Below are 363,392 nucleotides of genomic sequence, written 5' to 3'. Positions count from 1 at the left end.
CGAGCGGCGCCAGGTAGAGCAGCGCGACCAGGGTCCACAGCACGCCGCGCGACAGCGGCGCGCCGGCGCCGCCCGGCGGCGACAGCGCGAGCTCGACCCCGACCAGCGCCAGCTCGTCGGGCTCGGCCCCGCCGCCGTCCCCGCCGCCCGCGGCGCGGCTCGTGCTCGACGGCCTGCCGCCCACGACCTGGGCCGCGCCCACGACGGCGCCGCCCTTGACCGAGAGCGCGATCGGCTCGCTGTGGATGGTCTGGTAGGTCGAGCGCACCGGATCGAAGTACGAGAACGCGAGCGCCGGCACCGCCGTGGCGTCGGCGCCCACCACCTGCACCGCCACCCGGAAGATCTTGGTCAGGCCGTCCTCGGCCAGCTCGCCCACCGGCGCGTCGGCCGGCACCACGAACTGGCTGCGCGGCAGCATGCCCGGCGCGTCGAGCGGAGGCAGGCCGACGCCGTCGAGACGCTGGTCGCTCCGGATCGCGATCTCGAGCTCCACCGGCTCGCCGAGCTGGACCACCGAGCGGCTGGCGCGCACCCCGATCGAGAACGACGCGCCGACCGCGCCGCCGAAGCTCGCCGGCTTGCCGGTCTCGGGCAGGGGCCGCACCTCCAGGGTGCGGGCCTGGTCGCTGGCGCGGAAGAGCTCGGTGCGCGCCGCCGGGAAGCCGAACGCGTCCCGCCCCATGCCGGTCTGCAGCCGGGCGACCACGGTCGCGGGCGGGATGGCGACGGTCCCGGGCCGCAGCGGGGTGGCCAGGACGCGGAAGGTGAACCGCTCGTAGGACACGCCGTCGCGCTCGACCTGATCCTGGGTGTAGCCCAGGGTGAGGTCGCGGCCGCCGGCGGGGAAGGCCAGGACCTGGCGCGGGTTGACCGGCGGTGGCACCGAGATCGCGAAGACGTCCTCGAGAGACAGGAGCGGCACCGAGAGGGTCTGGTCCTGCGGGTCGCGGCGGAGGAGCCACGCGATGTCGACCGGGACCGTCTCGCCAACGTAGATCGGGCGCCCGGGGAAGAGCACCTCGAGCGCCATGTCCTTGGTCGCCGGCAGATCGGCGACCCGCAGGCGCGCGCTGGCCACCACCACCTGCGACCCGGCCTGCGCCACCTTGACCTCGGGCAGCGTGTAGGTGCCGCCCCGGGCGACGTCCATGCGGTAGCGCAGCACCCAGGTGCCGCTGCCCTGATCGATGCGCTGGCCGTTGATGATGACCGTGGGAGCGGCGCGCAGCTCGACGCCCATGGGCGTGATCGTCGCGCCGGGTACGGTGATGGCGGGCGCGGTCGGCTGCGGCTGCTCGGCCAGGCCCTCGACGACGATCGCGAGCAGGAAGGGCTGACCGGCGTAGGCCTCGCCGCCGAGCTGGTAGCGTGCCTGCGGCGGCGCCGCCTGGGCCGCCGCCGGGCGCCACGCCGCGGGCGCGCTCGTGAGGACGACGGCAGCGAGGGCGGTGGCGGCAGCGAACGCGAGGGCGCGCATGGTCACCAGTCCCGGTCGACGGGCTCGGACGGCAGGCGCTGCCGCTCGCGCCGCTCGCGCTCGCGCTGGGCCTCGCGCTCGCGCACCTGCTGGAGCCGGCGCTGGGCCTCGTCCTTGCTCTGCTGCTGCTGTTGCTGTTGCTGTTGTTGCTGCTGGTCCTGCTGCTGCTGGTCCTGCTGCTGCGGCGGCGGTTGTTGCTGCTGGTCCCGTTGCTGCTGCGGCGGCTGGAGCAGTCGCAGCGCGTTCTCCAGGTGCTCGAGCGCCTTGCCCTGGGCGTCGAGCGCCGGCGACAGGTCGAAGCTCATGGTGGCGGTGGGGTCGGCGGCGCGCGACAAGGTGTCGCTCGCATCATGCATCGTCCCGAGCGCGTTGCGCACCTCGCCGGCCGCCTCGCGCAGCGCCTTGGGGTCCGGACCGCCGGCCCCCGCGGCCGGACCGGGCTCGGCCTGCGCCGCGGCGTCGGCCTGGGCGGCGAGGGCCTGGGCGATGGCGTCGGCCGCGCGCGCGTGCTCGCCCTCGCGCTCGACCAGCCCCGGCAGGAGCGGCTTGCGGGCGAGGTCGTCCTGGCCGACCGCGACCGCGGTCCGATCCCAGGTCTCGCCCTGATCGCGGACCAGCCGCTTCAGGTGCTCGATCACCGAGAAGAAGAGCTGCTGGAGCTCCTCGAGCTTCCGGTGCGCGGTGGTCGCCGACTCGAGCGCGGGCGCGCCCTTGCCTCCGCCGGCCACGGCCCGGAGCGCCTCGAGCGCGACCAGGGCCTCGGCGCGCAGCACCTCCGCGCGCGCGTACAGCGCCGCGGCCTGCTCGGCCTCGGCCTGGGCCGCCTGGGCCTGAGGATCCGCGGGATCCGGCGCCGCGCCGCCCGCGCCGCCCGCGCCCGCCTGCGCCGACGCGGCCAGGGTCGCGATCATCTCCTGCATGCGCTCGACGCGGGCGTGGTTGCGGGTCACGCCATCGCCGACGACGCGGGCGCGATCGGCCGGCGACAGCGCGGCGTCGCCCTCGGCCGGCGGCGTCAACGCCGCCACCACCTGGCCCTGCTCGGCGAGGGCGAGGTCGACGAGGCCGCGGAGGTCGAGGAAGACCTCGATCGCCCGCGCCATCGCCGCCAGCGCCTCGCGCTGGGCGACGAGCCCGCCCTTCACGTCGCCGCCGCGCAGCGCCTCGGTGGCGCGCATCATCGCGCCGCTCGCCTCCTCGACCGCGGGCAGGGCCTGGACGATGAGCGCGCGCAGCCGCGCCCGCTCGGCCGCCTGTGGATCGTCGCCCGCGCCGCCCGCGGCGCTCGCCCCGGGCCCCCCCGCGGCGTCGTCGGCCTGGGCGCCCGCGGCGAGCCGGGCCTTGACCTCCTCGAGGCGCGCCCGCAGGTCGAGCTGACGGCCGCCGAGGCGCACCGGCTCCATCCACGCCGGCAAGGACGGCGGCGCCGCGCCGAGCCGGACGCCGCCCCGCGCCTCGTCGACCGCGGCGGCGTGACCGGCCAGCTCGAGCTGATCGGCGGCGACCCCGCGCAGCACCGTGACCGGATCGAGGAGCTGCTCGCGCGCACGCTTGAGCGCCTCCAGCGCGCCCTCGGTCCGCCGGTAGGCCAGCTCGCCCTGCAGCTCGGCCAGGTTGCGACGGGCGTCGGTCATCTCCTTGCGCGCGTCCTGCACGTAGAGGTCGAGGTTCTTGAGCTGGACCAGCCGCGCCTGCTCCTCGTCGCTGCGCTGGGCCTCGGCCTTGCCGCCGATGGCGGTGATCTCGTCACCGGCCAGGTCGGCGACCACGCCGGCGTCGGCCGCCACCACGCGCTGCCGGGTGGCGGCGGCCTCGAACGCGTCCCGGTCGGCCAGCGGATCGGCGCCGGCGCCGCGCGCGTCCTGGGCCTGCCACAACCCGCGCACCTGGTCGCGCAGCGCGCGCTCGCCGGCGATGAGCTGCTCCAGGCGGCGCTCGAGCCCGCGCTCGCCGCGGTTGAGCTCGTCGACCATGGCCAGGACCCGGGCCTGCACCCGCTCGAGGTTGGCGCGGGCCTCGGCGTCGTCGGGCGCGAGGCGCAGGGCGTCGGAGAACCAGGTCGCCGCGTCCTGGTAGGCGTCGATCGCGGCCTCGAGATCGCGCTCGGGCCCGTCGGCGGCGGCGGCCTCGCCGCGGCGGGCGTGGGCGAGGCCGAGGTTGTAGGCCGCGCGCAGCCGGAGCTCGGGGTCGCCGCTGGCGTCGCCGCGGGCCTCGAGGAAGGCGGCGACCGCGTCGTCGACCTTGCCCTCGGCCAGGGCGGTCAGGCCCTGGTTGTAGCGAACCCGCGCCGGCCGCTCGGGGCCCTCGGCGCACCCGCCGAGCAGCGCCAGCGCCAGCGCCAGCGCCACGGCCGTCCACGTCCGCAGGACGCGCCGCGCCGCCCGCGACCGACGAGCGCTCACGACTCCCTCCCGGTGTAGGCGCCGACCGCGAGCGCGCCGAGCAGCGCGGCCAGGGCCAGCGCCACCATCCACGGGTAGCGCTCGGCCGGCACCACCCGCAGGGTGCGATCGGCCTCGGCGCGCAGGATCGGCTTGATGTGCTCGCGCACGATCGACTCCAGGTCGAGGGCCGAGGTGCCAGCGGGGACGTAGGCGCCGCCGGTCAGGAGCGCCATCCGCCGCAGGGTGTCGCCGTCGAGGCGCGAGATCACCGGCCGGTCGTCGTGCATGACCTGGGTGCGGGCGCCGGTGCGCGGGTCGGTGACGGTGATCGGCGAGCCCTCCTCCGAGCCGAGCCCGACCGCGATGATGCGCACGTCCTCGGCCTTGGCCAGACCGGCGGCGGCCAGCGGATCGCTCTCGTGATCCTCGCCGTCGGTGATGAGCACGATCAGCTTGGCGCCGCGGCCGGTGGGGAACGAGCGCACCGCGAGGCGCACCGCGTCGCCGATGCGGGTGCCGCCGCGCGACACGGTGCGGGTGTCGACGCCGCGCAGCGCCAGGTTGAAGAACGCGTGATCGGGCGTGAGCGGGCACAGGGTGACGGCGCGACCGGCGAACGCGACCAGGCCCAGGCGCTGGCCGCCGAGCTGCTTGACCATGCCGGCGATCTCCGCCCGCGCCCGCGCCAGGCGGTTGGGCGCCACGTCCTCGGCCAGCATGCTCTTCGACACGTCGAGGACGATGACGACGTCGGCGGCCACCCGCGAGCTCAGGACGGTCTCGCCGCTGGCCTCCGAGCGCGGCCGCATCAGCGCCAGCACGCACGCGAACAGCGCCACCGTGACCAGGGCCAGCCGCACCGCCGTCCGCGTCGCCGACGGCCGGGTCACCAGCCGGCGCTGCATGAGCGGGGACAGGAAGCGGCCGAGCGCGTCGCGCCGCTGCCACTCGAGCACCGCCAGGCCGGCGACCAGCGCCAGCACGCCCCACAGCAGGTGCACGCGGTCGCGGTGCAGCCAGTCCCAGTCGGGCCAGGGCACGAGGTCCATCACGGCAGCCTCCGCAGCACGGTCCCGCGCAGGAGCAGCGCGGCCGCCACCGCCGCCATCGCCAGGGCCACGAACCAGCCGTAGTGCTGGTCGTACTCGAAGAACTTCACCTCGTCGATCGCGCTGCGCTCGAGCCGGTCGATCTCCTGGTAGACCCGGCGCAGGCCGTCGCCGTCGGTGGCGCGGAAGTAGGCGCCGCCGGCGCGCTCGGCGATCGCGCGCAGGGTCTCCTCGTCGATCTCGACCCGCACCGAGCGCAGCCGCTCGCCGCCGGTGAAGGGATCGGCGACGCGGATCGGGGCCATGCCGTTGGTCCCGGCGCCCACGGTGTAGACCCGGACCCCGGCGTCGCGGGCCAGCTCGGCGGCGGCCAGCGGGGTGATCTCGCCGGCGTTGGACACGCCGTCGGTGAGGACGATGGCCACCTTGCTGCGCGTCGGCGCCTCGGCCAGGCGCTCGACCGCCAGCGCCAGGCCCTCGCCGACCGCGGTGCCGTCCTCTCGCTCCTCGGTGACGAGCTCGAGCGCGCGCGCCGCCGCCACCAGGTTGGCGTGATCGATCGTCAGCGGGCTCCGGGTGTCGGCGTAGCGCGCGAACGAGACCAGGCCGATCGCGTCGTCGGGGCGGCCGCGCAGGCCGCCGCCGCCGAGCACGAACTGCTCGAAGACCTCCTTGACGACGTCGAGGCGGGTGCGCTCGCGATCGCGCTCGGACAGGTCGAGGGCGCCCATCGTGCTCGAGAGGTCGATGACCATCGCGATCGCGATGCCCTCGGTGCGGACCCGGCTGTCGCGCTGCCCCTCGCGCGGCCCGGCCAGGGCCACCGCCAGGGCGAGGATCGCGATCGCGATCAGGAGCTCGGGCAGCCAGGCCAGGCGCGTGCGCCAGGTCGCGGCCCGCGGCAGGGCGCCGACCGACGAGTACACGACGCGGCCGGCGGCGCGGTGCGCCCACCACACCGCCGGGATCACGGCGAGCGCGGCCAGCAGGTACCACGGGTGCTGGAGCTCGACGCCGAGCACGGTCATGGTCGTCGGCCTCCGTGGCCGCCACCGGCGACCTCGGCCTGGGGCCGGGTGTCGGTGACGAAGGTGCGGGCGACGGCCAGGGTCTCCAGCGACTCGCCGGCGTCGGGCCGGTAGCCGGCGAACTTGACGCGGTCACAGCGGGCCAGGAACCCGGTCAGGTGATCGCGGTGCGCGGTCGCCAGGCCCGCGGCGCGCCGCGCCTCCTGCAGGAACTCCTCGGTGGTGAGCTCGGGAGCGCGCACGCCGAAGCGGCCCTCGACGTAGGCGCGGACGATCCCCGACAGCTCGACGAACCAGGCGTCGGCGGCGCCGGCGTCGGGCGCGCCGCGGGCGGCCAGGGCCTCGAGCCGGCGCATGGCCTCGTCGAAGGCCGACACCCGGACCTGGCGCGCGCGGCGACGGCGCCAGGTCATCAGGCCGAGCCCGCCGAGCGCGAGCGCGCCGGCCGCCAGCAGCGGCGCGATCAGGTGGAGCGGCACGGCGCGGACCGTGGCGCGGGCGGACAGCGCCGGGCGCGGACCGGCCAGGGCCTCGCCGGCCCGCGCCGGATCGACCGGGGCCACCGTGATCGGCACCTCCTCGGTGAGGACCTCGTCGTCGCCGACCCTCACCCGCAGCGGCGGCACCCGGAACTTGCCGCTGCCCGGCGCCTCCAGGGTGTAGGTCTGCTCCTCGACCACGGTCCCGTCGTCGCGGCGCTGCCGGGACGGGGTCCAGCCGACGACCCGCAGCCGGCCCAGCGCCTCGTCGGAGAACGGCGCCGTCACCTCGGGCGCGCCCGGCGACCGCTCGAGGGTCAGCCGCAGGTAGATCGGATCGCCCAGCCGCGGCTCGCCCGGCCACACCCGCACCGAGGCCCGCACCTGGCCGTGCTCGGTGACCCGCGCCTCGACGTCGGCCGGCGGCTCCAGGCGCGGCACCCGCGGCGCCCCGTCACCGCCGTCGCCGCACCCGCCGGCGCCGCCCGCGGCGACCACACCGGCGGCGACGGTGGCGACGATCAGGCGGCCGCGCGCGCTCATCGCCGCGCCCTCCGCTGGCGCTCGCGAAAGAAGCGCAGGAGCGGGTCCACCACCGAGCCCTGGGCGTCGAGGCGCACCAGGTCGACGCCGCTCGCCGACAGCTCGTCCTCGAGGCGATCGAGGCGGGCCCGGGCGTCGGCCGCGACCCGCTCGCGGTAATCCGGCGAGCGGGTGTCGACCAGCCGCGTGTCGCCGGTCTCGGCGTCCTCGAGCGTGACCAGCCCCGCCGGCACCAGCTCGAGCTCGCGCGGGTCGGTGACCGCCACCGCCACCACGTCGTGCTTGCGGTTGGCGTGGCGCAGCACGTCGAGGTAGCCCTCGTCGAGGAAGTCGCTGATCAGGAAGACCACCGCCCGCCGCGGCAGCACCTGGCGGCAGACCTCGAGGGCGGCGGCGATGCTGGTCGACCGCCGCGCCTCGCGCCGGCTGGTCTCGTCGAGTCGCCGGAACCACGCCCACAGCCGGCGCGGGATCTCGGCCGGGTTCCAGCGCGCCCGCGCCCGCGGCGGCTCGTGGCCGCGGGCGAAGACCTCGCGGATGATGCGCAGCGCGTGCTTGTCGCCCTTGCGCGGCGGGATGAAGGTGTCGGCGCCGCCGTGGAACAGCAACAGGCCGACCTTGTCGCCGTTGCCGACCGCCGACAGCGCGAGCAGCGCGCACAGCTCGACCGCGGCCTCGAGCTTGCTGCGCCGGCCCGAGCCGAAATCCTGCGACTGGCTGATGTCGCACAGCAGCATGACCGTCAGCTCGCGCTCCTCGACGTAGCGCTTGACGTGGGGCTCGCCGGTGCGGGCGGTGACGTTCCAGTCGATCGAGCGCACGTCGTCGCCGGGCACGTAGGGGCGGACCTCGTCGAACTCCATGCCGCGTCCCTTGAAGACCGACAGGTACGCGCCGGCCATCACGCTGGCGACCTGGCGACCGGTCACGAACTGGATGCGCTTGACCTCGCGCGCGAGCTCGGCGGGCAACACGGCTTGTCTCGTCGGCGCGGTCGGCTCAGGGCACCGGGACGTTCTCGAGCACCTGGGCGATCAGGTGATCGGACGTCTTGCCCTGGGCCTCGGCCTCGTAGCTGGGCAGGATGCGGTGGCGGAGCACGTCGACGGCGATGCTCTTGACGTCGTGGGGGCTGACGTAGGTGCGGCCGCCCAGCACCGCCGCCGCCTTGGCCACCTTGATCAGCGCGATCGAGCCTCGCACCGAGGCGCCGTTGTCGATGAGGGTGGCCAGGTTGCCGAGGCCGGCGGCCCGGGGATCGCGGGTGGCGGCCACCAGGTCGACGGCGTAGCGCTTGACCTTGTCGTCGACGAAGACATGGCGGACGACGTCGCGGGCCGCCAGGAGCTCGTCGCAGGTCATGACCTGCTCGGCCCGCGGCTCGCCGCCGGCGCCGGCCATGCGGTCGAGGATCTTGACCTCGTCCTCGCGGCCGGGGTAGCCGACCTTGACCTTGAGCATGAAGCGATCGAGCTGGGCCTCGGGCAGCGGGTAGGTGCCCTCCTGCTCGATCGGGTTCTGGGTGGCCAGGACCAGGAACGGCTCGGCGAGCTTGAAGGTGTGCTCGCCGATCGTGACCTGGCGCTCCTGCATGGCCTCGAGCAGCGCCGACTGGACCTTGGCCGGGGCCCGGTTGATCTCGTCGGCGAGGATGAAGTTGCCGAACACCGGCCCCTTCTTGACCGAGTACGTGCCCTCGCGCGGGTTGAAGACCTGGGTGCCGATGACGTCGCCCGGCAGCATGTCGGGCGTGAACTGGATGCGCGAGAAGGTCCCGTCCAGGGCCTCGGCCAGGGTGCGGATGACCAGGGTCTTGGCCAGGCCGGGCACGCCCTCGAGCAGGACGTGGCCGCCGGCCAGGAGGCCGAGCAGGAGGCGCTGGACCATGTCGTCCTGGCCCACCAGCACCTTGCCGATCTCGGCCTTGAGCGCGGCGAAGCGACCCTGATAACGAGCGACGTCCTCGGACTGACGATCAGACATACGGCCTCGAAAGCACGGTGGATTCTGCGGCTGTGTAAGGCGGCTCGGCCGCCGTGTCAACCGGGCCGGCGCCGGCGCTATTCCCGGGGCGCGGACGGGGTGCGAGCGGGGGCCGAACCCGAACCCGAGCCCGGATCCGAATCCGAACCCGGATCCGAATCCGAACCCGAACCCGAACCCGAACCCGAACCCGAATCCGTATCCCGAACCCGAACCCGAACCCGAATCCGTATCCCGAACCCGAGCCCGGACCCGAATCCGAACCCGAACCCGAACCCGAACCCGAGCCCGAACCCGAACCCGAACCCGAGCCCGAACCCGAACCCGAATCCGAACCCGAATCCGTATCCAACCCCGCGTCAGAAGTCGCGGGCGAGGCCGACCCCGGTCTGGACCACCGCGCCGTCCACCGGCACGTCGCCGTGGATCGTCCGGTGGACGGACAGCTCGGGCACCAGGTGCCAGCAGCCACCGAACGACCAGCTCAGGTTGACGAAGGCGCCCGCCAGGAGGCCGGTGGCGTGACCGCCGGCCGCCGGCAGGTAGAGCGAGGCCGTGACCACCGGCCCGAACGACCACGCGCGGCGCGGCGAGGTGCGACGGGTGATGGCGGCGGTGGCGCGCGCGTGTCCGGACAGTGCGTCGGGCAGCGAGCCGCGCCCGGTCGTGCGCACGCCGCCGAGCGCCCCCAGCGCCGCCACCGACCAACCGGCGGCGGTGGCGTGGAGACGATGGCGCACGCTGGCCTCGACGCCGAGGGCGTAGAGCTTGAGCCCGACGTCGGTGCCGGCGCCGACGCCGCGGCGGGCCGCGACCTCGACGTGGAGGCTCGGGGTGCGCGTGTCGCCGGGGTGGTCGGCGAAGGCGCCGGCGCCCAGCGCGGCCGCGCCCTGCCAGCGCCCGCGTGGCAGCGGCTCGGCGGACTGGTAGGTGGTGTACGAGCCGCAGCCGGCGAGCGCGAGCGCGAGCGCGGCGGCGGTGAGCCTCGCCGGGGCTTCAGGGCCGGGGGTGGGCATCGAAGAAGTCCAGGATGACCTCGTTGCCGAAGTCGCGGGTGACGCGGCCGATGCGATCGGTGCCGAGGTAGCTCCAGCCCGACGGCCAGGTGTGGCCGCCCAGCACCATGACGATGTCCTCGGTGGCCGCGGCGCAGCCGGCGCGGACGCGGCGGAAGGCGGTGACGCCATCGCCGGGATCGGCGTCGGGGAGGGACTGCTCGCTGGTCGGCCCCGCACAGCCGTTGCGCGCCGCCCAGCCCGCCATCGTCTCGTCGACCGAGGTCTTGCGGCCCTCCTGCTCGAGGCAGCCGCCGGTGCCGCCCGCGAACGGCCAGCACGGATCGTCGGTGCCATGGATGTGGAGCACCGGCATCGCGCCGCATGCCCCGCCGCCGTCGGCGTGCTGGTTGGCGCCCCCCACCGGCGCGATCGCCGCGATCACCTGGGGCCGCTCGCAGCCGAGGCGATGGGCCATGGCGCCGCCGTTGGACAGGCCGGTGGCGTGGACGCGCCGCGGATCGACCGGGATGGCGCGCCCGACCTCGATCAGGAGGTCGTCGGTGTAGCCGAGGTCGTCGATGCCCTGGGCGCAGGCGGCGCCGCTGGCGCAGTACGCCCCCGGCCCGCCGCCACCGCCGTTCCAGGTGCGGACGTCGCGCAGCGGCCGCCCGCCGGTGCCGTCGGGGGAGACCACGGCGTAGCCGCGGGCGGTGGCCATGGTGTCGAGGCAGCCAGGGCCGCCCAGCTCGCCGCCGGCGCAGGTGACCCGCTGCGCGCCCTCGCGATTGCCGCCGCCGCCGTGGTACGCGATGACGAGCGGCAGCGGCGTGACGCCGTCCCACGCCGCCGGCACGGCGAGATCGAAGCCGCGATCGACGTGCCCGGGCACCTGGCAGCTCACGCGCGCCCCGGGCCCGACGAGGATCGCGCCGCAGTCATCGAGGAAGTCGGGGCGACAGCCGACCGCGCCGGCGACGAGGGCGGCGACGCCGGTGAGCCCGAGCGAGCCGAGGCGCGGCACCCGTCCAGTACACACCAGGTGGCGGAGCGCGCCTAGCCCGAACACCGCGGTCCCGTCGTGGGCGCGGCGGCGCGGCCGGCGGGGCCGCGAGCGGCGGCGGGGCACTGATGGGCGGGGCGTCGCTCAGCAGCGCGTCGACCTCGTCGAGACCTGGTGCGGACGCTGGCGGCGGCACGTTCACCGGCGCCGCCGCCGGAGCGACGTGACCGACTACTGCGGCGAGCGTGACCTCGTCGGGGCTCCACGCGCGCGTGTCGGGCTCGAACAGCTTGTCGGCGTCCGCGGTCGGAGCGGGCTCGGCGGGTGCCGGAGTCTCGGCGATCGGCGCCGGCGCGCTCGGGCGCGGCTCGTCCGACAAGAGCGAGTCGAGCAATGCGTCCGGCTCGAAATCGAGATCACCCAGCTCTTCGCCGATGCTGCGCGCGCTCGCGCTCCGGCCCGCGCCGGTCACACCCGGCGCCGGCGGTTTGCCCTTCGCCTTGGGGTCTTCAGGGTTGCTCATCGGACTCCCATTCCGAGCTGCTCGCGCAACGTCAGGTAGGTGGGCGACAGCACGAACGAGAGGAGCCGCGCCGTGCGCTCTTGGGCCTCCATCGAAGCTCCCAAGTGACCGCGCGGCTGTCCGGCGGAAGAGAGCACCCACGACACGTCACCCGCGGCGATCGCGGCGAGGCGATCGAGGCTCGAAGTGGCTGCTCGAACCCAGCCGATCGGGTCTTGCCCGCTGCCGGCTGCTCTTAGGCAGAGCTCCGGCAGGATCTTCTTCACCTTGCGCGAGACCTCCTTGCCGAGCACTCGCGAGAACTCGCCGAGCATCGCGTACTGCGGCGACGGCATCTCGTAGCCGCCGATGCGGCACGTCGCGACGATGAGGGCGGCGACGTCGGTCGCGTCGCGATGGCGGAGGATGGTCGTACCGCGCCCGACAGCGAACAGCTCGCGCGCCAGCGCCTGCCGGTGCAGTGGCGAGAGCGGCGCTTGGACGCCGCGCCCGACGACGACCGCGGGCACCTCGCTCCCCACGCCGAAGATGCCCTGATCGTCGGGGCCGCCGACGTAGAGCTCGAAGTCTCCTATGCCGAGCGCGCCGGCCCACGCCGCGACCTCGTTGCGGACCGGCAGGCCGGCGCGCGGATCGACGCGGTCCCTCTTGCCCACGCCGAAGGTCGCCAGGTTCGGTCCGATGGCCTCGGCGAAAGTGGTCGCCATGGCTGCCACCAACTCGGGGATGGGGCCGCCGTCCTCCGGGTCGCACAGATCGGGCAGCGCCCGTGGATCGATGGCGATCTGCGGCACCCGAGCGACCCGCTGGTCGAGCACGGAGAGCTCGCGATCGATCTCCGGCGACCCCTCGCCCAGCGCCACCAACGCGCCGAGAGCCGCCTGCCGGAGCGGCGCGTTGTTGGCGCGGGCCGCGATGCGTGCCAGGCGATCGACGCGTTCGGCGTCCAGGGGCTCGCGAGTGAGCGTGGCGACCAGCGCGCGTTGTCCCTGCGCGAGAAGCGGACCCTCGGCGTCGGGAGAGAGCGCTCCGGAGAGCACCAGGTCGAGCGCCTCGCCGTCACCCGGCGACTCGCTGAGCAGGCGGGTCACGGCGTTGCCCGCCCCACTGGGGTCTCCCAGGCGGTCCCGGTGGATCACCATCGCCAGGCGCGCCGCCTCGACACGGCCCTCTGGCTTGTCGCGCTCGGTCATCAGCTGCTCGAGCACTTCGGTGGCCTTCTGCCAGGCCTGGGCCTTGGCCGCCGCGCGCGCGAGCCGCTCGCGCACCGGGAGCGTCGACAAGCCCGAGCGGTAGAGCCCGTCCAGGACCGCCAGAGCCTTCTCGATCTCTCCCAGCTTGTTCTCGTAGATGTCGACCGCGGCCACGCCGCTCATCAAGCGTTGCTTCACCGGCGCTTCGCTCAGCGTCGACAGGCGCGCCAGCTTCTCTGCTGCCTCCGCCAGCTTGCCGCTGGTGAGGTAGATCTCTCCGGAGAGGGCCAGTGCCCCGACGTGGTCCGGCTCGAGCAGCGTGACGTTCTCGAGCGCCGCGAGCGCGCCATCCCGGTCGCCAGCTTCTCGCAGCACGCGTGCGCGTTCCCAATACAGCTTGGCGATCTCGTCTGGATCCTCGGCCACATCGAGGCGCAGCGTGATGAGCTCGAGGAGCCGCGCTGCGTCCTTGCGCGCGCGCACCAGCCGGAACAGCTTGTCGAAGGCCTTGAAGCGACCGATGTCGCGCGCGATGGCCCGGGACAGCGCGAACTCCCCGCGCGCCGTGTCGTTCAGCTCGTCGATCAGGATGAACGCCGACTCCTCCCAGAGCTCGGCGCCGCGTGCGTCGTCGCTGACGGCGTCTCCCAGCGCCGCCGACGCCTCCGCGACCGTGGTTCGCTCGCCCATGAGCTCGGCGGTGACGCGCAGCCCTTCCCAGCCGATCAGCTCTTCCGGATGAGCCTCCACGACGGCGCGGAAGGCCTCGAGGGCAGCATCGGCCTCGCCGGCGACGAGCAGGTTCCAGCCCGCGAGCGCGCGGACGAGAGCCGTGCTCTCCTCGCCGAAGGCGCCTTCGACGCCCGCCAGCGCCCGCGCGCGTCGCCGCGGGTCCGAGCCTGGGGGAGCCAGCTCGACGTTCGCCAGGCGGGCACTCTCGGCCTCGTCCTCGAGCAACGGATCGCCTTCGGTGCCGCTGAGCAGCGAGACGATGGCGGCGCTCGCGCGCAAGGCCGCGGCAGGGCCCGGCGGCAGGCGATCGGCGAGCGCGCGACGAGCTTCGACCTCCGCCTTGGTGTCCCCGGCCGCGACCGCGGCGGCCAGCCACTCGAGCGCCGGCGCGACGTTCGGATCGGCGTCGGCCCAGCGCGTGGCCGTCTCGAGCCGGCGCGCTGTGTCCACCGGCCCGCGCTCCAGCTCCGCCACGTGGGCCGCGGCAGCGGCGACCGCGCCCGCCGCGCCCCCGAAGGTCGCGACGCCGTCGAGCGCGTCCTGCCGCTGGTCGGGCGGCGCGACCAGCGCGCGAGCCAAGAGCCCTGCGTCTCGGATCTCCTGCTCCTCTGCGGCCGCGACCAGGTCGAGCGCCTCGAGCGCGGCGCGCTCGTCACCCGAAGCGCCTACCTCCAGGCCGAAGCGCTCGAGCGCCTCCGCCCCGCTGATCGAGTCTTCGTCGCTGCCGAGCGCGCGGCGTCGCGCCTCGATGGAGTCGGGCTCCGCGGCGCGCAGCGCCCAGCCCAGAATGGGCCCTCCCGCCGCGGGAGCACGCTCGGCGCCTCGCGCGAATGCTTCGACCGCCTGCTTCCGCTCGCCGCCCTGCCAGAACAAGATCCCGGCCTCGAGGTCCATGCTCGCCGCGAGCTCGGCGTCGGTCACGGCCGCGGCGCTGGCGCGCAAGGCTTCTGCCGCGAGCACCGGTTTCTCGCGCTTGCGCGCCAGGGCTGCCAGCGCCGCCGCCGCCGCCGCGTTGCTCGGGTCGTCGGCGTGCAGCGCGCCGAGTTGCTCCACGGCGTCTGCCTCGCGAGCGCCGAGCAACGCGCGCATCGCCATGGCCGTCCTGAGCGCGCCGCCGGTGCGCGGGTCCGGCGCGAGCGTGGCCAGCGTCGCCAGAGCCGCTTCGGCGTCGCCGTCCGAGGCGCCGGTGGCCAGGGGGAGCGCGAAGGCGCGAAGCACGGCGCCCAACCAGCGGCCCTGGTCGAGCTCGCACAGTGAACCGAACGCGGCGCGGGCGTGCTCCAGATCACCCCGCAAGAGGCGCAGCCGTCCGAGCTCGAACCACAGGCCGGTGAGCTCGTTCTCACTGGCGTGAGCCGCGATCAGGCGACGCGTGGCCTCCTCGTACCAAGCCCCGTCACCCGAGAGCGCCGCCAGCAGGCGTGCGACCCGCGCGACGGTCAGCGGCGGCGCGCCGTACATGCCGGCCTGGGAGAGCGCCGCCTTCGCGCCCGAGACGTCTTTGCCGAGCCTCGTCCAGGTGTCGGCTGCGAGCAAGAAGTAGCGCGCCTTCGCGGCGTCGCTGCCCATCAGCTCCGCGGTGGCTTCGAGGGACGACGCCAGGCCCTGCGCGTCGGTGCCCGGGTCGAGCAGGTCGAGCTCGAGCACGCGGGCGGGGATGCTCGCAGGGTCTTCGCCGAGCGCCTTCCGGACGGCATCGAGCGCCGCGCCGAGGTCACCCTGGCTCGCCGCAGACTCCGCGATGCGCAGCCAGAGCGCGGCGGCGATGCCGCCTTTCGCGCCGCCGTCGAGGGCGCGCCTGGCGAGCTCCGCGGCCTTCTGCGTGTCACCGGTGGCTTCGGCGGCGACAAGGCGAGCGTGGGCGAGCGCAGGCTCGTTCTCGACCCGCGTCAGCGCCTGATCCAAGAGCGCCGCCGCGTCTCCGAGCTCGCCGCGCCGTCGGTGCGCGTCGGCGGCGCGCAACCAGGCGTCCACGGCATGCGCGCTGGTGCGCGCGTAGTGCGGAACCCCCAGCGAGTCGGCCGTCGCGGGGTCGGTGGCGCTCCGCTGCAAGAGGGCCGCTTGCGCTTCGAGAGCGCGCGCGGCGACGTCGAAGCGCTCGGTGCGTTTGCCGATGAGCTCGAGCGCGCGGAGCGCCGGGTAGGTCGCTTCGCCCTTCTGCTCGATGGCGCGCTCGACGCGCTCGATGGCGGTGCTGCTGTCGCCGTCGGCGAGGGCCAGCTCGGCCGCGTCGATGAGCAGTAGTGAGCGCCATGTCGGGTGCTGGCACAGATCGGCTCGTGAGCCGAGGGCACGTGCGCGCAGCTCGACGTCACCGAGCTTGCCCGCGAGCGCTTCGAGCGCGAGGTACACGGCGGAGTCGTCCGGTTTCTCTTCCGCTGCCTCCTCCAGCACTGCTCTGGCAGCGTCCGGGTCCACCTCGACATCCGCGAGGTGGGCGGCTCGCTCCATCAACGCGCGCACGCGCTCCTCGGCGCCTTCGGCGACCTGAGCCGAGCGCTCGAGGAGCTTGCCCAAGTTCTTGCTCGAACCGCTCCTCTGGATGATCTGAATCAGGCGCTCGAGCGGCTCGTGGAACTCCGGCTCCGAGTTGACCGCGTCGAGTTGGTCGCGCGCAGCGGCGCTGCTGTCGCCGCTCCGCTCTTCGAGCACGGCGATCTCGTGCATGAGGATGGCGCGAGTGACGTCGCTCTCCGCGCTCTCGTGCTCGGCACGCAACCGGCTGAGCTCGCTCTGGAGCCGCTCTTCCGAATCGAGTTGTAGCTGGCTGGACATCGACGAGGGCGGACGGAGTTACTCTTACCTTACGAGGGGTTGTCGCTGAAAGCGCGCAATCTTCACTCGATACGGCGCAGGACCCAGTAGCCGCGTGGCGTGTCGACGGGCTCCGGGTGTACCGCGCCCTTGTCCAGGGTGAACAGGACCGCCTCGATTTCGGGCTCCAGCACGCCCCGGGGGATCCTCCCCGCGTCCGCCGTCGAGCCGCGATCCCCCTTCTTCACCGCCTCCGGGAAATCCCTCTTCGCGTCCTCCACGACCGCTTTGGCCTTTTCCAGGGCTTCTTGCTTGGTGCGCGCGCCGGTCGGGGCGAACTGCACGCCTTGGTAGGTGAAAAGCACCACCCCGAAAGACACCGTGCCGGGCGCGTTCGCCGGCAGCGGCTTGCCGCCGTCGCCGACCTCTTCGGCGGCCGGCAATAGGCTCGGCCCGGCGAGGTCTTCTTCTCCCGCGCTCCCGCTCGGCGCCGGGGCCGCGGAAGCCGAGGGCGGGGCGGACGCCGAAGCGCTCGGCGCCGGCAGCGTCCCGCGCGAGGCGGGGGCGCCAGCCTGATACATGGCGGCAACGAGTGCCGCCGAGGAGAGCACGCCCACCACCACGGACGTCCAGCGTTGCATTTCGGGGAGAGCGAGTAGCACGGCTGGGCCCGTGGCGGCCTCAGAAAGCGCGACAACTCCGCCCGCATCCTGCTAAGACAGGCGTCAGGGAACCCGTGTTCAAGGTCGAGTGCCCGGGGTGCAAGGCGCCCTACCAGGTCGACGAGCGCCGCGTGCCTTCGACGGGGCTCAAGATGCGTTGCCCGAAGTGCGGCAACTCGTTCCAGGTCGATCCTCCTCCGGACCCGCGCGCGACCGGCCCGAGCCCACTTTTGGCAGGAGCTCTCTCGGCAGCGGCGTCTCCAGCGGCCCCGGCCGCCACCAAGCCGGGGCTGCCCCCGATCCGCAAGCAGACGATGCTCGGGGTGGCGGGCCCAGGCGGCGTACCCGCAGCGCCTGCCAAACCCGCGTCGCCGAAGCAGACACTGCTGGGCACGGCCCCACCAACAGTGGGCGGTGCGCCCGCCCCGCCGCGGCCAGCGGGCGCAAAGCCTGCCCCGCCCCGTCCCGGCCTGACCAAGCCCCAGGCGCCCGTGCCGGAAGAAGCCGACCTTCCCGCTCTGGCTGGGGCGCCGTCTCCCTCCGAGTTCGCAGACTTCGGCGACATCGGCATCGACCTCGACCTGCCGGCGCCCGCCGCGGCGAAGCCGCCGGCGCCGCAGGCAGCCCCGAAACCACCTCTGCCGCCGCCGCGCGCCCCAGTGCCGGTCCCGGTCCCCATGGACGTGGACCTACCTGCCACAGTCGCTCCAAAGGGCGGCGGTTCGACCGGTGGGTTTGGCGAGATCGACCTGCCGTCACCGGTCGGTGCCGCACCAGACTTCCCCGCCGAGGCCCAGGAGTTCGATCTGCCGGTGGTGGGAGGCCACCGCCCAGCGGCGGCCGAACTGGACCTCCCCGCTGCCGCGCAGCGCGGTGGGGGCTTCGGCGAGGTGGACTTGCCGCTGCCGGCGGCCGACCTGCCCGCTGCTCGGGCCGGCGGAGGCGGCTTCGGCGAGCTCGACCTGCCCGCGCTGAGCGCGGAGCTACCGACCATTGGCGGTGACCTGCCATCCATCCAGGCAGGGCTTCCGGCGATTCAGGCCGGTCTGCCGGTGCCCGCCGCCGGTCTGCCGGTGCCCGCCGCCGGTCTGCCGGCGCCCGCGGCGGGATTGCCGATGAACGCGGCGGGATTGCCGATGAACGCGGCGACCCTGCCGATGAATGCTGCCGGGCTCCCGGTGCACGGCGGCACGCTGCCCATGGGCGAAGCTCCGAGCGCGTTCGGCGAGGTCGATCTGGGCGCTGGGGGCCGTCCGCCTTCGGCTCCCCCGTGGGGTGCTCCGCCGGCGGCGGCCGGCTCGACCGACGCCGGGGTGGTGCGCCAGTCGGGTGGCGGCACCGCATTCGGCGAGGTGAACCTCGACGCCGGCGGGGGCGGGGGCCCCATCGACGCGGTTCGCGACGACATGGAGTTCGGCGGCCTGCCGCAGGAGGGCGGTGCCGCAGCCGCGGAGGGCGCGCCGCTCCAGGTTCGGGCCCCGGTGCCGCGCATCGCCCGCGAGGAAGAGCTGGCGCCGCCGCCCAAGCGCAAGAGCCTCCGGGCCATCGCCGCCGTGGTGGTGGTGATGGTGCTCGCGGGGGGTGCCCTGGCGCTGGTCCCGAACGTCGGTCCGTTCGGCGTGCTCTGGATCTACGACAAGCTCAAGAGCGGCGACTACCAGAAGCTCCTGGCCGACACGCAGAAGACGGCCCGCGACGCGCTGGCCAAGGACAGCCACCCGGAAGCCAAGAAGGCTTACCAGGCGGCGGACGAGGCGCGCTCGAAGAACAAGCGCCAGAAAGGGCTCGCGGCTTACGCGGTCTACGTCGCCTATGGGCGGGAGCTGCGCTTCGGCGCCGACCCCGAGGTCAGCGCCCGCGCTTCGGTGCTGCTCGACGAGCTCAAGCAGGAGAGCTTCAAGGAAGTCCCCAACCTCGACCTGGCACGCGCGGCTCACGCGGCGGCGTCCGGCGGCGGTGGGGCGCGCGTCACGCTCGAAGCTCTGGTCAAGGCACGTCCGAACGACATCGACGTGCTCACGCTCCTGGGCGAGGTGACGCTCCGCGAACGCGACGCTCAGGCTGCCACCGAGGTGTGGGAGAAGGCGGAGGGCGTGGAGAAGAGCGCGCGCACCGCCTACGGGCTGGCGCGTGCCCGCTTCCTGGCCGCTGACCGCAAGAAGGCCGAGGAGCTGGCGAAGCTCACGCTCTCGCGCAACCCGAATCACACCGGAGCGCGCATCCTGACCGCGCGCGCGACCTGGAACTTCGGGCAAGAGCAGGCTGCGACGAAGCTCCTGGAAGCGGTCACTCAGGACACGGCCAGCTCGAGCTCTGGCGAGCTGGTCGAGGCGTTCACGCTGCTCGGCGAGGTCCACCTGGCCCGGTCGCGGGTGACCCACGCCGAGAAGGCTTTCTCCGAGGCGCTCAAGATCGAGCCCAAGTCGGCCCGTGCGCTGGTCGGGCTCGGCGACGCCCTCTACCGCGCCGGTCGTTACGCCGAGGCGCTGGCGCGCTTCGAGGCTGCCGTTCAGGCCGACGACAAGGAGGTCACCGCGAAGGTCGGCGTGGCCAAGACCACCCTCGCGCTCGAGCGCCTCCAGGACGCCATGGCCGCCATCCAGAATCTGCGCACGGCGTTCCCCAAGAGCGTGCTGGTAGCGTACTGGTACTGCCGCATCTCCGAGGCGTCCGGCGCTCGCAAGGAAGCCGAAGCGACGTATCGCGAGGTGCTGAAGTCCGGGGTCGTGGATCCGGACATCGGCCTCGTCTACATCGGTCTCGCGCAGCTGTTGAACGCTCAGGGCAAGAACGACGAGGCCCAGGCCGTGCTGGCCGACGCCCGGAAGATGCTGCCGGATTCTGCCTCGGTTCACGTCGCGATGGGCGACATCGCGCTCGGTCAAGGCAAGAGCGACGACGGCATCCGCGAGTACCAAGCCGCGCTCGTGCTCGATCCCGGCGACGTCGGAGCGAAGTTCAAGCTCGGCATTGCGCTCAGGCGCGACAAGAAGTTCGACCAGGCGGCCAAGACCTTCGACGAGGTGGCGGCGATCGACAAGGAGTACCCGGGCTTGGCCCTGGAGCGTGGCCTCCTGTTCGAGGCGTCCGGCCGCGGCGCCGAGGCGCTCAAGGCCTACGAGGACGCGCTGGCCAAGGCCCCGAACGATCCCGACCTGATGCTGCGAGTCGCCTGCGGGAAGGCCACCACGCAGGCCGCGAAAGAGGCCTCCGAGATGATCAGCAAGGTGCTCGAGAAGCGCCCCTCTTCGGCTGAGGCCCACCACTGCAAGGGCAAGGCCCTGCTCACGCTGGGCTCGAACACTCTGGCCGAAGCGCTCAAGACCCTGGAAAAGGCGGTGGACCTGGACCCCAACCGCGCCGAGTACCACCTCTACGTCGCCTGGGCGGCCAACGAGGTGGGCCGCCCCCAGCGCGCCGAGACGGCCGTGCAGAAGGCGCTCGAGCTGGACGCGGGCATGGGCGACGCCTACTGGCAGCGCGGTGTCCTGCGCTTCAAGCAGGGCGCGGTGCGCGACGCGGTCAAGGACCTACAGAAGGCCTTGGAGCTGAAGCCGGGCCGGCTGGAAGCACACGCCGCCCTCGCCGACAGCTACTACGATCTGGGCAAGGAAGCCGAGGCGCTGTCCGAGTACAAGATCGCGGTCGAAGGGCAGCCGGACAACCCCACCTGGCGCTTCCGCTACGGCAAGCTCCTGGTGGCCAACAACCGTCACGCGGAGGCCGAGACCCAGCTCACGCGCGCCCTCGAGATCGTCGGCAAGGCCGACTCGAAGCCGCGCTGGGAGTGGGAAGCGCACCACATGCTCGCGCGGGCCATGGGCGGGAAGAAGGAATCCATCCCGCACTGGGAGGCGTTCCTGCGGCTCGCCCCGGCGGACAACCCCTACCGCGCCGAAGCGAAGAAGATCCTGGCCGGGCTGGGCAAGCCTTGGGACGGCAATTGAGCGCGGGAGCTCCTCCCGGCGCCGTGCTTCCGTCCAAGCTCGACACCGAGCGGGTCGTCTTCGACGGCGATCGAGAGCTCCACCAGGAGCTCATGCGGGACAAACGCTTCGTGCGCTTGCTGGTGGCGAAGGAAGGCGACGCCGAGAGTGTCTCCGCTCGGCGCCAGCTGCTCCTGTCCGCGCTGCGGCTGACGCGGGACATGGCGCCGGAGCCGTTCGGTGCGCTGACCGACGTGGTGGGGGGGCTGGGGATCCAGGCGGAGGTCGAGCTCTTCTGCGTGTCCGACACGCGCATCAACGCCTTCGTGGTGCCGCCCCAGGGCGAAGGGGGCGTGGTGCTGGTCGGCTTCACCAGCGAGGCGCTGGAGCGCCTCGATCCGGGCGAGCTCCGCTTCGTCCTGGGTCACGAGATCGGGCACGTCCTCTTGGGGCACTTCAACCTCTCGGTCAGCGACCTGGTCGGCGACGAGAACGTGTCGCCCCTGCAGATGGTCAGGCTCTGCGCGTGGATGCGCTACGCCGAGCTCTCCGCGGACCGCGTCGGCCTTCTGTGCTGCGACGACTTCGACACGGCTGTGCGTGCGTTCTTCAAGCTCACCAGCGGGCTCACCAAGCAGAGCTACCTGGGTCACGCGCGGTCTCACGCGGAACAGCTGGCCGCGGTCAAGCGGGACGAGCTCCCGAGCAGCGAAGCAGACTGGTTCTCGACCCACCCCTACAGTCCGCTGCGCGTGAAGGCGCTGGATCTGTTCTCTCGCTCAGAGACCTTTCATGCACTGATGGGGCGCAGCGCCGCCGACGCGCGCTTCCACCGCTTCCTGGGCAAGAGCGGCGCGCTGCTCTCGGAGGCGGAGCTCGAGCGCGAGGTCGGCGCGCTGATGAAGATCATGAACCCCAGCTTCCTCTCGGACGATCTGGACGTGGTGGTGACCACGCGGGAGCTCTTGGCGCTCGGGGGCATGGCGGTCGCGCTCGCCGACGGGCAGATCAGCCGAGGCGAGCGCGAGGCGCTGGGCAAGCTGGTGGGCAAGCGCGGCATCGTCGACAAGGCCGCCGAGCTCCTCGATCTATCGCCGGCCGACCACGAGACCCGCATGCGCGCCCTCGCCGAGCGCCTCGGCCGACACCTGCCGCCGCTCGGTTGTCGCAAGGTGGTCGAAGACCTGATCGTCGTGGCTCTGGCAGATCGCCAGCTGATGCGCTCCGAGCTCGAGGTCGTGGTCAAGGTGGCCGGCTGGCTCGGCGTGCCCGCGGAGGACGTCGAGCGGACCCTGGTGCGGGTCCTCGGCCACCTGGACTGAGCCCGCGATGGCCCACGCCCCGGTGCCGGTGACGCTGATCGCGGGCTTCCTGGGCTCCGGCAAGACCACGTTCCTGAACCACGTCCTGGCCGGTGAGCACGGGCGCCGGGTCGCGGTCCTGGTCAACGACTTCGGAGACGTCAGCATCGACGCCGAGCTGATCGCCTCGGCTGACGACACCAGCGTCACGCTGACCAACGGCTGCATCTGCTGCACCATCCGCGACGACCTGGTCAAGGCGGTGCGCGACGTGCTCCGGCGCGAGCCGCCGCCGGAGCACCTGGTGGTCGAGCTCTCGGGGATCGCCGATCCGGGCAGCGTCCTCCGCAGCTTCGCGCTGATGGAGAAGACCTGGCCTCTCTTCGTGGACGGCGTGATCGCGCTGGTCGATGTCGAACACTTTCCCGAGGAGGGCGAGCCCCACCACACGCTGGCGCGTGAGCAGCTGGTGCTGGCGGACGTCGTCCTGCTCAACAAGACGGACCTGGTGCCGCCCGAACGCGTGGCAGAGCTCCGGCGCCGCATCACGGGTTGGGTGCCCACCGCGCGGGTCGTCGAGACCGTGCGGGGCGAGATCCCGCTGGAGCTCTGCCTGGGGTTCGGCGCGGAGCCGGACCACCCGCGTGACCTGGGCCACGCGGCGGAGGTCGCGACGGCCGACAGCCACGGCTTCTCCACCTTCACCTACCGGACGCCGTCGATGCTGGCGCTGGGAGCGCTGCGTGCGACCTGCACCGAGCTGCCGGCCGGGGTGTTCCGCGCCAAGGGCTTCGTCCACCTCGACGCGCGACCGGACCACCGCACCGTCTTGCAGATCGTCGGACGCCGCGCGCGCATCGAGCTCGGCGAGCCGTGGGGGCAGCGCACCCCGGAGACCGTGATCGTGTTCATCGGCGCACGCGAGGGCTTCGATCGCGACGCACTCCGCGCGGTGTTCGACGCCTGCATCGCGCGCCCCGGCGGCCCTGGCCGCGCCGGATTTCCCGGCGCAATCAGCTGGATTCGCGAGCGCTTTCGCGCGCGCTGAGCGCGCATGTAAAGATGGCGCGCGTGGAGAGCGACGCCCAGCCGCCCGGCAGCGAAGCGCTGCAGCAAGCAGAGCTCCTGGCGACGGTCCTGGCTCATTCCACCGATGTGATCAGCATCCTCGATCTCGACGGGAAGCTGCTCTACATGAACCGCGGTGGGGCGGGGCGCCCGGTCCGAGATCTGCTCGGGCTCAGGCCCCTGGACTTCCTCGACGCGGGCAGCCGCGCGCCGTGGCAGGCTGCCATCGACCGTGCCGTCTCGACCGGCCTGCCCCAGGAGCTCGAGTTGGTCTCGGTGACCGGTCTGGCGTGGCGCACGCGGGTCGTTCCCGTTCTCAGGGAGGGCAAGGTGGCGGCGTTGATCTCGATCGCCACCGACGTCACCACCGAGAAGGACACCGAGCGGGCGCTCCGGGCCAGGGAACAGCAGCTCCGGCTCGCGCTGGAGGCGTCCGGCATGGGTCAGTGGTGCTGGAACGTCGCCCGGGACGAGGTGACTTGGGACGCGGCGGCCAAGCGCATCTTCGGCTTCGACCAAGGGCGGGAGGACATCACCTACGCGACCTTCCTCGACCGCGTGCACCCCGAAGACGTCGAACGCGTCAAGGAACACGTGGCGGCGGCACTCCAGACCGGCCTCTACCCGGACCTCGAGAGCCGCATCGTGCTCCCGGGCGGCATCGAACGCTGGGCGCTGATGATCGGCCGGGTGTTGCACGACGCCGACGGCAAGCCGACGGACCTGATCGGTGGCATCGTGGACATCACGCAGTCGAAGGCGAACGAGGCCCAGCTGCGGCGCACCGAGAAGCTGGAGGCCATCGGCCAGCTCGCCGGCGGAGTCGCCCACGACTTCAACAATCTCCTCGTGGCGATCATGGGCAACGTCGAGCTGGCGCGTCGGATCGACGATCCTTCGCTGCGCGACGCCCACCTGTCGGAGTCGCTCTTGGCGTGCTCGCGCGCGGCCGATCTGACGCGGCAGCTCCTGGCGTTCGGGCGCAAGCAGCAGCTGCTCGAGACCGAGCTCGACGTGAACGAGGTGATCGCCGACACCATGAAGCTCTTGCGGCGCCTGTTGCCGTCGAGCATCGCGGACATCGAGTCCGCGAGCGAAGGGGGGACCGTGCTCGGCGACCGCGGTCAGCTCGAGCAGGTGCTGGTCAACCTGTGCGTGAACGCACGCGACGCCATGCCGGACGGCGGGCGGCTGATGATCCACGTCGCGGAGCGGGAGCTCGAGCCACGACACCGCGAGAGCCACCCCTGGGCGCGGCCCGGCCGCCACGTCGTCGTCAGCGTTCGCGACAGCGGAACTGGCATTTCCCCAGAGGTAATCGACCGTGTCTTCGAGCCCTTCTTCACGACGAAACCCCATGGAACCGGGCTCGGGCTCGCCAGCGCCTACGGCATCGTCAAGCAGCACGGCGGCGTGCTCCGCGTTTAGAGCGAGCTCGGGGCGGGGGCGCGCTTCGACGTCTACCTGCCGCGGGCCGAAGCGGCGGAGCCAGCGCCGGCCAAGGACGTGCCGGTGGAGGTCCGCGGCGGAACGGAGACGATCCTGGTCGCCGAGGACGAGCCCGCCGTGAGCTACGTGGTGGGACGCATCCTGGAGGGAGCTGGCTACCGCGTGTTGACGGCCGAAGACGGCGCGAGCGCAGTCGATCTCTTCCGGCGCGAGCGCGCGTCGGTCTCGCTGTTGGTGCTCGACTCGGTGATGCCCCACAAGAGCGGAGCGGAGGTGGCGGTCGAGGTGCGCGCGCTGGCTCCGAACGTCGGCATCATCCTGAGCTCGGGGTACTCCGACGCGCTGACCGAAGGGCCCGCCGCTTCCGAGTTCGACGAGGTCCTGCCCAAGCCGTACGAGCCGGATCAGCTGCTACGCGCGATCCGAGCGGTGCTGGACGCCCGCGCGCGCGTCGGCTCTCGGTGACGAACCGTCACTTGTGGAGGATGTCGGCCTTCAGGGAGAAAGCGATCGCGAGCACATCCTTCTGACTCTGCTCGTCCACCCCCCGCTTCTTCAGCGCGAACAGGATGTCGTCGATGACGGCCATGTACTCTGCCTCGCCGATGTTCATGCCCCGGTGGGCATCCGGCATGCTGCGTCCCTGGTACTGCTCGGGACCCCCGCTGCCTGCGCCGAGGAAGTTGCAGGTGTGCCGCTTCACCTGCGCCAGGTGGGCCGGATCGTCCTTGCTGGGCAGGAAGCGGGCGTTCACGGCCGGGTTCTGCATGTGCGCTTCGACGATGTCGTCGACCAGGGCGCTGATCCCCTGGGCGCCTCCCAGGCGTTCGTAGAGCGAAGCGGACTTGGTCTCGGCGTCGGTCGGCATGGTGCGGCCCTCCTCGTGGCTTGCCCGGCAGGAATAGACCGGTCGGTCTAGTTTGTAAAGCAAAAAAACCCGTGGGTTAGCGCGGAGCCGCCGCGTTGAAGTAGAAGTCGAGCATGGCCCGGAGGGGCGCTGGATCGCGCGTCAGCCGGCAGCGCAGCGCGGCGCCCTCCCAGCAGTCCACGAGCACCTCCGCCATCGCCTCCGGATTCGTCCCCCGCGCAAGGTCGCCGCGGGCTCGCGCCTCCTCCAGTGACTCCGCGATGCGCCCGGCGATGAAGCGGAGGCACTCCTCGACCTTGGCGCGGAAGGTCTCGCTCACACCCGAAAGCTCTTGTCCGAGCCCTCCGAGGAGACAGCCGAGGTAGCCCTCGCCGCGGTACTTCTCTTCGACCGCGCCGAAGAAGCTCCTCACGCGCTCGAGCGGCGGCTTGCTGCGATCACCCAGGAACGCGTCGAGCGCGCCGTGCACCTCCAGCATGTAGAGGTCGATGCACGCGAGGCCGAACTCCTCCTTGGTCCTGAAGTGGTGATAGAAGGAGCCCTTCGGGATCTTGGTCGCCTCGAGCAGCGCTTGGACGCCGAGGTCGTGGTAGCCGCGCTCGAGGAGCATGGCCATGCCCGCCTCGAGCAGGCGATCTCTGGTCGGTTTGGCAGGCACGCGAGCTCGATTGGACCGAACGGTCTAGACAGACTCTACGCTGGGGTCGCGCAGAGTCAATCGTCTCGCCTGCTCCTCAGTTCTTTCAGTTCTCGATGAAGCTCTTCAGCTGCTTGCTGCGGCTCGGGTTGTTTGTGCCCCCACTCGCCTCGCTGCGCTCGGCGGTCGCCCCCAAACGCGGCAGCACGCGCCGGTGTCAGCGCTGTGCCAACGACCTTTGGCGCTCTTGCGCCGGCGCGCGCTGCGCGCGCGGGGGCGACGCGTCGCTCCGCGTCCGGCGGCGCCGTCACTTCGACGGCGGCGACGTGAGGTTCCTCCGGCTCCCCGCATCAAGCCTCGGCGGTCGCCCCCAAACGCTGCTTCTGCGGCGGCAGGCGCGGCGGAGGAGCAAAGCGACGAGCCATCCGAATCCAGCGACGCCGGAACCGCTTCCTCTGCGGGTGCGGCAGCCGCAGCCCCCGTCAACTTGGCTGGTCGGACTTGCCCCGTCGCCGGCGTCCTTGCCCGTGCCCGCATCTGTGCTCGTTCCGGCGCCGCCTGCCGAACCAGCGGTTCCGCCACCCATTCCACCCGCCCCGGCTGCACCCACGCCGCCGCTGGCCGTACCGGCCGCGCCCGCTAGACCCCCACCGCCATCCGATCCGCCGGTGCCTCCGTTGGCCGTACACGCGCCGTCGATGCAGGTGCCCGCCGCGCAAGGCGTGCCGTTCGCGACCGCGGCTTGCTGGCAGCCGGCGACGGAATTGCACGTGTCGTTGGTGCACGGATTGTTGTCGTTGCAGTCGAGCGGGGTCGTACCGGGGGTGCAAACACCGTTTTGGCAGCTGTCGCCGACGATGCAGGCGTTGCCGTCGGCGCAGCTCGTCGCGGTCAGTTGGGTACAGGTGCCGTCGGCGCTGGCGCCGAGCGCGACGGTGCAGGCTTGGCAGTCATCCGGAACGCTCGCACCACAGGCTGCGCTGCAGCAGACGCCGTCGGCGCAGAAGCCGCTCACGCACTCGCTGGCCGCGCCGCACTTGGCCCCGTTCGTTTTCTTCGGCCCAAAGACGTACACGCTGCCGGCGTAGATGCCGCCCGCGTGGCCGTCGTCGGGCGCCCCGACGAGGGCAGTTTCGCCCGAGACGGCTACGCTGCGGCCGAAGTAGTCGCCTGCCGCTCCGTCGCTGGCGGTCAACGTCGACTGCTGGCTCCAGACCGAGCCCGACCGCACGAATACATACGCGCTGCCGGTGGGGTAATGGTACGGCGCCGAAACGAGAGCCGTGTCGCCAGAGAGGGCCACCGACCAGCCGAAGCGGTCGTTCGCCGCCGCGTCGCTGGCAGTCAGCTTCTGCTGCTGGCTCCAGAGCGAGCCTGAGCGCACGAACACGTACGCGCTGCCGGCGTAGGCGCCGCCCGCGTGGCTGGCGTGGAGCGCCCCCACGACGGTCGTGTCGCCGAAGTGGGCCACGGAGCTGCCGAAGGCGTCGCCTCCCGCCGCGTCGCTGGCGGTCAGCTTCTGCTGCTGGCTCCAGAGCGAGCCCGAGCGCACGAACACGTACGCGCTGCCGGCGTCGGTGCCTCCCGCATGGTCGTCCGAAGGGGCTCCCACGACGGTCGTGTCGCCGGAGACCGCCACGGACCGGCCGAAGGCGTCGTTCGGCGCCGCGTCGCTGGCGGTGAGCTTCTGCTGCTGGCTCCAGGTCGAGCCCGAGCGCACGAACACGTACGCGCTGCCGGCGCCCGTGCCGCCCGCATCCTTGACTGCCCCAACGACGGCCGTGTCGCCAGATAGGGCCACCGACCCGCCGAAGGCGTGTTCTGACGCCCACGTCGAGTTAGCGGCGTCGCTGGCGGTGAGCTTCTGCTGCTGGCTCCAGGTCGAGCCCGAGCGCACGAACACGTACGCGCTGCCGGCGTTGATGCCGCCCACGTAGCTGTCGAACGGGGCCCCGACGAGGGCAGCGTCGCCCGAGACGGCCACGGAGGCACCGAAGGCGTCGCTTGCCGCCGCGTCGTTGGCGGTGAGCTTCTGCTGCTGGCTCCAGACGGAGCCCGAGCGCACGAACACGTACGCGCTGCCGGCCGCCTGGTCATCGCCTCGGGCCCCGAGGAGGGCCGTGTCGCCAGAGAGGGCCACGGACCAGCCGAAACCCGATACCATGAGACACGGCGGTGCCTTGCCGATCGTGAAGCCTTGCTCGAGGCCGAGCGGCCCTGTGAGGTACCACTCGTCGACCGACCCGGAACCTGCGCGCCTTCGGTAGTCGACGCGGTTTTCGTGCGCGAACTGCGCGGCCGTCTCGACCGGCTCGCGCGCGTCGGGACAACCCACGTTCGCGAGCGAAAGGCTGCCGTCGTCTTCGCTCTGGCCCTCGCGTCGCAGCGCTACGCCGCCCGACTCGAAGCGCGCCTCGAAGCCTTGCGCGGTCGCCCACGGCGCTCCGGGCGGGCACGTCCCGCTGTCGTCGAGGCGCACGTGATGCAGCTCGCCCGCTTCGCGCTGTGTCGAATGGATCACTGCCGCCCGCAACGCGGCGGGCGCCGTGTCGAGGCCGTTCGCGCGATCTCTCCGCTCGGCTGGTGGCGGGGCCTCATTCGCGCTTTCGATCTTCCCGGAGCCGCGTCCGCCAACGCGCCCTGCGCCGTCGCCGCCGCAGCCGAGAGCGCCCAGTGCGAGTGCCGTCGAGAGCACACCGCAACGAGCTCTCGACGTGAAGTGGGTCTTCATGGGGGAGTGTCCTTTCGCGCGCGAGGGACGTGCCAACAGATCAGGGTGCAGCACCCCGACGACGACGAAGCGGACCTGATGCCGCCCGAGGACCTCAATCAGTCGAAGGAACCGGTTCTCCACGGCGCTTCACCCGTTCCGCGAGCTGGACCAAGTCCTCGAGCACCTGAAGGCACTCGAGCGGCGTCAGGCGCAGGTTCGCGCGGATCAGCGTCCGATCGACGCCGTTGTCGTCGTAGTCGGGCGCCGGGGCGCGAACTGGTCATCCTCACCCAGTAACATCCACAAACCGCATTTCCAGGTCGTGTCAGGTCACCCGCGCCGCAACGCGGCGCCGCCGCGAAGCGGCTCCGGAACGACTCGGTGGATCTTGGCACGATCAGATCACGATCGGCAAACGAGACCGAGACGCACGAGAATACTGGCGAGCCCAGCGCATGGCATGCGGCTGGTTGGAGCAGTCGCCAGACGCTTCCCGTCGCTACACGAGATTGAGACCCGAGCCTCAGTTCTCGATGAAGCTCTTCAGCTGCTTGCTGCGGCTCGGGTGGCGGAGCTTCCGGAGCGCCTTAGCCTCGATCTGGCGGATGCGCTCGCGGGTGACCTCGAAGTCCTGACCGACCTCTTCCAGGGTGTGGTCGCTCTTCTCGCCGATGCCGAAGCGCATGCGCAGGACCTTCTCCTCGCGCGGCGTCAGGGTCTTCAGGACCTTCCGCGTCTGTTCCGACAAGTTCATGTTGATCACTGCATCCGCAGGGCTGATCACGCTCTTGTCCTCGATGAAGTCGCCAAGATGGCTGTCTTCCTCTTCGCCGATGGGGGTCTCGAGGCTGATGGGCTCCTTCGCGATCTTCAGGACCTTGCGCACCTTGTCGAGCGGCAGCTCCATCTTCTCCGCGATCTCCTCCGGGGTCGGCTCGCGGCCATACTCCTGGACCAGGTAGCGGCTGGTGCGGATCAGCTTGTTGATCGTCTCGATCATGTGCACCGGGATGCGGATGGTGCGGGCCTGATCGGCGATGGCGCGGGTGATGGCCTGGCGGATCCACCAGGTGGCGTAGGTGGAGAACTTGTAGCCGCGCTTGTACTCGAACTTGTCGACGGCCTTCATCAGGCCGATGTTGCCCTCCTGGATCAGGTCCAGGAACTGCAGGCCGCGGTTCGTGTACTTCTTCGCGATGCTGACCACGAGGCGGAGGTTGGCCTCGACCAGCTCGGCCTTGGCCTTCTCGGCCTTGCGCTCGCCCGACATGATGGCGTCGTAAGTGCGCATCAACTCGTTGACGTCGACCTTGAGCTCCTCTTCGACCTTCTTGACGCCCTTCTGGGCGCTCTTCAGCGCTTCGCTGACGTCCTCGAGCTCCTCGGTCTCGACGCCGAGCTTCTCGGCCAGGGTGCGCTCCGCCTCGGGATCGTCCTTGGCCTCGCGCAGCATCTTCTTGAGCTCGTTCTTGCTGGCTCCGGACTGCTTCTCGAGCTCGGTGGCCCTGGACTGGGCGTTCTGCACCTTCTCGATCATGCTCTTGAGCTTGCCGACGATCTTGTCGATGGTCTTCTTGTTGAGACGCATCTCCTGCAGCGTCTCGACCAGCTCCTGCTTGTTGTCGGAGAGCTCCTTGTCGATGAGCTTCCTGCGCACGTCGTTGGCCGTCTTGCGCTCCTCGGCCAGGTCGTAGTGCTTCTTGTCCAGGCGCTTCACGCGCTCGATCAAACGGATGATGCGGCGGTCCGCCTCCTCCTCGTCGAACTCGTGCTCCTCGTCCTCGGCGTCGCGCACGATGTCCTTGACGCGGATCTTGTGGGCCTTCAGGCGCTCGCCGATGTCGATGATCTCGCGCACGGCCACGGGGCTCATCAGGATCGAGCCGAGCACCTCGTTCTCGCCCTCCTCGATGCGCTTGGCGATCTCGACCTCGCCCTCGCGTGTGAGCAGGGCCACGCTTCCCATCTTGCGCAGGTACATGCGCACCGGGTCGTTGGACTTGTAATAGTCCTCCTCGCCGGCCTTGGCCGCGGGCTGCGGCGTCTCCGCCTCTTCTTCGCCCTTGGGGGCGGTCTTGCCGGGCGCGAGCTCCTCGTCCGCCATGTGGCGGGCCTGGATCTTCAGGTTGGTCGCGTCGTCGACGACCTCGATGTCCTCGTCGTCGAGCGTCGAGAGCACGTCGTCGATCTGGTCCGGCTGCACGGCGTCGGGCGGCAGCGCCTCGTTCACGTCGTCGTAGGTGAGGAAGCCCTTCTTCTTCCCCAGGCTGATCAGATCCGCGACGCCCTGCTTGCTCTTGCCGTTGCCCTTGGTCTTGGCGGCCGGCGGCGGAAAGCTGGAGGTGCTCCGGCTCGAGTCCGGCCCGTCGTCGTCCTCGTCCGCGCGAGGCTTGCCCTTGCCCTTGGCGGCGGCGCCGTTCTGCTTCTGCGCGGCGGCCTTGGCCTTGTCGCGCGCGAGCTTCTCCTTCTCGCGTTCCTTGTCCTTGCTGTCCTTCGAGGCCTTCGCCGTGGCTTTCGCCGGGGCCGCCTTCTGAGGCGCAGGCTTCGCCGCGGCCTTCGCCGCGGGCTTGGCCTTCGCCTTCACAGGGGCCGCCTTCGCCTTCGCGGGGGCCGCCTTCTTGGGCAGGCTGGTCTTCTTCGCCGGCTTGGTTTTCTTTGCTCCCACAGCTACCTCGATTTCAAAGCCCGTGACGCTCGCGCCCACGGCGCATGTGCTCACGCAGCAGAGCCATTTCCTGATCGACGTCCCCAACGCTCGCTGCGCGCTGAAGCTCCTCAACAACTTCGCTTCTTCGTCGCTTGTGCTCGAGCCGCTTCAACTTCTCAATGTTCTGCAAAAGCTCGACGCGAGCGTCCTCGACACGTTCGTGTCGAGGGGCGGCCAGCCGAGCGGAGGCGAATGGATGGATCGAAGGCCCGAGCTTCGCAAGGACAACTTCCGGGTTCTGCAAGACTCCGTCCTGACACGCTTGACGCAATGCGGCAATGGCCCCGGCGACGTCCCCCTCGACTAGGTCCACCCCGGCGATGACCTCCTCATCGCCGAGAAGCTCCGGATAGTCCAACAAAGCGCCGAAAATGACCTGCTCGATCTCGGGCCGCCCCGAGGTCGAGCGGGCGCGCTCCGGCGGGGCCGCCCGCGCGAAGGGGGCCGGTCGGCCCCCCGCCAGCCCCGAGAGCACCGCCCCGCGCAGCGCCCGAAAAGTGCGCGCGTCGCCCATGCCGAGCCGAGAAGCGATGCGGTCGGCGTGCTGCTCCGCCAGCGCCCGTACCGCCGGGTCGTCCTCGGAGCCGATGAGATCGGTCACCTCTTTGAGCTTGTCCGCCCGGGCCTGGGCGTCGGTGGCACCGAACGAATCCAGCGCGCTGTCGATCAGGTACTCGAGCATGCCGCGGCCGGCGCCGACCACGCGCCGGATGGCTTCGGCGCCGTGCTCGCGGCACAGCTGGTCGGGGTCGGTGCCCTGGGGCAACGTCCCCACCTTGGCGCTGAGCCCGGCTTGTTTGCACGGCTCGCGGGAGGCCACGACGGCTCGCCGACCGGCGGAGTCGCCGTCGAACAAGAGGGTGACGTTCGGCGCGAAGCGCTTCACCAGGCGCGCCTGCTCGGCGGTGAACGCCGTGCCCAACGGAGCCACGACGTTCTTGATGCCGTGCGCGTGTAAGCTGACCACGTCGAAGTTGCCCTCGACCAGGATGGCGAGACCCGAGTCGCGGATGGCGCTCCTGGCCTGGTAGAGCCCGAACACCGCCTCGCGCTTGCGGTAGATCGGCGACTCCGGCGAGTTCACGTACTTCGCCGGCGGCTCCGCGGGCGCCGAGCCGCCGAAGCGCTCGATGCCCAGCGCGGAAAGCTCCGAGTCGTCCGGGTCGTCGAGCGCCCGACCGCTGAAGGCGATGACTCTGCCCTGAAGGTCGAGCACCGCGAACATCAGGCGGTGGCGAAAGCGATCGTAGTGGCCGCTGCCGCTCTTGCGCGGGACCAGGAGCCCCACCTGCTCGGCGGCGCGATGACTGAGCCCGGCGTCGCGCAGGTGATTGGTGAGCGCGTCCCAGGCATAGGGTGCGTAGCCGATGCGGAAGGCCTGGAGCGCGTCCGCGATCGGGCCCGTGGGGTCGTCCGCGCGAAGGCCCCGCTTCTCGAGCTCTCGCTCGGCGTGGCGCCCGAGGGAGTGCTCGCGCAGCATGCGCTCGAAGAACTCCGCGGCCGCGCTGCCCACCGCGTAGAGCTCGTCCTGCTTGCGGCGCGCCTCCAGCTCTTGCTTCTTCTGCTGCTCGTCGTGGTGCTCGACGATGGTGATGCCCGCGCGCTCGGCCAGGCGCCGGATCGCCTCGACGAAGGAGAGCCCCTCGAGCTCCATCAAGAAGCGAAAGGCGTCGCCGTGCGCGCCGCAGCCGAAGCAGTGGTAGAAGCCGCGCTCCTCGTTGACGTGGAAGCTGGGCGTCTTCTCCTTGTGGAACGGGCACAGCCCCTGGTGCGAGCGCCCTCGCTTCTGGAGCTTCACCGACTCGCCGACGAGCGCGACGATGGCCGTGTGCGCGCGCACACGGTCGATGGTCTCCTGCCCGATCACGGCGGGAGGCATACTCCAATTCCGGCGCGATCCAAGGTTCGCTCAGCGGTTTTCTCCCCTTGCAAGAGCGGTGCCTTGCAGAGGGCGGTGCGGGCCAGGTAACAAGCGCTGTGGCGAAAATCCGCGGAATGGCCTTCCTGGGGGCGGCTCGGCACGTGAAGCAAAAGCTCGGGCTCGATGGCCTCGCGGAGGTCATTCGCGACGCCGGTCCGGAGGCGCTGACCACGTTCTCCCGGCGCATCAACGGTCTCGGGCTCGAGCCGTACGCCGCGTTCATCGGCCTGCTCACCAGCGTGGACCGTCACTTGGGCACCGGCGATCTCGAGTACTGCCGGGTGATCGGCGATCTGTCGGCGCGCCACGACCTGGAGTCCATCTTCAAGGTGTATGCGGTGCGCCCGAGCCCGGAGAACATGATCCGCGCCTGCACGCCGATCTGGGGCATGTACACCGAGGACGCGGGGCTGATGGAAGCCGTGGACGTGCGGCCGGAGAACACCGCGCTCGAGATCGCAGGTTTCCCCGACATGCACCCCGCCCACTGCCGGCTGATGGAGGGCTGGATGATCGCGGCAATGGACGTGATCGGCGTCGAGGTCCTGCCGGGAGCGCGCGAGCGAGAGTGCACCAGCCGGGGCGGCGCCCGCCACGAGTTCTGGTGTCAGTGGCGCGCGAAGGCCTAGATGACGGCGGCCGGCCTGCCCGTCGTCCGCGAGCGCTGGCTGTTCGGCCTGGCCGCGCTCGGGAGTTTCGCGGTGTCCTTGCCGCGGGTGTGCCGCGAGCTCGCGCTGATGGGGGACTCCGCCGAGCTAGTGGCGGCCGCTCACGTCTGGGGCGTGCCGCGTGCGCCCGGCTACGCGCTGTGGACGCTGATCGGCCACGCCGCGACCAAGCTGCCGTTCGGTAGCGAGGCGTTCTGCGTGAACCTGACCAGCGCGCTCTTCCACGCCGTGGCGGTCGGCGCGGTGGCGGTGCTCGGTCAGCGGCTCGCGCGGGCAGCCGCGGGGGGCGTCGCAGCGGCGCTCTGCCTGACGCTCGCGAAGAGCTTCTTGCTCGGCTCGCTCTACGCCGAGGTCTTTCCGCTGAACGACGCGCTGTTCGCGCTCTGCCTCTGGTGCGCGGTACGCGCCAGCGAGAGCGAGGCGGCGCGCGGTTGGTTCTTGTCGCTGTGCGCGCTCGCGGGCCTGGGGCTCGCACACCACGAGCTCTACCTGCTCGGCCTGCCCGCGTTGTTGGTCCTGGTCGCTCGACCGCTCCGCTCCGCGCTCCGCGCCAGGCGCGTCCGCGCGCTCGAGCTCGGGCTGGCGCTGGTGGTGCCCTTCGCGTGCTGTCAGCTCCTGCTCTGGATCGCCGCTGCGCGTGCCCCGATCGTCTCGATGAACGAGCTCGCCGGCGCCGCGGGCCTGTGGCAGGTGCTCACGCGCGCGGACTATGGCGGCCTGTTCGGCGCTGCGCGCGCGGCCTCCGTCGAGCCGGCCGGCGAGCGCGTTGGAGCGCTGGCCCTGCTGCTCCTCGAGAGCTTCGGGCCGCTCGCGTTGGCGCTGGCGCTCGTGGGCACGTTTCGGCTTCTGCGGGAGCGGCGCTCGGCCTGTGTCGGGCTGCTGCTCGCCGTCGCGGTTCCAGGGCCGTGCTTCGCCGCCGCCTTCCGCGTCGCCGTGGAGGGCGAGATCCCCCTCGCCGGCTTCGAGCGCTGGACGACGATGGTCCACCCACCGCTCGCCGTGCTGGCGGGTGTCGGCATGGTGGCGCTCTACTCTCTCGTCCCCAAGCAGCTGCCGCGGCGTCGGGTGCTCTCGCTGTTCGCGGCGCTCCTCCCCGCGCTGCCGCTGGTCGGTAGGGCTGCCGCCGTGGATCTCTCGGGTGATCGCGCCGGGGGCTATCTCGCGCGGGACTTCATGCGGGGCCTCCCCGAAGGCTCGCTGGTCCTGGTCTCCGGCGACTTCTACAGCGGCGTGGCGCTCTACGCCTGCGCGGTGGAGCGGCGCTGCTCGGCGGTCCGGGTGGTGGCGCCAGGGCTCCTGGCAAAGCCTTGGCGGCGGGCACAGCACGAGCGTCGCTACCCCGACGTGCCGCTGCCGGAGGGTCGGATGGTGCTCGCGCGGAGTCACGAGCTGGTCGCGAGCCAGCTGCCGCTGCGACCGGTGTACGTCGTGCCCAACCTGTTCGCGCGCGATGCCGAGCTCGAGAAGCGCTTTCGCTTCCGTCCCGAGGGGCTCCTGGCGCGGGTGTACCCGGACGAGGACGCGGCCAAGGCCGACACGGCGCGCCACCTGGCGCTCGCCTCGGAGATGGCGGCGGGGCGCGGGTGCGAAGGCTGCACGCTCGATCCGGCCAGCGTCTACCGCCCGTCGCCGCACGTGCAGGTCCTGATGGCGTACTCGGCGATGCTGGAGAACGTCTCGCGATTGGCGCTCCGCGCCGGCGCCCTGGAGCCTGGCAACCAGCTCCGCACGAGGTTCCGGGCGCTCGACGCGGCGGTCGGCGCGCAGATCACGTTCTCGAGCGCGGGAAATCCCTGACGGACGCTCAGCAAGGCCCGAACACCCAGCCGCCCGGGACTCAGGTCCCCGACGCGCCGCCGCACCTCAGTTGCAGCCGCAACCGCTCGCCACCACGAGCGAGCCCCCGATGGCGCCCTCTTGCACCGCCAGCATGTGCGCGCGTCCCGGGCTCTCGCTCGCCTCGGTCATGCTGGGGTGGGCGAGCCTGGCGCGCTGCCAGGGGGCGACGTCCGCGCAGCCAGCGAGCACGAGGGCGAAGGCGAGGAGCGCGCGCATCCCCGGCAGCTTAGCCGAGGCCCAGCTCGCGCGCGAGCGCGACCACGTTCGCGTGGACCTCGACGCGCTCGAGGAACGCGCGCGCCCCCGCGGCGTCGCCTGCGAAGCGGGAGCGCGCCTCGAGCTCCGTCAAGAGCGCTCCGAGCTCCTCGCGGCCCCGAGCCGCGTCTCCGAGGGAGAGCGCTACGCGCACCGAAACCCAACGTGCGAGGACGTCGAACATCTCGGCGCGGCCTGGCGCGATGGCAGCGACGGCCCGGGCGGCGGACGCCTCCGCTTCCTTCAGCTGGCCGGCTTCGAGCTGCGCTTCGGCCAAGGTCGCCAGCGCGCCGACCCGGAGCGGCGGCGCCACCTCGAGGAGGGCGGCGGCCGCCTGCGCCTCCGCCTCGGCCACCAGCGCGTCGCCGCGCCGGAGCGCGACGCGCGCGAGGTGCACCCGCGCCGCGCCGCTCACCCGCGGGCTGCGCTCGCGCATGCCGATCTCGAGCGCGACACCTTGGCTCCGTTCGGCCTGGGCGAGCTCGCCCCGCCCGAGCGCGAGCCGCCCGCGGTTCAGCTCGGCCACCGCCCGCACCGTCTCCAAGCCCAGGACCTCGGCGGTGAACAGCGCCTGCCCGAGGGCGGCGTCGGCGGCCTCGAACGCGCCAGCCTCGAGGGCGGCGTGCGCGAAGTTCACCTGCTCGACGGCGGAGTGCCGCGCGCTGCCGAGAGCCGAGAAGGCCTCGCGCGCCTGGGCGTAGCAGCCCATCGCGCGCCACGGATCGCCGGCGCCGAGTGAGTAGAAGCCTCGCAGCTGCTCGAGCCGCGCTTGGGCCGCGACGTCGAGCAGCCCGCGCCCGGCCAGGGCCTCGATGGCGACGACGAGGCGATCGGCCGCGTGGGTCCGGCCCGCCTGCAGGAGCTGAGAGGTACCCGGGCACAGCGCGCCGATCTGCGCGCTTCGCTCCGCAGCCGGCGTCCGCTCGGCGGCGACCTCCGAGAGCACGGCCTCGAGGCGGTCGTATTCGCCGATGCGCCCGAGCACGGCAGCGAGCTCCGCCATCGCCGAAAACCAGCTGCTCCCGCCGCGCCCGAGCAAACCACGCGCTGCTTCCGCGTGGCCGAGCGCGCCGCGAGCGTCGCCGCTCCAGCGTTTGGCTTCGGCCAACGTCAGCTCGAGCGAACCGAGCGTTCCCGGCGCGTGCGGCGCACCGCCCGCCGCCCGGTCGAGCGCGATATTGGCGAGGGCGCGCTCCGCCCGGCTGATCGCCGCGGGGAAATCGTTGCCGGCCAGGGCCTGCCGGGCGGCGCGCTGGTAGTGCACCGCCGCGCGTCCGGGCTCGCCGCCGCGATCCCATTGTTCCCCGAGCACGACCGGGTCGGTCTCGCCCATGCGCTCGAGCCAGGCCGCGGCCAGCCGATGGCCGAGCGTGCGGTCGTGCTCGGTGAGCTCGGCGTAGGCAGCCTCGCGGATCAGCGACTGCCTGAACGCGAGCTCGGGCTCCGATGCGAAGCGCGACGTCGGCGCGTGCGAGAGCAGATCGTGGCGCAAGAGCTCCTCGATGGCGCCCTCGACGTCGACGTCTTGCTCCAGCTCTTCGATCGCGCCCGGCCAGGCTCGCATCCCGAACACGCTGGCCGCGCGCAGCACGGCCCGGCTGTCCTGACCGAGCCGAGAGAGCCGACTCTCCGACAGAGCCAGCACCGACTCGGGCAGGGGCGCGTCCGGTCGGTCCGCGCGTACCCGCGCCAGCTCTTCGAGGGCGAAGGGGTTGCCGTCGGAGGCGTCCGCCAGGCGCACGAGCTCGAGTCGAGGGAGCTCCTGGGGCAGGAGCTCGGTGAGCAGCTCGAGGCGGCTCTTGCGTGACAGCGGCTGAAGCTCGAGCGCGAGCGGCGCGAGCTCGTGCCAGAGCCCCGGGAACGCCTGCGAGAGCTCGGGGCGTCCGGCGCACACGAGGACGACCGGCGCGCGGCCGAGCCGCGCGGCACGCGCGGCGAGGTTCAGGCTGGGCAGGTCGCCCCACTGCGCGTCGTCGAACACGATGAGCAGCGGAGAGGTACCCACCTCGAGCTGCACCCAGCCGAGCCACGCGCTCAGCAAGCGCTCGGCGCTCACGCTGGGATCGAAGGCGGGCGCGTCCGCCTCCGCGCCCTGGAACAGCTCGATCAGGCGCTCCGACCGGCGCAGGGTGTCGGCGTCCGCGCCGCGGGCGGCGAGGCGCGCGCGGAGCTTTTCACGGATGCGCGCGGTGGACTCGCCGGGGTGTACGCCGAGCGCCCGAGACAGCACGTCTCCGAGCAGCGCGTAGGGCGAGCGGGGGCGCGCTGGATCGGCGCGCGCGACCCAGAGCACGTGTCTCATCCCGGCCCGAGTCGAGCGTCGGACCAGCTCCATCCAGAGCCGGGTCTTGCCGATGCCGGCGGGGCCGGTGAGGATGGCTGCTCGCGGGGCGTTCGCGGCCAGGCTGTCACGAAGCAGAGCGTCGAGCGCTTCGAGCTCGCGCTTGCGACCCACGTGGGGCGCGACGCGGCCCCTCTCCACTTCCACACCCCGCTCTCCGATCAACGCGAGCTCGGTCCCGAGCGAGGCGACGTCGAAGCGCCCGCCGAGGAGCGCTGCGCTGACCCGATCGAGGCAGACGGCCGGGAGGTGCTGGCCTGCGCGCGGCTCGCGCAGGCGGGCCAGCATCTTGGCGGCTCGGTCGACGACCTCGGCGGGCACGTCGCCGCCGCCGGACTGTCCGCGGCCCGTACACAGCACGCTGCGCGCCCGAGGGCTCGAGGCCGAGAGCGCCAGCGCCGCGCGGGCCAGACGCAGGACGGCGTCGAGCGCGGTGGTCTCCTTGCCCAACGAAGCGACGATGCTGCCATCCGCCAACGGGTCGAGGCGCACGCCGTGGGCGCGCGCAGCCGCCGACCAGCGGCCCCACGCCGGGCTGCTCGACGCGACCACGCTCGTCGCCGTCTCGGAGCGCGGCGCGCTCGCCGCCGGGGAGACCACGAGCACGCTCGCGAGCCGGCGCTCCGTTCGCGTGAGCATCGGGTACGCTCCGCTGTCCGGGGCGCGACGCTCGTCGTCCACCGGACCGATGGCGTCGAGCGCCAGCGCCACCGCGTGCCCGTCGCTGGGTCGCGCCCGCGGGTCCTTCTCCAACATGCGGGCCACGAGCTCGTCCAGGGCCGGAGGCACCTCTGCGATCAGCGCGCGGGCGCGGGGCGGCTCGCTGAACACGGTCTTGGCGAGCACCGCCATCGGATCGGCGCCGCGGAAGGCACGCCGCCCGGTCAGGCACTTGTAGAGGACCGCGCCGAGCGCGAACACGTCCGCGCGAGCGTCCACCCACTCGGCGCCGCGCGCCTGCTCCGGGGCCATGTAACCCACCGTGCCGACGGCGAAGCCAGTGGCCGTGAGCGAGGTCTCGACGAGCGGGCGCCGCGCGATGCCGAAGTCGATGAGCATGGCCTGGGCGGGATCGCGGTGCGGCAGGAAGACGTTGCTGGGCTTGACGTCTCGGTGAACGACGCCGTGCTCGTGCACCAAGGCCAGGGCCGCTGACACGCGCCGCGCGAGCGCGAGCGTCTCGGCGCTGGTCAAGCCCGCCCGGTCGAGGCGCTCCGCCAGCGTCTCGCCCTCGAGCCAGTCCATCGCCAAAAACGCTCGCGTACCGAGCCGTCCGTGCGCCACGTAGCCCACGATGGCGGGGTGGGAGAGCTGCGCGAGCACCGCGGCCTCGCGCTGAAAGCGCTGGTAGTGCTCGTCGTCGAGGCTGCCGAGCAGCTTCACCGCGACCGGGATCTGGCGTTCCTGGTCGAACGCGCGGAACACCTCGCCCATGCCGCCGACACCCACCCGACCCTCGAGGAGGAAGCGCGCGCTCGCGGCGGGACCTTCCAGCGACGACACGGCAGCGCTCTCGGGCGCTTCGAGGTCGCGCAGCCGCTCCAACAGGTCGTCGGGGATCCGGCTCACACTCGGATCCCCAGCACCGCTTGGGCCTCGGCGCGGAGCTCCTCGTCGCTGGCCGTGATCTCGCGCAGCTGATCGATCACCAGGCGCCGGAGCTCGCGGCGCGCGAACGAGAGGCGGTTGGTCACGTCGCTGACCGAGACGCCCAGCGCTTCTGCCACCTCGGCGTAGCTCGGTCGCGCGCTCGGGTCGGGGCACAGGTCGATGCGCTCGAACACGGCGAAATGCTGCGTGCGCTTCTTCTCCGAACACTCCCGGCGCAGCGCCTCGACGCTGCTCGACAAGAGGTAACGCGCCCACTCCGTCTCGAAGAAACGCTCCGGATCGACGGCCTCGCTCGGAACGGTGCGCTCGATCTCGCGCTCCAGGTCGTCGAAGGCGAGTGAGAGCGCCGGCAGCCCGCCGCCGCGCTTCTCCGCTCGTGCGCTGCGGTGGCGCTTGCCGATGAAGCGATCCAGGCACAGGCGCAGGAAGCTGCGGAAGCGGGCCTTGTCCGGCTCGTATCGAGCGAACGTTCCAGACTCGAAGGCGTAGACGAAGAAGTCGTGGGTGATCTCCCTGGCGTCGTCCTCCGGCTTCCTCCAGTGCAGGCGCGTGTACTTGTAGACGGGCCGGTAGTAGGCCAGGGTCAAGACCTGGTACGAACGCGCTCGCTCCGCGGAGTCGTCGCTCCGCGCCGCCAAGACCTGCGAGTGCCGCGTGGTGGGGAAGCCTCCCGGGCTCATGCCGTGTCGAGCATATCCTGGAGTGCTATGCTCGCCCGCATGACGAAGACGGTGGCGGTCGTCGCGGCGGCGTTCTGGCTCGCGGGCTGCGGTGGGGAGTCGAGCACGGACGGTGGCGGCGCGACGGGCGGCGGTGGTTCCGGCGGCTCCGGAGCGAGCGGCGGCAGCTCGGGTAGCGGCGGCGCCGTGGGTGGCAGCGGCGGCGCGCTCGGCGGCAGCGGTGGCAGCGGCGGCGCGACGGGCGGCAGCGCCGGCGCCACGGGCGGAAGCGGTGGTAGCGGTGGCGCTACGGGGGGGAGCGGTGGCAGCACCGGCGGCACGGGCGGCGGCGGTCCGGCGAAGCCCGAGTGCACCAGCGACAGCGAGTGCAAGGTGTTCACGGATTGCTGCAGCTGCATCGGCGTGCCCACGAGCGAGAACCCACCGTCGTGCCCGGCGCTCTGCGTGCAGGACAAGTGCGGAGAGCTCGGGGCGCCGAAGGCGGCCGCCTGCATCGCCGGCCGCTGCGTCATGGGTTTCCCCTGCGACGACTCGAAGGTCACCTGCAAGATGGCGACGCCGAATTGCGACCCGGGTCAGGTGCCGCAGGTCACCGCCGACGGCACCTGCTGGACCGGCCAGTGCGTGCCGGCGGACGAGTGCAAGACGGTCAAGGACTGCGCGGACTGCACCGGCGCGCTCTTCTGCGCGAGCTACGTCACCCAGCTCGGTCCCCAGAACCATTGCGTGGACGTCCCGGCGAGCTGCGGCTCGGACTTCACCTGCGCCTGTTCGGGTCCCAGCGTGTGCGTCGCGCCGTACGGCACTTGCAGCGACTTCTCGGGCCTGAAGGGCGTGAGCTGCAGCTGTCCGAACTGCTGAGTCAGCGCTCGGAGAGCACCTGGCCCAGGAGCGCCGGATCGTCCGTCATGATGCCGTGGACGCCGATGTCGAGCAGCGCCTCCATCTCCGGGCGGTCGTTCACGGTCCAGACGTGGATGCGAAGGCCCAGGCGCTCGGCCCGGGCCATCAGCTCTGCGTTCACCGCGCTCGCCGGCGGCTGCACGATGCGCGTGGGCGGCTCGTAGTCCTGCTCGGTCTCGTCGCTCAGAGCATTCAGCGCGAGCATCTCGCCGACGCCCATGCCGGTGAGGATGTCCGGGCGCTTCTCTCGGATCTCTTGCACCACGTCGTCGGAGAACGAGACCAGCACCGTGCGCGTGGTGGCACCCTTCTGGTCGAGCAGCGCGATCACCGGATCGACGATGCTGGGGCTGAGCTGCTTCAGCTCGATGGTCCACCAGGCGTCCGGGTGTGCGTCGAGCACCTCGCCCAGGGTCGGGATCGTGACGCCCTTGTTCCGCCAGGGAAAGCTCGCGCCGCCGTCGGGCGAGAAATGGTAGCCGGCGTCGAGCTGCTTCAGCTCGGCCAGGGTCTTTTCGTGGATGGCGCCGCTGCCGTTCGTCGTGCGGTCCACGGTGGCGTCGTGCATACACACGACCTCGCCGTCGGCGCTGGTGTGGACGTCGGCCTCGAGCACGTGGGCGCCGACGGCCGCCGCGTTCTCGTAGGCCGGCAGCGTCTCCTCCGGTCGCAGCTTGCCGCCGCCGCGGTGGGCGAAGGACAGCGGCGCCTCGCACAAGAAGCGGTGGTCGCAGCTGGCCGCTTTGCTGGCGCCTTCGTCCTCACCGCAAGCAAAGAGCACGAGCGAGAGCAATGCAGGCAGAGCCGAGCGCACGCCGGGGACGCTAGCACTCGGCTCACGCCGCGAGCGCCAGGCTCGCCCGCACCCGGGGGTAGAGGCCGGCCGCCAGCGCGAGGCCGGGCAGGGTCAGGCGCAGCCGCTCGCCGTCCACCCAGCCGGCGGCAGCGAGGCGCCCGAGACCGGCGAGCGCAGCCTCCCGGCTGAGCTGCGCGTGGCTCGCGAGCCGGATCAGGGTGGCGGCCCGGTCGGCCTGGGCGAGCTGGAACAGGGCGGAGAGCAGCAGGATTTCCGTGGTTTCGAGGGTCATGAGCTGGTCATACAACCAGCACTGAAAGACTGTCCAGTTTTCGACGTTCAGTCCTCGCTCGCCCATTCCAGGAAGAGGGCGGGACCGCCGCCCAGCCGGCTGCCCGCCACCAGCGCCGCGCCGGCCTTGGTGTGGGGCGTGTTTACCCAGAGCTGCCCCAGCTCGAGCTCGGCGCTGCTCTGTCCCAGCGTCGGCGGTCGCGCCGCGGCGCGCACGCGGGTCTTGCCGCTCTTCGAGTAGCGATCGGCCTCCAGGTGCTTCACGCGTCCGTAGGCGGCGCGGTCGTCGTGCGGATCGGCCCAGGCGTTGACGCGGCTCAGGAACAAGTTGTGGGGGAGGTTCGCCGCGATGTACGAGAGCAGCACCACGTCGTACTCGCGGGGAACCTGCACGGCCTGCGTCGCCGGCAGGTCGGGCTGCGAGGTGAACTTCACGCGACCGGCGTTGTGCGCCGGCAAGAGGTCCCAGAGGTCGGCGTTGCCGACGCCGGTCACCGTGGAGAAGGGCTTCGAGATCGGCCCGGTGAGGTGCAGTCGCACGTCGTCGCCGCCGCTCGACACCAGCGACACGTCCTGCAAGACGACGGGGTGGGGCGCGCGCCGCACCCAGAGATCGAGCTCGCCGCTCGGGTGCGCGGCGTCGAAGTAGATGCGGCTCTTGTGGCGCCGGTCGATGCCGTGGTTCCTGCCGCCCAGGGACATGTAGCCGTCGAGCACCGCCAGCTCGCCGCTCACCGCGGGCTTCTTGCCCGGGCGCAGCCTTACCGCGAGCTCGCCCTTCGCCACGAGCTCGAAGGGCATCTTCTGGACCTTGATCGGCTTCGAGATGTGGACGAAGAGATCGGTGCCGGTGGCGCCCGGGGAGTCGGGGGCGGGCGCTGCTGCCGGCGGCGGGGCAGGGGCGGGGCGCTCGGGCACCGGCAGCTTTCCGCGCTTCACGCCCGCTTCGCCCAGATACAGCACGTCGCCCAGGTGCGGCTTCTCCGGCCAGTGTGCCTTGTCGAGGCGATCTGGCATCACGAGGTCGAGCGCGTGCACCGTCGCGTCCACGCGCCGCCGCGGCCCAGACAGGTCGCCGCTGACGTCGATCTTCGCGGTGAGCGCGCCGCGCGGCGCGTCGGGCATTCCCAGCGTGTCGGAGCCGAACAGCAGGAAGTCCTTGGCGTCGATGGCGAGCTCGATGCGCTCGGGGCGGAGCTTGCTCCAGGGCAGGCGGCCGGAGATGGCGATGCGCCGATCGGGCTTTTCGCGATCGGACTCGTGGAGCTCGAGCTCGTCGATGCGGAGGGCCTCGCGGGTGGCGGAGATGCGGAGCTCGACGTCTCGGTAGCGGCGCTGACTTTTGGGGATCGGGACGCTGCCCTTGGAGAGCGAGAGCTCGCCGAGCAGGGTTGCGTCGGCGAGCCGGCGCGCGCCGTCCCTGGACGCGAGCGCGACGTCTCCGGTCATGTTCCAGTCGAGGGTTCCTTGCGCTCCCGTCTCGGGGAAGTCGCGGGTGAGCTTCGGCACCAGCGAGCCCAAGGGCTGCCGCTCGGCGCGCGCCTCGACTCGCACGGCGACGGTGGCTTCGCCCTCCTTCTTGCGCAGGAACTCCACGAGCTCGGGACGACTCGCGCTCACCCGGAGCGCCAGCGGGTCCTTGTCGGCGCTCGGCCCCAGCGCGATGCCGAGCAAGACCTGACTCGGCCCGGCGTCGAGGCTCAGGGCCGCGCGCCCCGGCTCGCCGGAGGCGGTGGTGAACTCGTCGAGCGCGATCTCCCCCTTGGCCGTCGGCTCCTTCAGCGTCCCGCCCAGGCGGATCGCGCCGCCCACCGCGCCCAGGAAGCGCTCGAGCTTCGGGCGCAGCGCGGCCCACTCGGCCAACCGGTGCTTGGGCAGCTCGACGTTTACGTCCAGGCTGGAGTCACCGGCCTTCTTCTCGCGCAGTGTCCGGAACAGGTCTCTGCCGCCGAGCCCCACGGCGCCGCGCGTGCGCAAGGCGTGGAGCCCCGCGGCCTTCACGTCCAGGGCGAGCTTCGTGCGCTCGGGCTCGAGACCCAGCGCGAGCTCGGCGTCGATGGGTCCGGTCTCCCCCTTCTTCACGCCGCTCAGCTGGAGCTCGACGCGCCCGCCGGCGTCCTGGCGCGTTCCGCGGAGAGCGAAGGCCAAGGACGCGGTGCCCGAGAGGCCCTGCTTGCGGTCTTCGGGAAGCGGCAGCGCGCCGAGCTCCTGCCGAGCGAGTCGGCCAGCGAGCTTCCACTCGACCTCGCTCACGCCGCGCGGCAGGAGGGGAGAGCCTGCGAAGCGCGCGTCGGCGTCGAGCGTCAGCGCCGGCGGCGCCCGCTCGTCGAGGAAGGCGCGCACGCTCGCGCTGGCGTGGTTCCCCGCGAGCGTGGCGTCCAAGCTCATGCGCTGGCGCGCCTCGGAGAGCGGGAGCTTCGTGGACACATCGAGCTTCACCTGTCCGCTCGGCGCGCTGGTGGTGCCGCCGAGGCTCGCGTGGGCCTCGAGCTCGGTGTCCCGCGGCGCCTTGACCTTGGCGGCGATCTCCGGCGGCAAGAGCGCGAGCAGATCGCCCAGCGTCCGGCGCGGCAGGTCGAGCTTCACGGCCATGGGCCGCCCCGCGTCGAGCCCGCGCCGGCCCGAGAGCGTGATGGGCAGCCGAGCGTCGAGCTTGGCGATGGTGTCGTCGCTGCCGCGGTCGCGCTTCACGATGTCAATCGTGGCGTCGAGCTCGCGCTTGCCGCCCTTCGCGCGCACCCGGACCACGACCTCCGGGGCCTCGCGGGTGTCGCTGCGCCGGGCGCGGATGGTGAGATCGACGTCGGCCTTTGGGGCTTGCTTGGTGCCTTGCAGGCTGATCTCCCCGCTCACCGTACCGTCGAGGCCGGGCAGCTTCTTGCCGCGGAGCGCCGCCAGCGACGACAGGCGCACGCTCCTGAGCTGGACGTCGGTGTTCAGCGTGTCGAGGCCCAGCGGGCGCTTGCCCTCGGCGTCGGGCTCGCCGCGGGTCAGCGTCACGTCGCCGTCGAGCGTCACGCTGCCGCCGGCGACGCGCAGCTTCGCGGCCGGTAGGCTCACCGTGAGCCCTTCGTCCAGTTTGCCCTTCACGCGCAGCGTGAACTCGCCCTTGCCCAGCGCGACGGCGCCGCCTGGCAGGTTGGACTTCACCGCCACTCCGGCGCGGCGCGCGGCGGCGAGCGCCACGCCGACGTCGCCGGAGAGCTCGACCTCGAGGTCCAGCGACTTTTCCGCGAGCGCGAAGGTGCCGCTCGCCTTCACGGTCTGATCGAGCGCGTGGATCACGAGCTCGCGGATGCGCACCACACCCCGGTCGAGCTTGCCGCGCAGGGTGACGTCGTCGATGCGGATCTTGCCGACTCTCAGCGGCCCGACGTCGAGGCTCACGTCCGCCTCGATCTCGTCGCGCTTCGCGCCGCTGCCTCGGAGGCCCAACGTCAGCTTCTCGACCTCGACGTCCGGCGCTTTCGAATCGAGCAGGAGCTTCTTGGTGGCGATGCTGGTGCCGACCAGGGTCAAGTCGTAGCCGGGGCGCTCGAGCTTCGAGGCGTCCAGCTTGCCCGTCAGCGCGAGCTTGCCGCCGTCGGTCGCGACCGACGCCTCCAAGGCCAGGGCCGCGGGCAGGCCGGCGAGCGCCACGCCCACCTTCACGTCGCTCGCGAGCAGCTCCTTGCCGAGCAGCGCGTTGAGCCGCTTCGCGTCGAGCGCGAGACCCGCGACGAGCCCCCGCTGAGGTCCCGAGAGCCCGCGCTCGTCCTTGGCGCCGTCGAGCTCGAGGCTCTCGAGCAGAGCCAGGCCCGCCTCCAACTTCTTCAACGCGGCGCCGAGCCCACCCGGCCTCACGTCGAGCTCGAGGGCCGAGAGCGCGAGCGGCGTGGCGAACGCGGGCACGTTGGGCCGTTCCAGCGAGAGCTTGGCGGAGACGGGGCCGAGCAGGACCTTGCCCTTGCCCTCGATCAGCGCGACCTCGAGCTTGGTCTCGAGCTCGGACAGGGCGAGCTTCGGGCCGTTCGGCGCGGAGCGCGTGAGCCCGAGGCCGAGGCGCGACACCGACAGGGTCACGCTCTTGTCCAAGGGCGTCGCGTCGAGGCGCGCGTCGAGCCCCAGATCCGTCACCGCCAGCACGCTGCCGTCGGCCTTGGTCAGCGAGAACGCGAGCCCGGACAGAGCGAGCTCGCGCACCTCGATGCGCCGCCGCTTGGGGCTCGGATCCGGCGGGCTCGGCGGGCTCGGCTTGAACAGACGCTTCAGGTTCGAGAGCCCGTCCGCGTCTTGGGTCATGCCCACGCGCACACCGGAGAGCGCGACGCGCTGGATCACGATGTGGCCGCTGGACAGCTCGCGCCACGACGGTGTGACGCTCAGGGCGTCGAGCTCGATCACGGGTTTGCCGCTCGCGTCCGCGAGCACCACGCCGTGAAGCTCGATGCTGCCGAACAAGCGCAGCCCCAAGCGGCCGATCCGGACGCTGCCGTTCACGCGCTCGGCGAGCCGGGCCTCGACGCGCTCGCGCAGGAGCTCCTGGCCGCTCTGGCTGTGCAGGTAGCCAATCAGCGCGAGCACCAGAACGACGAGGCCAGCCAGCACGACGGCGAGCGCCCGTCCGAGGCGCGCGAGCAGGCGGCGCCGAGGCCGCTTGGGCGGAGCGTTGCTCGTCACGACGAGGCGCGAAAATGCGCCGCGTCCTGCCAGGGCGCAAGTGAGGATCAGAGATAAGGCGAAAGCAACTTGGCCACGCCGTCGCGGACCTTGATCGGGAACCCGCGCCCGTCCATGTCGGCCAGCGTGACGCGCCGGGCGGCCGCGATCCGGGTGTCCACGAGCTTCGCGACCTCCGCCGCCAGGGCCGGGTCGTAGCACTCGACGTTCAGCTCGAAATTCAGGCGCAGGCTGCGGGCGTCCCAGTTCGCGGAGCCGAGCAGCACCCAGGCCTCGTCCACCACGAAGAGCTTGGTGTGGTCGAAGGGCGCCGGGGACAGGTGTACCGAGCAGCCGCCCTGCAAGACCTGCCAGAGCAGCGCCATCGATGCCCACTCTGCCAGCCGGATGTTGCCGTGCTCGGGGAGCACGATGTCCACCGTCACGCCACGCAGCGCCGCGACCACCAGGCCGTCGATGAGCGAGGTGTCTGGCACGAAATAGGGAGTCACCACCCGCACGCTCCGCCGGGCGCTGGCCAACGCGACCAGGAGCACCTGGCGCAGCACCTCGAAGTCTTCGTCGGGACCGTCGGGCACCGCGCGCGCCAGCGTCGTCCCGGCGGGCTCGAGCGGCGGAAACCAGGTGCCACCGGACAGGACCTCCGCCGTGCAGAACGCCCAGTCCTCGGCGAAACACCCCATCAGCTGAGCCACCACGGGACCATCGACCCGGAACTGGAGGTCGCGGACGGGACTCTCGGGAGCTTCGCCGAGCACGTGCCCCGCGCGGATGTTCATCCCGCCGGTGAACGCGCGCTGGCCGTCCACCACCAAGATCTTGCGGTGGTTGCGCAGGTTCGTGAAGCTCGCTCCGAGCGGGGACCAGCCGGGCAGGAAGGTGGCGACGGGGACGGCGGCCTTCCTCAAGCGTCCGACGATGGATGGCCAGGAGTAGCGCGCGCCGACCGCGTCGATCAGCACCCGGACCTGGACGCCACGCTTCACCGCTCGAGCGAGCGCGCTGGCGAAGCGCTCCCCGGCGCGGTCGTCGTCGAAGATGTAGGTGGCGAGCGCGATGGACCGCTCGGCCGACTCGATGGCGGCGAGCATGGCCGGGTAGGCCGCGTCTCCGTTCTCCAAGGGTTCGAAGCGATTGCCGGCCGTGAGCTCGTGCCGCACGATGCGATCGGTGGCGCGGGCGAGCCCGGCCAGGTGCTCGTCCGCGGGTGCTGCCCCTGGCTGGCCGTTGAGCTCGAGCGCGGGCTTCTTGCCCCGCATGAGCAGCGCCGCCCGCCGCCGGATGCGGTTGATGCCGAGCGCCCAGTACAGGAACGCGCCGAGCCCGGGCACGAGCCAGATCAGGCCGACCCAGAGCACCGCGGCTCGGGAGTCGCGCTTCCTCAGGATGACGTGGCCGGACGCGGCGACCGAGACGACGAACGCGACGGCCGTCGCGAGCGTGGGCCAGTGCGCGGTGAGCCAGCTCGGCATCGCTGCCTCATGCGCCTGCTCGGCCCTGGGCAGCGAACCACCTCGCCGTCTCGCCGAGACCCTCCGTCAGCCCGACCAGCGCGCCCATCCACGGGGCGGGCTCCAGCACGGAGCGCTCTAGGTCCCCGGGGCGCTGGGGGCCGTATTCGATCTGCGGGGTCACACCGAGGGCGCTGGCGAGCCCGTTTGCGATCTCGAGCGTGGTGGTGCCGACTCCGGTGGCGACGTTGGTGATGCTCTCCAACACGTCGCCTTCGATCGCCGCGACGTTGGCGCGCACCACGTCCCCGACGTACACGTAGTCGCGCACGCAGCCGGGATCTCCTGCCGCCGTTCGGGCGAAGACGCTCAGCGGCTTCGCCGCGAGCAAGCGGGCCGCGAAGATGGCCACGACGCCTGCCTCGCCGTGCGGGTCCTGGCGCGGGCCGTACACGTTGGCGTAGCGCAAGATGCGGTAGTCGAGCTGGAACTGGCAGCGGTACACCTCGAGGTACGCCTCGACCGAGAGCTTCGCGGCGGCGTAGGGGCTGATCGCGTGGGGGACGCGCGTCGGGGCCGCCCGCTCGGGCTCGGGCACCTCGCCGTAGATCGCGCCCCCGGTCGAGGCGAAGACCACGCGCTCGACACCCGCGGCCCGCGCCGCCTCGAGGACATTCAGCGTTCCGATCACGTTGGTCGCGGCGTCGAGCACGGGCTCGCGCACGCTGACGGCGACGCTGACCTGGGCCGCCTGGTGGCAGACCACCTCGGGCCGGAATTCGTCGCACACCCTGCGGACGGCGGCGGCGTCCCGAATGTCCTGCTGGTGGAAGCGCGCGGCCGCCGGCACCTGAGCCCGCTTGCCGCTCGACAGGTCGTCTACGACCGCGACCTCGTGGCCCCGCTCGAGCAGGGCGTCCGTGATGTGGCTGCCGATGAAACCCGCTCCGCCGGTGACCAAGACTCTCATGGGGCCTCGGCCGGAAGTAGGCCGCAGCAGCCCGGGGTTGGCAACGCCGATGTCCGACATTCGCCCACCCGCGAGCGGAACACGAGAGTGTACGCGATGACGACAGCTCGGCCCCGGCGCAAAGATTTTCTCGTCGAGCGAGTTGACCGAAGGCGTTCGGCTGCCAGACTGCTCGCTCGGATGCACGGCGCAGCGCTCCGCTTGTCGATTGGTCTGTGCGCGCTCTCCGCCGTGGCCTGCGGCGAGCGCCCGCTCGAGCCGCGGGACCCCACGCCGGGAGTGCCGCACTTCCGCGTCCAGTCCTACAACGTCGAGTCGAGCGACCACGACGACCCGGACACCATCGGCGCGGTCGGCAAGAACGACGCCGACGTGGTGTGTTTGCAGGAGACGACGCCCGACTTCGAGGCAGTCTTGCAGGAGCGCTACGCCGACCAGTACCCGTATCAGCTGTACCGCCATCACTGGCCGGGGCCGGCGGGGCTCGCCGTGCTGTCGAAGTTCCCGGTCGAGGACAGCGGGTGGCACGCCGGGCCGAACGGCTGGCACCCCGCGTGGCACGTCATCGTCGACACGCCCGACGGAAAGTTCCAGATCTTGAACGTGCACCTGCGCTCGAAGAGCGAAGGCAACGGCAACATCGTCAGCTCCTACCTGAGCTCGAACGACGACCACCTGTACGAGATCGACCTGTTCATGCAGCAGTGCAACAACGGCCTGCCCAGCATCGTGCTCGGCGACTTCAACGAGGGGCTGGGCGGTGTGGCGCTCCAGTACCTGGAGGATCGCGGCTACCGGAACATCCTGCCGCTGTATCGGCCGGGCCAGCACACCTGGCGCCACAGCTCGGTGGCCAACCAGTTCACTCAGACCCTCGATCACATCCTGTTCGACACCGCGTTCGAGCCGCTGAACGCCTGGGTCAGCAACGTCGGCGGCTCCGATCACCTGCCCGTCGTCGCGCACGTCGAGGCCGCGTACGACTGGACGCCCGAGGTGAAGAGCCTGCGCGGCGAGGCGACCCGGCGCGAAGCGCCTTGAGGGCGTGAGCTCAGACTCGACTTTCGCTGTCTTGGCACGAGCAGATCGCGATCCGCCACTGAGACCAAGACCCACAACAATACCGGCGAGGCCGGCGCACTCCCCCCGTCGAGTGGGAATTTTCGCCGGGCGCTCCCCGAGTGCGTCTCGACAACAACCTCGACCGAGGCAGGGCGCGGCAGCAAACACGGGGGCGAAAAGAGCGAAAGCCGAGTCAGAACCCGAGCCCCAGGTTGACGGAGATGCGTCGATCCCAGCGTGTCTCCTGGATGGGGGTCATCTTGCTCGTGCGGTAGACCTGCTCTCCGGTGACGCGGAGGTGGATCGGCGCCCCCGGCGTGGTGTGGCCGAGCCAGGCGGCGCCCTCGAGGATCTGGTCGGCGTCGTGCACGTCGCGGTACACGGTCTCCTGCTCCCGATCCAGGCCTTCGATGGACTCGTAGTGGCCGAAGAATCCGCGCAGCCCGAGCTCGGTGGTCCCGTGAGACAGCACGACCTGGGCGTTCGCGGAGCTGCCGTGAGCGTAGTAGTACGACTCCTTCTGAAGGACCGTCTTCACGCCGTCGCTGCCGTACAGGCCGACCCAGCGGTCCCACGGCAGCGCGCGGATGGCGGCGAAGTCGAGGTGTGCCGTCGCGGACAGCCGGAGCAGCATCGGGCCGTGGGCGATCCAGCCCTTGAGCGCCGGTCCTGGCAGGTGGGCGACCGCGTAACCATCGCGCCGGCCCAGCAACCAGCGGTCCACGAAGCGTCCCTGCGAATTCACCGCGCCGGACCAGGCTTGACCGCTGATGCCGCCGGGGGCGCGCTCGAAGCGCTGGTGGTAGTAGCCGGCGATGTCGGCGGAAAAGAAGATGTCGAGGTCGGCGAAGCCCGTGCCGTCGAAGCTCATCCGCGTCCGCATGTCGACGAAGTTGCCCTCGCCGAACGCGCGCTCGAACTGCCCGGGTCGGAGGTGCCCCGGCATGCGGATCAGCTCGCCTTCCAAGAGCACGTCGTGGACGACGCCGCTCTTGCCGTGGTCGTTGTCGACGCCAGACAAGCCGTACGTCACGCCGAAGCGATGCCAGAAGGCCGTGGACAAACCCAGGTTGTCGAGCGGCAGCGGGCGCGGCGGTGGCGCGCCGTCCCAGGCGTCGTGCAGGTAGCGCGGCGAGCCGAGCGTGTACGTCGCCAGGCGATTGCCCCAGGGCCCGTCGCGCGGCCCGCTGTTCAGGTAGTCGCCGAGCTGGAAGAACCACTCGCCCGACGCCCAGGCGCCGAGCGGCGTGTAGATCAGATCGTTGATGCTGACCTTCTCCAGGACCTCCAGTCCGAACTCGAACGCCGCGGAGGTCGCGAACGAGTAGCCGATGGACGCGAACGGGCTGAGGCCGTTCACCCGCGAGAAGCCGTAGTAGGCCGAGCCCGCGGCCGGGTGCAGGATGTGATTCGTCACGAACAGGTTGTTGTCGAAGCGCACCGCGTCGAAGGTCAAGATTCGATCCTCGAGCGACGGGTAGTCCCAGTCCACGATGTTCTGATCCTTCTTGACCCAGTACCAGGCGGTGCCGAGGCCCAAGAGCACGAGCATCTCGGCGGCCGCGCGCCAGGGACGCGCTTCGTAGCGTTCGGGCGACCAGTCCGCGTAGCTCTGCTCGAAAGGACGCACCTGGCCGAGACGGTCCTCCCACCAGCCTTCGTCGGGCTCCGGGGGCAACTCCGCTCGCACTGCCGGGGGCTGGGCGAAGGCCGTGGTCGCGAGCGTCACGGCCAACCCGAAGGCGGCGAGCGACCTCTTGCGGTGGAGCGTTGCCATTTCGCGCTCACTCGGTTCGCCCTCTCACGCTGCATTCGACGTGCCAGCGCCGGCTCCCCGAAGCCCCTCGGTCCGCCCGGCAACTCCTGCGTTGAGCGCGGCGTTTTGCGCACGTTTGTCGCTGGGGGAACGCGCGCGAATGCACACTGTGGCGGGGCTGCGTCAGGCCCCGCGCGGGACCGAAAATGATAAGCATGCGTCGGCATGGCGACGAGCGTGGGTGAAGCAGCGGGGAGCGCTCCGCCGAGCGCGCTCCTCCTGGCCTTCCCTGGCCCGGGCTTCGCGCCGTTCGACGAGCTCGCCGGGCTCTCGCTGGTCACGCGCGCCGTGCTCACGCTCCAGAAGGCCGGCCTCGAGCGCATCCGTGTGATCGGCCCACGCGAGGTGCAAGAGCCGTTCGCCCGCGCGCGGGACGACGCGCGCATCCATGCAGAGCTCGACTTCGTCGCGTGCGCGTCCCGTAACGAAGCCCTCGGCGCGCTGGACGCCGGACCCGACCAGCTCCTGCTCGTCAGCTCGGTGGAGGACGTGGTCGACCCTGCCATCTACCGCGCGCTCCGGGAGGCGAAGCTCGGTGACGCGGTCGCCGTGGCTGCCCGCGACGGCGAGCACTGGGTCGGCCCGTTTCTCACCTCCGGCGCCGGGCTCGCGGCGCTCTCCGGCGACGAAACGAGAGCGCGCATCGCAGAGCTCGCCGCCGACGGCAAGGTCGCGCCACTCGACGTCGGGAAGGCCTGGCATGCCCGCGCTGATGGACCCGCCGGGCGAACGCGGGCGGTCTACCTGCTGTTCGAGGCCTGCCGGAAGCCGGTGGACGGCCTAGTGTCGCGCCACCTGAACCGGCACGTGTCGATCTTCATCTCCAAGCGGCTGGTCTCGACCCCGGTCACGCCGAACCAGATGAGCCTGGTGACGTTCGTGCTGGGCGTGGCTGGGGCCTTCGCCGTGTCTCGCGGGGGCTACCTGTGGTCGCTGCTCGGCGCCGTGCTCTTCCAGTGGAACTCGATCCTGGACGGCGTGGACGGGGAGCTGGCGCGCGTTCGTTTCCAGCACAGCAAGCTGGGGCAATGGGTGGACACCGTTTGTGACGACGTCTCGAACGTGATCTTCTACATCGGGCTCGCGTTCGGGGCTTCTGGGCTCGCGCACGGCCAGCTCCTCGCCAGCGCGGGCTGGATCGCGGCCGGAGCCACGCTCTTGACCATGGCGCAGTATTACGTCGAGCTCGTGCGCATCGGCTCCGGGGACTTCTACGCCTTGAGCGTGGGCGTGCCCAAGAGCCCGGGGGGCTTCGTGGGCGCGGTCGTCGGCCTGTTCGAGCGGGTGCTCAAGAAGGACTTCTTCATCTTCTTGTTCCTCTGCATGGCGGTCGCCGGCGTGCTGCCGTACGCGACCGTGCTCGCCGCCTTCGGCGCCAGCATCGCCTTGGGTTCGGCGACGGTGCGGAACGTGAGGCGCTTGGCCGCCTGAATCAAATGGCGACGGCGAGCTGCTGTCGATCCCGCACGCCCCAGAGCTCGCGGACGCCTAGGCTCTTGAGCCGGGCGAGCGACGCGTCGAAGTGCCGCGCGACCTGCGCCGGTCGATGGGCATCGGACGAGATCGAGATGCGCACTCCCAGGTCCAGACACACCTTCACTGCCCGGTCGCTCAAGTAAGGCCTGCCGAGCGGCGCGTCCACGCCGCCGGTGTTGTACTCGACGAGCATCCCCGCGTCGGCGGCCGCGCGGAGCGTCGCGTCCACCTCTTCGTCGTAGGCGTCCTCCACCCGACCGAACAGCGTGCTCACGCCATGCTCGTCGCGGCGGTCGAACTTCCTGATCAGCTCCAGGTGCCCCACCGTGTCGTAGATGCGGCGGCCGATCATGCGCCGGAGCGAGCCGAAGTACTCGCGCACGGTGCGCTCGGCGCCGTGCTCCCGGACGTGCGCCACCATCACCGACTCGAGGTAGTCGTACAGGATGTGCGGGACGCCCCGCTTGTCCACGTCGGGGCCCAGATCCGCCACCCGGCCCGGGATCAGGTGCACCGAGCCGGTGAAGCCACCGAGCTTCATGCCGAGCTTCCGCGCGCGCGCCTTGAAGCCTTCCAACAGATCCAGCGTCTCCGACTCCTGGCCGTCGATGTGATCCATCTCCAGGCCGAACGGGACCTGCTTCTCGAGCAGCAGCTCGAAGAAGCGATCCACCTCGCCGGCCAGCATGCAGAACACGTAGTCGCCGTAGGGGCCGAGGCGGTAGCGCTCGGGCAAGAGGGCGTGCTCGCGGATGCCGGGGTGGACCCCGCGCTCGGCGCAGGCGTCGAGCAGCGGGCCGAGATCGTGCGGCGTGGGCGGCGTCGTGTGGGGACGCAGGTGCATGTGCTCGTCGTAGAGGAGGGTCACTCTGGAGTTCCTTTCATCAACGAGAGGGCGCTCGTCGAGGTGAGCAGATCGACGAGCCTGCGATAGCGGTCCCGCGCCTCGGCGCGGCGCTCGGGCGAGAGCGTGGGCTCCACGGTCAGCGCCGGCGCGGCGCGGACGGCCTGCGCGGCGGACTCGACCAGCCCGGCCCGCGCGGCAGCGATGGCGGCGACGCCCCGAGTGGTCGCCTCGCGGTGGGCGGCGCGCCGGAGCGTGCGTCCGGATAGATCCGCTTGCATGGAGAGGAAGGCGTCGGACGCCGCCATGCCGCCGTCGGCCCAGAGCGGCGGCGCCTCGCGCCCGGTGGCCGCCGCGGCCGCGTCGAGCACGTCGGCGATCTGGTGCGCCACGCCCTCGAGCGCGGCGCGGATCAGGTGCTCCCGGCGCGTCCCGCGGTGCAGCCCGAGCATCAGCCCGCGTGCCTCTCCCACCCAGCGCGGCGCGCCCAGGCCGGTCAGCGCCGGCACGAACAGCACTCCGCCCGAGTCCGACGTGCGGCGCAAGGTCTCCTCGACCTCCGCGGGATTGGTCAAGAGGCCCAGGTTCTCCGAGAGCCAGGTGAGCACGTCACCCGCGGCCAGCACGCTGCCCTCGAGGAGGTAGCTCCGCACCCCGCCGAGCTCCCAAGCGATGGAGCGCAACAGGCCGTCGTCCTTCGCCTGCGGGACCGCCGTGCCCAGGTTCGCCTGCACGAACGCGCCGGTTCCGTAGGTGCACTTCGCATCCCCCGGGCTCAGGCAGCCGGTGCCGAAGAGCGCGGAGGGCTGGTCGCACAAGATCGCGCAGAGCGGCAAGGGCTTCCCGGCGAACGAGAGGTCCCCGAGCTCCGCGTCGCTCGGGACGACGCTCCCGAGCACCTCGCGCGGGACGCGGAACAGGGCGCAGAGCTCGTCGCTGAACTGGCCGTCGGAGAGCCGCGCGAGGAGCGTCCGGCATGACGTCGACGGATCGGTCACGAACAGGCGCCCCGCGGAGAGCTTGAACAGCGTGAACGAGTCGAGGGTGCCCGCCGCGAGCGCGCCCGACTCCGCCTTCTGCCGCGCGCCGGGGGTCTCGTCCAAGAGCCAGGCGAGCTTGGTGGCGGAGAAGTAGGCGTCGATGGGCAGCCCGGTCGTCTCGCGCACCAGCGCCGCGGTCGCGGTGTCCTCGCGCATCTTCGCGCACGCCGCTTCGGTGCGCCGGCACTGCCAGCCGATGGCCGGCGCGATGGGGCGCCCCGTCGCGCGGTCCCAGACCACGACGGTCTCGCCTTGGTTCGCGAACCCGACGCCTGCCACGTCGGCGTGGCCGAGGCCCGCCGCTTCCAGCGCCCCGAGCGCCACGCGCTCCGTCGCCGCGACGACCTCCTCGGCGTCGGTCTCGACCCAGCCCGGGCGGGGAAAGCTCCGCGGCACGCTCTCGGCCGCGGACGCCAGCACCGAGAGCGAGGCGTCGAGCACCAGCGCGCGCACGCTGGTGGTTCCCTGATCGATCGCCAGCACGACACGGGGGGGCACACGGGGGGGCACGCGGGGAACCTAGCGCAGCCCGGTCGCGGTGCGCGAGCCGAGCTGTGCTCGCAGTCGCGCGCTCGCGGAAGCTCAATGGAATCGACCGGCTACGGCGGGCGGCTGCCGCGAAGCGTCCGGTCGAGTATCTTGCCCTCGATCGTGATCGCCATCGCGCGTGCCCTCGTCGTCGTCTCGACGGCCTGCGTCCTGACGCTGGCCAGCGCCCCCGTGTCGGCCGCCCCAGACGAGGAGGCCCTGCGGCTGATGAGGCTCCGGGACGCCGAGCGCTACGAGGTCGAGACCGAGAACAGCAACACCAAGGCGGGCGCCGCTCGCGTACACGTGGCGACGCCCCCCGCCGAGGTGAAGAAGTTCGTCCGGGACTTCAAGAACTACTCGAAGCTCATCAGCCAGTTCGAGCGAGCCAAGGTGGTCGGGCGCAAGGGCGACGACACGGACGTGTACCTCCAAGTCCCGATCTTGAAGGGCGCGGCCAAGGTCTGGGCGGTCGTGCGCTTCTCACCCATCAAGACCGTGAACGGCGAGGAGCGGCTCGAGGGCCGCATGGTGAAGGGCAACGTGAAGCGCCTGGACGCCGTCTGGCGCATCAAGAAGATCGACGACGAGAACACCCAGCTCAACCTGGAGCTCTTGATCGTGCCGACGCTCCCGGTGCCTCCGTCGGTCGTGACGCGGCAGGCCCGCTACGCCGCCGACGAGGCGGTGATGGGAATGCGCAACCGCGCCGAGAAGGAGTGGGACAAGAAGCAGCGGAAGAAGAAGTGAGGGAGCGCGGGGCGATGCTCGCCGCAAGCAGCTCCCAGTAGCGGTTTCCTTGTCGATTCGCCAAACTTGAGTGGTCGCATGGCAGTCGCGATTCCCCCATTTCCGATCGCCCGCTTCTCGGTGGAGCAGTACCACAGGATGGTCGAGTCCGGCGCGTTCACCGAGGATGATCGACTGGAGCTCATCGAGGGGTGGGTGGTGCAGAAGATGGCGAAAGGTCCCGGTCACGAGTACACGACTGGACAGCTTGCCGCGTTGCTCGGGGAACGCATCCCGCCGGACGCGCACGTTCGGAACCAGCCGCCGATCACGCTCCGGGGTAGCGAACCGGAGCCGGATTTGGCGATCGTCCGCGAGAGCCGCGCCGACTTTCGCGCCCATCATCCTGGGGCTCGGGACGTCATCCTGCTCGTCTAGGTCTCGGACACCACGCTGGCGACAGACCGACTGAAGGCGCACACCTACGCCGCTGCGGGGATCCCGGAGTATTGGATCGTGAACCTCCCGGAGCGGTCGGTGGAGGTCTACCGACAGCCACGGGACGACGGCGCCTACGGCGAGATCGCGACGCTGAGGGCGGGCCAGGTCATCCGCGCGAGCGTCGGCGCGGACGTCGCGGTGGGGATCGCCGTGGACGACATTCTGCCTTGAAGCACCGCGGGAATTGAGGCGCTCTGCCTGTTCGGCTGGAGTCGAGATGGTGCGCTTCGATTGCTGCGCCATGCGCAACCGGCTATACGACTGGCATGACCTTTGCGAGGTTCGGTTCGGTTCGGTTCGGTTCGGTTCGGTTCGGTTCGGTTCGGTTCGGTTCGGTTCGGTTCGGTTCGGTTCGGTTCGGTTCGGTTCGGTTCGGTTTTTAATACGAGCCTGCTCATCCCGTCCGTCTTACTCTTCGCGACGGCGTGCGGAAGCAGCGGCACCGAATCCTTTGGGGTGACCAACGCGGAATTGGCCACGGCCTGCGAGAAGGGCGTTGCCCTCAAGGACCACTACCACTTCGAACACATCGGTGTATCGGTAACCCGTACGGTCTGCCTGCCGGAAGGCGACGGTGTTCCCGACGTCGTGACCACCGACGACGCGACTGGCAAGCTCGTTGACTTTGCCGTACTTGGAGTGGCTGATCGCGAGTCGTTTCACGGCTGGCATGCTTCGATGCATCCAGACTTGCGACAGATGCTCGCTGCGAAGACAGGAGAGGCCCAAGATGTGTACGTTTGGTTCCACGTGGACGGGAGTGACGCCCCCAACAAGGAGTGGCTCGTCGCAGAAGGAGCCGCGAACGCCGACGCCGTCGCATCGCGAGAGCTCCGAACGCGGGCAGCCGCGCAATCACTCGCTTCAAAGCTCTCCACCGTAGGCAACTTCGACATCACCGGCAACCTGACGCCGCCGGTCGAGTACGGCATACCAGTAATCCGCGTCCGGGCGGCGCTCGCCGACCTGGAAACTGTGGGCACTTGGCCCGAGGTCTGGCGGATCGACCGCGTTCCGACGGAGCACAAGCTGCAAGACGAAACCTACTACTTCACGACCATGGAGTTCGTCATCGATTACTATCTTGGCCACGACGGCACTGGAGTGACCGTCGCGACCTACGAAGGGAACAGGCCGGACTCCTGGGCGAACCTGCCCGGCGCTCCAAGCGGGTCATGTGGTGGCGTTCCGGGCGGGTCTCGCAAGTGCCATTGTGCTGCCGGCCCTACTCACGAACACTCTCGCGGGATGATGGGTATCGTGCGACGTTCCGCGGGAACGCTCGGGATGGCCAATAACGCAACGACGATCATGGCGAACCCTGGCGGAGGCTGTGTCACGCACGGGACCGACGAGTACGCGAGCGCGTTGAACTGGGCCACCAGCAACGGGGCGACCGTCATCAGCCACAGCGCTTGCACAGGAGTGGAAGCCTCTCCGAACGCCCACGACATCTTCTTCGATTTCAAAGCGAGCGTGTACCCGTATCCATTGGTCGCGGCGGCGGCTGGAAACTCCTCGGTGGAGACGGTGTGCAACAAGCTTCGCAACGGCCTGTCCGTCGGCGGATCGCTCGAGTCGCCAGGGAGTCCCGATCGAAGTCAGGCGACCGCGGATGAGAACAAGTCGTACTTGAATGGCTCATCAGGCGCCAACGGCTACGAGGTGCCACACTTGACTGCGATCTCCGAGGGCGTGAACACGGCTGGGTACATGGAGGCTTACCCGACAGCCTACAACTGGGGTGGCACCAGCGTCGCGGCGCCTCAAGTCGCCGGGATCGCCGCCTCGCTTCAAGAAGCCAACCCCGCGTTGAAGGCATGGCCAGAGGCGATGGTGCCAGGTCTCATGGCGAGCGCCAACGAAGACACGGACAACACGGTGCTTTCGCTGCACGACGGCATCGACGACCGCGACGGCGCTGGATTGATCAATGCGACCGAGGCGTTCTTCGTGCTGCAGGCATCGGCGAAAATGAACGGAGGGAACTCTGCCGTTCCTGACGGGCACGACTACGGAACGCTGCTTGCCTCGACAACCCCCGTGTACACGTACTACTCGGAGCAGTACAACGCGCGGGTCGCCGCGGGGTACGAGCTGCGAGTCGCTGCCTTCATGCAAACTCGGCCCACCTGCAGCTCGAGTCAGAACTCCAACTCCTGCTCTGCCAACCCTTACCCTAGCTTCCTTCTCTTGGTGTACGACGGCGGCACGTATGTGAAGGGCTCCAGCAACGCCAACAACAACTACCAGTACGTGGCGTTCGTCAATGGTTCCGGCGTGCAGAAGGACTACACGATCAAGGTGATGATGCTGGACTGGGCGGGCCTTTCCGGGACCACCTTCGGCATCGCGTGGAGCTCGTGACGCGGGGAGGAATGATGAGCAAGAGATTTTCCGTCCAGCGAGCTTTCAGCAGCGCCGCAGCGGCCTGCCTGCTCGGCTGCAGCGGACCCGCGCAGGTCGACAGCGAGAGCAGTTGTCCCGACTACTCGCCTCAGGCCTCCCCCGGAGAAATCTCAAAGTCACCGCGGCCCGACGGCGCGGCCGAGATCCTCGCCATCGAGACGGCGGACGCGTTCGTCGCGCCAGATGCCCTGTATGAGCGGATCGCCGCCGAGCTCCCGGCCATCGCGGCGCTCCAGCCGGCCGTCGCCGGGATGTGGCCGCTGTCCACTAGCCAGCACAACGTGCTGGACGTCGTCTTCGACGCGAGCGGGTGGGAAGCGTGGCAGTCGGCCTCCTACGACGCCTGGGATTGCCCGAACCAGGCATACGGCGTCACGAAGGTCGAGGCGGTCGGCGGGGTGGGAGCGAGGCGAGTCGCGCTGACGTTCGGAGACAAGCGCTTCCACATGGCGAAGCTCGCCGCCGAATACGCGGCGCTACCCCACGTGACGAACGCGCGGCAGGATTTGCCGTGGACGGACGCTCCCGATGTGTGCCTCGAAATCCAGGGGGATGTGCACGTTTACCTGTTCGATCAGGCGAGCGGTGACTGTCCAGCCGGGTGCTACAAGCACAAGGTCTACGGCTTCCGGGTCGCGCCGGGCGTCGTGGTGACCAGTCTCGGGACCTGGGACTCCACCGTCTCCCCGGCGCCTCCCTCGTGGTACACGGAGCTCACCGATTGCCAGAAACGGTTGGCTTCGATCGGCGGCGTGGGACAGTGAGCACGCTCTGGGCCTCCCGCCTCGCGTTGGGCGCCGCCGTCGCGTGCGGCGGCGAAACAACCGTGGACCCTGGAGGTTCTTGCGCTGAGCTGGCCGGGGGCCTGACGGCGCGTCTCGCGAAGTCTCCAAGGCCGAACGCTGCGGCGGAGATCCTCGCCATCGAGACATCGAAGGAGCTCGTCGCTCCTGATGCGCTCTACGAACGCGTCGCCGCCGAGCTCGCTGCGATTGCAGAGATCGAGCCGGTCACCGCGACAATCGCTCCGCTCTCGCCGTGTGGGTACAACGCGCTCCGGGTCGACTTCGACCAGGCCGGATGGGCGAGCGTTGCCCAGGGGACGTACCATGCGTGGGATTGTCACAATCGGGCCTACGGGGTGACCGACATCGTCGCCGCGCCGAGCGCCGGGGCGTCGAGCGTGGTGCTCACCTTCGGGAAACGCATCAACCTGGGCTTGCTGGCCAAGGAGTACGCGTCGCTCCCCCAGGTCACGGACGCCGAGCGAGTGCTGCCGACGACCGACGGCCCGGACGTGTGCCTCGAGGTCCAGGTGGACCAGCACTATTACGTCTTCGACCAAGCAGCGGGCGGCTGTGAGACAGGCTGCCTGGAGAACACGTACTTCGGGTTCCGCGTCGCGCCGGGGGCGGCCGTCACGAAGCTGGGCACGTACGACCCATCGCTCCCCGGTGAGGCCCCGGCTTGGTACGGCCTGCTCTCGGATTGCAGAACGCGCCTGAACGGGATCGGCGGCCCGTGACCCGTTGCCCCGAGCCCTCCCTCGGGCTAGAGGCGAACGCGTGTTCATCCTCGACCGGCTGCTCTACTCGCCGTTCCTCGCCCAGCTCGTGGTCACGCGCCGCTGCAACCTGGCCTGCGGCTACTGCAACGAGTTCGACGCGGTGTCGAAGCCGGTCCCGCTCGAGGTGCTGAAGCAGCGCATCGATCGGCTGCGCGCCCTCGGGACCTTCACCCTGGAGCTGACCGGCGGCGAGCCGATGATGCACCCGGACATCTACGAGCTGATCCGCTACGCGCGCTCCCTCGGGTTCTTCAAGGTGATGATGATCAGCAATGCGTACCTGTTCAACGAAGCGCGGATCCGCAAGCTGAACGAGGCGGGGCTCCAGGGGCTGCAGATCAGCGTGGACGGCGTGCTGCCGAACGACGTCACGGTGAAGGTGCTGAAGCCGATGCGCAACAAGCTGCTCGCCGTGTCGCGCGTCGCGCGCTTCCCGGTGGTGCTGAGCGCGGTGCTGGGCGCGTCGCCGCCCGAAGACGTGCTCGAGGTCGTGCGGTTCGCGAAGGAGCACGGCTTCCGCCCGCGCGTGCTGGTGCTCCACGGGGGCGACGGCCAGAGCAAGATGACGCCGGCCGAGCGCGACGTGTACCGCCAGGTGCAGGCCGCGATCGGGAACCGCTTCAAGGAAGCGCACGACTACCGCTCGCGGATCCTGACCGAGGGGGCGGCCCCGTTCAAGTGTCGCGCCGGGAGCCGCTACCTCTACGTCGACGAGTTCGGCGTGGTGCACTGGTGCTCGCAGACCCGCGAGGCCTTCGGCGTGCCCCTCGCGGACTACGATCTGACCGAGCTCAAGCGGCAGTTTGCCACGCAGAAGGACTGCAACGCCCAGTGCACGCTCGGCTGCGCCCGGACCAACAGCGCCCCCGACGAGTGGCGGCCGCAACGCTTGCGCCTGCCCGTCGTGCCGGCGACCAGCGCGGGCGAAGTGGCGTGAAGCCCGAGCTGCGGTAGGCTCCGCCGTGCTCGCGGCTCGGCTCCTGGTGATCTAGTGGACAAGAAGACCCGTCGTCTCGTGCTCTGGGCGAGCTTCTTGCCGCTGGTGCTGGTGCTGGCCTACCTGCGCATCCACCTCGGAGGCGCCGAGAGCGCGGCGAGCGCCGAGGTGCCCGCCGCCGGGGCCGGCGTGCCGGCCGCCGCGTGCAGCTTTCCCGGCCGCACTGAAGAGCGGCGGCGGCTCGTGATTGGCATCGTGGACAGCCTGAGAGCCGAGACCGCCCTCGACCCCGGGGTGATGCCGTGGCTGGCTCAGCACAAGGACCAGGCGCTCTGGGGGCGCATGCAGCCCTGCCTGTCGCAGCTCTCGCTGCTCTGCTTCCGCACCATCTTCGAGGGCTCCGAGCCCCTGCTCGTGACGGGCTTTCACAACTTCTCCGGCATGCAGGTCCAGGCGCCGAGCCTGGTGCACCGGCTCGCCGCGCGGGGCGTTCGCGTGGCGGCCGTGGCGGATCAGGCCTTCATCAAGCTCTACGCGCCCTCGCTCGCGGTCCACGCGATGTTCGAGGACCGCCCGCGCGGAACCGACCGCGACGCGTTCGGACGGCAGAAGACCTTCGAGTGGCTGAGCGATCCGTCGCTGGACGTGATCGTGTCGCACGTGATCGACACCGACGCGACGGCGCACCGCTACGGCGTCGGAGCGCCGGAGTACGTCGAGAAGTTCAAGGAGGCCGACTCGTTCCTGCAACAGGTGGCCAGCCGCCTGGGCCCGCGCGACTCGATGATTGTCCTCGGTGACCACGGCCACAGCCCGGAGGGCCACCACTCCTCGGGGATCCCCGCCACCACCGTGGTCGTCGCGTCGGGGCCCTGGTTCCCCAAGGGGAGGCGCGTGGACGTGACGATGGCCTCCGCTTATTTCCTCGCCGGCGCCGTCACCTGCGAGACGACGCCGCCTGGGTATACCGGCCAGCAGCCCTTCGAGGCGCTGACCTGGCCCGAGCCCACCCGTGAAGCGTTCCGCGCCGCCTCGCCCCCGCCGTCCAAGCCGAGCGCGAGCTTCGACATCTTCCTCGACGCTCCGGCGCTCGCCGCAGGACTGTTCCTTCTGGTGCTGCTCCTCGGCGCGCTGGGGGGCGCCATCAAGCCGGCGACGCTGCTCGTGGCGACCTTCGGCCTGGTCGTGGCGGCCCTGCTGCCGGGGCGATCGATCTTGGCGGTCGCGACGGTCGCCGTCGGTGCGCTGGGGATCCGTCACCAGAGCGTGGACCGTCGGACGGCGCTGCTCCTGGGCCTTGCCTTGGGCGTGGGGCTCCTGGGCGGCCTGTTTGCGCCCCAGGTCATCGTACCGCTTCAGAACCAGGTCAACCCGACCTGGACGCTCGCGACCTGGTCCGCACTGAGCGTCCTGATCGTGGCGCTCTCGTTCGTCACCCGTCGCTTCCTCGACCTGCCGGGGTCGCTCTCGTTCGGCTTCACGGCCTGGGCCTTCATCCTCTACGCGCTCTTCCTAGGGCCCTACTACTACGGCGCGATCCGCCTCTTGCCCTTCGGCGCCATCGCGCTGATCGCGGCCTTTGCCGCTCGGGCCCCGCGGGGGGAGCGGCGCTCGCTCTTGCCGTGGCTCGCCGTCGCGGTGCTGCCGCTGATCCCGATCCTGTTCCCGATGATGAAGGAGTGGAACCCACGCTGGGTGCTGCTCGGCTTCGTGGAGGGTCGCGGCCCGCTGGTGGTCGGGGGCGCGTCGCTGGGCGCCTTCGTCGCCGCCGCGGCGCTGACGCGGGACGCACGCGCATGGGCGAGGCCCGCGGTCGCGGTCGGGCTCTTGGTGGCCATCGGCATCGGGACCAAGCTCGCCGAGTGGACGCTGCTCGGCGCGGTCCTGGTGATGATCGCGTACGTCGGCTGGATGAAGCTCGCGGAGCGCCTGGCCGGCGCGCACCCGAGCGGGAGCTGGCTCGTCCCGATCGGGCAGGTGAGCTTCGTCCTGAGCCTGCTCTTCGTGTTGCTCGGAGGCTACCGCTTCGCGAACGTGGATTTTCGTTTCGCCCTCGCGCTGAGCCCCGTGGAGGCCGGCGAAGCGCGCGCGCTCGCCCTCGCGGTGCCCCTCTGCGTCGTCAAATACCTGGTGCCGCTCGGGCTACTCCTCTGGCAGGGCCCGCGCGTGGATGCCCGCAGCGCCCCGCTCTTGCTCCTCAAGCTCTTGACTCTGGGCGCCGGGCTCCTGGGCATGCAGCTCTCGGGCGCGCCGAGCCTGGCCCTGTTCCGGCAGCTCCAGAGCCAGGAGCTCGCGATCATGGTCCTGGTCTACGCCATCGTGGGCATCGCCTGCGCGGTCAGGCCCGCGCTGCCGCGAGTCGGCGCGCGCCGTTGAGGGCGCCAGCCTCTTCAGCGTCAAGACCCCCACCGAGACCAGCGCCAGCGCGCCGAGCAGACACGCCGCCTGGACTCCGGCCTCGTAGTAGCGCGACACGGGGTCGAGCGCTGCGCCCGCGACCCAGGCCGAGTGCAGCAGGGCCGCGAGCACGAGCCAGCCGGCCAACTTCGGTCCGTGCCTTCCGCGGGAGAGGGCCGGTGCAGCCGAGAGGACGACCCAGGGCAAGAGCGCGTACTTCAGCGTCGTGAGCAGCGCGCCCACCACGGCGACGCGAGCTTCGTTCCCCGTCTGAGGGATGAACGTGAAGATGAACTCGAAGCGCACCTGCTCGAAGCGCAGGCTGCGCAGGCTGCCCCAATACGCGAGGAAAACCGCGCCGGCGCCGACGAGCGAGAGGGCCGCCGGCGCGACGCGCGCGCCGGCGCGCGTGAAGCACGCCGTGGCGGCGCCGAGGCAGGCGAGGGCGAGCGCGGCCCGAGCCCCGAGGTCCATCACGGCAGAGAGCACGATCAGCACGACCGCCGAGGCGACGGCGGTGCGGACGCGGCGCGCGGGCTCGGCGCACCGAGCGAGCAAGAGGGCTCCGGCGACCCCTGCGCCGAGCGAGGGCAGCCACCCGCTCCCGGTCGGCAGGGGGGCGAGCGTCAGCGCGACCGCGATGGCGCTGCAACCCACCGTCGCGAAGGCCCAGGCCGAGCGGGCGAGGAGCTCCGCGTGGAGCAACAGCACGAGCGCCGGGACGAAGAACCGAGCGAGGGACTTCGGCGAGCCGAAGTAGTCGTCGCCCACCAGCGGCACCAGGAACGGAAACGCCAGGAGCGCGGTGCCGACGCGCGCCGCGCGCCCCAGGGACGAGAGCCGACCGAGCACCAGCGCGCCGATCGCCACGAAGCCGACCACGAGCCCGAGGTGGTGGAGCGCGTTCCGCGCAGGTCCTTGCCAGAGCAGCGGTCGCGCGTGGACGGACCAGACGGAGCCCATGAGCCAAGCCCCGCCGATGGCCGCGCCGCCGATCAGCGCGGCCGGCAAGCGCTTTCTCTCCTCCACCGCGAGCACGACCAGCACGAGCAGCGCGAGCCCGAGGCCCGGCATGAAGCGCCACACTGCCGATCGGGTGCCGGCGCGGCGCTCGGCGCGCTGGGTCTCGACCCGAGCCGCGATCTCGGCACGGCTCTCGGCGCTGCCTCCGAACGGGATGGTGAGGCCCTGGTCGACGACTTCGCCTTCGTAGCCCAGCGGTAGTTGCGTCCCCGCCGCTGCGCTCAGGAACAACGCGGTCGTGGGCAGGCTGAGATCGAGCCGCCCGGGCGCGAACGCGGGGCCGACGGCGAGGTAGCCGGGGTTCGGCGTGTGGTTGCCGAACTCGTCGTGACCGTGATCCCCCACGACGATCAGCGAGTCGAGCGGGGTGAGCAGGGCGGCGATCGCGGCGATCGCTCGGTCCGCGTCGCGCACTTCCCGGCGGTAGAGCTCCGAGCCGACCTTCGAGGCGTGGGAGACCTTGTCCAGATCCACCAGGTGGATCAGGAGCGCGTCGGCGGCGTCCGTTCTCAGCCACTCCGCCGCCCGCTCAACGGCGGCCTCGTCCCAGCCGAACACCGGCACTTGCTCGGCGGCGAACTGCAGCCTTGGACCGCCGAGGCCTTCGCACAAATTGACGAGCGTGTGATCGGACGCCACGGCGATGCGCAGGCCCTCCCGGCTCGCCACGACGGGCCACGCGGCGGGGCCGGCGCGGGTCGCGGAGAAGTTGGAGAGCCCGGCCAGGTAGCCCGCGTTGCTCCCCTCGAGCAGCGTGCGGGTGCACGGGACGGTCGAGGCCGGCAGGCAGCCAGCCATTCGGCCCCAGAGCGCCCGCGGTCTGAGCGCCGCCAAGCTGGGGAACGCGGCGGGGTCCTCCGCGAGGCGGTCGGTCAAGCTGTCCACGAGCAGCAGCACCACGCGCCCCGCGCGCCGCGTGCCCGGCGCGTACCCGGCCTGCTCGTCCGCAGGCCGATCTCCGACCGCGAGCACCGCGGCGAAGAGCGCCAGCAGAAGCGGAGCCAGCAGTCGGAGCACCGGCGGCATCAGCGAACACCCAGCGAGTCGAACACGGCCTGGATGCGCTCGCCGACGTGGTCCCAAGTGTACCCGGCGATCACGGTGTCACGCGCCGCGGCGCCCATCTGTCGCGCGCGCTCGGGGCTCTCGGCGAGCTTCGCCAGCGCCTCTGCCACCGCCCGCGGGTCGTCGCCGACCAGGTAGCCGTTCACGCCGTCGTCCACGACCTCGCAGATCTGCCCCAAGGCGGAGGCCACGACGGGGAGGCCCGCCGCCATGTAGTCGAAGAGCTTGAGTGAGGAGTTGTAGAAGCCCGCCGGCGAGCGCCGCATCGGCCGGTACAGGCAGAGCGCGGCGTCCGCCTCCTGCAACGCCTGGCGCATCTGGGCGTGCGGCAGCGGCGCGAAGTGACGCACCGCCGGCCAGGCCGCGTAGTCCTCGGCCCGGCCGTCCGTGTAGAGCCGCACCTCGGCGTCCGGCACGCGCTCCCGGAGTAGCTTCGACGCCGCGAGGATGGTGTCGAGCGCCTGCCACGGCCAGCGCGCGTAGCCTGCCCAGACCGCGCGGAAGGGTCGCGCGCCGCGCGGCGGGGGCAGCTCCGGCGCCGGGATCCCGCCGTTCGGCACCACGTGGACCCGCTCCGGCGCGATCGGGTGGGTCGCGCGGACGAAGTCCGCCAGCTGCTGGGAGACGCACAGGGCCGCGTCCGACAGCCCGACCATGCGGTGGAACTGGAAGCGCTCCACGGCGACCCGAACGTGGGTCCAGGCGCTCTCGGAGTGCGAGTACTGCTCCTCGGCGATCGCGTTCACCTCGACCACCACCGGCCGCCGGTGGGTCGCGCGGTTCACCAAGAGAAGGAGCTCGTCCCACGCGCGCACGTGGCAGCGCATGTAGACGACGTCGGCCTGCTCGAGCATGCCGCGCATCGCGCGAAGCGTGCGCGGGTGACGCTCCAGCCGGGCGTCATGGGTCTTCTCGGCGGTGATGACCGTGTGGCCGAGGCGCTTCAGCTGTTCGACCACCTGGAAGCCGTGGACGGCGCCGCCGCCGGAGGGCGCGGCGTGGTCGCGGTAGGAGAGCAGCACCCTGGCCAAAGCGCGCGAATCATGGCACCTGGCGCCAGGCCGAGCAACGCGTTCGGGCGCTGTCGACGCTCGACTCGCCGCCGTGCTATCAAGCCCCGCCATCATGCCGCGCGCCTCGGTGATCGTCGCCACCTACAATCAACCGGAGTACCTCCGGCTCGTGCTCGCGTCGCTCAGCGTGCAGACGGCCAGGGACTTCGAGGTCATCGTCTCCGACGACGGCTCGCGACCCGACACGGGCGAGCTCGTCGCCTCGCTCCAGAAGACGTCGCCTTTTCCGCTCAAGTACCACTGGCAAGAAGACACGGGTTATCGCCTCGCGGAGGCCCGAAATGCGGGCATCCGCATCGCCGACTCCGACTGGATGATCTTCATCGACGGCGACATGGTCCTGCACCGGCGCTTCGTGGAAGCGCACCTGGCGCTCGCGGCCGAGAACCGGCTGCTGCTCGGCGGACGCGTCAAGCTCACCCAGGAGTTCTCGCGCTCCCTCACCCCCGAGGACGTGCTCGGCGAGGGCATCACGCGCCGTTACTACCGCGAGTACGCCACCTGCCGCGAGAAGGACTACGCGCCGGTCTACGAGAAAGCCCACCACAAGCTGTCGAGCGCGTGGATCCAACGCCTGGGCGGGACCTACATCGGCGGGCCCCTGTGGATCGGTGACGCGATCGCGCGCGCGGTGCCGCGCCCGGTCTACATGAAGGTGGCGTTCAAGATCGGGGCGAACTTCTCGACCAGCCGCAAGGTGCTGGAGCGCGTCAACGGCTTCGACCGCCAGTTCGACGGTCTGAGCGGTGAGGACGGCGAGTTCTTCTGGCGCTGCTTCAACGCCGGCGTGGTCCCGCGATCGGTGGTGCTCCGGGCGATCGGCTACCACCTCTGGCACCGCGAGCAGTGGCAGCGGGTCGGGGAGCAGCGCGACCGCTCGCTCGGGATCGAGCGCGCGACGCGCGAGGGCAAGCGCACGCGCGCCGTGCACGGGCTCGTGGACGAGCGCTCGGGCAGCCCGAGCGTCGCGTCAGCGCCGTGACCAGTCTGCTCGTTCCGACAGGCGCCCCTCCACGTGTTCCCAGAGCGCCCGGACGCGGTCCGACCAGGTGTTTCGCGCCGCCAGCTCCAGGCGCACGGAGCGGGCGTGCGCGCTGTCGCCAAGCGCGGCCTCACACCGGTCCACGAGCTCGTCCGCCGTGCGCGCAACCAAGACGTGCGGGTAGTACTCCTCCAGCGCCGGTAGGTTCGAGATGACCACCGGGCGCCCCGAGGCCATCAGCTCGAAGAACTTGATGGGGAAGACGCCTCGCGTGTACTCGTTGATGCGATACGGGATCACGGCGACGTCGAACCCCTTCACGTACGCCGGCAGCGCCCTGTAGTCCCGATGGCCGAAGAGGTGCACGTTGGGCAGGGCGGCGAGCCTCGACACGTCCGTTCCGGGGTCGGAGAGGCCCGTCGGGCCGATCAAGACCAAGCTGAAGTCGGGGCGCGCGCGGCCGAGGTGGAGCAGCCAGTCGAGGTCGAGCTTGTAGTCGCTGACGGCGCCGACGAAGCCGATGACGGGCCGCGGCAGGCGGGCGAGCTCTTCCGGTACCTCCAACTCGGGATCGAGCGCCCGGTTGAAATGGGTTGCGTCGCCCACGTTGTGTACCAGGTGAGTGTGCTCGGGATTGTACCGGCGCTTGCTCTCCTGGAGTGACGCGGCGGTGGTGAACACGAGGTCGGCGCGACGGCACAGCGCCGCTTCGCGCTGCGCGATCCAGCGCCTCGCGCGCGCGAGCTCCGGGAACGCCGTGTACTCGTCCACGCAGTCGTAGACCAACAGCTCGTGGGGCAGTCGGGCGACGTCGGCGCCGTAACCGGGGTGGTACACCCAGAGGATCGGGCTCGAGATCCGGTGGCGGCGAAGGTAGCGCCCGAGCAAGCGCAGGCGGAGCTCGAACGCGGCGAAGGTGCGGAGCGGGTGCGCGGGCGGCAGCACCTCGCTGAGCCCCGGAGCGTAGAAGTCGAGCACCGTCACGCCGTCTCTCTTCCGTACGCGCGGGCGCGTGAGCAGCCGGTGGGGGGGCAGGGGAGGGACCTGCCCGCCGAGGGCCTGAAGCAGCACGCGTCCGAGCGGGCGCGGGCCGAAGTCCACGTGGTAGACGTCGTGGTCTTCGCCGAGCCGGCTCATGACGTGCTGCTTGTTGGTCCACATGCCGTCGTCCCAGCGCTGTGACGACAGGCACACGATGCTGTGACGTCGCCGGGTCATGACGCGGGCCTGGCGCGAAACCACAAGTCGCAGGCGCGCGGGCGAGCGTGCTTCGCGAACAGCGCTCGCGCGGCCTTCTCCAGCAGGCCCGGCCGGAACATGTCGAACCTGCCCACTCGGACCACGCTGAAGCCCGCGGTCTCGAGCACGCGACGCACCAGCGCCTCGGAGGCGAAGCTCAGGTGGTCGGGCAGGTTCAGGCGATCCGGGATCTCCGCTCGCTCGAGCTCCGCCCAGTTCCCGGTCTGGAGCAGGAGCTCGCCGTCGGGCGCGAGCTCCGCGCGCAGGCAACCGAGGAGACTCGGCGGATCGGGCAGATGACCGAAGACGTTCAGGAGCGAGATGCCGCAAAACGGGGCTCCGTCTCGGTCTTCATCCAGGCCGCGCACGTCCAGCCCGCGGGCGCGGGCGGACGCTGCCTTCACCCGGTTGGGCTCCGTGCCGGAGAGCTCGAGCGCGCCGTGGCTCGCGGCAGCGAGCGCCTCGAGAAACTCGCCGTACCCGCAGCCGATGTCCAACCAGCGGCCACGGAGCGCCCGAAAGACCCCGGGCTCGTACAGGCTCGCCAGCCGGTCCCGGTAGAACGCGACCTTCTTGGGTCGGTAGCGATCGACGCCGCCCGCGTGCGCTCCGGTCTCCGTCGCGCGCGAGATCGTCTCGAGAGCGGGCCGCGGGTCGACGTAGACGAGCCCGCAGCCGCCGCAGCGGACGGCGGCCCAGCCGTTCTCCCGAGCCCAGAGGCGCGAGTCGCTCGAGCCGCAGACGTAGCAGCTCACGTGTTCGACCTTCATCTCGGGCCGGCGCGATTCTAATCGGGTGCCGGGCTGGGCTACCAGGCTCGACTTGGGCAGTCTTGCCATGATCAGACCACGATCGTCATGAGTGGCGAGAAGCCACGAGAACTTCCGGCGCGGCCGGCGGGTTCCTCCTCTTCCGGTGGGATGCGTCGCGACCGCCTCGCAGGTCGCACTCCGGGAGGTAACCTCGGAGCATGGCTGCTGCTCCGGGTCTTTCGCGGCGTGAACGTGCGCAAGTCGAGACTCGCAGCCTCGCCGTGCCCGAACGCCATCGCCCGCTGCTCTCCTTGGCGCTCGCGTGCTTGCTCGTCGCCGTCGTGCTCGCCGGCGTGGTCGGCAGCGTGGTCCCGGCGCGCGAGCCCGCGTCCTTCACGGCTCCGCCCGCGACCCACGCACGGCTGGCCCGACGCCTGATGCTCGTGATCGTCGACGGCCTTCGCTACGACGTTGCCTCGGATCCAGCGCGAATGCCCCAGCTCTCCCGGGCCCTCGAGCGGGAGAGCAGCGGAGAGCTCTGGGCGGGACGCGTCTCGATGACGACGAGCGCGGTCTTGACCATCGGCACGGGACAGCGCGGGGGGTTCGAGCAGATCCTGCGCAACGCCAATCCGAGACCGCCGCCGTTCGACTCCTGGCTCGGGGCAGCCCGCGCCGCGGGGCTCACGCTGATGAGCGTCGGGGATCCGGCCTGGGCCGAGATGTACGGCAGCGCTCTCAGCGCTCGCCGACTCGATCCCGCCGGGGTCGCCATCGACGTCGACTTCAATCCCATCACGTTCCGCGACGCCCGGGAGCTACGCGCGAGAAACCCGGACGTGCTCATCGTGCACTTCGTCACCCCCGACCACCAGGCGCACGCGTACACGGTGCCGAGCCAGCGCTACGCCGCCCACATGCGCGGCTTCGACCGCGAGCTGTTCCAGTTCCTGAGCGAGAATTCGCCGGACTGGACGCTGATCGTGGCCGGGGATCACGGCGCGGCAGACAGCGGGACTCACGGCGCCGACGTGCCGATCCAGCGCCGCACCGTGCTGCTCGCGAAGGGCCCCGGCATCCAGCCTGGCCAGCGGCTCGGGTCCGTCGATCAGGCGGATCTGGCCGGCACCTGCGCGGCGCTGCTCGGGCTGCCGGCACCGGCGCACTCCCGCGGCCACCTGCTGGTGAGCCTGCTCGACGTGAGCCCGGCGACACGGGTCGCCCTTGCCTGCAACGACGCGGCGCGCGCGCGGGCGTTCGCCCGGGCGTCGGGGCTCGCGCTGCCGGCCGAGCCGGATTGCACCGAGAGCGCCGATCCGCTCGGGAGCGCACGCGCCAGCGTGGCGAGCGTCGATCGCGCGTTCGAGGCAGAGGGTGGGCCTGCCGTGCCCTGGCTCACGCTGGCGAGCGTGCTCTTGGCCCTGGCGGCCGCGTTCGTCGCTGCCGGAGGGCGGAGCTGGCGCGAGATTGTCGTCGCGCTCGCGGTGCTCGGCCTCGGCGTGGCGCTCACTTGGGGCGTGGAGCGCCTGCCGGGCAGCGCGCCGCACACGACCCGCATCGCGCTGTTCGTGCTCGGCAACCTGCCCGCGCTCGGGGTGCTGCTCGCGCCCGGGAAGCTCTCGACCTGGTTCGCGCGAGCGCCCTGGGTTGGCGTCGCGCTCTTGCCCGGGATCTTGGTGGCGACCTACACCACCAACGCGCAGCCCGAGGCGTACGTCGCGCTCGTCGTCGCGTCCCTGCTCTTTCTGGCGCTCGGAGGGCTCGACGCCCGGCGCCCGACGCTTCGCGCGTTCACGCGAGTGCTCCAGCCCGCGCACCTGGTCCTGCTCCTCACCTGCCTGGCGCTCTTGTCCTTCGCCGGGACGCGGCCGAGCGAGCTGTATCCGGCCTGGTTTCGCCAGAACCCGGGGCTCGTGCTCGCGTCGGCCATCCTGGCGATCGGGCTCCTGGCGCTCGTGCTCGGGCTGCGTTCGGGGCACCGCCGCCGCTTCGAGCTCGCGCTCTCGCTGAGCCTCTTGGCCATCGCGGCGCTCGTGGCTCGTCGCTTCGTCCCGGCGCTGCCGGGGCGTGCCCTGCTCGTGGCGTGCGCGATCGCAGCGCTCTTCTTCGCGTTGCGCCGCCAGCGCCTGCCGGCGCTCTTGATGGGGGTGGCCAGCTACTCCTGGGTGTCCCGCGACGCCGAGCTCGTCGCCCTCGTCGCCACGCTGCTCGTCGCCGACGGCGTGGGTGCGGCCTTCGCGCGCCACCGCGTCACGCTCGGCGGCGATCCGGAGCGGCTGGAGCCTGCACAGCTCCTCTTGGTCGTCTGCTTCGTGTTCGGGCTCGCGTTCGTGCAGCGCATCGGCATCCAGGGCGCGCTCGACTTCGGCGCCCTGGACTGGGGCGCGGCCGGCTTCGGCGATCCTCACGTGCCGGCCTGGGTGGTGGGCGGCGCCCTCGGGCTCAAGTACTTGCTCGGCTTGTGGCTCGTCCTGGGCGCCTTCGTGTCGGAGCTCGGTGGGGCGCTCGCGGCGCCGGTCTTGCGAGCGGTCTTCTTGCTGTTCCTCGCGCGAACGGCGGTCCTGTCCGCGATGTTCTTCGTCGCCGGCTCGAGCTACTGGACGGGGCTCCGATTGCTCGGCGATCTGCCGTTCGCGATGCTGTGGCTCGTCGCGGCCGGCATCGCCTGGGCGGCGCTCGGCGGAGCCGCCAAGCTCAGAAGCCCGAGCCCAGCCTGAGCTCTCCCGTGTAGACTGGAGCCGTGGCGACCCGCGGCTTCACGTTCCTGGCGCTCGGCGGGGCGGGCGCGCTCGCGGCGGCCTGCCTCGACATCGCGCCGGCGGAGCCCGCGCCGGACAGCGGAGGCTCGGCGGGCAGTGCAGCGGGAGGCGCCGCGGGGTGGCCCGGCTCGGGAGGCGCCTCAGCGGCCGGCGGGGCGACGGGCGGCGCGTCGGGCGCTGGCGCGGGCGGAACCGCGGGGACCGGCGGCGCCGGCGGAGCGGGCGGCGCGAGCTCGTTCGCGGTGCGCGGCGTGGTGTTCGACGGCTTGAACGACTGGCTCGACAGCGTGACGTCGTTCCAAGGTGCGTTCGACACCAAGACGGTCACCGGCTCGCTCTGGCTCAAGCGCACAGGCCTGAACAAGGTGCAGTGCCTGGGGCCCGAGGCAGCCGGCTCCAACGCGCCGAACCAGCTCGAGTTGACGCAGGCGAACTCGTTCCGCGTGGTGTGGCGCAAGGCCGGCGGCGGGACGGCGTGCGACCTGATGAGCTCGCCCATCACGGACACGACCAGCTGGCACCACGTCGTGTTCAGTGTGGACGTGTCGGATCAGACGAAGCGCCACCTCTATCTCGATGGCACGTCGTCCCTCTTCGTCTCGTTCTACGACAACACCCTGCTCGACAACACCGGCAGCCAGTGGGGGCTCTTCGCCGACAACAACGGCAACCTGAAGTACGACGGCGAGGTCGCCGAATACTGGCTGGCGATGGGCGTGTACCTGGATCTCTCTCAGCCGGCGATCCGCGAGCGCTTCCGGAGCGCCGCCGGCAAGCCGGTGGACCTCGGGACGACGGGCGAGCTCGTCACGGGCGCGCCGCCCACCATCTACCTCTCGCTTCGGCCTGGCCAGACGGCGAGCGCGTTCGCGCAGAATCGCGGCACCGGCGGCGGCTTCCTGCTCCACGGTGCGCTGGTCGCGTCCGCCACGTCGCCCAGCGATTGAGGCTCAGGGCGCGCAGCTCAGCGTGATGACCTTGTCGGCGCACTCCTCCCAGTCGCTGTTCCAGTAGCAGGAGGTGACCTTGAGGGTGTTGCCGCTGCCGACGATGCGCCGGAGGGTGTGGGTGCCCCAGCCGGAGTTGGAGTCGCCCGTGGCGCCGACGCTCTTGCCGCACGCCCCGCAGTTGGTGACCGTGTTCAGGACCGTCTCGCAGCCATCGCCCGGCGAGCCGTTGCAGTTGCCCCAGCCCGCCGCGCAGGTGACGCTGCACCCGCCGCCTCCGCAGGCGGGAGTCGCGTGGTTGGTGCTGCACGCTGCGCCGCAGGCGCCGCAGTGCGCGACGCTGGTCAAGACGTTGGTCTCGCAGCCGTTGGCCAGGTTGCCGTCGCAGTTCGCCCAGCCGGCGTTGCACTTCAGCCCGCAGCTCCCGGCGCTGCACGTGGCGGCGGCATTCGCCCCGCCGGCGCACGACTTCCCGCAAGCGCCGCAGTGCTCGGTGGACGAGGCGAGCGCCGTTTCGCAGCCGTTTGCCACGTTGTCGTCGCAGTTGCCGAAGCCCGTCGCGCACTGGCCGAGCGCGCAGCTCCCAGACTGGCAAGCGGCGCTGGCGTTCGCGTACGCGCAGCCGTTGCCGCAGAAGCCGCAGCTCGCGGTGGACTTCGACAGATCGGTCTCGCAGCTCTGGGAGCTGTCCTTGTCGCAGTCCGCCAGCGGCGCCGCACAGTTCGACACGCCGCAGGTCGCCGCCTCGCACACCGCGCTCTTGCCGGTCGGCGCCGGGCAGGCGTTGGCACACGCACCGCAGTTGGTCGGGTCGGCTCCGAGGTTCACCTCGCAGCCGTCTTTCGGATCCTGGTTGCAGTCTGCGAAGCCCTCGACGCAGCCGCTCGACTGACACTGGCCCTGCACGCAGCTCACCTTGGCGTTGGGCAGCGCGCAGCTCTGGCCGCAGGTCCCGCAGCTCGTCGCGTCGTTCTTGAGATCCGTCTCGCAGCCGTCGCTGCCGTCGGCGTTGCAGTCCTCGAAGCCGTTGGCACACTGCGAGACCTCGCAGGCGCCGCCCACGCAGATGGCGGCGGCGTGCGCCGTGGAGCACGGCGCGCAGCTCGCCTGGGCGCAGCCCGTGGTCGGGTCGTCGATCTTCACGCAGTCGGCCCCGCAGCTCTTCTGCCCGGGCGGGCAGCCCGTCGCCGCGTCCCCGGCGCTGCCCGCGCCGCCATCGACGTTGCCGGTCCCGCCGCCCCCGCTGCCGGTCCCGGCGCCGCCGTCGTGCTTGCTCGCGCCTTCGCCCTTCAGGTCGTCGAGGTTGGCGAGCAAGGAACAGCCGGCGACGAAGAGCCCGCCGCTCACCGTGAGGCTGGTCGCCCAACGCGCCATGGGGTCGAGAATAGCACGTTGGGTGCGAGCGCCCGAACGTGCTCGCTCACGCTCTGCCGGTGCCAAGACCGCGAAGGCAGGCAGCGCGTCAGAACGCCTCGCCGATGCGCACGAACACGAAGTAGGGGTCGAAGGGCTCGCCGTTCTCTAGCTGGCTCTCCCGGAGGATGCGGTAGGAAACGTCGAGGGCGATGGGCAGGTACCAGAGCCGCAGCCGCGGGCCGAAGCCGGCGGCCAGGCTCACGCCGTCCTCGAACGGGTTCAGGTCGGCGCCGGCGGCCCCCGCGTCCACGAAGCCGGCGAAGCCGAAGGTCTTGCGGAAGGGCAAGAAGCGCAGCTCCGCCTGGCTCTCCATCAGCGAGAGCGCGCCGGTCAGCTCGTCGTCGCAGGCGTTCGCCCCCGGATCGCACGGGGCCCGGGGGCTCAGCCGGTCGCGGCCGAAGCCGCGCATGCCGAAGGCGCCGCCGCCGAACAGGCGCATCCCCGGCGAGACGCCCGCGTCGCTCGCGCCCAGCACGAATCCCCAGGATGAACGCAGGCCGAGCGACGTGCTCTCGCTGAGCGGCACGAACCAGCGCGCGTCCGGTTGGAGCAGCAGCGCGCGCTGATCACCGAGGGGGCCACCCGGGGTCCAGGCGCTGGTCAGCCCCAGGAAGTGGCCGCTCTGGGGCTCGACCCGATCGTTGCGCGCGTCCCAGATCAGGGAGAGCTCGAGATCCGCGCCGCGCGACGTGTCGTCGTCCGGGAGATCCCGCGCGTCCCGCGTCGCGGCGGCGAACGGCCCGAACCCGACGTCCTTCTCGAAGCGGTAGAGCGCGTCGAGATCGAGGAACACGTTCTTGCCGAAGCGCGTGTGGAGGCCCGGGCCCGCGGCGAGCTCGCGGACACGAAAGCCAGGGAGTAGGCGATCGCGGAAGCGAGCGCTCAGCCGTCCGTCCACCATCCGCGCGAACAGGCCGGTGTGGACCGAACGCACCAGCGCTTCGCCATAGGCTCCGCTCGACTCGTCGTCGTCCCCGCTCCAGAGCACGCCGTAGCCGATGCGGCCCTCCAGCACCAGGTGCTGGTAGGCGCCGAACAGGTTGCGGAGCCACAGGCTGCCGCCGGTGTAGACGTCGCCGCGGGTCGGATCTGCCTCCGCGCCCGCGCGCAGCCGGAGCTGGCGCGACGGCGCCTCGACCACGACGAGTCGGAAGTCGATGTGGTCCTCGAGCTTGCGCGGGACCAGCTCGCCGTTCTCGTCGATCTGCTCGGGGGTGAGCACTCCGCCCGGGTCGGGGCGCTCGCCAGGGAGCACGCGCTCGATCTGCGCGTTGGTCGGCTTGACCACCACCGAGGCGAAGGCGCCGGTGTCGAGCAGGTCGCGCTCGATGCTCTCCTTGAGCTCCAGGCTGTAGGGGTCGTCCGGGCGCACGTCGGCGCGCCAGAGGATCTTCTCGACGGGGATCTTGTGGTTGCCCTCCACGCTCACCTTGCCGATGCGGGTCCTCGGCCCCCGGTCCACGAAGTAGATCCAGTGCACGACCTTCTTGTCCCTATCGACGTAGGCCCGGCTGAACACACCGGCGTGACCGAAGCCCAGCCGCTGAAGGTGGAAGGCCATGTCGTGGCGGCCCATGCGGAACTTCTCGAGATCGATGCCGTCGCCCACCCGCATCGGCACCAGTCGGACCAGGGCGGCGGCGTGCTCCTCCGGCGCGTGGCGCAGCTCCACCGACGCGACGCGGTAGGGGACGCCCTCCTGCACCTTCCAGCTGACCGCCACCGACCTCTCGTCCTTTGCCCACTCGAGCAGCGGCTCCGCCACCTCGACGTCGAAGTAGCCGTAGCTCTGCCACCACGAGACGATGCGCCGGCGGTCTTCCGCCAGCCGGAACTCGTTGAAGTAGCGGTGGGTGATCAGCAGGCTGCCGGGTCGAAGCCCGAGCAGCATGAACAGCTCACCGTGCGGCAGCTGGAGGTCGCCGCCTGCCTGGGCGGAGAGCTTCACGCTCGACACCGTGACGTCGGTCTCTCCCGGCAAGCGCTCCGGCCGCTCGTGGTGGCAGGCAGCGAGGGGCGCGAGCACGAACAGCGCGAAGCACAGCGCGAGAGCTCGCCCAAAGCGTCCGGTCATCGCGAGGCCGGAGCCTCCTCCCGTCCGCCGGCGCGGACAAGGACGAACAGGTCCGCTAGCATCCCGTCCCCATGTCGCCGGCCTCGCCCGAAGCTCTCCGCTCCCTGGCGTCGGAGCTGCTCTCGGCGGCGAGCTCCGGCGAGCCAGCGGGTCGTGGCGACGTCGGGGCCAAGCTCGAGGAGCTGCGCGCGCTCTACCGACGCAACTCGGCGCTCTTCCCGCCCGATGTGCTGGCCATGCTCCGACGCATTGCGACTGCGCTGACCTCCACCTCACCCGCTCTGACCCCCGAAGAAGTGTTGAACGACGTGTTCGGCTACCCGAGCTTCCGCCCCGGCCAGGCCGAGATCATCCAGACCGTCCTCGCCGGTCGCGACTGCGTCGGCATCATGCCCACCGGTGCGGGCAAGTCGCTGACCTTCCAGATCCCGGCGCGGGTGTTGGGGGGGGTCACGCTGGTGGTCTCGCCGCTCATCGCGCTGATGAAGGATCAGGTGGACGCCCTGAACGAAGTCGGGATCCGCGCCACTTTCCTGAACTCCAGCGTGCCGCAGGAGGAGCGCTCGGCGCGCGTGCGGGCCATCGCCGCCGGCGACTACGAGCTGGTCTACGTCGCGCCGGAGGGGCTGGTGGCCTCGGCGGGCCGCGCGCTCTCGGGGGCGCGCCTCTCGCTGATCGCCGTGGACGAGGCCCACTGCATCAGTCAGTGGGGGCACGACTTCCGCCCGGCGTATCGCGAGCTCCGCGGGCTGAAGCAGCGCTTCGGCAACGTGCCGGTGCTCGCGCTGACCGCCACGGCCACCTCGGAGGTGACCCGCGACATCGTGGAGCAGCTGGCGATGCAGCGTCCGGCGCTGTTCCGCGGCTCGTTCTTCCGCCCGAACCTGCACATCGCCGCCGTCAAGAAGGGCGGCAGCGGCGTGGACGGACGACGTCTGCCCGCCGTCGGCGACGCCATCGTGCGGCTGGTGCAGGCGCGCTCGGACGAGAGCGGCATCGTCTACTGTCTCTCGCGAAAGTCCACGGAGTCGACGGCCGAGCAGCTGATGGCGAACGGCATCAGCGCGCGGGCCTACCACGCCGGCATGGAGCCCGACGAACGCAGCAAGGTCCAGGACGCATTCCAGAACGACGACGTGAACGTGGTCGTCGCCACCATCGCGTTCGGCATGGGCATCGACAAGTCCAACGTGCGCTTCGTGATCCACCGCGACATGCCGCGCTCCATCGAGGGGTACTACCAGGAGATCGGTCGCGCCGGCCGCGACGGGGTGCCGAGCGACTGCGTGCTCTTCTACTCATGGGGCGAGGTCATGACCTACGAGCGCTTCGGCGACGACGCCCCGCCGGAGGTCGCCGCCCGCCAGGCGGAGATGGCCCGACAGATGTACCGGCTGGCGGAGTCCACGGAGTGCCGTCACCAGGACATCGTGGGCTACTTCGGCGAGCACATCGAAGCCTGCGGCTCGTCCTGCGACCGCTGCGGCGGCGTCGACGTGCTCGGCTCCCTCGATCGCGGCCGCCGCTCGAAGAAGCCCGCCCCGAGCGAGCTGCCGAAGACCGGCGATCGCACGCTGCTCGACGCGCTCAAGGCGCTGCGCAAGGAGCTGGCTCGGGAGCGCGGAGTGCCGGCCTACCTGGTGTTCAGCGACGCGACGCTGCTCGAGATGGTGGTGCGCCGGCCGGACAGCGAAGCGCAGCTGATGGCGGTGCCGGGCGTCGGCCCGAAGAAGCTCGCCGTCTACGGCCAGGAGTTCCTGAGCACCATCCGCTGTTTTCGCTGACGGAACGTGCTAGACGCCGCGCCGTGATCGAGCGCGCTCTCTTATTGGTCCTGGCCTTGGCCCTCGCGGGCTGCTCCGACGACGCCGAGGCGCCGGGAAAGAGCGCGAGCGGCGGCGGGACGGGCGGCGCCGGCACGGGCGGTACCTCCAGCGGCGGCAGCGGCGGCAGCGGCGCCAGCGACGCCGGCGCGAACGACGACTGGGCTCTGTTCCAGTCGATCCTCGAAGGCAAGACCGACGCGGCGAGCGGGCTCGCGAAGATCGCGGCGAGCGACGGCTTCCCGGTGCAGGCTCCGGGCGGCTTCCTGTTCGTGCACCTCGACGACGGCAAGGGGCCCTACGGGCTGGCCGGCGATCACAACGCCTGGCAGCCGAGCGCGATGCAGGCGGAGGCGGGCCTGTACTGGATCGTGGCGCCGATCGCCGAGCCGGACGGCAAGAAGTACAAGCTCGAGGATGGAGCGCAGCAGCTCGCCGCCGATCCGCTGGCGCGCCGCTTTGGCTACGACCAATACGGCGAGTACTCGTCGGTCCGCGCCAGCGCCGCGCACCTCGAGCGCTGGCTCGACGTCGCCGGTCTGGGTTTGCCCGCGCGCAGTCTGCGCGTGCGCGTGCCCGCGGTCGTTCCGACCCATCACCTGTACGTGCACGACGGCCAGAACCTCTTCGACCCGAACGGCGCCTTCGGCAGCTGGAAGCTCGACGAGTCGGCCGGACCCGCGACGCTGCTCGTGGGCATCGACAACGCCGGCGCCGCGCGGATGGACGAGTACACCCACGTCGCCGACGTGATCTCGGGCCAGACCACCGGAGGCAAGGGCGACTCCTACGCCGACTTCGTCAAGGACGTGGTGCGCCCGTTGATCGAGGCTCGCTACGGCAAACCGCAGAAGGTCGGCGTGATGGGCTCTTCGCTCGGCGGTCTGATCTCGTTCCACCAGGCGCTGCGCCACCCCGGCGTCTGGGACTACGCCGCCTCGCTCTCCGGCACCTTCGGCTGGGGCTCCATCGAGGCCAAGAACGAGACGTTGATCGCGCGCTTCGCCAAGGCGGGCAAGTTGGGCACCAAACTCTACCTGGACTCCGGCGGCGGCCCGGGCTCCGGCTGCGCGGACTCCGACGGCGACGGCACCAACGACGACACGCCCGACGCCGGCGACAACTATTGCGAGACGGTCCAGCTCCGCGACGTGCTCGCGTCGCAGGGCTACGTCTTCGACCAAGACCTCTGGCACTGGTGGGAGAACGGCGCGCCACACAACGAGGCCGCCTGGGCCGCGCGGGTGTTCCGCCCGCTCCAGGCTTTCGAGGGGATGTGACTAGCGGCACACCCCGCGCTCCGCGTCGCACGCCTCCGGCGAGTCGCACTGCCTCACTCTCGTCCAGCCGTTGGCGTGGCACTGCTCCAGATCCGAGCCGTGGCACTGGTGCTCGCCGAGAATGCAGGGATCGACCAGGCACTGGCCGAGCTTGGCGTTGCAGTGAGCGGCGGTCTGGCAGACGTTGACCTGCACGAAGCCGCCGGCGCTCGCCTCGCAGGCCTCGAGCTTGTCGCCCGCGCAGCGGTGCGTGCCCGGGACGCAGGGCATGCCCGGTGGTGGGGTGCGGGCGGGGCGGGCGCTCGGCGTCGCGGTGCCGAGCACGAGCGGCCTGGCGGCGCCTTCGGTCGGCGCCGGGCGCTCGCGCTCGCAGGCGAGCGCGCCAAGGAGCAGGCCGAGCAGGAGCTCAGAGCCCCAACGCATCCTGCACCGTGCGCGCGCGCTCGGCGACGACGGCGCGGGCGGTGGTGAAGCGCGGCTCTGCCCGCGCGGCCGCGAGCGGCGGGCAGAAGTCCACCCAGGAGAGATCGAACAGCCCCATCTGCACCGCGCGCTCCACGTGGTGGAGCGCGCCCTCGACGTCGTCGTAGTAGCCGAGGAGCTCCGCCATGAGCTGGTGCATCAGCGTCGCGAAGCGCGGGTTGCGATCCGTCGTCTCGACGAACTCACGGAAGCCGGCGAGCTCCGCCGAGTCCTTCCCGCCGCGATAGATGGCGCGCATCATCTGGGCGATCTGCCCCGGGGAGTCCAGCTCGCCGGCGAGCTCCAGCGCCTCTACCGTGGCCATGATCTTGGGGCTCCAGAACGCGAGCCGGAGGCGCAGGATGGCGGCGCTGCCGGCGCGCTCGCTGACCCTGGCCGAGTCGAGCAGCTCGAGCGCGCGCTCGAACTCGCCCAGGAGCGCGTGGGCGCGGATGCTGTCGTGGCGCGCGTTGACCAGGCCGGGCTCGATGCTCAAGGCGTGATCGAACAGCTCGAGCGCCTGCCGCGGACGCCCGGCCTCGAGCACCAGGCGGCCGCGCATTTCGAGGGCGTCCGCGTTTTCCGGCGCCGCCCGGAGAGCGCGCGCGGTGAGCTCGGCGGTGCCTCGGGGATCGGAGTCCATCAGGCAGACCGTGGCCCCGGCCAGGAGCGCCTCGGCGTCGTCGGGGGTCGCCGCGAGCGCGCGGGCGGCGAGCTCCCGAGCCTCCTTGGCCACGGCCGCCGTGTCGCCGATGCCGAAGTACCAGAGCCGCGCGCAGGCGCGGGCGTAGCCGGCCAGGATGCTGGAGTCGTTCGGCGCGCGCTGGTGGGCCTCCTTGAACAGCTCGGCCGCCTTCGTGACGTGCTCCGGCCAGAGGCGCCGGAGCTCGGCGCGCGCCTTGAGGTAGAGATCCACGGCGACCGGATCCGATGGGGCCACGCGCTGCCGGCCGCCCCCGTGTACGGTCAGCGCTTCCGCCACAGCGCGCGCCGTCTCGTCGCTCACCACCAAGAGGTCGTTGGCGGGGCGGTCGAAGCGCTGCGCCCAGAGCTGGAAGCCGTCTGCGACGCTGGTGACGCGCGCGTTCAGGCGCACTCCGCTCGGCGCTCGGCGCACCGAGCCTTCGACCACCACCTCGACGCCGAGCTCGCGCCCCACCTCCCGGGGGTCGAGGCTCTGGCCCGCGTAGCGCGCGACGGCGCCGTGGGGCCGCACGCGCAGGCCCGGGGTCATGCTGAGCGAGTCGATCAGATCCTCGGTCAGGCCTTCGGCCACGTACTCGTCGTCCTTCGGTCCCAGGTTCCGGAACGGCAGCACCGCGACGGCCTTCTCGTGAGGCGCCGCCTGCGTGGGTGGAGTAGGCAGGCTCGGGCTCTGGCCCTCGGCCAGGGTCGGGCTCGAAGCGGCGAGCGCGTTCTGCACCTCGTCCGCGCTCGCGTAACGCTCGGCCGGCTCCCGCGCCATGCAGCGCTCGACCACCGCCGCGAGGGCGGGCGGCACGCCGGGGTTGACGCTCCGCGCGTTGGGCGGGGGCGCGTACAGGCGCGCCGCCGCCACGGCCATCGCGGAGCCGCCCTTCCACGGCACCTCGCCGGTGAAGAGCTCGAACAACATCGCGCCGAGCGCGTAGATGTCGGCCCGCGCGTCGATGTCGGCCCGCGCCTCGACCTGCTCCGGCGCCATGTAGGCCGGGGTGCCGACCACGATCCCCACGGTGGCTCCGCCCTGGGACGCGACCGGATCGCGCGCGATGCCGAAGTCGGTGATCAGCACGCGGCCGTCCCGGCCGAGCATCACGTTGTCGGGCTTCAGATCGCGGTGCACCACGCCGGCCCGGTGCGCCGCCGCGAGCCCGGCGCAGACCGCGCGGGCGAGCTCCAGCACCTTCGGCACCGGCAGCCGCCCGGTGCGCGCCAACAGATCCGCGAGCGACTCGCCCTCGATGAACTCCATGGTGAGGAAGCGCGCTCCCTCGTGCTCGCCGATGTCGAACATGCGGGCGACGTTCTCGTGGGTCACGCGCCGCGCGAGCTTCACCTCCCGCCGGAAGCGGTCGATCAACGCGGGCGATCCGGCGAGCTCGTCCGACAGCATCTTGAGCGCCACGTCCTCGTCGAGCTCCGTGTCGCGCGCGCGGTACACCGAGCCCATGCCGCCTCGGCCCACCAGGCCCAAGATGCGGTAGCGCCCGCTGACGAGCGGAGGCGGCGCGATCGCGCCGGGATCGGACGGCAACGCAGGGTCGCCCGTCCCCGACGCCGGCATGGCCAGCGTCGCGGCGTTCGCGTCGGAGTCGTTCTCGGCCGTCAAGAGGGCCTGGACTATAGCGGGCGATTGGGGAGGTCGCCCAGGGCAGGCGGATCTTTCTGCTGAATGGGGTGTGGGCGCGCCGCGATGTTGGTCGAGAGCTAGACTCCAGTGTGACCCCCGCCCGCGTGCTGGTCTCGGTCATGCTCCTCACGCTCCCCGCCCGCGCCGAGCTCGAGCCCGTCGTGGCGCACCCCGAGCGCGAGCCTCACGTGTTCCCGCGGCGCTGGCTCGAGCTGTCGGCGCACGGCGCTGGCGCCGTGGCGGATTGTGTTTCGCCGTGCGACGACACCAGCGCCTGGGGCTACGCGGCCGGGCTCTCGGCCGCGCTCCGACCGAACCCCGACGTCGCGGTGGTCCTCGCCCTGCACCGGTCTTGGTTCCGCTGGCGGCCCGAGGCGCGCGACTCCCGCATGGCTCACGTCACCTCGGAGCGGATCGGCGTGCGCGTGTACCTGGCGGAGACCCCGCGCTTGGACGCATGGCTCGAGCCATCCTTGCTTCATCTGACCTGGGGAGCGCGCGAGCTGCGCTCGACTCACTCGTGGGGGGTCGGCACCGCCCTCGGGCTCGACGCCTTCGTGGGGGACCACCTGAAGCTCGGCGCTCGGGTGCAGGTCGACTACGTCGGGGCTCCGAGGGGACCGAGCGAAGGCGGCGGCGCGGTCGCCCCGTCCGAAGTCCCGCTCGAGGCCCCGCCCTTGCGCTTGGTTCTCCAGGTCGGCCCCACCGTGACCGTGGTCTTCGGTCCTGCGAATTGAGCCCCTCGGCCCGTGCAAGGCGAGCGCTCCGCAGGTATCTTCTCGCTATGACGGCTTTGGGTGCGTCCTTTCGCTGGCTCGCGATCTCAGTGCTCTTGGCGGCCGCCCTCGGCCTGAGCTGCTCGTCGGACGACGGCGGCGTGGCCGGCGGCACCGGCGCGGTGACCGGCACGGGCGCGACCTCCGGCAGCGGCGGCGCCGGCGGCGGCAGCGGCGGTATCGGCATCGGCGGTGCCGGCGGCGCGCAGGGTCCGTTCCCCGACTTCCCCAAGGAGCCCGAGATTGAGGCCTCGCTGCCCAGCGACATCGGCAGCCAGTTTGGCGCGCCCGGTCAGCCGAGCGGCGGCCCGTGCCTTTCGGAGCCGCCGGTGGACGCGCTGGTGCCGAAGAACTGGACGCCGCTCCGCTTCGAGTGGTCGGCGCCGGCCGAGCAGAACGTGTTCGAGCTGCGCCTGCACGTGGACAACCAGGTGAACGACCTGGTCGTGTACACGACGCAGAAGTCCTACACGATCTCGGCGAGCGTCTGGAAGGCGCTCACGCTGCACAGCGCCGGGCACGACGTGGAGGTCACCGTGCGCGGCGCCAAGCTCGACAGCGGCAAGCTCACCGCAGGGCCGTTCACGGGCGTGCAGGGTCCGGTGCACATCGCGCCGGTCGCCGCGCCCGGCTCGGTGGTCTATTGGACCAGCGGCGCCCCCGGCAGCGGCCAGACCGCCCTGAAGGGCTTCAGCATCGGCGACACCTCGGTGACCACGGTGCTCACGCCGAGCGTCGTCGGCGGCGACACCACCTGCGTGGCCTGTCACGTCTCCGCGCCGGATGGCAAGCACACCTTCTACACGCGGGACGGCGCCAACACCCGCAGCGTGGACGTGCGCAGCGTGGACGGGCTCGGCAGCGCTCCGGCCGCGGCCGCGGTCTCGCCGACGGCGCTCTCGCTGCTCGGGCGGACCAAGCAGAGTGCACCGGCGACCTCCAAGGCCCGCTACTCGGCGACCGACGCCGTCGCCGTCACCGTGTTCCACGACGCCACGGCCACCGCCGGCAAATACGAGCTGATCTGGACCGATCTGCACACCAGCGACCCCAACACCGGCTGGGGCACCTTCGCGCGCACCGGAGATCCGCGGCAGGTGGCCTCGCCGACCTGGTGGCACGACGGATCGACCATCGCGTACGTGTCGGCGCCGATCACCGGCGAGGGCGTGATCGCGCGCATCACCGACGCCGATCCGACCATGGACATCTACACCATCCCGTACAACGAGCGGAAAGGCGGCCCAGCAACGCCGCTCACCGGCGCGAGCGATCCGGCGTACTGGGAGTACTACCCGGTCATCTCGCCGGGCGACGCGCTCTTGGCCTTCAACCGCTGCGCGCCGCGCAAGGAGAGCGACGGCACCTGGGCCGACAGCTACAACGAGCCCACCGGCGAGGTGTACGTGGTCCCGGGCAAGGGCGGCACGGCGGTGCGCTTGGCGGCGAACGATCCGCCGGCTTGCACTCAGAAGACGAGCCCCGGCCTCACCAACTCCTGGCCGCGCTGGGCGCCGACGGCCGAAGAATTCGGCGGCAAGAAGTACTACTGGATCGTGTTCTCCTCGACCCGGCGCGACGCCAGCAACCCGCAGCTCTTCGTCGCTGGGGTGGTCACCAGCGAGAGCGGCGGTCAGGTCAGCATCGACAAGACCTACCCGGCCATCTACGTGACCGCGCAGGTGGTCGAAGAGAACAACCACACGCCGGCCTGGGACGTGTTCCAGGTCAAGCCGCCGCAGTAGACTGAACTGAATGGAGGAGGGCCATGAACCAAGCTCTGAAGAAGACCGCGCTCGGCGGGCTCTGGGTCGGATTCGCCATCTCGGTGGTCGGCTTCGTGCTGAACGCCGTGCTCGGCTCGCTGAGCCCGCGCCTGGCGCAGGGGTTCGCGTTGCTCATCGTGTTCGGCAACGTGATCTTCATCCTGGGGTGCATCAACTTCGCGCGGGCCAAGGGGCAGCCCTGGTACGTGGGCCTCTTGGGCCTGTTCAGCTGCGTCGGGCTGGCGGTGCTCTGGTTCCTGGTGCCCGACAAGGCTTGAGGTCCCGGGCGTCGCTCGTTCGAAGACGAGCGCGCGGACCAAGTGGGGCGGGGTGGTGTATGTTGCCGGCGTGGGCGCGCCGGAGGCTTCGGGGGAGACGCTGCGCGTCGGCGTCGCCCAGAGCGCCGGGGCCACGGTGTCCAACGTCAACGCGGCGGCGGTGACGCTCGCGCGGCTCGAGGAGCTGTGTAGCCGGCTCGCCCGCGCGCTCGGAGTGCGTGTGAGGGCAGTGCAACCCAAGAGTTACGAAGAGCTCGGGCGCGACGTGGCGGACGGTCGGATCGAGCTCGCCTGGCTGCCACCCGTGGTTGCCTCGCGGCTGGCCCAGGCCGGACGCGTGTTGCCGCTGGCGCTGCCGGTGCGCCGTGGCAAGGCCACGTTCTACACCGCGCTCTTCGTGCGAGAGGACTCGCCCATCACCACGCTCGACCAGCTGAAGAGCGCGCGGGCGGCCTGGGTGGATCCGTCCAGCGCCTCGGGTTATGCGGTGATCCGTGCGGCGCTGCGCACGACCGGGCGGCGCGTGAGCCAGGCCATCGGGTCGGAGCGTTTCGAGGGTTCGCACCAAGGCGTGGTGCGAGCGGTGTTAGAAGGCCGGGCGGACGTCGGAGCAACTTATTGCCAGCGCGAGCCCGGCGGCGGAGTCCTGCGCGGGGGCTGGGGTGACGCGAAGGTGAGGGTACTGCTCGACTACGGGCCGATCCCCTCGGACATCTTGGCGGTCGGGATGAAGGTTCCGGGGCCGGTGATCCAACGACTGCGGCAGCTGATCGTCCTGCCGGGGGAGCCGCTGGTGATCGGCGCGCTGCGCGAGCTGTTCGAGGCCGAAGGCTTCGTGCGCGCGGAGCCGGCGCATTTCGCCCCGCTCGCGTCGTTGCTCGCTCACCTCGACGCCGGCCCGGTCGGGCCGAGCGTCGCGCCGGGCTGCTGAACGTCCCTCGAGTCGATACCGGTGAATCCCCCCGCGAAGCTCCCGCGCCGAGCTCAGCTCGGGCTCGGGCTCGGGCTCGCCGCGATCGCGCTCTTGTTGGCGAGCCGCCACGTTCGCTCGCGGGGCCGGGGCGGAGGGTTCGCCGAGGTTGGCGTCCGCTGACGCCCTCGGTCGAACTACACTCGCGCTCCCATGCCCTTGGCGCTCCGCGTCTACATGGCCGTCTGGTGCGCGGCGACGCTGCTCGCGGTGCTCGTTGCGTATCGGGCAAGGCGCCACCTCTCACTCTTCGGCAGGGCGTACCGGCGCAGTCTGTCCAGGCCGTGGAAGCTCGGCAGCTTCGCGCTCGCCGCGGCCTTCTTCGTGGTCATCGCGCCCGTCAGCGGCGACCCGACTTGGGACGTGGTCGACGCGGCGATGATGAGCGTGCTCACCTACCTCGGCGCGCCGTGGGCCGTGGGTACACTGTACCGCGCGCTCCGCCGCCGGTCCTCGGGCACCGAGATCTACGTCGCGCTGGTGGCGTGGATGTTCTCGGCCAGCTGGTGCTACGACGGCTGGCTGGTGATCCGCGACGGCCGTTATCCGCCGACCTGGGCCTCGAACATCCTGGCGTCCAGCATCCTCTACCTGTCGGCCGGGTTGTTCTGGAGCGTGACGCAGGCGCCCGGTCGCGGCGTGGTGTTCTCGTTCATGCTCGACGAGTGGCCATCCCCTGACGAAGCGGCGGGCCCTCGGGTGCTCTGGGTCCTGGCCGTCTTCGCGCTCCTGGTCGCGGCGATGATGGCGCCGTTCATCCTGAACGCGCTCGACAGGTGAGCGCACATGCGCCCATGGTCCCCCCCAACATTCCAAGAGGAGCGGACAAATTTTCTGGTAGTCAGATGTAGGTAAGGGTGGTAAAGATGCCTTCATGGTCGCACCTTCCTTTCGCCTCAGGACCACCCTTCCTTGCCTGCTTGCCCTGGGTTTCTGCGCTGCTTCGGCCTCCGCGGCGCCTCCCAAGCTGCGCCACCAGGCCGATTCCCAGGGCGACGTAGTCGTCTTCGGCTCCACCCTGGCCCTCGACTGCTCGGCCGCCGTGCCGGCGCCGCCGGCGGGGACCACCACCTCCTGCTCGAGCCAGCTCCTGATCGACGACACGGCGCCGGACCTCTACTGGCGCGACACCGTCGCCAACGCGACCATTACCGCCGAGCAGGCGCGTACCAGCGCGACGCTGGTGCTGCCCACCGGCGCCAAGGTCACCTACGCGCGGCTGTACTGGTCGGCGCTGAAGGTCGGCGCCGCCGCGGACAAGAACGTCGTGCTCGACTGGAAGGGCGGACCGACGCAGACCATAACCGCGGACGACAGCTGGACGCTGTCGTACGGCTTCGCGAGCCACCCGGACTGGTACTACTACCAGTCGAGCGCCGAGGTCACCGACTACGTCGCCAAGTGGGGCGCGGGTGATTTCCGCGTCACCGGCGTCGAAGCGCTGCCGCTGGCGGGCGTCGAGGTCGATCGCGCCTTCTCCGCCTGGAGCATGGTGGTGTTCTACGAGAAAGCGGGCGACGAGCTCAGGAACCTGGCGCTCTTCGACGGCTTCACCTCCGTCGATCCCGGCATCCCGGGTCAGGAGAAGGCCGAGGTCACGCTCTCCGGTTTCCTCGTCCCACCGGGATTCTCCGCGAAGATGACGGCCTTCACCTACGAAGGCGACAAGGTCTACACCGGCGACTTCTTCACCTTCAACGGCCAGAAGCTCTCGGACGCCGAGAACCCGCTCGACAACTTCTTCAACAGCTCGCGCAGCTACCTGGGCAGCGCGGTCAGCGGCGCGTCGGACGTGCCGAAGCTCTCGGGCAAGGCCGGCACCATGGCCGGCTTCGACCTCGACACCGCCAACGTCACCAGCCTGGTCAAGGCCGGCGACATCTCGGCGAAGGTCGGCGCGGCCTCGGATCTCGACATCTTCCTCCTCGGTGGCTTCGTCACCTCGCTCACCAACAAGGCGCCCGACTTCCTCGATTTCGAGAAGACGGCCAGCGACGTCAACGGCGGCGCGCTGCTCACCGGCGACGTCGTCGAGTTCGTGCTGACGGCCAAGAACACCGGCAACGACGCCGCGGTGAACAGCGTGCTCACGGACGTGCTCGACGCCGGCTTCGAGTACGTGGCCGGTAGCCTGGAGATCACGAGCGGCCCCAACCCGGGCGCGAAGACCGACGCCAAGGACTCCGATCAGGGTGACTACGACGCCGCGACAAAGACGCTCACCGTGCGCCTCGGCACCGGCGCGAACGGCTCGACCGGCGGCACCGTCGCCGTGGGCACCACGGTGGGCGTGAAGTTCCGCGCCAAGGTCGTCGCGACCAGCGGCAGCATCTCGAACCAGGGCAAGATCGACGCGGCGGGCCAGTCCGGCGGCCCGAAGAAGAGCTGGCTCTCCGACGGCGATCCCGTCACGCCGGGACAGCAGGCGACCACGGTCACCATCCAGGAGTGCGACACCGACAAGGACTGCCCGGCGAACAAGCCCTTCTGCGATCCGACCACCAAGACCTGCCAGCCCTGCAAGACGGACGCGGAGTGCAGCGACCCGACCAAGCCGGCTTGCCTGGACGACGGCAGCTGCGGCGAGTGCTCGAAGACCAACACCACGCTCTGTCCCACCGACAAGCCGGTCTGCAACACCTTCACCGGCAAGTGCGCGGTCTGCTCGCCGGACGACGACTCGCAGTGCACGGGTGATCCCAAGGGTCCGGTCTGCCGCGTCGGTCAGGGCAACGAGACCTTCTGCGGCTGCGAGACCGACAGCGACTGCGGCAGCCCGACCAGCGGCAAGGTGTGCGACACGCTGAAGACGCAGACCTGCATCGACGGTTGCCGCGGACAGGACGGCAACGGCTGCCCGACGGAGCTCGAGTGCACCAGCAAGGACGCGAGCATCGGCAACTGCGTCCCGCCGCAGCAGAGCACCGGTGGCGCCGGCGGCATGGGCGGCATGGGCGGCATGGGCGCGACCGGCGGCGGCAGCGGCGCCGACGACTCGGGTGACGACGGCGGCTGCGGCTGCCGGGTGCCCACCGGCAACGCCTCGCGCGGCGCCTTCTTCGGACTCTTGCTCGGCCTGAGCCTGCTCGCCCTGCGTCGCAGGGCCGGCGCTCGCAAGCGGAGCTGACTTACCCCCTCGAGCAGGGAGGCGACCCGCTCTCAAGGATCTGACCCGAGCGTCACGTCCGAAATCGCGAGCCGGTCGCCTCCCTGCCTCGAACCCCCGCGGGCCGCTGCGCTACACTCTCGCTTCGGTGATCCCCAAGCGAGCCCTCCGGCTCGGCGTGCTCGCGGCGCTGGGCGCGACCGCAGCGTGCAGCCTCGAGCGGCTCGGAGGCGCCCCTGCGGGCGAGCTCGACGCGGGCGTGGACACCGGCAGCGGCGGCAGCCTGGTGGACGACGGGGGTTTTGGCGGCGCCGGTGGCGCGACGGACGCGTCCGAGGATGTGGACGCGCCGACACCGACCCTGCCGTACGCGTTTCGGCGCCGCCTGCGCGTGACCCCGGGGGCGAGCGCGGTCCCCGCCGGCGCATCGGTGACGTTTCGCTTCGACCACCGCGCGCTGGTGCTCGCCGGCAAGGCGCGCGGGGACGGCAAGGACGTGCGCGTGTTCTACAAGGCGAGCGGTCCCAGCCAGGAGCTCGACCGCGTGCTCGATCCGGTGTCCGGGTGGGACCGCACCGACACGGCGCTGTGGTTCCGGGCCCAGACCGAGATCAGCTCGCCGGACGGCAGCTACTACCTCTACTACGGCGACCCGAGCCCGTCGGAGCCGCCGGAGAACCCGAACCAGGTGTATGCGTTCTTCGACGATTTCGACGGCAACGCGCTCGCGTCCGGCTGGGTCGGCGCGCCGATCGGCAACGCCTCCGGGACCTTCACCGTCGGCAATGGCATGGTGCGGATCGAAGGCGCGACCGGCGACGTCTGGAACAGCGGCGATGACTTCTTGTTCTTGCACCGCTCGATGACCGGCAACTTCGTGCTAGACGCGCTGGTCACGGGATCGGGTGGAAGCGCCTCTGGCTGGGCGAAGCTCGGCGGCTTGATGATCCGCGAGGGCCCGAGCAAGGGCGCCAAGAACCGGCTGATCGCCCCCGTCAACGGGAGCGTCGCGATCACCAGCTCGTACCGCTTGGCAGCGGACAGCGCGACGGCGGAAGCGACGAAGCCTGGTGCGAAGCTCGTCCCGCAGTTCGTTCGGCTTGCGCGGCGCTTCGACGGCGTGCGCGCGTGGCACTCCGCCGACGGCATCGACTACGCCGAGCTCGGCGCGGAGACGACGTTCGTCAGCGTGCTGCCGGACTCCCTGCTGGTGGGGATCCCATTCGCCAACATCACCGGCGGCAAGGGTTGGGTCGACGTCGACTGGTTCCGCGTGCGCGTGCTGGTCGAGGCGGAGCCCAGCGTCAGCGAAGATCCGGAAGAGCCCGGGCCGTTCTCACCCTGACTGGAATCTTCCCGCATTGTGGGAAAATATCTGCAATTCAGGAGGGTTAGGCTGGTGTAATCCGAGGTGGGATAGTGTAGATTCAAGTGAGCCATGAGTCACCACGCCGGCTGGATCGCGGACGAGGACGACATGACGCTGACAGTGCCGCTCGTGAGCGTGCCCCAAGCGCGGTCCCGGCGCGAAGAAGAGGCCACCGACATCGTCGTTCACCCGGACTTCGCGGCGGACGTGGTCACCGAAGAGCTGCCGATGACCAGGGTAGTCGAGTACTGGTCCGCAGCCGCCCCGGCTCCTGCCGCGGTGCTCGCCCCCGTCGAGTCGTTTCCGAAGATCGACCCGGTGCCCTTCTCGCCGGCGCCGATCCTGCCGCGATCGCACTCCGAGATCTCGCTGCCCGCGCCGCGTGCGCGGCTCGACTCGGACACCGCCGTCAGCACCTGGAGGAAGACGATCCCCGCGCTGCGTCGCATGGTGGGCCTCCCGGTCGTGCCGGGCTGGGCTCCGCCTCGCGCTCCGATTGCGCCTGCGCTGCCGCGCCCCAACCAGGCCTCGACACCGAAGAGCAGCTGGTCTCCCGTGGTGCTCGGCGCGATGGCCGTCTGCCTGGTCGCCATGGTGGTGATGACCATCGTCGGCTTCGGCTCGCGCGCCGCCGAGGCCTCGCGCTTGGCGCACATCCGCGTCGTCAGCGCGTTCGGCAGCGGCGGGACGGTGGTGACCGACGGCACCGTGTTCGTCGATGGCAGCGCGGAGTGCGAGTCCACGCCCTGCGAGCTGGAGCTCACCACTGGCGTGCACTGGATCACGGTGCGCGCACCGGGCTACGAGACGCCGCCGTCCCGCTCGATCAACGCCGGCACCGACGAGCCGACGGAGGTGGTCTTCCAGCTCGTCCCGGCGAGCCAGCCGGCGCACGTGGCTGTGGCGCCCGCGCCCGCCGCGGAGCTCGCGCCCAGCGTGGTGCTCGGGGCGGCGATGCCCTCGCCCCCGCGAGCGCTGGCGCCCGTGCCCGCGCCCGCCCAGCCCGCGCACCCAGCTCCGGCTGTCGTCCGGTCGGCCGCCGCGCCCGCGCGGCTGAACCTCAACGCCGTCCCGGCGGCCAACGTCGTACTCGATGGGCGCCCAGTAGGACGCACGCCCCTGATGGGGCTCAAGGTCTCGCCCGGCGGCCACACCATCGTGTTCATCGGGCCCGAAGGAGCCCGCGCCGTCCGCAGCACGGTCGTGGGTGCCGGCCGGACCGTGACCGTCGGCGTCAGGCTCTGACTCCCGCGAAACCGCGGGGCAAATCCCGTTGGCAGACGCGGTGCGGCATGGTAGACGCGCGCTCGTCCGACGAGGTCCTGCCCACCCGGGCGAGCGGCCATCTCGGGCCCGAACACGAAAAAGGCGAGCCTATGGAGACCACCCAGGGAGTGAAGGGCAAGATCACGCAGGTCATCGGTCCGGTCGTGGACGTCGAGTTCCCGCCGGGCAAGCTGCCCAAGATCCTGAACGCCCTCACTGTCAGCAACCCCAACATCTCCACCGAGAAGCACAACCTGGTGCTCGAGGTCGCGCAGCACCTCGGCGAGAGCGTGGTGCGCGCCATCGCCATGGACGCCTCCGAGGGCCTGGTGCGTGGCGCCGAGGTCATCGACACCGGCAATCCCATCTTGATGCCCGTGGGCCCCGCCACCCTGGGCCGCATCATGAACGTGGTCGGCAAGCCGGTGGACGAGAAAGGTCCGGTCGAGGCGAAGCTGCGCTGGCCCATCCATCGCCCGGCTCCGGCCTTCGTGGATCAGAGCACCACGGTCGAGGTGTTCGAGACCGGCATCAAGGTCATCGACATGCTGGCCCCGTACCGGAAGGGCGGGAAGATCGGCCTGTTCGGCGGCGCCGGCGTGGGCAAGACGGTGCTCATCCAGGAGCTCATCAACAACGTGGCCAAGGCGCACGGCGGCGTGAGCTGCTTCGCCGGCGTGGGTGAGCGCACCCGCGAGGGCAACGACCTGTTCCTGGAGATGCAGGAGTCGAAGCTCGAGACCGGCGAGCCGGTGCTCTCCAAGACCGCGCTCGTCTTCGGCCAGATGAACGAGCCGCCGGGGGCCCGCGCCCGGGTCGCGCTCTCGGCCCTCACTGCCGCCGAGTATTTCCGCGACGAGGAGGGGCAGGACGTGCTGCTGTTCGTGGACAACATCTTCCGCTTCACGCAGGCGGGCTCGGAGGTCAGCGCGCTGCTCGGCCGCATGCCCAGCGCCGTGGGCTACCAGCCCACGCTCGCCACCGAGATGGGTGCCTTGCAGGAGCGCATCACCTCCACCACCAAGGGATCCATCACCAGTGTGCAGGCCATCTACGTGCCGGCCGACGATCTCACCGATCCGGCGCCAGCCACGGCGTTCGCTCACCTCGACGCCACGACGGTGCTCTCCCGCAGCATCGCGGAGCTCGGCATCTACCCGGCCGTCGATCCCCTCGACTCGACCAGCACCATGCTGGACCCGCAGATCATCGGCGACGAGCACTACCAGGTCGCGCGCGGTGTCCAGGCGACGCTCCAGAAGTACAAGGACCTCCAGGACATCATCGCGATCTTGGGCATGGACGAGCTCAGCGAGGACGACAAGCTGACGGTGGCGCGCGCGCGCCGCATCCAGCGCTTCCTCTCGCAGCCGTTCTTCGTGGCCGCGCAGTTCACCGGCATGGTGGGCAAATACGTCCCGCTCAAGGAGACCATCGCGGCCTTCAAGGAGATCCTCTCCGGCGAGCTCGACGACCTGCCCGAGCAGGCGTTCTACATGGTCGGCAACATCGAGGAAGCCAAGCAGAAGGCGCAGAAGCTCAAGAGCGCTTCCTGACCGAGGCGGGCCCATGGCAGCTCAGAGCATCACCCTGGAAATCGTCACGCCCGAGGGCGTGGCGCTCAGCGAAGAGGTACACGACCTCACGGCGCCGAGCGTCGAGGGGGAGTTCGGCGTGCTCCCCGCGCACCGGCCGCTGCTCGCCGCGCTCAAGACCGGCATCGTGAGCTACCACCGCGAAGGCGAGGAGCACCGGGTCGCGGTGGGCTCCGGGTTCGTGGACGTCGCGGACGACCGCGCCGTGCTGCTCACCGACCGCTTCATCCACAAGGCCGACGTCGATCCGGTGCGAGCCCGGCTCGAGCTCAAGGAAGCCGACGAGGCCCTCGATGCCTACACCGGCGAGCCCGGGACGCCCGAGCACGCGGCGCTGATCGCCAAGGAGCTCTGGGCTGCGGTGCAGCTCGAGCTGTACGGTGATCCGCCGCCACCCACGATTCGCACCTTCCAGGAGTTCCAGCTGGCACCACACACCAGCTTCGTGGAAGAGGGCATGCAGCTGGCCGAGGCCGTGGTCGACGAGGAAGCCAAGGCAGACGACGAGCGCGCGAAGCGCGAGTAGTCGCGGCGGCAATTGCCCCGGGCCGCGAGCCGTGGTTTAGCTCCCGCATGCGTTTGCCTTCGCTCTGGCTGCTGCCCTGGCTCGCGCTCGGGTGCGCGCCGCAGCTGCCGAGCACCACGCCGCTCGGCGAAGGCCCACAGGTGAAGGCCGAGTCCCTGCTGCGGGAAAAGGAGGACAAGGCCCTCGAGGCCAAGGCCAAGAAGGCGCCCACGGCCGGCGCGTCCGAGGCGCCGCCGCCGGAGGCTCCCGCGCCGCCGCCGCCCGAGACTCCCGCCGCTCCGCCGCCCAAGACCGCGGGCGAGTCGCCGAAGCCCGAGCCCGCCGGCAGCAAGGCCCCCGCCGGAAAGAAGCCCGCGACCCCGGTGGTGTACGCCGGCGAATACGTCGGCAGCGACACCTCGACCTACAAGATGGAAGGGATGGAGCGCGACGAGAAGGACGACAAGGCGCGCACCCGGGTGGAGGGCGCTGGCCCGGACATCTCCGTCACCTTCATCGACAGCGGCAGCGGCAAGGACATCTGCACGCTCAAGGCGCAGATGACGGGCAAGACCGGGAGCTTCGCCGCCGGACAGAAGTGCTGGGGCAGCGACGGCCCGGGAATGACCGGGACGCTCACCCGCGGCAGCGCCAGCTTCGACGACAAAAAGCTGGTGATCGATGCCGACTTCGACATCCAGGTGGGCGGCGAAGGCGACTTCAAGATGAGCGGGAAGCTACACTACCACTTCGAGGGGACCCGCAAATAGGGCCCGACTCGAGCACCGGCGTGGCGAACTTCGATCAAGAGACCGTCATCACCGAGATCGGCAAGCGGCCGATGCCGGCCGCGCCCGGCAACGACTCGCTGGTGGTGATCTACGCCAAGGAGGAGAGCCTCCGCGGCAAGCGCTACAAGCTCGAGAAGAGCCCGCTCACCATCGGCCGCGTCCCCGACAACGACGTGGTCCTCGACGACGACGCCGTCTCGCGCCGGCACGCGCAGGTCGAGCGGCGCGGGGAGGAATGGTTCATCGTGGACGTGGGCTCTCGCAACGGCACGCTGCACAACGAAGGCGAGCTCGCGCGCGAGGCCGCGCTGACCCACGGCGACCGAATCAAGGTCGGATCGACCATCTTCAAGTACCTGACCGGCGCGGACGCGGAGAGCGCGTACTTCGAGGAGGTCTTCAAGCTCACCATCACCGACGGCCTCACGCAGGTGAACAACCGGCGCCACCTGGACGAGGCGCTGGAGCGGGAGTTCCTGCGCGCGCGTCGCCATAGCCGGCCGCTCTCTCTACTGGTGCTGGACATCGACTTCTTCAAGCGCATCAACGATCAATACGGGCACCTGGCCGGCGATCACGTGCTGCGCGAGCTGGCGAGCCTGGTGCAGGGGCGCGTGCGTCGAGACGAGACCGTGGCGCGCTACGGCGGGGAGGAGTTCGTGGTGCTCCTGCCGGAGACCGCGGTGGACGGCGCGGTGTCGCTGGCGGAGAACCTGCGGGCGCGCATCGAGGCCCACAGCTTCGTGTTCCAGGGCGTGACCATCCCCGTCACAGTCAGCATCGGTTGCGCCGAGGTCAGCGCGGGCGACGGCACCGGCCCCGACCTGTTCCGGCGCGCGGACGAGAAGCTCTACCAGGCCAAGCAGGGCGGGCGGAACCGCGTCTGCCATTGATGGCCCGCCCCACCCGCCCCAGCCTCAGTCCTTGCGCTTCTGCCTCGAGAGCACCGGGCCCTGCTCGCGGCGGCGCGCCGCGGCGTCGTAAACGCCCAGCGAGCGGTCGATGACGACCTCGCCATCCACGACCACGCGGACGTTCCACGTCCCGAGCGGATCGCCGGGCTTCATCACGATCTCCTGATCGAAGACGGCCTGGCCCACGCGTACCTTCGCGTCGCCCATCTCGACGGCGCGCCCGCGCCCGCGCGGGCCGGGGCGGTCGATCTCCCAGGCGAGCTCGGCGGTCTTTCGCAGCGGCTCGCGGAACGTCAGGCGGAAGCCCCAGGTCTGCTTGGTGCGGTCGAGGCTGAACGGGATCTCCTTGCGCTCCTGCACCTGACCGCCGAAGAACACGCCGAGCTCGGCGCGTTCGACCGGCCCGCGCGGAGGCTCGCGCCGGTCGCAGGCGAGGAGCAGCCCCAGCGCGAGGCAGCTCAGCAAGACGCCGCGTCGCGACGTCATCGGCGGAGCTCCCGCGCCAGGCGCGCGAAGGCGGCGACGTCCAGCGTCTCGCCGCGTAGATCCAGGTCGATGCCGGCTCGGCCGGCCGCCGCCGCGAGCTCCGGGTCACTCAGGCCCAGCACGCCCCGCCAGGCGCTCTTGAGCTTCTTGCGGCGCTGGGCGAAGGCGCCGCCGACCAGCGCGCGAAACTCGGGCGTCTCTTCGCTGATGGGCGCCGCGAGCGGCTCCAGCACCAAGACGGCGGAGTCGACATTGGGCTGCGGGTGGAAGGCGCCGCGCCGTACAATCAGGGCCCGCCGCGGCGAGAACTGCGCTTGCACGAACACGCTGAGCGCGCCGTAGCTCTCGCTGTCCGCGCGCGCCGCCACACGTTCGGCGACCTCGAGCTGAACCAGGAACACCACGCGGTCGAGCTGTCGCGCGCACCGGGTCGCCAGGCTGAGCAGCGGGCCCGTGAGGTTGTAGGGCAGGTTCCCCGCCAGCACGTGGGGCTTCGGATGGCCGGCACACAGCGCCACCGGGTCGACGCCCTTTGCGTCGGTCTCCAAGATGCCGAGGCGCCCGCCGGTGATCGCTTCGGCGAAGCTCCGTTCGAGGATCGGGATCAGATCGCGATCGCGCTCGACCGCGACGACGTAGGCGGCGCGCTCCAGCAGCGGTCCGGTGAGCGCGCCCAGCCCGGCCCCCAGCTCCACCACCGTCCCGCCGGCCGGGGTGGTCGCGAGCTCGGCGATGCGCCGGCCCAGGCTGGCGTCGGCGAGGAAGTTCTGACCGAAGTGCTTCTTGGCCCGGAGCCCGCTCTCCGCCAGCTGGGCCTTCGGGCTCTGTTCCCGCTCGGTCATCACACGTCGGACCTATCGGCGTCGGGGCGCCTTGTCACCTTTGTCGCATCGACAAGCACTTAGCGATGTGGCGCCTCTTCGGGCTCGGGCGCCACCGGGGGCGCGAGGGCCGCGGCGCGGGGCAGGGCACGCTCGACCCGGATGCCCTGGCGCCGGAGCTCGTGCTCGCCCCGCTCCTGCGCGACCAGCGCGCGTACGCGCACCGCGTCCCCGACCGCCTCCATCGTGGCCGAGCCGGTCCTGGGGATGCCGGGCTCGAGGTGCATGGACAGCCAGCGCAGATCGACGCTGCGGCGCGGGAAGCGAGCGAGCGCGCGTCCGAGATCGGGGCGCGCCCCGAGATCCGGCGCGACGGACCACACGTACACGATGCTGGCGCGGGGTTTGTCGCGAATCACTCGCTCCAGGGCGGCGGCGAGCCGAGCGTCGGTGCGCGGCCGCTCGGCCTCGAGCCGCGGCGGTGAGGACATGCCGAACGCCGCCAGGTAGCTGCGCAGCGTCCGGTCCCGGGCTGCCTCCGCCCAGACCTCCGCCGAGGGGAACGGCGCGCGCGCCTTGACCCGCTCCACCCGACGAGCCACTCGGTCCAGATCGCTCGGCCGCACCCGCGACGCGGCGGACGGGTCGAGCGGTCGCATGTGCTCGAGCACGCGCATCGCGACGTCCACCTCGTCCAAGTCGCTGCGGTCCGAGTCGAACGTGCCGGTGGCGTGGGCCAGCGCGACCAAGACTTCGATCCCATGGGCCGGGCCACGCGCCGGGGGCAGCCACGCCAGGCGGCGCGCGCCCAAGATCCCGAGCCCGACGCGGTCTCCCCGACTCAGGTGGCGCATGGCCACCGCGGCGACCTCGTCGATGGCGAGGTCGAGCGGCGCGAGCCCGGGCTCACCGGACCAGAGCTCGACCGAGGCGTCGAGCAAGATCCAGACGACGTCACGCTCCTCGCGCTCGTAGTCGCGCACCATCAGCTGTCCGCGCCGCGCCGACGCCTTCCAGGCCACGCGCTTGAAGGCGTCGCCCGGGCGGTGCTCGCGGAGCTCGCGCAGCTCCAGGCCGTCCCCGGACAGCGGTCCCGGGCGTCCCTCGTCGGCGACCATGCGGCTGCGCCCGCCTCGTGGCGAGCGCATCGAGAGCGCGAACGGTCGCGGCAACACCTCGATGCCGAACGGGTTGGCGAAGGTGAGGGGGACCTCGTACAAGCCCGGACTGCCCCGCACCTCGAGCGACAGGCCGTGAAGACCGTGTCGGCCGACCCTCGGCGTGCGGACGCGCACCACCGCTCGCAGGCGTCCGCCTGCCGGAACCTCACCTTCAGCAGGCTCGATCTCGACGTTCAAACAGGGTGAAGCGACGACGCGCAAGCCGACGTAACGCGCCGCGCGGGTGTCGCGATTGCGCACCTCGGCCTCGAGCTCGAGGGTCTCGCCGCGCGCCACGCGGCGCACGCGCGGCTCGCTGCGCCAGAGCATCTCGAAGCCCGCGGCCCGCACCCGGGCCACGCCCAAGCTGGTCACCGACCGGGCGACGGCCAGGCCCACGAGCAGCGCGCCACCCCAGGCGACGATGGCCGCTTCGCGCGCGATCAGGCCCACCGCCACGCACACCACGCCCGCGACGGCGAGATCGACGGCGCTGCGGGTCGGGTGAAGGTGCACGGAGCGAGGCTACTACGCCGGTTCACTTCGCGCTGAGCTTCTCGCAGAACGACGTGGTCTTCCCCTTGCAGAGCTCGCGGGCCCGCTCGGTCAGGGCGCTGGCGGTCGCCTCGTTCTTCACCACGCCGGCCCCAATCGAGTACAGCTCGGCGAGGTCGGAGCAGGACTCCGGGTCGCGGCTGAGACAGCGTTCGTCGAGCAGCGACACCGCGAGCGAGCGATACAGGCGAGCCTTGGCCGGGTCCGCCGGGACTCCGCGGCCGAGCTCGAACGCGCGGGCGCTCGCCAGGCAACCCCTCGCTTGCCGGAGCGCGCAGCGCTTCTCGAGCTCCGCGATCGGGGGCGCGTCCAGCTCACTCGGTTCGGGCTTCTGCGTCGGCGGCGGCGCCTTGGGCGCGCTTTGGGGGGGGACTGCCACGGTCCGCTCGGGGCGCGCTGGCGCGGGCTGGACGGGCTTCGCCGCTGGCGCGGGCTCGGCCGGCGCAGGCGCTTCGCTCCGCCTGGGCGCGCCGCCCATGAACGCCGCCAGCGCGCCCACGCCCGCGCCGACGATGATGGCCAAGCGCGTCGCTGCGCGTGAGTTCGACATCGAGGCCGCGCGATGATCGCACAATGCGCGGGCGGGCGAGTCTGGTAAAACCGAGCCTCCGCCATGTCTGGCTACCAGGCCGCACTCTGGGCGATCGCCCTCGGGCTCGCCATTTCGGCCTTGCTGTGGCTCCACACCTGGTTCTGGGCGCGGCGCCTCTCGGTGCTCTTGCCCTACGCGCTCGAAGAACGCCTGCGCACGGAAGACGGCGCCCACATCGAGCTCCGCCGGGTGCCACCGGTCGCGCCCGCGCTCGGGCTGCCTCCCATCTTGCTGGTGCACGGCGTCGCGGCGAACCATCGCAACCACGACCTGCTCGCGGATCTCTCGCTGGCCCGCCACCTGTCCGGAAGCGGGCGCGACGTCTGGCTCTTGACGCTGCGAAGCGGGGTGCAGGGCCGCACCTTCGCCGAAACCCGCCGGGTGCGCTTCGAAGCCATGGTCCGGCACGACGTGCCGCTGGCGGTCGCGGAGGTGCTCGAGCGCACCGGCGCGGCGGCGCTCGACTACGTCGGCTTCTCGATGGGCGGGATGTTGCTCTACGCCGCCCTCGGGCACACGCTGCACGTCGATCGGGTGCGTCGCGTGGCCATCGTCGGCTCGCCGGCCGTCGTGCGACCACCGCTGCCCATCCCGGTGCCGGCGTTCGTCGGCCGAATCCCGGGCTACCTGTTCCCGACCCTGCGCCTGCGCCTCGCCGCGCGCGCCGGGGCGTTCGCCGCGGAGTGGCTGCGCACGCCGGCGCACCACTGGGTGTTCAATCCCAGGAATGTCGCGCCCGGCGTGCCGAAGCTCTCGCTGGTCAACGTCATCGAGGACGTGCCCGGACCCCTGAATCGCGACTTCGCGGCCTGGGCCGCCTCGGCCACGGGTGCGCTCACGCTGGGCGACGAGCCCGTGCTCGGACGGCTGGCGCACGTCGCGGCGCCGGCCATCTTCTTCGCCGGCAGCGACGATCGCCTGGCGCCGCCCGAAGCGGTGCGCGCGGCGTTCGATGCCTGGGGCTCGGCGACCGACGTGGAGAAGCGTTGGGTCTTGCTCGGCGTCGAGACCGGCGCCAGCGCGGACTACGGTCACGGCGACCTGGCGGTGGGGGCGAGCGTCACCCAGGAGTTGTTCGAGCCGCTCACCGAGTTCATGGCCCAGGGGGCCGGTGGCGCGACCCGGAGCGCAGCTTGAAGGCGCGTCGGCTCGCGCTCTGGATGGGGGCCGCGCTCGCGCTCCACGCCGCGACCGCAGCCGGCGATCCCGTCAGCCACTCGGCCTACGAGCGCGAGACCATCGACGCGGCGCTCGAACAGACCGGGGGAGCCATCGATCCGAGCCCGGACGGCAAGCAGATCGAGAGCATCGAGATCATCACGCTGGAGGTCATCGAGGAACGCGACCCGGTGCCGGGGTTCTTCAACGTTTTCCACGCCACGACGCTGAAGAGCGTGATCCGCGGCGAGCTCCTGTTCGACGAGGGCGAGAAGTACGACGCGAGGTTGGTCCAGGAGTCCGCGCGCAACCTGCGCAAGCGCCGTCAGCTCTCGCTGGTGCTGCTCGTGCCGCTCCGTGGCAGCTCGCCCGACAAGGTGCGCATGCTGGTGATCACCAAGGACGTCTGGAGCCTGCGCCTCAACACGAACGTGCAAATCTACGAGGGAAAGCTGCTCACGCTGCTCCTCCAGCCCGCCGAAGAGAACATGTTCGGCACCCACAAGATGCTCGGAGGGCTGTTCATCCTGGAGCCCGACACCTATTCCTTCGGCGGGCAGTACATGGACCGCCGCGTGGCCGGCAGTCGCCTCCAGGCAGTCGTCAGCGCGAACCTGATCGTCAACCGAGAGACCGGGTCGCCCGAGGGCTCGTTCGGCACGCTCTTCTACGGACAGCCTCAATACGCAGTGGAGACGAAGTGGTCGTGGAAGGCCATGGTGGTCTGGTACGACGAGATCTTCCGCAGCTACGTCGGCACGGACCTTCGGAGGTACGACTCGCCGGCTACGCCGGGCGACGACCGAATCCCCTACGTGTACGACGCGGCGCGCTGGTTCTCCGCATACTCGGTGACGCGTTCGTTCGGCCGGGAGCTCAAGCACGACGTCTCGACGGGGGTCGAGATCGATCGGCGGCGATTTCGGCTCCGGGACGCGCAGAGCTTCGCGCCGGCCGCGGTTCGGGATTTCACCCGGCAGGAGCTGCCGGTCACCGACACCCGAGTCAGTCCGTTCCTGCAGCTCCGCAGCTATACCTCCCACTACCACCGCGTGCACGACTTCGAGACGCTGGGCCTCGAGGAGGACTTCCGGCTCGGGCACGAAGCGGTCGTGCGTGTCTACCCGGCGAGCAGCGAGGTCGCCTCCACGCGCGACATGCTCGGCACCCACGCCGCGCTCGGCTACACCTTGCCCTTCGGCAGCGGGATCGCGCGGGCCGTGGCCGCCTCGACCATCGAGAAGTCCACCAGGGCGGCCACCGACGCGACGCTGCAGCTCGGTACCCGAGTGGTGACGCCTCGGGTGGGCTTCGGCCGCTTCGTCTACGACGGCCTCTTGATCAGCCACTACGAGAATTACCTGAACGACCAGCTCACGGTCGGCGGCGACGGCCGCTTGCGCGGCTATGCGCCGAAGCAGTTCATCGGCAAGGACGTGCTGGCCAGCAACCTGGAATTTCGCACGCGCCCGGTGCAGGTCTGGAGCGTGCAGGTGGGCGGGGCCGTCTTCTACGACGCGGCCGACGCGTTCGACGGCTTCTCCGACGTGCGCCTGAAGCACGCCACCGGCATCGGCCTGCGCTCGGTGTTCCCGCAAGCGGAGCGCATCGTGTTCCGAGCGGACTACGGCGTGCCGGTGACCGAGAAGGGCTTCACGTTCCCGGGCTCGCTGTTCATCGCCTTCGGGCAGGCCTTCGGCATGCCGACCGTGCCGACGCCGTCCCTGGAGACCGATTACCGCGAGTGATTCGCCGGAATCCCGAAACGCTGGACGTTCGGGCACTAGATGGGTCAGTATTCTGCTCACCCGTACCGAGGTGAGCGATGGAATCAGCACCCATGGATGTCCTGACCGATGTGCTCCAGACCGTGCGGGTCTCGTCGGTCTGCTACGGACGCGTCGAGCTCGGCGCCCCCTGGGGGATCCGCGTGGCCAAAAGCGATGCGGCCTCGTTCCACGTGCTCTTGCGCGGCAACGCCTGGCTCGAGGTGGAAGGTCTGAGCGAGCCGGTCGCGCTCGCGAGCGGGGACCTGTTCGCGCTCCCGCACGGTCACGCGCACACTTTGCGCGACTCCCCGGAGACCGCTGCTCGCCCCCTCGAGGAGATCGTGGGCGGTGAGGGCGCGTGTGCGGGCGGCACGCTCAAGGTCGGCGGCAACGGCGCCGCGGCGACCTTGGTGTGCGGCGCGTTTCAGTTCGAGGACCGCCGCAACAACCCGCTGCTCAGCGTCCTGCCGCCCCTGGTGCTGATCAAGGGTGAGGACGGTCGCGCGGTGCACTGGCTCGAGCCGACGCTGCAGTTCATGGCCTGCGAGGCCGCATCCGCGCGTCCCGGTGCGCAGACCGTGGTGAGCCGGCTCGCGGACATCCTGTTCATCCAGATCGTGCGCGGCTTCCTGTCCTCGACGCCGGAGAGCCAGCGAGGGTGGCTGCGCGCGCTCACCGAGCCGCAGATCGGCGCGGCGCTCAGCTTGATCCACCAAGATCCGCGCCAGCCGTGGACGGTGGCGACGCTGGCGACGAAGGTCGGCATGAGTCGCTCGACATTCGCGGGACGTTTCGCGGAGCTGGTGGGTGAGCCGCCGCTCCACTACGTGACCCGCTGGCGCATGCAGCGGGCGGCCTCGCTCTTGCGCGAAGGAAAGGCGACCCTTGCGGACATCGCGGACCGCGTGGGGTACGAGTCCGAGGCGGCGTTCAGCAAGGCCTTCAAACGCTGGGTCGGCGCGGCGCCGGGGGCATATCGCAAGGCCTCGCGCAGCAACGGCGCCGGCGCCGGCTCCGAGGCCCACGCGACGCACTGACGGAACGGAGAAAGCGCCACGGCGCCACGGGCGCCACCAAGAAGCTTCGGGTCGTGCGCGACGCACGAACCCGAGTTTCTTCTTCTTCCGTGGCGTTGGTGGCGTTCGCGGCGTCGTGGCGCTGAATCTCTGAGCGGAGCCAGGCTCAGGAGGCCGCGGGCTTCTCGCTCGCGGCCTTCTCCTCGGTCTTCTTCTTCAGGTCCTCGAAGGCCTTGTCGTACTCGTCCTTCAGGGCCTGGTTGCGCTTGTCGATCTCCTCCAGGAGCTTCTGCGCCTCCTGCGTCTCCTGCTCGATGCGCCCCTTGGCCTTTTCGGCGGCCTCGAGCCGGGTCTGCGCCTTCTTCTTCTCGTTGTCGGAGCGCTTGGCGTCCGCGGCGGCCTCCTTGGACTCGGTGATGGTGCGCTCGAGCGTGGACTTCACGTCCTCCGCCTCTGCTACCAGCTCGGTCAGCTCGCGCTTGGTCTCCTCGCCCGCGACCTTGACCAGGTAGCTGGTCAGGCTGATCTCGTCGGCCTGTTTCTCGAGCTTCTCCCGGTTCGGCTTGCCGATGGAGTCCTCGTGGTCGTCGATGTAGCGATGCGCCTCGTTGCGCTCGCGCAGGCGCTTCTCGAGCTGCTTCTCCACCGACTTCTCCAGCGCGGTAGTCGTCGTGCCATACAGATCCACCGTGCAACCCTTCTGCTTCGCGGTGTACTGCGCGGCGCCGCCGACCTTCTTGTTGATCTCCTCCTTCTCCTCCGTGAAGAAGTCGGCCACGGCATTGCTCTCGTGGAGGCGCTCGACGTATTCGGCGCTCTTGCCCGCGGCGTCGGCGGCCTCGTAGACCTTCAGCACGTCGGCCCAGGAGGGCTTGTCCAGCTCGCCCGGGAACTGAGCGAAGGTGCCCATGGCGCGGCGGGCCCGGCCCTCCTGCTCGGAGTAGCGACCGCGGACCTTGGCCAGCTGGTCCGGGTAGCGCGCCGCGTACCCCGGCTGGTCGCTCGAGGGCGCGGTGATCGCTGTGTTTTCGTTCTTCTGGCAGCCGGCCGCGAGGGCCAGCGAGAGCAGCGCGACGAAGGTGAGCCGGGTCGACATGGCTCACGAGTAGAGTCCCGCGCGCCCCGCCTGGTCAACCTGGGAGCCCGCGGTAGTACGCGCGCCTACACCGGCCGGACGGCTCGCCGGTGCCCGACTTTTGCCAGTGCTTCCTCGACGATCGAGGCTCGGGCTCGGGTGTCGCCTTCCAGCTCCGGAACCAGAATCAAACGGTGTGCCAGCACCGAGACGGCGACTTGACGCACATCGTCAGGCGTCACGAACGGTCTCCCCGCGAGCACCGCGTTGCTCTTGGCAGCGCGCACCAGCGAGAGCGACGCGCGCGGGGAGGCGCCCAGCACCACGCGCGGGTTGGTGCGCGTGAAGCTGGAGAGCGCCACCGCGTACTCGAAGAGGTCCTCCTCCACGTGCACGCGCGCCGCGATGGACTGCACTTGCAGCACGTCCGTCGGGCTCAGCGTGACGGCGGGCTCCGGCGCCACCACCCCGTGCGTGCGCAGCATCGTCACTTCGTCGCGTTGCGACGGGTAGCCCATCGACACCCGCACCAAGAAGCGGTCGATCTGTGCCTCCGGCAACGGATAGGTGCCCTCGAGATCCACCGGGTTCTGAGTGGCCAGCACGAAGAACGGGTCGGGCAGCTCGAAGCGATCGCCTTCGATGGTGACCTGTCGCTCCTGCATCGCCTCGAGCAGCGCGGACTGGGTCTTGGCGGGGGCACGGTTGATCTCGTCGGCCAGCACCACGTTCGCGAAGACGGGCCCCGGGCGGAGCTGGAACGAGCCCTCCCGGGGGTTCAGCACGTAGGTGCCGGTGATGTCCGCCGGCAACAGGTCCGGGGTGAACTGGATGCGGCGAACGCTACAGCCGAGCGTGGTGGCGAACGCCTTCACCAGCGTCGTCTTGGCGACCCCGGGCACGCCCTCGAGCAGGACGTGCCCGCGCGACAAGAGCGCCACCAAGAGCAGGTCGACCGCCGCCGAATCGCCGATGTACACGCGGGTGACCTGACGCCGCACGTCGGCGAGCCGCTCCCTGACGGACTCGATCTCGCTCACCTGCAACGCGTGACTCACGACTCACTCCTCGGGGCGCTCGCCTCCGACAGGATTGCTAGCACCGCTCGCCGGGTCTTCTCCACGGTTTCGTTCGTGACCCGGAGGGGCTGCGATGCGGCGACGGCCGTCTCGGCCCGGCCCAGCTCGGAGAACAGGCGTCGTAGCTCGGCGAGGCTCCGCGGCGAGAGGGCCCCTCGACGCTCCGCTTCGGCGACGAACGCCGCGGGGCCGGCGGTGGGCGCGAGGCCGAAGCGCTCAGCGAGCCCCTCTTCCAGCGCGCTCTTCAGCTCGAGCAGCGCCAGCGCGCGGTGGGTGGTGGGCGCGCCCAGCACCGCGGCTCTGCCGGCGACACCGCCCTGCGCGACCAGGGGTTGGGTCGCGGCGTAGCGCGGCGGGGAGCGGCGGTAGACCTTCAGCGAGGAGGACAACGTCCAAGCCACGGCGCCCACGCCGGCGACGACCGCGAACAGCACCGCCAGGACGTCCGGAAGCCCATCGTCGTGCATCGAGCCGACCAGGTCTTCGAAGCCTTCCAGTTGCTCCTTCAGCTCCTGGCCCAAGCTCGTCCCGCCGCCGTAGGCGCCGCGCTGCTTGAAATCGTTGGCGACCAGGTAGAGCTTGCCGCCGCGCTGTCCCCAGCTGTCGTCCTCGACCAGGTAGTCGATCATCCCTTCCGCGAAGGCTCGATTGCCCGGATAGCGCAGCATCAGGTTGATGCTCGCCGAGGGGTCCGCCATCGCGAACAGCCGGCCGCGGTTCACGATGATCCCGGTGACCGCCAAGGTCGCGCTGGGCTCGCCGGTGGCGGGGATCTCGAGCACCGGCGTGAGATTGGGGTGCGTGAACGCCGCAGGGTGGTTGGTGACGACGTCGCGCACTTGGGCCACCACGGGGTGGCGCCCCTGCTCCTGGCCGGCCACCTGCTGGACCGCCGGCACGGCGATGGCGAGGTTCGGGTTCTCGCGCAGCGCGCGCGCCGGACGGAGCGGCGCCGCGACGCGTCGGATCTGGAAGCGCCCGAGCAACACGTCGCCCTTGCCGAAGTCGTCGAGCACCGCGATGCGCCCGCCGGCCCGCAAGAAAGCGCTGGCTTCGTCGTAGTCGACCTCGACGGTGGGGTGGACCACGAGCAGCCCGTCCGCCGGGCGCAGGCGCTCCCAGTCCAAGACTGCGACGATTTCGACGCGCGAGCTCCCCAGCCGCGTCCGGGCCAAGGCGAGCAGCTCGCTGGTCCCCTCCCAGGTCGTGTCGTTGAAGTCGAAGGCGCCGGCCCGCGCGACTCCTGGCCACGCGAGCCCCAGAAAAAGCAGGGCGAGCCCGAGCAGCCGGAGGCATTTCGGGGCTGTAGCCGGCATGACCGACCGAACGCTACCATGCCATCCGCGCCATGCGTCCGGCGGATGTGTCGCAAAAGCTTCGCGGTTTCCCGAACTTGACCGCACCGACAGGGGCGCTAGATTGTCGAGCATAGGTCCCCAATACGGGCCCGCGGTTGGGCTGAATCGAGGCCGCCATGCTACCCCCCTTCATCATCGACCAGATCCGTCGGCGCGAAGAGGAGGAGGCGCGGCGTCGTGACGAAGAGCAGCCCCGCCTAGAGTTGCCCGTGGACGCCATCCAGCCCCGGCGCCGTCCGGAGCCCGAGCGCGAGGACGAAGACGACAAGGAACGGGGCGTCATCATCCTCGACCTGGTCTGAGCAGCTGGTTGGCAGCGTGTTTGGAGCTGAAACTGTCGCGCTGGCGGCGCGACTTGACTAGGCTGCGCCAGCCCGAATGTCTCGCCGTTCCTTGCGCTTCCTCGCGCTGTGTGCGCTCGCCTCGTCCGGTTGTTACGACCAGGGCGAGGGTGTCGAGCCGCCGCTCGATCGGATCTACTTCCCAGTGGGCCTCGCCATCTCGCCCGGGGCCAGCCGGCTGTACGTCGTCAACAGCGACTTCGACCTGCAATACAACGGCGGCGCGCTGCAGGCGTTGGACCTCGGTCGCCTGCGCGAGCTCCTCCCCAAGTCGTGCCAGTCGGACTCCGACTGCGGGGACGGCAGGCTCTGCGATCTTTCGCCGACCGAAGAGAATCGCGGCATGCCGAGCCGCTGGTGCGTGGACGCGAGCGGGCCTCACGCCGGCAAACCTTGTGGTCCTTTCGGAGAGAAGGGCCCGGCCGACAAGCTGCTCCACCCCGGCCGCTGCGGCTTCGTCAGCCACGTGAAGCCGCAGGACGGTGGCGCGAGCCTGGTGGTCGGCAAGGTGGGCATCGGCGCCTTCGCCACCGACGTCGTCTACCGCCCGCGCCCCGAAGCTCCGGGCGGCCGCTTGTTCGTGCCCGTGCGCGGCGACGCGACGCTGCACTACATCGACGTGCTCGACGACACTCCGGAGAAGGGCGCAGTGCCGTTCGAGCTGGCGTGCGGCCAAGACGGGAGCTCCGGCGACTGCGACGACGCTCACCGGGTCGGCGACGATCCGGACGAAGAGAACACCCGGGGCCTGCGCCTGGCTCCGGAGCCCTTCGGTATCGACGCCACGCCGGACGCCGAGGCCATCGTGGTGACGCACCAGACCGAAGGCGCGGCGTCTCTGTTCGTGAACGACGCCGCGGCTTGGGGGAACGGCGTGGACGACTTCGGTAGCGGGCCGCGTCTCGAGTTCACCGCGACCGGCATGCCCCAACGCGCCATCGGCGTGGCCGCGCTGCCCACGCCCCTCCTGGCCGTGGAGCAGGGCATCCGCTACGACCCGGGCTTCCTCGTCACCTTCCGCGACGCGGCGCAGGTGACGCTGCTCCGCTACTTCTCCGACGAGGCATCGAAGCCCGCGAGGCCGTTCTTGCAGGTGGCCGGCGCGGCCGGGATCGGCGCCAACTCGCTGGGCACCGATTCCCGCGGCATCGCGCTCGACGGCAGCGAGCGCAAGCAGTGCGAGGCCGGCTGCCCCAGCGACGACACGCGAACCCAGTGCCTGACGGACTGCGCCGCCATCCCGATTCGCGTCTACATCGCCAACCGCGCGCCGTCGTCGCTCCTGGTCGGCGAGACGCGCCCGAACCAGGGCCTGTTTTCCAGCGACGACCTGCCGCGCTTCGAGCAGAGCATCCCGCTCACCTTCGGCCCCTCGCGGGTCGTGCTGGGCCAGGTCATCAGCCCCAAGGGCGAGGCGCAGAAGCGGGTGTTCGTGGTCTGCTTCGACACGCGCAAGGTCGGCATCTACAACCCGCTGACCCGCAGCATGGAAGACTGGATAGACACCGGCCGCGGACCGCACGGCTTCGCGACGGAGCTCGGCCAGGACGAGAGCGGCCAGCCCACCCACGCTTACGCCTACGTCGCCCACTTCACCGATTCGTACATCGGCGTCGTGGACCTCGATCAGAGGAACCCGACCTTTGGCAGCGTGTTGGCGACGATCGGCCGCCCGAGCGCACCGAGGGCCAGCAAATGAGCGAGCTCTTCGGCGCGAAGCTGGGCGTGCTGGCGGCCCTCTGCGCGTTCGGTCTGGGCTGCACCGAGACCCCGGTCTCGCTCCCGCTCCGGTCGCTGGAGCGGAGCGGCGAGGTGTCGTTCGTGTGCGCCACGTCGGACGGCGTGGGGCACGACATCAACGCCTGCCCCGATTTCGACAGCACGGAGAATCGACGCCACCTCTACGCGCTGGTCACCCAGACCCTGCGCGGCGAGGTGGCGGTGGTCGATCTGAGCGCTGGCAAGGTCGTCGATCTCGACAGCTCCACGCCCGGGTTCAGCTTCATCCCGATCGGGGAGAACCCGGTGGACATCGTCTCCACGCCGGGCGGCGTGGCGAGCTTCGTGGGCGTGGCGGAGGTCGGCAAGGAGGGCATCTTCGCCATCCCGACCAGCTGCGCGCGGCCGCCGGCGCACGACCTCACCGCCTGGCCGGCCTGCGCGCTGCCGGCGGCGCCAGGCGAGATGGCCATCGTCATCGACCCGCCCGCCCCGGACGCCGACGGGGATCCGACCACGCCCGCGCCGGTGCGCGCGAGCTGCGACGCGGCACCCAGCGTGGACGCCGCGACACCCGGCACCGCGCTGGCAGCGACGCGCGCGGACTGCGCCGCCGATCTGGCGCTGGAGCAGACACCGGCGGGGCGCCGCAAGCTGATCGTCACCTTGCCGACCATGGGCATGTTCGCGGTGCTCGACGCGCAGAGCGTCCTCGACCGCGAGCCGGGGACCTTCAAGCCCTGCGACGTCGAGCGCTACGTCGTGCTCGAGCCGAAGCTCTCGGACGACGTCAGCCAGAAGGTACCGAGCGACCTCCAAGCGCCAGGCTGTGTGCTCCCCGAGGTCAACTACGGCCCGGTGCCCGACACCTTCACGCCGCACCCAGCGGGCATCGAGGTGAGCGACGGGCGCCTCTTCATCTCCGACCTCGGGGCCCCGGCGGTCCACGTCGTGGACGTGTCGGATCCCTGCTCGCCGCTCCAGGGACCGCCGCTCCGCCCGGTGTCGTTCGAGGAGAGGAACCGCGTCGTCACCAGCAGCCAGGTCGCCATCAGCCCGCCGACCTCCAAGGGTGAGCGCTTCGCCTACGTGGTGGACGACTTCGACGGCAGCGTGATGATCTTCGACGTCACTCCCGGGGCCTCCGACCGCACGCCCATCGTGCGCCCGGGCTCGCCGCGGCTGCCGTTCGAGCCGGCGGACCGCATCACCTACCCCGCGCCGGCCCGGGACGTCGGCTTCGCGCTGCGCGACGTGCCCATTGCCGATCCGGAGACGGGCATCGCCACCATCGGCACCTCTTGCGACCCGGATCCCGGGATCCCCGCCACGTCGCCGGGCGCGAAGTACCGTCCCAACTTCGACTTCACCCGCGGCGCAGCGCCACGGAACCTACGCGGCGTGTTCGGGTTCGTGATGCTCTCGAGCGGGCAGGTCGCGGTGGTGGACGTCGAGGACTACGACGCCCCTTGCCGGCGGCCGGTCAGCACCAACTCCGCGCCGGAGGAGAACTTCCGCGGCTGCGCCGGGGACGCGCCTCAGCCCGAGTTCTTCACCCTCGACAACACCGCCTCCGGCAAGCGCACGGTGAGCGCGGAGCTCTCGTGCCGCGTCGTGGAGCAACACCGAAGCCGCAGCGGTCGCATGCTGATCAACTCGGGGGAGCTGGGCGTGAACGCGCCGTCGCTGCGCGGCGTGCCCAAGCTCAGCGCGCCCGAGGGGGGAACGCTGGCGGCCGACCTGACCGACGAGGGCTTCAAGCACCCGAAGCTCTTGGCGGTGGAGTTCGAGAACCCCGAGGGCGGCACCCAGCCCGTCGAGGTCCACATCGGGACCTCTCTCCACACCTCGGCCGCGAGCCCCGGCTCGACGAACGTCCTCGGCGTGGATCCGGCCAGCGCCGAGCGGCCCTCGGTCGGGCTCGTGCTGACCGAGCCTCGTGCCTTCGGCGGCGACGAGGAGATGAACCTGGTCTACGAGGGCGCGTTCGTGCCGGAGCGGAAGACCGGGTTTCCGGACTGGGCCGCCGGGACGCTGACCGATCACGACGCCGTGTTCTGCAACCGCGGCGTGCAGGACAGCGAGCTCGTCCAGGACGTTGGCGCAGAGCTCGGCGTCGCTGCGGCGGACCTGGCGGCCTTCGCCAGCCGCCACGCGGACGTGGTCACCGTGACGCAGGGCATCCCCGCGGAGAACGACTCGTACTGGAGCGCGGAGAAGCTCCCCGGCGGCTCCTGCGGCGGGGGCACGGGCAAGCTCGCCTACTTCAGGTGCCGGGAGGCCTTCGGTCCCGCCGACGCGCCAACCGCGCTGCGCGATCTGCGCATTCTCGAGGCGCGGCAGAGCCAGCTCACCTTCGAGCCGAAGAGCTACACCGACGCCGCCGACAAGGCGCGCATCAACGAGCTCCTCTTCTGCTGCATGGGCGGGGGCGCGGCGATCTCGTATCAGGTGCGCGCGGGCCAGCAGTGGGTGCTGACCGGCAGCGGCAGCGGCTTCCGGCACCACGTGGTGGCGACGGGCGACGACCTGCGCTGCGTCGCCGACTGCAACCCTCGGCGGGCCAACCAAGACAGTCGCGTGTTCGAGGTCTCCGCGAAGAGCTGCACCGCGCCGCCGGGCGTGAGCGGCGCTTGCGCCATCGGGCCCGCGACGGCCGACGACCTGGCCTGCGTGCTCGACTCCGGCACCGCACTCGGCCCCGGCAAGCCCGGCGCCGCGTGCATCTTCCACAGCTTGACGCATCGGTTCGCGGTCTATCGCGGCAACGAGCCGAGCAAGCGCGACATGGTGTTCTCGTGGATCGTGACCGGTGGCTTCACGCCGCTCACCGCGAACCTGGCGGCGCAGAGCCGCGCCGTCTCTCCGCAGTCGATGGTGTTCGTCCCGCAGATCGGCCAGCTCGCCGTCGCGGACGGGGCTTCCGAAGGGCTCGTGCTGGTGAGCCTGGACTCGGTCAGCGTCTCCAGGTTGTTCTTCTGAGATGGCCGGGCCGAACACGCCCGTGATGCAGCAACACGCCGCGGCGAAGCGGGCGCACCCCGACGCGGTGATCTTCTTCCGGCTCGGCGACTTCTACGAGATGTTCGGCGACGACGCGGTGCTGTGCGCGCGCGCCCTGGACCTGACGCTCACCAGCCGCAATCGTGGCAAGCCGGACGAGGTGCCGATGGCAGGCGTCCCGCACCACGCCGCGCACCAGTACATCGCCCGCTTGCTGGAGCTCGGGCACAAGGTGGCGATCTGCGAGCAGATGGCCGACCCGTCGAAGGTCAAAGGGATCGTGCCGCGGGAGGTGGTGCGGGTGATCACGCCGGGGCTGGTCACCGACCGCGACCAGCTCGACGCGCGGAGCAACAACTGGCTCGGCGCCATCGAGCTCGGGGGCGAGCGGGTCGGCATCGCGCTGTTCGACCTCTCGACGGGGGAGCTCGCGGCGGCCGAGCTCGGCGATCTGGGGCGCTTGCTGGCCGAGCTCTCGGTGGCCGCGCCGCGGGAGATCTTGGTCGGGACCGCGCCGGGGATCTCCGATGCGGCGGCGCTGCCGGCGCTCGGCGCCGCGTTGCCCCGGGCCGCCTTGCGCTCCGACCCCGAGCTGGCCCCGGACGATGCCGCTCGAGAGCTCGGCGCGCTCGCGGCCGACGCCCAGACTCTCGGCGCGCTCGGCCAGCGGGCGGCGGCGCGTGCGCTGCGCTTCGCGCGGGCCTGCACGCCGCTGGCGGAGCTCCCGCTCCGGCGCATCGCGCGCTGGGATCCGCGCGAACACCTGGTGATCGACCCCGTCGCGCAGCGTCACCTGGAGCTGTGCGAGTCGTGGTCGGGGCTCAGGCAAGCGACGCTGCTCGGGGTCATCGACGCCACCGAGACGCCGATGGGCGCGCGGCTCTTGCGACGGCGCTTGCTGGCGCCCCTGGTGGACATCGAGCGAATTCGGCGCCGTCACGATCAGGTCGAGCTGTTCGTCGTGCATTCGCGCCTGCGTGCCGAGCTCCGAACGGCGCTCGGCGACGTGACCGACCTCGAGCGCATCGTGGCGCGGGCGAGCCTGGGCGAGGTGACCCCGCGGGAGCTCGGCTCGCTGCGCGACGGGCTGCTCGCCGCCGCCCGGGCACACGCCGTGCTCGACTCGGTGCCGGACGCGGCGGGGCGGGAGACGCTGGGCGTCGCGGGGGACGTGGACGTCTGTGCGGAGCTCTCGGACGAGCTCGCGCGGGCCCTGGTCGAGCGCCCGCCCGCGCTGGCCAAGGAGGGCGCCGTCTTCCAGCCGGGCTACGACGCCGAGCTCGACGAGCTCGACGCGCTCCAGAAGCACGGCGCCGAGCGCATGGTCGAGCTGGAGGCGAAGCTGCGCGAGAGCACCGGCATCGCGAGCTTGAAGCTGCGCTACACGCGGGTTTTCGGCTGGTACATCGAGGTGACCCGGGCGCAGGCGGGGCGCGCACCCAAGGAGTGGCGCCGCAAGCAGACGGTCGCGAGCGGCGAGCGCTTCACCAACCCCGAGCTGGACGAGCTGGCGGACAAGATCGTCAGCGCCGAAGAGCGCCACCGCGAGCGGGAGCTCGGCCTGCTCAAGCAGCTCACGCGGCTGGTGGCGGAGCGCGGCGACCGCATCGTCTCGCTCGCCGGACGAGTCGCGCGCTGGGACGTCGGCAGCGCTCTGGCGGAGGTGGCTCATCGCCACGACTACGCTCGCCCGAGCGTGGACGACTCGGATCTGCTGGAGCTCGAGGAGAGCCGCCATCCGGTGGTGGAGCGCCTGGCGGCCAAGGGGCGCTTCGTGCCGAACGACGTCCGGCTGGCGCTGGAAGGCGAGCGGCTCTGGCTGATCACGGGGCCGAACATGGCGGGCAAGAGCACGCTCCTGCGCCAGACCGCGCTCTCGGTGGTGCTGGCCCAGCTCGGCAGCTTCGTGCCGGCGCGGCAGGCGCGCATCGGCGTGGTGGACCGCGTGCTCTCTCGCGTCGGCGCCAGCGACGACGTGGCGCGGGGCGAGAGCACGTTCATGGTCGAGATGCGCGAGACGGCGGAGATCTTGAAGAGCGCCACCCGGCGCTCGCTGGTCATCCTGGACGAGATTGGGCGCGGCACCAGCACTTACGACGGCTTGGCCATCGCCTGGGCCGTGGCCGAGCACATCGACGAGGCGGTGCAGTGCCGGGCGCTCTTCGCCACGCACTACCACGAGCTCACCGAGCTCGCGAACGCCAGCGCCCACGTCGCGAACTGGTGTGTCAGCGCGCGCGAAGCGGGGGACGACGTGGTCTTCCTGCACCGGCTCGTGCCCGGCGCCGCGAGCCGCTCGTACGGCATCGCGGTGGCGCGGCTGGCCGGCCTACCGGAGTCGGTGCTGGCGCGGGCGCGGGCCATCCTGGTGGGCCTGGAGGGGGAGGGCGCCAGCGTGCGCCGCCCTGGTCGCACCGAGCCGCAGCTCTCACTGTTCCAGAAGCCGGAGCGCGACGAGCCCGAGAGCCGCGAGGTGCTCGACACGCTCAGGGCGCTCGACGTCGATCGCATGACGCCGCTCGACGCGCTCTCGCTGCTCGCCCGGCTGAAGAACAGACTCACCTGAAGGGGCGTCGTCCCGGCTTCGGCTCCGGCGGCGCGGCGGTCCGGCCGTCTTCCGGCCAGGCGTGCCGGGGGTAGCGCCGCATCAGCTCCTTGCGGATCCCCGGGTAGTGGCGCTGCCAGAAGCCCGCGAGATCCGTCGTCACCTGCACCGCCCGCTGGTTCGGCGCGAGCAGGTGTAGCGTGAGCGGCAGCCGCCCGCGGCACACGCTGGGGCCCACGGCGGAGCCGAAGAAGTCCTGCAGCCTCGACTCGACCCAGGGCGGGCGGCCGGGCTCGTAGTGGACCTCGAGGCCGCGGCCACCCGCGAGCCGGACGCGCTCCGGCAGCTCGCTCGCGAGCAAGCGCTGCTGCTCGGGCGAGAGCGAGCGCGCGATGCTCTGGGCGAGGGGCTCGGCGCCGAGCTCGTCGAAGCTGGTCAGCCCCTCGCACGCCTGCTCGAGCGCGGCGGCGGCCGTCTCCGGGCCGAGCTCCGGGAAGCCAGCCTCCGGCAGCTGCTCGCGGCCCAGCTCGATGCGACGGAGCAAGGTGCCCAGGCCCCCGTCCGTCAGCGAGAAGCGCGGCGAGGCGAGGGCGGCTCTTGCCAAGATACGCGACGCCTCGGGGGACGGACGCGCCTTCGTCCGGGACTCGTCGAGGACCAGGTTGCCGTAGCTCAAGCGCTCGACGCGCTCGACGCGCTGGCTCTCGGCGTTCCAGCCGAGCTCGTCGCTCTGGCTGACGGCATCCGCTCCGAGCTCGAGCAGCCAGTCGGGCTCCACGGCGCTGGCCAGGCGCACGACGTTGCCGCCCTTTTTCGCCCGCTCCTCGACGTCGAGGGCGATCATCAACTGAGCGTCGTGGACCACGCTGTCTTCCGAGAGCTTGGCGCCGCCACCCTGCGCCAGCACCAGCTCGGCGGAGCCCGGGCGAGCGCGGCGCGCGACGCGGTCCGAGAACCCGGCGAGCAGCGCGCGTCGAACGCGTCGCTCCTCCTCGTCCAGGCTCTCGGGCTCGGTGCCGCGGTTCTTCGCGGACCGCGCGAGCTGCGAGCGCGCGCGCTCCACGGCGCGAACGGAGCGCACGTCGAGGCTCATGCGCCCGAGCGCCTGGCCGTCGAAGCGGGCGTCCCGCGCCTCGTCGAAGCGGTCCATGAGCTCGATCACGTCCGAGTCGCCGCGAGCGCCGTCGAGCGCGGCCTTGCGCCCGAACGCCGTGCGCGACGCGCGGCGGATGTCGCGCTCGGACAGGAGCGCGGCTGCCAGCGCGCCCCGCGCGGCCACGGCTCGGTCCTCCGCCTCCACCAGCACCCGCGACAGCCGCGGGTGCAGCGGGAAGGTCAGCATGCGCCGGCCGACCGCGCTGATGCCGCTGCCGTCGAGGGCACCCAAGCCCGAGAGCAGCTTCTCAGCGGCGGAGCGCGCCGCGGCCGGCGGAGGCTCGAGCCAGGCCAGCGCGTCGAAGCCCGGCAGGCCCGCGCCGTGCAGCGTGAGCAGTGCTTCGCTCAGATCGCTGCGGCGGATCTCCGGCGCGTCGTGCTCGGGTCGGCTCTCGAAGTCGCCTCGGGTGTAGAGGCGTAGAACGCGACCCGGTCGGGTCCGCCCCGCTCGCCCCGCGCGCTGGGTCGCCGAAGCGCGGCTCACCTTGGCGATCTCCAGCCGCGGCAGCCCGCTCCAGGGCGAGTGGCGCGCCACGCGCGCCAGGCCCGAGTCCACGACACCGGTGACGCCGTCGATGGTGACGCTGGTCTCCGCCACGTTCGTCGAGAGCACCACCTTGCGCCGCCCTGCGGGCTCGACGGCGCGGCTCTGCTCCTCGACGCTCTGGTCGCCGTGGAGCGGCAGCACCAGCAGGTCTTGGCTCTTTCCCAGCTCGCCGAGCGCCTCCTGCGCTCGGCGGATCTCGGCGGCGCCGGGCAGGAACACCAGGACGTCGCCGTCGGGCTCGTCCCGCAGGAGCTTGCGGACCGCGCTCACCACCTGTTTCTCGAGCGGCCGGTCGTCGGGGCGCTCGAGGTGATCGATGCGGAGCGGGAAGGCCCGCCCCGGGCTCTCGATCACCGGACAGTCCGAGAGGAACCGGGCGAGGGGCCCGGACTCGAGGGTCGCGCTCATCACCACCAGGCACAGGTCGGGGCGCTTCGTGGACTGCAGCGTGGCGAGGAGCGCGAGCGCCAGATCCGTCGAGAGGCTGCGCTCGTGGAACTCGTCGAGCACCACCGCGCCCACGCCGGAGAGCTCGGGATCGGAGAGCAGCCGGCGCAAGAGCACGCCCTCGGTGACGTAGCGCACGCGCGTCTCCGGCCCAGACACGTCCTCGAAGCGGACGCTGTAGCCGACGCGCCCACCCACGCGCTCGCCACGCTCCGCCGCGACGTGGCGGGCGACCAGCCGCGCGGCGAGGCGGCGCGGCTCGCTGACCAGGATCTCACCTTTGCCGGCGAGCCCCGCTTCGAGCAAGGCCATGGGCACGCGGGTGGTCTTGCCGGCGCCGGGCTCCGCAGAGAGCACTAGGCGGCGGCTCTCGCGCGCGCGGGCGGCGAGCTCGGCCAAGAGGGGGTCGATGGGGAGCGGCAGCAAGCGACCGGTGATAGCGTGTGTCCGCACTCCGGACCATGCCTCCCCGCCGCGCCGCGCTCTTCGACATGGATCGCACGCTGATCCGCCGCGACAGCGCCAGCCTGTACGTGCGCTACCAGCGCGATCTGGGCGAGGTCGGGCGCGCCTACTCGCTCCGGGTCGGCTGGTGGCTGCTGAAGTACACCTTCGGGGTCATCGACGCCGAGAAGGTCGCCGAGCGCGCGCTCGAGTCGTACCGCGGCAAGGAAGAGGCTTGGATGGTCGAGCGCTGCCGCGGCTGGTTCCGGGACTACGTGTTGCCCCACGTGTCCCACGCCGGTCGCGATGCGGTGCGCCGCCACCGGGACGCCGGGGACGTGGTGGCCATCGTCACCGGCGCCACGCGTTACGCCGCAGAGCCCTTGGCCGAGGAGCTGGGCATCGATCACGTGGTCTGCACCGAGCTCGAGGTGGACACCGAGGGGCGCTTTACCGGAAGGCTCCGGCAACCGATGTGCTACGGCGCCGGCAAGATCACGCGTACCGAGCGCCTGGCGGAGAGCCTGGGCTTCCGGCTCTCGGAGGCCAGCTTCTACTCCGACAGCATCACCGATCGCCCGCTGCTCGAGGAGGTCGCGGAGCCCGTCGTGGTGAACCCGGACCAGCGGCTCAGGCGGCTGGCCAAGCAGCGCGGATGGCGGGTGGAGCGCTGGTAGCGCGACGTCACTTGCCGTCGTCGATGCGGACGCGCGCGGCGGTGAGCGGCTCGCTCAGGCCCTTGAGCTCCGCGTTGAAGCGCTCGCGCGGCAGCTTCGCGTCGAGCCAGCCCAGGGAAAAGGCGGTCTCCGCCAGGGCGTCGGGCAAGACCAGCTCGCCGCCGTGGGCCGCGCCCTGCAGCCGGGCCGCGACGTTCACCGTCTGGCCGAAGTAGTCCAGCACGCCGTTGGCGGTGACCACGTAGCAGGAGCCGGCGAAGACGCCGATCTTCAGGCTCACGCCGTGCGCGTCCGGCTCGCGCTTACGGAAGGCGCCGAACTCCTGGTGCATGGCTGCGGCGGCGCGCACCGCGTCTTCCTCGCGCACGAAGGCCGCCATCACGGCGTCCCCGATGGTCTTGACCAGGGCGCCGCCGCGGGCGGCGAGCAGCCGGTTGAGCAGCTCGAAGTGCGACTGCACCACGTTGAACGCACGCGCGTCGCCGACCTCGGTGTAGAGCGCGGTCGAGCCCGTCAGATCGGTGAACAGGAGCGCGACCCGCGAGATGCGCAGCGTGAGCCCCGGACGCAGCACCTCGCGGGCGAACTGCCGCCGGAACTCCGGCATCATGCTGACGTGGTGCGCGGTGGCGGCGGTCTGCTTGAAATCCACGCGCTCGATCTTCAGGTGACGCTCGCGGTCGTCGCTCTGACTGACGACGATGCGCGCACCGCTCGAGACGCTGGCCTGCGCGGGCTCCAGGCTCTCGCCCCTGGCGCGGGCCTCGAGGCTCGACGCGCCCTCCGGGCCCACACGCAAGATCGACGCCGGCCCGCCGCGCACGAACAGGCGATAGCGCCCGGGCTTGCTCGGCGCGGCGACCTCGACGCTGCCGGCGGCCGGCAGGATCGCCTGCACCAGCACGTGGGGCGTGCGCGCTGGGCCGCCGATGCAGTAGGGCCCCTCGTCCACGCTGCGAATGCCCTCGGTGGGGCGGAACGTGGCTTCGACGGCCTGATCCAGGTCGAGATCGAAGGAGATGTCGCAGAGCTGACAGTGCGCGTGGGCGCCCAGCTCGGTCATGCTGCGGATGCGCTCGGACGCGGTCCGGCAGCTGGGGCAGACCAGATCCCAGGTGAGCTCGAGCAGTCCGGCGCTCACGGCGTGCATGCACGCGCCGAGCACTGCGCCGCGCTCGAGCCCCCAACCATCGGCCAGCTCGAAGGGGCGAATGCGATCCACGTCGAGGTCGGAGGCGTCCCGCACGAACGCCACCACCTTCTCGCCAGCCGGGCGCTCTGCCTCCGACAGGCCCGACAGATACGGCTCCGCCAGCCGCTCGAGCACGTCGACGGCGACCGCGCCTCGGCCGAGCGCGAAACCCCGACCGTCCTTCTTGCCGAGCTCGTGGTCCACCTGCTCGATCTGCGTGGCGATGCGCGCGAGGAAGCGCGACACTTGCAGCTTGAGCACCGGCGAGATCAAGCCGTACTTGGGCGACGCTGCGACGCGCACCGTGACCAGGGTCCCGCCGCCTTCAGCCGGGGCCAGCTCGAAGGTGTTGACGAGCCGTGTGACCAGTCCGCGGCGCACGTCTCGGCGCACGCTGAAGCGCTTCGGCTCGACCCACTCGTACGGACGCTCTTCGTACTCGAGCGGGAAGCCACCGGAGATGGTGCTGACCAGGTGGCGTGCCGCGCTGGCGTCGTCGTTGGGAGCGAGGGTGATGCGGCCGAGCCCGATGGCGCGGTTCAAGCGCTCGGTGTCCGTGATCAGCGGCCACAAAGCGCTCGCGTCGGCCTTGCACGGCACGACACGCTCGACCACCACCTCCTTCGCCATCCGCGGCGAGAGGTATAGTGCCGCCGCGGCGCGGCGTCAGCCCTTGATCCGGATGGCCCAGGTCAGCTTGACCACGCTCTTCAGCACGTTCGGCACGCGCTTGAACAGGTTGATCGAGGGCGGCCGCTTCTCGATCACCCGGACCGGGATTTCGAGCACGCGCAGCTCGTCCCGATAAGCGCGGATGACCAGCTCGCTGGCGAAGACGTCCTTCTCCACCAGGCACGCCTCGACCAGCGGCAAGAGCGTCGAGCGCCGGAAGGCCTTGAGCCCGTGGGTGTCCGTGCCCCGGAAGCCCAGGAGCACGCGCAAGAGGCCGGTGTAGAACACGCTGGCCGCGTGCCGGAGCAGCGGGCGCTCGTCCGAGGCGCCGCCGATGAGCTTGGAGCCGATGACCATGTCCGCGCGGCCGGACTCGAGCAGCTCCACCGCGCGCTTGTGGAAATCGGTGTCACACAGGTCGATCTCGTCGCACAGCACGAGCTCGCCGCGGGATGCCAAGATGCCAGCGCGCAGCGCCTTGCCGTAGTTGGGCTCGCCGGCGGACAGCCAGCGCACCTCGGGGTATTTCTCCGCGAGCTCCTTCGCGATCTCGACGGTGCCGTCGCGCGAGCCGTTCTCGGCCAGAATGACCTCGTACTTCCAGCCCAGGGGTCCGAGGCGTTCGCGCAGGTCCACCACCGCGGAGTGCAGGATGCCCTCTTCGTTGTAGACCGGGATGACGATCGAGATGTGGGGCGCGTTGCTCATCGGAGCAGCTCCCGCGCGGCCTCGGCGGCGTCGCGTCCGAAGATCAGGGCGTCTTCCATCGAAGAATAGTTCCAGTTTCCGTAGCGGCCGGCGGGGATGATCTGCTTCTGCTCGAGGAAGGTCTTCACCAGCGCGACCGCGTCGAAGTAGTTGTGGTCGAAGATCACGTACGCATAGTCGATCTTTCGCACTCGCGCGAAGGCTATGTCGGCGGCGCTCTCGATCAGGCCCATCTCCGAGAGGCCCGACGCGACCTGGGGCAGGAGCGCGCCCAGATCCGGCTCCCCACGATCGGAGAGCTCGACGTAGAGGCAGGCCTTGCCGGCGGGCGCCATCGCGCTCGAAAAGTGCGAGTAGCAGCCGACCCGGTAGAAGGGGTATTTCTCCTCCGGTACGTAGACCCAGTGGTAGGGCGTGCCCGCGGGCACCGCCAGCGCGACGTCCAGGTAGTAGAGCGGGTTGCAGCGGAGCTTCTGCGCCGCCGCGCGCACCTCGGCGGGCGCGTCGGAGCAGAGCTCGACGAGGCGCGGAAGCGGAGTCGTGCTCACCAAGACGTCGTAGTCGACCGTCTCGCCGTCGGCGAAGCACAGCCGGTGGGCGTGGGCGTCGATTCGCTCCGGCGCGCGCGAGAGCTCGAGCTCCGGCAGCTCGCGAGCCATGGCACGCGGCAGCTCGCCGATGCCAAGGCGCGGGTAGACGAAGCTCTGGTTGTAGCCGAGCTCGCGGTCGCTCCGGCCGACGGCGCCGGCGATCACGTCTTCGAGCTTGGGCAGGGGCACGAAGCGCTGGCACCACGCCGCCGTGATCTCGCTCGGGTGCACGCCCCAGAGCCGAGAGTTGTACGGGATCATGAAGTGACGGCTGATGCCCTCGCCGAAGTGGGTGAGGCAGAACTCCTCGAAGTTCTTCGGCTCGCTCTTGCCTTCGGCGAAGTGCGCCTGGATGAACCCCATCACGCACTCGTAGGCGACCGCCGGCGGCAGGCCGAAGGTGTTGGCCTGGAACGGGTAGCGCGTGTACACGCCGTTCGACCAGATCATGCTCCTGCGCTGCACGGTCTCGTAGTCGTCGCCGATCCAAGCCAGCACCTTCTCGCGCATCGCGGCGTCGCGAAGGTGCAAGAGGTGTCCGGTGCGGTCGAAGCGATAGCCCGAGTCCTCGAGCGTGATGGCGTGCCCGCCAGGGTGCCCGAGGCGCTCGAAGATGCGGAATGCCACGCCCGCCTGCTTCAGGCTGAGGGCCGCGCTCATACCCGTGAGCCCGGCGCCCAGGATGGCGACGGGAGCGTGCGGCGGCTTCCGGGAAGCGGGCATGGCGCGCGGAAGCTAGCCCCTCAGTGCGCGTCTTTCCAGGTCTTTCCGGCGCCGACGTCCACCGCCAGTGGGACGCTGAGCGGGTAGGCGCTCTCCATCGCGGCTTTGACCCGCTGCTTGGCTTCCGGCACCTCCGAGTCCGGGACCTCGAACACCAGCTCGTCGTGCACCGTCAGCACCATCCGCGCTCCGGGCGTGGGCGGTTCGCGGAAGCGTAGCATCGCCAGCTTCAGGATGTCCGCCGCGGTGCCTTGGATCGGCGCGTTCATCGCCACGCGCTCCGCGGCCAGTCGCTTCTGCCGGTTGCCGCTCTTGATGTCGGGGACCATGCGACGTCGTCCCAGCAGAGTGTGTGTCGCCTCGCTGGCTCGGGCGCCGTCCAGGGTGGCGTTCATGAAGCGCCGCACGCCCTCGTAGCGACGAAAGTACGCGGCGATGAAGCTCGACGCTTCGGCCCGCGGGATGCCCAGGCTCTTGGCGAGGCCGCTGTCTCCCTGCCCGTAGATCACGCCGAAGTTCACCGCCTTGGCGCGCCGCCGCATCTCCGGCGTGACGCTCCCGGCGTCCACCTCGAACACCTCCATGGCCGTGCGCGTGTGCACGTCCTGCCCGCGCTCGAAGGCGTCGCACAAGACCGGATCCTTCGACAGGTGCGCCAGCACCCTGAGCTCGATCTGCGAGTAGTCGGCGCTCACGATGGAGCAGCCCGGCGGAGCCACGAAGGCGCTGCGGATCTCCCGGCCCAGCTCGCTGCGGATCGGGATGTTCTGCAGGTTCGGATCGGTGCTCGAGAGCCGGCCCGTGGCGGCCACGGCCTGCTCCCAGGACGTGTGGACCCGCCCGGTCTTCGGGTTCACCAGACCCGGCAGCGCGTCGATGTACGTGCCCATCAGCTTGGCCACTTGCCGGTGCTCCAGGATGACCTTGGGCAGCGGGTGCTCATCGGCCAGCGCCTCCAGCGTGTCGGCGTCCGTGGAGCGCGAGGTCTTGGTGCGGCGCAGCGGCGTCAGGCCGATCTCGTCGAACAGGAGCACCTCGAGCTGGCGCGGAGACGCCAGATTGAAGGCGCGCCCGGCGATGCGGTGCGCCTCTTCTTCCAGACGCGCGAGCTCCTTCTGACACAGGCGCCCGAGCTCGCCGAGGCGAGTGACGTCGATCAGCACGCCGCGGAGCTCCATCTCGGCCAGGATCGGCGAGAGCGGCAGCTCGATCTCGTCCAGCACCTTGCCCAGGCCCTCGTCGGCGACGCGCCGGCTGGTGCGCTGCGAGGCCCGCAACGTGGCTTCGGCTCGGAGCGCCGCGTAGCGCGTCGCCTCGTCCAGCCCGACTTGGTCGAAATCGATGCGCTTGCCGCGAGCCGGCTTGGTGAGAGAGTCGAGGTCGGTGAGCACCACTCCCAGCTCGCGCTGCACGATGGTCTCGAGATCGTGACGGCCTTCGGGATCGAGCAGGTAGCTGTCGAGCTGGACGTCGGCCCGCCCGCCCGCCATCGGCAGCTCGCTCCAGCCCAGCGCGACCGCCTCGCGTTTCAGGCTGTGGGCCACCTTGGCGATGCTGGGGTCGGACAGCAGCGGTCCGAGCACCTCGGCCAGGTCCCCGAGGCCGAGCTGGCGTGGCGTGCCGAGGGCGCGGTGCGCGATCGGCACGTAGAACCCGCTCCCGGGCTCCGGTGACAGCGCGATGCCGATCAGCGACGAGCTCGCGGCTGGCAGCGCGGTCTGCGCGGCCAGCGCGACCTGGCCGCTCTGGCGGATGCGCGCGCCGAGCGCTTCGAGGGCCTCGCGCTCGAGCACGCAGCTCAGCGTGACCTCCCGGGCCGGCGCTTGCGCCGGGGCAGGTGCGCTCGGCCGGGCTGGGCTCCGGGTCGCGTCCGGCTCGGCGTCGAGCGCGTGCAGCTGACGCTGGAAGCCCAGCTCGGTGTAGATGCGGCGCAGCTCGGCGACGTCGCGGCCGCCCCAGCGCAAGGCCGCGAGGTCGAAGTCGATGACGCAGTCGTCCTTGAGCGTCACGAGCTTCTGACTGACGAAGGCCTTGTCTTTGTTCTGCTCCAGGTTCTGGCGCAGCGCCTTCTTGGTGATCTCGTCGAGGTGGGCGTACACCCCCTCCAGCGAGCCGAACTGCACCAGGAGGTCGCGCGCCGTCTTCGGGCCCACGTGGGGCACGCCGGGGATGTTGTCGCTGCTGTCGCCCATCAGGGCGAGCAGGTCGCGCACCTGATCCACGCGAACGCCAAAGCGCTCTTCGACCTCGGGGACGCCGAACACCCGGTCGCGCATCGTGTCCCACATCACCACGTCGTCGCCGACCAGCTGCATCAGGTCCTTGTCCGCACCGACGATGACCACGCGCAGGCCGTGGCGGCGGGCGTCGCGAACGGCCGCGGCGATCAGGTCGTCGGCCTCGACGCCCTTCTGCTTCAGCACCGGGATGGCGAAGGCCTCGATGATCTCCTGGCAGCGCCCGATCTGGACCTTCAGGTCGTCGGGGGCCGGCGGCCGGGTCGCCTTGTACTCCGGGTAGAGCTCGCGGCGGAAGGTGTCGCGGCCGGAGTCCATGGCGATGGCGAGCAGCGATGGGCGGCGCTCGCGCACCAGCCGTTCCAGCATGGTCACGGTGCCGAAGGTGGCGTTGGTCGGTTCTCCGCTCGGGCTCGAGAGCTCCCCGATGGCGTGGTAGGCGCGCAGGAGGTAGCTCGACAGATCGACCACGTAGAGGACCTCTGGGTCGGCCGGCGGAAACAGGTGCGTACCCATGCGCCCCCGCGTCTACCTCAGCGGCGACTCCGCGACGACCCTGGCCCCGCGGCCGGCTCGGCCTTTCGCCGAGGATCCCTCGCGATCTAGGGCAGCATCCTGGCGCCTGGCCGCTCGGCCAGGTACCCTACTCCCTCGGAATGGCCGACCCGACTGACGTCCCACCCGACGAGCTGGTCGGCGGCAAGTACAAGCTGACGCGGCTGCTCGGCCGGGGCGGCATGGGGTCGGTCTGGGAGGGTGTGCACAACAGCCTGGGCACGCACGTCGCGGTCAAGTTCATCGAGACCGAATTCGTGGACAGCCACGAGGCCCGCAGCCGCTTCGAGAACGAGGCGCGTGCCGCGGCCAGGCTGGTCAGCAAGCACGTGGTCAAGGTCTACGACCACGGCGTGATGAACGACGGCCGGCCGTTCATCGTGATGGAGTACCTGGCCGGCGAGCCGCTGGACGCCCGGCTCAGCAAGTTCGGCCGGCTGTCGCTGCAAGAGACGGCAGCGATCGTGCAGCAGGTCGCCCGCGCGCTCACCAAAGCGCACGAGGTCGGCATCGTGCACCGCGATCTCAAGCCCGAGAACGTGTTTCTGGTGCGCGACGACGAAGACGGCACCGAGGTCGCGAAGGTGGTGGACTTCGGCATCGCCAAGTTCACCGACAGCTCGAGCGGGCTGTCGTCCTCGACGCGGACGGGCTCGGTGCTGGGGACCCCTTATTACATGAGCCCCGAGCAGGCGCGCGGCTTGCGCAGCGTCGATCAGCGCTCGGATCTCTGGTCGCTCGTGGTCATCGCGTACCGCTGCGTGGTCGGCGCCCTGCCGTTCGTCGGCGAGGCGGTCGGCGATCTGCTGGTGCAGATCTGCGTCGCCCCAACGCCCATCCCGTCTCAGAAGGTGCCCGGCATCCCGCCGGCCTTCGACGCTTGGATCGCGCGGGGCCTGGCCAAGGAACCGGGGGAGCGCTTCCAGACGGCGCTGGAGGCCGCCGATGCGCTGGCGGTCCTGGCAGGGATCGGTCGCCCGCGCGTGCACTCCATCGAGGGCGCGCTGCCCTCGGCGCCGACCCAGATGGCGCCCATGCAGCACACGACGCCGCAGCGGGTCGAGGGCGTGACCGCTGCGCCGTTCACCACGCAAAACACTTTCCCGCAGCAGAAGAAGAGCCCGCTCGGGTTGTTCATCGGCCTGGGCGCCGGCGTGCTCGTGCTGCTCGGAGTGGGGACGATTTTCGCCGTTCGCGCCGCCAGCGGCGGCGCCGCCAGCGCCGAGAGCCCGATCGTCGCCGTGAGCGCTCCGTCCGAGACTGCCACGGGCCAGGTCGAGGCACCGCCCCCCGAGCCTTCGGTCGCGCCCGCGGTCGAGCCGCCGACCTCCGCCAGCGCCGAGCCGGAGACGCCGCCGGTCGCGGGCAAGACGCCCCGCACCACCAAGCCGACCACGAAGCCCACCACGGGCGGCGCGTCCAAGCCCACCACGGGCGGGACGTCCAAACCGACCACCGGCGGCAAGACCGGCGGCACGGACGTCGGGTACTAGCTGCCCGATCCTTGACCCCTAGCGCGGATCGGCCGTACGGAGGGCTATGCGCTTCTTGCCTCGCATCCTCGGCCGGGCGGTCTTCACGGGGCTGGTCGGCGCGACCGCGCTCGGCGCCAGCTTCACCGGCGCCCCGCCTGCACTGGCGCAGTCTGCGGCCGACAAGGCAACCGCCCGCCAGCTGGCCACCGAGGGAATCGATCTCTTCAAAGCCGGCAAGATCCCCGAGGCCCTCGACAAGCTCCAGCGCGCACAGCAGCTCTACGACGCGCCGGTCCACCTGATCTACATCGCGCGGAGCCACGCCCAGCTCGGCCAGTTCGTCGAGGCGGCTGAGGCTTACCGCCGGCTCGTGCGCACCCAGCTGCCGGACAACGCCCCGGCGGTCTTCAAGGACGCCGTCGCCGATGCGAAGAAGGAGCTGCCGGACGTCGAGCCGAAGATCGCCAGCCTGCGCATCGACGTCGAGCCCAAGGGTGTGCAGGGGCTGGAGCTGAAGATCGACGACGCCGCAGTCTCCAGCGCAGCGCTCGGCGTCGATCGCCCGGTCAACCCGGGCAGCCGCAAGATCACGGCCTCGGCGCCCGGCTACAAGCCGCTCGAGCAGACCCTGGAGCTCAAGCCCGGCGAGAAGAAGAAGCTCGCGCTCAGCCTGGAGGCCGACGGCTCCGGGGAGGGGAGCGGTGCGGGCGCCGGGAGCGGTGAGGGCGCGGGGTCGGGCGAGGGAGGTAAGGGCGAAGGCAGCGGACCCGCAGGCGACGAGGAGGCGAAGGGCAACTTCGGCTTCCTCGTGGGTCTACGGTTGGGGGCGGCGATCCCCGCGGGGCAGCTCGCCGAAGGGTACCCCATGAAGGACTACTTCGGTCCTGGCGCCGGCGTCGAGCTGCGCGCCGGGGTGCGCGTGTTCAAGCGCTACTCGGCGCTCCTGCTCGTGGGGGGCGAGAGCTACCAGCCCGGCGCCGCGCTGGAGAAAGGCCCCGCGAGCTCGGTCATCAAGGTGACCCCCGGCGGCAGCAACGCGGGTCTCGGACTGATGTACGCGGCGCCGCCCGGCAAGCTCGGACCGTTCGTCGAGCTCGACTTCTTGTTCCTGCACCGCTTCGAGGCGAAGCGGGACATCACCTGGCAGAACGACGTCAACGAGGACTGCGAGCAGACGCTGAAGGCGCACAGCACCGCCCTGCGCCTGTCGGGTGGGGTGCAGCTGCCGTTGACACCCTGGTTCCAGCTCTCGCCCTACGCCGGCGTCGCCTTCGGGCAGGTCACGGATTTCAGCGTCGACGACAGCTGCGGCGGTACGGTGCCCCTGGGCCCGAAGGACGCTACCGACACCTCGACGAAGAAGACCCCCTGGTGGGACGGCGGCAAGGCCGAGGACAAGCCCGCCGGGCACTTCGTGGTCACCCTCGGCGTCGGCGGCGACATCGTTTTCGGTGGCGACAAGCCCTCGAAATGACGATGTAAAGTGCGTTGCTACAACGCAGTGCAACAAATTACATCCCAGTGACGATCGCAGGAATTGCGGGTGTTACCTGAACACCGGTAACGCATGGAAACTGCTCTCGTCGTCCTCTACTTCGCGGTCCTGCTCCTGCTCTGTGGCTATGGCGTGCACCGCGCCCACCTGGTGCTGCTCGTTGCCCGCAACCGGCGTCGCCTCGCTCAGGCGGTCCGCACGCCGGAGATCGAGGAGTCCAAGCTGCCCAAGGTCACGGTGCAACTGCCCCTGTACAACGAGGCGACGGTCGTCGCTCGGCTGCTCGAGGCCACTGCCACCATCGACTACCCGCGTGATCGCCTCGAGATCCAGGTGCTGGACGACTCCACGGACGAGACGCGTTCGATTGCGGAGAACAAGGTCGCGGAGCTCCGGAAGAAGGGCATCGACATGGTCTACATCCGGCGCCCGAACCGCGTCGGTTACAAGGCGGGCGCCCTCGACTACGGCCTCGCGCGCGCCAAGGGCGAGCTGATCGCGATCTTCGACGCGGACTTCATCCCGCAACCCCGCTTCTTGCGCGACGTGGTCGGGCACTTCCAGAACGAGAACGTCGGCATGGTGCAGACCCGCTGGGGGCACCTGAACCGAAACCACAGCATGCTGACCAGCATCCAGGCGCTGATGCTCGACGGTCACCACCTGGTGGAGAACCGGGCGCGGTTCGGCGCGGGGCTCATGTTCAACTTCTCGGGCACGGGCGGCATCTGGCGGCGGCTGGCCATCCAGGAAGCCGGCGGCTGGCAGCACGACACGCTCACCGAAGACCTGGACCTCTCGTACCGCGCGCAGATGGCCGGCTGGCGCTTCGTCTACCGGCCCGACGTGATCACCCCGGCGGAGCTGCCGGAGGACATGTCGGCGTTCCGGGCGCAGCAGTTCCGCTGGGCGAAGGGCACGGTGCAGACGGCCCGCAAGCTGATGGGCCGGCTGATCTCCTCGCGCCTCACCTTTTCGCAGCGGCTCGAGGCGTTCTTCCACCTGACGCCTCACTTCGCGTACCCGTTGATGATGCTGCTGTCGGTGCTGCTCTTGCCGGCGTTGATCCTGATGCCGGCCACGGATCCGCGCATGATGCTGGTGGTGGACCTGCCGCTGTGCATCGGTGCGACCGGGTCGCTGGCGGGGTTCTACATCGTGGCGGAGAAGGCCCAGGGGCGCTCGGCCTGGATGGCGGTGCGGCGGCTGCCCATGCTCATCGCGCTGGGCGCGGGACTGGCTCCCCACCTCTCGCGGGCGGTTCACGAGGGCCTGAAGAGCATGTCCGGCGAGTTCGTGCGCACCCCGAAGAAGGGCATCGTTGCCGGGCGCTACCGCCAGCACGCGGAGCTGCCGCTGCTCGAGATCGGCCTGGCGCTGCTGAGCGCCGCCAGCGTGATCGCCTCCATCGAGACGGGGCACTGGTTCGCCGCCCCGTTCGCCTCGCTCTTCATGCTCGGCTACTCCTACGTGGCCTGGCTGGTGGTGGCGGAGCAGGTCGCGGTGCGCCGCGCGGTGCTCGCGCGGGCGTCGAACCCGCCGGCCGAGGCGGTCGAAACCCCCGCCATGCCGCGGGCTGCCTGACGGTGCTCCCGGCGCGAGTCATACCCTCGCGTTTGTCATGGACTTTCCGTCGCGGCCTTGTACTATGACCCTACCCTGACGACCGATTCCCGGGCGGTTTCCGGGCGGTCAGCCCCAGCGGGGCGAGAAGGGGGATGGTGATGACCAAGGCCGACATCGTCCAGGCGGTTTATGCGCGGCTCGGGGGCTTCTCCAAGAAGGAGTCGGCCGATCTCGTGGACTTGGTCTTCGAGACCATGAAAGAGACGCTGGGTCGGGGCGAGAAGATCAAGATCTCCGGCTTCGGCAACTTCGTGTTGCGGGACAAGCGCCAGCGCCAGGGGCGCAATCCCCAGACCGGCGATCCCATCGTGATCACCGAGCGCCGCGTGCTGAACTTCAAGGCGAGCCAGCTGCTCAAGCAGGCGCTCAACGAGGAACGCAGCGCGGCCCTCGGCTCGGCGCCGATGGCGGCGGTTGCCGAGAAGGAGTGAGGCAGTGGGCGACATCCCGGTGAAGCTCTACTACCGCATCGGCGAGGTCGCCGAGATCGTCGGGGTCGAGCCGCACGTGCTGCGCTACTGGGAGACCGAGTTCCGGTCCATCCGGCCTGGCAAGAGCGCGAAGGGCCAGCGCGTCTACTCCCGGCGCGACGTGGAGAAGCTCTTGAAGGTCAAGGATCTGCTCTACTCCCACGGGTTCACCATCGCCGGCGCGCGCAAGCGCCTGCGCGAGGTGCACGAAGAACCGGCCGCTCCGGCAGCGCCGGCGAACCCCCCTCCCGCAGCCTCGGCTGTTCGCCAGAGCCTCCTGGGACTGCGCGCCGAGGTGCTTGGAATGCTGGCCGAGCTGGGGGGCGAACGCTTGAACGAACGCCCGACCGAGGCCGAGGGGCGTTTTCTGTCCGAGCCGCGCTTGACTCCTCCCGGCTGAACGACCACACCGGTCCGACACACTATCCCCGCATTGGCCGGGGACGACGAGGAGTGCCGACGGATGGCTGAAGGTCTGAACCGCGTGTTCTTGCTGGGGAATCTAGGGGCCGATCCCGAGCTCAGGGTCACCAATTCCGGGCAGGCCGTGCTCAAGATGCGGCTCGCGACCAGCGAGACCTATCTGGACAAGAACCGCGTCCGTCAGGAAAAGACGGAGTGGCACAACGTGGTGGTGTGGGGGAAGCGCGCGGAGGCGCTCGGTAAGTTCCTGACCAAGGGCTCGCGCCTGATGGTCGAGGGCAGCCTGCGCACGTCCAGTTACGACGACCGTGAAGGCAACAAGCGCTACAAGACCGAGATCGTCGCCAACAACATCATCTTGTCCGGCGGCGGAGGTGGCGGCGGCGGCGGACGCGGAGGTGGCGGCGGCGCTCGAGACGACTATGGTGCTCCCGATGACCAAGCACCGGCGGCCCAGGGCGGTGGCGGCTACGACGATGCAGACTACGGCGGTGGTGGCGACGACGACATCCCGTTCTGACTCGACTCGCGCCGCGTTGGCTCGGGCAGCGAAGCCGCGCGCGCGGCGCCGGCTCGTGCTCTGGTACGCGAGCGCGCTGATGTGCCTCGGTGCGCCCGCGTGCACCGACAAGACCCAGGGGCCGGCGGACGCGGCCGTGCTGGCCGTCGATCTTCCGCCGGTGCCGAAACCGGCGGACCTCGCGGTGACGTTCGTGATCGGAAAGCCCGGTGAGACGTGGACGAAGCTGCGGGAGACCGGCGGCGGGCCGGCCCGGCTCCTGCCGCAGAGCTTCGGCTTGCTGGTGGCCACGATGCTGGGGCTGCCGGCGGCGGCTGCCGACGCCATCGATCCCGACTTCGCCATGACGGGGGCGGCCACTTCCGACGAGCAGGGCGCCGTCCAGGTCGCGGTGGCCATCCACGTGCGCAGCGGACGCGAGCTCCTGGCACGCCTCACCGCCGGTGCGGACGCTCCCTATGCGGCGCGCGAAGACGCTCCGAGCAGCGTGACGCTGCTCGAGCCAAAGGCGGGCAAGGCGCCGACCGGAGTTGCGCTCGGCTTGTCCGGCAACTTCTTGCTCGCCGCGCGACAGGCCTCCGAGCTGACCAAGGTGGGCCCCTACGCGGCACGGACGCTGCCGAAGGAGCCGATGCCGGCGCGCCCGATCTCGATGAGCTTCGAGAAGCGAGCGCTCGGCGGGCCCATCGCCGAGGCCATCCGCGCCGCGTGGAAGAACAAGAAGGCCGAGCTCGAGAAGCTCGACGACGCGAACCGGCAGAAGCACGGCGGCCGGACGCCAGACTTCGGCGATCCCCGGGCCGCGCTCACCGGGCTGACCTCCGCCGTCGAGGCCTTCCTGGCGGTGCTCGGGAGCTCCGCTTCGGGGCGGCTCGTCGCGGAGCCGTTCGGCGACCGCCTCGAGGTCGTCGCCGAGCTCGACGCGGAGCCGACCGGTGCCGCGGCGGAGACCTTCGCGGCCTTCAGCGTCGGCGACGCGCTGCCCATCGCCGCGCTGCCGTCGCTCACCCCCATCGTCATCCTCACCCGCACCACGGCCGAGACGCGCCAGGCGTCCGCCAAGAACATGGAACAAGGCATCGGCGGGTTGTTCGGCGATCGTCTGGTGGCCTCGGACCGCGACAAGATCAAGGGCGTGCTGGAGAAGCTGGCGCAGGGGCGCGGCGACTGGGAGACGTACGGCGTGTACCTGGACGCGGGCAAGGGTGGCCTGCTCTACCGCGCGCAGACGACCGATCCGAAGGCCTTCGACGCCGGTGCCAAGGATCTGTTCAAGCTGCTCTCGATCAAGGCGCTCGCGGAGCCGCTCCGGCAGTTCGCCGGGGACACCAGCGTGAAGCAGAGCACGGCAGAGGTCCCGGGCGTCCCGGGCACGACGCAGCGAACTCTGATCGGCCTCAAGCCGAGCCCGATGCGCGCGGCCAACGACAAGACCGGGAAGGTGAGCACCGAGGTGCAGAACCTCGAGATCCTGTGGGCGCACCAGGGTGGCAAGGTGCTCGGCGCGGGTTCTCCCGACGCGGTCCCGATCCTGGGCGCGCTGGTCGCGGCGGAGTCCGAGCCGAAGTCGACGCACCAGAGCGACGCGAAGGTCGCGGCGGCCCTCGGGCGCGTGAAAGACGCGTCGTTCGTGGTGCTCGTCCAGCCCCTACGGCTCGGCGGTGGCGCGAGCGCGACGCCGAGCTCGCCGGTCGTTCTGAGCCTGGGGCGCAAGGACCGCACGGGCTTTGTCCGCGCAGAAGCAGACCAAGCCGCCCTCGAGACGGTGCTGAAGAGCGTGGCCCTGGGCAAGTAGTGTAGAATCCGCGCATGGCACGAAGCGCCGTCGTGACCCTCCAGCGCCTCTTCACACTCGGTATCGCGGTCTCGTTGGGGGCGTTGCTCCTGCCCGCCGGCTGCGGGCGCAGCCCCCTCGAATTCGACGAGACCGAGCCGGGGCCGGACGGCGCCGCGGGGACCGGCGCCGGTGGCACCGGAACCGGCGGCTTCGGTGGCGGCTTCGGCGGCCTGCCCGCCGGTGGCGGCTTCGGCGGCACGGGCGGTGGGATCGGCGGCACGAGCGGCTTCGGCGGCACGAGCGGCTTCGGCGGCACCGCCGGCTCCGGCGGCACGAGCGGCTTCGGCGGCACGAGCGGTTTCGGCGGCTTCGGCGGCTCGCCGGGCTGCGGTCCTTGTGCCGGTTGCTGTGACGCCGCGGGCGTGTGCCGCAAGGGCGACGAGACCAACGCCTGCGGTACGACGGGCGTCGCGTGCTTCGACTGCGGCCAGGTGGGCTTCGGCTGCGTCGGTGGCAAGTGCGAGGGGCCGCCGCCGAAGTGCGGGCCGGCCAACTGCAGCGGCTGCTGCGACGCCAAGGGCGCTTGCCGCAACGGCGCCGAGTCCGACGCCTGCGGCAAGAGCGGCGGCGTCTGCGACGACTGCCTCGCGAAGGGGCAGGGCTGCAGTGCCGGCGTCTGTCAGGGCGCGCCGCCGATCTGCGGACCGGGCAACTGCGGCGGATGCTGCGATGCGAACGGCAAGTGCGTCACCGGAGTGACCGACTCCGCCTGCGGTGCCGGAGGCAAGAAGTGCGAAGCCTGCGCGTCGCCGAAGAAGTGCTCGGTCCCTGGCAACTACTGCGCCTACCTGCCGACCTGCGGCGCGCTCACCTGCCCGAGCGGCTGTTGCGACGCGCAGGGTCAGTGCAAGGACGGCAACTCGAACACCGAGTGCGGCGTGAACGGCACCAAGTGTGGCGACTGCACGGCGTCGGGCAAGAACTGCGCGCCCCAGGGGTTCTGCTACAGCGGGCCGCATTGCGGCTCCGACAACTGCGCGGGCTGCTGCGACGGCACCGGGCAGTGTCGCCCCGGCGGGGCCAACCAGTTCTGCGGCCAGTACGGTACGCTCTGCGACAACTGCGGGGCGAAGGGACAGACGTGCACGGGTAACGTGTGCAGCTCCGGCGGCGTCTGCCCAGCGCCCTACGCTGGTTGCGCTCCCGGCACCGTCACGCCGCCCCCGGCTTCATACAAGGCGTGCAGCGCTCCACAGCTCGGCACCATCGCCGCGGCGTGCAAGGGCGAGGGTGGGAATCCCGCCTGTGGCGATGCGTTCCAGAAGCTCTTGTCGAGCGATCCGGGCTGCTACGACTGCCTGATCCAGTTCGCCACCGAGGCAGCGTACGCGCGCTGTCTGGCGCCGTTCCTGACGCCCACCTGCAACAACTCGCTGACGTGTGCGCTCCAGTGCTCGAACACTTCGTGCAACCAGTGCCCCGCGTCGCAGGAAGAGCAGTGTCGCGACGGGCTGTTCGCGCAGGGCGGCGTGTGCCGGCCGTACATCAACGGCTACTACTGCGCGCAGGCCGCGTTGTCCGGGCCCGCGGCGTTCTGCGAGTTCGGCGGCGATGTGGGCCAGTGGATCGGTAAGGTCGGCGCCTACTACTGCGGCGGAGGCTGAGCGCTTGGGACGACGCGGCTACGACGAGGTCACCCTGGTCACGGGGTTCCCGAACTTCCGCGCGCGGAAGATGCTGGAGTACCTGGTGTCGGTCGAGCCTCGTTCGCTCTTCTACCTGGTGGTGCGGAGCAAGTTCGAGAAGGAGGCCAGCGCGGTCCTGGCCCAGCTCCCCAAGGGTCAGCGCGAGCGCGTGGTGCTGATCGAGGGCGATGCGGCCGCGATGGACCTCGGTCTGAGCGGCGCCGAGTACCGCACCCTGGGCGCGGAGATCGATCGTGTGCACCACCTGGCGCAGATCACCTACCCGGGTGTGCCCCGGGAGGTCACCGAGCAGACGAACCTCGGAGCGATGCGCGAGGTCATCGAGCTCACGCGCTGCTGCAACAACGTGCGCGCGATCGTCGTCCACTCGACGGCGATGGTGAGCGGCAACCGCGAGGGCCTGGTGCTCGAAGACGAGCTGAACCGAGGGCAGACCTTCCGCACGCCGGTGGAGGAGACGCTGGCCCGCGCCGAGCGCTTGGCGAAGCGGGCGTCGCCGGCGTTGCCGGTCATCGTGCTCAGGCCGACCTGGATCGTCGGCGACTCGACCAGCGGCGAGATCGAGCGCTTCGACGGCCCCTACCTCTTGATGCTCGTGATCGTCACCTCGCCCCAGGAGCTCCCGGTACCCCTGCCGACGCGCGGCGACGCTCTCTTGCACCTGGTTCCCATCGACTACGTCGTGCGTGCAGCCCACCACATCGGCCGTCAATCCAGCGCCATCGGCCGCACCTTCCACCTGGCCGACCCGCGGCCGCTGACGGTGCGGCGCGTGTTCGAGCTCGTGGCGGCCAGCGGAGGCAAGCGCTTGCCCGGCGGTTTCATCCCGACTCAGGTCACCAAGGCGCTCTTGTCGGCGCCCGGGCTCGGCTTGTTCGCCAAGAGCCCGCGCGCGTTCGTGGACATGCTGGCCACGCCGGTGCGCTACGACACGCGCAACACCGATGAGCTCCTGAAGGGGACGTCGATCCGCTGTCCCCCGTTCGAGAGCTACGTGGACACGTTGGTCTCCTACGTGCGACGCCGGGTGCAGGAGCGACGCATCCAGAGTGAAACGGAACGTCTCGGTGAGATCGAAGACGCCCTCTTCTGAGCTGCCTTCGCTCGCCGTCTCGCTGCTGGCGGCCGTCCTGGCCATCACCTGCTCGGCCGGAACGCTCGGTCCCGCGCGCCCCGTGGCTGCCGTGAGCGCGAGCGGCGCGCAGGCGCCGACCGCGGCTGCCCCGCCTTCGAGCGCGCCGGCTCCGGTTGCGAGCGCGGAGCCGCCGAGCGCGGATGCCGGAGTCGCCAAGCCTACCGGGCTCGCTCTCTCCCGCTTCGCGGCGGCGCTGGGCGCCCTCGCCCGTCGCGAGCGCACGACTCACGTGCGGATTGCCTGGCTCGGCGACTCGCACACGGCGGCCGACTACCTCACCCACGCGGTGCGACGCCCGCTGCAGGAGCGCTTCGGCAACGGCGGACCCGGCTTCGTGCAACTCGGCGTCGAGCCCTACCGCCACGCGCTGCTCAAGGTGGGGCGCGAGGGCAAGTGGCGGCGCGAGCCATCGTCGCCTGCCGGCAGCATGAAGCAGCTCGACGGGATCTTCGGTCTGGGTGGGCAGCGCGCCGTGCCCGAGAGCGCCGATGCGCGTGCCAGCGTCGAGCTCCTGGGCAAGGCCTCCCAAGGCAGGACGCGCTTCTCGCTGATGTACCGCGCGGCGGCGGCCGATCGCCTGCTCATGACGATTCGCGGCACGACCCAACGCGAGACAGCCGGCCCCAAGTCGGGACGCAGCGTGGGAGCGCTGCGCCACCACGACATCGAGGCCGACGCGCCCGCCACGCTGGACCTCGGCGTGAGCGCGGGGGCGGCGGAGGTCTTCGGGGTGCTCATCGAGAGCACCACGCCCGGCGTCGTGCTGGACACCCTGGGTATCAATGGCGCGCGCGCCGCCACGCCGCTCGCCTGGAACGACGCGGAGTGGCGTGCGGCGTTAGCCGACCGGGATCCCGCGTTGGTCGTCGTCGCCTACGGGACCAACGAGGCCGCGTCGACCCTGGAGGGGACGCGCTACCAGAAGTCCCTGGAGGAGCTGGTGGCGCGCATCCGGGGCGCCGCGCCCGGCGCCGACTGCCTGCTCGTGGGCCCACCCGACATGGCGACCCCGAGCGGCGAGAGCGCGCCGCGCGCGATCGAGTTCGACCAGATCGCCAAGGCCACGGCGGCGCGGGTCGGCTGCGCGCACTTCAGCGCGCTCTCCGCGATGGGAGGCGAGGGGAGCTTCGCGCGCTGGGCCAAGGAGAAGCCGCCGCTCGCGGCGCGGGACGGCGTGCACCTCGGGCCCAGCGGCTACGAGCGCTTGGGCGCGGCGCTGGCCGAGCAGCTGCTCGCTACGGCTTCCCCCGCGCCGTGAAGGCGTCGTAGCCCTGCATCAAGGCGCGGTAGATCCAGTTGCCGATCACCTCGGAGCCGACTCCGGTCGGGTGGGTCAAATCCGCCTGGCCGAGCCCGCGCCCGACCCACGCCGCCATGCTGCCCGAGCCGCCCATCGCCCTGTAGGTGTCGAAGAATGCGCAGCCCGCGGCAGCCGACGCCTTCTTCTGCTCCGCCACGATGGCTGGGATGACTGCCATGGTCGAGAGCGTCGTGCCCTTCTTCTCCGCCCGGTCCATCGCGCCGAGCACCAGGCAGCCCATCTCGGGGCGGGCGCGCTTGCCCTGCTCGAGCACGTCCTTCATCGTGCGGAAGTACTCGTCCATCGGGTACGCGAAGCCGTCTCCGCTCTCGTTGGCGCCGAACTGGTAGATCAGGAGATCCGGCTTGCGCCAGCGCAACGTGTCGGCCCAATGTGCGTCGTCTTGTTTGTCCAGGAAGCGCACCCGCGCGCCCTGGATCCCCACCGCGTCGAGGACGATGCCGGGGCCGTCTCGCTCCATCACCACGCCGAACGCGCGCGTGGTTCCGGCGGTGGTGACCAGCTCGAGCTCGTGTTCGCCGTCCGGGACCCTGAGCTCTTCGTACGCGACCTCGACGGCGGCCCCGCTCGTGTCGAGCTCTTTCACGTCGGCGCCGTCGATGCGCAGCTTCGCCTTGCCGCCTCCGGGCTCTCTGACGTAGGCGACGACGAAGCGCGAGACGGCGCGGCCGTAACTGCCCGTCTTGGCGGTGCCGAAACGCGCGCGGGAGCCCGGCGGTGCCCGGAACGACACACCGCCCAGACCGTACAGGCCGTCCGGGGAGAGCGGGCCGACGATGCGGCTGACCAGCCAGCCGCTGGACGAGAAGCGGCTGACGTCGTTGTGGAAGTACGCTGGCCAGGCGTTCGCCATCAGCATGAAGCCGTGGCCGGCGTCGCCGAACTGCTTCTGGAGCTTTCGGCGCAGCGTGCCCGAGACGTAGTCGCTGGTGACGATGGAGTCGCCGAAGTGCACCACGCGCGTGATCGCGCCGGGCTCCTTGGCGACGGTGCGCGCGAGCGCGCGGTAGAAGGGTGCCAGCCCCGTGTCGCCCGGATCTTCCAGAGGCACCGGCGGCTTCTCGGCGTCGATGGCGGGAAGCGCGCTCTCGCCCGCATGCTTCTGCGCGATGGGCCCGTGCGCGGAACGCGGCAGCTCCACGTGCTCCGGCTGCGCCAGCTCGGGTCGCGCGCGCGTCTCCGTCTCGAGCTCGGCCTGGCCCAAGGTGAGCACCGGCGGGGCGACGCCGAGCGGCGCCTCGCTCGAGCTCTGCGTCGCCGGCGCGCCGGAGAGGCGGAGCTTCTCGAACGCGGGGACGAGCTCGGCGATGCCGGCCAGCGCGCCCAGGCAGAGCACCGCGAGCACCGGCCGCGAAGCCAGGGCCGAGCGCGGGCTCTGGGTCACGGGTCCTCGGATGCGGACGTCGCTCATGGCGCGCGCGCTCTCGACTTTCGCGCTCAGTTCACGCAGCTCATGTCGCCCAGCTGGCGACACAGCGCCTTGAGCATGCGCAGCTCGCTGTCGCTGGCCTTACCGGAAGCCGCCTTGGCTTTGAGCGCGTTCTTGGCGGAGGTGAGCTTCGCGCGGTCGCCGCTCTGGGCCAGATCCTTGACGTCGGGGCCGGACTCCGTCGCGCTCGGCTTGGGCTTCGGCGCCGCGATCTCCGGCTTCTTCGGCGTCTTGCCGGTGCCCGCCGGCTTCTCCGCGAAGGGATCGTTGCGCACGATGCCGCCGGAGAGCGCCGGCGCGGTGGTCCCGGTGGGCTCGGCGGTGCCGGTGCCCTCGGGCTTGGGTGCGCTCGGAAGCTCGGAGGGATCGACACCCTGGTCGAGCGCGGCGATCTCGTTGTTGGCGCGCTTGCGGCGCACGGAGTCGACGCTCGTGGCCTTGGCGACACGCTCGAGCAGCGCGCGCTTCTTCGTCAGGTCCGGCTCGCGGCTGGCGAGGTCGAGGAGCATGTCCGCCCAGCGCGCCTCGATGTCCTTGAACTCGGCCGATTGGCGCGCGTTGCTGTTCTCGGGGATCTCCGCGATCACCTTGTTGTGCGCACCCTCGACGTCGCCGTTCTGGACCATCTGCATGGCATCGAGCAAGACCTGGGTGGTCGGATCGTTCGCCTGCGCGCCGGTCTCGCCCGCACCGCCCTGGCGATTGCCGAGGGCGACCATGCCGATCATCACCAGCACCCCGAGGAACGCCAGGCCGGCGACCGCCTTGAGGATGGGCGGGATGCCCGCCGTGGCCGCGGTGCGGCGCTCCATGCCGACGCCCGGCGCCGGGGTGTGGCGCTCGAGCATCGCCGGCCCAATCGGCCCGATCTGAGTCGTGGGGTCCGCGCCCGGGTGGTAGATCTGACCCGCGGGAATGAACTTGAATACGACGTCACCGAGCTCGATGGTGTCGCGTGCGTCGAGCAAGCTGCGCTTGAGATCGACGCCGTTGACCCTGAGGCCATTGGCGCTCTCGCGGTCGACGATCTCGTAGCGCCCGTCGCCCAGCGCCTGAATCTCCGCGTGGACCCGGCTCACCGAGGCGTGGTTGACCGAGACCTCGCACTCCTCGCCTCGACCGATCACGACGCGGGGCCCCGCCAGCGCGAACTCAGCGCCCGGTGTCGGACCTGCGAGCATGACCAGGCGATCGGGCTGGCTCATCAGCGACTGCGCCCGTGGCACCGCCGGCGCGGTCGACTTGTTGTACGCCGCGGTCGAGACTTGCTCGTCCGTGATCTCGAGCCGGTAGTCGCCGACTTGAACCAGATCGCCGTGCTCGAGCTTCTGCGGCTCGCTGACGCGAACCCCGTTGACGTAGCAGCCGTTGTAGCTGGCCAGGTCGTCGAAGATCCAACCGGTGCCGTTGCGGGTGAGCTTCGCGTGCCGACGCGAGATGTTGCGTTCGGTCAGCCGGACGGTGTTCTCCTCACCCCGTCCGATCGAGTACTCGTCGCGCACGAGATTGACGACCGTCTTGTTCGTCTGGTCGTCCTCGATCGAGAGCTTCCACATCGTCTGACTGCCTGGATCCTGCCGCGAAAGCGCCGCCCCGCCAACGGCGGCAGAGGCGTAAGGAAATTTTGCATGTCTTTCCGGATGTTTCCAGGAATTTAGCCAGGGGCCTCGGGAAGCCCGGTGGAAGCGCCGATGCCGGTCAACCCGAACAGGGCGTCCTGCACCCGCGGGCGCGCGCGGCGGATCTCGACGTGCTCGCGGGTGGGGTGAACGCGATTCGTGAGCAGCGCCGTGACGATCTCGGCGTCGGGGTCGCACCACAGGCTCGTACCCGTGAAGCCGAGGTGCCCGAAGGTGCGCGGGCCGAGCTTCGTCCCTGCCGCAGACCCGGGGCCGGACACGCCGTCGAACCCCGCGCGAAGGCTCGAGCCGGGCCGCTCTCGCACCAGAAGGTCCGCGGTGGTCGCTGGGAGGAGGCTCGGCGCGCGCCCCGCCAGCAGGTCGAGCATGGCCGCGCCGAAGCGCGCGACCGCCTCGGCGGTCCCGAAGAGCCCCGCGTGACCCGAGCAGGCGTGCCCGCTCAGGGCCCAAGCGTTCTCGTCGTGGACGACGCCCGAGATCAGCCCGCCGCGCCAGGGGACGATCTCGGTCGGCGCCACGCGGGCGCAGAAATCCGGCACTTGAGCCAGCGCCTGGCGAGCCGAGCCGAGCCAGAGGCCGAGTGGAGCGGCGACCTCGGCCTGGATCAGCGCGTCGAGCGGACGGCCCACGGCACGCTCGACGGCGGCGCCGAGCAGCAAGTAGCCGAGGTCGCTGTAGACGGGCGGGAAGCCAGCGCTGGGCGCCGCGCCCGCGGCCTCCGGGCGTCGGGCCCGGCTCGCTTCGCGAAGCGCGGCCGCGCGCGAGAACGGGGCGCCCGAGAGGAGCGGCGCGAACAGCGGCCGGTGCGCCTCCAGCCCCGCGCGGTGGGCCAGGAACAGCTCCAGCGGAAGCTCGGCGCTCTCGGTCCCCCGGACCTCGGGCAGGTGACGCCCCAGCGGGTCGGCCAGGGACAGGGCGCCCGCGGCGTCCAGGCGCGCCAGGGTGAGTGCCAGCACCGGCTTGGTCACCGACGCGAGGTCGTAGGGTGTCTCGGGACAAACAGCGCGCTTTGTGGCGTGATCGAGGAACCCAGCGCTGCCCAGTCGGATCCGCCAAGCGCCCGAGCGCCGCTCCGCGAGCGCCAAGCTCGCGCCGGGCGCGACACCCGTGGCGACGACTAGGGTCTCTGCGATCTGGGAGAGCGCGGGGTCCGCGATCATGGCCGGCCTTTTGACGCTTCGACGGGGAGGCCGCTATGCTTCTGTCGCCGGCAAAGGCACCCGGTCAAGATCAGCATGGCAGAGTTTGCTTGGGAAGCGCGCGCCCGAACGGGGGAAGTCCGCAAGGGCGTGATGGAGGCGGATAGCGAAGACGCCGTCAATCAGCGCCTCCGACAGCAGCAGCTCAACCCGGTCAAGGTCAAGAAAAAGGCCAAGGACATCTCGATCACGATCGGGTCCGGCGTCACGACCAAGGACCTGGTCACGTTCACCCGCCTGTTCGCCACGATGATCGACGCCGGCCTGCCCTTGGTGCAGTGCCTCGACATCTTGAGCGGCCAGCAGACCAACAAGATCTTCGCCGGCGTGCTCCGGGACGTGAAGAACTCCGTGGAGCAGGGCGCGTCCTTCAGCGACGCTCTGCGCAAGCACCCCAAGGTCTTCGACGAGCTGTTCGTCAACTTGGTTCACGCCGGCGAGGTCGGCGGCATCTTGGACACCATCATGCAGCGCCTCTCCGTCTACCTGGAGAAGCGCCAGAAGCTGGTCCGTCAGGTGCGCGGCGCGATGGTCTACCCGAGCATCGTCATCGTCATCGCCGGCGGTGTCATGACGGTCCTGCTCACCTTCGTGATCCCGGCCTTCGAGCGCATGTTCGCCGACTTCGGCGGCGGCAAGGACGCCCTGCCCAAGCTGACTCAGATCATCGTCGCCATGTCGCACGGCTTCGTCAGCTACCTGCCGTTCATCGTCGTCGCGCTGCTGATCGGCACTGGCTCGTTCATCTACTTCTACCGCACGCCCGGCGGGAAACGCGCCGTGCACTCCGCGCTGCTCAAGGCGCCGATCATGGGGCCGGTGCTGCGCAAGATCGCGGTGGCGCGCTTCACCCGCACCCTCGGAACGCTGCTCCAGTCCGGTGTGCCGATCTTGGACGCGCTGGACATCTGCGCGCGCACCAGCGGCAACGTCGTCATCGAGTCGGGGATTCAGCACGTTCGGACCAAGATCAGCGAAGGCAAGAACATGGCCGAGCCGCTGAGCGAGACCAAGGTCTTCCCCGACATGGTCGTGCAGATGATCGCGGTCGGCGAGCAGACCGGCGCGCTCGACCAGATGCTCAACAAGATTGCCGACTTCTACGAGGAGGAGACGGACATCGCCGTGGCCGCGATGACCAGCGCCATCGAGCCGATCCTGATGGTCGGCGTGGGCGGCATGGTCGGCGTGGTGCTGATCGCGATGTACCTGCCGATCTTCTCGCTGGCCGGTAACATCAAGGCGGACTGACGGCCGGCAGCGCGTGCCCGTCCGACTAGGGATCCCGGAACAGCTCGCGGGCGCGCCGCTGCCCCGGCGTCTGGCCTGGGTCACCGCGGCAAGGCTGCTGTTCCTCACGGCAGCGCTGGGGGTGATCGGCACGTTCTACCTGCGCGGCGCGGGCCCGGAGACCATCAGCGTGCGCATCGGCTGGGCGACCCTGGCCTTCGCGTTCGCGAGCGCCGGCGTGTACGCCGCCGTGTTGCGCAGTGGCCGCGGGCTCGAGCTCATGGCGCTGGCGCAGCTGGTGGTCGATCAGGCCACCTGGACCGTCTTGGTCTACTTGTCCGGCGGCGCGGCCAGCGGGGCGACCTCGTTCTATGGCTTGACCTGCGTGGCCGGCGCAGCGCTGAGCGGGCTCCGGGGCGCGGCGGTGGCGGCGGTCTCCGGGGGGCTCTTCTATATCGGCCTGGTCACCTTGCTGGCGCGGCGTTGGCTGGTTCCGCCTGCCGATCAGCCGCTGGCGATGTACCGACTCTCGCGCGACGAGCTCGTCTACTACGTCCTGGTCACACTGCTCATGCTGGCGGTGGTGACGCTCCTGTCCGGGTACCTGGCCGAGCGCTTGCGCATCGCCAGCGGCCGGCTGGTCCTGGCCGAGGAGCGTGCCGACCGCGCGGAGCGCATGGCGGCGCTCGGTCGCCTCGCCACGGGCCTGGCGCACGAGATCCGCAACCCGCTCGGCTCGATCGCCGGTTCCATCCAGCTCTTGCGCGAGAGCCCCGCGCTGTCGGAGGAGGACAAGGAGCTCTGCGACATCGTGCAGCGCGAAGCGGCACGCTTGGACGACTTGGTCACCGACATGATGGACCTCACCCGACGGCGCGAGCCGGAGTTGGCCGACGTGGACGCGGCGCAGGTCGCCAGGGAGGTGGTGTCGCTGGCATCCAAGTCCGGGCGAGGGGTGTCGGACGTCGGCCTCGTGTACGAGGGCGTGGAGGGGGCGGTGGTGCGGGCCGATGCCGCCCAGCTGAAGCAGCTGATTTGGAACCTGGTGCGGAACGCGGTGCAGGCGTCGAGCGCGGGGGACGTGGTGACCGTCACGCTCGCCGTCGAGGACGACCGCGCCTCGCTGGCGGTCTCGGATCACGGCCCGGGAATCGACGAACAGGCCCGAGATCGGCTGTTCGACGCCTTCTTCACCACCCGCAGCCACGGTACCGGTGTGGGGTTGGCGGTGGTGAAGTCCATTGCCGACGCCCATGGTTTCGCCCTGGACGTGGAGAGCGAACAGGGCCAGGGGGCGACGTTCCGGGTGCAGCTCGGAGCGGTCCAGGCCACCGGGCCGACTGCGGCCCGGCCGGCGCCGGCGTGAACCAGCGTCGGCGTGCGCCTGCTTCACGGATCAGGGGTTTGGCTGGCCCGGGGCGGTCGTCAGCGGCGCCCCTCAGCGACTAAGTGCTCGGATCTTCTACGGTCGAGGCCCCGAAGTGAAGCTTTGGCATCCGAGTTGCGTAATACGGGACAGGAGACCCCAAGAGGAAAGCATGTCACGCCGCCGTTGGTTCCAGCTTCTGGTCGTTCTTTCGTTGCTGCTCGGCTTCTCGTCGCCTGCTCTGGCGGACGACGGTGCCGAAGCCGCGCTCAAGGCCAAGCAGAACGAGCTCGCCGCTCAGCTGAAGAAGGGCAAGGCGGCGGACGGGAAGAAGATGGATCAAATCTTCGACGAGCTGCTCGACTACGACACCCTCGCGAAGGACTCCCTCGGCAGCCACTGGGACGAGCGCAGCGACGCGGAGAAGAAGGAGTTCCAGGACGTCCTCAAGCGCCTGGTCAAGAACGCTTACCGCAAGAACCTGAAGAAGACCCTCAACTACGAGGTCACCTACGAGGGCGTGCTCGAGGCCAAGAAGGGCGTCCTGGTCAAGACGGTGGCGAAGAACAAGACCAACTCCCGGGAGGAGCCCGTCCACATCGACTACGCCATGCACAAGCTCGACGGACGCTGGGTGGTGGGGAACATCGTGACCGAGGGCGCCAGCCTGGTGGGCAACTACCGCAGCCAGTTCGGCCGAGTCATCAAGAAGAACGGCTTCGCCGAGCTGATGCGCCGGATGAAGAAGAAGGCTGACAAGGAAGGCGCCTGAGCAGCCAGGTGGCCGCCGCGCGCGGGCCGAGCTCCGGCCCGCGCAGGCGTTTTGTGGCCCCGTGCTTCGATAAGCGCTCGAGGGAGAGCCCCCGCGCGGGTTGCCCCCAGCCGCGAGCGACCTGATACGATTGTGCCAGAGTGGCGTCGCAGTCCGAGCGGTCTCCCGGCGAAAGCCCGAGCGGGCCTCTGGCCGAGCTCGCGCTCGCGCCCGAGCTCGCCGACCAGCGCGTGCCGCTCCGGCTCACCGCCACCCGCGGCGCGCTCGGTATCGAGCTGTACGAGCCGGTGGAGGTGGGCCCCCTGGAGCTCACTTTGCTGTCGGCGACGCTGCCGGGGCTGCGCTTCCCGGTGGACCTGTCCGGCGGTGTCCCCGTGTTCCGACATCGCCGCGGCGAGCTCGAGCGATTGGAGATCAGCGCGAGCTTCGCGCTCTTGTCCTCGTGGCTGACGCCTCGCCTCCGAGACGTGGTCGGGCCGCTCGAGCGGGCCCCCACGGTGTGGGCGGTGCCTCAGGGCGTCGCGCTGGGGCTGTCGGGCGCCCGCGGGGCGCTGGCGTTCGATCTACTCTGGGCACCTCTCCACGGCGACGCTCGCTTCGTCCTCAGCCACGTGCGAGGTGCGGGGCTGGACGCGCCGGCACTGGGACACGCGCTGCACGCGGTGGACACGCTGTTCGCGGGCTTGGCCGAGCGTCACGGGCGCATCGTCACCGTCAAGGCGGTGGCGCAGCGCCTCACCCGAGCGGTGCTGCCCGCCATCGGCGCCAGAGCGCCAGCGACTACCCGCGTGCGCTTCGGCGAGCTCGAGACGCTCGGCGACGAAGTCCGAGTCGCGCTCGACTCCGCGTTCGAACCGCCGGTGTTGCACGCCAGCGCGGCCCGGGCCCTGGAGCTCGGGGAGCTCACCGCCGAGGCCGACGACGCGCTCGGGACCGGCGACCTCGACCGCGCTCGAGCCGGCTACGTGGCGGCGCTCGAGCGCGCGCCCCGCCACCCGGACATCACCCAGTTGATCGGCGAGATCGACCTCTATGCTGGCGGGCGTGCCGAGGCGGCGCTCGGGCTCATCGTCGAGACGTTGCCGGCGTCGCGCTCCGGCTGGGTAGGGGCCGAGCTCCTGGCGCGTACCGGAGACACGCTCGGGGCAGCCGAAGCCATCGCAGAAATGGTGCAACGCGAGCCGTTCGCGCCCCTCAACGCGCTGCTCTGGCTCCGACTGGCGGAGCTGGGCGGGGACGCGACCGAACGCCTGGGTGCCCTCGACCGGGCGGTCGCTGCGGCGCCCGGCCTGGCTCGGGTGCGCTGGGAGCGCTTGCGCGCGCGGGTCGAGCTGGGCGACGTCGTCGGCGCGCTCTCCGACGCGGAGCACCTGGAGGCGGGTGCGCTGGGCGCCGCGGCGCGGCACGCCGCCTGCGCTCGCGCCGCCCGCGCGCTGCTCGAGCGCGGCTTCGTCAAGGACGCGGGACGCTTGTTCGAGCGCGCCCTGCGCTACGTTCCGGACGACGCGGTCGCGACCGCGGGTCTCGCGCGCTCGCTGATGGAAGCGGGCAAGAGCCAGCGGGCGTTCGCGCTCCTCGCTCGCGCCGTGGCCCTCTCGGAGCGCAGCGGCGGCGCCGACGCCGACGCGCTGATCGACATGGCCAAGCTCTTGGCGACCGACCTCGCCGATCTGCCACAGGCGATCGCGCGCGTGCGTCAGGTCAAGCAGGGCTCGCCCCGGGCGATCGAAGCGGCCGCGCTGGAGGCCGAGTGGCGCGCGGCCCTCGGGGACGTCGCGGGGGCCTCGCTGGCTTGGGCGCGCCTGCGGGACCGCGTCGAGCTCTCGGAGGAGCCGCCGGAGGGCGCCGCGGACTGGCTCCTGCACGCCGCGCGCTTCGAGCGCGAGACCCAGGGTGACGTGCTGGCGGCGGAGCGCTACCTGGCCGTCGCGCTACGGGTCGCGCCCCGCGACAAGCGCGTCGGTGCTGCGTATCGCGAGGTCGCGGCGGTGGTGGCCGCGCGCGCGCGTCGCGAGCGCGAACGCGAGGACTCGGCTGCGCCGCCAGGGCTCGACACGCTGCCCCCGGCTCCGCCGGAGCCGAGCGAGGCGGCGTCGCTGGACACCTTCGCGCCACCGGAAGACGAAGACCCGAGGCCGGCGGCGGACCCGCGGGATCTCGAGCTCGCGGAGCGGCTCGAGAACGCCGTGCGCGCGAACCCTGCGGACGAAGTGCTGGCCTTCGAGCTGGCGGACGTGCTCTGGCGGCTCGGGCGCGATCACGAGCTGTTCGCGCTGCTCTCCGCGCGTCACGAGACCATCGCCGGGCACCGACGGCACGATCTGGAGGCCCGACTGGCCCAGGTGCTCACCCGGCTCTCGACTCGCGCGACGCGCGAGGGCCGAGTCCGCGAGGCGCAGGTCTACCGCGCGCGGTTGGCGGAGCTGAGCGGGGGTTGAGGGGGCGTCCCTACTTGGGTTGCGACCGAACGGCTCGATTCGCGCCGCTCGGCGGTCAGCCGAGCCCCGGAACTACTCGAGCAGTCTGGCCATGATCAGATCTCGATCCGCCAATGAGGCGTGAGTGCGAGCACCGGCCGCGACCGGCGCCGGCCGTTTCGACCGACCGGAAGCGTCGCGTGGCGTTTGCTGCCGCCCGCGGAGCGGGAATCAGGGACACCCCCTTAGGCGATCAAGCGCGCGGCCGTCTCGCCTGCGCCGGGGCCGAGACGCTCGTGCCAGGTGCGCGCTGCGGGTTCGAGCGCGGCGTCGGGCAGCACGCACGACAGCCTGAGCGGATGGCTGAACACGAAGCGCGGCGAGGTCGTGAGGCAGCCGAGGCCCTGCGCGACGACTCCGGCGCGAGTCCCGACCTCGACTCCGACCAGGCTGAGCAAGCCGTACCCCTCTTCGATGACCAGCCCCGGAATTTGCGCGCCCTCGAGCGCGCACTTCACCTCGCCCCAGTTCGGGACGTTCAAGAGCGGGGCCCAGAGGGCGACCTCGCCGGGGCCGACGCCGAGGTCACCCAGCGGTAGCGCGCTGGACTCGGCGATCTGGAGCAGGCGATCGGCGGCGGCGCGCGGCGTCGTCAGGAGCGCCAGGCACTTCTGCACCACGACGGCGCGGCGTGCGGTGTCCGAGCTCGCGGCGGCGGAGACGACGGTCTCGCGGGAGCCCGGCTGGTCGCCGGTCTTGCGCGCCACGATCGCGATCTTGTGCCGCCGCGCCCACTCCACCGCCTGTGCGTTCAGGACCTTGGCGCCGCACTCCGCCATCTCCTGCATCGTCTCGTAGTCGAGGGCGGGCAGGTGACGGGCGTCGGGGATCACCCGCGGGTCGCCAGAATAGACCCCGTCCACGTCGCTGTAGATCTCGCAGCGCTCGGCCTCGAGCGCCGCGGCCAGAGCCACGGCCGTGGTGTCCGACCCGCCGCGGCCCAGCGTGGTGATCTCGCGCTTGTAGCTCATGCCTTGGTAGCCGGCGACGATGACGATGCGGCCGCGGCTGAGCTCGTCCTCGATGCGATGCGGGCGGACCTCGATGATGCGGGCGTCGAAGTGGCGGTCGTTGGTGATGATGCCGGACTGCGAGCCGGTGAAGCTGACTGCGTCGTACCCGCGCGCCTGAATCGCGATCGACAAGAGCGACATGCTGACGCGCTCGCCGGTCGACAGCAGCATGTCGAGCTCGCGCTTGGCGGGCTCCGGCGCGCTCGTGCCGTTCGCCAGCGCCGCGTCCGGCGGCAGCGCGGCTTCCCGCGCCAGGCCGAGCAGGTTGTCGGTGGTCTTGCCCATGGCGCTGACCACGACCACCACGTCGTGGCCTTCGGCACGGGCGCGCGCGACCTGGTCGGCGACCTTGCGTAGCTTGCCGATGTCCGCGACGGACGACCCACCGTACTTCTGGACCACGATCGCCATGCCACGCCGCTACCACGGCGCAGAAAACTTGGCCAAGTCCGGGGCCAATCGGCCGGGGGCCGGCTCAGGCGCTCGAGGCGGGCGAGTCGAGCCGGAAGAGCCCGCTCTGGCCGGCGGCCCAGAGCCAGCCGTGATCGGCGTCCCAAGCGAGAGCGCACACCCGCCCGTCGTCGTCGTCGCTCGGGGCGACGTCGTCCGCCCCGGTGAGCTCGGCGACGATCTCGGCGCTGCGAGTCGCCACGTCCACCTCGATCACCAGGCTGCGCTCCTCGGACTCGACGAACACGGCCAGCCAGACGCGCGGCCGGCCCTCGCGGGTACCCAGCTCGAGCGCCGTCGTGTGCAGGCATCCGGGAACCCTGCTGAACGAGCGACCGGCGTCGCTCGACAGAGCGAGGCCGCGATCTCGGCTGGCGACCGCCACCACCTCGCCCAGCGACCCGAGCAGGGCCAGCTCGCCGCCCGCGGCTTCTTCGGCCTCGGCGTCGAGAAGGGTCCGGCGAAAACCCTGGGCGTCGAGCTCGAGCAACGCAGGGCCCTCCGCCCCCTGCACCACGAGCCGCGTCGGAGCGCCGCGTGACACTGCCACGATGCGACCGCCGACTTCGGCGCCCTCGAAGCTCGCTCCACCGTTTCGGCTCACCGCGATGCGGCTCTCGTCCGCGGCGACGAGCAGCGCGTTGCTCTCGGCTTCTCCGAGACGGCCTATCGTCAGCGGGGCTGGTGCGTCGCTCGCCAGCCCCAGCGCCTCGCGGAAGCCGCCGAGGCGGCGAGCTTCGCTCCCGGGGGTCACGGCCTCGAGCAGCCCCGCCGGGGTCAACGCGACGACGCCTGTGCCGAGCGCAGTGAGGCCGAGCACGTGGACGCCGAGCTCGCTCCGCCGCGCGCTCCCGTCTCGCTCGAACGACCAGAGCTCGTGGCCGCCCACCCACAGGCGACCGCCGCCGAGCGCCAGCGCCTCGAGCTCAGTGAGCGCGGCGTCCACCCGCGCGACTCTCCAAGGGCGCTCACTCGCCTCGGGCAAGTCTTCGTCGCGAAGGGCGTCAGACGACAGCCACGAGGCGTCGTTGTCCAGCCCGCCGGGCTCGTCCGCATCGAGCTCGGGCAGGTCGTCGGAGACCAGATCCTCGAGGGGCTCGTCGGTCCCCTCCTCGAGCGACCCGACGATCGGCTCGTCGACGTCCGAGATGTCCGCCGCCGGGTCGAGCTGTTCCGGTCCGGACCTGTCCGCGTCTTGGTCGTGGTCGTCCTCGTCCGCCAGGGAGAGCAAGCTCTGGATGTCCAGCACCACCTCGTGCCCTTCGTCCCGGTCTGGCGGCTCGTCCGGCACCTCGATTCCGAGATCGACGTCCGGCACAGCGCGCTCTTCGTCGAGATCGACGTCTTCCTCGAGCGGGGTCAGGAGCGGCGTGAGCTCGGAGTCGTCTGGCCCTTCGTGCTCCTCGTCCGAAGACGGATCGAGTGGCGGCAGCTCTTCCAGCTCCTCGGTGTCTTCGTTGGGGTCGACTTCGGCCATGCGGGCCCGGGAAGCTAGCTCGTTTCCGGGGGATGAGACAGCTCGGGTTCGCGGGCGCTGCCCGCAGCCCCGCTCGGTGCAGATTCGCAATTGAGGTCAGTACGGGCCCGGCGCTGGAGCGGAGGGTGTGGCTATTCGGGGGCGCCGGTGAAGCACTGGGCGCCAACGTCATCTTCCACCTGGCAGAGCTCGACCGCCGCAGGCTCTGTTGTTTCCCGTTCTACGCCACATGGCGCTTGCTCCTGTGTGGCCCATGCTCCTCTCTACCGCCCCGTCCCGGGTCACCACTTCCCCGCCGGTGGTGGCGACCCAGATCGACTCGGGGAGAACCGATCGAGACTGCTGCTGCCCGCGGATCATTGGGCTCGGGGCGAAGTCCGCGCTAACTTCCGCCCATGTCCGTGGCTCCCCTCGTGGACGGAGATCTGGTGTGCCGCAACGTGCGCGTACGTGCCCGCGACGTGGTGTTCGTGAAGGGGATCTTCGAGGCGAGCGAGGGGCTCGGTGCGCTGTTCGCCGAGCGAGGCGGTGACTTGGTCATCGCTGCGCACGCGAGCAGAGCTCGCGAGCTCGACGAAGTCCTGGCGGACCTCGTGCACGAGCTCGGCCTGATCATCGAGCCGTGACGAGGCGAAGACGGCGTAGTCGTTCGACGTTTGGCGAAGCTGCGAAGACGGTTGCGAGCCCTTGCTCGATCCTCTAGGGTCGGCCGGCCATGAGCGAGGTGCCGCCAGGTCGGCGGGCGCAGCCGGCGACGACCGGCGCAGTTGGGGAGTCGGCGCTGCCGAGTGCGGTCGCCGCCGGCGTGGACCCTCGCGTGATCGCGGCTTGGTGCGAGTGGCTCGACGCCATGGCGACCGACGCCGAAGCCGCGCTGGCCGCAGCCATGGCCTACAAGTCCCTCGACGCGAACGCTCGGGACCTCTGGCTGAGCGCCCTCGAGCACGACTCGGAACGACTGCGCGTCCCGCGCATCGCCGTCTACGCGCCGCTCTTGGCGGTCGAGTCCGAGCCCGCGCGCCGCGCACGCATCGCCGCCGCCATCGGCTCGCTCGAGGAAGCGGTCACCCCCGGCACGCCGATGCGCGCCCTCTCCGGCGTGTCGAGCGACGGGAGCCGCATCGCCACCATCGTCTCGCCGCTCTACCTCGACTTCGTCCAGGTCCTGGCCTGCGGCTATCGCCCGGGCGTCGGCTTCGACTGGGTCCGCCACGATCCCATCGTCCAGAGCGAGGCCGCGCCGCGGCCGGGCGACGAGCTGTTCGGAGTGCGGCTGGAGGGCGCTGGCTTGAGCCTCCTGGTGGACGAGCTCGCGCTGGTCGTCCTCGCCCACCGCCGCAGCGGACGCGAGTACCCCGAAGCGCTGCTGATGTTCGCGGATCTGTTCGAGCCGGAGTACAGCGTCGGACCCGCCGCCCCGTCGTCCTGATGCCGCGTTTCTCCCGGTTTTCTGCTGGTCTCATCCTGCTCTCGGGGCTCGCGAGCTGCCGGCCGACTCCGGAGCCGCTGGCCGCGGACCGGCCGGACACCAGCCGCGCCCCCGTCGAGTTCGCGTTCGGGACCACCGACGGGACCGAGCTGTCGAGCGCCACCACCCGCGGCCGGGCGACCGCCGTCCTGTTCGTCACCACCTACGATCTGGCCTCTCAGGTGATGGCGCAGCGGCTGGAGAGCGTGCTGCACTCTCACGTTCCCCGCGCCAACGCCGGCGCGGTCGTGCTCGAGGCTCCCAAATACGCCCAGCTGGCCGCCGCGTACCGCTCGACCCTCGCGCTCTCCTACCCGGTGGCCATGGCGGACTCGCTGACCCTGACCGGTGGCGGCCCGTTCGGCACGATCAGCCAGGTGCCGACGCTGGTGGTCCTGGATCGCTCCGGTCGGGAGGTCTGGCGGCGGAGCGGCGTGCCGGACAGCCGCGACATCGAGCAGGCCCTTGCGCTCGGGTCGCGTCGCGGTTCTGCTCCGCCACCGTGAGCTTCCGCCGCCTCGAGAACCTGCCCGCGTGGCGCACCATGGCCGTCCACGCCTGGGGACCCCCGCGGGACCCGACCGTGTACGGGATCATCGACGTGGACGCGACGCGCGCGCTGGCGTTCGTCGAGAAGGTGCGCGACGAGAGCGGCGTCAAGGTCACGCTGACTCACCTGGTGGGCAAGGCAGTGGCGGCGGCCATCGCGTCGCGCCCCGAGGTCAACGCCATCATCCGGCGCGGGCGCATCTACGTGCGCGACACCGTGGACATCTTCTTCCAGGTCGCGTTCGAGGGCGGCGAGAACCTGGCCGGGACCAAGGTCAGCCGCGTGGACGAGAAGTCGCTGGTCGAGCTCGCGTCCGAGCTCTCGACCCGCGCGGAGCGCATCCGGGTGAAGAAGGATCATCCGACGCAGGAGACGGCTCGCCTGATGGCGCGTCTGCCGCCGGCCTTGGTGCGCGTCGCCATGCAGGCGGGCGAGCGCTTGACCTACGACTTCGACCTGAACCTGTCGAAGCTCGGCGTCCCCTATGACGCCTTCGGCTCGGCGATGGTGACCAGCGTCGCCGGCTTCGGGCTGACCGTGGGCCAGGCCCCGCTCTTCCCGCCGTCGCGCACGCCCATCTGCCTCACGGTGGGGGCGGTCCGGGACGCGCCGGCGGCGCTGGAGGGGCGGGTCGTAGTGCGCCCGACGCTGAGCATCGGGGCGTCGTTTGACCACCGGGTCGCAGACGGGTATCAGGCCGGCCTCATGGCGAAGCGCTTCAAGGAAGTGCTGGAGAACCCGGAGAAGGAACTGTCGTGAAACCCATCAAGAAGGTCGTGCTCGCATATTCGGGGGGTCTGGACACGAGCGTCATCCTGCGTTGGCTCATCGAGACCTACCACTGCGAGGTGGTCGCTTGGTGCGCCGACGTCGGTCAGGCCGAGGAGCTGTCCGGGCTCGAGAAGAAGGCGAAGGAGACCGGCGCCGTGAGCTACGTGCTGTCGGACCTGCGCGAGACGTTCGTGAAGGACTTCGTGTTCCCTGCGCTCCGCGCCAACGCCATCTACGAAGGCGAGTACCTGCTCGGTACCTCGCTGGCGCGCCCGTGCATCATCGAGGGCATGATGCGTACCGTCGCGGAGACGGGCGCCGACGCCATCGCGCACGGCGCCACCGGCAAGGGCAACGACCAGGTCCGCTTCGAGCTCGGCGCGATGTACTTCGATCCGGAGGTGCGCGTGGTGGCGCCCTGGCGCGAGTGGTCGCTCAAGAGCCGCACCGACTGCATCGAGTACGCGAAGAAGTACGGCATCCCGATCACGGCTTCGGCCGAGAAGCCGTACTCGATGGATCGCAACCTGCTCCATCTCTCGTTCGAAGGCGGCGTGCTCGAGGACCCGTGGAACGAGCCGAAGAAGGACATGTTCATCCTGACCTCGGACCCGATGGACGCGCCGAACGAGCCCGAGTACCTCGAGATCGGCTTCGAGAAGGGCAACCCCGTCAGCATCAACGGCCAGGCCTACGGCCCTGCGATGCTGCTCGGGCGCATGAACGAGATCGCGGGCCGCCACGGCGTCGGCCGCATCGACATTTGCGAGAGCCGCTACGTGGGCATGAAGAGCCGTGGTGTCTACGAGACCCCCGGCGGCACGGTGCTCCACCGGGCCCACCGCGCCATGGAGTCGATCACGCTCGACCGAGAGCAGATCAGGATCCGGGACTCGTTGATCCCCGAGTACTCTTCGCTGGTCTACCGTGGCTTCTGGTTCGCGCCCGAGCGGCTGATGCTCCAGAACATGATGGACTCGATCCAGGACGTGGTCACCGGCACCGTCCGGCTCAAGCTCTACAAGGGCAACGTGACCATCGTCGGGCGCAAGAGCCCGACGTCCCTCTACCGCGAGGACTTCGTCACCTTCGAGCGCGACGAGGTCTACGACCAGCGCGACGCCGACGGCTTCATCCGCCTGACGGGCTTGCGCCTTCGGCTGGCCGCGCTGCGTGACCGCGCCAACAAACGCTAGGGGGTGTCCCCCGATCTCACTCCGCCGCTGTCGGCGAACGCCGCGCGACGCTTCCACACTGTCGGAACAGCCGCCGCCGGTCCCGGCCGGTATTCGCACTCCGGCCACTGTGTCGGATCGCGATCTGCTCGTGGCAAGACTGCCCACGCAATCCCAGGGCTCGGCCTGCGGCCATCGCCCGCCGAACTAGGGACACCCCCTAGTCCGCGCAGCAGCGCGCACCCAGGCTGTAGTCGTAGTAGTCGGCGGAGTGGATCTCGACCTTCGCGTCGCAGCCCCAGTGGGTGTCGCGGGCGTAGAAGCCGCCCACGAAGGTCCCGGCCGGATCGTCGATCCACTCGTCGAGGTTGCCTTCCATGTCCCAGACGGCGTCGGCCTCCCAGGACCCGGCGCAGCCGAGCAGCGTGCCGGTCGGACGGAGCAAGGTGCGACCGCCGTGCTCGACCAGGTTCAGGCGCGGGTCGCGACCGCCGAGCTCGTGCTTGCCGTGCAGCACGATGGCCGGATGGGTCGGAGCGGCCAGGTTGCAGCGCGCGGGATCGAGCGCCTCGCCGTATGGGTGACGCGTGGCGCGCTCGGAGCGGCAGGCCATCAGCCACTCGCGCTTCTTGCACAAACGCTTGCCGGCGTTGGCGCAGGCGAGCCGCGCGGCCTCCAGATCCAGGTAGGCGCTCGGGACCCGCGCGGGCTCCGAGGTCGCGCGCGGTGTCACGCTCGGCTCGAGCTGCCAGGCGGGCAGCTCCGGCAAGGGGATGGCGCGCGCCGACAGCGGCCCCTTGTCGAGCGCTCGGACTTCCCACTCTCGCCGGTCCCGCTGCGCGAGCACCGGGCTCGGGTGGTAATACGGTGAGAGCCGGCGTCCGCTCGTGGCATCGACCAGGGAGGCCTCGAAGCGGTCGACGCAGAAGCGCCCGCCGACGTCGACCATCTCGGGTGGGCAACGAGGCGCCGGCGCTTTCTGCGGACCGTTCGGGGCCGCAGGCGGCACGGGCCTGGGCTCCGCGGTGCTCGGGGCGAGGCTCTTGGCGAACGCCAGCGCGGCCGCGAGCACACAGGCCGCGACCCGGCCGACGGCGCTCTTCGTCGCGCGCGGCATCGGTTCAGGGTATCACGGGCCTGCCCCACCCGAGATCACTTCATGAAGTTCTTCGTGACCGCACCCATGGGCGTGGAGCGTGCGCTCTCGGACGAGCTCTCGGAGCTCGACGTGGGTCGCGTGCGCGGCGTGGTCGGCGGTGTCGAGCTGTCCGGGCGCTGGGAGGACGCCTACCGGGTCTGCCTGGAGAGCCGCATCGCGCTGCGCGTGCTGTTTCCGCTGGCGGACGCGCCGTGCCGGAGCGAACGCGACCTGTATGACGCGGCGCGGGAGATCGCCTGGGAGAAGCACCTGACTCCCGACACGACGCTGGCAGTGAGCGCCGTGGGCACCGCTCCCGGCCTCGACAACACGATGTTTCTGGCGATGCGCACCAAGGACGCGGTCGCGGATCGGTTGCGCGCGCTCGTCGGCGCGCGACCGTCCGTCGATCGGAGGGATCCGGACGTCAGCATCTTCGTGCGCCTCGCGCGGGGCAGAGTGACGATCGCGCTCGATCTGGTCGGAGAGTCGCTGCACCGGCGCGGCTATCGCGAGCCGGGCTCGACCGCGCCGCTGAAGGAGACCCTCGCCGCGGCGCTCTTGCGCATGAGCGGCTGGGATCGGCGGCGGCCGCTGGTCGACCCCATGTGTGGCTCCGGCACCCTGCCCATCGAGGCGGATCTGTGGGCGCGGGGCGTGGCGCCAGGCCTCTCGCGAGCGCGCTTCGGCTTCGAGCGCTGGGCGAGCTTCGACCCGAGCTTGGAGAAACGTCTGGGCGTGCTCAAAGCTCGCGCGCGGGCGCGGGTCAAAGACAGCGGCCCGCGCGTGTCGGGGTTCGACCGGGATCCGGACGCGGTCGCGCTGGCCCGCCGGAATGCCAAGCGGGCCTCGGCCCACGTCGAGCTCGCGCGCGCCGAGCTCGGGAGCCTGCGCAGCACTTCGCCGCCGGGCCTGGTGATCGTGAACCCGCCGTATGGAGAGCGGCTCGCGGCGGGGCGGTCGCTCTACGCCGAGCTCGGCGAGGTGCTGGGCCGTCTCGGGCCGGGGCATCGGGTCGCGGTCTTGCTCGGGCCGGACACGCCGTTTCGCACGCCGCCCGGCGCCGAGCGCCACCGCCTGAAGAACGGCGACCTGTCGTGCGTGCTCGCGGTCTGGGACGTGCGCTGAGGAACTCGCCCGGGCACGCGCTGTCGAATCCCGGCGATGACCCCCTCGCTGCGCGTTCGGGTGTCGTGGCTCGGCGACGTGATCCACGACGTGATTCTGTCTCCCGCACGGGACTACACCCTCGGTGAAGACGGCGCGGATTTCGTGATGCCGGCGGAGGTGCTGGGCCGCCAGCGGCTGCAGCTGGTGCGGGTCAGGCGCGGTCGCGTCGTCATCGGTGTGGCGCTCGACGACAAGCCGTGCATCGTCCCGACCGAGGCGGATCCGAGCGACGCGAGCGTGGGCTTCTTCGAGATGAAGCTGGGTCAGCGCTTCGCGCAGAGCTTCGGCGACTTCGTCGTGGACGTGGAGGTCGAGCCTCGAACGCGCTCGCCGGTGCGCCGATTCTTCGTGCGCCTGACGGGGCTCGGCTACTTCGGGAGCTCGCTCTCGCTCTCCGCCGGCGTGCTGGGCTCGGCCGCGCACTTCGCGCCGCCGCCGGAGGAGCTCGCCGAAGAGGCAGAGCGCGAGCAGATCGTCCTGATGCAGCACTACCTTCGGGCGAGCGCGGAGCGCGAGGTGCAGCCCGGGGGAGGCAACCGCGGCGGCGGCGGTAAGCTCGCGCTCGGGGAGTCGGACGGTCGTGGCGAACGCGGGCGCCACGGCGCGAAGGGCAAGAGCTCTGGCTCCGGTGAGACGCTGGCGCGAGCGCGAGCGCTGGCGGACGCGCAGGAGTTCGGCGCGCTCGGGCTCGTGTCCGCCTCCCTGGGCAGCGAGCCTGGCAGCGCGCGTGGTGAGCTCTGGGGGCTGGAGGACGGGCGCGACCTCGAAGGCGGCAACAGCGGCGAACGCGAGAGCGGCGACGACTTCGCCGATCACGGCGTGAATCCCGTCGTCGATCCCAAGCAGGACCGCTTCTCGACCTTCGCCGTGGACGTGGACACGGGCTCGTATTTCTTCGTCAAGCGCCGGCTCGAAGAAGGCGCGCTGCCGCCCCTCGCCGCAGTGCGTCCCGAGGAGATGCTGAACGCCTTCGACTACGGCTACCCCGGTCCGGAAGACGCGCCGGGCGACGCGCCGTTCCTGGTGCACCTCGACGCGGCGCCCTCGCCCTTCGAGCCCGGACGCCACTTCCTGCGGGTGGCGGTCCAGGGCCGGCGCGTTCCGCCGAGCGCGCGGCCGCCGCTCCACCTCACCTATTTGGTGGACACCAGCGGCTCGATGCAGGGGCCGGACCGCATCGGTCTGGTGCAGCACAGCCTGCGCTTGCTCACTCGGGAGCTCAGAGCTTCGGACAGCGTCGCGCTGTGCACCTACGCGGGTGGCGTGCGCGAGCTGCTCCCGCCGACGCCGGCCGCGAACCAGGTTGCCATCCTGCGCGCCATCGATCAGCTCGACGCCGGCGGCTCCACCGCCATGGCTAGCGGCATCCAGCTGGCCTACGCGCTGGCCGCCCGCGCACAGCGACCCGGGCACGAGAGCCGCGTGGTGGTGCTCTCGGACGGCGACGCCAACGTGGGGCCGATGCGCCCCGACCAGCTCCTGGCGCTCATCGAGGCCCAGCGTCGCCAGGGCATCACGCTCTCCACGGTGGGCTTCGGGCGCGGGAACTACCGCGACTCGACCATGGAGCGCCTAGCCGACGCCGGTGACGGCAACTACTCGTACGTCGGCAGTGAGCGCGACGCCGAGCGGGTCTTCGGCGCGTCGGTTCAGGGCATGCTGCACGTCATCGCCCGCGACGTGAAGATCCAGGTCGAGATGGACCCGAGCGTCGTCAGGGAGTACCGCCTGATCGGCTACGAGAACCGCGACGTGGCCGACGGCGACTATCGGAAGGACGAGGTCGACGGCGGGGAGATCGGCTCCGGCCACTCGGTCACGGCGCTCTACGACCTCGTCTTTTCCCGCGCCGGCGTGTCGCCGGTCAAGGTCTCGCTCCGGCACAAGCCGGCAGCCGGGGGACCGGGGGCTCGCGCGCTCGAGTCGGAGGTCAGGATGTCACCGGAGCGCGTGTTCCAGAGCTTCGAGCAGATGCCCCCGAGCTTCCGCTTCGGCGTGTCGGTGGCGGCGTTCGCCGAGGTGCTGCGCGGGAGCCCGCGCGCGCTCGGCTGGTCGCTCGAGCGCGTGTCGGAGCTCTCCCGCGCGGCGCACGACGGGCTCCCGGAGCGCCGGGAGCTCAGCGCTCTCGTCGACGTCGCCGACCAACTGCGGCGCAACTGAAGAGCAGCGCGGCCAGCGCGCCGAGCGACGCTCGTCCGCCTTCGCGCGCGGCGCGGCAGGCGCAGCCTCCGGCCTCGTCCTCGCTGGTCATGGAGCCGCCGGCGCCGACGCCGGGTCCGCCGCCGGAGCTCGGCGAGCCGCCCGTGGCGGAGGTGCCGCCGGCGCTCTGACCGCCGCCCGCGGCGACGCCGCCGGCCGCGCCGGCCAAACCGGCCGTGCCCGCCGCGCCGCCGCTCGAAGCTCCGCCGCTGCCGCCGCTGCCGGTGATGCGGGTTAGACGGATCGCGTCGAACACCAGCTGTCGCTTCAGGCTCAGGGCCTCGCCGGTGTTGTCGTCGAGCCGAACGGACTGCGTGGCCCCCTTGGCAAAGGCGTAGGTGCCGAGGGGCTGCCAGCCGTCTTGGGCCGACTGGTCGACGGTCTTCTGCGAGCTCTGCCCGCCGTGCTTGACGGTGTACTTCGCCTGCTTCGACTGCGCGTGGCTCTTGGCGGTGTAGACCTCCACGCTGTAGTTGCCGGCCTCGGCGAAGTCGAGCTCCCACACCGAGTAGTTGTCCGGGTTCGGATCGCTGGTGGCGTGGGTGTAGTAGAGCGAATTGCCGTAGCCCGCGCTCGCGGGGTACCAATACTGGGGCGAGCCCGACTGCTTGAAGCAGAGGGTCTCGCTCTCGTCCACGATGCGCCCTTGCGACGGGATCAGCTCGCACAGCTTGCAGTCGCCGGGGCAGGTGGCCGGCGTCTCGGTTCCGTTGCAGACGGAGTCTCCGCAGACCGGATTGTCGCTGTTGGTGCTGGTGATGATCATGCCTTGCTTGAGGTTCTCCGTGCCGTCCATCGGCTCCGGTACCACCGCGTTGCCACCGTAGGAGCCGCCGGTGCCGCTGCCGCCGACCAGGCTGTTGCGGTGCAGCGCCCAGTGCAGGTGTGGTGTCGAGAACGAGCTGCACGAGAGCGTGCCCATGCAGGATTGCCCGAGGGTCCCGAGCTTCTGTCCCACGCTCACGCTGGCGCCCTCGGCGACGCTCACCGAGTCCAGGTGCGCGTACAGGCTGTGGTACTTGTGCCCGTCGCCCAGGTCGTGCTCCAGGATCACGCGCTGGCCGTAGTTGGCCCAGCCGGAGGTCGCCCAGCCGGCCCTGACCACCTTGCCCGGGAGCGGCGCCACCACCGGCAGACCCTTGCCGAAGTTCGGTTGTCCGTCGAACACCAGGTCGAGCGCGTAGTAGTCGTTCGCCTTGCTGGTCGCGTTGGTGTCGGCGTGCAGGCTGGAGCCGCCGCTCGGGCTGTACCCCGACAGGATCTTGATCTTGTAGCCCGCAGGGAAGGGCAGGTAGAGCTTCGGGCCGGTCGATGGGTACGCGACGGCGCCGCTGATGGGCGAGGTCAGCGCCGCGGCGATGGGTGCCCACGACAAGAGCGCGAGCGCGCCGAAGAGCAGGCAGAGACCGCGAAAGACCGAGACCGAGCCGAGCTTTGCCACCTTCGGAGGATACCAGGGAAGGGACCGGTGCGCAGGACCGTACGATCACCGGCTCGTGAGCGGTGATGGCAAAAAGGTCGGGGTGATCGGCGGGTTGATCGCGGCGCTCGGCGGCGTGCTCGCGCACGGCGCCGACGACTGCGCGCGCGTCGGTGCCCGCGGCGTGGCGGCCGAAGCGGCGGGCGTCAAGGCGGTGGGCAACGTGGGAGACGACCTGGCCCGCGCGGGCGTGCGCGGCGGGTCCCGCGTGGGCGGAGAGCTCGGGCCCGGCGCGCTCGGGCGCGGGCGCCTGCCGGCGGCGCCGCTGATCGTCCCGGGCGCCGCGGACGATCTGGGCCGCGCGGGAGCGCGCGCGGCAGGCTTCGAAGCCGAAGTCGGGCTCGCGGCGGTCGGAGACGAGGTGGCGAGCGGGGCCAAGCCTTGGAAGAGCCTGGCCGAGGAGCTCGGGCAAGAGGTCAGCGTGGACGTGCTCTCGGAGCTGCTCGAGGCGGACGAAGAGACGGCGGAGTCTCCCGTCGCGGCGCCGCCGACGTGGAGCTTCGCGCGCATCGCGCTCATGCCCGGCTTCGACGCGTTCGTCCAGCCGAAGACGTCGCAGGCGTTGTTCGATGCCGTCGCCCGAAGTCCCTCGCGAGTGGCGGTCGTCGTGGGCAACCTCGGTGCCGGCGAGCCGAGCGCGCTCGAGCTGCCCGGGAGTCGAGTCCCGCTCGCCCTCTCGACGCTGCACGCACGAGCCGCCGCCGCAGGGGCCACGGTCTGGGTGCTGGGCTGCGCCGCGAGCGCCGAACCCAGAACGCTGTGCGCGCTCGACGCGCAGAAGGTCGTCGAGGAAGCCTCCGCGGCGCGGCCCGCGAACGCCGCCGAGCTCGGGCGAGAGCTGGTGCGCGCGCGCGACCGAGCTCGGCTGAGCGCCCTCTCGATCCATGGAATCGCTCGTGCCAAGGCCCGACCGAGGCTCGTTCACAGCAGCCTCTGACCGGGGTCGCTCGGTCGCGCCCCGCGTGAGTCGCCGCGCCCTGCCGACCCGGGGTTCTCGTCGAGACGCGAGCACCCGACGCAGGGCGACGAGCCCCATCTGACGGACGGGGTGCGCCGGCCTCGCCGGTATTCTCGTGGGTCTTACCCTCAGTGGTGACTCGCGATCTGCACGGGCCAAGACTGCGGAGCCAGCCCCGTGGCGCGCCCCCGCCCTGTCGCGCTACGATGATGTGGATGTCCCTGCGTCGCGCCGCGTGGCTGTTCGGCTGTCTCGCGCTCGGCTGCGCCATGGCGGAACAGGTGGACGACGAAGGGTTGGCCGGCGCGGCGGGGCAGGGTGGTGACGGTGGCAGCGCCTTCGGCGGTGCAGGTGGCGACGGCGGTGGCTGGCCGACTGGCGGCAGCGGCGGCGCCAGCGGTGGCGCCGGCGGGGCGGCGGGCGGCAGCGGCGGCGCGGGCGCGACCGGCGGTGGCGGAGCGGCGGCGCCAGCGGTGGCACGGGCGGTAGCGGCGCCACCGGCGGTACCAGCGGCAGCGGTGGCACCGGCGGCAGCGGCGGCGGCTCGTGCTCCGGCACCAGCAGCTGCTCGGCGGCTACCGATCTCGGCACGGTCAGCGGCGACAGCGGCGCCGCCACCGTGCAGAGCAAGGGCAGTGGCAGCCAGTTCTTTCGGGTGCGCGTCACCGAGAACAACGACAGCCCACTCGGTCAGGAGCTCAGCGTGAAGGTCACGCTCAGCGTGCCCCCGACCGCCGACTACGACGTCTACGCATACCTGAACACCACCTCCGACGTGATGCCTTGCGGTGGCTCCCCCGCCAAGACCAGCCAATCGGGTGGCATCGGCGCGAACGAGCAGCTCAAGCTCAACTGGGGGGAGGGCACCATCGCCAACGGAGGCGACGACGGGCGCTGGGTCGTGATCGAGGTGCGTCACAAGGCTGGGCCCTGCGACGCCGGGACGCAGTGGCAGCTGATCGTCGCCGGCAACGTCTGAGCGGCGATGAGCACCCTGCTCCTGGTTCGCCACGCCCAGGCGTCCTTTCTGAGCGACGACTACGACCGCCTGAGCGAGCTCGGGATCGAGCAGTCGCGCCAGCTCGGGCGCCAGCTCGCGCTCGGCGGCGCTCGATTCGACGCCGTGTTCGTCGGGCCGCGCCGACGTCACGCGCACACGGCGGAGGTGCTGCTCGCCGAGCTGGAAGCCGCGCCGGAGCCGGAGCTCCTGCCGGAGCTCGACGAGTATCCCGCGGAGGAAGTGCTGGCGGCGCGCATCGGCGAGCTCACCTCCGCCCGGGCGGAGCTGGCCGAGGACATCGGCCACTCCGACAAACGCCGGCGTGGGCGGGCGTTCGATCTCCTGTTGCAGGAGGCGCTGCACGACTGGGTGCGGCGAGACCGCGACGACGCGGCTCACGAGACCTGGCAGAGCTTCGGGGCACGGGTCGGTCGCGCGCTCGAGCGCCTGACGCGGGACGACGGGCGAGGGCGCCGCGTCCTCTGCGTGAGCTCCGCCGGCACCATCGGTGCGCTGGCCGCGCAGGTCCTGGCGGCGCCGGCGGAGACCGCGCTCGAGCTCGGCTTCATGATCAACAACTCGGCCGTGACCGAGATCGCGTTCTCTGCCGGCAAGCGCAGCCTGGCGCGCTTCAACGTCCTCGGGCATCTGGCCGATCCGAGTCACTGGACGCGCCGCTGATTCGGTGTTGAGAGAGCGTCATGTTCGACTTCGAGGTGTCGTCCGAAATGTCGGCGCTGCTCGCGCGCTACCGTGACTTCGTCGGCAAGGAAGTGTTGCCGCTCGAGGCCCGGGCCGCGGGCCGTCCGTTCTCCGAGCTCGAGCCGGAGCTCGCGCGCGTGCGGGACGAGGCGCGCGCGGCTGGGCTCTTCGCCCCGCAGGTTCCCCGCGAGCACGGGGGGCTCGGCCTGTCGTTCCGCGAGCACGCGCTGGTCAGCGAGGTGCTCGGCCGGAGCCCGCTCGGGCACTACGTGATGAACTGCCAGGCCCCGGACGCCGGGAACATGGAGATCCTGCACCTGTTCGGCAGCGACGAGCAGAAGGCCCGCTTCCTGGCGCCGCTCGCGAGAGGCGAGATCCGGAGCTGCTTCTCCATGACCGAGCCGGAGCGCGCCGGCTCGAACCCGACCTGGCTGGACACGCGCGCGGTGCGTGACGGCCAGAGCTACGTGATCGACGGGCACAAGTGGTTCACCACCTCGGCCGACGGCGCGAGCTTCGCGGTGGTGATGGCCGTCACCAACCCGGAGGCGCCGGCCTACGCCCGGGCCAGCATGATCCTGGTGCCGACGGACACCCCCGGCTTCGAGCACGTGCGCCGCATCTCCATCATGGGGCACCAGGGCTCGGGCTGGGCCAGCCACTCGGAGATCCGCTACCGCGGCTGCCGCGTGCCGGTGGAGAACCGGCTCGGGGACGAGGGCGCGGGCTTCATGATCGCGCAGGAGCGGCTGGGCCCTGGGCGCATCCACCACTGCATGCGCTGGATGGGGATCTGCGAGCGCGCCTTCGAGATGATGTGCCGTTACGCTGCCACCCGCGAGATCTCACCCGGCAAGCCGCTGGGAACGCGGCAGATGATCCAGGACTTCATCGCCGAGAGCCGCGCCGAGATCGACGCCGCCAGGCTCTTGATTCACCACGCCGCGTGGAAGATCGACAAGCTCGGACAATACGAGGCGCGTAACGAGATCAGCGCCATCAAATTCTACGCCGCGAACGTCTTGCAGCGCGTCCTCGACCGCGCCATCCAGACTCACGGAGGCCTCGGGGTCACGGACGACACCCCGCTCGCCAGCTGGTGGGTCCACGAGCGAGCGGCGCGCATCTACGACGGGCCGGACGAGGTGCACAAGGCCGCCTTGGCGCGCCGCATCCTCAAGGCGCACGGCCTGGTCGTGAAGGCCGACTGACTAGGAGCCGAGCGCCAGGATGCGCTCGCAGGCCTCGAGGGCCGCGACGTCCACCTCGCCCAGAAGCTCGCGCACCACGCTCTGATAGTCTGCCAAGCGCGTCTGGCTGGTGCTGGGGACGACGCCCACGAAGGGGGTCAGGCGGTCGAGCACGACGTGCGCGAGCGGCGCCCTCGCGACCGAGTGCAGCTCGATCACCGAGTCGAACCAGCTGGGCTCACCGGTGAGCTCCAGGAGCGACAAGCAGTGGAGCGCGGCCGCGTCGAGCACCTCGGGGGAGAGCGCCGCGCCGGCGCGGGCGCTGGCGATGCGCTTGGCCAGGTGGCCGCTCAGCGCTCGCGACGCCGCATCGGTATCGCCGCGCCCCAGCATGCGATCGATGACCGTCAGCGCGGCGAGCAGCGGGTCCTGGCCAGGCAACGAGGGAGAAGAGCTCGGGCGCGACGGCGTGGAGGGGAAAGGGGTCGGTCGCGCCGGACCAACCAGCGGCGGGGCGCTCGGTCGCGGGCGAGACGGCGGACCTGAGCTGGTCATGCGGCCGAGCTGGAGCCTGGGCAACGCGCCGCTCGCGGGCGCCACCGGATCTTTGGCCCGCGGCGTCGGCGGCGGGCTGGTCTCGGTGGCTGGCTTCTGCAACAGCGCGGAGGCCATGCGGGGGCTCGGCGGGCGGCTGCCCTGGACGGTGACGTCTTCGCGGTCGAAGTCCACGGTGTCTTCGGACTCGAAGCGCAGCGCGGTGCGCGTCGACCACTCGTCGGCCACCGCGCCTTCCGGCACCATGTTGCCCTGGTCGTCGAACACGACCCGCGCGCGCGGACTCTCCTCTTCACCCGGGGTGCCCAAGAAATACGTGAGCTGAGTGGTCCCGATGAGCAGCGTGTCGCCGTCTTCGAGCATCGCCGGCGCGACCAGGCGGACGCCGTTGACGAAGACGCCGTTTCGGCTGCCCAGATCCTCGACGGTGACTCTGCCTTCGCTACAGACCAGGCGTGCGTGTCTGCGCGACACCAGGTTGCCGAGGATCGAGATCCTCGCCTCACCCCCGCGGCCGATCACGGTCTCCCCCTCCGCCAGGGGGACCTCGTGCTCCCGGACCAACAGGGATGGAATCGCCCGCGGACGCCGGCCAGCGCCGGGCTTCGGTCCTTGCGGGGAGCCCATCCGCCCAAAGCTACCATGGGCGTCCCAGCCCGCGGCGAGGCCCCGGAATTCCGGCGGAAATCAGGGGGTACCTGCCGCGAAGACCAGCCTCCCGAAGCGAGCCGTGCGGTGGAAGTTTCCCTGGCCGAGCAAGGGAGACCAGGCCAGCGCGTCGGCCTGCCCGTCGCGGAAGCTGTACAGGTTCGCCCGCCAGACGTCACCGGCACGGGGCGGGCCTGGGTGGGCTGCGGTCGCCAGAGCGCGAAGCGGGATCGCCAGCTCGACGACGTAGCTCCCGGAGCCGACGACCACCGCGCGCTCGAGCTCGCTCCGCCAGTCCTGATGTCCGAAACGCTTGCTCGCGTCGTCGGGACCTCCGGTGATCGGCCGGTTGTAGTCGTCGAACCGGGTGTCCCAAATTGAGCCGGCGACATCCACCTGGATCTCGAAGTAGTCGCGGTTGTCGCTGCGGTTGCCCGGCTGGAGCATCAGCTCGACGCCCGAGGCCCGGGCCCAGATGTGAGGATCGACTTCGTCCTTGCCGAAGGGCGAGCTCGTCTGCGGGTCCCACACGACGAAGGCGACGTAGAGGCGCTCGTCGTCCCAAGCCAGCCGGGCGCGCGCGTTCACCTTCGACTGCGGCGCGGGTCGTCCGCTGCCTGGCGCGACGAACATCCCCGACGACCCCGCGCGCTGCCACTCGGGCTCGTCGAGCTTGCCATCCACGCGGATGGCACCGCGCGGGATCTTCGGCGCGCTGAGCTCGGGCAGGGCACCATCGCTTCGGTCCACGAACGGCTCGTCGAAGCTGGGCGCGCGCTTGCAGCTGGTCGCCGCGACTGCGAGAGCGAGCATTCCCCAAGCAATTGCGGGCTTCGGCATGCCGCGACCAGAGTAGCGCGGACTCTCCCCGGGTGCGGGGATTGGCGCTACACTCCCGCCGCCGTGAGCCGTAACCCTCTTCCGAGCCTGCTGGCGTGGGGATCCCTCTCGCTGCTCGCCGCTGCGTGCGGCCTGAGCGAGGACGGCGCCGCGGTGGACTTCCCGGACTCGGGTGCTGGCGGCGCTGGTGGCTCCGGGGGCAGCGCCGCGAGCGGCGGAACGAGCGCCGGCGGGGCGGGTGGTGTCGGCGCGGCGGGCAGCGGTGGCGCATCGGGCAGCGGTGGCGCATCGGGCGGCGGTGGCGCATCGGGCGGCGGTGGCGCATCGGGCAGCGGTGGCGCATCGGGCAGCGGTGGCGCATCGGGCAGCGGTGGCGCATCGGGCAGCGGTGGCGCATCGGGCAGCGGCGGAGCGACGGGCGGCAGCGGTGGAGCCAGCGGAGGCAGCGGCGGCGCGGGCGGCAGCGGCGGAGCCGGCGGGGCGAGCGGCGGCAGCGGCGGGACGACGGCGGATCCCTGCGGGGGGCTCTGCACCGACGCGAACGCGACCTGCACGAGCGCGGCCGTGTGCTCGTGCAACGCCGGCTTCATCGACACCGACACGGACTCCGACCCGAAGACCGCCAAGTGCATCAGCTCGATGGTGCTCGGCGTGAAGGTGAAGGTCGCCATCGACCACGAGGACTGCGGTCACCTGACCATCAAGCTCCGCGGCCCGAATGCCACGGTGATCACCCTGCTCAGTCGTCCGGGCGTGAGCGAAGGCGCCGATGACGGCGGCGGCGTGCTCGCCGGGGATCTGACCGGCCTCGACAAGGGCTACCCGGTGAGCTTCGACGACGTGGCCGCGGTGGCGGCCGAGGACATGGGCGGGACCGTCGGGCCCTTCGCCTACGTGTGCAAGGACGACAACGTCTGCTCGTTCAAGCCCGACAAGGGCTCGGCCGCGGGCCCCACCAGCCTGAAGGCGGCGTTTCAGAACGTGGACGCCGTCGGCAAGTGGACGCTCTGCGTCGGCGACAGCAACTGGCTCGTGGGCGGCACGCTCGAACAGTGGGAGATCACCTTCACCACCAGCGGCGGCAGCGTCACGCGCGCCTCTCCGGCGAACCTGGGCCAAGGGATCAAGGACGACGGCTACGACGGGACCCTCGGGTCCATGGCCTGCCGGGACATCGATGTGAAGTGATGTTCGGGAGCTCTCCGATGGAACTGTGGCGGCGCGGGGTTGGGGTCCCCGCGCGGGGTGCGGGGCGAAGCCCCGCCGCGAACATCCGGCGAGGGCGGCGCCGCCGCTTCTTCCGGTAGCGCTGGTCGCGAGGCATCTGCATGTCACGAGACTCTGCGAATCCTTGGCTGGATCAGGCCAAGCCCATCCGCGCTGGAGAGGAGCTCGACCTCGAGCCGCTCGCGGCCTACCTGCGACAGCACATCCCGGAGATCCCGCCGGACGCGGAGCTGAGTATCCAGCAGTTCCCCTCCGGGCACTCGAACCTCACCTACCTGATACGCGCCGGCGAGCGCGAGTACGTGCTCCGCCGCCCGCCCTTCGGCAGCAAGGTCAAGACCGCCCACGACATGGGCCGCGAGTACCGCGTGCTCTCGAAGCTCCACGCCGTCTACCCGCTGGCGCCGGAGCCGCTCCTTCACTGCAGCGACGAGGTCGTGCTCGGCGCGCAGTTCTACGTGATGCGCCGCATCGAAGGCCTGATCCTGCGCAAGGACCTGCCGCCGGGGCTCGAGCTCGACGCGAGCCAGGTCCGCGCTCTGCACACCGAGCTCGTCGATCGACTCGCCGAGCTGCACGCCGTGGACTTTGCCGCGGCCGGTCTCGCGGATCTGGGCAAGCCCGCCGGCTACGTCGAGCGCCAGGTGCGCGGCTGGACGGAGCGCTACGCTGGGTCGAAGACCGACGACATCCCGGCCGTGGTCGAGCTCGGTCGCTGGCTCGCCGAGCGGCTGCCAGCGGACGGTGCACCCACGATCATCCACAACGACTTCAAGCTCGACAACGTGGTGCTCGATCGCCACGATCCGACCCGCATCATCGGCGTGCTCGACTGGGAGATGTGCACGCTGGGCGATCCGCTGATGGACCTCGGCACGAGCCTCAGCTACTGGATCGACGCCGCCGACTCCGAGCCTTTCCACGCCGTGCGCTGGGGCCCGACCACGCTCCCCGGCAGCCTCACCCGGCAGGAGGTCGCGGCACGCTACGCCGAGCGGACCGGCCGCGACGTGTCCAACGTGCTCTTCTACTACTGCTTCGGCTTGTTCAAGACGGCGGTCGTGCTGCAACAGATCTACTACCGTTACAAGCAGGGGCTGACGCAGGACGAGCGCTTCGCTGCGCTGATCTTCGGGGTGCGCCTGCTGACGGAGCGCGGGGTGGAGGCCATCTCGCTCGGGCGCATCTGATGGGGCGCCAGCTCGAGTTGTTCGCGGCGCCGGCGCCTCGGGTCCCCGAGCTGGACTTCGCCGCGGAGCGCGAGCTCGCGGCGCGCTTGCCGCCTCACGTGCGCTTCGGCACCTCGTCCTGGACCTTCCCGGGCTGGGCCGGCATCGTCTACCCGCCGGGGACCAGCGAGCGCGAGCTCTTGGCGCGGGGCCTCGAGCTCTACGCGCGGCATCCGCTGCTCCGCACGGTCGGCATCGACCGTAGCTACTACGCGCCCCTCGATCGCGAGACCCTGGCTCGCTACGCCGGGTCGCTGCCACCCGGGTTCCGGGCCGTGATGAAGGTGTGGAGCGAGATCACGAGCGCCGTGGACAACAAGACGCGGGAGCCGAACCCGCGCTTCCTGTCGGTGGAACACTGCCAGGAGCACGTGCTCGGCCCGGTACGGGAAGCGTTCCTGGAGCACGCCGGGCCGCTGGTGTTCGAGCTCCCGCCGCTCCGTCGGAGCGAGCTTCCCGAGCCGCGGGCGTTCGCCGCGCGCCTCTCCGGCTTCTTCGCCCAGCTGCCCGGGGAGCTCCAGTACGCGGTCGAGCTGCGGAACCGGGAGCTCCTCACGCACGCCTACCTGGACGCGTTGGCGGAGCGCGGCGTGGGCCACGTGCTGAACTTCTGGGAGCGCATGCCCGACATCGGCGCGCAGCTCGACATTCCCGGCGTGCTCACGGCGCCGTTCGTGGTAGCGCGCCTGTTGATCCCGCCTGGCCAGCGCTACGACGACCGCAAGCGGAGCCTCGCACCCTTCGACCGCATCGTCGACGCGCAGGAGAAGATGCGCACGGACATCGAGCGCCTGGCGGAGGCCTGCGAGAAGCTCGGCAAGGTGCTGCTGGTGATCGTCAACAACAAGGCCGAGGGCTCGAGCCCGCTCACGGTGCGGGCGCTCGCCGAGCGTTTGGCCCGGCCCAGGGCGCCATGAGCGGCAAGGCGCCGCGCCTGGTCCTGCCGGAGCCAGATCCCGAGCTCTACGCGCGCTCGAGCGAGCTCGCCGCGCGCGCGCGCGAGCCGGCGCTCACGGGGAACGTGACGTTCGGCACCGCGGGCTGGACGGACAAGACCCTGGTGCAAGGCGGGCTGTTCTACCCGAAAGGCACGCAGAGCGCGGAGGGGCGCCTGCGCCACTACGCCCGCCACTTCGCCCTGGTCGAGGTGGACGCCACCTATTACTCGCTCTTGCCGCCGGAGGTCGCCGCGCACTGGCTCGAGTGGACGCCGCCGTCGTTCGTCTTCGACGTGAAGGCCCATCCCATCGTCACCGGGCACCCGGTGGACGTCGAGCGGCTGCCGGCGGATCTGAAGGAGGCCCTGGGCAAGACGGGACGCGTGTACCCCGAGCGGATGCCAGGCGAGATCCGCGACGAGATCGAGCGGCGCTTCCGCGCCCTGGTCGAGCCGCTCCAAGCCGCCGGTCGCCTCGGCTGCGTGATGGCTCAGTTCCCGCCCTGGTTCACCGCCACTCGGGGCAACGCCCGCAAGCTGGAGCAGCTGCGCGAGCGCTGGCCGGAAACGCCGATCTCCATCGAGCTCCGGAACAAGAGCTGGCTCCTGCCGGAGCGCCGCGCGCGCGTCTTCGAGCTGCTCCGGGCTCAACGCTTCGCTTACGTCTGCGTGGACGAGCCGGACGTCGAGCAGGGCGGCGTGCCGCCGGTCACGGTGGTCACCAATCCCGCGCTGGCGCTGCTGCGCTTCCACGGCCACAACCGCGCGGGCTGGAGCAAGAAGGGCGCGAGCGTGCACGAGCGCTTCGACTACTTGTACGGGCCCGAGGAGCTCGCGGCCTGGGTCGCGCCGGTGCGGGCGCTCGCCGAGAAGGCCGAGCGCGTGCACGCCATCTTCAACAATTGCGTGCGCAACTACGCCGTGCTGGGCGCCAAGGGCCTCTCGGTGCTGCTGGAGGCTACGCCACCGGCGGAATGACCAGGTTGCCCTTCGGGGCGGTGCCCAGGCCCTGGGTCACGCCCCTCAGCGCGTCGATCAGCGCGTCGGCGACGGCCCGGTGCAGGTGCTCCCGCATGTGGATGAAGCTCACCAGCCGCACCGGGATCGGCGGCGCGAACTGCCGCACCTGGCGGCGTCGCTGCGCGGCGGGCAGCGCCTGCACCACCAGCTCCGGCAGCACCGTCACGCCCTGACCGGCGTCCACCAGGCGCACCAGGGTCTCGAAGCTCCCGCTCTCGAAGCGCGGGCCGCCGGCGTCGGCGCGCCGATCGGCCCGGCACAGGTGCAGCACCTGGGTGCGGAAGCAGTGCCCCTCCGCCATCAGCCATACCTGCTCGTCGGCCAGATCGCTCTGGCGCACGCGCGCGCGCTTGCCGAGCGGGTGCCTGGGCGGCAGGTAAGCGTAAAGCGGCTCCCTGAACAGCTCGTGCTCGTACAAACCCGCGACGCCGAGCGGCGTGACGGCGATGCCGCCGTCGAGCGAGTCGTCCTGAAGGCGGCCCACCAGGGTGTCGGTCTGCACCTCCTCCACGATCAGCTCGACGCGCGGATACCGCGCGGAGAAGACCGGAAGGAAACGTGGCACGAGGGTCGGCGCCAGCGAGGGGATGATGCCGAGCCGGTAGCGTCCGGCCACCTCGCCGCCGGCGTGGGTGACCTCCGCCAGGCGCTCCATCTCGCGCAGGATGGCCCGCGCCTGGGCGACCACGGACGCGCCGCGCTCGGTGGGCACGACCGGCTGTCGGCTGCGATCGAAGACGGTCAGCCCGAGCAGCTCCTCGAGCTTGCCGAGCTGCATGCTGAGCGCCGGCTGCGAGACGTGGCAGTGCTCCGCCGCCAGCCGGAAGGAGCGGAAGCGATCGACCGCCACGACGTAGCGCAGCTGGGTCAGCGTGACGTTGGACAGATCCATCGCTCGACTGGGCTCTCAGCTTGGCCCCCGGCCGGACGGTTAGCCAACCACAAATTCGCGCAATTTCGGCGCCCCGGCCAGCTGGCGAGCCCATAAGCGATGCTTAATGCCACATCAGAACTTTCGATTGGCAGTCGGACCGCCGCGGGCCTAGGTACACCTGGTCGGTTTGACCGATGCGAACCCCCGTGGAGGGAAAAATGGCCAAGCTCGAAGGAACCAAGACTCACAACAACCTGAAGGACGCATTCGCCGGCGAGTCGCAGGCGAACCGCCGCTACCTCTACTTCGCCAAGGTCGCAGACGTCGAAGGCTACCCGGACGTCGCGGGCCTGTTCAAGGACACCGCCGACGGCGAGACCGGCCACGCCCACGGCCATCTCGACTTCCTGAAGCAGGTCGGCGACCCAGCGACCGGCAAGCCGATCGGCAACACCGCGAAGAACCTGGCCGCCTCGGTGGCCGGCGAGACGCACGAGTACGAGACCATGTACCCGGGTATGGCAAAGACCGCTCGCGAAGAGGGCTTCGACGAGATCGCCGAGTGGTTCGAGACCCTCGCCAAGGCCGAGAAGAGCCACGCGGGGCGCTTCGCCAAGGCCCTGAAGGACCTGGACGGCTGAGCTAGAGCTCGGACGCAATCAATTCGGGCCCTCGGCTCCGCGCCTGTCGCGAGGTCGGGGGCCCTTTTGCTATGACCCTGGCCCTGCCATGAGCAAAATCGCCCGCAACCCGGCCTCGCCGCCGGTCTTCGACCCGAACGACTCTCGCTACTGGGATCCGCGCGACCTGGAGGACGAGCTCCGGCGCACGTTCCAGATCTGCCACGAGTGCCGCATGTGCGTGACGTACTGCGGGTCGTTCCCGATCTTGTTCGACGCGGTGGATCGCGACATCGACTCGGGGCGCGCGGAGGGCGCCGAGCTGCTCGGACCGGACACCTTCCACGCCGTCACCGATCACTGCTGGCAGTGCAAGCTCTGCTACATCAAGTGCCCGTACACGGAGGACGAAGGCGCGCGGGAGCTGTTGGACTTCCCGCGCCTCATGGCCCGCGAGAAGGCGCAGCGCGCGCGCCGCGACGGCATCCCGATCGTGGACCGGGTGCTCGGCGAGCCGCAGCTGGTGGGCTGGGCGGGCGGCGGCTTCGCGGCGCCGATGGCGAACTTCGTCAACTCGCAGCGCCTGGTGAGAAAGGTCATGCAGGCGACGACGGGCATCAGCGCGGAGTTCCCGCTGCCGCCGCTGGTCAAGGAGTCGTTCACCAGCTGGCTCGCCGCTCACGAACGGCCGAAGGAGGCCGGCACGGCCGGCGAGGTCGTCCTCTTCCCGACCTGCTACGGAGAGTACAACTTCCCCGAAGTCCCGAAGGACGCGGTGCTGGTGCTGGAGAAGAACGGCTTCTCGGTCACCCTGCCGAGCTCGCTCACATGCTGCGGCATGCCGAACCTGGACGGTGGCGACATCGCCGCGGCCAAGCGCAAGATGCAGCACAACGTGGACCTGCTCCTGCCCCACGTGCGGCGCGGCGTGAAGGTGGTCGTCCCGGGCCCCACCTGCGGCTACACCATGAAGAAGGAGTGGCCGGTGTACCTGGGGACCCCGGAGGCGAAGGAGGTCGCGGCGGCGACCCTCGACCTGATGGAGTTCCTGGACGGCCTGCGCAAGGAGAAGAAGCTGAACCGCGAGTTCGAGCGGGGTTACGGCGTGGTCGCCTACCACGCGCCCTGCCACCTGCGGGCGCAGAAGATCGCGGTGCCCGGCGCGCGCCTGCTCGGTTTGCTCCCCGACACGGACGTGCGCATCGTCGAGCGCTGCTCCGCGGTGGACGGCACCTGGGGAATGAAGGCGGCGTATTACGAGGAGGGGCGTCGCTACGCGCTCCGCATGGCGAAGGCCATCGAGAACGAGGAGCCGGCGCTGGTGGTGACCGACTGCAGCCTGGCGGGCCTGCGCATCCTGAAGGAGAACGGTCGCCCCGCGCTCCACCCGATCCAGGCGCTGGCCGTCGCCTACGGCCTCGACGACGTCCCCGGCCTCGACGCCCCGCCCGAGCCCGATGGCGCAGACGAACCCAAGGAGGCTTCCTGATGAAACCCGTCTCACGCAGCGAGATCCTGGACCTGGGTGCGTACGAGCAGATCCGCGACCGCTTCCGCGCGCGGGTGATCGAGGAGAAGAAGGCCCGGCGCGCGCGCATCGGCTCGAACATGAGCGTGCTGTTCGAGAACCACGACACCGCGCTGTTCCAGATCCAGGAGATGCTGCGCACCGAGCGCATCAGCGCCGAGAAGGCCGTGCTCCACGAGATCGAGACCTACAACGAGCTGGTGCCCGGGGACTCGGAGCTCTCGGCGACCATCTTCGTGGAGTACGACGACCGAGCCGAGCGTGAGGCGATGCTGGAGAAGCTCGCGGGGCTCGAGGACAAGTTCTACGTGCTGGTCGAGGGCGAGCGCCAGAAGGTCGTCCCCGACGCCCGCAACGATCGCCGCGACCGGACCACCGCCGTTCACTACGTGAAGTTCCCGCTCTCGCCGGCGGCGGTGCGCGCCATCCGCGAGAAGAAGCCGGTGCGCATCGGCGTCGATCACCCGGCCTACACGGCGGAGAACGAGCTGTCCCCAGCCACCGTCGCCGCCCTGGCCGAGGATCTCTCCGGCTGAGTCAGCCGAAGCCGTAGCGCTCGAGCAGTTCCTTCGGCACGCGCGTGGGGCGGCCGCTCGGCATGCCGAGCAGCACCCAGGTGGTAGCGGCGTGGCACAAGACGGCGTCGTCCGCCGCGCGCCGAAACAGCGTGCGCCGGAGGCTCGTCGCGCCTTTCATCGAGTCCACCCAGGTGAGCGCGCGGAGCTCCTGCCCCTCGAACGCCGCGCCCAGGTACTCGATCTCGTGGCGCCGCACGACCCACAGCACCCCGAGCTTTCGGTACTCGTCGAGCCCGAGGCCGATCGAGCGGGAGTGCGCCGTCGCCGCGTCCTGGAGCCAGCGCACCCAGCTCACGTTGCCGGCGTGACCGAGATCGTCGATGTCCGCCGCTGGTACTAAAAACGAGTGCGAAAAGGCGTTCGCGGGAGGATCGAACTCCGGCGAACTCACAGCGCTCTCCGGTTGCGAAGCATTCGACGCAGCTTGTCCCAGGCGCCGAGCCGCTGACAAGAAGGTGTCCGGAGCGAGGCGCTTGCGCTACAAAAACGGGGCGCATGAAGCAGAGCCTGGCGACTCTGGGGGCGATCACCGGCAGCGCCAGCATGCTCAGGCTGCGCGAGGTGGGGCGCGAGGCCATGGCCTTCGCGCGCCAGGCCACGCTCCTGCACCGCGACGTGACCGCGACCTACCCGCGCCTGGCGGAGCCCGGCGACGACGTGGTCGTGTTCCTGCACGGCCTGTTCGCCACCGCGGGCGTGCTCCGCCCGATGCGCGGGGCGGTCGAGCGGGAGACCGGCGCCCACACGGCTTCGTTCTCCTACGCCCCCGGACCGGGCGTGGCGGCTGTGGCGGAGAGCCTCGCCGCGCTGGTCGATCGCCTGCCGTCCGGCGTGCACGTGCACCTGGTCGGGCACAGCATGGGCGGCATCGCCGCGCGCTGGTTCGTGCAGGAGCTGGGCGGCGATCCGAGGATCGTCCAGAGCATCTCCCTCGCCAGCCCGTTTCGCGGAACGCGTCGCGCGAAGCTCGTGCCTGCTGCCGCGGGTCGCGACATCGCGCCGGAGAGCGCCGTGCTCGCGCGCCTGACGGAGCGCGGCGAGTGCGGCGTGCCTCACCTCTCCGTCGTGGCGAGCGACGACGCGCTGGTCACCGAAGACGCGACGCTCCACTTCGGCGAACGCGTGCTGATCGAAGGCTGCGGGCACAACGGCATCCTGTACCACCAGGAGGTCGCGGCGCTGATCGTGAGCCGGGTTCGGCAGAGCCAGCGCGCGCGCTCGGTGGGCTAGGCTCGACTTGCGCGCCGCCGGCCCCGCCGCCGGCCGACTCCGTGGGTCTTCGCCACTCCGGATGATCGTGATCCGATCGAGCCAAGACTGCCCAAATCGAAGCCAGGCCTGGCCCGGCGGCCCGCCGGAAATCCGTTGGTTGGCCTGCCGTATCGTGGTACCTCGGCGCCGGTGAAGAAGCCCCTCGTGACCGCGCTCGGCCTGCTCGCGGGCCTGGTCGCTCTGCCGCGGCCGGCGAGGGCGGACGTCTCGTCGTGGCTCTACGTCGCGCCGGGCTACTCCTGGACTCAAGAGAGCAAGGACGCGACCGAGCACCAGCCGAGCTTCCAGCTCGACACCGGTCTCGGCACGCCCCCCTCCCACACCATCGTCTTCGGCGGCCTGTTCCACTGGCAGACGCACTTCGGCGGCGGCACCGACCTCGGCCTCCTCGCACGCGTCGCGACCCACGGCTTCGTGAACGGCGATTGGGGCGCCGCCATCGACCTCGGCGGCTACGAGCGCTGGTGGGGCCGCGGCTCCGCCGGCGGTATGGGCCAGCTCGTGCTCGGCGCGCCCTGGGGCATCACGCTGGCCGGCGGCGGCGGCAGCGGCACCAACGACGGCCGCCACTACTCCGTCACCCTCGGCGTGGATCTCGCGCGCCTCACGGTTTACCGCCGCACCGGCGAGCGCTGGTGGAAGAACCCGTTCCCGGCGTACCGGCCGGAAGAGGAGTAGCTGGTCGCGATTGGGGGCGGACGCCTCCTCCTCCTGCGACAGGTCGCGTCGCTTTCTGACGCAGGGCGACGCGCGCTCGGCGATGTGCGCGTTCTCCGTTATCCCAGGTCGTCGCGCCGCCGCGCTCTTATCCGCTTATCTTGTTCCGCGTATCGCAGCCCCGCCGCCCCGACCGGGCGAAAGCTCGCAAGATCGCAGGTGCCGCAAGCTCTTCTTATCCGGTTATGCGGCCTCGCCTAACGCGGGGGGGGAGGGGAGGGGGGGAGGGGTCGAGTCGCGGAGTTGAAGCAGGTCGGTTTCGAGTAGAATGTAGAGTTATACCGCTGTCTCGTGACCGGAAACGATCACGCAAGATCACAGCGCCTTGCCGACTGCCGCTGCCGCCCAGCGGGCTCAGAGTGCTTCGTCCAAGTGCGAAGCGAGACCCCGAAGCGTCTTGCCAACCGCAGCGCGGTGAACAGAAGCCGCGCGAGCGTAGCGTGCGCGTGTGGGCTATTCTGCGATCCAAGTGAAAAGCAGCGTGGCCCTCACAGCGACACCGCTCATGGCGTGCCTCATCGCCACCATCACGCCGGTCGTGTTCATGACAGCGTGCCCGGGTGCTGAGGGTTCGCATCGTCCCGGGGCCGATGCTGGATCTGACTCATCGCCAACGAACTGTGATAACGATGAGCAGTGCGGTCCGGGACAGTGCTGCCGGACCGCAGGCCAGTACTGCGCTCCGCGCGTTCCGGTTGACCCGGGCGAATCGACCTGCTCGATGTGGGGCGCGGATGGGTATTTCGTCTGTTTCTGTATCCCACCCTCCGGCGAAACTTCGTTGTGTCCCAATTTCCCCGTCCAGCCGCAAGTCTCCGAGAGTTGTTCCCCTCAACCCTATCTGCGCTGCGCCTTGTTGTGTGATTCCGGTCTCTGCGTGTGCGAGACAGAGGGGCCCAAGTTTTTGGGGGACGGGGGTGCAACCGTCGCTAGTTGCCCCCCACCTGATTGGACCGCGTGCAATGCCGATTCTGGCGGGGCCGACTAAGTTGTCGCACGGGTGCGCAGCCGTTCAATCCGGCTCTACCCCGGGCCCCGGCGCAATCAATCCGAATCCGAACCGAAGCCGCGCGACCTGGCGCCGAGCTCCGAGCTCACGGCGCCTCACCGCACGGAAACGCTCACGGTCTCCGCGCCCAGAACAACCGTGGTTCCACCACGGTATAACTCACGTTGCACCCGCCGAACGCCGGTCATGGCGAGTTTCACCGTCCGTTCCGCGCCCGCGGGCGACCACACTGATGCGGCACTCGCCCGCGTCTGCAGCGCCTTGCCGACTGCCGACTTGACGCTCGGCGTTCGCGGGTGAACGTGTGTCTCGTTATACGGCCTCGCCAGTGCAGAGCGTTTCAGGGGGTGACTTGCGGCGTTGGAATGGATCTCGACTGGGCATCATCCTCTGTCTGACGCTTGAGTCATCCCCGGCCCACGCCGAGCGCGAGCCTCCAAACCCCTATTCGCTGGAGCCGCGCCCCACGCCCCAACTTGGAGTCGGCGTCGGTTGGGCGGTTCCTGGGTGCGACTGCGACCTTCCGAGCAGTGCGCTCGCTCGTGCGTTCGCCCTTTGGGGAGTCGGCAACACCCGACTTGGCGTCGTCGCAGATCACGCGCAATTCCCGTGGCGCTTTCGCCGCACGGCCCACCACTCCTTCCTTGGTGGTCTCGTTCGCGTCTACTCCGAAACTGGTCCTTGGGACATCCACGGTGGACTCGCGTTCGGCCCCGCCTATTCGCCGCCCAACGAAGGCTGCTCTGCGGGCCCGGTCGTCTTCGCCGCGCAACCTGGCGTTGGTGCCAACGTGTGGCTAGCTCCGCGATTCGCCGTCGGCGTGACAGCGGCGTACGCATTCCCACTGCTGGGCGCGTCGTACAGCTGTGATGGTTCGGGTGCCGGCGGGGACGCGCGACAACAAGTTCTCGGTGTCGGCAGCGTCGTGCTTGAGCTTACCTGGGGCGCTCAAGCCCCGCGAAAACTGTGACCGGTGCCGTCTAACTCACGTTGCACCCGCCGAACGCCGGTCTTGCCGATTTCACCGTCCGTCCCGCTCCCGCGGGCGAACATTCTGATGCGGCACTCGCCCGCGTCTGCAGCGCCTTGCCGCCTGACGACTTGACGCTCGGCGTTCGCGGGTGAACGTGTGTCTCGTTATACAGCCATGGCCACAGTCAAGTGCGTCCACGTGATGGCCGTCGCCTTGCTCAGCGTCGCTGACTGGGCATGCAGCGGAGCCTCGTGCGACGGCGCGATGGGCTACTCGATCCGGGCCAGAGTGCGCGATGCCAACACGGGCAAGGAGATCTGCAACGTGAAGGCGGTCGCCCACGACGGAAACGACGAGTGGCAGCTCAAGTGTTGGGGCCAACCCGAATGTTCCTGCGCTGGCGTGCCGGAACGACTTGGGACCTACGAGCTCACGGTGACCGCACCCGGATACCAGGATTCAACGAACACCGTCGTGGTCGACACGAAGGACGAGTGCCGGGTCCACACTGAAACCGTGACCGTAAAGCTCTCGCCTCTCTGATTTCGTCGTGTGCCAGCAGTGCTGTCCATGGGTGTTCGGGTAAGCGGAATCCTGGATCATTCCGATCGCTTGCGCGCGTGATCCACCGTTCGCGCGGTGCGCGGAGTTGTGGAAACGGGGCAAGCGTGCGACCTCGCGGTTGCGACACAGCTCGGAGGACGCATGCCCCGCTCGCCATCGGTACCGATTCACCGCACGCTCCGCAAGTTCCTTCCGCCGTCGCTCGTCGAAGCGAGCGCTCGGGCGACGGGCGCGTTCCAGCGCGTCCGGAAGGTCGACGCCTACGCCCTGGTCTGGAGCCTTATCCTCGGCTTTTCCGCCGGGAAAGTCCGGACCATCGCGGGCCTGCGTCGCGTCTACGAGAGGGTCTCGCGGACCACGCTGGAGGAGAGCAGCTTCTACTGCCGGTTCACGCCGGCGCTGGTGAGGCTGCTCCGGCAGCTGCTCGACGGCGTGCTCCAGCAGTCCTGGGGCTGAGCCGGCCCGCATCTGGGCGGCTCAATCAGTTCCGCGACATCCTGATCGCGGACTCGACGGTCATCCGCCTGCACGAGCTGCTGGCCAGGCGTTTCCGGCCTGCCGCACCAACCACACCCGGCTGCCGCGAGGTGCATGTGGTGATGTGCGTGGCGGGGCTGGCAAGCAGACCGTCAAGGTGACCGCCGAGCGCCGCCATGATCGCCGTGCCCTCGTCCTCGGCCCGTGGGCTCGCGGCAGTTGTTGCTCTTCGACCTCGCTACTTGACTTCCGCCTCTTCCGCCGGCTCGACAGATCCGTGGCTACTTCGTGTCCCGGCTCGCGCAGCTCAACCGGTCATCGTTGCTCAGAATCGACGCTGGCGCGGCCGGTCGGTCGCCGTCGTCGGCAGTGCATCTGATGTCGTCGACCGCCTGCAGCGCGAGGAACTGACGTCACCGTACAGGTTCGCTCCGCCATCGCGTCTACGCCGGGCGCTGCTCCAGCAGGTCCGCACCTTCCGTGTCGTCGGCTGCGGGACGAAGCCTCCGGCAGTACCACCTGTACATCACCAACATCGGCGTCGAGGCGCTCCAGCGGCGATATCGCCCGCGGTACGCCGTCCGCTGGAAGTCGGTTGCTCTTCAAGGGCTGAGTCGCACACCGGCTCGACCAGATCGAGCCGAGCGCGCCGTCGTAGAGGCCATGCTTACGCCGCTCTTCTCTCGCTGGCCGCGAGCCGAGCGCTCCTTCACGCCTTGCGCAGCGCGGTCCGCCCGGGATTCCTTCTCCCGGCACGACGCTGGAGCGTGCTCATGAGCCAGCACGCAACCGACCTGCTCGCCGTCGTCATCGAAGGCCGCGACGACCCAGTCTTGCTCGACCTGCTGCTCCACGAGGCCCCAGACCCGAACCGTCGTCGCCTTCACCTGCTTCAGTCCGTCGAGCGCCGTGCACATGCCTATCGAGCCCCCGGAAACTCAGCGAGTTCACGTCGTGCAGCGGCCTAAGCGATCACCGATGTACAGCCGGGGAAGGGCGGCCGTTCTGCACGCGACACGCATCACTGTTCTCGTCGTGACTGCCCTCGCGTCCCTCGTTCAGTGCGACACGCGGGGCGAGCGCGCAGGCGCTCACGGGGGGATAAGCACTGTGCCTGCCGCCAGCGGAAGCCTGGCCACTGACGACGCTCCCCCGGCGACCGCGCCGAGCGACGCGGCCCGCACCGAGAACGTGTGGCCTTGGAAAGACGGCATACCAGCATCGCGCACTTGTTTGGACGCCGAGCAACTCTCCGGGCTCGAGAAGTCGCTCCAAACCGCGAGGGCGTCATGTCCGCGGCTAGCGGAGCTGAAGGTCACTGTGCTCGTGCGCCCAGGCGGCGAGTTACGAAGAGTTCTGCTGGAGGATCGAACAGCGGAACAAGAGCGGTGCGTAAAACGGCATTCTCGGCATCTTCTTCGACTGCGCCAGGGCGACCAGGTTCTTCGGACTATGGTTGGGGTGAGCGCTGACCGGTGAACTGCGCCGTTCCAGCGCGCAGCACCGCGTAGACTGTGCCACCGAGACCATGGCGCCTCGACGGCGGTTGAGATAGCGTCCACGCCGTCTTTGCGCGTCGGATCAGCCCTGCTCTTGCCGCTCGGTGGCGAACCGGCACTGCTCACGCCCCAACGCGCTTTGCCTCTTCACCGTAGGAACGGGCGGAGCCAGACTTCCACGCCAGTCTTCGACGCTGTCTAACTTGCCGTTCCACCCGCGAACGCCGGTTTCGCGTCTCACCGTCCGTTCCGCGTCGCGGCGCTCTCACTGTCTGCGGCACTGCGCCCGCTCTGCTGCGCCACGCCTTCTGCTACGATGATCCCGGCGTTCGCGGGTGAACGCCGTTTCGTTCTACGGCCGCCGCGAGGCTCGACGCCGAAGCCGTGCGCGACCGCGCCCACCACCGGCTGGCTCAGCGGTACCTTCATGGCTCCTGGCCGTACCGCTCCTTCTCCTGCGCGCCGCGCCACCGCCAAAGCCTCGACGTCAGCCGCGGTGCGCGTACCTGAGCTCGGTGGTTGGGTTCGTTCGCCAACGCGCTCGCCGTCGCAACCTGCTTGGTCAGCGTTGCGTGGCAACCTAGCCAGCGGTAGTCCCCACTCAAACGGTTCGGGCGGCGCGAACGGCATCAATGCGATCGACATCGTGACCACCGACACGCGACCGAAGTCTTCGGTGCACAGGCGAAGTTGGATGGCGCGGAACCTGTCGTCAACGATGTGCTCGCGGATGCGGCTATTCTCCGCTGCGGTACCCTGGTACGGCCAGGTCTGCCTTCACGTTGTGGCGGGCGCTGCCTGGCGTCCTCGGATCAGAGCCGTTGGCGATCGGCGACGAGGTGCGTCGAACCACCAGCATCGGTTCCTCCACTCCATTGTAATCGTCGCGGCTCACCGGAGAGGTCGTTGCGCACCTCGAATACTGACCTTCGGCGAGGCGGCTCCCCTGCCACGGACAAAGCAGCAACTCAAGGCGTCGCTGAGGCAGTTGCTCAAAAGTGCCGAACAGCACCTGACCTGACCGTGACCAGCTGCCCATTTGCGACGGGCAATCTGCCAGTGTTGCAGGTGAGGAGCACCGCATAACTCGCGTTCGACCCGCCGACCGCCGGCCCTGCCGACTTCACCGTCCGTCGCTTCGCGGGCGAAACACTGATGCCGCACTGCCTGCGTCGCAGCGCCTTGCCGGCGGACGATTTGACGCTCGGCGTTCGCGGGTGAACGCCAGTCGTTATACGGACTCAGGCGAATCCGCCTGGCAGCTCTGCGGTCCGGAGGCAGACTTACCCTCATGCAGACGCACGCCCGGCAGGTCTTGGTGGCAGCGATCTTGCTCGGGCGTGTGCCCATGTGGCCGGCTGCGGCGGCGACAGCTGCACCGGAGCGGCTGCACGATGGAGTCAGTGGGTTTGCGGCACCGATCGATTATCGTTGACCTTCTGTGTCTGTTGAAGCAGATAAAGACCAGTTGCAGTGCAGATGCCCACCCAGGGCCTGGACACGTGCGCTTCGAGCGGATCTGATTCAGATGAGCGGCTCGCAAATCGATGGTTTCCTTTGCCCAACCGCCATCCCGGCAAACTCACGCTCACATTCTCATCAGCGGGCACCGTGCCCTGGCCTCCACTGAGTCCGACGTACGTGATACAGCAGCCCAATGGTCGGACTGCCCACCAACCTGCAAGAACGCAAGGTTCAGCTTGAGGCGCTCGCAAGTTTGCCGTCAAACTCACCCCTGAGCTGAGGCGGACCCGCGACATGTTCTCCACGCTTTTGAAGTGCTCTGTCGCGTGGCTGGCGGTGGATCGCAGGATCCTCCGGCTCTCATGGCGCCAAGCACCATCTGGCTCGACCCGCCCCACCCTGGAAGATCACGAACTGGTTAGGCGTCATGCAGGGACGACTTGAGCGCATTCGCAACGCGGGCCCAATCAGCGATGACGTTGACGCGGACTCGCACTTCCGATACGCAAGCTCGTCGACGCCACGCGATGTGCTCCTCAGCAATGGTGCTGCTAACTATGTTCCCGCCCGACTAGTTTTGCTGTTGCCGAGCACGTGAAAGCGCAGGTGAGCAGCCCGGCCGTCGGATCGAGGCCGGGCTGCGTGAAGTGCTGCGCGGTGGGCGGCTACGCTTCGTCCTCCTTCTTCTTGGTCGGCGCTGGCCTTGGCGGATCTGGCCTCGCGAGCGCGGTAGCTCGCCTTCGATGGCGATGACGTCGGCGGTGGATGACGCGATCGATGAGGGCGGTGGCGCAGGTGGCGTTGGGGAAGATGCTGGGCCAGTCGCGGAATGCGAGGTTGGTGGTGAGCACGAGGCTCTTCTTCTCGTAGCGGCGGCTGACCACCTGGAAGAGTAAATCGGCGTTCCGGTTGTCGAACGCGAGAAAGCCGATCTCGTCGATGATCAGCAAGCCGACGCGCGCGTAGTGCCTGAGGCGGCGCTCGAGTGCGCGAGCGGACTCCCGAGCGGCGAGGTCCAGCAGGAGCTGGGTGCGCCTTCAGTCTCTCTTTCGCCTCCGTCAGGCGTTGCCGGTCCTCCGGGCGCACTGGCTCTGTGTATCCGGAGCACGGACCCCGTTCTTGAGGAACGGATCGCGTGACGCGATATTCGCGGCGTGACCCAGCAGGCGAAGTCGGTTCGGAGGCGCCTACTCGGCCGCGTCAGCCAGTGCGGGCGGGACGGTGATCGTGCCGAGCTCAGCGTCGAGCTCGCCGGGGACGAGGCGCGCCCGCGTTGCCGCCCAGTAGGCGGGAGCGAGCTCGAGGTAGCGGTCGCGAGGCCAGTACGGCATGACGCGGATGATCTCGGTCAGATAGCGCTCGGGATCGAGGTCGTGGAGCTTGCAGCTGGCGATCAAGGAATAGAGGTTGGCGGCGGCGGGCGTGATCGTCGGGCCGAAGAAGCAGCGCTTTCGCCGGTGGCGACGATCCTGAGCGCGCCCTCGCTGTGGTTGTTGTCCATGCGCAGCCTGCCGTCTTCGAGGAGCGGCGCAGCGCGAGCTCCTGGCGCAGGACGTGCCGAGGGCCTTGTTGACGAGGCCCCGCTCCTCGGTCGCGGGCCGGCTCGAGCGCGTGCCCACCGAAGAACTCGGCGACGAGCGGCTCGAGGACGGTCTTGCGTCTCTGCCGGCGCGTCGCTGGCGGCAATGTGTTCCAGCTTCGTCGAGCTTGTAGAGCGCACGGATCCGGAGCAAGCCCTCCGGCCGATGGCGAAGCCGCTGACAGCAGCGTCCCAGAACGCCTGCGCGCGTGGCTCCAGCAGCGACCTCGCTGGGCGCATCATTCAGGTCTTCGACGGCGTCTCCGCGGAACAGCGCGTCGTAGACGGCGTCGCGTCCGCGAATGCCGGAGAACCCGCGAAACATGTCGCAGACGGCAGCGCTCGTGTGCGGGCTGGTACTGAAGACGTGCCGCCAAGACGACGGTGACCTTCCAGGACGCGCCATGGGATGACCGGCGTCGTGCAGCGGCCTAAGCGATCACCGATGTACAGCCGGGGAAGGGCGGCCGTTCTGCACGCGACACGCATCACTGTTCTCGTCGTGACTGCCCTCGCGTCCCTCGTTCAGTGCGACACGCGGGGCGAGCGCGCAGGCGCTCACGGGGGGATAAGCACTGTGCCTGCCGCCAGCGGAAGCCTGGCCACTGACGACGCTCCCCCGGCGACCGCGCCGAGCGACGCGGCCCGCACCGAGAACGTGTGGCCTTGGAAAGACGGCATACCAGCATCGCGCACTTGTTTGGACGCCGAGCAACTCTCCGGGCTCGAGAAGTCGCTCCAAACCGCGAGGGCGTGCATGTCCGCGGCTAGCGGAGAGCTGAAGGTCACTGTGCTCGTGCGCCCAGGCGGCGAGTTACGAAGAGTTCTGCTGGAAGGATCTCGAACAGCGGAACAAGAGCGGTGCGTAAAAACGGCATTCTCGGGCATCTTCTTCGACTGCGCCAGGGCGACCGGGTTCGTTCGGACTATGGTTGTGGGTGTAAGCGCTGACCGGTGAACTTGCGCCCGTTCCCAGCGCGCAGCACCGCGTAGACTGTGCCACCAAGACCATGGCGCCTCGACGGCGGTTGAAGATGAGCGTCGGCACGCGTCTTTGCGCGTCGGGATCAGCCCCGTGCTCTTGCCGCTCGGTGGCGAACCGGCACTGCTCACGCCCCAACGCGCATTTGCCCTCTTCACCGTAGGAACGGGCAGGAGCCAAGACTTCCACGCCAGTCTTCGACGCTGTCTAACTTGCCGTTCCACCCGCCGAACGCCGGTTTCGCAGTCTTCACCGTCCGTTCCGCGTCGCGGGCGCTCTCACTGTCTGCGGCACTGCGCCCGCTCTGCTGCGCCACGCCTTCTGCTACGATGATCTCCGGCGTTCGCGGGTGAACGCCGTTTCGTTATACGGCCGCCGCGAGGCACCGACGCCGAAGCCGTGCGCGACCGCTTGCCCACCACCAAGGCTGGCTCCAGCGGTACCTTCATGGCTCCTGGCCGTACCCGCTCCTTTCTCCTGCGCGCCGCCGCGCCACCGCCAAAGCTCTCGACGTCGAGCCGCGGTGCGCGTACCCTGAGCCTCGGTGGCTCTTGGGAGTTCGTTCGCCAACGCGCTCGCCGTCGCAACCTGCTTGGTCAGCGTTGCATGTGGCAACGCTAGCCAAGGCGGTAGTCCCCACTCAAACGGTTCGGGCGGCGCGAACGGCATCAATGCGATCGACATCGTGACCACCGAACACGCGACCGAAGTCTTCGGTGCACAGGCGAAGTTGGATGGCGCGGAACCTGTCGTCAACGATGTGCTCGCGGGATGCGGCTATTCTCCGCTGCAGTACCCTGGGTACGGCCAGAGTCTTGCCTTCACGTTGTGGCGGGGCGCTGCCTACATGGGCGTCCCCTCCGGATCGGAGCCGTTGGCGATCGGCGACGAGGGGTACGTGGGAACCACCAGCATCGGTTCCTCCACTTCCATTGTAATCGTCAAGTGGCTCACCGGAGAGGTCGTTGCGCACCTCGAATACTCGACCTTCGGCGAGGCGGCTCCCCCTGCCACGGACAAAAAGCAGCAACTCATAGGCGTCGCTGAGGCAGTTGCTCCAAAAGTGCCGAACAAAGCACCTTGAACCTGACCGTGACCCAGCTGCCCATTTGCGACGGGCAATCTGCCAGTGTTGCAGGTGAGGAGCACCGCATAACTCGCGTTCGACCCGCCGACCGCCGGCCCTGCCGACTTCACCGTCCGTTCCGCTTCCGCGGGCGAACACACTGATGCCGCACTCGCCTGCGTCTGCAGCGCCTTGCCGGCGGACGACTTGACGCTCGGCGTTCGCGGGTGAACGCCGTTCCGTTATACGGACTCGGGCGAATCCGCCTGGCAGCTCTGCGGTCCGGGAGGCAGACTTACCCTCATGCAGACGCACGCCCGGCAGGTCTTGGTGGCAACGATCTTGCTCGGAGCGTGTGCCCATGTGGCCGGCTGCGGCAGCGACAGCTGCACCGGAGCGGGCTGCCACGATGGAGTCGAGGTGTGGTTTGCGGCACCGATCGATTCATCGTTGGACCTCTCTGTGTCTGTTGAAGCAGATAAAGACCAGTTGCAGTGCGAGTATGCCCACTCCAAGGGCCTGGACACGTGCGCTTCGAGCGGGATCTGGATTCAGATGAGCGGCTCGCAAATCGATGGTTTCCTTTTGCCCAACCGCCATCCCGGCAAACTCACGCTCACATTCTCATCAGCGGGCACCGTGCTCCTGACCTCCACGGTGAGTCCGACGTACGTGATACAGCAGCCCAATGGTCCGGACTGCCCACCAACCTGCAAGAACGCAAAGGTTCAGCTTTGAAGGCGCTTCGCAAGTTTGCCGTCAAACTCACCCCCTGAGCTGAGGCGGACCCGCGACATGTTCTCCACGCTTTTTGAAGTGCTTCTGTCGCGTGGCTGGCGGTGGGATCGCAAGGATCCTCCGGCTCTCATGGCGCCAAATGGCACCATCTGGCTCGACCACGCCCCACCCTGGAAAGATCCCCACGAACTGTTAGGCGTCATGCAGGGACGACTTGAGCGCATTCGCAACGCGGGCCCAATCAGCGATGACGTTGACGCGTGGACTCGCACCGTTTCCGATACGCAAGCTCTCGTCGACGCCACACGCGATGTGCTCCTCAGCAATGGTGCTGCCTAACTATGTTCCCCCCGCCCGACTAGTTTTGCTGTTGCCGAGCACGTGAAAGCGCAGAAATTTGAGCAGCCCGGCCGATCGAGATCGAGCCGGGCTGCGTGAAGTGCTGCGCGGGTGGGGCGGCTACGCTTCGTCCTCCTTCTTCTTGGTCGAGCGCCTGGCCTTGGCGGACTGCTGGGCCTCGCGAGCGCGGTAGCTCTCGCCTTCGATGGCGATGACGTCGGCGTGGTGGATGACGCGATCGATGAGGGCGGTGGCGCAGGTGGCGTTGGGGAAGATGCTGGGCCAGTCGCGGAATGCGAGGTTGGTGGTGAGCACGAGGCTCTTCTTCTCGTAGCGGCGGCTGACCACCTGGAAGAGTAAATCGGCGTTCCGGTTGTCGAACGCGAGAAAGCCGATCTCGTCGATGATCAGCAAGCCGACGCGCGCGTAGTGCCTGAGGCGGCGCTCGAGTGCCCGAGCGGACTCCTGAGCGGCGAGGTCCAGCAGGAGCTGGGTGCGCCTTCAGTCTCTCTTTCGCCTCCGTCAGGCGTTGCCGGTCCTCCGGGCGCACTGGCTCTGTTGCGTCCGCCGCGTCCGAACCCGGACCTTCGTCGACGCCAATTGGCGGAGCAACAGGGTCAGCAAGGACAATGCTTGGGCCGGGGCGCGCCCCCGCTTGCCCGTCGTTACGATTGCTCCCGAAGACGAAGCTCAGCGCCACACCGAGCGCACAGGCTCCCAACACCATCAGGCCGAAGTGTGTGCGTGAGAATCCCATGCGTCGATGCTGACCTGTACCGCGACGGTACGTCAGATATGGCGTCTGAGCCCCCTCCGGTTCGATAGTCTGCTCCTTGGGACGATGGCGAGGGTCTCGCGCCGCGCCCTCAATCCGCCAGGGAGGGGCGACCCGCGACGAACGCCAACCCCGCAACCGCTCCGAACACGCCTGACACGAGAGTCCTAAACACGGCGTCCCCGGCCCCAACCAATATGGCGACCCCGAGCGCAGCCAGCCAACCGAAGGTACCAACCACAACGATGCGCCATCGGTAGCGTCGCATGTCCGACGGCCCAGCGGCACGCCAGAGCAGGGCGGCACATCCCGCGAAGATCCCAAAGGACAACAAGACTGACGGAATGCCTTGGACGGTACGAGCCCCGAAGACGACCGCTCCAATCGCGGCAAGCAGAACCCCCGCGGCGCGCTCCCACCGACAGCACGCCCGGGCAATCATGGCTTCGGGCCAGGCACGTGCTCAGGTTACGCGCCTCGCGGTTCGAGGTCGAGAGTACGTCGCGGCAGCCTGCTCGGGGCGGACGCGCACGGGTCGCACCGCTTGGAGCGGGGGCGGTGTTGAGCTGGCACCACGACGCCTTGTTCGGAGAGCAGGCGTGTGACCGCGGTCGAGTCCGGCGGCGGAATGGGCACGACGAGCCAGCGTCGCGACGTGTGGCTGGGCGCCCTGACACTGTGTAACTCGACGTTGCACCCGCCGAACGCCGGCATCGCGCGTTTCACCGTCCGTTCCGCGCCGCGGGCGCTCTCTCTGTCTGCGGCACTGCGCCCGCTCTGCTGCGCCTTGCCGACCTATGACTTGACGCTCGGCGTTCGCGGGTGAACGTGTGTCTCGTTATGCGGCCGTCCGACCCGATGGCGCAGGTCGCGATTCGCCCCCCTGGCGCCGACCTTGCAGACCCTCGCGCTCCCAGTCACGCTTGCGCTTGGGTGCACCGTGGGCCGAAAGCAGGCGTGGTTTTCACTTCTCCTGTTCCTTCCGATCTTCGCCCTAGCCGGCTGTTCGGCACCCTCCGAGCCCTCCGAATCGTGCACCGACGACTCGACCTTCCGGATCACTTTCGTTCAGAATGACTCCACCCCGTTCGTGGACTTCGCCTCCGCCCGGCTGTGCTCCACCTGCTACGTCAAGGACTACGGCCCCGAGCTCTGCCACTGCTTCGTCGTCGATCGAAAGTGCAAAGTCCTCGAGGGTGATCAGGACCTCGCGTACCCCGCGTGCCAGCAGGGCTCGTTCACTCTCTTGCTTGACCGCGAGTCCTTCCCGGCAACCACGATAGCCCTTTCGATTCGCGATGCCACGGGCAAGGTCCTCTATGCCGACACGACCGACGCCAGCGTCGTGCACCAAGGCGAACCGTGCTCGGGTCCAGCAGACGCGGCGTTCTACTTCAACTACGAAGTGCTTGGCAGCGGGGGCGGCGCCGGCACGTCCAATCCATGAACCTCTCCGTTGATGCCAAGCGAGCTGCATAACTCACGTTGCACCCGCCGAACGCCGGCCTTGCCGACTTCACCGTCCGTTCCGCGCCCGCGGGCGAACACTCTGTCTTCGGCACTCGCCCGCCTCTGCAGCGCCCGCGCTCTGCTACGATGATCTCCGGCGCTCGCGGGTCAACGCGTGTGCCGTTATGCAGCGGGGAACACGATCCTCCGCCGCACCGGGCCTCGTGACTACCGCCAGGATCTTGGTAGACTCCAGTCCGTGAAGCTCGCCATCGATCTTTCGGAAGCGCAGTCCGAAGCGTTGCTCGCGCGGGCCAAGACCCTCGGTGTTTCGCCAGAGGAGCTTGCGCTCGCCGCGGTCGCTGAGGCGCTCGCTTCTCCATCCGATGAGTTCCGTTCCCACGCTGAGCAGTTGCTGCTCAAGAACGCTGAGCTCTATCGACGCCTGGCATGAGGCACCTCTCGCTGACCGAGGTGATCTGGCTCCACGATCGCCTGATCCAGACCTCCGGCGGAACCTCTGGTATCCGTGACCTCGGCCAGGTGGAAGCCGCCGTCGCCCAACCGCGGGCCACCTTTGATGGTGCCGACGTGTACCCTGATCTCATCGCAAAGGCAGCCACGCTTTGCTTTGGGCTCGTCCGCGGCCACGGCTTCGTCGATGGGAACAAGCGAGTTGGCCACGCCGCCATGGAGCTCTTCCTCGCGCTCAACGGCGTGTCACTTGACGCCGACGTCGATGACCACGAGCAGATCATCCTCACCGTTGCCGATGGCACCGCGTCCAGGGACCAGCTTGAGGCTTGGGTTCGCGCGCACACCCGTCACGATCCTGCCGCCCCTGCATAACTGGACGTTGCACCCGCCGAACGCCGGTCGTGGCGAGTTTCGCCGTCCGTTCCGCGGCCGTAACGCCCCGCGCTCTGCTACGATGACCTCCGGCGTTCGCGGGTGAACGCCGTTCCGTTGTACGGACTCGGATCCCTGGCACAATCTGCGCCAGTCATGCTGGCATGAGTCCTGCGTCCTCATCTCGCATGGCACAGCCGTTCATCTCGCTCGTCGCGTGCCCCAGAACTCGCCGTCGTGGATTCTCCCTACGGCTCGCTACGATTGCGGTCGTGCTAGCGGCGAGCGCATGCGCCAGCCCCGACTCGGATCCAGCTCCCTGCGCGCTCTGCCAGTCTCCCTCAATCAGCTGCGCACGCGGCCCAGGTGTGGAATCGGTCACCCTGGTCCTTGGTACAAAGAACGCGCACGGCTGTGATGCTCAACCCAAGCCTGGGCTCTCGTCAGAGAGCTTTCACTTGCGTTGCGAGCCGCTCGAGGTCTGCAAGCTGGGCAGCGATGCGTGCTACGCCGCGACCTTCGACAACGACGAGCTGACCTTTTCGACTCCAGCGTATTCGTACACGTGTTGGCTGGATCCCTGAACGGGCACGCACGCGATGTCTCACCGCATTGAATCCCTCACCACCGGGTGGGCCGTACGTGAGCTCCTCTCGGCAGCGGCCGATCTCACGGGCAGACGAGTTTTCGTTCGCGGTGAACTGGCCTCGGGCACACGCGGATTGGTCACGCTGCGGGAGCCGACCTGTGGAGACCTCTCCAATCAGCAGCTCCTGCGGGTCCGCGACTCGAACGGAGACGGCCTGTTCCTGGCTCTCGAGTGGCGCGCTGGTCACAGTCGACCATGCGCAGGCCCGAGCCCGTGTCCTGCCTCTTCGGTGACGCCGCATGTCGATGTTCCACCCGCCGAACGCCGGTCTTGCCGACTTCACCGTCCGTTCCGCGCCCGCAGGCGACAATGCGGCACTGCGCCTGGTCCGCTGCGCCTCGCGGTCCGATGAGGTCCGTGGGTCCGGGGATTGCCAGGTCATCATCGATGCCCATCTTGGTGGACGTCATGCCCGAACGCCGACGTCACCAGCGCGAAGAGATCTACTTCCCGGTGCAGATCGACTCGGCTGAGAAGTCCGACCGGATCGGCATCGCCCGCAATTGCAGCGCCTCCGGGCTGCTCATCGGCACCCCGAGCCATTTCTCCGTGGGGGAGGAGCTGGAATTGAGGTTCGCCCTGAAGTACGGCGGACCCCAGCAACGGGTGCACGGCCGCGTGGTCCGGGTCAGCCTGGACGAGCAGGCGGACCTGTTCCGACGCCTGCTCGCCGTCGAGCTCGTCCCGGAGCGAGCCGCCTGAACGCCCGGGCCGCGCGCATCATTTTCGCCGGAGCTTCACCCAGCGGCCGTGCGCGCCTTGGTCGAACCAGACGACGCTGGGGCTGACGGGCCAGAAGGCGTAGGTGACGTCCGAGGGGGTGACCTTGGTGCCCGGCGGTCGGCCCACGGCGGACTCGACGCGCCAGGCGCCGGTGACCACGAACTGCTCCTCTCGGTTGACGCTGACCGCGGCGATCTCGCTGGTCATCGTGCGATCGGGCCACGCCGGGTCGGGCTGCGTCCGCTTGGTGGTGACCCGCAGCGTCTTGCCGTCGAGCTGCACGAGGGTCCGGAAGTTGTGACGCTGGCGGAGGGGGCAGGGTGGCCCGTCGATCCCGGCGCGCGGCACGCCGGCAGCGCGAGCCCCAGGGCGAGCAGCAAGAGCACGCGCGGCGGCACCGGGCTCAGGCCTTCTCGAGCGCGCCCACCAGGCGGTCGAGATCGGCCTTGGTGTGGAGCTCGGTGACGGCGACGAGCAGGCGATCCTTCCAGGCGGGGCTCACGCGGCCGAGATCGAAGCCGGCGATGATGCCCTCCGCCTCGAGCTTCCTGCACAGCGCAGCGGCGCTACCGCCCCGGACCTTGACGGCGAACTCGTTGAAGAACGGCGCGTCGGCGAAGCCCGCTGCGTAGCCGGAGAGCCCGAGGATGCGGCCGTGGAGGTAGTGGGCTTTGGAGAGGCACTGCTCCGCCACCGCGACGAAGCCGCTCTTGCCGAGCAGGCTCACGCGGATGGCCAGGGAGAGCGCGAGCAGGCCTTGGTTCGTGCAGATGTTGCTCGTGGCACGATCGCGGCGGATGTGCTGCTCGCGTGTGGAGAGCGTGAGCACGTAGCCACGGCGCCCGGCAGCGTCCACCGTCTCGCCGCAGACCCGACCGGGGAGCTGCTGAAGGTAGTTGCGATCCTGCCGGCAGGCGAGCAGGCCCACGCCGGGGCCGCCGAACTGCGGCGGGCAGGCGAGGGGCTGGCCTTCGCCGACGACGATGTCCGCGCCCTGGGCGCCGGGGGCCTCCGCGATGGCGAGCGCGTAGGGCTCGGGGCAGGTGACGATCAGGAGCGCGCCGTGGGCGTGGGCGGCCTCCGCGATGGGGCCCAGCTCGGAGAGCGGGCCCAAGAAGCTCGGGTAGCCGACGATCACCGCGGCGACGTCGTCGGTGATGGAGGCGGCCAGGGCCGTGCGGCTGGCGCGGCCGTCTTCCCCCGCGGGCACGTCCACCACGCTCGGCGTCGCGTCGCCGGACAGGTAGGTGAGCGTGGTCGCGTGGTAGTCGGGGTGCACGCAGCCGCTCATCAGGATCTTGCTGCGTTTCGTCAACCGGCGGGCCATCAACGCGGCTTCGGCGGTGGCGCTGGCGCCGTCGTACAGGCTCGCGTTGGAGAGCGGCAGCCCGTAGATCTCGCTGACGATGGTCTGGAACTCCCAGATTGCCTGGAGCGTGCCTTGCGCGACCTCCGGCTGGTACGGCGTGTACGCGGTGTAGAACTCGCTGCGCAGGAGCAGCTGGTCCACCGCCGGCGGGATGTGGTGGCTGTACATGCCCGCGCCCAGGAACGACAGCAAACGCGCGCCGGAGCTCTTCTGCGCCAGCTCGCCGAGGTGTGCCATCAGCGCCGCCTCGTCGAGCGGCGGCGGCACTTTCAGCGCGCCCTTCAAACGGGCCGCCTCGGGGATGGTGGCGAACAGCTCGTCGACGGACTTCTTGCCGATGACCCCGAGCATCTGCTCGATTTCAGCGGGCGTGTGCGGCAGGTAGCGCATCAGTGGGCGGACTCCTCCACGTGCTTGGCGTAGGCGGCCGCGTCCATCAGGGCGGCGGACTCCGCGTCCCAGCTCGACGGCTCGATGGCGATCATCCAGCCCTTGCCCCAGCAGTCTTCGTTGACGAGCTCCGGCTTGTTCTCGAGCTCGGCGTTGACGCGGGTGATCTTCCCGCTGATCGGCGCGAACAGGTCGCTCAGCGTCTTCACGCTCTCGATGGTGCCGAAGCCCTTGTGGGCGGCCACGCTGTCACCGGGCTTCAGGTCCAGGTTCACCAGGGTGATGTCTCCGAGCTGCTCCACGGCGAAGGCGGTGATGCCGATGAGCACCTCCTTGCCCTCCTGTTTCGCCCACTCGTGGTCCTTGGTGTACTTGCGGTCGCTCTTCACGTCGCTGCTCATCGCTTGCTCGCTTCTTCCGTGTGTTGCTCTGGGTCAGCCCGCTTTGGGGCGCTTGTAGAAGGGGGTCTTGACCACGACCGCGTCCACCGCCTTGCCGCGGCAGTCGACGCGGAAGGCCGTGCCGATCTCGGTCATGGCGCTCGGCAGGTAGCCGAGCCCGATGTTCTTGCCCACGGTGGGGCCGGGGGCGCCGGAGGTGCAGACGCCGACGACCGCGCCGCTCGCGTCCTGCAAGGGGTAGCCGTGGCGCGCGATGCCGCGGCCCGTCATCTCGAAGCCGACCAGCTTGCGGGGCGGCCCCGCCTCCTTGACCGCCGAGATGGCAGCGCGGCCCACGAAATCGCCCTTGTCGAGCTTCACGGTCCAGGCGAGGCCCGCTTCGATGGGGTTGGTGGTCTCGTCGATGTCGTTGCCGTAGAGCGAGAGGCGCGCCTCGAGCCGCAGCGTGTCCCGGGCGCCGAGGCCCGCGGGGGCGATGCCGATGTCCTGTCCCGCGGCCAATAGCGCGCGCCACAGGGCGGCGGCGTCGGCGCTGGCGCAAAAGATCTCGACGCCGTCCTCGCCGGTGTAGCCGGTGCGCGCCACGGTGGTCGCAAGCCCCGCGACCTTGCCGTCACGGAAGCGGAAGCTGCCCAGGGACTCGGCGACGTTCCCGAGGTCGGTGCCGGCCTTGGCGAGCACGTCGAGGGCCTTCGGGCCCTGGAGCGCGATCAGCGCAGTGTCGTCGCTGGCGTCGCGGAACTCGCAGTGATCCTTCGCCGCGCGGGCGAAGTGCGCGCTGATCTTGTCGCGGTTTCCGGCGTTGCAGACCACCAGGATGCGATCGGCGGCGCGCTTGTAGATGATCAGGTCGTCGAGGATCGTGCCCTGCTCGTTGCAGCAGCAGGTGTACATGGCCTGGCCGACCTCGATGCGCCCGAGGTCGTTGGTCACCAGGTAGTTCACGACGGCGGCGGCGTGGTCGCCCCAGAGCTCGAGCTCACCCATGTGCGAGACGTCGAACAGTCCGGCGCGCGTGCGCACCGCCTCGTGCTCCGCGCTGATGCCGGCGTATTGCACCGGCATCTCCCAGCCCGCGAAGGGGACGATGCGCCCCCCGGCCTTCACGTGTTCGTCGTAGAGCGGCGTGCGCTTCAGAGATTCGGTCACGCCGCCGGACGTACCGCGATCCGGGCGGGGCGGCTAGGCTCGACTTCGGCAGTCTTGGCATGATCGGATCACGATGATCCGGAGTGGCGGAGACCCACGGAAACTGCCGGCGGGGCCGGGGGATGCCTCCTCGGCCCGTGGGATGAGTCGCGGATACTCAGCAGATCACCGCTCCAAGGGTGGCCTCGGCGAACGGCTCCCGCGGCGCGTCGCGCGAGCCGTGGAAGCGAGCAAGTCGGCGGCCGACCCCTCCTCCCCGCCGGCTACTCAGCCGCATTTCACGCCGACGTTGTGCTCGTGCGCCGTGGTCGTGCTCGACGTCACGAAGACCTGCTTGCCGGCCTTCAGATCCGCGAAGTGCGCGGCCGTGAGCGAGACCTCGTGGTCGTGAGCGCTCGAGCCCTTGATGCTGTAGGTCTTGGGCTGCCCAGCGTCGATGTCCGCCTGCGACACCGTCAGCGTGTGCCCGTGGTTCGCGTCGATGCTGCTCGAGCACGCGCCGCCGCCGTTGCCGCCGCCGCCGCCGTCGTCGTCACCGCCGCAGCCGGCGCTGGCGCCCCCGAGGCCGATCGCTCCGCCGAATGCCGCCACCGCGCCGCGCAAGAATTCCTGTCGTGAGAGCTTCATCCCATCCTCCGCCGGGCATGATGCCACAGCGCTGCGGAGTCTCACTCCACCTTCTTGGGGTCGATGGGCTTGCCGTCCGGGGTCATGCCGGCTTTGCGCCAACGCTCCTCGTCCGACAGCCCCGGCTCGAGCGGGGGTGGCGTGATGTCCTGGATGATCAAACGCGAGCCGGCGCCTTCCTTCAGTACCTCGAAGCGGTAGACCCGATCGGGCTTGCCTGCCTTGATGCGGACCGCGGGGAAGACGGTGCGCGCGGCGCCGATCTCGACGCGCTCGGCCTCGACTCGGGTGCGGACGTAGTTGGCCAGCGCCTCCGCCGAGACGTTGCCCACCAGGAAGGCCTGGGCGGGGAACTGGCGGTCCAGGCGCATGGCGTCGGGCGCGACGAAGCCCCAGACCTCCGTCTTGCCCGGCGCGAGCTCGCCCGCCGCGAGGCGGTCCAAGGGCTTGGCCGAGCCGTGGGTGGTGGGGCCGAACTCGAGGCGCTTGCCTTCGCAGCCGGCGAGCGCGAGGCAGACGCAGATGGCGATGGGTCGGAGCACGGGCGCGGAGGTGATCACTCCACCAGCGCGGCCCAGGAATCAATCCGGCTGGTCGAAGGCGGCGTAGGCAGGTTGATCTGGATGCGCTTGGTCTGCGAGCCGTCGCTCACGTTGCCGGTGCCCGAGGTGTGCATCACCAGCTGGAACGTGCCGGGGGTGATGCTGGTGATCGAGGTGTGCTGGGTGGCGCCGCCGAAGAACGTGTCGGTGTTGACCTGCTCCTGCGTGCACGACGGCAGCTGGGTCACGCCCACGCCGAAGATGACCCCGGCGTTGGCCAGCATGGCGGAGGTGTTGTCCAGGAACTGCACCAGGCTGCCGGAGTCCGGCAGGCGCTCCTTGCCGCCGTCGTCGAGGTCGTTGGTGGTGTTGCCCGGCGTCTTGGGCAAGACGTAGTCCACGCCCCAGACCCGGCTCGTGCCCGAGTCGCAGGCGGCGCCGCTGCCGGAGTCCGGCTTGTAGCTGGTGAAGAACAGCGCGCCGTTGAACAGCGACATCGGGCCGGTGACGCGCTCGCCGTTCGTGAACTCCGTGAACCAGTTCGCGTAGGACTCGTAGGCGGTGCCGGCCACGTTCGGCTTCTCGAGCAGCGAGAAGACATAGGTCTTCATGCCGTTCTTCTTCTGGAGCACGTCCTGGTCGCCGGTCGAGAACGCGATGGTGACGTTGCCGAGCAGGTCCACCGAGAGCACCGGGGCGGTGGCGATGGGCTCGCCGTCCTTCGGGCCTTCGTTGGCGTAGGCGTCGAAGAACAGGTTCATCTTCCAGTTGCTGGGGTTCGTGGAGGCGAGATCCACGCGCCAGAGCGTGCCGTCGCGATCGCCCACGAACAGCCGGTCCGAGACCGCGCCGGTGGTGCCAGGGAACGCCACCGGGATGCCGGTGATGGGCGAGTCGATGTCCACCTCGAGCACGCGCCCCTTGGCTTGCAGCAGCGCCGCCTTGGTCGCGTCGGCGCGGAAGCTGCGGATGATCTCGCCGGTGTCGAGGCGGACCACGGTCAGCGCCTTGGCGGCGTGGCTGTTGACGTCGTTCTCGTACTTGGTGACCTTGGTGCGCGGGTTGAAGCGTGCGTCCACGTTCGGGGGCGACTGGTTCTTGCGGTTCTCGTCGCCGCCCATCGCTGGGTCGGGGTCGTCGCCGCCCGGGAGGATGGCCACCGCGACTTCCTTCGGTCCGCCGCCGCCGTCGTAGAAAATGGTGGTGATGAGCGGCGTCGCGCCGCCGCGGCCGAACAGCGGCGTACCGTCGCTGGCCTCGGTGAGCTGCCACAGGAACTTCGGGCCCTTGGTCGGGTCGTTCGGGTCGGCGGGCACCACGGGGTCGGTCACGTCCACCGCGAAGTAGCCGCCGCGGTTGCCGCCGAAGCTCTGCACCATGATGCTGCGCCACTGGCCCTTGCCGGCCTGAGCGTCCGCCTTGCTGCGCTCGAACTTGTACTTGCCGGAGGCCGGCGGGTCCTCCACCGCGATCACGTCCTGGATGACCGGCACGCCGTCGAGCAGCGTCTGGTGAGCCGGCGGGTAGATGCTCTTCACCGACGGCAGCACGGCCGGCGGCATGAAGGCCCAGAGCTCGTTGTTGTCGTCGTTGTCCACCTTCAGGGTGTCGTTGAGGGGATCGCCGGACGAGACCTTGAAGCCGTGCAGGAAGCCGTCGTTGGTCGAGGTGTAGAGCAGCGTGTGGCGCTTCGCGAGCTTGAGCGCGTGGATCTGGTACGACTCGTCCCGCAAGAGCTCGTCCGGGCGGCCGATGACGCGGGGCGTGGAGTGGTAGATGTCGCCCACCAGGTTGCAGTCTGGCGCGCCGGGCGTCTTGCAGCGGGCGTAGGCGCTGGCGGTGTCCGCGCCGGTGAGCCAGAGCAGGTAGCGGTCGCGACACTGCGCGGCGCTGATGAACTGCGGGGGCTTCTGGTTGTCTTTGCAGGTCGTGTTGGTGATGCCCAGCGCCTCCGGCGGAATGCTGGCCGCCCAGCTGTTCATGTCGCCCCAGACCGCCGTGCCGCCGTATTGGCCCACGCCGTCCACGTCGCTGGCGATGTTGGGCCGGATGCTGCGCTCGGACCAGATGTTGCCGTTGTCCAGATCGCCTTTGACGCTCCAGAACTTGCGCGGCGGGCCCTTGCCCGAGTTGACGTTCCAGACGAAGTCGTCGCCCTTGGTGTTGTCGAGCGGCTGCGGCTGCGGGTCGACGGTGTTCGTGTTCGGATCGGTGATGCACTGGATGCGCTGGCGCTCCAGGATGCCCTTCCAGAGGCCGAACTGCGTGGGCTTGAACGAGCTGTAGAAGCGGAAGCCCGCCGGACCGGTGCCGGAGCCGCCGCCCGGCACGGAGGCGAACACCGGCAGCGTGCGGCTCGAGGCCGACGCGGCGATGCCCGAGAGGATCTGCGAGAGCGCGGCGCGGAGCTCGTCCTTGTCGTTGGCGAAGTAGGCGCGCTGGGTGGCGCCGTTGTAGGCGATGCGGTTCAGCACGCAGCAGGCCTGGAGCTGCGACTCCCCCGGGAATGACTGGCAGAGCCCCGCGGGGTTCGAGAGGTCGTACTGCGTCAGGTTCTTGCAGTCCACGTTGGTGTTGTTCGCGAGGGTCACGTTCGAGACCGCGAACCCGATCACGAAGGTCTCCACCGGGTGGACCGGATCGGTGGAGAGGGTGAGCGCCGTGTCCTCCGGCTTGGGGTAGGGGCACTTGCCGTTGCCGCCCTCGCACCAGGGGCGGAGCTCCATGTTGGGCTCACCGTCGGAGAGCAGGATGATCACGTTCTTGCGGCAGCCGCCGCCGATGTAGGGGTCGTCCTTGGGACCGAACTTCTTGTTCGCGTCGAGCGGGTCGGGGGATGCGTCGTTCCAGAGGAACTCCCGCGCGTCGTCCAGCATGCCGGCGATGGGGGTCGCGCCGTAGGGGCGCGTCGAGAGGAGCACGTCCTGGATGCGGTCGTTCTGGCCCTCCGGTTTGTCGTCGTAGTCGCCGAAGGCCATCAGCCGGCCTTCCCAGGGAGGAGCAGCGGCGTTGCGGGCGCCGACCTCCATGTCCGAGGCCGTGGCGCAGCCGTTCGGGTTGCCGGTTGCCTTGCTCAGGAAGTAGCTCCAGGCGCCGTCGCGGCCAGTGGCGTAGTTCGGCGCGTTGCCCGCGAAGCCGAGACCCGCGTCGGCGTGGGTGTCGAAGGTCATCAGGCCGAAGCGCACCGTCTTGCGGAACGCGCCGTCGTCGAGCAGGCCGTCCTTTTCCTGGTCGAAGCCGCAGTTATTGCCGATGTTGTTGTACTTGCGAAAGCGGATGTTCGCCCAGTCGAACGGGTTCGCCGGCAGCGTCCCAGGGCCCGGAGCGCAGTCCTTGTGCATCGGCCGGTGGTACGGGTTCGAGTAGTAGCGGTCCGGGCTGTCGGTGCCGCTCAGTGTATACTGGGCGTCGAAGTTGTTGCTGTTCCGGTCCATCGCCTCGCAGCGGTAGTCCTTGATCGTGCCGGTCATCACCTCGACCAGCTCGATCCAGCGGCTCTTCTCGCTGACGTTGTCCTGCGTCGGGTCGCAGGTCGGGAAGCTCGCGCTCGACGACTTGTACTCCATCGACCCGGAGGTATCGACGAGCAGGAGCACATTGGGGGCCGGTGGCTCGACGTCCTTCGCGGCGCTCGCCATTGGGGCGACGAGCACCGCGCTCAGAGTGAGCGCCGAACCGAGCAAAAGCCGAGAAGACTGCCTCATCGTTCTCTCCTCACCGCGGTACGTTCCTCAGCGTGACGTGTGCGCGCAGCGAGGTGACGCTGGCGGACGTCGAAAGGGAATTGCTGGCGCACCACGGATCGTCCGGGGTGGCGTCGAAGGGGCGCACTTGCGCGAAAGCCGTGAACGTGAGCTGCACGTCCCGGAAAGTGTTGGCGGGGTTGTTGCCGCCGACGGCGGAGCCCGGCGTGGGCGTGCTCTCCGCCGGATCCGTCATCTCCACCACGAACACGCCCTCCATGGGCTGGATGGTGCCCGTCGCGTCTAGCTGCGGCCCCAGGCTGCCGCCGGCGGCCGCCGACTGAGGCTCCAGCAGCTTGTTGCCGGGGAACTTGGCGTCCACCCGCTGGCCGATCTCGTTCAGGAACAGCTTGTAGCAGGGCAGGAAGGTGATGTTCGGGTCGAGCGAGTTCGGGTCCAGCTTCCGGTTGACGAAGCACTCCTCGGTGACGGCGCTGCTGTTCGCGACCTTGTCGATGTAGGTGCGCGCGGCGCCGTCGCCCACCTCGGCCGCCACCGCGCGCCCCGCGAGCTCCGAGACGTACAGGGTCTGCGAGGCCTGACGGTCGTAGCCGGCGGCCTGGTCCACCAGGCTGGCGCTGCGCAGCGCGAACACGCCGACGGCCGTGAGCAGGGTGATGGCGAGCACCACCACGAACACGGCGGCGCCGGACTGGTGCTTGCGGCGGAGGAAGCGCTTGCGTGACATCAGTAGAACACCGCCGTCTGGTTGTTGAGGGCAATGTCCGCCTGCACCGAGCGCACGCGGGCGAAGGGCGGACCCGCGCTCGGGCCCAGGCCCACGCGGAAGAGCTGGCCGGGCGTCGGCGGGTTGCCGTCGCGGTCGGGCTCCTGCGAGCGCACCGACAGGCGCAAGCGCACCGCGCGCACGCGGTGCGGGCCGTTCGCAGGGTTGGTGACGTCGCCGACCAGGTCACCGGCCCAGGTCGCGACGGCGCCGGTCGGCGGGATCTCGAGCAGGGTTTGGTCCTTGTTGGCGGGCACGCTGTCGGCCACCGTGATGCCGAGCTTGAAGTCCACGGCGTACTCGGTGACCAGCTCTTCGGTGCCCTGGATGGCGTTGCCGGAGGTGTCGAGCTCGACGCGCACCAGGTCGAAGCGCGTGCCGGGGTCGTAGGGGTGGCCGCCGGCGGTGTAGACCGGGTCGTAGGCGGGATTCGCACCCAGGTTCGACTGCGTCTGGATGTTGCGCAGGTCGTACTTGATGAAGTTCACCACGTTGACCACGGCGCCGGTGACGTTGCCCTTGAGCCCGCAGATGTTCCCCGCCGTATCGCGGAAGCGCAGGGCCGGGACCTGCGACAAGATGACTTGCGGGCCGTTGGCCGTCGCGACGCTCTGGATGGTGGCGTATTGCACCTCGCCGGACTGGTCCTGGATGCGCAGGCCGCGACCCGGCGAGGACCCGAAAATGGCCTGGAGCATCCCGAGCTGATCCGCCGACGTCGAATACGCCAGGCGCCCGAGGGGCCCGGTGTTTTGCTGGAGCTGCACGACGTAGGTCGCGCCCACGGTGTCCACGCTCCAGACGGGGTAGACCTCGGCGGCGGTGTAGCTCCCCATCAGCGTCAGCTCGTCCGGGCTGCGACCGTTGTCGATCATGTGCTGCGCGAAGGCGGCGGCCGACTGTCCGGGCCGGATGCGCAGCGAGGCCAGGCGCTGGAGCATGGCCGGGTAGGTGGCAGGAGAACCGCACAGGTTCGGGTCCATCTGCACGTTCGGGCTGCTCAAGAAGCCGGCGCGTCCGACGTCGGCTTTGAGCCGCTCGAAGCCCAGCATCGCGCCCATGGTCGCGTCCGCGATGCGGGACTCACGCGTGTAGAAGCGTCCGCTCTGCCGCGAGATGGCGAACACGGCGAGGGACACGAACAGGCCGCCCGTCACGGCGACCATCAGCTCGACGAGCGTGAAACCGCGCCGCCGCCGGCGCGGCGGGAGGGAGCGGCTGGAGGAGGGGCTGGGGGAGGTCACGACGAGGTGTTCTGTTTCACGGCCGAGGCCTGGTGGACGAAGTGGTAGCGGAGCGGAGCGTCCTCGATCTGGTCGACGGGCGTGCCCACGGAGCAGACCGGCTGGTTGTTCACCGTGCCGCCCTGACCATCGCGGACCCAGAACACCCGGACCTCGGTGCGCATGAGGCCGTTGCCCGCGGTGTCCGGGTAGAGCCAGGACAGGCGGATGTGCGCGCAGAACACCGCGCTGGCGGCGTTCGCGTCGCTCACCGGATTGCCCTGGGCGTCGAAGCCGGCGCCGAAGTTGCGGGTGCCGCTGTAAGCCGGGCGCAGCCACAGCCCTTCGTTGCCGTTGGCCAGCGTCAGCCAGGTCGTATCGCCGAGGTCCGGGGTCGGGTTGCCGGGCGAAGGGTGGTTCCAGGCGGCGGCGTCGGTGGCGAGCTGATCGAGCCAGGCCTGCGCGATGTGCGTGGCGATGGACAGATTCTTCGCGTGGGCGTTCGCGACCACCGTGACCTTCTGCATGGCGATGATGCCGGAGACGCCGATGGCGAAGATGCTGATCGCCATCAAGAGCTCGACGGCGGTGTAGCCACGGGACTTCCTGGGGTGGGTCATAGCGTCAAGTCCTCCGTCGCGACGCCGAGGCGCGTGTTGCCGTTCGGCGGCACCAGCACCCAGCGCGAAGGGCCGTAAGGAACGTCGGTGCCGGAGGTCACCCGGCTCACCTTCACGCGCGGAACGGTGGTGAGTGGGACGAAGGGGTTGGCCTGGCCGTAACGCATGAAGGCTCGGCCCATGGGCGTGAAGCACACGTCCATGGCGGCCTGGTCGGCATTGGCGGGGTCCTTGACCCGGGTGCGGATCCCCTCGAGCTCCGCCCGCCCAGCGATGGCGAACTGGCCGATCACCATGCTCTCCGGCTTCGCGGGATCCCAGTCGGTGAGCGTGCAGCTGTTCACCGGCAAGCGGTCGCAGTTCGGGTTCGCCTGCGCGCTCCGGACCGCCTCGCGCACCTCGAAGCGCCCCTCCAGCTCCACGTTGCGGTCGAAGCGGATCAGCACCGCCGAGCCGCGGCCCATGGCCCGCATGCGGCCGTTGCGGTACAGGTTCGCGACCTCCTTGGCCACGAACTGGGTGCGCCGCGAGCGCATCTGACCCGTGATGGTCGGGATGGCCAAGGCGGCCATGACCCCCACGATGATCACCACCACGACGAGCTCGACCAGCGTGAAGCCCCGCCCGGCCACCCCTCGGGGGCGAACGAGCAACCGGCCTGTTTTCCGCAAACGCACCACCACGGGAGAGTCTGGAGCAAGCCCTGTGCCGAGCCCCCGGCGCCGACCCCCTCAGATTTCCAGGTAATTCCAGGTGGGTGGGATTCGCCCAGACAGTAAGGATTGCAGCGCTATGCAATCGTTTCAGGGCAGGGGGCCCCGGCGGGGCCCGGGGCCTGGACCGAGGAATTGCCCGGGCGGCGCCCTCGTTCTAAGTCGGGCCGATGAACGTCCGTCACGCCTCGCTGCTCCTGTTCGTGCTCCTCGGCGGCTGCGACAAGAAGCCCGCCGACGCGGAGAAGGGGGCGGCGCCGCCGCCCATCGAGAGCAGCAAGCCGGGGACCTGCGCGGCCGGCGGCGGCACCGTGTCGGACAAGGTCTCCGCCGCCATGTTCGCGCGTAGCGCGGGCGACTACTGCGTGGACCCCAACGGGGAGACCCGGGCCTACGGCGAGAACGCGCCGGCGAACATCGACAAGGTCTGCACCGAGCTGTTCGACGGCGAGTGCGAGGTCTACAAGAGCTTCGGCCTCCAGCGCGTGGTGACGCTGCGCTACGTCGACGGCAAGGGCTCGCCCGGCGCGGTGAACGTGAACCTGTCGCGCTTCGCCAACAAGGAGGGCGCGTACGCGTTCTTCACCAAGCGGGTGGTGGCCGACGCGGATCCCGTGGAGTCGGCGCCTGCGATCCTCGAGGCGGGCGGCGCGGCCGCGTCCGGCACCGGCATCGCCTACGTCTGGCGCGGCGAGCACGTCGTCGAGCTGTCGTACACGAACGAGGTCGAGGCGCCCGATCAGCTCAAGCAGAGCGCGCAGAAGGCCATCCCGCCCATCGCCAAGGCCATCGGCGAGAAGCTCGGCGGCGACAAGGACCCGCCCAAGGCCGTGGCCGCGTTGCCCGCAGAGGCGCGCATCCCGCTGGGGATCACCTTCACCACCACGGACGCCCTGGGCATCGCGGGTGTCGGCGCCGGCGCCGTCGGCTACTACAAGGACGGCGCCAAGCGCTGGCGCGTGCTCTCCTTGGCCCGGGCCGACGAGGACGCCGCCAAGGACGTGCTCAAGACCCTGAAGAAGGTCGAGGGCTCGAAGGCGCTCAAGGGCCAGACCTTCGACGGCCTGTCGTTCGAGCGACGCGACGACGATTCCAGCCCGAAGATCACCTGGATGCTCTGCCGCAAGGGCGAGCAGGTGTTCGGAGTCGGCGACGAGGAGTACGTGCTCGCCTCCGGCATGTCCGCGGCGGACGCCGAGAAGGTCAGCCTGACGGAGTCCGAGAAGACCGAGCGGCTGAAGAAGCTGTGTGGTGGATGACCCGCGACTCATGCTAGCTAGCCGGGCGTGGACTTCGAGCTATCCGAGCAACACCAACTTCTCCGAGCCTCCGTGCGCGAGTTCTGCGAGCGCGAGGTGCGCCCGCACGCCAAGGAGTGGGACGAGGCCGAACGCTTCCCGCACGAGCTCGTGCCGAAGCTCGCGGAGCTCGGCCTGCTCGGCATCCGCATCCCGGAGGAGTACGGCGGCGCCGCCATGGACACGCTCTCCTACGCGCTCTGCGTCGAGGAGTGCGCGCGGGTCGATGGCTCGCTGGCGCTCACCGTGGCCAGTCACAACGGCCTCGGCACGAGCCACATCCTGAGCTTCGGCAACGAAGCGCAGAAGCGGAAGTACCTTCCCAAGGCCGCGAGCGGCGAGTGGCTGGCGGCTTGGGCGCTCACCGAGCCCGGCTCCGGCTCCGACAGCGCGGGCATGCAGACCACGGCGCGCCGCGACGGCGACCACTGGGTGATCGACGGAACCAAGATGTTCATCACGCAGGGCTCCGTGGGCGGCTTCTGCGTGGTGCTCGCGCGCACGAACAAAGACGTGCCGGCGCAGCGGGGCATCACCGCCTTCGTGGTGGACCGCGGCACGCCCGGCTTCTCCGCCAGCAAGAAGCTCGAGAAATACGGCTGCCGCTCCAGCGACACCGTGGAGCTCACCTTCGAGAGCGTGCGAATTCCCGACGAGAACCGCGTCGGCGAGGTCGATCAGGGCTTCTACGACACGATGAAGATCCTCGACCGCGGTCGCATCAGCATCGCCTCCATGGCCCTCGGGCTCGGTCGCGGCGCGCTCGCCCTCGCGCTCGGCTACGCAAAGGAGCGGCGCGCTTTCGGCAAGGCCATCGCGGAGTTCCAGGCCATCCAGTGGAAGCTCGCCGACTCGCAGACGGAGCTCGACGCGGCGGAGCTGTTGATCCGGCGCGCCGCCTGGCTCTGCGACCGCGGCGAGCCCTACGCCCCGGAGGCCGCCATGGCCAAGCTCTACGCCAGCGAGGCGGCCACGCGCGCCTGCAACGAGGCGGTGCAGATCCACGGTGGCTATGGCTACACGCGGGAGTTCGACGTGGAGCGCCACCTGCGCGACGTGAAGATCTGCGAGATCGGCGAGGGCACCAGCGAGGTGCAGCGCATGGTCATCGCGAAGAGCATGCTGCGGGGCTGAGCAGGCTCGAGACCAGGACCAGACTCGGTCGACCTGGTGCAGGGCACCCGCGAGGCCGGAGGCCGAGCGCGCCATCACGCCTTTGGGGCTTGGCATGATCAGATCACGATCGGCCACAGAGAGGCGTGTGAGAATGCCGGCCCGGGCCGGCGCCGGCCGTCTCGACCGAACGCCAGAGTGGCCGGACGTGTGGGCGATCCGCGGAGCGAAGACCAGTCCGAGGGCACGAGCGAGGTGCAGCGCATGGTCATCGCGAAGAGCATGCTCCGGGGCTGAGTCGCTGAGATTCGACGTCGGAGAATTTGCGCCACGACGCCACGACACCACGACGCCACGACGCCACGAAAGAAAAAGAGAAACACTGGTGTCAGCCCTGAACGCGCTTCGTCCGCTGCGATGGTCGTGTTCCCCCGAGCGCTGATCCCGGCACGTCATCTGAGCTGATCGGGACTTCCAGGTCGGAAGGTCCAACCGGTCCTCGAGACAAGAACCGTGGCGTCGTGTAGCGCATTTCTACCGCTGCCCCAGGGCGAGCCGCGGAGCGTGGATCAGTCTCCCAGGCCGCGCGCGCCACCAGCGTTGGAGCTTGGCACGACGCCGGAGGGCGAGGCGTGTGGGCGCTCCGCCGCGTGCGTGGTACTCTGGGGCCATGTTGCCGGGGCGGATCGGGCTATTGGCGTGCTCCGTCTGCTTCGCCGCGTGTGACGGGGAGAGCGACCTCGGCTCGGCCGAGGGCCGCGAGCTCCCGCCTGGGCAGGTCATCGAGCTGCCCGAGTCGGATGCCGCAGCCGACCCTTGCCTGGAGCTCGACTTCTGTCCGGAGCAACCCGACGGCGGCGCCGCAGGGTCCGGGGGGACCAGTGGGGCAAGCGGAAGCGCCGGGGCCGGCGGCGGTGACGCAAGCGCCGGGGCGGGCGGCTCGACGCCCGACGCGGGATCGGGCGGTCCGCAAGTGGGCTCCAAGCTTCTCGTCCGGACGTATGCGTACCTCAGGAAGTCTGCCTCGGACAGCGCCGGCGTCGTCGAGTCGATCGCCCCGAACGGCGGCATCGACGACGCGAACCACCCCGGACAGCCGCTCGGGCTCATCCCGCCAGGCCAAGAGGTCACGGTGGAGGCCGCCGGGGTGACGAACGGGTATTACAACGTGCGCTACGACGGCAAGGTCGGCTTCGTCGGCAAGCAGAAGGTGGTTCCGCTCGACGAGAGCGTGCACGCCGTCGAGCGTGCGATGAAGCCCGAGGCCCGCGATGCCTTCTTCAAGCGTCAGGTTCGCTGGGCGAAGTACAACCAGGATGGGCCGAGCAGCTCGAGCAACTGCGGTCCGACGAGCATGGCCATGGCGCGTTCCATCTTCCGCAAGGAGCCTTCAGGGCTCAGCGTGGAGCAGAGCATCCACAAGGTGCGCGCGGCTTGCTGCGGCTTGGGTGACAGCGACGCGACCAGCTCCACCGAGCTGGTGAACGCCTCGGAGAAGCTCGGCCTCGCCGGCGTCCGCTTCGGCGCCTTCGGCTCCAACGAGGCCACGCTCGACAACATGGACCAAGAGCTCGACAAGAAGCGCGTCTTCATGCTGCGCGGCAGGCCGGGGTCGGACTACCGCGCAGCAATGACCGCGGCACACAAGGCCGCCGGCGTCAGCTACAAGTACACCTTCGGAGTCGAGTCGGATGACTTCCACTTCATCCTCGTCGTCGGCCGGCTCTCCTCCGGGAAGTACGTGGTGGCCGATCCGCTCTCGCGGGTGGGCATGGTGGAGATCGGCCGACCGGACCTCAAGTCGTACATCAACGAATCCAAGAACGGCAGCGGCGTGTCCTGGCGCGCGGCGAAGTAAAGACCGACGGCGCGCTCCGGTTTGACACCAAGATCTTCTTCTTCTTCTTCTTTCGTGGCGTCCGTGGCGTCGTGGCGCTCGTGGCGCAAGAATCTCCGCCCCGCGCTACTCGGTTCTCTGGATCACGTGAAACCCGAAAGGGCTCTCGACCACGTCGGAGATCTGCCCGGGCTCGAGCGCGAACGCCGCTTTCTCGAACTCCTTGACCATGACCCCGCGCGGGAAACGCCCGAGCGTGCCGCCGCGCGCCTTCGCGCCGGGCTCGTCCGAGTATTCGTTCACCAGCTTGGCGAAGTCCTCGCCGGCGCGGGCGCGCTTCAGCGCTTCCTCGGCGCGGGCCTTCGCCTCTTCCTTGCTGCGCGTGATGGTGTCCGGCGCGCGCATGCCCGCGCGGTGCATCACCAGGATGTGGCGCGCCGCGATGGTCTCGGGGCGGGCGGCGGTGGTGCCCTCCGCCGCGCCCTCGCCTTCGCCTTCGCCTTGGATCGGCGTGGCGGGCGCCTCGCCGAGCGGCGGCCAGATGGGCTGCACCGCTCCGCGGGGCGGCTCGCTCGGGCCTTCGTGCGTCGTGAGCACGCAGCCGCCCAGCGCGAGCGCGCCGGCGAGGCCCGCGGCGACGATCGGCCGTCTCGCCACCATCACTCCGTGCGCTTGATGACGTGATAGCCGAAGCCGGTCTCGACGAGCCCGGAGATCTCGCCGACCTTCAGCTTGAACGCCGCGTCCGAGAACTCCTTGACCATCATCTGACGCGAGAACTTGCCGAGCTGACCCTTGCGCTGCGCGGCGCCGGGCTCGTCGGAGTACTCGCCGACCAGCGCGTCGAAGTTGCCGCCGCCCTTGGCCTTCTTCAGCGCCTCCTCGGCGCGGGCCTTCGCCTCCTCCTTGGTGCGCTCGACGCTCGGCGCTGCGCGCATGCTGCCCTTGTACTGGACCAGCAGGTGCTGGGCGGAGATCTGGTCAGGCGCCGTCGCGGCGGGTGCCTCCGTGACCGGGGCGTCGGCAGCGCTGTCCTGGCTCGCCTTCTTCGAGAAGACTCCCATGGCTCCCATCACGCCCACGGCGATCAGGGCGATCATGACCGCCCAAGGCAGCCAGTCCGGAAGGCCATCGTCGGCGGGCGCCGGCGCGGGCTTCTTCAGGGCGGGACGCCCGCGCTCGGAGGCGCGCACCGGCGTCTTCGAGGCCGGCTTCGCGTCGCGCTTCGAACGCGGCGGTGGCGGGGGCTCGTCCTCCTCGTCCTCGTCCTCGTCCTCGTCCTCGTCCTCGTCCTCGTCCTCGTCTTCACGGGCGGCGGGCTTCGCCGCGGAGGGCTTGGAAGACGCGGACTTCGGCGCGGGCGGCGGCTCGTCGTCGTCGTCGTCGTCGTCGTCGTCGTCGTCGTCGTCGGGCTCCGGCTCCTTGCCTTTTCGGGCCCACGGCGGGTCCGCGGCCTCCAACGGGGCCTTCTTCTGCTCGTCCTTGTCCTTGTCGCTCTTCGCCATGTTGCTCAGCCGATCTCCGCCCAGGCGTTCGTGATGACCGCGTCCTCGCGACCGCCGGCGAATACGTTGATCGCCAGCTTGCCGCCGTCCAGAGCCACCGCGTCGGTGCGGATCGACTCACCCGGCCAGACCGGCTTGCGGAACTGCACCGTGAAGCGCTTCAGCTTGTCAGCGTCCCCGCCACACGAGCTCTTCACGATGGCTCGGCAGGCGTAGCCGTAGGTGCACAGCCCGTGGAGGATGGGCCCTTGCGGGAAGCCCACCATGGCCGCGAAGTCCGGGTCGGCGTGCAGCGGGTTCAGATCGCCCGAGAGCCGGTAGAGGAGCGCCTGCTCCGGGGTGGTCTGCTCCTCGAAGCTCCAGGTCTTCGGCGCGTCTTTCGCCGCGCTCGGTACCTCCTCGCGGGGGGGTGGGGGGCCGCCGAACCCTCCTGCGCCGCGGTAAAGGATCGACCACTCGGTGTCGAAGCAGGGTTCCCCGTTGACCAGGGTCTTGGTCGTCACCGTTACCGCCGCCATCTTCTTCATGTCGTAGATGCCGGTGATGGTCGCCACCGTCTTCATGCTGCCCTCGGAGGGGATGGGGCGGTGCATGATCACCGTCTGCCCGCCGTGGACGACCATCGCCAAGTTGCCCTGGGTCTTGACCAAGGCGTCACCCAGGGCCGCGTACGCCGGGACCACGGCGAAGGTTGGATACACCTTGGGGCCCTTGGCCTCGTACAGGTAGTCGAGCTCGTCACGCTTGGCGCCGATCCCGAGGGCGTAGAGCACGACCGTCTTCCAGTCGTACTTGAACTCGTATTCGGGCGTCGTGTAGCCGACCGTGGACGTATCGAGACTCATAGGACCTCTCCTTTGGCCTTTCGGCGCGAACCGTTACCGGCCCCCCCGCCTCGCGTCAACGACGGCTTGCGGTGCGCGCTCGCTTCGGCGGATGCTCCGGGCGGTGGCGGGTCTGCTCGGCGAGATCGCGGTGGTGCTCGCACAGAGCGGGGTCGATCTGTCCAAGCTCGGGCTCGCCTGGGCACGGGTCGCGCCGAGCGTCGCGCTGATCCCGGCGTTCGGGCTGCGCGCCTTCCCCGCGCCGGCGCGGGTGACCCTGGGGCTCGCCCTGGCGGCCGTGGTGGCGCCGGGACTGCCCGGGCTCGGACAGAGCGGCTTACCCTGGCCGGTGGCGCTCGCGGTCGAGGCGGCTCGAGGCGTTCCGGTGGCCATCAGCGCCTCCGTCGCGCTCTGGGCGGCCACCATGGCGGGCGGGGTCATCGACGACCTGCGCGGAGCGCGCGAGACGTCCGGGCTGCCGAACGTCGAAGCCGGCGCCACCCCGCTCGGCGCGCTCTTGTCGCTGCTCGCTGCCATCGTGTTCCTCGAGGGCGGCGGCCCGGCGCGAGTCGTCTCCGCGCTCGGGCGCCCGGACCTCGGGTTCGCCGCGCCGCTCCTCGGTGCCACCGCCAACCTGGTCGGGGGCATCGAGCTCGCTCTGGCCGTGGCGGCGCCGCTCCTGGTGGCGTCGATGGTGATCGAGGTCGCGAGCGCGCTGGTGGCGCGCGCGGCGAGCCCGGCGTTCATCCAACCGCTGCTCGCCCCGCTGCGTTCCCTCGGGCTGCTCGCGGTGGCGGCGCTGGTGCTCGAGCGCATGCTGGAGCTGCTCGCGCTTTGGTCCCAGCGCGTGCCCGGGTGACTCGGGTTTCGCTAGAGCGGCACGCGATACGCCACGTTGATCCCGAAGCTGAACAGGTTCACCTGCCCACGCAGCGAGGCTTCGTCCCCGAAGGGCGACTTGGCGGGCTTCTCCGGCAGAAACCAGCTGCCGTAGCGTACTGCCGCCCCGAACGACCACGCGGGCGAGAACAGGTACGCCGCGCCGACCGCCATGCCGACCGTGTAGCCCTCGGTCCGGATGGTCACCCCGCGCGGGCCTACCAAGGCCTTGTCGGTGCGCCCCTCGGTGGACTCGAAGCGATCGCTGACGACGACCAGTCCGCTGCTCAGGCCAGCCCAACCTTCGAACGTCGCGCTGGAGAACGCGTAGTAGCGCGCCGTGCCTTCGACCGTGAAGTAGCGCCGAGTGTGGTCTCGGGAGACTCCCGGCGGGTCTTCGCGCGGGGCGTCCGTGGTGGGTGTGAGGCCGAGCAAGAGGCCCGCGCCCGCCGCGAAGGAGCGCGTGGCCCGGAACAGCTGCCAGGCCTCGAGCCCGAGGCTCGAGTCGCCGCGGCTGCAGCCGGCGATGCTCGGCTCCACGCACACCTCCGCGCCGGGCAGGAGCAGCCAGCCGAGCCCGAACTCCGCCATGCCGGTCAGGCGGTCGTGCCCCACCACCGAGCCGCTCGGGTGCGGCTGTCCCGCCTCGTGCGCCAGCGCGGGCAGCGGCGCGAGCGCCACGGCCCAGAACGCGAACGTCACTCGAGCCCTCACCCGGAGCCTCCGGGCTTCGCGCTGTCGCTCGACGGCGGCGAGTCCGCTCCCAGCGGGAGCTGCTTGGTGCGCTCGATGCTCGCGAGCGCGAGCGCGCGCCCGGTAGCTCCGAGGACGCCGCTCCGTCGCGCCGCGTCGGCGAGCCTCCGCCCGAGCTCTCGGGCGTCGCGCGCGCGGCCCTCGCGGCTCTTGCTCAGATTCTCGGCGATGATCGTCGCGATGGGCTCCGGCACGTAGCTGGCGCGGGGCACGCTGCGGACGTCGGGCGCCGGCTCGTTGGTGTGCTTGATCAAGATGGCGACCGGGCTGTCCCCGTCGAACGGCGTGCGCCCCGACAGACACTCGAACAGCAGGACGCTGAGCGAGTACACGTCGCTCTCGGGCGTCGCCGTCTTGCCCTGCGCGCCCTCCGGCGAGACGTAGCGCGCGGTCCCGAAGATGGAGCCGGCTTGCGTGGCGAAGGAGGCGTCAGCGCGCTCGATGCGCGCCACGCCGAAGTCGAGCACCTTCACGAAGTCGGGGTCCTCACCGCGCTGCACCAGCATCACGTTCTCGGGCTTGATGTCTCGGTGCACGATGCCGCGCGCGTGGGCCTCTCCCACGGCGTCGCAGATCTGGAGCAAGACGTGCAGCGCACGGGGGAGCGGGAGCGCGCCCTCCGCGGCGGCCAGCGCCGAACGCAGCGAGATTCCGTCCAGGTACTCCAGCACCAAGTAGCCCTCCCCGCCGACGTCGGCGGAGAGCTCGGGCACGCGGCCGGTGCCGAGCACCTGCACCACGCCGGGGTGAGCCAGCTGGCCGGCGATGCGCGCCTCTCGCTCGAAGCGCGCGACCACGTTCGGGCTCTTCAAGAGCTCGCGGTGCAGGATCTTCACCGCCACGTCACGGCCTCCGAGGCGCGCGCGGTACACGCGCCCCATGGCGCCGATGCCCACCAGGCGTTCGAGGCGCAGATCCGCTTCGAGCGTGAGGCCCAGATACGGGTCCTCTCCGACGGGGAGGGCCCGCGCGCCGAGTGGCGTGCCGTCGGCGGGGCAAAAGATGACCCCGCCGTCGTAGCGCGCGCCGCAGCGCGAGCAGACCCGGTCGGGCGCTGGCATCACCGGGAAGGTAGCACGCCGGCGGCCGAATTCGTCGCGCCCCAGCGGGGCGGTTTTCGGCGGCCAGGGGGGCTGTTATACGGCAGCGCTCGTGCTCTCGCCGGACCTGATCCGAAACATCGTCCTGAACCTGGTGCCGATGGTGCTCTCGCTCTCGGTGCACGAGTTCGCGCACGCCCTGGTGGCGGACAAGCTCGGGGACGACACGCCGCGGCGCCAGGGGCGCCTGACGCTGTCTCCGCTCGAGCACTACGACGTGTTCGGGACGATCCTGGTGCCGGTGGCCTCGGTGTTGTTCGGCGGCTTCTCGTTCATCGGCTGGGCGCGTCCCGTGCAAGTGTCTCCGACGGGCTTCACGCGACGGGTGTCCATGCGCACGGGCATGGCGCTGGTGGCCATCGCCGGTCCCCTCTCGAACCTGGCGCTGGCGACGCTGTCGGTGGCCGCGCTGGCGCTGATCGCCCGCACCAGCCCCGGCATGGCGTTTGCGCAGGACGGCCGGGGCGCCTTGGTGTATCTGCTGCGCGCGATGTACGTGCTGAACGTCGGCCTGTTCGTGTTCAACCTGCTGCCGATCCCCCCGCTGGACGGCAGCCGGCTCTTGCCGCGCCGGCTCGACTCGCTTCAGGAGACCATCGCCCCGCTGTCGATGTTGCTGCTCTTGCTGATCCTCTACAACGACACGCTGCGCAGCCTGCTCATCCTGCAACCGATGCGCGTCGTGAGCGGCGGGCTCGAGAGCCTGTTCGGGCTCAGGGTGAGGGCCCTGTCGTGAGCGCCCCCGAAGAAAACCCCGCCGCCGCGGCGCCGGTCGAGGAGTCGGAAGCCGACGCGGCACGCCGCCTGGCGGAGGAGCTCGCTGCCGAACGCGGGGCCCACGCTTATCGCGTGCGGCTCGAGAACTTCGAGGGTCCCCTCGATCTGCTCTTGCACCTGATCCAGCAGCACGAGCTGGACGTGATGAACATCCCCATCGGGTTCGTCACGGAGAAGTACGTCGAATACATCATGCTGATGCAGGAGCTGAACATCGACATCGCGAGCGAGTACCTCGTGATGGCGGCGACGCTCACCCACATCAAATCGAAGATGCTGCTGCCGCCGGATCCGAGCGCGGTCGAAGACGAAGAGCAAGAGCCGGAGGAAGACCCGCGGCTCGAGCTGGTCCGGCGCCTGCTCGAGTACCAAAAGTACAAGCTGGTCGCGGAGCAGCTCGCCGGGCGGGCGATCTTCGGGCGCGACGTGTTCGGCCGCGGGCTGGCCGGTCCGCAGGCGGAGGGACAGGCCCCGCTGGCGCCGATCAGCTTGTTCAAGCTCCTGGACTCCTTTCAGGGCGTCTTGCGCCGGGCCAAGACGCAGATCGATCACGAGATTCAGCTCGATCGCCTGAGCATCAGCGATCGCATCAACCAGCTGGCCGACGTGCTGCGCGAGCGCGAGCGGCTGGCCTTCGAGGACTTGTTCGAAGGGCAGAAGACTCGCGCCGAGCTGGTCGTCACCTTCCTGGCCCTACTCGAGATGACGCGATTGCGCATGACGCGTCTGTCGCAGGACAGCGCGCTGGGGCCGATCTTCGTCGAGCTCGCCGTGCGCGAAGACGAGGCGGCGGCCATGGCAGAGGCCGCGACGCTCAGCATGGGGGAAGGGGGATCGATGCCTCCAGCCGCGCCTCGGGCGGAGGAGCCAGAGCTCGAGGAGCCCGCTTCGAGGGAGAGCTCCGAACCCGGTGACGAAGAGAAGCGAGAGGACAGCGACTGATGGCCAGGAAGAACTCTGCGAAGGCGCGCGAGCGCTCCCGCCCGAAGCCGGCGGCCGCGGGACGAGGGAAGCGCGACGAGCGCGCTCGCTCGGCCAAGACGCCCACGCCGGCGCTCGAGCCCGAGGTGAGCGATGAGCCGAGTCCGGAGAGCGGGGAGAGCCCGCGTGGGGAGCCGGAAGCGCTCCCCGTGCCGGAGCCGGAGCCGCTCCAGCAAGAGCCGGCAGCGGAGCTCGAGAGCGACGAGCCCGAAGCCACGGCCCAACCCGTCGTTCCGTCGAGCGAGGACAGCGCCGCCGTCGACGAGGCGAGCGTCGAGGACACCCGCGCGTTCCTGAAGGGGCTGCTGGAGGCGCTGATCTTCGTCAGCGACCACCCGCTGACCACGAAGGAGCTGGCGCGAGCCGCCAAGATCGACAAAAAGCGCACCGAAGAGCTGGTGGCGGAGCTCGCCCGCGAGAACGAGACGCGGGGCGTCCGCATCGAGGAGGTGGCCGGAGGTCTCGTGCTGCGCTCGAACCCGATGTACGCGACCTACGTCCGCAACTTCATCGCGATGCGCCCGGTTCGCCTGTCGCGTGCACAGCTCGAGACCCTGGCCATCATCGCCTACCGGCAGCCGCTGACGCGGCCGGAGGTCGACGACATCCGCGGCGTGGACTCGGGGCCGGTGCTGAAAGGCCTGCTCGAGCGGGACCTGGTCAAGATCCTCGGCAAGAAGGACGAGCCGGGGCGCCCCATGCTCTACGGAACGACGCCGGCGTTCCTCGAGCTGTTCAGCATGCAGTCGCTCCGGGACCTGCCCACGCTCAAGGAGTTCACCGAGCTCAGCGAGGAGTCCCGCTCGGTGTTCGAGCGCGAAATCGGCGAAGACGCTCCAGAGGGCCCGATCGACCTCTCGGGCAGCGTGCCGCCGGAGGCGGGTGAGCCGACCGACTCGGTGCTCCCGCCCGCCGAGCAGGCCGCATACCTGGACGACGGTCAGGACTCCGAGGACGACGAGCGGACCGAGTCGGTCTTGCCGCCCGCCAGCGCGGAGGTCGAGCCGGAACAGGACGACGACGACGACGACGACGACGACGACGACGACGATGACGACGACGACGACGAATCCGGTGGCCCCGGCGACGACGATGACGACGACGACGATGACGACGACGACGACGACGACGACGATGACGACGACGACGACGACGACGACGATGACGACGACGACGATGACGACGACGACGACGACGACGACTGAGTGAGCAGGGGCTAACCCTGTTCGTCGCTCTTGGCCGGATCCGGCAGCTCTTCAGCGAGCTTGGCGACTTGGTCGAAGAAGCCTGGGTGCGCCGCGAGCTTGCGCACCAACTCCCAGAGCTTCGGGTCGGAGAGGCGCGCCATCCCGGTCACGCCTCGACTCTTCCCGCGGGGCGCTCGGGGGAAAGCGTCGCGGCCCCGCTCGCGCAGCTCTCGCATCAACTCGACGTGGCGCTTGGTCGGGAAGAGCTCCCCGGACTCCCAGAGCACGACGGTCTTGGGTTCCACCTTCAGGGCTCGCGCCAGCTCGCTGGCGGAGATCCCGAGCTCCTTTTGCAGCGCCTTGAGCTCCTCCGGGGACACGGCTCTCCGTGTATCACATCGGGGCTCGGGAAATCAGTCCGCAACTCGCGCCTCGACCCGACCGACAGGCAGCTCATGCGTCGCTTTCCGTTGCTGTGCCTGGGGTGTCTCTGGGCGTGCCGTGCGCCCTTGCCGGAGCGGGAACCTCCTTCCGCCGCTCCGCCGTTCACGTTGAGCGTGGAGCCGCCGGAGCAGGCCGGGCGCATCCAGCCGGTCTCGCGCTTCTTCCTGACGCCGCCCGACGAGGAGGCGCTCGTGATCCGGGGCGAGCTGTCCGAATACCACCTGCGCAAGCTCCGAGAGCGCGAGCTGCCCAAGACGCTGAGCGCGCGCATCGTCTCGGCGCAGAGCTGGCTGGACGCCGACAGTCTCGTGCTGAGCCCGCTCTCGGTCCTGGCGCCAGCCGAGGTGTACAGCGTGGCCAGCCCCGAGCTCGGGCTGATCGCCCGGCTCGAGGTGGTCGCGGACGCTGCGCCACCTCTCGGGCGGGTTTGGCCGCCGCTCGACGCCGGCGGCTCCGCCGAATTCTGGCTGTTCTGCGGCGAGCTCGCTCCGAGCGTCGCGGGAGCGGAGGAGGCCCTCCTGGAGCCGGGACATCAGCCGGTCTGGGCCGCGCCCGAGCCGGGGAGCGGCTGCGTGAGCCTCAGGGCCAGCGCAGGCGTGACTCAGGCGGAGCCGCTCGTGCCGCCGCTCGCGGTCCTCGGACGCTCGCTCGAGCCGGCGGCGCTGTCGGCCGCGGCGGCGCATGTGCAGCCGGCGCCCCTCGACTGTGCAGGGCCGGAGCTGCCGTTCGGTCCCGGTTGCATCGCGGTGGCCGACGATCGCGCGGTCGTCCGTGCGCCCGAGGCCGCGACGCTCTGGTCCGTCTCGGGCGAGCCCGGGGCTTGGCTCGAGCCGCTCGACCCTGGCGGGAAGCTCGTGCTGCGAGGGCTCGCGCCCAACTCGACCGAGCTCGTCTCGTATTGGGTCCGCGATGCCTTCGCCGAGCTGTCGCGAGGTCAGCTGCTGCTCACCACCGGGCCGGCGCTGCCGCACGTCGTCTTGAGCGAGGTGTTCGCCAATCCGCTGGGTGCCGAGCCAGCGCAGGAGTGGGTCGAGCTCTACAACGACGGCACGATCCCGGTGGAGCTGTCCACGCTCTCGCTCGAAGACGGTGGCGGAAAGGTCGAGCTCCCGGCCTTCGTGCTCGCCCCCGGCAGCTTCGCGCTGATCGTTCGCGACGACTACGATCCCGCGAGCAGCTCCGACCCGGCGCCCGCCCAGGGTACCAAGCTCCTCAGAGTGCCCGCCCTCGGCAAGAACGGCCTTTCCAACAGCGGGGAGGCCCTGGCGCTGCGCGCCGGGGGTCAGCTGATCAGCAAGTTCCCGGCGCTGCCGAAGCCGAAGGCGGGCGTCAGCGTGGCGCGCCGCAAGACCTGGACGCTGGACGACGACGCGAGTGGGTTCGGGCACCACGCGGCTCCCGGTGCGTCGCCCGGCGCCCCCAACGCCTTGGCCGACTGACTGTCACGTTCCCGCGATGGTCATCTTCGACACGCGGAACGTCGGCGCGGCGGTGCTGGTCTTGAGCTCGAGATCGTTGGCCACGGCGTCGATGTTCTTCAGCATGGCGTCGAGGTTCGACGAGACGGTCACCTCGCTGACGGGGAAGGTCAGCTTGCCGTTCTCGATCCAGAACCCGGACGCTCCCCGCGAATAATCGCCGGTGATGGCGTTGAACCCGAAGCCCATCATCTCCGTCACGTACAGCCCGCGCTCGGTGCTGGCGATCAGCTCCTCGCGGCTCAGCTGTCCCGGCGAGAGGATGAAGTTGCTGGTGCTCGGTCCGATCGAGCCGCCGGAAACGGCGGCGCTGCCGGTGCTCTTCGAGCCGAGCTTACGCGCGCTGTAGCAGTCCAGGAGATAGGTGCGGAGCACGCCGCCGTCCACGACCACGTTGCGCCGCGACGGCAGTCCCTCGCCGTCGTAGGGGCGCGAGCCGGGGGCGCGGGGGATCAGCGGGTCGTCGATCAGCGTCACCAGCGGGCTGGCGACGCTGCTGCCCTCGCGGCCGACCAGGTAGCTGGACTTTCTCCAGATGCTCCCGCCCATGATGCAGCCGGCGAAGGTGCCGATGAGGGACCGAGCGACGTCGGGGTCGAAGACGATGGGGGCTTCGCAGGTGGGGACCTTGCGCGCGCCGAGCTTGGCGAGCGTCCGGCGGGCGGCCTCGCGACCGACCGCGGTGTCGTCGTCCAGCTCGGCGACGTGGCGACGGGCGCTCCAGTGGAAGCCGCGGCGGCGCTTGCCGCCTTCGTCCTCCGCCACGGGCGAGACCACCAGCGACGCGTACGAGCCGCGCTGCGCGCCGGAGAACCCGTTGGAGATGACCCGGGCGCTCGAGCCCACGGTGCGGGAGAACGTCGCGCCTTCGCTCAGCGTGATGCGCGGGTCGAAGTCGAGGGCCGCCCGCTCCGCCCGGGTCGCCCGCTCGACGGCGACGTCGGCGGTGATCTCCGCCACGGCCGGGTCGAACAGGTCGAGATCCGGGTACGGGCGGGGCGCGAGGTCGGCGGGATCGGCGGGCCCTGCGAACGGGTCCGGCTCGGACAGCTCGGCGAGCATCAAGGCGTCGCTCACGCAGCGGGCGAGACCCGCCTCGGACAGATCGCTGGTGGAGGTCACCGCGACGCGCTGCTGCTTGATGACCCTGAGCGAGACGCCGCGATGGCCGGCTTCCTCCACCAGCTCCGGCTCCCCGAGTCGGACCTTGGCGCTGAGCTCCCAGCCGGCGCGGGCCGTGACCTCTGCTACGTCGGCGCCGAGCGCGCGGGCTCGCTCCACCAGTCCCGTGGCCAGGGCGAGCAGCTCTTCGCGGTCGTCGTTCCTCATTCGGCGGGTCGGAGCCTGGCAGGGACCTCGGGCCAGAGTCAATCGCGGCGAGCTGCGCGACTCGAGCGCCTGAGCCAGACCACGGTCACCGCCGTCCCGGCCAGCAAGATCAGCGTCATCGAGAGCAGCGCGAAGCCGAGCGGGCTGCCGGAGACTGGGCGCGTGCCGAAGTCCCCATGGTACTGCGCGTAGGTCGCGTGGACGCCGAGGCGTGGCAGCACTGCGAGCACCAGCCCGAACGCGATGACGGCGGGCAAGGCGATCAGGCGCACGATGGGCCCGCTGCGCTTCATGCGGGCGTGACGAGCCGCGCGGGCGAAGCCCGCGGGCACGCTCGCGGCGTCGAGCAGCACCCAAGCCGTGTCCACCGCGCTCGGCAGGCGCTGGCTGTCGATCACGTACCCGTACGACCAGTCGGGGGCGAAGGCCAAGAGGTACCCGGCGATGGGGGCGTAGACCAGGAGGCCGAACAAGGCGATCACGGTCAGGGTGCGCGAGGCGACGCCGCCGTCGCGCGTGAGCTCCTCCGAGGCGACCCACGCGAAGGCCGCCCCGAGCAAGAATCCGAAGAAGGGCGCGGCGGGCGCGGGCACGGCGCCGGAGGATTGCACGCCGGCCCGCTGCCGTCATCGGCCGCGGTCGACGCAGGCGGGGTCGTGCACTATGACTGCCGGACTCGATGGACCCGGATCGGCTCAAAGCCCTGCTCGAGCGCGTACGCGCCGGCGAGACCGACGTCGGTGCTGCCGTGCGCGAGCTCGAGCATCTACCCTTCTCCGACCTGGGCTTCGCCCGGGTCGATCACCACCGCGCGCTGCGCATGGGCATGGCGGAGGTGATCCTCGGTCAGGCCAAGACTGCCGAGCAGATCGCCGGCATCGCCCGTCGGCTGATCGAAGCGGGCCAGAACGTCCTGGTCACGCGCGTGGACCCGGAGAAAGTGCCGGAGATCCTGGCGCGTGTCCCGGAGCTTCGCCACGCGCCGACTGCGCGCGTGCTCTCCCACGAGAGCCAGCCGGTGGTGGCGCGACCGGGGCGACCCGTGGCCATCGTCACTGCCGGTACCAGCGATCTGCCCGTGGCCGAGGAGGCCGCGGAGACGCTGCGCATGGCCGGCATCCCCTTCGAGCGCGTGTTCGACGTCGGGGTGGCCGGGATCCACCGCATCTTCGGCGAGCTGCCCGCGCTCAGGGACGCTCCCGCCGTGATCGTGGTGGCGGGGATGGAGGGCGCGCTGCCCAGCGTCGTCGGTGGGCTGGTGCGGGGCCCCATCGTGGCCGTGCCCACCTCGGTCGGCTACGGCGTGGCGTTCGGCGGGCTGACCGCGCTCTTCGGCATGCTCACCGGCTGCGCTTCGGGGGTGACGGTGGTCAACATCGACAACGGCTTCGGCGCCGCGATGGCGGTCCTGCGTTTGGTCAACGCCGGGGAGCGAGGCGCAGCGTGAGCGGCGGACACGGACACGGACACGGACACGGACACGGACACGGACACGAGCACGAGCACGAGCACGGACACGGACACGAGCACGAGCACGAGCACGGACACGAGCACGAGCACGAGCACGGACACGAGCACGGACACGAGCACGGACACGAGCACGAGCACGAGCCGCTCGCCCGCGGGATGGGGACCGGCAAGACGCTGTTCCTCGACGCTTTCGCCGGGATCGCCGGGGACATGACCGTGGCCGCGCTGATCGATCTCGGCGTGCCGCTCGGAGTCGTACACGACGCCGTCGAACGGCTCGGGATCCCGGGTGTCCGCGTCTCAGCGCACCCCAGGATGGCCGGCGCCATCGGAGCAACGGCGCTCGACGTGGAGTTCGACCCGCAGGGACGCGAGCGGACCCATTCGGAGATCGACCAGCTGATCCAGCGCGCGGGGCTCGACCCCGGCGTCGAGGCGCTGGCGCGCCGGATCTTCCTCCGCCTGGCCGAGGCCGAGGCGCGCGTGCACCGCGTGCCGGTCGCGAGCGTGCACTTCCACGAGGTCGGCGCCGTGGACGCCATCGTCGACGTGGTGGGCGCGGCCGCCTGCATCGCCCACATCGGCGCGAGCGTGGTCTCGAGCCCGCTGCCGATGGGGCGCGGCTCGGTCACCTGTCGGCACGGCGTGTTGCCCCTGCCCGCGCCGGCCACCGTCGAGTGCCTGCGCGGCGTGCCGACCTACGACGCGGGCATCGACGCGGAGCTGGTGACGCCGACGGGCGCCGCCATCGTCGGTGCGGTCGCCGAGCGCTTCGCCCGCTGGCCGGAGCTCTCGCCGGAGCGCATCGGCTGGGGCAAGGGGTCCCGCGAGCTGCCCGACCGGCCGAACGCGCTCCGGGTCGTGCTCGGCGCTCCCCCCGCGCGCACGCCGGACGGCGGCGGCCACGTGCTGGTCGAGTGCAACGTCGACGACATGACCGGCGAGCTGGCGGCACACGCGTTGACGGCGCTCCTCGCGGCCGGCGCGCGGGACGCCTGGGCGGTGCCGATCACGATGAAGAAGGGGCGACCGGGACTCACGCTCTCGGCCCTCGCCGAGCGCGGCTCCGAGACGCGCGTGGCCGAGGTGCTCTTGCGCGAGACCAGCACCATCGGCGTGCGCTGGACCGACGCCAACCGACTCGAGCGCCCCCGCCGCATGCTCGAAGTGGAGACGAGGTTCGGCCCCATTCCGGTCAAGATCAGCGAAGGGCCCTACGGTCCGCCGCAGGTCAAGCCCGAGTTCGACGCCTGCGCGCGTGCGGCCCAGGGCGCTGGCGTCCCGGTGCGCGAGGTCCTGGCCGAGGCCTTGCGCGCGGCGCTCACGAAGATCTAATCCGGGCGCTCCACCGGCAGCGACGCCGCCTCCCACGCCAGAAGCCCGCCGTCCAGGAAGCTCACCGGCATGCCTTGTGCCGCGAGCTCCGCCGCCAGCTCCTTGGTCTTGTCCCCGCTGCGGCAGTACAGCACGGGCGCGCCGGGCAACATGTGCAGCTCTGCGAGCCGGGTGCGGATCTCCTCGATCGGCATGTTGACCGCACCGGGGAGGTGCGCTCGGGCGAAGGCTGCGGCTTCTCGCGTGTCGACCGCGCTGACCTGCCGGCGCGCCAGGAGCGCTCCGACCTCCTCGGGCTTGAGCGCGCCCGCCGCGCGCGGCAAGAAGGGCTCGATCATCTCCCGGAGCTGGGCTTTCTTCAGCGCGCCGACGCGACCATTCGCCGGCCTGCCTTGGTGAAACACCACGAAGGTGGGGACCGACTGTACGCCCATCTCGCGCGCCAGCATCGGTGAGCGGTCGATGTCCACGCTGACCACCTTCGCCTTGCCTTCGAGCTCCCGAGCCAGAGCCTCGAGCTCCGGCGCGACGACCTTGCACGGCCCGCACCACTCGGCGCCGAACTCGAGCAGGACCGGGAGCTCGCTCGCCAGCACTTCCTGCTCGAAATCCCGCTCGGTGACCGCTTTCAACGCCATGGGGCGTGCAATATTCATCGAGGCGCCCGGATTCGCAAGGCTTCAGACCCGACTCGCTGCGCCGCGGCGCGCGGACACGCGATCGTCGAGGAAGTCGGCGACCACGTACAGGCAGACGGTGGTGCCGAGAATGCCGGCAGCAGGACCGAGCAGGGGCCAGGCGCCGGCGCTGCCGACCTGGCCGAGCAATCGTCCCCAGCTCGGGACCGGGTCGGGCAGGCCGAGCCCCACGAACGAAAGCGCAGCTTCGAGCGCGACCACTGCGGCGGCGCCGAAGGTCGCGTTGACGATCACCGGTCCCCAGACGTGAGGCAAGACGTGACGCACCACTACGCGAAGCGGGGAACCACCCAGGGCGCGCGCGGCCAGCACGAACTCCGTGCCGCTGACGCGCAACACCTCGCCACGGACCAGCCTGGCGACCTCGACCCCTCGCAGCGCCCCGAGTATCACCACGAACGCGAGCCAGCTCGGCGCGACCCGTCCGGCCTGCAGCGCCGCGACCAAGATCAACGAAGGGAGGGCGCCCGTCAGCTCGACCGCGCGGCTGAGCAGGGCGTCGGCGAAGTTGCCGCGCCCCGCCAGGGCGCCGATCGGCACCCCCAGCGCCAGCGCCAGGGCGAGCACGCCGAGCGTGGTCACGACGACGCTGCGAGCGCCGTGCACGGTTTGCGCCCAACGCTGGGTCCCGCTCTGCGGCGTGGCGGCGTCGCGCGTCGGGCTGGCGCGCAGCGGCGCCCAAATCACGCCGCCTTGCTCCAGCTCGGCCCGGTCGATGCGTGCCAACAGCGCCGGCTCGGTGACCACCGGCAGCACCAGCCAGCTGCCGCGGTAGCGGGCCAGAATCGGCGCGTCGGAGGCGATCAGGTCGGCGAACACTGCCAAGAGGACCAAGAGCGCGAGCAGGGTCGACGCGATGCGCACCGCGAGCCGTCTCATTCCGCCGCGCCTCGCTTGCGCAAGAACCCGAGACGGACGCGTGGATCCAGGACACCCATGAGCGCGTCGCTCCAGATCTGGGTCAAGGAGAGAGTCGCTGCCAGACAGAGTGACACCGCCATGAGCCAGGGAACGTCGCGCGCGGCGACGGCGTGGAGCGTGGTCGCGGCAACGCCATTCAGGCCGAATGCGTGCTCGAGCACGAATGCGGCGGTGACCAGCTGGGGCAGGTGAGAGCCAGCGAGCGACAGCGCCGCGGCGCTCGAGGCCCGAAAGCTCCAGCGCGCCAGGCGCCATGGGCTCGCGCCGAAAGCCCGGGCGGTGCGCGTGTACTCCTGATCCAGCGTCACGCGGGTGGCGCTGCGCTGATAGCGCGAGACCAGCCCCGCGGAGGCCAAGATCATCAGCAGCGCTGCCGCGACGTGCGCGGCTCTGGGCGCGTCGCCGGGCGCAACCCAGACCGCGCCGAGCGTGACCGGCAAGGCCGCGATGGGCACGGCGACGGCGCTGGTCAAGAAGTCCGGCGGGCGGTGCGCGCGGGCGGCGCCCACGAGTCCTGTGACGATTCCGACCAACCAGCCGCCGGTGAGCCCCACGAGCAAGAGCCAGCCGGTGAGCGGCGCCTTGGCGGCCAAGAGATCGAGCACCGGCTCGCCGCCTGAGCTGACTCCCAGCCGGTTGACGGCGGCACCTTGTGCCCAGCGCCCGTATTGGGTCTCGCTCACCATCGCCAGCACGCGCTCCGCGCCGTCGTGGGTGACGTAGCTCGAGCGGTGCTCGAGCCACCAGCTCTGCCACGATCGCACGATCGCCCGAGTCTCCTCCACGCTGGCGTCCTTCGGGACGCGCCCGGGTCGGTCGGTGATGCGCGCGGCCGCCGCTGCCAAGCGAGTCACGCGTTTGACGTCTTCCGGGCCGTCCACCGGCGGCATGCTGCCGAGCAACTCGGGCAACGCGAACGTGTCGAGCTGCTGGACGTCCTCGCGCCTTCCCGTGGTGGACTTCTCCGCCAGGCGCGCGACCGCGCGCTTGACCACCGCCGGCCGAAACTCGATGGCACGGTCCTGCCAGAAGCGCGTCCAGAACAGCACGGCTGCTTCCGGTGAGCCGCGCTCCTCCGCGCTGCCGACGTTCATGCGCTTCCCCACGGGGGCAAGGGCCAGCGCCACCCGGGACCGGCCGCGCGGGTCGAGCGAGTCGAGTGCCGGCAGCACGTGGGGCAGCGCGGCGCCGCCGAGACGGACGAGCTCTTGCCGTGCCAGAGTCGCGTTGTCGTCGTCGGCAGCGACGCTGCGCATCGCGCCGAGCGCCAGGTCCCGCACGCTGGAGGGGCGCATGTTCAAGAAGCGCGGGGTAGCGTTGCCAGCGCCCGGCTCGGCGAGCAAGGCCGCGGACAGAAGCCAGAACAGCCCGAGCGAGATGACGAACAGCGTCGGCACGATCCACAGGATCCGCCGGAGCGCGTGGCGCATGGCTCGACTCGACTCAGCGCAACAGGAAGAACCCGATCACCGAGACCACGAGCAACGCGCCGACCACCAGCGCGCCGACCGCAGACGGCGGGAGACCCGTGGTCGGGATCTGGACGGGCTCGTCGTCGAGGTTGAAGACCGGCGGCGGGTTGGAGGGGTGGCGCGGCGCGGCAGGCGCCGGCTCCCCCGCCTGTGCCTCGAGATCGAGCACCGGCGTCGTCATGCCGACCAGGGTGTGTCCCACCTTCAGGCGCCGGGACTCGCGCTGGGCCTCGTCCGACAGCGGGCCGACCGCGATGTCGTCGACGGACTTGACCGAAGCGCGCGCGCCCGACTCCGCGCCCGAGTCCGGGAGGGCGTACTTCGTGTACTTGACCACGTCTTGCGCGGCCGGGGGCTGGAGCGAGTCCCCGTCGAAGCGCGCGACGATGACGGTGATGTTGTCGTGACCGCCGGCGAGGTTGGCGCGCTCCGTGAGCACCTTGCAGGCCTCGAGCGGGTCCGGCACGGTGGTCAGGATCTCGCGGATTTCGTCGTTGCGAATCATCCCCGAGAGCCCGTCGGAGCAGAGCAGCAGCGTGTCGTCCTTGCGCAGATCGACATAGGTGAGGTCCACCTGCACCGTGTCAGCGGTGCCCAGCGCTTGCAGGATGATGTTGTTGTGCTCGAAGGTCTCGGCTTCCTCTTCGGTGAGCTGCCCGGCCTCGATCAGCTGGTTGACCAAGGACTGGTCCCGCGTGACTTGCACGAGCGAGCCTTTGCGCAAGATGTAGGCCCGGCTGTCGCCGACCTGGGCCACGAACAGGCGGTCGTCCAGGAGCGCGGCGACGGTTGCCGTGGTGCCCATGCCGCGCCGCGTGCGGTCGGCCCGCGCCTCGTTGAAGATCCGCATGCCGGCGTCTTCGACCGACTGCACCAGTCGGCGGGCGAGCTCGTCCCGGTCGCCGGGTGCGTCCCCCTGGGCCAGTTTCTCGTACACGATGTCCACAGCGAGCTGGCTCGCGACTTCGCCAGCCGCAGCACCGCCCATGCCGTCGCACACGCCGAGCACGGTGCCGCGGGCCCCGACCACTTGGTGCCGGTCGGACTCGAGCAGGCTGCGGCTCTTCCGGGTCAGATCCGCGACGAGGAAGTTGTCCTCGTTGTGCTCGCGGATCTGTCCGACGTCGGTGCGACCGAAGACATGCAGGCGGATTTCCGAGGACCTTTCCGCCATCTCAGCTCTGACCGCGGCTGTGTTCCAGCCGGAAGAGGTGCTGCCCCACCCGCACGTGATCGCCGTCCGCGAGGGCGACCTCGTCGCGAATCGCGAGGTAAGTGCCGTTCGACGAGCCGAGGTCGTTCAGCGTGAACGAGCCGTCGCGCTCCCGAGTGAACGAGGCGTGCCGCCGGCTCATGAAGGGATCCGTCGTGAAGACGATGTCGCCTGCTTCGCGCCCCACCACCATCTCGTCCTTGGAGACATGGTAGATGTCCCGCGTCACGCCCTCGACGGTGCGCTGAGAGAGGCGGGCGTAGCGGGGCAGCATCGGGGATCCGAAAACCTGGGTGTCCCCGTCCATCGCGGGGCCCAGGCCTTTGTCAGCGGCGGTCACCAGCTCGAACCTTAACACCTCAAGCCCGATCAACACCAAGTCCCCAGATTGCAGCCTCGCGGGTGCCCGGAGACGAACGAAGACCCCGTTCGTGCTGCCCAGGTCGCGGATGAAGAAGCGGCCATCTTTGCGGGTAATCCGGGCGTGGCGCGGGGAGACATACGGGTCGTTGGGCAAGAGGATGGCGCCGTCGCTCCGGCCGATGTCGGTGACGCTCTGCGACAGCGGGTAGTCCCGCCCGGGGCTGCCGTCTTGGGCGACCACGATGAGCCGGGCCGGCGCCGGTGCTGCCGGCGGCCGGGGAGCTGGCGGCGCGGGGGCCACGACGGGCGCGGGCGGTGGCCGACTCGGCGGTGGGGGCGGGCGCGAAGGGACGGCGCGCTGGCTCACGGGCGTCTCCGGGCTGGTGGGCGGCGCTTCGCGTGCCGGACCTTCGTGGAGTCGCCCCCCGCAGTACTGGCAGTACGCCATGTGCGCGCCGTTGCTGCCCCGACACCGGGCGCAGACGACCGGAGGCGGCTCGGCCGGTAGAGCGGGCGCGAGCCCGACCACCGGCGCGCCGAACACCGGCTGCTGCGGTGGCGGAGCTGGTTCCATGCTGGGTTCGGCCGTTGCGGGCAAGCCGCCGATGCTCGCGCCGCACTCCGCACAGAAGCGTGAGCCGGGTGGGTTCGTGACGCCGCACCGACCGCAACGCGACTCGCTCGGGCGTGGGGCGCCGCGCGGGGCGAAGTCGAAGTCGGGTGCCGCTGGGCGCGCGGCGGGTGGAACGCCACGCGGTGGAGTGGGCTCCGCCGGGCGGGCCGGTACGGCTTGCAGGCGGTTGCCGCAGTCTTGGCAGAACCTGAGGCTCGGGGGATTGTCCCGCCCGCACCGGTCACACTTCACGGAGCGCAACGGAACCCCGCTGGGACAAGGACGTCAAGAGCGGTGTTGAGTCCGGGCCGGCCGGGGGCCCGGAATGCCGCTCACCAGCGCGGCAGGGGGTCTCGGATCTCGAACACCAGCTCCAGCGCGATGACGTGGGCGAGGCCGAAACCGAGGTACCGGTCGGCGCGGCGCTGGTTGGCGGCGTCCGTCCAGCCGCGGAACAGGAATGCCCGGTACGCCGTCCCGGCGCCGACCACAGCCGTCCGGCTCAGCTGTAGCTCGAACCCGAGGCCCAGGAAGGTCGTGATGCCCCCGGTCTCGGACGACCACTCGTTGCCGTACAAGGCCACGCCGCCGCCCCCGGCGGCGTAGGGGGTGAAGCGGCGGCCCTGATCCAGGTAGAAACGGCTCTCCGCCCGGAGTTGCTGCAGGATGGCGAGCCGGAGCAGGTTCGACGACTCGTGGCGGGAGGACTCGTACGCCCCACCCACGTACCAGGGGCCACGGGTGCGATAGCCCACCCGGAGCGCCAGCCCGCCTCCCGAGCCCAGGATGCAGGGATCGACCGCGGTGTCCGGGCAGACGTCGCCCGCGGAGGCCACCGTTTCGGCGGTAAACGCGACGCCGTACTGCAGGTAGTCGAAGCTCGAAGGCGGCGGCACGGACTCGTCCGCGAGCGCGGGGGCGCTCCAGGCGAGCACGACCAGGCACGCGATCGCGGAGCGCTGCATGCCTTCGGTATATCGCAGATCGAGCATTCGGCCTCGAAGGCGGTGCTCTGGGCCTGGTTCGGGGGCCATGGCCCGAGCGGCCTTGACTTGCTTTGCGACCATCGTCTATTGCCGGGGTCGCTGGTCTTCGGAGAACTGATCTGAGATGGACATTTACCTCGACAGGCGTGCCGCTCGGCAAATTCGGCTGTCTGCCCAGGAGGCGATTGAGGAAGGCGACACGGAGTCGCTCCGCGAGGACATCCTCGAAGCCTTCAAGGAGGAGCAGGTCGAGGAAATCGAGCGGCGCCTCGATACCGGGGACTTCTACGAGTTCTTGACCGACGTGCTCGACGAGTGGAACGGCGACGACGTCGACGAGCTGTTCGAGCTCCTGGAAACCCAGCTCGGCGAGGTCGGCATCGACCTCAAGACCGAGGTGAAGAGCGAAGACGACGAGGAAGACGACGACTCGGAGGCCGCCGACGACTTCGACGACGAGGACGACGACGAGGACGACGACGAGGACGACGAGGACGAGGAAGAAGAGGAAGACGACGACGAGTGAAGCTCAGTCCTCGTTTTTTCCGAGGTCTCGCACGACGTAGGCGTGGCATTCGCCCTTCGCGGGCCTGAGCGACGCGCAGAGCGCGTTCGCGCAGCGCGAGAAGCGCGAGTCCGGAGCGTCATCGACCAGCGTTTCCAGGAGCTTGCATGCGCGGTCGGCGTGGCCGAGCTCGCGTTCCAGGCGCGCGGCCTGCCACATCGCATCGTCGCGCAGGAGGCTCGTCGGGTGCTCGTCCCAGACCCTGCGGAACTCCTTCACCGCGCGCGGCTTGTCCCCGATCCGGTCGCGATACAGCTCGGCGACGCGAAAGCGTGCTGCGCCGTAGCGCGGGCGCTCGTACGAGCCCTGGTTCAGTGACGACGGCTCCTTCTCGCGGAGCATGCGCTCGAGGTGGTCGATCGCGCGGGCGGGTTGGCCCAGCTTCTCCTCGAGCAGGGACGCCGCCCAGAGCGCGTCGTCCCAGAGCGCGCCGCGGGGGTAGGGGTAGCGCGACGCCGTATCGAGGTAGGCCGCCAGTGCCTCGGCGTCGCGGCCCAGCCTCTCCAAGAAGCGTGCTCGATCGTACAGGGCCTGTTCCCGGAGCTCGGCGCTGCCGCCGCTCTTGCCGACCTCCGCCAGCAGCGCCAGGGCCGCGTCCGCGCCCGCTCGTTCTTCGCGGTGGCGCGCCAGCCGCCCCAGCGCGCCCAGCGCGAGCCCGGAGCGAGGGTACTTTCGGATGGCCTGCTCCAGCTCGGCGAAGCCGCGCTCGGCATCGCCGTGCTCGATCTCGATGTCGGCATGCTCGAACGCCGCCCGAGCCGCACGGGAGCTCTTCGGCCGGGTGCGGCCGAGCTCGGCCAAGAGCGCCTGAGCTTCTTCGTGGCGTCCGGCCCGGCGCAGCGCCGCGGCGCGGCGGTAGCGCGCTTCGGTCTGGTCGCGCTTCCGGTCGGCCGATTGCTCGGCGGTCCTCCAGTGCTCCGCGGCCTCGTCGTAGCGACCAGCGGCATAGGCGCGCTCGGCCGCGGCTCGTGCCTCGGTGAACGAGCGCGGCAGCGTGGGCGCGCAGGCTGCCACGATCAGGCCGACGAAGAGCAGACGTCCGAGTCTCATGCCGGATTCTCGCTGATCGCTGCCGCGAGCAGTGTCGCCGCGCGCTCGCAGTCCGCGAGCGAGACGTCCAGGTGGGTCACGGCGCGCAAGGTCGAGCGCGCGATGCTGCCGACCAACACCCCTTTGGACTTGGCCGAGGCGATCACCGTCTCGGCGCTCGGGCCCACGAGCTCGATGTTGACGATGTTGGTCTCGACCGACTCCGGGGCGACGCGACAGCCGGTGACGCCCTCGAGCCCCCGGGCCAGCGCCCGGGCCTTCTCGTGATCCTCGGCGAGCCGCGGCAGGTTCTCGTCCAGGGCCCAGAGCGCCGCCGCTGCCAGGATCCCGCTCTGCCGCATCGAGCCGCCGAGCATGCGCCGGAGGCGCAGCGCGCGGGTCAAGAGCTCCGCTGGCCCGACCAGCGCCGAGCCCACCGGAGCGCCGAGCCCCTTGGAGAAGCACACGCTGAGCGTGTCGGCCGTGCGCGCGAAGTCGGCGAGGCTCGTGCCGCTGGCCGCCGCCGCGTTCCAGAGCCGAGCGCCGTCGAGGTGCACGCCGAGCCCAGCGCTCCGTGCGTGGCTCGTCACCCGCTCGAGCTGCTCCAAGGGGAAGACCTTGCCACCACCGCGGTTGTGCGTGTTCTCGACCACCACCAGGCTGGTGCGCGGGAGCCAGTACGCGTCGGGTTGGATCGCGGCTCGAAGCTCGGCGACGTCGAACAACCCGCCGCGTCCCGCCACCGCGAGCTGCACTCCCGAGAGCGCCGCCGCAGCGCCGGACTCGAAGAGCGCGCAGTGCGTGCCTTCGCCGATCACCACCTCGTCGCCCGGCCGCGTGTGCAAGAGCAGCGCGAGCTGGTTCGCCATCGTCCCCGAGGGCACGAACAGCGCCCGCTCCTTGCCCAGGAGCTCCGCCACCCGGTGCTCCAGGCGCTGCACCGTCGGATCCTCGCCGTAGACGTCGTCGCCGACCTCGGCGTTCGCCATCGCGCTGCGCATGCCGGGGGAGGGGCGCGTGACGGTGTCGGAGCGCAGGTCGATGGGCGGCATGGGACCGGCAGTTTCACCCGTTGTCGGCCCTCGCGTCGAGTGCCGCGAGGAGCAGCTCGTAGGCGATGACCTGCGTGGCCTGCGCCAGGTTGATCGAGGGCTGATCCGCCGCCATCGGGATGCGCACGAAGTCCTGGCAGAGCGCGCGCTCGGCCTCGCCCAGCCCGGTCTTCTCGTTGCCGAAGACGAGCACGAGGCTCTGCCCCGCCGCGCCGCGCTCCACGGCGCGCCGACCGAGGTCGCGAGCGGTGAGCACGCCGGACACTCCGCGGCGCGAGGTAGTGCCCACCACCCAGCCGGCGGGCCCGAGCGCTTCGTCCAGGCTCTGGTAGACCGGCGCGCCCAGGAGCACGTCTTTGCTCTTCACGGCCATCTTCAGTGCCATCTCGTGGTTGGGGGCTGCCAGGCGGCCCGGCCTGACCAGCGCCAGGCGCAAGAACCCCATCGTCTTGATGGCGCGCGCGGCGGCGCCGACGTTCTCCGGGTAGTGCGGACGGACCAGCACGAAGGTCGTCAGCGCGTGGATCGGCAGCCGCAGATCGGGAGTCGGCGTGTCTTCGGCGAAGCCTTCGGGTTTCATCGCGATGCCGAGCGCGCGCAGCGGAAGCCCAGCGTCGGCGAGCGCGTCTCGGGATCGGCGCTCGAGCGCGACGCCCCGCGCAGCCAGGGGGCCGCGCTGGCCCAGTGCCCGCCGCGCACGACGTTGCCGCCGCTGCCCGCGCCGATGGCGGGTCCTTTCGGGTCGACGGCGGGCCCCGGCGGGTAGCTGACGGCGTAACGATCGGACGCCCACTCCGCGACGTTGCCGGCCAGATCCAAGAAGCCCTCTGGCGTGCGCCCTGCGGGGAACGAGCCTACCGGCGCGAGCTCCGCGAACCCGTCGCGGGCGTCCGTGGTGTCGAGGCCCAGGCGCCCGTGGTTCGCGGCGCGGGTGTTGTAGAGCTGGCCCCAAGGGTAGCGCCGGCCGCGCGGGCCGCGGGCCGCGCGCTCGAGCTCGGCTTCCGTCGGCAGCCGAGCGCCGCGGAAGCGACAGTACGCTCGCGCGTCTGCGTGCCGCACCAGAGACACCGGGTAGCTCGGCACGTCGAAGCGCTTGCCGCCTTGGTCGAATGGGACGGCACGGCAGCGGCGCAGCGCGACGCAGCGCGCGTAGTCCTTCACGCTGACCTCGAGCCGATCGAGCCAGAAGGACGAAAGCGTCACCTTGTGCCGCGGTAGCTCATCCGAGAACATCTCTTCCTTGCAGCGGCCGCCGAGTGGCTCGCGGGCGCAGTCCGTCACGGCGTCGAGCACGTCCTCGGGGGTCGAGCCCATCTCGAAGCTGCCCTGCGGGACCCGGAGCATCGCCCCGGCGGGCTGCCGCAGCGTGACCACGCCACCGGTCAGCGCCCGCTCCTGCGGCGTACGGGCGCCGAACGGATCCGGCGCCGGCGCGGTCAGGCGCGAGGCTGCGCGGGCGCTGGGCAGGAGCGAAGCGGCGAGCGCGAGGAGCGCGAGCGGGCCGAGCCAGAGCGCGCGCCAGACCACGTCAGCACGAGCTCGCGCAGCTCTGTCCGATGCACTGCGCCATCGAGTTGTAGGCGTTGACCCCGGCGGCGTACTGCGAGCAGTACTGCTGAGCGCAGGCGCTGAGGTTCGAGCCGGCGTTCGCGCAGTTCTTGCTCAAGCAGCTCAGGAAGCCGGTGCACGCGCTCGAGGCCAGGCAGGCGTCAATCTGCGCGCAGCAGGTGGAGTGCGCGCAGGCGTCGCAAGTCGGGCTGCCCGTGGAGAGCGCGGTGCAGTTGCCGCCACCGCCGCCGCCACCGCCACCGCCGGAGGGCGCGCCGCCGCCGGCCGGTGCGCCGCCGCCAGAGGGTGCGCCGCCGCCAGAGGGCGCGCCACCCGTGCCGGAAGCTCCACCCGAGCTCGACCCGGTGCACTGCGCCAGGCAGCCGCCCGGCGTGCCGTTGTTGCACAGGCAGCTGTCGAAGCACGCCGAGCACTGCGCGCAGTCGGGCGCGAGCGAGCAGCCCGCGGGTCCGACGTAGCCGCCGTCGCCGGGGTTCTCTGCCGGCGGCTCGGAGCTCGACGAGCAAGCGGGCGCGCCGAGCGCGAATGCGGAGAGGACGAGCAGCCAAGAAAGGACGCTTCGCGGGGTCATGCGGGCGCACAACCATAGCTCGATCCGGGGCGCCTGGCCTCTGGAACGTCAACGATCAGCGGCTGTGGCCGAAACCACGGGAGCCCCCGAGACTGCTCGGCGTGGTCGCGGGGGCTCCGGCTGCGCCGCTTCGGGTGCTGCGTCCTCGAGCACGAGGCTCTGCGGCGCAGGTCCGATCGCGTCGACTTCGTCCGCGGGCCAGAGCAAGAACGCCGAGGTGGCGAGTGATGCGCCGAGCACCAGACCGAGCGCCAGCACGGTCAGATCCCTGCGATTCTGGCGGGCGGCCCGCGCCTCCAGGCGCCGCTCGTCCGGCAGGGTGGGCAGCTGTGCGCGCGGAGGCGCCAAGGTCAGCGCCTCCGCCAGGGCCTCGCCGAGCTCGTCCGCGGACGAGTAGCGAGCCGATGGGTTTTTCGCCAGACCGCGAGCGAGCACGGTGTCCACGTGGCGATCGACTCCCGAGAGCGCGGCGATCGCTGCCGGCTCGCTGCCCGTGATGTGCTTGGCCACGCTGATGGCGTCGTCGCCGGCAAAAGCGCGCCGTCCCGAGATCGCCTCGTACAGGGTGGCGGCGAGCGAGAACTGATCGGAGGCCGGCGAGAACGTGCCGGTCTCGATGGCCTCGGGGGCGCTGTAGGCCGGCGTGCCGAGCACGCGACCGTCTTGGGTCAAGGTCGAGCCGGGAATGCGCGCGATGCCGAAGTCGGCGATCTTCGCGCCCGTCGCGGCGAGGATCACGTTAGCGGGCTTGATGTCTCGGTGCAGGACGCCCGCGCGGTGCGCGGCTCCGAGCGCGGCGCCGAGCTCGCGGCTGAGGCGCGCGCACGCCGCGGCGCCCAGCGGCCCGCGCTCGATGCGGTCTTCCAGCGTCGGCCCTTCCACGTACTCGAACACCAGATACAGTCCCAGGCCTGGCTCCTCGCCGATGTCGTAGAGCCCGACGATGTTCGGATGGCTGAGCCGGGCGCTGGCGCGCGCCTCCTGGCGCATGCGCTCGTAGAGCGCCACGCGCTCGGCCGGCGCGAGCTTCAGATCCTCCCGCAGGACCTTCACCGCGACGTCGCGATCCAGGTTCGGATCGCGCGCCAGGAGCACGCGCCCCATCGCGCCGTGTCCCGAGGCGCCCAGCACGCGGTAGCGCCCGATGTTCTCCGGCAGCGGCGCGGGGGTCGGGTCGTCGTCTCGGGTCACGGTCGGGTTCGATGCTATCAGCCTGCGCGCCAGAGCTCAGCGCGCGTTCTGCTCGCCGAAACCGTCGTCCGATCCACCCTCGACGCCAGCGTCACCCTCGGGCTTCTTGGGCTTGTCCTCGGGCTTCTTCTTCTTCGGCGGCGCGCCGTACTCGACGCGCAGCTTCTTCAAGAGCCCATCGCGAAGCGTGGTCTCGTGGTAAGTCGGCATCTGCGGGAGCTGGATCACGATCTTCACGCGCTCCTTGCTCTCCACGACTTCGATGGAGCCGCTGGTGGGGTTGTTCTTGCGCCCGGGCGGCTCGTAGCGGAACAAGAGGTAGCCGACGTCGGGGTCCTTCTCGACCACCTCGTAGCCCAGATCGACCCGCACGTAGCGCAGCGCAGCGTTGTAGGTCTGGGCCTTGGTGTAGTCCGAGTCGGCTTCGACCCGCGCCTCTGCACCGGTGCTGGACAGAACCGCGGCCAGCACGAAGAGCGCGCCGGCTCCGGCCCACACGGCACTCGTCCTCTTCATGGTGTGCTTCGATATCGCCGGGCACCATCCACGGCCAAGTTTCCCGATCGCGGGGTCAGCGGGCCTCGTCCCCGAGCTCTTCGGGTCGGGCGTCGAGCGCCTCTCCGACGCTGGTGCGCTCCCAGTACAGGCCGAGGCCGGCCCCGGCGGTCGTGATCAGGATCTGGCAGACGTAGATGATGAGCACGAACGCGGCCCCGGGCCCGACCACCAGCTCGGCCGGGAAGTACATGGCCAAGCCGGCGTAGATCGAGATCTGGAAGGCGCCGAAGAAGCCCGGGGCGTTGGGGATGAGGATGCCGAGCGCCAACACGCCCATGGTCACGCACGCTTCGGCGTAGCTGATGTGATCGAACCCGGCGCCCCAGGCCAAGAGCCAGGACGCCCCGGCGTTGAGCAGCCAATACAGCGCGGTCACGGCCAGAAATGGCGCCGTGTAGCGCCAGCGCGGCAAGAACGACAGGCCGCTGGCGACCTTCTCCACGCGCTCGGCCAGCCAGGCCGCCAGCCGCTCGGACACCAGCCCGACGATGCGCTCGGTCGCCGCGCGCGCGAAATCGCGCCGCCAGTAGAACACCCCCATGACGGTGAATGCGGCGGCGAACACCAAGAGCGCGCTGTAGGCGGCGCCCGGCACGACAGCCGCGGGGATCGGCAGCGCGCCGATCGAGCTCGGCAACGGGTCCAACGGCTTCGACAGGAGCAGCGACGTGAACAACATCACGCTCATGAAGAAGCCGTCGATCACCCGCTCGGCGGCCACCGTGCCGGTGGCGGCCCAGCCCGACAGCTGACCCTTCTTGCGGATCAACACCGGTCGAACGACCTCCCCGGTACGGAACGGCAGCAGCAGGATGGCGGCGAAGCCAATCCACGCCACGGAGACGATGCGGCGCAGCGGTACCGGGTGGATGGGCGCCAGGAGCCAATGCCAGCGCGCGGCGCGGATGACGTGGATCCCGCACCAAATCGCGATGTAGGCCGGCACCGTCCACCAGCGCATCTTCGAGAACGCCTTGGCGTCCGGCAAGATGGGCAGGGCACCTCTGTGCAGGAGCCACACGAAGCCGCCCGCCACGAGCAGCGAAGCCAGTAGCTTGAGCCAGTGGCGCCTGAGCCAGCTGCCCGGTCCGTCGCTCATTCGGGGATCCGGCCGCTCAGTAGCGCAAGCGGCCCTTCGCGAAACAGGAAATCGACCTCCTCGGGTCCGTACGCGCGCTCGATGCGCAAGAGCCCTGCTGCGACCTCGGCGACGTCGCCCACCCGGTGGGCGTCGCTGCAGGCGGCGTGATACAGGCCGCGCTCGAGCAGCTCTTCCGCGGTCTTCTGGGGCTTCCGGCCGTATTTGCCCACGAGCGCGGCGGTGTCGAGCAGCGCCGCGGCGCCGGCGTCGACCAGCCGCTCGAGCACGTCCGGGTCGCGCCAGATGCGCTGGTAGCGCTCGGGGTGGGCGATCACCGGGATCAGCCGCTTCTTCAGCCTGAGGTCGGCGAAGCGGCGGTCGATGCTGAACGGGAAGTCGCTCTCGTAGAACTCCAGCAAGACGGCCCGGCCGCCGGGGTAAGGCAGCGCCGCGTCGTGCATGATGCGGCCGAAGATCACGTCGTCGAAGTAGTGCTCGCTCGACAGCTCGACCTCGGGGAGTCCCGCCGGGAGCAGCGGCAACATGCGCGCGTAGGCGGCGCTCAGGCTCTCGCGGGTGTTGTCGAACAGTCCGGGGCGCATGTGCGGAGTCGCCACCACCTTGCTGAACCCGAGCTGCCCCAGCGCGCGCAGCATGGCCACGCCGTCCTCGGGAGTCTTGGCGCCGTCGTCGATCCCGGCCACCCAGTGACAGTGCAGATCCACGAAGCCGCGCATGGGCTGAGCAGCCTAGCGGAGTTTCCGGCGTGGCGGGTGGCGAGGGCTCCCTAGCGCCGCCGAGCGCCCAGGATGCGCGCGCACCCGGCCGCCGCTCTGCGCAAAGCGTCGGTCTCGCCCCCCTGGCCGCACAGGAGCACCTCGATCCCGTCGATGATGAGCCGGCGGACTTCCATCTTGCGCGTGACCACGTCGAGCCGCGTGGGGATGGTGTCGTTCGCCGCCCGGCGTGCCACCAGCGGGGCGAGCGCGGCCAGCTCTTCGCAGTCTGCGTACGCCCCGGCGCCGGCCACCAGCACGCCGGTCGGGTCGGCGACGGCCAGCGCCTGGAACTCGCCGTCGTTCCGCACCGAGTCCAAGAGCTCGCCCAGCGCCCCCAGGGTGTCGTCGCGGCGCCCCGCCCGGCGCTCCGTGGGTCTCTCGGCGCTGAGCTGGCGATCGAGTGAGCCTTCCATCGGGCCTTGGTGCGTGCCAGACCCCGGGCGAGCGGGCCAAGTTCCGTTTCGGGCTGGCCGGCGGTCGGCAGTGACTGGCCGATCGAAAGCTGCTAATTCCCGCGGCTCTGCCGCGATGTCCGCGCCCACGCTCACCCCGCTGCTCGACCGCCACCGCGTGGTTTTGTGCGTGGGCAGCGGCGGCGTGGGCAAGACCACCGTCAGCGCGGCGCTCGGCCTGGCCGCCGCGGAGCGCGGCAAGCGAGTGCTCTGCCTGACCATCGATCCGGCGAAGCGTCTGGCCAACAGCCTCGGCCTGTCGAGCATGACCGGCGAGGAGCAGGTCGTCGCTCCGGAGCTGTTCGAGCGCGCCGGGCTCACGGTCACTGGGCACCTCAGCGTGATGATGCTCGACACCAAGCGCACCTTCGACGAGCTCGTCGTGCGCTACTCCTCCAGCCCCGAGGCGCGCGACCGGATCCTCAACAATCGTCTGTACCAATACGTCTCCACCAGCCTGGCGGGCACGCAGGAGTACATGGCGATGGAGAAGCTGCTCAGCGTCAAGCGCGAGGGCGGCTACGACCTGATCGTCCTGGACACTCCGCCCACCAGCAATGCCCTCGACTTCTTGGACGCGCCGGAGCGCCTGATCAACGCCCTGGACAGCGCCGCCATCCGCTGGCTGATGCAGGCGTTCGAGCACTCCGGCCGCTTCAGCTTGAACCTGGTGGCCAAGAGCGTGGCGGTGGTGCTGCGCGGCATCGGCAAGCTGACCGGCGGCGGCTTCCTGGAGCAGATGGCGGCCTTCGTCACGGACCTGAACGACCTGTTCGGTGGCTTCCGGCAGCGCGCCACGGAGGTGGCCGCGGCGTTTCGCGGCCCCGAGTTCGGCTACGTGCTGGTCACCACCCCGGCCCCGGCGGCGGTGAGGGAGGCGCTCTTCTTCGCCGATCGCCTGGAGGAGCAGGGCATGCACCGCGACGCGTTCGTGGTGAACCGCGTGCACCGAAGACCGCGGGCCCACCCGGGTCTGGAAGAGATCCGCGCGTCGCTCTCGCGGCACCGCCTCGACCTCGGGATCACCGGCGCCGAGCGCCTGGAGCGCGCCCTGCTCGACGAGACGGAGCTCGCGGAGACGGACGCCGAGGAGCTCGAGCGCCTCGACCGCGTGCTGGTCGCCGGGCGCCACGGCGACAAGCCGACGCGCGTGGACATCCCGGCGCTGCCGAGCGACGTGCACGACCTCGGCACGCTCGGCGGGGTGGCGAAGCTGCTGTGTCCGGACTAGGGGGTGTCCTAATTCGCGCTCCGCTGGCGGCAGCAAACGCCACGCGACGCTTCCGTTCGGTCGAAACGGCCGGCGCCGGCCCACCCCGTCGGGTATCCCCCTCCGGGGACTTCCAAGGGTCGTCGCGAAGCGCGTCCGGCCGGTTTTCTCACTCACGCCTCATTGGCGGATCGAGATCTGATCATGGCCAGACTGCTCGAGTGAATCCGGGGCTCGGCTGACCGCCGAGCGGCGCGAGTCGAGCCGCTCGGTCGCACACCGACACCTCCTACCTCACCCTTCGCTCTTCTTGCCCTTGCCCCGGAACCTGAGCTCTATGGGCACGCACTCGAAGCCGAAGCTCTTGCGGATCTGATTGACCACGTAGCGCTTGTAGCTCTCCTTGATGTGATCTGGCGCGTTGGTCACGGCCACGAACACCGGCGGAGCCGTCTCGGCTTGGGTGATGTAGTAGATGCGCGGGGCTCGGCCCTTGTGCGTGGGCGGCGCGCGGTGCTCCAGCACCTGCTCGAAGAAGCGGTTCAGCTCCCCCGTCGGGACGCGGCGCGTGAACTCGTCGGCCGCGCGACGGACGGCGCGCATCAGGTCGGACACGCCCCAGCCGTTCTTGGCCGAGAGCTGCACCAGCGGCGCCCAGGGGGCGAAGCGCAGCGCGTCCCGCACCTGCTCCTCGGCCTTCTTGCGCCCGGCCTTGTCCAGGAGGTCGGTCTTGTTCAGGCCGATGACCACCGCGCGTCCGCGCTCCGCGATCAGGCCCATCAGGCGCGCGTCCTGCTCGGCGACGCCCTCGAGGGCTTCGCACAAGAGGACCACCACCTGGGCCCGCTCCATGCTGCGGAGGGCGCGAATCACGCTCGCGGCTTCGATTCCCTTCTCGACCCGCGCGCGGCGGCGGATGCCCGCGGTGTCCACCACTACGAAGGCCTGGCCGTCGAGCTCCACGCGGGTGTCGGTGGGGTCGCGGGTGGTGCCAGGGCGGTCGTCCACCAGGGAGCGCTCGCTCTTGGCCAGCCGGTTCACCAGCGACGATTTGCCGGCGTTCGGGCGACCGATCACCGCCACGCGAATCGCGCTGTCGTCCGCGGCCTCGTCGCTCGCGGCGGCGGGCGACGGCAGCGCGGCGGAGATGGCCGCGATCAGCTCCCCAGTCCCTCGCCCGTGCAGCGCGGACACCGGCAGGAGCTCGGGGATCCCCATCTCGTACAGCTCGTTGGCAGCGAGGGCCTTGTCCTTGTCGTCCGCTTTGTTGGCGACGTAGAGCACCGGCTTCTTGCTGCGCCGGAGCAGCTTGATCGCTTCGCGATCCGCGAGCGTCGGCGACATCACCCCGTCGAGCACGCACACCACCAGGTCCGCCTCGGCCAGCGCGGCCTTCACCTGTCGCGCGATGCCCTGGCGCATCGGATCCTCGTCCGTCGGGTCGAAGCCGCCGGTGTCGACCAGGACCAGCTCGCGACCCGCCAGGTGGACGTCGGCGTAGTTGCGGTCGCGAGTCACACCCGGCTGGTCGTGCACGATGGCCAGCCGCTTGCCGGCGAGCCGGTTGAACAGCGTGCTCTTGCCCACGTTGGGCCGCCCGACGATGGCGACGACCGGCCTCATCGCTTGCCTCGCGCCTTGTGCTTCGGGGCGTCCGGCAGCGCCCCGAGCAGGTTCTTCTCGCGGGGCGCTTCGTAGCCGAGCTCGGCCAGTTGCCGAGGGACGTGCTTCCACTTCGGTGTCACGCGCACGAACAGCTCGAGGAACAGCTTCCGGTCGAGCAGCTCCTCGAGTCGCTTGCGCGCGCCCGTGCCGATGGCCTTGATCGAGGCGCCGCCCTTGCCGATCAAGATGCGGCGTTGCCCCTCCTTCTCGACGTGGATCGTCGCCTTGACCGCGAGCACGCGCTCCCGCTCCTCGATCGCGTCGATGCTCACGGCGACGGCGTGGGGCACCTCGCCCTTGGCCAAGGCGAGCACCTGCTCGCGCACGTATTCGCGCACGAAATAGGGCGTCGCACGGTCCGTCAGCGTGTCGGCCTCGAAGCCCTCCTCGCCCTCCGGCAAGAGCGCCACGATGGCGTCGAGCACGCGCTCGGCCTCGCCCGCGCTCTTCAGGGACACCGGGACCAGGGCGGCGAAGTCGTGCAGCGCTTCGTACGCGGTCAAGATCGGCAGGAGCTTCTGCTTGTCGCGTACCAGGTCGACCTTGTTGACCACCAGCAAGCGGGCGGGCCCCTTGGGCAGGAGCTCGATCACCTCGCGATCGCGTGCGACCGTGGCGGTGGCGTCTTTCGCCAGCTTCGGATCCAGGTCGGTCATCACCACGAGCACGTCCGCGCTCCGCGCGACCTCCAGAGCCGTGGCGTTCATCCGCCGGCCGAGCTCGCTCTTCGGCCGGTGCAGCCCGGGGGTGTCCACGAAGGCGATCTGCGCGTCGGGGCGATGGACCACGCCGAGCAGGGCTTCGCGCGTCGTCTGCGGTACGGGCGACACCACGGCCAGGCTCTCACCGAGCGCGGCGTTCAAGAACGTCGATTTGCCGACGTTGGTGCGGCCGATCAGAGCGACGGAGCCGAAGCGCATGAGCGGAGGCGTCTTCTCACGAGCGGATCCGAGACTGCAAGCGGCTCATTCGCCGGGACCGCGGATTCGTCTGTAAAAACCTGCGCCGGGCGGGCCGGCGGAGGTCGGCTCGGAAGCGGCGTTTTCTGCGAAAACTTCTGCTAAGGTCCCGCCCGCCCTTCACTTGCCATGAGCGCGACGGAGATTGACGAAGGAACGAGCAGCGAGCTGCCCGAGTCCGAGCCCGAGGCCCAGGACGCCGCCCGAGAGCCCGCGCCGCGCGTGGAGAGCACGGCCGCTGCGGGTCGCCGCGGCGCCATGTGGCTTCCGCTCGTGGCGTTCGCGCTGCTGTTGCTCAGCCTGTTCGGCCCCATCGCCAAGAGCGGCATCTGGGATCCGTTCGAGCTCAGAGTCGCCGAGCTGTCGCGCCGCATCGCGCTCACCTTGCTCGGCGCCTCCGGGCTCGCCATCGAGGGTTCGACGAACAGCGTGCCCACGCTCGGGGAGCTCGCGAGGGGGCAGCTGCCGTTCACGTCCATCGCGCTCGGCTTCAAGCTGTTCGGTCTGCACGAGTGGGCCGGCCGCCTGCCGCTGGCGATTTGGGGGACGCTCGGCGCGCTGTCGACCTACGCGCTGGTGGCCCGGTTGGCGGATCGCGTTGCGGGTGCGTTCGCGGTGCTCGCCCTCGCCACGATGCCGCTCTACTTCCTGCACTCGCGCACCATGCTCGGGGACATCGTCACGATGTCGTCCCTCGCCATGGCAGTGGCGGGGCTCGGCCTCGCCAGCTTCGATGCCGAAGCCTCGCGCCCGCGCCGAGTCGCCTGGCTCCTCGTCGGCCTCGTGGGTTTGGCGGCCGGGCTCGGCGCGCGAGGCGTCCTGCTCGGAGTTGTCCCGCCGGCGCTCGGCGTCGGTCTCGGCTGGGCCATCCTGCGCGCCCGGTCCGGAGCTCGCGCCGACCGCCTGAGCGATCTGGCCGGCGGGCTCGCGCTCGCGCTCGGGGTGGTCGCGCTGGTGATGGGCTTCAAGGTACTCGGCCGAGCCAGCGCCAATCCGGCGCAGTTCTCGCTCTTGCTCGGCGCTGCGGTGAAGCCGCCCAAGATGCTGCCGACCTACGACGCGGTCGTCCACTACCTGGGCCATGGGCTCTTCCCGTGGAGCGCGCTCGTGCCCTTCGCCGTCGGGCGCCTACTGACGCCTCCCCACGGTGTCGAGCCGAGCCGCGTCGCGCCGGAGACGGCGCTCCGAGTGGTGAGCGTCATCGTGGCCGCGGTCGCCTTCGGCGCGCACGGGCTCACCGCGCCCACCGTCGGGCAGCTGCCCTTCGCGGGGGTGTGCATGCTGGCGGTCATCGCAGCGCTCGCGCTCCGTGATTTCGACCGCGGAGCGCCGGGCTCCCGCGCGCTGGCGATGGGGGTCGCCGCCCTCGCCATCCTTCTCTACTACGACTTCAAGAACTTCCCGGAGAAGGGCCTGTCTGCGTTCGTGGTCGACGATCCGCGCTTTCCCGACAGCTTCAAGGAGTCGGCGCACCGCCTGCTGAAGATCTCCACGCTGGTGCTCTTGGCTGGCTTTGCAGGCTCGACCATGGAGAGCACGGACCGGTCCGCGCGGCGCTTCGACCGCGAGGAGTATTTGGCCTGGCCGCGAGCGCTCAAGACGCTCTGGGCCGGCAACCTCTGGTTCGGCTTCCTGGTCGCCGAGGCCGCGCTGGTCGGCTATGCGGTCTTGACCTGGCTGAGCAAGAGCTACTTCCACTGGAAGCAGTTCGACCAAGCGGGTCCCCTGGCGCGGCAGCTCGCGACCTGGGGCTACCTCGGGCTGCCGGTGCTGGTGCTGGTCCTGCCCGCGGCGGGCCTCTTGGGACGCGACGTCCTGCGCGAGCTGTTCGTGCGCTTGCCGCTGTCGCGCGCCACCGTCGCGGCCTTCGCGGTGGCGGCGTCGGGGGCCGTGCTGAGCTTCGGCTACTTCCCCAAGCTCGCGACGCAGATCTCCCCGAAGGAGGTCTTCGACGCCTACCGCCAGCACGCGAAGTCGGGCGAGGCGCTCGGCATCGTGGGTGTCGGTGCTGGCGCGGCGACCTACTACGCGGGTCGCAACGTGCCCACCTTCGAGAATGCCAACGCCGCGTTCAATTGGCTGACGGAAGCTGACGAACGCCGCTGGTTGGTGGTGCGCTCGGGTGATCTGCCCCAGCTGAACTCGCTTCACCGCGGGCTGCCGGGCGCTCCCGGCAACGTCCCGGTGCTCGACGCCCGCTCGAGCGAGATCCTGCTCTTGTCGAACCGGCTCGCGGCTGGCGAGAAGAACGAGAACCCATTCGCGGCCTGGGTCCTCGACCAGCCGCCGAACCCCGCGGTGCGTTTGGACGCGAACCTGGGCGGGCAGCTCGACGTGCTCGGCTGGGAGGTGACGGACCTCTCGGGTCGCCCGGTCGACGGCGTCGTGCCGCAGAAGCAGTACCAGTTCCGCACCTACTACAAGGTCGTCGCCAGCATCTCGGGCAACTGGGAGACCTTCATCCACATCGACGGGTTCCAGCGGCGCTTCAACGGCGATCACCAGACGCTCGAGAACAAGTATGCGTTCCACTTGTGGCGCGTGGGCGACCACATCGTGGACATCTACCCGTTCTCCCTGGAGCCGAACTTCACGCCGGGCGACTACGAGGTCTTCTTCGGGCTGTTCATCGGGAGCCGGCGGCTGGAGGTGAAGCGCGGCCGGCACAACGACAACCGGCTCGAAGCCGGACGCCTGCGCGTGAAGTGAGCGCACGCGCACCCGCACCCGGCGGGAGCAGGAGCCAGTGCAGGGGGTTGCGAGGCCGCAGGCCGAGCCCGGAACTACACCTCGGGTCTTGCCAAGATCAGATCACGATCGGCCACGGAGAGGTGCGTGAGAGCACCCGGCGAGGCCGGGCGCCGGTTGTTTCGACCGGCTGGAAGTGACGCGAGGCGCTCTGGTCATCAGCGGAAGCGAGAAACACTCGCGCCGGCTGTTTCGACCGCGCGGAAGTGACGCGAGGCGCTCTGGTCATCAGCGGAAGCGAGCAACACTCGCGCCGGCCGTTTCGACCGCACGGAAGTGACGCGAGGCGTTCCGGGTGTCAGCGGACGCGAGAAGTCAGTTCTTCACTGCCTCGCGCACGTACGCGATCGTCCGCACCAGATCCACGATGCGCTCGCGCTCGTCGGCCTTCAGGTCGACGAAGCTGATGCCCATGCCGGGGTTCAGGTTCTCCCCCAGCACGCGAAGCGGATTCACCCACTGCACCACGCCTGCGAGCACGAAGGACTCGGACGCGGTGGGCACGGCGAAGCGCAAGGTCAGGCGCGTTCCCACCTGCAGCGGCTGGTTCGTGCGGACGAAGATCCCGAGCTCGGAGATGTTGGTGATCGAAGCGTAGAGGAAGGTGTCGTCGGTCTCGCAGTCCACCGACCAGACCACGTCGAAGCGGTCCGCGCTGCGGCGCTCGCGCAGCCGACGCTCGGAGAAGTCCGGAGGATCGTCGTCGTGACCCACGTCCGGGCCTTAGCCCCGAATCGGGGGGAAGTCCAAGCGCGGGTCAGAACCCCTGGTCGGTGGTCGGCGCGGGCTTGGCCTTGGGCGCGGCCTTCGGGCTCTGCTTGCCGCCGGCGCCGGCGGCGGGCGCCTTGGTCTCTGCCGGCTTGGCCGGGGCCGCCTTGCGCGCCGCGACCGGCTCCTCGTCGAGGGCCGCCAGGGCCCGCTGCGCGCGGTCGTCGTAGCCCGCGATGCCGACCAGCTGCTTGTAGCTGCGCCGGGCGTTCTCCTGCTGCCCGAGCGCGCGATAGCAGTCGCCGGCCTGCCACAGCGCCTCGTTGCCGATGCCCGTGCCGCGGTGGCGGGAGTTGATCGCCTCGAAGCGCGGTGCAGCGGCGGAGCAGCCGGACTCGTTGCGGACCGACTGCGCCGCGAACAACTCGGCGGTCGCCGAGTTGCCGCCGCCGCGGCTGGCGACGCTGTCGAAGTTCTTCTGCGCGGCGGAGTAACGCCCTGCGCGGTAGTCCGCCATCGCCTGGTCGTAGTCGCCATCTCCGGACCCGGCGTCGTCCTCCACGGCGATGCTGCCGGTCGGCGTGCGAACGGATTCGTCCTTCGTCTGCTCGGCGGCCGCTGCTGGTGGCGGCGCGGCGAAGCCCAGGTCTTGCTCCTCCGCTCCGCCCGCCGCCTTCTCGCGCTTCGCCTCACGGTCGCCGGGGCCAGCGCGTCCCTCGCTCGCCGGCTCACCCGCACGCGCCTTGGCGGGCATCGGCACGACCGTCACGGTCTCGCTCTCGCTCTCCGGAACGCCTCGCTCGGTGACACGCAGGCTCTCCCGCGCGCCGGGCCTCGCGCGCAGGAACAACAGGCTCGAGCCGATCATCAGCAAGAGCAGCGCGGCCATGGCCAGCTGGGGTCGCATGGCGTAGCCGGCGAGGACCGAGATGCTGCGTCCCAGGCGCTGCCGGAGCGGCAGCGCGGCCCGGGCATTGCGCTCGGCGTCGAGGATGCGCTCTTCGAGCCCGGCGGGGGCCTCCACCAGCGGAAGTCCGCCGATCTGCCGCGTCGCGCGCAGGCCCGTCGCGATGCTGCGACAGCGGGAGCAGTGCTCCATGTGCCGTCGCCCCGCGGCGCTCGTGAGCTCGTCCAGCTCTTCGTAGAGCAGGTCGAGGACGATTCGGTCGAACTTCTCGCAGTCCATCTCTATCTCAGTGCTCGCGCGTACTCTTCGAACTCGCTCAGTGCTTCCTGCAGTCGGTCGAGCGCGTAGCGCATTCGACTCTTCACGGTGTTCTCTCCGACTCCGGTGATCTCCGCTATCTCCTTGAATGGCAGGTTGGCGACCTCGCGCAACAGGAAGACCTCGCGCTGCTCTTCGGGCAGCTTTTCGACGGCCTCCACGATGCGTCCGGCGACCTCCCCCGCGACCGCGGTACGCTCCACGCTCGCCCGGGGGTGGACGTCCGCTACGTTGTCCAGCATGGGGCGGGAGTCCTCCCCGTTCTGCGTCACCGGCTGGTCCAAGGAAGGGTGCCGCCGGTGGGTCTGTTTGCGCAGATGGTCGACGCAGAGGTTCCTGGCGATGGTGTAGAGCCAGGTCGAGAAGCGGGCCTCGTGCTTGAACTCGCTGGCGTTCTGCACCACCCGCAGGAACACGTCCTGGGTCACGTCTTCCGCGGTGTTGCTCTGGCGTACCTGGCGCAGCACGAAGTTGAAGATCGGCGTCTTGTGACGCTTCACGAGCTCCGCGAACGCCTCACGGTCGCCGCGTTGGTAGCGCACCATGAGCATTTCGTCCGTCGCATCGCCCCGTGCGGTCGCCATCCGTCACCCCGACCCGGGCAGGTGATGGACGTCGGCCCACGTTGTTGGTTTGGTTCCGAAGAGCTCCCGGGAAGGTTGACCCGGGACCCTCAACTCTGTCGGACGCACCAGCACGGGATTCGATCTGCGGCCGTTTCGAACGCTACTCCCCGGTGACGCGGCCCCGCAAGGACCGCTCCCGGTGGCGCGGCTCGACCAGGTCCGGCCTATGGGCCAGGGTCCGCTCCGAGCTCGCGGGGGCGCCGGCCCCCAGACCCAGAGTTCCTCCCCTGTTGCAGCCTCGGCAAATCCCGAACATAAGAGGGCGTTACCGCCGAGCCAGGATGGTGCCCGACGGGTTTCTGCGCCCCCCTCGAAGGTTGGGGGAGGTTCGGTGATCCGAAACAGCCTCATCCGTCGTCTCAACACTCGAGAGAGGGACAACGATGCGACTCTGGATGGCATTCGCTTTGCCGATGATCGCGGCGCTTACTTTCGCCCCCGTGGCAGGCGCGCAAGGCGCCGACCCTCCGAAGACCGAGGCCAAGCCTGCCGACGCCAAGAAGACGGAGGCGGCCAAGCCCGCCGACGCGAAGAAGACGGAGGCGGCCAAGCCCGCCGACGCCGCCAAGAAGGAAGGCGAGGCGGCCAAGCCCGCGGACGCCGCCAAGAAGGAAGGCGAGGCGACCAAGCCCGCCGAAGGCGAGAAGAAAGCTGAGGCCGCGGCCGAGACGAAGCCCGACGACAAGCCCACGACGCCGAAGGCCACCAGTGCTTCGGGCCAGATGGATGGCGCTACGTACCAGGTGCGCCTGCGGGAGCTCGAGCAGCGCGTGGACGAGCTGAAAGAGCAGATCCGCAGGAGCCACACGCGGCTCTCCCTGCTCAGCGAGACCATCCTGTCCGGGGGCGTCGGCGGGGCGCGGGCGGAGGTCAAGTTCACCAACGACATGAGCAGCGTGTTCCGGCTGAACCGTGCGCTCTTCGTGCTCGATGGCGCGGTGCAGTACAACAAGCAGGACGACACCGGCGCGCTGGCTGCGCAGAAGGAAATCCCGATCTTCAGCGGCTCGGTGCCGCCGGGAGACCACACGCTCCAGGTGCTGCTGCAGTTCCAGGGCTACGGCTATGGGGTGTTCTCCTACCTGCGCGGCTACCGCTTCGAGGTGAAGTCGAGCCACTCGTTCACGGTCACCGAGGGCAAGACCATGGAGCTCGAGGCCGTCGCCTACGAGAAGGGCGGAGTCACCACCCCGGTCGAGCAGCGTCCGGCGGTTCGCTTCGTCGAGAAGCTCCGCGCCGGTGGAGCCTCCGCGGCGCCGTCGAGCGGCGGCGGTAATCAGAAGTCCGGGCTCTCCGGCTCGTTCTCGTTCGGCTCTGGAGGAAAGTGATGCCCATGCGATGCGGGGCCTCGTCGCCGCGTGGCGGCTGGCTCTCCCTGCTCGGCGCTCCGTCGCCGCGTTGGATTGCGCTCGGTGCGGCGCTCGCCGCGCTCGCGTTCGTCGAGCCCGCGCATGCGGTCTCGGCGGCCGAGGCGCGGACGCGTGCGGAGTCCGCCATCGCGGCGGTCGAGGGCGGGGTCGGCAACGTGCAGAAGGCCGCTGCCCGCGCCAGCCGGCAGAAGATGACGCCGGCTCAGCGCATCGCCGCCGGCGACATCCTCTTCCGCAACAAGGACTACGACCGAGCCATCGAGGTCTTCTCGCAGGTCGTGGAGCTCGGGCGCCAGGGCCGCGCCGACACCGCATCGCAGGCCGACGCGCTGTTCTTCCTGGGCGAGAGCTACATCCAGACCAAGCAGTACTTGTCCGCGCGGCGCGCCTATCGGGAGATCCTCGAGAAGTCCTCGGCCAGCCCCTACGATAGCTACGCGGGGCGCGCCGTCAGCCGGCTCGTGGACGTGGCGCTGCGCACGCAGAGCTACGACACCCTCGACGAGGTCATGGCCAAGCTGTCCTCGCTGCCCACGACCGACGCGACCGGTTCGCTGCCATACGCGCGGGGCAAGGCGTTCTTCGCCAAGAAGGACTACGACGCAGCCAAGGCTTCGCTCGGCAACGTCTCGGCCACTGGGGGCTACGGACTGCAGGCGCAGTACCTGCTCGGGGTGATCCTGGTGAAGCAAGCGACGCCGGTCGTCGACGAGGCCGCTGCCAAGGCCGACCAAGAGACCGCGAGCATCGTGGCCAAGACCGCCGTCGAGTCGATCCCCACCGCGCGCTACGCCGCGGCGATCGAGCAGTTCCGCCGCGTCACGCGCATGAAGGCGGAGACCGAGTCGCAGCGTCACGTGATCGACCTGGCCTGGATGGCCATCGGACGCTTGTTCTACGAGACCGACAACTTCCTCGACGCCGCCGACGCCTACAGCCACGTCGATCGCAAGAGCCCGGAGTTCTCCGGCATGCTCTACGAGCTCGCTTGGGTGTACGTCCGACTCGGCGACTACCAGCGCGCCCAGCGCTCGCTGGAGGTGCTCTCCATCACCGATCCGGAGAACCTGCGCTTCGCCGACGGCTCGCTCCTGCGCGCCGACCTGATGCTCAGGTCCGGTCAGTTCGAGAAGGCGCTCACGCTGTACAAGAGCGTGCGCAGCCGCTTCGACCCGATCCGCGAGCAGGTGAGCACGTTCTTGAACGACACCCAGGACCCGGCCGTCTACTACGACAAGCTGGTCGGCGAGCAGCTCGAGTCCGAGAAGGGCGCGCTCTCACCCATCGTGATTCAGTGGGCGCGCGAAGAAGCCGAGAACGACCGCGCATTCTCCGTGATCGACGACGTCACGGCCTCACGCGACTTGATCAAGAAGAGCAAGCGTCTGGTGGTGAAGCTGAACGCCGTGCTCGGCTCCGGCACGCGAATGCGCGCCTTCCCGGAGCTGATGGCCGCGATGGAGCAGACGCTCTCGCTGCTCAACAAGTCCGGTCAGGCCCGGCGCACGCTGGCCCAGGGCATGGACGACGAGGCGGGCAACGCCAGCGGGGAGCTCCAGACGGTCCGCACCGAGCGCCGCGCGCTGATGAAGCGCATGGAGTACTTGCCGGTCACGCCGGGGGACTTCTCGCAGCGCGAGTCCGCGGGCGAGAAACAGTGGAACAAGGTGAGCCAGCGCTTGCAGCAACTCGAGCTCGAGTCCGACAAGCTCGGCGCCATCGTCAACGGGCTCAAGCGGGTGCTCAAGGACGCGGACAAGTTCGGCGTCAACGCCGACGCCACCAGCCGCCAGCGCTTCCAGGCCGAGATCGCCGCCAACGAGAAGGATCTCGCGGCCTACAAGAAGCGCATCGCCGAGTACCGAGAGATGGTGGACATGGGGCGCGCCCAAGTCGGCTTCGGCGACCAGCGCTACGTCGAGGACGACCAGGTCCGGCGCCGCTTTCGTGAGGTCTTCAACCGGGAGGTCCAGCTCGTCGCCTCCGGCGGCGACCCCGGGGCCGCGGACTACGCCCGGCAGATCCAGCCGATCTTGCGCCGCGCCGACACCGTCGAGGACTCGCTCGATCAGACCAAGGGGCGGCTCGAGCGCGAGGCCGACGCCCAAGCCCAGAACCTGCGCGCCGAGGTCGAGAAGGAAGCCCAGAACCTCGCGAAGTACGCCAGCGATCTCGACGATTTGGATCAGCAGGCTCGGCTCCTGGTCGGCGAGCTGGCGATGAAGAACTTCGGGCTGGTTCGGGACCGGCTGAAGAGCATCGTGCTTCGAGCGGACGTCGGCATCGTCCAACAGGCCTGGGAAGTGCGTGAAGAACAGCTGATGCGTGTGCGAAACCTGCAGCGCGAGCGAGCGCGGGAAGAGCAGAACCTCAACGACGAGCTCCGCGAGGTGCTCGACGACGCCGGAGGTGACCTGTGATGCGTCGTGCTCCGCGTAACTGGGTACTGGCCGGGGCGGTGCTGGCGTCGCTGGTCGCTCCGTCGGTCGCGGTCTCGCAGCCGGCCGCCGCCCCGCCGGCCGCCGCCCCGCCGGCCGCCGCCCCGCCGGCCGCGGGAGGTGCGCCCGCCGCGGCCGGCGCGCTGCCGCCGGCCTCCGCGACGCCTGCCACGCCGGCCGCGCCCGCGGCGGCAGCCCCCGAGATCAAGATGAAGAAGGGCGCGCCGCCGCCGCCCCCTCCGAGCGCCGCGCAGCTCAAGGCCTACGAGATCCTCCAGCAGGAAGCCAAGGACTACGAGAAGGGCGCCAAGGAGTTCCGCGACACGCTCACCATGATCGTGCGCCACCACTACGAGGAGCGCCGGCGCCGCATTCTCAACACGCTCGATCGCGAGATCGGCATCGAGAAGAAGGGCCTGAAGGAGGCCCGCGAGGAGGCCATCAAGCGTCTGGAGGCGTTCATCGCCCTCTACAGCGGCGACAACGCGCACCCGTCCGCGACTCCCGACGGCATGTTCCGGCTCGCGGCGCTCTACGAAGAGCGCGCCCGAGAGCAGCAAGAGGGCGATCTCGCCGCGGGCCTCGAGCCGGCCATCGCGCTCTACCGGCGCATCATCGACGAGTACCCGCAGTACGAGGAGATGGCGGCGGTCCACTACTTCCTCGGCCACGCCTACACCGACTCGGCCAAGATCGAAGAAGGCCAGCAGGCCTGGCGGGCGCTGGTCTGCGCCAATCGCTACCAGGTCAAGGCGGACAAGAAGGACGCGAGCAAGATCGAGCTCCAGCCCCTGGAGCAGGATCACGAAGAGAAGTTCTGGAACGACTGGAACAACAAGCATCCGGTCCCGCTCGACGGCGGCGCGCTCGGCAAGGGTGCGCCCAAGAAGGCGGCCCCGAAGCCGCCCGCCAAGAAGGGCGCGGCGCCCGTCGGTACGGCCGACGAAGAGCTCGCCTATCGCGATCCGTATCCGCTGGACTGCAAGCCGCTGCCCCAGCAGCTCCGGCCCGGTGAAGACCCGCGCTACATGGCGGAAATCTGGTGGCAGATCGGCAACAACCACTTCGACCAGATCGATCCCAAGGGCGGCCCCTACAACTTGAACCGAGCCGTGAGTGCCTACCAGCACTCGATGCAGTTCAAGAAGCCGCCCGTGTACGGCGTGTCGATGTACAAGCTGGCTTGGACCTACTTCAAGCAGCAGCGCTACCGCACCGCGGTCGACGAGTTCGTGAAGCTCCTGCACCACGCGGACGAGCTCGAGGCGAAGACCGGTGACCCGGGCGCGGACTTCCGCCAGGAGGCCTTCACCTACATCGCCGGCTCCCTGACCTACGTGGACTTCGACGGCCCGCCCGGCGATCACCCCTACATCCCGCGCAACGACGTGCTCGACACCGAGCCGAACCCGCTGGTCGCCGAAGAGAAGATGGCGATCGGCATCGCCCGCGTGCAGGACCCGGCGCTGATCCCCCAGGACAAGAAGTGGTCCGTCGAGATCTACAAGGCGCTGGCCCAGGAATACATCGAGATCACCCAGAACCGGAACGCCATCGCGACGCTGGAGCTGACGCTCAAGAAGTTCCCGATGGATCGCGACGCCCCGGTCATGCAGAACCGCGTCGCGGATCTCTACGACCAGCTCACGCGGCTCGCTCCGGACGGATCCCCCGCCAAGGCGGAGTACGCCTCGAAGGCCCTGGAGGCACGCACGAAGCTCGCGGCCTACGTCGGCGCCACGCCCTGGACGGACGCCAACCGCGACGATCCCGAGGCGCTCGCCCAAGCCGAGCAGCTCGTCAAGGGAGGCCTGCGTCGCGCCGCCGCCGACCACACCAACGCGGCGCGCATCTACTACAACCGCGCGCTCGAGCTCAGTAACCCCGCCGAGCAGAAGGCGCAGATCGAGAAGGCCATCGACGAGTACCGCATGGCCGAGACCGGCTGGGCCGGCTACCTGAACCAGGATCCGAACGCGCTCGACGCCTACGAGAGCAAGTTCTGGCTGGCCGACGCGCGCTACTGGGTGGTCGTGTTGCAGGTGGCGATCAACCGCACGCCGAAGACCGAAGAGGTCGTGCGCGCGCGCGAGGCCGCCGTGGCCGTGCGCGACTCGAACGAAGACGACAAGTACCTGCAACCCGCCGGCTACTACGTCGTCACCATCGCGGAGAAGATCCTCGAGGACGAGTACAAGAAACACGAGGAGAGCAAGGGCGCGCAGGGCCTCCAGAAGCGCGAAGAGGTCCGCTTCAACGGTGAGGATCCCGCCACCCGCACCGTGATCAAGGACCCGATCCCGGCGCAGGTGCTCGAGGCCGTGAAGGCGCGCGACGAATACAACGCGCGTATCCCGGTGGATCGGGACCCCAAGGGCAACGGCCTTCTCTACGCCTTCCAGAACGCGGAGTACTTCTTCGTCTACGGCGACTTCGCCGGCGCGAAGCCCCGCTATCAGGCGCTCGTCGATCAGCATTGCGGCAAGAACGAGTGGGGCTACAAGGCATCGGACAAGCTGATGAGCATGGCGCTCTTCGAGCGCGACAATGCGACCATCAAGAAGCTCGCGCAGGGCAAGAGCTGCGCCTACAGCGAGGAGAGCAAGAAGGACGAGGAGAACAAGCGCAAGCCGATCGGGGAGGGCCTCGCCTATCAGGAGGCCTCGGAGCTGTTCAAGAAGGCCGAAGGCATGCCGGACGGTCCGGAGCGCCAGAAGACCTGGCGCGCAGCGGCCGTCGCATACAAGACCGCCCTCGACTTGGCTCCAGCTCGCGACGAGGCGCCTGAGGCGGCCATGAACGGCGCCTTCGCCTGGAAGAAGGTGGGCGAATACGACAAGGCCATCGAGATGTACGAGCTGTTCATCTCGAAGTACGGCAGTGAGACCCTTCTTCAGAAGCTGAAGAACGGCGACACCAAGGCGAAACCGCCGGTGATGGCCGACCCCAAGAAGTACGAGGAGCGGGTCAAGTACCTGAAGACGGCCTACGACGCGCTGGCCGGGTCGTACGTGCTCTTCTTCGACTACCCGAAGGCAGCTCAGACGTTCGACAAGATCAGCAGCATCGATCACTTCGAGCCCACCGGACGCCGCGAAGCGGCGCGCCAGTCGCTCTCGCTCTTCTCGAGCTTGGGCGACCAGACCGGGATGCAGAAGTCACGCGACCGCTTCAAGACACTGGGTGCCTCGCCCAAGGAGATCGCGGAGGCCGATTACATCATTGCCTCCAGCGACCTGAAGAAGTGGGACGAGTTCAGCCCCGACACCGGCGCCAACGCGACGGCGCGGAAGAACGCGCAGAGCTCGATGACGAGCTACTACGAGGCCAACAAGAAGAAGTCCGAGGCGGCGCAATACGTGGTCCACGCGGCCTACCACGTGGCCAAGACCAAGGCGGCGTCCGACGCCGGCGACACCAACAAGTGGTGGAAGAACACCATGGACGCCTGGGAGGCGTACAAGAAGGTGGCGCCGATGAAGGACGGCAAGAACAGCGCCCTCGGCTCGCCGGAAGCCACGATGGCCGCCCAGGGCGAGTACACGATGCTCGACCAGGAGATCACCAAGAAGTTCGACTACGAGTCGGGCCACCACCGCTTCAAGGGCACGCCGGTGCAGGTCATCGAGGCCTATCGCAAGGACGCCACGGTCGCCAAGCAGTGGTACGACAAGCTCCAAGTCATCATCGACAAGTACGTGTCGCCCGAGTACTCGACGGTGGCCATCGCGCGCCAGGGCACGCTCTACGACTCGCTGCGCACCGGCCTCTACAACGTGCGCCCGCCCGAGCTTCAGATGTTCGACAAGAAGCAAGAGGCGATGCTCAAGAAGGCCGAGGAGAGCGACAACCCCGACCTGCAAGAGAAGGTCGACGCCATCCGCGTGAAGGTGCAGCAGGCCTGGCGCGACGCCCGGGACAAGGAGATCAACGGCGCCGACGAGATCATGGTGGACCGCTACGGCAACGCCATCATGCTCTCGCGTCGCTACAACGTGTCGCACCCCGGCGTGATCCACGCCATCCGTCGCCTGGCGTTCTTCACCGACGTGATCGGCGAGGCGAAGATGAAGCAGTTCACGTCGAAGGTGAAGGACCTCAACTACACCGAGGGCATGTTCCTCAAGATGCGACCCGGCCAGGTCACGCGGCCGGAGCCCGAAGGGATGCCCCGGCCCTTGCCGGTGCTCCCGCAGTGAGGCGAAGATGATGAAGCTTCGAATCGGTTCGGCCCTGGTGATCGCCTTCGCGCTCGCGACGGTGGCTTGCGGCGGAAAGGACAAGCCCGGCGCGAAGTACCCGGGCGCCGGCAAGATCGATCAGTCGACCCACGGCGGGCCGGGCGCGGTCTACACGCCGGGGGGACAGCAGTTCGCCGTCACGGACGCGCCGTCGAGCGGCGAGGCAGCGACCAATCGGCCCAAGATGAACGCCTCCGCGGCGCAGGCCTACAACGCGGGCATGGACGCCTTCAAGGCCGGCGACCTGCAGTCGGCGCGGGAGCAGTTCACCAAGGCCACGGAGGCGGACTCCAACGCCTACCAGGCGTTCTACTCGCTCGGCGTCGTCAAGGAGCGGCTCGGGGAGTCGAGCGGCGCGGCCTCGGCGTACAAGAGCGCGGTCTCCGTGGTCGCCGACTACGAGCCCGCCATCTACTCGCTCGGCGTGCTGCTCGCGCGCGACGGCAAGGCCAGCGAGGCCGAGAGCTTCCTGAACGGCAAGGCTGCGAAGATGCCGAAGAGCGCCGCGGTGACGGCGGCGCTCGCGGAAGTGAAGTCCATCCAGGGCGACTCGACCGAAGCGCAGCAGCTCGCGAAGGAGGCCTTGAAGAAGAACCCGGACTATCGCCCGGTGATGGTCACCATCGCCCGCGATCACTACCGGAAGCGACGGCTGGATCTCGCGCTCTACACCCTCAAGGCCATCCTCGACGGCCACGGCGACGAGAACCCCGCGCGCGACAAGAACAACGCAGAGGCGCGCTTGCTGCGCGGGTTGATCTACCAGGAGCAGAACAACAAGGCCGGCGCGCTCGACGATTTCAAGCGTGCCGTGGAGACCAGACCAGACCTGGTCGAGGCCCGCGTGCAGCTCGCGAGCTACGTGCTCGAGGCCGGCAACGCCTTCGAGGCTGCGAACCTGCTGGAAGGCGCGCTCAAGTACGACAAGAATCACGTGCTCGCGCGCCTGAACCTCGGAGACGCCTACCGGCTGCTCGGCAAGGCCGACCAGGCCAAGAAGGAGCTCGAGTGGGTCGCGAGCAAGGACAGCTCGCTGGCCCAGGTGCACTATAACCTCGGCCTGCTCTACCTCTTCAGCGACAACATCGCCGGCATCCAGCCCAAGGCCGCGGTGGACAAGGCCATCAGCGAGCTCGAGCTCTACAAGAAGATGAAGCCGAAGGGGAAGGCGGGGGAGCGCGACGACACCGACGAGCTCCTCACCCGCGCCAAGACCAAGAAGGCGTTGCTCGAGGAAGCCGAGAAGTCGAAGAGCAAGCCAGCTCCCGCGGCCAAGCCTGCCGCGGGGACCGGCGGCGGCACCGGAGGCACCTCCACCGGCAAGCTTCCTGCCACCGACGCCAAGAAGCCCGCCGAAGGAGCCAAGAAATGAAGAGGTCGATCCAGCTTGGAGTCGTGGCGCTCGTTCTCGGCGTCCCTTCGCTCGCGCTCGCTCAAGGCAAGAGCCGAGTGGTCACCATCAGCGAGGTGACCATCGTCGGCCGCGTGCAGAAGCCCATTGCCGCCGTGGACGTGAGCCGCATCCAGCCCAAGCTCACGCTGGCGGAGCTCCGGCAGCCGTTCTTGCACCGGATCGAGAAGGCGATTTATCAGGATCCGTTTTGAGTTTCGCGCCTCGCTACCTGACGCGCCGCGCGGCTCGTCCCCCACGGTGACGTAGCGTCCGCTGGCCCACCCCTCCGGCCCTCCGGGTATCGCGAAGCGCGTTCGCCAGTATTTCCCGAGGCTGGAGAGGATCTCACCCGCGACGGCCTGGCCCCGGTGACCTCACCTTCTTTTCTCTTCCGCTCCTCGCTGAAACCTGGAGGATCGCCGGGCGTGATCGCCATCCTGCTCGCTCTGCTCGTCTCCGCTGCCTGCATCCGGGTCAGCGCCAAGCGGCTCGCGCTGGTGACTCGCATCGAGCGCGACGCGGTCGCGAGCGACGGGCTCGAGCGGGCGAGTCGGGAGCGTTTGCTCGCCAAGTTGCCGCCGGACGGCCAGCTCGCCCGCGTGGCGCGGGAGGCGCTCGAAGCGCCCGGACGCGCGGCCGCGGTGGCCAGCCTGAACGAAGCGCTGGGGGACGTGGCGCGCGAGCTCGAGGTGAGCCGGGAGATCCCCAAGAGCGCGACCCGGGTCGCGCTGGCCGCCGGGGCGCTCGTTGGCTTGGTCGAGCTGGGGCGGCGGCTTCCGGAGGAAGGCCCCATGGCCCTGGTGAGCGCCGGCCCGCCCTTCGCGGTCGGCCTGGTCGGGGCCGTGGCTTGCATCCTGCTCGGCAGATCCGCCGACGAGCGCGGGCGGCGGGCCCGAAACGGCTGGGACCGGCTCGGGCGCATCCTCGAGCGCTTGCTCGGGGAGTCGGACAATGTGGGCGGGGGTGCGGTGCAGCGCCGAGTGGACCCCGAGACGACCCCCGACTAGTCTTTCGTGGACCCGGCGGGAACTTAGGTCTCCGCCGGGCTGTCGAACGCTGCGGCGTGGGGTCTTCCCAGTCGCCGCACCGCGGAGAGCGCAGTCGATGACCCAGCAGCAGCCGTATCAACAGCCAGGCAGTCAACGACCGGGGCAGATGACGGCGGTGATGCGCGCCGTCGCGCTCAGCGGCCCGAAAGTCTTGCGCATCGGCGTCGTACAGGGTGGCCGGATCATCGAGGAGCGCATCGTCAAGCAGCGCACCCACGTGACCGTGGGTCCGAGCGAGAAGGCGATGTTCGTCATCGCCACCCAGAACCTGCCCCCGACCTTTCGCCTCTTCGAGCTGGTCGGCAACGACTACTCGCTGAACTTTCTGGACGGGATGAACGGTCGCATCGCGCTGCCGACCGGCATCTCCGATCTCTCGATGCTCAAGGGCCAAGCGCGCCGCACGCCGCAGGGCGCCTATCAGATCCGCCTGACCGAGGACTCGCGCGGCAAGGTCGTCGTCGGCAACACGACGATTCTGTTCCAGTTCGTCGCGCCTCCTCCGGTGCAGCCGAAGCCGCAGCTCCCGGTGAGCGTGACCCAGGGTGCAACCAGCATCGACTGGGGGACGACGATGATCGCGGCGTTCTCCTTCTTGCTCCACTTCCTGGCCATCGGCGCCGTGTACTCCGACTGGCTCGATCCGGTGTTCGACGAAGAAGTCAGCGTGGCCGGGCTGGTCGACTCGATGAAGTCGCTGCCGCCCCCGCCTCCGGTGGAGACCAAGGAAGAGGTCGATCCGAACGCGGAGAAGTCCGAAAAGGCGGAGAAGGCCGCGCCGAAGTCCGCGGGCGGGGCAAAAGGCGGCGGGGCGCCCGGCAAGGGGGGCCCGATGAGCGCGGCGCAGCAAGCCGCGCTGAGCAAGGAGCTCGACAACCTCGAGATGGCGACGATCGGCGCGCTCTCGAGCCAGGGGCCGGCGACGGCGGGCGTGCTCCGCGGTGGTGAAGTCCCCACCGGGGCTCTCGACGCGGCTGCGGCCAGCGGCGCCGGCGTCTCGGCCGGCGGCATCGGCGGGCTGAACCTCGGCAGCGGCGGCGGCACCATCCGTCCCGGCATGGGTGGGTCGGGTCTGGCGGGCATGGGGACCACCGGCAAGACCGGCGGCACGACCGGCACCGGTGAAGTGAAGAAGGTCGAAGGGCCGAAGGGCAGCGCCAACGTCGGCGGCGCCAACGTCAGCGGCGGCAACGTGAGCAACGCGGCGCGTGTGGTCGCCGGCATGCGTGCTGGCTTCCGCGCCTGCTACAACCGCGGCCTGGCCGAGAACCCGGATGCCCAGGGCAGCATTCGACTCAGCATCAAGGTCGGCCCTGGAGGTGAGGTCCAGGGTGTGACCGCCTCGGCCAGTGGTAATCTGCCGGGTTCGGTCACCAGCTGCGTCCAGTCCCGCGCCCAGGCGGCCCAGTTCGATCCGCCCGAGGGCGGCAGCGCCGTGATCGTGGTCCCGGTCAGCTTCGTGAAGCAGTGAGGCGCGGCCCGACCGCGAGCTGGGCTCCGCCAGGGCTCCCTGGGGCGGAACCCGGCCCCCGAGCCTTGTGGGTGAATACCCCATCGGGCCAGCGCATCGAACCGCCTGGACGACCCTGTGTCGGGTCACGAAACTGGCGGAAAATATGAAACTTATCCCCAAGCCCAGGCTCGTTGACAGGGTGGGGCCCGATTTCTATACTGGCGCGACTTTGAAGGGTAGAGGGAGGTTCGCCTCGATGCTTTCCAAACGGCTTTGGGGGATGGCGGTCGCCACCGCGATCTCGTTCGCGTTCGGCGTCGCCGTCGCGCAGGAAGGCGCGCCCGCACCGCCTCCGGACGTGACGACGCAGCGCGACGTGAAGCTGTCTCCGACGCAGATGCGCGACGAGGCGGAGACCTACCTGCCGGAGATGGAGCGCGGGGCGAGCACCGTGCGCCGTCAGCTCAGCGAAGCGCGCGAGAAGCGTGACGTCGTGAAGGTGCTCTGCCTGAACGACAAGCTGAACCAGATCGACGTGGCCACGCGCTCGGCGCGTGACCGCATGCCCAACCTGCGCGGCGCAGCGGAGAAGAACGACTCTGATCGCTCCCGCCACGAGTTCACCGTCATCCAAGTCCTCCGCGATCGCGTCCGCAGCCTCGTCGCCGAAGCCAATCAGTGCATTGGCGAGGAGACGGGCTTCATCGGCGACACGCAGGTGACAGTCGAGATCGACCCGACCATCCCCGACGACCCTTCCGCGTACCCCACCGACCCCATCCTCTCCCAGCCCCCGGTCATCGCCAGCCCCACTCAGTAGCGCACTCGCAACGGGCCGCTGAATCGACTATCACCTCCTCCCGACCCTCCCGGACGCTGACCCGACATGCGACTTCGTGCCTTTCTGGCGACCACCCTGCTGGTCGCGACCGCAAGCCTCTCCGCCGCTGCGCAGTCGCAGCCGTGGATCAAGGATCGGCGATATGCGGAGGGCATCGGCTACCGCACCGGCAACCTGGAGTTGCACCCCGGCATCGGCGCGGAGCTCGGCTACGACTCGAACTACTTCCTCTTGGCTGACGACGAGGGCGACAAGATCAGCGTGATCCGCCTGCGCGTGACGCCGTCTTTGTCTCTGTCCACCCTCGGCCCGCAGCGTCGCGAGGGCGGCGGCGATCCGCCGAAGCTCAACTTCCGCGCCGGCACCTTCCTCTCCTACAACAAGCTCTTCGCCACCGACTCGAAGGACGACACCGCCGTTGGTGACAACGACCACGCAGTCAACGCCGGCGTGAACTTCACGCTCGACGTGTTGCCGCAGAAGCCCTGGGGCTTCGACCTGTACGGCGACTTCGTGCGCAGCGCGGAGCCGTCGAACTCGATCCAGGACAGCTTGGCGTTCGACCGGGACAGCGTGCGCCTCGGCGCGGGCATCAACTGGCGGCCGGGCGGGGGCCTGTTCGAGTGGCGCCTGGGCTACGAGGTCAACTACAACTTCTTCGAGCGCGACGCCTACTCGAACCTGAACAACTACCAGCACTACCTGATGACCCGGGGGCGCTGGCGCTTCCTGCCGCGCACCGCGCTGATTTACGACGGCAAGATCGGCTTCGTCCGCTACACGGACGCGACGAATCTGCAGCACGACGCGCAGACCGTGAACAGCAAGGTCGGCGTCAACGGCCTGATCACGCACCACTTCGCCATGCTGGCCATGGCGGGCTGGGCCGCCAGCTTCTACGAGTCGCGGGGCGGCGTGCCGGTGCACAACTACGACGGCCCGGTGGGCCAGGCCGAGCTCAAGTGGTTCCTCTTGCCCCAGCCGTCGCTGGCGCCGGACCAGGCCACAGTGGGCCTCTCGACCATCGCTGCGGGCTACGTCCGCGACTACACGAACAGCTACCTGGGCGACTTCTACCGCCGCGATCGCGGCTACGCGAACTTCTCCTACTTCGTGGCTGGAGCGTTCCTGATCAACCTCGAGGGTGGCTATTCCTACCTGACCCACTCGCCGACCTACTTCGGGGACGGCACCCAGCGCAAGGGCAGCTTCGGCCAGTCCCGGGCGGACGTGACCCTGTTCGCCGAGTACCGCCCCAGCGACACCATCGGCATCAACACGACGCTGCGGTACGACGCATCCTTGGGCAACACCCGAGTGCCGCTGGACCAGACGGCGCAGGACAATCTTCAGTACAACCGCTACGAGGCGTGGCTCGGCGTTCGCTGGTTCATGTGAGCGCGGGTCGCGAACGAATCGGGTCCCGGGCTCATCCAATCACCGCGACTCGCCCGGTCGCGTGACCTCCATGCTCTCGTTTCTTCCAGCCAGGCTCCGCGCCCTCGCCGCCACGCTCCTGCTCGTGGTGTTCGGCGTGCAGGCTGCGTCGCTCGCCGCCTGTACGGGCGGTCAAGACAACTCGAACGTGAAGCTCCCGGCGCCCATCGAGAGCACCACGCTGGGCCCCGGCGACGTGTTCACCCTCCAGGTGGTGGGAGAGAAAGAGCTGCCCTCGGAGTACCAGATCGCGTCCGACGGCACCGTGGACCTGCCCTACATCCACAGCCTGAAGGTTTCCGGGCTCGAGCCGCAGGAGGTCGCTCGCCTGGTGCGCAAGCGGCTGATCGAGGAGAAGATCCTGAACGACCCGAGCGTGGTGGTCTCCGTCAAGGAGTACAACAGCAAGCGCATCACGGTGCTCGGGCAGGTGGCCAAGCCCGGGAGCTTCCCGCTCACGCCCGGGCTGACGTTGATCCAAGCGATCTCGCTGGCCGGCGGGCTCACCGCCATCGCGAACCACGACCGGCTGAACCTGACCCGTCAGACCAAGAGCGGGCGCACCACGGTGGTCATCAGCGTCGACGCCATCACCGACGGGCGCTCGCCGGATTTGCCGCTTCAGGCGGGGGACTCGATCTACGTGCACGAGCGCGTGTTCTGACGGGCGGCGGAGCGCGGGAGCGAGCACGAGCAGGTTGAAGAAGAAGACCGGGGACGGGGACGGGGACGGGGACGGGGACGGGGACGGGCACCAGAACCAGAACCAGAGCCGGAACCGGAACCAGAGCCAAAGCCAGAGCCAGAGCCAGAGCCAGAGCCAGAGCCAGAAGAAGGCTCGTCCATGCGAAGCCTCGGCCGCAGGCCGAGCCGCGAGGACCCCTTGGGTCTTGGCAAGGTCAGATCACGATCCGCCGGAGTGAGGAGAGTGAAAAGACCCGGCGAGTCCGGGCGCCGCCTGTTTGTCTGGTGGGAAGGGTCGCGAGGCGCGTGGGGAGTCCGCGGAGCGAGATCGAATCCGAGGGTCGCGAGGCGCGTGGGGAGTCCGCGGAGCGAGATCGAATCCGAGGGTCGCGAGGCGCGTGGGGAGTCCGCGGAGCGAGATCAAAATCCGGAGCGAGATCAAATCCCGGGACTGTACCGCACGCCGAAGAACAACCTGAACCTCGGCGTGGTCACGCCGGTGAAGTGTTCGGTGGTCGCGCCGCCGTCGGTCGCCCGGGTCTCGCTGGAGAGCGGGAGTCCGGTGCCGCCGCCGAGGGAGAGGGCGAGCGCGGGATCGGAGGTCGGGACGGAGCGCAGGCTGGCGAGCCACTCGGCGGGGACCAGGACGCCGTCGCGGACGCGCGAGGAGGCGGTCTGCCTGCCGGGCTGAGAGACCAGCGAGGGCAGTATGAAGGCCTCGAGCTCGAGGGACAGGCGCTCGTCCCAGAGATCGGCGCCGAAGCCCACGGAGGTGGCGAGCGCCGAGCCGACGCGGGCGGTGGCGAAGGTCACCGCCCGGCGCAAGCGCACGCCGACCTCGCCGGCGCCGTGGAGCGCGCCGGCGCGGAACGCCGTCGCCACCGATGGCGCGAGGCCGAACGCCCCGGAGCCGGCGTAGCGGTCGTCGTCGCCGAGGGGGAGCGTGAGCTCCAGGCGCGGCTTCAGCGCGAAGCTCGGACCGAGCCCGAGCGGCAGCGCGTGCGCGACTCCGACCCGCGGATCGCGCACGGCGACGGCGCCGAGCGGCGGCGCGCTCTGCGATGTGATGCCTTCGGCGCCCGCGCCGCTCTGGTGGAGGACGACGGGAGTGGCCAGCGTGAGCTCGAGGCCGCCCGGCAGCGCGTACGCATAGGCGAGGGAGAGGTCCACGACGCTACCGACCACGCGAATGTCGCGGCCCTCCGGGTCGGGGGAGGGGGCGTTCAAGAGCACCGGGCGGTCGAGGTAGGTCAGCAGGCCTGCGAACGCGAGGCGGCGCTCGGGCACGGGCTCGGCGGGGGCGACGCTGGCGAAGCGGGAGGGGCCGGCGTGGTGCCAGAGCGTGTTGGCGTCGAAGCACGTCGAGATCCCCGAGGGTGGGTCGCATTCGGTGGCGCTGGCCGGGCGTGCGAACCCGAGCAGCGCGAGCAGCGCCAATCCGCGGGGGGTGAAGCCGGACATCGACGCCACGTTATATCGGACTTCGTGTGTGCTATGCGGAGCGCGTGATCGGCAAGGACCGCCCGCTGGTGCTCGGCTCCGCTTCGCCTCGACGCCGGCAGATCCTGGGCGACCTCGGCATCGCCCTGATCCAGAAACCTGGGGCCTGCGACGAGTCGACGCGCTCCGGCGAGACCCCGCTGGGGTACCTCGAGCGGGTGGCGGCGGACAAGCTCGGGAGCGTGCTGCCGCTCTTGGGGGAGGCGCCGTTCGCCGGTGTGTTGGTCGCGGACACCATCGTCGTCGTCGACGACGAGATCCTCGGTAAACCCGCGGACGAGGCCGATGCTCGGGGCTTGCTCCGGCGCATCGTGGGGCGGACGCACACCGTCTTCACCCGCTACCTGATCTCGAGGAGCGACGCGCCGGGCGAGCCGGTCTCGGCGCGAACGGTCCGCACCGAGGTGACCATGCGGGCGGCCAGCGACGAGGTGATCGCCGGCTACGCTGCGACGGGTGAGGGGAGAGACAAGGCCGGTGCCTACGCCGCGCAGGGCATCGGCGCCTTCTTGATCGAGCGCGTCGCCGGCTCGTACACCAACGTCGTCGGGCTGCCGGCCTGCGAGGTGGTCCAAGACCTGTGTCGGGTCGGGCTGCTCGAGCGTTATCCGTGATGCTGGCTCGCCTCCGCGCTCGGCTCGGCGCGGTCGCCGCGGTCGCCGCGCCCGTCGGAGACGCCGTCGTGCTCGCCGCGCTCGGCGCGCTGGTGCGCGCCGCCGTGGTGATCTGGGCCGCGAAGCGTTTCCCGCCGGTGGAGGACGCGCGCTTCTACCACGAGCTCGGGACGCGCCTGGCTCGGGGCCTGGGCTACACCTGGCAGTGGCCGGACGGCGCCGTCACCTTCGTGGCGCACTATCCGGTCGGATATCCCGGGCTGCTCGGCGCGGGCTACGCGCTGTTCGGTGCGCAGCCGGTGGTGGGCATGACGCTGAATGCGCTCCTGGGAGCGCTGGCGGTGCTGGCCGTGCATCGCATCGCGGCCGCCTCGGTGGGGCGCCTTGGCGCGGGCCTGTCCGGCCTAGTCGCGGCCCTGCACCCGGCGCTCGTCCTCTACACGCCGGCGCTGATGACCGAAGGCGTGACGGCGTCGCTGCTCACCGTCGCCGGCTGGCTGGCGGTGATCGCGCGGCGCTCGTCACGCCCGCTCGGCTGGTGGCTGCTCCTGGGTGGCGTGTTCGGGCTCGCCACCTTGGTGCGCGGCCAGAGCCTGCTCATCGCCCCGCTCTTCGGTCTGATCGCCGGGTCCGGTCGCGCGCGGCGCGGCATGGTCTGGGGCGCCCTCGCCGTCACGCTCTCGTCCGCCTGCGTCTTCCTGCCGTGGACGCTGCGGAACTGCGAGAAGATGGACCGCTGCGTGGTCGTCAGCGCGAACGTCGGCTGGAACCTGTTGATCGGTGCGACCGACGGGGCGACGGGGACCTTCGTACCGATCGCCGGGCCCAGCGTCCCCGAGGCCTGCCGCAGCGTCTTCGGGGAAGCGGAAAAGGACGCGTGTTTCGCCAAGGCGGCGGGGGAGCTGGTTCGCGCACGACCGCTCCGCTGGCTCGCGCTCGCACCCGCCAAGCTCGCATCGACCTTCGAGTACTGCGGCGCTGCGGGTTGGTACCTCGGGGCGTCCGGGCCCGGGAGCTTCTCGGAGCGGGACAAGCTCACCCTAGGCGTGATCGAGACGGGACTGCAGCGCGGGCTCCTGGCGCTCGCGCACCTCGGCATCGCCCGCGTCAGGGGGCCACGCCGAGGCGCCCGGGTCGCGCTAGCGCTCTTCGGCATCGCCGCGCTGTTCGCGCCGTTCGCCTGGGTCAGCGCCCTCGGGCTGGTGGCGTCCTGCTTGCTGCTCGGCGGCCGCCTGCTCGAGCATCCGGCGCTCGGCCTCGGCGCGTCGGCCATCCTGATGACCGCCGCGACCCATGCCGTGTTCTTCGGCGCCGGGCGCTACTCGCTGGTGGTGTTCCCCCTGGTGGCCGCCATGGCGGGCCTCGGCCTCGCCGCCCGGCGAGGGGACGGATCCCCCGCGTTTTGACATCCCGCGAGCCGCCGGGTGATACTTCGCTCGGAGGACGCCCCGAAATGCCGCTGATCGAGACCGAAGAAGCTGCGCGCCGGCTGGCTCGCGCCATCGCCAGTGACCTCTCGCTCTACAACGAGGAGAAGATCGTGCGCGGCATCGAGCAGGACTCCCTGTTCGACGAGCTGGCGGAGGAGATCGAGGAGGGCCGCGCGCTGTACAAGAGCCGAGTCGCTCCCGACCTCTACCAGAGGAACTTCTACGATCGCGCGCTGGTGGACATCTTGATCAAGTCGAAGGGGCACATCAAGAGCCCCATCTGGTAGCAGGCGCGGATGCGCCGCTTCCAGATCGACGCCGAGCTCTCGGGAGAGCGCGTCGACAAGCTCCTCGCCCGGCTCTTGCCCGGCACCTCCCGCGCGACGATCCAGCGCTGGATCGGCGAGGGCCGCGTTCGCATCGACGGTCGTCCGTGTCGCGCGCGGGACACTCCAGGCGAGGGCAGCACGGTCGAGGTCGAGCCGGGGCCGCCGCCACCCTCCGAGGCGCTGCCGGATCCGAGCGTGCCGTACCGGGTCGTGTTCGAGGACGCGCACCTGATCGTGGTCGACAAGCCGGCAGGCGTGGTCGTGCACCCCGCCCGCGGCCACCGCGACGGCACCTTGGTGAGCGGCCTTCTGTCCCGGGAGGGCTTCGGCGGCGCGCCGGCGGATCCCCGGGACCCCGCTGGACCGCTCCGGCCTGGGATCGTGCACCGCATCGACAAGGACACGAGCGGCATCCTGGTCGTGGCCAAAGACGAGGCCACCCGCGAGGGGCTCAAGGCGCAGCTCGCGCGCCACGACGTCGAGCGCGAGTACCGCGCGCTGACCCTGGGAGTGCCCCGGGCGGGGCGCGTCGAGACCCTCCACGGCCGCGATCCCAAGAGCCGCCTGCGCTTCACCACCCGGGTGCGCGAGGGTCGTCGCGCAGTGACTTTGGTTTCGGTGCTGGAAGTGCTCTCCGGGGGGCGAGCAGCCCTCGTGGCGTGTCGCTTGGAGACGGGGCGCACGCATCAGATCCGCGTCCACCTGGCGGAGCAGACGAAGACCCCCATCCTGGCCGACGCGCTCTACGGGCGGCGCTCGCAGGACCCCGAGCTTCGCGCGGTGGAGCTCGCGCTCGGCCGCCAGGCGCTGCACGCGGCGCTGCTCGGCTTCGTCCACCCGGTGAGCGGAGCCACGCTGCGCTTCGAGTCGCCGCTGCCGGAAGACATGCAGCGCGCGCTCGAGCGACTCCGGGCGCTCGGCTAGGGCGAAACCGCTGCCTCTGCGCCGTCGCGCATGAGGCGAGGGAAGCGCCTGCGCAGGACCGCCAGCGCCACGAAGCCCACGACCACCGCCCACCACAGCGTCGCGAAGCGGATCAGGATCATGGCGCTGGTCGCGGCGCTGTGAGGCACTCGCGCCAGCCGCACCAGCTGCTCTTGGATCATGGCTTCGGCGACGCCCAACCCACCGGGCACCGGGATGACCGCGCCGGCGAGCGTTGCGGTGGCGTAGAAGAACATCGCGAGCGGGGCCGGCACGTCCACGCCGAAGCCGCGCACCAGTAGGTAGAGGGCGACGCCTTCACCGCCCCAGCCGAGCACCGACAAGAAGCTCGGCCAGAGCAGCGCGCCGGGGCTCGCGACGATGCGCAGGCTGTCGAACGCTTCCCGCAGCTTCGGTGCGGCGCTCGCGAGGCGGCCCGGTCGCCGCTCGAGGAAGGCGAGCAGCGCTTCACCCGGCGCGCGCCAGAGCACGAACACGAGGCCGCACGCCACCGCCGCCGAGCCGATACCCGCCCACAAGAGCCCGCCGGAGAAGCCCAGGCTGCCGATCACGATCAGCGCGATCACCCCGATCACGTCGGTCAAGCGCTCCGCGACCACGATGGGTGCCGTGCGCGCCGCTGCGACGCCGTGGGTCTCCGCCAGCACCGCGCTCTTGAATACCTCGCCGACCTTGCCGGGCGTCACCGTGAGCACGAACCCCGAGAGGAACACCAGCAGGCTGTCGAGCTTGGGGATGCCGCGGATCTCGAGGCGGGCCAGGTAGTACTCCCACTTCAAGAAGCGGAGCCCGTAGTTGGCCGAAGCGAGCCCGAGCGCGAGCGCAAACGCGCTCCAGCGGAAGCTCTGGAGCGACGCGCGAATGTCGCGATAGCCGGCCCAGGCCACGAACACGCCGTAGACCGCGACGCCGAGCAGCATCGCGATCACCAGCTTTCGCAAGAAGCCCTTCATCGCCGGCGGCGCCGCCTCCGAAGGAGCGCGAAGTAGACGAGCCCGAGCAGGACGATGCTCGCTCCCAGGACGCCGATCCCCCAGGCCGGCCAGGCGTACTTTCCCCGCGCGAGGCCCGGCGGCGGGCGCTCCACGACGATCCGGCTCGTCTGAGCCGGCGCCGCGCCCGCGTCGGTGACCTCGGTCTGCACGTCGTGCCGGCTACCACGCAAAAAGCTGCCGGGGCAACCCCGGGCTGGGGCGTCCGTTTGGAGGGACGCGAGGGGTGCATCCCATGTATGCTCGCCGCCTTCGACCTTGGCCGCCGGCTGCACCCGACAGTGACCGAATCCCAACCGCGCCCCTCCGACGCCGAGCTTCTCGAGAGCTGCGCCAAGGCGTGCCGGCGCCTGACCGGGGAGGTCGCTCGCGTGGTCGTCGGTCAGGACCAGGTCGTCGAGGCCATGCTCATCACCCTGCTCGCGCGGGGCCACGCGCTCCTGGTCGGCGTGCCCGGGTTGGCCAAGACCCTGCTCGTCGCCAGCGTCGCGCGGGCGCTCTCGCTGAGCTTCGGCCGCGTGCAGTTCACGCCCGATCTGTTGCCGGCGGACATCACCGGCACCGATGTCTTGAACGAGGTCGAGGTCGGCGGGGCGGTCCGGCGCGAGGTCCGCTTCATGGCCGGCCCGATCTTCAAGCACCTGGTCTTGGCGGACGAGATCAACCGCACGCCCCCCAAGACGCAGGCGGCGCTGCTCCAGGCGATGCAGGAGCGCAACGTGACCGTGGGTGGCACCACGCACCCGCTCCCCGATCCCTTCCAGGTGTTCGCGACACAGAACCCCATCGAGCAGGAGGGCACGTATCCGCTGCCCGAGGCGCAACTCGACCGCTTCCTGCTCGAGGTGCACGTGGACTACCCGAGCGAGGTCGAGGAGCGCGAGATCGCGCGGCGCACGACCTCCGGCGCCATGCCCGAGGTCGAGGTGGTGCTCGGCGTCGAGGAGATCCGCGCGCTCGGCGCTCTGGTTCCGCGCATCCCGGTCACGGACGAAGCCGTGGACCTGGCGGTTCGCCTCGCGCGGGCCACGCGCCCCGACGGACCGGACGCGCCGGAGGCGGTGCGCTCCTACGTGCGCTTCGGAGCGGGCCCGCGCGGCAGCCAGGCGCTCGTGCTCGCCGCCAAAGCCCGGGCGGCCCTCCGCGGCGAGCCGGCAGCGGACGTGGACGACGTCGTCGCGCTCACGCTCCCCGCGCTGCGCCACCGCATGGTGCTGTCGTATCGTGCCGACGCCGACCGGGTGCGGGACGCGGACGTGCTCGCCGCAGTGAAGAAGAAGCTGGGGATTTGAATCGACCTTCGCTGTCTTGGGACGGGAGGGCGCGAGCGTGAAACCCGAGTCCTTCTACCTGGCGCGAAAGACCGCCTGTCGCTTGGCCGAGAAGGCCGCCAGCCCCTCCTTCGCGTCCTCGGACGCGCACAGCTCGGCGGCGAGCTCGCGCTCGAGGGCGAGCCCTTGCTCGATGGGCAAATCCAGAGCGGCCTGCACCGCGCGTTTGATGCGGCCGACGGCGAGCGAGGCCTTCTCGGGAGGCGTGAACTTGTGCGCGTAGTCGCGGACTCTCTGCTGGAACGACTCCACGCCGTCCGTCTCCCAGAGGTAGTGGAGCAGCCCCCAGTCGAGGCTCTGCTCGAGCGAGAAGTCCTCGCCTTCGATCAGGATCTGCATCGCCCGCGACCCGCCGACCAAGCGGGTGAGTCGCTGGGTGCCGCCCGTCACCGGCAGGGAGCCGAGCTTGACGTCGGGCAGGCTCAGCTTGAACGGCCCCTGGCGAGCGATGCGAATGTCGCAGGCCAGCGCGAGCTCGAAGCCTCCTCCGGTCGCATGCCCGTTCAAGGCCGCGATGCACAGCTTGGGCGTCTCCTCCAGGCGTCGCAGCGTCTCGCTCGCGTGGAGGGCCAGGTAATACTTGAAGGTCGAGTCGGTCTCCCGGAGCATGTCGACGTCTGCGCCGCTGCAGAAGAAGCGGTCCCCGGAGCCCGTCAGCACGATGACGTGGATGTCGGGATCGAAGCGAGCCTCGACGATCGCGTCGTCGAGCTCCTTCATCATCTCGTGGGTGTAAGCGTTGGTGGGTGGGTCGTCGAGCGTGAGCAGCGCGACGCCATGGTCCGTTTTGTAGCCGACCAGGTTGCTCATGATCTTCGAGCCTCGCCAACGGACCTTAGCGCGATTTTCGTGGGGACGAGAGCGCCGGTCGTGCGGCCCCGCGGCCCGGGGGTTTGCCTGGCTTCAACTCGGAGAACTTCGCGCTATGCTGCGGCTCGACCCCTCCCAGGCCGACCGTGGATCACGAAAACCTCAAGCGCAGCATCAAGCAGCTGATCATCGACGAGCTGGACCTCCGGGATCGCACTCTGGACGACATCGAGGACGAGGCCCCGCTGTTCGGTAGCGGGCTCGGCCTGGATTCCCTCGATGCGCTGCAGTTGGCCATGGCCATCGAGGAGCGCTTCGGCGTCCGGCTCCCGGAAGGCGAAGCGGCGCGGCCGGTCTTTGCCTCGGTGGCGGCGCTGGCGCGCGAGGTCGAGCGGATGCGATCGGCCTGAGCATGGCGAACCGGGCCGAGCGCGTCGCGGTCACGGGCGTCGGGATGGTCTCCGCCCTGGGCAGCGACGCGCGCACGACGTTCGCGCGTCTGTGCGCTGGGGAGTCCGGGATCGCGCCGGTGAAGGCCTTCGACGCGACCGGACAACGCTCCACCCTGGCGGCAGAGGTGCCGCGCTTCGACGACAGCTTCGTCCCGAGTGGCGAGGAAGACCTCTGGTCGCGTAGCGACCGAATGGCGGTGGCGGCTGCGCGGGAGGCGCTGTCCCACGCAGGGCTGAGCGAAGCTGGTGCGGGGCTGTGTCTCGCCGTCGGTGGCACCACCGGTGGAATGCTGGAGGCCGAGCGTCTTCTGGTCGAGAGGTCGGAGCTCTTGCCCGAGCGAGCGGTGCGGCGCCTGTTGTCCTATCCGTTGTCGACCTCGCTCGAGCGTCTGGCGGAGAGCCTGGGCGCTCGTGGGCACTCGGCGTCGGTGTGCAGCGCCTGCTCGAGCGGCGCCAACGCCGTGCTCCTCGGCGCGAGCTGGATCGAGAGCGGCCGCGCAGCGCGGGTCTTGGCCGGAGGTACCGACGCCCTGTGTCGGCTGACCTTCAGCGGGTTCAACGCGCTCGGGGTGATGTCCCCCGAGCCGTGCCGGCCCTTCGACGCCGAGCGGGCCGGTCTCACGCTCGGCGAAGGTGCGGCGTTTCTGTTGCTCGAGTCCGAAGAGAGCGCGCGGGCCCGCGGCACACCCGTCCTGGCTTGGCTCGACGGCTGGGCCGTGGCCTCGGAGGCCCATCACATCACCCACCCCGAGCCATCCGGCGCCACGGCGTCCCGCCTGCTGACGAGCGCGCTCGCGCGGGCGGGCCTCGGGCCGGCGGACCTGGACTACGTCAACGCGCACGGAACGGCGACGCTTCAGAACGACGCCGCCGAGGCTCGGGCGTTGGCCGGCGCTCTCGGCCCCGAGCTCTCGCGGATCCGCGTCTCGTCGTCCAAGGGACAAGTGGGGCACACCCTGGGCGCTGCGGGTGCCCTCGAGGCGGGCTTCGCGGCGCTCGCCGTCGCAGAGGGGCTCGCGCCGCCGACGGGAGGGCTCCGCACCCCGGACCCCTCGCTCGGGCTCCGCCACGTGATCGGGAGCGCCGAGGCTCTGCCGATCCGCGCTGCGCTGTCGAGCTCGTTCGGCTTCGGCGGAACCGGGACCGTGCTCGTGTTCTCGGAGCCACAGCGGGCACGCGCTCCGCGATCTCGCCGCGCGACGCCGCTCTCGGTGCTGTCCGTGACCACGCTCTCGGGTGGACGAGCGCTGCCAGATGCCGAGGCCGCACGGGTCACGTCGCTCGCGAGCACGCTCGAGCCGCTGCTCGAGCACCTGGACCCAACGCGCTCGCGACGTTTCGATCGGGCATCGGCCCTGGTGACGCTCGGGGCCTCCGCCGTCGTCTCGCGCTTGGGAGACGCGCCCGGCCAGGTGGGCTTGGTCACCGGCTCGGCGTACGGCAACGTGGAGCGTTCAGTGGAGTTCTTGCGCCGGGTCTTCGAGCGTGGTCCACGCTTCGCGAGCCCCGCGGACTTCCCGCACCTGGTGCCCTCGGCGCCGGGTGGCAACGCGGCCATCTACCTGGGCCTGCGGGGGCCGGTGCTCGCCGTCGCGGATCTGGCGACCTCGGCCGAGGCCGCGCTGTGCGGCGCTCTCGCGTTGCTCGAGGACGGCCAGGCCGACGCGATGGTCGCAGGCGCGGCCGAAGCCCACGACGAGGTCGTCGAACGCCTGCTCGCGCCCCTGTACCGCGACGGCCTGGACGGCAGCGTGCGACGCGGTGAGGGCGCGAGCTTCGTGCTGGTGTCCCGCCACGGCTCCCCTTCGGACGTGCGCGTGCGCTTCTGGGCGGACGCGGCGCGACCAGAGGAGCTGCCGCCGCCGTCGGGCGCGCGAGCGCGGGTATTCAGCCCCGCGGGCGAGGCAAACGCTCAGTTCGTGGGGGCTTCGAGCTGGCGGGACGTCCCCGCGGAGGCGCCGAGCTGGCCGGGAGTCCCGGCCGAAGCGCGCGGCGGGTTCGGACTGGCCCGCGCGGTGGCCGCGCTTCATGCCGGCGAAGCGGACGAGACACTCTGGGTCTCGGTGGGGCGCCTTCGCGCCTACGCGTTCGTCTTCGCGCGAGGCGCGGCGAGCCCATGAGCGCGCTGGTCGTCGCCTTCGGTGCGATCTCCGCTCTCGGTGTCGGCTCCGCCGCTTTCGATCCCGGGAAGTTGGGCGAGCCTGCGCCGTTCGCGGTGCGTCGTGACCCCGAGCTCGCAGCTGCCGGCCTCGCCAAACCTTTTGCGGCGCGGGCGGCCGAGCTCGGCCCCGAGGCCGGGACGGATCGTGCCGCGGCGCTGCTCGAGGTGGCGATGGACCAGCTGCTCGTCGAGCTCGAGCAGCGGATGCCCGACTTTCGCCAGCTTCGCATCGGCCTGGCCGTCGGCACTTCGGGGGGCGGAATGTCGAGCTTCCAGGAGCTGGTCGCCCGCGTGGACAGCGGCCGCGAAATCGAGCGCGAGCTCGCCCGGAGCTCCGCTTATTTCGGCCCGCTCCGGCGGATCACGAGCCGACTCGGAGCGCCGCCGGAGCTCCGCACGCAGCTGCTCGCGGCCTGTGCTTCATCGACCTTTGCCATCGGGCATGCGCTCAGCTGGCTCGCCCTGGACGTTGCCGATCTGGTGATCGCCGGCGGCTACGACGCCCTGTCGTCGTTCATCGCCGCGGGCTTCGAGTGCCTGGGCGCCACCAGCGCTCGCCCCGCGCCGTTCCGCAGCGCGCGCGACGGGCTCGCGCTCGGTGAGGGGGCTGCTCTCTTGGCGCTCTGCCGGAGCGCGCACGCGCCGCTGGGAGGCGTGCTCGGATTTGGGGCCAGCAGCGACGCGCAGCACGTCACGGCGCCCGATCGCACCGGAGCCGGGCTCGCTGCCGCCGCGCGGCTCGCGCTCGCCGATGCGGGGCTCGACGCCGCGGCCATCGGCCTGGTGAGCGCGCACGGAACGGGGACCTCGTACAACGACGCCGCGGAGGCCAAGGCCATCGAGGCCGTGCTGGGCCCGAGCGCTCCGCGCGTGGTGGTGCACGCCTTCAAGGCCAGCATCGGGCACACGCTGGGCGCGGCGGGGGCGCTCGAGTCGCTGAGCGCCATCACTGCGCTCGAACGCGATCTGGCTCCCGCGACCTCCGGCAGCGGCGAGCGTGAGCCGGCGCTCACTGCGCGCCTGCTCGACCGCGCGGAGTCCGGTCCCGCTGCTGCATGTCTGAAGCTGTCGAGCGCCTTCGGCGGTGCCAACGCGGCGCTGGTGCTGTCGGCGCCCGGCGCTCCGAGCGAGGCGCGAGCGCACCCGGTCGCGCGGCCCGTGTGTCTGCTCGGGGTGGGGTCGGTGATCGAAGACGTCGATCCGGCCGAGCTCCGCGGGCGTGTCCTCACCGATCCAATCAAGCTCGCGCGCATGGATCCGCTGTCGCTGTCGTGCGTCGCGGCAGCGCTGAGCGTGCGTCGGCTCGTGGACTTGCCGGAGGCTTCCGCCGTCGTGGTCGGAAGCGCCGCCGCGACGCTGGAGATCGACGCGGACTTCGAGCGACGGCGCCTGACGCGCGGCGCGGAGCCGCGCAGGTTTCCGGCGACGTCGCCCAACCTGTGCGCGGGGGAGTGCACGATCGCTCTGGGCCTTCGCGGGCCATCGTTCAGCGTCGGGGCGGGACCCGCCGCCGCGGTCGAGGCGCTGCTCGTGGCGCACGACTGGGTGAGCGCGGGCAGGGTGGAGCGAGCGGTCGTGATAGCGGCGGAGCACGTGGTCGCCGTGGTGCCAGCGCTCTGGCGGGCAGCGGAGTGGCCAGTTCCCGCCCACGGGGCCATGGCGGTCGTGCTCGGGTCGGGTGAGGGGCAAGCGCTCTGCCGCGCACGCCTGGCCGCTCAGCTCGGCGCCGCGGACGCTGCTCGGGGCGCCCTCGGGGGCGAGGCGCCCGGCTGGCCGTCGCTCCGCCGGGCCCTGGCCGAAGCGCGCGCGTGAGCGGGAAGAGCTTGCCGGAGCCGGTGGCGTTTGGCAGTGTGCCCCCGGAATGCGCCCGGCCACGCCGAGCGTTGCCCCGAGCAACCTCTCCATGCGTTTCTCCGCCCCTTCCCGCTTCGCCGCCTTGCTGATCCCCCTGGCCCTGGCTGGCTGCGGCGGGGCCACCATTCCGAACACGGACGTCGAAGACACCGACGCCAACCGGAAGGTCATCAATTTCTGCGAGGAGTACCGGCGCGCGGTCGAGCAGAAGAAGATCGGTCGGCTGCTGCAGCTGGCCGACCCGAGCTACTACGAAGACGGGGGCAACACCGACGCCACGGATGACCTCGACTACGCCGGCCTACGCGCGCACCTCGAGGACCGCTTCTCCAAGACCAAGGGGATCCGCTACGAGATCCGCTATCGGCGTGTGGGGAAAGGTCGGAAAGAGATCGTCATGGTCGATTACACCTACAGCGCCAGCTACAAGATCCCGACGGACGCCGGGGATGTCTGGCGCCACGTGGTCGCGGACAACCGCCTCGAGCTGGTTCCGTCGGGGGACACCTTCAAGATCGTCTCCGGCATGTAGATCTTGACACATTGCGTCAGCGTGGAAGTTGGTGCGTGGTCGCTCCGTCCATCAGATTATGGATGAGCTCGATCTCGTCTCGGGCCCAGCGGAAGTACCGTCAGCATGAAAAAGCCCACCGTGGCATTCGTCGGGACGGGGGGAGCGGCGCGCGGCATCGCGCACCTCGGGGTGCTCAAGGCCTGTGAAGAGCTCGGCATCCGTCCGAGCATCTTCGTGGGGGCGAGCGCGGGAGCCATCGTCGCAGCGACCTACGGGCAGGGGATCCCGCTCGACGTCCTGCTCGATGGCTACCGGTTGCCGTGGAAGCGGCGTCACGACGGCCCGCGCTTCCACATGGACGCGTTCTTCGGGCTGCCGACGCTGAAGCAGCTGTTCGATCCCGGCTACCTCACGAGCGGCGTCTTCTCGCTCGACAAGCTCGAGCGCTATCTGCGCCGGCACCTCCCGGTCAACGACTTCCGCAAGGTCGAGAACCGCCTGATCGTCACCTCGGTGGACATCGATCGTGCCGAGCGCGTCCTGTTCGGCAAGGGCTACGACTCCGAGACCCCGATCAGTCGCGCCGTCGCCGCGTCCTGCGCGGTGCCCGGGCTCTTCCGGCCCTACGAGATCAACGGTCGCTACCACCTCGATGGCGAGATCGCTCGTACCCTCTCCGCGGACGTGGCGGTCGAGGCAGGCGCCGACATCGTCATCGTGTCGAACATCTACCGGCCCGCAGAGGGCGAGCGCTTGCACCGGAGCCTGGCGCGTCGCGGCCCGCTCTCCGTCATGAACCAGTCGCTCAACATCATGTTGACGGAGAAGGAGCGGCGCGGCATCGACCTCTACACCCACGTCCACCCGCGCTGCACGTTCATCGACATCGCGCCGGACATCGGGCGTTTCGGTTACCTGAATCGCTTCGCGGCTCGATCGCTCGTGCTGCGTGGCTACCGCGCCGCGCTACGGATGCTGGCGTCGGCGAAGGAGCGCGGGGTATTCGAGCTGCCGCGCATGGGCGCGCGGCTGAACTGACCCGCGGCTTGCTCGCTCAGGGCAGCGTGAACTCCTCGGCCATGTCCACGATCGCGTAGCGATTGCCCTTGGGACGAAGCACGAACACGATCTCGTCGCCGAACAGCCGCGTCTTGCCGCTGCGCGGGGCGGCAATGGGCACGCGCACCACGACGTCGTCGCCCTGCGCGACCACCCCAAGCGCCCGCGGCGGGCGCAGCGCGGCGAGGTCGGCGGCGCGGTACGTCTCCACCTCGCCGTCTCGAAAGACCGCGCTGCCGGCCAAAGAGGCGTAGTCGAGTCGTGACAGCCTCAGCTGCCAGTACTGCCGAGCCTTTTGGCGCCCGGCCATCGCCCCGGCGCTGAGCCAAGCCTCTTCGGAGATGAACGGCTCGAGCTCGCCGTACGAGCCTTGACTGACTGCGCGGAAGAATCCGCGCACCACCTCGCGCGCCGCTTCGGGGTCTTGGGGTGCGCGCAGCACGACGACGCCCTGCTCCGTGTGCGCGGCGCTGGTCGGAGCGGGGGGCTCGGGTGCCGGGTCGACGGCGATACCCGCCGCGCGACGCGGCTCGTTGCCGAGCGCGCTCGCCGTCTCGAGCGATGCGGATCGGCCGGAGGCACAAGCGCCTTGAACGAGCACGACGCCGAGCCCGAGCGCTCGCCTATATCGGTTCCACGACTGGGTCATCCGTCCGCGTGAGCGTGACGATGCTCGGGCTGTCGACCGGCGTCCAGCCTGGCGGAACGAAGTCGAGCTCCGACGCGATCAGGGTGAAATGGGTGCTCTCGATGGCGGGGATCCGGAGGTGCATGCGGCTCTCCGCGCCGAGCAGCTCCTCGATGTCGTAGCGCCCACGCAGCACCCGGTAGGCCATTCCGCCGTTGCGGTGCAGGGCCACCATCTGCTCGCCGTTGGTCACAAGGGTGTCCCCGGAGTTCTGGCCGTGCCCCTCTTCGGCAGACAGTCGATCGACCAGCGCGATGCAGGAACGCAGCGCCGCCGCCACGTGCTCGGTGGGGACGTGCCCGTCGTTGAGCTGGCCGGCGTCGTGCAGGAACGAGAGGAACAGGTGGAAAAACAGCTCGCTGTCGGTGTCCCCGCGCACGTTTCTGCGCAAAAATTCCGGCAAAGACTCGAGCAAGCGGTCCCGCAGCCGATCGAAGCCCTGGACGGTGCCGGTCTGCGCGAGCAGCCAGGAGCGGTAGCGGAACGGATGCGTGTTCTCGGTGCGCAGGGCCCCCACGGTGGCGCGGCGCACATGTCCCACGAGCACGTCGGTGCGCAGGCCCTGAGCCGCCTCCGCCATCTCGATCACCGGACGATCGTCGATGGGGCGGCGCCTGAGCAGCACCTCACCGGACTGGTAGAAGCCGATGCCCCAACCCAGCGGCTCGCCGGGGCCAGTCCGCACGGTGAGCGCCCCCGAGTGCAGCTCGAGCACTCGGGCGCCCAGGTCTGCGCGATTGCCGATGAACCCGAACATCCTTGCCATCGTGCGCTCCGACCGACTCTCTTCCTCCAAGCATGGGGTGTCTCCGGGCAGTTGTCACACATTCGTTGCGCCGCCGGCCAGTAGGCCGGTAGGGGCCCGCAAATTCGTCTCGCGCGCGGCCACGCGCTAACTCTTGGGGGCGATGGACCGCGCGACCTTCCTCGAAAGACTCCTGTGCGTGATGGATCAGAAACACCACTGGGCTTGGTCCGGCTTCACCCAGGGACTGGTCCCGAGAGACCGCCTGCACGTTCACCTGGAACAGGAGTACGCCACCTACGTCCGGGACTTTCCGGTGCTGGTCGCGCGCGCATACGTTGCGTGTCCCATCCCCGCGGCGCGCCGCGAGCTGATCGAGAACGTGTACGAGGAGGAGACCGGAGGACTCCATGCCGGGCGTCCACACCCCGAGCTGTTCCTCGAGTACCCGCGCGGGCTCGGCATGGCGCTCGCCCGTTTCGACCACGTCGAGCTTCTACCGGGCGCGGCCCGCTACCGAGCGCTCCTGGATCACGTGACCCTCACCGAAGGCTGGGACGCGGCAGCCGCCGTGACCACGATCTTCGTCGAGGGCACCGCGTACGAGCGCGGCGAGCTCGACCCCGCTCGGCCCCGCCGCCCCGAGCCGCCCCTCGAGCAACATCCCCTCGTGCTGCACTACGGGCTGCCGCTCCAGAGCCTCGCGCTCACCAAAGCCCATCGCTCGGTCGAGGGCTCGCACCGCGCGGCGGCCTGGCGGGTGGTCCTGGACCACGTGGAAGCCGAGCGCCGTCTCGCGGTGGTCGAGACGATGCAGCGGGTGCTCCAGGCGTGGCAGGGGTACCGCGATGACGTGGCTGCCGCGGTGGGCCTCAGGCGCGGGCCGGACGGGCGTCCCACCCTGGCCCACGCTGCCTGACCGGTGGTAGCCTCCGCGCCCAAGATGCTGCCTCGTCTCTTCGGCCCGTTCGCGTCGCGCTTGCTCCTGGCATCGGTTGGGGCCACGGCCCTCGCGTGCACCGCGGTCTACCCGGAGGTCGCGACGCCGGCGCGCGCGGTCCCGGCGGGGCAGACGTTGACCCCGCCGCCGCCGGATGACCTGTTCTTCATCCGCATCCAGGGCGCGACGATCCCCGAGACGACCCGGGACGGCCGCAAGTGGGACGCGGTCGGGGGCTCGGCGCCCGATCCGTTCGTCAAGGTGCTGGCCGGGGACAAGGAGCTGTTCCGGACGCCGACGCAGCCGAACACGCTGACGCCGACCTGGCCGGACGGGCCGCGGGCAAACTACCGAATCCCAAAGGGGACCAGCGTCCGCCTGGAGCTCTGGGACAGCAACCCGATCAACAACCACCCGATCTGCGTCAAGCTCATCCGTGCGTTCGCCGAGGAGGCGCGGCGGGGTGTCATCGACCTCGAGTGCGACAGCGGCGCGAAGCTGTCGATGATCGCGGAGCCAGCCCACGCCCGGATTGGCCTGGGCATGCGCTACGAGTTTCGCTCCCAGAGCATCTTCGTGACACGAGTCGCGCTCGAGTCACCGGCTGCGCGCACGGGCTTGCGGGGCGGCGATCAGGTCATACGTATCCAGGGTAAAGAGGTGAAGACCCTGGACGAGGCAGAAGCGCGCAGCTTGGTCAACGCGAACTCGCCGGCAGGCGTCACTCTCACCGTGAAGAAGCCCGACGGCTCGACCCTCGACCTGACCTTGAAGGACGGCCCCATCTACCCGATGCTCGACGACGACATTCCCCTGGAGTGAGCCTTGATGCCGACTGCCGCCGAAGCTGCCCGGACCGGCGCTCTGGTCGTCGATGAAGCCGAGCGCGGCACGTTGGCGGTCACGGGGCGGGACCGGCTGACCTGGTTGAACGGCATCGTCACTTGTGACGTCTCGAAGGTCGCGCCCGGTCGAGGCGCGCTCGGGCTGATCCTGAGCAAGGCGGGCAAAGTCATGAGCGACCTCCACATCGTCGCTGACGCCGAGCGCGTCTACCTCTCGGTCGCGCCCGGCAAACACGGCGAGTTGCTCGAGTACTTCGACCGCATGCTCGTGATGGAGGACGCCGAGATCAGCGATCGGACGGCGACCCACACCTGGCTCGGCCTGCACGGACCGCGAGCCGGCGAGGCCGCCGAGGTGGCTGCGGCTCGAACGGCCGGAGCAGCAGGCAGCATCGACTGGACCGGGCTCGGCGGCGCGGCGCTCGTGGTCGAGCGAGGGCGGCGGGGCGACGCGCTGGAGGCCATGCACGCGCGCGGCCTTCCGCTGGTGCTCGGGACCGCCGAAGATTGGCAGCTCTTGCGCTTGGAGCGCGGAGTCGCTCGGTACGGCGTGGACTACGGCCTCGACGACAACCCGCACGAAGCGGCGCTGGATCAGCGGGCGGTCGCCTGGAACAAGGGCTGCTACCTGGGACAGGAGGTCGTGTGCATGCAAGGCATGCGCGGCAAGGTGAAGCGCCGGCTGGTGTCGCTGACCCTCGGCGGCCCCGACGTTCCGGCACGCGGGGTCCCCGTCGTGAAGGTCGGAGACGACACCGCCGTCGGGGAGGTCACGGACGCACGCTGGAGCGAGCGCCTGTCGCTGGTAGTCGCGCTGGCTCGCGTCCAGGGCGCTGCGCTGGAGGAACACGTGCCGCTCACCGTCGGGGCGGTGCCGGCCAGCGTGGTGGAGCGGCCGGAGCCTTGAGAGTCGCGGCCTGTCAGCCCCTGTTGTAGCGTGCGGTCGATGGCCTCGAAGAAGCCGGCGCAGGCACCCGAAGCGACCCGCGCCCGACGCAGCAAGAGCGGCTATCGGGTCGCCGACGACGTGCTCGGGCTGGTGGGCGCGACACCTCTCTTGCGCCTGGGGCGGGTGAGCCCGGAGGGCGGGGCGACGGTGTGGGCCAAGTGCGAGCTCTCGAACCCGGCGGGCAGCGTCAAGGATCGGCCGGCGCTCGGCATGGTGCTCGGAGCCGAACGGAGCGGGAAGCTCTCACCGGGCGCGACGCTGATCGAGGCGACCAGCGGCAACACCGGGATCAGCCTGGCGATGATCGCCGCGGTGCGAGGCTACCGCTGCGTGCTCGTGATGCCGGAGGACATGAGCCTGGAGCGCCGCTACATCCTGCGCGCCTACGGCGCCGAAATCGTGCTCACCCCCGCCCTCGACGGCATGGGCGGCGCGGTGCAGCGAGCGCAGGCGCTCCTGGAAGAGACGCCCGGCGCGTTCATGCCCAGTCAGTTCGACAACCCCGACAACCCGGCGAGCCACGCCGCGACGACGGCTCAGGAAATCCTGGAGCAGACCGAAGGCGACATCGCGGCGTTCGTGGCCGGAGTCGGCACTGGAGGCACCATCAGCGGCGTCGGGCGAGCGCTCAAGGCCGAACGGCGCTCGGTGAAGGTGATCGCGGTCGAGCCGCAGTCGAGCGCGGTCCTGAGCGGCAAGCCGCCTGGGATGCACGGGATCCAGGGTCTCGGCGCGGGCTTCGTGCCGGAGATCCTCGATCGCAGCGTGATCGATCAGATCGTCGCCGTGAGTGACGTGGCGGCCGATCGCATGGCGCGGCGCATCGCGCGCGAGGAGGGTCTCTTGGTGGGGCCCAGCTCCGGCGCCAACGTCCACGCGGCCTGCGAGGTCGCCCAGGCGCTGGGCAAGGGCAACGTGGTGACCATCCTGTGCGACTCGGGCGAGCGCTACCTGTTCTGACCCGCGTCAGCGCCCCTTGAACTCGGGCGCACGCCTCTGCGCCCACGCCATCACGCCCTCCAGCATGTCGTTCGAGGCGAGCAGACCGAGCTGACCCGTGCGTTCTCGCATCAGCGCCTCGTCGATGCTTCCGCGGAAACTCTCGCGCACCGCCGCACGGATCTGCGCCAGTGCGAGCGGGGGACCCGCGGCGAGCGCTTCGGCCAGGCTCTTGGCGGTCGAGCTCAGGGCGTCGGGCTCCACCAAGCGGTTGCACAGGCCGAGCTCGGCCGCGAGCTTCGCCTCGATCTTCTCACCCAGGAGCAGGTACTCGAGCGCTCGACCCACGCCGATCAGCCGCGGCAGCCAGAACGTCCCGCCGCCGTCCGGCATCAGCCCGATCTTGACGAACTTCTCCTGCAGGTACGCCCGGGTCGAGAGCACCCTGAGGTCGCACGCCAGCGCCAGATCGGCGCCGAATCCCACCGCAGCTCCGTCCACCTGAGCAACGAACGGCTTCTTGGAGTGGACGATGGCACGGATCAGCGTGTGGAACTCGTCGATGCGGGTCTCCATGCTGAGCTCGGCCAACTCCGCCATCCCGGCTTTGAGGTCCGCACCCGAGCAGAAGGCCGCGCCGGCACCCGTGAGCACGACGGCGCGGATCTCCTCCTCGGCCTCGACCTCCGCGAGCGCGCGCCCGAGCTCGAGCACGAGCTCCCGGCTCAGCGCGTTCTTCGTGCCGGGGCGGTTCAGGGTGAGGGTCGCGACGGCTCCGCTCCGTTCGACGAGAAGCACGGGTTCCATGGCCGAGGAGCTTAGCCGGGGTTGCCCGAAGCTCCGCCGTGAATTACCACCCGGCCAGCATGGGTCGCCCCTTCGACGTTCCAGAGAAGCTGCCGCTGGTCGAGCAGCGCGGTCAGACCTTTCCGAGCCTGGTCGCGCTCATGCAGCGCCTGCTCTCGCCGGAGGGCTGCCCCTGGGACCGCGAGCAGGACTTCTCGTCCTTGCGTCGCTACGTGCTCGAAGAGGCGTGCGAGGTCATCGACGCCATCGAGGCGAACGACCACGAGCAGCTGTCCGAGGAGCTCGGCGACCTGGCGTTGCAGGTCGTGTTCCTGAGCGAGCTCGGCCGGCGCGTGGGCAGCTTCGGTCCCGACGACGTGGTCAGGGGCGTGGTCGAGAAGCTGGTGCGCCGGCACCCTCACGTGTTCGAGAACGTCGAGGTCAGCGGCGCCGAAGAGGTGCTCCGGAACTGGGAGACCATCAAGGCCAACGAGAAGCAGGGCAGGGGCATCCTGGACGGAGTGCCGCGCTCTCTGCCGGCCCTGCACCGCGCCCAGCGCATGAGCGAGAAGGTGAGCCGCGTCGGCTTCGACTGGCCCGACCCCTCGGGGTCACGGGCGAAGGTCGGCGAGGAGGTCGGAGAGCTGGACGAGGCCATCGCCAGCGGTGACCCGGCGCGCATCGAGCACGAGCTCGGGGACCTGTTGTTTGCGCTGGTGAACCTCGCGCGCCACCAGCAGATCGACGCGGAGACCGCGCTCCGAAAGTCGGCGGATCGCTTCCGCGAGCGCTTTGCGCACGTGGAGTCGCGTGTGCGCGCGGCCCACGGCGGCTGGCCCCAGGGCGAGGACGGAAAGCCCGGGCCCGGGCTGCCCTTGGCCGAGCTCGACGGGTACTGGGAAGAGGCCAAGCGAGGCGGAGCGTGAGCGAGGCGAGCGAGCTCGCCGCCCGCGCGCGGGGCGGAGTGACGGGCGCCCGCGGGCCCGAAGACATCCACGCGGTCGCGCGGCTTCCCGGGGAGTGGCAGCGTTTGTTCGCGGAGCTCGGCGAGCGTGAATACCGCGCCGGCCAGGTCTTCCGGGCCATCCACGGGCGCGGCGTGCTCGACCCGGCCGAAATGACCGATCTGCCGGCGGCGCTGCGTACGCGCCTCGCCGAGAGTGGGTTCACGCCGCCAGCGACGGTGGCAGAGGTGCATCGCTCCGCGGACGGCACTCGAAAGCTCGTGCTCGAGTTGGCCGGTGGTGCGCGCGTCGAGTGCGTGCTGATCCCGATGACCAAGTCCGGCGCCGACGAGGTCGACGCGGACGTGGGGGCGGCCGTCGAGGACGAAGGCGACGAGCCGGAGAGCGCGGGCGACGAGCCGAAGCAGCGCGTCACGCTCTGCGTGTCCACCCAGTTCGGCTGCGCCATGGGCTGCGTGTTCTGCGCCAGCGGACAGGCCGGTCTGGTGCGCGGGCTGGGGGCAGCGGAGATCGTCGCGCAGGTGCTGATCGCGCGGCGTTACCTCGAAGCCAACGAGTACCTGAGGAACCTGGTGTTCATGGGCATGGGCGAGCCGCTGCACCACTACGAAGAGACCGCGCGCGCCATTCGCTTGCTCGGCCACAAGGACGGCTTGAACATGGGCCCGCGCCGCATCACGGTGAGCACGGTGGGCCTCCCGCCGGGGATCCGGCGCTTGGGTGAGGACTTCGACGGCAAGGTCGGTCTCGCAGTCTCTCTTCACGCCCCCGACGACGAGACCCGCGGGCGCATCGTGCCGATGAATCGTCGCTATCCGCTCGCGGAGCTGCTCGACGCGCTACGCCGCTACCCGCTGCCCAAGCGTCGTCGCATGACCATCGAGTACACCCTGATCGAAGGTGTCAACGACTCCGTCGGGCACGCGCGCGCGCTGGTGCAGACGCTGCGTGGGCTGCGCGTCAAGGTGAACCTGATCCCGATGAACTCGATCACGGCCTCGGACCTCGGAGCCTCGCCCAAGGCCCGGGTCGAGGCGTTCCGCGGCGAGCTGACCCGGGCCGGGCTGTCGTGTTTCCTGCGCACGCGTCGCGGCGACGACGTCTCGGCAGCGTGCGGGCAGCTCGCGCTCTCGTCCGAGCTGGTCCGAGAACGGCGCCGCCCGACCTGAGGGCAACAGGCAGCAGATCGGGCCCCCGGGCCGGGTCCCACACGTGCCCACAGGTTCTAAGCCGGCGCGGATCCCACTATGCTCGCGGCATGTCCGACGAGCCGAGCATCGAAGCCGCGCGCGCCTGGATCGCCCAAGACCCCGATCCCGAGACGCGCGCCGAGCTCGAAGCGCTGATCGCCGCGGGCAACCAGGCGGAGCTCCGCGAGCGGATGCTCGCGCCGCTCGAGTTTGGCACCGCGGGCCTGCGCGGCGTGGTGGGAGCGGGCCTCTCCCGTATGAATCGCGCGGTGGTCATCCGCGCCACCCGAGGGCTCGCCGACTACCTCTTGGCTCGGCACCCGGACGCGCGCGCGCTGCCGGTAGTCGTCGGCTACGACGGACGCTTGTCGAGCCGCCAATTTGCCGAGGACACGCTCGGCGTGCTGGTCGCCGCGGGGATCCCGGTGCGCTTCTTCGACCAGCCGGTGCCCACGCCGCTGGTTGCGTACGCCGCGCGCCAGCTCTCGGCCACCGCCGCGATCGTGATCACCGCCAGCCACAACCCGCCGGAGTACAACGGGTACAAGGTCTACGCGGCGAACGCCGCGCAGATCGTCCCGCCGGTGGACGTCGAGATCTCCGAGCGCATCGCGGCCGTGCCGAGCGCCAAGGACGTGCCGCTCGAAGCCGGGGTGCTGAGCGGCTCGCACCCCCGCGCCGAGAGGGTGCCGGACTCGTTCTTCGATCGCTACCTGGCCGAAGTGGACGCCGTGCGGCCGCGGGTCGAGCGCGACCAGCAGCTCTGCATCGTCTACACGCCCATGCACGGGGTGGGCTGGCGCTACGTCAAGGAGACGTTCGCGCGCGCCGGCTACCCCAACGTGCACGTGGTCGAGGCACAGGCCGAGCCGGACGGGCGCTTCCCCAGCGTCCACTTTCCGAACCCCGAGGAGCCCGGCGCGCTCGATTTGGCCACGGCGCTCGCGACCGAGAAGAAGGCGGATCTGATCCTGGCCAACGATCCGGACGCAGATCGGCTGGCGGTGTGCATCCCGACGGCCACCGGGCGCTTCCGTCAGCTCACTGGCAACCAGGTTGGCCTGCTCCTCGGCGACTTCCTGCTCGAGCACGCGCTCCGAGCGCCGCGGGCGTTGGTCGGCTCGAGCATCGTTTCGTCGCCGATGCTCGGCGCCATCGCCGAGCACTACGGGGCGCGCTTCGAGCAGACCCTCACCGGGTTCAAGTGGATCTGGAACGCCGCCCTGGATCTGGAGGCTCAGGAAGGCGTGCGCTTCGCATTCGGCTACGAGGAGGCGCTCGGCTACTCGGTCGGCCGGGTGGTTCGCGACAAGGACGGCGTCAGCGCGGCGCTCCTGCTCGCCGATCTGGCGGCGCACGAGCAGCGCGAGGGGCGCGGCCTCGGCGAGCGGCTCGAGCGTCTGTATCGCCGGCACGGTCTCTGGGTCAGCGTGCAGAAGAGCATCACGCGCGCAGGGAGCGAAGGCTTGGCCGAGATCGAGCGCGCGATGCAGCTCGTCAGCGAGAAGCCCCCGGAACGCCTGGGCAACGAACGCGTGAGCCGCGTCACGGACTTCCGCAGCGGCGCCGAGGCGCGGCCCCGCTGGTTGCCGGCGACCAGCCTGATCGCACTCGAGCTCGAGGGCGGCGCCCGCGTGCTGGTGCGCCCGAGCGGCACCGAGCCCAAGCTCAAGATCTACGTCGATCTCTCGGTCCCCTTGGGGGAGGGCGAGCGGATGAGCGTCAAAGAGGAAGAAGCCACGCGGGTCGCGCAGGCGCTCGCGGCTGAGGTTGCGGCCCTAGTCGGCCTTGGATGAGAGGAAGCGGAGGATTCATGCGCAAGCTGATCGGATTTCTGTCGTTCTCGGCGGTGATGCTCGGAGGGAGCGCCGCCTTCGCCCAGACCCAGCCCTTCGGCACGTCGGGCACCATGGCATTTGGCGCCGAGCGCCTGTTCGCGTTCTACCGGCAGACCATCGACTACGAAGCCCCGAACGGGGACGAGGACGAGGTGGATCACTCCGGCCTCGGCTTCGGCTGGGGGGCGGTCTCCTATCCGTTCAACGTGCCCCGCCTGGGCTTCGACTACTTCGTCATCGACTCCCTCAGCATCGGCGGCGCGCTCGGCTACGCGGATTTCGATGACGACGACAACGGGCAGGGCGGTGACGCTTTCATCCTGGCGCCGCGGGTCGGCTACTTCATCGGATTCACGGAGGTGTTCGGCTTCTGGCCGCGCGGCGGCTTCACCTATCACAGCGCGGATCCAGACGGCGACCGTAACGACCACTCGGGGTTCGCGCTGACGCTGGAGGCGATGTTCACGATCTCGCCCGCAGAACACTTCGCGTTCCTGCTCGGCCCCACCTTCGACATCGACTTCATGGGCGAGCGGGAGTGCGGCGGCCCGAACAACGAAGAGGACTGCAAGTGGCGCTATCGTTCGTTCGGCCTGCAGGTTGGGCTGATGGGCTATTTCTGAGCCGAGGCGAAGACGAGAAGGAGCGCCACGGCGCCAAGAAGAACGCCACGGGAGCCAGCGGATCTTCTTCAATTTCTGCGAAGAGAAATTCGTGGCGTTTCGTGGCGTCGTGGCGTGAGCTGGTTCTAGTCCGCGTCGAACGGGATGACCTCGTGTGAGCCCAGGCCTGGGATGGCCTGCCTCACGCCCTCCTCGATCTCGCTCGCGGTGCCCACGACCGTGATCAAGAGGTCGTCGAGGGAGATGCGCTCCCGGATGGCCGCGTTCGCGCGCTCCAGGGTCACGTCCCGAACGTGGTCGAGGTAGCCCTCGTAGTAGCCCTCGGGCAGGTCGTAGAGCAGTGAGTCGAGCCCGAGGCCCACCCGCTTGGTCGCCGTGTCGAGCGCGAAGGCGTGGCTGCGGGTCAGGTAGCGCTTGGCCCAAGCAAGCTCGCGCTTGGTGATGCCCTTCTCCCACCAGATCCGGAGCAGCTCGAGCTCCACGCCGATGCAAGCGGCGGCGTCGCTGGCCTTGGGGAAGGTCCACAGGCTGAACGCCTGGCGGTGGCGGTCGAAGGGCAGGCTGGAGTAGGCGCCGTAGGACCAGCCGCGCTTGCTGCGGATCTCCTTCATCAGCCGCGCGGTGAAGGTGCCGCCGAGCACGGTGTTGGCGACGTGGAGCGCGATGTGGTCGGGATCGCGCGGGTGGGTGCCGAGGCCCCCGATCAGGATCTGGGTCTGGGTGCGCTCGGGCTTGTCCACCAGGACCAGGTGCCGCCCGCGAGGTCCGGTCGGATCGCCCAGCGTGTCACGGCGCGGCTCGCCGGCGGGCAGGGCCGCGAGCAGGCGTTCGGCACTCTGGCGGGCGCGGGCCTCGTCGATGTCGCCGGAGAACGCCAAGACCAGATTCTGCCGGGCCCAGAGCCTCTGGTAGAGCGCGCGCACGTCGGCGCCGGTCATGCCGGGCACGCTGGCTAGTCGTCCGCTGACCGAGCGGCCGTAGGCGTGGTTCGCGAACAGCCTGCGCCCGAACCAGCGGCGCGCGAGCGCGCGGTCGTTGTCCCGCGACTCGATGACCTCCGCCTCGGTCTCCCGTCGGAGCAACGCGAGCTCCTCTTCGGCGAAGCCCGGCCGCCCGAGGACGTCGGTGAACAGCGCGAGGAAGGCGTCGAAGTTCCGCGCGATCACCGTGCCGGAGAACGATACCGTGCTGTGGGACACGTCGGCGCCCAGCGACCCGCCGAGCAGGTCGATGCGGGAGTCGAGCTCGTGCTGGCCGAGGCCGCCGCCCGTCCGGCGCATGGCCCGCGCGACGAGGCGCGTGAGCCCCTCTTTGCCTTCGGGGTCCTCCAGCGATCCGGTCAAGAGCGCCGCGGTCAGGTGGACCAACGGCAGCGCGGGGCTCGATTCCAGGAGCAGCTTCACGCCGCCGAGGTCGATGGTCCGGACGCTCACTCCGCAGCCTCCTTCTTCTCGCCCATCTGGGCGCGCACCAGGATCACGCTGCGACGCTCGGGCGCCAGGTAGCGTCGCGCGACGCGCCGGAGGTCGCTCGCGGTGACGCGCCGGAGATCCTCCAGCCGCTCGAACGCGGCCGCCGGCCTGCCCAGCACCGTGTCGTAAAAGCCGATGGTCGAGGCCTTGCCGTCCGCTGTCTCGAGCCCGGCTATGAGCGAGAGCTCCATCCGGGCTCGCGCTCGCTCGATCTCGTCGTCGGCGATCTGCTCCGCTCGAACCTTCGCGAGCTCCTCGTCCATGGCGGCGAGCAGCTGCTCGGCCGTGAACGTGCCGCGGGCCGAGGCGTAGATCTCCAGCAGGCCAGGGTCGCGGAACGGGCCGACGAACACGCGCACCTCGGTGGCGATCTCCAGCTTGCGCACCAGGAGCTGGTGCATGCGGCTGGCGCGGCCGCCGAACAACACCTCCGAGAGGAGCGAGAGCGCGGGGTGGTCGAAGTCCCCCATGGCCGGGGCGTGGTAGCCCACCGCCACCTTCTCGGTCGCCGTCGGCTTCGTCAGCTCCTGCCTGCGCTCCTCGATCTGAGGCGGCTCCGGCCGCACGTCCTCCAGGGGCAGTGTCGAGGGCGGGAGGTGTCCGTACGCTCTCTGGATGCGTCCGAGGAGCGCCGTCTCGGTCACGTCGCCGGCCACCACGATACAGGCGTTGTTGGGCGCGTAATAAGTCCGGTAGAACTCCTGGCAGTCCTCGGTCGTGAAACCCTCGATGTCCGCCATCCAGCCGATGGTCGGCCACTTGTAGGCGTGCTCACGGAACGCCGTCGCCCACAGCACTTCGCTCACCGACCCCTCGACGTCGTCGTCCACGCGGTAGCGGCGTTCGTTCGCCACCACCTCCTTCTCGCTCGTCACCTGCGGGTCGCGCAGCACCAGGTGCGACATGCGCTCGGCCTCCAGCGTGATCACCAGGCCGAGCTGCTCCTTGGGCACCGCGATGGTGTACTGAGTCCAGTCGAGCCAAGTGGCGGCGTTGCTCTCGGCGCCCGCCTCCTCGAGCTTCCGATCGAACTCCCCGGCGGGGAGCTTCTCGGTCTCGTTGAACATCAGGTGCTCGAACAGGTGGGCCAGACCGGTCTTGCCCTCACGCTCGTGCCGCGAGCCCACGCGGTACCAGGTGTGGTAGGCGACGACGGGCGCGGAGTGGTCTTCGCAGAGCAGCACCTCGAGCCCGTTGCCGAGGCGGAAGCGCTCGAGACGAAGCGCCGGACCGAAGGCGGTGGTGCCGACGTGCTCGACGCGCCCGAGGGGAGGGGCAGCGGCGTTGAGCTCCGCCAGGCGTTTGTCGCGGGCACGCTGGGACATGCTGCGAAACCTAGCGCGGGCCGTGCCAAGAACCCAAGGGCCTTTCGGCTGCGGCGACCCGTGAGAAGACGTGCATCTCCGCGCGACGAGGCGTCTCAACCCTCGTCGAGCTTCAAGATCGCGAGGAACGCCTCCTGTGGCACCTCCACGCTCCCCACGGACTTCATGCGGCGCTTGCCCTCCTTCTGCTTCTCCAGGAGCTTGCGCTTGCGGCTGATGTCGCCGCCATAGCACTTGGCCGTCACGTCCTTGCGCAGGGCGCGCACAGTCTCGCGGCTGATCACCTTGCTGCCGATGGCGGCCTGGATCGCCACCTCGTATTGCTGCTGCGGGACCAGCTCCTTCAGCTTCTTCGCCAAGGCGCGACCGCGGCTGTAGGCGTTCGCGCGGTGGACGATCACGCTCAGCGCGTCGAGCGGCTCCCCGTTCAAGAGCATGTCCAGCTTGACCAGGTCGTCCTCGTGGTAGTCCAAGAGCTCGTAGTCCATGCTGGCGTAGCCGCGAGACACGCTCTTCAGCCGGTCGTGGAAGTCGAGGATGACCTCGGCCAGCGGCAGCTCGTAGGTGACGACCACGTGGGTCTGGGCCGCGAAGTGGATGCCCTTCTGCACGCCGCGCCGCTCCTCGCACAAGGCGACCACCGCGCCCACGTAGTCCGCGGGCGTGTGCACCGTGACCTTCATGATCGGCTCCTCGATGTGGTCGAGGTCGCCGACGCTGGGCATCTTGCTGGGGTTGTCCACCAGCACGACGTCGCCGTTCTTGCGGCAGGCGCGGTAGACCACGCTCGGGGCGGTCGTGATCAGATCCAGGTTGTACTCGCGCTCCAGCCGCTCCTGGATGATCTCCATGTGCAGGAGGCCCAAGAACCCGCAGCGGAACCCGAAGCCGAGGGCGTCGGAGGTGTCCGGCTCGAAGCGGAACGACGCATCGTTCATGTGCAGCTTGGACAGCGCGTCTCGGAGGTTCTCGTACTCGGCCGCGTCCGTCGGGAAGACGCCGGCGAAGACCATCGGCTTCACCTCCTTGAAGCCCGGTAGCGCCTTCTCCGCTGGCCTGCCGGCCAAGGTCACGGTGTCGCCGATCTTCGTGTCCTCGGTGGACTTGATGTTCGCCGCGATGAAGCCGACCTCCCCCGGGCCCAGGGCGTCGAGGGCCACCGGGTGCGGGTTGAAGCAGCCGATGGCCGTGACCTCGTAGGTCCTGCCGGTGGCCATGAACTGGATCTTGTCGCCCTTCTCGAGGACGCCCTCCATCACGCGCACCATGATCACCGCGCCGCGATAGCTGTCGTACCAGCTGTCGAAGATCAGCGCGGCCAGGGGTTTCTCCGGGTCGCCCTTGGGTGGCGGGATGCGCGCCACCACGGCCTCCAGGATCTCTTGCACGCCGAGGCCCGTCTTGCCGCTGGCCATGATGGCTCCGCTGCAGTCCAGACCGATGACCTCCTCGACCTCCTGGGCGGCGTGGTCCACGTCCGCGGAAGGCAGGTCCACCTTGTTCAGGACGGGGACGATCTCCAGGTGGTTGTCCAGGGCGAGGTAGACGTTGGCCACCGTCTGCGCCTGCACGCCCTGCGTGGCGTCGACCACCAGGAGCGCACCTTCGCAGGCGGCGAGGCTGCGGCTCACCTCGTAGCTGAAGTCCACGTGGCCGGGGGTGTCGATGAGCTGGAGCTGGTACTCCTCGCCGTCCGCGGCCTTGTACTTGAGGCGGACGCTCTGCGCCTTGATGGTGATCCCGCGCTCGCGTTCCAGCTCGAGCTTGTCGAGGAACTGTTCCACCTTCTCGCGCGCGGTGATCGCTCCGGTGACGTCCAGGATGCGGTCGGCCAACGTCGATTTGCCGTGGTCGACGTGCGCGATGATGGAAAAATTCCGAATCTTGCTGGTCGGGGTGGGCATACGCCGTCGATCTGACGAGGAAAGAGGAACCGCGCTCTAGCTCGTCGGCTGGCGCCCGACCAGCGGATTGCTCAGCCCTTCTTGCTGCTCTTGGCTGGGGCCGCGTCGCTCAGAGTCATCTGCCCCGGCAGTGCGTGCTCGTAGCGCTTCAGCACCAGATCGATGCCCTCCCGGATGTACACCGCGACGGGGACCTTGGTGCGATTGTGCAAGAGGTGCAGGCGCTCGTTCTGCTCCGGCGTGATGTAGACGGTGGTGGAAATCTTCTTGCGCGACATCGTGCGGGACCCGGGCGCAACTGCCAGCCGTTACAATAGATGCCAATATGTCGGTTGTCAATCCGGGGCCGGGGCAACAATTGTCTGAATTTAAAAGAAAAAACGGTGATTCTCGGGGTAGCTCCCGGCCCCCCGTCCTGACTGGCGCGCCGCGCTGCGATCAGGTGTTCCGGCCCGGCGGGCTGAGGTAGGATGACGCCCGCTTCGCGGTGTGCCGCGGGTCGCTTCTGGTCTCTCAACGGAACTCGAACATGAATAGCATTGGGCGGGCCGGGGGCGCGATCTGCGCGCTCGCGCTGCTCGCGTTTCAGTCAGGCTGTAGTGGGTCGGCCCAGGCGGGTGCCAAGTCGGCCGAGGGCGGGCCCCAGCGCCGGGACACACGCGTCGTCCACGAGGACTGCGACATCAGCTCGGCGGAGAAGCTGGACGCGAACGGCGACGGCAAGCCCGACGTCTGGTTGGTCAAGAGCGGCGGCCGGGAGACGTGCCGCGCCGTCGACCTCAACTTCGACGGCAAGGTCGACGGTTACTCGTACTTCGACGGCTCGGGGCAGCTGCGGCGCCGGGAGCGCGACTACGATCGCGACGGCAAAATCGACGAGATCCAGATCTATCAGGCGGGCTCGCTCACCGAGCAGCAGCGCTCGACCATCCTCGCAGGTCGGCTGGACACCTGGCAGTTCTACCAGGGAGGCAAGCTCGCGCGCACCGAGCGCGACTCGGACAGCGACGCCATCGTCGATCAGTGGTGGGAGTTCGCGGCAGGCAACGAGAAATGCCCGATGATCCACTCGGACGTGGACGGCGACGGGCGACCGGATCCCGGCGCCACCATCGACTACTGCAAGCAGACTGGCTACGTGCCGCCGACGCGCGCGAGCGCCCAGGGGCCCAAGCACACCTTCGAGCGTCCCGGCGCGCTGCCCGAGGAGACGGAGAACAAGGAGATGCCTGCGCCGGGTGGGCCCGAAGCGCCGAAGAAGGAGGAGAAGAAGTGAAGGCTCTCCACCGTTTCGGCATCGCGCTCGCGGTCTCGGCCGGTCCCCTGGCTTTCCTGGCCTGCGGCGGCAGCGACGCGCCGCGACCCAAGGCGGTCCAAGACCGCGGCGTGGCCGTGGACAAGCGCGGGCAGGACGACCGCTCGCAGTGCGACTTCAAGGACCGCAAGGATCGCGACGTGCAGGAGACCACCGGTCCCGGCGCCATCCAGCCCAACATCCGCCGCGTGTTCGCCATCGTCGGCATCGGCGAGGACGCGCGCCGCGTGCTCCTGTGCCGCGAGGTCGACACCAACCTCGACGGCCTGAAGGACGTCGTGCGTACCTACAACGACAAGGGCGAGGCCATCTACGAGAAGGCCGACACCGACGGTGACGGACGCATCGACACCTGGATCCAGTTCGCGCGCGGCCGCATCGCCAAGGTCGAGCAGGACACGAGCGGCGACGGCCTACCGGACGAAGTGCGCTTCTACATCGACGGGCAGCTCAGCCGAGTGCAGCGCGACACCAACCAGAACGGCAAGCCCGACGTCTGGGAGATCTACGAGAAAGGGCGCCTGCAACGCATGGGCGTCGATCTCGACCACGACGGTCACGTCGATCGCTGGGACCGGGACGAAGAGGCTGCCCGCATCGCCGAGCAGAAGGAGCGCGAGGAAGAGGAGCGGGCCGCCAAGGAGGCGGCAGCCGACGCCGGCGCCGCTTCCGACGCCCCGACCGATGCCCAGGTGAGCGCTCGCAAGAAAAACTAGTGAGCACGCTCGAACGCCTGCAGAAAGTACTGAGCCGTGCCGGCGTCGCCTCTCGGCGCAAGGCGGAGGAGCTGATCCTCGCCGGGCGGGTGCGCGTGGGTGGCCGCGTCGTGACCGAGCTCGGGACTCGGGTGGATCCGGAGCGCGATCGGGTCGAGCTCGACGGTAAGCGCCTGTTCGCCGAGCAGCGCACCTACATCGTGTTGCACAAGCCGCGCGCGGTCATGTGCACGATGAGCGACCCCGAGGGCCGACCGACCGTGGCCAGTCTGGTGCGCGGGGTGGGGGCCAGGGTGGTCTCCGTCGGGCGCCTCGACTTCCACACCAGCGGCGTCCTCTTGATGACCAACGACGGCGACTTTGCAGCCGTGCTCGGGCACCCCAGCAAGGGAGCGCCGAAGACCTACGTCGCCAAGGTACGCGGCGTGCTCGACGAGGCCGCGCTCCAGCGCTTCGCCGAGAGCATCGAGATCGACGGGCGGGCCACCCGCCCGGCGACGGTGCGCCTCTTGCGCCACGAGGGTGACAAGAGCTGGATCGAGGTGACGCTGCGCGAGGGGCGGAACCGCCAGGTGCGGCGCTTGGGCGACAGCGCGGGGTTTCCGGTGTTGCGGCTGGTGCGCTCGGGCTTCGCCGGCATCGACGTCGAGGGGCTCCGGCCCGGCGAGTGGCGCCACCTGACGGTGGACGAGCTGACCGAGCTCAAGCACCAGTTTGGCGTACCGAAGCGGGTGCGCGGGGTCGAGATGGTACCCGGCGTGCACGGCAAGCTCGCCTCCCGCGCGCCGACGGGTCAGCGGCGGCGGGACGAGGCGCGGGGCAAGGGCCCGGAGCGGGACGAGCGCGCGGCCGGCAGATCGGCGCCGCTTCGCGAGCGCCCCCGCCAAGAGAGCGCAGCTCCGCGACCCGGCCAGGGAGCGCGCGGGCCTTCGCCGAGCTCGCTCAAGCGTCCGACACGCGCTTCATCGAGCGGTCGTGGGCGCCGCTGAGGAGCGCGAGCGCGAGCATCGCCCCGAGCAGGGCCAGGAACATGTCCCACTGCGCGTCCCAGACGTCGCCCTGGCTTCCCAGGAACGCCGCGCCGACGTCGGAGGCGACCACCAGCGTCGTCCACCACTCCAAGAGCTCCCAGAACGCGCCGAGCGACAGGCAGATGTTGCAGACGATGAACGCCAGCCACTTGCCGCGGCGGAGCGGCGAGGTGCGCAGCAGGACCTCGCGCGTGTAGAGCGCGGGGAAGAACCCGAGCGCCACGTGGCCGACGCGGTCGTAGTGGTTGCGCGCGAGGTGGAAGTGGTCGCGCACCCAGTTGCCGAGCGGCGTGAGCGCGTAGGTGTAGTAGCCGCCATAGACCAAGATCACGAGGTGCAGGAACACGCACACGTAGACCAGGTTCGACATGCGGAAGCGGCGGTACACCGCCCCGAGCACGCCGATGCCGGCGAGCCCGGGGCCGACCTCGAGCAGCCAGCTCACGCGACCGGCGGGTGGCGCCCAGACCGTGGCCAGACACAGGACGGTCGCGAGCCCGAGCAGGGCGAGGGGCAGGCGATGGCTGGGCGTCACCCCGCGATGTTACCTCGGGGCCCCCACCGGATCGCCGATCTGACGCGGGAGCTTCCAGTCCAGATCGAAGAACCCGCCGGCGAGCACCCGCGCGTCGCGGCCCAGCACGACCTCCGCGGCCGCCGGGCCGAGGCCTTCGTCGTAGATCAAGAAGTCCGGCAAGAGCTGGGGCAGCGACAGCGCGCGCCAGATCCCGGCGGCGTCCACCGCCGTGACCACCACCAGGTAGCGCTCCTTCGCGGCGGGGTTCGGCTGGATGAAGATCGCGCCGGTGCCGGCGCGCTCGAAGCGCCGCGCGCCGGCGACGAGGGCGCCGCGCTCGCTCTGGATCAGGAGATCCTTGGCGACGCGACCGAGGAGCAGATGGTCGCGCGGGGAGCCGACGGCGAGCACGGAGTGACCGGCGAGCGTCGCCGCGTCGAGCTCGGCGTCGGAGAGGACGCGGTAGCCCACCTCGGGACCAAACCGGCGCGAGAGGCCGAGCGCGACCTCGCGGTTCGCGCGGGTCGTGCGCGGATCGCCGGTCCCGTAGCTGAACACCAGCGGCTCTAGGTAGGCGTCGCGGATCGGTCCTTCGAGCCCCGGGCGCTTGCCCCGGGCCGAAGGCGCTCCTTTGGTCCAGCGGCCGTCGCGCTTCTGGGCCGACACCGCCTCTTCCGCCGCGAAGCCCAGGCTCTGGCCGTCGATCTCCAGCTCGACCGGTCCAGTCTTGGGCAGACGTGGGCCGCGCGCGAGCTCGAAGCCGCTGACGGCGTCGGTCTTCACGCGCACGGGGGTCGAGCTCGCGTCCACGTCCAGCGTGCCGGCCTTGCCGGGCACTTCGAGCTCGCGGATCGCCGCCCAGTGGAGCCTGCCGAAGCGGAGCGAGTCGCTCTTGACCGTCACGCGCGCCGCCGCCGGATCGAGGACAGCCTTGCTGAGCCAGGGGTAGAGCCGCGCGCCGGCGTAGGCTTTGGTCCAGACGTCGTGCCCGGTGTCCGGCCACTCGTCGGTGATCGAGTATCCGAGCTGCTTGTAGCGGTCGACCAGCACGCGGGAGTTCTCCAGAGGAAAGTCCTTCGTGCCGTGGGCCACCCAGAGGGGCAGGTTGCGCCCGCGCTCCGCCAGGCTGGCCGGTGACCAATGGTGCATGCGCTCGGTCTCCCAGGGGCGGATGGGCCGGTTCTTGGTGTCGCGGCGCACGAAGTAGCTGTGGTAGCCGCAGAGCGGCGCGGCCGCGGAGAAACGCTCGGCGTAGTAGAGCCCGAGGTGCGCGGCGCCGGTGCCGCCCATCGACACGCCGCTCACCGACACCCGCAACGGATCGATGGGGTAGGTGGCGAGGGCCCAGTCCACGGCAGCCATCACCTCGCGCTCGCCGGGCCCCCGGTAGAACGCGTTGCCGTGGGCATGAGGCGCGAGCACGAAGCCACCCACGCTGGGCGCGCGGCTCTTCGTGTCCAGGAAGGCCTCCATGATGCGCTCCGGCGTGCCGTTCAACCCGTGCAGCAGCACGACCAGCGGGTAGCGCTTCTGGCCACCCGGGGCGAAGCCCGCCGGGACGTGCAAGAGAGCCGGGTCCGGCTCGGCGTCCACCACCGAGCGTCGCGCGAACGCGACCAAACCCGGCTGCGCCAGCGGATCGCGCCCCGCCTCGAGGTCGGCGAGCAGCGCCTGGAGGCGCGCGCGTGCGCCGGCAGCGCCGTGCTCGACGGCCACGACGGCCGCGTCGAGCGTGGCGGTCAGGCTGGTCGGATCCAGGCTGGGGCCGAGCTTGTCGCGCGCCGCACTGGCGCGGAGCAGCAGGGCGGGCGCCTCGGCGTCGAGGGGCACCGTCAGCTTCCGAGTCAGTGAGCCGAGGCGGACCTCGACTGCGAGCGGGCCGGTCGAGGTCGGGCCGAGGGCCGGCAAGCTTGCCTCGAAGCGGGGCACGCCGCGCGGGCCGAGGGGCAGCTCGCCCAGCGACAGCTCGTGGCTCTCGCTGCCAGCGCGGACCTCGACCCGAAGCGCCTGCGGCGGGGCGAGGGCCGAGCCGCGCTCGAGCTCGAGTGACAGCCGCGGGCGAAACCCTCTCGGGCCGGTGCCTGGATCCAGTCGCACACCCAAGAGACCCGCTGCCAGGCGCTCTTGGTCGGCGTCGGTGGTCTTGGGCAAGACCAGCCGCGCGCCCCGCGGCGAGAGCAGGTCCCGCGCGTCGAGCAGGCGCAGCTCCAGCGCCCACCACGCGCCCGGGTGCTCGAGCAAGAACAGCAGCGCATGGCTGCCCTTGCTCAGGTCGAGCGGGATGGCGTCCCAGCCGCCGCCGCGCAACGACCGAGCGCTCTTCTCCCAGACCGGCTTGCCGTCGACGAACAGGCGCGCGGCGCCGTCGATGGAAGCGAGCAGGTAGCCGTGCAGGTGCTCCTCGAGCACCAAGCTGCCGCCCAGCAAGGCGGCGGCGCCGGCCTTTTGCCCGGTGCCGAGCGCGCGATCGAGGTCGAGGGCGCCCTGTCGGGTGAAGAGCGGGCGAAAGCCGGGCGCCTGCGCGCCCGCGCTCGGCGTCGCGCCGCTCTCGGCGAGCTCGCGGGCGCGCTCGCTCTTCAAGGGGCCCGCCACGAGCCACGCGCCGAGCTGGCCGTCGGCGGCGGGAGTGATGGCGACTTCGGCGCGAGCGATGGCGGAAGCCGAGAGCAACGCCGCTCCGACGAGCGGCGCGAGCCCTCGGCGCCTCACGCGGTCTGTCCGTGCGCCAACACGCGCGCGCCGTCGCGGAACATGATGCTGACCTTGCCGCTGTCGAGCACCTCGGCGACGAAGCCCTCGCCGAACTTCTTGTGAGTCACCAGCTCTCCCGCAGAATAGCTCTTGTCGATGCTGTAACGCGTGAAAGCGTCCAACGCCTGCCCGGCGATGCGCTTCTCCCAGTCGTTAACGCGGCTCGCCTCGGCCTTGGCCTTCTCGGTCACGCGCTGCGCGGCCGACGCGGGGCGCGGCGCGCCGGTCGTGCGCTTGACCACGCTCGCCTTCTCGGACGCGGGGGCGCGGTAATTGTGCTGCGAGTTGCAGGTCTGGCAGATGACCCGCTTGGGCTTGCCTTGGTGCATCGCGATGATGCGGTGACCGAGGTCCATGCGGCACTTGGTACACCAGGCGTCGATTTCGCTGCCTGCGCTGAGGGGCTTCACTCCGAATCCTCCTGATCTCCCCCGGCGGTCGTCTCTGCAGGCGGCGGCTCGGTGCGTCCGTCGCGCTTGACCCGGACCTTCGAGCGCACCTCCGGCTTGGGCGGTGCGCCCAGCCGCTCGTCGTTCGGGATGAACCGCACCTCGGTCTTGATCTCGAACGAGAGCATGGTGAGCACCTTCGCCATCTCCTCGGAGAAGTTCGTGTGCTCGAGGAAGTCGCGGATCTCCTTGGCGACCACCCGGTAGAGCCCGTTCTTGGTCTCGTCGATCTGAGCCAGGAGCAGCGCCAGCACCTCCTTCGGCAGCTTCATCTCGCGCACGAACTCGCGGACGTTCTCCGGCCCCTCGGTGATCTTCTCGTAGCCCGCCTCGACGATGCGCTTGATGATCTCGGGCAGGAGCCGCTCGAGCCGGCGGCGCTCGTGCTCCTTCTCTTCGGGAGGGTCGTCCGCACCCGGCGGAGGGATCTCGCTGTGGGCCACGGCGGGGGGTTAGCCTGGCGCACTGCGTCAGTCAATCGTTTGGGACGCTGGGCCCGATCGGGCTATGTGCGGTGGGCAGTGCGTGGGCTGAGCGTGGTCTTGGTGCTGGGGGTGCTCGCGGCTGGTTGCCGCGAGCCCGGCGCCGCGCCGTCGCCGGCGAGCAGCGCGCCGCCCAACCCGTCCGCGAGCGCACCGCCCGCCGCGACGACCGCCGCGCCGCCGCGCCCGAGCTCGCCGCCCCAGAGCGAGCCCGAGCCTCTGCCGGCGGGCTCGGCCGCGCCGAGCGGCGGGAATTGGCTGAGGTGTTACGCGCAGTTTCAGCCACGCACTCAGCCGGATCTGGACGTGACGCGGCTCGGCCTGATGTGTGGGCCGTCGAACGGCATGCGCAAGGCGGCCGAGTCCCGCGAGGCGACGCTCGGCGAGCCGGGCAAGCCGCGCGAGCATCGGTTCAAGGCCGAGCCCGGCGACTGCTATCGGATCTTCGCCGTGGCCGAGCCCTCCATCGAGGACCTGGACATCGAGGTGTTCGGGCCGGGCGGCAACAAGATCGCCTTCGACACCAGCGACGACCGCTGGCCCATCGTCAAGCCGGACGGGCCGTTCTGCGTGTTCGAGGGCGGCGAATACCGCGCGGAGGTTCGCGCCCAGCGCGGCCAGGGGCGCTACTCGATCGAGATCTGGCGCTTGCGCTGACTCGACTTTCGCTGTCTTGGCACGAGCAGACCGCGATCCGCCACTGAGACCGGGACCCACGAGAACACCGGCGAACGCGCTTCGCGATACCCGGAGGGGTAGGCCGGCGCACTCCCCCGTCAGGTGGAAATTCTCGCCTGACGCTCCAGGAGTGCACGTCGACAGCAACCTCGACGGAGGCAGGGCGCGGCGGTAAACATGGGGCACGAAAGCGCGAAACGCGAGGCTGAGAGCGTGGCGGGCACGCCGCGAACGCTCCAGGATTGTCGCCGACGGTTTGCGCACTAGGATACCCCACCGATGACGAATGAATTCGCCGAACGCCGCCGGCGTGTGCTCGACGCGCTGGGCCCGGCGGTGTTGCTCCTGCCGGCCGCGCCGCTCGCGATTCGCAACAACGACGTGGAGCACGAGTACCGCCAGGACTCGGACTTGTTCTACCTGAGCGGCTTCGACGAGCCGGAGAGCGTCCTCTGCCTGCGCGGCGGAAAGGACAAGCCGTTCTGCCTGTTCGTGAGGGCCAGGGATCCGGAGCGGGAGGTCTGGGACGGTGCGCGCGCCGGCGTGGACGGGGCCGTGAAGGACTTCGGCGCCGACGAGGCTTTCCCCATCGCGGAGCTGACTCAGAAGCTGCCCGAGCTGCTCGAGAACACCACGCGCCTCTACTACCGGCTCGGTCGCGACAAGGGCTTCGACGACGTCGTGCTCGCGGCCATCGACAAGGTCCGAGCGCGGGCCAAGCTGGGCGTGTCCTGGCCCGTCGAGCTCGTCGATCCGGCGACCATCGTGCACGAGCTACGCCGCCTGAAGACCCGCGAGGAGCTCGAGCTGATGCGCCGCGCGGCGGAGATCACTCGCGACGCTCACGTCGCGGCGATGCGCGCCGCGAAACCGGGCCGTCACGAGTACGAAGTCGAGGCGGCGATCCGCGCGGTGTTTCGCCAGCACGGCTCCGAGCGCCCGGCGTACGGGCCCATCGTGGGCTCCGGTCCCAACGCGACGGTGCTCCACTACCGGCGCAACGACCGCAAGATGCAGGACGGCGACCTGCTCTTGGTGGATGCGGGCTGCGAGTACGGCTACTACGCCTGCGACGTCACCCGGACCTTCCCGGTGGGCGGCAAGTTCAGCGGCCCGCAGCGGGCCATCTACGAGATCGTCCTGGCCGCCCAGACCGCCAGCATCGACGCCACCCGCGCCGGCGCCACGCTCGAGTCCATCCACGACGCCAGCGTCAAGATCATCGCGCAAGGGCTCCTGGACTTGGGCCTGGTCGAGGGCCCGCTCGAGACCGTGCTGGAGAAGCAGACCTACAAGAAGTACTACATGCACCGGACCAGCCACTATCTCGGCATGGACGTGCACGACGTGGGGCGCTACTTCGTCGACGGCAAGCCACGCCCCCTCGACACGGGCGTCGTGATCACGGTAGAGCCGGGCATCTACGTGGCGGAAAATGCCGAGGGAGCACCGGAACAGTACCGCGGGATTGGCGTCCGCATCGAAGACGACGTGTGGGTCACGCCGGAGGGCCCCAGCGTCCTCACCAGCGACGTGCCGCGGAGCGTCGACGACGTCGAGCACGCGTGCGCTTGAACGGCTCGCGCTCGTCGTGACGGCGCTCGCGCTGAGCGCCCCGGCTCGGGCAGAGGAGGCGCCGGAGGAAGAGCTGCCGGCGGTGCTCCGCCCCGTGGAAGGCGGCTACCTGCACCTGCTCGGGGCCGTCGCGGTCGGTCGCGGCATCCGCTTCAACAACCCGTACCGGCTCGCGACCCCGCTCGGCGAGGACGCCGAGTCGCTGTCACTCAGTGCCACCTACCTCGACGTATCGCTCGGCGCCGCGTCCGGCGATCCCGACGGCTTCCAGCACGGCGGCAGCGTGCACTTCTCCGTCGCGATGCAGGGCGTTCCGCAGCAAGTGCTGACGCCGTCGTACCTCCTGCTCCACCGCTTGCCGCCGCGCTTCGTCACGTTCGCGCGGGCGGGGCTCCCCGTGGTGCTCGAGCCCGACCCCAACCTGGGCTATGAGCTCGCCGCCGGCGGCGCGTACTTCTTGACCGCGGGGCTCGGCCTGACGGCGGAGCTGGTCGGGAACCTGTTCTACGGCGCCGCGACGCAGGACGAGGCGCTGACGGCGATCCCCATGCTCTCGTTTCAGCTCGGCGTGCTGATCGACTTCGAGGTGCTGCCGTGAGCGCGCCCCGTGCCCGCGCGGCGACGGCGCAGAAGCTCGGTTTGGCGCTGATCGTGCTCCTGTTCTGCATGGCGCCGACACCCGGGGACATCGGCGGCTGCGGACAGAGCCCGGACCTGCTCGACGCCCCGACCTTCTTCGCCAACAAGAAGCTCATCGACTGCTCGCGCTGCGACGAGTGCGGGTTCGACGAGAGCGCGTGCTCCAAGGCGTGCACCGACGAATACCCGATCGCCACGGCCTTCCCCAAGGACTGCTACCCGCTCGTCCACGACGGTGAGGTCTGCTTGCGCGCCTTGCGCCACGCGAGCTGCGACGACTACGCGAGCTACGTGGACGACTTTGCGCCGAGCACGCCCAGCGAGTGCAACTTCTGCCCGGAGAAGAGCCGATGAAGGCGGGGTTCTTGCTGGCGCTCTGCTGCTTTGGTTGCGGCGCCGCGACCCAGGGCCTGACGGCGGATCCCGTCGACTACGAGCTCTACCGCCGGACTCGCACCGCGAAGAGCAGCGAGGCGCGGCTGAGCTCGAGCCACGAGTACCTCGAGAAGGTGCCGGACGGGCGCTGGAGCCAGGAGGTGAAGAGCTGGTTCGAGCGCGCCGAGCCGCTGTACTACGCGCGCTCCGCCAGGTCCGTCGCCGGCCTCGAAGCCTACCTCGCGACCTTGCCGCGGGGACCGCACGCCAAGCAGGCGGCGGAGCGCATCGCCGAGCTCGCGCAGGCGGATCGCATGGCGAGGCAGCGCGACGCGGAGCTGCTCGAGGAGGCACTGGGCGTCGAGGCCAAGCTCGGCGACGCCGAGGACATGCGGCGGCAGGTGGTGCGCGAGGTCAGCGACTGGGCCACCCGGCTCGGGTCCATCCCCAGCTTCGGCAAGCCCACCAGCGAGCTGCCGCACGAGACCATCCACCACTACCGGGTGCTCGAGCCCCCGGCGCGCTGCGCCGACGAGCGCTGCCTGAAGTCCGTGTCGCTCCCCTACGCGATCCCGGATGGAAAGCGGCTGAGCCCGCGCAAGGTCCTGTTCGACGTCGAGCTCAGCTTGTACCGCGGCAACGTCGTCCGCGCGCGCCTCTCGGGTCCCGAGCTGTGGAGTCGGCTCTACGAGGCCACCGACCGGCGACCAGTGCGCGCCGGTGACGCGCAGGCCCGCACCGAGGCCATCTCCCGCGCCGTGCAGGTCGTGGAGTCCGCGCTCGCCGCCGACTTCGCCGCATCGTCTTGCCAGCGCGAGGCGGTGAGCCCGGTGATCCTCGCGCGCGAGTGCCGGGGCGTGCGCGTGCGCATGCTGGCTGCGCCGACCCCGGAGTCCGACGACGAGCTCGTGGTCGAGCCCGCGCGCCAGAGTGAACCATGAGCCTAGAGCCGCTGATCCCGTTCATCCAGCTTCCGGACTGGGAGCTGATCCCGAAGGGCTTCTTCGGCGGGAACTTCCCGCCGGCGCCGTTCTCGTTCAAGCCGTTCGGGACGCTCGTCGCCATCGGCGTCTACATCGGCGCGTGGATCTCGCTGCGTCACGGCCGGCGGCGCGGGCTCGACGAGCGCAAGCTGATGAGCTTCATCATGTGGGTGGGCGGCGTCGGCTTCCTGGGCGGCCACGTGTTCGACACGCTGTTCTACTTTCCCGAGCGAGTCGTGGCGGACCCGTTCTCGCTGATCCGAGTCTGGGAAGGCCTGAGCAGCTTCGGCGGCTTCGCCGGCGCGACCATCGGCTTGCTGATCTGGCGGCGGATCCACCAGGAGCGCGCGCTCCGCTACGCGGACGTCGTCGCGAGCAGCTTCCCGGTGGGGTGGTGGTTCGGGCGCCTCGGCTGCACGGTAGCCCACGATCACCCCGGCATGGAGAGCCAGATGTGGCTCGCCGTGCGCTATCCCGACGGCGCTCGCTTCGATCTCGGGCTGATCGAGATGGTGCTCACCATCCCGCTCGCGATCACGTTCCTCGTCCTGCAGAGGAAGCCCCGAGCGTGGGGCGTCTACCTGGGCAGTATGTGCATGGCGTACGCGCCCATCCGTTTCGGACTCGACTTCTTGCGCATCCGGCAGGGCGCGAACGCCGACGCGCGCTACCTCGGTCTGACCCCGGCGCAGTGGGGCTGCTTCCTGCTCTTCGCCGCGGGCGCCGTGGTCTTCCTGCGCCGCCGGCCGAGCACGCCGCTCGAGGAAGAAGACGAGGCAGAGGACGAGGACGAGGACGAGCCGGACTCGGTCAGGCCCGAATCGTGAGGGCGCCTACCGCGACGCGGGCGCGGATCGGCAACCGCCCGGGGGTCTCGCCGTCCATGTCGATGAGCACCTCGCGGGAGCTCGAGATCGGCTCCGCCTCCACCAGCGCGCCCCGCGTGAAGCGCACCTTCTCGTGCTCGCCGTGCCGCCCCTGGTAGATCTTCGACGAGAGCAGCACGGTCTCTGCGCGCCCCAGATCGCCGAGCACCACCACGTCGAAGCGGCCGTCCGAAGGGTCGGCGTCCGGCGCGATCTTCATGCCCCCGCCGAAGAAGCGCCCGTTGGCCACGGCGACGTTGAAGATGGGCCCCTCGTGGAAGGCCTCTCCGTCCACGCGGACTCGGACCGGCGCGTTGCGATACGCGAGCATCGCCCGCAAGGTGCCGCTGAAGAAGGCGGCGCGCCCGCCCATCCACTTCGGCGTCGAGTTCACGATTCGGTCGGTGAGGCCGCCGATGCCGAAGCTCGCGATGTTGAGGAACGCTCGCACCACCCGCGAGCCGTCGTCGGCGACCAGCTCCAGGATGCCGAGGTCGAGCGGCCGCGGCTTTGCGTCGCGGAGCCGGCGTACCGCTTCGCCGATGCCGTCGCCCAGGCCGAAGGTCTTGCGGAAATCACCGCCGGTGCCGGCGGGGATGAGGGCGAGCTCGGGGCCGGGCACGGGGTTGCCGGCCGCGTCGACGTAGGCCTGGCTGACTTCGTTGAGCGTGCCGTCGCCCCCGACGACGGCCAAACAGGTGACCCCGTCCTCACGGGCTTGGGCGACCAGCCGGGGGGCGTCACCCGGCCCGCGGGTTTCCCCGACGTCGTGCGGCAGCTCGGCGCGCTCGAGCGCGCGGGAAATCTCCGGGATCTTGCGGGCCGCGACACCGGCGCCCGCCTTCGGGTTGACGAGGATTCGGAGCTTCAAGGGGCTGCCGCGCATCTTACCCAGCCGGAGCCCGCGGTGTGGGCCTTCTGCGGGGGTGCTCCCTCGGAGCCCTGACCGGTCGCCGGGAAAGGGCGGACAGTCGCGACTTGAACCGGGGTGGGTCGGACGATATCTTGTGGCAGCTCGTCGAACGGCGTCCGTTCGGCGGGGAATTCCTAGAAAGGGCAGAACGAGGATCGCGAAGCATGTCGACCGAGGATGAGCGCAAGCTCTTTATTGCGGGCTTGCCGGATTCCATGACCGAGGACGTGCTGCGGCAGCTGTTCGAGGCGACCGGTGGAACGGTCGTCAACGTGACTCTGCCAAAGCACCGTGACACCGGCCGCCCGCGCGGCTTCGGCTTCGTCACCCTCGCAACTTCCGATCAGGCAGCCGCTGCCCGCGACCAGCTCGATGGATCGCTGCAAGCAGGCCGCTCGATCTCCGTACGCCCTTTCCAGTCCGAGCCGCCGCGCCCCGGCGCGCGTGGCGAGAGCGCGGGACCCGTCAGTGGAAACACCGGCGATCGCACGCTCTACGTAGGAAATCTCCCGTACGACGCTGCGCAGTCCGATCTCGAGGCGGTGTTCAACGAGCACGGCGTGACGCCGGTCGTCCGCATCCACCTCCCTGTCGGGCCCGACGGACGCATGCGCGGCTTCGGCTTCGTCACCATGGGCAGCGCCGAGGCAGCCAACGCCGCCATCGCCGCCTTGCGTGGTGTGGAGATGAAGGGCCGGGCACTGATGGTGAACATCGCGCATCCGCGCGGCGCTCCGGGCTCCGGCGGTGACCGGCCGAGCTTCGGCGGCGGCGGCGGATATGGCGGTCCGCCGCGGAGTGGACCGCCGAGTGGCGGTGGTGGTTACCCGGACTTTGCGCCGGGCCCTCCGCCGGACATGGGTGGCCGCGGCGGCGGCGGCGAGCGGCGGGCGGGACCGGGCGGCGGTCCGGGCCCTGGCGCGGACTGGGACAAGAAGAAGAAGAAGAAGGGCAAGCTCGACCAGGGCGGCGCCAAGAAGGGTCGGGACAACAAGAGCTGGAAAGACTGGGACGAGGACTAGGCCTCCCAAAACGCCAAATCTCGGCCCAATCCCTGACCGGTCCGCGGGCCGCTGCGGCAATCCTGGCCGGATTGCCTGCGCGGCGCGGGCCGTGCTACGACCGCTGGCCCGTTTCCCCTCGAGTTGGGAGGTCCGGTTGGGATGGTCCCATCCGCGTCCGCCCGAGAGTGACCGATGATTTTCGACTGGCTCTACGGCCTGTTCTCGAACGACCTCGCCATCGATCTGGGGACGGCGACGACGCTCATCTACGTCAAGGGCAAGGGCATCGTCAGCTGCGAGCCCAGCGTGGTGGCCGTGCAACGGGACGCCCGCGGCGACAAGAAGGTGCTCGCGGTCGGCCGAGAGGCCAAGGAGATGCTCGGCCGGACCCCGGGGAACATCCAGGCCATCCGTCCGCTCCGGGACGGCGTGATCGCGGACTTCGAGATCACCGAGGCGATGCTCAGGTATTTCATCGCCCGCGCCCACAACCGGCGCACGCTGGTCAAGCCGCGCATCATCATCTGTGTGCCGTTCGGCATCACGGAGGTCGAGAAGCGGGCCGTCAAGGAGAGCGCCGAGAGCGCCGGCGCCCGCGAGGTCTACCTGATCGAGGAGCCGATGGCGGCGGCCATCGGCGCCGGGCTCCCGATCACGGAGCCGAGCGGCAACATGGTGGTGGACATCGGCGGCGGCACCACCGAGGTCGCGGTCATCTCCCTCGCCGGTATCGTCTACTCGCAGAGCGTGCGAGTGGGTGGCGACAAGATGGACGAGGCCATCGTCGCGTACATGAAGCGCAAGTACAACCTGGCCATCGGCGAGCAGTCCGCCGAGCGCATCAAGATCACGATCGGGAACGCCTATCCGCTCGATCAGCAGCTCACCATGGAAGTGAAAGGTCGCGACATGGTCGCGGGCATCCCCAAGACCGTGGTGGTGAACTCCGACGAAATCCGCGAGGCGCTCGCCGAGCCCATCAACGCCATCGTCGAGGCGGTGCTGGTCGCCCTCGAGCGCACCCCGCCCGAGCTCGCCGCGGACATCGTGGACAAAGGCGTCGTCTTGACCGGCGGCGGCGCCCTGCTCAAGAACATCGACGTCCTGCTCAGGGACGAGACCGGACTGCCCGTGATGGTGGCCGACGACCCCATCAGCGCCGTCGTGCTCGGGAGCGGCAAGACCCTCGACCACATCGAGCTCTTGAAAGAAGTGACCATCGGTTGACCGATCGGTCCCGCCCCAAAGAGGTGAGGAGTCCCGCGTGAGCTCGTTCCGCCGCTACCGCGACATCATCATCGTGGTGCTGCTCTTGGCGGTGCCGTTCTTCTTTCTCCGCGCCAGCATCCGGCGGCCCGAGGAGATGAGCGTCGTGGACCGCACCATCATGCGCGTGGCGGCGCCCCTCGAGTACGTCTCGGCGGCGCTCGCGCGCGGCATCTCGTCGCTGTTCGGGGACTACGTCTACCTGGTCGACGTCAAGAAGGACAACGACAAGCTCGCCTACGAGAACGCGCGCCTCAGGGCCGAAGTCCGCGAGCTCAAGAGCGCCGAGGCGGAGAACGTCCGGATGCGCCGGCTGCTCAACCTGCGCGAGACCATCAGCGCCGAGACCGTCAGCGCCGTGGTCATCGGCAAGGACACCACGGAGTTCTTCCGCGTCGCGCACGTCACGCTGGACAACCCGGGCGTCCAGGTCAAGCCGGGCATGCCCGTGCTGTCGTTCGACGGTACGGTCGGCACCGTGCTCCGGGTCGCCGGTGACAAGGTGGACGTGGAGCTGACCGTCGACGCCGGGTTCGGCGTCGACGTCGTCGTGGAGCGGACCGGCGCCCGGGGTTTCGTGCGCGGGGTCGGGGATCGAAGTCGCTACGGCGTCCGCGTCGAATACGTGCAGCGCAGCGACGAGGTCGACGTGGGCGACGTGCTCTTGACCAGCGGTGTCGGCTGTCGATTCCCGAAGGGCGTGCCCGTGGCGCGGGTCAACAAGGTCATCAAGCGCGATTTCGGCATGTACCAGACGGTGGAGGCCGAACCGACGGTCGACTTCTCGCGCCTCGAAGAGGTGCTGGTCGTGCTCTCCGACTCGAAGGACTGCGAGGCCAAGGGCGGCGGAGCTCAGCGCCGCCCGAGGGCCAAGCTCTGATGCGGCCATGCGCAACGCCGCCTTCCTCGCCATAGGCATCGTCCTGATCCTGATCCAGGCGAACATGTACCGCCTGCTCGGCTGGCTCGACATCAACGGAGCGACGCCGAGCCTGGTGCTGCCCCTGGTGATCTTCCTCGGCGTACACGAGCCCTCGATGGCGCGCGGCGCGCTCCTGGCGTTCGGGCTCGGCTACTTCCTGGACGTGGTCGCGTCGGCGCCGATGTGGTTGTTCACGTTCGTGACCGTCGCCGTCTGGTGGCTCTCGCGGGTCGCTGGCGTGCGGCTGACGGCGCAGACCTTCATCACGCGCATGTCCCTGGGCTTCGTATTCGCGCTGATCGAGGCAGCGATGGTGCTGATCTTGCTCGCCGTGTTCGGCTCCGACACGCGGCGCCCGCTCGAGATCGGACGGCTGGTGTTGCCGCGGGCGGTGGCGACGGCGTTGTTCGCGCCGATCGTGTTCCACATCGCGCAGCGGCTCCACCAGAGCACCCAGCCCGTCCACGGCGGCACCGAAGGAACGGCGAGGTGAGCATCCTCGTCCAGCGCTCCGACGTCGGCGAGTTCAGGCGCCGCTATCGCTGGATGGTGCTGGTGATCCTGGGCGGATTCGTGATCCTGTTCGGACGTCTGGTGCAGCTGCAGGTGCTCGAAGGGGATCTGCACCGAGCCCAGGCCCGCAAGAACATCATCGGTGAGCTGTCCCTGGCCACTACCCGCGGCGTGATCCGCGATGCCTACGGCAAGGTGCTGGCGGCCAACCGACCGAGCTACAACGTGTACGCCGTCCCCGAGCAGGTCGACATGGAGAAGACCTGGCCGCGCGTGGTGCAGCTGATGGGCCTGGACGACGGCGAGAAGGAGGAGCTGACCAAGAAGCTCATGGATGCACGGGCGGCGGGCGGGACGCGCCCGTCGCAGCAGACCCTGCTGCGCGTGGACGTGGACCGGGACGTGGTCGCGGCGCTCGAGACTCACGAGGACTCGTTGCGCGGCGTCGAAGTGGTCCCGGTTCCGGTGCGCTATTACCCGAACGGCGAGCTCGGCGCTCACCTGTTCGGCTACATGCGCGAGATCGACCCCGACACGCTCGCGCGCTACGAGGGCCGCGGTTACCGCGCCGGCGACCAGCTCGGCGCCGTCGGGGTCGAGCGGCGCTGGGAGAGCTATCTGCGCGGTCAGCGCGGCTGGCGCAAGGTCTTGCGCGGCATCAACAAGCGCGCGGCGCGGGAGGATCTCGAGCCGAAGTACCTGGAGGAGCCGCGGCGCCTGGAGCCGGTGCCCGGGCGCGACGTGTCGCTCACGGTGGACATCGAGCTCGAGCGCTCCATCGAGAAGGCCATGCGCGGCCAGCTCGCCGGCGCCGTGGTGGTAGTGGACGTGCGGACCGGGCGCCTGCTCGCCGCGGTGTCCAAGCCGAGCTTCGACCCGAACATCGTGTCCGGCGGCAGCGGCATGCAGCCGGTGCGGGACAGCTTCCGGCGCCTCTACGCCGATCCGCTCAGGCCGACGCTCGACAAGACCATCTCGGCAGCCTATCCCCCCGGCTCCACCTACAAGCCATTCGCGGCCCTGGCGTCGCTGGCGGACGGCTTGATCAATCCGAACACGCGCGTCCAGTGTCGGGGTGGCTACGAGTACGGGCGGCGCTTCTTCCGCTGCACCGGAGTACACGGGACGGTGAACCTGCACCAGGCCATCGTGCGCTCGTGCAACACGTACTTCTATCACCTGGGCGAGAGCATCCACATCGACCGGCTGGCCAAGATCGGCCTCGACTTCGGCTTCGGCGTGAAGACCGGCATCGGCGTGAACCCCGAGGCGCGCGGGCGCATGCCCACCCGCGCCTGGTACACGCGGCGCTACAAGGGGGCGTTCCGCGGCGGCTTCACCCTGCTCGCCGCCATCGGCCAGGGTGCCGCCACCGTCACCGCGCTGCAGCTCGCCCTGGCCTACGGCGCGCTGGCGAACGGCGGCACGCTCTACCAGCCACAGGTGGTGCGCAGCATCGAGACCAGCGACGGCACGGTGGTGCAGGAGTTTCCGCCCCGGGTGCGGCGCATGGTCGGCGTCAGCGACAACCACCTGAGCCACGTGAAGGCCGGGCTCGCCGGCGTCGTGGTCGAGCGCGAAGGTACGGCGTTCCACGAGACGATTGCTGGCACCGACATGGCCGGCAAGACCGGCACCGCGCAGGTCAGCCACGTCACGCCCCGCGGCGTGGACCCGGACAAGGTCTGGTACTTCAACCGCGACCACGCCTGGTTCGCCGGCTACGCGCCCGCGCGCTCTCCGGAGATCGCCTTCGTCGTGCTGGTGGAGCACGGCGGCGCCGGCGGCAAGAACGCCGTGCCGATCGGCTCTCGCCTGGTCCGCGACTGGCAGAAGCTCGAGGAGAAGCGCGCGAGCGCTCGGGCTTCGGCGCGCCGTCAGCCGCCCAAGAAGGGAGCGGGGGATGGCACGCGGTGACCGCATCTCGTTCCGCGGCGGCACGCAGATCGACATGCCGCTCTTGCTCGCCATCGTCGCGGTCGCGACGCTGGGAGTGGTGAACCTCTACAGCGCCACCAGCGTGTACGTGGACGCGGGCCGGCGTGCGGCGCTCGCCGACGTCTACGTCTCGCAAGTGTACTGGTTCGTGGTGGGCGGCCTGCTCGCGATGCTGGTCGCGGCGATCGACTACCGGCACTTCGAGCGACTCGCCTACTTCTTCTACGTCGGGGGCATCGTCTCCCTGGGCCTGGTCTTCGTGCTGGGCGCGGACATCCGTGGCTCCTCGCGCTGGATCCAGATCGGGAGCTTCAACTTTCAGCCCAGCGAGTTCATCAAGATCCTGATCATCTTGGTGGTCGCGAAGTACCTGCACGACGACCCGAAGACCGAGCCGCGCACGCTGCTCGATCTGGCTCCGGCGGCTGGGCTGGTGGGCCTCCCCGTGGTCTTGGTGATGGCCCAGCCGGATCTCGGCACGTCGCTCATCTACCTGCTCACCGCCGGCAGCATGCTGGCGATGACCAAGGTCCGGGCGCAGAGCGTCGTGACCCTGGTGGTGGCGGCGGCCGCTGCGATTCCGCTGTCCTGGAAATACGTGCTCCGAGACTACCAGAAGAACCGCATCACCAGCTTCCTGGACCCCGAGCACGACAAGACGGGCATCGGCTGGCACGCCTTTCAGTCGCGCACCGCCATCGGCAACGGCGGGCTCAGCGGCGAAGGCTTCATGCAGGGCACGCAGAACCAGTTCGGGTTCGTGCCCGATCAGTACTCGGACTTCCCCTTCGCCGTGTTCGCAGAGGACTGGGGCCTCCTCGGCTCGGTGACGCTGCTGGCCACTTATTGCTTCATCTGCATCTGGGCGGTGCACGTCGCTTCGCAGTCGAAGGATCGCTTCGGCGCCGCGGTGGCGGTCGGGGTGGGGGCGATGTTCTTCTGGCACACCATCTTCAACGTCGGCATGGCCGTCGGCCTCCTGCCCGTGGTGGGCATCACGCTGCCGTTGTTCTCGTATGGCGGCTCGAGCGTGGTCACGATGCTGATCGGCCTGGGATTGCTGATGAGCGTGTCGATGCGGCGGTAGGTTTGCGGCGAGGGCGTCCGAGCTCGGTCCCCGATCCGAACATGACGCAACGTCATGTCGCACCAGCGCGCACACGCGCGGACCTGCGGGCATGACCAGGTTGACGGGCGCGCACGCGACCCGATAGCTTCGAACGCACCAAAGGGAGGGTCGGCTCATGCTCACGCAGCACGCAGCACGCAGCACGCAGCACGCAGCACGCAGCACGCAGCACGCAGCACGCAGCACGCAGCACGCAGCACGCAGCACGCAGCACGCAGCACGCAGCACTTGCAGGGCTGCTCTGCCTGACTGGCATCGTGATCGCGCCTGGAGCGCGTGCAGTCACCAACGGCAGTGCGGCGCCTAGCGACAAGCACGTCGTGCACGTCTCCTTCGCGAACACCAAAGGAACCGTGACCCTCTGCTCGGGCGTGCTCGCGACCCCGACCCGGGTGGTCCTCGCGGCGCACTGCCTGAACGGGGAGCAGAGCGGTTTCGAGTTCATCTTCGCCTCGAACGACTTCGGCTACCTTCCCGGCAGTCCGATCAAGATCAGGAACGAGGCGCAGTTCCCGGTCGGTGACTTCGAAGGCTCTCCCAAGGTCGGTGACCTCGCGTCGTACACGCCGACGCCTGGGCAGCCCATGTTCGTCCCCCGAGCGTGGGAGACCTCCAGTCCGATGAATTTCGCGCTTCCGTGGATGTCCGACAGGGACCTCGCGGTGATCCCCTTGGACCAGCGCGTGAAGCTCTCGTCGGTGACGCCGGCGCAGCTTCCATTCGATCCCGACGGCACCACTCACGCCTGCAGCTCGTCGTTCAGCGGGCGCTTCGTCGGGTACGGCGCCTGGTTCTGGGATGGCGCGCAGAGCTACCGAACCCGCCAGGCCGCGACCACGAGCGTGTTCAGATCCACTTCCCCGATCTCGGGCCACACCTACCGGGCGGAGTTCGATCTGACGGACGTGATCGGCGGACTCTTGCCGGAGGCTCTTGGCTTCTCCGATGCCGTCCAGGCGCTCCTCGGCTCGAGCGAAGTCCGGCTGATCGAGCCCGGGGACTCTGGCGGACCTATGTTCCAGGGCTCGAAGCTCTGCGGGATCAACTCTGCCTTCGAGCTGTCGCCGCTGTCCTGCAACTGGACCTGCAGCTTGGACATCCCGCCGGTGTGCGGTTACTTCTGCCAGCTCACGATGGAAGACGTCTGGACTCCCACCGACACCGCCGGCGCGGTCGGCTTCCTGCAGCCGCTGCTGACGGACTCCGCTGGTCACTACCACGGCACCTGTGGACCCGATGCGCCCGCCGCCCTCGCCGACCTGGACACCGACGGAGATCAGATCCCTGACGGCTGCGACCCTTGCCCGTTCGTTCCGGACGCGAGCTACAAGGCGACGGGAGTGGTGACGACGGGTCCCGACGAGGACCAAGACGGTGTGCCCGACGCCTGCGACGACTGCCCGACGATGCCCAACCCGAGGGACCCGCTCACGCTGAAGCAGGGGGACTCGGACTTCGACGGCGTCGGCGACGCCTGCGACAAGTGCCCACACAGCGACGTGCGCGGCGAGAGCGACTTCGTCTGCTGCGACACGGACGTCGACTGCAATCCGGGCAACCCGCAGGCGTACCCGAAGATGAACCGGTGCGTCCAGATCGGGACGACCGTCTTCAACGGCCTGACGCTGCCGAATGCGTGCGCCGGCTTCGTGGGCCGATGCTCCTGGGGCAGAGACTTCGACGGCGACCTCTACGCGGACTCCTGCGACAACTGCCGGACGCAGCACAACCCGGACCAGGCCGACGACGACGGCGACGGGGCGGGGAACGTCTGCGACAACTGCGCCGGGCTGAAGGGAGATCTCGGCCCGTACCCGAACGAGGACCACGGCGCGGACAGGAACGAGATCTTCGCGATGCAGTGCCTCTCGGACGCGCAGTGCGTCGCCAAGACCGGGCTCGCCGACAGCCAGTGCAGCCCCGCGAAGCTCTTGCCCCAGCCTGGCGGCGGCGTCGCGCTCGGCCACCGCCACTGCAACAAGTTCGCGGACGCGGACGGCGACGGCCTCGGCGACGCGTGCGACAGCTGCCCGAGCGTGTTCAACGCCAAGAGCGACTACGGCGGCGTCAACAACCAGGCGAACTGCAACCTGGACCTCGAGATCGCCCGCGGCGAGCCCTACCCCTACGTCGGCGACGCCTGCGACCCGAACCCGTGCACGCGGACGTTCGAGAAGGCGTCCATCTTCACCAGCACCAGCCAGGACCTCTGGCTGACGCTGTCGCTCCAGCCCCACCTGCTGCCGAACAGCGTCGCGCCGACCAAGAAGCAGCCCGCGAGCCAGGCGCCGTTCAGCTCGCTGTACACCGGGACGCCGGAGGCGACCGTCGGGGTGAGGTTCTGCCCGTGCAAGGTGGATGGAAAACTCGTCGGCACCGTGAAGGACTGCGAGCTGCAGTGTCCGCTCGAGGCAGGTGAGTACGGGCAATCGACTGCTTGGTTGCTGCCGGACATCGCGCCGGCCCCACCGAACCCGGGCTCGCTCCCGGCGTCCCCACCGCCGGGCTACTTCACCCCGGGCGCCGCGTTTTCGGGTCTCGTCACCGAGGAGCCGCAGCCCGGGCTCGCTGCTGCGCCGTCCGACCAGCTCGCGACCTTCGGCACGGCGCCGAGGCTGGTGAGCTGGGACCTCGGGAGCACCGCGGTCGAGGGCTTCGGGATCAACGTCGGCAAGCTCGGCGTGCTCTGGACGGCGGTGCGCGACGTGCCTCAGATGTCACCGGCGTCGCCGGCGGTGTTCCGGAGCCACTCGAACCACTACGAGTCGAACTTCTACGGAAAGACCCTGGACCTGAACGTGAAGGGCGCCGCGCTCGTCGCGTGCTTCTGGTGCCAGAGCGACCCGTGCCCGCACTGCGCCACGTCGATGGACATCCAGAACCTGCTCATCGATCCGACGCAGTCGGTCGTGGGCGCGCAGGGCCTGACCCAGAGCACGGATCTGACCGCGTCGTTCTCGAGCGCGGCGCTCGGCGCGCTGCTCGAGCCCGACGTGCGCTGGCTCCAGGCGGCGGAGCGCGGCGGCTGGCTGCGCAGCGGCATGGTCGGTCTGGTCGGTCTCTCGCCCGACGGCTCCGCGGTGCGCTCGGCGCTGGCGCAGGTCGCCGGGCTGGTGCAGCCGGTCGGGCGCCGCGCCACCGACGACCTCCTCAACGCGGCTGTCGCGGAGCCGCCCGACTCACCGGGGCCAGCCCCGCGCAGCGACTTCGGGGCGGCGCTCAGCGCTCGCGAGCACGCGGTCTTCGTGCTGGGCGGCAAGCTCGCCAGCGACGGCGCGCAAGCCGGCGACGTCTGGCGCTACGGCATCGAGAGCCGGGAGTGGATGCGGCTCCCCATCAGCGGCACGGCGCCGCGGCTGGTGCTCGCCGCCACGTACCAGCCGGAGACGCGGAGCCTGTGGTTCGTGGATGCGGGGTCCGGCCCGGGGCTCGCGCGGATCGTCCGGCTCGACCTCGACACCCTCCGCTCGAAGGTGATGGGGCTCTTCCCGCGCGCCGGTCACGCGACGCGCGTCGAGCTCTCGAACGCGCCGGACGGAGAGCTGTTGCTCGCGGGCAGCTCGACCAAGCTCGACCGTACCGCGGCGGTCGTGCTGCGGCCGGGCGAGCACCACCTGTTCCTGGTGGGCGGAGTCTTCCGTGCAGGGCGCCTCGCGCTCGAGCCGACGCTCACCCGGCGCGGCCTGACGCTGCCGATGTCGCAGCCCGGCGGGAAGGTGCAGAACACCTTCGTCGCGGCGGAGGACGTCTACTTCGCTCCGAAGAAGAAGGGCGCCGGACCGAAGGCGGGCGTGCCCGACTGCCTGTGAGCGCCATGCGACGAGCGCTGGGCGCCGGGGTCTTCGCGATCGCGCTCGCCGCGACGGCGTGGGTCGCGTGCGGGACCGACTCGGACTCGGCGGCGAGCGACGGTGGGAGTGACGCGGGAGGAGCAGGCGGCGGCGCGGGAACGTCGCCGAGCGGCGGCGGGACCTCGGGCGGGGCTGGCGGCAGCGTGGGTGGAGCTGGCGGTGGCGCGGCCTCCGACGGCGGGGTCGACTGGGGCGCGGAGCCGAAGTGGGAATCGACAGGGCAGGTTGCCGCGGGGTGCCCCATCGAGCGTCTCGCCAACCCGACGGAGCTGAAGGCCTGGGTGTGGAAGACGTGCTCCTGGGCGAGCGACTGTCAGGAGGCGGTGTTCAATCCGAAGCTCCTGGGGAGTGATGCGGCCTTCACTCCCGGTAGCAGCGTGCACGACGACGGGAGCGTCGTGCGCATTGGGTTGGCTCTGGAGTCCTCGAAGCACTCGGTGATCTTCGCCTCCGGCGATGGGGTAGCGCTCGATGGGATCCGCGGCTCGCTCGCAGCCGACCTCTGCCACTTCTGGACGGGCTCACTTTGGGGGAGCCGGCTCGCTGTCATGACCGGCCCGCTGGGAATGGACACCCGCGCGGGCATCTTGGCGGACGTGGGTAGCAATCCCGAGAGTGTCACCGTATTCGCTCTGCAGTCGCAGCCCTTTGGCGTTCCCCAGCGCACCCCCCTCGGCTCCAAGCGCTGGCTCTGGTGGTGGGTGCCTGTGGATCGCTTCAGCACCGTTTCGGCCGTGGACGGCTCGGACTTCGTGATGTTCGCGAAGGCCGAGCAGCCCGGATACGCCCTGGACTATGGGGACCCCGTCTCGACGGGGTCTCAGTTCCTGTTTGACGAGTATCAGGCGCAAGAGGCGGGACTTCCGCAGCGAGTCATCGCTTACTCAGACGGGATGACCGCGCCCCAGACCTATCTGAAGCCCTCAGCGTCAAGCGATGACTACGGATCCCCAGCGTTCGCGAACAGCCAGGTCGGGTTCTTCCGCGGCGTGAACCGCATTCAAGAGAATGTCTACGGCTCGGTCGAGCTGTGGAGCACCCCGTACTCGGAGAACCCGCAACAACTCGCACCCAAGAAGATCGCCAGCGTCTCGCTGACGAGCTATGGGATGGCGCGCGCCGGCGGCTGGGGGCGATTCGCGTTCCCGGCCTTCAGTCCAACCTTCGGCAAGCAGGAAGTCCTGGTCTGGAACTTGGAGAACGCCGCAAACGCCTCGCACGTGCTCCCCGCGGACCACGAGGTGAAGGCCCTCCTCGGCATCTCCCGCGACCACGTCTACATCGCCGCCGCCAAGCCGAACACCGGCCCCTCGGCGTACCTGGTGCGCTATCCTGCGCCGTGACTGGAGATGATCACGCCAAAGCGCGGCGCGGGCCCCCGGCACTTCTCGACAGCCACGGCGCAACTGCGCGTTTGAGCGAAGGCGGTTTCGGCTGCGGCGGGGGCTGCGGCGGAAGGCGGCTCAGGGCTAGCGAACCCAGATCTCCAGCGTGCCGTCCCGGTTGCCGTAGCGGGTCACGTAGCTCGAGTCCCGGCGGTAGTGCTTGGGGAGCCAGTCGTCCAGGAAGCGATCGACGACTCTGCGGGCGCCGCTGTTGGCGTTCCAGTGCGCGAACACGATGGCCCAGAGGTCGCGCTCCGCGGGGCGGATGACCACGACCTTCGGCAGGTTCTGCTCGAGCGCTCTCAGATCTCCGTCGACCAGGCGTGGCGCGTATTGGTCCACGAACACCACCGCACCTCGGAGCGGCGGGCGCGGGCGGCCGATCAGCGCGGCGATCTGCAGATCCTCCGGCAACACCAGCACCGTCTCGTGCTCGCCCGCCAACTCTCGCACCCGGAGCGCGGCGTTCACGATGGGCATGGCGCCCTCGCTGACGTAAAGGCCGCCCCAGTTGCCATGGCGCCCGATGGCGATCTGGGCGCCGAGCACGCGGTCGAAGCGCGGCGAGAAGAGCGCGCCGAGGGCCAGCGCGAAGAGCGCGAGCTTGGCGCGGGGCAGCGCGGCCTTGTCGAAGGCCACGAACAGGAAAGCGAAGGCGACTGGGATGATGGGGTTCGGGTCGTAGAACGGCCGGAACTCCGGCGAGGACAGGTTGTGCGCCAGCGAGATCGAGAGCGTGAGGGCGAACAGCGCGTTCCAGGCGTGCCCGCGCCGCCAGCTCTCGAGCGCTGCGCCATCGGCGCCTCGGGCGCGCGTCAGGTGAGCCAGACACGCCAAGCACGCCAAGAGCAGACCGAAGCCGGGGACGAAGCGCAGCCGGTCGGTCCAGTAGGCGAGCTGCTCGGGCAGGGCGCGAGCGCGCAGCGCGACCAGGAACGTGGCCGTGCCGAAGGCCAAGAGCGCGAGCGCTGCGATGACCGCGGTGCGGCGCGAGCTGGGCGGCGCTGCCGGATCTGTGTCTCCCAGGTGCAAACCGCCGGGCATGCGCGAGAGGCGAACGACGACGCCGGCGGCGACGGCGGTCAGCAACAAAGACGCGGGGTAGATGGGCGAGGCGAGCAGGTAGTGCCCCAGGTTCGAGCTCACCGCGCGGCTGCCGCCCTTGAGCGCGGGGCCGTCGGCGATGGCCGCCTGGTAGAACGCCGCCGGCGAGCTGCCGAGCGCAATCAGGCCGGCGGCCACCAGCGCGAGCCCAACGCCGACGCCGGCGCCCCAGGCCAGGGCGTTGCGCGCGGTCCCGGCCCGCGTCTGGACGCCGACCAAGAGCAGGTAGCTGAGCGCGAGCGGCCACCCCAGCAGCACCCCGAACGCCGTGCTCTGTTTGAAGAACAACGTCAGCGCGGCCAGTGCGCCGGACACTGCCCAGGCGACGCGCCGGGCTCGGGGCGAATCGTGCAGGATCGCACGCGCTCCGAAGGCCACGCTGCTCCAGGCGACCACCGCCGCCGTGTGGTCGTAGGCGCACTCCTTGAAGCCGCGCAGCAGGATGACCGCGGAGGCGAAGGCCACGAGCACGGCATTCTCGCGGCTGGTCAGCGGGCGAACGACCGCGTAGCCGAGCAAGGCGAGGGCGATCTGGCAGACCGCGATCAAGCCGAGCTCGTGCAGGAGCCGCGGCTCCCCCGCCCAGCGATGAATTCCGGCCAGAATGGCCATGCTGCCCGGCGGGATCGGCAGGACGAAGTCCACGTAGGGCGCACGGCCTCCGTAGAGCTCCCGAGCCACCGGGCCCGACCAGCCCGTGAACTCGATGTCGCCGATCGCGTGGTTGGTCAGGCGCGGCACGGCAAACGCCGCGAGAATCCCCATCAACGCCGCCAAGAGCCCGAGCGCCGCCGGGGTCGACCAGGCGTGCCGCACCGCATCGGGACGGGGCTCCGAGCTCATCCGGCGTCGGATCCTGCCACGACCTGAGCCCGAGCCAGGCATCTGCCGCAGAAGATTTCTCGCGAGCCAGCCTGCTCTGAGCTACACTTCTTTAAGCCCGGCCGGCGGTATGGGCGGTTTCGGGTCATGCTTCACTCAAGGAGGCCGTTCGTGAGGTCGAGTCTCGCCCGTGTAATCGGAGTTTGCTTCGCTGCGTTCGTTGGTTTGCCGCTCATCACGACCTCGTCGTGTGCATCGAGCGACGAGAGCAACGAGGGCGTGTTCGGCGGTACAGGCGGCGGCAAGGACGCCACCACCGACAAGGGGACCGGCGGCAGCAGCGGCGGCGCGGGTGGTAGCACCAGCGGCGGCGGCGGCATGCCGAGCGGCGGCGCCGGGGGCACCACCAGCGGCGGCGGCGGCATGGGCGGCAGCGCGACCGGTGGCAGCAGCGGCACCGGCGGTGGCGGCACCTGCAACCCGCAGACCTGCCCGACTCCGGCGGCGCCTGCGGTGAAGTGCTGTGTGACCTCCAACGGTCCTTGCGGTGTCGACTACCAGCAAGGCGCCGGCTGCCAGGTCCCGTCCGTCGGCGACATCTGACTCGGGTTTCGCTCTATCGCGCCCCGCGCTTGCGGCGGTGCCCTGCCTGCTTCGCGGTACTCGTCGAGACCCGCTCAGGAAGCGCTCGGCGAGTACCTCCACCTGACGACGGAGTGTGCCGGCCTCGCCGGCATTCTCGTCGGTCTCGACCTCAGTGGCAGATCGCGATCTGCTCATGTCAAGACAGCGGAAGTCGAGTCTGAGCCTCGGCGGCGAACGACGCGCACGCGGGGAGCGAGAGCTCCTCCCGAGCGCGTTGGCGTTTTGTGGACCGCGAGGCCAGGGAGAGCTCAGTCCAGCTTGAACAGATCGTCGATGTCTTCTTTGGTCAGCTTCTTGGCGCCCCCGCTGTCTTCGGTCAGCACGGCGGCGACCAGATCCTTCTTTTTCTGCTTCAGCTGCAGGATCTTCTCCTCGATGGTTCCCGCCGCCACCAGCCGGTAGATGGTCACGACCTTCTTCTGGCCGATGCGGTGCGCGCGGTCGGAGGCCTGGTCTTCGACCGCTGGGTTCCACCACGGATCGAAGTGGATGACGGTGTCGGCGGCGGTCAGGTTGAGGCCGGAGCCGCCGGCCTTCAGGCTGATCAAGAACACCGGGATGGTCGGATCGTTCTGGAAGTTGTCGACGCGCTCCGCCCGGTCGACGGTGCTGCCGTCGAGGTACTCGTAGCGAATCTTGTCCTCGTCGAGGGCGTCGCGAACGAGCTTCAGCATGCTGACGAACTGACTGAAGACCAGCACCTTGTGCCCGCCGCTGTCGACCTCTTCGACCAGCTCGCGCAAGGCTGCCAACTTGCCGCTGTCGTCGTGGGAAAACTCGCGCGGTAGGCCGAGCAGGCGCGGATCGCAGGCGGCCTGCCTGAGCTTGGTCAGGCCCGCCAGGATGTGGAGCTGGCTCTTGGCGACGCCCTGGCGCTCGACCTCGCCCAGGACCTGGGCGCGGACCTCGCGCAGCACCTGGAGGTAGATGGCCCGCTGGTCGGGCGCCAAATCGACGACCTTGTCGATCTCGATCTTCGGCGGCAGGTCCTTGGCGACCTCGTTCTTCGTGCGGCGCAGGATGAACGGGTGAATGCTGGCGCGCAGGCGGGCGGCGGCCTTGGAGTCGCCCTGATCGATGGGCCGGCCGTAGCGCTCCTCGAACTTGTTCAAGGGCCCGAGCAGCCCCGGGCTCACGAAGTCGAAGATGCTCCAGATCTCGCTCAGCCGGTTCTCGATGGGCGTACCGGTCAGCGCCAGCCTGCGCCTGGCGCCTAGATCGCGAGCGGCGGCGGCGGTGGCCGACAACGGGTTCTTGATGTTCTGGGCCTCGTCCAGGATGGCGTAGTCGAGATCGAGCTTCTTCAAGAGGTCGATGTCGCGACGCAGGAGCGCGTAGCTGGTGATGATGACGTTGGCGCTCTCGAGCTCGTCCATCTGGTCCTTGCGGCCGGCGCCGTGCCAGAGCGCGGTGGTGAGCGCCGGGCCGAAGCGCTCGATCTCGCGCATCCAGTTGGGCACCACGCTGGTCGGCGCGACGATCAGCGCGCGGAGCGCATGCTCCTTCTTCTCCTGCTTCAGCAAGAGCAGGAGCGCGATGGTCTGGACGGTCTTGCCCAGACCCATGTCGTCGGCCAAGACGCCGCCGGAGCCGATGTCGTGGATGAAGCGCAGCCACGACAGGCCCTGCTCCTGGTAGGGGCGCAACACGGCCTTCAGGTTTCGCGGCTTCTTCGCGGCCTTGATCTCGTCGATGTTGGCGAGCTTCTCGAACAAGGCCTTGGCAGCCGGCGCCACATTGACGTCGGCGGCGTGCTCGAGCAGCTCCTGGATGCGTCCCGCCTGCGAGAGCGGCAGCTTGCCGTTCTTTCCGGCCGCGGCCAGGAGCTCGACCTCCCGGTCGATCATCGCCTGGACCTTGTCCGGGTCGATCTCCGCATAGGTATTGTCCGACAGCCGGACGTATTTCTTACCCTCGCGCAGGCAGCGGATCAGCTCGTCGCGCTCCACGCCGACGCCGTCGCTCTGGTAGACGATCTTCACGGCGAGCCAGTCGACGCCGCTCGAGACGCGCGCGTTCATGGTCACGGTCTTGTTGCGGACGGTGGTTCCCACCAGCTCCTCGGGCACGTACAGGTCCCACTCCTCCGGCAGCGCGGCGACTCCGTCCGACCAGAACTGGATGGCCTTGGATCCCTCGGCGATGAACGCTTCACCGCTCTCGTCCGGGGAGAGGCCCAGATCCAAGAGGCGCTGCACCGCGTCCTGCTGGGCGGCGATGTCGGTGCGGATGCAGGTCGCGCGCTTCTGGCCTTCGGCGGGCGGCAGCACGATCACCGGCGGAGAGATGCCGTCGGCGCGGACCTCGACCTCCAGCTCCCGGTAGGCGGCCTTCAGGTACACGTGCGCCTCGGTGATGCCGCCGCCGGCGCGCAAGCGGAAGGTCGGGGTCAGGTCGATCACGTCGGCCACCTGCGAGAGATCCGGCAGCTCGGCGCCGATCTCGCCGGCGACGCGGGGCAAGCCCTGGACGATCAGCCCGATCAGCTCGCTGGCGGGCTCGGCGATGGTGGGGCTCCTGAGCAAGCGCCTGAGCGCCGCGGGTGACACTCGGTGGTCGATGGGGCGGGCGACGCCCTCGTTGGTGTCGATGTGCCAGCCCGGAGCGCCTTCGAACCAACCGCCGCTGGTCAGCGCGAAGCGCCGGCCGTCACCCGAACGCTCGAAGGTGCACTTGGCGACGATGGTGTCGCTGCCGACCATCTCGAGATCGAAGCGGGGCTTGAGCGGCTCGTTGCCGAAGCGGAGCTGCATCAACGCGGGCTCGAGCAGGACGCGGCGGTCCTTGAGCAGCGGCAAGAGCTCGGCGGCGTCTTCGCCGCGGATGTCCACCGCGGGGTGACGGGGATTGCCGCTCTCGAAGCGAGAGAGCACGCGCAGCGCGCCGCGGTCCGGCGTGGGCGACAGCGCCTGCCAGCTCAGCGCGACGCTGGGCAAGAGCGGCACACGCGCTTCGGTGTCGAGCACCGTGACCGTCAGTCCGCCCTGCCGAACGTGGACGCGGAACTCGAGGTTCTGGGGGCGGGTGGCGCCCTCCGGCGCGAGCCAGGCCCCGAGCCCCGTGGCGCGGGCGCTGGCGTCCGGCGAGGGAGGAGGAGAGAACCCCGGCGGGACGACGTGCTGCTGCTGCTGCGCGCGCCGGCGGCGATCGCGCCGCCGGCTGGACTTGCTCTCGCCCGGCGGCGGTTGTTGCTGGGCCGGCCCGCCGAGGTGGGCGTGCGGCTGTTGCTGCTGCTGTTGCTGCCCGCCGGGCTGCGGCTCGCGCCGAGGCAGGGCCGCTCGAGCTTGGTTGCGCACCGTGATCAGCAGCGCGGCGACGTGCTTGCAGTGCTGGCCGGTCTTCTGGAACGCCGGGCAGGTGCACTGCGAGGTGATGCCCTCGCCGCCGAGGCGAATCGTCACTTCGTAGGGCTCCGGGTCCGAGCCCTTCACCCTGCCGGTCGCGGTGGACTCGCTCACGCCGACCTCCTCGACCACTTTGCGTTTCTCGTAGTCGAGACCTCGCAAGAAGGTGCGGGCGCCGAGCAAGCGCCGGAGGCCGCGATCGGAGAGCGTGGAGAGAGCGTCAGCTAGGGACGACACGGTTTTGGTACTCGAAGGAAAGGGGTCTAGTCAGGTTGCCAAGAATGGGGCGACGACCAGCGCGGCGATCGCGATGGCCTTGATCAGGAGCTGGGCAGCGGGCCCCGCCGAGTTGCCGAGCACGTCCGCGACGGCGTCACCGGCGAGCGCCGACTCGAAGCCGCCGGACACGGCGTTGCGCCGCGCGGCTCGGCGGGCGGCGCCGAGCGCACACTTGGTGGAGTCCACCGCAAGCGCCGTGGCCATGCCGGTCAAGCCCGCGACGAGCACGAACGCCGCCAGAGCCTGGCCGGGCACCGCCCGGTCCACCGAGCGGAACAGCACCGAGAGTGCCACTCCGAGCACGACGGGCGTCCCGAGCGCGAGGCCGACCGGCAGCACGAGCTCGCGCAGGGCCGCCCGCGCGGTCAGCTCGACGCAGGTGCGATAGCTCGGCGTGAAATCGGCGGGGATCCTCGGGCGGCCCTTGTCGCGGGGGAAGCCGCGTAGCTGGCGCTCGACCTCTTGGGCCACGCCGCGGGCGCCGCGCGTGCCGGCGCGGGCCGCGCTGCCGGCGTAGGCGAGCACGGCCCCGAGCCCCAACGCGCCGCTCATGGCCACCGCCGGCGAGAGCAGGTCCACCAGCGCCGGCGCCGTGCCGTGACGGGCGAACGATACGGGCAGCGCGCTCGCCGCCAGCACCGCCGTCAAACCGCCGGTGACGATCAAGTAGGCCTGGGAAGCCGTCGAGGCGGAGAAGCCGGTGTCGTCGAGGCGCGAGGCTCGTCGCTCGGCGTCTTCGGGCGGTGAGGTCATGCCGGACACCCCGCGGGCTCCGTCCGCGACCGGACCGAAGGTCGCCAGAGCGAGCAGGTAGGGGCCCGACGCCGACATCGTCATCAGCGCGGTCAGCGCACCGAGCAGCCCTCCTGCCGGGATGCCGGTCGAGACGCCCACGTACCACGCGGCGGTCGTCGCCAGCCCCAGCGCGACGATGGGCAGAGCGGCCGAGGCGAGGCCGGTGGCCAGGGCAAAGGTGACGCCGGGGGCTTCTCCCACGCGCTGCATCTCGACCAGCTCTTTGAGCGGACCCACGCGGCGATCGATCTGCAACCGCGCCAGGTGGGCCGCGGTGGTCGCTGCCAGAAGCCCGAACACGCCCGACCAGAACAGGCCCAGGTATCCGGGCTCGCCGACCAGCCAGAGCGCTGCACCCAGCACGCCGGAGAGGGAGATGATGGCGGTCGTGAGCTGCCCGCGCCAGAGCGCCGACGTCGGGCTGCCCTGGTCGTCCGTGCGCACCACCATCACGCCGAAGGCACTCGCGACGACCCCGAACGCGCGCGCTACCAGCGGGAACAGCGCGAGCGCCAGCGCTCCGTGGACACCGCGGCCTCTCGATGCCTCGAGCACGCTGAGGCCGATCACCAGCGCGGTGACGTTGCCCGCGGTGGCCGTCAGCAAGAGGTCGACGGCGCGACCCGCGGCCTTCCCGACGTGATCGCCGACCAGATCGGCGATCACAGCGGGATTTCTGGCGTCGTCGTGCTCCAGCCCTGCGTCGCGCTCTCCGGCGAGATCCGCCGCGACGTCACCCGCCGTGTGATAGGTCGCTCCCCCACGCTGGATCACCAGCGCCGCAGCGGCGACTCCGAGCGCGTAGCTCGGCAAGAGCAACGCGATGGCGCGTGCGAGGGCGGCTGCTTCGTCCGCCGGAATGCGGAGCCCGCCTTTCATCGCGAACAAGAGGCCGAACACCAACGCTAGCGCGATCAGGCCCACGGACTCCACGAAGAGGCCGATGGCGCCGCCGGTGCGAACGGAGACGACGAGCGCGCGGTCGAGACTGTGCTGGGCGGCGGCGAGCGCGCGCAGGCTCGCTCGCACCGCGAGCCCGGTGCCCACTCGCGCCACCAGGCAGGCGTTCGCCGCTCCCAGCGCCATCCCCACCGCTGCCCAGAAGCCGGTCTCCAGGCTCCCGAGCCCCGCTCCCGGGTTCAACAGAGTCGCGTAGAGCGCGAACGCCACCGGCCCGAGCACGCCTACGACCAGCGCCGTGAGCCGGAACTCCTGGGCCAAGAACGCCTCCGCCGCTCGCGTCAGCGCTCCGCTCAGCCGATGCAGCTCTGCTCCGAGCACGTCGCCGCCGACCAGCCAGCGCGGCAGAATCAGCGCAAACACGAGGCTACTCGTGTGAAGGGCAATGAGCAGGCCGAGCTCAATCACGTGATGCCTGGGAGAGACCGCGCGCGGCGCCTCGCCGCCAGCGGTGTATCGGGTCCGAGCCGGCTCATCCGGCTCCGGTCTTCGCGGTGGTTCGCCTCCGGGGCAGCCCAATGCTGCCGGGACGCTCCCCCGCAAGGAGCGACAGCTCACCCGGGGTCTAGCACGCGGTCCGGAGGGGGATCAACCGGGGTTTTTCCCCGCCCGGCCTCAGCCCCCGCTGCCCGAGCCCTGGACCACCATCATGTGGTACTTGCCGAACTCGCTCTGCCCGAGCGTGAACAGGACCTCGATCAGCAGGCGGTAGGGCGTGGTCTTGTCGGCGACGATGATGGCTTCGGACGAGGCGGGGTCGAGGCCCTTCGCCTGGCGAATCAGCTTGTCGGTGCGCCGAGCGCTCTTGAGCGCCTCGCCGAGCGGCACGATGTACATGTCGTTCGGGCCGCTGCGCTTGTAGCGGGCGCCGACGCCGGTTTGGGCCATGCTCTCGCGGTTGGGCAGGGTGAGGACGCGGTTGTCGCCCACCATGATCTGCGTCTTGGAGACGGTGACCACCACGCCCTCCTCGGAGGGCTGGGTCTTGACGTTCGACACCGGCATCCGGAGGTCGTCGCTCTGGGGAATGCTCGCGCTCGACTCGCCCAGGCTCTTCAACAAGAACACCAGGATGATCGTCATGATGTCGAGCATCGCGGTGATGTTGAGGAAGTTGATCTCGGGCTCGGCGGCGTTCCGCCGGACCGCCTTGCGGAGCTCGGCCTTGTAGCGGACGACCGAGGCCTTGGCCTTGGGCGGCTGCGAGCGATACGGCTGGTTGGGCTGGCTCACCGCGGCACCTTGAAGTTGGCGTCCGTGAACAGGGACTCACCCTGCGGCGTCGCGCGGACCGCGTCGAGGACCTGGATGATGGTCTGGTAGTCGGTACCCGGGTTGGCCGTGATGAAGACCTGCGTCTCGTCGTCGAACTCCGGCGAGGCCTTCTTCAAGCGCGCGGCGCAGGTGTTCAACGACTCGAAGTCGTACTGGTTGCCCTTCTTCGGGATGGTGATGCCGGCCCCCGCGCCTTCGCAGCCCGGCGCGATGTTGCCGCCCGAGGCCTTGAGCGAGAAGCCTTCGTTCACGATGAAGATGGTCAGGTTGAGCGCCGTGCTCTCGACCGACTGGCGCACACCGCCCGACTGAGACGCGGGCGGGGTGGTGTCGATGGTGGCCGTGAACGTGACGGCGATCGTCGCGAGCACGAAGATCAGCACGTTCATGATGATGTCGAGGAACGGAACGATGTTGAGCTCGCCGCCCTCTTCGTCCGGCGACAGCTCTCGAGGCTGGCTCAGGCGACGGATCTTGCCGCGCTGAGATGCCGTGAGCGAAATGCTCTGTCCTTCCATCCGGCGACGCCCTCAGGCGCTCAGAACTGACCCGGTCGCTGCTGAATCGTCAGCAGGTTGAAGGTGCGCTCCATGGTCGCCTCGAGATCGTGCTGAATCGCCTTGGCGCGCGTGTGCAGGATGATGTGGGTGATCATGCAGAACACCGCGATGCCGAGGCCGAGCGCGGTGTTGTACATGGCTTCGGCGATGCCGTTGGACAGCATGCGCTGCTTGTCGGACTGCGACAGGCCGGGGGCCGCGATGGCGGCGAACGTCGCGATCAGGCCGCTCACCGTGCCGAGCAAGCCGATCAGGGTCGCGATGTTCGCGAGCGACCACAGCGCGCCGACTCGCTTCTCCGCCTGGGGCTTGAGCTCGGAGAGCTTCTCGCTGAGCGAGGCGTCGATCTCGTCCGGGCTCTTGTTGGCCATCGTGAGACCCGCCTTCACCAGCTGGAGAATCGGGAAGTCACTGGCCTCGCAGAGCTTGATCGCGCGGTCGATGTTGCCCGCGGTGACGAGCTTCTTCACCTGGGCGAAGAACTCCTTGGAGTTTACGCGGTAGCGCGTCATCTGGAAGGCGAACCTCTCGACCACGATCGTGAGGACGATCGCGGAACAGATGAGGTTGAGCACCATGAAGGTCGGGTTGTGCTTGAAAGCCTCGACCAACTGGCTCGAACCACCCGACTGCGCTGCAAGAACGAAGAGTTGCATTCCTGACCTCTTGAATCGACTTCACACGGACGCTCACTGCCCCGCCGAAGCGCAGGCGACTATAGCCGCCGCGTCAGAGCGAGCGCAAGCGCGCGAACGCTGCCGATACTGGCGGGTTTTTCTTGCCCTTCCGGCGACTTTCGCGGCTCCCGTTCGGGGGACCTCCCAAGCCGCCCCGAGCGGCGGGGTCAGACTCGGGGTCGCCGAGGGCGCCGCTTCGCTAACCGCTTACCGGTGTGAGCGCGCCCGGACGGGTCAATCTCAACGCAGCGCGGTAATTCGTGGGACCGTGCAACTTTCTACCGGTGCGCGAAACGTGCCAAATGACCCAAACTCTCTTGACTGTCTTGGGTCAGCTTCAGCAAGATGGCGTGGCCAAAATCGGGCCGGCACGCGGAGGACTCCCAAAGCCGTCGGTTTCGAGGCGCGCCTGCCCCGTCGTGAGCACGGAGCGGGCTAGGTCGACCAAGCAAAATCCCGAGAGCACAGGGGAAGGTAAAACCAGCAATGTCGAAAATGTGGCACCACTACCAGGCCGGCGGATGGGCGATGTGGATCATCCTCTTCTGGCTGATCTGCAGCATCACCGTCATCGCCGAGCGCGCCGTCTATCTCTACGGAGCCTCCATCAACAAGGAGGTGTTCCTCGCCACCATGCAGAAGTGCATCTTGGCCGGTGACGTCGCCAAGGCAGTGAAGATGGCGTCGGCTGCCAACGCGCCCCTGGCGCGCATCGTCCAGTCCGGGCTCGTGAAGGTGAACCGTCCCGACGAAGAAGTGCAGGCCGCCATGGATGAAGCGGCCCTGCGCGAAATGCCCAAGATCAATCGGCGTACCGGCTATCTCGCCCTGTTTGCCAACCTCGCGATGCTCTCGGGCCTCTTCGGCACGATCGTCGGCCTGATCAAGGCGTTCGGCGCGGTCGGTGGCGAGTCGGTCGATCCGAGCCAGAAGGCGCGCATCCTCGCGGAAGGTATCTCCGAAGCGATGAACTGCACGGCCTTCGGTCTGATCGCGGCCATCATCGCGCTCATGGGCTTCGCCTTCCTGAACGGCAAGACCCAGGCGCTCGAGGACGACATCAACGAGGCTTCGGTGCAGGTGCTCAACCTGGTCGTCGCGAACCGCCAGAAGGTCAGCCTGCAGGGTCTGGAGCAGGCGGCCTGATCCCCTGAGCGATTCGGGGGAAGGGCCCCTGCCTTCCCCCGAGCTCTCGAGCGCTCTCTCTCTTTCTAGGAACTAGGAGCATACATGGCTGGTATCGATGTGGGTGGTGGACACGGCAAGGGCCGCGCCACGAATCACGAGATCCCGCTGATCCCGTTCATCGACTTCCTCTTGTGCCTCGTGGCGTTCTTGCTGGTGACGGCCGTCTGGTCGCAGATGGCCCGCATCAACGCCGACGCCCGAGTGCCCGGCCCCCCCAAGCCGGACGAGGAAATCGAGAAGCAGCAGAAGGAAAAGCAGCTGCACGTGGAGATGCGCGGCGAGCGGAAGTTCCAGCTCGTCTGGAAAGAGGGCAGCACGGTCGTCAACACCATCGACGTCGAGCGCAAGCCGGTGAAGGTCGGTGAGGAGACCCAGTTCCCCGACCTCGCCAAGAAGATCACCGAAGAGTGGACCGCCAACGGCAGCCACCGCGCGCCCACGGACAACAAGCTCGATCAAGCGGTGCTGCACTGCGACAACTCCACGCAGTTCTCCGACGTGATCGCGGTGATCGACGCCATCTACTCACCCCAGCGGGAGTGGCAGGGCGGCGGCGCCGTCAAGAAGATCCCTGCCTTCAACGTCACCTTCGCGGTGAACTGAGCGAACGATGTCGGAAAAACCCCTTTCCCGATTCGAGCAGCCGATCAGCGTGCCGGGGCGCAGGCTCCTGCACCACATCCCGCTGCACTTCGTCACCAAGAAGGTGCTGGGCGGCGGGCAACGCGCTTCGAACCACGAGATCCCGCTGATCCCGTTCATCGACTTCTTGCTCTGCATCGTGCTCTTCCTGCTCGCGAGCTTCTCCGCCACAGGCGAGTTGCCCGTGGACAAGAACGTGCAGCTGCCGAAGGCCGAGAACGTGCTCGACATGACCGAGGCGCCCATGGTGGCCATCACCGGCACGCAGATCCTGGTCGACGGCGTGCCGGCCGGAAACACTCGCGCCATCGAGGAGGCGAACCGCCTCCAGCGCATCGACGAGCTGTTCAACATCCTGAAGAACAAGCGGGAGCTCTGGAAGCAGATCAACCCGGGCAAGGAGTTCCCGGGCGTCGCCATCCTGCAAGTGGACAAGAAGGTCCCTGCGCTGGTCGTCAAGAGCGTGTTCCAGACCGCTGCGTTCGCGGGTTACCCGAACATCAGCTTCATGGTGGGTCGTCTGGGTGGTCCGGGCGGCGAGGGCGGCGGGCACTGAGCCTCCGCCGGGCTGTGAGCTCGATCGGGCCTGCACCAGAGAGGAGCGCCGGGGTTTTGGCCCCGGCGCTCGTTTCGTTCCATGGCGGCGAAGAAGCGCGAGCTTGACCGCGTTCGCGGCCTGCCGTCGCTGACGGAGGCTCGGGCCGAGCGCCGGCGAGCGTTGGTCGGCGGCAAGGTCCGACTGCGCTCCTTGCCGCCCCAGTTCTGGCTCTGGGCCGGCGCCGTCGTCGCGGCCATCATCGTCATTTTCTTCAAGGTCGAACAGGGCAAGGTCGAGGGCAAGAAGGGCGCGGTGATGGCCAAGCAGCGCGCCGTCGCGCAGTCCTTGGGCACGAAGATCCTGCCATTCCGCGACAAGATCGAGGCCTGGGTCCAGGACCTCGGAAAGGGCGACGCGCCGGATCACGTGGCCGCACAGGTCTCGCTGCCGGCGCTGGAGAAGCAGCCCGGCGTGTATCTCCGGCTGCGCGTCGCCGATGCGAAGGACCCGAACACCATTCGGAAAGCCGCGCTCCGCTCGCTGCACGACGGCTTCACCTCTTGCTTCTACCGGCGCACGAACGTCCCGGACCCCAGCAAGGGGCCGCCGTGTCAGTCCCCCGCGGACTGCGCGCCGGGCCTGCTCTGCAACGAGTGGAACGTGTGCGCGCCGCCACCCGAGCCGTACAACATGCGCCTCGCGTACCGGACCTTGCGCATCCTGTCGAGCGCCTGGACCGACGAGCTCCACGAAGCCTCGAGCGAGCTCGCCATCGCGGCCTACGAGCGCGACCTCGAGCGGGTGACGAAGGAGGACGTGCCCATCGCGGCCGAGATCCTGACCCGAGCCCGCTTCTTCGTCGCGGTGGTCGACGAGGATCCGGCCGAGGGGCTACCGGCGAGCGACGGCGGGGAGTCCGAGGCGGAGCGAGTGCAGCGGCTGCCGCACTTCGCCCGCGTCGGGATCTGGGACCTTCAGAGCGGCGAGCTCCTCGCGCGGCTCCGCCGCCGGGTCGATGCTCGTTTCATCCCGGTTGGGCAGAACGTGGTCACCCGAGAGGAGACCGTGTTTGCGCAGCAGCGACAGGTGAACAGCTGCGAGCTCGCCAACGCCGCGCGCTCGGCGCTCGCTCCCAAGCCGGCCGAGGCGGCGGCACAGGAGGACGCCGGCGTTGCCGACGCGCAGACCGACGCCGCCGAGGTGGCTCCGTCCGACGGCGGCGGCGCAGCTCCCGCCGCGGCAGACGCCGGCGCGGACTGACTCAGATGTCCCGCCCCATGTCCGGCTCGTCGCGCCCGCGGCGGGAGGCCGGCGCCGGGCGGTCGTCGCTCTCTTCGCGCGCGATCTTCTCGATCTCGCTCTGCAGGGTGCGCTGCACTCGGGTGACGAGCAGGTTCACGTTCCGGTCGAGAGGGTCCCGCGGGCGCGGCAGGTCCTGTTCGACCTCCACCTCGAGCTTCACCGTCCCGGGGCGTGTGCCCATCACCACCACCGTCGTGGCAAGGCGCACGGCTTCACGGTTGTCGTGGGTCACGAACACGACTGTCGCCTTGGTGCGCTGCCAGACTCGTTCGAGCTCCTGCTGGAGCAGCTCGCGGGTCTGAGCGTCGAGCGCAGCGAACGGCTCGTCCATCAGCATCACCCGAGGTTCCATCACCAGAGCCCGGGCGATGGCGGCCCGGGCACGCATGCCGCCGGAAAGCTCGTGCGGCTGAGCGTGCCTGAACTTGTAGAGATGGACCACGCGCAGCGCTTCGTCCACGCGCTCGGCGCGCTCAGCCGCGCTGAGTTTCTGGCGTTGGAGCGGGAAGGCGACGTTCTCCGCCACGCTGAGCCAGGGGAAGAGCGCGGGATCCTGGAACATCACCACCCGGTCCGGACCGGGCCCCTCGACCCGCTTGCCGTCCACGCGGACCTCCCCGCTGTCCGGGGTCTCGAAGCCGGCGATCAGATTGAGCACCGTCGTCTTGCCGCAGCCGGAGGGGCCGAGCAGGCACACGAACGCGCCGCTCGGGATGCCGAGGCTCACGCCGGCCAGCGCGGTGTGCTTGCCATCTCGCCCCGTGAAGGACTTCTCCACCTTTTCGAGGGTGATGTCCATGCGGGTCGGGACATTACCACGGCGCTCACTTCGCGCCGTAACCGCCGCCGCCGGGCGTCTCGATGCGGAGCCGTGCCCCGGCGGCCACGCGTTGGCTGACGCGACCGCCGATGTCCCGGCCGTCGAGGCGGTTCACGCCTCGGGCCCCCGGCTCGCCGCCCCCGAGTCCGAAGGGTGGGAGTGTGCGCCGCTCCGAGACGATGGCGAGCTCGACGGGCGCGAGGAAAGTGAGCTCGCGCACCACGCCATCGCCCCCTCGGTGCGAGCCTCCGCCCCCCGAGCCCCGGCGCACGGCGAAGCGCTCCAGTCGCACCGGGAATCGGCTCTCCAGCACCTCGGCGTCGGTGATGCGCGTGTTGGTCATGTGCGTGTGCACCGCGGAGGCGCCGTCGAAGTCGGGGCCCGCGCCCGCGCCGCCGGCGATGGTCTCGTAGTAGGTGAAGCCGTCTCCGCCGAAGGTGAGGTTGTTCATGCTGCCTTGACTCGCGGCGAGTGCGCCGACTGCGCCGAACAGCACGTCCACCACACGCTGACTGGTCTCGACGTTGCCGCCGCACACGGCGCGCCCGGGGCTCGGGCAGAGCACGCTCCCTGGGGGGATCCTCAGCTCGACGGGGCGGAGACACCCGCCGTTCAGCGGGATCTTCGCACCGACCAGCGTGCGCAGAAAGTACAGCACCGCGGCCAGCGTCACCGCGCGCGGTGCGTTCAGGTTGCCGTCCACCTCCGCGCCGGTGCCGGTGAAGTCCACCTGCATGCGCCGCCCCTGGACCTTCAGGTTCACCACGATGGGTGTGCCGTCGTCGAGGGCGTCGGCGAAGCGGTGGTCGCCGTCACCGATGCGCTCGATCTGCCGCTCCACGCGCGCCTGAGCGTCGCCCTGCACGTGGCCCATGTAGGCGCGCACCAGCGGCAGCCCGTAGTGCAGGGTGAGCTCGGCGAGTAGCCGCGCGCCCGTGGCGTTGGCGGCGATCTGCGCCTCGAGGTCCCGCAGGTTGGCGTCTGGATCGCGGGCCGGGTAGGGCCCGCTCTTCAGGGCGCGGAGCACGGCGTCGCGCTCGAGCACGCCGCCCTTGACCAGCGGCAGCGCCGACAGCACGACGCCCTCCTCGGCGATGCTGCGAGAGAATGCCGGCATCGAGCCCGGCGTGATCCCACCCACGTCGGCGTGGTGGCCGCGGCAGGCGGTGTAGAACGCGAGCTCCCCGCCCGCGTCGTGTACCGGGCTCACCACCGTGATGTCCGGCAAGTGGGAGCCCCCGGCGAACGGATCGTTGGTCACGAACACGTCACCGGGATTCATGCGCGGATGCGCCTTTCGCACGGCCCGCACCGACTCGCTCATCGCGCCCAGGTGGACCGGGATGTGCGGCGCGTTGGCGACCAGGCCGCCTTCGGCGTCGAACACCGCGCAAGAGAAGTCGAGCCGCTCGCGGATGTTGGTGCTGAAGGCGGTGCGCCGCAGCGCTTCGCCCATCTGCTCGGCGATCGACATGTACAGGCTGCCCATGATCTCGAGCAACACGGGATCGACGACCGCGCCGCCCCGGGAGAGCTCCGGGCGCCTCGCCTCTTCTGCGGTGTCGCGAACGTCGAGCAGACCTTCCGCGAGCACTCGGAGCGTGAAGCCGGGCTCGAGGAAGATGGTTCCGGTCTGCTCGAGCACCAGCGCCGGCCCGTGGAGCGCCGCGCTCGGGCCGAGCGCTTCTCGCAGATGGCACGGCACGTCCTCGAGCCAGCGCCCGCCGTGGAAGAGGCGAGCGCGACGGAACGGCTCCTGGCGCACGCTCGTCGGCGACGGAGCCCGCGCGGCGAACCCGCCGGAGGGAGCTCGCAGCTCGACGCGCGCGCACGCGAGCTCGATGGGATGACCCGGGCGGGCGTATCCGAACGCCTGCCGGTGCGCGTCGTGGAAGGAGCTCTCGAGATCGGCGCGCTCCGCGACGTCGAGCGTGAGCCGAGCTTCGCTGCCAGCGTATCGGAGGTCGAGCCGTCGCGACACGCGGACGTCTCCGGGGACGTAGCCGCCACTCTCCAGCTCCGTGCGGGCGACGGCCTCGAGCTCGATGAAGGTGGGGGCCAGCGCGCCCAGGCTCTGCTGGTCGAGCAGGAGGCTCTGCGCGTCGCGCTCCGCGTGGCTCACGCGATCGGCGAGGCCGATGCCCACGGCGCTCAGGACGCCGGAGAGCGGGTGGAACAAGAGCCGGCGGATGCCCAGCCGGCGCGCCACGCCGCAGGCGTGCTGGCCGCCGGCTCCTCCGAAGACCACCAGCGCGTGGTCGCGTACGTCGTGCCCCCGCGCGATGGAGACACGCCGGATGGCCTCGGCCATGGCGCTGTCCGCCACTTGCACGAAGCCTTCGCCGAGCTCGAGCGGAGCGAGCAGCGTTCCCGCGGTGGTGAGCTGGGCCGCGAGCTCGCCGAGCTTCTGCTCCGCGCGCGCGCGCTCGAGCGGGAATGGGAAGCGGTCCGGCGGTAGCCGGCCGAGCAGCAGGTTGACGTCGGTGAGCGTCAGCTCGCGCGCCGCCGGATCGCCGTAGCAGAGCGGTCCGGGGTGCGCGCCGGCGCTCTCGGGGCCCACCGTCAGCCGTGCTCCTTCGACGCGGCACTCCGAGCCCCCGCCGGCCGCGATGGTGTGGACGCTCATCATCGGGGCGCGAACGCGCACGCCCGCGATCTCGGTCTCGTAGTCCAGCGGGAGCTCGCCCGCCCAGCGCGAGACGTCGGTCGAGGTGCCGCCCATGTCCAGCCCGACGGCTCGAGAGACGCCGGCGCGCCGCGCCGTGTCGCCCAACGCGACCAGGCCGCCGGCCGGGCCGGACAGGATCGCGTGCGGGCCGGTCAGACCCGCCGCGTCCACCAGACCGCCGCTCGACTGCATGCAGAGCAGCGTCGAGCCTCGCAGCGCAGCCGCCAGCTCGGAGAGATGGCTCCCGAGCAGCGGCGTGAGGTAGGCGTCGAGCAGCGTGGTGTCGGTGCGCGCGAGCAGGCCGCGCTCCGGCGAGACGCGATGGGACAGCGCGACGTGCTCGAAGCCGACCCGCGCCGCGACGGCGCCCACCTGGAGCTCGAGCTCCGGGTTCAGGTACGAATGGATGACGACGACCGCCAGGCTCTCGACGCCGGACGCGCGGAGCCGGCCGAGCTCGGACTCGAGCGCCGCTTCATCGGGTCGCGTGAGGACTCGGCCGTGCGCGTCGAGGCGTGCGTCGAGCTCCAGGACCGACTCCGGCAAGGGGGGGAGCTTGTCGATGCGGAGCGCGAACAGCTCCGGTCGAGCTTGGGTGCCGATCTCGAGCAGATCGCCGAACCCCCGCGTGATCGCCAGCGCCGTGCGCTTCCCGCGTCGCTCGAGCAGCGCGTTGGTCGCGAGCGTCGTCCCCAGGCGCACCTCGCAAGGCGGGATGGGCTCGCCCTCGCCGAGCCCCATCAACCTACGGATCCCCTCGAGCGGCGCGTGATCGCTCGAGAGCACCTTGACCACGCCGACCTCGCCGCTCGGGCTCACACCGACGCAGTCGGTGAAGGTGCCGCCGCGGTCGATCGCGATCTGCCAGCCGCCCGCCATCGCTCAGCGCCGGATCACTAGCAGGATCAGCACGATGGCCAGCGCGACGGCGAGGAACACGATGAGCCCCACCAGCGCCTTCAGCCCCTGATCTCCGCCGGTCTCCGGCGGATAGGGCTGAGGGGGCGGGTACTGGCCATGAGGAGGCGGCGGGCCGCTCTGCACGAAGGGCGCGGGCGGCGCCGAATATCCGTAGGCCTGCGCTGCCCCGGGTTGCTGCGGAGGGAACGCCGCGCCCGGTGGCGGTGGAAAGCTGCCGGCCTGGATGAAGGGCTGCGTCGGCGGCAAGACGTCGTGGCTCGGCCCGCTCGGCGGCGCCGGCGCTCCTGCGGCGGGGCGCGGCATCGGGACGTCCGCCCGCGTCGCCTGGAAATCGGGGATCTCCCGGGACGGCATGGGCAGCGTGGGCAAGACCCCTCCCCGGGTCGGGGCAGGCGGTTGGGGCGCGCCCGCGACGCGCGTCATGGTCTCGTCGTCGACGGGGAACTCGGCCGCTTCGCTCGGCGGTGCAGCGATGCGCGTCTCGGCGTCGTCGTCCACCTCGTCGTACGAGCGCTGGCCTGCGACCAAGGGGCGCGTGGACGGTGGCGGGGCAATCCCGCGGGAGCCCAGCGTGGGTGGCGCCGCCAGCCCGAGCCCGGACAGGGCAGCAGGCCGCGGCGGCGGCGGGCGGGCGGGTGGGTGGTCTGCGAACCAGGGGGAGTCGGTGACGTTGGTGGCGGCGTCGTCGAAGACGACCCCGGCGAACTCCGGGAACTCGCGGAGCAGCCGCCAGTCCTGGGTGCCCATTCGGCAGGCCATCGCGCTGGGCACCACGCGACCGGCCTGGAGCCCGCGCACCACCAGCTCGGTCGATACCGGACCGATGGGCTCGCTGCCAGGTTGGCGCACCAGCCAGTCGGCCATCGCGCTCTTATCGCACACCGCCGCGAGGGGGGCGAGCAGCAGGTTCAGCGCAGCGGGCGCCGGCGCACCAGCAGCCGGCGGGTGATCTCGACGACCTTCTCGGCCATCTTCCCGTCCGCCTTGTCCAGCTCCGGGACGAACAGCGCTCCGTCTGCATACAGCGCCTCCGGTGGCTGGTTCTTGGTGCCCACCACGCGGAGGGTCACTATACCGGCGTTCGGCCCGGCCTCCTCCTTCGCCTCCACGCGCGAAGCGGCGAACAACGTGTCGCCGGCCAGCGTGCCGTTCGGATGGGCGCCGGCGTCGAGGCCCAGATCCCAGACGGCGTTCCCGCTCATGTCGCGGCTGGAGAGCGACAGCACCCAGGACAAGACCAAGCCTCCGTACACGACCCGCGTCTTCGCGAAGGAGCTCTCCTTGCAGTAGATCTCGTCGAAGTGGATGGGGTGTGAGTTCCTGCACAGCTGCGTCACCTGCATGTGCTCGGAGTCGCCGACCGTCTTGCCCACGCTGTGGAAGTAGACGTCGCCGACGGCGTAGTCTTCGAAGAACCCGGCGAACCCGGCTTGGCGCCGGGCCGGCCCAACGCCTTCGCGGAGCGCCGCGGGGAGGTGCTGGTCGCCGGGCTCGCGCTGGCTCTGCTCGGGCCAGCCCGAAGCCGGACGCTCGCGCACGCTGCCGGCCCGGATCAGCGCGCGTCGGTCGAAGCGGCACACCACCTCGCCGCGCTGGTTCTCGAGCAAGGTGCGGACCTCGACCACGCCCCGATCGCCCTTCGCGCTGGGCTTCTTGCCGAGTACCTTACTGGAGGCGGTCAGCGTGTCGCCGGGGTAGCAGGCCTCCGGAAAGCGCACGTCGATGTACGCGAGGTGCGCGATGGCCTGCTCGCTCACGTCGTGCACGCTGAACGAGAGCCCCAGGTTCAAGAGCAACAGCGGGTGCACCGGCCGCGCCGAAAAGCCCAGCGCCTCGGCGTAGGTCCGGCTGGCGTAGGTCGGCGTCGCGTCCTGAAACGACGCGGCGAACAGCGCGATCATGCCGTCGTCGACCGTCACGTCCCAAGGGTGGGCGTAGACCTCGCCGACGGCGAAATCGTCCAGCCGCCGGCCGTATTCGGGCTCGTGAATCCTGGCCATGCTCACACCTCCAAAAGCCGGCGCGCGATCACGTGCGCCTGGATCTCGTTCGCGCCCTCGAAGATGCTGAGCACCCTCGCGTCCACCAGCAGGCGCGAAGCCACGTACTCTTCCGCGTAGCCGTTGCCGCCGTGGATCTGCACGCAGGCATCAGCTGCCTCCCAGGCCGCCCGGGTGGCGAGCAGCTTTGCCATGCCCGCCTCCAGGTCGCAGCGCTTGCCGCTGTCCTTGGCGCGCGCCGCGAAGAAGGTCAGCTGGCGCGTCGCCATGATGCGGGCGATCATGCGACCGAGCTTGCGTTGCACGCGGGGGAAGCTGAAGATCGGCACGCCGAACTGCACGCGTTCGTGGGCGTAGCGCATCGCCTCGTCGAGCGCGGCCTGAGCGACCCCGACGCCGCGCGCCGCGGTCTGGATGCGGGCGCTCTCGAACGTCACCATCAGCTGCTTGAAGCCTTGCCCCTCGACTTCGCCGAGCAGGCACCCCGGCGGGATGACGAAGCCGTCGAAGCCGATCTCGAACTCCTTCATGCCGCGGTAGCCGAGCACCCGGATCTCCGTGCCGGTGATGCCCGGGTCGGGGAATCCGCCGGCCTCGATGTCCGTCTCGCTGCCGCGGGTCTTGGGCGCCAGGAACATGCTGAGGCCGCCGTAACCGCCGTCCTCCGGGTTGGTGCGTACCAGGAGCGTCATCAGGTCGGCGCGGGTCGCGTGGGTGATCCAGGTCTTCTGGCCGAAGACCTGGTAGCTGCCGTCCGGCTGCTTCTCGGCCCGAGCCTTGATGTGCGCCAGATCGGAGCCGAAATTGGGCTCGGTGAACACCGCCGTGCTGAGCACCTCGCCCGCCGCCAGGCGCGGCAGCCAGTCGCGCTTCTGCTCGTCCGTGCCGCCGCCGAGGATGAGCTCCGCGGCGATCTCCGAGCGCGTACCGAGGGAGCCGACCCCGATGTAGCCGCGGCTGAGCTCCTCGGTGACCAGACACATCGCCACCTTGCCCAGGCCCTGGCCACCGTACTCCTCCGGGATGGTCAGCCCGAACACGCCGAGCTCGGCCATCTTGGCGATCAGGTCCATGGGGATGAGCACGTCCCTTCGATGCACGTCCTGGGCGATGGGCAGCACCTCGCGCTCGACGAAGCGGCGAAACTCGCTCTGGATGGCGGAGAGGGTCTCGTCGTCGAGCCCGAAGCTGCCGAAGCTGTTGTGCTCGTGAGCCAGGCGCGCCAGCTCGCACACCGCGTCACCGGAGCCGTAGCGCTCCGCCAGCGCCTGCACGCTCGGACTGCCGAGCGTCTCGCGCACGTCGTCGTGCTCGAGCCAGAGCTGCCCGAGCGAGATGGACTCGCACGCTCCCAAGTCGATGCCGCCCACGAGCTGCCGACACAGCTCGCCGACGTAGGTGCCGGCGATGCGTCGCTCCAGATCGCCGCCCACCCGATCCGACCAGGCTACGAGCTGTCGGGCTGCCTCGACCTCGGTGGCCAGGTAGGCGAGGGCGTGCGCGGCCAGCTGATGTCGATCGAGCAGCCGGGACGAGATGCGTCCGGCCTCCGTCACGTGGCCGAGCACGCGCTCCTTGGCACGGGCGTAGAGCACGCCGAGGGCGGCGATGGCGGGTTCGAGATCGTCGCCGCGGAGGGTGTGCGGCGCGACGGACTTCTCGGCGGGCTCCTCGGTCATGGCCCCCCCTTCATGCATCGCGTCAAGGGAGGCAGCAAGTCCCGAAAATACTGCGCATTCCCGCGAGATACCTGGCTGCTTAGCGCGGCGTGTCATAGGATCCGCCTGCGCCATGGCCAAGCAGATCTACGAGCTCAGCGAGGTCCCGGATCTCGGCGTCGTCCCGGAGCGAATGCACGCGCAGGTCATCCGTGCCGAGCGCTTCGGCGAGCCGAAGGACGCGTTCCAGGTCGAAGCCGTCCCGGTACCGGAGCTCGGTCCGCGCGACGTGCTCGTCTACGTGATGGCCGCGGGGGTCAACTACAACAACGTCTGGGCCGCGCTCGGCGTGCCCATCGACGTGATCAAGACGCGGCAGAAGGCCGGCGCGAAGGAGGCTTTCCACATCGGCGGCTCCGACGCGAGCGGCGTGGTGTGGAAGGTCGGGGCACAGGTCCGGAACGTGAAGGTCGGCGACGAGGTCGTCGTCCACTGCGGCCACTGGGAGCCGGACGATCCGCACGTGGCGGCGGGCAAGGATCCGATGCTGGCGCCTTCGCAGAAGATCTGGGGCTACGAGACCAACTGGGGCAGCTTCGCTCAGTTCACCAAGGTCCAAGACCACCAGTGCTTGCCCAAGCCCCCGCACCTGTCTTGGGAAGGGGCTGCGGCCTACATGCTGGTCGGCGCTACGGCGTACCGCATGCTGTTCGGCTGGGCGCCGCACGTCGTTCACGAGGGCGATCCGGTGCTGATCTGGGGCGGTGCCGGCGGCCTCGGCTCCATGGCCATCCAGTTGGTGAAGGCCGTAGGGGGCAGGCCCGTGGCGGTGGTGAACAGCGAGGACAAGTTCGACTACTGCAAGGCGCTTGGGGCCGTGGGCGTGATCAACCGCAAGAGCTTTCACCACTGGGGTATGTTGCCGCACTGGACCGACGACGCCGGCTACGCCGAGTGGCTGGGGCAGGCGCGGGCGTTCGGGCGCGCGTTCTGGGACGCGCTCGGTGACAAGGTGAACCCGAGCCTCGTGTTCGAGCACCCCGGTGAGGCGACCATTCCGACGAGCGTGTTCGTGTGCGACACCGGAGGGATGGTCGTCATCTGCGCCGGGACCAGCGGCTACAACGCCACGCTCGACCTGCGCTACCACTGGATGCGGCAGAAGCGCTTCCAAGGCTCGCACTTCGCCAACGACGAGCAGGCCAAGGGAGTCAACGACCTGGTCCTGGCGGAGAAGGTCGATCCATGCCTGTCTCGCACGTTCGACTTCGCCGGCACCGGCGACTGTCACCAGCTGATGCGGGAGAATCGCCACCCGAACGGCAACATGGCGATCCTGGTCAACGCGAAGCGCCCTGGTCTGAAGACGCTGGCCGAGTCGCGCTGACGAGGGTCGAGATCGGGTGGGCGCTCCGCCCACATCAGCCCACGCACTTGGCGCGACGCTAACGCCCGGGCGTCACTGCGTTGACGTCGCCGCCGCCGGCGGGGACCCGGCGATGGCCCCGGCTCCGTAGGTGATTCCGAGCATCAGAACCAGGCCGATGCCGAAACCGATCAGGGCGTCGCGGAGGATCTTCTTGGGCTGAACCGGCAACATGCCCCCCGGTTAGCAAGCCCCATGCCGGCCTGCGCTCCCCGGGAACACGCGAAAGCGCCGGGTTTGTGCCAGTCGGACCGGGTGGCACAGGCAACAGTGTCGCACGGAGTTGACGGCTGACCGTCAACCGTTGGCTAGGAGTCCAGCCTTCGCGGCGTGCACTCGAAGCGGATCTTTCCAGCCTGATAGTCGACGACGACATGCCCGCCGGACTCGAGCTGCCCGAACAGGAGCTCGTCGCCGAGCGGACGCTTCACCTCGTCCTGGATCAGCCGCCCGAGCGGGCGCGCTCCCATGTCCTTGTCGTAGCCCTTCTCCGCCAGGTACTCGCGGGCGGCGTCGGTCAGCTCGAGGGTGACGTTGCGCTCCGCGAGCTGTGCGCCGAGCTCGCTCATGAACTTCTCGACCACCTTCACCATCACCTCGGGTGAGAGCGGGTCGAACGCGATGCGCGCATCCAGCCGGTTGCGGAACTCGGGGCTGAAGGTGTTCTTGAACGCGACGTCGTCTTGGCCCGCGCTCGAGCGCTCGCCGAAGCCCACGCGCCGGCGGGCGAGGTCCGACGCGCCGACGTTGCTGGTCATGATCAGCACGACGTGGCGGAAGTCGGTCTTCTTTCCGTTGTTGTCGGTGAGCGTGCCGTGGTCCATGACCTGGAGCAGCACGTTGAACACGTCGGGGTGCGCCTTCTCGACCTCGTCCAAGAGCAGCACGGCGTGGGGCGTCTTGGCGATGGCCTCGGTCAAGAGACCGCCGCGATCGAAGCCGACGTAGCCCGGGGGCGCGCCAATCAGGCGGGAGACCGTGTGGCGCTCTTGGTACTCGCTCATGTCGAAACGCAAGAGCTCGATTCCCATGGTCTTGGCCAGCTGCTTGGCCGCCTCGGTCTTGCCGACGCCGGTGGGCCCGGTGAACAAGTAGCAGCCGATGGGCTTCTCGGCGGGGCGCAGCCCCGCGCGCGAGAGCTTGATGGCGGTGCTGAGCTCGGTGAGCGCGCGGTCCTGTCCGAACACGGCGCGTCGGAGGTCGGCCTCCAGGTTCTTGAGCGCGGTCTTGTCGCTGCTCGACACCTGGCGCGGAGGGATCTGGGCCATGCGCGCCACCACTGCCTCGATGCGCTCGACGCCGACCTTGGCGCCCTCGCCGTCTTCGAGCTTCGCGTCGGCGCCGGACTCGTCGAGAAGATCGATGGCCTTGTCGGGCAGCTTGCGGTCGTGCAGGTAGCGCTGAGCCAGCTTCACCGCGGCCTCCAGCGCCTCGTCGCCGTAGCTCACGTGGTGGAACTCCTCGTAGCGCGGGCGCAGGCCCTTCAAGATGAGCAGCGTCTCCTCCAGGCTGGGCTCGAGCACCTCGATCTTCTGGAAGCGGCGGGCCAGCGCCCGATCCCGCTCCATGTGGCTGCGGTACTCCTCGAAGGTGGTCGCGCCGATGCAGCGCAGCTTGCCGCTCGACAGCGCGGGCTTGAGCAGGTTGGCGGCGTCCAGCGTGCCGCCGCTGGCCGCGCCGGCGCCGATCACGGTGTGGATCTCGTCCACGAACAAGATCGCGCCGGTCTTCTGCTCCAGCTGCTTGAGCACCGCCTTGACGCGGTTCTCGAAGTCGCCGCGGAACTTGGTGCCCGCGACCAGCGCGCCCATGTCGAGCGCGAAGAGCTCGGCGTCCTCGAGCGGTTTCGGCACTTCCTTCGCCACGACCTTCGCGGCCAGCCCCTCGACGATGGCGGTCTTGCCGACGCCGGCGTCTCCGACGAACAGCGGGTTGTTCTTCTTGCGGCGCGCCAGCACCTGAATCGCCCGCCGGAGCTCGCGCTCGCGCCCCACCAAGGGCTCGATGTCCCCGGCCTTCGCGCGCTCGTTCAGGTTGATGGCGAACTTCTCCAGGGCGCTCGGGCCCTGTGCCTCACCCTCTTCGTCGGGATCGGCGCCGGGCTCGGGATTGTGGGTCACGAGGCCCGTGTCGTCCTCCTCGCCCTTGCCGATTCCGTGCGAGATGTAGCTCACCACGTCGTAACGCGTGACGCCGTTCTCGGTCAGCACCTGCACCGCCGGCGAGTCCACTTCGGCGAAGATGGCGACCAGGAGGTTCTGCCCCTTCAGCTCCTCCTTGCCGCTGGACTCGACGTGGATGGCCGCCCGCTGCAGCACGCGCTGGAAACCGCGGGAGGGGGTGGGCGTGAGCGCGGCATCTTCCGGCAGCTTGGGGATGTCCTCGTCGAGGATGCGCTCGAGCGCCTTCTTCAAGCTGGCGACGTTGCCCCCGGACTTCTTCAGCACCTTCGCAGTGCCCTCGTCGAAGAGCAGCGCGTAGAGCAGATGCTCGACAGTCATCAGCTCGTGGTTGCGCCGTGCCGCTTCTCGCAGGGCCAGGGTGCACGCGATCTCGACCTCGGGGCTGACCTTCACGACTCGTCCTCCGGGTCTTCCGCCGGCTCGGCGGTGACCCTGAGCGGGTGTCCGTGCTTCTTCGCGTACTCGCTGACCTGTTCGGCCTTGGTCTCGGCTATGTCGCGGGTGAAGACTCCGACGACCCCGTAGCCTCGGTGGTGGACTTCCAGCATGATCTGCGTCGCCTCGGTCTCGGCCTTGTGGAAGAACTGCATCAGGACGTGGATCACGAACTCCATCGTCGTGTAGTCGTCATTGTGAAAGACCACGTTGTAGGGGCGCGCGCGGCGAGTGGTCTGCTTTTCCTGGACCGCGAGATCGCCGTCCCGGTCGGGATTGTCGTTCGGGCCCTTGGTGCTCATGCGGAAGACCCCGAGATCTTGGACATGGCGGCGCGCCGTGTCGAGCCCCGAAAAATACTCGCAGCCCGCGCGGGTGGTGGCACGCTAGCCTGGGGCTCGGCGTGAACCAGCTGCCGCACCTGCCAGAGCTCGCCCCGCAGCCCGCGAGCGTCTCAGTCACCGAGCCAGTGTCGCGGGCGATCGAGCACACCCGCCGGGTGCTCTTCCCCTTCAATGCCGGCAAGTGGCTCACGTTGGGGTTCGTGGCGTGGCTGGCGCACCTGGGGGAGGGCGGCGGCTCCTCGTTCAATCTGCCCGACACCAGCGGTCGCGGGAGCGGTGGCAGCGGCCCCGGGCTCGGGCCCGCGCTGGACTGGCTGCGCGACAACTTGTCGATGGTCGTGACCGTGGGCCTGGTCGTGCTGGTGCTCGGCATCGCGCTCGGCGTCGCGATGACCTGGGTCTCGAGCCGCGCCAAGCTGATGTTCGTCCACTCCGTCGCGCGGGACGAGGCGAAGGTCGAAGAGCCTTGGCGCCGCTTCGCGGAGCGAGGGCGCGATCTGTTCTGGGTGCGGCTCTGGATCGGGCTGCTCGGTCTCGGGCTCCTGCTCGTGGCGCTGGCCATCGCCGGCGTCCTGGCCTGGCCGGACCTCTCGAGGGGCGTGTTCGAGTCGGGCGCGCTGCTCGGCCTGCTCCTCGGGGGAGCCGTCCTGGTCCTGGGAGGGCTGCCGCTCACGGTCGCTGCGATGCTGATCGACGACTTCGTCGTGCCTGCCATGTACCTGAATGACGAGCCCGTTGGCCCGGCTTGGCGGCGCGTGAAGAGCGAGGTCATCTCGGGTCGTGTCTGGACCGTCGTGCTCTTCTATTTGATGAAGTTCCTCCTCGGCTTGGTGACCGGGCTGATCGCGCTGGTGGCGACCTGCATCACCTGCTGCATCGTCGCCTTGCCTTACATCGGCACCGTGTTCCTGTTGCCGCTCTTCGTCTTCAACCAGGCCTACGTCCTGTACTTCCTCGAGCAGCTCGGCTCGGGCTGGCAGAGCATCTCGCGGCCGGAGGCCGTCGAGCCGGGCTCGCGGTTCAGCGGTCCTTGAGCAGATCCGACAGGTAACCGGCCAACGACACCGCCGCGTCGCCGAACTCCAGGTTGCGGCGCATGCGCTCGAAGGGGCTCGAGTTGCCGGCGACGGTGAGGCCCTCGAGCGAGGCCTCCACCCGGCGCAGGCGCTCGCGCTTCGCGTCCTGACGCCCCTCGTCGAGCTCGCGCCGCCGCATCAGCTCGAGGCCTCCGGCCTCGACGAACTCCAGCACTCTGGGCAGCTCGCCGCGATCGAACCAGATCCCGTGCTTGCTGCACACGTCCACGATCACCCCGCTCGAGCGGCCGAAGTTCCTGCGCAGCATGATCTCCGCGCAGAGCGGGCAGGGGACGTAGCGGAGCGGCGTCGCGAGGGGGTTGTGGCGAGGCGGAGGCCGCGGCGCCACGCGCCCGTAGACCTCGCGTTGCTCGAGCAAGTCATGGAGCAGGGCGTGCTCGACGAACTGACCGCCGCAGCGGGCGCAGTCGTGGAGCGTGCCGGGGCCGCCGCGAAACTGCTGGAACGGCAGCTTGCAGTCCGGGCACGCGTGCACGTCCGGCTCGCCGATGGGCTCGAGCCCGAGCTCGCGTCCGCAGCCGCTGCACAGCGCGTTGTCAGGGGGGTTCATCTGGAAGCAGGTGCCGCAGCGCACCGTGGCGATGGGCGTGCCGCAGCTCGCGCACGCCCGCACGGAGTCTTCCATCCGCGCCGAGCAGCCCGGACACTCGAACGAGCCCCCGGTGGGGCGGGACTCGGGACCCGGTCTCCCGCTGCGGTACGGTCCGTGGCTCAAGCTCGGCCCGGAGCGTAGCACCGCCGGAAGGCTCTGCGCGGGCTCCGCTTGCCGCGGCGCCCGGCGCGCGGCAAGGATGCATCGACATGGCCGAAAAGGACGCCCCCTGGATCATGCGGACGTACTCCGGGCACTCGACGCCCAAGGCGTCGAACGCGCTCTACCGCGAGAACCTGGCGCGTGGGCAGACCGGCCTCAGCGTCGCCTTCGATCTGCCGACCCAGACGGGATACGACGCAGACCACCCGCTGGCGCGGGGCGAGGTCGGGCGCACGGGTGTGCCCATCGGCAACGTCGGCGATCTGGCCGAGCTCTTCGAGGGCATCGATCTCGGCTGCATGAACACCTCGATGACCATCAACGCGACCGCGGCCTGGCTGCTCGCCCTGTACGTCGCCGTCGCCGAGCAGCAGGGCGCCGACCCCCGGGGTCTGCGCGGCACCACGCAGAACGACATCGTCAAGGAGTACCTCTCGCGCGGCACCTACGTGTTTCCGCCGGGGCCGAGCCTGCGCCTCAGCGTCGATACCATCCTCTACACCGTCGAGCACGTGCCGGAGTGGAACCCGATCAACATCTCGAGCTACCACCTGCAGGAGGCGGGCGCGACGCCGGAGCAGGAGATCGCCTACGCGCTCTCTACCGCCATCGCCGTGCTGGACGAGGTGCGCGCCCGCGGCGTCGATGGTGCGCGCTTCGCGCAGGTGTTCGGCCGGCTGTCGTTCTTCGTGAACGCAGGCATCCGCTTCGTCGAGGAGGTGTGCAAGCTCCGGGCGTTCGGCGCCTTGTGGGAGCGCATCGGCAGCGAGCGCTACGCCGTGACCGACCCCAAGCTCCGGCGCTTTCGCTACGGTGTGCAGGTCAACTCGCTCGGGCTCACGGAGGCGCAGCCGGAGAACAACCTGGTGCGCATCGCGCTCGAAATGTTGGGCGTCACGCTGAGCAAGAACGCCCGGGCACGGGCCGTCCAGCTGCCGGCGTGGAACGAGGCGCTGGGGCTGCCCCGCCCCTGGGACCAGCAGCTCTCGCTGCGCACGCAGCAGATCCTCGCCTACGAGACCGACCTGCTCGAATACGGCGACCTGTTCGACGGCTCGCCGGTCATCGCGGGCAAGACGCGGAACATCGCCGAGGCGGCGTGGGCAGAGGTGCAGAGCGTGCTCGACCGCGGCGGCGTGATCCCGGCCGTCGAGAGCGGCTACGTCAAGGAGCGTCTGGTCGCCTCCAACGCGGCGCGGCTCGCGGCCATCGAGAGTGGCGCGCAGGTCGTGGTGGGAGTGAACCGCTTCACGGAGAGCGCGCCGAGCGCGCTCACGGAAGGCGGCGGCGCCGAGGCGATCTTGCGGGTCGATCCCGAGGCGGAGCGGCAACAAGTCGAGCGGCTCCTCGCCTGGCGGAAGGGTCGCGACGGCGATCAGGTGGACCGAAGCCTGGACGCGCTCCGGGCTGCGGCCCGCGGCAGCGAGAACCTGGTGCCGGTCTCGATCGCCGCGGCGCGCGCCAAGCTGACCACCGGCGAGTGGGCGGGTGCGCTGCGCGAGGTGTTCGGCGAGTACCGCGCTCCAACCGGCGTCGGGGGCGCCCGGGTGCCGGAGCTCGGCGGAGCCTACCAGGACCTCCGGCAGCGGGTCGCGGAGCTCGGGAAGAAGATCGGCCGGCGTCCGAAGCTCCTGGTCGGCAAGCCCGGCCTCGACGGGCACTCCAACGGCGCCGAGCAGATCGCGCTGCGTGCGCGCGACGCCGGCTTCGAGGTCGTGTACGAGGGCATCCGGGTCGCGCCCAAGGAGCTCGCCCGCACCGCCGCGGACGAAGGCGTGCACGTGGTCGGCTTGAGCATCCTGTCGGGGGCGCACCTCGAGCTCGCGCGGGAGGTGCTGACCGAGCTTCGTGGCCGTGGCGTCTCGGTCCCCGTGGTCGTCGGTGGCATCATCCCCGCCGAGGATCGCCCGTTGCTCCTCGCCGCCGGAGTGGCCGCCGTCTACACGCCAAAGGACTTCGAGATCGCGAGGGTGCTCGGCGATCTCCTCGACATCGTGGAGCGAGCGCAGGCGTGACTCCGCCAGTGGACACCGCGGCGCTCGCCGCGCGGGCGCTCGAGCGCGACCCCGCGAGCGTCGCGCGCGCCATCTCGCTGGTCGAAGACCGGCGGCCCGAGGCCGAGAGCCAGGCCATCGCGCTGCTCACCGAGCTCTCCGTCCGCGGCCGCGCCGAGAGCTGCCAGCGCGTGGGTATCACTGGTCCCCCCGGGGTCGGCAAGAGCACGCTCGGATCGGCGCTGATTCGTCGCTGGCGCGGCGCCGGGCGCAGCGTCGGCGTGTTGGCGGTGGATCCCTCCAGCCCGAGGAGCGGCGGCGCGTTGCTCGGTGACCGCGCGCGGATCGAGCTCGATCCCGACGACGACGGGGTGTTCGTGCGCTCGATGGCCTCCGGCGGTCAGCTCGGGGGACTGGCGCGCGCCGCGGGCGCGGCGGTGGAGGTCTTGAGCGCCGTCTTCGACGTGGTGCTGATCGAGACAGTCGGCGTCGGACAGAGCGAGACGGACATCGAGCACGTCGCGGACACCGTGCTCCTGGTGGTGCAACCGGCGTCCGGCGACGTGCTGCAGTTCATCAAGGCGGGGATCCTCGAGATCCCCGACGTCCTCGCCGTGAACAAGTCGGACCTGGGCGCCGTCGCCGAGCGCGCGCTCGCCGAGCTCACGGGCGCGCTCCGCCTGTGCACGGAGCCGGGCGGGCTCGCGCCGCCGCCCGTAGTGCTGACGAGCGCGAGCGGCGGCCACGGTGTGGACCAGCTGGTCCTCGCGCTCGACGGCCATTTCAGCGCGCTCCGGCAGAGCGGCCGACTCGGCGAGCTGCGATTGGACAAGAGCACGGCCTGGGCGGCGCGCCTGTTCGCGCAGCGCCACGGCGAGCTCGGCGTGGAGCGCGTCGGCGGGCCAGCCCTGCTGAGGACGGCGCTCACGCGCGAGCTCCGGCAGCGGGCGACTCTCATCGAGGCCGTGAGGAACGTCGCTGCCAGGCTGGCTTGAACCTCAGGTCGTCTTCTTGGGCGGGGCCTTCGGCTTGGCCGCCTCGGCGTGCTCGGCGGCGCGCTTCAGCTCCCACTCGACGTTCTTCTTGGCGCGGCGCTGCTTCTGACGGCGGCGGGCGCGCGGATCTTGCGGTGTACCCATGGCGGCGCAGTGATTAGTCCGAAACCCGGGGTGTTGCCACCCAAAAGGGCGGGCCCGGCTCAGGCCGCCGGATTCGACACCGCGGGCAGGCTGGGCCGGCTGAAGTCGAACACCGCCGGGTTGGGCACCGGGGAGTCCCCGCCGTAGCGGTAGAAGCCGGCACCCGTCTTCTTGCCCAGGCTCCCGGCCATCACCAGCCGCCGGAGCAGCGGCGGGCAGCGGTAGCGCGGGTCTCTCAGCTCTTCCTGCAGGCTCCTGGACATGGCGAAGACGACATCCAGGCCGATCAGATCGGCCAGCGCCAGCGGTCCGAGGGGGTGACCGCAGCCGAGCTTCATCGCGGTGTCGATGCCCTCGGGGGTAGCGACGCCCTGCTCCAGCGTCTCGATGGCGTGCAGGATGTAAGGCACCAGCAGCCGGTTCACGACGTAGCCGGGGTGGTCGCCGAGCTCGACGGGCACCTTCCCGATGTCGAGGCAGAAGGCTCGCACGCTCGCGGCGACGGCGGGCGTGGTGCTGGCGACGGCGCCGATCTCGACCAGCTTCATCACGTTTGCCGGGCTGAAGAAGTGCAAGCCCACGAAGCGGCTGGGCGCCGCCAGGGCCTCGGCCAAGGTGGAGAGGCGCAAGGACGACGTGTTCGAGGCGACCACCGCGTCGGCCTTGGCCAGGGCGCTGATGCGGCGAAGCAGATCTTGCTTGGCCGGCAGGCTCTCGGCGGCCGACTCGATCACCAGGTCGGCGTCAGCGACGGCCGACAGGTCCGCGCCGATGCTGAACAGCTCGAGCGCGCGATCGCGGACCTCGGCAGCGAGCTTGCCCCGCTCGACCGCCTTGTTCATCGAGCCGACGATGCGGCGGCGCACCGGCTCGGTGTCGCCGGGTGTCACCTTGATGCCCAGCGTGCGGAGGCCCGCGACGGCACAGGCCTCCACGATGCCGGTTCCCATCAACCCACAGCCCACGATTGCCACAGAGCGGATTTGGTTCGTCATGGCGGCCTCCGAGCGGGGCGGTGGCCCCGATTTACAGTCTTCGGGTAACGCATCGTGTTGTAAGCACCTGGATGACGAGTGTCAACTCGCAAGTGCCCGAATAGAAGAGACTTATTTCAGTGCCAAGCATTTACAAATCGTTCCAAGTCATTGACTTGTAAACTTCTTGTCAACGCCATGCCGCTATCGCCCCCCGAGCCGACCCTGAACGCCAGCATCGGTCGCCGCCTCCGCGAGCTCCGGCTCGAGCGCGGGCACACCCAAGCCGAGCTGGCGCGGCGCCTCGGCATCAGCGCGGCCTACCTGAACCTGATCGAGAAGGGCCGGCGCACCGTGCAGCTGCCAGTGCTCTGGCGGGCGCTCGAGCTCCTGGAGGTCGATCCCGAGCCGTTCATCTCCAGTCTGGGCGAGCAGCCGGTCGAGGCCAACCTCGCCCAGCTGATCGACGAGCCGCTCTTGCGCTCGCTCGATCTCGATCGCGACGCGCTCAGCAATCTGAGCGCCGAACCCCGCGCCGCGACGACCATCGCAGCGCTCTTCAACCTGTACAAGAACACCCGAACGCAGCTCGACAACTTGCTGCAGCACCTGTCGGAGGCGGAGGCGGGACGCAAGGCTCGGGCATCGCTCAGCGGCCGGCCGACGATGGAGATCACCGACGGTACGCTGCGCTTCGACTACTCACCCCTCGATGAGGTGGCCGACTTCGTCCAAGCCAGCCGGAACTACTACCCGGTCATCGAGGATGCCGCGCAGGCGCTTCGCCGCCAGCTGGGCCTGGAACGCCGCATCGTGAGCGATCAGCTGGTGGCCGCGCTCGCCGCGCTGGGCGTCGCCGTCGAGAGCACGCCGGAGAGGCGCGATGGCAGCGTAGTGCGTCGCTACGATCCGGAGCGAAGCTCGCTGGAGGTCTCCCCCGAGCTGAGCGAAGCTCGGAAGAAGTTCGACCTGGCACACGTGATCGGCCTGAAGCTGCTCGACGAGCGCGGGATCTTCCAGACCATCGTGGCCTCACACCGGGCGCGCCACGCCGAGACCAAGACCTTGCTCAAGGTGCACCTGGCGAACTACTTCGCCGGCGCACTGCTGATGCCCTACGACGAGTTCTTCCGCGACGCGCAGGCGACGCGCTACGACGTGGAGCGCCTCGCCGATCTGTTCGAGATGAGCTACGAAGCCGCCGCCCATCGCCTGACGAACCTGGGGGACCCGCGCCGGCGCGGCGTGCCGGTGCACTTCATGCGGGTGGACGTGGCCGGCAACATCTCCAAGCGTTACTCCGCGACGGGGCTCACGTTCCCCATCGGCCTCGGCTCCTGTCCGAAGTGGGTGGCGCACACGGCGTTCCTGACGCCGAGTCAGATCACGAAGCAGTTCAGCGTGATGCCGGACGGCAGCGCGTACTTCTGCTTCGCCAAGATCACGAGCCAGCCGCTCCGGGGCTCGTTGGTCAAGGGTACGGTGTACTCGATCGGTCTCGGCACCCACGCCGACGACGCCCAGCACCTTGCCTACGCCGACGACCAGCCGCGCTGGAGCCCGGATCGCGCCGCGCGCATCGGCGTGCCGGTGGGCGTCACCTGCCGCTTCTGCGAGCGGACCGACTGCAGCCAGCGGGCGGCGCCCAGCTACAAGTTCGCGTTCAGCCCGGATCCGTACGTGAAGAAGGACAACTTCTTCTCGCCGATCCTGGAACGAGACGGAGCTCGGGGCCGGAGGTAGTCCGGCACGAGAAGTTGCGGCGCGAACGCCACGACGACCCTTGGAAGTCCCTGAAGAGGGACGCCACGGACGCCACGAAAGAAGAAGAGAAGATCTTGGTGTCAAACCCGGATGCGCCCTGACCAGTGCTCGCATCTCGCCCGTGGTCGCCTCGACCTTCAGAAAACCGCCAAGACGCCAAGCTCGCCAAGTCAGAGACTTCTCAATCTTCGAGTCTCTGAATGTGTGAATTTCTGCGTGGCGAACTTGGCGCTCTTTCCGTGGCGCCGTGGCGTCCGTGGCGCATTTCTTCTGCCAGTCGGACCTCAGACCGTCCAGGTGTTGCCGGACGCGAGCAGCTGCTGGAGGTCCACCGGGGTCTTGGCCTTGGCCGCGGCGATCTGCTCGTGCACCATCCGCGCGTAGCTCGGACGCTGCTTGGCGTAGAGCACGCCCACCGCCACGGGGAACTCCGGGAAGGGCATGCGCGCCAGCATGTAGGCCAAGGTCGAGTTCGTCTCGTCGTGGATCAGGATGTCCTTCTCCGTGACGCCGTTCTCGCCGATGGTCGCCACCTCCAGTCCCAGCGTGCGCGGGTCGATGCGCAGCCCCTTGTTCTTCTGGGCGCCGAACAAGAGCGGCTTGCCGTGCTCGGCCCGCAGCTGGTGCTCGTCTTTCTTGTCCTTGGCGGTGAAGGCGTCGAAGGCCGCGTCGTTGAACACGACGCAGTTCTGGTAGATCTCCATGAAAGCGGTGCCCGTGTGCTTGGCCGCGCGGAGCAGCATCTCGTTCATGTGCTTGCCGTCTGTGTCCACCGTGCGGGCGACGAACGTCGCGGAGCAACCGATGGCGAACGACGCCGGGTCCACCGGGTAGTCCGGGACGCCGGCGGGCGTGCTCTTGGTGGTCTTCCCGAGCTCGCTGGTCGGGGAGTACTGCCCCTTGGTCAGGCCGTAGATGCGGTTGTTGAACAACAGGACCTTGATGTCCAGGTTGCGCCTGAGGGCGTGCATCAGGTGATTGCCGCCGATCGACAGGCCGTCGCCGTCGCCGGTGACCAACCACACGCTGAGCTCCGGGTTTGCCATCTTGATGCCCATTGCGACGGCCGGTGCGCGGCCGTGGATGGTGTGGAACCCGTAGGTGTTCATGTAATAGGGAAACCGGCTGGAGCAGCCGATGCCGCTCACCCAGACCACGTTCTCCGGCGCGACGCCGAGGTCCGGCATCATCTTTTGGACGTTGGCCAGGATGGAGTAGTCGCCGCAGCCGGGGCACCAGCGGACGTCTTGGTCGGACTCGAAGTCCTTCTTGGTGAGCTTGGGGGCTTGGACGATGTTCGACATGCTCAGCTCTCCATCACCTGACGGATCTTGTCTTCGATCTCGTCGATCTTGAACGGTTGCCCCTTGATCTTGGGGAAGCTCTCGGCCGGGACCAGAAATTCGCTGCGAACGATCTTCACCAGCTGGCCCAGGTTCATCTCGGGGATCAGCACGCGCTCGAAGCGCTTCAGCAGCTCACCGAGGTTCCGCGGGAACGGGTTCAGGTACTTCACGTGGGCGTGGGAGACGTCGAGGCCGCGGTCGCGGCTGCGCTGCACCGCCTCGCGGATGGCGCCGTAGGTGGAGCCCCAGCCCAACACCAGGAGCTTGCCGCTGTCGTTGCCGACCTCGATCTTCTGCTCGGGGATGTCGTTGGCGATGCCCGCGATCTTGGCCGCGCGCGTCTTGCTCATCTTCTCGTGGTTGTCCGGGTCGTAGGAGATGTGCCCAGAGTTGAAGTCTTTCTCGATGCCGCCGATGCGGTGCATGAGGCCTGGCGTCCCGGGGATGGCCCACGGACGGGCCAGCGTCTCGGGGTTGCGCAGGAAGGGGTGGAAGCCCTGCGGGTCCTTGCGGAAGTTGGCGTCGATCTTGGGCAGGTCGGCGACGTTTGGCACGCGCCAAGGCTCCGCGCCGTTCGCCAAGTAGCCGTCCGTCAGCAGCATCACGGGGGTCATGTACTTGACCGCGAGGCGAATCGCTTCGAGCGTCATGTGGAAGCAGTCGCCCGGAGTGGCGGCCGCGACCACTGCCACGGGCGCTTCGCCGTTGCGGCCGTAGACGGCCTGGAGCAAGTCCGCCTGCTCGGTCTTGGTGGGGAGCCCGGTGCTCGGACCGCCGCGCTGCACGTTGATGATCACCAGCGGCAGCTCGGTGCTGATGGCGAGGCCCAGCGCCTCCGTCTTGAGCGCGATGCCTGGGCCGCTGGACGCCGTGATACCGATGCTGCCGGCGTAAGAGGCGCCGATGGAGACGCACACGGCGGCAATCTCGTCCTCCGCCTGCACGGTGGCGATGCCGTAGGCCTTGTAGCGCGCCAGGTCGTGGAGGATGTCGCTGGCCGGCGTGATGGGATACGCACCGAACACCACCGGGACCCCGCTCAGCTGCGCTGCCGCCACGATGCCCAGCGCCGTCGCCTGGTTGCCGCCGATGTTTCGGTACAGACCCTTGGCGACCGGCGCCGCGGGGACCTCGTAGCGGAAGTGGGAGACCTCGGCCGTGTCGCCGTAGGCCCAGCCGCCCTTGAGCGCCAGGATGTTCGCCTGGGCGATGGCGGGCTCCTTCTTGAACTTGCTCTCGATCCACTTCGTGGTGGACTCGAGCTCGCGGCCGTAGATCCAGAACATCAGGCCGAGGGTCCAGAAGTTCTTGCAGCGGTTCGCTTCCTTGGTGCTGATGCCGGTCTCTTTCACCGCGCTCAGCGTGTTCTTCGAGATGTCGATGGCGAGCACGCTGTACCCGTCCAGTACACCCGTCTCGAGCGGGTTCACGTCGTAGCCCGCCTTCTTCAAGTTCTGAGGCGTGAAGGCGCCGCTGTTGACGATGAGCAAGCCGCCGCGCTTCAGATCCTTGATGTTGGTCTTCAGCGCCGCCGGGTTCATCGCCACCAGCACGTCCGGCGCGTCCCCCGGGGTGAACACGTCTTGCGCTGCGAAGTTGATCTGGAAGCCCGACACGCCGTAGGTGGTGCCGGCGGGCGCGCGGATCTCAGCGGGGTAGTCGGGGAACGTGGCGAGGTCGTTACCGGCCAACGCTGCAGCCACCGTGAACTGAGAGCCCGTGACCTGCATGCCGTCGCCGGAGTCGCCGGCGAAACGAACCACTGCGCCTCGCAGGGTCTTCGCCTTGTGCTCAGTGGAGCCCTCCGACACGGGGTGTGCCTCTTGTACCATCCTGGTCGTACTCGCTTTCTCTCACCCGCTCAGGGAGCGGCGCGACGGGTCACGCCGCCGGCAGCCAGGGACATCGCACGCCGGCCGACTGACACCGGCGTCACTTGCTCCGATGGCGCGGTCTTGTCAAGTGAAGCGCGGCTTTTCGCGCCGGAAATCCCCACGCTTGGAGGAAGCTGCTGCGTCAGTTCGCGGGGGCGTGCTTCTGCAGCAGGTCGGCCAGGCGTGGCGCGGCGGCCTCGACGTGCTTCTTCGCGGTCGGGCGCAGCTTGTCGTACATGCCCTTGATGGCCGCCCGCTGCGCCTTCTCGGCGCGGCGGTCGGTGATCGCCAGCAAGGCGTCGGCCATCCGGGGGCTATTGGCCTTCAGGTGGTCGCTGGGCTTTTTCCCTGACGAAACGGCCTCTTGGTAGATCGGGTCGAGGGCATCCAAGAAGTCGTCGAGCAGGTCGTCCACGACGTGGGGCACGAACCCGGGCTTCACGCCCTGGATCAGCCGGTACCCCGCCTTGATCGCCATCCCCGACAGGCCGGACTTGTCGGCGACCTCGAGATCCAGGACTTTACAGGCGTCAGCGACGACCTCGGCACGCTTGCCGCCCTCTTGGGCGAGCTCCTTCAGGTGGGGCATGGGGCTTGCGCCTTTACCACCAGCCGGCTCCCCGAGCCAATGTAGGCGAAGCGGCGTGGTTCTGCCCCGGTCGGAAAGGACCGGATTGGGTCGAAATCAGCTAGACTTCGCCGAGGAGCAGAGAACCCCAACTTCCGCGCACGCCGGTTCCGAGGACCACCTCCGGAGCGAACGTTGCAGTCCGTCGAACTCGCCAAACCAGTGCCTGAAGACCTACAGCGCGGATCGCGTCTGGGGAAGTACCAGCTGCTCCTGCGCATAGGTCGCGGCGGCATGGCGACGGTCTGGGTCGCGCGGGAGAGCGCGGCGGATCCCGCCGCCCAGCGCCTGGTGGCAATCAAGGCCATCCTGGCGGATCTGGCGACGGACCAGGAGTTCTCGAAGATGTTCGTGGACGAGGGCCGGATCATTCGCATGATCCGCCACCCGAACGTCGTCGACGTCTACGAGTCCGCCGAGCACGAAGGCATCGGCTACATCGCCATGGAGTGGGTCGAAGGCGACTCGCTGCACGCGATCATCGCCGAAGCCGGCAAGCGCCGGCCCATTCCGCCGGAGATGGCGGTGCGCATCATCGCCGACGCCGCTGCTGGCCTGCACGCCGCGCACGAGCTCAAGGACGACGGTGGCAACCCGATGAACGTCGTGCACCGCGACGTGTCGCCGCACAACATCCTGATCGGTGTCGATGGCGCGGTGAAGCTGGTCGACTTCGGCGTGGCCAAGGCGATGGGGCGGCTGAGCGAGGTGACCAGCGCCGGTCAGCTCAAGGGCAAGTTCGGCTACATGTCCCCCGAGCAGGCGATGGCCAAGAAGGTCGATCGGCGCAGCGACGTGTTCGCGCTCGGAATCGTGCTGTTCGAGCTCACCACCGGCCGTCGGCTGTTCCGCGGCGAGCACGACGCCGAGACGCTGCACATGGTGGTCTCCGGCAAGATCCCCAAGCCCACCGCCATCGACCCGAGCTACCCGGCCGCGCTCGAGGAAATCGTGCAGAAGGCGCTGCAGCGCGATCCGGCCAAGCGTTTCCAGACCGCCGAGGAGTTCCAGCGCGCCCTCGACGCCTACCTGAAGGCGGAGCGCATCGTCGTTCCGCGCGCCGGCATCGCCAACCTGCTCAAGAAGGTGCTCGGCGAGCGCATCGAACAGCGCCGCAAGGCCATCCGCTCCGTCCTGCGGCAGCTCGACGCGCCGGCGGGGGTGGGGCCCCAGACCAGCGAAGTCCCGTACCTGCCTTCGCCGGCCGAGCCCGTCAGCGTGACCGGCGTGAGCGCCATCACCAGCGGCACCGCGAGCGGCATCAGCGCCATCGGACCCCCGAGCGCGCCGACGCCCAGCGGCGTGAGCCATCCGCGGCCCAGCGTCGAGCCCCCTGCTCCGTACGACGCCTCGCGGCCGAGCGCGCTCTCGCAGGTCGGCTACCCGGTGGACCCGAGTCAGACCGGCTCGACAGTGGTGGTGAAGCGCGGGGGAATGCTCGGCCTGATCATCGGAGTGCTGGGGCTCGCCGTGGCGCTGGCCGCGGTGTTGTTCCTGCTCTACGGACCGCACCGCAAGACCACCGTCGTCAACCTGCAATCCACGCCGACGGAGGCGAAGCCGGCGGAGACCTCGGAGGAGGTCAGCGCGCCGCCGAAGAAGGACGACGGCATCCCGGCGGTACCCGTGGATTCGCTGGGCGCCGCGCCGACGTCGAAGCCGCCGCCGGGCGGGTCCCGCGGGCCCTGGCCGAAGCCCAAGGAGACGGCCGCGCCGCCAGCCGGGCCCACGCCGCCGACCACGGTGGCTCCACCGCGCAAGAATCCGTACGAGTGACGGGGGCGCCCAAGGGGGGTGTCCCTGATTCCCGCTCCGCTGACCGCAGCGAACGCCACGCGACGTTCGCGGACTGTCGAAACAGCCGGCCCCGGCCCCGGCCGGTATTCGCACTCACGCCCCAGTGGCGGATCGAGGTCTGATCATGACCAGACCGTTCAGGTGATTCCAGGGCTCGGCGGACCGCCGAGCGGCGCGTATCGACCCGCTCGGTCGCACACCGAAGCAGGGACGCCCCCTAGCCCTGGGGCGTCTTCGGCACCTTGCGCACCGGGCCGACGTCGGTCGCGTAGACCACGAACGAGCCACTCTGATCGATGTCGAGGGGGCCGAGCTCCGAAGGCGCGATCTGCGTCACCTGGCCTCCGCCGGCCGGCAGCGCGAACACACCGCCCCCTGCATACGCCTGCGCCTTGTCGCCCATCGCCGAGAACGCGATGTTGCCGTCGTAGCTGATCACGTCGCCGATGGCCGTGAACCCGCTCGTGAGCTCGACCTCCGCGGGTCCGCCGCCGTCGCACGCCGTCGACGACAGCGTGCGTCGCCACACGCTGCCGCTCGCGCGGGTGAAGTAGAAGCTGGTCGCGTCGGTCGTGACCCCGACCGCGTCGCTGACTTGGCTGGACAGCGCGGAGAGTCGTGCTCCGCCCGAGCTCGTGGTGATCCAGACGGCGCCGTTGCTGATCCAGTAGACGCAGCCGCCTTGGACCGCGAGATCGCCACCGGTCTCGTTGCCCGAGGTGGTGGTGTAGAGTGGTTCGGTCGTGGTCCCCGCGACGTCGAACCTGAGCAGGGCGGCGCTGCCAGCGGCGACGGCGGCGACCGAGACGTAGGCGAAACCGTCGGGACCGAGGACGATGCCGCTTGCCACGCCGATGGCGGTCGAGACGGGCACGTTTTCCTTCGGACCGCCGGCCTTGGGCAGGCGAGTGATGCTGCCCTCGTCGAGCGTGTTGCGTCCCCCTGCGACGAACAGATACTGCGCCCCGGCGGCGAGGGCCTGCGGCTTCTCGACCGCTGGCATGGCGGTGCCGGACCCGCCCGCGGTGGGTTGGCTGACGACCACCGAGTCGACTTTGTTCTTGGTGGCCCGGAACACGCTCTGGTCGTCGGCAGCGATGATCACCGGAGCGGTGCCGCTGCCGATGTTGCTGACGGGGTACTTCTTGGCGTCGTAGGGGACGATGCCGCCACCGCCGGAGCCGTCGCTGGCGTCGGAAGCGTCCGGCTGGGAGCCGCCGCTGCCGCCGGTGCTGCCGCCGCTGCCGCCGCTGCCGCCGCTGCTGCCGCTGCCGCCGCCGCCGCTGCCGCCGCCGTCGCTGCCGCCCGTCGCGTCGATCAAGGACTCGTCGAGCGTCTTCAGGCACCCCGCCGAGATGATTGCCCCGAGGGCGAGGAGGAGGGCGCGACGCAGGGAAGGGGGAGACATGCGGCTCTTCGACGAAACATGATAGCATTGGCCACGGAGATCCATCGCAGGTGAAGCACCCCGTCCGCCTGGCCCTCGTCCTCTGCTCGAGCCTGCTCCTGGCGTCGCCCGCCTTCGGGCAAAAGGGCGGCAAGGACGAGGCGCGGCGCTTCTTCAACGCCGGGCAGAAGGCGTTCCAATCCGGCCGCTTCGTCGAAGCTGCCAAGGCCTTCGAGGAGGCATTCCGGCTCAAGCCCCATCCTTTTGCGCTGATCAACGCGGGGGACGCCTGGGAAAAATCCGGGGACATCGCCCTGGCCGCGCGCACCTTCCAGCGCGTGCTGAAGCTCGAGCAGTCCGGCGAGCAGGATCGCGCCGACGCCACCGAGCGCCTGGCGAAGCTCACGCCCAAGCTCGGGATCATCGAGCTGCAAGGAGAGCCGGCCGAGCGTGCGCGGGTGGACCAGGACGAGTTCGTGGGCGGCGATCGCGTGTACGTGACGCCGGGCGAGCACCTGGTGACCCTGGTCGACGTGGACGGCGCCAAGGAGCGCAAGGTCGAGCTCGCGGCCGGCGCGTCGCGCACGGTGGATCTCGCGACGCTGAAGCCCAGCGCGGACAAGGAGCCCGAGCCGACCGGAAAGAATCCGGAGCCCGAGCCCGACGGCCCGCCCACCGCGGATACTGGACCGACCAAGTCCGGCGGCGTGCGGGCGCCGACGCTCATCTTGTTCGGTCTGACCGCCGTCGCCGCCGGCGGCGCGGTCTATTTCGGGCTGCAAGTGAACGACGCCGAGAAGAAGTTCGACGAGAAGCCGACGCGCGAAGAGTACGACCGCTTCGGCCAAAACAAGCTCTACACGAACATCGCCATCGGCGTGGCGGGCGTGTCGGCGGGGCTGGGGACGTTCTTCTTGATCAAGGACCTGGGCCGGAAGGTGCCCGCCGAGAAGAGCGCCCAGACCGCGCGCTTGCCCAGCTTCGGTGTCGCCCCGCTGAAAGACGGCGGCGTCCTGGTCGGCGCGGGCCGTTTCTGACCCCAGAGCTGCGCCACGACGCCACGAACGCCACGACGTTCTCGTTCTTCTGGGGACGAGAGCTTCTTCGTCCGTCGTGGCGTCGCTGCGTCGTGGCGCAACTCTCTTGCCAGGCTGTCAGGGCGCGAAGCCCGGGAAGCTGCACGGCCCCCCGCAGGGGTTCTCGGCCTTGCCCGTCTTCAGGAACACGTCCGTCTGCTCTTGGTTCAGCGGGTGCTTGCGGATGTCGCCATGCACGTCGTTGTCCTCCGCGGGCGTCGCGTTCGTCTCCGGCGGCGGCTCGCGCACCAGGTCCCAGAACGCGATGGCGTTGTCGGTCCCCCCGCTGGTCGCCTCGAGGCCCCAGACCTGACGCGCGCTCGGCGTGAGCAGGGGGAGCCCCGCCGTGCGGGCCTGGATCTCGGCGGCGAGGTTCGCGACCTGCGAATCCCCGACTGCAATCTGCATCAGCGCGTGCTTGGCCTTGGTGCCGGGCAGAGGCGGGTGCACGCCCTGCGCCCAGGCCGTGCCCGAGCCCTCGGAGTCGTCGAACAGCGGCTGCCAGAGCGCCATCAAGAGCTGCTGCGTCACGCGATCGGGGTAGGCGTTGCGGATGGCCGGGAAGAACTCGTTCCAGTTGGTGCTGCGCTGGATCATCAGCGAGTACGCGGAGCCGCCGACCTGGAGCACGCCGCGCTCGATGTCCGGGGAGTAGGCGAGCAGGCTCATGCCCATGATCCCGCCCTGCGAGATGCCGTAGTAGACGGGTGTGCCGCCGTCGGCGATGGCGCTCTTGCCGTTCGGGAGCAGGGACTTCGGGTCTTTGGCGATGGCCTTGGCCACGCGGGTCAGGGCCATGAAGTTCACCAGGCTCTGCTGCAGCCGATCGGTGACCCAGGGCAGCCGGTTCAGATCTTCGATGGCCTTCACGGCCGCGGCGCTCTGCCCGATGTCGGCGGTCTCGGCCACGGACAGGCCGATCCAGTCCGTGCCGACGCACACGTAGCCCTTGTCGTTGCAGAACTGTCGTACGTGACCGCTCGACACCTGGTCGGCGGCCCCGAGCAAGCCGTGGCCGTAGACCAAGAGCGGGAACGGCCCCTTGTCGACGGCGTTCGTGGGAATGACCAGCTCGAAGGGGTAGTCCGCGTCGCGCTGGTACTCGGGCATGCCGCTCGCGTCGAGGACGAGCTCCGTCTCGGCGACCTTGCGATCGTCACTGGACAGGAAGCTAGGCACCTTGAACGTGCCGCGGAGGCGCTTGTGGATCTCAGCATTGGGCGCGTCCTCGACCGAGGCGATGGTGAACCCCATGCCCTCGGCGCCGACCTTGGCCAAGGCCTGATCGCGCATCGAGAGCACGCGTTTGGTGCTCTCGGCCAGGCTCGCGGTGTGGAAATCCCAGGCGAGCAAGAGATCGCTCTTCGGGACCCCGGCCTTGGCGAGCGCCCCGAGGACGTCCGGCAGCGCGTCGAGCGCCTTCTTCGCCAGCGGGTCGCTGCTCTTGCCGCCGCGGAGCGCGCTCGCGAAGCCCAGTGGCGTCTCCGGTGTCTCTCCCGTCAGAGTCTTCAGGCTCTTCGTGATGGCGACCGCGTAGCGGCGATTCGGCCGAAGGTGCTTGGCGGGGCGGAGCATCAGCGGTTGCCGATCGGTCTCGGCGATGTCCGCCGACAGATCGAGCTCCGCCATGTGCGCGACGAGCTCGCCGCTCTCCATGTCCAAGATCAAGGTCGCGCTCGCGGGAGAGAGGCTCGCGTCGAAGTTCTTTTGCGACGAAAGCGTGCTGCCGTCGAGGCGCTCGGGGAAGTAGACGACGATGGGCGTCGCGGACGAGAACCCGTCGCGTTGATTGAAGCGCGCCGGCTCGAACGGCGTCTTCGACTTGGCGGCGGCGTCGATCAGCTCGACGGGCAGGGCCTGTCGCTTTCCGGTCTCGGTGCTAGCGTCGTCCTCGAGCCAGACGCTCGACGGGAAAGGCACGCCGCAGGTGCCGGCGGCGCGAAACGGGTGGCAGTTGGCCGAGAGCCCGTCGTCCGGCACTTGCAGCGCCGACGTCCCCGCCGGCTCGTCGTCGCCGCCGCAGGCCGTGGAACCGAGAGCCGCGAGCACGATCGCGAAAGGGAAGAAGCGCCTCATGGTCCCGGATGTTCCCCGGTCCGTGCCGCGCCGGCAAGCCGGAACACGGCGAGCCGCTCGGCGGCGAAGCGCTCGAAGCGCTGCTCGACGATGGCCGAGCGGGCCTCGGCCACGAGCGACTCGTAGAAGCAGAGGTTGTGCAGCGTCAGCAGGCGGTGCACCAGGATCTCTCCCGCCAGGTACAGGTGCCGGAGGTAGGCCCGGCTGAAGCCGCCGCGGCAGGTCGGGCAGGGGCAGCTCTCGTCGAGCGGTCGCGTGTCCAGGCGGTACTGGGCCTGTTTGATCACGATCTTGCCGCCGCCGACGAAGGCTTGACCGTTGCGCGCGTTGCGCGTCGGCATCACGCAGTCGAACACGTCCACGCCGGCGCCGATGGCGATCACCAAGTCGAGCGGCGTGCCCACGCCCATCAAGTAGTGGGGGCGCGTCGGGTCGAGCCGCGGGGCGACCTGGCAGAGCGCCCGGTGCATCTCCGCCGGCGGCTCGCCCACGCTGAAGCCGCCGAGAGCGAGCCCGTCGAGGGGGAGCTTGGCCAATGCCTCGGCGTGCTCGAGGCGCAGCTCGACGTCGGTGCCTCCTTGCACGATGCCGAACAGCGCTTGCTCGGGCGCGCGGGCAGCGAGACAGCGCTCGGCCCAGCGCGTCGTGCGCTCCACGGCCCGGAGGAGCTCGGGTCTCGGCGAGCCGCCGGGCGGGCACACGTCGAGCTGCATCGCGATGTCCGAGCCGAGCAGCCCCTGCACGCGCATGCTCTCCTCCGGGGAGAGCAGCTTGCGAGCGCCGTCCAGGTGAGACGAGAACTCGAAGCCGTCCTCGCCGAGCTTCACGCGGGCGGCCAGGGAGAAGGCCTGGAAGCCGCCGGAGTCGGTGGCGATGGCGTGGGGCCAGCGCGAGAACCCGTGCAGCCCGCCGTGCGCCGCGACCACTTCGGGACCGGGGCGTAGCCACAGGTGGTAGGTGTTCATGATGGTCAAGCGCGCGCCGGTCGCGGCGACCTCGTCGGGGGAGAGCGCCTTGACGCTGGCTTGCGTGCCGACGGGCATGAACGCTGGGGTCGGCACCGGCCCGTGGCGCGTGTGCAGGGTGCCGGCCCGCGCGTTGCCGTCGGTCCGCTCGAGCTCGAAGCGGATGGGCGCGCTCATGCGTCGCGCTCCGAGCGGCGTGGGATCCACATCGCGTCACCGTACGACAGGAACCGGTAGCGCTGCGAGACGGCTTCGCGATACGCCGCCAGCGTGGCGTCGAGGCCGGCGAAGGCGGCGACCAGCGCCAGCAGGGTGCTCCTCGGCATGTGGAAGTTGGTGAGCAGCGCGTCCACCACGCCGAAGCGGTAGCCGGGCTGGATGAGCAGCCGGGTGTCGCCCGACAGCGCGCGCACTCGTCCTGGGCGCTCCGGGTCCTTCGCGCTCTCGAGCGCGCGCACCACCGTGGTTCCGATGGCCACGACCGGTGCCCTGCGGGCCCGCGCGCGCTCCACCGCGCCGACCACCGCAGGGGAGACCTGCACCTCCTCGGCGTGCATGGCGTGGTCGGCGAGGTCGTCGACGCTCACTGGCTTGAAGGTGCCCGGACCCACGTGCAAGGTGACGTGCGCGAGCTCCACGCCCCGGGCCTGGATGCGCGACAAGAGCTCGGGCGTCAGGTGCAGGCCGGCGGTGGGCGCCGCCACCGACCCCGTCTCACGCGCGAACACGGTCTGGTAGCGAACCGCGTCGGCGGGCTCGTCTTCGCGACCGAGGTAGGGTGGGATCGGGATCCGGCCGACGCGCTCCAGAGACAGCTCGACCGACTCGGGCGCCGTGAGCTCGAGCTCGAGCTCGGCGTCCGGGAGGTGGGAGAGGACCCGCGCGCTGAGCTCCCCGAACGCGAGCAGGGCGCCTTGGCGCAGGCGCTTCTGCGGCTTGCCGAGGGCGGTCCAGGTCTCGACAGGGCCCGGATCGCTCCGCCGTCGCAGCAACAGGAGCTCGGCGCGCCCGCCGCCCGGGCGCGTGCCCACGAGGCGCGCGCGAAATACCCGGGTGTCGTTCAGCACCAGCAGCGCACCGGCGGGCACGAGGTCTGGGAGCTCGGCGAGCGCCTGGTGGCGCAGGTCTTCGCCGTCCACGACGAGCAGCCGACCGCTGTCCCGCTCCGCGGGCGGGCGCACGGCGATGAGCTCTTCCGGCAGCTCGTAGTCCAGGAGCGCGGTGCGCACGGGTCGTGATCAGGAGCGCGTCGGCTCACTTGGTGTCGTAGGTGATGCCGAGCCGGGTCATCTTGCGCCACAGCGTGGTCGGGCTGATGTCGAGCGCCACCGCGGCGCGTTCGCGGCTGCCGTCGGCGGCGCGCAGCGCCTGCAGCACGGCTTCTCGTTCGGCTTCGTCGACGATGTCCGCGAGCGTCTGGCCGCTGGCTCGCGCCTGCTTCTTGGGGGACTGCGGCATGATGTCGTCCACCGTGATGATGCCGCCCGAGGCCAGGGCGACGGCCTGCTCGACCATGTTCTCGAGCTCGCGCACGTTGCCCGGATAGTCGTAGCTGACCAGTTGCTCCATCACTCCTTCGCCGAGCTGCGCGCGCTTGTTCATCTTGCGCGTGTACTTGTCGAGGAAGAACTCGCACAAGAGCGGCACGTCCTCGCGCCGGTTGCGCAAGGGAGGCAGGTGAAAACGTGCGACGTTCAGGCGGTAGTAGAGATCCTGCCGGAAGCGGCGCTCCTCGACCGCGCTGGCCAGGTCGATGTTGGTCGCGGCGATCACCCGCAGGTCGACCTTGATCGGGCGGTTCTCGCCGATGCGGCGGATCTCGCCCTCCTGCAGCGCGCGCAGGAGCTTGGCCTGGAAGGCCAGGGTGGTCTCGGCGATTTCGTCGAAGAAGAACGTGCCGCCGTCCGCCTCTTCGAACAGACCCTTGCGCGCGTTGGCCGCGCCGGTGAACGCCCCGCGAGCATGACCGAAGAGCTCGCTCTCGAGCAACGTCTCGGTGATGGCGGCGCAGTTGACGGTGACGAAGGGTCGGTCGGCCCGCTTGCTGTTCGCGTGCACCGCCCGCGCCACCAGCTCCTTGCCGGTGCCGCTCTCGCCCGTGATCAGGACGATGGCGTCGGTCGGCG

At 70.2% G+C, this 363,392-nt stretch carries 293 protein-coding genes and 6 pseudogenes (1 of these 299 running past the window's edge); 156 read left to right on the top strand and 143 right to left on the bottom strand.

The features are described 5' to 3' along the window. The 12 genes from HS104_16325 to HS104_16270 all read right to left on the bottom strand — a co-directional run. A partial coding sequence (locus tag HS104_16325; GenBank protein ID MBE7481533.1) for a BatD family protein occupies positions 1-1,480 on the bottom strand: 1,480 nt, incomplete at its 3' end. 2 nt (positions 1,481-1,482) lie between these two features. Further along, a complete protein-coding gene (locus tag HS104_16320; GenBank protein MBE7481532.1) occupies positions 1,483-3,882 on the bottom strand; it encodes a hypothetical protein in 2,400 nt (799 codons plus the stop codon). Further along, a complete protein-coding gene (locus HS104_16315; protein MBE7481531.1) occupies positions 3,879-4,916 on the bottom strand; it encodes a VWA domain-containing protein in 1,038 nt (345 codons plus the stop codon). The genes HS104_16320 and HS104_16315 overlap by 4 nt, the downstream gene beginning before the upstream one ends. Further along, positions 4,913-5,941: a VWA domain-containing protein gene (locus tag HS104_16310; protein MBE7481530.1), complete on the bottom strand. Its 1,029-nt coding sequence runs from the start codon at positions 5,939-5,941 to the stop codon at positions 4,913-4,915. The genes HS104_16315 and HS104_16310 overlap by 4 nt, the downstream gene beginning before the upstream one ends. Then, entirely contained in the window at positions 5,938-6,963 is a 1,026-nt protein-coding gene (locus tag HS104_16305) for a hypothetical protein (protein MBE7481529.1), read from the bottom strand. The genes HS104_16310 and HS104_16305 overlap by 4 nt, the downstream gene beginning before the upstream one ends. After that, a complete protein-coding gene (locus HS104_16300; protein ID MBE7481528.1) occupies positions 6,960-7,937 on the bottom strand; it encodes a DUF58 domain-containing protein in 978 nt (325 codons plus the stop codon). The genes HS104_16305 and HS104_16300 overlap by 4 nt, the downstream gene beginning before the upstream one ends. Positions 7,938-7,962: 25 nt before the next feature. After that, positions 7,963-8,946: an AAA family ATPase gene (locus tag HS104_16295; protein MBE7481527.1), complete on the bottom strand. Its 984-nt coding sequence runs from the start codon at positions 8,944-8,946 to the stop codon at positions 7,963-7,965. 359 nt (positions 8,947-9,305) lie between these two features. Next, complete coding sequence (locus HS104_16290; GenBank protein ID MBE7481526.1) at positions 9,306-9,962, bottom strand: hypothetical protein; 657 nt, start codon at positions 9,960-9,962, stop codon at positions 9,306-9,308. Beyond that, on the bottom strand, positions 9,943-10,965 hold the full coding sequence (locus tag HS104_16285; protein MBE7481525.1) for a hypothetical protein: 1,023 nt from the start codon (positions 10,963-10,965) through the stop codon (positions 9,943-9,945). Before HS104_16285 ends, HS104_16290 begins: the two co-directional genes overlap by 20 nt. Further along, a complete protein-coding gene (locus HS104_16280; protein MBE7481524.1) occupies positions 10,880-11,467 on the bottom strand; it encodes a hypothetical protein in 588 nt (195 codons plus the stop codon). Before HS104_16280 ends, HS104_16285 begins: the two co-directional genes overlap by 86 nt. Further along, positions 11,464-16,167, bottom strand: a complete 4,704-nt coding sequence (locus HS104_16275) for a tetratricopeptide repeat protein (protein MBE7481523.1) — start codon at positions 16,165-16,167, stop codon at positions 11,464-11,466. Before HS104_16275 ends, HS104_16280 begins: the two co-directional genes overlap by 4 nt. Positions 16,168-16,229: 62 nt before the next feature. Continuing rightward, a complete protein-coding gene (locus tag HS104_16270) occupies positions 16,230-16,787 on the bottom strand; it encodes a peptidylprolyl isomerase (protein MBE7481522.1) in 558 nt (185 codons plus the stop codon). Between HS104_16270 and HS104_16265 the strand changes: the two are divergent. The 6 genes and pseudogenes from HS104_16265 (at position 16,739) to HS104_16240 (ending at position 25,017) form a co-directional block, all read left to right on the top strand. Beyond that, positions 16,739-16,993, top strand: a pseudogene (locus HS104_16265) (zinc-ribbon domain-containing protein). The gene HS104_16270 and the pseudogene HS104_16265 overlap by 49 nt on opposite strands. Then, positions 16,883-20,755 (top strand): zinc-ribbon domain-containing protein, encoded by a 3,873-nt coding sequence (locus HS104_16260; protein MBE7481521.1) that lies wholly within the window; start codon positions 16,883-16,885, stop codon positions 20,753-20,755. Before HS104_16265 ends, HS104_16260 begins: the two are co-directional and overlap by 111 nt. A gap of 23 nt (positions 20,756-20,778) precedes the next feature. Continuing rightward, a complete protein-coding gene (locus HS104_16255) occupies positions 20,779-22,056 on the top strand; it encodes a M48 family metalloprotease (GenBank protein ID MBE7481520.1) in 1,278 nt (425 codons plus the stop codon). A 7-nt stretch (positions 22,057-22,063) separates the two neighbouring features. Beyond that, positions 22,064-23,083 carry a GTP-binding protein gene (locus HS104_16250; GenBank protein MBE7481519.1) on the top strand — a complete coding sequence of 340 codons (1,020 nt, stop codon included), beginning with the start codon at positions 22,064-22,066 and terminating at the stop codon, positions 23,081-23,083. A 14-nt stretch (positions 23,084-23,097) separates the two neighbouring features. After that, on the top strand, positions 23,098-24,531 hold the full coding sequence (locus HS104_16245; protein ID MBE7481518.1) for a PAS domain-containing protein: 1,434 nt from the start codon (positions 23,098-23,100) through the stop codon (positions 24,529-24,531). Between the two features lie 84 nt (positions 24,532-24,615). Beyond that, entirely contained in the window at positions 24,616-25,017 is a 402-nt protein-coding gene (locus HS104_16240) for a response regulator (GenBank protein MBE7481517.1), read from the top strand. A 7-nt stretch (positions 25,018-25,024) separates the two neighbouring features. Here the strand turns inward: HS104_16240 and HS104_16235 are convergent, their stop codons facing one another. The 5 genes from HS104_16235 to HS104_16215 all read right to left on the bottom strand — a co-directional run bounded on the left by HS104_16235 (position 25,025) and on the right by HS104_16215 (position 33,344). After that, the gene (locus HS104_16235) at positions 25,025-25,420 is read right to left on the bottom strand and encodes a group 1 truncated hemoglobin (GenBank protein ID MBE7481516.1); all 396 of its coding nucleotides are present in this window, start codon (positions 25,418-25,420) and stop codon (positions 25,025-25,027) included. Positions 25,421-25,496: 76 nt separating this feature from the next. Next, complete coding sequence (locus HS104_16230; GenBank protein MBE7481515.1) at positions 25,497-26,036, bottom strand: TetR family transcriptional regulator C-terminal domain-containing protein; 540 nt, start codon at positions 26,034-26,036, stop codon at positions 25,497-25,499. Between the two features lie 328 nt (positions 26,037-26,364). Beyond that, positions 26,365-28,536: an FG-GAP repeat protein gene (locus tag HS104_16225; GenBank protein ID MBE7481514.1), complete on the bottom strand. Its 2,172-nt coding sequence runs from the start codon at positions 28,534-28,536 to the stop codon at positions 26,365-26,367. Between the two features lie 757 nt (positions 28,537-29,293). Next, positions 29,294-31,447 (bottom strand): RNA polymerase sigma factor RpoD, encoded by a 2,154-nt coding sequence (rpoD, locus tag HS104_16220; protein MBE7481513.1) that lies wholly within the window; start codon positions 31,445-31,447, stop codon positions 29,294-29,296. Position 31,448: 1 nt separating this feature from the next. Beyond that, positions 31,449-33,344 carry a toprim domain-containing protein gene (locus tag HS104_16215; GenBank protein MBE7481512.1) on the bottom strand — a complete coding sequence of 632 codons (1,896 nt, stop codon included), beginning with the start codon at positions 33,342-33,344 and terminating at the stop codon, positions 31,449-31,451. 128 nt (positions 33,345-33,472) lie between these two features. Here HS104_16215 and HS104_16210 point away from each other — a divergent pair, with 128 nt between their 5' ends. Together HS104_16210 and HS104_16205 are read left to right on the top strand one after the other, a co-directional pair. Continuing rightward, the gene (locus HS104_16210; protein ID MBE7481511.1) at positions 33,473-34,027 is read left to right on the top strand and encodes a hypothetical protein; all 555 of its coding nucleotides are present in this window, start codon (positions 33,473-33,475) and stop codon (positions 34,025-34,027) included. Then, the gene (locus HS104_16205; protein MBE7481510.1) at positions 34,028-35,863 is read left to right on the top strand and encodes a DUF2723 domain-containing protein; all 1,836 of its coding nucleotides are present in this window, start codon (positions 34,028-34,030) and stop codon (positions 35,861-35,863) included. A gap of 66 nt (positions 35,864-35,929) precedes the next feature. Here HS104_16205 and HS104_16200 read toward each other — a convergent pair whose 3' ends face one another. From HS104_16200 to HS104_16190, 3 genes are read right to left on the bottom strand one after another with little or no spacing between them, the layout of a single operon-like run. Next, entirely contained in the window at positions 35,930-36,121 is a 192-nt protein-coding gene (locus tag HS104_16200) for a DUF4266 domain-containing protein (GenBank protein ID MBE7481509.1), read from the bottom strand. Between the two features lie 10 nt (positions 36,122-36,131). Further along, complete coding sequence (locus HS104_16195; GenBank protein ID MBE7481508.1) at positions 36,132-40,070, bottom strand: protein kinase; 3,939 nt, start codon at positions 40,068-40,070, stop codon at positions 36,132-36,134. Beyond that, positions 40,067-40,792, bottom strand: coding sequence for a sigma-70 family RNA polymerase sigma factor (locus tag HS104_16190; GenBank protein ID MBE7481507.1), 726 nt, complete (start codon positions 40,790-40,792; stop codon positions 40,067-40,069). The genes HS104_16195 and HS104_16190 overlap by 4 nt, the downstream gene beginning before the upstream one ends. 39 nt (positions 40,793-40,831) lie before the next feature. On the opposite strand from HS104_16190, the gene HS104_16185 reads away from it, so the two are divergent. Further along, positions 40,832-41,653 carry a hypothetical protein gene (locus HS104_16185; protein MBE7481506.1) on the top strand — a complete coding sequence of 274 codons (822 nt, stop codon included), beginning with the start codon at positions 40,832-40,834 and terminating at the stop codon, positions 41,651-41,653. A 1-nt stretch (position 41,654) separates the two neighbouring features. Here the strand turns inward: HS104_16185 and HS104_16180 are convergent, their stop codons facing one another. From HS104_16180 to HS104_16160, 5 genes are read right to left on the bottom strand one after another with little or no spacing between them, the layout of a single operon-like run. Further along, positions 41,655-42,509, bottom strand: a complete 855-nt coding sequence (locus HS104_16180) for a glycerophosphodiester phosphodiesterase (GenBank protein MBE7481505.1) — start codon at positions 42,507-42,509, stop codon at positions 41,655-41,657. Positions 42,510-42,531: 22 nt separating this feature from the next. After that, on the bottom strand, positions 42,532-42,783 hold the full coding sequence (locus HS104_16175) for a hypothetical protein (GenBank protein MBE7481504.1): 252 nt from the start codon (positions 42,781-42,783) through the stop codon (positions 42,532-42,534). Between the two features lie 47 nt (positions 42,784-42,830). After that, a complete protein-coding gene (locus HS104_16170) occupies positions 42,831-47,441 on the bottom strand; it encodes a translocation/assembly module TamB domain-containing protein (GenBank protein ID MBE7481503.1) in 4,611 nt (1,536 codons plus the stop codon). A gap of 47 nt (positions 47,442-47,488) precedes the next feature. Then, a complete protein-coding gene (locus HS104_16165; protein ID MBE7481502.1) occupies positions 47,489-48,913 on the bottom strand; it encodes a PLDc N-terminal domain-containing protein in 1,425 nt (474 codons plus the stop codon). Between the two features lie 7 nt (positions 48,914-48,920). Beyond that, on the bottom strand, positions 48,921-49,862 hold the full coding sequence (locus HS104_16160; protein MBE7481501.1) for an NAD-dependent epimerase/dehydratase family protein: 942 nt from the start codon (positions 49,860-49,862) through the stop codon (positions 48,921-48,923). Positions 49,863-50,042: 180 nt separating this feature from the next. Here HS104_16160 and HS104_16155 point away from each other — a divergent pair, with 180 nt between their 5' ends. Continuing rightward, on the top strand, positions 50,043-50,903 hold the full coding sequence (locus HS104_16155) for an endonuclease/exonuclease/phosphatase family protein (GenBank protein ID MBE7481500.1): 861 nt from the start codon (positions 50,043-50,045) through the stop codon (positions 50,901-50,903). A gap of 214 nt (positions 50,904-51,117) precedes the next feature. Here the strand turns inward: HS104_16155 and HS104_16150 are convergent, their stop codons facing one another. Further along, the gene (locus tag HS104_16150; protein MBE7481499.1) at positions 51,118-52,701 is read right to left on the bottom strand and encodes a DUF3943 domain-containing protein; all 1,584 of its coding nucleotides are present in this window, start codon (positions 52,699-52,701) and stop codon (positions 51,118-51,120) included. A 204-nt stretch (positions 52,702-52,905) separates the two neighbouring features. Here HS104_16150 and HS104_16145 point away from each other — a divergent pair, with 204 nt between their 5' ends. Next, positions 52,906-54,171, top strand: coding sequence for a CDP-alcohol phosphatidyltransferase family protein (locus tag HS104_16145; protein ID MBE7481498.1), 1,266 nt, complete (start codon positions 52,906-52,908; stop codon positions 54,169-54,171). Position 54,172: 1 nt separating this feature from the next. Here HS104_16145 and HS104_16140 read toward each other — a convergent pair whose 3' ends face one another. Both HS104_16140 and HS104_16135 read right to left on the bottom strand, forming a co-directional pair. Then, entirely contained in the window at positions 54,173-55,084 is a 912-nt protein-coding gene (locus HS104_16140) for a hypothetical protein (GenBank protein MBE7481497.1), read from the bottom strand. Next, positions 55,081-56,610: a glycerol kinase gene (locus tag HS104_16135; protein ID MBE7481496.1), complete on the bottom strand. Its 1,530-nt coding sequence runs from the start codon at positions 56,608-56,610 to the stop codon at positions 55,081-55,083. The genes HS104_16140 and HS104_16135 overlap by 4 nt, the downstream gene beginning before the upstream one ends. Before the next feature lie 141 nt (positions 56,611-56,751). On the opposite strand from HS104_16135, the gene HS104_16130 reads away from it, so the two are divergent. From HS104_16130 to HS104_16095, 8 genes are all read left to right on the top strand, one after another. Next, positions 56,752-57,378: a hypothetical protein gene (locus HS104_16130; GenBank protein ID MBE7481495.1), complete on the top strand. Its 627-nt coding sequence runs from the start codon at positions 56,752-56,754 to the stop codon at positions 57,376-57,378. Positions 57,379-57,456: 78 nt separating this feature from the next. After that, positions 57,457-57,795: a Uma2 family endonuclease gene (locus HS104_16125; GenBank protein MBE7481494.1), complete on the top strand. Its 339-nt coding sequence runs from the start codon at positions 57,457-57,459 to the stop codon at positions 57,793-57,795. 15 nt (positions 57,796-57,810) lie between these two features. After that, positions 57,811-58,029, top strand: coding sequence for a Uma2 family endonuclease (locus tag HS104_16120; protein ID MBE7481493.1), 219 nt, complete (start codon positions 57,811-57,813; stop codon positions 58,027-58,029). A gap of 285 nt (positions 58,030-58,314) precedes the next feature. Continuing rightward, positions 58,315-60,225: a S8/S53 family peptidase gene (locus HS104_16115; GenBank protein MBE7481492.1), complete on the top strand. Its 1,911-nt coding sequence runs from the start codon at positions 58,315-58,317 to the stop codon at positions 60,223-60,225. A 14-nt stretch (positions 60,226-60,239) separates the two neighbouring features. After that, the gene (locus HS104_16110; GenBank protein ID MBE7481491.1) at positions 60,240-61,031 is read left to right on the top strand and encodes a hypothetical protein; all 792 of its coding nucleotides are present in this window, start codon (positions 60,240-60,242) and stop codon (positions 61,029-61,031) included. Beyond that, a complete protein-coding gene (locus HS104_16105) occupies positions 61,028-61,792 on the top strand; it encodes a hypothetical protein (protein ID MBE7481490.1) in 765 nt (254 codons plus the stop codon). Before HS104_16110 ends, HS104_16105 begins: the two co-directional genes overlap by 4 nt. A gap of 40 nt (positions 61,793-61,832) precedes the next feature. Beyond that, positions 61,833-62,771: a radical SAM protein gene (locus tag HS104_16100; GenBank protein ID MBE7481489.1), complete on the top strand. Its 939-nt coding sequence runs from the start codon at positions 61,833-61,835 to the stop codon at positions 62,769-62,771. Positions 62,772-62,825: 54 nt separating this feature from the next. Further along, positions 62,826-65,147 carry an alkaline phosphatase family protein gene (locus HS104_16095; GenBank protein MBE7481488.1) on the top strand — a complete coding sequence of 774 codons (2,322 nt, stop codon included), beginning with the start codon at positions 62,826-62,828 and terminating at the stop codon, positions 65,145-65,147. Positions 65,148-67,216: 2,069 nt separating this feature from the next. Here the strand turns inward: HS104_16095 and HS104_16090 are convergent. Further along, the gene (locus tag HS104_16090) at positions 67,217-68,287 is read right to left on the bottom strand and encodes a glycosyltransferase (GenBank protein ID MBE7481487.1); all 1,071 of its coding nucleotides are present in this window, start codon (positions 68,285-68,287) and stop codon (positions 67,217-67,219) included. A 73-nt stretch (positions 68,288-68,360) separates the two neighbouring features. Here HS104_16090 and HS104_16085 point away from each other — a divergent pair, with 73 nt between their 5' ends. Then, the gene (locus HS104_16085; GenBank protein ID MBE7481486.1) at positions 68,361-69,311 is read left to right on the top strand and encodes a glycosyltransferase; all 951 of its coding nucleotides are present in this window, start codon (positions 68,361-68,363) and stop codon (positions 69,309-69,311) included. On the opposite strand, the gene HS104_16080 is transcribed toward HS104_16085, so the two are convergent. Together HS104_16080 and HS104_16075 are read right to left on the bottom strand one after the other, a co-directional pair. Continuing rightward, entirely contained in the window at positions 69,300-70,529 is a 1,230-nt protein-coding gene (locus HS104_16080; GenBank protein MBE7481485.1) for a glycosyltransferase, read from the bottom strand. The two genes, HS104_16085 and HS104_16080, sit on opposite strands and share 12 nt — an antisense overlap. Next, entirely contained in the window at positions 70,526-71,320 is a 795-nt protein-coding gene (locus tag HS104_16075; protein MBE7481484.1) for a class I SAM-dependent methyltransferase, read from the bottom strand. The genes HS104_16080 and HS104_16075 overlap by 4 nt, the downstream gene beginning before the upstream one ends. Positions 71,321-71,583: 263 nt before the next feature. Here HS104_16075 and HS104_16070 point away from each other — a divergent pair, with 263 nt between their 5' ends. Next, positions 71,584-74,019: an alkaline phosphatase family protein gene (locus HS104_16070; GenBank protein ID MBE7481483.1), complete on the top strand. Its 2,436-nt coding sequence runs from the start codon at positions 71,584-71,586 to the stop codon at positions 74,017-74,019. Between the two features lie 23 nt (positions 74,020-74,042). Further along, the gene (locus HS104_16065) at positions 74,043-75,008 is read left to right on the top strand and encodes a hypothetical protein (protein MBE7481482.1); all 966 of its coding nucleotides are present in this window, start codon (positions 74,043-74,045) and stop codon (positions 75,006-75,008) included. 3 nt (positions 75,009-75,011) lie between these two features. Here HS104_16065 and HS104_16060 read toward each other — a convergent pair whose 3' ends face one another. Together HS104_16060 and HS104_16055 are read right to left on the bottom strand one after the other, a co-directional pair. Continuing rightward, positions 75,012-76,382 carry a hypothetical protein gene (locus HS104_16060; GenBank protein MBE7481481.1) on the bottom strand — a complete coding sequence of 457 codons (1,371 nt, stop codon included), beginning with the start codon at positions 76,380-76,382 and terminating at the stop codon, positions 75,012-75,014. A gap of 88 nt (positions 76,383-76,470) precedes the next feature. Next, positions 76,471-78,498 (bottom strand): BamA/TamA family outer membrane protein, encoded by a 2,028-nt coding sequence (locus HS104_16055; protein ID MBE7481480.1) that lies wholly within the window; start codon positions 78,496-78,498, stop codon positions 76,471-76,473. A 71-nt stretch (positions 78,499-78,569) separates the two neighbouring features. On the opposite strand from HS104_16055, the gene HS104_16050 reads away from it, so the two are divergent. Both HS104_16050 and HS104_16045 read left to right on the top strand, forming a co-directional pair. Further along, positions 78,570-80,282 carry an ATP-dependent DNA helicase RecQ gene (locus HS104_16050; GenBank protein ID MBE7481479.1) on the top strand — a complete coding sequence of 571 codons (1,713 nt, stop codon included), beginning with the start codon at positions 78,570-78,572 and terminating at the stop codon, positions 80,280-80,282. 23 nt (positions 80,283-80,305) lie between these two features. Beyond that, on the top strand, positions 80,306-81,601 hold the full coding sequence (locus tag HS104_16045; GenBank protein MBE7481478.1) for an alpha/beta hydrolase: 1,296 nt from the start codon (positions 80,306-80,308) through the stop codon (positions 81,599-81,601). Here HS104_16045 and HS104_16040 read toward each other — a convergent pair whose 3' ends face one another. After that, the gene (locus HS104_16040) at positions 81,602-82,024 is read right to left on the bottom strand and encodes a hypothetical protein (protein MBE7481477.1); all 423 of its coding nucleotides are present in this window, start codon (positions 82,022-82,024) and stop codon (positions 81,602-81,604) included. Further along, positions 82,008-84,374: a protein kinase gene (locus tag HS104_16035; GenBank protein MBE7481476.1), complete on the bottom strand. Its 2,367-nt coding sequence runs from the start codon at positions 84,372-84,374 to the stop codon at positions 82,008-82,010. Before HS104_16035 ends, HS104_16040 begins: the two co-directional genes overlap by 17 nt. A 110-nt stretch (positions 84,375-84,484) precedes the next feature. Between HS104_16035 and HS104_16030 the strand changes: the two genes are divergently transcribed. The 12 genes from HS104_16030 to HS104_15975 all read left to right on the top strand — a co-directional run bounded on the left by HS104_16030 (position 84,485) and on the right by HS104_15975 (position 97,710). Beyond that, a complete protein-coding gene (locus HS104_16030; protein MBE7481475.1) occupies positions 84,485-85,132 on the top strand; it encodes a hypothetical protein in 648 nt (215 codons plus the stop codon). A 47-nt stretch (positions 85,133-85,179) separates the two neighbouring features. Then, entirely contained in the window at positions 85,180-86,916 is a 1,737-nt protein-coding gene (locus tag HS104_16025; protein MBE7481474.1) for a hypothetical protein, read from the top strand. A 23-nt stretch (positions 86,917-86,939) separates the two neighbouring features. Continuing rightward, positions 86,940-87,215 (top strand): hypothetical protein, encoded by a 276-nt coding sequence (locus HS104_16020; GenBank protein MBE7481473.1) that lies wholly within the window; start codon positions 86,940-86,942, stop codon positions 87,213-87,215. A 70-nt stretch (positions 87,216-87,285) separates the two neighbouring features. Continuing rightward, entirely contained in the window at positions 87,286-88,146 is an 861-nt protein-coding gene (locus tag HS104_16015; protein MBE7481472.1) for a PhnD/SsuA/transferrin family substrate-binding protein, read from the top strand. Between the two features lie 192 nt (positions 88,147-88,338). After that, positions 88,339-88,965 carry a hypothetical protein gene (locus HS104_16010; GenBank protein ID MBE7481471.1) on the top strand — a complete coding sequence of 209 codons (627 nt, stop codon included), beginning with the start codon at positions 88,339-88,341 and terminating at the stop codon, positions 88,963-88,965. A 94-nt stretch (positions 88,966-89,059) separates the two neighbouring features. Then, entirely contained in the window at positions 89,060-91,312 is a 2,253-nt protein-coding gene (locus HS104_16005) for an isopeptide-forming domain-containing fimbrial protein (protein ID MBE7481470.1), read from the top strand. Between the two features lie 127 nt (positions 91,313-91,439). After that, entirely contained in the window at positions 91,440-92,636 is a 1,197-nt protein-coding gene (locus HS104_16000) for a DUF2341 domain-containing protein (protein ID MBE7481469.1), read from the top strand. 93 nt (positions 92,637-92,729) lie between these two features. Beyond that, the gene (locus HS104_15995) at positions 92,730-93,905 is read left to right on the top strand and encodes a PEGA domain-containing protein (GenBank protein ID MBE7481468.1); all 1,176 of its coding nucleotides are present in this window, start codon (positions 92,730-92,732) and stop codon (positions 93,903-93,905) included. Between the two features lie 131 nt (positions 93,906-94,036). Beyond that, on the top strand, positions 94,037-95,482 hold the full coding sequence (gene atpD / locus HS104_15990; protein ID MBE7481467.1) for a F0F1 ATP synthase subunit beta: 1,446 nt from the start codon (positions 94,037-94,039) through the stop codon (positions 95,480-95,482). A 13-nt stretch (positions 95,483-95,495) separates the two neighbouring features. Next, entirely contained in the window at positions 95,496-96,047 is a 552-nt protein-coding gene (gene atpC / locus HS104_15985; protein ID MBE7481466.1) for an ATP synthase F1 subunit epsilon, read from the top strand. A 47-nt stretch (positions 96,048-96,094) separates the two neighbouring features. Continuing rightward, entirely contained in the window at positions 96,095-96,796 is a 702-nt protein-coding gene (locus HS104_15980) for a hypothetical protein (protein ID MBE7481465.1), read from the top strand. Between the two features lie 20 nt (positions 96,797-96,816). After that, positions 96,817-97,710: a diguanylate cyclase gene (locus tag HS104_15975; GenBank protein MBE7481464.1), complete on the top strand. Its 894-nt coding sequence runs from the start codon at positions 96,817-96,819 to the stop codon at positions 97,708-97,710. Between the two features lie 24 nt (positions 97,711-97,734). On the opposite strand, the gene HS104_15970 is transcribed toward HS104_15975, so the two are convergent. From HS104_15970 to HS104_15955, 4 genes are read right to left on the bottom strand one after another with little or no spacing between them, the layout of a single operon-like run. Next, on the bottom strand, positions 97,735-98,217 hold the full coding sequence (locus HS104_15970; GenBank protein MBE7481463.1) for a hypothetical protein: 483 nt from the start codon (positions 98,215-98,217) through the stop codon (positions 97,735-97,737). Then, on the bottom strand, positions 98,214-99,059 hold the full coding sequence (rsmA, locus tag HS104_15965; GenBank protein MBE7481462.1) for a ribosomal RNA small subunit methyltransferase A: 846 nt from the start codon (positions 99,057-99,059) through the stop codon (positions 98,214-98,216). Before rsmA ends, HS104_15970 begins: the two co-directional genes overlap by 4 nt. A 59-nt stretch (positions 99,060-99,118) precedes the next feature. Next, a complete protein-coding gene (locus HS104_15960; GenBank protein MBE7481461.1) occupies positions 99,119-100,714 on the bottom strand; it encodes a DUF58 domain-containing protein in 1,596 nt (531 codons plus the stop codon). Positions 100,715-100,736: 22 nt separating this feature from the next. Beyond that, entirely contained in the window at positions 100,737-101,303 is a 567-nt protein-coding gene (locus HS104_15955) for a sel1 repeat family protein (protein ID MBE7481460.1), read from the bottom strand. Positions 101,304-101,366: 63 nt separating this feature from the next. Here HS104_15955 and HS104_15950 point away from each other — a divergent pair, with 63 nt between their 5' ends. The 3 genes from HS104_15950 (at position 101,367) to HS104_15940 (ending at position 105,309) form a co-directional block, all read left to right on the top strand. Continuing rightward, the gene (locus HS104_15950; protein MBE7481459.1) at positions 101,367-102,482 is read left to right on the top strand and encodes an alpha/beta fold hydrolase; all 1,116 of its coding nucleotides are present in this window, start codon (positions 101,367-101,369) and stop codon (positions 102,480-102,482) included. Next, complete coding sequence (locus HS104_15945; GenBank protein MBE7481458.1) at positions 102,479-104,251, top strand: hypothetical protein; 1,773 nt, start codon at positions 102,479-102,481, stop codon at positions 104,249-104,251. Before HS104_15950 ends, HS104_15945 begins: the two co-directional genes overlap by 4 nt. Positions 104,252-104,328: 77 nt before the next feature. Continuing rightward, positions 104,329-105,309, top strand: coding sequence for an AraC family transcriptional regulator (locus HS104_15940; GenBank protein MBE7481457.1), 981 nt, complete (start codon positions 104,329-104,331; stop codon positions 105,307-105,309). Positions 105,310-105,454: 145 nt separating this feature from the next. Here HS104_15940 and HS104_15935 read toward each other — a convergent pair whose 3' ends face one another. The 3 genes from HS104_15935 to HS104_15925 form a co-directional block, all read right to left on the bottom strand. Next, entirely contained in the window at positions 105,455-106,384 is a 930-nt protein-coding gene (locus HS104_15935) for a hypothetical protein (protein ID MBE7481456.1), read from the bottom strand. 65 nt (positions 106,385-106,449) lie between these two features. Continuing rightward, complete coding sequence (locus HS104_15930; GenBank protein MBE7481455.1) at positions 106,450-107,421, bottom strand: AAA family ATPase; 972 nt, start codon at positions 107,419-107,421, stop codon at positions 106,450-106,452. Continuing rightward, positions 107,418-108,758, bottom strand: a complete 1,341-nt coding sequence (locus HS104_15925; GenBank protein ID MBE7481454.1) for a DUF4350 domain-containing protein — start codon at positions 108,756-108,758, stop codon at positions 107,418-107,420. Before HS104_15925 ends, HS104_15930 begins: the two co-directional genes overlap by 4 nt. 158 nt (positions 108,759-108,916) lie before the next feature. Here HS104_15925 and HS104_15920 point away from each other — a divergent pair, with 158 nt between their 5' ends. From HS104_15920 to mutS, 4 genes are all read left to right on the top strand, one after another. Continuing rightward, the gene (locus HS104_15920; GenBank protein MBE7481453.1) at positions 108,917-109,102 is read left to right on the top strand and encodes a hypothetical protein; all 186 of its coding nucleotides are present in this window, start codon (positions 108,917-108,919) and stop codon (positions 109,100-109,102) included. Positions 109,103-109,178: 76 nt separating this feature from the next. Then, positions 109,179-110,840: a hypothetical protein gene (locus HS104_15915; protein ID MBE7481452.1), complete on the top strand. Its 1,662-nt coding sequence runs from the start codon at positions 109,179-109,181 to the stop codon at positions 110,838-110,840. Next, on the top strand, positions 110,837-113,842 hold the full coding sequence (locus HS104_15910; protein ID MBE7481451.1) for a hypothetical protein: 3,006 nt from the start codon (positions 110,837-110,839) through the stop codon (positions 113,840-113,842). The genes HS104_15915 and HS104_15910 overlap by 4 nt, the downstream gene beginning before the upstream one ends. Before the next feature lies 1 nt (position 113,843). After that, positions 113,844-116,429 carry a DNA mismatch repair protein MutS gene (gene mutS, locus HS104_15905; GenBank protein ID MBE7481450.1) on the top strand — a complete coding sequence of 862 codons (2,586 nt, stop codon included), beginning with the start codon at positions 113,844-113,846 and terminating at the stop codon, positions 116,427-116,429. Here the strand turns inward: mutS and hrpB are convergent. Further along, complete coding sequence (gene hrpB / locus HS104_15900; GenBank protein ID MBE7481449.1) at positions 116,422-118,983, bottom strand: ATP-dependent helicase HrpB; 2,562 nt, start codon at positions 118,981-118,983, stop codon at positions 116,422-116,424. The genes mutS and hrpB overlap by 8 nt on opposite strands. A 35-nt stretch (positions 118,984-119,018) precedes the next feature. Here hrpB and HS104_15895 point away from each other — a divergent pair, with 35 nt between their 5' ends. Beyond that, positions 119,019-119,678: an HAD family hydrolase gene (locus HS104_15895; GenBank protein MBE7481448.1), complete on the top strand. Its 660-nt coding sequence runs from the start codon at positions 119,019-119,021 to the stop codon at positions 119,676-119,678. Between the two features lie 7 nt (positions 119,679-119,685). On the opposite strand, the gene HS104_15890 is transcribed toward HS104_15895, so the two are convergent. Genes HS104_15890 through polA form a run of 4 tightly spaced genes read right to left on the bottom strand, consistent with a single transcriptional unit; the run spans position 119,686 to position 126,316 of the window. After that, the gene (locus tag HS104_15890) at positions 119,686-121,500 is read right to left on the bottom strand and encodes a hypothetical protein (protein ID MBE7481447.1); all 1,815 of its coding nucleotides are present in this window, start codon (positions 121,498-121,500) and stop codon (positions 119,686-119,688) included. 36 nt (positions 121,501-121,536) lie between these two features. Next, positions 121,537-122,250, bottom strand: coding sequence for a glycosyltransferase family 2 protein (locus tag HS104_15885; protein ID MBE7481446.1), 714 nt, complete (start codon positions 122,248-122,250; stop codon positions 121,537-121,539). Continuing rightward, positions 122,247-123,563, bottom strand: a complete 1,317-nt coding sequence (locus HS104_15880) for an FAD-dependent oxidoreductase (GenBank protein MBE7481445.1) — start codon at positions 123,561-123,563, stop codon at positions 122,247-122,249. The genes HS104_15885 and HS104_15880 overlap by 4 nt, the downstream gene beginning before the upstream one ends. 20 nt (positions 123,564-123,583) lie before the next feature. Beyond that, positions 123,584-126,316 (bottom strand): DNA polymerase I, encoded by a 2,733-nt coding sequence (gene polA / locus HS104_15875; GenBank protein ID MBE7481444.1) that lies wholly within the window; start codon positions 126,314-126,316, stop codon positions 123,584-123,586. Positions 126,317-126,456: 140 nt separating this feature from the next. On the opposite strand from polA, the gene HS104_15870 reads away from it, so the two are divergent. Then, a complete protein-coding gene (locus HS104_15870) occupies positions 126,457-127,848 on the top strand; it encodes a protein kinase (GenBank protein MBE7481443.1) in 1,392 nt (463 codons plus the stop codon). 654 nt (positions 127,849-128,502) lie between these two features. Here HS104_15870 and HS104_15865 read toward each other — a convergent pair. After that, positions 128,503-128,595 (bottom strand): annotated as a pseudogene (locus HS104_15865) (cytochrome c). Positions 128,596-129,397: 802 nt separating this feature from the next. Here HS104_15865 and HS104_15860 point away from each other — a divergent pair. From HS104_15860 to HS104_15825, 8 genes are all read left to right on the top strand, one after another. Then, the gene (locus HS104_15860) at positions 129,398-130,909 is read left to right on the top strand and encodes a glycosyltransferase (GenBank protein MBE7481442.1); all 1,512 of its coding nucleotides are present in this window, start codon (positions 129,398-129,400) and stop codon (positions 130,907-130,909) included. Positions 130,910-131,049: 140 nt separating this feature from the next. Further along, a complete protein-coding gene (locus HS104_15855; protein ID MBE7481441.1) occupies positions 131,050-131,382 on the top strand; it encodes an integration host factor subunit alpha in 333 nt (110 codons plus the stop codon). Positions 131,383-131,386: 4 nt separating this feature from the next. After that, positions 131,387-131,821, top strand: a complete 435-nt coding sequence (locus tag HS104_15850) for a MerR family transcriptional regulator (GenBank protein MBE7481440.1) — start codon at positions 131,387-131,389, stop codon at positions 131,819-131,821. Positions 131,822-131,884: 63 nt separating this feature from the next. Next, on the top strand, positions 131,885-132,364 hold the full coding sequence (ssb, locus tag HS104_15845; protein MBE7481439.1) for a single-stranded DNA-binding protein: 480 nt from the start codon (positions 131,885-131,887) through the stop codon (positions 132,362-132,364). Positions 132,365-132,380: 16 nt separating this feature from the next. Then, the gene (locus HS104_15840; protein MBE7481438.1) at positions 132,381-134,159 is read left to right on the top strand and encodes a hypothetical protein; all 1,779 of its coding nucleotides are present in this window, start codon (positions 132,381-132,383) and stop codon (positions 134,157-134,159) included. Between the two features lie 14 nt (positions 134,160-134,173). Next, positions 134,174-135,805 carry a hypothetical protein gene (locus HS104_15835; GenBank protein MBE7481437.1) on the top strand — a complete coding sequence of 544 codons (1,632 nt, stop codon included), beginning with the start codon at positions 134,174-134,176 and terminating at the stop codon, positions 135,803-135,805. A 4-nt stretch (positions 135,806-135,809) separates the two neighbouring features. Beyond that, entirely contained in the window at positions 135,810-136,940 is a 1,131-nt protein-coding gene (locus HS104_15830; protein MBE7481436.1) for an SDR family oxidoreductase, read from the top strand. Further along, positions 136,915-138,240, top strand: a complete 1,326-nt coding sequence (locus HS104_15825) for a hypothetical protein (GenBank protein ID MBE7481435.1) — start codon at positions 136,915-136,917, stop codon at positions 138,238-138,240. Before HS104_15830 ends, HS104_15825 begins: the two co-directional genes overlap by 26 nt. Here HS104_15825 and HS104_15820 read toward each other — a convergent pair. From HS104_15820 to HS104_15810, 3 genes are all read right to left on the bottom strand, one after another. Continuing rightward, positions 138,218-139,714 (bottom strand): hypothetical protein, encoded by a 1,497-nt coding sequence (locus tag HS104_15820; protein ID MBE7481434.1) that lies wholly within the window; start codon positions 139,712-139,714, stop codon positions 138,218-138,220. The two genes, HS104_15825 and HS104_15820, sit on opposite strands and share 23 nt — an antisense overlap. Before the next feature lie 26 nt (positions 139,715-139,740). Further along, positions 139,741-141,288 carry an FHA domain-containing protein gene (locus HS104_15815; protein MBE7481433.1) on the bottom strand — a complete coding sequence of 516 codons (1,548 nt, stop codon included), beginning with the start codon at positions 141,286-141,288 and terminating at the stop codon, positions 139,741-139,743. A gap of 98 nt (positions 141,289-141,386) precedes the next feature. Then, the gene (locus HS104_15810) at positions 141,387-142,532 is read right to left on the bottom strand and encodes a beta-lactamase family protein (GenBank protein ID MBE7481432.1); all 1,146 of its coding nucleotides are present in this window, start codon (positions 142,530-142,532) and stop codon (positions 141,387-141,389) included. Positions 142,533-142,607: 75 nt separating this feature from the next. Between HS104_15810 and HS104_15805 the strand changes: the two genes are divergently transcribed. The 4 genes from HS104_15805 to HS104_15790 all read left to right on the top strand — a co-directional run bounded on the left by HS104_15805 (position 142,608) and on the right by HS104_15790 (position 148,377). Next, positions 142,608-143,822 carry a type II secretion system F family protein gene (locus HS104_15805; protein ID MBE7481431.1) on the top strand — a complete coding sequence of 405 codons (1,215 nt, stop codon included), beginning with the start codon at positions 142,608-142,610 and terminating at the stop codon, positions 143,820-143,822. 13 nt (positions 143,823-143,835) lie between these two features. Continuing rightward, entirely contained in the window at positions 143,836-145,167 is a 1,332-nt protein-coding gene (locus HS104_15800) for a two-component sensor histidine kinase (GenBank protein ID MBE7481430.1), read from the top strand. Between the two features lie 172 nt (positions 145,168-145,339). Continuing rightward, entirely contained in the window at positions 145,340-145,939 is a 600-nt protein-coding gene (locus tag HS104_15795) for an ABC transporter substrate-binding protein (protein MBE7481429.1), read from the top strand. Positions 145,940-146,079: 140 nt separating this feature from the next. Beyond that, positions 146,080-148,377, top strand: a complete 2,298-nt coding sequence (locus HS104_15790; protein ID MBE7481428.1) for a hypothetical protein — start codon at positions 146,080-146,082, stop codon at positions 148,375-148,377. 224 nt (positions 148,378-148,601) lie between these two features. Here the strand turns inward: HS104_15790 and HS104_15785 are convergent, their stop codons facing one another. Together HS104_15785 and HS104_15780 are read right to left on the bottom strand one after the other, a co-directional pair. Next, positions 148,602-149,840: an aspartate kinase gene (locus tag HS104_15785; protein ID MBE7481427.1), complete on the bottom strand. Its 1,239-nt coding sequence runs from the start codon at positions 149,838-149,840 to the stop codon at positions 148,602-148,604. Positions 149,841-149,904: 64 nt separating this feature from the next. After that, complete coding sequence (locus HS104_15780; GenBank protein ID MBE7481426.1) at positions 149,905-151,356, bottom strand: hypothetical protein; 1,452 nt, start codon at positions 151,354-151,356, stop codon at positions 149,905-149,907. A 395-nt stretch (positions 151,357-151,751) separates the two neighbouring features. Here HS104_15780 and HS104_15775 point away from each other — a divergent pair, with 395 nt between their 5' ends. From HS104_15775 to HS104_15755, 5 genes are all read left to right on the top strand, one after another. After that, positions 151,752-151,982 (top strand): DUF4911 domain-containing protein, encoded by a 231-nt coding sequence (locus HS104_15775; GenBank protein MBE7481425.1) that lies wholly within the window; start codon positions 151,752-151,754, stop codon positions 151,980-151,982. An 89-nt stretch (positions 151,983-152,071) separates the two neighbouring features. Further along, positions 152,072-152,785 (top strand): hypothetical protein, encoded by a 714-nt coding sequence (locus HS104_15770; protein ID MBE7481424.1) that lies wholly within the window; start codon positions 152,072-152,074, stop codon positions 152,783-152,785. Next, a complete protein-coding gene (locus HS104_15765; protein MBE7481423.1) occupies positions 152,785-153,330 on the top strand; it encodes a TlpA family protein disulfide reductase in 546 nt (181 codons plus the stop codon). The genes HS104_15770 and HS104_15765 overlap by 1 nt, the downstream gene beginning before the upstream one ends. After that, complete coding sequence (locus HS104_15760) at positions 153,327-154,133, top strand: 2-oxo acid dehydrogenase subunit E2 (GenBank protein ID MBE7481422.1); 807 nt, start codon at positions 153,327-153,329, stop codon at positions 154,131-154,133. Before HS104_15765 ends, HS104_15760 begins: the two co-directional genes overlap by 4 nt. Further along, positions 154,130-155,341, top strand: a complete 1,212-nt coding sequence (locus HS104_15755; protein ID MBE7481421.1) for an argininosuccinate synthase — start codon at positions 154,130-154,132, stop codon at positions 155,339-155,341. The genes HS104_15760 and HS104_15755 overlap by 4 nt, the downstream gene beginning before the upstream one ends. A 199-nt stretch (positions 155,342-155,540) precedes the next feature. On the opposite strand, the gene HS104_15750 is transcribed toward HS104_15755, so the two are convergent. After that, entirely contained in the window at positions 155,541-156,437 is an 897-nt protein-coding gene (locus HS104_15750; GenBank protein MBE7481420.1) for a hypothetical protein, read from the bottom strand. Positions 156,438-156,479: 42 nt separating this feature from the next. On the opposite strand from HS104_15750, the gene HS104_15745 reads away from it, so the two are divergent. Continuing rightward, a complete protein-coding gene (locus HS104_15745) occupies positions 156,480-157,586 on the top strand; it encodes an RNA methyltransferase (protein ID MBE7481419.1) in 1,107 nt (368 codons plus the stop codon). A gap of 36 nt (positions 157,587-157,622) precedes the next feature. Next, positions 157,623-159,788 (top strand): von Willebrand factor type A domain-containing protein, encoded by a 2,166-nt coding sequence (locus tag HS104_15740; GenBank protein MBE7481418.1) that lies wholly within the window; start codon positions 157,623-157,625, stop codon positions 159,786-159,788. Here HS104_15740 and HS104_15735 read toward each other — a convergent pair. Further along, a complete protein-coding gene (locus HS104_15735; GenBank protein ID MBE7481417.1) occupies positions 159,745-161,268 on the bottom strand; it encodes a peptidoglycan DD-metalloendopeptidase family protein in 1,524 nt (507 codons plus the stop codon). The genes HS104_15740 and HS104_15735 overlap by 44 nt on opposite strands. 55 nt (positions 161,269-161,323) lie before the next feature. Between HS104_15735 and HS104_15730 the strand changes: the two genes are divergently transcribed. The 4 genes from HS104_15730 to HS104_15715 all read left to right on the top strand — a co-directional run bounded on the left by HS104_15730 (position 161,324) and on the right by HS104_15715 (position 165,178). Further along, on the top strand, positions 161,324-162,244 hold the full coding sequence (locus HS104_15730) for a hypothetical protein (GenBank protein MBE7481416.1): 921 nt from the start codon (positions 161,324-161,326) through the stop codon (positions 162,242-162,244). A gap of 640 nt (positions 162,245-162,884) precedes the next feature. Then, positions 162,885-163,244, top strand: coding sequence for a hypothetical protein (locus HS104_15725; GenBank protein ID MBE7481415.1), 360 nt, complete (start codon positions 162,885-162,887; stop codon positions 163,242-163,244). 6 nt (positions 163,245-163,250) lie between these two features. Continuing rightward, positions 163,251-163,946: a histidine phosphatase family protein gene (locus HS104_15720; protein MBE7481414.1), complete on the top strand. Its 696-nt coding sequence runs from the start codon at positions 163,251-163,253 to the stop codon at positions 163,944-163,946. A gap of 47 nt (positions 163,947-163,993) precedes the next feature. Further along, positions 163,994-165,178 carry an acyl-CoA dehydrogenase family protein gene (locus HS104_15715; GenBank protein MBE7481413.1) on the top strand — a complete coding sequence of 395 codons (1,185 nt, stop codon included), beginning with the start codon at positions 163,994-163,996 and terminating at the stop codon, positions 165,176-165,178. On the opposite strand, the gene HS104_15710 is transcribed toward HS104_15715, so the two are convergent. Together HS104_15710 and HS104_15705 are read right to left on the bottom strand one after the other, a co-directional pair. Then, positions 165,179-166,339 carry an FHA domain-containing protein gene (locus tag HS104_15710; GenBank protein ID MBE7481412.1) on the bottom strand — a complete coding sequence of 387 codons (1,161 nt, stop codon included), beginning with the start codon at positions 166,337-166,339 and terminating at the stop codon, positions 165,179-165,181. Between the two features lie 60 nt (positions 166,340-166,399). Beyond that, positions 166,400-167,200 (bottom strand): carbohydrate-binding family 9-like protein, encoded by an 801-nt coding sequence (locus HS104_15705; GenBank protein ID MBE7481411.1) that lies wholly within the window; start codon positions 167,198-167,200, stop codon positions 166,400-166,402. Positions 167,201-167,263: 63 nt separating this feature from the next. On the opposite strand from HS104_15705, the gene HS104_15700 reads away from it, so the two are divergent. The 4 genes from HS104_15700 to HS104_15685 all read left to right on the top strand — a co-directional run bounded on the left by HS104_15700 (position 167,264) and on the right by HS104_15685 (position 171,571). Then, positions 167,264-168,388 (top strand): hypothetical protein, encoded by a 1,125-nt coding sequence (locus tag HS104_15700; GenBank protein MBE7481410.1) that lies wholly within the window; start codon positions 167,264-167,266, stop codon positions 168,386-168,388. A gap of 140 nt (positions 168,389-168,528) precedes the next feature. After that, positions 168,529-169,617, top strand: coding sequence for a phosphotransferase family protein (locus HS104_15695; protein MBE7481409.1), 1,089 nt, complete (start codon positions 168,529-168,531; stop codon positions 169,615-169,617). Further along, on the top strand, positions 169,617-170,573 hold the full coding sequence (locus HS104_15690) for a DUF72 domain-containing protein (GenBank protein MBE7481408.1): 957 nt from the start codon (positions 169,617-169,619) through the stop codon (positions 170,571-170,573). The genes HS104_15695 and HS104_15690 overlap by 1 nt, the downstream gene beginning before the upstream one ends. Beyond that, positions 170,570-171,571, top strand: a complete 1,002-nt coding sequence (locus HS104_15685; protein MBE7481407.1) for a DUF72 domain-containing protein — start codon at positions 170,570-170,572, stop codon at positions 171,569-171,571. The genes HS104_15690 and HS104_15685 overlap by 4 nt, the downstream gene beginning before the upstream one ends. On the opposite strand, the gene HS104_15680 is transcribed toward HS104_15685, so the two are convergent. Further along, a complete protein-coding gene (locus HS104_15680; protein MBE7481406.1) occupies positions 171,552-172,505 on the bottom strand; it encodes a LysR family transcriptional regulator in 954 nt (317 codons plus the stop codon). The two genes, HS104_15685 and HS104_15680, sit on opposite strands and share 20 nt — an antisense overlap. A 200-nt stretch (positions 172,506-172,705) precedes the next feature. On the opposite strand from HS104_15680, the gene HS104_15675 reads away from it, so the two are divergent. The 3 genes from HS104_15675 (at position 172,706) to HS104_15665 (ending at position 175,171) form a co-directional block, all read left to right on the top strand. Beyond that, positions 172,706-173,128 (top strand): rubrerythrin, encoded by a 423-nt coding sequence (locus HS104_15675; GenBank protein MBE7481405.1) that lies wholly within the window; start codon positions 172,706-172,708, stop codon positions 173,126-173,128. Positions 173,129-173,216: 88 nt separating this feature from the next. Further along, positions 173,217-174,596 (top strand): hypothetical protein, encoded by a 1,380-nt coding sequence (locus HS104_15670; GenBank protein ID MBE7481404.1) that lies wholly within the window; start codon positions 173,217-173,219, stop codon positions 174,594-174,596. Next, positions 174,596-175,171, top strand: coding sequence for a DUF3501 family protein (locus HS104_15665; protein ID MBE7481403.1), 576 nt, complete (start codon positions 174,596-174,598; stop codon positions 175,169-175,171). The genes HS104_15670 and HS104_15665 overlap by 1 nt, the downstream gene beginning before the upstream one ends. 1 nt (position 175,172) lies before the next feature. Here the strand turns inward: HS104_15665 and HS104_15660 are convergent, their stop codons facing one another. Beyond that, positions 175,173-175,604 carry an acyl-CoA thioesterase gene (locus HS104_15660; protein ID MBE7481402.1) on the bottom strand — a complete coding sequence of 144 codons (432 nt, stop codon included), beginning with the start codon at positions 175,602-175,604 and terminating at the stop codon, positions 175,173-175,175. 152 nt (positions 175,605-175,756) lie between these two features. Between HS104_15660 and HS104_15655 the strand changes: the two genes are divergently transcribed. The 4 genes from HS104_15655 (at position 175,757) to HS104_15640 (ending at position 180,204) form a co-directional block, all read left to right on the top strand. Beyond that, positions 175,757-176,443: a hypothetical protein gene (locus HS104_15655; GenBank protein MBE7481401.1), complete on the top strand. Its 687-nt coding sequence runs from the start codon at positions 175,757-175,759 to the stop codon at positions 176,441-176,443. Positions 176,444-176,614: 171 nt separating this feature from the next. Then, positions 176,615-177,163: a hypothetical protein gene (locus HS104_15650; protein ID MBE7481400.1), complete on the top strand. Its 549-nt coding sequence runs from the start codon at positions 176,615-176,617 to the stop codon at positions 177,161-177,163. A gap of 2,195 nt (positions 177,164-179,358) precedes the next feature. Next, positions 179,359-179,727, top strand: coding sequence for a hypothetical protein (locus tag HS104_15645; GenBank protein ID MBE7481399.1), 369 nt, complete (start codon positions 179,359-179,361; stop codon positions 179,725-179,727). 162 nt (positions 179,728-179,889) lie between these two features. Further along, positions 179,890-180,204 (top strand): hypothetical protein, encoded by a 315-nt coding sequence (locus HS104_15640; GenBank protein ID MBE7481398.1) that lies wholly within the window; start codon positions 179,890-179,892, stop codon positions 180,202-180,204. Positions 180,205-183,759: 3,555 nt separating this feature from the next. Here the strand turns inward: HS104_15640 and HS104_15635 are convergent. Both HS104_15635 and HS104_15630 read right to left on the bottom strand, forming a co-directional pair. Next, positions 183,760-184,210: pseudogene (locus HS104_15635) on the bottom strand (ATP-binding protein). A 165-nt stretch (positions 184,211-184,375) separates the two neighbouring features. Further along, positions 184,376-184,585, bottom strand: a complete 210-nt coding sequence (locus HS104_15630) for a transposase domain-containing protein (GenBank protein MBE7481397.1) — start codon at positions 184,583-184,585, stop codon at positions 184,376-184,378. A 1,708-nt stretch (positions 184,586-186,293) separates the two neighbouring features. Here HS104_15630 and HS104_15625 point away from each other — a divergent pair. The 3 genes from HS104_15625 (at position 186,294) to HS104_15615 (ending at position 187,892) form a co-directional block, all read left to right on the top strand. Then, complete coding sequence (locus HS104_15625; protein MBE7481396.1) at positions 186,294-186,833, top strand: hypothetical protein; 540 nt, start codon at positions 186,294-186,296, stop codon at positions 186,831-186,833. Between the two features lie 285 nt (positions 186,834-187,118). Then, positions 187,119-187,553 (top strand): hypothetical protein, encoded by a 435-nt coding sequence (locus HS104_15620; protein MBE7481395.1) that lies wholly within the window; start codon positions 187,119-187,121, stop codon positions 187,551-187,553. 57 nt (positions 187,554-187,610) lie between these two features. Further along, positions 187,611-187,892 (top strand): hypothetical protein, encoded by a 282-nt coding sequence (locus HS104_15615; GenBank protein MBE7481394.1) that lies wholly within the window; start codon positions 187,611-187,613, stop codon positions 187,890-187,892. Between the two features lie 120 nt (positions 187,893-188,012). Here HS104_15615 and HS104_15610 read toward each other — a convergent pair whose 3' ends face one another. Continuing rightward, complete coding sequence (locus HS104_15610; protein ID MBE7481393.1) at positions 188,013-188,378, bottom strand: ATP-binding protein; 366 nt, start codon at positions 188,376-188,378, stop codon at positions 188,013-188,015. Between the two features lie 1,379 nt (positions 188,379-189,757). Here HS104_15610 and HS104_15605 point away from each other — a divergent pair. The 4 genes from HS104_15605 (at position 189,758) to HS104_15590 (ending at position 192,316) form a co-directional block, all read left to right on the top strand. Then, the gene (locus HS104_15605; GenBank protein MBE7481392.1) at positions 189,758-190,114 is read left to right on the top strand and encodes a hypothetical protein; all 357 of its coding nucleotides are present in this window, start codon (positions 189,758-189,760) and stop codon (positions 190,112-190,114) included. 261 nt (positions 190,115-190,375) lie between these two features. Further along, positions 190,376-190,570 (top strand): DNA-binding protein, encoded by a 195-nt coding sequence (locus tag HS104_15600; protein MBE7481391.1) that lies wholly within the window; start codon positions 190,376-190,378, stop codon positions 190,568-190,570. Continuing rightward, complete coding sequence (locus HS104_15595; GenBank protein ID MBE7481390.1) at positions 190,567-190,965, top strand: type II toxin-antitoxin system death-on-curing family toxin; 399 nt, start codon at positions 190,567-190,569, stop codon at positions 190,963-190,965. The genes HS104_15600 and HS104_15595 overlap by 4 nt, the downstream gene beginning before the upstream one ends. Positions 190,966-192,013: 1,048 nt before the next feature. Then, positions 192,014-192,316 carry a PilZ domain-containing protein gene (locus HS104_15590; protein MBE7481389.1) on the top strand — a complete coding sequence of 101 codons (303 nt, stop codon included), beginning with the start codon at positions 192,014-192,016 and terminating at the stop codon, positions 192,314-192,316. An 18-nt stretch (positions 192,317-192,334) separates the two neighbouring features. On the opposite strand, the gene HS104_15585 is transcribed toward HS104_15590, so the two are convergent. The 11 genes and pseudogenes from HS104_15585 to HS104_15535 form a co-directional block, all read right to left on the bottom strand. Continuing rightward, the gene (locus HS104_15585) at positions 192,335-192,685 is read right to left on the bottom strand and encodes a hypothetical protein (protein MBE7481388.1); all 351 of its coding nucleotides are present in this window, start codon (positions 192,683-192,685) and stop codon (positions 192,335-192,337) included. Between the two features lie 55 nt (positions 192,686-192,740). After that, positions 192,741-194,096, bottom strand: coding sequence for an aminomethyl-transferring glycine dehydrogenase subunit GcvPA (gcvPA, locus tag HS104_15580; protein ID MBE7481387.1), 1,356 nt, complete (start codon positions 194,094-194,096; stop codon positions 192,741-192,743). After that, positions 194,096-194,497: a glycine cleavage system protein GcvH gene (gcvH, locus tag HS104_15575; GenBank protein ID MBE7481386.1), complete on the bottom strand. Its 402-nt coding sequence runs from the start codon at positions 194,495-194,497 to the stop codon at positions 194,096-194,098. The genes gcvPA and gcvH overlap by 1 nt, the downstream gene beginning before the upstream one ends. Before the next feature lie 33 nt (positions 194,498-194,530). Next, positions 194,531-195,646, bottom strand: a complete 1,116-nt coding sequence (gene gcvT, locus HS104_15570; protein ID MBE7481385.1) for a glycine cleavage system aminomethyltransferase GcvT — start codon at positions 195,644-195,646, stop codon at positions 194,531-194,533. A 267-nt stretch (positions 195,647-195,913) separates the two neighbouring features. Then, positions 195,914-196,273 carry a hypothetical protein gene (locus HS104_15565; GenBank protein ID MBE7481384.1) on the bottom strand — a complete coding sequence of 120 codons (360 nt, stop codon included), beginning with the start codon at positions 196,271-196,273 and terminating at the stop codon, positions 195,914-195,916. 41 nt (positions 196,274-196,314) lie between these two features. Further along, positions 196,315-196,815, bottom strand: coding sequence for a hypothetical protein (locus HS104_15560; protein ID MBE7481383.1), 501 nt, complete (start codon positions 196,813-196,815; stop codon positions 196,315-196,317). 14 nt (positions 196,816-196,829) lie between these two features. Continuing rightward, entirely contained in the window at positions 196,830-200,519 is a 3,690-nt protein-coding gene (locus HS104_15555; protein MBE7481382.1) for a hypothetical protein, read from the bottom strand. A gap of 10 nt (positions 200,520-200,529) precedes the next feature. Next, entirely contained in the window at positions 200,530-201,246 is a 717-nt protein-coding gene (locus tag HS104_15550) for a hypothetical protein (protein MBE7481381.1), read from the bottom strand. After that, positions 201,246-202,529 (bottom strand): prepilin-type N-terminal cleavage/methylation domain-containing protein, encoded by a 1,284-nt coding sequence (locus HS104_15545; GenBank protein MBE7481380.1) that lies wholly within the window; start codon positions 202,527-202,529, stop codon positions 201,246-201,248. Before HS104_15545 ends, HS104_15550 begins: the two co-directional genes overlap by 1 nt. Then, positions 202,526-203,128 carry a prepilin-type N-terminal cleavage/methylation domain-containing protein gene (locus HS104_15540; protein ID MBE7481379.1) on the bottom strand — a complete coding sequence of 201 codons (603 nt, stop codon included), beginning with the start codon at positions 203,126-203,128 and terminating at the stop codon, positions 202,526-202,528. Before HS104_15540 ends, HS104_15545 begins: the two co-directional genes overlap by 4 nt. A gap of 515 nt (positions 203,129-203,643) precedes the next feature. Then, positions 203,644-203,808: pseudogene (locus tag HS104_15535) on the bottom strand (prepilin-type N-terminal cleavage/methylation domain-containing protein). Positions 203,809-204,011: 203 nt separating this feature from the next. On the opposite strand from HS104_15535, the gene HS104_15530 reads away from it, so the two are divergent. From HS104_15530 to HS104_15520, 3 genes are all read left to right on the top strand, one after another. Then, a complete protein-coding gene (locus tag HS104_15530; protein ID MBE7481378.1) occupies positions 204,012-205,100 on the top strand; it encodes a hypothetical protein in 1,089 nt (362 codons plus the stop codon). Between the two features lie 27 nt (positions 205,101-205,127). Continuing rightward, positions 205,128-206,273 carry an acyl-CoA dehydrogenase family protein gene (locus HS104_15525; GenBank protein ID MBE7481377.1) on the top strand — a complete coding sequence of 382 codons (1,146 nt, stop codon included), beginning with the start codon at positions 205,128-205,130 and terminating at the stop codon, positions 206,271-206,273. A gap of 649 nt (positions 206,274-206,922) precedes the next feature. Further along, the gene (locus HS104_15520) at positions 206,923-208,110 is read left to right on the top strand and encodes a hypothetical protein (protein MBE7481376.1); all 1,188 of its coding nucleotides are present in this window, start codon (positions 206,923-206,925) and stop codon (positions 208,108-208,110) included. Positions 208,111-208,215: 105 nt separating this feature from the next. On the opposite strand, the gene HS104_15515 is transcribed toward HS104_15520, so the two are convergent. Genes HS104_15515 through HS104_15505 form a run of 3 tightly spaced genes read right to left on the bottom strand, consistent with a single transcriptional unit; the run spans position 208,216 to position 210,439 of the window. Further along, complete coding sequence (locus tag HS104_15515) at positions 208,216-208,749, bottom strand: peptidylprolyl isomerase (GenBank protein MBE7481375.1); 534 nt, start codon at positions 208,747-208,749, stop codon at positions 208,216-208,218. Continuing rightward, on the bottom strand, positions 208,749-209,594 hold the full coding sequence (locus HS104_15510; protein MBE7481374.1) for a peptidylprolyl isomerase: 846 nt from the start codon (positions 209,592-209,594) through the stop codon (positions 208,749-208,751). Before HS104_15510 ends, HS104_15515 begins: the two co-directional genes overlap by 1 nt. Positions 209,595-209,599: 5 nt before the next feature. Then, a complete protein-coding gene (locus tag HS104_15505) occupies positions 209,600-210,439 on the bottom strand; it encodes a MaoC family dehydratase N-terminal domain-containing protein (GenBank protein MBE7481373.1) in 840 nt (279 codons plus the stop codon). Positions 210,440-210,530: 91 nt separating this feature from the next. Between HS104_15505 and HS104_15500 the strand changes: the two genes are divergently transcribed. Further along, a complete protein-coding gene (locus tag HS104_15500) occupies positions 210,531-211,277 on the top strand; it encodes a flagellar biosynthetic protein FliR (protein MBE7481372.1) in 747 nt (248 codons plus the stop codon). Between the two features lie 11 nt (positions 211,278-211,288). Here HS104_15500 and HS104_15495 read toward each other — a convergent pair whose 3' ends face one another. Both HS104_15495 and HS104_15490 read right to left on the bottom strand, forming a co-directional pair. Continuing rightward, the gene (locus HS104_15495; protein MBE7481371.1) at positions 211,289-212,011 is read right to left on the bottom strand and encodes a hypothetical protein; all 723 of its coding nucleotides are present in this window, start codon (positions 212,009-212,011) and stop codon (positions 211,289-211,291) included. Next, on the bottom strand, positions 212,008-213,111 hold the full coding sequence (locus HS104_15490; protein ID MBE7481370.1) for a serine/threonine protein kinase: 1,104 nt from the start codon (positions 213,109-213,111) through the stop codon (positions 212,008-212,010). Before HS104_15490 ends, HS104_15495 begins: the two co-directional genes overlap by 4 nt. 91 nt (positions 213,112-213,202) lie before the next feature. Between HS104_15490 and HS104_15485 the strand changes: the two genes are divergently transcribed. From HS104_15485 to scpB, 3 genes are all read left to right on the top strand, one after another. Beyond that, complete coding sequence (locus HS104_15485) at positions 213,203-213,886, top strand: site-2 protease family protein (GenBank protein MBE7481369.1); 684 nt, start codon at positions 213,203-213,205, stop codon at positions 213,884-213,886. A gap of 185 nt (positions 213,887-214,071) precedes the next feature. Beyond that, positions 214,072-214,869 (top strand): segregation/condensation protein A, encoded by a 798-nt coding sequence (locus tag HS104_15480; GenBank protein ID MBE7481368.1) that lies wholly within the window; start codon positions 214,072-214,074, stop codon positions 214,867-214,869. Next, on the top strand, positions 214,869-216,113 hold the full coding sequence (scpB, locus tag HS104_15475) for an SMC-Scp complex subunit ScpB (protein MBE7481367.1): 1,245 nt from the start codon (positions 214,869-214,871) through the stop codon (positions 216,111-216,113). The genes HS104_15480 and scpB overlap by 1 nt, the downstream gene beginning before the upstream one ends. A gap of 11 nt (positions 216,114-216,124) precedes the next feature. Here scpB and HS104_15470 read toward each other — a convergent pair whose 3' ends face one another. After that, positions 216,125-216,475 carry an XRE family transcriptional regulator gene (locus HS104_15470; GenBank protein ID MBE7481366.1) on the bottom strand — a complete coding sequence of 117 codons (351 nt, stop codon included), beginning with the start codon at positions 216,473-216,475 and terminating at the stop codon, positions 216,125-216,127. Between the two features lie 75 nt (positions 216,476-216,550). Here HS104_15470 and HS104_15465 point away from each other — a divergent pair, with 75 nt between their 5' ends. Further along, positions 216,551-217,978 (top strand): lamin tail domain-containing protein, encoded by a 1,428-nt coding sequence (locus HS104_15465; GenBank protein MBE7481365.1) that lies wholly within the window; start codon positions 216,551-216,553, stop codon positions 217,976-217,978. A gap of 3 nt (positions 217,979-217,981) precedes the next feature. On the opposite strand, the gene HS104_15460 is transcribed toward HS104_15465, so the two are convergent. Both HS104_15460 and HS104_15455 read right to left on the bottom strand, forming a co-directional pair. After that, entirely contained in the window at positions 217,982-219,346 is a 1,365-nt protein-coding gene (locus tag HS104_15460; protein MBE7481364.1) for a TldD/PmbA family protein, read from the bottom strand. 38 nt (positions 219,347-219,384) lie between these two features. Continuing rightward, positions 219,385-219,939, bottom strand: coding sequence for a hypothetical protein (locus HS104_15455; protein ID MBE7481363.1), 555 nt, complete (start codon positions 219,937-219,939; stop codon positions 219,385-219,387). Positions 219,940-220,025: 86 nt separating this feature from the next. Between HS104_15455 and larB the strand changes: the two genes are divergently transcribed. Further along, on the top strand, positions 220,026-220,793 hold the full coding sequence (gene larB / locus HS104_15450) for a nickel pincer cofactor biosynthesis protein LarB (protein ID MBE7481362.1): 768 nt from the start codon (positions 220,026-220,028) through the stop codon (positions 220,791-220,793). Further along, complete coding sequence (gene larC / locus HS104_15445; protein ID MBE7481361.1) at positions 220,790-222,151, top strand: nickel pincer cofactor biosynthesis protein LarC; 1,362 nt, start codon at positions 220,790-220,792, stop codon at positions 222,149-222,151. Before larB ends, larC begins: the two co-directional genes overlap by 4 nt. Here the strand turns inward: larC and HS104_15440 are convergent. The 6 genes from HS104_15440 to HS104_15415 form a co-directional block, all read right to left on the bottom strand. Next, positions 222,148-222,789: a thioredoxin fold domain-containing protein gene (locus tag HS104_15440; protein ID MBE7481360.1), complete on the bottom strand. Its 642-nt coding sequence runs from the start codon at positions 222,787-222,789 to the stop codon at positions 222,148-222,150. The genes larC and HS104_15440 overlap by 4 nt on opposite strands. A gap of 42 nt (positions 222,790-222,831) precedes the next feature. Continuing rightward, a complete protein-coding gene (locus HS104_15435) occupies positions 222,832-223,728 on the bottom strand; it encodes an ABC transporter permease (GenBank protein ID MBE7481359.1) in 897 nt (298 codons plus the stop codon). Beyond that, positions 223,725-225,200 carry an ABC transporter permease gene (locus tag HS104_15430; protein ID MBE7481358.1) on the bottom strand — a complete coding sequence of 492 codons (1,476 nt, stop codon included), beginning with the start codon at positions 225,198-225,200 and terminating at the stop codon, positions 223,725-223,727. Before HS104_15430 ends, HS104_15435 begins: the two co-directional genes overlap by 4 nt. 13 nt (positions 225,201-225,213) lie before the next feature. Continuing rightward, entirely contained in the window at positions 225,214-226,416 is a 1,203-nt protein-coding gene (locus HS104_15425) for a Stp1/IreP family PP2C-type Ser/Thr phosphatase (GenBank protein ID MBE7481357.1), read from the bottom strand. Position 226,417: 1 nt separating this feature from the next. After that, on the bottom strand, positions 226,418-227,683 hold the full coding sequence (locus tag HS104_15420) for an FHA domain-containing protein (GenBank protein ID MBE7481356.1): 1,266 nt from the start codon (positions 227,681-227,683) through the stop codon (positions 226,418-226,420). An 80-nt stretch (positions 227,684-227,763) separates the two neighbouring features. Further along, a complete protein-coding gene (locus tag HS104_15415; protein MBE7481355.1) occupies positions 227,764-228,396 on the bottom strand; it encodes a hypothetical protein in 633 nt (210 codons plus the stop codon). Between the two features lie 145 nt (positions 228,397-228,541). Here HS104_15415 and HS104_15410 point away from each other — a divergent pair, with 145 nt between their 5' ends. Next, positions 228,542-228,943, top strand: a complete 402-nt coding sequence (locus HS104_15410) for a hypothetical protein (GenBank protein MBE7481354.1) — start codon at positions 228,542-228,544, stop codon at positions 228,941-228,943. Positions 228,944-228,946: 3 nt separating this feature from the next. Here the strand turns inward: HS104_15410 and HS104_15405 are convergent, their stop codons facing one another. The 10 genes from HS104_15405 to HS104_15360 all read right to left on the bottom strand — a co-directional run bounded on the left by HS104_15405 (position 228,947) and on the right by HS104_15360 (position 237,225). After that, positions 228,947-230,032 (bottom strand): tetratricopeptide repeat protein, encoded by a 1,086-nt coding sequence (locus HS104_15405; protein ID MBE7481353.1) that lies wholly within the window; start codon positions 230,030-230,032, stop codon positions 228,947-228,949. Continuing rightward, positions 230,029-231,063 carry an aminotransferase class I/II-fold pyridoxal phosphate-dependent enzyme gene (locus HS104_15400; protein MBE7481352.1) on the bottom strand — a complete coding sequence of 345 codons (1,035 nt, stop codon included), beginning with the start codon at positions 231,061-231,063 and terminating at the stop codon, positions 230,029-230,031. The genes HS104_15405 and HS104_15400 overlap by 4 nt, the downstream gene beginning before the upstream one ends. Before the next feature lie 13 nt (positions 231,064-231,076). After that, positions 231,077-231,643: an RNA methyltransferase gene (locus HS104_15395; protein MBE7481351.1), complete on the bottom strand. Its 567-nt coding sequence runs from the start codon at positions 231,641-231,643 to the stop codon at positions 231,077-231,079. After that, positions 231,640-232,590 carry an SUMF1/EgtB/PvdO family nonheme iron enzyme gene (locus tag HS104_15390; GenBank protein ID MBE7481350.1) on the bottom strand — a complete coding sequence of 317 codons (951 nt, stop codon included), beginning with the start codon at positions 232,588-232,590 and terminating at the stop codon, positions 231,640-231,642. The genes HS104_15395 and HS104_15390 overlap by 4 nt, the downstream gene beginning before the upstream one ends. Before the next feature lies 1 nt (position 232,591). Then, positions 232,592-233,203, bottom strand: a complete 612-nt coding sequence (locus HS104_15385; GenBank protein ID MBE7481349.1) for a hypothetical protein — start codon at positions 233,201-233,203, stop codon at positions 232,592-232,594. Between the two features lie 48 nt (positions 233,204-233,251). Next, positions 233,252-234,307 carry a serine/threonine protein kinase gene (locus HS104_15380; GenBank protein MBE7481348.1) on the bottom strand — a complete coding sequence of 352 codons (1,056 nt, stop codon included), beginning with the start codon at positions 234,305-234,307 and terminating at the stop codon, positions 233,252-233,254. 123 nt (positions 234,308-234,430) lie between these two features. Further along, positions 234,431-234,910: a hypothetical protein gene (locus HS104_15375; protein MBE7481347.1), complete on the bottom strand. Its 480-nt coding sequence runs from the start codon at positions 234,908-234,910 to the stop codon at positions 234,431-234,433. A 55-nt stretch (positions 234,911-234,965) separates the two neighbouring features. After that, the gene (locus tag HS104_15370; GenBank protein MBE7481346.1) at positions 234,966-236,051 is read right to left on the bottom strand and encodes a flippase-like domain-containing protein; all 1,086 of its coding nucleotides are present in this window, start codon (positions 236,049-236,051) and stop codon (positions 234,966-234,968) included. After that, positions 236,048-236,770 (bottom strand): protein tyrosine phosphatase, encoded by a 723-nt coding sequence (locus tag HS104_15365; protein ID MBE7481345.1) that lies wholly within the window; start codon positions 236,768-236,770, stop codon positions 236,048-236,050. Before HS104_15365 ends, HS104_15370 begins: the two co-directional genes overlap by 4 nt. 50 nt (positions 236,771-236,820) lie before the next feature. Then, positions 236,821-237,225: a hypothetical protein gene (locus HS104_15360; protein MBE7481344.1), complete on the bottom strand. Its 405-nt coding sequence runs from the start codon at positions 237,223-237,225 to the stop codon at positions 236,821-236,823. A gap of 157 nt (positions 237,226-237,382) precedes the next feature. On the opposite strand from HS104_15360, the gene HS104_15355 reads away from it, so the two are divergent. Next, the gene (locus HS104_15355; protein MBE7481343.1) at positions 237,383-238,495 is read left to right on the top strand and encodes an ArsA family ATPase; all 1,113 of its coding nucleotides are present in this window, start codon (positions 237,383-237,385) and stop codon (positions 238,493-238,495) included. 273 nt (positions 238,496-238,768) lie between these two features. Here the strand turns inward: HS104_15355 and der are convergent, their stop codons facing one another. Then, a complete protein-coding gene (gene der, locus HS104_15350; protein ID MBE7481342.1) occupies positions 238,769-240,097 on the bottom strand; it encodes a ribosome biogenesis GTPase Der in 1,329 nt (442 codons plus the stop codon). Beyond that, complete coding sequence (era, locus tag HS104_15345; protein ID MBE7481341.1) at positions 240,094-241,059, bottom strand: GTPase Era; 966 nt, start codon at positions 241,057-241,059, stop codon at positions 240,094-240,096. The genes der and era overlap by 4 nt, the downstream gene beginning before the upstream one ends. A gap of 168 nt (positions 241,060-241,227) precedes the next feature. Between era and HS104_15340 the strand changes: the two genes are divergently transcribed. Beyond that, positions 241,228-243,807, top strand: a complete 2,580-nt coding sequence (locus HS104_15340; protein ID MBE7481340.1) for a glycosyltransferase family 39 protein — start codon at positions 241,228-241,230, stop codon at positions 243,805-243,807. Positions 243,808-244,161: 354 nt separating this feature from the next. Here the strand turns inward: HS104_15340 and HS104_15335 are convergent, their stop codons facing one another. The 3 genes from HS104_15335 to HS104_15325 are packed head-to-tail and all read right to left on the bottom strand — an operon-like array spanning position 244,162 to position 246,363. Beyond that, positions 244,162-244,560 (bottom strand): TIGR02266 family protein, encoded by a 399-nt coding sequence (locus HS104_15335; GenBank protein ID MBE7481339.1) that lies wholly within the window; start codon positions 244,558-244,560, stop codon positions 244,162-244,164. A gap of 43 nt (positions 244,561-244,603) precedes the next feature. Next, positions 244,604-245,740, bottom strand: coding sequence for a hypothetical protein (locus HS104_15330; GenBank protein MBE7481338.1), 1,137 nt, complete (start codon positions 245,738-245,740; stop codon positions 244,604-244,606). A 2-nt stretch (positions 245,741-245,742) separates the two neighbouring features. Beyond that, the gene (locus HS104_15325; protein MBE7481337.1) at positions 245,743-246,363 is read right to left on the bottom strand and encodes an RNA polymerase sigma factor; all 621 of its coding nucleotides are present in this window, start codon (positions 246,361-246,363) and stop codon (positions 245,743-245,745) included. A 737-nt stretch (positions 246,364-247,100) separates the two neighbouring features. Here HS104_15325 and HS104_15320 point away from each other — a divergent pair. The 10 genes and pseudogenes from HS104_15320 (at position 247,101) to HS104_15275 (ending at position 261,291) form a co-directional block, all read left to right on the top strand. Beyond that, positions 247,101-247,733: pseudogene (locus HS104_15320) on the top strand (hypothetical protein). 5 nt (positions 247,734-247,738) lie between these two features. Beyond that, positions 247,739-250,195 carry a tetratricopeptide repeat protein gene (locus tag HS104_15315; protein MBE7481336.1) on the top strand — a complete coding sequence of 819 codons (2,457 nt, stop codon included), beginning with the start codon at positions 247,739-247,741 and terminating at the stop codon, positions 250,193-250,195. Continuing rightward, positions 250,195-254,412 (top strand): hypothetical protein, encoded by a 4,218-nt coding sequence (locus HS104_15310; GenBank protein ID MBE7481335.1) that lies wholly within the window; start codon positions 250,195-250,197, stop codon positions 254,410-254,412. The genes HS104_15315 and HS104_15310 overlap by 1 nt, the downstream gene beginning before the upstream one ends. Positions 254,413-254,419: 7 nt before the next feature. Continuing rightward, positions 254,420-255,826 carry a tetratricopeptide repeat protein gene (locus tag HS104_15305; protein MBE7481334.1) on the top strand — a complete coding sequence of 469 codons (1,407 nt, stop codon included), beginning with the start codon at positions 254,420-254,422 and terminating at the stop codon, positions 255,824-255,826. Continuing rightward, a complete protein-coding gene (locus HS104_15300) occupies positions 255,823-256,059 on the top strand; it encodes a hypothetical protein (GenBank protein MBE7481333.1) in 237 nt (78 codons plus the stop codon). The genes HS104_15305 and HS104_15300 overlap by 4 nt, the downstream gene beginning before the upstream one ends. A 213-nt stretch (positions 256,060-256,272) precedes the next feature. Further along, positions 256,273-256,854: a hypothetical protein gene (locus HS104_15295; protein ID MBE7481332.1), complete on the top strand. Its 582-nt coding sequence runs from the start codon at positions 256,273-256,275 to the stop codon at positions 256,852-256,854. 97 nt (positions 256,855-256,951) lie between these two features. Then, on the top strand, positions 256,952-258,367 hold the full coding sequence (locus HS104_15290; protein MBE7481331.1) for an AgmX/PglI C-terminal domain-containing protein: 1,416 nt from the start codon (positions 256,952-256,954) through the stop codon (positions 258,365-258,367). 238 nt (positions 258,368-258,605) lie between these two features. Next, positions 258,606-259,169, top strand: a complete 564-nt coding sequence (locus HS104_15285) for a hypothetical protein (protein MBE7481330.1) — start codon at positions 258,606-258,608, stop codon at positions 259,167-259,169. Positions 259,170-259,235: 66 nt separating this feature from the next. Continuing rightward, positions 259,236-260,588, top strand: coding sequence for a hypothetical protein (locus HS104_15280; GenBank protein MBE7481329.1), 1,353 nt, complete (start codon positions 259,236-259,238; stop codon positions 260,586-260,588). Between the two features lie 70 nt (positions 260,589-260,658). Further along, positions 260,659-261,291, top strand: coding sequence for a polysaccharide export protein (locus HS104_15275; protein ID MBE7481328.1), 633 nt, complete (start codon positions 260,659-260,661; stop codon positions 261,289-261,291). 458 nt (positions 261,292-261,749) lie between these two features. Here HS104_15275 and HS104_15270 read toward each other — a convergent pair whose 3' ends face one another. After that, positions 261,750-262,772: a hypothetical protein gene (locus HS104_15270; protein MBE7481327.1), complete on the bottom strand. Its 1,023-nt coding sequence runs from the start codon at positions 262,770-262,772 to the stop codon at positions 261,750-261,752. 47 nt (positions 262,773-262,819) lie between these two features. Between HS104_15270 and maf the strand changes: the two genes are divergently transcribed. Genes maf through HS104_15250 form a run of 4 tightly spaced genes read left to right on the top strand, consistent with a single transcriptional unit; the run spans position 262,820 to position 266,108 of the window. Further along, entirely contained in the window at positions 262,820-263,425 is a 606-nt protein-coding gene (gene maf / locus HS104_15265; GenBank protein MBE7481326.1) for a septum formation protein Maf, read from the top strand. Then, positions 263,425-264,831 (top strand): glycosyltransferase family 39 protein, encoded by a 1,407-nt coding sequence (locus HS104_15260; GenBank protein MBE7481325.1) that lies wholly within the window; start codon positions 263,425-263,427, stop codon positions 264,829-264,831. Before maf ends, HS104_15260 begins: the two co-directional genes overlap by 1 nt. Positions 264,832-264,878: 47 nt before the next feature. Beyond that, positions 264,879-265,142, top strand: coding sequence for a hypothetical protein (locus HS104_15255; GenBank protein ID MBE7481324.1), 264 nt, complete (start codon positions 264,879-264,881; stop codon positions 265,140-265,142). 9 nt (positions 265,143-265,151) lie between these two features. After that, positions 265,152-266,108 (top strand): RluA family pseudouridine synthase, encoded by a 957-nt coding sequence (locus tag HS104_15250; GenBank protein ID MBE7481323.1) that lies wholly within the window; start codon positions 265,152-265,154, stop codon positions 266,106-266,108. Here HS104_15250 and HS104_15245 read toward each other — a convergent pair. Continuing rightward, a complete protein-coding gene (locus HS104_15245) occupies positions 266,105-267,082 on the bottom strand; it encodes a flippase-like domain-containing protein (protein MBE7481322.1) in 978 nt (325 codons plus the stop codon). The two genes, HS104_15250 and HS104_15245, sit on opposite strands and share 4 nt — an antisense overlap. Continuing rightward, on the bottom strand, positions 267,079-267,273 hold the full coding sequence (locus HS104_15240; GenBank protein MBE7481321.1) for a hypothetical protein: 195 nt from the start codon (positions 267,271-267,273) through the stop codon (positions 267,079-267,081). Before HS104_15240 ends, HS104_15245 begins: the two co-directional genes overlap by 4 nt. 87 nt (positions 267,274-267,360) lie before the next feature. Between HS104_15240 and HS104_15235 the strand changes: the two genes are divergently transcribed. Then, positions 267,361-268,413, top strand: coding sequence for an AAA family ATPase (locus HS104_15235; protein ID MBE7481320.1), 1,053 nt, complete (start codon positions 267,361-267,363; stop codon positions 268,411-268,413). Positions 268,414-268,467: 54 nt separating this feature from the next. Here the strand turns inward: HS104_15235 and HS104_15230 are convergent, their stop codons facing one another. Continuing rightward, positions 268,468-269,262, bottom strand: a complete 795-nt coding sequence (locus tag HS104_15230) for an enoyl-CoA hydratase/isomerase family protein (GenBank protein ID MBE7481319.1) — start codon at positions 269,260-269,262, stop codon at positions 268,468-268,470. Positions 269,263-269,408: 146 nt separating this feature from the next. On the opposite strand from HS104_15230, the gene HS104_15225 reads away from it, so the two are divergent. The 5 genes from HS104_15225 (at position 269,409) to HS104_15205 (ending at position 275,281) form a co-directional block, all read left to right on the top strand. After that, positions 269,409-269,672 (top strand): hypothetical protein, encoded by a 264-nt coding sequence (locus HS104_15225; GenBank protein ID MBE7481318.1) that lies wholly within the window; start codon positions 269,409-269,411, stop codon positions 269,670-269,672. Between the two features lie 2 nt (positions 269,673-269,674). Beyond that, positions 269,675-271,834 (top strand): beta-ketoacyl synthase chain length factor, encoded by a 2,160-nt coding sequence (locus HS104_15220; GenBank protein MBE7481317.1) that lies wholly within the window; start codon positions 269,675-269,677, stop codon positions 271,832-271,834. Further along, positions 271,831-273,687, top strand: a complete 1,857-nt coding sequence (locus tag HS104_15215; GenBank protein MBE7481316.1) for a 3-oxoacyl-ACP synthase — start codon at positions 271,831-271,833, stop codon at positions 273,685-273,687. The genes HS104_15220 and HS104_15215 overlap by 4 nt, the downstream gene beginning before the upstream one ends. A gap of 91 nt (positions 273,688-273,778) precedes the next feature. Then, on the top strand, positions 273,779-274,261 hold the full coding sequence (locus tag HS104_15210; protein MBE7481315.1) for a hypothetical protein: 483 nt from the start codon (positions 273,779-273,781) through the stop codon (positions 274,259-274,261). Between the two features lie 105 nt (positions 274,262-274,366). Beyond that, positions 274,367-275,281, top strand: a complete 915-nt coding sequence (locus HS104_15205; GenBank protein MBE7481314.1) for a patatin-like phospholipase family protein — start codon at positions 274,367-274,369, stop codon at positions 275,279-275,281. A 16-nt stretch (positions 275,282-275,297) separates the two neighbouring features. Here HS104_15205 and HS104_15200 read toward each other — a convergent pair whose 3' ends face one another. Next, positions 275,298-275,951: a hypothetical protein gene (locus tag HS104_15200; protein MBE7481313.1), complete on the bottom strand. Its 654-nt coding sequence runs from the start codon at positions 275,949-275,951 to the stop codon at positions 275,298-275,300. Beyond that, positions 275,926-276,756: a class II glutamine amidotransferase gene (locus tag HS104_15195; protein ID MBE7481312.1), complete on the bottom strand. Its 831-nt coding sequence runs from the start codon at positions 276,754-276,756 to the stop codon at positions 275,926-275,928. Before HS104_15195 ends, HS104_15200 begins: the two co-directional genes overlap by 26 nt. 142 nt (positions 276,757-276,898) lie before the next feature. On the opposite strand from HS104_15195, the gene HS104_15190 reads away from it, so the two are divergent. Genes HS104_15190 through cysK form a run of 4 tightly spaced genes read left to right on the top strand, consistent with a single transcriptional unit; the run spans position 276,899 to position 280,429 of the window. Beyond that, positions 276,899-277,654 (top strand): iron-containing redox enzyme family protein, encoded by a 756-nt coding sequence (locus HS104_15190; GenBank protein MBE7481311.1) that lies wholly within the window; start codon positions 276,899-276,901, stop codon positions 277,652-277,654. 24 nt (positions 277,655-277,678) lie between these two features. After that, complete coding sequence (locus HS104_15185; protein MBE7481310.1) at positions 277,679-278,497, top strand: PDZ domain-containing protein; 819 nt, start codon at positions 277,679-277,681, stop codon at positions 278,495-278,497. A 3-nt stretch (positions 278,498-278,500) separates the two neighbouring features. Further along, positions 278,501-279,427, top strand: coding sequence for a folate-binding protein YgfZ (locus tag HS104_15180; GenBank protein MBE7481309.1), 927 nt, complete (start codon positions 278,501-278,503; stop codon positions 279,425-279,427). 39 nt (positions 279,428-279,466) lie between these two features. Beyond that, a complete protein-coding gene (gene cysK, locus HS104_15175; GenBank protein MBE7481308.1) occupies positions 279,467-280,429 on the top strand; it encodes a cysteine synthase A in 963 nt (320 codons plus the stop codon). A gap of 6 nt (positions 280,430-280,435) precedes the next feature. On the opposite strand, the gene HS104_15170 is transcribed toward cysK, so the two are convergent. Then, positions 280,436-281,215 carry an enoyl-CoA hydratase/isomerase family protein gene (locus HS104_15170; GenBank protein MBE7481307.1) on the bottom strand — a complete coding sequence of 260 codons (780 nt, stop codon included), beginning with the start codon at positions 281,213-281,215 and terminating at the stop codon, positions 280,436-280,438. A gap of 59 nt (positions 281,216-281,274) precedes the next feature. Here HS104_15170 and mazG point away from each other — a divergent pair, with 59 nt between their 5' ends. From mazG to HS104_15150, 4 genes are all read left to right on the top strand, one after another. Continuing rightward, a complete protein-coding gene (mazG, locus tag HS104_15165) occupies positions 281,275-282,120 on the top strand; it encodes a nucleoside triphosphate pyrophosphohydrolase (GenBank protein ID MBE7481306.1) in 846 nt (281 codons plus the stop codon). A gap of 65 nt (positions 282,121-282,185) precedes the next feature. Continuing rightward, complete coding sequence (gene rlmN, locus HS104_15160) at positions 282,186-283,328, top strand: 23S rRNA (adenine(2503)-C(2))-methyltransferase RlmN (protein MBE7481305.1); 1,143 nt, start codon at positions 282,186-282,188, stop codon at positions 283,326-283,328. Positions 283,329-283,417: 89 nt separating this feature from the next. Next, positions 283,418-285,145, top strand: coding sequence for a phospho-sugar mutase (locus HS104_15155; GenBank protein MBE7481304.1), 1,728 nt, complete (start codon positions 283,418-283,420; stop codon positions 285,143-285,145). A gap of 17 nt (positions 285,146-285,162) precedes the next feature. Continuing rightward, a complete protein-coding gene (locus tag HS104_15150) occupies positions 285,163-285,810 on the top strand; it encodes a hypothetical protein (GenBank protein MBE7481303.1) in 648 nt (215 codons plus the stop codon). Between the two features lie 125 nt (positions 285,811-285,935). Here the strand turns inward: HS104_15150 and HS104_15145 are convergent, their stop codons facing one another. The 4 genes from HS104_15145 to HS104_15130 all read right to left on the bottom strand — a co-directional run bounded on the left by HS104_15145 (position 285,936) and on the right by HS104_15130 (position 290,789). After that, the gene (locus HS104_15145) at positions 285,936-287,243 is read right to left on the bottom strand and encodes an insulinase family protein (GenBank protein MBE7481302.1); all 1,308 of its coding nucleotides are present in this window, start codon (positions 287,241-287,243) and stop codon (positions 285,936-285,938) included. Then, positions 287,240-288,607: an insulinase family protein gene (locus HS104_15140; GenBank protein MBE7481301.1), complete on the bottom strand. Its 1,368-nt coding sequence runs from the start codon at positions 288,605-288,607 to the stop codon at positions 287,240-287,242. The genes HS104_15145 and HS104_15140 overlap by 4 nt, the downstream gene beginning before the upstream one ends. A 95-nt stretch (positions 288,608-288,702) precedes the next feature. Then, positions 288,703-290,511 carry an elongation factor 4 gene (lepA, locus tag HS104_15135; protein MBE7481300.1) on the bottom strand — a complete coding sequence of 603 codons (1,809 nt, stop codon included), beginning with the start codon at positions 290,509-290,511 and terminating at the stop codon, positions 288,703-288,705. A gap of 71 nt (positions 290,512-290,582) precedes the next feature. Further along, positions 290,583-290,789 carry a ribbon-helix-helix domain-containing protein gene (locus HS104_15130; protein MBE7481299.1) on the bottom strand — a complete coding sequence of 69 codons (207 nt, stop codon included), beginning with the start codon at positions 290,787-290,789 and terminating at the stop codon, positions 290,583-290,585. A 251-nt stretch (positions 290,790-291,040) separates the two neighbouring features. Here HS104_15130 and HS104_15125 point away from each other — a divergent pair, with 251 nt between their 5' ends. From HS104_15125 to HS104_15115, 3 genes are read left to right on the top strand one after another with little or no spacing between them, the layout of a single operon-like run. After that, positions 291,041-291,787: a hypothetical protein gene (locus HS104_15125; GenBank protein ID MBE7481298.1), complete on the top strand. Its 747-nt coding sequence runs from the start codon at positions 291,041-291,043 to the stop codon at positions 291,785-291,787. Then, entirely contained in the window at positions 291,784-292,542 is a 759-nt protein-coding gene (locus HS104_15120) for a hypothetical protein (protein ID MBE7481297.1), read from the top strand. Before HS104_15125 ends, HS104_15120 begins: the two co-directional genes overlap by 4 nt. After that, positions 292,542-293,531: a pseudouridine synthase gene (locus HS104_15115; protein ID MBE7481296.1), complete on the top strand. Its 990-nt coding sequence runs from the start codon at positions 292,542-292,544 to the stop codon at positions 293,529-293,531. The genes HS104_15120 and HS104_15115 overlap by 1 nt, the downstream gene beginning before the upstream one ends. Here HS104_15115 and HS104_15110 read toward each other — a convergent pair. The 4 genes and pseudogenes from HS104_15110 to HS104_15095 form a co-directional block, all read right to left on the bottom strand. Then, entirely contained in the window at positions 293,485-294,108 is a 624-nt protein-coding gene (locus tag HS104_15110) for a DUF2238 domain-containing protein (GenBank protein ID MBE7481295.1), read from the bottom strand. The two genes, HS104_15115 and HS104_15110, sit on opposite strands and share 47 nt — an antisense overlap. Positions 294,109-294,117: 9 nt before the next feature. Beyond that, positions 294,118-296,799, bottom strand: coding sequence for a hypothetical protein (locus HS104_15105; GenBank protein ID MBE7481294.1), 2,682 nt, complete (start codon positions 296,797-296,799; stop codon positions 294,118-294,120). After that, the gene (locus tag HS104_15100) at positions 296,796-297,197 is read right to left on the bottom strand and encodes a hypothetical protein (GenBank protein ID MBE7481293.1); all 402 of its coding nucleotides are present in this window, start codon (positions 297,195-297,197) and stop codon (positions 296,796-296,798) included. Before HS104_15100 ends, HS104_15105 begins: the two co-directional genes overlap by 4 nt. A gap of 176 nt (positions 297,198-297,373) precedes the next feature. Continuing rightward, positions 297,374-297,733, bottom strand: a pseudogene (locus HS104_15095) (hypothetical protein). Positions 297,734-297,811: 78 nt separating this feature from the next. On the opposite strand from HS104_15095, the gene HS104_15090 reads away from it, so the two are divergent. The 6 genes from HS104_15090 to HS104_15065 all read left to right on the top strand — a co-directional run bounded on the left by HS104_15090 (position 297,812) and on the right by HS104_15065 (position 302,849). Next, positions 297,812-298,429: a hypothetical protein gene (locus HS104_15090; GenBank protein MBE7481292.1), complete on the top strand. Its 618-nt coding sequence runs from the start codon at positions 297,812-297,814 to the stop codon at positions 298,427-298,429. A 300-nt stretch (positions 298,430-298,729) separates the two neighbouring features. Beyond that, positions 298,730-300,025 (top strand): aminopeptidase P N-terminal domain-containing protein, encoded by a 1,296-nt coding sequence (locus HS104_15085; GenBank protein ID MBE7481291.1) that lies wholly within the window; start codon positions 298,730-298,732, stop codon positions 300,023-300,025. A gap of 16 nt (positions 300,026-300,041) precedes the next feature. Next, entirely contained in the window at positions 300,042-300,623 is a 582-nt protein-coding gene (locus tag HS104_15080; GenBank protein MBE7481290.1) for a hypothetical protein, read from the top strand. Then, the gene (locus HS104_15075; GenBank protein ID MBE7481289.1) at positions 300,620-301,018 is read left to right on the top strand and encodes a hypothetical protein; all 399 of its coding nucleotides are present in this window, start codon (positions 300,620-300,622) and stop codon (positions 301,016-301,018) included. The genes HS104_15080 and HS104_15075 overlap by 4 nt, the downstream gene beginning before the upstream one ends. Next, a complete protein-coding gene (locus HS104_15070) occupies positions 301,015-301,980 on the top strand; it encodes a hypothetical protein (protein MBE7481288.1) in 966 nt (321 codons plus the stop codon). Before HS104_15075 ends, HS104_15070 begins: the two co-directional genes overlap by 4 nt. Then, positions 301,977-302,849, top strand: coding sequence for a prolipoprotein diacylglyceryl transferase (locus HS104_15065; protein MBE7481287.1), 873 nt, complete (start codon positions 301,977-301,979; stop codon positions 302,847-302,849). The genes HS104_15070 and HS104_15065 overlap by 4 nt, the downstream gene beginning before the upstream one ends. Here HS104_15065 and HS104_15060 read toward each other — a convergent pair. Next, positions 302,833-303,759, bottom strand: coding sequence for a diacylglycerol kinase family lipid kinase (locus HS104_15060; protein ID MBE7481286.1), 927 nt, complete (start codon positions 303,757-303,759; stop codon positions 302,833-302,835). The two genes, HS104_15065 and HS104_15060, sit on opposite strands and share 17 nt — an antisense overlap. 206 nt (positions 303,760-303,965) lie before the next feature. Here HS104_15060 and HS104_15055 point away from each other — a divergent pair, with 206 nt between their 5' ends. The 8 genes from HS104_15055 (at position 303,966) to HS104_15020 (ending at position 315,767) form a co-directional block, all read left to right on the top strand. Continuing rightward, the gene (locus HS104_15055; protein MBE7481285.1) at positions 303,966-304,823 is read left to right on the top strand and encodes a hypothetical protein; all 858 of its coding nucleotides are present in this window, start codon (positions 303,966-303,968) and stop codon (positions 304,821-304,823) included. 174 nt (positions 304,824-304,997) lie between these two features. After that, on the top strand, positions 304,998-306,032 hold the full coding sequence (locus HS104_15050) for a rod shape-determining protein (GenBank protein ID MBE7481284.1): 1,035 nt from the start codon (positions 304,998-305,000) through the stop codon (positions 306,030-306,032). 37 nt (positions 306,033-306,069) lie between these two features. Beyond that, complete coding sequence (gene mreC, locus HS104_15045) at positions 306,070-306,951, top strand: rod shape-determining protein MreC (protein ID MBE7481283.1); 882 nt, start codon at positions 306,070-306,072, stop codon at positions 306,949-306,951. Positions 306,952-306,958: 7 nt separating this feature from the next. After that, entirely contained in the window at positions 306,959-307,486 is a 528-nt protein-coding gene (locus tag HS104_15040) for a hypothetical protein (GenBank protein ID MBE7481282.1), read from the top strand. Beyond that, entirely contained in the window at positions 307,483-309,423 is a 1,941-nt protein-coding gene (gene mrdA / locus HS104_15035) for a penicillin-binding protein 2 (GenBank protein ID MBE7481281.1), read from the top strand. The genes HS104_15040 and mrdA overlap by 4 nt, the downstream gene beginning before the upstream one ends. Then, positions 309,410-310,531: a rod shape-determining protein RodA gene (rodA, locus tag HS104_15030; GenBank protein MBE7481280.1), complete on the top strand. Its 1,122-nt coding sequence runs from the start codon at positions 309,410-309,412 to the stop codon at positions 310,529-310,531. The genes mrdA and rodA overlap by 14 nt, the downstream gene beginning before the upstream one ends. Positions 310,532-310,830: 299 nt before the next feature. Next, complete coding sequence (locus tag HS104_15025; GenBank protein MBE7481279.1) at positions 310,831-314,382, top strand: thrombospondin type 3 repeat-containing protein; 3,552 nt, start codon at positions 310,831-310,833, stop codon at positions 314,380-314,382. A gap of 5 nt (positions 314,383-314,387) precedes the next feature. Beyond that, complete coding sequence (locus HS104_15020; protein ID MBE7481278.1) at positions 314,388-315,767, top strand: hypothetical protein; 1,380 nt, start codon at positions 314,388-314,390, stop codon at positions 315,765-315,767. 126 nt (positions 315,768-315,893) lie between these two features. Here HS104_15020 and HS104_15015 read toward each other — a convergent pair whose 3' ends face one another. Beyond that, positions 315,894-317,756 (bottom strand): hypothetical protein, encoded by a 1,863-nt coding sequence (locus tag HS104_15015; GenBank protein MBE7481277.1) that lies wholly within the window; start codon positions 317,754-317,756, stop codon positions 315,894-315,896. A gap of 204 nt (positions 317,757-317,960) precedes the next feature. Here HS104_15015 and HS104_15010 point away from each other — a divergent pair, with 204 nt between their 5' ends. Next, complete coding sequence (locus HS104_15010) at positions 317,961-318,338, top strand: hypothetical protein (GenBank protein MBE7481276.1); 378 nt, start codon at positions 317,961-317,963, stop codon at positions 318,336-318,338. 290 nt (positions 318,339-318,628) lie between these two features. Here the strand turns inward: HS104_15010 and HS104_15005 are convergent, their stop codons facing one another. From HS104_15005 to HS104_14985, 5 genes are all read right to left on the bottom strand, one after another. Beyond that, positions 318,629-321,961 (bottom strand): SNF2 helicase associated domain-containing protein, encoded by a 3,333-nt coding sequence (locus tag HS104_15005; GenBank protein MBE7481275.1) that lies wholly within the window; start codon positions 321,959-321,961, stop codon positions 318,629-318,631. A gap of 30 nt (positions 321,962-321,991) precedes the next feature. Next, a complete protein-coding gene (locus HS104_15000; GenBank protein MBE7481274.1) occupies positions 321,992-324,121 on the bottom strand; it encodes a sodium/proton-translocating pyrophosphatase in 2,130 nt (709 codons plus the stop codon). Between the two features lie 252 nt (positions 324,122-324,373). Next, entirely contained in the window at positions 324,374-324,991 is a 618-nt protein-coding gene (locus HS104_14995; protein ID MBE7481273.1) for a biopolymer transporter ExbD, read from the bottom strand. After that, positions 324,988-325,551: a biopolymer transporter ExbD gene (locus HS104_14990; GenBank protein ID MBE7481272.1), complete on the bottom strand. Its 564-nt coding sequence runs from the start codon at positions 325,549-325,551 to the stop codon at positions 324,988-324,990. The genes HS104_14995 and HS104_14990 overlap by 4 nt, the downstream gene beginning before the upstream one ends. A 20-nt stretch (positions 325,552-325,571) precedes the next feature. Continuing rightward, on the bottom strand, positions 325,572-326,204 hold the full coding sequence (locus tag HS104_14985) for a MotA/TolQ/ExbB proton channel family protein (protein MBE7481271.1): 633 nt from the start codon (positions 326,202-326,204) through the stop codon (positions 325,572-325,574). A 552-nt stretch (positions 326,205-326,756) separates the two neighbouring features. Here HS104_14985 and HS104_14980 point away from each other — a divergent pair. The 4 genes from HS104_14980 (at position 326,757) to HS104_14965 (ending at position 329,898) form a co-directional block, all read left to right on the top strand. Beyond that, positions 326,757-327,416, top strand: coding sequence for a MotA/TolQ/ExbB proton channel family protein (locus HS104_14980; GenBank protein ID MBE7481270.1), 660 nt, complete (start codon positions 326,757-326,759; stop codon positions 327,414-327,416). A gap of 84 nt (positions 327,417-327,500) precedes the next feature. Then, positions 327,501-328,061: a biopolymer transporter ExbD gene (locus tag HS104_14975; protein MBE7481269.1), complete on the top strand. Its 561-nt coding sequence runs from the start codon at positions 327,501-327,503 to the stop codon at positions 328,059-328,061. A gap of 7 nt (positions 328,062-328,068) precedes the next feature. After that, on the top strand, positions 328,069-328,656 hold the full coding sequence (locus HS104_14970; GenBank protein MBE7481268.1) for a biopolymer transporter ExbD: 588 nt from the start codon (positions 328,069-328,071) through the stop codon (positions 328,654-328,656). A gap of 81 nt (positions 328,657-328,737) precedes the next feature. Then, a complete protein-coding gene (locus HS104_14965; protein ID MBE7481267.1) occupies positions 328,738-329,898 on the top strand; it encodes a hypothetical protein in 1,161 nt (386 codons plus the stop codon). Position 329,899: 1 nt separating this feature from the next. On the opposite strand, the gene HS104_14960 is transcribed toward HS104_14965, so the two are convergent. From HS104_14960 to HS104_14940, 5 genes are read right to left on the bottom strand one after another with little or no spacing between them, the layout of a single operon-like run. Next, positions 329,900-330,739: an ABC transporter ATP-binding protein gene (locus HS104_14960; GenBank protein ID MBE7481266.1), complete on the bottom strand. Its 840-nt coding sequence runs from the start codon at positions 330,737-330,739 to the stop codon at positions 329,900-329,902. Between the two features lie 25 nt (positions 330,740-330,764). Further along, positions 330,765-334,307, bottom strand: a complete 3,543-nt coding sequence (locus tag HS104_14955; protein MBE7481265.1) for a hydantoinase B/oxoprolinase family protein — start codon at positions 334,305-334,307, stop codon at positions 330,765-330,767. 3 nt (positions 334,308-334,310) lie between these two features. Next, a complete protein-coding gene (locus tag HS104_14950; protein MBE7481264.1) occupies positions 334,311-335,213 on the bottom strand; it encodes a hypothetical protein in 903 nt (300 codons plus the stop codon). A gap of 44 nt (positions 335,214-335,257) precedes the next feature. Then, positions 335,258-336,349 carry a MaoC family dehydratase gene (locus tag HS104_14945; GenBank protein MBE7481263.1) on the bottom strand — a complete coding sequence of 364 codons (1,092 nt, stop codon included), beginning with the start codon at positions 336,347-336,349 and terminating at the stop codon, positions 335,258-335,260. A 2-nt stretch (positions 336,350-336,351) separates the two neighbouring features. After that, positions 336,352-338,028 (bottom strand): acyl-CoA/acyl-ACP dehydrogenase, encoded by a 1,677-nt coding sequence (locus tag HS104_14940; GenBank protein MBE7481262.1) that lies wholly within the window; start codon positions 338,026-338,028, stop codon positions 336,352-336,354. A gap of 112 nt (positions 338,029-338,140) precedes the next feature. On the opposite strand from HS104_14940, the gene ccrA reads away from it, so the two are divergent. Then, complete coding sequence (gene ccrA / locus HS104_14935) at positions 338,141-339,394, top strand: crotonyl-CoA carboxylase/reductase (protein ID MBE7481261.1); 1,254 nt, start codon at positions 338,141-338,143, stop codon at positions 339,392-339,394. 72 nt (positions 339,395-339,466) lie between these two features. Here ccrA and HS104_14930 read toward each other — a convergent pair whose 3' ends face one another. The 3 genes from HS104_14930 to clpS form a co-directional block, all read right to left on the bottom strand. Further along, complete coding sequence (locus HS104_14930) at positions 339,467-339,607, bottom strand: hypothetical protein (protein MBE7481260.1); 141 nt, start codon at positions 339,605-339,607, stop codon at positions 339,467-339,469. Positions 339,608-339,741: 134 nt separating this feature from the next. Further along, on the bottom strand, positions 339,742-342,009 hold the full coding sequence (gene clpA / locus HS104_14925; GenBank protein MBE7481259.1) for an ATP-dependent Clp protease ATP-binding subunit ClpA: 2,268 nt from the start codon (positions 342,007-342,009) through the stop codon (positions 339,742-339,744). After that, positions 342,006-342,353, bottom strand: a complete 348-nt coding sequence (gene clpS, locus HS104_14920) for an ATP-dependent Clp protease adapter ClpS (GenBank protein ID MBE7481258.1) — start codon at positions 342,351-342,353, stop codon at positions 342,006-342,008. The genes clpA and clpS overlap by 4 nt, the downstream gene beginning before the upstream one ends. 101 nt (positions 342,354-342,454) lie before the next feature. Here clpS and HS104_14915 point away from each other — a divergent pair, with 101 nt between their 5' ends. After that, positions 342,455-343,429 (top strand): hypothetical protein, encoded by a 975-nt coding sequence (locus HS104_14915; protein ID MBE7481257.1) that lies wholly within the window; start codon positions 342,455-342,457, stop codon positions 343,427-343,429. Here HS104_14915 and HS104_14910 read toward each other — a convergent pair. After that, positions 343,416-344,207 (bottom strand): zf-TFIIB domain-containing protein, encoded by a 792-nt coding sequence (locus tag HS104_14910; protein MBE7481256.1) that lies wholly within the window; start codon positions 344,205-344,207, stop codon positions 343,416-343,418. The two genes, HS104_14915 and HS104_14910, sit on opposite strands and share 14 nt — an antisense overlap. Positions 344,208-344,293: 86 nt before the next feature. Between HS104_14910 and HS104_14905 the strand changes: the two genes are divergently transcribed. Together HS104_14905 and meaB are read left to right on the top strand one after the other, a co-directional pair. After that, on the top strand, positions 344,294-346,261 hold the full coding sequence (locus HS104_14905; GenBank protein MBE7481255.1) for a cobalamin B12-binding domain-containing protein: 1,968 nt from the start codon (positions 344,294-344,296) through the stop codon (positions 346,259-346,261). 8 nt (positions 346,262-346,269) lie between these two features. Then, positions 346,270-347,235 (top strand): methylmalonyl Co-A mutase-associated GTPase MeaB, encoded by a 966-nt coding sequence (meaB, locus tag HS104_14900; protein ID MBE7481254.1) that lies wholly within the window; start codon positions 346,270-346,272, stop codon positions 347,233-347,235. A gap of 3 nt (positions 347,236-347,238) precedes the next feature. On the opposite strand, the gene HS104_14895 is transcribed toward meaB, so the two are convergent. Together HS104_14895 and HS104_14890 are read right to left on the bottom strand one after the other, a co-directional pair. Then, positions 347,239-347,379, bottom strand: a complete 141-nt coding sequence (locus HS104_14895; protein MBE7481253.1) for a hypothetical protein — start codon at positions 347,377-347,379, stop codon at positions 347,239-347,241. Between the two features lie 59 nt (positions 347,380-347,438). Further along, positions 347,439-348,374 (bottom strand): 3-hydroxybutyryl-CoA dehydrogenase, encoded by a 936-nt coding sequence (locus HS104_14890; protein ID MBE7481252.1) that lies wholly within the window; start codon positions 348,372-348,374, stop codon positions 347,439-347,441. Positions 348,375-348,551: 177 nt separating this feature from the next. On the opposite strand from HS104_14890, the gene HS104_14885 reads away from it, so the two are divergent. Next, a complete protein-coding gene (locus HS104_14885) occupies positions 348,552-350,096 on the top strand; it encodes a DUF2083 domain-containing protein (GenBank protein ID MBE7481251.1) in 1,545 nt (514 codons plus the stop codon). 305 nt (positions 350,097-350,401) lie between these two features. Here the strand turns inward: HS104_14885 and HS104_14880 are convergent, their stop codons facing one another. The 3 genes from HS104_14880 to HS104_14870 all read right to left on the bottom strand — a co-directional run bounded on the left by HS104_14880 (position 350,402) and on the right by HS104_14870 (position 353,926). After that, complete coding sequence (locus HS104_14880) at positions 350,402-351,421, bottom strand: 2-oxoacid:ferredoxin oxidoreductase subunit beta (GenBank protein MBE7481250.1); 1,020 nt, start codon at positions 351,419-351,421, stop codon at positions 350,402-350,404. Between the two features lie 2 nt (positions 351,422-351,423). Beyond that, positions 351,424-353,295, bottom strand: a complete 1,872-nt coding sequence (locus HS104_14875; GenBank protein MBE7481249.1) for a 2-oxoacid:acceptor oxidoreductase subunit alpha — start codon at positions 353,293-353,295, stop codon at positions 351,424-351,426. A 184-nt stretch (positions 353,296-353,479) separates the two neighbouring features. Continuing rightward, on the bottom strand, positions 353,480-353,926 hold the full coding sequence (locus HS104_14870) for a hypothetical protein (GenBank protein ID MBE7481248.1): 447 nt from the start codon (positions 353,924-353,926) through the stop codon (positions 353,480-353,482). A gap of 273 nt (positions 353,927-354,199) precedes the next feature. On the opposite strand from HS104_14870, the gene HS104_14865 reads away from it, so the two are divergent. Beyond that, positions 354,200-355,741, top strand: a complete 1,542-nt coding sequence (locus tag HS104_14865) for a protein kinase (GenBank protein MBE7481247.1) — start codon at positions 354,200-354,202, stop codon at positions 355,739-355,741. 238 nt (positions 355,742-355,979) lie between these two features. Here the strand turns inward: HS104_14865 and HS104_14860 are convergent, their stop codons facing one another. Then, entirely contained in the window at positions 355,980-357,170 is a 1,191-nt protein-coding gene (locus tag HS104_14860) for a hypothetical protein (GenBank protein ID MBE7481246.1), read from the bottom strand. Between the two features lie 50 nt (positions 357,171-357,220). Between HS104_14860 and HS104_14855 the strand changes: the two genes are divergently transcribed. Then, positions 357,221-358,186 carry a hypothetical protein gene (locus tag HS104_14855; GenBank protein ID MBE7481245.1) on the top strand — a complete coding sequence of 322 codons (966 nt, stop codon included), beginning with the start codon at positions 357,221-357,223 and terminating at the stop codon, positions 358,184-358,186. A gap of 117 nt (positions 358,187-358,303) precedes the next feature. Here the strand turns inward: HS104_14855 and HS104_14850 are convergent, their stop codons facing one another. The 4 genes in view from HS104_14850 to HS104_14835 are tightly spaced (at most 25 nt apart) and all read right to left on the bottom strand, a layout consistent with a single transcriptional unit that may run on beyond the window. After that, entirely contained in the window at positions 358,304-360,301 is a 1,998-nt protein-coding gene (locus HS104_14850) for a hypothetical protein (GenBank protein MBE7481244.1), read from the bottom strand. Then, the gene (tgt, locus tag HS104_14845; protein MBE7481243.1) at positions 360,298-361,443 is read right to left on the bottom strand and encodes a tRNA guanosine(34) transglycosylase Tgt; all 1,146 of its coding nucleotides are present in this window, start codon (positions 361,441-361,443) and stop codon (positions 360,298-360,300) included. Before tgt ends, HS104_14850 begins: the two co-directional genes overlap by 4 nt. Then, positions 361,440-362,495 (bottom strand): tRNA preQ1(34) S-adenosylmethionine ribosyltransferase-isomerase QueA, encoded by a 1,056-nt coding sequence (gene queA / locus HS104_14840; protein ID MBE7481242.1) that lies wholly within the window; start codon positions 362,493-362,495, stop codon positions 361,440-361,442. Before queA ends, tgt begins: the two co-directional genes overlap by 4 nt. A 25-nt stretch (positions 362,496-362,520) precedes the next feature. Further along, positions 362,521-363,392, bottom strand: partial view of a sigma-54-dependent Fis family transcriptional regulator gene (locus HS104_14835; protein ID MBE7481241.1) — the 3' portion only. Its footprint extends 442 nt past the window's final position; the window shows 872 of its 1,314 coding nt (coding positions 443-1,314); its start codon lies beyond the right edge, outside the window — the gene reads right to left on this strand; the stop codon is at positions 362,521-362,523.

The organism is Polyangiaceae bacterium, assembly GCA_015075635.1.
GTDB lineage: Bacteria > Myxococcota_A > Polyangia > Polyangiales > Polyangiaceae > JADJKB01.
The sequence above is the reverse complement of the archived record's forward strand: the minus strand, read 5'-3'. Positions and strand labels throughout refer to the sequence as shown.

Excerpts from the sequence above, each read along its gene's own strand:
- HS104_16310 (MBE7481530.1), bottom strand. The coding sequence starts at position 5,941 with ATGACCGTGCTCGGCGTCGAGCTCCAGCACCCGTGGTACCTGCTGGCC.
- HS104_16305 (MBE7481529.1), bottom strand. The coding sequence starts at position 6,963 with ATGAGCGCGCGCGGCCGCCTGATCGTCGCCACCGTCGCCGCCGGTGTG.
- HS104_16295 (MBE7481527.1), bottom strand. The coding sequence starts at position 8,946 with ATGTCTGATCGTCAGTCCGAGGACGTCGCTCGTTATCAGGGTCGCTTC.
- HS104_16290 (MBE7481526.1), bottom strand. The coding sequence starts at position 9,962 with ATGCCCACCCCCGGCCCTGAAGCCCCGGCGAGGCTCACCGCCGCCGCG.
- HS104_16280 (MBE7481524.1), bottom strand. The coding sequence starts at position 11,467 with ATGAGCAACCCTGAAGACCCCAAGGCGAAGGGCAAACCGCCGGCGCCG.
- HS104_16275 (MBE7481523.1), bottom strand. The coding sequence starts at position 16,167 with ATGTCCAGCCAGCTACAACTCGATTCGGAAGAGCGGCTCCAGAGCGAG.
- HS104_16270 (MBE7481522.1), bottom strand. The coding sequence starts at position 16,787 with ATGCAACGCTGGACGTCCGTGGTGGTGGGCGTGCTCTCCTCGGCGGCA.
- HS104_16250 (MBE7481519.1), top strand. The coding sequence starts at position 22,064 with ATGGCCCACGCCCCGGTGCCGGTGACGCTGATCGCGGGCTTCCTGGGC.
- HS104_16245 (MBE7481518.1), top strand. The coding sequence starts at position 23,098 with ATGGCGCGCGTGGAGAGCGACGCCCAGCCGCCCGGCAGCGAAGCGCTG.
- HS104_16235 (MBE7481516.1), bottom strand. The coding sequence starts at position 25,420 with ATGCCGACCGACGCCGAGACCAAGTCCGCTTCGCTCTACGAACGCCTG.
- HS104_16230 (MBE7481515.1), bottom strand. The coding sequence starts at position 26,036 with ATGGCCATGCTCCTCGAGCGCGGCTACCACGACCTCGGCGTCCAAGCG.
- HS104_16210 (MBE7481511.1), top strand. The coding sequence starts at position 33,473 with ATGGCCTTCCTGGGGGCGGCTCGGCACGTGAAGCAAAAGCTCGGGCTC.
- HS104_16205 (MBE7481510.1), top strand. The coding sequence starts at position 34,028 with ATGACGGCGGCCGGCCTGCCCGTCGTCCGCGAGCGCTGGCTGTTCGGC.
- HS104_16200 (MBE7481509.1), bottom strand. The coding sequence starts at position 36,121 with ATGCGCGCGCTCCTCGCCTTCGCCCTCGTGCTCGCTGGCTGCGCGGAC.
- HS104_16190 (MBE7481507.1), bottom strand. The coding sequence starts at position 40,792 with ATGAGCCCGGGAGGCTTCCCCACCACGCGGCACTCGCAGGTCTTGGCG.
- HS104_16185 (MBE7481506.1), top strand. The coding sequence starts at position 40,832 with ATGACGAAGACGGTGGCGGTCGTCGCGGCGGCGTTCTGGCTCGCGGGC.
- HS104_16175 (MBE7481504.1), bottom strand. The coding sequence starts at position 42,783 with ATGACCCTCGAAACCACGGAAATCCTGCTGCTCTCCGCCCTGTTCCAG.
- HS104_16165 (MBE7481502.1), bottom strand. The coding sequence starts at position 48,913 with ATGCCGAGCTGGCTCACCGCGCACTGGCCCACGCTCGCGACGGCCGTC.
- HS104_16160 (MBE7481501.1), bottom strand. The coding sequence starts at position 49,862 with ATGAGAGTCTTGGTCACCGGCGGAGCGGGTTTCATCGGCAGCCACATC.
- HS104_16155 (MBE7481500.1), top strand. The coding sequence starts at position 50,043 with ATGCACGGCGCAGCGCTCCGCTTGTCGATTGGTCTGTGCGCGCTCTCC.
- HS104_16150 (MBE7481499.1), bottom strand. The coding sequence starts at position 52,701 with ATGGCAACGCTCCACCGCAAGAGGTCGCTCGCCGCCTTCGGGTTGGCC.
- HS104_16145 (MBE7481498.1), top strand. The coding sequence starts at position 52,906 with ATGGCGACGAGCGTGGGTGAAGCAGCGGGGAGCGCTCCGCCGAGCGCG.
- HS104_16125 (MBE7481494.1), top strand. The coding sequence starts at position 57,457 with ATGGCAGTCGCGATTCCCCCATTTCCGATCGCCCGCTTCTCGGTGGAG.
- HS104_16110 (MBE7481491.1), top strand. The coding sequence starts at position 60,240 with ATGAGCAAGAGATTTTCCGTCCAGCGAGCTTTCAGCAGCGCCGCAGCG.
- HS104_16080 (MBE7481485.1), bottom strand. The coding sequence starts at position 70,529 with ATGACCCGGCGACGTCACAGCATCGTGTGCCTGTCGTCACAGCGCTGG.
- HS104_16075 (MBE7481484.1), bottom strand. The coding sequence starts at position 71,320 with ATGAAGGTCGAACACGTGAGCTGCTACGTCTGCGGCTCGAGCGACTCG.
- HS104_16060 (MBE7481481.1), bottom strand. The coding sequence starts at position 76,382 with ATGGCGCGTTGGGCGACCAGCCTCACGGTGAGCGGCGGGCTCTTCGTC.
- HS104_16055 (MBE7481480.1), bottom strand. The coding sequence starts at position 78,498 with ATGACCGGACGCTTTGGGCGAGCTCTCGCGCTGTGCTTCGCGCTGTTC.
- HS104_16050 (MBE7481479.1), top strand. The coding sequence starts at position 78,570 with ATGTCGCCGGCCTCGCCCGAAGCTCTCCGCTCCCTGGCGTCGGAGCTG.
- HS104_16040 (MBE7481477.1), bottom strand. The coding sequence starts at position 82,024 with ATGCGTTGGGGCTCTGAGCTCCTGCTCGGCCTGCTCCTTGGCGCGCTC.
- HS104_16025 (MBE7481474.1), top strand. The coding sequence starts at position 85,180 with ATGACGGCTTTGGGTGCGTCCTTTCGCTGGCTCGCGATCTCAGTGCTC.
- HS104_16020 (MBE7481473.1), top strand. The coding sequence starts at position 86,940 with ATGAACCAAGCTCTGAAGAAGACCGCGCTCGGCGGGCTCTGGGTCGGA.
- HS104_16010 (MBE7481471.1), top strand. The coding sequence starts at position 88,339 with ATGCCCTTGGCGCTCCGCGTCTACATGGCCGTCTGGTGCGCGGCGACG.
- HS104_16005 (MBE7481470.1), top strand. The coding sequence starts at position 89,060 with ATGGTCGCACCTTCCTTTCGCCTCAGGACCACCCTTCCTTGCCTGCTT.
- HS104_15995 (MBE7481468.1), top strand. The coding sequence starts at position 92,730 with ATGAGTCACCACGCCGGCTGGATCGCGGACGAGGACGACATGACGCTG.
- atpD (MBE7481467.1), top strand. The coding sequence starts at position 94,037 with ATGGAGACCACCCAGGGAGTGAAGGGCAAGATCACGCAGGTCATCGGT.
- atpC (MBE7481466.1), top strand. The coding sequence starts at position 95,496 with ATGGCAGCTCAGAGCATCACCCTGGAAATCGTCACGCCCGAGGGCGTG.
- HS104_15980 (MBE7481465.1), top strand. The coding sequence starts at position 96,095 with ATGCGTTTGCCTTCGCTCTGGCTGCTGCCCTGGCTCGCGCTCGGGTGC.
- HS104_15970 (MBE7481463.1), bottom strand. The coding sequence starts at position 98,217 with ATGACGTCGCGACGCGGCGTCTTGCTGAGCTGCCTCGCGCTGGGGCTG.
- rsmA (MBE7481462.1), bottom strand. The coding sequence starts at position 99,059 with ATGACCGAGCGGGAACAGAGCCCGAAGGCCCAGCTGGCGGAGAGCGGG.
- HS104_15955 (MBE7481460.1), bottom strand. The coding sequence starts at position 101,303 with ATGTCGAACTCACGCGCAGCGACGCGCTTGGCCATCATCGTCGGCGCG.
- HS104_15950 (MBE7481459.1), top strand. The coding sequence starts at position 101,367 with ATGTCTGGCTACCAGGCCGCACTCTGGGCGATCGCCCTCGGGCTCGCC.
- HS104_15940 (MBE7481457.1), top strand. The coding sequence starts at position 104,329 with ATGGAATCAGCACCCATGGATGTCCTGACCGATGTGCTCCAGACCGTG.
- HS104_15935 (MBE7481456.1), bottom strand. The coding sequence starts at position 106,384 with ATGTCGACCCGGCTCACCTTCGTCGCGCTGCTCTCGCTGGCCCTCGCG.
- HS104_15925 (MBE7481454.1), bottom strand. The coding sequence starts at position 108,758 with ATGCCGGCTACAGCCCCGAAATGCCTCCGGCTGCTCGGGCTCGCCCTG.
- HS104_15920 (MBE7481453.1), top strand. The coding sequence starts at position 108,917 with ATGCTACCCCCCTTCATCATCGACCAGATCCGTCGGCGCGAAGAGGAG.
- HS104_15915 (MBE7481452.1), top strand. The coding sequence starts at position 109,179 with ATGTCTCGCCGTTCCTTGCGCTTCCTCGCGCTGTGTGCGCTCGCCTCG.
- HS104_15910 (MBE7481451.1), top strand. The coding sequence starts at position 110,837 with ATGAGCGAGCTCTTCGGCGCGAAGCTGGGCGTGCTGGCGGCCCTCTGC.
- mutS (MBE7481450.1), top strand. The coding sequence starts at position 113,844 with ATGGCCGGGCCGAACACGCCCGTGATGCAGCAACACGCCGCGGCGAAG.
- HS104_15895 (MBE7481448.1), top strand. The coding sequence starts at position 119,019 with ATGCCTCCCCGCCGCGCCGCGCTCTTCGACATGGATCGCACGCTGATC.
- HS104_15890 (MBE7481447.1), bottom strand. The coding sequence starts at position 121,500 with ATGGCGAAGGAGGTGGTGGTCGAGCGTGTCGTGCCGTGCAAGGCCGAC.
- HS104_15885 (MBE7481446.1), bottom strand. The coding sequence starts at position 122,250 with ATGAGCAACGCGCCCCACATCTCGATCGTCATCCCGGTCTACAACGAA.
- HS104_15880 (MBE7481445.1), bottom strand. The coding sequence starts at position 123,563 with ATGCCCGCTTCCCGGAAGCCGCCGCACGCTCCCGTCGCCATCCTGGGC.
- polA (MBE7481444.1), bottom strand. The coding sequence starts at position 126,316 with ATGGGTACGCACCTGTTTCCGCCGGCCGACCCAGAGGTCCTCTACGTG.
- HS104_15870 (MBE7481443.1), top strand. The coding sequence starts at position 126,457 with ATGGCCGACCCGACTGACGTCCCACCCGACGAGCTGGTCGGCGGCAAG.
- HS104_15860 (MBE7481442.1), top strand. The coding sequence starts at position 129,398 with ATGGAAACTGCTCTCGTCGTCCTCTACTTCGCGGTCCTGCTCCTGCTC.
- HS104_15855 (MBE7481441.1), top strand. The coding sequence starts at position 131,050 with ATGACCAAGGCCGACATCGTCCAGGCGGTTTATGCGCGGCTCGGGGGC.
- ssb (MBE7481439.1), top strand. The coding sequence starts at position 131,885 with ATGGCTGAAGGTCTGAACCGCGTGTTCTTGCTGGGGAATCTAGGGGCC.
- HS104_15835 (MBE7481437.1), top strand. The coding sequence starts at position 134,174 with ATGGCACGAAGCGCCGTCGTGACCCTCCAGCGCCTCTTCACACTCGGT.
- HS104_15820 (MBE7481434.1), bottom strand. The coding sequence starts at position 139,714 with ATGAGCGACGTCCGCATCCGAGGACCCGTGACCCAGAGCCCGCGCTCG.
- HS104_15815 (MBE7481433.1), bottom strand. The coding sequence starts at position 141,288 with ATGTGGAAGCTCTCGATCGAGGACGACCAGACGAACAAGACGGTCGTC.
- HS104_15810 (MBE7481432.1), bottom strand. The coding sequence starts at position 142,532 with ATGATCGCGGACCCCGCGCTCTCCCAGATCGCAGAGACCCTAGTCGTC.
- HS104_15805 (MBE7481431.1), top strand. The coding sequence starts at position 142,608 with ATGGCAGAGTTTGCTTGGGAAGCGCGCGCCCGAACGGGGGAAGTCCGC.
- HS104_15795 (MBE7481429.1), top strand. The coding sequence starts at position 145,340 with ATGTCACGCCGCCGTTGGTTCCAGCTTCTGGTCGTTCTTTCGTTGCTG.
- HS104_15785 (MBE7481427.1), bottom strand. The coding sequence starts at position 149,840 with ATGGCGATCGTGGTCCAGAAGTACGGTGGGTCGTCCGTCGCGGACATC.
- HS104_15780 (MBE7481426.1), bottom strand. The coding sequence starts at position 151,356 with ATGGCCGAAGTCGACCCCAACGAAGACACCGAGGAGCTGGAAGAGCTG.
- HS104_15775 (MBE7481425.1), top strand. The coding sequence starts at position 151,752 with ATGTCCGTGGCTCCCCTCGTGGACGGAGATCTGGTGTGCCGCAACGTG.
- HS104_15770 (MBE7481424.1), top strand. The coding sequence starts at position 152,072 with ATGAGCGAGGTGCCGCCAGGTCGGCGGGCGCAGCCGGCGACGACCGGC.
- HS104_15765 (MBE7481423.1), top strand. The coding sequence starts at position 152,785 with ATGCCGCGTTTCTCCCGGTTTTCTGCTGGTCTCATCCTGCTCTCGGGG.
- HS104_15750 (MBE7481420.1), bottom strand. The coding sequence starts at position 156,437 with ATGCCGCGCGCGACGAAGAGCGCCGTCGGCCGGGTCGCGGCCTGTGTG.
- HS104_15745 (MBE7481419.1), top strand. The coding sequence starts at position 156,480 with ATGAAGTTCTTCGTGACCGCACCCATGGGCGTGGAGCGTGCGCTCTCG.
- HS104_15740 (MBE7481418.1), top strand. The coding sequence starts at position 157,623 with ATGACCCCCTCGCTGCGCGTTCGGGTGTCGTGGCTCGGCGACGTGATC.
- HS104_15720 (MBE7481414.1), top strand. The coding sequence starts at position 163,251 with ATGAGCACCCTGCTCCTGGTTCGCCACGCCCAGGCGTCCTTTCTGAGC.
- HS104_15715 (MBE7481413.1), top strand. The coding sequence starts at position 163,994 with ATGTCGGCGCTGCTCGCGCGCTACCGTGACTTCGTCGGCAAGGAAGTG.
- HS104_15710 (MBE7481412.1), bottom strand. The coding sequence starts at position 166,339 with ATGGGCTCCCCGCAAGGACCGAAGCCCGGCGCTGGCCGGCGTCCGCGG.
- HS104_15705 (MBE7481411.1), bottom strand. The coding sequence starts at position 167,200 with ATGCCGAAGCCCGCAATTGCTTGGGGAATGCTCGCTCTCGCAGTCGCG.
- HS104_15695 (MBE7481409.1), top strand. The coding sequence starts at position 168,529 with ATGTCACGAGACTCTGCGAATCCTTGGCTGGATCAGGCCAAGCCCATC.
- HS104_15690 (MBE7481408.1), top strand. The coding sequence starts at position 169,617 with ATGGGGCGCCAGCTCGAGTTGTTCGCGGCGCCGGCGCCTCGGGTCCCC.
- HS104_15685 (MBE7481407.1), top strand. The coding sequence starts at position 170,570 with ATGAGCGGCAAGGCGCCGCGCCTGGTCCTGCCGGAGCCAGATCCCGAG.
- HS104_15680 (MBE7481406.1), bottom strand. The coding sequence starts at position 172,505 with ATGGATCTGTCCAACGTCACGCTGACCCAGCTGCGCTACGTCGTGGCG.
- HS104_15675 (MBE7481405.1), top strand. The coding sequence starts at position 172,706 with ATGGCCAAGCTCGAAGGAACCAAGACTCACAACAACCTGAAGGACGCA.
- HS104_15670 (MBE7481404.1), top strand. The coding sequence starts at position 173,217 with ATGAGCAAAATCGCCCGCAACCCGGCCTCGCCGCCGGTCTTCGACCCG.
- HS104_15665 (MBE7481403.1), top strand. The coding sequence starts at position 174,596 with ATGAAACCCGTCTCACGCAGCGAGATCCTGGACCTGGGTGCGTACGAG.
- HS104_15655 (MBE7481401.1), top strand. The coding sequence starts at position 175,757 with ATGCTCAGGCTGCGCGAGGTGGGGCGCGAGGCCATGGCCTTCGCGCGC.
- HS104_15645 (MBE7481399.1), top strand. The coding sequence starts at position 179,359 with ATGGCCACAGTCAAGTGCGTCCACGTGATGGCCGTCGCCTTGCTCAGC.
- HS104_15640 (MBE7481398.1), top strand. The coding sequence starts at position 179,890 with ATGCCCCGCTCGCCATCGGTACCGATTCACCGCACGCTCCGCAAGTTC.
- HS104_15620 (MBE7481395.1), top strand. The coding sequence starts at position 187,119 with ATGCAGACGCACGCCCGGCAGGTCTTGGTGGCAACGATCTTGCTCGGA.
- HS104_15615 (MBE7481394.1), top strand. The coding sequence starts at position 187,611 with ATGTTCTCCACGCTTTTTGAAGTGCTTCTGTCGCGTGGCTGGCGGTGG.
- HS104_15595 (MBE7481390.1), top strand. The coding sequence starts at position 190,567 with ATGAGGCACCTCTCGCTGACCGAGGTGATCTGGCTCCACGATCGCCTG.
- gcvPA (MBE7481387.1), bottom strand. The coding sequence starts at position 194,096 with ATGCGCTACCTGCCGCACACGCCCGCTGAAATCGAGCAGATGCTCGGG.
- gcvH (MBE7481386.1), bottom strand. The coding sequence starts at position 194,497 with ATGAGCAGCGACGTGAAGAGCGACCGCAAGTACACCAAGGACCACGAG.
- HS104_15565 (MBE7481384.1), bottom strand. The coding sequence starts at position 196,273 with ATGAAGCTCTCACGACAGGAATTCTTGCGCGGCGCGGTGGCGGCATTC.
- HS104_15555 (MBE7481382.1), bottom strand. The coding sequence starts at position 200,519 with ATGAGGCAGTCTTCTCGGCTTTTGCTCGGTTCGGCGCTCACTCTGAGC.
- HS104_15550 (MBE7481381.1), bottom strand. The coding sequence starts at position 201,246 with ATGTCACGCAAGCGCTTCCTCCGCCGCAAGCACCAGTCCGGCGCCGCC.
- HS104_15540 (MBE7481379.1), bottom strand. The coding sequence starts at position 203,128 with ATGACCCACCCCAGGAAGTCCCGTGGCTACACCGCCGTCGAGCTCTTG.
- HS104_15530 (MBE7481378.1), top strand. The coding sequence starts at position 204,012 with ATGAACGTCCGTCACGCCTCGCTGCTCCTGTTCGTGCTCCTCGGCGGC.
- HS104_15520 (MBE7481376.1), top strand. The coding sequence starts at position 206,923 with ATGTTGCCGGGGCGGATCGGGCTATTGGCGTGCTCCGTCTGCTTCGCC.
- HS104_15515 (MBE7481375.1), bottom strand. The coding sequence starts at position 208,749 with ATGGTGGCGAGACGGCCGATCGTCGCCGCGGGCCTCGCCGGCGCGCTC.
- HS104_15510 (MBE7481374.1), bottom strand. The coding sequence starts at position 209,594 with ATGGCGAAGAGCGACAAGGACAAGGACGAGCAGAAGAAGGCCCCGTTG.
- HS104_15505 (MBE7481373.1), bottom strand. The coding sequence starts at position 210,439 with ATGAGTCTCGATACGTCCACGGTCGGCTACACGACGCCCGAATACGAG.
- HS104_15500 (MBE7481372.1), top strand. The coding sequence starts at position 210,531 with ATGCTCCGGGCGGTGGCGGGTCTGCTCGGCGAGATCGCGGTGGTGCTC.
- HS104_15490 (MBE7481370.1), bottom strand. The coding sequence starts at position 213,111 with ATGCCAGCGCCCGACCGGGTCTGCTCGCGCTGCGGCGCGCGCTACGAC.
- HS104_15480 (MBE7481368.1), top strand. The coding sequence starts at position 214,072 with ATGAACATCCCCATCGGGTTCGTCACGGAGAAGTACGTCGAATACATC.
- scpB (MBE7481367.1), top strand. The coding sequence starts at position 214,869 with ATGGCCAGGAAGAACTCTGCGAAGGCGCGCGAGCGCTCCCGCCCGAAG.
- HS104_15465 (MBE7481365.1), top strand. The coding sequence starts at position 216,551 with ATGCGTCGCTTTCCGTTGCTGTGCCTGGGGTGTCTCTGGGCGTGCCGT.
- HS104_15460 (MBE7481364.1), bottom strand. The coding sequence starts at position 219,346 with ATGAGGAACGACGACCGCGAAGAGCTGCTCGCCCTGGCCACGGGACTG.
- larB (MBE7481362.1), top strand. The coding sequence starts at position 220,026 with ATGGACCCGGATCGGCTCAAAGCCCTGCTCGAGCGCGTACGCGCCGGC.
- HS104_15440 (MBE7481360.1), bottom strand. The coding sequence starts at position 222,789 with ATGGCGTTGAAAGCGGTCACCGAGCGGGATTTCGAGCAGGAAGTGCTG.
- HS104_15435 (MBE7481359.1), bottom strand. The coding sequence starts at position 223,728 with ATGAGACGGCTCGCGGTGCGCATCGCGTCGACCCTGCTCGCGCTCTTG.
- HS104_15430 (MBE7481358.1), bottom strand. The coding sequence starts at position 225,200 with ATGCGCCACGCGCTCCGGCGGATCCTGTGGATCGTGCCGACGCTGTTC.
- HS104_15425 (MBE7481357.1), bottom strand. The coding sequence starts at position 226,416 with ATGGCGGAAAGGTCCTCGGAAATCCGCCTGCATGTCTTCGGTCGCACC.
- HS104_15415 (MBE7481355.1), bottom strand. The coding sequence starts at position 228,396 with ATGCAGCGCTCCGCGATCGCGTGCCTGGTCGTGCTCGCCTGGAGCGCC.
- HS104_15410 (MBE7481354.1), top strand. The coding sequence starts at position 228,542 with ATGGACATTTACCTCGACAGGCGTGCCGCTCGGCAAATTCGGCTGTCT.
- HS104_15405 (MBE7481353.1), bottom strand. The coding sequence starts at position 230,032 with ATGAGACTCGGACGTCTGCTCTTCGTCGGCCTGATCGTGGCAGCCTGC.
- HS104_15400 (MBE7481352.1), bottom strand. The coding sequence starts at position 231,063 with ATGCCGCCCATCGACCTGCGCTCCGACACCGTCACGCGCCCCTCCCCC.
- HS104_15395 (MBE7481351.1), bottom strand. The coding sequence starts at position 231,643 with ATGAAACCCGAAGGCTTCGCCGAAGACACGCCGACTCCCGATCTGCGG.
- HS104_15385 (MBE7481349.1), bottom strand. The coding sequence starts at position 233,203 with ATGACCCCGCGAAGCGTCCTTTCTTGGCTGCTCGTCCTCTCCGCATTC.
- HS104_15380 (MBE7481348.1), bottom strand. The coding sequence starts at position 234,307 with ATGGGGCGCGTGCTCCTGGCGCGCGATCCGAACCTGGATCGCGACGTC.
- HS104_15375 (MBE7481347.1), bottom strand. The coding sequence starts at position 234,910 with ATGAAGAGGACGAGTGCCGTGTGGGCCGGAGCCGGCGCGCTCTTCGTG.
- HS104_15370 (MBE7481346.1), bottom strand. The coding sequence starts at position 236,051 with ATGAGCGACGGACCGGGCAGCTGGCTCAGGCGCCACTGGCTCAAGCTA.
- HS104_15365 (MBE7481345.1), bottom strand. The coding sequence starts at position 236,770 with ATGCGCGGCTTCGTGGATCTGCACTGTCACTGGGTGGCCGGGATCGAC.
- HS104_15360 (MBE7481344.1), bottom strand. The coding sequence starts at position 237,225 with ATGGAAGGCTCACTCGATCGCCAGCTCAGCGCCGAGAGACCCACGGAG.
- der (MBE7481342.1), bottom strand. The coding sequence starts at position 240,097 with ATGAGGCCGGTCGTCGCCATCGTCGGGCGGCCCAACGTGGGCAAGAGC.
- era (MBE7481341.1), bottom strand. The coding sequence starts at position 241,059 with ATGCGCTTCGGCTCCGTCGCTCTGATCGGCCGCACCAACGTCGGCAAA.
- HS104_15340 (MBE7481340.1), top strand. The coding sequence starts at position 241,228 with ATGAGCGCGACGGAGATTGACGAAGGAACGAGCAGCGAGCTGCCCGAG.
- HS104_15330 (MBE7481338.1), bottom strand. The coding sequence starts at position 245,740 with ATGGACTGCGAGAAGTTCGACCGAATCGTCCTCGACCTGCTCTACGAA.
- HS104_15325 (MBE7481337.1), bottom strand. The coding sequence starts at position 246,363 with ATGGCGACCGCACGGGGCGATGCGACGGACGAAATGCTCATGGTGCGC.
- HS104_15315 (MBE7481336.1), top strand. The coding sequence starts at position 247,739 with ATGCGATGCGGGGCCTCGTCGCCGCGTGGCGGCTGGCTCTCCCTGCTC.
- HS104_15310 (MBE7481335.1), top strand. The coding sequence starts at position 250,195 with ATGCGTCGTGCTCCGCGTAACTGGGTACTGGCCGGGGCGGTGCTGGCG.
- HS104_15305 (MBE7481334.1), top strand. The coding sequence starts at position 254,420 with ATGATGAAGCTTCGAATCGGTTCGGCCCTGGTGATCGCCTTCGCGCTC.
- HS104_15300 (MBE7481333.1), top strand. The coding sequence starts at position 255,823 with ATGAAGAGGTCGATCCAGCTTGGAGTCGTGGCGCTCGTTCTCGGCGTC.
- HS104_15290 (MBE7481331.1), top strand. The coding sequence starts at position 256,952 with ATGACCCAGCAGCAGCCGTATCAACAGCCAGGCAGTCAACGACCGGGG.
- HS104_15285 (MBE7481330.1), top strand. The coding sequence starts at position 258,606 with ATGCTTTCCAAACGGCTTTGGGGGATGGCGGTCGCCACCGCGATCTCG.
- HS104_15280 (MBE7481329.1), top strand. The coding sequence starts at position 259,236 with ATGCGACTTCGTGCCTTTCTGGCGACCACCCTGCTGGTCGCGACCGCA.
- HS104_15275 (MBE7481328.1), top strand. The coding sequence starts at position 260,659 with ATGCTCTCGTTTCTTCCAGCCAGGCTCCGCGCCCTCGCCGCCACGCTC.
- HS104_15270 (MBE7481327.1), bottom strand. The coding sequence starts at position 262,772 with ATGTCCGGCTTCACCCCCCGCGGATTGGCGCTGCTCGCGCTGCTCGGG.
- HS104_15260 (MBE7481325.1), top strand. The coding sequence starts at position 263,425 with ATGCTGGCTCGCCTCCGCGCTCGGCTCGGCGCGGTCGCCGCGGTCGCC.
- HS104_15255 (MBE7481324.1), top strand. The coding sequence starts at position 264,879 with ATGCCGCTGATCGAGACCGAAGAAGCTGCGCGCCGGCTGGCTCGCGCC.
- HS104_15250 (MBE7481323.1), top strand. The coding sequence starts at position 265,152 with ATGCGCCGCTTCCAGATCGACGCCGAGCTCTCGGGAGAGCGCGTCGAC.
- HS104_15245 (MBE7481322.1), bottom strand. The coding sequence starts at position 267,082 with ATGAAGGGCTTCTTGCGAAAGCTGGTGATCGCGATGCTGCTCGGCGTC.
- HS104_15235 (MBE7481320.1), top strand. The coding sequence starts at position 267,361 with ATGCTCGCCGCCTTCGACCTTGGCCGCCGGCTGCACCCGACAGTGACC.
- HS104_15230 (MBE7481319.1), bottom strand. The coding sequence starts at position 269,262 with ATGAGCAACCTGGTCGGCTACAAAACGGACCATGGCGTCGCGCTGCTC.
- HS104_15220 (MBE7481317.1), top strand. The coding sequence starts at position 269,675 with ATGGCGAACCGGGCCGAGCGCGTCGCGGTCACGGGCGTCGGGATGGTC.
- HS104_15215 (MBE7481316.1), top strand. The coding sequence starts at position 271,831 with ATGAGCGCGCTGGTCGTCGCCTTCGGTGCGATCTCCGCTCTCGGTGTC.
- HS104_15210 (MBE7481315.1), top strand. The coding sequence starts at position 273,779 with ATGCGTTTCTCCGCCCCTTCCCGCTTCGCCGCCTTGCTGATCCCCCTG.
- HS104_15205 (MBE7481314.1), top strand. The coding sequence starts at position 274,367 with ATGAAAAAGCCCACCGTGGCATTCGTCGGGACGGGGGGAGCGGCGCGC.
- HS104_15200 (MBE7481313.1), bottom strand. The coding sequence starts at position 275,951 with ATGACCCAGTCGTGGAACCGATATAGGCGAGCGCTCGGGCTCGGCGTC.
- HS104_15195 (MBE7481312.1), bottom strand. The coding sequence starts at position 276,756 with ATGGCAAGGATGTTCGGGTTCATCGGCAATCGCGCAGACCTGGGCGCC.
- HS104_15190 (MBE7481311.1), top strand. The coding sequence starts at position 276,899 with ATGGACCGCGCGACCTTCCTCGAAAGACTCCTGTGCGTGATGGATCAG.
- HS104_15185 (MBE7481310.1), top strand. The coding sequence starts at position 277,679 with ATGCTGCCTCGTCTCTTCGGCCCGTTCGCGTCGCGCTTGCTCCTGGCA.
- cysK (MBE7481308.1), top strand. The coding sequence starts at position 279,467 with ATGGCCTCGAAGAAGCCGGCGCAGGCACCCGAAGCGACCCGCGCCCGA.
- HS104_15170 (MBE7481307.1), bottom strand. The coding sequence starts at position 281,215 with ATGGAACCCGTGCTTCTCGTCGAACGGAGCGGAGCCGTCGCGACCCTC.
- mazG (MBE7481306.1), top strand. The coding sequence starts at position 281,275 with ATGGGTCGCCCCTTCGACGTTCCAGAGAAGCTGCCGCTGGTCGAGCAG.
- HS104_15155 (MBE7481304.1), top strand. The coding sequence starts at position 283,418 with ATGTCCGACGAGCCGAGCATCGAAGCCGCGCGCGCCTGGATCGCCCAA.
- HS104_15150 (MBE7481303.1), top strand. The coding sequence starts at position 285,163 with ATGCGCAAGCTGATCGGATTTCTGTCGTTCTCGGCGGTGATGCTCGGA.
- HS104_15140 (MBE7481301.1), bottom strand. The coding sequence starts at position 288,607 with ATGTCCCAGCGTGCCCGCGACAAACGCCTGGCGGAGCTCAACGCCGCT.
- lepA (MBE7481300.1), bottom strand. The coding sequence starts at position 290,511 with ATGCCCACCCCGACCAGCAAGATTCGGAATTTTTCCATCATCGCGCAC.
- HS104_15130 (MBE7481299.1), bottom strand. The coding sequence starts at position 290,789 with ATGTCGCGCAAGAAGATTTCCACCACCGTCTACATCACGCCGGAGCAG.
- HS104_15125 (MBE7481298.1), top strand. The coding sequence starts at position 291,041 with ATGAATAGCATTGGGCGGGCCGGGGGCGCGATCTGCGCGCTCGCGCTG.
- HS104_15100 (MBE7481293.1), bottom strand. The coding sequence starts at position 297,197 with ATGGACCTCGGTCACCGCATCATCGCGATGCACCAAGGCAAGCCCAAG.
- HS104_15085 (MBE7481291.1), top strand. The coding sequence starts at position 298,730 with ATGACGAATGAATTCGCCGAACGCCGCCGGCGTGTGCTCGACGCGCTG.
- HS104_15070 (MBE7481288.1), top strand. The coding sequence starts at position 301,015 with ATGAAGGCGGGGTTCTTGCTGGCGCTCTGCTGCTTTGGTTGCGGCGCC.
- HS104_15065 (MBE7481287.1), top strand. The coding sequence starts at position 301,977 with ATGAGCCTAGAGCCGCTGATCCCGTTCATCCAGCTTCCGGACTGGGAG.
- HS104_15055 (MBE7481285.1), top strand. The coding sequence starts at position 303,966 with ATGTCGACCGAGGATGAGCGCAAGCTCTTTATTGCGGGCTTGCCGGAT.
- HS104_15050 (MBE7481284.1), top strand. The coding sequence starts at position 304,998 with ATGATTTTCGACTGGCTCTACGGCCTGTTCTCGAACGACCTCGCCATC.
- HS104_15040 (MBE7481282.1), top strand. The coding sequence starts at position 306,959 with ATGCGCAACGCCGCCTTCCTCGCCATAGGCATCGTCCTGATCCTGATC.
- rodA (MBE7481280.1), top strand. The coding sequence starts at position 309,410 with ATGGCACGCGGTGACCGCATCTCGTTCCGCGGCGGCACGCAGATCGAC.
- HS104_15020 (MBE7481278.1), top strand. The coding sequence starts at position 314,388 with ATGCGACGAGCGCTGGGCGCCGGGGTCTTCGCGATCGCGCTCGCCGCG.
- HS104_15015 (MBE7481277.1), bottom strand. The coding sequence starts at position 317,756 with ATGAGCTCGGAGCCCCGTCCCGATGCGGTGCGGCACGCCTGGTCGACC.
- HS104_14990 (MBE7481272.1), bottom strand. The coding sequence starts at position 325,551 with ATGGAAGGACAGAGCATTTCGCTCACGGCATCTCAGCGCGGCAAGATC.
- HS104_14980 (MBE7481270.1), top strand. The coding sequence starts at position 326,757 with ATGTCGAAAATGTGGCACCACTACCAGGCCGGCGGATGGGCGATGTGG.
- HS104_14975 (MBE7481269.1), top strand. The coding sequence starts at position 327,501 with ATGGCTGGTATCGATGTGGGTGGTGGACACGGCAAGGGCCGCGCCACG.
- HS104_14970 (MBE7481268.1), top strand. The coding sequence starts at position 328,069 with ATGTCGGAAAAACCCCTTTCCCGATTCGAGCAGCCGATCAGCGTGCCG.
- HS104_14965 (MBE7481267.1), top strand. The coding sequence starts at position 328,738 with ATGGCGGCGAAGAAGCGCGAGCTTGACCGCGTTCGCGGCCTGCCGTCG.
- HS104_14960 (MBE7481266.1), bottom strand. The coding sequence starts at position 330,739 with ATGGACATCACCCTCGAAAAGGTGGAGAAGTCCTTCACGGGGCGAGAT.
- HS104_14955 (MBE7481265.1), bottom strand. The coding sequence starts at position 334,307 with ATGGCGGGCGGCTGGCAGATCGCGATCGACCGCGGCGGCACCTTCACC.
- HS104_14950 (MBE7481264.1), bottom strand. The coding sequence starts at position 335,213 with ATGGCCGACTGGCTGGTGCGCCAACCTGGCAGCGAGCCCATCGGTCCG.
- HS104_14945 (MBE7481263.1), bottom strand. The coding sequence starts at position 336,349 with ATGGCCAGGATTCACGAGCCCGAATACGGCCGGCGGCTGGACGATTTC.
- HS104_14940 (MBE7481262.1), bottom strand. The coding sequence starts at position 338,028 with ATGACCGAGGAGCCCGCCGAGAAGTCCGTCGCGCCGCACACCCTCCGC.
- ccrA (MBE7481261.1), top strand. The coding sequence starts at position 338,141 with ATGGCCAAGCAGATCTACGAGCTCAGCGAGGTCCCGGATCTCGGCGTC.
- HS104_14930 (MBE7481260.1), bottom strand. The coding sequence starts at position 339,607 with ATGTTGCCGGTTCAGCCCAAGAAGATCCTCCGCGACGCCCTGATCGGT.
- clpS (MBE7481258.1), bottom strand. The coding sequence starts at position 342,353 with ATGAGCACCAAGGGCCCGAACGACAATCCCGACCGGGACGGCGATCTC.
- HS104_14905 (MBE7481255.1), top strand. The coding sequence starts at position 344,294 with ATGGCCGAAAAGGACGCCCCCTGGATCATGCGGACGTACTCCGGGCAC.
- HS104_14895 (MBE7481253.1), bottom strand. The coding sequence starts at position 347,379 with ATGGGTACACCGCAAGATCCGCGCGCCCGCCGCCGTCAGAAGCAGCGC.
- HS104_14890 (MBE7481252.1), bottom strand. The coding sequence starts at position 348,374 with ATGACGAACCAAATCCGCTCTGTGGCAATCGTGGGCTGTGGGTTGATG.
- HS104_14885 (MBE7481251.1), top strand. The coding sequence starts at position 348,552 with ATGCCGCTATCGCCCCCCGAGCCGACCCTGAACGCCAGCATCGGTCGC.
- HS104_14880 (MBE7481250.1), bottom strand. The coding sequence starts at position 351,421 with ATGTCGAACATCGTCCAAGCCCCCAAGCTCACCAAGAAGGACTTCGAG.
- HS104_14875 (MBE7481249.1), bottom strand. The coding sequence starts at position 353,295 with ATGGTACAAGAGGCACACCCCGTGTCGGAGGGCTCCACTGAGCACAAG.
- HS104_14870 (MBE7481248.1), bottom strand. The coding sequence starts at position 353,926 with ATGCCCCACCTGAAGGAGCTCGCCCAAGAGGGCGGCAAGCGTGCCGAG.
- HS104_14865 (MBE7481247.1), top strand. The coding sequence starts at position 354,200 with ATGGCGACGGTCTGGGTCGCGCGGGAGAGCGCGGCGGATCCCGCCGCC.
- HS104_14860 (MBE7481246.1), bottom strand. The coding sequence starts at position 357,170 with ATGTCTCCCCCTTCCCTGCGTCGCGCCCTCCTCCTCGCCCTCGGGGCA.
- HS104_14850 (MBE7481244.1), bottom strand. The coding sequence starts at position 360,301 with ATGAGGCGCTTCTTCCCTTTCGCGATCGTGCTCGCGGCTCTCGGTTCC.
- tgt (MBE7481243.1), bottom strand. The coding sequence starts at position 361,443 with ATGAGCGCGCCCATCCGCTTCGAGCTCGAGCGGACCGACGGCAACGCG.